The sequence below is a fragment of the Salinicoccus sp. Bachu38 genome, from assembly GCF_038561955.2.
GTDB classification, from domain to species: domain Bacteria; phylum Bacillota; class Bacilli; order Staphylococcales; family Salinicoccaceae; genus Salinicoccus; species Salinicoccus bachuensis.
The window spans coordinates 1,778,076-2,239,448 of record NZ_CP138333.2 but is presented as its reverse complement, the minus strand read 5'-3'; the positions used below and the strand labels follow the sequence as shown (position 1 = coordinate 2,239,448).

Genomic DNA, 461,373 nt, shown 5'->3' with positions numbered 1-461,373 from the left:
CTGTGCCACGCTCGGGAAGATATAGAACGCCCCGGTCGGCATCTCACAGGCCAGCCCCATTTCATTCAACTTGCCATAGATGAAATCCCTGCGCTCCATGTATGTCCTATTCATCTCGTGTGGGAACTTCCTTGTGTTATCCAGAGCTTCAATCGCTGCATACTGGCTTGGCAGTGAAGCGCATATTGAATTATTCAGGTGTACTCTCAGCACATACTGCATCAGCTCCGCAGGGCCCATTACATAGCCGATCCGCCATCCCGTCATTGCATGGGATTTGGAGAGTCCATGGACGATGAACAGCTTTTCGCGTATCTCTCCGAAGGAGCCGAAGGAGACGTGGGTGCCGGCAAATGTATTCTCGCTATAGATTTCATCGGAAATTACAAACAGTTCCGAATCCTTCAATACATCGACAAGGGACTCTACCTCTTCAAAGGTGAGGGAGACGCCGGTAGGATTTGATGGATAGTTGAATATGATCGCTTTGGTCCTGTCCGTGATTGCATCATCAAGGTCATCAGGGGTGATTTTGAAGTCCGTCTTCGATATATCGAGATGTACCGGAACACCTCCATTCAGTTTGATCAGGGATTCATACCCCGAGTAGGAAGGTGAGGGGAGGATGACTTCGTCTCCTGGTTCCAGCACGGTTCTTAAAACCGAATCGAGTCCTTCGCTTGCACCGTTCGTGACAATAATTTCGTCATCTGCATAATATTTGAACTGATATGCCTCGTCGAAGAATCTGGAGATGCTCTCCCTTAGCGGAAGCAGACCGGCATTGTGGGAATAGCCCGTCTTTCCTTCCTGAATAGCATTGCTGCCGGCGCGTTTGACATTATCCGGTGTCGGAAAGTCAGGCTGTCCTATGGTCAGGTTGACGCCGTCCGGGTATTGGGCGGCCCTGTTGGCAAACACACGGATTCCGGGCACTTGAAGTTCTTTGGCAATCGGGTTGATACGTAAGGTCATCGTGACACCTCCTGATAGTTGTATACAGTATACATGCCTCAATTATAAGAGTGTGAAAGTTGAAAATCAATGATATAAGCAACATATGTAAACTTTATGGCATTAATTATTGTAATTATCACATTTTTCATAATAATTCATTGACATCAATTTTTTGCTGCTGTAATCTTTTCTGTATACAGTATACCAATATTGAAAGCGTTATCAAATGGAGGGGTAAAATGAATAAGAAGTTTTCAGGTTTAGTTGCTGCATTGAGCATGTCGTTCGTATTGACGGCATGCGGAGGGTCGGGTGAAGAAGGTGGTTCATCGGGTGAATCATCCGGCAGTACAGAGAACACGGAGCCCGTAACACTGCAGTTGGGTCACGCATTATCACCGGGTACGCCGGCTGCCGACAAGATTGATGAAATGGCGGAGACGGTTGCAGAAGAGACGGAAGGACGTGTGGAGTTCGACATCTATCCAGACAGCCAGCTGGGTTCCGAAACGGAAATGCTTGAACAGATTCAGGTCGGTTCCATGCAGGCCGGAGCAATCATGATCGGGTCCATGCAGACACTCGATATGAGAATGGCCATCGAAGATCTGCCATATATGTGGAAGGATGTGGAGAATGCACGTGAGGCATATCAGGGTGAATTCGGTGAACAGCTTGCTGACATCATCTCGGAACAAGGATTGACCCAAATTGGATACCTTGAGTGGGGTCCAAGGCATGTCACCAACAATGAGAAGCCGATTGTCGAGCCGGAGGATCTTGAAGGCGTGAATATCCGTGTGGCGGAAACGGCACTCAGAGTCGATGCATTCGAACAGGTGGGCGCACTGCCGACAGTCATGGCTTTCAGTGAAGTATATGGTGCCCTGCAACAGGGGGCGCTGGATGCACAGGAGAATCCTCTTTCTGTCATCAATGCGGCAAAGTTCTATGAAGTGCAGGATTACCTTTCTTTGACAGGCCATTTCTATAACACTGTAATGATGGTGGTCGAGACGGATACTTGGGACCAGATATCAGAAGAGGACCAGCAGCTCATCCGGGACGAAGCATCCAGCATTTCAGAGGAGGTCGCCGAAATGAACGACACGATGGAAGAGGAGTACCTCACTGAGTTGGAAGAGAACGGCATGCAGATCAATGACGATGTCAATACCGAAGCATTCAGGGAAGCGATGCTGCCTGTATATGAGCAGTGGGAAGAGGAAGTATTCGGTGAAGAGCTTATGAACGTATATAGAGAAGCATCCGGATGGGAAGAATAGGGACCCATCCCATAAAGGGGCGTAAATGAAATGGGACTTACAAGAATTCTTGTCAAAGTGCTGACATGGATGTGCATCATTACAATCACACTGCTTACATTCATCGTCCTGCTCCAGGTCATTACCCGGTTCTTCAACTATTCGATGCCGGGCACGGAGGAGCTGTCCAGGCTGTTCATCGTCTGGCTGACTTTCCTTGGCAGCAGCCTGGCAATCTACGAGAAGATGCACCTGGCAGTCAACTATTTCGTCAACAAGTTCAGAATGAAATACCGAAGGGTACTCTATGTCCTGGTCAACATTCTGATCATCGCGTTCTATGCTGTGCTGACATACTACGGTTTCATGCTGTCGATGAGCGCGATGTCGCAAACTACATCAACGTTGCAGATGCCGGTCGGCATATCCTATCTGGCGATTCCGGTGAGTGGACTCTTTTCAATCTATTTCATCGCAATCAACCTGACAGGGTCTGCGACTGAAGAGGAAGGGGAGACGGCACCATGATGATCATACTCATACTGCTCATATTCTTTGCACTCCTCTTCATCGGCATGCCGATTGCCTATGTCATCGGCCTTGTATCTATCGCCATGCTCCTGTTTGGCGGCGTGTCCCTCGAAATCGTCATCCAGAGGATGTTTGCCGGAGTGGACAGCTTCTCCTACCTTGCCCTGCCGCTGTTCATCCTGGCAGGCAATATCATGGGCAAAGGTGGATTGACCAGGCGGCTGATGGCACTATCAAGTGCGATTGTCGGACGGTTCACAGGCGGGACAGCCATCACCACGGTCGTGACGACGGCACTGTTCGGCGCAGTATCCGGCTCCACGGTAGCAACGACCTATGCGGTCGGTTCGGTGCTTGTGCCACGGCTGCAGGAAGAAAAGTACAGCAATTCCTTCATTGCCAGCATCATCGGTCCTGCAGGCGTACTGGGCCTCATCATACCGCCGAGCATCACGATGGTCATCCTGGGCATCACGGCGAACATTTCAATTGGTGACCTGTTCATAGCGGGCGTCATCCCCGGCATATTACTGACGGTGGCCCTGTCTGTATATGTCGCCATCATTGCCAGGAAGAAGGGGTACGGCGAGATTTCGGTCGAAACACCAAAAGGCAAGGAATTCTGGATTATAGCGTGGCGGGCGTTCTTTCCGCTGCTTACACCGATATTCATCCTCGGCAGCATATTCAGCGGATTTGCCACAGCGACGGAAGCGGCCGTCATTGCGGTTGCCTACGGCTTCATCCTTGCGCTGGTGTACAGGGAACTGAACTTCAGGACATACCGGGAAATTATGGTATCCTCCGCCGTCACATCTGCGACGATCCTCATCATCATCTCGGCAGCCAATGCATTTACATATGTATTGACGGCGAATCGGATACCCGTCATGATCTCGAACTTCTTCCTGGAATATGCAACATCTCCATGGATGTTCCTGATCATCGTGTCGATCATACTGCTGATTCTCGGAACCTTGACGGAAGTGACATCACTGATTGTCCTCCTGAGTCCGATATTCATGCCGATCGCCACCCAGTACGGCATCGATCCGGTGCATTTCGGAATGGTGCTGATCATGAACTTTGCACTCGCGAACATCACACCCCCTGTCGGACTGTCGCTGATTGCAGGGTGCAGCATCACGGACAGGAAGATGGGAATAGAGGAGACGCTGCCCTACATCCTGCATGTATTGGCCATCGTGGGCGTGATGGTGCTGTTCATCATCTTCTTCCCGCCGCTTTCAACGTTCCTGCCCGGACTATTCGAGTAGAGGAGGCAAACCATGATATTGAAACCGAAAACTGCAGAACATTTCACGGATCTGCATGGTGGAAGAGGCAACGTGTCCATATCCAGACATCTGAAGCCGCATGATGTGGAGGGTCTTGATCTCTTTGCGAAAGTGGTGGTTGAAAAGGGTGGCAGCATCGGCTATCACCAGCATCTCGATGATTCGGAAGGCTACTATATCCTGAGCGGCCAGGCGGATTTCATCGATGCGGATGGTGAGCACAGACCGGCCGGTCCCCACGATTTATGCCTGATCACTAAGGGTGAGTCCCACGGCATTGTTAATACAGGAGAATCAGATCTGGAGTTCCTTGCGGTAGTATTCTGAGGAATGAATGAAAATAAAGAACCGGCACACTGTCATGTTTTATGCAGTGTGCCGGTTCTTTCCATATATTACTGGACTATTGCGCCATGAATGACTTGATGAGGTCTCCATGTTCGATATTGTCTGTGAGACCCTGGAAGTTGTCCTTTCCTGGACCATAAGCGTAGACATTGACGTCTTCGCCCGTATGTCCACTTGTCGTCCAGCCGGTGAATGTACGTTTGTCGACGGCCTCCTTAATGATGCCTTCGATCTCACCATAGCGGTCGGCTGTCGGAAGGAGCAGCGCTTCTTCGAGCGCACCGATTTCCTCTGATGTGAATGCCCAGTCGATGTAGGCATCCAGTGTACCATGGATATCTTCAGTTTCGAGAATCTCCTCTGTGATGAATTCAGGCGTACGGTGCATCTCGTGGAGTGGTTCTGCGTTCCAGTTGTATTCCCCGTCCAGACCGAGGGAGAAGCCACCTGTGTTATGGTCTGCCGTAGTGACGACGAGTGTTTCGCCATCTTCTTCAGCAAAATCGATTGCTGCTGCGAATGCCGCTTCGAAGTCTTCCATTTCGCTCATTGCACCGGCGATGTCATTGGCATGGCCAGCCCAGTCGATCTGGCTGCCTTCAACCATCAGGAAGAAGCCTTCGTCATTCTGGCCGAGTGTATCTAGCGCCGTCTGTGTCATGCTTTCCAGGGAAGGAATCTCTTCTGTACGATCCCACTTCTTGGGCAGTCCACCTTCTGAGAACAAGCCGAGCAGCTGGCTGTTCTGTGACTGCTGCATTTCCTGGGCCGAATCCACGAAATCGTATCCTTCATTCTGGAACTCTTCAATCAGATTGCGGTCTTCACGCTCGAAGTATTCAATGCCACCACCAAGCAGGACATCCACTTTCATCTGATCATTGATTCTTTCATCGAAATAGTCATCGGCGATGTCAGCATGGTTGTGTCTGGATTCATCATGGGCACCGAAGCTTGCCGGGGTCGCATGCGTAATCTCGCTTGTTGCGACCAGCCCTGTGGATTTGCCTGATGCTTTGGCGACCTCGAGTGCAGTTTCCAGTTCATTCAGTTCATGGTCGACGGCAATGGCGTTATTGTAGGTTTTGGAGCCTGTAGCCATCGCTGTGGCAGAAGCGGCTGAATCTGTGATGTTTTCCTCTTCATCATGCGGATGTGTCTTCTGCTGTCCGACAAGATGATGGTCGAATTCAGTATCGACCATATCTTCCGAAAACCCGCCATTCTTATAGTATCTGTAGGCGGTATTGTATGTAACACCCATCCCGTCACCAATCAGGTATATCACGTTTTTTGGCGTGTCAGTATCCTGATCCGCACCCTGCGAACCGGATCCTCCTCCAGCAGCTGTAACCGGGCTGGAACCGAAGACGGATGCCAGAACAAATAAAGTTAGAAGTGAAGCTGTAAACCATTTTTTCATAAGTAAGTATCTCCTCCTCTTCAAGATGATTCCATCATAGCAATGGGATATTAACTCCGAACTAAGAATGTTAATTGGATGTAAAAAACAGTTAAAGATTAAATTAACTGCAGAAAAAGATTTTGGAAAGCTGTGTTATATTTAGTATAAAATAAAGGAGGATTTTCATGTCGACTGTCGAACAGCTATACACTGCGTACGCAGCAAATGAACCATTGGAATTGGGTGTACTTGATATTGGATCGAAAGAGGCCGCCTATGCCATACAGGATGACGTGCTGAAATTGAAGGAGGAGAATGGTGAAGTCCACATGGGCTACAAAATCAGCCTGACGAGCCGCGAGACCCAGGATCTTTTCCGCAGTGATTCGCCTTTATATGGCGCCATGACCGACCGTACGGTGCAGAAAGAAATCAATCTGGGCGACTATAATATCCCGCTCCTTGAAATGGAACTGGTCTTTCTGGTCGATGAAGAGATATTCCCGGAAGACACGGAGGCGGATATCATGAAGAAATGCAGAGTGGCTCCGGGTGCGGAAGTGCCGGATGGCCGGTATAAGGACTGGTTTCCGAATGCTGCCCTGACCGAAATCATCGCCGACGGTGCAGTGAACGGTGCAGTGGTATATGGCGAGGCGAAAAGCTATGATTATGCTGCACTCGATTCCATCAAAGGCACATTATCGCACGATGGAATCGTCATCAAGGAAGGGGCTTCGACGGAAGTGCTCGGTCATCCCGCCAGTGCGGTGAAGTGGCTGGCCGGTGCCCTTGCAGCCCGGGGGAAGACATTGAGCCCTGGAATTTTCGTCTCTTCAGGCACTTTCAATCTGCCAGTGCCGCTGAAAACTGGGACATATAGGGCCGAATATGAAAATGTCGGAGAAGTGGTTTTTAAAGTCAGTCAGTAGGATGTCATCGGCCATGGAAGGCTGATTCAATAAAAAAGTGGCATGTGAGATCTACTCACATGCCACTTTTTGCGTTCTATATCCTTACAACCCAGCCGAATGGGTCTTCTGCACGACCGTACTGGATATCCGTCAGGTTGTCATAAAGCTCCTGGGAGATCGGGCCGACCTGGTTTTCATTGACGATATGGTCGACACCGTGGATATTGAGCTTGCCGACAGGGGAGATGACTACCGCAGTCCCTGCACCGAACACTTCCGTGATTCTGCCGCTGTGCAGATCATTGGCAAGGTCGTCGATGTGGATCTTCTCTTCCCTTACGGTATATCCCTTGTATTTGGCGAGTTCGATGATCGATTTTCGTGTGATGCCCGGCAGGATGGAACCGTTCAGTTTAGGTGTGACGAGTTCGCCATCGCGTACGAAGAAGATGTTCATGCTGCCGACTTCTTCAACATATTTCTGATCGACGCCATCGAGCCAGAGTACCTGTTCATATCCAAGTTCGTTGGCCTTCTTCTGGGCAAGCAGGCTGGCCGCATAGTTGCCGCTGACTTTCGCAGAACCGACGCCGCCACGTACGGAACGGACGAAATCGTCTTCAACATAGATGCTGGTCGGATCAGCCTGGCCGCCATAATAGCTTGCGACAGGGGAGAGGATGATGTTGAACTGGTAAGTTTCAGATGGTCTGACACCAAGGAATGGTTCGTCAGCAAATACGAAAGGCCTCACATACAGTGACTGACCTGGGCCGTCCGGCACCCAGTCGCGTTCGACCTTCAGCAATTCGTAGAGTGCTTCGAGTGCATTCTCTTCGTTGATTTCCGGCATGGACAGGCGGGAGAGTGACTGGTTCATCCGTTTGAAGTTTTCATCCGGTCTGAAGAGAAGTACATCTTCACCGCTCTTGTATGCTTTAAGTCCTTCAAATACCGACTGCCCATAATGGATGGCCTGGCAGCTTGGGGAGAGTACCAGGTTCTGATAGGGGATGATGGAAGGCTCAGACCACCCATATTCCGGCGTATATCTATTCGTGAACATATAGTCTGTAAAAACCGTTCCAAATTTTACTGTGGAAACATCCGGTTTTTCCTTCAAGTGATTTGCCCGTTCTATCTGTAATGTTTGTCCCATATTAATTCCTCCTTAATAATTAACCGATATGTGTGGGTTCAGCAACGCTTCTGGCTTTCTGTCTGTACACAGCCCTAACATATAGTGCTGTTGTGGCGATGACCGGAATCATTCCGAGAACGAGTGAAATTTCATAGTCCATATTCAACGTCTCCGGGGCGTAGAAGAAGTAGGTTCCGACTACACCAGTCATGAATATTGCAGGAATGCCTGCAATGAAGTGCAATTTCTCTTCCTTGATCAGGTAGGCGGCTGCTACCCACAGCATTGTTGCTGAAACCGTCTGGTTTGTGAATCCCAAGTACCTCCATAAGAAGGAATAGTCGATCGTAGCAAGCAGGAACGAAGGAATTGCGACGCAGGCTGTCATGATGAGCAGTTTTGGCCTGACGCCGACTTTAACGAATTTCCCTGTTGCTTCAGTCAGGATCATCCTGGATGAACGGAGTGCAGTGTCCCCGGTTGTGATTGGCAGTACGATGGCTCCCATGAACGCCAGGAAGGCCCCGGCAGTGCCAAGGTAGCCGATTGAAATGGAATCGATGACGCCCGCAGGTCCGCCGTTCGCCAGTGCTGCTCCGAGGCCGTTCGTGCCGCCGAAGAATGTCATCCCGGCTGTGGCCCAGATAAGTGCGATGATGCCTTCGGCAATCATGGCGCCGAAGAAGACTTTGCGTCCTTCAGATTCCTTTCTCACCGTACGCGCGATGATCGGGCTCTGGGTGGAGTGGAAGCCCGAGATGGCCCCGCATGATATTGTGACCATGAGCAGCGGCCATACAGGCAGCTCCTCAGGATGTGCCGTGGATAGTGTCAGATTCGGTATCTGGGCTCCGGATATGAGGAGCCCGCCGAATACGGCAAGGGCCATGATGATCAGTATGGCACCAAAAATCGGGTATATCTTGCCGATGATCTTGTTGATCGGCAGCAGTGCTGCAAGCAGGAAATACGCAAAAATGAGTACGAGTGCGACAAAGAATGGAATGGCTCCACCTGTTTTTATCGATATCAGTTCAGCAGGTCCAGCGGTGAAGGCTGCTGTAACCAGAATCATGAGTGCCAAAGAAACAACATAGATGAAAAGCTTGACGCTTTTTCCCAGGTATTTCTCAACAAGTGCAGGAAATTGCGAGCCGTTATTGCGAATGCTCAGCATTCCTGAAAAATAATCGTGTACTGCGCCAGCGAAGATACAGCCAACTACAATCCAAATGAGTGCGACAGGTCCATAAAGTGCACCCGCCACTGCGCCGAACACAGGACCAAGCCCTGCGATGTTAAGTAACTGTACCAGCCAGCCTTTGATCGGGTGCATTGGAATATAATCGACACCATCGCCGCTTTTGTAAGCCGGCGTCTCGTTGCTATCATCGATGACAAAAATCCTCTCAACAATCTTTCCATACACCATATAACCGAGTATGAGTAGTAGGATTGAAAAAGTGAGTGTCAACATAATCGAATGCCTCCCTGCATTTAAAAATTGTATACATCTTATCAATTTTGGCGACATAAATCAATATGTTTTCAGACAATTTCGATTTCATTTTCATTACAAAATATTCATATAATGATAAATTACTGTAATTATTGGTTTTGTGCTATCATATATGGACATTAATAATGTAAAAGAGGTAAATCCAAATGGGTATTTCCAGAAAAAAAGTACATGAAGAGATTGCAGACCTGATCATGGAAGATATAAAAAATGGCATATTGAACCCTGGAGACAAGCTGCCATCGATCAGCAGGATGGCGGAATCGTATCAAGTGTCTTCGGCTTCCATAAGGGAAGCGCTGAATACGCTCAGGGTAATGGATGTCATTGAAGTAAAACACGGACAGGGGTCATATGTAAAGGAAAGGATGCCGCTCGGTTTCGAACATGAATTCGAAATCATTACGAGAAAGGATATCGAAAACCTTCTCGGCCTCAGAAAGATCATCGAAGTCGGCTGCGTCGAACTGGCCTGCAGCCGTGCAGATGAAAAAGATCTGGAGAAGCTCCATGAGGCTCTGGAAAAAATGCAGACGGCGGTCATGAACAATGAACTCGGGGAACAGGCGGATTATGAATTCCATATGGCGATTGCAGAAGCGACAGGCAACCAGATGCTCGTAACCCTGCTGGATGATGTTTCTGAAAAAATGCTGGAGACGATGAAGGAAACAAGAAGGATCTGGCTTTATGAAGAGAAAAAATCCATCAGAAAGATCTATGATGAGCACAAATCCATATATGAAGCGATTGAAAGAAAAGATGCAGAGGGAGCAATCGACACGATGCTTACGCATCTGAATGAAGTGGAGTCGGTATTACTGAGGCACCATAAATGAAGAGGGACCGCAAGGTCTCTTTTTTTTCGAAAAAAGTTTGACATTTGGAAACCGTTTTCATAAAATACTAGAAGAGAGATATAGTCATCTGATGACTAGTTGATTATAATCAAACTTGGGACATGGGGGTTGTTTATGCTGGTTCTATTAAGTCTTTTGCCGATACTATCGATTTTCTTCTTTCTCGTCATATTGAGGTGGTCCGCCAAAAAGGGGATGCTCTACAGCTTCATCATCACCGTGCTCATCGCCTACTTCGGCTGGCAGATGGGGGCGGTCAGCATTACAGCTGCTTCACTGAAAGGGGTCATGACTGCGCTTGAAGTCGGTGTCATCGTCTTCGGTGCGGTACTGCTGCTGAATGTATTGAAGGAAAGCGGTGCAGTGGATACCATCCGCTCTTCATTTACGAGCATTTCACCGGACAGAAGGGTACAGGCCATCATCGTTGCATGGCTCTTCGGAACATTTCTTGAGGGGGCTGCAGGGTGGGGAGCACCGGCAACGATCATCGGACCGCTTCTAATCGCTCTTGGATTTCCCGCACTTGCTGCGGTAATGATTGCGCTGATGCTGCAGTCCACACCGGTTTCATATGGCGCGGTGGGGACGCCGATACTCGTCGGTGTAAATACGAGCCTTGAAAACCAGCCGGTGGTGAACAGTTACATAGGAAGCAACGGACAGGAGATGTCCAGCTTCATCTTTGATGTGGGCGGCCAGGTATCGATATTCCATGCCATGGTCGGGTTGTTCATCCCGCTACTCATGTCGGCCATGCTGACAAAATTCTTCGGCAGGAACAGAAGCTTCAGGGAAGGTTTCGCCGTATGGCCGTTTGCCATTTTTGCAGGCCTGGCCTTCGTCATTCCATTTACACTGGTCGCCAATTTCCTGGGACCGGAGTTCCCGTCGCTGCTGGGCGGACTGGTCGGTATGGCGATTGTCATTCCTCTGGCGAAGAAAGGATTCCTCATGCCGAAGGAAACATTCGACTTCGAACCCCGGGAGACATGGGAGAAATCCTGGTTCAGTGACATTTCTGCAGAAGTGAGGCCGACGAAAGAGATTTCAATGATCAAGGCCTGGCTGCCGTATGTACTGGTTGCACTGCTGCTTGTCGTCACGCGTGTGGAGGCGCTGGGATTGAAACCGCTTGTTTCAGGCTGGGTGGTCGCCTTTGAAGATATCCTCGGGACAGGAATCAGCCACAGCCTTACCCCGTTCATGATTCCCGGTGTAGTATTCATAATAGTAGCGGTGTTTACAGGCTGGCTGCACAGGGTCGATGGAAAAGGGATGGCCAATGCATTCAAAGTATCAGGCAGGACGATTCTTGCCGCCATGGCTGCATTGATCGTTTCCGTCCCCCTTGTACAGGTGTTCATCAATTCGGGCATCAACAATGCCGGGTTCGATTCCATGCCGCTCGTGCTGGCCCAAGGGGCTGCAAGCCTCTTCGGTGACAGCTGGCCGCTGATCTCTCCGGCAATCGGGGCGATGGGTGCCTTTGCCGCCGGCAGCAATACGGTCAGCAACATGATGTTCGGTTTGTTCCAGTTCGGGGTGGCCGACGAGATTGGTGCCAATCCGCTCTATATCGTCGCACTCCAGGCAGTCGGGGGTGCAGCAGGCAATATGATCTGTGTGCATAACGTCGTTGCAGCCAGTGCGGCCGCAGGACTCATCGGCAAGGAGGGGACACTGATTTCCCGCCTGCTCATTCCAACAGTATTCTACCTAGTGCTTGCAGGGGCTGTCGGATATGTATGGGTGAACGGTTTAGGCTTGAATATAGGGATTTTTCTTATCATCGCTATATTGGCAGCCATATTCTCAATGATTTTACGTTCCCGGAAGCTGGCCGAAACAAATTAGGAGAAAATTATTATTAAAATGGATTATTTTAAAATGGAAAGGTGACCGTAAAATGGATAACACAGAACCGAAAAAAGTCATCCTGATAGGTGCTGGTATTTTGAGCAGTACTTTTGGTTCGTTTTTAAAAAATATAGAGCCGGATTGGAATATTAAACTGTTTGAAAGATTGGATAAACCAGCGATAGAAAGTTCAAACGAAAGAAATAATGCCGGAACAGGCCATGCTGCGTTATGTGAATTGAATTATACAGTTGAACAAGAAGACGGATCGATAGATATTGAAAAGGCAAAAGAAATAAATGAACAATTTGAAGTTTCCAAGCAATTCTGGTCCTATCTGGTCAAAAATAAAGAAATACAAAATCCGGAGGAATTTATTCGTCCATTACCTCATATCAGTTTTGTACAGGGTACGGATAATGTGAATTTCCTAAGGAAGCGGTATGAGGCATTATCCCCATTACCGATGTTTGAAGGCATGGAGTATTCAGAGGACCTTAATGAATTGGAAAAGTGGATCCCTTTAATGACAGAAGGGCGTACATCAGATGCAGTTGTTGCTGCGAGTAAAATAGACACAGGAACTGATGTCAATTTCGGTGAACTTACTCGAAAAATGATGGAAAACATCAGTGAACATGATAACGCAGAAGTGCATTATAATCACGAGGTGCTTGATTTCGAAAGAAGAAGAGACAGCAAATGGGGCGTTAAGATCCATAACCTTGAAGATGATAAGGTTGAATACCATGTAGCGGATTATATCTTTATTGGAGCTGGAGGTAATGCAATTCCGCTGCTGCAAAAAACAAAAATTCCTGAGAGCAGAAATCTTGGCGGTTTCCCGATAAGCGGTGCATTTTTAGTTTGTACAAATTCGGAAATAGTAAACCGGCATGGTGCCAAAGTTTATGGGAAAGAACCCCCAAACACGCCGCCGATGACTGTGCCCCATTTGGATAGGCGGTATATTCAAGGTGACCAGAGTCTATTATTTGGGCCTTTTGCGGCTATAGGCCCTAAATTCCTGAAGAATGGTTCCAATCTGGACCTTTTCAGATCCATTAATCCGAGTAACGTATTGACTATGTTATCTGCCGGCGCTAAGAACGTGCCACTGGTTAAATATTCTATTCAGCAGGTCATGATGGACAAGGAAGACCGGATGAAGGAGCTGAGAAAATTTGTTCCTGAAGCAAAAGACGAGGACTGGGATTTAATTATAGCTGGAAAACGTGTGCAGGTAATCAAAGATACCGAAGAGTATGGGAAAGGATATATTCAATTTGGAACAGAGGTTGTTCATTCTGAGGACAAATCTGTCATGGCCTTGTTAGGAGAATCTCCAGGCGCTTCTACGTCTGTATCTGTTGCGCTGGAGGTCTTTGAAAAAAACTTCCCGCAATATATGGAAAAATGGGAGCCTAGAATAAAAGAGATCATTCCTTCATATGGCCACTCCTTAATAGAAGACAGTGCCTTGTTAAAAGAAATCCGGAAGGCAACTTCCCAAGAGCTTGGTTTGGAATAGAAATGAAACTGACCGTCGGTGTGCATGGTCCGATCCATGCGCCTTATGTAGTAGTGGAAAATGAATGATATAGAAGGCTTTGCTTCGGCGAAGTCTTTTTATATTGGTGGAGTTTTCAGAAAATATTTGATATTGGCTATTGTATCCAATATAATGGGGTTAACTTCAAACAAAGGGGTGTCATGATGAAATTAAGTGAGTCACTCGCATCATATATCCGGTCGGTCTCCTACGAGCAGCTGCCGGATGACGTTGTAGAATTTACGAAGCTCTGCATTCTCGACTATTTCAGCTCTGCCATTGCCGGGTCTGATACGCCACCGGTTGCGAAGGTGGAGGAGATGGTCAGGGAACTCGGAGGGCATGAGCAGGCGACTTTGATTACGGGTGGGAAGTCGTCCGTGACGAATGCAGCACTGCTCAATGGTGCATCAAGCCACATCGTCGAACAGGATGATATCCATAAGGGGTCCATCATCCATGCAGCGACTGTCGTCATCCCGGCTGCACTGGCGATTGCCGAACGGGATGATCTTTCGGGCAAGGATCTGATTACTGCCGTAGTTGCCGGCTATGAGGTATGCTTCAGAATCGGTGAGGCAGTGACCCCTTCCCACTACTACTACTGGCATAACACTGCGACATGCGGTACGTTTGGTGCAGCGGCGGCTGTGGCAAAACTGCTCGATCTGTCCGAAGAGCAGATCGTCCATGCGCTCGGCAGTGCGGGAACGCAGGCAGCCGGTTTATGGGAGTTCATCGAAGATGGTGCGATGTCGAAGCAGCTGCATCCCGGAAAAGCGGCGATGAACGGAGTGATTGCCGGGCTCCTGTCCCAGAAGGACTTCACTGCAGCAAGCCGTATACTGGAGGGGAACCGCGGGTTCTTCGAAGCGATGAGTGATGCGTACGATGTTTCAAAAGTGACGGAGGGGCTCGGGGAGACATACAAGATAATGGAGAACTCCTTCAAGGTCCATGCCTCCTGCAGGCATACCCATCACGCGATGGACATCGTCGCCGAACTGTCCAGGGAGCGGGGGCTGGATGCAGAGGACATTGAAAGCATCGAGGTTGGCACATATCAGGTGGCCATCAACATTACGGATAATGACAACCCGGTGACCGTCTATCAGGGCAAGTTCAGCCTCCAGTACTGTACGGCGCATGCTTTTGTGATGCAGGAGGGCAGCCTCAACACATTCAACGAGGAAAACTTGTGGAATGAAGAAATAAGGGGATTGATGTCCAAGGTCAGGATATATGTCGATTCGGCCAAAGATGGCGCCTATCCGAACCAGTGGGGGGCGCTTGCGAAGGTAATATTGAAAAATGGAGAGCACATTGAGCTCGATACGGACTATCCAAAAGGAGATCCGGAGCAGCCGGTGACGAAGGATGAGCTAGTGGATAAATTCATGCAGCTGAGTCGGAAAGTAGATCAATCTGAGCGTGAAAGAATCGCCCAGAAGATACTTTCACTTGAGGAAGTTGAAGATTTGGAAATGCTTTTTCCTAAGAACCGGGTAGATATAAAATAATTAACAAGATATAGGAAAAGGTGAGCGTTATGAAACTTGAGATGGCACAAAGGGAAGTACTGCCGAATTCTGTAACGACGATTTTGAGGCAGGCGATTCTGAAAGGGGATCTGGAACCTGGGCAGCATCTGGTGCAGGCTGAATTGGCAGAGCAGCTCGGGGTAAGCAGGATGCCTGTCAGAGAAGCGCTGAAGACGCTGGAAATGGAGGGTTTGATTACACTTGAACCGCACAAGGGGGCTGTAGTCAATGAACTGACAATCGACGATATCGATGAAATATACGAACTGCGTACGATGCTCGAGTCCCTTGCCCTTAAAAAGAGCATCCCGCACCTGACAGATGAAGCACTTGATGAGATGCAGAAGCTGCACTTGAAAATGCTGGATACATTCGAGAAGGAGGAATATGTGGATTTGAACAGAAGATTCCATACCATTTCACTCAGCGGGTGCAAGAGCAAGAGAGTGCATAGTCTGATGGCAAGGGTGTCCCATGGAATTGCGAAGGATACGCCATATGTAATCCCCGGCCAGATCGAAAAGTCCAACAGGGAGCATGGCATCATCCTGGAAGCCATCTCAAACAAGGACGCAGAGAGGGCGGCAAACGAACTCTCCCATCACATCAACCGGACACGCGAAGATCTGATAGAAGTTCTGAAGGCACAGAAGATAAATAAATAGAAAAATCAATAAATTGCAAAAACTATATTTACAACGGGTTGGATTTATTTTACACTTTAATTGTATCCAATCTACAATATCCAAGACGAGGGGGCGCACAATGAATAAAACATGGATTTTCATCCCTGGCGCCAAAGAGAAGTTCCTTGATAAGGCAAAGGAGCTTAGGGCCGATGTACTCATCTTTGATCTTGAGGATAGTGTCGTTCCCAAAGATAAGAAGGAAGCAAGGGGAATGGTGGAGGCGGCCCTTGGACAGCCAACATCGAAAAATAGAAGGTTTGTACGTGTGAATGATGTCCATAGTCCATTCTTCATCGATGATATCGCAACACTTGCAGGGGCTGCTCCTGACGGCATCGTCATCCCGAAGGTGGACACCCGGGATGAAATGATGATAGCGGATTTTCTGCTCAGTCACTATGAGAGGGCAAATGGTCTGGCGCCAGGATCGATCAGCATTGTTCCATTGATTGAGACGGGGAAGGGCATCATCAATGCTGCCGATATTGCACAATCCGCCGAACGCATTGAAGCATTGGCATTCGGTGCCGAGGATTACATGCTTGATGTCAGCATCCCGAAAGATGAAGGAGATGCACTGCTTTATGCACGCTCCATGCTGGTGACAGCATCGAGTGCTGCCGGCATCGCCCCGCCGATTGATTCGGTCTATACGGATTTCAATGATCCGGAGGGCCTGAAAGCCGCTTCGATAAGAAGCAGAGGCGCCGGTTTCCAGGGCAGGCTGGTCATCCACCCCAAGCAGCTGGAAACGATCAATGAAGTATTTGCCCCGACAGACCGTGAAATCGAGGAAGCGAGAGAAATCGTCGAAGCATATGAAGCGTCATTCAATGAAGGCGATGGCGCCCTGCAAGTGAATGGAAAGATGATAGATGCCCCTGTAGCTGAGAGGGCTAAAAAATTACTTGAAAATGAAAGCGTTTACTAGAATATGGAGGAGGAGTTTCATGCTGCCACTGGAAGGTATAACGGTCGTCTCTTTGGAGCAGGCCATTGCCGTCCCATTCGCAACGAGACAGCTTGCGGATCTTGGGGCAAGAGTAATAAAGGTCGAGAGGCCTGATGTCGGTGATTTCGCCAGAGGATACGATACGACCGTCAATGGAATGTCGAGCCATTTCGTATGGTGCAACCGTTCGAAGGAGTCGATTGCCCTCGATCTCAAGTCGGACGAAGGAAAGGATGCATTGTCAAAGCTGATCGGAAAAGCGGATGTACTGATACAGAACCTGGCTCCCGGAGCCCTTGAGCGCATGGGGTTCATCCCTGAAGAACTGGTTGAAAAACACCCGGAGCTCGTTGTCTGCAGCCTGTCGGGCTACGGCAAGGGCGGTCCATATGAACAGAAGAAAGCCTATGACCTGCTGGTCCAGTGTGAAGCGGGGCTCGTATCGGTGACAGGGACGGAAGAGGAGCCGTCCAAAGCGGGCATATCCATCGCGGATATTGCATCAGGCATGTACGCCTATACGGGCGTGCTCACCGCTTTGATGAACCGTATGAAGACGGGCAGGGGGACGGTCATGGAAGTCTCCATGCTGGAGGCGCTCGGCGAATGGATGGGCTATCCCACATACTATGCCGCCTACGGAAACAAAGAGCCGAAACGTACCGGGGCGAGCCATTCGACCATCTACCCCTATGGACCATTCATCTGTGGGGATGGCAAGACCGTGTTCATCGGCCTGCAGAACGAACGCGAGTGGGCGCAGTTCTGTGACAAGGTGCTGGGTGACCCGGAACTTAAAAACGATGCACGGTTCAACACGAATTCGCTGCGCTCGGAGAACAGGGCAGCCTTGAAGGCACTGATCGAGGAGCAGTTTGCAGAACTCACATCCGAAACTGTCATTGAACGTGTCGAAAATGCAAAAATCGCCAATGCAAGACTCAATACAATGAAGGATTTCTTCGAACATCCTCAACTGAAGGCAAGAAGCCGCTGGAAGGACGTGGAAACACCGGAAGGGCGAATCAGTGCGCTTGTGCCACCAGTGACAATGAACGGCTTCGAAGCAGTGATGAAGCCGGTGCCGGGCCTCGGTGAGCATACGGACAGCATTTTGGAGGAACTTGGACTGAAATCTGAAACATTCAATAAATAGGAGGAAATTCATGAGTATTCAACAGGGCTGGACAGGCAGGTATTATGAGGACTTTTCCGAAGGGGATATCTATCCTCACCCACTGGGCAGGACGGTGACAAAGACGGACAACATCTATATGACGCTTTTGACCCAGAACACGAATCCAATCCATTTTGACGACTATTATGCAGAACAGACGGACTTCGGACAGCCGCTTGTCGATTCTACATTCACACTGGCACTGGTCACCGGCCAGTCGGTCACCGACATTTCGCAGAATGCGATGGCGAATCTCGGATGGGACGATATCAAGCTTCCCAACCCGGTGTTTGAAGGGGACACCATCTACTCCTATTCGGAAGTGACCGGACTCAGGGAATCAAAATCCCGTCCCCATGTCGGCATCGTCAATGTGAAGACTTTCGGCTATAACCAGAGGGGCGAAGTGGTCATATCATTCAAAAGGACGATGATGGTCTATAAGAGGGACCAGGCACCGAAGCAAGGCGACGAACTCCTGCAGAAGGTGCTCGACGGCCAGAAAGGACAGTGAAGGAGGTAGAGGATGAAAGAGATAGCATATCAGGATATCGTCGATGAAGTGGCCAGGATATGTCAGGAAGCGAACTACGACCTGGGGGAGGATGTAGTCAATGCCTTCAAGGAATCGGTCAGGACCGAGAAGTCCGAGGCCGGCAAATCGATTCTGAACCAGTTGATAGAAAATGCGGATATCGCCACTTCCAACAGGGTGCCCATGTGCCAGGATACCGGCGTATCGGTCTTCATAGTAAAACTTGGACAGGACTGCCATATTGCCGGAGGGTCTCTGCAGGAGGCCATCAACGAAGGGGTCAAAAAGGGCTATGATGAAGGATACCTGAGGTATTCCATAGTGGACGACCCGATCAATCGCAGGAATACCGGAGACAATACCCCTGCCGTCATCCATATTGAACTTGTGGAAGGGGAGGACCTCGAAGTTCAGATGTCCGCCAAAGGGGGCGGCGCAGAGAACATGAGTGCAATGAAGATGCTTACTCCAAGCGCGGGAATCGAAGGGGTCAAGAAATTCATTCTGGACACCGTCCGTGAAGCGGGACCGAATGCCTGTCCGCCGCTGGTGATCGGCATCGGCATCGGCGGTAACTTCGAAGTTTCTCCATATCTTGCAAAGAAATCATTGTTCCGCCCTGTCGGCGAGAGGCATGAAGACCCTGAAATCGCCGGGCTGGAAGAAGAACTGATGACGGAAGTCAATAAGCTTGGCATCGGCCCACAGGGCATGGGAGGCAGCACGACGGCGCTCGACATCAAAGTGGAAACGGCACCATGCCATATTGCGGCATTGCCCGTTGCTGTAAACCTGAACTGCCATGCGAGCCGACATAAGCATTTCGTGATGTAGGGAGGAGAAAGCATGAGCATCAGACTGAAGGTCCCTTTTGAAGCAGGGGCAGTCGAGAAACTGAGAAGTGGTGAACAGGTACTGTTGACAGGAACACTCTATACGGCGCGGGATGCAGCACACAAGCGGATGGTGGAACAGCTGGAAAAGGGGGAGTCTTTGCCCGTCGGGCTGGAAGGCCAGGTCATCTATTATGTCGGCCCCACACCGAACAAACCCGATAGTGTCATCGGTTCCGCCGGCCCGACGACAAGCAGCCGTATGGATGCCTATGCGCCCAGACTGATGGAAGAAGGCTTGAAAGGTATGATCGGCAAAGGCTACAGAAGCGCGGAAGTGGTTGCATCGATAAAGAAGCATTCTGCAGTCTATATAGCGGCGATTGGAGGAACAGGTGCACTGCTTGCCCAAAAGATCCTCTCCTCCGAGGTGATCGCCTATGAAGATCTCGGGACGGAAGCAATCAGGAAGCTGGAAGTTGAGGACTTTCCATGCATCGTCATAAACGACAGTCATGGAAATGACTGGTACAAGGAAGCACACAAGCAATTTGAAGAATCATCAAACCAATAAAAGGGGATGCAGCAATGAGTGAATTGATTGGTACTGAAACGATTACTTTGAGTGAAGCGGAAAGGGAGGGCCTGCGTCTTAAAGTGAGGGCGCTGTGCGATTCATTCGGCAATGAATACTGGAGGCGGCTCGATCCGGACAGGGAATATCCACAGGCGTTCGTGGATGCACTGACTGAAGAGGGCTACCTGTCCGTGCTCATTCCTCCGGAATATGGAGGCAAGGGATACGGCCTCACTGAAGCGACGATCATCCTCGAAGAGATACACAGGGCAGGGGGGCATGCTGCTGCCTGCCACGCCCAGATGTATACGATGGGCTCGCTGCTCAGGCACGGAAGCAAGGAACAGAAGGAAAAATACCTTCCCGGCATTGCAAGTGGTGAAATACGCATGCAGGCCTTTTCGATCACCGAGCCTGAAGCGGGATCCAATACGACGGCAATCACCACCTTCGCCGAGAAGAAGGAGGACGGATACGTCATCAACGGACACAAGAACTGGACGAGCCGCATCCTGCAGTCCGACCTCCTGCTCCTTCTGGCCCGTACGACGCCGCTCGAAGAAGTAGAGAAGAAGTCCCACGGAATGACGCTCTTCCTGGTCGACCTGCGTGAAATCAGGGAAAAACAGCCGGAATCGCTTGAGGTGGAGCCGGTAAGGACGATGTTCAACTATGCAACGAACAAGATCTGGTACAAGGATATGAAAATCCCTGCCGACAGTCTTATCGGTGAGGAGGGGAAGGGCTTCAAGTATGTGCTCGACGGCATGAATGCCGAGCGTATCCTGCTGGCTTCGGAGAGCATCGGAGATGGCTATTTCTTCATTGACAGGGCAACGGGCTATGCAAGCGAAAGGGAGGTGTTCAACAAGAAAATCGGAGAGAACCAGGGGGTCCAGTTTCCAATCGCCAGAGCGTATGCCTCCATCAAAGCGGCGGATGCATTGAGATACAAGGCGGCTGAAAAGTTCGATACGGGTGAAAATTGTGGAGAAGAGGCGAATACGGCCAAGCTGATATCCAGTGAGGCAAGTTGGGAGGCAGCCAACGTTGCCATCAATACTTATGGGGGAAATGGTTTCGTGGATGAGTACGACATAGAACGGAAGTTCAGGGAGACGCGGATGTATCAGGTGGCGCCAGTGAACAATAACATGATCCTTTCCTACATTGGACAGCATGTGCTGGGCATGCCGAGATCTTACTAAACATTAAGCAAAGGGGATAACATTTATGAAAAAGTTATGGTTTGTGATGATGCTCATTCTGACAGTTGGCGTAATGGCAGCATGTGGGGGCAACGGCGGAGACAGCGGAGGCGGTGAAGAAGCCGAAGCTGATTTTGAAGAGAATGAATATCCGAGCACGGTGACGATCGGTACAGCTTCACAGGGCGGTACCTACTATATCTGGGGTGGCGGCTTTGCCACGATGCTTGAGGAACATCTCGATGTGACATCGAATGTCGAAGTGACGGGCGGACCGGTCCACAACATCCAGCTGTTGGATGCGGATGATGTCCAACTTGGCATGGTGACTGAAGGTCCATTGTATGAAGGCTATACCGGTGAAGGGGAATGGGCGGAAAAGGAATACCAGGATATCCGTGTCATTTTCCCGATGTATGATACACCGTTCAACTGGTTCTCGCTCGAATCCACAGGAGTCACCAGCATAGAGGAGCATGAAGGGGAGCGTGTCGGTGTCGGTCCAGCCGGAGGAACACCAGGTACGTACAACCCGATCATCTATGAAACGCTTGGAATTGAAACCGGGGAACAGGTGGCTGCTGGAGCCAGTGACATGGTTTCACAGATGCTGGATGGCCAGCTTGAGCATATCGGTTTCTCGGCGGGCATCCCGATTTCGGCTGTAGTCGAGGCTGAGACACAGACGGATATCAACATCTATGGCATCGAAGGGGAAAATCGTGACACGATCATGGAGGAGCTCAGCTATTTCAAGGAGTTCACCATCCCGGAAGGTACCTATGATTCCCAGGAAGGGCCGATTGAAACGATCGCCCAGTTCAACTTCGGTGTAGTGCAGAAGGAAGCGAACTCCGACTTCGTCTATGATCTTGTGAAGATGTATCACGAGAATATCGACCAGATGATCAATACGCACAGCTCGGCTGAAGAAGCTGAGGATCCTGAAGCGATTCTGAACAATACCGACTATCCGATGCACCCGGGCGCGATCCGCTACTATGAAGAGATCGGCGTAGAACTTCCGGAGGAAGTATATCCGGCTGAATGGGAAGAAAGCAGTGAATAACTGACCATAGCTTAACTGTTTCCGCATCCGGAAGCCGGGTGCGGGAGCATTCAAGGGGGGATAAGATGTCCAGGAAAGATTTGCATGAAGAGAATGAGCATGAGGACCGGCGTGAACCGAGAGATGAGAATGATCTGAGGGAGCTTGAAAAAGATCCGGATATTGAGGAAGATGGCAAACTGGATACGGAAGTGGCTGAAGATGCATTGGAAGCATCACCCAAGACCAGAAACTTCACTGGATGGAAGAGATACACTTTCATGATCATTGCTGTGGCAGGTGCCCTGTACCACCTTTATATCCTGAACTTCAACCCGATAGATCCATGGGTGTTCAGAAGTACACACATCCTGTTTGGAACCGTATTGACAGTGATGTTCTATAAAGGCTGGAAGACGGAATCGAATCGGATACCGATTCTGGATTGGATTCTGATTGGCGCTGCAGTGTTTGTCGGCTATTATATATTTGCCAACCTTTCGACACTCGTGTTCCGATTTGGGGTGACACCGACGACGCTTGATGTGGTTGTCGCAACAGTAGGTATACTGCTCGTGCTGGAAATAACAAGAAGGACAAGCGGTTGGACACTTCCCATTCTGGCGGGTGTATTCATCCTCTATTCCTTTGCAGGTCCATACCTGCCCGGGATACTGAATCATAACGGCTATTCCTTTGAAAGGTTTGTCACTTATATCTATGGGCTGGACGGCGTATTCGGTGTGACGACGGATGTATCTTCCAAATACATCATTCTCTTCATCATCTTTGGCGCTTTCCTCCAGATGTCGGGTGTCGGTCAATACTTCATTGATGTCGCCTTCCGGCTTGCGGGCTGGATGAGGGGCGGACCTGCGAAGGTCGCCGTGTTCTCTTCCGGTCTGATGGGAATGATCAATGGGACTTCTGCAGGCAATGTTGTCGCAACAGGGTCGCTCACGATCCCCCTCATGAAGAAGACGGGGTACAGGGCACGTTTCGCTGCAGCAACCGAAGCAACTGCTTCTGCCGGCGGACAGCTGCTGCCACCGATCATGGGTGCCGGCGCCTTCCTGATGGCTGAGATTACCGGCATTCCCTATTCGGAAGTCATTCTGGCTGCGACGATTCCGGCAATCCTCTATTTTGTGTCGGTGTATTTCATGGTCGACTTCCAGGCACTTAAAGAAGGACTCAAGGGTCTGCCGCTGAAAATGCTTCCCGACAAGATGTATCTGCTCAAGAAGGCATATCTTTTCATTCCGATCGTACTTCTTATAGGTCTTCTTGTAAGCGGTTACAGTGTAATCTTTGCAGGTACGGCCGGCATTGTAGTCTGTTTCCTGCTCAGTCTGGTCAGCAAGGAGACACGCATGGGGTTCATGAAAGTGCTGGAAGCATTTGAACTTGGAATGAAGAATGCACTGCAGCTGATTGCGATTGTTGCATGTGCCGGTATCATCGTCGGTGTCATTGCATTGACTGGTGTCGGCCAGCGTTTCAGTACGATGCTGCTTACCATTGCTGACAGCAATATGCTGATTGCCCTGGTCTTTGCGATGATACTTTCAATCATCCTGGGAATGGGCATGCCCACAACGGCAGCGTATGCCGTTGCAGCATCGGTAGTGGCACCAGGTCTTGTAAGGATGGGCATGGAACCGATCCTGGCGCATATGTTCGTCTTCTATTACGCGGTCATCTCTGCAATCACACCTCCGGTGGCCCTTGCAGCATTTGCGGCTGCAGGCATTACAGGGACCAACCCGATGAAGACGGCAGGTGAAGCCTTCAAAATCGGACTTGCGGCATTCATCGTACCTTTCATGATGTTCTACAGTCCGGAGCTGCTGCTGCTGAGCGACAGCACCCTGAGCATTGTGATCGCAACAATTACAGCACTGGTGGGCGTCTACTTCCTGTCGGCGGCCGTTCAAGGGTGGTTCTTCAGGAAACTGTCGCCGTGGTATGTCCGTGGCGTCCTGCTCGTCATTGCGGTACTGCTGATGCTGTCCAGCCTGTATACCGATATTGTGGCGGTCGGTCTGATCGCCGTTGCGATACTGATGCAGAAATACATCAATAAGGGCAAACCGAAAACACGGGAAAAAAAGTCCCGTAACACCACTAGAAGCGGCAAGCAGATGAATATGACATAGAATGGCCGGAAATGCAGCATACCATGCTGCATTTCTTTATATCGTAAAATGTCTTATGGAGGATCGATGAGATGGCGGAAAAATATAAGCATACCAACGGTATAAGATGGGGTCAGGCTGCCGTTTTCGCTTCGGCCATACTGCTCTTCCTGGCGGTTCTCGCATTTTTGCCTGAAACAGTTCCCTGGCCCGCCAGGAGTACGATTGCCATCATGGTGTTCGGTCTTGTTCTTTGGGCTTTTGCGCCCATCCCGATCGAGTTGACTTCAATCATCATCATCGTCCTGCTCATCGTGATGAAACCGGTCGAGATGGATGTAATCCTGAGCGGATTCGCGTCTCCGGCCGTCTTTCTCATCATCGGCGGCATGATGATGGCAGTGGGGGTGAACCAGACGCTGCTCGTCAAGCGGATGACCTATTTTCTGCTCTCACTCATGGGGAAGTCGGCCAAGGGAATCTATATCGGGTTTTTCATCCTGATGCAGGTGCAGGCCTTCTTCATTCCTGCAACTGCTGTCCGGGCCTCCCTGATGCTTCCGATATTGAGCAATATCATAGAGGAGACTGGCATGGATGAAAGATCCAACTTCAATAAGCTGATGTATATCGGCGCCGCTTTCGGAGGAAATGTGAGCGGAGCGGTGGTGCTTACAGCGGCAATAGGGAACATTCTGGCAGTTGAAATCCTGAGGTTGTATGAAGGCGTGTCGATATCCTATCTTCAATGGTTCATATATGCTGCACCAATGTGGATCCTTCTTGTCCTGGCGACGATGTACATCGTATGGAAATGCTATCCGCCGGAATCATACTCATTCGAAAAGCTGCAGATTGAAATGAAGAGCAAATATGATTCGCTGGGCAGTCTGTCGATTGATGAAAAGAAATGCATCGGGATACTGGTGGTTACCATACTGATCTGGTTTACCGAGTCCTGGCACGGATATCATCCGACATTCGGTGCATTGCTTGCTGTCATATTGATGGCTATACCGGTGACAGGTTTTGCGGCCTGGAAGAAGATGCTGGACATCAACTTCGGCATGGTGCTGCTGATCGGGGCGACGCTCTCTTTGGGCTATTCATTGATAGAATCCGGGGCGATCGACCTTTTGGAAGTACTGGTATCTCCGCAGATTGTGCTGGACATCTTCAGCAATCCCTGGCTCGCCATCCCCATCACCATCATCGTGTCCCAGATCTATCATCTGGGAGTCACGAATGTATCCACGGCGGTCATCACCCTCATGCCTGTGCTGATCAGCCTGTCCGTACAGTCCGGTGTGGATCCGGTGGTCATCGTCTTCGCTTCAGCCATATCAATGCTGCTCGGATTTCTTCTGATAGTGGAAACCATGCCGAATGTCGTGGTACACAGTACAGGCAGGGTCAGCCAGAAGGATTTTCTATGGCCGGGCCTGTGGCTGACGCTTGCGAGCATCGCAATCATGATCGTCATCGCGTATACTTATTGGAGATGGATCGGTTTCTGGCCATAATCCAACATAGACAAACAGGAGGGAATTATGAAAAAGATAAAACTTGCCGTAGTGCCGGGTGACGGCATCGGAACAGAAGTCGTCCCGCACTCCCTGAAGGTTTTGGACACCATTGCAGAACTGCATGGGGGACTGGCATTCGAATATGAGCATTTCGACTATGGATGTGACTACTATTTCAAGCATGGGGCCATGATGGCTGAAGACGGACTGGATCGGCTCGGCCAGTCGGACAGCGTCTTTCTGGGGGCTGTCGGCGACATTTCAAAAGTGCCGGACCACATTTCCCTATGGGGGCTGCTGCTCAAGATCAGACGGGAGTTCGAACTTGAAATCAATGTGCGTCCTGCGAAAGTGTTCGAAGGCATAAGGTCCCCATTGCTGAATCCGAAGGACTTCGATCTGGTGGTCGTCCGTGAGAACAGCGAAGGGGAATACAGTTCCGTCGGTGGGCGGATGTACCAGGGTGACAACGAAATCGCCATACAGAACAATGTCTTCTCGAGACGTGCAACAAAACAGGCAATGGAGCATGCATTCGAACTGGCAAAATCCCGACGCAAACATGTGACCAGTGCGACGAAGTCCAATGGTATCTTCCACTCCATGCCATTCTGGGATGAAGTATTCAAGGAGACTGCAGAAAAGCATGGGAATATTGAAACATCCTCCCAGCACATCGATGCGCTCGCCGCGACATTCGTCACCCATCCGGAGCGCTATGATGTCATCGTCGCAAGCAACCTGTTCGGCGACGTCCTGACCGATGTTGGGGCGGCGATCATGGGAAGCATTGGCATCGCACCATCAGCCAATCTCAACCTGAACGGGCAGCATCCTTCAATGTTCGAGCCCGTGCACGGTTCGGCGCCGGACATTGTCGGCAAAGGGATCGCCAATCCGATCGGGCAGATCTGGACTGCCAGGCTGCTGCTCGACCATCACGGCGAGGAGGAGATGGGCACGCTGCTTCTTGATACGATGGAACGTGTGACAGCAGATGGCTTCCTGACACCGGATGTCGGCGGTGGCAAGAAGACGGAGGAAGTCACGGAAGAGCTGATCCGGAGGCTGAAGGCAAATTAATGATGAAACTTTGAAGAATGACCGGGCTGGTCATTCTTTTTTTCTGAAAGCAAATTGTGGTGGCACAATACTTATGGTAATATTCAGATTAATGAATGTCGGGTATTGCAAACAGCATGGATATCAGACGGAAAAGGGGATATGTCATGAGCGAAAAAGCGGATTTGAAATCGATTCTTAAGGATTGGCGCCTGCATGCCGTTGTACTGGCCATTGTAGTGCTGACGGAACTGATCGGTCAGATTTCGATACCTGTCGGACCCGGGGCCATCCTGCTGCTGCCGATGCTGTATGCACTGGTCATCGGATTCGGCCTTTATTTCACACCTGTCATTTCAAAGAAGCAGTCGAAGAACGCCGAACCGCTCATCGTAATGGGTGTGGGCGTCCTGATAGCCAAAATCGGTGTGGTCATCGGACCGCAGATCCAGGAGCTGCTTGCTGTCGGGCCGGCACTCCTTCTGCAGGAGCTCGGCAATCTGGGAACCATCCTTCTGGCCTTGCCTGTGGCGATATGGCTCGGAATGAAGCGGGAAAGCGTGGGGATGACCCACTCCATCGGCAGGGAGCCGAATGTAGGTCTGATCATGGACCGGTACGGCTTCAATTCGCCGGAAGGCAGAGGGGTTATGACAATGTATATTTTCGGTACCGTATTCGGTGCAATCTTCCTCGGTCTCATCGCCGGACTGCTGGCTACACTGACACCGATACATCCGTTATCCTTTGCACTGGCTTCCGGTGTGGGCAGCGGCAGCATGATGGCGGCTGGAAGCGGGACGCTCATCGCGGCCTATCCCGATCTTGAGTCGCAGATCATTGCGCTGGCGGGTGCCAGCAATCTGATTTCACTGGCAACCGGACTGTATGTCAGCATGTTCATCGGGCTGCCGCTGGCAAATAAGATCTATGCCGTAATGAATAAAAATGAAGCCGGAGGAGAATAGAGGGATGAAGAAGATAATAGACTGGACGCTGATACTTTTGATATTCGCCGGTGTGACGCTGCTCGGCAACATGATAGGCTATGACATCTATTCCTGGGCAGCCGTGCCGGGCATCCTTGTTCTTATTGCCATAGCGCTTCTCGGCATGATCATGGAGGAATACATACCTGTCAACATCCCTGCGGTCGGATACATCGCCCTGATCGGCATCATCGTTTCCGTTCCCTGGTTTCCCGGGTCGGATTATGTCGTCCAGTGGACGAGCCAGGTGGAACTGCTGGCCATCACCACACCGATTCTGGCCTATGCAGGCATATCCATCGGACGGAACTGGACCGATTTCAAGGATATGGGATGGCGCTCCCTTGTCGTAGCCATACTGGTATTCATCGGCACTTTCCTCGGATCGGCCCTGATTGCAGAAGTGGTCCTAAGAATACAGGGCATCATCTAGAAATATGTCCCATGCACATGACAAAAGCCTGCCCCTTCCAATGGGGGCAGGCTTTTTGAAATGGTCTACAGTTGAACCGTATCGGGTTCCTTGTCATCATCATTCATGATCCGTGCCGTTTCAATATCGATCTTTATCGCCTGGAGATCGTCTTCGCCCTTCAATTTCTGATAGAGGTTGCCGACTTTGGCAAGCATTTCGTCAACATCAGGCGTGACTTCCTCAGGCAGGCTGGCCTTGCCGAGAATTTCCACATAGCGTTCTCCCTTGCCTTCCCTTTCCTCATATCCCAGAAGAATATGGGCGTATGGGTTTTCCTCCAGATCATCAATCTTGTACGTATCTTTTCTCGTATAGGTGTACAATGTGAGGCCATCATTATAGAAATACATGTAGCGGCTCATCGGTTTATTGTCACGGATCGTCGCCATCGTACCGATATTATTGTTGTCCAGAATTTCTTTCAGCGTATCTTTGAATTCTTCCCTGTTCATGAAATTCCCTCCTATTCGATAACTGTATCCCTTCTACCCGATTCTTGGGTCTTCTAATCCGAATAGGGGTTGAATAAAGGACTGAAGGTCTGGCGCAGCTGGTTATACCATCTCTTCACGAAGGGCTTCTGATTATCCTTGCGCATGCTGACATACATGGGATGCTTGATGTTCAGATGGTTGAGGCTGTGGACGGTGAACTTCGGATAGCTGTAGGTGAGCTGCTTTGCCTCTTCACGGGTGAGTATCGCCACATGTCCATGTTCGATCAGCAGATGCTGGATGATGGTCATATCCTGGTATATTTCGATGCCGCGCTTCTTGAACATCTGGCTGATGTCGAATACGGGCTGGAAGGTGATGAGCGGAAATTCCTCCAGCTCATTCAGGGAAGCCTGTGTCGGCAGCTGGACCCTGTTGCTTTCCCGGAAGACATAATGATAGTTCTGTTCGAACAGCAGGGCACTCTGTATGAGCGGGTCTTCAGATCTTTGGGCCGAAATGACGATATCGAGTGTTTCGTCCAGCAGCCTGTCTTCAATGGAAGATTCATCCAGTGTGTGGATGTTGAATTCAATCTCTTCATTCTGTCTCAGAAACTGATTCAGCGACTGCAGTACCTTGGAGGTCATGTCCGAACGGGTGAGGTGGATATTTAATGTATATCTTTTCTGGATGGCTTCTTCATTCAGTTTCTCCCTCGATTTTTCCACCGATTCTAAGATATTGACTGCATCTTCAAAAAATATTTTTCCTTCATCTGTCAATTTGATGTTCCGGCCGACCCTTTTGAAAAGCTTGACCCCCAGATCTTCCTCCAACAGTCCAATCTGTCTTGAAAGTGCCGACTGGGCGACGTTCAAGGACAGGGCAGCCTCTGTCATATGTTCCTGTCGGGCGGTTTCTATAAAGTATTTCAACTGTTTGATCTCCATATTTTCACCATCAATCTAATTCTGATATGAATATTATATCATTGATATATTGATTGTATAGGTAGGTTTAATGGTAGTATATACTTACTAAAATATTCTGAAAAAGAGGTGACCTGATATGAGTTTGTATCAGCCAATCAAACAAGAAGGTTTATATCATTTCATGAATGAGCATGATGCATGTGGTATTGGATTCTATGCCAATATGGATAATGTGCGCTCCCATGGGATTGTCATCAAATCTCTTGAAATGTTAGAGAGGTTAGATCATCGAGGAGGTGTCGGCGCTGACGGCATCACTGGTGATGGTGCTGGTATCATGACTGAAATTCCGCATGCGCTTCTGAAAGAGGAAGTGGAGGCTCTGCCGGAATTCGGTCAATACTCTGTCGGGATGTACCTGATCAACAGTCAGGAATCTCTTGAAACTTTCAGGGAAGTTGTAGAGAAGGCAGTGGAAGCGGAAGGCCAGCATGTAATCTCCTTCAGGGAGCTTCCGGTCGACGAAGGTGCTCTGGCGGATAATGTCCGTGAAACACTGCCGCAGTTCATGCAGGTGATTACCGACTGCAGTGATGCCCTCGATCTCTATTTTATGAGGAAAATGATCGAACAGGCGCTTGAAGCGGCAGATATCGAGCATTACGTCGCTTCCTTCTCCAATGAGACGATCGTCTATAAGGGATGGCTGCGTTCGGACCAGATCAGGCAGTTCTATGTGGATCTCAGCGATCCGCGCTATGTATCGAAATTCGGTTCCGTCCACTCCCGCTTCAGTACGAATACATTCCCAAGCTGGGCGAGGGCCCATCCAAACCGTCTTCTGATGCACAACGGTGAGATCAATACCATCAAAGGCAACTCGAACTGGATGAAGGCGCGTACGAAGCAGTGGCTGGTGGACACGTTCGGTGAAAAGGGCAGGAGGATCGAAGCGATCATTGACGAATCGGGCAGTGACTCCGCCATCGTCGATAATGTCATGGAGTTCCTGAGCCTCTCCATGCCACCTGAACAGGCAGCGATGATCATGATTCCCGAACCATGGAAATATCAGGATTACGACAATCCGGTCATCAAGGATTTCTATGAGTTCTACAGCTATCTCATGGAGCCATGGGACGGACCGACGATGATCAGCTTCTGTGACAACCATAAGCTCGGTGCGCTGACAGACCGCAACGGTCTGCGTCCGGGACGATATTATGTAACGAAAAGCAATGAAATCATCTACTCCTCGGAAGTGGGTGTCGTGGACATGGAGGAGTCCGAAATCCTCTATAAAGGGCAGCTCAGTCCGGGCAAGCTGCTGCTTGTCGATTTCGACCAGTCGAAAATCATTGAGAACGATGAGCTGAAGCACGGCATCGCAACATCGAAACCATACAGTGAATGGATGTCCCAGAAGCGCAGCGAAAAAATTGAGCCGGCACCATTCAGGCGCAATCCAGTGGACAAGGATACATTGCACAATGTACTCGTACGCTTCGGATATACGAAAGAGGATATAGAGAAATACATGAAACCTCTGACTTCACAGGTGAAGGACCCGATCGGGGCGATGGGCTTCGACCAGCCGCTCGCATTCCTGTCGAGTCATTCCAAGCTGCTGTTCGACTATTTCAAGCAGCACTTTGCGCAGGTCACCAATCCGCCACTCGATTCCTACCGCGAGAAGATCGTCACGAGTGAAATCACATATCTCGGCAGGGAAGGGCACCTGCTCGACCCCGGTGTCAAGGCGGTCGACCGTGTGCAGCTGGAACTGCCTGTCATCGACGGGCGGGTGCTCGCGCGTGAAGATGCGAAACGACTCGGGATTGCTGAAATCGACATCACGTATACAGGTGCATTGAAGGATGCATTGTCACATATCCAGACACAGGCTGCAGAGCTGGCTGAAAAACATGGTGTGCTCGTACTGACGGATGCACGCATCCTTGAGGAAGAGGAACGGTATGCCATTCCTTCACTCCTTGCAACAAGTGCCGTACACCAGGCACTGATTGACCACGAAAGCCGTACGCTGACGAGTATCGTCGTGAAGACGGCCGAAGTGCGCGAAGTGCATCATGTGGCGACACTGATCGGCTTCGGTGCCAATGCAGTCTATCCGCATATTGCCCAGGAGACGCTCGTCTCCGTGTCAGAAGGGGATGAAACGGTGGTCGGCACCTACAACAAGGCATTGACCGAGGGACTCATCAAAGTCATGGCGAAGATGGGCATATCAACGGTGCAGAGCTACCATGGCGCCCAGGTATTCGAAGCCGTCGGTCTCGGGAAGTCGGTCATGCGCGAGTACTTCGGGGATGCAACATCGAAGATCGGTGGGCTGTCGATAGAGGATATCGATTTCAGAAATAAAAAGATGCAGGACAGGAGACTCGAGTATCTGGAGTCCGGAAGCAGATTCCAGTGGCGCCAGCAGGGTGAGGATCATGTCATCAACCCGAATTCCATCCGCCTGCTTCAGGCGGCATGCCGGACGAATGACAAGAAGGCATATGAGGAGTACAGGGAGCATATGCATGACAGCCATCATTCCAGCATCCGTCATCTGCTGAAGTTCAAGTCCCGCCGACCGATTCCAATCGACCAGGTGGAACCGAAGGAGGAAATCGTCAAACGTTTCAAAACGGGTGCGATGAGTTTCGGTTCCCTGTCGCAGGAAGCCCACGAAACGCTTGCCGAAGCGATGAACCAGATCGGTGGACGCAGCAACAGTGGCGAGGGTGGAGAGAATCCGGAACGGTTTGAACCGAAAGAGGATGGCAGAAACTTGAACAGTGCCATCAAACAGGTGGCCTCGGGCCGATTCGGCGTGAACAGCGAATATTTGAACAGTGCGAAGGAAATCCAGATAAAGGTGGCACAGGGGGCGAAACCGGGTGAAGGTGGACAGCTGCCGGGGCAGAAAGTATATCCCTGGGTTGCTGAAATCAGGAACTCAACACCGGGTGTCGGACTCATCTCACCACCGCCGCACCATGACATCTATTCCATCGAGGACCTGGCACAGCTGATACATGACCTTAAGAATGCCAACAAGGAAGCGGATATTTCCGTAAAACTGGTTGCCAAAAACGGCGTCGGAACGATTGCGGCAGGTGTTGCGAAAGCCTATGCAGACAAAATCGTCATCAGCGGGTTTGATGGCGGGACAGGTGCATCACCCCTGACAAGCATCCAGCACGCCGGGCTGCCTTGGGAACTCGGCCTGACAGAAGCGCATCAGACGCTGCAGCTCAATGGTCTGAGGTCCAGGGTGACTTTGGAGACGGATGGCAAGCTCATGACGGGCAGGGACGTTGCGATCGCATGTGCACTCGGTGCCGAGGAATTCGCGTTTGCGACAGCGCCGCTTGTCGTACTCGGCTGTATCATGATGCGTGTGTGCCACAAGGATACGTGTCCGGTCGGCATCGCCACACAGAATGGCGATCTGCGCCAGCTGTATACCGGAAAGGCGGAGCATGTAGTCAACTTCATGCACTTCATTGCTGAAGATATCCGTGAAATACTGGCGGAACTCGGACTGAAATCCATGGACGATCTCGTCGGTGCCGTAGAGCACCTGGAAGTGGACAAGGAGAAGACGGCGAATCATCATCTCGGTGAGCTCGATCTCTCGCCGATACTGACACCTATCGATGGGGACAGAAGGAAAGTGGACGTGCAGAAGCATCCATTCGAATGGTCTCTCGATGACCTCAACCTTCTGCCTGACTTCAAAGGGAAAGTGGAAGCGGGAGAACCGCATGAAGCGGCCTATCATGTCAAAAACAGGCACAGGAACATCGGTACACAGCTCGGCAGTCTGATTACAAACGTCCAGGGCATGAAGACGCTCGACCATGACACATACAAGGTCAATACATTCGGCCATGCCGGACAGAGCTATGGTGCCTTCATTCCACAAGGTCTGACGATGCACCATGTGGGCGACTTGAACGACTACGTCGGCAAAGGCATATCCGGCGGACGTGTCATCGTCCAGGCGCCGATCAAGGAAAGAAGTCATGACATCATCGTCGGGAATGTCTGCCTGTATGGCGCCATCGGTGGCCAGGTATTCATCAACGGCGTCGCCGGAGAGCGTTTCGGCGTCAGGAACAGTGGCGCGGAAGTGGTCGTAGAAGGCATTGGAGACCACGGACTGGAATATATGACCGGTGGCCGTGTCGTCATCATCGGGGATATCGGGAAGAATTTCGCTGCAGGCATGAGCGGTGGTATCGCCTATATCATAAATGAGAAGTCGGTCATTGAAAACCAGGTCAACATGAACCATGAAATGATCGAAGTCGGCCTGGTGGAGGACCGTGAAGAAATGGAGAAGGTGAAACATCTCCTCTATGGACACCAGTACTTCACGAATAGCGGCAGGGCCCAGGATGCGATTGCGAAAATCGAATCCGGTGAAATTGAAGTCATCAAAGTCATCCCTGTCGAATACAGGAAGATGCAGCAGAAGATCAGGTACGGCCTCGAGAACAGGCATTCCCTGAAGGACGCCGAACTGAAGGCGTTCAATGGTGAATTGACGGTCGAGGACAAAGAACTCGAGAAGATGAATATATTCTAGGAAGGAGCGATGTGAGATGGGTGAGTTTAAAGGATTTATGAAACATCAGAGAAAGTCTCAGTCGGAAGAAGATCTGAAAGCAAGAGTTTCGAATTATGAGGCGTTCCAGCATCGCTTCTGTAATGAAGATGCTCAGGAGCAGGGGGCGCGCTGCATGGAATGCGGCACGCCATTCTGCCAGACGGGTGTCGGTGTAGGGAAGGAGACCGTCGGCTGCCCGATCGGCAACTACATTCCTGAATGGAACGATCTTGTCTATAAAGGGCAGTTCAAGGAGGCTTACAGACGCCTTTCGGAAACAAACAACTTTCCGGAATTCACCGGAAATGTATGTCCGGCGCCCTGTGAATCTTCATGTGTGCTCTCCATCAACAATGATCCGGTTGCAATCAAGGGCATCGAACGCACAATCATCGATGAAGCCTTTGAGCAGGGATGGGTCGAGCCGAGGACGCCGAACCACAGGCTGGATACACGCATTGCCATCATCGGCAGCGGGCCTGCCGGCCTGACTGCTGCAGATGAGCTGAATTCGTGGGGACACAATGTCGACGTCTACGAAAGGGACATCAAACCTGGTGGCCTGCTCAGATACGGCATTCCGAACATGAAGCTGGATAAGGCTGTAGTGGAACGCAGAGTGGAACTGATGGAGGCTGCAGGTGTCAAATTCATCTGTGATGTCAACGTCGGCAAAGATGTAACATATGAAGAACTTGATGAAAAGTACGATGCCATCATTGTTGCGACCGGTGCCCGCAAGCAGAGGGACCTGAAACTTGAAGGCAGACAGAGCAAGGATATACAGTTCGCAATGGACTACCTGACTGAACAGACGCAGCACCAGTTCGGTGAGATAGAAGAACCATCCATCACGGCCAAGGACAAGCATGTCATCGTCATCGGCGGGGGAGATACCGGAGCCGACTGTGTAGCGATGTCGCTGAGGGAAGGATGCAAATCCGTTTTCCAGCTGAACAAATATGACCGTCTGCCGGACAAGGTGGATGGAAATCCGTTCTGGCCGCTTCAGAAGCAGGTCTTCAAGCTCGACTATGCCCATGCTGAATACGAGGGGGCGTTCGGCCAGGAGCCGCGTGCCTATGGTGTGCAGACGATGGCATATGATGTCGATCTCATTGGTGACCTGAAGGGAATCAATACGCAGGTGCTCAGCCAGCAGCCTTTGAATGATATCACGATGGAAGACCAGGAACGCTATTTCAAGGCGGACCTTGTACTCCTTTCCATCGGTTTTGAAGGCGTGGAGAGCAAATTGCCGAAAGCATTCCAGCTGCAGATGACGAATAACAAGATCGCAGCTGACGACAGCGACTACAAGACGAACAAAAGGAAGGTCTTCGCTGCTGGAGATGCAAGACGTGGGCAGAGCCTCGTCGTATGGGCGATCAAGGAAGGGCGCGAAGTGGCCCGTGCAGCACATAAATTTGCAGTGCAGAATAAAATATACTCATAAGTGGAATGCCGGCTCATCGAGCCGGTATTTTTTCTGCTCCGATGGGCAATTATGGTATGATATGACTAATCATATTCAAAGAGTCTTACATATTAAGGAATGGTCAAATGGATAGAGAACGTCTCTGGACGAAGGATTTTATCATTGTATTCATATTCAACTTCTTCATCATGCTTGCGATGTTCCTGCTGATGGTCACAATCAGTGGCTACGCAGTGGATGAGTTTGGCGTGTCGACCAGTACTGCCGGACTGGTCGCCGGCATCTTCATCGTTGGATCGCTGATCGGCAGGGTGCTGACCGGGCATCAGCTGAGCCTGATGGGCGCCAAAAAGATCATGTATATCGGTACCGCCATGTTCATCGTCACCTATGGCCTGTATTTTGTCGCCGGCAATCTTCAGCTGCTGCTGATCGTCCGCTTCTTCAACGGACTGGCCAACGGAGTTGCGACGACGGCGGTCGGCACGATTGCAGCACTCGCCCTGCCCAGATCGCGCAGGGGGGAAGGAATCAGCTACTTCAGCCTGAGTTTCGTCATGGCGACGGCCCTCGGACCCTTCATGGCCTTCTTCCTGCTCCAGCATATCAGCTATCAGATGCTGTTTCTGATCGTGTTCACACTCGTCCTGATCGCCAGCGTGTTCACCATCTTCATCAGGACCGACAACACGACGATCGACCTCTCAAAAGAGCCGAAGCCGAAATTTGAATGGATCGACAGGAACGCCATGCCGATCGGCATTGTGGTGCTGATCATCTGCATGACGTATTCGACGGTGCTCTCCTTCATCGCCCTGTTTGCAGAAGAACAGAATCTCGTCGCCGCCTCGAGCTACTTCTTTCTCGTCTATGCCATCGTCATACTGATCACACGGCCCGTGACGGGACGCCTCATGGATCAGAAGGGGGCGAACATCGTCATCTATCCGGCGTTTGTCGTGCTGGCCATCGGATATCTGGTGCTCGGCCAGACGACTTCCGGCTTCATGCTGCTCCTGTCAGGGGTGCTGCTCGGCTTCGGATACGGGAACTTCCAGTCGATCACCCAGGCACTCTGCATCAAGGTGGCGGATGCAAAGAATGTCGGGCTTGCGACATCCACCTATTTCATCGCCCTCGACTTCGGCCTCGGTGTGGGTTCCTACATTCTTGGGACGCTGGTGCCGATCCTCGGCTACAGCGGCCTGTACAGTTCAATGGTCCTGCTTGTGGTGGCGGGCGCCATCGTATACTACATGGTATATGGCAGGCATGAGGGCAGAAACGCATCATCCATTAAAAACTATCAATGACGAAAAAGAGATGATCATGTGAAAAACGGTCATAAATTTTTGACGGAATCCGTCATCACCCGCCAGAATATCATATTGTCGATAGCGGCTGCCGTGTTCCTCGTTTCACTGGTCTATGCCGCCCTCACTCCGGATGTCAGCTGGACGGCAGGCAGTGCCCTGTCGATTCTGCTGCTTGGCCTCATACTATGGGCTTTCGAACCGATCCCTTTCGGCATGACGTCGATGGTCATCATGGTCCTGCTTGTCATGCTGCAGACCGTAAGCATCGATGTCATGCTCTCCGGGTTCTCCTCGCCGGCCGTCTTCCTCGTGGTCGCCGGAGTCATGCTTGTCCAGGGGGTCAGCCAGACGACGCTGATTCCGAGGATTTCATATGGCCTCGTCTATAGGCTCGGAACCTCGCTCAGAAGGCTCTTCATCGGAATATTCGTGCTGATCCAGTTCCTTGCATTCTTCATCCCGACCAACAGTGTACGGGCCACGCTCCTGTTGCCATTGGCGACGCGGGTGGTGGACAGCATCGGCGCGGGGGAGACATCGAACTACAACAAGCTGATCATGGTCGGCATCGCTTTCGCCACCAATCTCAGTGCCGTCGGTGTACTGACCGGCGCCGTCAGCAACATACTTGCAGTCGAGCTGCTGAACACCTATACGGAGTACAGCATCACCTATCTCCAATGGTTCCTCTACGCCCTGCCGCTGTGGGTGATACTGACGATCGTCATTCCGTTCGTCCTGCTGTGGTTCTATCCGCCGGAAGAAGTGGATACGGAGTCATTACATAAAGAGATGGAAACCTCCTACAAGGAATTCGGGGAACTGTCCGGGGCCGAATGGAAATGCATCGCCGTGCTCATCCTCACGGTCGTATTGTGGACACTCGAGTCCGTGCATGGCTTCCATCCGGTCATCCCGGCGATGCTTGCGGTCGTCCTGATTACACTGCCGAAGATCGGATTCGTAAAATGGAAGGAGGTCGTCAACATCAATTTCGACCTCATCCTGCTGATCGGCGCGTCACTGTCACTCGGCTATGCCCTGACCGAATCCGGTGCGCTGGATGTCCTGACGGACGCCCTGCTCACGGACACCCTCATCCAGCTGTTCTCGAACCCCTGGGTCGCGATGGTGACGGTGATCATCATCTCGCAGCTCTATCATATGGTCGTCACCAATATCTCGACTGCCGTCGTCACACTTGTGCCGATCATCATCACGATTTCAGTCGAAGTGGGCCTCAATCCGGTCATGATGACTTTCGTTACATCCATCACCCTGCTGTTCGGCTTCATCCTGGCCATCCAGTCGATGCCGAACGTTATCATCTACAATGAGGGGCGCATCAGGCAGAAGGACCTTGTGAAGCCGGGCATCGTCATCACGGTCATCAGTGCCCTCGCCACAATCCTTGTCGCGTTTACATTCTGGAATTTTTTCGGTCTATGGCCATAAAAAACAGCGTGTGTCCAATTGGACACACGCTGTTTTTGTTGAAGGCCACAAGGCATCAGGCATTCTGGGGAACTTCGAACCATTCCTCTGCCCACTTCTGGAGTTCATTCATGAAAGGCTCCATTGCCTTGCCTTTGTCGGTAAGCATATACTCTATTCTGACCGGGGTTTCCGGGTAGACTTCACGCTTGACGATGTTTTCTTTTTCGAGCGTTTTCAAACGCTCCGAAAGGACACGGCCACTGACGCCCATGGACGATTCAAGGTTGCAGAAACGTTTAGGTCCATCCATTAGCTGATGGATGATGAGCCCTGTCCACCTCTGGCCGAGAACACCCATGGCGTTTTCAAATTTGGGACAGATCGAATAATCCATATCATCACTCCTCGAGAAACAGTATACCTCTTTTTTCCTCCATATTACAAATGTTTGAAAGCATCGCCCAGATATAAAATGATTCAGGGGCGTTTAAGTACTTCTGAATCGGCTAAACATTATATGTATACCATTTTATGGACGGACTAAATATAAATGAAGAAGGTGGATATTCAATGACTGCAAAAGACGATGCAATCGGCAAGCACATGAAGCACGTGACCAATTTCAGGAGAAGGCTCCATCAGGCGCCGGAACTCAGTTTTGAGGAATATGAGACGACGAAGCTTGTCGCAAATGGACTCGAAGATACGCGCATCGAATTTTATGAGCTGTCGGAGAAGACGGGTCTGATCGGCATGCTCGAGAAGGATCCGAGCTATGAATATATCGGCGTGCGTGCGGATATGGACGCACTACCGATCACCGAGCAGACGGACCTTGATTTCAAGTCGGAAAACGAAGGGGTCATGCATGCATGCGGCCACGATATCCATACAAGCATCATCTACGGCTTTGCCAAGGTGATCGATGACCTTTATGATGATCTCAAATATAACCTCGTCTTCATCTTCCAGCCTGCTGAAGAAGTGCTGGGTGGCGCCGAATATATCAAAGAAGAGCTGAAACGTCTCGAGGTGCCGATAGACAAGATGATCATGTATCATACATGGCCGAACCTTGAGGAAGGTCTCGTTGGATACAGGGAAGACGAAATGATGGCGGGGTCCATCGGTTTCGATGTTACACTGAAGGTGAAGGGCGGCCACGCCGCCCACCCGGAAAAGACGGCGGATCCGGTGTACCTTGCGACGAACATCATCCAGTTCATGCAGGGGGTCGCGTCACGCTTCAATAATCCGGCGACGCCCGTCGTCATCACAGTCGGACAGATCCATGCCGGAGAGAAGAATAATGTCATCCCGGATGAATGCAAGTTTGGCGGGACGATTCGCAGCTTCTCCGAGAAGTCGCTTGAACTGGCACAGGAGATGATCGAGAACTACACAAGCGGCCTGATGAAGATGGCAGATGCCGGGTGCCACGTCGAATTCAGCCGCTACTGCCCGCCGGTCATCAATAATCCGGAACTCGTGGATGATTTCATCAACAGTGGTGACGATGTGAAATTCCACGAGCTCAAGGAGCCATCCATGGGTTCCGAGGATTTTGCATTCTACATGCAGGATTATGTCGGTGCCGCCTTCCGCGTCGGCACTAGGATGAAGGAGGAGGAGAAGAGCGGATATTCACTCCACAGTCCTGAAATCATATTCTCCGAAAAGAGTATGGAAACGGGCATCCGGGCACTGGTCAACTTCGCTACAAAAGCGCATTAGAAAGAAAACCGATGATTGCGGTTTTTTATTCAGTCGTGTCTCTTGCTTCCAGGTGGGTGCTGCTATAACATTTGGGGTAGCAGATGAGGAAAGTGGGATATTCACTTGGTAATGATTGAAAAGGCACTGAACAATAATGTTGTGATCGGGAAAGATGAATTTGAAGAAGTCGTGCTGATTGGGCGCGGAATCGGTTTCGGCAGGAAACAGGGCGATACGCTCGAAATCGAAGAAGCGGACAAGGTATACAAGCTTGAAGGCCAGCAGGATACGAGCAGGTACCAGACGCTCCTGACCATGGCGGATGAAAAACTGTTCCAGTCGACGCTCGAAGCCATCGAGCTGATTGATGATATGACGACGGAAGACATCAACAACAGAATCCTGCTGTCGCTGACGGACCATCTGCTGTTTGCCATGAAGCGGCTGGAAGAGGGCATCGACATCAGCAACCCGTTCGTCAATGAGACGAAGGCGCTCTATCCGAAGGAGTTCCGCATCGCCGAAGCGGTCGTGGAGATGTTCAACAGGAAATATGGCATCCACCTCCCGGAGGCGGAAGTCGGCTTCATCGCCCTCCATGTACATTCTTCCATATACAACCGCTCGCTCCGGGATATGAATGTATTGTCGGAAGTCGTCCATCAGGCGATCGTCATCATCGAACAGGGGCTCGATACGACAATCGACCAGTCCTCCATACAGTATGACCGCTTCGTGCGCCATATCAGCTTCTGTGTCCAGCGGGTGATGAATGATGAGAGTGTGCCGGCGCAGGATGCTTTCGATTCACTATTGAAAGCGGAATATCCCGTGTGCTATAATATATCTGTAAAAATCGTGAAGATGATACAGAACAAATTGCAGCGCAAGGTGTACGACTCGGAGGTCGTCTATCTTACGATGCACATACAGCATTTCAAGCATTATTCTAAATAGACGTGTTACCGGAAGGGCATGAGTTTATAGGAATAGTTTATTTAACTATCCCTGTATCCTCATGCCCTTTTTTCTGTGGATTCTTCATGAAACAATAATATTCATACTAGGAGGAAATAATTATGTTCAAAAAGCTTTTTGGACAGCTGCAGCGCATCGGTAAAGCATTGATGCTCCCGGTTGCGATCCTGCCTGCTGCCGGCCTCATGCTCGGTATCGGTGCCGCAATGCAGACTGAAGCAATGGTCGACTGGCTTCCATTCCTTGAAGCCGGCTGGCTCGTCGCCCTATCCGATATGCTCCAGGCGGCTGGTGGCGTCGTCTTCGACAACCTGGCCCTGCTGTTCGCACTCGGTGTAGCCGTGGGACTCGCGAGAGGTGACGGTGTTGCAGCCGTTGCAGCCTTCGTCGGTTACATGATCATGAACGTTACAATGGGACAGATTGCCGGAGTGACACCGGAAATGGCAGCGGAAGACCCTGCCTATGCCAACGTGCTCGGCATCCCGACAATCCAGACGGGTGTATTCGGTGGTATCATCATCGGTGTCATCGCTGCCTGGGCCTACAACAGATACTACAACATCAATCTGCCCGACTTCCTTGGGTTCTTTGCAGGGAAGCGATTTGTGCCGATTGTGACAGCGGTATTCTCATTCATAATCGGTCTGGCGATGTTCGTCATCTGGCCGCCGATCCAAAGTGGGATGAACGAAGTCTCACTCTGGCTGATGGAGGAAAATACGGCAATCGGCGTATTTGCATTCGGTACGATCAAACGCCTGCTCATTCCATTCGGACTGCACCACATATTCCACGCACCATTCTGGTTTGAATTCGGTACGTATACGAATGCAGCCGGAGAAATCGTGCGTGGCGACCTGAACATCTTCTTCGCCCAGCTGCGTGACGGCGTCGAACTGACTGCCGGCAACTTCATGCAGGGTGAATTCCCGGTCATGATGTTCGGTCTGCCGGCTGCGGCACTGGCGATGTACCATGCCGCACGCCCTGAACGCAAAAAGTACGTTGCCGGCATCATGATATCTGCAGCACTGACAAGCTTCCTGACAGGCATCACTGAGCCGCTGGAATTCTCATTCCTGTTCGTTGCACCACTGCTCTATGTCATCCACGCACTGCTCGATGGCCTGAGCTTCCTGATTCTCTACCTGCTTGATGTGAACCTCGGTTATACATTCTCGGGCGGATTCATCGACTTCTTCCTGTTCGGTATTCTTCAGAACCGTACGGAATGGTGGTGGGTGCTTGTCGTAGGTGTCGTCTACGCAATCATCTACTATGTCGTGTTCAGGGTGCTCATCCAGGCATTGAACCTTAAGACGCCGGGACGTGAAGACGAAAGTGCAGAAGTATCCACATCCACAGCACAGGAACTGCCGTTCAATGTGCTCACAGCGATGGGTGGGGAAGAAAACATCAAGCATCTCGACGCCTGCATCACACGTCTCCGTGTGGAAGTCAATGACACCGCCGCCGTCGATGAAGCAGAATTGAAAGCCCTTGGTGCCTCCGGGGTCATGAAGGTCGGCAAGAACATGCAGGCCATCTTCGGACCGAAGTCCGATCAGATCAGAAATGACATGCAGAGGATCATCGATGGTGAAATCACTTCGCCGGCCGAAGCGACAGTGACGGAATCGACGGAAGATAATGTCGAAGAGGCCCAAGGAACACAGATGATGGACGATGACAACAAGGACATCTATTCCCCGATCGAAGGTGAAGCAGTCGAGCTTACTGAAGTGCCGGACCAGGTCTTCAGCGAGAAGATGATGGGCGATGGTGTGGCCGTCAAGCCGACAAGCGGTACCGTCCGCGCACCATTCGACGGCGAAGTCGTTACGGACTTCCCGACAAAACACGCACTCGGACTCACGAACGAAGGCGGACTCGAACTCCTCGTCCACTTCGGACTCGATACTGTCAATCTGAAAGGCGAAGGCTTCGACCTCAAAGTTGCAGCCGGAGACAAGATCAGAAAAGGTGACGTATTGATGGAGGTCGACCTCGACTACATCAGGGAGAACGCGAAGAGCGACATCACTCCAATCATCATTACAGGACCGGCCGGCACAGAAATTGCTGCCAGGGAACTCGGTTCAGTTACAAATGACGACGTCGTCATCAATATCAAGTAGTAGACCAAGCAGCATGCCAAAGGGCATGCTGCTTTTTTGCTTTCGGGGGAGGCTGGTGTAGGAAGGGGCGGCTCACCCCGCCTTCCTCCCTGCTGCGAGGGGGGACCGGAAGCCAGCCCCTCGTGATTTATCAAAATTGTCACAAAAATGATTTTAATCTACAATGTAGGAGAAGTTAATTTTTCAAAAAGGGGTCTGGCCAATGATTGAATTTCCGAAACCGACAGTAGAACAGTTTTTCACATCCTACAACATCAACAACTTTACCGTGAGTCCGGACGAGAAGCGTATTCTGTTCACGACGAACATCAACGGCAAAGTGAATATTTGGGCGATGGATACCCCCGAGACGTATCCCTACCTGTTTGCCCAGAAGGACCAGAATGCAAATTTCATCAAATACGATCCGCACAGCCGCTTCGTACTTTCAGGCTATGATCATGATGGAGATGAGAATTTCCAGATTTACGCCACCGGTCCGGACGGGGGTGTGCCGAAGCCCCTGATTACAGGGGAACCGGATGAAAAGTATTTCTTCTCCAAACTGTCCCAGGACGGCAGGAAGGTCTACTATGTCACTTCTGAAGGGAATCCGAGCTTTCTGAATGCGAAAGTCCTTGATATCGGGACGGGCGAGGAACGTCTGATCCATGAAGGGGAGGAGGCACCGACATATTTGACGGATGTCTCAGTTGATGAAGAAAACAGCGCACATATGCAGGTGCGTGCAAATACCTACATCCTCGGATTCATCAGAACGAAGGACGGGATGGAATACATTACACCCGACCCGGAAGTGGTCCACACGGTGGGTGACATGACGTTCATAAAGGATGACGAGGTCTGGTTCAGCACCAACTATGAGAGTGAATACGACTATCTGGCAAAATACAATCTGACGGAGAAGCAATTTTCGAAAGTGATGGATTTCGGTGAGGAATCGGTGTCTGGGCTGCAGTTCAACCGTCATACGAACATGCTGTACATCACAACGGAGAAGGGTGTGGCGGACAGGCTGTATTACTATGATCTAAACCATGATATCTCTGATGAGATAAAAACGCCCTTCGATGCCATCAGGCAGCTTGCCGTGACGAAAGGAGGGAGCCTCTACGCACTTGCCGGGAGTGCGACCGAGCCGTTCAACATATGGAAGTACCAGCTTGAGAAGTGGACCTCCCTTACAAAGAACCGGGTGCTTGGAGTCACTTCAAAAGACATGGTGGAGCCTGAAACCGTAAGCTACAAGTCCTTTGACGGAATGGAGATCGAAGCGCTGCTGTTCCGCGCAAAAGAGGAGAACCGGAATGGATACACGGTCTTCTGGCCCCATGGCGGGCCGCAGGCGGCTGAGCGCAAGTTCTATCGTGCCATGTTCCAGATGCTCCTGAACCGCGGCTACAACATCTTCTGTCCGAATTTCAGAGGCAGCACGGGATATGGCGCTTCATTTGTAAAACGCGTCGAACAGGATTGGGGCGAAGGCCCACGCCTCGATAATGTGGAAGGCATCAGATGGCTGTTCGATAACGGCATCTCGTCTCCCGAGAAGCTCTTCCTTGTCGGCGGCAGCTATGGTGGTTATATGGCACTGCTCCTTCACGGGAGACATCCGGAATACTTCAGGGCGGTCGTCGATATATTCGGCGTCTCCAACCTCTTCACTTTCTACAATTCGGTTCCGGAGCACTGGAAGCCCATCATGACACGCTGGGTCGGCGATCCGGAGAGGGACAGGGAGCGGTTCGAAAAAGATTCGCCGATCACCTATCTCAGTAAGATGTCGAGGCCGATGCTCGTCATCCAGGGCGCGAAGGACCCAAGGGTCGTGAAAGAGGAATCGGATCAGATTGTGGAGGAGCTGAGGAATGCCGGCAGGGAAATCGACTATCTCGTGCTGGATGATGAAGGCCACGGCTTTTCAAAGAAGGAAAATGAAATCAACGTCTACAGGACCATGCTCGAGTTTCTTGGGAAACACCATTAAAGACGCCCGGTTCCGGGTATGGAAGAATAAAATGAGTGGGATGGAGGAGATGTGCTGTGGGAGGGACGAAAGATTGGGAAAAGGACCATCGTAAAGAGCCGCTTCATAGTAATGAGTACTGGTACAGTTTTCTTTTTGAAATGTTTCTGAACTCTGTCGGCTTGGTCTTCAGACTTGTCAGAGGCATATTCAGTGCGCTGTAGCAGGCGCTTCCGCCATCAGTTCAAGGGAAAGGTGAAGATGTATGCACATTGCGATAACCGTGGGGTCAGGAATACTGTTCCTGCTGCTTTTCGGTATCATGTTTGAGAATTGGCTTTTCGGTATCATTGCAGGATTATTTTTCGCTGTTACCAATTTCATCGTGTTCAGGCCGGAAGGAAATAAGAAGTAGACTTGGCATCAAGTCTACTTTTTTGACTTTAATTTACATGCATAAAGCGTATATTAACGGGAAGAGTACAATAATAAATGATCGAGGAGGGGTAGTGTGGCGCAGAACATGCCCGAAGATGCGGGCTTTGACAGGACATTGAGTGTACTGAAAGAAGGATATGAATTCATTATGAACAGGAGTGAATCCTTGAATTCGGATGTGTTTGAGACACGGATCATGGGTGAAAAGGCAATCTGTCTGACGGGCAGTGAAGCAGCAGAACTGTTCTATGATGATACGCGCTTCAGAAGAAGGGACGCTGCGCCCTCCCGGGTTGAAAAGACTTTATTTGGCAAAGGTGCCGTGCAGACACTGGATGGTGAACAGCATAGAAACAGAAAGGCCATGCTGATGTCCCTGATGGACAATGAAGCGATGGAAGAAATAGAAATGCTGGTCCTCCATTATTGGCAGCAATATTTTGAAGAGGCGGGCAGCCTGGAGACGGTGGAGCTCTATGAAGCGGCCAAAGTCGTCTTTCTTCAGGTTGCAGCCAAATGGACGGGTGTCCCGCTGGAAGAGTCGGAGACGGAGGAGCGCGCTGCACAGATTTCAGATCTGTTCGAATCCCCAGCGGCACTGGGACTTCAGCACTGGAAGGGCAGACGGGCACGCTCTGAGGCGAACGACTGGATTGAAGGACTTGTGGAAGGTGTCAGGACGGGTGCCTTCGAAGTCGACAATGGAAAGGCACTTCATACATTCAGCTGGCACAGGGATGAAAAGGGTGAGCTGCTGGATAAAGGAATTGTAGCGGTGGAAATCATCAATCTTCTGAGACCGATGACTGCAGTCAGTGTATGGGTTGCGATGATCGGACTTGCGATGCATGAGTTCCCGGAGGAAAGGGAGAAGCTTACAGGCGCCGGCGAGGAGCGGCTTGAATGGTTCATCCAGGAAGTGCGCAGATACTATCCGTTCTTCCCGTTTGCGGCTGCAAGAACCGATGTGGATTTTGAATGGCAGGGATACCATTTCGAAGAAGGCACTCTGACACTGCTCGATCTCTATGGCACAAACCGTCACCCGGCGGATTGGGTGCATCCGGAGACATTCATGCCGGAACGGTTTGAGGGTTGGCAGCAGACGCCGTTCAATTTCATCCCCCAGGGCGGTGGAGATTACGATTTCGGTCATCGCTGTGCCGGTGAGTTCGTGACCATCGTCATGATGCGTGCGACGCTTGATTTCCTCGTCAACAGACTGGAATATGATGTGCCGGAACAGGATTTCAGTTTTGAATTCAATGATATTCCTGCCGTGCCGAACGACAAGATAAAAATAAACAATTACAGATCCAAATGACCGGGACGGATGTTCCGGATTTTTTTATTGACAATTATACCCTATGGGGGTATGATGTACATAAGGAAAAAACTAAGGAAGTGATCATAATGGGTGAACATCTCCATGAACATGCTGTAGTGCCACGCACGGACGAAGAGAAGGACAAGGTGATGAACCGGCTGAAGCGGATTGAGGGGCAGGTGCGGGGCATCCAGAAGATGGTGGATGAGGACCGCTATTGTGTGGACATCCTCGTCCAGATCAGCGCAATACAGTCGGCATTAAAAAACGTCGGCTATACAGTGACGGAGCGTCACATGAAACATTGTGTTACAGATGCCATCAACAAGGGTGAAGGCGAAGATTCCATCGAAGAACTGATGGCAGTACTCAAGCAGTTCTCCAAATAGGAGGGAAACGGAATGAGCAACGATAGGCAGGTCAACCTGAATATCACGGGCATGACATGCGCTGCATGTTCGAGCCGGATAGAGAAGGTTTTGAATAGGATGGACAATGTCGATGCTTCGGTCAACCTGACGACCGAAAAGGCGACGGTCGAGTATGATAGTAAAAATGTCAATATTAGCGATATCACCGGGAAGATCGAGAAACTGGGCTATGGTGTCGAAATGGAGCGGGCGGAGTTCGACATCACCGGCATGACATGTGCAGCGTGTTCGAACCGTATTGAGAAGGTGCTGAACAAGCAGGAAGGCGTGAAATCTGCAGCAGTCAACCTGACGACTGAAAACGCAGTCATCGAGTACAACCCGAACATGCTGACGGACAGGGACCTGATTGCACGTGTAGAAAAGCTTGGATATGGCGCAAAACCGAAACAGAGTGCCGAGGACAGGGGCAATGCGAAAGACAGGCAGCTGAACCGGCTGAAGGTTAAACTGATCATTTCGGTGCTCCTATCCCTGCCACTGCTCGTGACGATGCTGGACCATCTGTTCGGCATGCAGATGCCGGCAATTCTGATGAACCCATGGTTCCAGCTCGCACTCGCCACACCGGTGCAGTTCATCATCGGCTGGCAGTTCTATGATGGCGCCTACAAGAATCTCCGTAACGGCAGTGCGAATATGGATGTACTGGTTGCGATGGGAACAAGCGCCGCATACTTCTACAGCATATATGAAATGTCCAGATGGGTGGCAGATTCCGGCCATCATCCGCACCTGTATTTTGAAACGAGTGCACTGATCATTACATTGATCCTTTTCGGTAAATATCTTGAGCACCGTGCAAAATCCAGAACGACGACGGCGATCTCCAAGCTGCTCGATATGCAGGCGAAGCAGGCACGGGTAGTAAGGGATGGCGCCGAGATGATGATTCCCGTGGAGGATGTCATCGTCGGGGACCATATAGTCGTCAAACCAGGTGAAAAGATTCCGGTCGATGGAACCGTCGTCAAAGGACGGACGGCCATCGATGAATCGATGATCACCGGTGAATCCATCCCGATCGAGAAAGAAGCGGAGAGCGCAGTGGTCGGGTCTACGCTGAACGTCAACGGCACAATAGAATTCGAGGCGACGCGTGTCGGCAAGGATACGGCGCTCGCCTCCATCATCAAAGTCGTGGAGGAAGCGCAGGGTCAGAAAGCGCCGATCCAGCGTATGGCGGATATCATCTCCGGCTACTTTGTCCCGATTGTGGTCGGCATCGCCATCATCACCTTCCTGGCATGGTATTTCCTGGTCCAACCGGGCAACATTGAACCGGCCCTGGTCGCGTCCATTGCGGTGCTGGTCATCGCATGTCCATGTGCGCTTGGACTCGCGACACCGACATCCATCATGGTGGGCACAGGCAAAGGTGCCGAGAGCGGCATCCTCTTTAAAGGTGGGGAGCATCTTGAAAAGACCCATGCCCTGGATGTAATAATTATGGATAAAACGGGTACAATCACCAAAGGTAAACCGGAAGTGACCGACTTTACCGGTGATGCCGAGACACTGAAGCTGCTTGCGACTGCCGAGAAGGGATCTGAGCATCCGTTGGCTGAAGCCATCGTCGCCTATGCTGCAGAGCAGGGCGTCGATCTGGGAGAGGTCGAGGACTTCGAAGCGATACCGGGGCACGGTATAGAGGCGGTTATCGAAGGCAGAAAAGTGCTCGTCGGTACACGCAAGCTGATGATGGATAACGGCATGGCCGAAGAAGCTGTGTCCAATGAAATGGAACAGTACGAGTATGATGGCAAGACGGCGATGATCGTCGCTGTCGATGGCGGGATCAAGGGTATCGTGGCCGTCATGGACACGGTGAAGGAAAGTGCTGCAGAAGCGATAGCCTCACTCAAGAATGAAGGCCTTGAGGTCATCATGCTGACAGGGGACAACACACGTACTGCCCAGGCGATCGCGCGAAGTGTCGGTATCGACAATGTCATAGCCGAAGTACTGCCGGAAGAAAAAGCCGATAAGGTGAAAAGTGTCCAGCAGGAGGGCAAAACGGTCGCAATGGTCGGTGATGGGGTCAATGATGCACCTGCCCTGGCAACTGCAGATATCGGCATTGCCATCGGCACCGGCACGGAAGTTGCCATCGAAGCTGCAGACATTACAATTCTTGGCGGAGAGCTGACACTGATACCGAAAGCCATCCGGCTCAGCCATAAGACCATCCGCAATATCAAACAGAACCTGTTCTGGGCATTCGCCTACAATAGTGCAGGCATCCCGATTGCAGCGCTCGGCCTGCTTGCGCCATGGGTGGCCGGTGCAGCGATGGCATTCAGTTCGGTAAGTGTCGTGACGAATTCATTGAGGTTGAAGCGGGTAAAGATATAATATAAGGATGTAAACAATTAGGAGGAGATTTCGAATGGCTCAAAAGATAATTGAAGTAGAAGGCATGACATGTGGACACTGCAAGAGTTCTGTAGAAGGTGCCCTTTCAGAACTGGAAGGTGTCAAATCTGCAGATGTCAACTTGGACGCCAATAATGTCAATGTTGAATATGATGAATCGAAAGTGACGGAATCATCCATGGTCGAAGCGATTGAAGATCAGGGATATGACGTCAGGCAATAACCGGGAAATGCTGCCTGCTCCTGAATGGGGCAGGCTATTTTTTCTGTAGGGAATGTTGTCGAACGGTTAAACATTTATGCTGATAAGTGGTAAACTGGAAGAAAGTCATTTACAGTAAGCATCATGAAATAATCAGAGTTCCATACTTAAGGAGGATAAAGAATGATCGTTGCGATCATTATATTGCTTTTCGTCTCCCTGTTCTTTTCAGGGAGTGAAACCGCGCTGACTGCAGTGAATAAGATGAAGCTGCAGTCGAGGGCAAACAATGGGGATGCGAGTGCCAAGCGGCTGCTCAGGCTGGTCTCGAGACCGAGTGTGTTCATCACCACAATACTCATCGGTAATAATATAGCGAACATCCTGCTGCCGACACTGGTGACCACAATGGCACTTGATTACGGTATCAGTGTGGCGATAGCATCAGCTGTACTCACAATCACGATCATTGTATTTGCAGAAGTCATACCCAAATCCATTGCAGCTACATTTCCTGAACCCATCTCCAAAACAGTAGCACCTGTCATCACATTCTTTGTCGTCATTTTCAAGCCGATTACAGTAGTGCTGAACTGGCTGACAGATGCGATAGCAAGAGTGCTCTCAAAAGGGGAGCTTGAAGGTGCATCCACCGTGTCGAAGGATGAGCTCCGTACCATCGTGGACATTGCCGATTCCGAAGGCATGCTGGCGAAGGATGAATCCTACAGGATCAAAGGTGTGCTCGATTTTCGGCATCTGAATGTAAAGGATGTACTGACCACGCCGAGAACGGAGATGGAAGCCATATCCTCGACTGCAGGATATGAGGAAGTCCGCGACCATGTGATCAACCATATGTATACACGCTATCCGGTATATGGTGAAGATATGGATGATATCATCGGGGTCTTCCATTCGAAATATCTGCTTCAATGGTCTGTAGATCCAGAGAGGCCCCTGTTGGATTTCTGCGATGCCGATCCGTTGACCGTCCATGAGTTCCAGCCGGTCGAGTATGTATTGAGGAAGATGACGAAGGAAAGACGTCATCTGGCTGTTGTCATTGACGAGTTCGGTGGCACGGAAGGCATCCTGACACACGAGGACATCATAGAATCCATGCTTGGCTTTGAAATCGAAGATGAGACCGACCTCAGGAATGATGCCTTGGTTGAATCATTGACTGAAACAGAAATCGTCTGTGACGGAAAAATCACCCTTCACCGTCTGAATTCCATTTTCGATACCGACATTCCTGAAGAGGAAGATACCCTTTCGGGCTTTCTGCTGAAGGAATTCAATGACTTTCCAAGTGAAGGGGATATACTGGAAGAAGTCGGCCTGAAGTTCAAGGTCATCGTGATGGAAGACCAGATGATCAGAAAAGTGCATATCATCAAGCAGGAAGAATAGAAAAAGGCGCTCATACCATATCGGTATGAGCGCCTTTTTTGCATATATCACCCTTTCATGCGCAACAGCCTGAGGCCGTTCAATGCAACGACGAGTGTTGCTCCGATATCGGACAGGATGGCGATCCATAGTGTCAGCCAGCCTGGAATGACGAGCAGCAGCGCGATGATTTTGATGATGAGCGCAAAGGAGATATTGGCTTTGATGATGTTCAGTGTTTTTCTGCTCAATCCGATCGCAAATGGGAGATGGTGGATACTGTTGCCCATCAGTGCCATATCCGCAGTCTCCAGGGCGGTGTCGGTTCCTTTGCCCATGGCAATGCCGACGTTGGAGGTGGCGAGTGCAGGTGCATCATTGATGCCGTCACCAACCATTGCTACAGTATGGTTCTTCTTCAGACCCTCGATGGTATTGAGCTTGTCTTCGGGCATAAGGCCTGCATACACCTTGTCGATGCCGAGTGTACCTGCAATTGTGCCGGCTGTATTTCTATTGTCACCGGTCAGCATGGCTGTCTGGATGCCGAGATCATGAAGTTTCTGTATTGCTGTCCTGCTTGATTCCCTCAGCTCATCCATCACGGCAATATGGCCGATGATATGGCTGTCCTCTGTAATGATCATTGCAGTCTTGCCGGCTTCCTGATAGTGTGCCGATGATGAATCATCATCAGGCTTTCTGATTTCGTAGAGGTGGCCTCCTATTTCCCCGGAAATACCTGTGCCGGTGACGGCTTCGAACCGGTCGATATGGATATCACGGTAATGGACGCCTTCCGAGTCTGCGTAATTGATGACCGACTGGGCAATTGGATGTTCCGATTGGGATTCCAGTGCAGCTGCGATGGCCAGCACTTCTTCCCTGGAGTGGCCGGAAGCCGCTTCAAAGTCGGTGACATGCGGTTCGCCCTTCGTCAATGTGCCTGTCTTATCAAAGGCGACAAGGCTGCTTTGGCCGATCTTTTCCAGATGTACGCCGCCCTTGATCAATACACCTCTGTTTGCCGCATTCCCGATGGCGGAGACGATCGCAATCGGGGTGGAGATGACGAGGGCACATGGGCACCCGACGACGAGTATCGCGAGTCCCTGATAGATATAGGTCATCCATTCAGCACCGAATATTAGTGGCGGTATGACTGCAACCAGTACAGCAATCGCCATGATCGCCGGCGTATAGTATTTTGCAAATTGGTCGACGAACTGCTGTGCCGGGGCGCGCTTCTCCTGCGCCTCTTCCACAAGCTGGATGATTTTCGCAATGGTCGTATCTTCCGCGTCCTTCGTCACTTCGATTTCCAAGTATCCATTCTGATTGAGCGTACCGGCATAGACTTCCTCACCGCCGGATACTTCAACAGGCAGCGATTCTCCCGTAATGGCAGCCTGGTTGATGCTTGAATGTCCTGAGGATATTACGCCGTCCATCGGCAATTTTTCACCTGGGCGGACGACGATGGTGTCTCCAATCTGTACATCCCCGACTTCAACTTCACGGAGGCCGTCCTGTATTTTCACTGAAGCGGTGTTCGGAGCGATTTCCATAAGGGACTGGATGGATGTCCGGGCCTTTTCCATGGAGTACCTCTCAAGCGCCTCGCTGACTGCAAACAGCACCACGACGACTGCCGCTTCCGGCCACTCGCCGATCAGGGCGGCGCCGATGATGGCGACGGTCATCAGTGTCTTCATGTCAAAACGCAATCTTGTCAGATTGTTCAAGCCGGTCCAGAACATCCTGTAGCCCCCTGTGACGACAGAGGCCAGGAAGAAGCCTGTGGTCACGGCATTCTGTCCGCCATAGTAGACGACGAGGCCGAAACCGATGAGCATCAATATGGCTGAAAGTATGACCGTACGGTGTTTTTTGAAGAAAGACTGCCTTTTTGGCGCTGGGCCGCTGGCATTCACGACTTTAAGCTGTTCAAAGGCGCCTGCCTTTTCAATATCCTCCACAGTGGCAGCACCCTGGACGGTTATTTTCGATGCCCCGAAATTGACCTGGGCGTCCTCGACTCCTTTTATCTCCTGGACATTCTTCTCGAAAGTACGGGCACAATTGGCACAGGAGAATCCATCGATACGATAGGTTGTCTTGTCATTCGCCATGGTGGGTCAACTCCTCCTGATGAAGGAAGGCCATGCTGACAATCTGTCGGATATGGTCATCGTCGAGACTGTAGTACACCATCTTTCCTTCTTTTCTTGATTTTATGATGCCCTGTCTGTGCAATGAGCGCAGGTGGTGGGAAGTCGTGGCGATGGTGGCATCGATGATGGTGGCGATATCGCATACACAGAGGGCCTCTTCCAGGCTCAGAGCCTTGACGATCCGTGTACGGTTCACCTCGCCGAGTGCCTTGAAGATGGCAGCCACTTTGTCCACTGCATCCTCGTCAATACTCTCTTTCACGCGGGAAACCTTGTTGATATCAACGCTTTCTATATCGCATGTTTTTATTTCCATCGTATCCTCCTCATTCAAATGACCATTTGATTATATTATATCTTATTCCTGCTGTTATTCAAGCTTATATTTGAATGATGCATGGTGTGTTAAACTATAGAAAAACTAGAAAAGGAAGGGTTCCAATGAAAATAGCAACGATCGGTACAGGTTTCATCGTAGACCGTTTCATGGAGGCGGCAGGACAGGTCGAGGGCATAGAAATATACGGTGTCCATTCACGCACGGAGGAGCGGGCGAAAGCGTTCGCGGAGAAGCATGCGGTCCAGAACTACTTTACGGATGCAGAGATGATGCTTGCTGATGGGGGATATGACACGGTCTATGTCGCTTCGCCGAACAGCCTTCATTATACTTATGCGAAAGCTGCGCTTGAAGCGGGCAAGCATGTCATATGTGAAAAGCCATTCACTTCCACCGTGGAGGAACTCGAAGCACTCATCGAATTGGGAAGGGAGATGGGACTGTTCCTGTTCGAAGCTGTAACAGGCATCCATCTGCCGCATTTCAAGGCGATAGAGCGGGAGCTGCATAGGGTGGGGGAACTTAAAATCATCCAGGCCAACTATTCCCAGTACTCGAGCCGCTATGACAAGCTGAAAGCCGGGGAGGTCCCGAACGTGTTCAATCTGGAATTCTCCGGTGGGGCGCTCGCCGACCTCAACATCTACAATCTGCATTTCATCATCAGGCTGCTGGGCCGGCCGGAAGAGGTCGTCTATGTCCCGAACAGATTTGAAGGGGGCGTCGATACATCCGGTGCCTGCGTGCTGCGGTATAGGGATAGTGTCGCCACATGCATCGGCTCGAAGGATACAAAAAGCGAAAACAGCGTCCTTCTCCAAGGGGATGCGGGATACATCAAGGTCAACGGTTCTGCCAATATCATCGACTCGGTCGAAGTGGTGATCGATGGGGAGGAAGAGCTGATCGATCTCGGACAGAATCCGAATAACATGGTTGCCGAACTTGAAGACTTTGAAGCGGTGTACCAGTCGGGCAACCACGAGGTGTCAGCCGAATGGCTCGCTCATTCAGTGGCTGTGATGGAAACCTTCGAAAAGGCACGGAAGAGTGCAGGAATTACCTATCCGGCCGACCGGAAGTAGTTTGGTCGCGCAGGATTATGGCGTAACTGTACTTGGTTTGCGGGCAAAGTGGAGTTGAGCAAAACAACTGCTGTGGATCAGCAAAAAATCTCCCGCCAATTTTCTGGCGGGAGATTTTTTGGTCTATGGCAATATATGGCCGGCAGCCTTATAGATGCGGTACCATTCTTCGCGGGTTAATGTAACATCTCCGGCTTTTGCGATGTCTTCAAGTCTTGAAGTGTCCGTCGTGCCGATGATGGTCTGCATGTTGGCCGGGTGCCTGAGTATCCATGCGACAGCGACCGCATTTTTTGTCAGTCCATGGGAGTGGCCGATATCTTCCAGTACGTCGTTGAGTGTTTTGTATTTCGGGTCATCCATTATGATGCCTTCGAAGTAGCCGTAATGGAAGGGTGACCATGCCTGCAGTGTGACGTCATTCATGCGGGAATGGTCGAGCAGTCCGCCATCCCGGTCTCCGGCCCCTTCGAATGGCGTGTTGGCCTGCATCCGGCTGTTGACCATATGCGGTGCGCCAACCCCGAACTGTACCTGGTTGGTGATGAGCTTATGGTCCGTATGCTTCTGAACAAAGTCGAACTGTGTGGCGTGGAAATTGCTGAGTCCGAAGTGCCTGACTTTGCCACTGTCATGCAGCCGGTCGAAGGCTTCTGCGATTTCTTCAGGTTCCATCAGTGCATCCGGACGATGCAGCATCAGTAGATCCAGGTAATCTGTGCCGAGCCGTTCGAGGATCCCATCGACGGACTCCAGGATATAACCCCTGGACAGGTCGTAGTACGGGTTTTCTTTCCTATTGCTGCCTCCGGCATGGCGGATGCCGCACTTGCTCTGGATCAGTATATCTTCACGGTCCACTTCCGAAGCGAGTACTTTGCTGAACTTGCGTTCACACTCCCCGGCGCCATAAATATCCGCATGATCGAACAGGTTGATGCCCGATTCTATCGCCCTGTTGACATGGCTGGCGAGTGCAGGGTCACCCATATCAGCGATGCGCATGCAGCCGAGTATGATTCGGGAGGCTTCAAGTGATGAGCCACCGAGTTTGATCTTTTCCATTTCCTATCACCTCGAATACATTCTACCATATGCGGGACATGGTTAAATATGCGAGTCTATCCGCTAAATACGGACGGTTTTTCATTTTTGGAATAGACGGACCGATACCGGGTAAATGTATGTTGGATACTTTAAAATACAAGGAGGATGATTATGAGTAGAATGCAGTATGGTAGCGACTATAAGAAAGTGCCCGCGTATTCGAAGGAAAGTGGCAATGTAACGGAAGTGCTTCCGGATCTTTGCACTTACACGAACAAGATAGTGAATGTGCACATGGTCGGGCATCCCGACGAAAGGCAGTTTGTGCTGGTGGATGCGGGGCTGCCGGATTCTGCGGATGAAATCATCAAAGCGGTCGAAACACGTTTTGGAGAAGGGGCAAGGCCGGAAGCGATCATCCTGACGCATGGCCACTTCGACCATGTCGGTTCAATCATAGAACTGATCGAGAAATGGGACGTTCCTGTCTATGCTCATAAAATAGAGTTGCCTTATCTGACCGGACAGAAGCCCTACTCGGATCCGGACCCTACCGTCGAAGGCGGCATGATGGCGAAGACGGCCGCAATGTTCCCGAAAGAGCCGATCGACCTTGCCGATAATGTGCAGGCGCTGCCGGCAGATGGCACTGTGCCGCATATGCCCGGTTTCGAATGGATCCACACACCGGGACATACTGACGGGCATGTATCCCTCTACCGCTCGTCCGATGGCACATTGATTGTCGGTGATGCATTTGTGACCGTCCAGCAGGACTCCCTCTACAAGACGATGGTCCAGAAGAAGGAAATCCAGGGACCACCGGTATATTTCACGACGGATTGGGAAGCGGCCCGCGCGTCGGTTGAAAAACTGCAGTCCATCGAGTCGAAGACGGCAGTATTCGGACACGGGAAACCGCTTCAGGATGAAGAGCTGCGTGAAGGACTTGAAAAGCTGGTAAACAACTTTGATGAAATCGCGCTGCCTTCACACGGCAAATATGTAGATGAAGAAAAATAGGATATATGTTTCAAGGCGTGCCAATATGCTCTATAATGGGAATAAAAAATCGAGGTAACCATATGAGGATCTCTCAAATCCTGTTAGGATTTTTTATAGCATTGGCACGCTTTTTATATAAAGAGGATAAGGATATTGTCACTACATACTACACACATGAGTCCAGGCATGTACCGTATGCATTTGATGGCTATAAGATCATCCAGGTCTCGGATTTCCATAACGGCTGGTTCGGCTGGCGCTCTTCCAAACTGATCAGGAAGATCAGAAAAATCGATGGAGATGTGATATTCGTTACCGGCGACATCGTCGACCGGCGTACGCCCAACTTCCGGCGTTCCATGAATCTGGTCAGGCAGCTGGTGGAAATTCTGCCGACCTATTACGTGACGGGAAACCATGAAGCCCACTACAAAAGATTCCATAAGCTGGAGCAGGCGATTGAAGTATCGGGTATGAAAAACATCAGCAAGTGCAACGACCGCCTCTATATCGGCAATGAGTATATCCGGCTGATCGGCATGGAGGATCTATGGTTCTACGGAGAGGACGGGGACCATCAGGTGGTGGAAGACTTTGAAATGGATCTCGAACACCGTCTCGAAGGAAAGGGCGACCGCTTCACCATCGTACTCTCCCACCGTCCGGAACTGCTTCATATATACGGCAAATATCCGGTAGACCTTGTATTCACCGGACACGCGCATGGCGGACAGATCCGGCTGCCGATCGTCAAAGGTCTTTATGCACCGCACCAGGGGGTCCTGCCGAAATACACTGAAGGCATCCATGAGAGGAATGGTACGCGCATGGTTGTAAGCCGAGGGCTCGGAAACAGCCGGTTCCCATTCCGCATATTCAACCATCCTGAAATTGTCGTGATGGAACTGAAAAGAAAATAGGGGGTGACGCAATGGATAATCTGCTCGCATACAGTACAGTCGTGCTCGTGCTGGCCATGCTGCCGGGCGCGGATATGATGATCATCATGAAGAATACGCTGAACTACAGCAGTGGTGCCGGAAGGGTGACGATCCTCGGCATCATTCTCGGCCATCTGTTCTGGACATTCATAGCAGTCATTGGCCTGGCGGTCGTCATTGCGAACTCGATCCTTTTATTCAGCACAATAAAATACATCGGTGCAGCCTACCTCGTCTACATAGGCATCAAAAGCTTCACAGCCGGGCAGCTCGTCTCGATGGATGATCTGAAGGACGGAAGTCGCACGGTGAGGGGATATGTGAAGGCGTCCTTCAGGCAGGGGCTCATCAGCAACATCTTCAACCCGAAAGTCCTGCTGCTCTATATTACGATCATGCCGCAGTTCATGACAGTCGGCGGCAGCATCGGGGAGAACCAGCAGCTGGTCATACTCGCCGGCATACTGATCGGCATTTCTACAGTGTGGTTCCTGGTGGTCGTCGAACTTGTCAACATAATGAAGAGATGGCTCAAAAGCAGAACCTTCCAGAATTGGCTCGCCAAAGGCGCCGGTGTGGTCCTGATCCTCTTCGGCATCAGGACGGCATTGGAAGCCTAGGAAACGTGTCAACGCGCCATGGCAGGAAAACGACTGCAAGTTGGGGGTCTAATTCACAACCGCAGCAGAAACGACTGCGAGTTGGGAGTCCACTCATCAATCACCCAGTACAAAAAGAACACGGATGGTGCATGCACCATCCGTGTTCTTTTCTTGTTCCAATAATCAATCATAGAAAATCATATCGACGGTGTCCTCTTCTGTAATGGAGTCCGTCTTCTGGAGATACTGTTCCATTTTGCCGAAGTCGACTTCAGCACCGATTCCCGGTTCCTTGCTGATTTCCACGATGCCATCTTCGGCAACGACTTCCGGTGTGATGATGTCTTCATACCAGTACCGGCTGGAAGAAGCAGTATCGCCCGGCAGGGTGAAGTTGCCGAGTGTCGTGATGGCGATGTTGTGCAGGCGTCCAACGCCTGCTTCGAGCATACCGCCGCACCAAAGTGGCATGTCATGCTGTGCTGCCAGGTCGTGGATCTTTTTGGATTGGGTGATGCCACCGACACGACCGACTTTTACGTTGATGATCCGGCAGCTGCCGAGTTCGATGGCGCCGCTTGCGGCTTCATAGGAGTCGATGCTTTCATCGAGGCATACCGGCGTGCTGATTTCCTTCTGCAGTTTGGCATGGTCGATGAGGTCGCCGGCAGCGAGCGGTTGTTCGATCATCATCAGGTTGAATTCATCGAGTGCCTGCAGTGTATTCATATCATCAAGTGTGTAGGCGGAATTCGCATCCACCATGAGCGGGATGTCGCCGAAGCGCTCCCTGATCTTGCGGATCATTTCCACGTCGCGTCCGGGTTTGATCTTCACTTTAATCCGCTTATAGCCTTCGTCGACCTTCTCCTTCACTTTTTCCAGCAGCAGTTCATCCGTATCTTCGAGGCCTAAAGAAACGCCGACTTCGACCTTCTGCTTTTTGCCTCCGATGACTTCGGCAAGCGTCATGTCATTCTGCTTGGCATAGAGGTCCCAGACGGCTCCTTCGATTGCGGATTTGGCCATGTTGTTCCTCTTGAACGGTTTGAACCGTTCCCATACATCATCCGGGTGGTCGATCTCCTCATGGATGATGAGCGGTGCGAAATATTTCTTCATCGCGATGATGGATGCATCCATGAACTCCTCGGAATAGAGCGGATCTTCCCCAGAGACGCATTCGCCGAAGCCGGAACGGCCGGTGTCATCTATCGCTTCGACGATCGTGATGTGGCGATCCTGCTGTGTGCCGAAGCTCGTCGTGAATGGCGTCTTCATCTTCATCAGGAGCTGGTGCAGCTTTATTTCTTTAATCTTCATTGATCTTCCTCCTATACTGGACCCCAGTTGATTGCTACAAGTACAATTATATAGATAATGCCGAGGACATACCACATAAGTACAAGCGGCAGGGCGAACCTGAACCATTTGGTGTACGGGACGCCTGCGATGGCAAGGTTTGCCATCAGTACGCCCGATAGCGGGGTGATGATGTTGGTGAAGCCATCACCCATCGTATAGGCTTGTACGGCGATCTGGCGTGGAAAGTCCATGATGTCGGCAAGCGGTGCCATGATCGGCATGACGATGGCCGCCTGGCCACTGCCGGAAGTGACGATCAGGTTGAACAGGCCGTTGGCGATGAACATCATGATGGCCCCCATTGTGCTGGAGAAGGGGTCCATGATGATGGCCATGAAGTTGACGATGCTGTCGAGGATCATGCCCTGCTCGAGCAGCACCACGATTGAGCGGGCCATCCCGATGATGAGTGCGCCGTAGAGTACGGTGTTTGCTCCTTCGATGAAAGTGGAGATCATTTCGTTCACATGAATCCTGCCGATGATGGCCGTGGCCACCATGATGACGAGGAATACGGCGGACATCTCGCCGAGGCTCCATTCCGCCACGAACACGCCAGTGACATAGGCGCCGATGCCGCCTGCCAGGGCCAGTAGCACGAGGATATGCTTCAGTTTCATATCCTGCTTGCCCAGATCCTGTCCTTCCGTCGGATTTTTCGGGAATGGATTGCCCTTCAATATACCGCGTTCCGGATCCTTCTTGATGCGGTTCGCATACCAGATGACGTAGGCCATGGTCGCGACAAGGGTGATGATGTACATGACGACACGTTCCGGTGCGCCGGAGAAGAGCGGTATTTCAGCAATCTCCTGGGCAAACCCGATGGTGAGCGGGTCGAGGATGGCCACCCCGAAACCGACATAGGCACCGAGATAGATGATGGAGACGCCGATGATGGCATCCATCTTCATCGAGCGGGCAAGAATGATGCCAAGCGGGATGAAGGCGATGACTGCATTGACGATGATGCCGAGCGTGCCGAATATGGAGAACACGATCATGACGAGGGCGATGAGTAGCCATTCCTTATTCTGGGTGATGCGGATGATCTTCGTTACCAGTGCATCGATGGCGCCGGTCCTCTCGATGACGGCGAACACGCCGCCGATGATCAGGACGAGAAAGATCAGGTTGGCTGTACTGACGAGCCCTTCGACAATTGCGCTGAAGATGTCGAGGAACCCGGCCGGGTTCGATTCGATGATGCTGTAGGTGCCCGGGACGATGACATCGATGCCTTCTGCAGACTGCTCGGTTTCAAAGGTTCCGGCTGGAATTATGTATGTCGCGACTGCTGCGAGGACGAGGAAGAAAAAAAGTATGGCATAGGCGTCCGGCAGGCGGAACCCCCTCTTCTCGCGCTTCCTGTCGTTTTCTTCGGTTGAATCCTTGCTTTTCACAATCAAATACCCCCTGTTTGAATTTTCAAGTAATTAATAATGTATTATAATAAAGAGTGAATGAATATTCAATAATTTGTATGGAAGGAGATTAAAATATGATGGATGAAAAAATGAAGGAAGTTTTTGAACATATGCATGCACACCCGGAATTGAGCTACGAGGAGACCGAAACGACGGAGTACATATACAATTATTTGCAGGAGGCCGGATTCAATCCTGTAAAGTTCAGCAATACGACGGGACTCTACTGTGACGTAGGGAATTTTGATGCGGGAAATCCGATCATCGGTGTCCGGGCGGATATAGATGCACTGTTCCAGGAAGTGGATGGCGTCAAGCAGGCGAACCACTCCTGCGGACATGATGCGCATACTTCGATGGTGATCGGCACGATGCTGAAAATAAAGGACGACGCGGCGCTCGAATCAAGAGGCGTGCGGTTCGTTTTCCAGCCGGCCGAAGAGGTCGGGACGGGTGCGCTGTCCGTCGTCGACGAAGGGGTTGTGGATGATCTGGACTACTTTTTCGGCATCCATTTGAGACCGATAGAGGAGGCGACCAATGGATATGCCGCACCGAGCATTGAACATGGGGCTGCCGGATCGCTTCAATTCAGGATCGTCGGCGAAGATGCCCATGGAGCGAGACCGCACCTGAATCATAATGCCATCGAGGTGGGCACTGACATCGTCAATATGCTTTCCAAAATACACATCAATCCCGTCATCCCCTCCTCGGTCAAGATGACGCAGTTCCTTGCCGGTGGAAAGTCGCTGAACATCATACCAGGGAATGCGGAATGCGGCATTGATATGCGTGCCCAGACCAACGAGCAGATGGAGGAGCTGAAAGGACGTGTCTTCAATATCCTCAAAAACATCGAGGCACTCTATGATGTAAAGATCGAAGATATGGAGTTCTCGGGTATTGTGGCGAGTGAGAGCCACCAGGATGCGATTGATGTACTGCGCACATCAATCGTCGATGTGCTCGGAGAGGAGAAGTGCCTCGAGCCGATCATTACAAGCGGCGGCGATGATTTCCACTACTATACGGTCAAGATGCCCGAACTCAAAGGGGCGATGCTCGGGCTCGGCTGTGATCTGAAGCCGGGACTCCATCACCCGAACATGACATTCGAACACTCGGCACTGGCGAACGGGGCGGAGATATTGTACCAGGCGATATTGAATGTAAAATAATTTGGGGAAAGAGGGGATGCAATGAAGAGGGGAATTGTTCTGTTGATGATTCTCATGCTCGGAGCGTGCAGCAACGAAGCGGCGAGCAATGGCCCGGATGAGGGGGAGGCAGAAACGCTGGCGGAGGACCTCGAGACGCCCTGGATGATCGAGAAGGCAGAAGAAGGTTTCTATATTTCTGAAAGGGGAGGGACGCTGAAACGGGTGACTGAAGATGAGATCGCAGTCCAGTCCCTAAAACTCGAGCAGGAGACCCATGCATCCGGAGAAGGGGGACTGCTCGGATTCATCCTGCACCCCGATGACCCTGACACTGCTTTTCTCTATCATACCTATTCGGATGGCGGGGAGAAGAACCGGGTCGTCGAGATGAAGCGGGACGGATCTGCCTGGTCCGAATCCGATGTCATCGTTGAAGATATCCCCGGAGGCAATATCCATAACGGCGGAAGGGTGGATATCGGGCCGGACGGCCACCTCTATATCACAACGGGAGACGCCGGCAATGGAGAATACAGCCAGGACAGAAACAGTTTGGCGGGCAAGATATTGAGGGTCGCACTCGATGGTTCCATCCCGGAAGACAATCCGTTTGATACGGAAGTGTACAGTTACGGGCATCGAAACCCGCAGGGTCTGGCATGGGATGAAGAAGGTACGCTTTACGCCACCGAGCACGGGGCAAGCGGTCATGATGAGATCAATGTCATCGAACCCGGCGCCAACTATGGATGGCCGCTGATCGAAGGCGATGAGGAAGAGGAGGGGATGGAGACGCCGATCTACCACACAGGTTCGGACACATGGGCCCCTTCAGGCATCGCCTATGATGACGGCACCCTCTATATCGCAACGCTCAGGGGCAATGAAGTCGTCGCCTTCGACCTGTCATCGAATTCCCCCTCGACTTTCTATGACGAAGGCAGCAGGATGCGGGATGTGCGAGTGGAAGAAAACCAGCTTTACACCATCACGAATAATACCGATGGCCGGGGGAGTCCATCAGAGGATGATGACCGGCTGCTTGAGCTGGAAGTGGAATGATGGATGATATAAAAAACGGTCCTGACCATTGCCAGGACCGTTTTACGGTTAAATGCTCTTATACTGTTCGCCTGTTTCGTCCACAACACCAAATGCATCTTCTTCCAGCTTACGGTTGTAGAGGAAGAGGATGATGATGGCTGCGATGCCTGCAGTCACAAAGTTCAAGAGGGCAAGCAGTACAGCGACGCCGAGGTTCTTCGTATATGCCTTGAATATGCCCAGGAACACAATGGATTCCATGAGTATATAGCTGATCGCAATGTCGCCGATGGAAAGCCCCATGATATAGATGACGATGCCGACGATCGCGAATACGAGACCGATGGTCTTGGGATTGAACTGGCCACGTCCTGTTATATGGCCGTCATACATCTGCCCGCCCAGGTAGAACGTGCCGAACGGCACAAAACCGAGCCATGGCATATCCAGATTCTTCTTCTCCGCGACGCGGAAAAGGAAGTACCCTTGCAACAGCCATTTGACGATTCCGAGCAGGAAAAAGAAAATGGCAATCAGTATGCCGATGATGGCAAGGCCTGCAAAAAGACCGAAAATTTCCATACGTAATCACATCCTTCAGTGAAATTATACCATACACATATATTGTGATAAAAGAAAAGCAGGCCATGGGCCTGCTTTATTTATCTGCCATATCTGCGGAAGTTTCTTGCGTTTATCTTTTCTGCACTGCGGTACGCGTCAATGACTGCATATAACCATACTATTGGCAGGAACACGTAGCCGATCAGTACGATTGTCAGGGCGCCATTGATCACTTGCAGGAGAATGATGATGATCCCTTTCAGGATCTGACCGTTATAGATCTGTCCCAGCCCGCTGATCAGAGCGCTCAGGACTGCTGCAATGCCTGGACTTTTTTGCGAAGGCATATATTCACTCCTCAATCATTCATTTATTCGTAACTTTTAATATTTACCCGTTATTCCTTGTCCCTAAACTTGTTCTCACGTTCTCTGCCGCCTGGCATTCTGAATGGCCACCAGTTGCCGCGGCCGAATGTGATCACGAACGCTGGCACGAGAAGCGGCAGCACGATGAAGGCATAGAAGAGCAGGGCGAATATGATGATGCTTGCGACCTGGATCAGAATGATCATGCCGGATGGCAGCAGGGCGGCAAATGTACCGGACAGGATGATGACAGCTGTTATGACGACACCGCCCATGCGTCTGATGGACTGTTCAATGGCGTCCCGTATGCTGCGTCCCGTAAGCTCCTCCCTGAACCGGTCGATGATGAATATGGAGTAGTCGATGCCGAGTGCCGCGAATATGATCAGACTGAAGAATGGCACTGCCCAGTTCAATTCACCATAGCCGAAGAACCCGAGCAGCCATTGTGTAATGGTTACAGATGCGAAATAGGTGATGAATATGGAGCTGATCATCGAAATCGGCAGGATCAGGGATCTGAAGATGATGGCCAGAATGACAAACAGTGTCAGTATGAATATCGTTACGACACGATTGTAGTCGTCATTTGAAATCTGGTTCAGATCCCGGTTCATGCTTGTTACACCGGAGAAATAGAAATCAGTCCCCTCACGGTCGAGACGCTGGAGTTCACCATCCACGGTCTCCTCAACCTCATTCAGTGTTGCCATGGCTTCATGGCTGTATGGATCATCGGCCAGAATGACGTTCATGATCAGTGCTTCATTATCGCCGAATGCATATTGATCGACAGCGTCCTGTACATCGTCGTTGTCGATGAATGACTGTGGTACATGGATGCCCGTCTGGTCGACGGCTTCATTGTCGCTGATTTCACCAAGGAGGGTGGACACTTCTTCGAGTCCTCTCTGTATCTCATCTATGCCTTCGGCGGAACCACTCAATCCGTTGGAGAGCTCCGTTAGCTGCTCATTGGCGGCTGCCTGCTGTTCACTCATCTGTGTATTGGCAGCAGACACTTCCCCGGAGAGAGTTGCCAGCCCTTCCTGTACCTGTGACAGCTGCTGGGCAGCACCTTCAACATCGCCGGTCTGTGTCATGTACTCGGTGATCTGGCCGATATTGCTGTTGATTTCATCGATGCCGGATCCGAGCTCGGAAAGGTCTCCACCTTCCATGTTGGTGTTGGCAAGGCTCTCACTTGCTTCGGTCAGCCCATCCGATATTTCGGTCAGCCCTTCCTGCATGTCGGCAATGCCTTCATTGGCCTGCTCAAGCTGGTTGCGGACACCAAGATCCTCGATCTCCTCGCCGGCCGGCCGTGTGATGGTCTGCACCTCCTGGACGCCTTCAAGGCTTGAGACTGTGGAAGCTACGGCATCGAGTCTTGAAAGGCTCTCCTGTGTCAGTAGGTCGTCCCCGTTGGAGAGAATGACTTCTACCGGGAACAGCTGGCCTTCGTCGAAATTCTCGCTGACGACATTGGTAGCGTGTACTGCGGAGTATTCATCGTCCAGTTCCTCGATTGAATCGAAGTTCACTTCGTCATCATAGAAGAGCGCCACCGCAATCAGTATGGCGAAGATGGAGAAGATGATGCGGGTCGGATATTTCAATGAGAATATGCCGAGTGGCGTCCATAATCTGCTTTCCTTGAACTCCGTCTTCTTGATGTTCGGCCAGAATATGTACTTGCCGAGCATATGCATGAGGGCGGGAAGTAGGGTGAAGAGAGACAGCAGCAGGAAGACGACACCAAGTGCCACGCCGACTGCAGAACGGTATATCTCAAAGTTTGCAAAATAGAGTACGCCGAACACGATCGCCCCGGAAAGTCCGCTGATGAAGACCGTCTTGCCCCCGGTGGAGAAGGTACGGATAATGGCATCATATTTGTCATGATGCTCGAGCTCCTCCCTGAAACGGTTGAGCAGGAGGATGCAGTAGTCGGTTCCGATACCGAACAGGATGACGATCAGGAAGCTCTGTGTCTGGGGTGAAATCGGGAAGCCGAACCATTCCACGAACCATGCAACGAATGACTGGCCGATCAGATAGGCCACACCGACCACCGCCACAGGGATGAATGGTGTAACGATGGATCGGAACATGAGCAGCAGTACGGCGACAACGATGATCACCGTAAACATTTCAGTGGACTGTATGCCTTCCATGGCATCCTGCTCGACCGTATGCTGAATCAGCTCGTTTGATGTCATGGACGTCTCGGCTTCGGTCGGATTCATCTCTTCGATGGTATCAGCGGCACTGCTGATATTATTGACCGGTCCAACATAATCCATCGGTATCATGATGACGCCGTTTTCGTCATTGATGAAGTTTTCCTGCACGTCATCTTCAAACTCAAAAGGATTGATGACATTTTCCACACCTTCAACCGACTCTATTTCATCGATGTATGAAAGGATGTCCGCTTCGTTCGGCATGACCTCACCATCGAATTCGAGGACGAGTGACATCATCTCCTTGTCCTGGTCATATTCTTCAAGGAACTGCCGTGCCTGTTCACTTGGAGAATCGTCGGACAGTTGGACATCTCCCTTCTCTGCGGCCAATTGGGTGAGGTTGGGAGCAAGGATATAGGTTGTTACGGCAAAAATGAGCATCAGTGCCGTAATCGGCCATTTGAACTTAAGAATATGTTTCATCGTGTATACCTCCAGGTATGTATTTCAATATTGTAAGTGTGGCATCGTGCAGTGTGCGTTCTTCCTCCTGGGACAGTTCACCGACATCCTCCCTGATCTTTTCAAGGATGTTGTCCATGAATTCCTCCAGCAGTTCCTCTGCCTCCTGGGTCATATAGACGAGCTTGGAGCGCCTGTCATTCGTCAGCTCGTTCTGCTTGACCGTCACCAGGTTTTTGCGTTCGAGCTTTTTGACGGTATGCGTAATCGCACTCCTTTGCACATTCAGCTCCAAAGCAAGCGCAGAAGGCGTTGCATGGCCTTTGAGGTAGATATACTTGATGATGTCCATCTGGGTCTTCGAAATATGCATGCGCGCGACGGAATCCGTCACATCGCTGAAGACTTTCGTGTATCCGTAGCCGTATATATCCCTCAAGTTATGTACGATGTCATTTTTCCTCTTCATAATATCGAACCTCGCTTGATTGTTGAGCATGCTCAACTAATTGAAACATTTCATATTCTATCACGCAGGAGAGGGGCGGTCAAAAGATAATATGTGACACTTTTTCAAAGAAGCACAGAGGATGATGATCGGCATGTCCATAAATAAAAACCCCCTCCTGGATAGGAGGGGGATGTTCATGGAAACTATCTGTTCCAGACCCTGTGGCCTTTGACGGCTTCGAGGAAGTCATCAAGGTCCTGTTCGATATCTGCGACGCCTTTGTCGTTTTTGGTGAAGGAGAGCATATCAAAGATATCCCCGGAGTCTATGCCATAGCCGATCGCCTTTTTATGCTTATATGCGATCTCCAGGTTCTCGATGACCGGTGCAGGCGGTTTTTCCTCACCTTTCAATATGATTATTGAATCGAAAAGTACACAGTGTACAGTGTCGAATGTCTCATCCAGGGTGATGTCTCCGATCTTGTATATCTTATCGGATATGAAAGTGACCTGCAGTCCCTGTTCTTCAAGCTTGGACTTGGTCTCCTTCAGCGTCTGTTCTGCGACATCCGGTGTCAGCATTACACCGACTGTGCGCGTTTCAAGGGAGAAGTCGGTGTTTTCCATGCTGAGTGCAGGAGAGCGTTTGGAGTAGGTGGATTCCTCCACTTCCGGTGGTGCTTCCACACCCACTCTGTCTGCCACATATTCCGTCATGTCACGGTCGATCTTGTTCAGCAGTTTATAGATGGCGTTCTCCCGGATTTCCATGTCGCATTTGCCCAGTTCGAAACTGAGTGCATCATATATATGCTGTCTTTCAGTCTCTGACATGGAGTTCAGGAAGAGCTTGGCCTGGCTGAAGTGGTCTGTAAAGCTTTCGCTTCTGGCACGGACCTTCCTGCCTTCGACCTTTTCGCTGTAATGCTCATATCCGCCTTTTTCAGCAGCCAATGGTTCAGGCTGATTGTTGTTTATGGCATTCTTATGGTATGAGGTTTTACCTTTATGGATGTACATCTGGTTATAGCCGTCACGCTGGTTGTTGGCGAACGGACACACCGGACGGTTGATCGGAATCTGGTGGAAGTTCGGGCCGCCGAGACGGATCAGCTGTGTATCCGTGTAGGAGAACAGTCTGCCCTGGAGCAATGGGTCATTGGTGAAGTCGATGCCCGGAACGACATGTCCAGGGTGGAATGCGACCTGCTCCGTCTCTGCGAAGTAGTTGTCCACATTCTGGTTCAATGTCAGTTTGCCGACAATCTGTACAGGCACTTCCTCTTCCGGCCAGAGCTTGGTTGGATCCAGGATATCGAATTCCATCTCGAATTCATCTTCTTCCGGGATGACCTGTAGACCCAGTTCGAATTCAGCAGGGATGCCTTTTTCGATATTCTGCCACAGCTCCATACGGTTGAAGTCTATGTTCTTGCCGTTGATCATCTGTGCCTCATCCCACAGTACCTGGTGGGTGCCGAATTTCGGCTTCCAGTGGAATTTGACGAAATGGCTCCTGCCTTCTGCATTAACGAGTCTGAACGTATGGACACCGAATCCTTCCATCATTGTGAGACTTCTCGGGAGGGCACGGTCACTCATCAGCCACATGACCATATGGGCACTTTCGGTATTTTCGGATACCCAGTCCCAGAATGTATTGTGGGCCGAAGCCGCCTGGGGGATTTCATTATGTGGTTCAGGTTTTACAGCGTGGACGAAGTCAGGGAACTTAATTGCATCCTGCATGAAGAATACCGGCATATTATTGGCTACAAGGTCGAAATTGCCTTCGTCGGTATAGAATTTCGTCGCAAAACCGCGTACATCACGCGGAATATCCATTGATCCGCGGTTACCGGCCACTGTGGAGAAGCGGGTGAAGACCGGCGTCTTCTTGCCAGGTTCGGTAAGGAATTTGGCCCGCGTATATTTTTCCAGTGATTCATATACTTCAAATTCGCCATGTACCGCAAATCCACGGGCATGGACGATGCGCTCGGGAATCCGCTCATGGTCGAAGTGGGTCATCTTTTCACGGAAGTGGAAGTCCTCCATCAGGGTGGGGCCGCGTTCTCCCGCCTTGAGTGAGAATTCATCTTCGCTCATCGGCAGCCCCTGGTTCGTGGTCAGTGAAGCTTCCTTCGTATTGTCAATCGTGTCCCTCTGATTCAGTTCATCCTTTTTCCTGGACATTAAAAATCCCTCCTGAATATTTTAGGCTCTATAGGAAGTTTACCCGGGTTTCTTTTACGATTAACATAGATACTGAAAAATTCAGTGTATTTTTTCGCATGAACTGCATGTATTGGACGTGAAAATGCCCCGGCTCAAGCGTGAGCCGGGGCATTCAAGTCAGATTTTCGCTTTAATCTCTTCCAGCAACCCTTTTTCCAGGCCACTGTGTGTGGAGAGGAAATGGGAGACACCCTTCTCCGAGACGATCTGGTTCATCTCCATCTGTTCGGGGTCGTCCTGGTTGTCGAATTTCAGGGCATGCACGACCAGTTCCGACAATGCATCGTGGTCATGGCCGTTTTCATGCAGGTACACGAGCGGTTTGATGATCCGGTCGTTCGGGCCGAGTTTTCTGAGCACTCCCCGTCCGACACGGTCGAGGTCATCGGAGAGGTATGGGTTTTCGAATCTGCCGATGATCTTATCGATATATTCGGACTGTTCCACTTCCGTGAAGTCGTAGTTATGCGTGAGGTAGAGGGTCGTCTCCTTGAGCACATTTCTCAGGAAGACGACGACTTCATCGTCCTTCATGGCTTCCGAGACACTCCTGTAGCCGAGTGTCTTTCCGTAGTATGCGATGGCGGCGTGGCCAGTATTTACGGTGAACAGCTTCCTTTCGATATAGGGCATGAGATCGGGTACATAGTTCACGCCATCGAGTTTGTCATCACCTGCCCAGCTGTCCGCTTCGATGACCCATTCGTAGAAAGACTCGACTTTCACATCAAGGATATTTTCATTCTTCTGGATCGGCACAATGCGGTCCACTGCAGAATTCGGAAAGCCGATATTGCTGAACGCATGCGTGCCGATCTCGGAAGCGATTGCCGCTTTCAGCGTATCTGTAGCAAGGACGGCATTTTCACAGGCGATGATGTTCAGAGGCTTGCCTCCCCCGCGCTGTTCCAGGTGTGGGGCAATGGTTTTTGCGATGATCGGCAGAATGTTGACTCCGACTGCTGTCGTGATGATATCCGTTTCCGCTATGGCTTCCGCCAGCTGCTCCGTATCCTGTGCGGTATGGACACCTTTCACTCCACTGATCTTATAGGCGGCGCCATTCTCCTCGGCGATATGCACAGTATATTTATGCTCCCGGTTCAGAGCGTCTATGATTTCGTCATTGACGTCTGCAAATGTGATTTCATATCCGTTATCATGCAGTACTTTGCCGATGAACCCACGACCGATGTTTCCGGCACCAAAATGTACGGCCTTCATATCATATCTCCTCATTTTCAAAGAGCGCGATGATTTCATCGGCAGAAGATGCATTGATGACCTGTTCAGCATTTTCCTCTTCCGAGAAGAGCACTGCTATTTTTTGGAGCATATCAAGATGCTCGTTGTCCTTACCGGCAATTCCAAGGACGACTTTGGCTTCATTTCCGTCAAAGTCGACACCGGCCGGCACCTGCACAAGGGAAAGGCCGCTCTCGATGACGGATGTCTTCCCTTCATCTGTACCATGGGGGATTGCCAGCCCATTTCCCATGAAGGTGGAGACGACCTTTTCCCGCTCCAGCATGGAGTCGATATAGGCTTCCTCCACAGCACCCTGCTGTACGAGCAGTCTGCCTGCCATTTCAATTGCCTCCTCCTTCGAGTTCACTGTCTGGTCCATCAGGATATTTTCCTTCTTCAACATAATGATCATTTCCTTTCTATTTATAGATTGTCCGTAGGTGGTTCTTGATTGCTTCTTCTATTTTTTGCGGATTTTCGAACAGTTCATGGATGTTCATGTGATGCTCACCGAACAGGATACTCAGTTCGCTGATCGCTTCGGCTGCCAGCGTATCTTCCGGGACAAGGAGCATGATCTGGTGGTTGACCGTCACATTTTCCCCAAGGTAGTTCCTATCCCCTATACCTCCATGGTTATGGATGAAAACCATTCTGTGGTGCTTGATGAGCGGGGACCTGATGTGGGGATAGGAAAACCCCTCCTCCCCGATGATGAAGCCTGTCGCTTCGAACCGGTCCTTCAATTGCGAGACGATCCGCTCGATGTCTTCTCCCGCCATGCCAGTTTCCGACGACAGGGCGTCACGGACGGAGGAGAGGGCATCGGTGTGCTGCTCCCTGGTGAGGGCAGAACGGTTGAGATAGAGTTCCGACACCTGTATCACACGATCGGGATTGACCTCCGTCCTTGTGGTGCTGGCCCCTGATGCTTTTGGAAGCGGGGCGGCGTCCATGTCGGCAATCGCCGCCGTAATCTTCTTTTCGTCATTTGCATCAAGCAGGGGGCTGACGAGTATATAGTTTTCAAGGTCGAGCGGCACTGTGCTCAGCACCAGTTCCCCGTCATGGATCTCCGTATCTGCAATCTCGGATATCGAGAGTTCCTGCCGGATGAACATGTTGTTGAATCTGCTCTTCAGCTGGTTCGCAAGGATCCGGCTTGTACCGATGCCGCTGGAGCACACCGTCGTCACTTCTATCCTCGGGTTGGCATGCAGTATGCCCCCAAAGTGTATGGTGAGGAAGCCGATTTCCGATTCGTTGAGCTTATCCACTTTGAAGTCCTGCCGGAAGCACTCACCGACGATTTCGAACAGGGCCGGATAGCTTTCCTTTATCGAATCGAGCAGGGGATTGGCTGTGATGATGCCGGATTCCATCCGGTGCAGCGTCGGCTCGATGTGGAGTATCAGCCCCTCCTTGAGTTCGGGATAGGCATAGAAGGGATAGTTCATCCTGTGGCTCACCGCATCGATGAATGCACTGGTCAGCAGTTCGATGGAGTCCGCATCATCGGCTTCCCGTGACTTTCTTCTGCTGCCCCGAAGATGCATGCAGATGAAGTAGACCTCCTCCTCGGGGAAGGTGATCGAAAATTCGGCTTCCAGTTTCTTGGTGAGTGCAAGGGATACTTCAAATTCCTGTGTATCCCGCAGTTCATCCTTGAGCGACTCCCTGACGGATACGTTCTGCGAATGCTCGGTGCGGTCGATGGCCAGCACGATATGCAGCGTCAGGTTCAGATATGCATTTTCAGTCAGCTGATACGGAAGCACCTCGAGTTCATCCATGAGCAGCCGTTCCACTTTGAAGATGTTGTCGGCTTCAAGCAGCCCCATGATATTGCTGTTGACCAGGGAGCTGAAGACGAAGTTGTTCTCTATGACCGAGTAGATGCTGTTCGAGTTGAGTTCATTGACCATCATGTCAGCCAGGAAATTCTGCTTGTTCAGTCCATCTCCGACGAGCTGGATGCCGATGGCACGCGTTTTCCTGATTTCAAGGTCTGAAGCCTGGAGGGGCGCGGTCATCTGCCCAATCAGCTCATCGACCTTGTGCTCGCTGACCCCGAGTTCGACGGCGAGCGCACTTTTCTTGAGGCCTTCCGGATTCAGCATCAGATTATAGATGAGTGCGACCTTCTTCTCCTCGTTGCTCAAATCCTTGGCTGCATGCGTGTTGATGAAGGCGGTGAGTGCGTCGATCTCACCCGGCCCGAGTTCGAGCTTTACGCCTTTCCTGTATTCCCTTATCAGCTCTATGCCGAGCTGGCCAAGAGTATCGGTGACGTTCTTCAGTTCCCGGTGGATGGTCCTTGAGGAAACGCCCAGCGTGTCTGCCAATTCCTTGATGAGCAGAAAGGTGCCATTATGATAGATGAGCTCGTTGATGATTTTTTTCTCCCGAGAACTGATCATAATGGCACCTCCTTGTATTCATAGCTATTTCTGGTGTTTCTTGAGCTCTTCCGTCAGTTCGTCATATTTCGGACTGTTGAGGAAGTTGTCGACCGAGATATGCTTGGCAGTCGGCACTTTGCTTTCCGCCCTTTCAGTCAGCGTCTTCTGTGTGATGATGATGTCTTCGTCGCCCTTCAGCTGATTGATGGCGGAATTCGTGACATCGATGTCAAGCCCTTCTTTTTTGAACTTGTTCTTCAACATACCCGCGCCCATGGCACTTGAACCCATGCCGGCATCGCAGGCGAAGACGATCTTGTCGACCGTGCTGTAGTCGAACGGCGCGTCCGCTGCTTCCTGGCCGTCTGTTGCCACGCCCTTCTGTTCCCGCTTCAGCTCTTCCGTCAGTTCGTCATATTTCGGACTGTTGAGGAAGTTGTCGACCGAGATATGCTTGGCAGTCGGCACTTTGCTTTCCGCCCTTTCAGTCAAGGTCTTCTGTGTGATGATGATGTCCTCGTCACCCTTCAGCTGGTTGATGGCGGAGTTCGTGACTTCGATGTCGAGTCCTTCTTTTTTGAACTTGTTCTTCAGCATGCCCGCACCCATGGCACTTGAACCCATGCCGGCATCGCAGGCGAAGACGATCTTGTCCACTTTGCCGTAGTCGAAGGTCGCAGCTTCTGCAGTTTCCGTTTCAGCAGCTTCAGCCTGTGTCAGGGAACCTGCAACAGAAGATTTCCTGCCTTTGGTCGCTTCCATCTTCTCCGTCGCGCCGACGATGTCGTCGTCAGGCTGGCGTGTGAATTTCAGTATGAGTGAAGCCACGATGAAGGAGACGAGTGCGGCTGCGAATACGCCGAGGAACATGATCAGATGTTCGCCCCTTGGCGTCATGGCGAAGTACGCGATGATGCTGCCTGGTGCCGGAGGGCCGGACAGGCCGAAGCCGAACAGGCTGAAAGTGAAGATGCCTGTGGCGCCACCGAGTATTGCGGCGACGACGAGCAGTGGTTTCATGAGGATGTACGGGAAGTAGATCTCATGGATACCACCGACGAACTGGATGATGGCAGCACCCGGTGCAGTGGCACGTGCAGTCCCCTTGCCGAATACCATGTAGGCGACGAGGATGCCGAGGCCGGGACCCGGGTTGGATTCGAGCGTGAACAGTATGGAGCGTCCCGCTTCCTGTACTTCTTCGGTGGCCAGTGGTGTCAGCACACCATGGTTGATGGCATTGTTCAGGAATACGACTTTGGCGGGCTCGATGAATATGCTCGCCAGTGGCAGCAGGCCAGCCTCGACGACGATGTCGACGAGCCTTCCGAGCATATTCGTCAGCCAGGAAACGACAGGGCCGAGACCATAGAAGCCGAACAGTGCAAGCAGGAAGGCGAGGATGCCGGCAGAGAAGTTGTTGACGAGCATCTCAAGTCCCTGGCGGATGCGCGGTACAAGCACACGGTCGACCTGTTTGATCAGGTAGCCGCCGAGTGGTCCCATGATCATGGCACCGAGGAGCATCGGGGAGTCGGGGAATGCTGTAATGATCCCCATTGTCGCAGTGGAGCCGACGACCCCACCCCGGACGTCGTGGACGAGCTTACCGCCGGTATAGGCGATGAGCAGTGGCAGGAGGTATGTGATCATCGGACCGACCATGCCGGCAAGTTCTTCGTTCGGCAGCCATCCGGCTTCAATGAATAGTGCTGTGATCAGTCCCCAGGCGATGAAGGCGGCGATATTCGGCATGATCATGCTGCTCAGGAACGAGCCGAATGCCTGGACTTTGCGGGAGAATCCTTTCTTTTCTTCGGACATAAGTGTCACCCCTTATAAATATTTGGTATGTACTCTAAATATAAGCCGAAAAGTGAGCGCTTACAATATAAACAAAAAGCGGGTTTGTCACGCAATGTGTGACAAACCACATGTTATGGATTAAAAGACAGGCAGCCAAGTGGTATACTGGAAGAAAAAGGAGGGCGTTTCATGTTCGACTATCAGGCAGCATATAAAAGGAATGGCGCCGGCAGCCATATGAAAACGTTCTGGTTGACGGTACTGGCGTTCATACTGATGTATGCGGCCGCCGTCCTGTTCATTCTGGTGATGGCATTGCCGGCTTCATTCATCGACAGTGGAGTAGCGGTGCTATGGGTGTTCGCAGTAGGGTTCCTGTTCCTTCTTGCCGGAATCTTCCTGTTCTATCCGTTCGGAGTAGGTGTAATGCGGTATTATGCCTGCACTTGCCTGGGGCGTGACTTCGGTTTCAGGGAAGCATTCAAAGTGTTCACAAAAGGCAGGTACAGCAAAGTGATCAAGCTGGGGCTGCTCGTACTGGCCGCCTATTTCGCAATTTCCTTTGTGCTCGGCCTCATCATGCAGTTCATCCTGATGGCGGTCAATATGCCGCTGATTACGCTGGCGGAGACATTTGAGCAGGGGAGCGGCCTGTCGGGCGGCCAGATCGGTCTGATTATTGGACTCGTCCTGCTCAATTTTCTGGTGGTGATGATTTCATACATCCCCTATCTGATGATTGCCATCTATATGTTCCTTGTCTACATGGCCTATATCGACCAGCCGCTCAGTCCCACAACAGACAAGTTCAAGGTGGCTTGGGAGGTCATGTTCCGTGGAGGGGAGCGCATATGGAAACTGCTCTTCAGCAATTTCCTGCTCTGGATGATTCCCCTCGCCATCTATCTCATATTCATCGTGGCAGCGATACCGGCAGGCCTTTTTGTAAATGAAATCGCATTTCCCATACTCATGGTGGCAGGCGCACTTCTGATGGTTGCGGCATATGCCGTGGTGATGTATTTCATGGTCGGCAGCATCACCGCATACTATTTCAAGAGCCGTGATACACTCGACCGGGAATACCGGCGGATGCACCAGCCATGAATCCCCGCCCAAGATTGAAACATCTGTTTCAATCTTATTTTTTGTCTTGAAATAATATTTGAGAGGAGTAAAATTGCTGTAATGCTTAAAATGAGGTGAAGACGTGAGTGAAAACAGCAAAGGTATAATTTTTGCCCTCGGGGCGTATCTGATATGGGGGTTCCTGCCCATCTACTGGAAGCAGGTTGAACATATCTCCTCCTATGAACTAATCGCACACAGGGTCCTGTGGGCCTTCGTATTCATGATTGTATTCATCCTTGTCACCAACAGGATGCACCTGTTCTACAAGGACCTGAAATTCATCTTCCGCGACAGGAAGAAAATCGTTGCACTGTTCGCCGCTTCGACTGTCATCACCACCAACTGGCTGTTGTACATCATCGCGGTGAATAACGGACATATTCTGGATGCAAGCCTCGGCTACTACATCAATCCATTGATCAGCATATTAATCGGTTTCGTCATCCTTGGAGAACGGTTCTCAAAGTCACAATGGATGGCAATCATCATCGTCTTCCTCGGTGTTACATACCTGGCGGTGGGTCTCGGCTCCGCGCCATGGATTTCTCTTACCCTGGCGCTGTCGTTCAGTATCTATGGTCTGATCAAGAAGGTCATCAATATGGACGCGGTATTCGCACTGGCTGTTGAAACGTTTGTCCTTGCGCCATTCGCCCTCATATACATACTGTTCCTTGAAGGCAGTGGCGGGGGGAACTTCGGCATCAATGCAGACAGTCTGGTCATGATCGGCACAGGGGTGATTACAGCCATTCCGCTGCTCCTGTTCTCGCTCGGGGCCCAGCGCATCCGCCTGTCCCTGATTGGCATCCTTCAGTACTTCGCGCCGACGATCATGCTGCTGATCGGTGTCTTCATGTATGACGAAGCATTCACGGACATCCATACAGTGGCCTATATCCTGATATGGAGTGGCCTTGCCATCTACACCTTCAGCCGCATCCAGGAGATGCGCAGGCAATCGGGAAAGAAGCCGAGGCGGCGTGTCAGCCACTAGCATATTGTTAGTGAATTGAAATGATCCATGATATGATTTATGAAAAATCAGCGTTCTAAGGAGCAAGGGAATATGAAGGTTTCAAAATATCTGTTCGCGACCCTCACTGCAACAGCCATTCTGGCCGGCTGCCAGGAGGAGGAAACGCAGGATAATATAGATGAAACATCAGAAGAGGCGACACAGGAATCGCGCGAGACGGAGCGTTCATTGTCTGATATAGAGACGGACGATGAAGCACTTTCTGCAGTCGTGGAGAAGGCCGGGGAAATTGAGAGCTATCAGGCTGTCCTTGATCTTGAGGCGGTTGTCGATGGCGGAGCGCCGGAAATGCTTGAAGCCGATGTACGGTTCAAGGACGGCGACCCGCCATCACTCCATCTGAAATCTGAAGGCGAGGACCGCACGATTTCCAAGGATGGAAAGACGTACTACAACAATGGCACGGATTGGATCGATATTTCTGATTCCGTCGGTGCCGAGCAGCTCTATCATGTGACGTACGAAAATGCAGTCCTCTCGTTTGCGGATATCAAGGACGAACTGGAATCTACAGAGGAGGACGATCAGGTCATCTATACGATTGATGGAGAGAGTGAAGAAGTGTTCAAGACATTCGAAACGCTCTTCGCCGTGGAATTCGGTGCCATCGATACTTCTGCCATACAGAATGATGTAGAGATTGTGGTGGGTAAGGAAGACGCGCTCATCCAGTCCATCGATTATGATGCCGAAGGTGAAGATGCCGAAGGGGATTATGCATTGTCAGGCGATGTCGAATTCACGTCATTCAATGATGTTGGTGAAATTGAACTGCCGGAAGCGGTGAAGTAATAAAAAATATCCTCCGGGACCATGGTCCTGGAGGATATTTGCTGTTTGCGAAGTTATATATCTTCTCATGGGCTCTATCCACCCGGAGAGGGGGCAAGCACCATGCGGATTGCTGCAGTGTTCTCTTCCGTGTTAACCGCATCCTTTTTGAATTTAGGCTGTTCCTATTGACTATCCATGGATTATGGCATAGAATATTCTTTAACCTATCAACTTAATATGAATTGATTCTTATCCAGAGAAGCAGAGGGAGATGGCCCGACGAAGCTTCGGCAGCGGGTTCCTTATGAATACTGTGCCAATTCCATCAGGTCTGTGCCTGGAAGATGAGAAGAGATATAGATTGTCAGAAGCTCTTTTCCTATCCGAAAAGGGCTTCTGTCTTTATAGGTGCAGCATACGCAGATAAGTTGTGTTTTATGAATACTGAAGGAGTGATGTAGCATGGCTAAAATATATGTACTGCACGAAAACCCTGAATGGACCGATCACCTTTTCAAGCGATTGGATGAACTGGGGCTGCCCTACGAGGACTGGCTCCTGTCAGAGGGCAAGGTGGATCTGACTGCAGAGCCGCCGGAAGGGGTCTTCTACAACAGGATCAGCGCATCTTCACACACACGGGGCAACCGTTATTCTCCGGAGCTCACGAATGCTGTCCTTGCGTGGCTTGAGTACCACGGGCGTACGGTAATCAACGGCAGCCGGGCCCTGCAATTGGAAGTGAGCAAGGTGTCCCAATACCTGGAGCTTGAAAAATATGGCGTAAAGACGCCGAATACCGTGGCTGCTGTCGGCAAGGACCAGATCCTGGAAGCGGCGAAACGGTTTGAGGGGAAATCCTTCATCACGAAGCATAACCGTGCAGGCAAAGGTCTCGGTGTCCAGCTGTTCGATTCCATCGAAGCCCTTGAAGCATATGTCGGAAGCGAGGCATTCGAGGAGCCGGTGGATGGTGTGACACTGCTCCAGGACTACATCAAATCACCGGACGCCTCCATTACGCGCTGTGAATTCGTCGGTGGTGAATTCGTCTATGCCGTCCGTGTCGACACGTCCGAAGGATTCGAACTGTGCCCGGCGGATGCGTGTTCCATAGAGGATCTGTTCTGTCCGGCAGGGGAGCAGGAGGAAGAAGGCACCCCGAAATTCAGGATCATCAAGGATTTCCACCATCCGATCCTTGAAAATTATAAGAAGGTGCTCGCAAACAACGGCATCAATGTTGCAGGCATAGAATTCATCCAGGATGAAGACGGAAACCTCTACACTTACGATATCAACACGAATACAAACTACAACAGTGATGCAGAAGCCGAAGCCGGCCAATACGGCATGCTTGAACTTGCGAAGTTCCTTGGCCGTGAGCTTGAAACGGTAGGGAAAGAGGAAGCGGGCAGCCATAGATAGATGATATAAAAATACCTCATCCATATTGTATGGATGAGGCTCTTTTCATCTATTCATCATAGGCGTTCAGTGCATTGATGCCGTGGGCATATGCCGAACCGGCTTTCAATGTTGTTGCGACGAAGATGGATTCGGCAATCTCCTCTTTCGTGACATTCATCTTTTTAGCATTTCCCGTATGGATTTCGATGCAATATGGGCAGCCGGTCACATGGGCGATGGCGACAGCGATGATTTCTTTCTCTTTTGCTGTGAGCGCGCCTTCCTGCATGGCAGCAGCATCGAACTGCTGGAATGCCTTGTTGATTTCAGGTGTGACCTTATTGAGCTGTGCGAGGTTCTTCAGGTCCCCTTTGGCATAGAGGCTGTCGTCTTCGTTTCCATCATAGGCATTCAGTGCATTGATGCTGTGGGCATATGCTGAGCCTGCCTTGAGGGCAGTGGCGACCATGATGGATTCCGCCATCTCCTCTTTGGAGCCGTCGAGCTTCTTCAGGTTCTTGACATGGATATCGATGCAGTATGGGCAGCCGGTCACATGGGCCACTGCCACAGCGATGAGCTCCTTCAGTTTGGCAGGGAGTACGCCTTCCGCCATCGCTTTCTGGTCGAACTGTCCGAATGCTTTTGCGGCTTCCGGGGCAAGCTTGTTGATTTCACCGAGGCGGTTCTTGTAGGACTGTTTGTAGAGTACGTCTGTCGTCATTTCATATCCTCCTAGTATGTATTGTTATACACTATATAGTATAGCAACAAATACATCAAGGGAAGTGGGACGGACTATTCTTTATCTTTTTTGAGCCTGACGAACCTTACATGTTCGATGAAGGAAGTATTGATTCCGCCATCTTTGTCCTTTTCGACGAGCCTGAGTTCCTGGTCGAACGTGTCACCGACGGGGATGACCATCTTTCCGCCGGGCGCCAGCTGGCTGACGAGGACAGGGGGAATTTCCTTGGCGGCGGCAGTCACCATGATCCTGTCATATGGCGCGTGTGCCTCCCAGCCGAGGTTGCCATCCCCATAGTGGAAATGGATGTTGGAGAATCCCTCTGCAGCCAGTTTTTCCTTGGAGCTGTCATGAAGTGCCCTGATTCTTTCGACCGTATACACGCTTGCAGCAAATTTTGCCAAAAGTGCCGTCTGGAAGCCGGAACCGGTGCCGACCTCCAGCACCTTGCTGTCGGATTCAAGGTCGAGGCGGAGGGTCATCTCAAGGACAAGGGAGGGCTGGGATATCGTCTGCCCATGCCCGATGGGGAAGGGCACATCCATTCCAGCTTCCTCCTTATGCCGGTCCATGAACCTGCTCCGGTCGAGTTCGTGGAAAAATGCTGTAATCTCTTTTTCGCCGTATTTCATGGCATTCACCTTCCTTTTGGATGGATGTCCTGGAAACTATTCAGCTCAGAGGTGTCAGATAGGCTTCGATCAGGTCGCGGTTTTCCTCCAGATCGGGAGGCAGGGAGAGGTTTTTTCCCAGTGATTCGACCGGTTCATCAATATCGAAGCCGGGACCGTCTGTGGAGACCTCCACCGTAATGCCGCCCACAGTCGTGATGTAGAGCGCCTTGAAATAATAGCGGTCGACGATGCCGGAATTCTTCCAGTTCTCCTCATCGATACGCTCCTCGATTTCAAGCAGCTCGGCCTCATCTTCGACACGCAGTGAAAAGTGGTGGACGCTTCCATACCCCTCCTTCTCGAGCTGGCTGTTGCGCTGTTCGATGACATAGACGCTGTCTTCACCGACCTTGAGTTCCGCTTCTGTCGCATCGTCATTGAAGTCACCCTGCACGGTACCGCCGAGGAGCTCCAGGAACTGGACCATCGGCTTCACGTACTGGACGGTCACCTCGACGGCCCCTATGGATGTGATGGCATGCGCCCGGGGGATGTCCTGATGCACATTGGGTGTGGTGTGTTCACTGCTCTGATCGATCATCAGTGCAAGGCGCTGCTTTTCATGGTCTTCGAATTTCATGAGGGTCCTGCCGAACTGCTCAATGATGCCTTCATGATAGACGCCATGTGCCTCGAAACGGTCCCTGAAGAACTCGAGTGCCTCCCTTGAGGGCACGCGGAAATAGGTTCTGGAAATGCTGTTGGTGCCCGCCTGGAATTTGGGTGCGTTCACTATTTCAAAGAATGTGATGTCGGAACCGGGTGTCCCCTCATGGTCTCCATAGAACAGATGATACATGCTCGTATCATCCTGGTTCACAGTCTTTTTGACGAGACGCAGACCGAGGATGTTCGTATAGAAGTCATGATTGTCGAGGATCTCCCTTGTGATGGAAGAGACGTGATGGATGCCGAGTACTGTCATGGATATCGCTCCTTCTGAGTCTATTGGTATTATTATATAATAGTAATAGGGTAAACTCTAATAAAGGAGGGCATCACAGTGAAGCATCTATTTATAAAAGCGAAGAACAAAAGGGAAAATACGCTGATACTCTTCCATGGCAGTGGCGGCAGGGAGACGGATCTCCTGGAAGTTGCCGCGATGGTGGACGGTTCTGCGAACATCCTGGCATTGCGCGGGGATATCGAGGACAGTGGACAGGTGCGCTTCTTCAAGCGGGATGGAAAGGGACATGATGAGGAAAGCCTCAGGAGCGAAGGGGAAAAGGTGGCCGCGACATTGCGTGAGCTCGCCGGGGAGTATGGCCTGGACCTCTCGAAGGCGGTCTATATCGGCTACTCGAACGGTGCGAATATGGCGGCCCATATGCTGCTCAATCATGCCATCCCGGTTGCCGGGGCGATGCTGATGCATGGGGCATACAAAAGCGAACAGATGGGCAGTGTGGATCTACTCGGAAAAAAAGTGCTGATGACAGCCGGAGCCCGGGATATGGTCGCTACAGCGGGAGAAGCATACCAGCTGAAGCGGCACCTGGAACTGAAAGGGGCATCGGTGGATGTGAAACTGACGGATGGCGGGCATGAAATCGTCTCGGAAGAGCTGATGGAAGGGCATGTCTGGTATCTGGGGGTGAAGTGAGGCAGGGTTCACTTCAAGTACGTCTCTTCCAGATAGTGTTTGAGGCCGTCTTCATCACATGTGAATTCGGTGATATCATCAGCCGCCGCCTTGACGGCTTCCGTCGCATTTTTCATGGCGGTCCTGCGCCCGGCCTTCTCGAACAGGGGCAGGTCGTTCATCGAGTCACCGATCACGTGGACATCCTCGAAGCTGATGCCGAAGTGTTCGAGCAATGTACCGGTTCCGGTCGCCTTGTCCCGGCCCTTCAGCATGATTTCGGCATTGTGTACACTTGTCGTATACAGCGCGTAGTCGGAATCATCCTGACGGGCTTTCAGGTAGTCATACCATTTTTTTATCTTTTCCATATCCGTACTGAAGAAGAACAGTTTGACGACATGGTCGAGCGGCAGTTCCTCGACCCACTGGGTTTCGCTGTTCATCGTATCCTGGGCAAACCGGTATTCGAAATCCTTCATCGTTTCGGGCTGGTCCCGGCTGATGTCGGCAAATGAATATTTCTGGTCCTGAAGAAGCGTCCGGCTCGAGTTTTCAAGCGTGTGTACTTCATAGTATATCTCCCGCTCCCGCGCGTCTTCGATCATCTGCTGGACGAAGCCCGGTTCGAAGGAAGCGGCATCGACGAGTTCATCTCCAACATAGATGCCCATGCCGCTCGCAGCTACATAGCCATCAAGTGGACATTGTTCGGGCGTGATGCTGATGATTTCATGGCTGGTCCTGCCCGTTGCAAAAAAGATATGCATGCCCATTTTTTTTATTTCGGCCAGTGTCTCCACCAGGTTGAGGGAAAACTGTCCGCTGTGATCCAGTATGGTGCCGTCCATGTCGAGCGCCAATGCTTTCATCTTCTTTCACTCCATTATCTTTTTATTGGTCTGATATTCGTTTTCACGTATGTTAAAATATTCATATTGTTTTATTATTATAAATGTGGTGATATTGTGACGCAAACAGCTTTCAAGAGATCCATCATGGATGGAATGACGATCGGCATGGGATACCTTCCCGTTGCGGTCGCATTCGGAATCACTGCAAAACCGCTGCTCTCATTTTTCGAAACGGTGCTGATGAGCTTCATGGTGTACGGGGGCGCCAGCCAGTTTCTGGCACTCCAGATGCTCACCTCAAGCGGGGCGTTGGCCATCGTCATTGCGGTATTCATACTCAACTCAAGGCACTTTGTAATGGCGTTCAAGGTCAACTACGACCTGAAGCACGAGTCGTTCCTGAAGCGGCTGCTCCTGTCATCCTACGTGACGGATGAATCGTTCGCGGTCACTGCGAACAATGATGAAGACCAGCATACATTCACAAACTACTTCGCCACGTTCTTCATCGCCTACGCCTTCTGGGTGGCTTTTTCCGCAGTCGGCTATCTGGCCGGAGAATGGATGAGTGAAGGGGTGATCCTGGCGAGCGGCATCGCCCTCTATGCATTGTTCATCGCGCTGCTCATACCGGCCGTCAGAGTCCATTACAAGTACGGCATCGTTGCCGCCCTTGGGATGGTGATGCACTATGTCCTCGGCACCATCCCGTTTGTGCCTTCAGGCATCGCCATCGTTGCTGCCATCCTGCTTGCCGCACTCCTTGGTGTCATTCTTGAACGACTGGAGGTATTCAATTGATACTGCTCATCGTCGCTCTTTTTGCTGTCACCATCATAACACGCATACTGCCGGCATTTATCGTGGGCAAGTTCTCCCTGCCGGAATGGATTGTTACATATTTGAATTATATACCCTATGCTGCTCTCGGGGTACTGATTTTTCCCGGAATCCTTACGGCGGTGGAGCAGCCGGTCTACGGCGTGCTTGGAGGCATATTCGCAATCATACTGGCGGTACTCCGGGTGCCGCTCTTCTTCATCGTGCTGGGAAGCATTATATTCGTATACATCATCATGCTATAGAAGGACGCCATTAAAATGAATGAATTCATCTTTATCTTTATAAATATCATACTGCCCATCGGACTGATCGTGGCAACGGGCTATGTCATCCAGCTCAAATTCAGTCTCGACCGGTCGACACTGGCAAAGCTGAGCATCCATTATGTGATGCCGGCCTTCATTTTCATGAGCCTGTACGAGTCGTCCATCGACTTTGCACTGCTCATCAATGTGATGCTTTTCCTGATCCTCTATGCAGCCGCCTCCTTCGTCATCGCAAAATTGATTGCGCGGCTTCTCGGGCTCAGCAGGGACAGGACCGTGCTGTTTACAAACTCCAACCTGTTCTATAACGCCGGCAACTATGGTGTGCCGGTGAATGATCTCGTTTTCAGGAGCGATCCCTACGCAATGAGCATCCAGGTGATGATCGTGGTCTTCCAGAACATGTTCGCCTTCTCCTACGGCATATTCTCATTGAGTGCGAAGAATGTCGGCCGGACGAAGGCTCTGCTCGGCTACTTCAAGATGCCGATATTCTACGGTCTGGTGCTGGGTCTCGCCTTCAACTACTTCAGCATATCAGTACCGTCTCCCGTCGAAACATCACTGGACTATATGAGAAGTGCGATGATCGGTCTTGTCCTCTTCATCCTGGGGGCACAGATTGCAGGCATAAAATTCAGACGCCTCAGATGGAGTGCCCTGGTCGGTGCATTGGGCCGGCTCATTATCGGTCCGGCACTGGCACTCGGTCTGCTGCTGCTCTTCAATGTGGAAGGTGTGGTGGCACAGGCCATCCTGATTACTGCAGCCATGCCGGCTGCCGTAAACAGTTCGATCATCGCCCAGGAATACAGTGATGATCCGGAGTATGCAGCTGAAATCGTCATGATGAGCACACTGCTGAGTGCATTGACGGTTTCCAGCGTCATCTACATCGCCCTGGCCATATTCTGATTATTTATCAATCGAGGGGGCGATATGGTAAAATAGGGTGGAGAATCAGGAGCGAGGAGTTTTTCTAATATGGAAAATGCAAAAACCTATTTGAAAGATTATAATATGAACGATCTGAAACGTCTGGCCCGCACAATCTCAGTCAAAAATTTCTCCAAGTATAAAAAGGATGAGCTGATCGATGCGATCATGGAGCGGCAGTATAATGCCGAGACGGCGACATATGCCTACAAATATATAGATGACCGCTCTTTCGGGACATGGCGGAGTTCCGCCGACCACCCGGAGGAGTACTACAATCTGGAAGACATCTTCGGCCTGTATATCATGGGGTATGCGTTTGAAGACCCTGAGCATGAGGACAGCTTCTTCATAGCAGAAGGGGTGCCGCAGCTTTTCGGCGAAGCTGACAACGAAGAGAATCGTGAAACGCGCCTGGAAATCCAGCGCAAGCTCAATCTCGTCCGCGCGGCACTGCACCTGTACGGCATCGTCAGCTTCGACCAGCTCATACATCTCTTCAGGAAGTACTACAGTATGGACATGACGGCAGAAGAGATCGTGGAATTCCTCGAGACATCTCCGTACGACATCTCCATCGACCAGGACAAGAGGCAGATCGTCATCGACGACATGAACTATGCCCAGTATGAAATGGTCCGGAAGCTGCAGGGGGATAGACCATACTATGAACCGGAGTTCGCAAAGTTCATCAAGTTCAGCGACCCGAACTATATTGACGAATCGAAACACCACAGACAGCTGAAGGAATGGGTGAAGAGCAATGTGGATGTGCCTGCAGGCAAGCACCACAGCATCTACATCTCTCTGCTCCAGCTCATCATGCAGGGATCGAAACGTGATGAAATCGTTCAGTATCTGATGACATTGAATGTAGAATTCAGCAATGTGGAAGCGCAACGCGGTTTCTTCGATATGATTGCCGGCATTGTGGAAAACACGCGGCACTTCAAATACCGGGGGCATAAGGAGTCGGAACTGAAGACGCAGACCGTCGTCAAGGAGGTCAAGGTCGGCAGGAACGACCCATGTCCATGCGGCAGTGGGAAGAAATATAAAAAATGCTGCGGCAGATGAATAAAGCCAGGTCCTGTGAACAGAGCAGGACTTATTTATATCGAAAATTGATTGAAAATTTCAAAAAAGGGGAACAGACATGAACCATTACAGTTATCCATATATGAACAGGCGCTTCAGTACATACGCCAAAAACGGCATGGTGGCAACGACCCATCCACTGGCCACGGAAGCAGGAATAGAGGTGATGAAGCAGGGCGGAAATGCCATGGACGCAGCCATCGCCACGGCGGCGACCCTGACGGTCGTCGAACCGACGAGCAACGGCATCGGCGGCGATGCCTTCATGATCGCCTGGATGAACGGCAAGCTGCATGGGATGAACGCCAGTGGACGTTCACCACGCAGGCTGAGCATGGAGGAGATCCGCAAGCGGGGATTCAGCGGGATGCCGAAATTCGGCTGGCTGCCGGTCAATGTGCCGGGGGTGCCGAAGGCATGGGCGACGCTCATCAAGGACTTTGGCAACCTGACGCTGAAGGAAGTGCTTGCGCCGGCCATCCGTGCCGCAGGGGAAGGTTTTGCGATTACACCCGTTACAGCGAAATATTGGCAGGCTGCCTACGACAACTACAGCAGGGAAGCCGAAAACTTCGAGGAGATCAAACCATGGCTCGACGTCTTCGGCACCGTTTCGGCAGGTGAGATAAAAACATTGCCGCATCATGCAGAAACGCTTCTGGACATTGCGGAAACTGACGGGAAAAGCGTGTATGAAGGGGTCCTAGCGGATAGGATCATCCAGTACAGCAATGAAACGGGCGGACTTCTCTCCCATGAGGACCTTGAAGATTTCGAGGTGGATTATGTGGAACCGATCAGTATCAGCTACAAGGGGCATGAAATCCACGAGATTCCACCGAATGGCCAGGGCGTCACTGCACTGATGGCACTCGGCATGCTGAAGGATGATGCGTTCGGGTCTTTGGACGCGTGTACATACCATCACCAGATCGAAGCCATCAAGCAGGCATTTGCGGACACGACGACATATGTTGCGGACCCCGCCCATATGAAAGTGGGTGTTTCCGACCTGCTCGATGAGTCGTATCTGAAAGCGCGCCGCGGTGAAATCACGGAAGAGGCGGAACTGAGGAAGCATGGCGATCTGCCAGAGGGTGGCACAGTCTATCTTGCGACGGCGGATGGCGAAGGCAACATGGTCTCCTACATCCAGAGCAACTACATGGGATTCGGCTCCGGCGTCGTCATTCCGGAAACCGGGCTCGCCCTCCACAACAGGGGGCACAACTTTTCGATGGACGAGAACCACGCCAATTTTGTCGGGGGCGGCAAGAAGCCATTCCATACGATCATCCCCGGATTCATTACGAAAGACGGCAGTCCTCTTGGTCCGTTCGGCGTGATGGGGGCCTTCATGCAGCCACAGGGGCATCTGCAGGTGGCGATGAACCTGATCGACTATCATATGAACCCGCAGAGTGCGCTCGATGCCCCGAGGTGGCAGTTCAAGTCCGGCATGGACGTCGAGGTCGAGGACCGGTTCGATCCGGATATCGCCCGGGCACTCGCACGGCGTGGGCATAAGATCAGTGTGAACCTCGAACCGAACAGCTTCGGACGGGGGCAGGTCATCATACGGGGGGAGGACGGTGCCCTGATCGGTGGCACCGAATCCCGGACGGATGGCTCAATATCCATATACTAGATACTAGGAGAAGATGATGCATTTTAAAATTTTTTGGGTATTTTTCAAAGTAGGCATGCTCGGGTATGGTGGGGGGCCGTCCTCCATACCCCTTGTACATAAGGAAGTCGTCGATACGCACAAGTGGATGACGGATGAAGCCTTCCAGGACGCACTCGCGATCGGGAACGTACTGCCGGGTCCGATAGCGACAAAGCTCGGCGGCTATATCGGATATCTCCAGAAAGGATGGCTGGGGCTTATCAATGCGGTGTTCGCAACAATCCTGCCGACCATCATACTGATGATCATCCTGCTGAAGCTGTTCACCGAATTCAAGGACCTCGAATGGGTCCAGGGGATGAGCCATGGTGTCATGCCGGTGGTCGGCGTCATGCTGTTCATACTGACCTATGAATTCCTGGCCAAGGCAAAGGCGCGGACGACGTGGCAGTTCATCATACTGTTCACGCTCGTTGCCTTCGTCCTTCTGGCAGTGCTTGAAATCCACCCGGCCATCATCATCCTCATCATCGTGGTATTCAGCCTCTTCAGGAAGGAGGGACGCATATGATCTATCTGCAGATATTTCTCGCCTTCTTCATCCCAGGCATACTGGGTTACGGCGGGGGGCCGGCTTCGATTCCGCTGGTGGAGCAGGAAGTGGTGCAGAATTATGAATGGATGGACTCCCAGGAGTTTGCGGAAGTGCTGGCACTGGGCAACGCACTGCCCGGCCCCATAGCGACCAAGATGGCCGGTTTCATCGGATTCGAAGTCGGAGGCGTCCTCGGTTCGGTGGTGGCGGTCACTGCAACGGTGATGCCGTCCCTGATGCTCATGGTATTACTTGCAGGGCTTCTGTACAGGCTGAAGGGAACGAAGAAGTTCGAGACGCTGACGACGCTGATCCGTCCGGTCATTGCGATTCTGCTCGGCCTCATCGCATATGACTTCTTCAGCAATTCCTTCACGGATTCAGGCAGCCTGCACACCATCATACTGATCGTGGCTAGCTTCTTCATGCTGACGAAGTTCAATGTCCATCCTGCACTGGTCATCATTTTCGGGCTGGTCTATGGTGCATTGCTCCTTTAGGAGAATGAATATTGACATAGAAAAAAGGAATTGGGATCCGGGGATCCTAATTCCTTTTTCTTCTGAGCCGGTTCATGATGCCTTTGATGAATATGTCGGCACCCTCAATCTTCAATAGATACACTGCAGTGAAATACAGCAGCACCATTACGGCCAGCGCGATGATCAGGCTGATGTTCGGTCCGAGCGAAGCTTCAGATGCACTGTACAGCGTGAGGGCGATGAGTGTTGAAACGCCTGCTGCCATGACTATCTTCAGGGTCGAAGGCACCAGCTTCGTCAGGTTCAGGCGGCCGAGCTTCCTGCGGAGCCCCTGCGTGAGCAGGATGACTGTGATCAGGGCGGAGATGCTTGTAGCCAGGGCAAGCCCCCCGATGCCGAGCAGGGGAGCGAGCGCAAAGTTCAGGCCGACATTGATGCCCATGCCGATTGCACTATTGATCATCGGGGCCTTCGTGTCCTGCAGGGCATAGAATACGCGGGTCAGAATCAGGTTGACGCCGGTTCCGATCAGGCCGATGGAATAGAAGAAGAAGGCGGAAGTCGTGAGTGCGACTGCCGTCTCATCGAATGCGCCCCGGCCGAACAGGAAGCGGACGATCGGTTCGGCGAATGCCAGGGCACCCGCCGTCACGGGGATGATCAGCAGCAATACGCCGATGATCGTCTGATTCATCGTATATTTCAGGCCATCCATATCGCCTTTTGCGGCTTTCCTGGAGATGTCCGGATAGAAGACCGTCACGAACGAGGAGACGAATATCCCGAGGAAAGCGGTATTCATCGTATTGGCATAGTTGAGGGAGGAGATGCCCCCGACTGATATCCAGGAAGCCAGTGAACGGTCCACCAGCCGGTTGATCTGGGAAACGCTGGAACCCAGTATGACCGGGAAGGCGAGGGCGGCCATCTCCTTGATGTGCCTGTCTTTCGGCTGGAACACAGCCTGGAATCTGAAGGCATACCTGTATGCGACGATGACGATGATGAGGAACTGTATGAACAGGGCGATGACGTTCGCCATGGCGAGTACATAGATCCACTCCGTCCTGCTGCTGATGACGATGGCGGCGATCAGCACCAGATTCATCGGAATGCCGATCAGCGAAGGTACGGCAAATATCTTTTTATAGTTCAGGTAAGCGCTCAGAATGCGGATGATGATTGTAAAATAGACACCAAAAATGCTGAAGCGGGTGAACATCACTGCGAGTGCGAGCGTCTCCCCTTCGAATCCGATTGCGAATATCTTCACCAGGTATTCGGTGAAGACCAGGGCAAGCGCAACGAGGACTGTTGTGAGGACCATCAGTACATTGATCAGGTTGTTCGTGTACTCTATGCCGGCCCGTTCTCCAAGTTTGTTTTCGATGCGTGAGTAGAGCGGGATATATCCCGTAGAGATGCCTGCGGCAATCACTCCGAAGACGATGGTCGGGATGCTGATGGCGAGCAGGAAGACGTCACTGATCTCCGAAGCGCCATAGAAGTATGCCAGCGTCAGATCCCTCAGGAATCCCGAGACTTTGGAGACGATGGTGAGCACCATCAGTAGAATGACTGCTTTTTTCATATCATCACACTATTTCATTCTTCATGTACGAATATCTGATCTCTGAACCTGAGCATACGTGTGTTCCATATGGGTTCTACAGGTATTTCATTTCCGAGATGGAGATATTCGATGAACAGCGAAGGGAAATTGACGTTGGCACCGAGGCTCATGACCTGACTGCCGCAGAAACGCGGATTGATATCGGTGAGCTTATAGCCGGTGTCGCTTTCCATGAACTGTATATTGATGAAGCCATCCTCCACGAGGCTTTCGGTAATCTCTTTGGAGGCACGGATTAGATCCTCGTGATTGACGACCTTGCCGTCGAGGACGATGTTGTTGGAGACGCCTGTGCGTTCCCGCGGGACAGCGACGACGACTTTCCCCTTATGGAGATAGACGTCGACACTGTACTCCTGGCCATTGATGAGCTCCATCGCCAGCTTGCGTTCGGACGGGTCGATGATCTTGCAGTAGTCTTCAAAGTCGACGGTGTGCTTTTTCCCGTTTTTCAGAGCCGCCAGGTAATTTTTCTTGTCGGTCAGGATGGCGAAGCCCAAAGAGGCATAGCTGTCGACCGTCTTGACTACAAAATGCGAGTCCTCCTTGAACAGGAAGGAGTTTATTTCCTTGAGTTCCTCTTCCGTGTTGAAACCACTGTACTTCGGTATGTATTTGCCATGCCCCATCGATTCGAGCTTCTGGTATACATGTTCCTTGTGCATCAGTACGTCAAAGTCATTGCTTGTCGGCAGGGCGATGAGCGGTTTGAGCGCATCGCGGTGTTCATGGAATATGTTGACCTCTTCATGCAGGGAGGGGAAGATGATCTCGATTGACTCTTTTTCAATAATCTCCTTCAACTTGTCAAGATAGGCGTCCACATTGGTATAGCGCGGCACCTGGTATGTGCGGTCGCAGAACTGGTGGCCGGCTGTCACCGTGCGCCGGTCGACACCAATTACCGTAACGTCCTGCCTCTTCTTCAAACCCTGGATAAGCCCCTGGGCTATGGGACCGCCTATGCCGGTCACCAATACATTTATTGTACTCATTTAAAAATCTCCTTAAGTGCACGTTCTTGTAATTTTCAGATATGATTAGATTGACTTATCATATATTTTAACAGATATGAAGGGTCTTATGAATGCAAATGTAGTATTTGTAATCTGTTTGATATGTAGAGTGGAAAAGTAATATGATGGTGGCAGCAACGAATGACAGATGACGAAAGGATTGAGCTATGGTGACAATTTCCGTGAATGATACGTATACTCTGAACAACGGGGTGAAAATGCCCTTCATCGGGCTCGGTGTATACAAGGCAGAGAATGGCAGCCAGGTGAAGGATGCCGTGCTGGCTGCAATCGAAGCAGGCTATCGGCATATCGACACTGCCTCCTTCTATGGCAATGAAAAGGGCGTGGGCGAAGCGATCAGAGCTTCTGATGTGCCGAGGGACTCCCTGTTCATAACGACGAAAGTATGGAATGACGATCTGGGCTATGAGGAAACCCTGCGGGCATTTGAGGTCAGCATGGATAATCTCGGTCTCGACTACCTGGATCTCTATCTCATCCACTGGCCGATAGAGGGCAGATATACAGAAGCATGGAAGGCGCTGGAGAAGCTTTATGACGAAGGCAGGGTGAAGGCGATCGGGGTGAGCAATTTTCACCGGCAGCACCTTGAGGGCATATTTGCAATGTGCCGTGTCAAGCCGATGCTCAACCAGCTGGAATACCACCCGCATCTGGCCCAGAAGGAAATGCACGCCTTCTGCAAGGCGCATGATATCCAGCTGGAAGCATGGGCACCGCTGAAACGCGGGGGGCTGTTCGAAGAACCGGTCATCCAACAGCTTGTGGAGAAGCATGGCAAAACGCCGGCACAGATCATCCTCAGATGGGATCTTCAGAACGGTGTATCGACAATTCCGAAATCCGTGACCCCTTCACGCATCCAGGAGAATATCGATATTTTCGATTTCGAACTCAGCGGGGCGGACATGGAGAAGATCGACAGTCTCGATTCCAATCAGCGGATGGGCAAGAACCCTGACAATTTCAGCTTTGACGAATAAAACACTGCCCGGTTTCTCCGGGCAGTGTTTTCATGCTGGAAATATTTCCTGCATCTTCTCTTTCAAATAAAAAGGGGTATCGGCCATTACCTTTTTCACATCCTCATCCCTCTCCACGAGCGCATATGTGCCGACAAAGTAGTCGGAGAGGTCCTCAGTAATCTGTCCGGATATCAGATGGCATGGTTTGTCGTGCTTTTTTGAAAGGTCCGCTACAACGGATGGCGCTTTGCCGCCAAGGGTCTGCCGGTCGCTTTTCCCTTCTCCAGTGATGACGGCATCCGCCTGCCTGATCTCCGCTTCAAGGCGGATCATTTCAGCGACCAACTCACCGCCGGCCTGCATTTCTGCACTGATATTGAGGAGCATCCACCCGAGTCCGCCGGCGGCCCCGGCACCTGGAGTGTCTGCATGGTTCGCCGGAAACACATCGGCCGCTTTTTCTGAAAGGTGGACAAGCATGCCTTCAAAGCGGTCAAGATCCGATTCATCTATGCCTTTCTGGGGGCCGAAAGTACGGACAGCCCCTTCGGAGCCGAGAAGCGGATGGGTGACATCGGAGGCGATGGTCAGACGGATTCCGTCAAATCTGCGCAGTGATTGGGCATTCAGCTCCGAAACCTTTGAAATATCCCTGTTGAAGACGCCTAAAGGGAGGTGCGCTTCATCGATGGCAGCGCCCCCCAGGGCCATGAACATTCCATATCCACCATCGTTTGTCGCCGAACCGCCGAGCCCCAATATGATATGATCCGCTCCCTGGTCCACGGCATGCATGAGCAGCTCTCCCACGCCGAATGTCGTCCTGTCGAGCGGATGGGATCCTTTGATGAGGTGGAGGCCGCATGCTTCCGCCGTTTCTATGACGGCAGTGCCGTCCTTCATGTAATATGCCGCTTCGACAGTGTTACCTTCAGGCCCCGTCACATTGACGATGATCCTGTCGTATCCTTCACTCCGGAAACAATGGAGCAGCCCGTCTCCGCCGTCACTCATGGGTTTCATGATACAGGAATGCCCCTGTTCTTCCAGCCCTTCTACCATTACCCTCGCCGCTTCGTACTGATCAAGTGTGCCTTTGTATGAGTCTGGTGCCACCACTATCTTCATAATTCACCCTATTCGAAAGAAATTTTATAGTGATCCAACACGGGTTTTGGTACGAAAAACCGCGCCGTCTTGAGCGGATCCACGACCTGGTTGACCTGTGTTTCACCGACAAGGCTCATCAGCATGGTGATCTCCGATAGGCTCAGGTCGGTGTGGGGATGGAGCAGTGCAATCATCTGCCTGACGGATTCCTCTACTGCCATGTCCAGGCTCTCATGTGAAACCATCATGTAGATGCCATCTGCATCGATGACGACCGGATGCCGGGTGGCCATATTATGCGCCTTGTCCAATGTCACCGTGATATTTGCGCCGATTTCGAGTCCACTGACACTGATTTCACCATCTCCCATTTTGGCGTGGACATCACCGAGTCCGAAAAGTGCACCATCATGGAAAACGGGAAAGTAAAGGTCGGCGCCTGTAGTGATCTTTTTGCTGTCCATATTGCCGCCATGCCGGTCGGGTGTGCCATTGTTGACCGGCGCACCCTCCGGGGCGACACCGATGACGCCGATCATCGGATTCAGCGGCAGCTCGAGGCCGTTGAATGAAACACGGCCGTCTGCAGCATCGACATCAAACAGCTTCGCCTCCATTCCTTCCATCCTATCTCCCATGACCCCGAGCCCAGGTCCGGTCAGCATGACGCCCCGTTCCTCGAGGGAAATGTCCTCGATCGTCACTTTGAGTACGTCGCCTCTTCTGATGCCTTCAATATATATGGGGCCCGTGGCAGGATTGATCCGGTCCCAGTCGACCGAATCGAGTACAGCATCCTCGGAGGTGATCTGTCCCTGGAAACAGTCATGTGTTCCTATCTCAACCGTGTCCCCAAGCCCCACCTCCAGCGCAGCTCCATTATCCTTCGACATTGCATAATAGAAATGTGATCTATCCAGTGAGTGTTTCATTTTTCGCCTCCATGATTCTAGTAAGCCCGTCCATACTGCTCGGGAATGAAGGAATCATCCTCCGGCTTTCTTTCACGTGCTGCATTCAGCACCCAATAGGGATCGCGGAGCAGTCCACGGCCGATTGCGACAAGGTCCGCTTCGCCGGAAGCGATGACGTGTTCCGCCAGGTTCACATCTTCCAGCAGGCCGACTGCCATGACCGGAAGACCGGTCGCATCCTGTACAGCTTTTGCGTATGGGACCAGATAGCCCGGATATGCCCCCGGGAACCGGTCCTCCGACGGTTTGCCTTCGCCACCGGCAGAGACATCGATCATATCCACACCTGCTGTCCCATACTGTTCTGACAGCCAGAGGCCATGGTCCAGATCATATCCGCCTTCTGCAAATTCCACAGCAGATATCCTCAGCATGAGCGGCATCTCTTCAGGCATGACGGATTTCACTGCTTCGATGACCCTGCGCCCGAAGAGACTCAGGTCCTCTCCATACTCATCCGTCCGACTGTTTGTCAGGGGAGACTGGAACTGATGGATCAGGTAGCCGTGCGCTGCATGCAGTTCAATCGTATCGAAGCCGGCTTCAACCGCCCTTGCAGCACCCCATCTGAATGCATCGATGATTTCATCGACTTCCTCGGTGGACAGCTCATGGGGCGTCTTGAAGTCATCATTGAAAGCGATGGGGGAGCTTGAAACTGGCGTCTCCGTGTCCCTTGCCTTCCTTCCGGCATGGGCCAGCTGGATGCCGACCTTGGCCCCATGACGGTGGCAGGCATCGACGATGCGCTTGTAGTGGGGGACATGTCCATCGGACCATATGCCGAGACAATGGTCCGTGATACGGCCCCTCGCTTCGACGTTCGTCATCTCCATCATGATCAGCCCGGTGCCTCCGACTGCACGGGAAGTGTAATGGGTGAAATGCCATTCATCCGGAATGCCGTCCACGGCACTGTACTGGCACATCGGTGCCATGACAACTTTGTTGCGCAATTCCAATCCTTTTAATGCATACGGTTCAAATAATGATATCATCAGAATCCTCCCTTTCTCGTTAAGTCCATTGTTATTCAAATAAAGTGAAAATTCAAAGATAAAGATCCGGGAAAGTTAAAAATAAACAGGGCGGAAGCAATTGCCAAATATTAAGGCAATTGTAAATAAAACGTTTTCATCAACATGGCGTTCTGATATACTTTTATTAAATGAAGAAGGAGGGGTCGAGAAATGGAATTCAAGAAATATCTGGCAGTGGTCCTGGGCTGTGGACTCATACTTTCCGCCTGTGGAGACGGTGGCGGAGAGGGTGAAGGTGAGACGGAGACAGCTGAAGAGGGTGAATCTTCGGAAGGGGAATCATCCGAAGGTGGATCTGCAAGCCTTGAGACGAACATCGTAACGATTGCGACAGGTGGGTCATCCGGTCCTTATAATATTATTGCAACGACGCTGGCAGAGGGGTACAGCAGTGAATTTGATGTAAATTCCCGTACACAGACGACAGGAGCTTCCGCTGAGAACCTGAACCTCCTTGGAGAGGAAAAAGTCGAGATGGCATTTGTAATGAGTGATGCACTCACCCAGGCCGTCAACGGTGAGGAGACATTCAGCGAACCGATTGAAAATGTGCAGCAGGTTGCAGCGCTCTATCCGAACTATGTGCAGGTCATCACTACTGAAGGTGCAGGCATCGACAGCATAGAGGATCTGGCCGGCAAGCGTGTGGCGGTCGGTGACCAGAACTCGGGCGTCGAGATTGCAACGCGCTCCATCCTTGAGGCACACGGTATGACATATGATGATATGGAAGTCGATTACCTGGGCTATGCCGAAGCGGCAGAAGCGATGCGGGGCGGACAGATTGATGCTGCCTTCCTGACGAGCGGACTGCCGAATGCTTCGGTCATGGAACTTCAGAATTCCGTAGACCTGAAGATCGTACCGATTGAAGGGGAAGCGGTGGACACACTTTCAGAAGATGCGGAATACTTCGAGTCACTGGAAATTCCGGCAGACACATATGGCAATGAAGAAGCGGTACCGACAGCTGCCATCATGAATGCACTCGTAGTCAGGGAGGACCTCAGTGAAGATGATGTCTATGAATTGACGAAGTACCTGTTCGAAAACCTGGACAGTCTGTCCAATGCCCATCAGGCAGCCGAGGACATCAGCCTGGAAAACGCCCAGGATCGTGCAGTCATCGACATCCATCCGGGAGCACAGCGCTACTACGATGAACAATAAGATCAAGGCAATACTGACGGGGAGCATTCTAATGGTGCTCCTCTTTATATTCTTCTTTCCGGAACGTATGATAAAGCTTGAGGCGGAAGGGTACGATGCCAGATATCTGCCCGATGAGACATTTGAACTGCACTGGATCCACTCCATCGAAAAGTCGGAATGGTATGAGATCTATGAGGTCGAGGCGGACGCTTTTCTGCTGACGGATACATATTTTGAGACTTTTGGTGCAGGCGTGCCCCACGAATCGGAAAGTGCACCCGAGTTGACGGAAGATGGGTTTGTGAAGTTTACAGTCAACGATACATATAAGACGCTCTATCTCAATGTTTCGGAAAATGTGGAGACCACAATCATCCAGAACCAGAAGGAATATCCATTATATGAGTTTTACGAAGCGAATACTGCGCTTGAGATGAAATTCGTAAATACATCGCTGATACAGCGGATAACAGGAGGTTAATATGACAAAAGAACCACAAGTTGCGCCGGAAACACAGGAAGTTCTGGAAAAGTACGACAAAGATTCTGCAACGAGGAAGTTCGACAGGAAATCGGTCGTCTGGATTGTCACGATCGTATCCATACTCTATTCGCTCTTCCATGTCTACATGGTCTTCAATCCCATGCCCGCACTGCAGCAGAGGGCTGTACACGTCGCGGTCGGCCTGGCACTCGTCTACATGCTCTATCCTGTATTCAAGAAGCAGGACAGGAGGAAACTGCCGGTCTATGACTGGCTTCTTGCTGCACTGAGCCTGGCGACGGCAGGATACATCATCATCGAATACCAGGCCATTGTGGTTGAACGCGGAGGCATACCGAATACACTCGATATTATCATGGCAATACTGACCGTCCTGCTGATCCTTGAGGCGGCAAGGCGTGTAACGGGCATCATCCTGCCGATACTGGCACTCGTCTTCCTGCTCTATCCATTCATCAGCCACCTTGATTTCATGCCTAACATGATGATGACACGGCCGTTTGACCTTGGAGACATCTTCGGCCAGCTGTATTTGAAGACGGAAGGGCTCTATTCGACTGCAATCGGGGCTTCCGTCAACTTCATCTTCCTGTTCATCCTGTTTGGTGCGTTCCTTCAGAAATCGGGCATGGGCCAGTTCTTCAATGATCTGGCGATGGCCCTTGCAGGCGCCAACAAGGGTGGACCGGCCAAGGTGGCCGTCGTCTCCAGCGGCTTCATGGGGAGCATCAACGGAGCGGCTGTTGCGAATGTGGTCAGTACGGGTGCCTTCACCATCCCCTTGATGAAGAAGGTCGGCTACAACAAGAACTTCGCCGGAGCCGTCGAAGCCAGTGCCTCGGTCGGCGGGCAGATCCTGCCGCCGATCATGGGGGCCAGCGCCTTCATTATGGCGGAGACGACCGGCATCAACTACGGTACGATTGCACTTGCTGCACTGATTCCTGCCGTGCTGTACTACTTTGCCGTCATCATGCAGGTGCACTATCGAGCGGGCAAGCGCAATCTGCAGGGCATTCCACGTGCAGACCTGCCGAAGGTCAAGGCAGTCATGCTTGAGCGGGGGCACCTGCTCATTCCGATCGTCGGGCTGATCGTCATGCTGTATATGAACTTCCCGATTCCTAGGGCTGCAATCTACACGCTTCTGCTGACAGTCGTTATCGCAACGCTGAGGAAGACGACGCGCATGTCGGTCAAAGAGGTATTTGAAGCGCTGGCGGTCGGTGCCCAGCAAGCACTATCCGTCATGATCGCCTGTGCGGTGGTCGGCATCATCATCGGCGTCGTTTCGCTTACAAGCTTCGGGGCGGTCATGACTTCTGCCATCGCAAGTCTGGGTGGCGGATCGCTGTTCCTGACCTTGTTCTTTACAATGATTGCGTCCATGGTGCTCGGAATGGGGCTGCCTTCCATTCCTGCGTATATCATCACGGCGACGATGGCGGCGCCGGCACTTGCGGAATTCGGCATTCCAATCCTGCTTGCGCACATGTTCGTATTCTACTTCGGCATATTTGCCAATGTGACGCCGCCTGTGGCACTTGCCGCGTTCGCAGGCGCCGGTGTATCCGGAGGGAATCCGATGACGACGGGCTTCCAGGCGCTGAAACTCTCGATTGCAGGCTTCCTGATCCCATTCCTGTTCATCTATGAGCCGGCACTGCTGCTCGTGGATACTGAAGGACTGATGACGAATGCGAGGGAGTATCCGCTTGCCGGATTCATGGATGTTGCAATTGTCGTCGCCACCACACTGATCGGTCTGCTTGCATTGTCGGCAGCACTCGAAGGCTTTTTCAAAACACATATCAATGTCGTTTTCAGAGCCATCCTGATCATCACGGCACTGTTGCTCATCGTACCGGAAACATATACGGACATCATCGGGGTTGGAGTTGCCATCCTGATTCTTGCGATGAACTATGTAAAATGGAAAAGAACAGAACAGGTGGCGTAGCAGCCATCAAAAAAGGAGGCCTTTGGGCCTCCTTTTTACTTGCCTTCATTTTTGAATTGGATGATCCGTTCCTCGATGGCGTCCCTGACGCGCTCGAAAACAGCGTGGATTTCCTCTTCTGTGCCGGTGGCGCGTGCCGGGTCTTCGAATCCCCAGTGCATGCGGGTGACATGTGGCGGGGTCATCGGACAGTTGTCATTGGCATCGCCGCACAGGGTGATGACATAGTCGGAACGGTTGAGCAGATCCGAATCGATGATGCTGGACTGCTGGCTGGTGATATCGACACCGGCCTCTTCCATGATGTGTACTGCCTTCGGATTCATACCGTGGGCTTCGATGCCGGCGGAATGGACTTCGTACTGGTCATCCAGATACTTGTGTCCGAATCCTTCGGCAATCTGGCTTCTGCAAGAGTTACCGGTACATAGGAAATATACGATGGGTTTTGACATGTTAAAACTCCTTTATTTATGAAATGATGAGCAGCCAGATGTAAAGGCCGCACAGGGTGATGAAGAGCACGGGGATAGTCAGGATGATTCCTATCTTGAAGTAGTATCCCCAGGAAATATGGATGCCTTTCTTCTTGAGCACATGGAGCCACAGCAGTGTGGCCAGTGAACCGATCGGTGTAATCTTTGGACCGAGGTCCGAACCGATGACGTTGGCGTAGACGAGCCCTTCTTTTACAAGCCCCTGGGCCCCGGATTCGGCAATTGCGAGGGCATCAATCATGACCGTCGGCATGTTGTTCATCACAGAGGACAGTATGGCTGCGGTGAAGCCCATCACCATCGTTCCGACGAACAGTCCCTGGTCGGCGGCTGCACCGATGAACTGGCCGAGCAGGCTTGTCAGGCCGGCATTCTGCAGCCCGTAGACGACGACATACATGCCGAGGGAGAAGAAGACGATATCCCATGGCGCCCCTTTGATGACCTGTGTGACGGGCACCGCTTCACTTTTCCTGCCCATCAGTACAAAGAACAGGGCAATGATGCCGGCAATGATGGATACCGGTATGTCGAGCGGCTCGCTGAGGAAATATCCGACGAGCAGCAGGGCAAGGACGATCCAGGACCATGAGAACATCCGATGGTCCCTGATCGCTTCATGGGGCGCCTTCAGTTCGGACAGGTCATAATCTGTCGGCAGACTCTTTCTGAAGAACAGATAAAGGACGAGAATACTCGCCAGTATCGAGAACAGGTTCGGCACAATCATGCGCGAAGCATACTCGATGAATCCGATGCCGAAGAAATCGGCAGAGACAATGTTGACAAGGTTACTGACGATAAATGGGAGAGAGGCGGTATCCGCGATGAATCCGCTGGCCATGATGAACGGCATGATCATCTTCTCCGTGAAGTTCAGGTTCCTGACCATCGCCAGGACAATCGGTGTCAGTATGAGTGCCGCGCCATCGTTGGCAAAGAGGGCGGCGACGATGGCGCCGAGCAGGATGATATAGATGAAAAGCCTCAATCCGTTACCTTTGGCGAAACGCGCCATATGTAGGGCCGACCATTCGAAGAATCCAATCTCATCGAGCACAAGGGAAATGAGGATGACCGCAACGAATGTCAGTGTGGCGTTCCATACGATGCCCCACACGGTGGCGACATCCCCGAAACTGACGACACCGAAGAGCAGTGCGACCAGCGCGCCGGCGATTGCCGACCATCCGATGCCGAGCCCTTTTGGCTGGCGGATGACGAGGAACAGGGTGACGAGGAAAATGATGACGGCAATGATTGCAGTTGAACTTTCCATCAGCAGCAGTCTCCCCGGCTGCAGGATGCAACCATCGATGAGATATGGTCATCAATGCCGGGTATGGCAGCAATGAGTTCTGGAATCATGTCATAGAACGGGCTTTCTTCATTCAGGGAAAGATATGTCCAGTAGCCTTCCCGCCGTTCCTTGATCAGCCCCATGCTCCGTAACTTTTTAAGATGCTGGCTTACAGCCGGCTGGCTCATTTCGAAGCACTCTGTAAAATCACAGACACAGCATTCGCGTCTGTTCATCATGGCGACCATCGACAGCCTTGAGCGGTCGCCCATGATTTTGAATAGATCGGCAGCTTCCCCGATATCCATTTTTATCTTTTCCATGATACACCTCAACCTTATAAGCATTTTATTATGTAACATGGTGAATTATATAAGAGTTCTGTTATATGGTCAATGGTATAGGGATACTTTTCAAATATAGTAAATATTGCAATAATTGAAATGCATTTATGTATTTATGTTGATATAATGGAAGGATAATATGAGCTTACTGGAGGAATAGGAATGGTTTCGAATATTTATGGCAATACACCCCCGATGCTCGGGGCGAAAAATCTGACGCAAACGGAAGACTACGATACGGATGTACTGGTGTACGGCGTCCCTTGGGAAGGGGCATGTACATGGGGGGACTATACGGGTTCGGAGCTCGGACCAAAACAGATCAGACTGTCTTCTGCGAGATACAGTACGTATCTTCCTGAGCTCGACCACATCAATGTCGAAGACCATCTGAGCTTCGGTGATGTAGGGGACGTAAGCGTCATTCCGCATGATGTGCCTGGAACAATGGATCGGATTGAGTCCTTCGCCGAAAACTTGTGGAGATCCGGTAAATTCCTTGTCGGTCTGGGGGGCGATCATGGCATCACCTACCCGGTTGTCAAGGCTCTGACGAATACGGGCAAAAAGGTCGGCATCATCCATCTGGATTCCCACTATGACAATATGCCGCATCATGAAGGGGACGAATTCGCAAGAAGCACACCGTTCATGCGCCTGTATGAAACGGAAGGCGTGCGGAACGAGAGTCTGATCCATACCGGGATCAAAGGACCGAGGAACAAGCCGGAAACAGGGAAGTATGCACAGGAAGCGGGTGCTGTAACCCTGACGATCAATGATATCAAGGAAGCCAAGGACCTCAAAGCCTATGCGAATGAAATATACGACATGGCTTCCAAAGATGTCGATGTGGTCTACCTGACGATATGCAGTGATGTGCTTGATTTTGCGTTCAATCCGGGCGGTCCCGTTGATGGCAACGGCATCACTTCCCATGAACTGGTGACGATGATCTATGAATTCGGCAAAAGGGGCGTATGCGGCATGGACTTTGTGGAAGTATACCCGCAGCAGGATGCCAATCAGAACTCTGCACACTTCGTTTCTACAGCGGTGCTTTACGTACTCGCAGGACATGTCCATGGTGGCCATGCGAAATAAATGAATAGAAGGGAGGTCAGCCTCCCTTTTATTTTTAAAATTGGGGTGGGAAAATATGACAAGAAACAAATTTTTAGACAAATTGAAAGTGATTGGACCAGGAGCAATCGTTACTGCATCATTTATTGGACCGGGGACGGTCACTACAGCAACGAGGGCGGGTGCAGGTTTCGGTTTTGCATTGCTGTGGGCAGTTGTGTTTGCAATCATTGCCACCATCGTCCTTCAGGAGATGGTGGCGAGGATCGGCATGGTCACAGGCGAAGGCCTGGGGGAGAACATACGTGAACTGTTTGATAATGTCATACTGAAGTTTGCGTCCATATGGCTGGTGATGATTGCCGTAGTTGTAGGCTGTGCTGCATACATAAGCGGGGACCTGCTTGGCACGTCGCTCGGTGTGTCCTATCTGTTCGGCATACCTGAAAACTTTGTGGCGCCGATCATCGGTGTCCTTATCCTGATATTAGGTCTGAGCGGGGGCTACAAGATCATCGAAAAGGTCATGATCGTCCTCATCGTCATCATGAGCATCACCTTCATCACGACGATGATCGTATCAGCATCCGATTTGGGGGCAATATTGAGGGGGGCGTTCATCCCCGGCATTCCGAATGGTTCAATTCTGATGGTCATCGCCCTGATCGGTACGACGGTAGTCCCATACAACTTCTTCATTCATGCGTCCACGGTCAGCGAAAAATGGGACAGTGTGGACGGCCTGAGGGAATCCAGAATGGATACGATCATCACGATTACAGTCGGCGGCATCATTACCGCCGCCATACTCATTACCGCCGGGGCCCTGATTCATGGTACGGAAGTTACGAGTGTTGTGGAACTTGCAGCCCCGTTGGAGCCGCTGATGGGAGATCTCGCACCATTGTTCATCAGCATCGGGCTCTTCTCAGCCGGATTCTCTTCAGCAATCGCCTCCCCGATGGGGGCAGCTGTAACCGTTAGCAGCTTTATGCGCTGGAAGGGCGGTTTCGATAATAAGAAGTATAAAACTGTCTTTGCCATCGTCATTGGTCTTGGCATCATCACTTCGGCAATCGGGTTCGAACCGCTTGAAGTACTGCTTTTCGCCCAAGCATTGAATGGACTGATCCTGCCGATTATAGCCATACTGATCATGATCATCATAAATAAGAAGAATCTGATGGAAAAGCACGTCAACCCGCTGTGGCTGAACATTGTCGGCTGGCTGGTGACTGCAGTCGTATCATTCCTCGGAATCTACAGTCTGGTGGATGCCATTTCTTCATTATTCTAAGCCGATTTTTACCGGTGGACCGATATGTCGATTATAATGGAATCAAATGCGACTGAAAGGATGAGAACATGATAGTTAAAGCAAAGTGGACCGGTGGCATGGCCTACAGCTCTGCAGGGGACAGCTCAGGCTACGAAGTGACAATGGATGCGAGCAGCGCTGTCGGGGGCAATGACAGCGGCCCGCGGCCGATGGAGATGGTGCTGCATGGCGTGGCCGGGTGCATGGGGATCGACCTGAATGTCATCATGCGCCACAGCATGGACAAAGTGGAATCGATCGACATTGAAATTGATGGCGAACGTGCGGAAACGGAACCGAAACGCTTCACCAATGTGGACATCATCGTCAAAATAAAAGGGGATGTAACTGAAAAGGTGGCCCAGCGGGCAGTCGACCTGTCCGCCAAGAAGTATTGTTCGGCGATCAATTCATTGAATGCCACAGTAACTACAAGACTTGAACTGAACGGGGAATTGAAATAATCCAAGGAAAACCAAAACGGCGAATGCTCAAATGAGCATTCGCCGTTTTGTCGTCAATCGTAGAATTCCGTATCGGAAAGGTCCTTGTATTGCAGTATGATTTCGGTGATGCGGTCTTCCTGGTTGTATTTCAGCATGACATACTGGCCATTAGAATCGTCGCTGTCGTAAAACATCCTGAAGTCGGAGACTTCATCACTGCTCGGCCAGCCAAAATGCTCTACGGCATCCTGCTTGTAGAACTCTTCCGGGAAAATGACGATGCCATCCACCCTGAGTTCGGCAGTATCTTCAGCGCTGCCGACCGCCTCGGGGAAGTTGAAGCCGATATGGTCATAATGATAGTAGGTGCCGTCTACGATGCTGCCGGAGCCTGCAGGCTCTCCGAGTCTATCGACCATATAGTCATAGCTCGAGTGGACGGAAATCGTCCGGTATTCATAGTTGCCGGAAAAGAAGTTGGAGATGAAGGCATCGCTCGTTACATCGATCGGTGTGACTTCTGGAGGTGCCTCCTCTGCAGTTTCCTCTTCAGTGACTTCCTCCGTCTCCTCCTCTTCAGTTTCCTCTGCGGAAGGTTCGCTGTCTGCCGTTTCATCACTGGGACTCAGGCATGCCGTGATGAACAGTGGTATGGATAATAGAATGATGAATAGTTTCATTGTCCGACGCCTCCTATTTTTCCTCTTTTGCAGCCGGGGGTTTTGCCCGTCCTTTTCTGGGTTTGGGAATTTCCCTCGGTTTGCTGAAGTAGGCTTCCGTCCGTTCACGCAGTTTCCTCGGCATCATGACATATATGAAATCTTCGGAATGCATGACGGTGTCGCCATTCGGGGTGATGAGCTCATCATCTCTTATGATGGCAATCACCAGCACATCAGTCGGCAGGTCCAGATCCTTGATCTTCACATTTTCGTGGGCGGACTGTGAAGGCAGTTCAATACCGTAAATGTCGTTCTGGGTCTGACCGAGCGCGAGCAGTTCCACAGAATAGGCTGGGGTGTCCGTTTCCCCTTCGTCAAATCCAAGCCAGCGTGCCACCGGGGTGATCGTACTCCCCTGGAGGAGGGCGGAGAACAGGACGATGAAGAATACGACATTGAATACGAGATATCCATGTTCAATGTCACTGACGAGCGGGTATGTCGCAAGTACGATGGGAACCGAGCCGCGCAGTCCCGCCCATGAAATGAAGATTTTTTCCTTGAAGTCATAATTGCTTGCGATGAGGGTAAGGAACACACCAATCGGGCGGGCGATGAACATGAGGATAAGCGCCATCAGTATGCCCTGGAAAGTATAGTTGAGCAGCTCCTCCGGAAATGCGAGAAGTCCGAGCATGATGAACATGACGATCTGCATCATCCATGCCAGCCCTTCGTTGAAACGCAGAATGGAATGCTTATAGGTGAGCGGCCGGTTGCCCATGAGTACAGCCATGATGTAGACTGCGAGCAGACCGCTTGCACCGATCACTTCGGTCACACCGAATGCGAGCATCGCAAAACCTAAAGAGAGGACAGGGTACAGGCCGGAAGCCTCCAGGTCGATGCGGTTGATGACGAATACCGCGAGTCGGCCGATGATGATGCCGGCAAGAAGCCCCACGCCCATCTGCCAGAAGAAGGAAAGAATCATAAGGAAAACATTATTATCTCCTGGCATTTCTATAACGGAAATGATGGTGACGGTCAGGAATACGGCCATCGGGTCATTGGTACCCGATTCGGCCTCGATTGTCGAGGACAGCTTTTCCTTGATGTTCTTGCTGCCGAATACAGCGAATACAGCCGCAGCATCGGTCGAACCGACTATGGCACCCAGCAGCATCGAAGTCATCAGGTCCAGCCCAAGTACAAAGTAGGCAAATATGCCCAGAATGAAGCTGGTAAGTAATACGCCTATGGTGGCAAGCAGCACCGCCGATCCGGCAACTTTCCTGATTGTCATGATATTCGTCTGAAGTCCCCCTTCAAACAATATGACAACGAGTGCTATCATACCAATGAGCTGGGTCATTTCCACATCATCGTAATAGATGATCTGGTTGAGCAGTATCCCGATGATGATGAACAGCACCAAGGATGGGACGCCAAGTCTCGAGGAGAATCGGGTCATGACGACACCTAAAACCAGGAGGATGGCAATTAATAGAACAGGATAGTCTATGTGGACATCCATCAAAAACCTCCTTTTCCTTTAACATTTGTGTATATAATTATAAGTGACTCATTTAGAAAATACTAGTAGAGGTACTTTTATGTTAAAAATTGAACAGCTGCAAATTTCATATGAAACCTTCGTATTGGACCTGGAAGAAATCGAGTTCCCTCAAGGAATGAATGTCATTCTGGGGCCAAACGGAGGGGGGAAGAGCTCGCTCATGAAAGGCGTCATAGGATATGGTCATGAAGGTCTCGATAGGAGGAAAATACAGTTCGGGGGACACCCTTTGGGAAAAGTGGAAGGCGTCATCAGCTACCTGCCCCAGGAGAACCCAAGATTCAGGATACGCGTCGGGGAATACCTCACCATGACAAGCGGCAGTGTGCCGGAGAGGGTGCTCGATGAAGCTGTCCGGCATTTTGAGCTGGAGCCCTTGCTTGGACAGTCGATTGAAAATCTGTCCGGCGGGGAATTCAAGAGGGTCCAATGCGCCCAGGTTGCCCTGGAGAACAAGCCGGTCATCATGGTCGATGAGATGGAACAGGGACTTGATATGAACTATCAGCACGGAATGATGAAATGGCTGGGCAGTGAAGCGGAGGGCAAAGTGGTCGTGGCAAGCATGCACGATGCTGCACTTGCCATGACTTATGCAGATACCATCACATTAATAAAAGACGGCAGGGCCCAAGGACCCATGCCGTCTGCAGCAGTCACAGCTGAAATGCTGTCAGGGTGCTATGGACTGCCGTTGACAGTAAGACGGCAGGAAGGCGTGGTTCTCGTCTATCACAACCGTCTATAGAATGGCACCCAGGGCGCCGGAATACTCTCCGTTATGGATGATATGCGCTGTCGCACCTTTCAAGCCGGCATAGCGGTTGATGATATCCTTCATGACGGTGTTGTCCAGAAGAGTGGAGCCGATGAATACCATATCATTGGTTTCAAAACCTTCGGCCAGGCTGATGCCGACCGCCGTCACCGTTTCGGCAACAAGGCCGATGACAGCCTGCAGTTTGTCTTCAGCCTGCATGGCTGAGACATCACCCGAGAGGACATTGCCGAAGTTGCTTGCTGTGAGGTCTCCCGGAATCGGCGTCGGTCTGCCGGCATAGATATGGTGGACTTTGAGGTCTATTTCATCCCTATTGCCCTTTTCGGCCAGCCGTATGATTTCATCATAGTCGTCCATATCGACCAGAAGTTTGGACAGTCCGATCAATGTGCCCCCTCCGACGCCTGAGCCTCCGACACGCTCCTGGCCTTGGGGAGAAGCATGATGGAAGCTTGTTCCCGTCCCGACATTCAGATAGACGAAGTGGTCGAGGTCGATATCCTGTTCGGACATCAGTGTCTTAAGTCCCCGGTATGTGGCATCGAATTCTATGGATATGCCGTCATTGCTATTCAGTTTTTCAGCCATGTATTCAGCTTTTCCACCAGTAAGGAAAAGCTGGTCCCCGGCATGTCCGGTATTAAGTATTTCAATCAGGTGGTCAATTTCCGAAGACGGCCACTTTTCGAATTTCCTGGAGCCGCCTTCCACGTATGCCACTTTTATGAGCGTACCGCCCGCATCAATTCCAATTTTCATAAATTGCCTCCACATAGAAAGAATGTCATTGGGTTTATTATACCAATGACATTCTTTCTTAGTAATATTTTATTTTAAGCCTTTTTACGATCTTTGCGCTGGCGGCGCTTCATGGACTCATTCGGTTCGCGTCTCAATGATTTTGAAACGGAGATGATCATCGCTATGAGAACGACGCCGAATGGCAGTCCGGCAAGCAGTGATGCTGCCTGCAGACTCGTCAGACCACCGGCAATGATCAGTGTGACTGTGAGTGTTCCAAGAAGAACACCCCAGATGATTTTGAGCCTTGTACTTGGTGCATCGGTGTTGCCGGAAGTCATGCCGGCCACGATGAATGTTGCCGAGTCTGCTGAGGTGACCAGGAATGTAAAGATGAGCAGGATTGAGAGTGCGGATAGGATCTGCGTCATCGGAAGCTGGTCGAACAGTGCAAACAGGGCGGCAGTGTTATCCTCAAGTACGAGCTCACCGATGTTGGTGCCATTGAAGAGGTCGGAATAGAGTGCTGTACCCCCGAGTGCCCCAATCCAAAGGAATGAGAGCATCGGTGGAATGATCAGGATGCCGAGGACATACTCGCGGATGGAACGCCCTTTCGACACGCGGGCTACGAATGAGCCTATGAATGGACTCCATGCGATAACCCATGCCCAGTAGAATACCGTCCATTCCTGAACCCAGACTTCCCCAGTATAAGGCTGCATGCGCAAGGAGTATCCGACATAGTTTGACAGATAGTCCCCGAGACCGACAATGATGCTTTCCATGATGAAGGTGAATGGGCCTACAGCCATGACGAAGATGGTGATGACTGCAGCCAGCAGCATATTCAGATTGCTCAGCCACTTGATGCCGCGCTTCAGGCCTGTTGTTGTGGAAAGTATGAAGAGGCCGGTCATCAGTGCTGTAAGTATGATTTGCGTAAGTGCTCCGGAAGGAAGGCCAAACGCAATGTTGAGGCCGCCATCCATCTGCATGATGCCAAGACCTATGGATGTTGACATGCCGGTTACGGTTGCGATGACAGCAAGAATATCGATGGATTTCCTCGCCTTCTGGTTGTAGTCTGTCCCGAGCAGAGGTTCGAGAGAGGTTGAAACCAGTCCATCCTTCTGCTTGCGGTACTGGTTGTATCCAATGGCCAGGCCGGCGACACCGAATATGGACCATTGGGAAATCCCCCAGTGGAAGAATGAGTATCCCATTGCCATGCGGGCAGCGTCGACCGTTTCCGTCTCACCGCCCGGAAATGGTGAAACCATGAAGTGGCTCATCGGCTCCGCCACCCCGAAGAATACAAGACCTACACCAAGCCCGGCAGAAAACAGCATGCCGATCCATGACCGGAATGAGAACTCGGGTTTTGATTGATCTCCGCCGAGTTTGATGCGTCCGTATGGTGATAGTGCAAGAAAGATTAAAAATACAGCAAAACCGAAGACAGCAAGCATGAAGAACCAGCTGAAGTAATTCGAAATCCATCCGTATACCGATTCGGAAGCTATCAGGAACCGGTCGGGAATGACAGTTGCAATGATTGCTGCAATGATGATGACAGCAGCTGAAACCCAGAACACAAGCCCGAGCTTGGATTTCTGTCTGGAATCCCCTTTGTAATTGGATGACTTATCCAAATTGTCGTTGTCCAAATTTTCTCCCCCTAGAATTAAATGGTAATTTAATCTACCCCAACTTTATTAAATTAAACACTTCAAAGGTGTTGAATATCACGCTGACTATTTTATACTTGAAAGGGTATAGTATGTATCATAACAAAACGACAATACATGTCAAAAGGGGTTCAGATAAATGAGTGAAATACATATCCGGCCATTTATGGAAAAAGATAGACCGAGTCTTGCCGCCTTCAAACTGAGTGAGCAGCAGCAGATATATTCGAGCCTTCCTGTGGATGTGCTGGATGATGCGATCCGTGACCCTGATCGCACGCCCTGTGTCGTGTTGAACGAAACAGACGGGATCATCGGCTTTTTTGTACTTCACAAACACTATCAGCATGAAGGATATGCGACCCCCCACGAAGTGGTATATATTCGTTCCCTTTCAATCAATGAAGCCTTCCAGGGGCGGGGGTACGGCACGAAGGTGGCGATGTCGCTGCCCCTGTTCGTACAGGAGCATTTCGCCAATTTCGACCATCTGTATCTGGTTGTCGATGCGGAAAACCAGGGGGCCTGGAACCTGTATGAACGGGCGGGATTTGCACATACTGCAACCAAGGAGGATGGGCCGATCGGTAAAGAGCGCCTCTACTATCTTGATCTTGATCAGAAATATGTGCATAACATCAAGTTGAAAAAGGATGAGTCGGTCGAGTCCCCGAATATCAAAGTGGATATCATCCTCAACCAGAAGAAGCCGGTCGGGCACATTGATGGCGTGATCAATGGGGAAGTGCTGAATATTTCCCATCTGTATGTCGAAGAGTCGGAGCGCAACCGCGGTGTGGCATCCAGCGCTTTGAGGCAGCTCGGGACGTTTCTGAGGCGTGTGCTTCCTGATGTGAAGCAGCTGGTGGTCCACACGGACGATGCCAGGGACAGGGCACGGCTGTTTGAAAGGGTTGGGTTTGTCAGGCTTGAAGATGAGGACAGGAAGAAAAGATTGATGAAGTATATAAACTATTGAAATAGTGCTTGATTCATACAGAGTTTCCCTGTATGATATCCCTTGATATTCCAGACTGGAAAGGATGAATGAAATGAGACTGGACGAATACTCCAAAGAGATGATGGACGAGAATTCCTTCATCGATATGTCATATATGTATCTGCAGGATTCTGGCAAAGAGGCGAACCTGTATGACATCATCGATAAATTCAAGGAAATCGGAGGGTACTCCGATGAGGAAATCGAGAACCGCATACTGCAGTTCTATACGGACCTCAATACGGATGGCAGGTTCCTGAGTACCGGAGATGGTGTGTGGGGCCTCAGGGACTGGTATTCCATAGATGATATTTCCGATAAGATCGCCCCGACTATCCATAAGATTGAGCTGGCCGTGGAAGATGAGGAGCCGCAGATTGCCGAGGACGAAGATGACAGTGTCAGCGATGCTTTCGACCAGGACAAGGATCTTGTGGAATCCGATGTGGAGAATCTTGATTCCCCCCTCAACGGAGCTGAAGTGGAAGCCGAAGACGACCTCGACGACTCCCCGGACAAAACGATTGGGGAAGATGTCGAGTATGATGATACAGACGAACTTGAGGACAGCTACGAGGACAAACCGGATCTCTAGGCCTGCAACTTCCAGTTGACATTCATTAGAAAAGTGATATTATTTTTATTGGGCTCCCTGAAAAAGGGATTGTAAAGAACGGCTCCTTTTCACCAAGTGTGGAAGGGGGCCATTTTTATTTGCAGGTGGGAAAGTGTCGAACTTTCCTGCTGCATGACCGCACTAATCAGCCATCAATGACCTGGTGGCGACCAAGTTCTATAATCACAGGAGGAAGTGCAATGACTAAATATATTTTTGTGACTGGCGGGGTTGTTTCCTCTCTTGGCAAGGGCATTACAGCTGCGTCACTCGGAAGACTGCTGAAGGACCGTGGGTTCTCGATTACGATTCAGAAATTCGATCCATACTTGAACGTGGACCCGGGTACGATGAGCCCATATCAGCATGGGGAAGTGTTCGTCACCGAAGACGGAGCCGAGACAGATCTTGACCTTGGACACTATGAACGTTTCATCGATATCAATCTTCACAAATACTCCAACGTAACAGCCGGGAAAGTATACTCCGAAGTCATCCGGAAGGAACGCCGTGGCGACTATCTGGGTGGTACGGTCCAGGTAATCCCGCATATCACCAATGAAATCAAATCCCGTCTGATCCAGGCAGGGGAAGAATCCAATGCAGATATTGTGATCACTGAAATCGGTGGCACGACAGGCGATATAGAATCGTTGCCTTTCCTGGAATCCATCCGTCAGCTGAGAAGCGATCTCGGTCGCGAAAATGTCATGTATATACACTGCACACTTCTGCCATACATCAAAGCCGCAGGCGAAATGAAGACCAAGCCGACCCAGCACAGCGTGAAGGAACTGCGCGGCCTGGGCATCCAGCCGGATATGATCGTCGTGCGTTCGGAACACCCGATGGCCGAAGACTTGAGGGACAAGATTGCACTGTTCTGTGATATCGATAAGAAAAGTGTCATTGAGGCAAGAGACGAGGAGACGATCTATAATATTGTCATCCGGCTGCAGGAACAGCGGATGGACTCCCTTGTCATCGATCGTCTCAACATGACGGCTGATAAGGAAGCGGAACTCAAGGATTGGAAACACCTGCTGCAGAACCTGAACAGCATAGAAAGAAAGATTACAATCGGTCTGGTCGGCAAATACGTCACCCTGCAGGATGCGTATCTGTCGGTTGCAGAATCCCTGAGGCATGCAGGGTATGAGCGCCAGGCGGATATCGACATCAAATGGATAAATTCCGAACACCTCACAAAAGACAACTATGAAGCGGAGCTTGCGGAAGTCGATGGCATCCTCGTACCGGGCGGATTCGGGGAGCGTGGAGTGGAAGGCAAGATCTATGCACTTCAGTATGCCCGTCAGAACAATGTGCCACTCCTTGGCATCTGCCTCGGTATGCAGCTCGCCACTGTCGAGTTTGCCCGTAACGTGGCCGGACTCGAAGGCGCCCATTCCAGTGAACTGGATGAAAGTACGCCGCACCCGGTCATCGACCTGATGCCGGACCAGAAAGATGTAGTGGATCTCGGCGGCACATTGAGGTTGGGCAGCTTCCCGTGTGAAATCAAAGAAGATACGATTGCCCGGGAATTGTATGGCAAGGCGCATATAGATGAACGCCACCGTCACCGTTATGAGTTCAACAACCGTTATAAGGAGCAGCTGGAAGCGGAAGGCATGGTATTCTCCGGTACATCCCCGGATGGACGACTGGTGGAAATGATCGAACTTCGCGACCACCCTTACTTCGTTGCTGTGCAGTTCCACCCTGAATTCCAGTCCAGACCCACACGGCCGCACCCGTTATTCCAAGGTCTGATCAATGCATGTGTAAAATAAAGTTTCAAAAACCGTCCCGACTATTATTGTTGGGACGGTTTTTTGTTTAAAGCTGTAATAATGACAATCATTGTCATCATACATATAAGTTTCATAAAGTCCTTGTAATTTTATTCCTCCGTCAACGGTAAATAAAGTATAATATAAATAGATGTAAATACCTGGGGGGATGGGAAATGAAGAGGCTGCAACTATACTTTACAGTCGTCTCCGGCCTTCTTATTGCAGTGGGGTTCTATATGGAACGGTTTACTGGCATTTCATGGTATCCATTCGTCTTCATCCTGGCCTTCATCATCGGCGGGTGGTTCCAGGCAAGGGAAGGCATCACAACAACTGTCAATGAGAAGAAACTGAATGTTGAACTGCTGATGATCATCGCGGCGATCGGGGCGTCCATCATCGGCTACTGGTTCGAGGGCGCCATACTCATCTTCATCTTCAGTCTGAGCGGTACCCTCGAAGCTTATGCTGAGGGCAGGACGCGCGATGCCGTGCAGGCACTCATCAAGATGAAACCGAATGTCGCCAGCAGACAGCTGCCGGACGGGGAATATGAGGTTGTCAATGTCGAAGACCTCAGCATCGGCGATGTCGTCATGGTGCGCAGAGGGGATATATTCCCGATTGATGGAGTCATCATTGAAGGTGCGACGGAAGTGAACGAAGCATCACTGACGGGAGAGTCTGCGCTTGTTACCAAAAACCCAGATGATACCGTACTGACCGGCTCCATAAATGAAGGTGGTGTCGTTTCAGTCAGAATGACAGTGGATAATGAAGAAACGATCTTCAACAGGATGATCGAAATGGTCCGCGAGAGTGAAAGCGTTCCTTCAAAGCGTGCCCAGTTCATCGACCGATTTGAAAATAAATATGTATGGATCGTCCTCATAACGACAGCCTTCATGATGTTCGTGCCGCACTATGTTTTCGGCTGGGGCTGGAACGAAACATTCTACCGGGCAATGGTACTGCTTGTGGTTGCCTCTCCATGCGCGGTGGTGGCCTCCATCACGCCTGCAACACTGTCAGCCATTTCCACAAGCGCCAAAAATGGTGTGCTGGTCAAGGGCGGCAAGTTCATGGAGCAGCTGGATGATGTGGATTATGTACTGTTCGACAAGACGGGGACATTGACCAAAGGGGAGCCTGTCATTACACATTTCGAAGTGGAGAGCAAAGAGGATCGCTCGAGAATTGCCGCCCATATATATGCGCTCGAAAGAGGAAGCAACCATCCATTGGCTATGAGGATCAGCGATCATTTTGCAGAGTCACAGCAGAAGGGGCTTGAGGCCGAGAATGTCCATGATGTAGTTGGACGGGGAGTTGAAGGCCATGTCGACGGGCGCCTTGTCCAGGTGTTCAAGGCAGAGTCCGATGATTTCATGGAACCTTTCAAATCCGAACTTTTGGATACGGGGCATACGGTTACTGTGTATATTGAAGATGGAATTAAAAAGGCGCTCATTGCACTGAAGGACGTCGAGCGTCCGGAAGCGGCGGATGTCATCCAGAGGCTCAATGGGATAGGCAAGGAGACGGTCATGATATCCGGAGACAACCCGAAGGCGGCGGAATCGATCGCCAAGTCGATCGGGCTCAAAAAAGTAATCGGCAATCAGAGTCCCGAGGACAAGGTGAGGCATATCAATGCCTATAAGGAGAAGGGTGTCGTCATGATGGTTGGGGATGGTGTGAATGATGCGCCTGGCATCAAACAGGCGGATATTGGCGTGGCAATGGGAAAAGGCACCGGGATAGCACTTGAGACGGCAGATATCGTGCTGATGAAGGAGCAGCTTTCGAGGCTGCCGGAAATGATGCGGCTTTCTGCACGGCTCGACGGCGTCATCAAGCAGAACCTGATCTTCTCAGTCGCTGTCATCCTCGTGCTGATAACCTCCAACTTCTTTCAGGCGATCAACCTGCCGCTTGGCGTCATCGGACATGAAGGCAGTACGATCCTTGTCATACTGAATGGACTGAGGCTGCTCGCCAACAGGGAGTTCAATATGCCTCATTCGTCATTTCATCGACAAGAACATATAGATGATCGTAGAAGTATAGGAATGCAGAAATATAAGGGTTAACAATTTTGTCGAAATTTGGCGTCGGTATGAGGGGACGCGGGGATGACAAATCGATATAATGGTGAAGTTGATCCATCATTTCAGCCTCATGCTTGTTGTAGTTGGAAACAAGTACAAATTCCTTCCCGGCATCCTGGAGTCCTGTAATGAAGGATTTGACATCATCATCGAACTGATTGGCAATGACAAGCACACGATCGGGCGCATCGACGGCATCCTGGGAATCGAAAGCCCTTGTTTTCGGCAGGGCGAGAGAACCGGTCAGCAGGAATGGTTCAATCCCTTTGAAGTCATGGAAAGTCTGCAGGTGGATTTCGCCTTCGCTGCCCACGGCCTGGGCCAGGAGGCGTGCAGCCATTTCTATCTCCTCTTCCTGGGCGTTGATATGATTGTATATATTGGTCAATTGCGTCTGCAGTATTTTATCCATGTAATCTCTCCGTTCGGCTTGATGGTAATGCAATGTTACCAAAACATTGCCTGGAATTAAATGTTTTTGCTATAATCACGTAATGGAACGAACTTTTAGGAGGAAACTTATAATGCCTTTAGTATCAATGACGGAAATGCTCAATAAAGCAAGAAAAGAAGGATATGCGGTTGGCCAATACAATGTGAACAACATGGAATTCGCCCAAGCGATCCTCATGGCATCAGAAGAAGAGAATGCACCAGTCATCCTGGGTGTTTCGGAAGGTGCTGCGAAGTACATGAGCGGCATGAAGACGGTGGTCAAGATGATTGAAGGCCTCATGTCCGATATGAACATCACGGTGCCTGTGGCAATCCACCTCGATCACGGATCAAGCTACGAAAAGTGCATCGAAGCAATCGGTGCAGGCTTTACATCGGTCATGATCGATGCTTCCCATGGTCCTTTCGAAGATAACATTGCAACAACCAGAAGAGTGGTGGAATATGCACATGAAAGAGGCGTTTCTGTCGAAGCGGAACTCGGTGTAGTCGGCGGACAGGAAGATGATGTCATCGCAGATGGCGTCATCTATGCGGACCCTGAAGAGTGCCGTGAACTGGTTGAAAGGACAGGCATCGACTGTCTGGCTCCGGCACTTGGTTCTGTGCACGGCCCCTACAAGGGCGAGCCGAATCTTGGTTTCGAGGAAATGGAGGAGATCGGCAACCAATCCGATATTCCGCTGGTACTGCATGGTGGTACAGGCATTCCGACGAAGGACATCCAAAAGGCGATTTCCCTCGGTACAGCAAAGATCAATGTAAACACTGAAAGTCAGATTGCGTCTGCGAAACGTGTAAGGGAAGTCCTTGCCAATGATGCCGACGTCTACGATCCACGCAAATACCTCGGACCTGCGAGGGAAGCGATCAAAGAAACGGTGCAGGGGAAAATCAAAGAATTTGGTACTTCCAACAGAGCCTAAGGCGATGAAGCCGTCCCGATCGGGATGGCTTTTATTTGATTTATACAGGAAAGATGTATACAGTTTGGTAATATATATTATCCATTGCCGATTGTACGGTGATTATCCTATAATGAAACAATAACCTAGACGGAGGTGCGATCGATTTATGAAATATTTTATTGATACAGCGAACATGGACGAAATAAAAGAAATAAATGAGTGGGGTGTGCTTGCAGGTGTGACGACCAACCCTTCCCTTGTTGCAAAGGAAAAAGGCATTTCATTCCATGACCGGCTTGTGGAAATATGCGAGCTTGTAGGCGGTCCAGTGAGTGGAGAAGTCATTTCCCTTGATGCAGGCGGCATGATTGAAGAGGGCCGGGAACTTGCCAAGCTCCATGAGCATATCATCGTCAAGATTCCCATGACGGAAGAGGGCATGAAGGCTGTCAAAGTATTGTCCGGTGAAGGCATCAAAACAAATGTCACCCTGGTATTCAATACTGTCCAGGCGCTCACTGCTGCACGGTCCGGTGCGACCTACGTGTCCCCGTTCATTGGAAGGCTTGATGATATCGGACTCACAGGCCTCGACCTGATTGCGGACATCAAGCATATTTTCACTGTGCATGATATCGATACGGAAATCATAGCCGCTTCCATCAGGAACGAGTCCCATATCCATGGCTCGGCAATTGCGGGTGCGCATATTGCGACGATTCCGTATAAAGTTCTGAAGAAGCTGACGCAGCATCCTTTGACGGATAAAGGAATCGACAAGTTCCTGGAAGATTGGAACAGTATAAAGGGCCAATAGGCGGTCTGCCATATAAGGAGAAGAATTATGGGTAAAGAAGTAATTAAAGTCAGGGGCGGCAGTACGCTGTCTGGTGAAGTTGAAATCAGCGGTGCAAAGAACAGTGCGGTGGCACTGATTCCTGCCTCATTGATGGCTTCAGAAGGGAAGGTCGTATTGGAAGGCCTTCCGGAAATCTCCGATGTCAAGACATTGATGAGCCTTCTGAATGACTTGAATATAGAGACGTATCTCGACGGGACAACGCTCGAAATCAACGCCGAAGACGCGGAGAACATGCCGCTTCCGAACACCAAAGTACAGTCACTCCGTGCATCCTACTATATGATGGGCGCAATGCTGGCACGATTCAAAAAATGTGTCATCGGCCTGCCCGGCGGATGTCCGCTCGGACCCCGTCCGATCGACCAGCATATCAAAGGCTTCGAGTCCCTGGGCGCGAAGGTGACCAATGAACATGGGGCCATGTACCTGGTGGCGGACAAGCTGAAAGGTGCAAAGATCTTCTTTGATGTCGTTTCCGTTGGAGCGACCATCAATCTGATGATTGCAGCGAGCTGTGCCGAGGGGAAGACCATACTTGAGAATGTGGCAAAAGAGCCTGAAGTGGTGGATGTTGCTTCCTTGCTGAACAATATGGGGGCTGACATCCGTGGTGCGGGTACGGATACCATCAAGATCAATGGTGTGGAAAAACTTCATGGTACACGGCATAATATCATCCCGGACCGCATCGAAGCAGGTACCTATATGATTACCGGAGCGGCCGTCGGCGATAACTTCACGGTCCGCAACATCATTCCCACCCATATGGAATCACTGACTGCCAAGCTTGAGGAACTGGGTGTGGAGATTGAAATCGGGGATGACTTTGCAACAATCACAAAGCCTGATGCATATAAGCCGATTTCTGTGAAAACCCAGGTTTATCCTGGATTTGCAACGGATCTCCAGCAGCCGTTGACCCCTCTGTTATTCATGGCGGGCGGTGTAAGCAAAATCACCGAAACAATCTACCCTGCACGGTTCAGGCATGTGGATGAACTGGTGAGGATGGATGCCAAAATCGAGCAGAATAGCGGCTCGGCGCTCATCTTCCCTTCCGAGCTCAAAGGCACGCATGTCTATGCGAGCGATTTGAGGGCAGGGGCCTGCCTGCTGATTTCCGGCCTGACGGCAGAGGGTGTGACAACCATCCATAACGTCAATCATATCGACCGCGGGTACACGGACATCGTCAAAAAACTCGACCACCTGGGCGCAGAAATCTGGCGCGAGGAAGTGGACGAAGACTGATATGGAACATCGGCTCGGACTGCCCAGGCAGTCCGAGCCTGCTGTGTTCAGGAGACGGATTCCCGGCCCGTCTCCATCTTTCCTTTTGTAAAACAATGGTGTAGAATATGGAATGGCTAAAATCCCCCCCTCTTCCCAACCCCTCTCTTGAAAGAGCATAAACCCCAATACATGAAAGTGAAGTGAATATATGGCTGAAAGAGAATCCACAGGATTGAAGTATGAGTCCTTTGATGCACTCTATAAGAAGAACAATACCAAGGAACTGACTGTACGGGCGAAAGAGCTGGGCCTGTCCAACTACAGCCGTCTGAATAAAAAGGAGCTTGTCCTTGCCATAATGGAAGCCGAGATGGAAAAGGACGGAAACTATTATATGGAAGGAATCCTGGATGACATCCAGCCTGACGGCTACGGATTTCTGAGAACCGTCAACTTTTCAAAAGGGGAGAAGGATATCTACATCTCCGCTTCCCAGATAAGAAGATTCGAATTGAAGAAAGGGGACAAGGTTACTGGAAAAGTGCGCCGTCCCAAAGAGAATGAAAAATACTACGGCCTGCTGCAGGTGGACTTCATCAATGACCAGAATGCCGAACATATCAAAAAGAGGCCCCATTTCCAGGCATTGACGCCACTCTATCCCGAAGAGCGCATCAGGCTGGAGAACAAGCCGACAGATCTCTCGACACGCATCATGGACCTTGTTACACCAATAGGCTTTGGCCAGCGGGGGATGATCGTTGCACCACCCAAGGCGGGCAAAACATCCCTGCTCAAGGAGATTGCAAATGCAATCACCAAGAATCATCCGGGCACAAAGCTCTTCATTCTTCTGATCGGCGAACGTCCGGAAGAGGTGACGGATCTCGAACGCTCCGTGGAAGATGCGGAAGTCGTGCATTCGACTTTTGACGAACCGCCGGAACATCATGTCAAGGTCGCTGAGCTATTACTCGAGCGCACGAAGCGTCTCGTCGAGATGGGCGAGGATGTCATCGTACTGATGGATTCGATCACCAGACTGGCCCGTGCGTACAATCTTGTCATCCCGCCGAGTGGACGGACGCTTTCAGGCGGACTGGATCCGGCAAGCCTGCACAGGCCGAAGCACTTCTTTGGTGCAGCAAGGAATATAGAGGCGGGCGGCAGCCTGACGATCCTCTCCACCGCACTTGTGGAAACGGGCAGCCGCATGGATGATGTCATCTATGAGGAGTTCAAAGGTACCGGGAATATGGAACTGCACCTTGACCGCAGTCTGAGCGAGCGCAGAATCTATCCGGCAATGGATATCAGAAGGTCGAGCACAAGGAAAGAGGAGCTTCTTCTTGATAAGAGGGAGCTGGATGTACTCTGGCAGTTGAGAAACCTCTTCACCGATGCACCGGACTTTACAGAACGTTTCCTGAAGATACTCAAGCAGACCAGGACGAACGAGGAGTTCTTTGATGTATTGAGGCAGCGGATGCTGTCCTCCCAGTCCACAGGTCGGCCTGTAATCTGACTGAGCATCACCCCTTGATTTTTTGCAGGAAACCATGTATACTATATAAGTATTGAAGTGGGAAACCACTAATAAACTCTGTGCCAGATGGTTCAGGGCAAAGGAGCTGGAAATAATGAAACAAGCAATTCATCCGGAATATAACAAAGTCAACGTCGTTTGCTCATGCGGCAACGAATTCGAAACGGGTTCAGTAAACAATGAAGACATCAAAGTAGAGGTCTGCTCTGCATGTCACCCATTCTACACTGGACGTCAGAAATTCGCTTCTGCAGATGGCCGTATTGAAAAATTCAACAAAAAATTCGGTTTCAAAAGCGCAAACGAATAATAGTATACAACTGTACTGGAGTTACACTCCAGTGCAGTTTTTTTGTGCCCAAATATGGTATAATTGACGAGATTAAAGAGACGAAAAGGTGAAAATTACATGTTTGATCAACTCGAAATAATTGAAAATCGGTATGAACAGTTGAATGAGATGCTGAGTGACCCTGATGTGGTCAGTGATTCGGACAAGCTGAGGGAATACTCCAAGGAGCAAAGCGACCTCCACAAGACAGTGGAAGTTTTCAGGGAATATAAGCAGAAGAAGGAAACGATTGAAGAATCACGCATGATGATGGGTGAAACGGACGATAAGGAAATGCTGGAAATGCTCAAAGAGGAGATTTCCGAATCCGAAAAGGCAATCCCGGAGCTTGAAAGCCGGTTGAAGCTTCTCCTCATTCCGAAGGATCCAAATGATGACAAGAACGTCATAATGGAGATACGCGGAGCAGCAGGAGGCGATGAAGCCCAGATTTTTGCAGGAAACCTCTTCAGGATGTACTCGCGCTACGCAGAAGAGAACGGATGGAAGACGGAGATCGTCGAAGCGAATGCCAATGACCATGGCGGCTATAAGGAAATCAGCTTCCTCATCCAGGGGAACGGCGCCTATTCCAAACTCAAGTTCGAAAACGGTGCGCACCGTGTACAGCGTGTACCGGAAACCGAATCCGGAGGCAGAATCCATACTTCCACTGCAACGGTGGCCGTGCTGCCGGAAGTGGAGGATGTGGAAGTGGAAATCCGCAATGAAGATCTCAAGATAGATACCTACCGTTCAAGCGGTGCCGGCGGACAGCACGTCAATACGACGGATTCTGCAGTGCGTATCACCCACCTGCCGACAGGCACAGTGGTGACTTCACAGGATGAAAAATCGCAGATCAAGAACCGGGAGCGTGCAATGAAAGTGCTGAAAGCCCGTGTTTATGACATGATGCTGCAGGAAGCAGAGGCGGAATATGCCGAGAAGCGGAAAAGTGCTGTCGGTACGGGGGACCGTTCCGAAAGGATCCGGACATACAACTACCCGCAGAATCGTGTGACAGACCACAGGATCGGTCTGACGATCCAGAAACTCGACCAGATCATCGAGGGGAAATTGGATGAAATCATCGATGCCCTGACGATCGAAGAACAGACGAGCAAGCTGGAAGAATTGAATAATGCCTCCCTATAGCTACAGGGAGATGGTCAAAGAGGCGAAAGCCTCTTTGAGCTTATCCGGAGAAGAAACACGTCCGGCGATGCTGCTGCTGGAAGATCTATTCGGCATGGGGACGGCGGATTTTCTGCTGGATGGCGACCGTGAGGTGCCGCCATCCGACCACGACCGTTACACACGGGCGATAGCGCGAATCAGGAATGGAGAACCCTACCAGTACGTAGTGGGGTCTGCATGGTTCTATGGTGAGAAGTTCAAAGTATCACGGGAAACGCTGATCCCCCGCAACGAAACCGAGGAGCTTGTAGAGCTTGTGCTGGAGTTGGAGCAGGATGACGGCAGGAAGGTTGTGGACATCGGGTGTGGTACCGGAGTCATCGGATTGACGCTGGCGGCTGCATGGGATGATAATGAAGTGGTCCTTACCGACGTCTCCGGGGCGGCACTCGATATTACAAAGGAAAACGCGCGGAGTCTGGGAGTGGATTCCGAAATCATGCAGGGAAATCTGTTTGAGCCATTGATGGCAGAAAACACGAAAGTGGACTGTGTGATTTCAAACCCGCCCTATATTGGCTATAATGAAATGGAAGACATGGGGGACTCTGTCATCAACCATGAACCTGCACTGGCACTGTTTGCCGAAGATGAGGGGCTTGGCCTGTATAAAAGGATGATAGATCAGCTGGAGCATGTGCTGCATGCAGGAGGTACGGTCTATTTTGAAATCGGCTGGAAGCAGGGGGCGGCACTATCCGACTATGTCACGATGCGGTGGCCGAAAGTGGTGCCACAGGTGAAGAAGGATATGAATGGGAATGACAGAATACTCTACTTCAGATGGGAGGTCTAGTATGGATACAAAAATCTGGGAGATCAGGACAGAGCAGTTGAAGGACAGGGCTACAGATGAGAAATTGAAAGAAATCAGAACAGCCCTGGAATACGGAGAAGTGGTCGGAATACCTACGGAAACAGTGTACGGTCTGGCCGGCGACGCCACGAATCCGGAGGCGATACAGAAAATATTCGCTGCCAAAAACCGTCCGGGGGACAATCCGCTCATTGTACATATACACAGCATGGACCAGCTCGCCGACTTCACTGAGCCGCTGGACATGAAGGTGCGGACGCTGATGAAGCATTTCTGGCCCGGGCCGATTTCATTCATCCTGCCTTTGAAGGGAAAGATGCTTGCCAGCAATACCGTGGCCGAGCTTGATTCAGTCGCGGTGAGGATGCCGAGCCATCCTGTGGGGCACGCGATACTCGAAAAAGTTGGTTTTCCGCTTGCCGCACCCAGTGCGAATCTGAGTGGGAAGCCCTCCCCTACGGACTACAGCCATGTCATCGACGACCTGAATGGCAAGGTATATGGGGTGGTTGCAAGCGATCCGGCAACCTATGGCCTGGAGAGCACCGTGCTCGACTGCACCCAATTCCCCTATCGTATCGCCAGGCCCGGCAGCATCACCAAAGGGGCGCTTGAAAATGTACTGAAGGAGACTGTCAGCAAACATGAAGGGTCGGCAGAGCAGCCGATTGCCCCAGGCATGAAATATAAGCATTACGCGCCACGCCAGCCACTGGTCGTCATTGAAGGCGGGCTTAGGAACAACACACATCTGAGGGTCGGGGAGGGCCAGAAGATTGGCGTGATTGCTCCGGAAGCTGCACGGAACCATGTGCCTGAACACGCCTACTTCATCAGCCTGTGTTCAGGAGAAAGTGATTATCGTGAAGCTGGGCGCAATCTATATGCCGCCCTCAGAAAAATGGATAAATCTGAAGTGGATCTGATATACATCCATGGCTTTCCAAAAAATGAAGAGACAGAAGCATTGATGAACCGCATCTATAAGGCCACCGGGAATGAAATAATAAAGGAAGACCCGAAATGAAGATCATTTTCGTCTGTACAGGGAACACCTGCCGAAGCCCTCTGGCTGAGAGCTACGCCAAAACAAAGTACAGCACCGCAGGGACAGAGTTTGAATCGAGGGGACTGATGGTTTTCTCAAATGGCATCAGCGGCATTTCAAGGAAGATAGTCGAGCGGGAGAATCTGGAAGAGCCGTCCACCCCGGAGCAGCTGACTGGGGAGGATACAGAAGGTGCACTGCTGCTGGTCATGACCGAATCACACAAGATGGCAGTGAAGGACCGGTTTCCCGAAGCGGATGTGCGCATGCTCAGCGAGTTTTCCGAAGGGACCGTGGAGGATGTAATCGACCCCTATGGTGGGGAAGATAAGGATTATGAGCGGGCTTTCCGGCAGATGAAGCGATTTATTGATAAATTCAGACTGTAATTTGCCCATGACCACTTTTCTATGTAAGCATTTAATATATAATGAAGGTGAGGTGAAGAATATGAAAGTGATTATCGCTTCCGATCATGGAGGGTTCAACCTCAAGAATTCCATTGTCCACAAGCTGCAGGATACAGGAGTGGATATTACGGATTTCGGTCCGGATTCCGATGCATCAGTGGATTATCCCGATTTTGCCCGTCCTGTAGCAGAAAAGGTCGCTTCCGGAGAATATGACCGGGGGATACTGATCTGTGGCACCGGCATTGGAATGAGCATAACGGCAAACAAGGTCAAGAACATCCGTTGCGCCCTTGTACATGATACTTTTTCCGCAAAAGCCACACGCGCACATAACGACTCCAATATGCTGGCTATGGGAGAGCGGGTCATCGGCCCGGGACTCGCAGATGATATCGTGGATATCTGGCTGGATACGGAGTATGAGGGGGGTAGACATGAACGAAGAGTTTGCAAGATTGAAGAATGAACTGGACGTTTTGATCGAGCAGCTGGAGGATGAGGAATTCTTCAGGGAAGGAGAGGACCTTCTGATAGGCTGTTCCACGTCGGAAGTTATGGGGCACCATATCGGCAAGGAGAGCTCCATGGAAGTGGCGGAGATTATATTCGAAGCCTTCCATCAGGCGGCAGACCGCCACAAGCTGAATGTCATGTTCCAGGGCTGCGAGCATATCAATCGGGCCATAACCATGGAATATGATGTCGCACGGTCCCGGAACTATCCTCTGGTCAGTGTCGTACCGCACCGGTCCGCCGGAGGCAGCCTGAGTGAATATGCCTATCATCATCTGGTCCGGCCGGTAGTGGTCGAACATGCTGCTGCAGACCGGGGAGTGGATATCGGACAGACGCTGATCGGCATGCATATCCATCATGTGGCTGTGCCGTTCAGGGTGGAACAGAGAACAGTCGGCAAAGCGAATGTCACCATTGCATATTCCAGACCAAAACTCATCGGAGGTCCTCGCGCACACTATTAACATACATTTAAGGAGAGAAGACATGTCATTTATCGAATCACAAGACCCGAAACTTTTTGAAACAATTGAAGCAGAGCTCGATCGTCAAAACAACAATATTGAACTGATCGCCTCAGAGAACTTTGTATCGGAAGCGGTCATGGAAGCCCAAGGTTCAATACTCACCAACAAATATGCTGAAGGCTATCCTCACAAACGCTATTATGGCGGATGTGAGAATGTGGATGTTGTGGAAGATCTCGCACGTGAGCGTGTGAAATCCCTGTTTGGCGCAGAGCATGCCAATGTTCAGCCTCACTCCGGCTCCCAGGCGAATATGGCCGTCTATTTCTCAGTTCTGGAACCGGGGGATACAGTCCTCGGCATGAACCTCAACCATGGCGGACATCTGACGCACGGCAGCCCGGTCAACTTCAGTGGGAAACTTTTCAACTTTGTAGATTATGGTGTGAGAAAAGAAGACGAAGTGATCGATTATGATGAGCTCCTTAATATTGCCAAAGAACACAAGCCGAAAATGATCGTCGCTGGTGGAAGCGCCTATACACAGACGATCGATTTCAAGAAATTCCGTGAAATCGCAGATGAAATCGATGCCTATCTGATGGTGGACATGGCACACATTGCCGGGCTCGTTGCTGCAGGCCTGCATCCGGACCCGGTCCCTTATGCCGATTTTGTCACCTCGACAACGCATAAGACACTGAGGGGACCACGCGGTGGACTCATCCTGACAAAGGAAGAGCATGCAAAAAAAGTGGATAAGAATATCTTCCCGGGAATCCAGGGCGGACCGCTGATGCACATCGTGGCAGCAAAAGCTGTGGCTTTTGGAGAAGCGCTGAATCCGGAATTCAAGGAGTATCAGGAGCAGGTCGTCAAAAATGCGAAGACGCTTGCAGGCAGGCTTTCAGAAAAAGGACTGCGCATCGTCAGCGGAGGCACCGAGAACCATATCGTTCTTGTCGATGTGAAAAGTTTCGGTCTGACAGGCAAACAGGCAGAAGAAGCACTGGACCAGATCGGCATTACCTGCAACAAGAACACCATTCCTTTCGATGAGGAATCGCCGTTTGTAACAAGCGGAATCCGTCTCGGCACTCCAGCGATGACAACCCGTGGGTTCAAGGAGGAAGAAATGCAGGAAGTGGCGGATCTGATTGCCGAAACACTTTCTGCTGTCAAAGAAGGCACGAAGTATGAAACTTTGAAAGACAGAGTGACTGCGTTGACATCCAAATTCCCACTATATAAATAAAATTGACCATGCCGGAATAGGGTTGCCCCTATTTCGGCACAATTGAGAGAACTGGAGGAAAAAACATGGCCAAAGTACAAGTGATGGATCACCCGTTGATCCAGCATAAAATGAGTTACATCCGGGATGAAAAGACCTCGACCAAAGAATTCAGGGAGCTCGTCGATGAAGTAGGCATGCTGATGGCATATGAAGTGACGCGGGATCTATCTCTGGAAGATGTTGAAGTGGATACGCCGGTGACACGGACAACAGCCAAGAGGCTGAGCGGCAAGAAACTTGGAATCGTTCCGATACTGAGGGCGGGACTTGGCATGCAGGAAGGCATACTCAAGCTGATCCCTTCCGCCAGAGTGGGGCACATCGGTCTCTACCGCGACCCGGAAACCCTGCAGGCAATAGAGTACTATGCCAAATTCCCGGGTGATATAGAGGAAAGGGACATATTCGTCATCGATCCGATGCTTGCGACCGGTGCTTCTGCTGTCGAAGCTATTTCTGCCGTCAAGAAGCGTGGTGCGACGAAGATCAGATTCATCTGTCTGATTGCTGCACCCGAAGGCGTAGAGGTGTTGAAAGAAGCCCACCCGGATGTGGACATCTATATCGCTGCACTGGATGAGAAACTGAATGAAAAAAGCTATATTGTTCCAGGTCTTGGCGATGCTGGAGACAGACTTTTCGGAACGAAATAGATATAACAAGGAGAAGAAGCAATGAAGAAAATCATGACGATATTTGGAACGCGCCCTGAAGCGATCAAGATGGCACCGCTTGTGCTGGCACTTAAAAATGACCCGGAACTTGAGCCAATTGTAGTGGTTACTGCTCAGCACCGTGAAATGCTCGACCAGGTGCTTGATATTTTCGGGATCACTCCCGACTACGACCTTAACATCATGCAGCAGGGCCAGACACTGTCTGAAGTGACGGGCAGGGTGATTGCCGGTCTGGAATCCATCATCAAAGAGGCAGGGCCGGATATGATTCTTGTTCATGGCGACACTACGACAACATTTGCAGGCAGCCTTGCTGCATTCTATAACGAAGTGGATATCGGCCATGTCGAGGCAGGTCTCAGGACCAACAATAAGTATTCGCCGTTTCCTGAAGAAATGAATCGTCAGATGACAGGGGTACTTGCCGACCTTCATTTTGCACCGACTGAAACCTCCAAGGAGAATCTGCTGAGGGAGAACAAGAAGGAAGACGGCATCTCCGTCACAGGCAACACGGCAATCGATGCGTTGAAAACGACCGTGAATGCGGGTTATAAAAGTGAAATCATTGAAAAACATAAAGATAATAAAGTGATTCTGCTTACTGCCCATAGAAGGGAAAATATCGGTATGCCGATGGAGAACATCTTCAGTGCTGTGAGGGAAATCGTCGAAGACTTCGAAGATGTTACGGTGGTCTATCCAATCCATAAGAACCCTAAAGTCAGGGAAATCGCCGACAAGTATCTGTCGGATCATGAACGCATAGAGATCATAGAGCCGCTTGATGTATTCGATTTTCATAATTTTGCGGCAAAAAGCCATATCATCCTGACCGATTCAGGTGGTGTCCAGGAAGAGGCGCCTTCCCTTCAGAAACCTGTGCTCGTCCTTCGTGATACGACAGAGAGGCCGGAAGGTGTAGAGGCGGGGACGCTCAAACTCGCCGGCATCCAGAAGGAGAACATCTATGGATTGACCAGTGAACTCCTGACGGATGATGTCCTCTATAGAAAGATGGCTGAAGCCGCCAACCCATACGGCGATGGAAAAGCCTCCTTGAGGATATGTGAAAATATAAAATACTACTATGGAATCAGGGGAGATAAGCCCGAGAGTTTTGGTGTATGAAATTATGTCTATAATATGTCGGGGAGGGCATCGAAATAAATAAATCCATCCGTAATATTGACATAAAAAATACAAACATATATCATTACAAGAGTAATGTAACGGTTTACAGCCAAAGCCGTAGAATACACTAGGAGACAGTGTTCAAAGTGCCATTCTTAAGACGATTTTCCCATCATTTCCTGAAGTTTTTACTTTTCCCTCTACTCATCAGTCTACTCATCTATCTATTTACCTCATCAACTTTTGCAGCAGGATTTGCTCTAGGCACCTTTGCGTCCATTCTGTTGCTATTGAACTGGTATTATAATCTCGAGAAGGCTTATGATTCAGAGGAAGGAAAAATCAGAACCGGCACCATTGCAAGGCTTGTGATTGTGATAGTTACATGTTTGTTCTGGGTGAGATTCCCGGAGGTTTTTAGCATTTTTGGTATAGCACTCGGGCTTATGCTCAGCTATGTCATGATTCTGTTTCGTGCGATTAAAGAATTGACGAAGTGAAAGAGGTGAGAAAATGGAGCACGGAAATCCGATGTGGACAATAGATGTTTTTGGCCTTCCCATTACATTCAACCTGTCTACAGCACTGATGATCGTTGTATCATCGCTGATTGTATTCCTGATAGCTTTCTTTATGACAAGAAACCTGGCAGTAAAGCCTACAGGAAAAAGTCAAGTACTCATGGAAGTACTGATGAACTTCGTTAAAGGTATCATTTCAGGCAACATGGCCTGGAAACAAGGGGGAAGATTCCACTTCCTGGCCCTAACATTGATTCTTTACATATTTGTTTCAAATATGCTTGGGCTGCCTTTCGCTTTTGTAGCACCTAATGATGACCATGATCTCTGGTGGAAGTCACCAACGGCCGATCCTTCAGTCACTCTGACGCTGGCCAGCCTGATGATTGTGCTGACCCACTATTATGGCATCAAGATGCGTGGCACGAAAGCGTATCTCAAATCGTACGTACAGCCGGTGTGGTTCATGGCACCGTTCAAATTCATCGAAGAATTCACATACAACCTTACGCTCGGCTTGCGTCTTTACGGCAACATCTACGCTGGTGAGATTCTGCTTGCCCTGCTGATAATGGTAATGGCATCCGGAGCAATCGGCTTTATCGGAGGATTCATTCCGATGATGATCTGGCAAGGGTTCTCAATATATATTGGGGCGATCCAGGCGTTCATATTCGTTATGTTATCAATGGTCTATCTATCCCATAAGGTGAGCGATGACCATTAATATATAATTCAAATCAATCTTTCAAAAATATTTAGGAGGAACTATATCTTATGATGAATCTACTCGCAGTAGGCATCGCTGCTGGTCTTGCAGCACTCGGCGCAAGTGTCGGCATCGGTCTTATCGTATCCAAAACAGTTGAAGGGGTTTCCCGTCAACCGGAAGCTCGTGGTCCACTCATGACAATCATGTTCATTGGTATCGGTGTTGTTGAGGCCGTTCCGATCATCGCGATTGTTATTTCATTCATGCTTATGTTCATGTTCTAAGAATCGTTACATCTGGCGAAGTCTTCTCTCAAGATTTCGCCCTCTTATTATGTCGACTATGAAATCAGAATGAAACTCTCGCGAAAGGAGTGTACATAGGTGGAATTTCTTATTTTAGGAGCTACGGACACAGTTCCGGCGGCAATTGGTAACAGTCTGATACAGCTGCTCACTTTCCTCATACTTCTCGGAGCACTTTCATACTTCGTATGGAAGCCGCTCAAGAAGGTGATGGATGAGCGTGAACAGCTGATTCACACGGAAATAGATGATGCGGAGCAGCGCAGGATGGAAGCTGTAAAGCTTAAGGAAGAAAACGAAGCAGTGCTCAGAGAAACGCAGGCTGAAATATCCGAAATGATGGATAATGCAAAACAGCAGGCGAAGAAAGAGCAGGAAGCGATCATCCATGACGCAAACACGCGTGCAAATCAGATGATGGAAACTGCCAAGGCAGATATCGAACGGGAAAAAGAAAAAGCAATCCGCGATATCAATGATCAGGTGGCAGATATCTCCGTACTGATTGCAGAGAAGATGATTTCAAAAGAGATCAATCAGAAAGACCAAAAAGATCTGGTTGCAAGATATCTACAGGAAGCAGGGGGTAAATAATGGCTAACTCAGCTCAAAAATATTCCCAGGCTTTATTCAGCACCGTGAAGGAAGCCGGACGGCTCGATGAGGTCAGGGCAGATTTTGATGAAGTGGTCAAAGCAGTGCAGGACACTCCTGCTTTCCTGACTTTCATGAATAACCCGAAGGTTCCAAGGGACAGTCGCCGGGAGGCGGTAGCAAAGACTTTTGAGGATGCTTCAGAACCGCTCCGCAACATGCTTCTCATCCTCTCGGATCGCAACAGATTTTCTGAGATCGAAGCCATTCATGATCATTTCATACAGAATTACAATGCACACTATAACCAGGAAAATGTAGTAATAGAATCGGTGTATCCCCTCTCTGAAGAGGAGATTGAAGGTATTGGAAAAGTCTTCATCAAAAAGACGGGCCTTTCAAAACTCCTTATAGAGAACAGGGTCAACGAGGAACTGATCGGCGGCATCCGCGTATTCATTGGAACGAAAGTCTATGATGGCTCATTGAATACACAGCTGTCTGATTTGAAAAATCGGTTCAGAGAAAGTACTAATAGCTAATTAAGGAGTGATATTTGATGGCAATTAAAGCTGACGAAATAAGCGCTCTCTTGAAAAGCCAGATCGAGAACTATGAAGCTGATATGAAAGTATCTGATGTGGGAACAGTCATCCAGGTTGGTGACGGTATCGCACTTGCTCATGGTTTGAATGATGCTATGGCTGGAGAACTGCTCGAATTTCCTAGCGGCGTTCTGGGTCTTGCCCAGAACCTCGAAGAAAACAATATTGGTATCGTAATCCTCGGTCCATATGATGATATTAAAGAAGGCGATGAAGTCAAACGTACAGGCCGTATCATGGAAGTGCCTGTAGGGGAAGAACTCATCGGCCGTGTGGTTAATCCACTGGGACAGCCGATCGATGGCAAGGGACCGATGGGTACGACAAAAACAAGACCGATTGAAAGTCCAGCAACTGGCGTAATGGCCCGTAAATCCGTCGATGAACCACTTCAGACAGGCATCAAGGCGATTGACGCACTTGTTCCAATCGGTCGTGGACAGCGTGAGCTCATCATCGGTGACCGTCAGACTGGTAAGACGACAGTAGCGATCGATACGATCCTCAACCAGAAAGACCAGGATATGATCTGTGTTTATGTTGCTATCGGACAGAAGGAATCCACAGTGCGTTCCACAGTTGAAACACTGCGCCAGAATGGCGCAATGGATTATACAATTGTAGTTTCCGCTGGTGCTTCAATGCCTGCACCACTACTCTACATCGCACCATATGCGGGTGTGTCCATGGCAGAAGAATTCATGTTCAATGGCAAGCATGTACTCATCGTATATGATGACCTGACCAAACAGGCAGCTGCCTACCGTGAACTGTCACTTCTTCTCAAGCGTCCGCCAGGCCGTGAAGCTTATCCGGGTGACGTCTTCTATCTGCACAGCCGTCTGCTCGAACGGGCAGCCAAACTGAACGACGAACTCGGTGGTGGTTCCATCACTGCGCTTCCATTCATAGAAACCCAGGCGGGGGACATCAGTGCCTTTGTACCGACGAACGTGATCTCCATCACCGATGGACAGATCTTCCTGCAGTCCGACCTGTTCTTCTCAGGTGTAAGACCTGCAATCAACGCCGGCCTTTCAGTATCCCGTGTTGGTGGTTCGGCACAGATCAAGGCGATGAAGAAGGTTGCCGGTACTTTGAGACTCGACCTTGCAGCCTATCGTGAGCTGGAAGCTTTCGCACAGTTCGGTTCCGACCTTGATGAAGCGACAGCTGCCAAGCTTGAGCGTGGTAAGCGTACTGTTGAAGTACTTAAACAGGGTGAGAACAAACCGCTTGCAGTGGAACGCCAGGTTGCAATCCTCTACGCCCTTGTAAATGGTCATTTGGACGAGATTCCAGTTGAAGATGTTACACGATTCGAAGATGAATTCCTCAGCTGGCTTGATTCCAATGAACCTGAACTGCTCAAAGGTATTCGTGAAACAAAACAGCTTCCGGACGATGAAGCATATGTAAATGCAATAAACAGCTTCAAGAAGCTATTCAATCCTTCAGACCAGGGATGATGAATATAGAATAAGGTGGTGAATTCATGGCTTCATTAAGAGAAATCAAAGGTCGCATCGGATCAACCAAAAAGATGAGCCAGATCACTAGCGCCATGCACATGGTTTCGAACTCCAAGCTCAGACGGGCGGAAGAGAATACCAGAAGGTTCCAACCCTATATGGATAAGATCCAGGAAGCTGTCCAAGCGATAGCTTCCGGGGATAACACGAGTTCCCATCCCATGCTGAGAGAACGTCCAGTAAAACGGACTGGGTATGTCATCATCACATCTGACAGCGGTCTTGCGGGCCCCTATAATGCGAACATCATTAAGGAAATCACCGGCAAGATCAGAGAGCGCCATAATGACAATCCGGATTCCTATGACCTCTTCGTTATCGGAAGGATGGGATACGAATTCCTGGAGAACCGCGGCTATAATATTACGAACCATCGTATTGGGCTGGAAGATCAGCCAAGCTTCAGCAGCGTAAAGGAAGTCGCCCAACAGTCGGTGGCACAGTTCTCGAACGAGGACATCGATGAACTGTATATCGTATATAACGAGTTCGTCTCCGTTCTCGAGCAGAAGGTGTCCACAAGAAAACTGTTGCCGCTATCCGAAGATGATACGGCGAATCAGACACAGGCATCAAACCTGGCCACATACGAGTTCGAACCGGACAAGGAATCGATTCTTGAAACCATCCTTCCCCAATATGCGGAGAGTCTGGTATATGGTGCGCTTCTGGATGCGAAGGCAAGCGAGCACGCTGCCCGTATGACAGCGATGAAGGCTGCGACTGATAATGCGAAAGAATTGGTAGACGATCTATCATTAGAATATAACCGTGCAAGACAGGCTGCGATCACTCAGGAAATAACAGAAATCGTCGGCGGTGCATCTGCACTTGAATAAAGAATGACTAGGAGGAAATCGAATGGCTTTAGGTCAAGTGGTTCAAGTCATGGGACCTGTAGTTGACGTGCGTTTCGAAGAAGGCAAATTGCCGGAACTGAACAACGCACTCTATATCAACTTTGATGAAGGAAAAGAAGAAGAAGCCCTCGCTCTTGAAGTCGCACTCCACCTTGGAGACAACGTCGTAAGAACAATCGCGATGAGTTCGACAGACGGATTGAAGCGTGGCACTGAAGTTACAAATACAGGCAGCCCGATTACTGTACCTGTCGGCCAGGTGACACTTGGCAGGGTATTCAACGTACTTGGTGAGCATATCGATCTTGGAGAAGCGATTCCTGAATCTGAAAGAAGAGATCCGATTCACCGTCAGGCTCCAAAGTTCGAAGATTTGACAACAAATGTTGAAATCCTTGAAACAGGTATCAAAGTAGTAGATCTTCTGGCACCTTATACAAAAGGTGGTAAAATCGGCCTCTTCGGTGGGGCTGGAGTAGGCAAGACGGTTCTTATCCAGGAACTGATCAACAATGTCGCACAGGAACACGGCGGTATTTCCGTATTCGCCGGTGTAGGGGAACGTACACGTGAAGGGAACGACCTCTATTATGAAATGAGCGATTCCGGTGTTATCGCCAAAACTGCGATGGTATTCGGCCAGATGAACGAGCCGCCAGGTGCACGTATGCGTGTGGCGCTGTCCGGTCTTACAATGGCAGAATACTTCCGTGATGAAGAAGGACAGGATGTACTGCTCTTCATCGACAACATTTTCCGTTTCACCCAGGCGGGTTCAGAAGTTTCAGCCCTGCTTGGACGCATGCCTTCGGCAGTAGGTTACCAGCCGACACTTGCAACAGAGATGGGTCAGCTCCAGGAGCGTATCACATCAACGAGTGTTGGTTCAGTAACTTCCATCCAGGCGGTATTCGTACCAGCGGATGACTATACTGACCCGGCACCAGCTCAGACATTCGCACACCTTGATGCAACGACAAACCTTGAGCGTAAACTTTCCGAGATGGGTATCTACCCGGCGGTGGACCCTCTGGCTTCCACATCCCGTGCCCTGACACCGGCAGTTGTCGGCGAAGAGCACTATGAGGTTGCACGTGGCGTCCAGGCGACAATCCAGAAGTATCGTGAACTTCAGGATATCATCGCGATCCTCGGTATGGACGAGCTGTCGGAAGATGATAAAAGAACGGTTTCACGTGCGCGCCGTATACAGTTCTTCCTTTCCCAGAACTTCCACGTTGCCGAACAGTTCACAGGCCAGAAAGGTTCCTATGTTCCAGTGGAACAGACTGTCAGCGACTTCAGGGAGATACTTGACGGCAAATACGATCATATCCCGGAAGATGCATTCCGTCTCGTCGGCGGCATTTCCGATGTGCTTGATAAAGCACGTGAGATGGGCGTAGAAGTCTAAAATCGGGAGGGTTAGCAAATGAGTACAATTGCACTGGATGTAGTTACACCAAACGGTTCCGTATTCACTGAAGAGGACTGTGAAATTATTATACTCCAGACCAAACAGGGTGAGATCGGTGTCATGGCCGGCCACGTCCCGACGGTTGCTGCACTGAAGATTGGCAGTCTGCGAGCAAAGGTAGATGGCCAGTTTGAATACTTTGCAGTGACAGATGGCTTTGTAGAAATACGTCCTGAAAAGGTTTCAGTATTGGTGCAGGCTGGCGAGTTCGCAGAGGATATAGATACAGAGCGTGCCAGGGAAGCTAAAGCACGTGCTGAAGCCCTGCTTCAGCAGGAGCGTGACGAAAAAGTCGACAGATATCGTGCTGAATTGGCATTGCGCCGCGCAACCAATCGACTGGATGTATCGAAACATGGTTAATAAATCTACCCGGGCTTCTGCCCGGGTTTTTTAGTAGGTGAATGAGATGTTATTTTCCCAATTGGCCTTCATGCATATCGTCCTGCATATGCTCTGTGTCATTTTCACCTTCTGGGTGCTGGGGGCATTGAATATCGACAGCTGGTTCAGAAAAGGCGAAACAGGACGGATCAGGCTGTTCCTCATACTTGCTGCGGTACTTTTAGGAAGCGCACTCAGTAATTTCATCATGGATTTCTTCCGACTCGTACAGGAAGCATCCCTGCTATTTTAATTCTGCTTTACAAACATGTTTATACATCTTTAGAATAGTGAATAGTGTATCGTAAGTAAAAGTATGGAGTGAGTGAAATGGATTCTATAATTGTTAAAGGTGGAAATGAACTTTCGGGTTCTGTTGAAATAGAAGGTTCCAAAAATGCCGTACTACCGGTCTTGACTGCATCACTGCTTGCAGGCAAAGGGGTATCAAGGCTACATAATGTACCCAATCTTTCCGATGTAGGCACATTGAGCGCGTTGCTGAATCACCTGGGTGCTTCAGTGGAGGTGGGGGACAAGACGGTCACCATCGATGCGACTGGAGAACTGAGCTGTGATGCTCCATTCAATCTGGTAAGCAAGATGCGTGCAAGCATGCTCGTCATGGGCCCTCTACTGGGCCGGTATGGGTATTGCAATGTCGCTATGCCGGGTGGCTGTGCCATAGGTTCCAGACCGGTGGAACAGCACATCAAAGGACTTGAGAAGATGGGTGCGACCTTCCGCACGGTGGATGGCAGTTTCGAAGGAAACGTTGAAGGACGCCTGAAAGGGGCTAAGATTTACCTCGACTTTCCGAGCGTAGGAGCAACACAAAACCTGGTAATGGCTGCAAGCCTGGCCGAAGGTGTGACAGAATTGGAGAATGCGGCAAGGGAACCGGAAATCGAAGACCTGGCCAATTATATCAATGCCATGGGAGGCCGTGTTTCAGGCGCGGGCACTGGCCATATCACGATTGAAGGTGTAGAGGTTCTGGAAGGTGTGGACCATACCGTCATTCCCGATAGGATTGAAGCGGGGACCTTCATGATAGCCGGCGCCATCACCAGAAGTGAGATTGTCCTTAACAACGTCATTCCCGATCACCTTACAGCACTCATCTCCAAACTTGAAGAGATGGGTGTACGCATCGAAGAGGAAGGAAGCAGCGTCCGTGTCATACCGGCGGAACAGCTGAAACCCATCAGAGTCAAGACATTGCCGCATCCCGGTTTCCCGACTGACATGCAAAGCCAGATGATGGCACTGCTTGCTACAGTGAATGGTACAAGTGTAATCACCGAGACCATCTTTGAAAATAGATTCATGCATGTCAACGAGTTCCGGAATATGGATGCTGATATCGCAGTGGAAGAGAACCACGCATTCATCAAAGGCGGCAGGAAGTTATCCGGCGGTCGTGTGAAGGCGACGGACTTGAGGGCGGCAGCTGCCCTGATTCTTGCAGGTTTGGTTGCAGAAGGGTATACTGTAGTTACTGAATTAAAGCACCTTGATCGTGGATATGTCGATTTTCATAAGAAGCTCGAACAGCTTGGCGCTGACATCGAACGAACAGGTGAACGTTCCACACAAGATAGTGTGACATCTTCGAAATAAAGAGGTAGTTTTATGGCCGAGCAATCAAAAAAGCTAGTCCACCGCAGGTTCCCACTGATTATCAGAATCCTGCTCTTCATTTATATCGCCATCATCGTTTTCTTCGGAGGGCTGATGATAGGGTATGGCATTCTGGACAATCCTATGGAAGTATTCCGTATAGAAACATGGGAACACATCATAAATATGACCAAGGAATGATAATATGCTGACGTACGACCAGATCAAGGCGGTAATTCCGCATCGCCCCCCGTTTCTCCTGATTGACAGGGTGACCGAGATAGAACCGGGTGTCAGATGTTCAGGCATCAAACAGGTCTCCGGGAATGAACCATTCTTCCAAGGCCACTTCCCTGAATACGCTGTGATGCCAGGGGTGCTCATCGTTGAAGCACTTGCACAGACTGGCGCTGTAGCCCTGTTGCAGGAAGAACGCTTCAAAGGCAAACTTGCTTTCTTTGCCGGCATTGACAAATGCAAGTTCAAAAGACAGGTGACGCCTGGAGACACATTGGAACTCACAGTGGAAATCACAAAGCTGAGGGGCCCGATCGGCAAGGGTGATGCCATCGCAACTGTTAATGGCGAAATCGCATGCAAATGTGAAATCACTTTTGCAATACAGGACAATAAAACATCCGATGACTAGTTAGTCATCGGATGTTTTTATTTCAGCTTTCGATTCCATCATCGCCTTGAACTCGTTAAGCAGCTTCTCCTGCTCGTAGCCTTCATCAAGAAGATGGGATAACAGGTCTTCGGCATAATGGGGGCCCTGGACGATGATCTTTCCATTAAAGATCAGGGATAATGCATTATCTATTTCATTCATTTCATTGAAAGTGCCCTTGAACCTGGCAGGTTCGTTTGAGTGGCGTGTAATAGTCACAAGCAATTCCAGCTCAGTGCCAACCAGCTCTTCGAGTATGTCCTTGAAATCGGTTGATGTTGAAATTTCAATCAGCCACGGGTCCTCCTGCTTTTCCTTATTTATGATGATGCCGTCGATCAGATCCAGGATAATGAAATTGTTTTCGTGCTCAAGTTTCAATTCCACAACTTTAAAAGACTTCATCTGAATTCCCCTTTCGAAAATAGATGCAAACCATCAAAAAACGTATAAATGTACAGTCGTTCCTACCATTATAACGTTAATCGGAGTCGGATATATTCCAATTGTAAAGAAAATGGGCGTAAAATCAAATTTCCGTGTTTTGCAAAAAATTCCCCGTCCCTATATCTTTAAGTCAGAAAGGGGGTGGAGACATGATGAATAAAGTGCTGCTTGTAGGAGAACTTGTGCGGAATGTCACTTTGCAGAGAACGGCGAATGGAAGCATCAATTCATTCATTATAGCAACAGTCAGAGTTCCCAAAGACGAAAGAAAACCAAAGGAATTGCATTTCATCTACTGCAAGGCTTTCGGTAAAGCGATACCTAAAGTACTTTCTGAATCAAAAGAAGGGGACATACTCTGCGTCAGTGGCCAGGTGGCTACGACAGTCTATACTACGTCTGAAGGGGAAAAGGAGTACAGGATGGAAATATGGGCAGAGAATGTAAAGTGCCTGCCGGACAAGATAAAGGACCAGAAGGATATGGTCAACCCTTCCAAAATGATAAGTGATGCAGTAAGGCATTATGACCATTGGGATTACATCGGGGAAAGATCTGTCCACACTTTGGAAAAAAATACGGAAAGCAGCCGAATGACAGGAGCGAAAGACACCCATCTGGAACCATTGGAGAAAATCCTGAATGAACATAGTGACAAGTCAGTTCCGGGAGCCGAGGGAACACAAGACAGCCCGAACAAGGATAATCACGACAGAAAAGCGAAAGCCCTTGCCTGAACACATGCACACCACTCAATTTATATTCTACACTCACACTACTCACCAAGCTCTGTGTAAGGCTGAACGCTGCGGTCAAGCCTGATGCAGAGCTTTTTTGTCTTGTAAAGATATAGTTTCAAATTATTTTATTACATAATATATAGAAATTATTACGGTTATCAGATAATGCTGACTATTCAAATCTTTGATCGAGTAATGAAGAAGTGCAAAGAACCCTGTCCCATAGGGATTTTAAAGCAGTCTAAAACCATTTATTGGAACCTACCCATTTAAATATATAAAATTATACTTTTGTTGCGATATTATATTATGTCGAGAAATCTTTCTGTAATATGGCTGTAAAAGAGCGCTCCACATTTTATATTCCTGTAACCTATGAAATGTTTATATCTGATATAGTACTAAACAGTTGATAAAACAAACATCCAATTTGTAAGGGATTAATGGGAGGAAATTTTAACTATGAAAAAAGTACTATCAGTCGGTGCAGCAATTGCGGTATCAGGAACTCTGGCATACAGCGCAGAAGCAGCAAGCCACACAGTGGACAAAGGCGACACACTTTCCGAAATCGCCCATGAAAATAACTCAACAGTAGAAGCAATCAAATCCGAAAACAATCTATCATCCAACCTCATTCTGCCAGGTCAGGTTCTTCAAGTGAACAATGAAGAGAACACTGAAGCTCCAGCAGAAGACGGTGTATATAAAATCCAATCCGGCGATACTCTATTTGAAATCGCTCAGAAGTTCGATGTAACAGTTTCCGACCTTAAAGCATGGAACAACCTTTCTTCAGATCTGATTTTTGCAGGCAAGACACTTGCGGTATCAGGTAATAGTGTAGAACAGGCACCTGTAGTGGAAACACCACAAGTTGAAGAAACTCCAGAAGTCCAGGAAACTCAGGAAGTTGAAAGAACTCAACAAGTGAATCAGGCTCCTGCACAGCCATCCGAACAGGATCAGGCAGCAGAACAGCGTGCGGCTGAACAAGCGGCAGCAGAGCAAAGAGCGGCTGAGCAGGCTGCAGCAGAGCAAAGAGCAGCTGAAGAGCGTGCAGCAGAACAGGCTGCACAAGAACGTGAGCAGCGCAACCAGGCTCAAGCTCAAAACCAGTCTACATCCACTTCAAGCAATGCCAGTGGTCAGAACTGGGGCGCGCTTGCACAGTGTGAATCCAGCGGAAATGCAAGTGTTGTAAGCTCCAACGGCCTCTACCACGGCCTCTACCAGTTTGATGTTCAAACTTGGCAGTCTGTAGGCGGAAGCGGCTTGCCTTCCCAGGCGTCCGCAGCTGAACAGACGAAGAGGGCTCAGATCCTGTTCGACCAAAGAGGAGCTCAACCTTGGCCTGTATGTGGTTCAAGACTATAAATTTCAACCATTAATTTCAAAGACCCAGCAGAAGCTGGGTCTTTTTTCATGAATAGAAGCATTACTGTAGGGTGGAAATCATGAACGAAATAGTGACTATTCTGTGAGTGATTTCGGGTATGTTTATATTATTATTTACAAGGGTACAGAAAATGATTTTTTTAGACATTCATTTATGTTACAATTTCTCTTATGTGAGACAAATTATTGAGGTGAAGAAATGAGTAAAAAATGGCTCTTTCCGATAATGATCGGCCTGGTTCTGGTACTTTCCGGGTGCGACTATTCTCAGGAAGAAAATAGAGATGGCTTTTTCTTTAACACATTCGTACAGCCGATGGATTCACTGCTTCATTGGCTCGGGGATAATCTGGACCATAACTATGGTCTGGCGATCATCATCATTACACTGATCGTCCGTCTGGCAATCTTCCCATTCATGATGCGTACATACAAGAATCAAATGATGATGCGCGAGAAGATGAAAATTGTCAAACCGGAAATGGAAGAGATCCAGAAGAAGACAAAAGTCGCTACTACGCAGGAAGAGAAGATGGAAGCACAGCAGGAAATGATGGCCCTGTACAAGAAGCACGGCATCAATCCGCTCAACATGGGTTGTCTGCCGATCGTCATCCAAATGCCGGTCGTCATGGCACTGTACTTCGCCCTCAGGTGGCCTTCAGAAGGTGGCATTACAGAATATCCACAATTCCTTTGGATGAATCTGACTGAAGTGGACTTCTTCATGGTTGCGATTGCTGGTATCGTGTATGCCGGCCAAGCCTATGTATCCATGCAGTTCGTGCCGGCGGAACAGCGCAAGCAGATGCAGCTGTTCATGTATATTTCGCCGATAATGATCATCTGGATTTCCCTGATTTCCCCTTCAGCGCTCCCATTATACTGGGCTGTCGGTGGTATCTTCCTGATCTTCCAGACTTGGGCGGGCAACACTTTCTACAGGAAGAAAGTGGCCGAAGAAATGGCGCCGATCATTGAAGCACATGAACGTGAGAAAGCTGAAAAGGAACAACGCGTCAAAAATGCAAAAGTGATGCCCAAGAAGAAGCGCAAGAAGAAGAACAAAGCATAAGTATGAATGTTTTAAGAGGCCCGATATCTTATTGATATCGGGCCTCTTTTGTCTGCATGATATTTTAAAGGATTGGAGATATCAGATTGGCAATACCCTCCTTGATCCGAATCCACTTGCTGCGTGCTGCATATTTCTCCTTCGTCAGAAGGGAGCAGTCCTTGATATCGTCTTCATATATGCGCCGGTATTGGGTGGCTTCCTTTTCATCATAGATGAAGGCGTTCACTTCAAAGTTCAGCAGGAAGCTCCTCACATCGATGTTTGTCGTACCTACACTCAGCACTTCATCATCGATCATGATGGTCTTCTGATGGAGGAATCCTTTTTCATAGATATGGACTTGTGCGCCCATCTCAAGCAGCGACCCCGCATTGGAATAGGTCCCCCAATAGACGAATGGGTGATCGGGCTTGTTCGGAATCATCAGGTGGACTTCGAGGCCACTCAGCAAGGCGATGCGCAGTGCTTCCAGGAAAGACTGGTCGGGGATGAAGTAGGGTGTCTGTATATGGATGCTCTTTTTGGCACTATAGATCATCTTCAGATATCCATATTTGATCTGCTCCCATTTCTCATCCGGTCCACTGGATGCAATCTGAACCGGTGTGTCTCCCAAGTAGTCCATTTCCGGGAAATACCGGTCTTCCCTGACCATATTGTTACGTTTATCGTGGGAATTCCAGTCGAGCATGAAACGCAGCTGTAATGATTTTACGGCATTGCCTTCCATTCTGAGGTGTGTGTCCCGCCAGTAGCCGAATTTTTTGTTCAAACCGATATATTCATCACCAACATTGAATCCGCCAACATAACCGATCGTGCCGTCTATGACCACAATCTTGCGGTGGTTCCTGTTGTTTATCCTCGGGTTGATCAACGGCAGCTTGCTCGGGAAGAAAGCCTCAACCAGACCGCCGGCATCCTTCAGTTTCTTAAAATTGCGCAGGTTCAGTGCCCGGGATCCCATATCATCATAGAGGATTCTCACGGATACACCTTCCTGCTGTTTTTGGAGCAGTGCTTCATATAGTCTTTGTCCAATGCCATCCAGTTTGAAGATATAGTACTGGAAGTGGATATGATCCCGTGCGTTATGGATATCCTCCAAAAGACTTTCAAACTTATCACTGCCGTCGGTAAAAGTGCGGATCGAATTGTTGATGGTCAGAAAAGACTGGTTGTTGTAGAGCAGCATATGGATGATTTTTCTGTGCTTATCCATCACCCTGTTCGAGAATGAAATGCTGTTATCGCGCAATTCGTGGAGCTGATCATCCACCAGGTGCTCAAGCCCGACCTTGTCCTCTTCATTCACCTTGAATATTTGCTGGTTATATATCTTGCGACCAAAGAATATATAGATGATGAAGCCGATGATGGGGAGGAAGAACAGGACGAAAAGCCATGCCCAGACACTCTGGGCACTCCTTCTTTCGAGGAAGATCAGACCAATGGCAAACAGGAAATTGATGCCGAAGGTAATCAATGTTGCAATCCCAAGTATCCCCGTATTAAGCAAGTAATCGAATATAAACCATTCCATGGAAGTCACCTCACCTTCATTCTATTATAAACCATGAATATTTGAAATTCTGTAATATTTATTTTCCAAATTATATGGATAATTACTTGAGATAAGGGTAAAATGAAGATAAGCTGTAATTGAAGGAGTGTCATTATGCATAGCAACGACCATTCCAAAGTCAAGCAAGTCGTCACGATGCTGAGTGAACTCGGAGTCAAAGTCAAGGTTTCGAGGTCAAGATTCGAGATTATGAATCGTATTGCACATAAAGAGAAATTGCGATTGAAAGAACAGAACATCTAAAAATAACCGCAACCCGAGTCACTCAGGTTGCGGCTTTTTTATGCCCTTTGGCGATACTGGTAGAAATAGATGCTCATTATGATGCCGATGGCCAGCATATTCGCCCACAGGCCACTGCCACCATAACTGATGAAGGGAAGCGGCAGTCCGGTGATGGGCACGAGCTGTATTGTCATGCCAATGTTCTGGAATACATGGAATATCAGCATGGACAGGTATCCTATGATGAAATAGGACGAAAAGCTGTCCGGCACTACAGTGGCAATCCGGAAAAGGTGGAGCATCAGCATGAACAGAAGTACGATGATTGCGGTTGCACCGATGAAACCAAATTCCTCTCCGACGATGGTGAATATGAAATCGGTATGGTTTTCAGGGATATAGACGATGCCATCCTTGAAGCCCTTGCCATCAATTCCGCCCGAGCCGATTGCTTTCAATGAGTTGCTGAGCTGGAAGCCGCCTTCTGTGACGTATTCTTCCGGACGCAGCCAGGAATAGATCCGCTCGAACTGATAGGGATGGATGCCGAGATAGCGTTCCAGAATATCCGGGCGATAGATGATGCCGAGAATCAGGGCAATTCCCACAGTGAGGGCAACTGCCAATGCCGGGATGATCAGCCACCAGCTGATGCCGGAAACGACGATCATGCCGAATAGTATGGCCATCATGACAAGTGTTGTTCCGAGGTCGTTCTGCAGCAGTATGAACAGCATGGGCAGAACCGATACGGCAAGGATCTTGAACAGCAGTTTGATATCCACACTCAGGTCACTCGTCAATTTGTATTTATTGTGCTGGCTGATCAGATAGGCCAGGGTGAGTATGTAGATGATCTTGACGATTTCTGACGGCTGTATGCTGAAGAATCCGAACTGGTACCAGCTTTTCGCCCCATTGATGATCGGTGTCACCGGGGAAACCGGAGCGACGAACAGTATGACCAGCGACAATACGCCAAGAGTGTAGATGACCCAGACGTATTGCTTGATCCATCTGACTGGAATGAAGTTCAGGACAAAGACCATTATGAAACCCAGACCATAGAATACGATCTGGCGTACGCTGAAATCGGTGCTGTACTGGCCACTGGTCATCGCTGATCGGATCATGAGGACACTGATGGCCCCAAGCAGCAGGACCAGCAGGACGAGGGTCCAGTCGATCCTTGAAAATATATTGGTATTCTGTCTTTTGTAGCTTTGGTTTTTATCCAAAAAATTCACCTAACCCATATAGAAATCATGACATTTAGTATACACTATTTTATAATAAAGTCAGTGTGTTTATCCAATAGTAATACAGCCGGATTAAAAATAATTTCCAATACAAAAAATTGATGGAGTTGGACGAGTCTTATGATTGAAATGTCAATTGAAAAAATTGCTGAACTGTGTGATGGCAAAATGAACATGCGTGCAGAGGCCATGAAGGGCGAAAGCATCAAAGGTGTATCAATCGACACACGGACACTGGGGGAAAACAACCTTTTCATCCCCTTCAGGGGGGAACATGTCGATGGTCACCGGTTCATAGAACAGGCTTTCCGCGCCGGGGCGGCGCTGAGCCTGACCGAGCAGGAGCCGGGGGCTGTCGATCCGGATCTGCCACTCATCCATGTAGGGGACGGACTGGTGGCCCTGCAGGATATTGCACGCGGCTATCTGCAGGAAGTTTCACCAAAAGTGATCGCCATCACAGGATCGAATGGGAAGACAACCACCAAGGATATGGTGGAGTGCCTGCTCGCTCCACACTTCAGGGTGAAAAAGACGATTGGAAACTATAACAATGAAATCGGTCTGCCGCTTACCATTCTTCAATTGGATAGGGACACTGAAATCTCGATACTTGAAATGGGCATGGATGCCAAAGGTGATATCCACTTCCTGAGCAGGATGACAAAGCCGGATATCGCCATACTCACGAATGTCGGAGAATCCCATATCGAAAAGCTGGGATCGAGGGAGAACATTGCCGAGGCCAAGTATGAAATAGTGGATGGATTGAAGGAAGCAGGCACTTTCATCTACTCCAGGGATTATCCGCTCCTTGAAAATATTGTGGACCGGGAGGCATCCTACAATGTGCGTTCAGCAGGCGAGAGCGGAAAGAATGATCTGCAGATAGCAAATGTCCGTCAGACGGACCAGGGTACGCGCTTTAGACTCCATCCGCTCGATATCGAAGTGCGCATCCCCCAGCTTGGACTGCATAATGCGTCCAACGCCACGCTTGCACTTCTCGCTGCAGAAGCGGCAGGCCTTGATATCAATGAAGTGAAGGGTCATTTCGATAATCTGGTTGTAACGGATATGCGGATGGAGCAGACACGCCATCCAAGCGGTGCGACCATAATCAACGATGCCTATAATGCCAGCCCGTCGAGCATGAAGAGTGCAATCGACACAGTAGGGCGGATGGAGGCGGGCAGAAGGATACTCGTGCTCGGAGATATTCTGGAGCTCGGTTCATATTCGCATGAACTCCACAGGTCAGTGGCACAGCATATCAATGATGCTCCATATTTTTTCGACTATCTGCTCACCTATGGAGAAGCGGCGAAAACCATCCATGAAAAAGCAGAGGTGGAAGGGAAGCATCACTACGGGGAAATCGGGGATCTGGCACAACACCTGCAGCAGGTGTTGACCGAAGACAGCGTGGTTCTGCTGAAAGGATCCAGAGGCATGGCTTTGGAGAGGGTGAATGACTATATCTAAATCGATTGGAATACTTTTTCTTCATGGCTATACGGGAGGAAGATACGAGTTGGAACCGTTGTTCGACTACCTGAAATCACGTTACGATTTCGAGTATGAGTTCCCGGTATATCCGGGGCACGGTACCATACTGGACCTGAAGTCGGCGACCGGGGACGAATGGTATGAAGAAGCCCTCAATGCGTACCGGAACCTGAAGCAGCGTGTCGACCGGGTCCACATCATCGGCTTCTCGATGGGAGGGGTATTCGCCAGCCACATCGCCCAGCATGAACCGGTCGACAAGCTTGTGCTCATCGCTCCGGCCTTCGAGCATATAAAACTTTCCCAGTTGAATCGGCTGAATCTCACCCCGCGCCATTTCAGTGAACACATGAAGATGAAACTGTACCAGAAGATCAAGAAGCGCCTCAAGGATATTCCGTTCCGCGCCTATCAGGAATTCAAAACCATTGTGGAGACGAAGAAGGAAGGGGTCGAGAATATCCAGTCGCAGACATTGATCATACATGGAACGCTGGATCTGCTCGTTCCCTATGAAGCCAGTGTGGACTTGGCAAAAAAGATGCCCCATGCCACGTTGGAACTCATTGAAGACGCCCCGCATCTGTTTGCCTTTACAGACCGGAACCAGCTGGAACTGAACATCACTACAGAACGCTTTTTATTCAATAATGAGAAGTAGGCTTGTATTTTTAGTCTGGAAATGTTAATATTGAGAAGTTATGCGTAACGAAAAAAAGAACGAATAGTCAAAGGAGACTCTAATTTGAAGTTTTTTAAACAATTAGGTGTCAGTGATGAAACCTTAAAATCACTGGAAGATATAGGATTCGATACACCAACCCCGATCCAGGAAGAGAGCATTCCACTTGCTCTGGAAAGAAAAGACATTCTTGGACAGGCCAAAACTGGTACTGGTAAAACAGGTGCGTTTGGTATTCCTATTATAGAGAACACAGAGAAGCAGGCAGGTACACAGGTGTTGATTCTGACACCGACACGGGAATTGGCGGTTCAGGTGAGCGAGCAGCTCAAGAAATTCGCCAAATACAAAAAACTCGGTGTATCCGTCATATTTGGCGGCATGAGCATCGACCGCCAGATTAAAGATCTGAAGAAGAAGCCGGAAATCATTGTCGGTACACCAGGACGTGTGATCGACCACATCAAGCGGAGAACATTGAAGCTCGAGAGCATCAAGACGCTTGTTCTGGACGAAGCGGATGAAATGATGAACATGGGATTCATCGATGATGTCAAGTTCATCATGTCGGAGATCCCTGGGGACGACAGACAGACATTGCTGTTCTCCGCAACGATGCCGAAAGCGATCCAGGAGCTTGTAACACGCTTCATGAAGAGCCCAAGCATCGTCAAGACAATGGACCAGGGCGGTGCAAGCGATCCCCAGATCGATGAGCACTACACCATTGTAAAAGAGCTTGAGAAGCTCGAAGTCTTCACGGACTTCCTCGATGTCCATCAGCCGGAACTCTCAATCGTCTTCGGACGTACAAAGCGCCGTGTTGATGAACTGACAGGCGCACTTGTTGCCAAAGGCTACCGTGCTGAAGGGCTTCATGGCGATATTACGCAATCGAAGCGTCTGGAAGTTCTGAAGAAGTTCAGGAATAATGCACTCGATATCCTCGTGGCAACGGACGTTGCAGCGAGAGGACTGGACATCTCCGGTGTCTCCCATGTATACAACTTCGACATTCCACAGGATGCCGAAAGCTATACACACAGAATCGGACGTACAGGCCGTGCGGGCAAAGAGGGTATGGCACTCACATTCGTCAATCCTGTAGAGATGGATTATTTGAGAATGATCGAGAATGAGAAGAAGAAGACGATTTCTGCTCTCAGACCGCCTCTTAAGAAAGAAGTACAGAAATCCCGCGAGAAAGAAATTTTCGATAAGATTGAACAATGGAAATCCGAAAATACGAACACGCATACACTTGAGACGGCCGAGCGTCTGCTCGAGCAGGGCGAAGCGAAGGAAGTCGTAGCGGCTATCCTCAATGAATTCCTGTTCAGCAGAAACGAAGACAGCATCCAGCTGTCATTCGAGAAGCCTCTGACACGCAAGGGCGGACAGCGCCGTGGCAAAGGTCAAGGCGGCGGTGGCAAGAAGCCATTCCGCAAAGGACGCAGCCAAGGCGGCCAGGGCGGTCAAGGCGGACGCAACAACAAGCGCCAGGGTGGCGGCAACCGTCAGCCTCAGGGCGGCCAGAAACGCAGCCAGGGCGGCCGTACCTTCAAAGATCATATCAAGTAATGCTTCAGCATCCTCACCCCTCAGGGGCAGAGGATGCTTTTTTATTGTTAAAATGTTACGTTGGTATAATTGAACATTGTGCGCATTTACTTTAAAGTATAAGTAATACATAGGAAATCATACAGGGGGCAAATATGAAAAAAGTACATGATGATGTCGTCCACTATATGAGGGTGCGGTTCTTCTGGACATTCCTCATATGGGCATTTGCCGCTATCCTGGCAAGTGCTGCCGCCTTTTATTTTGGGCTTTCACACTGGATATACTGGAGTGCGTCCCTGTGGCTCGCCATATTGTTCATCATCGGTATCGTGATTCGTCCGCTGGTCTACTGCAGGGTAACCCGCTATAGGCTGAAGGAGGACCATATCATCGTCAGAAAAGGCTTCTTCAGGGTGTCGACGAAGATGGTACCTGTGAGGCGCGTACAGGGTGCCAAACTTTCCACAGGACCCGTTTCAAGAAAGTATGATCTCGCCCTGCTGGAAGTCAGCACCGCAAGTTCACGCCTTCTGATGCCGCCTCTCAAAAAGGATGAGGCCGCCATTCTGAAAGAAGAGGTCATCGAGCTTGTGAAGGGGGAGCATACAGATGTATAGTCCGCAGAAACTCCATCCCATCGCCTATCTCGGCAGTCTGGTGAACGGCATCAAGAATCTATGGATCCCCCTGATCATCGTCCTGTTCAACTCAAGGGAAGTCCTGATGTCCGGGGACATTTCATTGAGGTATATACTGATTGCCGGGGGAATCTTTATCCTCGCCCTCGTCCTTTTCGGAGGCATGGATTTTCTGAACAAGTACCGTACGAGGTTCTGGATTGAAGATGGCAAGTTCATCTACAAGGATGGCGTCATCACGAACCACGAGAAGGAGCTGGATATCGGACGGATCCAGTCGATCGACTTCAGCGAACCGATCTTCCACAGACTTTTTGGTGCAGTGAAGCTTGAGGTGATCACACCCGGGGAGGGCATCAAGATCGACACGATGAAAAAGTCCCAGGCGGAGTCCCTGCAGGATATATTGTACGATGAAAAATCCTATCTGGAGGAGACCGTCGAAATCGGGGCATACAGCGAGTGGCCGCGGGCAGAGGCGGAAGCGGACAGCAGGAAGGATGCAGGTTTCGACACCCTCTACCGCATGGACGGCAAGTCACTGCTGCTGATGAGCATGACGAGCGGCGCTTTGGGCACCTTCCTTGCCCTGGTCTTCGGTTTCCTCAATCTGATTGGGGCGAACTTCCTGATTGAACGCTACTTCGAATACTTTGAAGGTGCCATCAGGAATCTGGCACTGGCGATGGGCCTGGCGATAGGATTTTTCATCATCGTCGGCTACGCGATAGGGATCCTCATTCTGACGGTGAAATACTATGGATATACCCTGAAGATGAAGCATGACGACCTGGTTGTCGAATATGGCCTGCTTGAAAAGAAGCATCAGAGTGTCAATATCAACAGGGTGCAGAACATCATCATCAAGGATTCGATCATCAGGAGGATGATCGGCTACTATTCCCTTTCCGTCACGATCACGAGCGACTCGCTGGATAGCGAGGATATCGATGGTACAGTGGAGCTGCTGCCCTTCATAAAGAAGGACCGTCTGTACGGAATCGTCGACCATATCTTTCCGAACTATCATGTGGAGGTTCCAAAGAGGAAGGTGCCGTTCCGTGGCTATAGAAGGTATTTCCAGGTTGTCACATTCCTGGTCCTCGTCATCACTTCGGTGGTCCAGTATTTCTGGTTCGACTATGCATGGATTGCCGGTACGGTGCTGATAGTGGTGTTTGTGGCATCCGGCATATACAGTGCATACAACAGTGGATATGCGATAAGGGATGATGAAATCAATCTGATGACGGCCGGTTTCTTCAAACGCTCGCACTATGTCATCAAGCATGAGAAGCTGATTGAAGCGGAATGGGTGTTCAATCCTTTCCTCCACCGGGCGAAACTCGGAATCATCACACTGGTGACCGCCGCCGGCATGCTCGGTTCACGTGCCACCATCAAATTCATCGACAGGAAGGACATCGAAAGGATATGGCAATGGGCAGAAAGGGGGTATCGGGATGGAGAAGATTTCACCGAAGGCGATTAAAGTATGGCGGATCCGTGAAGGCATTGTAGCGGCAGTCGATCTGCTGATTGCGGTGACGGCACTCATCCTGTCACTCTTCGTATGGGACTGGTTTCCGTGGTGGATTTCTCTCGTCCTTTTCATCATCTTCATCTATATTGTCCTGGTGCATGTGTGGCTGCTGCCCATGCTGAAGTATAAGTATTTTCGCTTCCAGGTATCAGAGGACGAAATCAGGATCCATCAGGGGATTTTCTTCAAGGAGAAGCATGCAGTGCCCCTGTTCCGGGTGCAGAACATCGATACGACGGTCGGCCCGCTGATGAAGCGGTATGGCCTCAAGGGAGTCACTCTGAAGACTTCAGCAGAACGCATCCACATTCCGGAACTGGAATCGGATGAAGCGGATACGATACGCAATGAGATAAGAAAACTGATCAATGAGAATACGAGGCGGACAACATGATTACAGGGCTGGGAACGGATATAATTGAAATCGAGCGCATCAGGCGTGTGGAGGGTAGGGACAACAGGCTTTCGAAAAGGATCCTTTCACCCGAGGAGATGGAGCGGTACGAACAGTTTTCCAATGAAGGAAGAAGGATGGAGTACCTCGCAGGGCGTTTTGCAGTCAAGGAGGCATACAGCAAGGCTATGGGAACAGGCATCGGAGGCGCTGCTGCCTTCAGGGATATCGTCTGTCTCAGTGACACGAATGGAAGACCATATATATTGAATGACCATCATGCCCACGTATCCATCTCGCATTCCAGAGCATACGTTGTGGCCACAGTCATAATTGAAAGATAAGGAGCACGGATATGTCAGAAAAATATTATAGAGATTCCGTAGTAGAAGTCGACCTGGAGGCGGTACACCACAATTATCAGGCCATTAAAGAACTGCATCCCGATAAGATGTTCATTGCAGTAATAAAAGCGAATGCCTATGGCCTCGGCAGTACAGCAGTAGCTGAATATCTTTCGGCACGTGGCGCCGAGTTTTTTGCAGTCGCAACACTGGATGAGGCGATCGAACTGAGGATGCACGGCATCAAGGAGAAGATACTGGTGCTCGGACCGATCAACCCCGAGGACATCAACAAGGCCATCCAGCATCGTGTGGCAATCACTGCACCGAATCTCGCCTGGCTCAGGGAAGCCCAGTCGAACGTCATGGATATGGATGACAAGGAAGTATGGATCCATATCAAGGTGAACAGCGGTATGAACAGGCTGGGAACTTCCGACCCGGAAGAGATCGGTCAGATGATCGATATGATAGAAGGTTCTGAACATCTCGTATATGAAGGCATCTACAGCCATTTCAGTTCTGCAGATATCGATTCTGAGCAGAACGCCAAGGAGTATGACAGGTTCAAAGCGATCACTTCCCAAGTGCGGAAGCCGAGGTTTGTCCATATACAGAACTCTGCAGGGGCACTCCGTCTTGATGACGGCTACTGCAATGCCATCCGTGTCGGCATTTCCCTCTATGGCTACTATCCTTCGGATTATATCCGGGAGATCTCCTCCGTCGATCTCAGACCATCGGTCGCGCTCACAACTAAAGTGGTGGATGTCCATGTGCTGGAAGCGGGGGAAGGTGTAAGCTACGGGCTTGAATACGATGCTGAAGCGGGCGACAGGGTCGCTACACTGCCCATCGGCTATGCAGATGGTTTCCTGCGAGCACGTACAGGATACAGGGTGGCACTCGGTGATGGGACTTCCTGCCCAGTGATCGGTAAAGTGTGCATGGACTACATCATGACCAAAGTACCGGATACGGTACAAGCAGGAGAGAAGGTGCATGTCATCGTCCGCGACAGGTCGTCGGAGCAGTCGATGGAGTCCTACAGCAACTATGTCGATACCATTCCGTATGAGTCCCTGTGCATGCTCTCGAGGCGGCTTCCGCGCATATACGAAGGAGAAGCTGCAACCCCCGTTAATAATGAAGTTTTAAAATAAACTAGTAAAGATTATTTATAAATGTTATCATTATCATAAGTTTAACGATGTGACTGGGGAGTGGTCTGGTAATGACGAATATGACATTATTTAGCAGCATGGAGCTTTCTCTTGAACACGGATATACAGAAATGAGTGAGATTAATCTTTCGATCGCGTCCGAAAATCACGACCTAGAGTGTGAAGCGTGGCAGTGCAACGAAGATTTCCTCGTTTATAGTAAAGATGGTGAATAGATGAAAAGAGGAGAAGTATATCTTGCGGACCTATCACCAGTGCAAGGTTCAGAGCAGGGAGGCAAGCGGCCGGTAGTCATCATACAGAACAACGTCGGCAACTATCACAGCCCAACAGTGATCGTTGCCGCCATCACCGGCAGGATCAACAAGGCGAAGATACCGACGCATGTGGAAATTTCGAAAGATACATATAACCTGGACAAAGACTCGGTCATTCTTCTGGAGCAGATACGCACAGTGGACAAGAAAAGACTAAGGGAAAAGCTTACATATTTGAACGAAGATAAGATGAAGGAAGTGGACAAGGCACTGATGATCAGTCTGGATCTCATGCCGTCCAAATCCAAGAAATCCCAATCTAAATCCTGATGGACTTTTGTACGCAAAAGTCTTTTTTCAGTATGAGGTGACGAACATGACGTATATTGATAATATTGTTAGCAACTACAGAGATATCATCGAGTTGTACCTGTATGGAGAAGAGCAGGGTGACGCAATAGACCAGTGCCAGACTTTCAGTGAAGAAGTCATCGAAATGGATGCTTCTCCGGAGGAAATCGTGTCACTTCACATCGAACTGCTCGACGACATGGGCATCGATGATGCAGCACTCATGAAGAAGTCATTGGATATACTGCAGGAAGTGATCATTTCTTTCGGCTTTACATACAGGGACTACAAATCCATGATGAACAAGCTTGAAATCCATGACAAGGAGATGGATGTTGCATCCAGTCTGCAGGAAACGATGCTCAAAACCGAAATCCCCACCTTCGAAACCATGGAGCTCGGTGCCATCAGTGTGCCCGCAAGAAAAGTGAGCGGAGACTACTTCAACATCATAGACCATAGGGACGGCATGCTCAGTTTTGCTGTGGCGGACGTCATCGGCAAAGGGATACCTGCGGCGATTGCGATGAGCATGATCAAGTTCGGCATGGATTCCTACGGCTATTCCCAGCTGCCGAGTGACAGCCTGAGAAAGCTGAACCGGGTGGTCGAGAAAAACGTGAACCAGAATATGTTCGTCACGATGTTCTATGGTCTATACGACCACAATACGGATCTGCTCTATTATTCATCGGCTGGCCATGAGCCGGCACTCATCTACCGCTACGAAGAGGATGAGTTCGAAGAAATTGATGCGAAAGGTGTCGTCCTGGGTGTAAAGGAGCATGCCCGCTATGAACAGAAGGAAACCAAAATGGGACCGAGGGACATGATCATCGTCTTTACGGACGGTGTGACCGAACTCAGGAAACATGACGATACGTTCATCGACTTCGAAGATGTCAAGGACATGCTCCGTCAGGTGAAGGATTACCATCCGCAGGATATCGTCCAGTACATCTATGAATCACTTATGCGCATCCAAAACCCGCATAAGAAGGACGATTTGACTCTTTTCATATTAAAAAATAATAAAAATTGAAGAAATCATGTTTATCCCGCAAATGAGCGGGTAAAATTCAAAGGATTTATGTATACAAGTTGAATGGGAGTGTAGGCTGTTATGAACATTAATATCGATGCAACGGAGAAGGAACAGGAATATGTAGTAGTACTTGAAGGAGAACTCGATGTCTATACGGCGCCTGAACTGCAGAAGGTCCTGGAACCGATCCGCCAATCAGGGAGTCATGACATAAGAATAGATCTTACAGATGTAAGCTATATGGATTCTACGGGATTGGGAATCTTTGTCGGTACATTGAAAGATCTCAATCAGCATGATAGGGAGATGTATGTGACAGGGGTGTCCAAGAGGATTCTCAGACTGTTCGAAATCACGGGACTCAGAGATCTGATGCATATCAATGAAGCTTCGGAGGTTGAATAGAATGCCACAGCAGTATGATTATATTGAAATGAAATTTCCATCCAGTGCAGAATACGTTGGATTGATAAGATTGACACTTTCTGGCGTCCTGTCGAGAGCGGGCGCGAGTTACGATCAGATAGAAGACTCGAAGATTGCAGTATCAGAAGCGGTTACAAACGCCGTCAAGCATGCATACGGGGAAGACGAAACAGGAGAAGTGCTGATCGGCTTTGCAATCTACAGTGATAAAGTGGAAATCATCGTGGCCGATCATGGTCAGAGCTTCAACTATGAAGAAGTCAAGGAAGAGCTTGGCCCCTATTCTGAAGATGAGAACGTGAACTACTTGAGAGAAGGAGGTTTGGGACTATTCTTGATCGAAACATTAATGGATGAAGTCTATCTTAAAAAAGACCCTGGTGTCACAATCAGTATGACGAAGTTTATTAATGAAAGTCAGGTGCATTTGAATGGAGAAACAATCGTCAATCGATAGAGGGCTTACAGCTGAGGATATCAATGCACTGATTCGCAGCCATCAGGAAGATGAAGACCCGGATGCGCAGGCTCGACTCGTTGAACATTATCAGAAGCTGATCGAATCGCTTGCATACAGATATTCAAAAGGTCAGAGTCACCATGAGGATCTTGTGCAGGTGGGCATGGTCGGTCTGCTCGGTGCAATCAAACGATTTGATCCCTCCTTTGATAGAAGGTTCGAGGCATTTCTTGTACCGACTGTCGTAGGTGAAATCAAACGGTATCTGAGGGACAAGACATGGAGTGTGCATGTGCCGAGGAGAATCAAGGAAATTGGACCGAAGATCAAAAATGCCAATGACGAACTGACCAACCGGTTGGAGCGTTCACCGAAGATCAGCGAAATTGCCGAGCATCTCGAAGTCTCCGAAGAGGATGTACTCGAGGCGATGGAGATGGGACAGAGCTATAATGCACTGAGTGTAGATCATTCCATCGAAGCGGATAAAGACGGGTCCACAGTCACTCTTCTTGATGTGATGGGACAGTCGGATGACAACTATGATCTTTCAGAAAAGCGCCTCATTCTTGAAAAGGTCCTCCCGATCCTTTCCGAAAGGGAAAGAGAAATCATCCAGTTCACTTTCATGGAAGGCCTAAGCCAGAAAGAAACGGGAGAACGTGTCGGATTGAGCCAAATGCATGTCTCCAGACTGCAACGGACCGCCATTAACAAACTGCGCCAGGCAGTAAGCGAAAAAGAATAGCCGAACCGGGCCTCACCCTAAGGGTGGGGTCTTTAATGTTATAATGGATATGCCAAATTTATTATACAACAATGCAACTAGGAGAGATTAGATGAACGAAGTGCTGATTAAAGAGCTCCGGAACACTGTGGCCAAGCCGGAAAAATACATCAGGAGCGTATTGAACCTCCTTGGAGAGGGGAATACGGTCCCTTTCATTGCCCGCTATAGGAAAGAAATGACGGGTGGGATGGATGAGCAGGAGATCAAGTCCATATCCGACCGTTTTTCCTACCTGGAAAGCCTGGAAAAGCGGAAAACCGAAGTAATCAGGCGCATCGAAGAGCAGGGACTGATGACTGAGGAGCTCAGGCGGGACATCCAGAAGCAGACGGTCCTCAATAGGGTGGAAGACCTGTACAGGCCATTCAAGCAGAAGAAGAAGACACGGGCGACCGAAGCGAAAAGAAAAGGGCTCGAGGGGTTGGCCGAAAGAATCCTTGAACAGCAGGCGGATGATATCGAAGTACGGGCAGAAGGGTTCATCACCGATGAAGTGAAGACGGTCGATGAAGCCATCAGCGGTGCCCAGGACATCATTGCAGAAGAAGTTTCGGACAATCCAAAATACCGGACATATATACTGAAGGTGTTCAGGGAGACGGCAGATCTCACCACCGCTAAAAAGAAGAAGGCTGATGACCCGAATGGCGTCTTTGAAATGTATTATTCCTACAGCGAACCAATCGATAGGATTGTCCCCCACAGGGTGCTTGCGATCAACCGGGGGGAGAGCCTCGGCGTCCTTGCCGTCAAATTCGACTATGATAATGACAGGTTCAAAAGGTATGTCGGCAACCAGGTGATCAGGAAAGGTTCAGCCACCGGCAAATATATTGAGGTGGCGATAGAGGATGGCCTGAAAAGGCTCATTATTCCATCCATCGAGAGGGAAGTGCGCCAGAATCTGACGGAAGCAAGCGAGAAGCATGCGGTGCACATTTTCGAAGAAAATTTGAAGAGACTGCTTCTGCAACCACCCCTCAAAGGGCATGTCATCCTCGGTGTCGATCCGGCATTCCGAACTGGGTGCAAGCTTGCTGTAATTGATGAAGCGGGGCAGTTTCTGGACAAGGGAGTCATCTACCCACATCCGCCGCAGGAGAAAAAAGAGCAGGCCCAGAAAAAGATCATGGACATCATCAGACAGTATGGGGTCACACTTCTTGCAATCGGGAATGGCACAGCTTCCCGTGAGACTGAACTATTCATCAGTGAAATCGTCAAAGCTGAGAATCTGGATGTCCAATTCATTATCGTCAATGAAGCGGGTGCCAGTGTCTATTCCGCATCGGATGTGGCGAGGGAGGAATTCCCGGACTTCAATGTGGAGGAACGCAGTGCGGTCTCCATTGCGAGAAGGGTTCAGGATCCCCTGAGTGAACTTGTCAAAATCGATCCGAAAGCCATCGGCATCGGGCAATACCAGCATGACGTGAACCAGAAGTTCCTCAATGAATCCCTGGATTTCGTCGTTGAGACATCGGTGAACCAGGTGGGTGTCAATGTGAATACCGCCTCCCATATCCTGCTCCAGCATGTGGCAGGCCTGTCACCATCGATAAGCAGGAACATCGTGAAGTACCGGGAAGAAAACAAGGGGTTCAAAACACGCAATGAAATAAAGAAGGTGCCGCGTCTTGGTGAAAAGACATATGAGCAGTGTGTCGGTTTCCTGAGGCTTCCGGAAGGGGAGGAGCCACTTGACCGGACGCCAATACACCCGGAGCGGTATGGAGAGACATACCGGCTGCTGAATCTCATGGGAATGAAGCAGACTGATATAGGCACAAAGGAACTGGCCGAAGCGGTCCGGAAGATGAATCTGGAACAGACGGCGGAAAGACTTGGTATAGGCGTGCCCACATTGTCCGATATCATCGACAGTCTGAAAGCACCAACACGGGATATCCGTGATGGCTATGAAGTGCCTATGCTGAAATCTGATGTCCTCAAACTGGAAGACCTGAAGGAGGGAATGAAGCTTTCGGGTACCGTCCGCAATGTGACGGACTTCGGAGCGTTTGTCGATATCGGGGTGAAGCAGGATGGTCTGGTGCATATATCAAAAATGACTAACAAGTTCATCAAGCATCCGATGGAGGTCGTCAATGTCGGGGACATTGTGGATGTAACCGTACTGGATGTGGATACTAATAAAGGCAGGATATCACTGAGCATGAAATAGAAAAATCCCAATCGGTTTCATAACCGATTGGGATTTTATTTATTGATTAGTCGTTTGCTTCCATATCAACATCGTCAATATTGATGTCCATTGCATTGGCAACGCCTCTGCCGTATGCAGGGTCTGCTTTATAGCAGTTTCTGATATGACGGTGTTTTACGCGATCGGAAACACCTTGCATTTCATTTGCTGTATTCTCGAAGATGCGCTGTTTCATTTCATCTGACTGGAGATTGAAAAGTTTTCCTGGCTGCTCATAGTACTGGTCGTCATCGTCACGGAAGTTATGTTCGTAGACGAGGCCTTCCATTTCAAGCGCCGGCTGTTTTGCACTTGCGTCATCCTTATAGTGATCGAAGCTGTTCGGATAGTAGTTCGTGTGGCCACCAAGGTTGCCATCGACTCTCATTGCACCATCCCTGCTGAATGGACATACATTGGATGCCGCTTTTGGAGAATTGACCGGAATCTGGTGATGGTTGGCACCAAGACGATAGCGCTGAGTATCTCCATAGGAGAACAGGCGGCCCTGAAGCATCTTGTCAGGTGAGAAACCGATACCTGGAACGATGTTTGTTGGAGCGAATGCAGCCTGTTCAACTTCTGCGAAGTAGTTTTCAGGGTTGCGATTGAGTTCGAATTCACCAACAGGGATGAGTGGGAATTCATCCTTGTACCATACTTTCGTCAGGTCGAACGGGTTATGGTAGTGGTTCTTCGCCTGTTCTTCAGTCATGACCTGGATGTATAGCTTCCATTTAGGGAAGTTGCCTTCTTCAATTGCATTGTAGAGGTCCCTTTGGGAAGACTCGCGGTCTTTCGCAACCACTTCTTCAGCTTCGTCAGCTGTCAGGTTCTCGATGCCCTGCTCTGTTCTGAAGTGGAATTTGACCCATACACGCTCATTGTCTGCATTGACCATGCTGTATGTGTGTGAACCGAAGCCATGCATGTTTCTGTAGCCTTTAGGAATACCACGGTCTGTCATGAGAATTGTTACCTGGTGCAGTGCTTCAGGAAGCAGCGTCCAGAAGTCCCAGTTGCTTTCAGCGTTGTGCATGTTCGTCCTTGGGTCACGTTTGACAACGTGATTCAAACTTGCGAAAAGTTTAGGATCGCGGAAAAAGAATACAGGAGTGTTGTTGCCGACGAGGTCCCAGTTGCCTTCTTCAGTATAGAATTTGAGGGCGAAACCACGAATATCCCTTTCAGCGTCTGCAGCACCACGTTCACCGGCCACAGTAGAGAAGCGTGCGAACATTTCAGTCTGCTTGCCCACTTCGCTGAATATTTTTGCTTTTGTATATTTAGTGATATCATTAGTTACAGTAAACGTACCGTAAGCACCTGAACCTTTTGCGTGCATACGTCTTTCCGGGATGACCTCACGGTCGAAATGTCCCATCTGTTCAAGGAAGTAGGGATCCTGCATGACCATCGGTCCACGCGGCCCAGCTGTCATTGAATTTTCACGGTCACCTACAGGTGCACCAAATAGAGTGGTCAGACGATCACTCGGCTGATTTTCACCTTGTTCTCTAGGGTGTGTGCCGCCTCCAGTACGGGCGTCCCCAGGCATATTGCTCTTGTTTTCGAAATCCATTGATAATTCCCTCCAAGAAGTTATTTATAATCCTTGTTTAGAATGATTATAAATAAATATTAACACAATAAACTCAGAAAACAATAGAAAACCACTAGAATAATTTGAAAAAAATGTGTATGAGGTGACAAAACGCAACTGATTTTGCAAAGGAAGGCGCTTGACCTCTTATATAGAAGAAGATGGTGGGGTGATTCATGAATGACTATATATGAAGAAACACGTTCAGGCTCAGGGTGCATCAGCACACATTAATTTTTTGTAAAGAATATATTAAAAACATATTGACTTTAAAGCCATAACCCTTTATTATAAATATCGTTGCATTATTCCAATGGCCCGTTGGTCAAGTGGTTAAGACACCGCCCTTTCACGGCGGTAACACGGGTTCGAATCCCGTACGGGTCACTTTTTAAAAAAATATAGCGAAAGTATTGACTTGAGATACTGCAAAGTATATAATGGTATTTGTCGCTTAAACGAGAGAAAAAAATAAGCGAAAAAAGCTATTGACAATCAATACTGAAAAATGTATAATGAATTTTGTCGCTAAAAATATAACATGCGGTTGTGGCGGAATCGGCAGACGCGCTAGGTTGAGGGCCTAGTGGGAGTTAAATCCCGTGGAGGTTCAAGTCCTCTCAGCCGCATCATTACTTAATTAATGCAATATAACCTGCGGGTGTAGTTAAATGGCATAACCTCAGCCTTCCAAGCTGATGTTGTCGGTTCGATTCCGATCACCCGCTCCATTAACTTTTATATCAATTAAGAACATTGAAAACTGAATGACAATATGTCAACGTTAATTCCGAAAAAAACGAATGCTCCGGCATTCACTTGGGCGACAAGTAAAACCGCAACGGAGTCAGAGAACTTCCAATTATGGAGAGTTTGATCCTGGCTCAGGATGAACGCTGGCGGCGTGCCTAATACATGCAAGTCGAACGCGCGGATCAGGAGCTTGCTCCTGTGACGCGAGTGGCGGACGGGTGAGTAACACGTAGGCAACCTGCCCATCAGACCGGGATAACCACGGGAAACCGTGGCTAATACCGGATAATCCTTTTCCACACAGGTGGGGAAGTTGAAAGGCGGTCTTTTGGCTGTCACTGGTGGATGGGCCTGCGGCGCATTAGCTGGTTGGTGGGGTAATGGCCCACCAAGGCGACGATGCGTAGCCGACCTGAGAGGGTGATCGGCCACACTGGGACTGAGACACGGCCCAGACTCCTACGGGAGGCAGCAGTAGGGAATCTTCCGCAATGGACGAAAGTCTGACGGAGCAACGCCGCGTGAGTGAAGAAGGGTTTCGGCTCGTAAAACTCTGTTGTCAGGGAAGAACGCCGACGGGAGTAACTGCCCGTCGGGTGACGGTACCTGACCAGAAAGCCACGGCTAACTACGTGCCAGCAGCCGCGGTAATACGTAGGTGGCAAGCGTTATCCGGAATTATTGGGCGTAAAGCGCGCGTAGGCGGTTCGTTAAGTCTGATGTGAAAGCCCCCGGCTCAACCGGGGAGGGTCATTGGAAACTGGCGGACTTGAGTGCAGAAGAGGAGAGTGGAATTCCATGTGTAGCGGTGAAATGCGCAGAGATATGGAGGAACACCAGTGGCGAAGGCGGCTCTCTGGTCTGCAACTGACGCTGAGGTGCGAAAGCGTGGGGATCAAACAGGATTAGATACCCTGGTAGTCCACGCCGTAAACGATGAGTGCTAAGTGTTAGGGGGTTTCCGCCCCTTAGTGCTGCAGCTAACGCATTAAGCACTCCGCCTGGGGAGTACGGCCGCAAGGTTGAAACTCAAAGGAATTGACGGGGACCCGCACAAGCGGTGGAGCATGTGGTTTAATTCGAAGCAACGCGAAGAACCTTACCAAATCTTGACATCCTCTGACCACCCTGGAGACAGGGCTTCCCTTCGGGGCAGAGTGACAGGTGGTGCATGGTTGTCGTCAGCTCGTGTCGTGAGATGTTGGGTTAAGTCCCGCAACGAGCGCAACCCTTATTACTAGTTGCCAGCATTCAGTTGGGCACTCTAGTGAGACTGCCGGTGACAAACCGGAGGAAGGTGGGGATGACGTCAAATCATCATGCCCCTTATGATTTGGGCTACACACGTGCTACAATGGACAGGTTACAAAGGGCAGCCAGACCGCGAGGTTGAGCGAATCCCATAAAACTGTTCTCAGTTCGGATTGGAGTCTGCAACTCGACTCCATGAAGCTGGAATCGCTAGTAATCGTGGATCAGAATGCCACGGTGAATACGTTCCCGGGTCTTGTACACACCGCCCGTCACACCACGAAAGTCGGTAACACCTGAAGCCGGTGGGCCAACCCTTTGGGGGGGCAGCCGTCGAAGGTGGGACCGATGATTGGGGTGAAGTCGTAACAAGGTAGCCGTATCGGAAGGTGCGGCTGGATCACCTCCTTTCTAAGGATATTACAGGAGACATCTGCTCCGGCAGATGTAGCGGAACCGTTGACATATTGTATTCAGTTTTGAATGGTCTTATTTGGCTATTCTCCATGTACATTGAAAACCGTATAGAAACAATGCGAAAAATGATTTTTAACCGAAAATCTAGCGTAGAAAACCGAGAACCGAAAGAGTTCAAAAAAACACGCGTTGTGTCAGCTTCGGCTGGCACACTCACAATTTCATTGCGATTAAGTAATGAAGGGCGCACGGTGGATGCCTTGGCACCAAGAGCCGATGAAGGACGGAACCAACACCGATATGCTCTGGGGAGCTGTAAGTAAGCGTTGAACCAGAGATTTCCGAATGGGGGAACCCCGCACGTTAGTGCGACTGTCCGGTGAATACATAGCCGGACAGAGGTAGACCCGGGGAACTGAAACATCTTAGTACCCGGAGGAAGAGAAAGAAAAATCGATTCCCTGAGTAGCGGCGAGCGAAACGGGAAGAGCCCAAACCAGCTTCGGCTGGGGTTGTAGGACACCGATGATACTGCGCATCGCGAGCAGAACGGTCTGGAAAGGCCGGCCATAGGGGGTAACAGTCCCGTATGCGTAGCGATGCAAGGTTGCGGTGGATCCTGAGTACGGCGGAACACGAGGAATTCCGTCGGAATCCGGGAGGACCATCTCCCAAGGCTAAATACTCCTTGGTGACCGATAGTGAACCAGTACCGTGAGGGAAAGGTGAAAAGCACCCCGGAAGGGGAGTGAAATAGAACCTGAAACCGTGTGCTTACAAGTAGTCAGAGCCCGTTTATGGGTGATGGCGTGCCTTTTGTAGAATGAACCGGCGAGTTGCGATTTCATGCAAGGTTAAGCAGAGGATGCGGAGCCGCAGCGAAAGCGAGTCTGAATAGGGCGTTTAGTATGGGGTTGCAGACCCGAAACCAGGTGATCTACCCATGTCCAGGCTGAAGTCCAGGTAACACTGGATGGAGGGCCGAACCGACTTACGTTGAAAAGTGACCGGATGAGGTGTGGGTAGCGGAGAAATTCCAATCGAACCTGGAGATAGCTGGTTCTCTCCGAAATATATTTAGGTATAGCCTCGTGTTAGCATCGTGGAGGTAGAGCACTGTTTGGACGAGGGGCCCATCCCGGGTTACCGAATTCAGACAAACTCCGAATGCCACAGATGTGATGCACGGGAGTCAGACAGCGGGTGATAAGGTCCGTTGTCGAGAGGGAAACAGCCCAGACCACCAGTTAAGGTCCCAAAATATATGTTGAGTGGAAAAGGATGTGGCGTTGCACAGACAACTAGGATGTTGGCTTAGAAGCAGCCATCATTTAAAGAGTGCGTAATAGCTCACTAGTCAAGTGACGCTGCGCCGAAAATGTACCGGGGCTAAACATATTACCGAAACTGTGGATCAATTATATTGATGGTAGGAGAGCGTTCCAATGGCAGGGAAGCATGACCGTGAGGACATGTGGAGCGATTGGAAGTGAGAATGCCGGTGTGAGTAGCGAAAGACGGGTGGGAATCCCGTCCACCGAATGACTAAGGTTTCCAGAGGAAGGCTCGTCCGCTCTGGGTTAGTCGGGACCTAAGCCGAGGCGGAAACGCGTAGGCGATGGACAACAGGCAGAAATTCCTGTACCGGTGATATGTGTTTGAGTGAAGTGGTGACGCAGGAGGAGAAGCAGAGCGTGCGGAAGGAAGAGCACGTCCAAGCATCGAGTCGGCAGGGTAGGCAAATCCGCCCTGTGCCAACGACGAGGTGTGACGGGGAGCCGAAATCTAGTAGGCGAAGCTGTGGATTCACACTGCCAAGAAAAGCTGCTGGCGAATATATCACTGCCCGTACCGCAAACCGACACAGGTAGTTGGGAAGAGAATTCTAAGGTGAGCGAGCGAACTCTCGTTAAGGAACTCGGCAAAATGACCCCGTAACTTCGGGAGAAGGGGTGCTCATGGAGACATGAGCCGCAGTGAATAGGCCCAAGCGACTGTTTATCAAAAACACAGGTCTCTGCCAAACCGAAAGGTGACGTATAGGGGCTGACGCCTGCCCGGTGCTGGAAGGTTAAGAGGAGCGCTCAGCGTAAGCGAAGGTGCGAATCGAAGCCCCAGTAAACGGCGGCCGTAACTATAACGGTCCTAAGGTAGCGAAATTCCTTGTCAGGTAAGTTCTGACCCGCACGAAAGGCGTAACGATTTGGGCACTGTCTCAACGAGAGGCTCGGTGAAATCATAGTACCTGTGAAGATGCAGGTTACCCGCGACAGGACGGAAAGACCCCGTGGAGCTTTACTGTAGCCTGATATTGAATCTTGACCTCACCTGTACAGGATAGGTGGGAGCCGATGAAGTGTGGACGCCAGTCTACATGGAGGCACTGGTGGGATACCACCCTGGTGATGTTGAGATTCTAACCCGCGCCCGTGATCCGGGCGGGAGACAGTGTCAGGTGGACAGTTTGACTGGGGCGGTCGCCTCCCAAAGAGTAACGGAGGCGCTCAAAGGTTCCCTCAGAATGGTTGGAAATCATTCATAGAGTGTAAAGGTATAAGGGAGCTTGACTGCGAGACATACAGGTCGAGCAGGGTCGAAAGACGGACTTAGTGATCCGGTGGTTCCGCATGGAAGGGCCATCGCTCAACGGATAAAAGCTACCCCGGGGATAACAGGCTTATCTCCCCCAAGAGTTCACATCGACGGGGAGGTTTGGCACCTCGATGTCGGCTCATCGCATCCTGGGGCTGTAGTCGGTCCCAAGGGTTGGGCTGTTCGCCCATTAAAGCGGTACGCGAGCTGGGTTCAGAACGTCGTGAGACAGTTCGGTCCCTATCCGTCGTGGGCGTTGGAAATTTGAGAGGCGCTGTCCTTAGTACGAGAGGACCGGGATGGACATACCACTGGTGGACCAGTTGTCGTGCCAACGGCATCGCTGGGTAGCTATGTATGGCCGGGATAAGTGCTGAAAGCATCTAAGCATGAAGCCCCCCTCGAGATGAGATTTCCCCATTAGATCCCTCAGAGATGATGAGGTGGATAGGTTCGGCGTGTAAGTGTGGCGACACATTCAGCGGACGAATACTAATCGATCGATGACTTATTCAATTAATGAAAACCGTGTTGGTTTTCTGCGCAGCGCATTGTTTCTATCCGGTTTTGAATGTATATCATTCAACCTGAATATTGTCCGGTGGCACTGGCGGAGAGGCCCCACCTGTTCCCATGCCGAACACAGCAGTTAAGCTCTCCAGCGCCGATGGTAGTTGGACTGACGTCCCGTGAGAGTAGGACGCCGCCGGGCAGTATATATTACATAATTAAATTATGGATGCGATGAGCCGCATTGAGACCTTTACAGGTCTCTTTTTTTGTATAATGGGAGTATAAATCTAGTGAGGATGGTTGAATCATGGAATACTGTATTGAAGTCACCGGCCTGTCCGAGACTGAAAAACTAGCAAGTACTTTGGAAAAGAATATAGGGCCGGGTACTGTCATTCTGCTTTCTGGAGACCTTGGTGCCGGGAAGACGACATTCACCCAATTTCTGGGCCGGGCTCTTGGTGTCAAACGCAGAATGAGTTCTCCCACCTTCAACATCATCAAAAGCTATGATGGGAAATGTACTGTTCATCATATGGACTGCTACCGTCTTGAAGAAAGTGATGAAGATCTTGGGTTCGATGAATATTTTAATGAAGATGATATATCGATTGTGGAATGGCCAATATATATAGAAGAATTTCTGCCAGATGAGCACTTGTCCATTCATATAGAAACACTGGGCGAAGAAAAACGGCGCTTCAAATTTTCTGCAAAGGGTACCGCATACACTACAATACTGGAGGCACTTGAAAATGATTTCCCTTCTGATTGATACTTCCAACAGGCCTTTATCCATCGCCATCAATAAGGATGGATATTGCCTGGCAGAAATAAATACCACTGTGAAGAAGACCCATTCCGCTACATTGATGGTATATATCAATGAACTTTTTGAAATGACAGGATACAAGCGTGGAGATATCGACCGGATCATTGTGGCGCGGGGGCCGGGTTCCTACACAGGTGTACGGATTGGTGTCACTGTGGCCAAAACACTGGCTCATGCATTGAGTATAGACCTTTATTCTGTTTCATCTTTGGCTGTCATTGCAGCCTCCACAGGCAGGGAGGGCGTCATGGCACCGATGTTCGATGGCAGAAGGGGCAATGTCTACACAGCCGTCTACCGTCTGGACGGCAAATCATTCGAAGAAGTCATGGATGCAGGATATATGGCACTCGATACAGTCCTTGAGCATTTGGAAAAATATGAGGGAGGCATCGTACTGTCAGATGCCCAGGAAAAATTCAGTGGAAATCTCGATATATTCACCCATGCTATCCCCCGCATCAGCGCCGTAGAGAAGTTCGAGTCAATAATACGGCATGAGGATGTCCATCAGATGGTACCTGAATATCTAAAAATATCGGAGGCTGAGAAAAATTGGATGGAGCGCACACAGTCATAAGAAAAATGGAAATCGATGACCTGGAAGCTGTATATGAAATTGAATCAGCCTCATTTCCGAATACATCATGGAACATCGAATCATTTCTGAGGGAACTGACAGCGAATCAGTTCGCCTACTACTTTGTTATTGAAAAAGAGGATAAAATAGTAGGCTACTGCGGAGTCTGGCTCGTCATCGACCAGAGTCAGATTACGACCATCGCCGTGGCAAAGGAAGAACAGGGCAATGGCTATGGTCGTCAGCTTCTCCAGCATGCGAAGCAATATGCAGGCCAATCTGCAGATATACTTTCACTGGAAGTGAGCATAGATAATCATAGAGCCATGAAGCTGTATGAAAAGGAAGGTTTCCTCTATGGAGGAATACGCAAGGACTATTACGGTCCGGGAAAGGATGCACATGTCATGTGGGTGACGCTGAATGAATGAAGAAGTGATTATAATGAGCATTGAGACGAGCTGCGATGAGACAGCATGCAGTATCGTCAGAAACGGCGATGAAATACTTTCCAATATCGTTGTAAGCCAGATAGAAAGCCATAAGCGCTTTGGCGGTGTCGTACCGGAAGTGGCTTCAAGGCACCATGTTGAAACCATTACGGTGGTGATCGAGGAAGCACTGGAAGAAGCAGGCCTCCTTCCAGCAGATCTTTCAGCTGTGGCAGTGACGGAAGGGCCGGGCCTGATCGGTGCATTGCTGGTCGGCATCAATGCCGCCAAGGCATTCAGCTTCGCACATGATCTGCCACTGATCCCCGTCCATCATATTGCGGGCCATATCTATGCAAACCAGCTGGAGGAGAAGCTTGAATTCCCACTCATATCCCTCATCGTATCCGGTGGACATACGGAACTCATCTATATGAAGGATCATATGTCCTTTGAAGTCATCGGAGAGACAAGGGATGATGCAGTGGGGGAGGCGTATGACAAGGTGGCCAGGGTCATCGGCCTCCCGTACCCCGGCGGTCCGCATATCGACCGTCTGAGCAGGGAAGGGGAAGACACATTCAATTTCCCAAGACCATATCTTGAACCGGGAAGCTATGATTTCAGCTTCAGCGGACTGAAGTCTTCAGTGATCAATACACTGCACAATCATAGACAAAAGGGCCTTGCGGTAGACAAGGCGGATGTGGCAAGGAGCTTCCAGGAGAGTGTCGTTGACGTGCTGACAAAAAAGACGATGCTGGCTGTGGAGAATTATGGTGTGGATAACCTGATCATTGCAGGGGGAGTGGCCGCAAACAGCGGACTGAGAGCCCGATTTGAAACACTCTGTGAGGAGCAGGACATTAAGCTCAGCATCCCCCAGCTGAAGTACTGTACCGATAATGCAGCCATGATTGGTGCTGCAGCCTACCATCTCTATATCAGAAACGCCTTTGGCAGCCTGGACTTGAATGGAAGGAATTTCATAGATATAGAAGAATACAGCATATAAAGAGCCATATCCCTCAAAATGAGGGACATGGCTCTTTTAAATAATCTATATTTGTCAATACGGAACGTCTGTTTTAAACAGCCTGTGGATAACCTGTTGATAGAAATGGAAATAGCGCTCCAAACGGCGCAGGTACTGGGGATATAATTGTGCATAACTTTGTGTATAAGTTATCCTGGCTGTGGATTATGGGCTGAATTATGCACTGCTCTGCACTTTCTGCTGTGAATAAAAATGTGGCTAACTCCATATAGTACATAGTCCTTCTAAATGGAACGTGCGTTCGTCATCCGTTTATATCTCTTCCAGTTTTTCTTCCAATATCGCCCATTCCATCATCAGTGCATCGAGCTGTTCCTTCTGCGCATTCAACTGCTGATTGAATTCCGAGGCTTTTTCGTAATCTTCATATACTTCGGGGTCGGCGAGTGTCGCCTCGGTCGCTGCGATTTCTTCCTCGAGTGCCTGGATGCGTTCTTCCATCCTGCTCGTACTGCGTTTCAGCTTCTGCATCTCATTCCTTTTCTGCTTCTGCTGTTCATAATCAGTGCCATTCTGGTTTTTGTTATCCTGCTTCTCCACTTTGATATCGAGGGATGCCTGTTCTTCCTTCTTATGGCGGTAGTAGCTGTAGTCGCCGTTGTAGGTCTTGAGATGCTGCAGGTCCATTTCCACAATTTTGGTGGCGATGCGATCAATGAAGTAGCGGTCGTGGGAGACGAACAGGATGGTCCCTGGGAAATTCTGAAGTGCCTCTTCCAGGACTTCCTTGCTGTCGATATCCAGGTGGTTGGTCGGCTCATCGAGAATGAGAAGGTTATTCTTTTCCAACATTAGTTTCGCAAGCTGGATGCGGGCCTTCTCCCCACCGCTCAGATCATTGACACTCTTCATCACTTCATCCTGGGTGAACAGGAAGCGGCCGAGCACTTTGCGGACATCGCTTTCATTCATGTTCGGATACTCATGCCACAGTTCTTCAAGGACATTCCTGCTGGAAGTGAATTCGGCCTGTTTCTGATCGTAGTAGCCGATGGAGACGTTCGTACCATAGATGATTTCTCCGGCATGCCGTGGCAATTCCTTCGCAATGGTTTTGACGAGGGTGGATTTTCCTATACCATTCGGCCCGATGACCGCCAGGCGGTCTCCTTTGTCTACATTCAGGGTGATGCCGCTGTTCAGCGTCTCCTCATAGCCGATGTCGAGGTTATTGATCCGGAGGACGTCGTTTCCACTTTCCCTTTTTATATCGAAAGAGAAGCGCGCACTTTTTCTGTCGATCTGCGGTGTATCCATCCGGTCCATCTGCTCAAGCTTCTTGCGGCGGCTTTTTGCCATGTTGCTTGTCGAGGCCCGTGCTATATTCTTCTCGACAAACGTTTCAAGCTGTTTGATCTCCTTCTGCTGATGCTCGTAAGCTTTCATCCGAAGACTGTAGTTCTTCTCTTTTTCCTGGACGTATTTCGTATAGTTGGAGTGGTAGAGGGTACCCCTGTACATTTCCACTTCAAAGATTTTGTCGACCGTCCGATCCAGGAAGTACCGGTCGTGGCTGATGATTGCGATGGCACCTGTAAAACTGTTCAAATACTGTTCGAGCCATGCCACGGTGTCCATGTCCAGGTGGTTGGTCGGTTCGTCAAGAAGGAGCAGGTCGGGTTTCGACAGGAGCATCTGGCCGAGGGCAAGACGTGTTTTCTGTCCGCCAGAGAATTCATCGACATTGCGGTCGAGGTCATCGATTGTGAAACTCAGCCCGGTTGTGACCGTCTTGATCTGGGCATCGATCGTGTATCCCCCCTGGGACTCGAATGAATTCTGCAGCGTGTCGTACCGGTCCATCTGATCGCTATAGGCAGGGTCGTCATAATCATGTTCTGCCAGCCAGGTCGTCACTTTCTGCATCTCCTCCTGGAGATCGAGCAGGTGGGAGAATGGACGCATCATTTCATCCCGGACGGTCTGGGAGGATTCCAGTGTCATCTGCTGGGTCAGGTAGCCTATGGAGATGCCTTTCGGCGTAGTGACCTGACCTTCATCAAGCCCGAGTTCCCCCGCCATTATCTTCATGAGTGTCGTCTTTCCGGCACCATTTTTCCCAACAATGCCGACGGTTTCCCCTTTTTTTATTTCCAGATTTATATTTTCAAAAATCATATCTGTACCGAATGATTTCTTTACATTTCCCAATTGCATTACTATCATATTGATTACCTCACTTTCTTCAAGTCTACAATAAATAAATTAAAAAAACGATGAAATTAAATGACATTGACTACACTATGAAAATTGAGATATGCTATAATGTACCAACAGAGTGTAATAAACGAGGTGTGGGACATTTGAACAGTAAAAAGAAAATCCCAAATGCAACTATGAAACGTCTCCCTTTATACTATAGATTTTTTAAGAACGCTGAAAAATCCAGTGTGGATAGAGTCTCATCCAGAGAAATCAGTGAGGCATTGGATATTGATTCTGCCACTATAAGGCGAGACTTCTCCTATTTTGGTGAACTCGGTAGAAAAGGTTATGGATACAACGTCAAAAGCCTTCTGAACTTCTTCATGGAACACATCCAGGGGAACGAAGTAAGGAACGTAGCAATCATTGGTGCAGGTAATCTGGGCAGTGCATTATTAAACTACAAATTCAGCAACATAAATGATAGAATGAACATAGTTGCTGCCTTTGACAGCAATGATGAAATTGTTGGCACATCCATCAATGATACATTAGTATATCATCCAGATGAACTTGAGGATATGGTCAGTAGACATAACATAGACGTTGCGATACTTACCTTGCCGGCAGAGGTCAGCCAGGACATGGCTGAACGGCTTGTAGATGCGGGCATCAAAGGTATACTGAACTTCACACCAATCAGATTGGACGTAACTGATGGAATCTATGTACACAATATAGATTTGAGTGTTGAATTGCAGGCGCTATTCTTTTATATGAAACATATCTAGGAGGGGTATTATGCTCGAAATGTTAATGCCGGTGACGCTTATGGCAGTAGGACCAACAAGTATGATAGTAATCGCTGTTGTAGCATTGATTATATTCGGACCCAAGAAGCTTCCTCAATTTGGACGCGCAATGGGCTCCACTTTAAAGGAATTTAAAGACGCAACAAAAGGTCTCGCTACAGACGATGATGAGGAAGAAGAAGAGTACGAGAAGAAAAAACAGCCGAAGAAGATTGAAGCAGTTGAAGTCGAAAAAGCTGAAGAAACTAAAGTATAAAGATTTGGAGGTGGCGAAAGCCGCCTTTTTTTAAAGAGGTGAAAAGTAAGATGGAAGACTCGGAAAAAAAAGAATTTACCGAGCACTTGGAAGAATTGAGAAAGCGTCTGCTGATTGTCATGTATTTCTTTGTCGGGGCACTGATCGTAGGATTTTTCCTGTCCAAGCCCCTGATATACCGGATGCAGAATGCGCCATGGGCGGAATCCATACAGATGCATGCGTTCCAGGTTACTGATCCGCTTAAGATCTATCTGCTTGTGATCGTCATAATCGGTCTTGTGGTGGTGCTGCCGGTCATCATGTACCAGCTATGGGCCTTCGTGGCGCCAGGACTATACGGCAATGAAAGGAAATTGACATTGAGCTACATTCCGATTGTCATGATCCTCATGCTGATTGGGATGGCCTTCGGCTACTTTGTTCTTGTGCCCTACATCATCCAGTTCACTTTCGACCTTTCGGAAGAGATGGGAATCGAAACGACCATCGGCATCAATCAATATTTCGGATTTCTGTTCAGAACAGTCCTGCCATTCGGTGCAATATTCCAGATGCCGATCCTGGTGCTGTTCTTGACACAGCTTGGTCTGCTGACGCCGATGTTCCTCAGGAAAAACAGGAAGTATGCCTACTTCATCCTGCTGATCGTCGCAGCACTGATTGCACCCCCGGACCTGATGACGCATATCATGCTGACAATACCAATGATCATTCTTTACGAATTCAGCATCTATATTTCCAAAATCGGCTACCGCAGACACTTGAAGGCAGAACAGAAGGCAATAGAAGAATCTTTGGATTCCGACTAGGAGGTATTCAGGGTGAAATTCGATTCGAACACTGAAGCGTTTAAAGCGTTGGATGAAAGAGGCAGCGAAGCATTGAATGAACGGATTGAACGGACACAGGAAAATCAGTGGAAGCAGAAGTATCATGTGCAGCCGATTGCGGGCAGCATGGATTCCATTGCCGGCTTCGTTTACCACGATGGTACGTATCATATCCTCTACCAGTGGTCACCCTTTGAAGACAAAAGGACCAGATGCCTGTATCATGTGACTACGAACGACCTCGTTTCTTTTGAGAATAGGGGAATAGTGAAGATGCTGTCGGACGGAGCCTATTCGGGCTCCGCTTTTGTAATGGAAGGGAATATCCACCTCTATCATACGGAAGTGCGTTCGAATACAGCGTTCCAGCAGTACACTACGTTTAAAATGGAAGCAGGTGGCCTCCACCCGGACAGGACCGTGCCGGTCATAAAGGGTGCACCACCCGGATACAGATGGCTGATGAAGGATCCCAAAGTCTGGCATGGGAATGGCGGATATATCATGATGCTCGGTGCCGCTACATCGGAAGACTATGGCCGTGTCCTCGTCTTTGCCGGAGATACGCCTGCCGATTTTCAGTACAGGGGTGAGTTGGAAACACATCTCGACCAGTTCGGCTTCATGTGGGAGTCTCCGGATCATTTTGAACTGGACGGCCATCATGTATTCATGTTCTGTCCCCAGGGACTCGACAGGTACAGAAACAGCTATTGGAACATCTACCAGTCGGGGTACACGATTGGTGAAATGGATTATGACTCATTGACGATGAATCATGGGCCTTTTCATGAACTCGATCATGGGTTCGATTTCTATGCGCCCCAGACAACCCTCAACGGCAACGGTGAACGGCTGATGATCGGCTGGATGGGCATGAAGGAAACCGGCTACCCGACCGATGATTCATGGTCGCACTGTCTGACGCTGCCCCGTGAACTTTCGGTTGAACAGGGGCAACTGAGGCAGAAACCGGCTGCGGGTCTGAGAAAATTGAGAGAAGCGGAAATGACCGCCGAGGGATACTTCGACCATCGCCCGAAAAAGATGAGGGATTTCTACGGGGACAGCTACGAACTCGTCATGGAGATGCTTGAGAACGATGCGACCCGTATTCATATCGACCTGAGGGTGAGCAGGCGGGAACAGACGAGCCTCATCTATAATTCCGCAACGCGGACGCTCATCCTTGATACGGCCTTCAGTGGTGAAATGCCTGAAAATGTGGATGGAACAGACAGGAAGGTGGCACTTGATGCGCCGCTCTCCAAGCTGCAAATATTCGTCGATGTCTCAAGCATCGAAGTCTTTGCCAATGACGGGGAAGCGGTGATGACGGCACGCATCTTCCCTTCACGCAAAGCGACAGGCATGGAGGTGTCCACGGAGATCGGCAGCTGCCATGTCAGGATGACCAGGTATAGTCTGAAACAGTTATCACCCAATCCTGTAATCGAAAATAAGTAGAACAAACTTAATTTCATTATTTAAATATAATTTTATTTCAATTTTCCTTATAATTGATTGATTATTTTGTTATTATTAATCTACACAAGGTTAGGGTGAGAGGAGAGGGAAGACATGTTTTCGGTATTGAGCCAGATTCGTAAACGTTTTGAATATATGACACCAGTGGAGCAGCGCATTGCAAACTTCATGCTGGACAATCCCACGAAAGTGATCAACATGCCGGTCAAGGACATCGCGAGAAACAGCAATACAAGTGATGCGGCAATCGTCAGGTTTTCCAAAAGGATTGGCCTTGCAGGCATCAAGGAATTGAAGGTGGAGCTTGCAAAGGAGCTCCATACACTGGAGAAGGAGAATATATCCAGGGTCATCGACCTTGAACAGGATACACATAAGGATATTTTTGACAAAGTGTTCAAAAATACCATCCAGGCACTCTACAACACAGAAAAGATCGTCAATCGGAAAGCGATGAAAGAGGCGGCACACCTTTTTGCCAAATCGGACAATACTTTCATATTCGGAGTGGGGGATTCGGCGAATGTTGGAAATGAGCTCGAACAGAAGTTACATAGGGTCAATATAAACGCCTTCTTCACCGCCGACAAATACCTGTGCATGACACGGCTGTCCAATGCGACGGAAAATGATGTGCTCTTCCTGATTACTCTTTCAGGCAAGACGAAGGAGATCGTGGAAGTCGTGAAGCTGGCGAAGAAGCTCGGGGTCAAAACGGTCATCCTGACACAGAACCATGCTTCCATCGCAAAAAGGAATGCCGATATCGCGATAGAAATCACTGAAGAAGAGACGAACATACAATACATGAACATGACGAGCCGCATCGCCCAGCTTGTCATCTGTGATGTACTATTCTTCTATATCTGCCGGGAACTTGGCGCCTCTGCCTACGACACGATCATCAAGACATATGACATCACCCACTGATCCATGCCCCTTTCAATACGAAAGGGGTTTTTACATAAGTAACGGCCCCTCAATAAAAGATATCTTCTTGAAACATTACTGAAATATTCATTCCAAATTTTCCTGCTATATTAAGGTTATGTAACAAGATGGAAATTAGGTGGATACTGCTTCCCCATTCCAATATAATGATGATATTCGTTAAATGGTGGCAAAGCCTGATGGGGGAATTATTTTGAGAGAAAAACTGATGAAATCAAGTATCGCATCCCTTTTGATCGCATCAACAATATTCACATATAATATGGATACAGTAATAAAAGCTGATGAAGCAGATGCAGTTTCAAGTACGGAAGAAAGTACAGAGGCATCTGGAGAAGCAGTTTCCAATGAAGAAAATACCGAAGAGGCTACAGAAGAAGCGGTGTCCGTTGAAGAGGATATCGAAGAGATCACAGAAGAAGGAACAGAACAGGAACTGCTGGTCGAATCATCGCCGGAGAATGCGACTGAACAGGAAGTCCAGCAGCAGGCAATCGCAGAGTACAATACCCAAGCAGAAACCGATGAAACACCACCTGTACATGAAAGCCAGGAGCCGGCGCCTGCCGAAGAGGAAAGCAGCACTCTTGAGCCTGTGGAAGACCCTGCAGGACAACCGGACCCGGAGACCACTGAAGAGACCCCTGAACCGCCCCCTGAAGAATCTTCCGAAGAAGTGACGGAAGAAGTTCCTACAGAAGAAGTGGTATCAGAAGAGGAGGCATCATTTGAACCGACGGCAGAGCAGACGGAGGAAGTGACAACTGAGGAGACGACGGATCAGGAGCCATCTGAACCTTCAGCCGAAGCGCCGACAACAGAACCATCAGAGGAGCCATCATCTGAACCCGTGGCAGAGCCATCTGAGGAGTCGACCCAGCAACCGGCGGTTGAAGCGCCTACGGGCGAAGAGACAAATGAGCCGACAGCTGAAGGCCCGGCAGATAATCCGATGGAAGAGGAAGTGACAGGCGAATCGCCTGAAGAGCCTGCTACAGAGGAGCCGGCAATCGAACATGATGAACCTGCTGCTGAAGGTGATACAGCCACAGAGTATGATGCCGAAGAGAGCGGAGTTGAAGCATATTCGCCTGATCAGCCACTCTCCGGAGAATCAGAAGCAGACATGGAAGCTTCTGAAACCGAAAATGTAAATAGGCAGAAGTACTACCGTTATGACTACGGCAATATTCTGGAAGGCATCTCATTGAATCCAGGCGCTTCTGATGAACAGTTGAACCTCCTTGATAAGAGGGTCAATCGTCTGATGGCATCCCAAATCATGTCGGAAGATGAAGTGGATGAATCGGATATCGTCGAGATTGAGGAAGAAATCAAGAATGAAGAGGGTGTCATCGCTTCAACAGATCGGAAGTCACTGCCTGATACGGGCGAAACGGATTATACTTTCCTATATGGTACGACGCTCCTGATTGCAGGTGCCATACTGCTCTTCATTACAAGAAGGCCAAATAATCATAAATGCAAATAATAGGAAATCCCCATTCGAATGAATGGGGATTTTTCTATAGTGCTCTGTCATCTATTGAGTTCAGGTAGTCTTTGACTTCGCCGACAACGGACTCGAGGCAGCCGTCTTCGAATGGTGAGGTCAGGTTTGCAGACCTTGCCAGGGCATTGAATGGCAGTGATCCGCCCAATTTGCACAGCTGGACATAGTCGGTCCACGCCGCTTCGAAGTCTTCATTTGCCCGCTTCCAGAACTGCAGGGCACAGACCTGGGCGAGTGTGTAGTCGATGTAATAGAAGGGTACACCGAAGACATGGCCCTGGCGGTGCCAGAATGATCCGCTGGAAAGCGGTTCTATGTCATCATAATCCCGATGGGGCAGGTACTTGTCTTCAAGCTTCTTCCATTCCTGTCGCCTCTCTTCAGGTGTCAGTTCCGGGTTTTCATAGACGATATGCTGGAATTCATCGATGGCGACGCCATAAGGCAGGAAGGATATATTATCCGCCATATGGGTGAATTTGAATTTGTCCGTGTCTTCCTTGAAGAAAAGTTCCATCCAGGGGTAGGTGAAATACTCCATGCTCATGGAATGGATTTCAGCTGCTTCGAGGGTTGGGAACTGATATTCCGGCACTTCGAACCCCCGGGACATATAGCTCTGGAATGCATGGCCCGCTTCATGTGTGAGTACTGTGACGTCATCCAGTGTGCCGTTGAAGTTCGAGAAGATGAACGGTGACGCATGCTCCGGAATGAATGTGCAGTATCCGCCGCCTTCCTTGCCCTTCTTCGCTTCGACATCAAAAAGGTCGCGTTCCCTCATGAACGTATAGAATTCATCCGTTTCCGGAGATAGTTCCCTGTACATCTTCTCTCCATTTTTCAGGATTTCCTCCGTATCGCCCTTTGGTGTCGCATTTCCGGTTACAAAATCAAAGGATTCATCGTACGATTTCAGTTCGGAAAGGCCGATTCTTCTGCGCTGCCTTTCCTTGAGCTCTGTAACAAGCGGGACGACATGCTCCGCCACCTGGCGTCTGAAATTCTCCACCATTTCCCGGTCATAATCGATGCGGTTCATCCGGATGTATCCGAGTTCTACGAAATCCTTGTAGCCGAGCTCCTGGGCAATCTGATGCCGCGTCTTGACCAGATCATCGAATATCCGGTCTATCTTCTCCAAGTGTTCCCCCATGAAGCCCTGCACCGCTTCAGTGGCTCCTTTTCTCATGGACCGGTCCGTATGTTGCGCGTAGGGACCGAATTCCGAGAGGTTGAGCACTTTTCCATCGAATTCGATTTCCGCAGAAGCCATCAGCTTGGAGTATTCGGAATCGAGCCTGTTCTCCTTCTGGAGCAGTGCCTTCACTTTCGGATCGAAGCCTTTGATTGCATTGTCTGCAAGGGCGAACAGTTGCTTCCCGTACCGCTCTTCAAGTGCATCCTTGTACGGGCTCGAAGATATTGCCTGATAGTATTTATGGTCGATCTCCTGTATTACAGGTCCATATTCGTCGAAGAAATCCCTTTCCCTGTCATAGAATTCGTCTTTTGTGTCGATTGAAGCCCGTATGTAGGCGAGGGTACTCATCGTAGACAGATGATTGAAATGCTTGTTCAGTTCGTCAATGACACTGCCCTGTTCTTCAGCAGTTGTCTTTGTTTTGAATTCGTTGAGCAGATCATCGACCTCGGAAGAGATCTTTTCAAGGTCGGGTCTTTCATATTGATAGTCTTTAAAAGTAAGTGCCATATGCATCCCCCTAAACTTTTATACAGTTATATTTTACCACATTGACTGATTGATCATCCAAATTATTAATATGTTCAGATTATTTGATTTGTGGGTAGTGTAGGGAAGAGAAGGATAAAAAGGAGAGAATTGTATGGTAGATGTAGATGAAGTATTGGAAAGCAGAATTGGAGAGATGGCCAGGAAAACGAAGGAAATGGGAATCCCTCTCATGATAGTGATCGAAGGGCCGCCGGCTTCCGGGAAATCACGTCTTTCGAATGCGCTGTATATGGCGCTGGATGCCAAATATACGGACTTCATGGCGACCCGTCCGCCGAGGGACATCGATCTGAGATACCCTTTCCTGCAGAGGTACTGGAATCACCTGCCGAGGAATGGAAATATCAACATCCATTTCAGAAGCTGGTATGCCCAATACATCGACTACAAGACACGGAACATACAGGAAAATGTCAGAACGGATTACGTGGAAATCAAGCAGGACATCGACCATTTTGAAGAGACGCTGATGAATAATGGCTATGAAATCATCAAGTTCTATGTGCATACGAGCGAGGCGGTCAGGAACCATCATATTGAAAAGCTCAAGGCCAATCCGGTACTGAAATGGAAGGCGGAGGAATTCGAGGAGCGGCTGGATAAAATCGACTATGAGAATGAAATGAAGCAGTTTCTCGAAGCACCGACCGGATGTCCGTGGACGGTGATCGATTTTGAAGATAAGGGGGAGGCGATCAACACTTTATTTTCAACCATCATCGAACGCCTGGAAGAGCGGGTGGAGAAGGAAGAGCAGGCGGAGGCGCCGAAGGTCGATGGGGAATTCACCGAGGATTATGAAGCTGAATTCTTCAATTTCGATTTTGAGAAGGAGAAAATAAAGAAGAAGGAATACAAGAAGATACTCCCCGGCCTGCAGGAGAGGATGCGGGAGATCCAATTCCAGCTCTATGAGAAGAAGATCCCCCTGGTCATCGTCTATGAAGGTATGGATGCTGCAGGGAAAGGCGGCAACATCAAGCGGATCAGGGAACCGCTCGACCCGACAGGGTACACGGTCAATGCTACAGGGGCACCGACGGATATCGAACTCGCCCATCACTACCTGTGGCGTTTTGCCACCGATGTGCCGAGAAGTGGCCATATCGGCTTCTATGACCGCAGCTGGTATGGCAGGGTGCTGGTGGAACGCATCGAGGGGTTCGCCTCCAACAGGGAATGGAAGCAGGCCTATGAGGAAATCAATGACTTTGAGAAATCATTGTACAACTCCGGTGCAATCATCGTGAAGTTCTTCCTGTCCCTGGACAAGGATGAGCAGCTTGAACGTTTCGAAGACAGGCAGAAAGATCCCGACAAGCAGTGGAAGCTGACCGACGAAGACTGGAGGAACCGGGAGAAGTGGGACCTGTATGTCGAGGCCAGTGAAGATATGGTGCGCAGGACACACACGGCCCATGCACCATGGCATGTCGTTGCAGGGAACAACAAGAAATACGCCAGGATCACTGCACTCAGGAAAGTCATCGAAGCATGCGAATCCCGTTTGAATAAAGAGTAGAACCGGCTTCGGCCGGTTTTTTGCCGGAATTCGGAATAATTCTTGCAGATTCCCCAAAAAATGTATATCCTATAAAGGGTAACTATTTAATTTTAGAATATTTTAAATAGTTCAAAATAAAAAGGGGGAAGGTAGATGCAATCAGTCAAAAGGGTATTTCTCCTGTTTGCTGTACTGCTCATGGTATTCAGTGCATTCGGGTCCGAAGTGCTTGCCAATGAGCTCGGCAAACCTCAACGTTCACCTTCGTTGGATGAATCGCACCTTGAGAAATATGAGAACATAGAGGCCCAGGTGGATGTATTGACCGGGCCAGCACAACTTGGAGAAAGCCTGGAGGATGAAGAGGGGGATGTAAATGTCATAGTACATTTCAGGGAACCTTCCGTCGGACTCCAGAAAGGACTTGTGCAGTCCCAGGGCAAGAAATGGTCCAATCTTGATGCTGGAAAGATCAAGGAGAAGATAGAGAAACAGCAACAGCAGGCGGAGCACAGCATGAGAAATAAAAATATCAGCTATTCCAAAGGGAATACATATAATACTGTGCTGAATGCCCAGTCCATGACCATTGCGGCACAGGATCTGGATAAGCTGCTTGAAGTCGAGGAAGTGGCACTCGTCGAGGAGGACTTCTTCGTTCAGCTGGATCCGGAGCCGGGCAATGGACACGGCGAGGATATAGAAGGACTGGCGGATGTATCGGATGAGGACATAGCACCGAACTACATCACGGGCATCACGCATCTTGGAATACCGAAAGTGTGGGAGCTCGGCAGCAGGGGGCAAGGCGTGAAAGTCGGTGTCATTGATACGGGCATAGACTACAACCACCCTGACCTTGCTGATGCATACCAGGGCGGCAGGAACTATGTAAATGGACCGGACTATAATACGGAGCGTCCGGCGGACGATCCATATGAGACGAAGCCGGAGGAACGCCCGGAAGGCCTGCCGGAGTATGACGAGCGGGGCAACTCCTACTGGACGACCCACGGGACACACGTGGCCGGTACGATTGCGGCACAGGGCAACAACGACTATGGCATGGTCGGTGTGGCACCTGAGGTCGACCTGTATGCCTACCGTGCACTCGGCGCCTACGGCAGCGGCTATACTTCATGGATCGTCGGTGGCATCGAAGGTGCTGTGGAGGATGGCATGGATGTCATCAACCTCTCACTCGGCAATACGCTGAGCGATGAAAGCCAGGCCAACTCATTCGCACTGAACAATGCGATGCTGCTGGGTACTGTCTCCATTGCGGCGACAGGGAACGCAGGTCCCGAGCGCTCGACGGTCGGCGGACCGGCGACAAGTACGATGGCAATAAGCGTGGGCAATACGACATTGCCTGAGCAGAGGGTGGCATCCAATGTCGCGCTTGAAGCGGGTGGATTTTCAGAGACACTCGATGCCGACTTCATGGCATTCACGATCGGAACCCATCCTGAGGAGCAGCTTGACTCCCAGATGGAAGTCGTCAATGTACCTGGTGTGGGCGCCGCTGGAGATTTTGAAGGCATCGACGTCGAAGGCAGGGTGGCCTTGATCCAGCGCGGAGAGATCGCTTTCGTCGATAAGATCAGGCATGCACGTGATAATGGCGCCCGGGGTGTCATCATCTACAACTCGGCGGATGGCTCGAATGCGCCAGGACCGGTGGACATCTTCCTCGGTACGGCATTCGACTATATTCCAACATTGGATATATCACATACACTCGGAGCCGAATTTGCCGCAGCACTGGAAGAAGCAGGTGGCGGGAATGTCACTTTCAACAGCTTCGAAGACACAATGACGGCAGGTGACCAGGTGAATGCATCCTCTTCGAGAGGACCATCCACACCAAACTTTGACATCAAGCCGGATATTGCTGCACCGGGGACGAACATCCTTTCGACAATTCCGGAATTCGCTGCGGCCGGAGAATCCTATGACCAGGCATATGCCCAGTACACGGGTACTTCCATGGCAGCACCACATGCCTCAGGCATTGCGGCACTGCTGCTCGAACTGCATCCGGAATGGGATCCATTCGATATCAAATCCGCGATGAGCAATACCGCAAAAGTGCTGGATACCTCAGCCTACGATGTATTTGCCCAAGGTGCGGGACTCGTCCAGCCATATGCAGCAGCGACGACGAATACACTGCTGAAAGTGCCACATGAATCCGCAATGGATGGCACGACATACACCCATACGCGGGGGACGATGTCATTCGGGTATGAAAGTCCTGGAGAGACCGCAAGGACGGTGACGAAAGATCTGATCATCGAGAGCGATTCCGGGGAAGCATACAGTTTTGAAGTCGTAACGACCAAAGCGCCGACAGGCGCCATGGCAGGCGCGACGCTGACACCAGACATGAATCCGGTGACGGTCAACGGCAGCCAGACGGTGGAGTTCACCCTGGACATCCCGGCCGGCACTGCAGAACCGGGGAATGAATTCCTGGGCTACATCAATGTATCCAGCGCTTCAGGAGAGTACTCCGTACCGTTCGCAGTCGGATTCGGAGAACCGCTCCAGCAAGGATTTGCACAGTTCTACCTGAATGACTACCACATCTCACCGAACGGGGATGGCGTGCAGGATGAAACATCCGTATATGCCGCCTTCCATAATCCGCAGGAGATGACACAGTTCAGCTGGTTCGATCTGCTGAATCCATCATCCGGACCGTATTCTGATGGATACATCGGGGATTTCGCCTTTGAAACAGGTATCCAGTCCGAAATCACGGTGCCTGTCGACGGGACGATGTACAACATCGAGAACAATGAATACGTCTATTCCGACGTACCGGATGGCGTCTATACCGTCGATGCGTTTTCCCAGCATGAAGGGGGTCTCGAGCTCCAGTATGACGGACCGCTGTTTGTGAAGCGTGAAGCCACACAGGTTACAGAACCGGCAGTTGCATCCGGCGTCGTTACAGCAAACGTCAGCGACCTGTATATCGAAGCACTTCCGGATTTGGAAGAAATGTACGGCATGACATATGAACCGAACACCCTGATAAATGCCAACTATGTATTGGCAAATGGTGAAGGCAGCGAAGAGGGTGCGATAGAGATCAATACAGACGGCACCCTGGCACACGATTTCTCAGGGCATACCGGGACGTATCATCTGACGCTTGAATTCACAGATGCCGCCGGCAACAGTGCATCCTATCCGTATACGGTCGATTTCGACGAGGATGTGATCACCGAAGGCCAGGACGGGCTTCCGGGAGGGGAGACACCTGCTGACGCCTACGCAGTCACTGAATCGGATATCGGTGACGGAATAACGAGGAACAACATCAAGGACATCCATGTCGCCGTACCGGATGAATATATCGAAGACGGTTCCGCCACAGTCAGCATTCCCAACACGCTGATTTCCCAGTTTGCGGAAATGCGTCCAAACAAGACGGTTGTGCTGGACGTTGGAGGTTCCGCCGTCCAGCTGACCGTCCAGAACTTCCAGCAGTTTGCGTCATATGACAGTGTGGAGGTTACGGTGATGCGTTCACCATCGACTGAAGCGCATCATGTCAGCGACATCTATGAAGTCGTGCTCACCGGCATCAGCGGAGAAGCGGAAGAGACCATCACACAGCTCGATTCTGCGATGAGCATCATGATCGAAGCACCAGGCAGACACTTTGATGTATACGATATTGCGGCAGAAACCGTCGTCAAATCCAAATACAACAAGAAGCAGCAGGTGATCCAGACCACGGTGCCATCGTCATATGTAGTGACAGAACAGGATTGAAGCCATTAAAAAACGGATTCCACGAGGGTTGTCTCATGGAGTCCGTTTTATTTTAAATATATGGTGTTGACTTGCAGTCGGAGATGAAACAAAAAAGAACGGAAGCAGGAGCGCTCCCATTCTCGATATTCTGTAACCTTACAACAGCAGGCGGATGATCATGCCGACGCCATTCTGTATCTCTTCAAGCTGCTCGATATAATCCTTGAACATCAGCTGAAGCAGCACGACCAGTCCGTTCATGAGCATATGCACCATGATGGGGACGAGCAGCCGGCCGGTGATGACGTACAGGAAGCTGAATGTATAGGCCATGACGACATAGATGAGTACATGGGTGAAGTCCCAGTGGGCGACAGCGAAGATGAGTCCGCTGACGAGCCCGGCGACAAGGAAGGAAACCACTTTCGGTCCGGGAACGACTTCATATATTTCTCCGAAGATGGCGCGTCGGAATACGTACTCTTCCAGTATGGGGCCGAGCAGTGCGACGACGAGTATCATGAATGGAGCGGATTGTATCATATCTATGATTCCGGCGGTGTTTTCACTTTCCATCGGATTGCCAAGCACATAGACGTTCACAAGGCCGGCGATCACCTGTGTGGCATAGGCGAGGACGACACCGCCCACGATCCATGCGATTGTTACGGGAATGTCCGCCTGGCGTCCGCGTTCAATCCGGTTCTTGTTCTTATGAAGCTGTCCGATTGCGATGACGGCAATTACTCCGATGGCGAAAGCAATCGCCTGATACGGCAATACCTGATCAAGAAGCTGTGCTTCAGTAATTGAAGGATTGACTGCAGCCATGACGACGGAAACCGGCACGACGGCAAACTGTACTGCCAAAAATATTACGATGATCAATGCACTATATAACTGTCTCAAGATAAACCCTCCATTTTCCAATACAGTTATTCTACCTTAAAAATTAATGGTGATAAAGCAAAGAGAAAATACTTGCAATATTGACCAACTTTGATTATTATTTAATTGTTAGCACTTCGTATGCCTGAGTGCTAAATCTAATGATGTTTGTACTATATAAAGGAGGGCTTTCACGTGTTGAAACCATTAGGCAACAGAGTCGTCATCGATTTGACTCAAAAGGAAGAAACAACTACAAAGAGCGGCATCATTCTGACTGAATCCGCCAAGGAGAAACCGCAGGAAGGTACAGTGGTTGCAGTAGGTCCAGGAAAAGTATTGGATAACGGAAACCGCGTCGAGCTTGAAGTCAAAGAGGGAGATCGCGTCGTCTATTCCAAATTTGCTGGTACTGAACTGAAACACGATGATAAAGACTATCTCGTTCTTGCCGATACTGACATTCTGGCAGTCATCGAATAGCACATCCAAAAATTAAAGCGCAAAGCATTAGATTTAGATTCGTATAGGAGGAATGATTGATAATGGCTAAAGAACTGAAATTCTCTGAAGATGCACGCCAGTCCATGCTCGCTGGTGTAGATAAATTGGCAAATGCTGTGAAAGTCACACTTGGACCAAAAGGACGTAATGTCGTTCTTGATAAATCCTTCACATCACCACTCATCACAAATGACGGTGTGACAATCGCAAAGGAAATCGAACTCGAAGATGCATATGAAAACATGGGTGCAAAACTTGTCGCAGAAGTGGCGAATCAGACGAATGAAATCGCTGGTGACGGTACGACGACTGCAACAGTCCTTGCACAGGCAATGATTCAGGAAGGCCTCAAGAACGTCACAAGCGGTGCCAACCCTGTAGGTATCAGATCTGGTATCTCCAAAGCGGTGGAAGTTGCGGTGGAAGAGCTCCAGAACATTTCCCGTCCGGTACAGGACAAGGAATCCATTGCACAGGTCGGTGCAATTTCAGCAGATGATCCGGAAGTTGGGGAATACATTTCCGAAGCGATGGAGAAAGTCGGAAACGACGGTGTCATCACTATTGAAGAATCCCGCGGGTTCAAGACAGAACTCGAAGTCGTGGAAGGCATGCAGTTCGACCGTGGCTACACTTCACCTTACATGGTGACGGATTCCGAGAAGATGGTAGCGGATCTCGATAACCCTTATATTCTTGTCACTGATAAGAAGATCTCCAATTTCCAGGACATCCTGCCACTGCTCGAGCAGATTGTGCAGCAGTCCCGTCCGATCCTCATCATTGCTGATGATGTTGAAGGCGACGCAATGGCCAACATGGTACTCAACAAGCTGCGTGGCACATTCACGGCAATCGCAGTCAAAGCACCTGGATTCGGCGACCGTCGTAAAGCGATGCTCGAAGATATCGCAGTTCTGACAGGCGGACAGGTCATCACTGAAGACCTCGGACTCGATTTGAAAGATGCGACTGTCGACATGCTTGGTACAGCGTCCAAAGTCAACGTCACAAAAGACGATACGACAATCGTCGAAGGTGCTGGAGAAAAGAACAACATCGAAGCACGCATCGGTCAGATCAAATCCCAGATCGAAGAAACAGCATCCAGCTTCGACAAGGAAAAACTTCAGGAGCGCCTTGCCAAGCTTTCCGGCGGTGTTGCAGTCATCAAAGTCGGTGCAGCAACTGAAACGGAAATGAAAGAGCGCAAGCTCCGCATCGAAGATGCACTCAACTCCACACGTGCTGCTGTGGAAGAAGGCATCGTAGCCGGTGGGGGAACTGCACTGGTCAACATCTACAACAAAGTTTCTGAGATCGAAGCCGAAGGCGATGTGAAGACAGGCATCAACATCGTACTGAAGGCACTCGAAGCACCACTCCGTCAGATCGTGGAAAATGCTGGCCTTGAAGGTTCCGTCATCGTGGAACGCCTCAAGACACAGGAACCGGGCATCGGCTTCAATGCAGCAACTGACGAATGGGTGAACATGATCGATGCAGGTATCGTGGACCCTACAAAAGTTACACGTTCTGCACTACAGAATGCCGGTTCAGTCGCTGCGATGTTCCTCACTACAGAAGCGGTAGTTGCTGACATTCCGGAAGAGAATGGCGGCGGAGATGCAGGCGGCATGGGTGGCATGCCAGGCATGATGTAATTATGAATTCAAGAAGCCTCTCATCAGTTCAAAGAACTGATGAGAGGCTTCTTATATACAAATTAAAATCAACACAAAGAAATTCAAAGTTTTTATCTTCAAAGTATATTCTTATTAATGAAAATGTTTACTATTTTAAAACCTAATTAATAATTATTGTTAAACAATAAATGCGTAAATCAGAATCTAGAAATATAATAACTTTAGAATCACACCAATATATAACAAAAGGAATGAGATAGCTATGATGATGCGAGAATTTAGAGCAATACTCACACTGTATATGGAAAATAATGAAGAATGGTTTATAGACAAGATTATACACATCATTAAAATGGGTGAAATGATGAATTTAAATCTTATAAATGTCGATTCAGTTTCTATAAGAAGTGAAGCTAATGTTATTACTGCTGTATGTTTTCGCAACACACAGTTGGAAAATATTCATGCCTCAAATTCTCCAGAAAAACTTACAAAGGATTTTATGACTACCCTGATGGTTACTAGTTCAGGGATGTTAACGGAATGGTTAATAATGAGAGAAAACTTATTAATTAAAATGCCTAAATTATATAACTATATATTAACAATTTATGAGAATTATAACGTAAAGAATTGGAACAAAGGTGGAAGCAAAACAGAAAAAACGAAGAAGACAGTTACTTTCATAGGTGATATTACTGAAACAAAATATTTTAACCGTCTTAATACTACATTGCACGATTATTTGAAAAGCAACTCCCCTAGCTTTATTGAAAAAGTCCTTATATGTTGCAAAAAAGGCATTACCTATTCTGATACAGATTACTTAGAGGACTTTTCTTTAGATATACCAATCAATCAAGAAGCTGCAGTAATTTCAGAATTTTGTTTTGCTAATAGTATTCCCGAGGGATGGTATGATTTAGAAGATCCCTTAAACGATATAGCAATGAAAGAATTAATGATAGAAAGTTCTGATCGAGTGGCAGAATGGCTGACGATGAAAGACACTTTGCTAGAAGAAGGTCTAGAGGGTTTATATGAGGAGGTGATTATACTTCTAACTGAGACTTTTGAACTTACAGAAAGGAACTAGAAAGATGATAAGAAATTTAAAAAACTATGAATAGGAATAAAAAAACCTTGCTTGAGGATTTTCTCAAACAAGGCTCATTTTTATTTATTTCCGAAAAACTTCTCTGCTTTTTCCAGGAATGGTTCATCTTCCGGGTTCATTTCGTACTCTTCGACAATTGCGTCTACGGGACAGACAGCAACGCATGCGCCGCAGTCGATACAGATGTCTGGATCGATGTAGAACTGATCTGGACCTTCCTCGATGCAATCTACCGGGCAAACCTCAACACAATCTCCGGACTTCTCAGACATACACGGTTGAAGGATAACATATGCCATGGGACGACCTCCTCACTTATATAAAGATATCATTCTGTTGCAACTCCTGATGATACAGGAAACTTATGTGGAAACCTGAAAATGTGTATCATTCTTCAGATGAATGTTATTTTCAGACAGCTTATTATATTTCAATGATAAGGCAAATTTGAGCTGAGGTCAATTTTATCAAGCAATTCTTTGAAGCAAAAAGTTTCAAGGTTACCGATTGAAACGAAGCATTTTCCTATTCGATTCTGAAGCTGTAGCGTTGCTCATCAGTCTGAACACCTTTGGAAAAGTTGCGTTCGATGAAGGTCGCATTGTCTTCATGGTCGATGAGAATGACCGTGGATGACCGGGTGCCGTATTCGGGTGTGCTGATGAAGGGGGAGGAAAGTTTCCGTTCGAGCGGTTTGGGCAGTCCTGTATCGGGCAGATTGTCCTCCGCTTCCTCGGAATCAGCAAGGATGTCGAAAATGACATCGGGGTCCATTGCTCCTTCCGACTGGAGGTATTCCCCAAGCCTGCTTCTTCCTTTGACGACTTTCGGCCAGGGTGTATTGAGATGATGGTTGCTGAGGCCATGTGTACCGTCAGGCACGCCTTCAACGCTGGTGCCATCATTGTTCAGATAGAACAGGTCGTTCTGGTCGCCCACGAGTAGGTTGAACCCGGAATAGTCGTCCTTCTCGGCTTCCAGAGATCCAAGGAACTGTTCCGGAGACGTGTGGCCGGTAAGATAACCGCTCACCAGCGCCCCGCGGGATTTCTTATCGGTTCCATCCATGCCGGGTTTCCTGATATTCGTCACGGCAGCGAACCGCCCGCTCTTTGTAAGCCCGAGCCAGGTGCCGCCTTTGCTCAAATCCCGCCCGGCGAGCACTTCAGGATGATCCTGCCAGAACCCGGCGGAAGCGGTCGGCCGCTCGTAGAATTCGTCACGATTTGCCGCTACGATGAGCTTGTAGTCCGGATGGCTGTTTTTTTGAAAGATGATCAGACACATATGCATCCCCTCGATTTTTAATATTATCTTCATCGTACCATGTAGCCGGTATGGAGGCACGTTTGCGGTTTCGCGGCGTGGCCATGATTGATATAATGAGGAAAATGAATGTTTGGAGAGGTGAAGATGAAGAAATTTATATGGGTGATACCGGTAGTGCTGATCCTTACTGCGGGTCTTTATTTTCTGATGACCTCTGGTCTGTTCCAGAAATCAGAGGAGGAGACGCTCGACCGGTTCACGGAATCCTATCAGAATGAAAAATTTGCTGACATATACCCGCTTCTGAGTGCGTCTTCGAAAGAGGACTATCCAGAGGAGGAAGTCGTGGAACGCAACAGGAGCCTGTACGATTCCCTGGGTGTAGAGACTGTGAACCTTGAAAATATCGAGGGGGCGGAGTCGAATGCGGAAAATGACCAGGAAAGACAGTATACAGGAGACCTTGTACTGGATACCCGATACGGAGAAATAAATAAGGAATACACGATCGATCTGTCATACAATGAAGAGGAGAATGACTGGTTCGTAGAATGGACGCCGGATATGATCATTCCGGGTCTGGCCGATAACGAATTGAGGATTGATGTCTCCAAAGGACAGAGGGGAGAAATCCTGGACCGTAACGGAGAAAGGCTCGCATTCAACGGCACAAAGGAAACTGTGGGGTACATAGCCGGCAGGATGGACGAAGCGGAACTGGTTGAGGCCGGGGAAGCGCTGGATATGGGCGAGGAGAGCCTACGGAATATATTCAACGAATCCTGGATCGAGGACGGCATGTTCGTTCCTGTGAAGGACACCCATCGTTTTGATGACGGGACAAAGGAGGAATTCGAAACACTCGGCCTCACGATCCAGGAATCCCCGGCAAGAGAGTATGCGCTCGAGGACGCTGGATTCCATCTGCTTGGATACATCGGTCCGATAACGGCGGAAGAGCTGGAGGAGCGGGATGGATACAGCTCCGGTGACATGATCGGCAAAAGGGGTGCCGAGCGGTTATATGAAGATCGTCTCAGCCCTGAACAGGGTCATACCGTCTCGATCGTCGATGAAGCTGGCAATACAGTGGAAGAGCTGCTGACTGCCGAGCCGCAGGACGGGGAAGACATCCAGCTGACGATTGATGGATCCCTCCAGTCGACGATCTATTCTCATCTTGAAGCGGATTCCGGAGCCAGTGTCGCAATGGATCCGGGGAACGGGGAGATGCTGGCGACCGTCAGCTATCCGAGTCCGAGCCCATATGATTTCATGTACGGCATTTCCCAGGAGGAGTATGAATCGCTTGAAACGGATGACGATAATCCACTGCTGAACAAATTCAACCGGGCAACATCGCCCGGATCGACGCAGAAGATCCTCACCTCCATCATCGCAATGAACTCGGATGACTTCGACAGGGACGAGACGATGGAGATTACAGGCAAGGGCTGGCAGCAGGATGAATCGTGGGGTGGTTATGAGGTGAACCGCTACCATGTGATGGATGAGTCATTCGACCTGAAGAAGGCACTCACCTATTCGGACAACATCTATTTTGCCCGGACAGCACTTGAACTTGGCGCCGAGCAGTTTGTGAGCGGAATGGAGGCGCTTGGCATCGGACAGGAGTACGATACGGACTATCCGATCTACACAAGCCAGGTATCCAATGATGGCACGATAGAGAGCGATATACTCCTTGCAGATACTGGATATGGACAGGGGGAGCTGATGATCTCGCCAATCCAGATCACTGCGATATATGGTGCAGTATTAAACGGCGGAGACATCTACGAACCGCATGTTCTGATGGAGTCTGAAAAGAATGTGCAGATAGAAGGCATCACAAGCCAGGAAAATCTGGATTATCTTGAAGAAGCCATGCGGGATGTCGTCAGGCTGAACCACCCGGACGATGTCGAAAGGCCGTACGCACAATTCGCCGGCAAGACCGGAACGAGTGAAAACAAGACGTCGCAGGATACCCGGGGCGAAGAGACCGGATGGTTCATCGGATATGACCAGAACAGCAAGGACATGATCATGAGCCTCTATGTGGAAGATGTGGAGGATCGTGGCATGAGCGAGTACTCGGCCAAAAAATTCGCGGAAATCCATGACGCGCTGAACGAATAGAAGAAGATATATGACCCGGAACGAAAAGTTCCGGGTCTTTTTGGTGAAAAACCATAAAGGAAACGTTTTCAGTGTAATATTTCCAAATATTCTGGAAAAAAGGGTGGATTTATATGCAGTATTATGTATAATTAATAGATATTATCATTTACACACTCATAGGAGGGGTTAGATGAATAGAGATTTTCTAAAAGACAGCAAACGCGTCGTTATTAAAATTGGCACAAATTCCATTATGAAGACAACCGATGAAATTGATTACCACAAGTTGGATAGACTTTCCTTTGTCTGTTCAGCACTCCAGCAGCAGGGCAAAGAAGTGATACTCGTGACTTCAGGCGCTGTCGGTGTGGGAGCATGCACATTGAACATGAAAGAATACCCTGAAAAAACCTCAGATCTACAAGCACTGGCCTCAGTCGGGCAGGGTGCCCTCATGAACCTCTACAGCCGTTTCTTCCAGCATTATGATCAGTATGTCGGACAAATCCTTATGACCCGAGATATCATCGACTTTCCAATTTCCTATACAAACTGCAAATCCGCAATCAATTCACTCCTTGAAAGAAAAATCATACCGGTCATCAACGAAAATGATGCGATATCGGTGGACGAGAAGACCTACAACAGAAGATTCGGCGAGAACGATACACTGGCTGCGATCGTCACTGAGCTCGTTGATGCAGACCTGCTGATTATTCTGAGCGATGTAGATGGCCTATATGATGAAAATCCACATACGAACGAATTCGCCAAACTGATTCCAGCTGTCGGCCAGGTCGATACGGACATACTGAGCATGGCCAATGGTACAGGTTCACTGTTCTCTACAGGCGGCATGGAAACGAAGCTTAAAGCGGCCAAATACTTAATAGAAAACAATAAGAGCATGATCATAACAAGTGCGGAGAACCCCGCCTTGATATTCAACATACTCGAAGGGGAAGAAATAGGCACGCTATTTAAGAAAAACATACTTGAGACAGCATTGCAAGGGGAGGAGATATGATGGTTCAGACGACAGCCGATATGAACGACATTCTCAAAGACATGGGACTGGCTGCGAAAGCGGCAGCGAAAGCATTGCGCAAAAGTAAAACGGGAGAGAAGAACGAGGCACTCCTGGCCATGGCGGAGGCTCTGGAAGAGAACAAGGCATTCATCCTTGAAGAGAACAAGAAGGATATGATGCACAGCAAGGAAGCGGGATACCAGGATGCGATGGTGGAACGCCTGGCATTGAATGAAGCACGCATAGAAAGCATGAAGGATGGCCTCAAGCAGATGGCTGCCCTGCCTGACCCGATTACGAAGACACAGGACCAGTGGGTGAACAAGGACGGCCTCAGAATCAGCAAGAGGAGTGTACCCCTCGGCGTCATCGGCATCATCTACGAATCCCGTCCGAATGTGACGGTCGACGCCACGGGTCTATGCCTGAAGGCTGGCAACAGCGTCATTCTGAGAGGCGGCAAGGAAGCAATCAACAGCAACAAGGCGCTCGTCAAGGTGCTGCAGGAGGGACTCTCCAAAACATCCATTCCTGCCGACAGCATCCAGCTGATCACCGATCCGTCCAGGGAACTGGCTGCAGAATTCATGAAATTCAACGAAGGGCTGGACTGCCTCATTCCGCGCGGCGGGGCGAATCTGATCCAGTCGGTGCTCAAGAACGCGACTGTGCCGGTCATCGAGACGGGTACGGGAAACTGTCATCTCTATGTCCACGAACAGGCGGATCTCGAGATGGCCGAATCGATCCTGGTCAATGGCAAGACGCAGAGGCCTTCGGTCTGCAATGCGCTTGAAACACTCCTGATCGACAGGAGCATTGCTGAAGAAGCACTGCCGGCGCTTGCTGATGCCCTGATGCAGAAAGGCGTCATCGTCCATGGAGACGAGACGGTCTGCAGCATTACAGATGATGCAGTAGCCGCAGAAGAAGGGGATTATGAGAAGGAGTACCTCGGCAATGAAATCGCCGTGAAAGTGGTGGAAGGCTATGAAGATGCAATCGGGCATATCGAAAAGTATTCTTCCGGACACTCCGATGCAATCATCACGGGAAGCTACAGCCACGCCCAGAACTTCCTGAACGATGTGGATTCAGCCGCGGTGTACGTCAATGCATCGACCCGCTTCACGGATGGTGCAGAGTTCGGTTTCGGTGGAGAGATCGGCATCAGCACGCAGAAGCTCCATGCCAGGGGACCGATGGGTCTGGAAGCACTGACAAGCTACAAGTATGTCGTGGAAGGCATGGGTCAGACGAAAGGGTAGGAACATAACGCAAAATACACTGAAAACAGCATCCCGGGCCAAGTGAGGTTCCGGGATGCTGTTTTCTACGTAAAGAATGGAAACCGGGCAGATAGGATGCAGATCTGAAATTGGGCACAAAAAAATCCCCTCTCATATGAGAGGGGATTTTTCCATTAACATAAACTTACTAAAATATTATTTAAAATATTATTAGAGTTTAACGATGTTAACAGCTTGTGGTCCACGCTGACCTTCTTCAACGCTGAATTCTACAGCTTGACCTTCGTCAAGAGTCTTGTAGCCTTCGCCTTCGATGTTGGAGAAGTGAGCGAATACGTCGTCTCCGCCTTCAACTTCGATGAAACCGAAACCTTTGTCTGCATTGAACCATTTTACTGTACCTTGTGTCATATAAATGACCTCCAAAAATAAATTTAATAATATCTTAAGCGCACTAACACATAAAAAAATTCACACGTTACAAAAAGTACCGGCCAAATCACGATTACTCTTTGTAACATGTGAATTAGATACTGCTTTGCTTTACTTAAAAATCTTATTACAGTTACTATACATCATTTAAAGCACCCTGTCTACCCTTAATGCAAAATAAATTAAAAAGAATTGCGCCCCTCCATAAGAAGGGGCGCCCCAGGACTATTCCTTATTGACGGAAGCGTCGTAGATCGTATCTACAGCCTCTTTCAATTTCCTGTCGAACTCTTCATCGGACTGGTTGACGCTCAGCTCTGAAGCGAGCGCACGGGAGAAGCTGGCGATGAGGCCTTCATTCTTCTTGAGCTTTTCATTCGCTTCATCCCTTGAGTATCCGCCGGACAGGGCAACGACCCTGAGGACCCTTGGATGCTCGATGAGTGATTTGTACTCATTTGCATTTGTCGGGATGGAGAGTTTCAGCATGACCTGCTGATCATCCGTCAGCTGATCGAGATGCTTTTCAATCTCTTCCTTGAGGATCTGTTCGGATTTCTCCTTGTTGTCACTGTAGACATTGACCTCAGGTTCGATGATCGGCATGAGTCCTGCTGCGAGGATCTGCTTGCCGACTTCAAACTGCTGATCGACGACTTCCTTGATGCCTTTTTCGTTCGGTTCAAGGATGTTGGAGCGCATCTTCGTGCCGAAGACGCCTCTTTCATTCGCACGTTCAAGCAGTTTGTCGAGATCCGGTATCGGCTTCATGAGCTGTACGCCGTCCTTTTCGTCAGCAAGTCCCTTGTCGACTTTGAGGAAAGGCACGATGCCCTTGTCAGCAAGATACTCGGAAGTATACTTGCCTTCGATTTCCCTGTCCATCGTCTGTTCGAACAGGATGGCCCCGAGTATCTGATCCGCATTGAATGAAGGGGAAGTGATGATGCGTGTGCGCATCTCATGTACAAGGTCGAACATTTCATCTTCGCTTGAATAGGCGTCCTCCTGCACACCATATGCAAGCAGTGCCTTTGGTGTACTTCCGCCACTCTGGTCGAGGGCTGCGATGAAGCCTTTTCCATTCTTGACTTTGTCGAATTGTTCCTGATTCATGAATTCCACTCCTTTGGTATATTGATCCATCAGTCTGTCTATTCCCTGAATCACACATTGTATAACAGGATTCCACCCTTTTATTATGGCATTACTTTACCGGAAAACTCAACAGATATGCAGATATCCGAAAGTGGATGAATTTTCAGTTTTTAACCAATTCATGGTTGTAAAACGCTTTCATGTCATTTATACTTTAGTAAATCGTTTTAGTGAAACGGTTTACCAAGCCGGAGGAGTGTTACATGAAAAACGTGACCATCAATGATGTCGCCCATGAGGCGAATGTTTCCAAGAGCACCGTATCACACTATCTGAACGGTCACTTTACGAAGATGGGGCCGGATACCAGGGACAGGATTGCACGGGCGGTCCGTAATCTGGACTACAGCCCGAATCATATAGCGAAGTCCCTCAAGAACAAACGGACGATGACGATCGGGGTGATCGTCGCCAATATACTGCACAACTTCTCGACGCGGGTGATCCGGAGCATTGAAGATTTTGCGCATGGGCATGGCTACCATGTGATCGTCTGCAATACGGACAACAGTCCGGAGAAGGAGGCGGACTATATCCGAATGCTGTTGGCCAAGCAGGTCGATGGGCTGGTGGTCATTCCCACTGCCCAAAATGGGGCGCTTTTTACAGAACTTGCTGAAAAGGACTATCCGGTCGTATTCGTCGACAGGTATATCGAAAACGTCCCCATACAGTCCCATATGCTGGATAACGGGGCATCGGTCAGGACAGCGTTCGAACATCTGTCTGAAAGGGGACACCGGGAGATCGGCTTTCTGACTGAGCCTGTCGAAGGCATCGTCGCGAGGCAGGAGCGGTATGCGGCATATCGTGGACTCTGTGCTTCCTACGGCATCCGCCCGCTACCGATCCAGGTGGAGAAGGAGGGGATGGTATCGTCACTGGAGCAATTGGCTGATCAGGGCGGCCTGCCGGCATCCCTGATCGTCGCCAATGACCTGGCACTGTTCGAACTGCTGAAGATGGCGAAGCAGAGGGTTATTCTGATTCCTGACGACCTGTCCATCATCAGCATCGATGACATCGAATTTGCGGATTTCTTCAATCCGGGCATCACCGTCATCGCCCAGCCGGCAGTGGAGATCGGCACCGCCGCCGTCAGCGCACTTTTTGAAATGATGAACAACAGTAAAAATACATCTGGAATAGAAAGATTCCAACCATATCTGATAGAAAGGGAGTCGGTGAAACAATATGAAGATCAATGAAATTCTCTCAACAGTATCCAAAGAAGCCACAGAGGTCTGCAGTAGGGTGAGCAGCACTGAACTTGAGCAGCTCGCACAGGAAGTGGAAAAAGCGGGGAGCATATTCATCTACGGCAACGGCCGGAGTGGACTCGTCGGAAAGATGATAGCCATGCGCCTGATGCACAGCGGCTACCGGGTCCACGTCGTCGGGGAGACGACGACCCCGGCACTTGAAGCGGGGGACCTGCTGATTGTGCTCAGCGGTTCGGGAAAAGGGCAGACGGTCGGAAGCATGACGGACAAGGTGGCTGACATCGGTGGCAGGACGGCGCTCGTTACAGCATCCCCGGACGAGGCACTGAAGGCGCAGTTCGACAGTGTCCTGTTCATTGAAGCGAGTACAAAGAGCAATGACATACCGACGATCCAGCCGCTCGGCAACCAGTTCGACCAGTCGATGCATCTGATCCTCGATGCGATGGTCATCCACCTCAATGCAGTATCAGGCAAAAGCAGGGAAGCGCTTAAATCCAAGCATTTCAATCTGGAATAGGGGAGTGTATTGAATGAAAAGAACAGTCGTCACATCAGTACTGCTTGCCATAGTGGTCATTCTTGCCGGGTGCAGCGGCGGAAGTGCACCGGATACAGGGGCAGGGGAACCAATCAAGATCATTGCTGCACACAACCAGACATCCACGGAAAATCCGTATCATGATGGTCTGCTGAAATTCAAGGAAGTCGCAGAAGAGGAGTCGGACGGCAGGATCACTGTGGAAGTCCATGCAGGAACCATCGGTACTGCAGAATCGGAACTGGTGGAGAAACTGGTGATCGGCGCAGCCGATGTCGTCCTGGTTTCGCCGGGCTTCATGACCCAGACGGGGATTCCCGAATTCGACTTCTTCGCCCTGCCCTATCTCTTCGACAGCTATGACCATTGGGAGCGGGTGGTGGATGGACCGGTCGGCGCGGATATTGCCGAGCTGGTCAACGAGAAGTCGGACAATGATTTCAAAATGCTCGGCTACTGGTCCGCCGGCGCCAGGCATTATTACGGCAAGAAGCCGCTCGAAGAGATGTCCGACCTGAACGGCATGACCATCCGGACGCAGGCTTCCGGCGTGGTGGCCGATTTCTGGCAGCAGACGGGGGCGATTCCAACTTCCGTCGCCTGGGGCGAGTTGTACCAGGCGCTTCAGCAGAACGTAGTGGACGCCTCCGAGAATGCCTATCCATATTTCGTCCAGCAGAACCACCATACGACGCGGAACGGCCAATACATCACCGAAACGGCGCATGACTACACGACACGCTTCCTGCTGGCCAATGGTGAACGGTTCGACCAGTATCCTGAAGATATTCAGCAGATCCTGCTTGAGGCGTCAGAAGCTTCCGTCGAAGCGGAAAGGGAGGCTCTGATGGCCCAGGAGGAGGAGTACAAGGAGATTGCATTGGAAGCAGGTGCCGAGGTCAACCAGATCGATACGGAGCCGTTCAAGGAAATTGCAGCGCCGATCCAGGACGGACTTGCAGAAGAACTGGACATGGAAGAGACGCTTGAGGAAGTCAGAAGCCTCGAATAAATAATATGGGTAGTGGAAGGTGGAAAAATGAAAACAATCATACGATCGGTTGAAAAAGTGCAGATTGGACTCGGGGTATTCTTTTTGCTCGTCTTCTTTCTTGCGACGCTGCTCCAGATCCTGACCCGCTTCATGGGCTGGTCGGTCATCTGGACGGAGGAGCTGGCAAACTACAGCTTCATATGGGCCATATTCATGGGAGCTGCTGTGATGGTGAACCGTAAGGAGCATTTCACGTTCGATTTTCTGCAGATGAAGCTGCCGCGGAAAATGAAGCTTTACCTGGATATCTTCATAGATGTCCTGCTGCTGGCATTCAATGTTGTGCTGCTTGTGTATGGCGTGGTCATCATCAGCCACTTCTGGAACTACACATGGGAGACGCTCCCGTTCCTCAAAAAGGGATATGTGTGGCTGTCACTGCCGGTCATGTCGGCGACGATGCTGCTGTATTCGGCTGGCCATATCGCCAGGGCCTTCGGCTACTTGAGGGATCTGAATGGAAAGGGGTTGAATAGCTAGTGGGTTATATACTTGTTGCCGTCTTCATATTTCTGCTGGTGATCGGTGTGCCGATCGCCTTCGTCATCGGCATTACGGCCCTGCTCGGCATCATGACGATTCCGGACATCCCGGGCCTCATCGTGCCGATGAAGATGCTGAATGGACTGGATTCATTCGTCCTGTTGGCCGTACCGCTGTTCATCCTGGCCGCCAACCTGATGAATTCAGGGAAGATTTCCGAAAAGATGATCGACCTTGCACTGGCAGTCGTCGGTCCGCTCAAAGGCGGACTTGCCCAGGCAAACGTTCTCGTATCGATGATGTTTGCGGGTGTGTCGGGTGCTGCACAGGCGGATACTGCAGGGACCGGGAAAGTCCTCATACCAAGCATGCTCAGGAACGGCTATGACCGTGAGACTGCTGTCGGCGTGACGGCGGCCTCCTCCACGATCGGTGTGGTCATTCCGCCGAGCATCCCCATGATCATATTCGCCGGCATCGCGAATGCATCAGTCGGCGCGCTGTTTCTGGGCGGTATCATCCCCGGCATACTGATTGGTCTGGGCATGATGATATTCATATATTTCATTTCCGTCAAAAAGGGGTATCCGACATTCAAGCGGGTACCATTCAAAGATCTGGTGAAAAAATTTTTCGTCGCATTTCCTGCCCTGCTGACAATCGTCATCATCATCGGCGGTATTACGACGGGGGTCTTCACCGCTACGGAGTCGGCGGCCATCGCTTCAATCTATGCGCTACTGATCAGCATGTTCTACTACAGGACGCTCCGGCTCAAGGATCTGCCGAAGATAATATTTGATACACTGTCGTTGAGTGCCCTGTCCCTGTTTGCACTGGCTACGGCGAGTGCACTCGGTGAACTGCTGAGCTACTATCGTCTCGGCACGCTGGCACAGGAATTCTTCACGGAAAACATCGGGGCGAAATGGCTCTTCCTGCTGCTGATCATCGTGTTCTTCCTGCTTGTGGGCACATTCATGGATGCGATACCTGCCATGATCCTGTTCGTGCCGATCGTACTGCCGGCAGCAGAGGCATTCAGCATAGATCCAGTACATCTGGGCATCATCGTCGTCCTGACACTTGCGGTCGGACTTGCGACACCGCCGTATGGTCTGTGCCTGCTGATTGCCAGCAAGATCGGAGGGCTGACGGTGGAGCGTTCATTTGCCGCCGTCATCCCATATCTCCTGATCATACTGGTCGTACTGCTGCTTGTTGCTTTCGTACCGGCCATAGTATTCATCATTCCAGACATGTTTGCTGAAGGAGGCTGAATGCAAGATGAATGAAGTTTATGATGCACTGAATGCATTTCTTGAAGACGGGAGCGTAATGGGAATGGGATCCGGATCGACGATCGAAGGGTACATCCCTTATATGAAGGAACACGTCGACAGGTACAACCTGGATGTTGCCTTCGTTCCCACCTCGGAAAAGACCGAAGCACATCTGAAACGCCATGGTCTGAATGTTGTCCACCATGCAGAAAGGATGCCTGTCACAATAGACGGGGCGGACCGGTTCAACGAGGCACTCATGGTGATAAAAGGGGGCGGAGGCTCCCTGCTCAGGGAGAAGCAGGTCGGCTACTTCTCGGATCAGATCGTCATCGCTGCCCATCAGGATAAGAGGGTGGAGAATTTCAGCGGCATTGTGATTCCGGTGGAAATCAACACCTATCTGTATGGAATGACAGTCCGGACGATTGAAAGGGACTTTGAGGCACAGACTGAAATGCGTACCGGAGCGGACGGCCTGTTCATTACGGATAATGGCAATCATATCGTAGACTGCCGCTTCAATGACCCAAAGGATATGGACCATCTCCAGAATGGCCTTCTCGCCATCCCGGGCGTTGTAGAGACGGGGATTTTCAACAGGAAGGTCAGCCACATCTTCAGTTTCGATGACCAGGGGGCCTACCAGAAATATGAAAAAGACCGGTAAGGAGGATATCATGGAACTTCAGATTGCGCTCGATAGAATGAGTTATGAACAATGCTTTGAAACATTGGAAGAAGTGGCGGACCATGTCGACATCATCGAGGTGGGCACAGGCGTCATCAAGGAATACGGACTCGGCATCGTCCGCGACATCAAGGATGGATACAAGGATAAAAAAGTGCTCGCCGATATCAAAATATGTGATGCCGGCAGAAGTGAAAGCGAAGTGGCCTTCTCATACGGGGCGGATATCATCACCGTCATGTCGTTTGCGGACAGGAAGACCATCATGGACTGTCTTGAAGTGGCGGAACAAGAGGGCGGGGAAGTGGTTGTGGACCTCCTGAACCATTCCGGTCCTGATGTGCTTGAGATGCTCGAAACGATTGGTGCGTCTTCGGTCAGTGCCCATATCGGCAAAGATCAGCAGGGCGGGGGGGCCTCGGCGGAGAAGCGCTTTGTGGGTCTCGATGCCTCCGTCTTCAGAATTTATGTTGCGGGGGGCATCAATGAAGACAACCTGGAGAATTATATGTCGCTCGACCCTGCTGTCGTGATTGTGGGCAGCGGCATCACGAAGGCGGAGGACAAAAAGGGAAAGGCTGCACGCATCAGATCACTTATGGGCTGATGGGAACAGTTGGGGACGGGCAGAGGTGCCCGTCCTTTTTATATGGGAAGAATGGTTAAAGGAAGGTTAATATTCTTTAAGATTATGTAAATTTCCATTATGGGGGTCCATTCTGTGGTTAAATGGTACACGAGGAAGAGGAAATCCACAGGTGCCAGGGAGCGGAAGTGAGGAGGGCCCCTGCGGGGGTATGTGTATGGTAGAGGGAGCATGAAAGTATCGGGAACATCGGAAGCATGGGGCACAGGCGTCCCTGCACGATTACACTGGTCGGGAGGAAGACTGATGCATACAAAAATCTATGGTCACAGAGGCGCTATGGGAGAATACCCGGAAAATACGATGCTGGCGTTCCAAAAGGCGATCGATGCCGGCGTGGACGGCCTGGAGATAGATGTCCATCTGACGAAGGACGGGGAGGTGGTCGTCATCCACGATGAGCATGTCGACCGTACAACCGATGGAAGTGGCGCAGTCAAAGACATGAGTTTCCATACGCTCAGAGGGTTAAGTGCAGGACGAAACTTCGAGACTTTCGAGAAGTATGACCCCGTGATGTGGACGCAGGAGCGGATTCCGACGCTTGATGAAGTGATGGGTCTGGTCGCCCATCATGGTGTCGAGCTGAACATAGAACTGAAGACCAACGTCTTCGAGTATGAAGGGATTGAACGGAAAGTCCACGATATAGTGGAAGGATATGGCTATTCGGACAAGGTCATCTATTCCTCATTCCATCTGCCGAGCCTCCTCCGGACGAAGGTGGTCGATCCGGAAGCGCGGATTGCCTGGCTGACGAGCAAAGTGCCGTTATGGCCGATAGACCAAATGGAGGATCTGTCACTCGAAGCATTGCACGTCGGCTACAAGTCGATACTGAAAAACCCCAGACGAATCGCCGGCATCGAGGACCGGATCCGGGTATGGACAGTCAATGAGGTGTGGGACGCAGAAAAGCTGCTCGGTCATGGTGTGCAGACGCTCATGACGAACTACCCCGAAAAAATAATGGCTCTCACGAAGCGGCCAAAGAAAAAGATAGGGCATATGTGAGTGTGCCCTATCTTTTCATGTCTTCGAGCGTATCGGACATCACCTTCTGAAGGGGCAGCCTGCCGAGAAGTGCCCAGTCCGGCAGGTGGGAGATGCCGAGTTTGTCCTGATGTGTATACATGTAGATGTTGGCTGGGAAGACCGCCCAAAGAAACTTCTGCATGGCCCCGAGCTGCCAGTTTGTCACTTTCCTCGTCAGCAGAAGGATGCCGAATACGAGTTCAACCATCCCGGTGAAATACGCGATGAATGTCCTGAATGGAAGGATCCGCGGCGTAATATTGGCGAATCTTTCCGGTTTCAGGAGGTGCGCAATGCCTGCGACGGTGAAGATGGTGCCCATGAGAATCCTTTTCATTCTGCAGTTCCTTTCCTTTATATGATGTCACCCCTATATGCCCTTGATTTCCGGAATGGAAACATTACTGTAGGCTGATGTATAATCGGGATGAATCCAATAATAAGGAGCGGGCGATCATGTTCACATATTTCATTCGATTTTTCAAAAAGGCATTCCAGTTCAGGGGCAGAGCGACGCGCAAGGAGTACTGGATCCCGAGTATCATCCTGGCGGCCATCGGTGCACTGGTGGGCGCAAAAGATAAGGGGGAGAACCCGCTGGAAGGGGTGTTCACGGCAATTGTGATGATTCCCTCCCTGAGCGTGACGGCGCGGCGGTATCAGGATGCAGGCATTACAGGCTGGTATCAGCTGCCCCAGCTGCTCTCCTTCCTGCTTCTCCCGATCGTCTTCATGAAGTTCGCCAAAAAGTGGATGAAAATAACGGCGATCACCATCATTGCAGCCGTCAACATCATCGGTCTGGTATTCTCATTGCTGCCAAGTGATGAAGGCAACAGATATGGCAGAAAGCCGATCCGATAAAAATTTTGGGAATATGAATATTTTCTAGTGAAAACACTTTCATCATATGCTATAATTCGCTTAACATTTTTTAGAAGGGGAGATGGAGATGGAGGCGAATCTGGCAGATTTTCTGATACAGTTCATTGCTTTGGCGACAGCGGGCGGCTTTGGATATTTCATTTACAGGATGAATAACGACGAATCAACGGACAAGGAAGCGGAGTAGGAATACTCCGCTTCCTTTTTATGTCTGCAGCAGTATGATGCCTGTGAGGATCAGGATGACGCCAAAGATCCGTCTTGCATCCACAGGGTGACGATGTATGCCGAAGAGGCCGAAATGGTCGATGGCAAGGCCGATCAGCATCTGGCCGAATATCACGCTCATCAGTGTCAGCGTCGCTCCCAGGTGGGGCATCAGGATGATGTTGGTCGTGACATAGATGGCGCCGAGTGGACCGCCGGCGAGGTGCCACCACTTCAGGCGCCCGGCCCCTTCAGTGAAGAAGGCGAGGCTCAGACGGCGGGCGATGACGAGGGAGAGGACGAGCAGTGCCAGCGTGCCGATTGCGAAGGATATCAGCGAGGCGAGGAAGAAGGATGAGACTTCATACCTCAAAGCACTGTTGATCGCGGTCTGGATGGGTGGCAGTGCCCCGGTGAAGAGTCCCAGCAGCAGCCATCCATTCGAGCGGCTTCCGGCGATGCGGGCACTCCGCTTCTTATAGTTCATGAAAATGATGCCGCCGATCATCACGATGATGCCGATGATGCGGTAGGGGGTGAGCGGCTGGACGGGCGCTTCGAACCAGCCGAACGTATCGATGAAGAGCCCGATGACCATCTGCCCTGCAACCGTCATGATGACGGTGAGTGCGGCGCCGATCCGGGGCAGCAGGATCATATTCCCCGTCAGGTAGACGACACCGAGCAGGCCACCGGTAAACCATATGTATGAAAGTTCCCTGGAAAATATGAAACCAGGTGCCAGTTTTTCAGGATTCATGATCAGGTTGATAATGGTCAGGAGGATGGTTCCGGTAAGGAACGAGTAGAAAGAAGCGAGTATCAATGATTTCGTGAACAGGGACAGGCGGCTGTTCACGGATGTCTGCAACGGAACGAGCATGCCGGCAAAGATGCCGAGTATCAGCAGGAATATCAAAATGCGGCCTCCTTCTGGCTAATGTAATTGATAATTATTGTCATTTGCTTTGTAAAGCATCATCAAAGTTTGGTAACCTATAATTAGTCATTATAATACATAGTATAGGAGCAATGGAAATGGAAGTTTTTGAAGCAATAAAGAATCGGCGCAGCATCCCCAAGCTTAAGGACACCCCGGTGGAGCGGGACAAGATTGAAAGGATGCTCGAAGCGGCCACATGGGCACCGAACCACCATCATACGGAACCATGGAAATTCTTCGTGCTCAGCGGAGAGGGCAGAAAGCCGCTTTCCCGTGTCCTGAAGGAAGTGGCACATGGCCGTGTCGAGGACCCGGAATCCGAGGCGGGGATGAAGCGGATAGAAAAGATCAGCAGAAAGCCTTTTGCCGCACCGACGGTCATCGTCGTGGCACTCTCGCCGGATGATAACCCAAAAGCAATCTACACCGAAGATGTCTGTGCGGTGGCAGCGGCGACGCAGAATATGCTTCTTGCCGCACACGAAATGGGTCTCGGCTCGATATGGAGGAGCGGACCGATATACAATACGCCGAAGGTCAAGGAGTACTTCAGACTGGATGAGCAGGAGGAGATCCTGGGTCTTGTATTCCTCGGCGAACCCGACGTGGTGAAGGACAATGCAAAGCGTACTCCGTTCCAGGAAAAGACGATATGGCTTGAAACGGACGAATAAATTGATTCCTGGGTGCTATTTCTTCCAATCTCCGGGTATAGTGTACTAATTGCGTATCCGGAGGAGGTAGAACATGAGAAACATCATCTATATCGTTGTAGTCGTCCTGATCGTGCTGTTCATACTGTCACTCATACTGTAATGGCGGCACAGGGGCAGGCAGCGGAGTTGGGGGATTTGAAATGAAGTATGCAGCAGGCATATGCTATCTGCTGGGGTTTCTGACCATGGTCGGCCTGCAGACGGTCGTACCGGATCAATATGCAGTTCTGGGCTATATCGCGGCATTCCTATTATTTGTTGTGGGCGTCTATTTCAGCTACAGCAGTGAATTGTGATGGAGTCTGTCTTCTGACAGGCTTCATTTTTAAGTTGTATGATACACAGGGCTTGAAGAAGCATAAACACTCAGGAAAGAGGAAATTGGATGAAGAAAGCATTCGGGATGATCATGGAGCGCAGCCTCCTGTTCATCATCATGGTATTTGCAATTTCAGTCTTTGGCATCTATACATTTCTAACGATCGAGCAGCGTGAAATACCGGAGACCCAGGTCAATCTGGTGAACGTAACGACAGCCTGGCCGGGGGCCGACAAGAGTGATGTCGAATCCAACATCACGGAGATCATCGAAGCGGAAATATTCAGTGTGGACGGGATCGACAGCGTATCCTCGGTTTCCCAGGATGATGTTTCGGTCCTGACATTGGAAGTTTCGAATGCGGTGGAAACGAAGGACGTCCTGAATGAAGTGAACAATCTCGTCGGCGACCTTTCCGGCGACCTGCCGGAGAATGCTGCTGAACCTGAAGTCCAGTCCATCAGCAACACATTCCCGCTGCTGAGCTACCAGTTCCATGGCAATGGACGGGAAGACCTGGATGAAATAAGAAGTGACCTGGAGGACCTTGAACGGGAAGTCTCCCAGATGGAGGGCATCAGCGGTGTCACCGTCAAAGGCTACACCGATCAGGAGTATGAAATCAATCTGGACCGGGACACCATGGCGGAAGCCCAGGTCAATCCGAATGAAATACTCAGCGAAATAGAGGCCTCACTGAATCCGGTCATCCTTGGCCAGGAGGAGGAGGACGGCAATATCATCCGCCTGTCCTTCCAGGATGAAACACCGCTTTCGGTCCTCGAGCAGGTCAGGGTCGGCCAGGGGAGCACCCCGCTTGCCGATATTGCGGAAATGACGGAGACCACGGGCGCCCCGGAAGATATCGTAGAGTATGAAGGGGAGCCGGCGATTTCTTTTACCGTCTTCCTGTCGAGCGGTGAGGACGTCCCTTCCGTATCAGAGGATGTCGAAGCGGTCATGGATGATGGCATATCCGGCCTCCCTGATTCCATCGATGTCACGACAATCTCTTCCGAAAGGGAGAATGTGGAGGATATATTCGTCGGCCTCTATATGTCACTGGCCCTCGCACTGATTGCCGTCATCATCAGTGCCTCCCTCGGCCTGTCCCTGTTCGGGTCGATCACTGTGATGACGACGGTGGTCCTGTCCGTCATCATCGGACTTATTCCGGTACCATGGTTCGGTGTGGACCTGAACCAGATTTCGGTCATCGGACTGATCATCGCACTCGGTATACTGGTGGATGATTCGATCGTGGTCAACGACAACATCGAAAGGAGGTTCGCCCTGGGGGATGACCGTCTGGATGGCGTCTATAACGGTGTGAAGGAAGTCGCACCATCCGTCGTCGCCTCCACCTTGGCAATCGTATTCACCTTCTCGCCGCTGCTGCTCCTCTCTGGTGCGAACGGGGACTTCATCAAGGCACTGCCGAGCATACTGATCACGACGATGGTCGTATCGACGGTGCTGGCACTGACATTCGTCCCGGCAGCGAGATATCTGCTCAAACGCAAAAAAGTGCCGGAGAATCCGGGTCTGCTGGGCAAACTGTTTACAAAAGGCGGCAATCTGTACGCAGACAGGGTACTCCCTGCAATCATCAGACGGCCGCTCATCACATTCCTTACGGTACTCGTCATCGGCGTGCTGTCACTCGGGCTGATACGGTTCACACCGTTCGAATTCTTCCCGGAAGCGGACCGTTCGGAAGTGACCGTCGATCTGATCTTCGATGAGGACCAGACGATCGAACAGACGCATGAAGATGCGAACGCAGTGCTGGACTACATGCTGGATGAAATGCCGCACGTGGAAGCGGCCTCCCTGTTTACAGGCACGGGGCTGCCGAACCTGTTCGGTGCATCGCTCGACCAGACGGGCTCCAATACAGCACAGATTGCACTCCAGATCGATAAGGAACAGATCAGTGCTTCCGAAACGATCGACCAGTTTGAAGCGCCGGTGAGGGAAGCCTTCCCGGAAGCAACGGTATTCATGGAGACGATCATCCAGGGTCCGCCGGCCGGTGCGCCGATCACAGTGGAGCTTTATGAATCAGACCTCGAGCAGCTCAATGCCGAGGCCAACCGCCTCCAGAGCACGCTTGAGGACGAGGGTGCCCTGGTGACGACGAATATCGGAGATCTGGTGCCCACCGTCAACTACAGCATCGATTACGATGCACTTGAAGAGAATGGCATTTCCATCTCCCAGGTGAAGAACGAACTGAACATGCTGTCTGAGGGCATACCGATCCAGGGCATCATCGTCGATGGTGAAAACCGGGGAACGACACTGAAGTATTCCAACGACTACAGCGTCGAAGATGTGGAGATCATCAAGATGACCGGGGAACAGCCGGAAACATTCCTGCTTACCGACTTTGTCGAAGAGACGGAGACGGAAAGTTCCAAGTACATCCATCATACTGATGGAGACCGCATGGTGGAACTTAAAGTCTATGCAGACGATGAAGCGGCTGCAGAAGAGAAGATTGAAGAGTTCCGTGGGGAACTGCCGGAGTCGAGTGAAATGGTCATCGGCGGGGAAACATCCGACCAGACGGACTTCTTCGTTGAGATCAGCATACTGTTCGGCATCATACTCATATTGGTGTATCTGGTCATAGCGATAGAATTCAACTCCATCGTCATGCCGCTGATCATCGTATTCAGCATCTTCCTTGCGATCAGCGGCGGTATCATCGGACTGTTCGTCACGCAGACACCGATCAGTTTCCTCGGCATCATGGGGATGGTCTCGCTGTCGGGTATCGTCGTCAGGAATGCAATCGTACTCCTCGATTTCATAGAAGCCCGAAGGAAGAGCGATGCATTCGACATACACGAAGCGATATATGAAAGTGGGCGTGCCCGCTTCAAGCCGATCCTGCTGACGACCATCACGAGCATCATCGCACTGACACCGGTGGCATTCAGCGGCGACGTGTTGTTCGTGCCGCTTGCTGTAACAGTCATCGCGGGTATTGCATTCTCCACAATACTCTCCATGATAGCAACACCAAGCCTGTACTACCTCTACTACAAGCTGAGGTACAGGAACAGCTAGAACGGACTGAAAAATCCCGATGACACCGTCATCGGGATTTTTGCTGTCTTTCGTGTGTAAATACGACTGTGGTCCACGGATCGAGTGTGAGTCCCCGGAGCCCGCTTTTCAGTTCATGGCGGATCCGGTCCTGCTCCAGTATGGTGAGGTCATTTTCCGGCGGGACGATGAAGTCTACTTCGATGTAGAGCTTGGTGCCCATTTTCTGCAGCTTGAGGGCATGATCCTCGAACCCATGAAATTTCCCTATGCGGACGACCTGCGCCTCAACCGCTTCTGCAATGGGGCGGTCCGGTGCCATTTCAAGCAGTTCCCTGAGTGCCGCATACAGTTCGGACAGGGGCACTTTGATGAAATACCCGGCGACCAGGATTACCATGACCGGATCAATGAAGGGAACGAGCACGTCCAGAACAGTCAGGCTCAGGACCCATCCGATGATGAAGCCGGCAAGCACACCGATGCTGAGGAGGGCGTCCATGCGCCACTGGTTCATTTCAGCAGTGATGAGTGCGTCACCGTGGCCCTTCGACTTGAAATAGGCGTAGGCAACGTAGCACCCGACGGCTGATATGAGTGCATAGAGTACACCTGATCCCATCGACATGGCATTGCCGCCCGAGGACAGGGTGACGAAAGCCTGAACGAGGGAGATGATGATGAGGACCAGTATGCCGAAATATTTGATGACGATGGTAAGCGGGATGAAACTTTCCTTACCGAAGGGGAACCGTTCCGGGTCCTCCTTTGAAATGAAGCGGAGCGCCATCATCGACATCATCGACAGGAGGACGCTGATGAAAGAGTAGTAGCCATCGAACTGGATCATCTGACTGTCTGCATAAAGGCCCCATATGATTCCGAGTGCCGCAAATGCGAGGGCGCCTCCAATTGAAATCATGATCAGCTTCTGAGCATTTTTGTTGTTCATAGTTAAACCCTTTCCTGTGCATTTGAGTTCATTATACACAAGAAAGGGGAGGGTGAACCTATTCGTTTACAAGGACGCCTTCATAGGAGGGGATCTTCCCTTTCTGATAGGTGCCGAGAATGTTGATATACCTGCTGACCTTTTCTATATCATCGAGCGCATAGTGCAGCGTATCGTCCGTCCCCTTTTCAACATCGATGAAGAAGCCGTAGGAGAATGGCTTATGCTGTATCGGCCTTGAAGTCAGGTTCAGCAGGTTGATGCCGTGCCTGCTGAAGATGTTGAGTATTTCATTCAGTGACCCGGTGCTGTGGTCCGTCTCGATGTAGAGTGATGTCTTGTTCGTATTTTTCAGCCGCGGCTTCGCCCCTTTTCTGAAGAAGAGGAACCGTGTAGTGTTATATGGATTGTCGCTGATATTTTCACGTGCGACGTTCATGCCATACATCTCGGCGGCATGGCTGCCGGCGATGGCGGCCACGGTCGGGTCATCGGAAGCTTTGACCATCCTGACCGCGTCGGCCGTATCCGAATATTCACGGACTTCGAGATGCGGATGGCTGCTCAGGTAGCTATAGCACTGCTCTAGTGCCTCGGGGTGGGAATAGACCTCTGTCAGCTCTTCGATTGCCACCGGTTTCCTGGTGATCAGTGCATGGTCGATCTTGACATAGATCTCCTCCACCGCATCCACTTCCAAGTATTTCATCAGGTCGATCGTCCGAGTAATCGGACCGCTTGTGGAATTTTCGACGGGCAGGGCGATGTAATCGACCCTGTCCCGCATCAGGTCGTCGACAAGCGCCTTGAAGGTGGGACAGCCCTTCATTTCATATGATCCGTCCCCTGCGAAAGTCCTGCACGCCATTTCACTATATGATCCTTCTACACCTTGATATCCGATCAGCATCCTTACCACTCCCAATATATAAAATAAAAGACCATCTGGACTGCTCTATTTACAAGAGAAATCCAAATGGTCCATAAAAATAAAAATCCCAGCCATTTAGATTTCATAAATGGCCAAGAATGAAAATTTCATTCAAATCAGCCATCATAGATACAGTCCGCCTATATCCACGATGGAATATAGACGCTATCTAAAATAGCTGAAGAAAAAGGTATTCAATTGAGTTCCATAATATACGCCGTCCATATGAACCACCCAATTCCTTTAAGTTGTGTTCAATCCTATCAATTAAATTTTGAATTGTCAATATATTTCGTCGAACAGTTGAATTTTTTGTCCCCCGGCACATGTAAATGAGGGAAGTGGAGGGTGCTCTGTGATAATATAGTAGTACCATTCCATTGATGATTCATGGAGACTTGCAAACATAGAAAATCTCGACCTGGGAGTGTTAACATGGAAAAGTTGAATTTAGGAATTTTATACGGTGGACAGTCGACGGAGCATGAAGTATCCATGCGTTCTGCCGAAAGTGTACTGGGTGCACTCGATAGGGACAAGTACAACATCCACCTGATCCATATATCAAAGCAGGGGGAGTGGCTGCTGGCGGACCAGTCCGAGCGGATCGAAGCGCTGACGGATGGGGACAACGGCGTCCGCCTCTCCATTGTGCCATCGCAGCAGTTCATCTCCGAAAAGGGTACGCACCACTTTGATGCCGTACTGCCGATACTGCACGGTACGGCCGGGGAGGACGGCATCGTCCAGGGGGTGCTTGAAATGATCGGCGTCCCTTACGCCGGCTGCAATGTCAGAAGTTCGGCGGTCTGCATGGACAAGGATATGACAAAGCGCCTCCTGAAGCTTGAGGGTACCAATGTGGCCGACTGGGTGGTCTTCCGCCATGAGGAAAAGGACGCGGTGGACTACGACGCAGTGGAAGCGGACCTCGGTCTGCCGATGTTCATCAAACCGGTGAACCAGGGTTCTTCGGTCGGTGTGTCGAAAGTGACGGATGAGCGGTCATTCCATGAAGCCCTCGCCCTGGCATTCGAATTCGATACGAAAGTGATGGTCGAAAGTGCAGTCCAGGGGCGCGAAATCGAAGTCTCGGTCCTCGGCAATACGGATCTGACCGTTTCCGTACCTGGCGAAATCGTGGCGAATACCGAGTTCTACTCCTATGAATCGAAATACATCGATGAGAGCGGGGCGGCACTGGAAATCCCGGCGAGGCTCGAGCAGCCGACTGCTGAAAAGATACGCCAGACTGCCCGCACCGTCTATAGGACCCTCGACTGCGAAGGGATGGCGCGGGTGGATGTCTTCCTGACGGATGATGGGGAGGTCATCGTGAATGAGGTCAATACGCTTCCCGGGTTCACCAGCATCAGCATGTACCCGAAACTGCTGGAAGCATCGGGCATCAGCTATCCCGAACTTCTGGACCGGCTGGTCACGCTGTCGATTGAACGCCACCGGCTGAACAGCCGCCTGAAGACGGACCTATTATAAATTTCGGAAGGGGATGGAGATATGGAATTCAATCTGAGGAAGGCGGATGCCAATGATGCGCCTGCCATTGCGAAAGTGCAGGTAGACAGCTGGCGCACGACCTATCATGGCATCATTGAGGAAGACTATCTGGAGAACCTGAAGTATGAAGATCGTGAAAAAATATGGACACGTGCGATTGAGGAGAATCCGATATTCCTCCTTGAAGACGGTTCGGGTGAAGTTGTCGGCTTTGCGATAGGCGGCCCCGAGCGTTCAGGCGAATATGTCGGGTATGACGGGGAACTCTACGCCATCTACCTCTATGAATCCGCCCAACGTAATGGTGGAGGCAGGCAGCTGGTCGGAGCGGTTGCTGCCGACCTTCTGGAACGCGGCTTCGAAAAGATGGTCATATCGGTCCTTGAAGACAATCCGGCATGCGGGTTCTATGAAAAGCTCGGAGGACACAAGATCGGCAAGGAAGAGACGGCCATCGGCAACACGGTCCATGTCGAACTGGTATATGGGTTTGATGATCTGAAGGTGCTTTCCTGAAAAATGCATCCCCTCCACTGAGGGGATGCATTTTTGATATTCTATCTCCCTTCCCATTGCGCGATCTCGTCTTTCACAATGGGGGCCACTTTCTCACCAAACAGGCGGATGGATTTCAGGACCTGGTCATGGGGCATCGTGCCGAGTGGTGTATGAAGCAGGAACCGCTTGATGCCCACATTCTTCCTCAGATCGATGATTTTTCTGGCGACCGTCTCCGGACTGCCGCAGTAGAGCGCGCCCTTTTCCGACCGGGCAATATCGAAGCTCCGGCGCGTGTAGTTGCCCCAGCCGCGTTCAGATCCGACCTTGTTCATGCCCTGTCGGGTGGAAGGGAAGAACAGGTCCGCCGCTTCTTCATCCGTATCCCACACAAAGCCGTGGCTGTGGGAGGCGATGCCGAGCGACTCGATCCTGTGGCCGGATTGTGCCGCCGTCTGCTTGTACAGCTCGACAAGGGCTGCGAAGTTCTGCGGTCGGCCTCCAATGATGGCGAGCACGAGCGGCAGGCCGAGCTTGCCGGCCCTGACCGTGGAATCCGGTGTGCCGCCGCTGGCGATCCAGACGGGCAGGGCCTCCTGTTCCGGCTTTGGAAATACTTCGAGGCCGCTGATCGGTGCACGGTGTCTGCCGCTCCAATGGATGGGACCGCCTTTCTGAAGCTGGAGCAGAAGATCGAGCTTCTCTTCAAATAGTGCGTCATAGTCATTCAGGTCATATCCGAACAGTGGGAACGATTCGATGAAAGAACCTCTGCCGGCCATGATCTCCGCCCGTCCACCGGAAATGCCATCCAGCATGGCGAACCTTTCGTACACCCTTACCGGGTCGTCCGAGGAGAGGACCGTCACTGCACTGGAGAGCCTGATACTGCTGGTGCGTGCGGCGCCTGCAGCAAGGATGACTTCAGGCGCGGAGACGGCATAGTCCTCACGGTGATGCTCCCCGACGGCGTAGACATCGAGTCCGACGTGATCCGCCATTTCGATTTCCTCGACGATGTCCCTCAGCCGTTCGGCATGGGTGATCGTTTCCCCTGTGTGGGGATCCGGCAATGTTTCTGCAAATGTACTGATTCCGAGTTCCATAGGATTCCTCCCTTATCATATTGCCTCCATTCTATCACTGAATCTTTCCTTTCATTAAAAGAATGAACGGATGATATGGTAAAATGAAGAAAAAACATAGGAGATGAATGAATTGCGCACTCAACTGATTGAAAGACTATCAAAATATGCCAGAATCGATACCCAGTCCGATGTTTCAAGTGAATCCATACCTTCTACATACAAGCAGTGGGATCTGATCCGCCTGCTTGAGGAAGAGCTGAAAGGGATCGGGATGGAGGAGGTGGAAACGGATGAAAACGGCTATCTGATGGCCACACTGCCTGCAAATACCGAAGGGGCACCGGTCATCGGCTTTCTCGCCCACGTGGATACCGCGACGGATTTTACGGGCAGGGGTGTCAATCCCCAGGTGACCGACTATGAAGGCGGAGATATTGTGCTGAATGAAGCGCTTGGTGTCACACTCACTCCGGAGCAGTTCCCGGAGCTTGAAGACTATAGGGGGCACACGCTCATGACGACGGATGGGACGACGCTCCTTGGAGCCGACAACAAGGCAGGCATCGCAGAAATAATGACGGCGATGGAATATCTCATCGATCATCCCGAAGTGAAGCACGGGAAGATAAGGGTGGCGTTCACTCCGGACGAGGAGATCGGACGCGGGCCGCACCATTTCGATGTGGAGCGCTTCGGTGCGGATTTCGCCTATACCGTGGATGGAGGGCCGCTCGGTGAACTGCAGTACGAAAGCTTCAACGCGGCAGCGGCGAAAGTGACCTTCATCGGCAACAGCGTCCATCCCGGCACCGCCAAGAACAAGATGATCAATGCAGGACGGATGGCTGCCGAATTCATCACCCGCTTCAATGCTGAAGACACGCCCGAGCATACGGAAGGATATGAAGGATTCTTCCATCTGACCAACATCAGCGGGGATGTGGAGAAGACGGAAGTCAACTTCATCATCCGCGACTTCGACAAAAATGCATTCGAAGACCGAAAAGGACAGATGGCATCCCATGCCGATGCACTGAAGGCACAGTACGGAGAAGATCGTGTCATATTGGATATGAATGACCAGTACTACAACATGAGGGATCGGATCGAACCGCACATGGAGATCGTCGAATATGCGAAGCAGGCGATGGAAGCACTCGATATCACTCCGGTCATCGAACCGGTCAGGGGCGGGACGGACGGCTCCCAGCTGTCATATAAGGGCCTCCCGACACCGAACCTCTTCACCGGTGGAGAGAACTTCCATGGAAAATTCGAATATATTTCTGTAGATAATATGGAGAAGGCGGTGAAGGTGATCACTGAAATCAGCCGCAATGCCGCCGAGCAAAAGTAGTTGATATTTCTTTCTCATTGAGGCAATATTATATATGTTGTTTTTGGCAAATATAATATTATTTCGTTTTATTTATAGAAAGAAGGATTTTTTATGTCAGCTAGTGAACAGCAGTCATCAGCCACCATCAAAAGGTTGCCACTGATGGCTGTACTTATTTCCGGAGCATTTGCGGCCATTCTGAACCAGACGCTGTTGGCGACAGCCATCCCGCCGATCATGGAAGACCTGCAGATTGATGCGGACGTCGCCCAGTGGCTCCAATCCGTATTCATGCTGGTCAATGGAATCATGATTCCGATTACGGCATTCCTCATAGGCAAGTTTACGACACGGACCCTGTTCTTTACGGCGATGGGGCTGTTCGGATTCGGTACACTCGTCTGTGGATTGGCACCGGGTTTTGAAATACTCCTGGTCGGAAGGATCCTCCAGGCATCGGGTGCCGGCATCATCATGCCGCTGATGCAGACGATCATCTTCCTGATCTATCCGCTTGAGAAGCGGGGGACGGCGATGGGCATGTTCGGCCTGGTCATCGGATTTGCGCCGGCCATCGGGCCGACGCTTTCGGGCTGGTTCGTGCAGAGCTACCCCTGGAGAGGCCTTTTCTTCATCATCATTCCAATCGTCATCATCGACCTGATCGTCGCCTACTTCATACTTAGGAATGTGACGGAGCGGACGAATCCGAAACTGGACGTCCCATCCATCATCCTTTCCACCTTCGGCTTCGGCGGACTGCTTTACGGATTCAGTGTTGCAGGAAGCAGCGGCTGGCTGAGTACACCGGTGCTCGTTTCGCTCACACTGGGTGCAGTGACACTGTTCCTGTTCATCAGACGACAGCAGAAGCTCGAACAGCCGATCCTCGAATTCAAAGTCTTCAAGGACAAGATTTTTGCGCTGACGACAGGACTCGGCATGGTGGTCTTCATGTCCATGATCGGTGGGGCGGTCATACTGCCGATCCTGATGCAGGACATGATGGGATTCACACCACTTGAATCCGGACTGATGCTGCTGCCGGGTGCACTGATCATGGGCTCGATGAGCCCGGTGACGGGGAAACTCTTCGACATGTTCGGTGCCAGGTGGCTGGCAATCATCGGGCTTGGCCTGGTGACCGTGACGACATACATGTTCACGATGATCGATACAGATACGACATTCACCTATCTGGCAGCGGTCAATGCCGTCAGGATGCTCGGGGTGGCGATGGTGATGATGCCGGTGACGACAGCCGGGCTGAACCAGCTGTCACCGAAGCTCGTGCCCCATGGCACCGCCATGAACAACACGATGCGCCAGATCGCAGGGGCGGTCGGTACCGCACTGCTCGTCTCGATCATGACCCATACTGCCAATCCTTCCGAAGGGATGCAGGGCATGATAGATGGTGTGAACACGGCCTTCCTTGCAGCGGCCATCATTTCACTCATCGGACTCCTGCTGTCCTTCACCTTGAGGAAGCCAGTGTCACATGACTAGAATATAAAAATAGCGCTGCCCGAGACTGGGCAGCGCTATTTTTATTTCTCTTCGACGGGTTCAATCGGCCGTGCTTTAGTCATCGAGTCCCCAAGGACTTCGTCGGTTGTGACACGTTTCAGGAAGAATGACAGCACAAGGGCGATGGCGAGCAGCAGTGTGGCGACGAGGAAGGCGAAGTTGATGCCATCGAGCATCGCCTGGTTCATCGTCGTTGCATCCGGTTGGGAAACGCCGGAGAGCTTCCGGTTCATCGTATTCTGCATGATGGTGATCAGCAGTGCCGTGCCGATCGCGCCGGACACCTGGTTCAGCATGCTGTTGATGGATGAACCGTGCGGCGTCAGCTTCGGTGTCAGCTGGTTCATGCCGTTCGTCATCACAGGCGTCATGACGAGTGTCATGCCGAATGCGCGGATCGAGTAGAGCATGATCAGGAACGTATAGCTCGTGTCAAAGGTGAGCCGGCTGAAGAAGAATGTCGTCGATACGGTCAGGACCAGTCCGAAGATCGCAAGATTCCTCGGTCCGAACATGTCGAACAGCTTTCCGGATACCGGGCTCATGAATCCCATGATCAGCGCCCCCGGCAGAAGCAGGAGGCCTGTATCGAGCGGGGAGATGCCCTGGATATCCTGAAGGTATATCGGCATGAGGATCATCCCGGAGAAAAGGGCCATGTTCATCGTTCCGATCAGAAGGGAAGACAGTGTGAACATCGGAAATTTGTATACTGAGAAGTCCAGCATCGGTTCACGCATCCGTGTCTGCTTCCGGATATAGAAGAACACGCTGATGAAACCGGTGAGCAGCGCGAGTATGACATCTGCTCTCAGCCAGCCGCTGTTTCCTGCGGAACTGAAGCCATACAGTATGCCGCCGAACCCGAGGGTCGACAGTATGACAGAGGGGATGTCGATTTTAGTGGAATATGCAGTCTCCGTCTCAGGTAGCTTGAACCATCCGATGCTGAGTACGACCAGCAGTACCGGTACCATGATGAAGAACAGGTAATGCCATGAGTAGCTCTGTACGATGAATCCGGAAAGGGTCGGTCCGATGGCCGGTGCAAAGAACATGACCAGACTGAAAAGGCCCATCGCCGTCCCCCGGCGCTCCGGAGGAAAGCTTGTGATCATGACGTTCATCAGCAGGGGCATGAGAATGGCCGAGCCGGAAGCCTGTACCATGCGGCCCAGGATCAGGACAGGGAAAGTGGGCGAAAAGCCGGCGATCAATGTGCCGGAAAGGAAGAGCAGCATCGCTGCCAGGAAAAGCGTTCTTGCGCTGAATCTCTGCATCAGGAAGGCGGTCGTCGGGATGACGATTCCGCTGACGAGCATATATGCTGTAGAGACCCACTGTACTGTGGAAGTGGTGATGCCGAAGTCATCCTTTATGGATGGCAGTGCGACATTCAGGAACGTATTGGACAGCAATGCGACAAAAGCGCCGGAGAGCAGTATGAATATAAGACGGTAGTCCGGCTTGGATCTTTCAGATGTTTCCATGCAAATACCTCTGTTTCTTTAAAATCAATATTACTATTATATTCCGATTTTCGAAACAATCAAGGATTTTGCACTGATTTATCCAATCCTGTTGTCGATTGTGATATAGATGAAGAATCCCAGGGTGATGCCGAGAAGCAGTGAGATGGGGATGGCATAGGTGCCCATCGATGGTGCGAATGCAGTGATGAGCCAGTAGATTGCGAGTGTGGTGATGCCCATGAGCACCAGGTTCAGCAGTAGGCGTGTCATATTTTTACCTCCATTGTTTATTATGTTGAATATAACTTTCAAGGGGACCGGCTGTCCATCAAAGCGGTCTAGAGATTCCTGACGGCACTCCATGAATGAAATGACGGGATCAGGGTAGAGGAATAATGGAGAAAAACAGGAAGGGAGATTATTTATGAGCAAGGAACTTCTGTTGTTTGAACTGGAAAAGACGAGAGGATGGACGCTTGATCTCTTCGATGGAATGAAAGAGGAAGACATGCATATCATCCCTGAAGGATTTCCAAACAGCGTCCACTGGCAGCTCGGGCATATTGCTACGATGATGGAGATGGTGACTGCTGCATTGACGGACAAGAACACCGATACGCATAAGCGGTATAAGAAATACTTTGCTTTCGGTACAAGTCCGGATGATTTTGATGGGGACACCCCCGCGACCGATGAAATCGAAGCCCTGCTCAAAGGACAGCCTGAACGTCTTCAGGATCTGGACGAAGCAGTTCTCGAAGAAGACCTTCCGAGGGAATTCATGGGAATGACCACCCGCAGGGAGCAGTTCGCCTTCATCATTCTGCATGAAGCGATGCATGTGGGCAAAGTCCAGGAAATGAAAAGGGTACTGGATAACCATTAGGGAGCATCTTGTGATGCTCTTTTTTGATGGGTAAATTGGGATGTTCATTTTAAAGGGAATTTATAGTATCTTTAATGTAAGGCATATGTAAAAAAAACCCCCGGTGATTCCGGGGGAGGGATTGCTATTTCAACCTGTTGACGACAGCTCTCGCTGCAGCCTCTGCGGATGCCGGATTCTGGCCGGTGATGAAGTTTCCATCTGTAACGATGTGTTCCTCCATCGCTTCTCCGACGACGAAGCCTGCGCCATTGGATTCGAGCTTCGACTGCAATGCGAAAGGCATGTCATCAAGGAGCTCCATCGACTTCTCCTCTTCATTCGTGAAGCCTGTCAATTTGACGCCGTCCACAACATATTTGCCATCCTTGGTCTTGGCATCGGCGAATGCGGCGGGGCCGTGGCATACCGCACTGATGATGCGGCCGTCATCCTTGAAGAATGCCAGGATATTCTGGATGTCGGGCTGGCCGGGGAAGTCGTACATTGTGCCGTGCCCACCGGCGAAGAACAATGCGTCGTATCTTTCATATACCATGTCTTTCACACGTTTGGTGTTCTGGAGCAATCTGATCACCTCATTGTTCCCTTCATCCTGCTCACCGTCCAAAGAGTTTGGATCCAGGGGAACGGAACCGCCTTTCGGTGATGCGATGTCAACCTTGAAGCCTGCACTCTGGAAGACATGATAGGGCTCTGCAGCCTCGCCGAGCCATAGTCCGGTCGGTCTGTCTTCATCGTTGTTGATTGTACCGTGGTTGGTTACTATAAGTAGTACGGATCTAGTCATAGTCATATCCACTCTCCTTTCTTGTGGTTTACCCTGAGTGGATCGGGATTAATCTTCTTTTAATAATCTTAATAAACAAATTGGTCGATGAATAAAAAATCATCCAGCTCATGGAGGGAAAGAAATGAATGTAAACTTTGGCAATGTCGCTGACAATTATCTGAAGTACAGGGATGACATCCCTGACAGCCTGATCAAGGGGTTGGAAAAACGTGGCGTGGCAATCGCAGGCAGCAAGGTGGCGGACCTCGGGGCGGGGCCCGGACTGCTCAGCAAGATGCTGAGTGACAGGGGGGCCATCGTGGATGCCGTGGAGCCTTCAGCCGAACTGATTGAAGTGGGGAAAACGCACATCGGAGATGATCAGAGAATCAATTTCGTACAGAAGTATGCTGAAGATACAGGTCTGCCATCAAACAGCTATGATATCGTCACCGTGATGCGGGCATGGCACTGGTTCGACCGGGAGAAGACGATAGAGGAAGTGAAGCGCATCCTGAAGCCTGGCGGCCATCTGGTCATCATGGATTCCGGTTTTACATCCGCTTCGAAGATCGTCAAGGAGTCCATGAAGATCATCCAGTCCTATTCGACGGACAAGCAGATCAGACCGGCGGGCACAAAGGATATGGCCACCCAGATGATCAACAGTTTCCCCGTGGAATGGTTCGACGAATGGAAATATGCCAAGTTCGATCTGATGGACCTGTATAAGATGGACTATGAAGTCAAGTTTACAAACGAAGAATGGGCCGGGCGGCTGTCCTCCGTCTCCTGGCTTGCCGCATTCAAGGAGAAGCAGAGGAGAAACACATTGAACCGCATCAGCAGCTACCTTGAAGACAATTTCCCCGACGGCAGGCATAAGATTCCACATATTTTGAGCGTTGCGATTCTGCAGAACAAGAACAATCTGCAGCTTTGAACGGGCATCTTCCCTTCAATTGAAGATAATTTTTGATTTTTGAGCATTTATATACACAAGGTACTTACTTTTTGTTATTATATAGATTATGTGATAAGCACAGACATTATCTTATTGGAGGATCATAAATGAAAAATGTACTCGTAGTAAAAGCAAACAACCGTCCGGACGGCATCTCTACAAAAATGTATGATGCATTCATGGAGTCCGTGGAGGGCAATAAAAATATGAACATCAATGTATACGACATATTCGAGGAAGATATGCCGTATATCGGGCATGAACTGTTCAGTGCACTCGGCAAGATACAGAACGACGAAGCATTGGATGCGGACGAACAGCGCCTGATGGATGCAAAGCAGAAAGCGATGGACGCATTCGAAGCGGCGGACATCATCGTATTTGCATTCCCGCTATGGAATCTCACGATTCCGGCACGTCTCCAGACATTCATCGACTATGTATACTCAGCAGGGTTCACCTTCAAATACAATGCAGATGGATCAATGGCACAGCTCATGACGGACAAGAAGGTCCTCCTTCTCAACGCACGTGGCGGGATGTACAGCGCACCTGAAATGCAGGGCATGGATATGTCCCACAACTACATGAAAAATGTCATCGGCGGTGTATTCGGCATGGAAATCATCGATGAAGTCATCATCGAAGGGCATAATGCAATGCCTCAGGAAGCGGCGAGAATCATTGAAGAAGGTCTTGAAAGCGTGCGTGAATGCGCACGGGAACTCAACGCCCAATTCGCATAGGATGCTAAAAAAACCGATGCTCCGCATCGGTTTTTTTGTGCTATCATTTAAATAGATTTGAATGGGAGGGTATTTGATGTGGCATATTAGAGCATTTGAAGAATTGGATGTCCGTACACTGGAGGAGATATACAGGCTCAGGGTTTCCGTATTCGTGGTGGAACAGGCATGCGCCTATCAGGAAATTGATGGCCTGGATCCGGAATGTACCCATATCTATAGGACGGATGATACGGGGATTATCGCCTATCTGAGAATCGTGCATGGGAGCCCCATATCCATCGGCCGGGTCATTGTCAGGGCAGACCGTCGCAGCAGTGGAGTGGGGCAGGCGCTTATGGGACAGGCCATGGATTATGTACATACACACTTCAAAGGTGAACGGATCTATCTGCATGGCCAGGCACACCTGGAGAAATTCTATCAGTCACTCGGGTTCAGGACGACTTCAGAGGTCCATCTTGAAGATGGCATCCCGCATATCGATATGGAATACAAAGAGGAATGGGCATGATGCTCATTCCTCTTTCCTCTTCGTCTCTTCAATAAGCCAGCGACGATCAGTATCCTTTTCATAGAGCTGCCGGTTTTCCAGGCGGATCCGTTCGAGTTCCTCCCTCATGGAGTGGTTTTCAAGAAGAAAATTCTCCTGCCTGATCCGCTCCAGTTCGAGTTCCTTGTCGAGGACATCCAGCCGGATCTGTTCCATCTTGCGCTTATGCTTCAAGTAGTCGCTGCCGAAGCCCCCCGCAACACCAATCAGTACAATCATGATTATCCACCACATGGACAGACTCCCTTTCATTTTCAGTCTTATGAAGGTATATCAATTATACACCATTATGACTGAAATCAGGATGGTTAGTCATCCTCTTCTTCGTCCTGGAAATCTTCATCCAGATCTTCAGCAGCCTCCTCACGGTCTCCATCATCCTGCTCCGGGTTGGCAGTATCTTCATCCTCGTCAACAGGAGGATCTGTATCTCCGGTACCTTCCGGCGCACATGCACCAAGGATAAGCATCATGGTCATTCCCATTGAAAGCATCCATTTTTTCATATTCATCCGCCTTTCTTTCATACGTTGTATTAGGAAAATACCCCAAGTATACATAAAACAAACAGGAAAGCGGAATCATAAGCATAAGGATGCATGTCAGGGCATGAATTCTCTTCAAGTCAATTGAAAATGAAATTTAATTACTTAAAATATTATATATTATAGAATTGTTTAAAAATTTATAATAGAGTTACTTTGATAATTTAATCACATTATGTTTGATGAGACCTGCATATGATGATATATTGAATTTGAGATAAATGCTATCTGTTAAAAGTAAAAAAATAAAATTACAGATTAATAGGAGGAATTGGGATGTTTTCAACTGATCGTATTTCAGCAGATCTGCGCATGGAAGAATATAAGAAGATTGCTGACAGCTATACTTACCTTTCAGAGAAGAAGAAAGAGGAGAGAAGCGGAAAGTCCATTTTTGAGAGGATATTCGGCAGAAGAACTGCATAAGATATTAAAGGCCATCCCTGTTCAGGGATGGCCTTTTTCCTATGACAGGTTGAGCTGCCATGCCACGCCGAACTGGTCCTGGAGCCAGGCGAACTGTCTGGAGAACCCATATTCGTCGAGGGGCATATGGATGGCCCCCTGCTTTTTCAGTTTCCTGTAGTAGAGTTCTATTTCCTCGAGGGTTTCGCATTCAATATAGAAGGACATGCTCGGAGTGAAGGTGAACTCATGCGGGACCTGGCTGTCCATCATCATGATCAGCTGGTCCTGTATCCTTATGGCTCCCTGCATCACTTTGCCTTCGAGACTCGGGTCCGCAGCGTCGTACTTCTGGAGCAGGCGGATCTCCGCATCCTTGAATGTCTCCTCGTAATATTTCATGGCTTCTTCGGCACGGCCTTCGAATGTCAAAAATGGGGTGATGGATTTCATTGTTCCGCTCCTTTTTTCTCCAGTATAACAAAAAAATAGGACGCCCTGCTGGGCGTCCTATTTTTCGTCCGTCTGACCCAATATGTTCGATCCCTGTATGAAGTACTTCTGGAAGAAGAAGAACAGGATGATGACAGGCATGAGCACAAGCAGTGAACCGGCCATCAGGTAGTTCCACTGGGTACTCGACTGCTCCTTGAAGACCTGGAGGCCGAGCTGGAGCGTATAGAGGGACTCATCATTCAGATACAGCAACGGTCCGAGGAAGTCGTTCCACACGCCGTTGAAAGAGAATATCGCCACTGTGAATAGTGCCGGCTTGATCATCGGAAGCGCAATCTTGAAGAATATCTGGAAGTGGTTTGCACCTTCCATCCTGGCCGCTTCGATCATACTGCCTGGTACACCCTTGAAGAATTGGCGCAGCAGGAAGATGTTGAATGCACTGCCAAAGAATGAAGGCAGCACCAGCGGGTAGTAGGTGTTCACAAGGCCAAGTTCCGCAAAAATGACGTACTGGGGAATCAGTGTAATGAACCCCGGCAGCATCATGGTGGAGAGCACAAATATGAAGAGTATCTCCCGTCCCTTGAAATTGATCTTGGCGAAGCCGTAGGCAATGAATGCATTCACGAATACATTCGCGAATACGACAAGCACCGTGATGACTGAAGTATTGATGAAGTAGGTGAAAAATGGTGCAATGTCGAAGATGTCAATGAAATTGGAGAACTGGATATCCTGGGGGATGAATGTGAACTCCCCGCGGTATATCTCCTCCATGGATTTGAGCGCTATCGATATCATCCAGAACAGGGGTGCAATCATGAAGAGGCTGCCGACAATCAGAAGCACGAAGTTGAAGGCCCGCCAGAATTTCATCTTGTTGGAGTTGTACATTCAATCAATCCCCCTCATAATGGACCCACCGTCTGGCGAATTTGAAGTTGATGATGGTCAGAATCAATACGATGATGAACAGTATCCATGACATGGCCATCGCATAACCCATATCGAACACGTTGAAGGCGTTGATCCACATGTAGAGGTTATAGAACAGCAGTGAGTTTTCCGGTGCCCCCGCATTGTCCGCACTCATTACATAGGCTTCCTGAAAAATCTGGAAGGACCCGATCGTGCTGGTCACGATATCGAAGAAGATGATCGGCGTCACCATGGGCAGGGTGATCCTGAAGAACATCTGCACACGGGAAGCCCCGTCCATGATCGCTGCTTCGTAGAGTGTTTTGGATACACCCTGCATCGCAGCGAGATACAGCAGCATGCTGCCGCCGGCACTCCACAATTTCATCATGATGAGGGAAGGCTTCGACCATTCGGCATCGAACAGCCAGTTCGGACCGTCGATGCCGAACAGGGCGAGGAACTGGTTGATCAGTCCCGTCGACGGGTCGAGCAGCTGCATCCACAAAAGATAGACCCCGACGCCTGAAAGGATTGCCGGCAGATAATAGATGGTACGGAATATGCGCATCCCCGGGATATCCTGGTTCATCAGTGTCGATATCAGTATCGCCGCGATCGTCGTCAGAGGGACGGAGAAGGCGACGAAGTACAGGGTGTTGTAGAGTGATGTCCAGAACAGGTCGTCGTACATGAACATTTCCTTATAGTTCGCGAATCCGACGAAATCCATCTGTGACGTCACATTATAGTTTGTAAAACTGCCTACAAGAGAAAAAAGCAAGGGGCCGAGTGTCAGCCCCAAAAAACCGATGATCCATGGCAATATGAAAATATAGCCGTAGAGGTTCTCTTTCTTTTTATACATCGAATCACCTATCTATTATTTTCAACTATGCGTTCAAGGTCAGATTGTGCCTTTTCCAGTCCCGCTTCGACAGTTGTATTTTCACTGATGATGGATTCAAATGTCGGATTCACCGTGCTTGCGAAATCCGGAGCCACAAGCGGCTGAGGTGTAAGGAGTGTATTGTCCATGTTCTCTACCATGAGGGAATAGACTTCCCTTCCTGATTCACTGAATTCATCACTTTCTGCAGCTGAATTGCCGGCCTCCTCATGGGCGACGAGGTCGAAGTTGTTTTCCGCCCAATAGAGCTGTGAATCATGATTCGTCAGGAACTCGATGAACTTGTAGGAAGCTTCAGGATCTTTGGCGCCTTTTGGTATTTCGGCAACGAAACCGCCGCCCCAGGATGTGTGTCCGTTCCCTTCCTCTTTTTCAGGCAATGGCGCGACACCGAAGTTGATATCCTGTCCAAAATCCCTGAGCTGGACGTAGTAGTTGGCATTCTGTACCATCATGCCGATGTTGCCGGCCATGAAAGGATCCTGCTGGGCATTTTCGAACTGGGAGTTGATTGACGTGATCGTATTCTCCCCGTATTTGTTCTTCTGTTCGAGAATCCAGTTGAATGTATCGTGGACGGGTTCCGTATCGATTTTCACATCCCCTTCCGGGCTGACGTAGTTCTCACCGAGGGCGTTCATCATCCATACATCAGAACCTGCCCCGATCAGCGGATAGAAGCCGATGCGTTCGTAGCTGCCGCCTTCCTCGACATCAAGCTGGGTAGCGTACTCTTCAGCTTCTGCCCATGTGGACGGCGGGTCTTCCGGATCCAGGCCGGCCTCTTCGAACAGATCCTTATTATAGAAAAGGATCTGTGTATCCGTATTGAACGGCAGGGCATACATTTCATCCTCATGCATCGTCGCTTCCGTCATCTGGTCGTAGAAGCGGTTCTGTACATCGGAGTCGACGAATTCCGTAATCGGCTCCATCTGCCCCTCCTGTGCTCTCAGCTTCACCGTGTTGATATCATTGATGATGACATCCGGCGGGTCGCCGGCAGCAATTGCTGCCAGGTTCTTGGTCCAGATGTCGCCCCAAGGGACGTAGGTATGCTGTACTTCGATTTCATCCTGTGAATTGTTGAAGTCCTCGATGATCTTGTCGATTACCGGACGCCTCTGTTCAGAGCCCCAGAATGACCAGAAATCAAGCGTAACCGTTTCGCCGTTCGAGCCTTCAGCATCACTGCCTTCCGTTTCGCCCGATGCGCTGTCTTCTTCTGAAGAATTGGAACCTTCGGAATCCCCGATCTGGAAACCGCCGCAGGCACTCAGTACAAAAACTGCCGCTAAAATAAGAAATAGAAACCTTTTCATAATTTGATCCTCCATCCCGATTGTTATTGTGTGAATATTAAATTATGTTTTCATTATAGCAAAGAAGAAGTGAAATGCTATGAAAAACTCGGATTAAAGGGTAATTTATTTTTAAGCATTTCATGCAGAATGCATTGAAAAGGAGAAGTGGCAAGGGATGGGGCATTTTTGAAAAAATCGGAGAAGAAGAATTTATCGTTGATTTTACGCGGATTGAAATTGGTCATTTTCCAACATTTCGTGTGTCGGAGAAACACTGCTGCTGCTCGATGAATGAAGAGAAGTGTAGTGTAATACCACTCGAGAAGCAGTTAAAAATGAAATTAATTTTAAAAAATTTCATTAAAAAACCGGCACTCCGAGTGCCGGTGGAAACTATGCTTCTGCTGTGAGTTCATCGTAGCGTTTTTCATCATAGACATCCTTGTCCAATGACCGATTCGTCTTTGCGGTTATCGTTCCGGCCGTCATCGAGCCGCTGACATTGACGGCTGTCCTTCCCATATCGATCAGGGGTTCAATGGAGATGAGGACGGCGGCGAGGGCGATCGGCAGGTTCATCGTTGACAGGACGATGATTGCTGCGAATGTTGCGCCACCACCGACACCGGCGATTCCGAGGGATGCGATGACCGTCACGGCAATCAGCGTAATGATGAACTGGGCGTTGATTTCAACACCGGCTGCCGGGGCAATCATGATGCCGAGCATCGCTGGATAGATGCCGGCACACCCATTCTGTCCGATGGACAGTCCGAAACTTCCCGAGAAGTTGGCGATGCTTGCCGGTACGCCGAGTCTTGTCCGCTGCGTCTGTATGTTGAGTGGCAGTGTGCCGGCACTCGAACGGGAAGTGAAGGCAAACAGCAGTGCTTCCGCAGTCTTCTTGAAGTATTGGAGTGGATTCAGGCCTGTCAGCCCGATCAGCAGCAGATGGACGAGGTACATCGTCAGCAGTGCAGTGTATGAAGCGACAACGAACAGTCCAAGATCGTATATGGCCTGGAAGTTTGAAGTGGCCACAGTAGAAGTCATGATGGCCAGAATCCCGTAAGGGGTCAGGGCCAGAATGATTTTGACAAGCTGCATGACCCAGTCGTTCAGGGCGATGATGCCTGTCCTGATCTTCTCGCCGCTCTCGGGATTGCGCTGCATGAGGCGGACGAAGCTGAATCCCATGAAGATGGCGAAGAAGACGACTGCGATGGTGGAAGTGGCACGATCTCCGGTGAAGTCAAGGAAAGGATTGGCCGGCAGCAGTGATACGAGCTGCTGGGGAAGCGTCTGATCTTCGATTTCAGAAGCGGTGCTCTCGAGTGAGAGTGCCCTTTCATTTTCGGCTTCGCCCAGGTTGAGGCTTGAAGCATCAAGGTTGAAGAGCAGGGCGGCAGAAATACCGATCACAGCAGCAATCGCGGTGGTGCCGAGCAGCAGTGCGATGATTTTGACGCCGGATTTCAGAAACTTCTCCTTTACATCCATCTTTGCGAAAGCACCGAGGATGGAAATGAAGACGAGTGGCATGACGATCATCTGCAGAAGTCGGACGAACCCGCTGCCGACGATGGAAACCCAATCCATCGTGCTTGTTATGACTGTACTGTCCACACCATAGACCAGCTGCAGTCCGGCACCGAAGAACAGGCCGATGATGAGGCCGATCATCACGCGATGGGAGAATTTTACATTCCGCCGCTTGAGGAACACAAGTGCGCCGATGAGCAGCAGGAAGGCGATAATATTTATGACGACAAGTAATGCATCCATTTAATGATAGCTCCTTTTCAAATCAAGTAGAACTATCATAAACAAATTAATCCTACTTGTAAAGTAGGATTAATATATTCGTACTATTCAGTCGGGTTGAGCAGGTGGAGATGCCGCGTGGCGCGGGAGGCGAGCACATACAGTATATGCTTCGAATCGCTGTAGGACTGTGCATCCGTCAGGATCACCGTGTTGTATTCGAACCCTTTTGACAGGTAGTAGGGCAGGATGATGAACGACTGGTTGTACAGTGTATCCGTCTCCCCGAGATTCTTCATGTGCGGAAACTCATCCTTCAGCTGTGCGTAATAGTGGTCGGCTGCGTCTCTTGAAGGGGTGATGATGGCGACCTGCGGGTACTCTCCGGAGCGGAGCACCTCTCTGACATGGCCGATTTCGTCGTCGGTGTGCAATTTTTGCACCTCATCCCCATCGACGGAAGCGGACTGTATGGAACCAGGGATGATGCTGTTCAGGAATGCATTGATCTGGTTGGTGGACCGGTAGGAGCGCTCGAGCCTTTTCTGGACATGGTTTTTGGCGACCAGGGCATCCTTCCTGCCGGGGTGGATCTGCTGGTTCGGGTCGCCGAGGCTCGTGAACGTCGCCTTCCTATAGTAATGGCGCATGACATAGTATTGGATGTTCGAATAGTCCTGGACCTCATCGATCAGTACATGCTGGATCTGCCTGTCATTTTTGCCGAGGAGGTGGATGTACATATAGAGCATTGGTGCGATGTCCTCATACTTGAAATCATTCTCCTTGACGGAGCGCACGGTCCGGTTGCGGAACTTCTTATCGTATATCGACTTTACATACAGTTTTTCAAAGTGGACGAACCGGAACAGGGCGACCTGGCGGTGCACGGTCTTCAGCTGCTTTTTGGCAAAATCATGTGCCTCTTTCTTGAGTTCATGCGCCTCGCCGATGTACTTGTTGCTGTCGCGCAGTTCCGTGTACTTTTCATTCGTCAGTCTTTTGACTTCCTCGGTATACAGGCTGAGCAGCCTTTCCTGCATCTTCGAGAGCCTCCTGCTTATGGGATGGTCGCCAAGTTCATTATAGAAGACGTGGACCAGCTGTTCCTTGCTGTAGAACAGTCCATTCTCGCCCTGCAGGGTCCTGAACTCCATGCCGTCGGTCTCAAGATGCTTCATGAAGCCATGGAGGGATTTGAAGTACTCGAGGGAATTCTTGAATTCATAGATGTCATGCCCTTCATCATTTTCCCTCAGGCGTTTGATGTTGTCATAGACATGCTCGAAGTTCCTTCCCTTGAAGTAGGGGAATTGTGAGATGAGGCGGTAGAACGTCGTGTTCCGCACGTGGTTTTCGCCAAGCTCCGGCAGGACATCGGACAGATAGTCGTTGAACACTTCATTCGGCGAAATGAGCAGTATGTTCTCCGGATCGAGGGTCTCCTTGTGCTGGTACAGCAGAAATGCAATCCGCTGCATGGCAAGGGAAGTTTTTCCGCTGCCGGGCGGCCCATAGACCAGCGTATCCTGGGAAAGCGGGAGGCGGATGATGTCATTCTGCTCCTGCTGGATGGTCGAGACGATGTTTTTGAGCTTCGACTGGGAGGAGTCGGTGATCATGCGCTGCAGGATCTCATCACCAATATATACATCGCTGTCGAACATGTTGAGGAGGGCGCCGTCTTCGATGATGAACTGGCGCCTCTGTTCGACGGTTGCATCTATCCTGCTGCCATCCGGAATGCGGTATGACAGGTCGCCGGTCCTGTTTTCATAGAACAGGCTTGCGACCGGCGTACGCCAGTCATAGATCAGTATGTCATTGTCGCGGTTCTTTATTGTGCCGGTGCCGATATAGATCGGCTCCCCATCGACGGTGATCTTGCCGAAATAGGGTTTCGGTATCATGCGTTCTGTGCGTTCACGCATCGTCTCTATATAATTGTAGTTCATTTCGGTTCTTCTGATTTCCGGCAGCATCTGGACGAACTCCATGACGTTGCCATCGGCAAAATCGACGACATTGGAGATGTTTTCATTGATGTCGTATCTTGTATCCAGTATGCCCTGGGCCGTGCGGTTCTGCCTCGTTTCCAGGTCGGCATTGAATATTTTGAGAAAATCGACGATGAAGGTCAGGTGCCGGGCTTCTTCTTCAAATGATAGAATTTTCATAGGGATCCTCCTTTGGTTCGACACTTAGCATATAGGTATTTTGTAATAATTAACAGTCTTAAATTCATCGGGACCATATGATATACTTGACGTGTAAAATCGTGCGAATATCATACTGGTTAAAGGACAGCGATCATGAGGAGAATATTAGTATCAGGTTTGACTACCGGTGTCGTTTCCGGTGTGCTGCTTTTTCTTGCATGTGCGTATGTGGAATCCAGCACAGGTATCGAGATCATGACATTGCTTTTGAATGTGGACTTCATTTTCGGCCGGAGTCCGGGTCTGTTCATGGAGCTTATTTTCCATCTGATGGTCTCTGTCACTCTGGCCATCATACTGAAATGGCTGTACTTGAATAAAAGCCATCTGTACATGCCGGGACTGGCGACAGTGTGGGTGGTTGTGACGCTGCTCTATTTCGTGCTCTCCAGCCTCTCCGTACAGAACCTGGAGCTGAATGGCTATATCGGTTTTGCGCTCTGGATGATATTCCATATCGGCTATCTCCAGGCGCTGCATCTCATGTTCAGGCTCGGATTCTGAAATTCCAGCCGCTTCCGGCCTCCGTGGTCTGAAGCGGCTTTTTTCATTATACAATAATAGATCGCCGTCAAACGGGTATAGGGAAGGAACGCCCATGATTATCTGAAAGAGGTGATGGCAATGGACAGGAAGCATGTACTCCCGCTGCTCGAGGAAGTCATGGAGATCAGGGCTTCTGTAGAGCAGGAGGGCGACTGGCTGTTTGATGAATGGGACAGGAGGCCCATCCGTGACGCGTATAGGAACAGCGCCAGAAATCTGGCTTATTATATGGCTTTCCGCAAGAAGGACATGAGGGAACTGCAGGAAAAATTGATTCCGTGGGGCGTATCTTCACTGGGGCGCCTGGAAGCGGATGTGCTCGGGACGCTGAACGCCGTTACACGCACACTTGGCTACATCGCGGATGAAGATGTCGGGGAGGTCGACTACCGCTCCTCCGACTCCTTTCTGGAGCGCAATCTGGCACTGAGGAGGAATTCGGACAATATTTTCGGGCCGCCGAGGAACGGCAGGGATACACGCATCCTTGTAACGATGCCAACGGCCGCCGGAAGTGACTATGAACTGGTCAGGACCCTCATCACATCCGGCATGAACATGGCCCGTATAAACTGTGCCCATGACGATGAAGAGACATGGTCGGGCATGATCGGGAACATCAGGGAAGCAGAAGAGCAGACAGGGCTCGACTGCCGCATACTGATGGATATCAGCGGTCCCAAAATTCGCACGAAGCATCTACTGACCTCGATGCGAAACCCGAAGCTCGGGGTGGGGGAGCGCTTCCTGCTCTCCGGTGCGGAATCGATGACGCTGCCGAAGGATGTTGAAATCGCGCTCAATACTTCCGTGCCGGAAGTGATCGAAAAGATGGAGCCGGGACAGAAGATAAAGATCGATGACGGGCATATCGAAGCTGAAGCGGTGGAGAAGACGGACTCCGGCATCATATGTGAAGTGGAGCGGACGGTGAAGGAAGGCGGTGTAAAGGTGAAGACGGAGAAGGGCATCAATCTGCCCGACCTCGACTTCAAGCTGCCTGTCCTGACGAAAAAGGACCTTAAGGATCTGGATTTCGCGACCCGTCATGCCGATGCCATCGCATTTTCCTTCATCAAGGATACTGAAGATATCGATCTCATTGAAGAAGCCCTGGCAGAGCGGCTGCCTGAAGACAGGAAGGATACACCGAGCATCGCAAAGATAGAAACGCCGGAAGGCATCAGGAATCTGCCTGATATCATACAGCGTGCAGCAGGTGCAAGGCCATTCGGCGTCATGCTGGCACGCGGCGACCTCGCGGTCGAAATCGGCTACGAACGGCTGAGCGAGATCCAGGAAGAGCTGCTCTGGATATGCGAAGCGGCCCATGTGCCTGTCGTATGGGCGACGCAGGTGGTGGAATCGCTTGTGAAGACGGGCATACCGACGCGCTCCGAAATCTCGGATGTGGTGGCCGGTTCGCGCTCCGAGTGCATCATGCTGAACAAGGGTGAATATATCGCCGATGGCGTCCAGGTGGTCTCGGAAATCCTGGAGAAGTTCGAGGATCACCACTACAAGAAGACGGCGATGCTCCGGGCACTCGGCATTGCCAATCATACGTTCGACAATAAGGAATAGGAAGGCGGAGAGGAAACAGGCTGCTTGTTTCCTCTTTTTTCTGGAGACTATTTTTGTCAGAATGATTGATTATTTCTGAAAATTACTTTATTTTATCTTAAGGAAGGCGTATACTACCTACATCGTAGACGATTAGGAGTGATACATATGTTACAGGAACCCATTGTTGCAACGGTCATGCTGTTTGCACTGATTGCCCTCGGAGAACTGATTTCGGTCTATACCCGTGCACGGGTCCCGATGCTGATGACAGCAATGCTCGGCTTTTTGATACTTACATGGACGGGGATATTCCCGGAAAATATTCTCGAACTTTCCACCCTTCCGGCACTGGGGGCGATATTGATCGGCCCGCTCATTGTACATATGGGAACGCTCATGCGCTTCTCGATCCTTAAAAAGCAGTGGCGGGCGGTCATCATCGCCCTGTCCGGCCTTGCAGGGGCACTCACACTGGTGCTCGTCATCGTGACGCTTGTATTCGACTTCACGACGGCTGCGAGCGGGGTCGGTCCGATTTCAGGCGGTGTAGTGGCGCTTCTGATCACCAACGAAACGCTGACGAACCTCGGGCTCACCAGCCTGGTCGTGGTCCCTGTACTTGTGCAGGCCTTCCAGGGGGTGATCGGCATGCCTCTCGCAACCGCATTCATGAAGCGGTACGGCAAGGCCTTCATGGCGGAGAACCGGACAGTCGAAGATGACAGCATCGGCTTTGAGGAAGAGCGGGGCATCTCCCGCTTCAGCCTGATGAAGAACAATACAATCAAACTGTTCGTCATCTTCGTCCTGGGGATGCTCGGGGTCATCCTCGGGGATATCACCGGAATCCACTATACGCTGTTCTGCCTGCTGTTCGGCATACTGGCCCTGAACCTCAATCTGCTGCCGAAAAGCGCCCTGGAGTCTGCGAACTCGTTCAGCTTCATGATGGTCGCGCTCATCTTCGTTATTATCGGCACGATGGGCGGCATCACGCCACAGGATGTGGTGAGCAACATCCCGGCTGTGGCATTGATTCTTGCCCTTGGCATATTCGGCATCATCACGGGTGGATTCATCGCATCCAAACTGGTCGGCTGGCATCCCTACAAAGGTGTGCCTGTCGCATTGACGGCGCTAATCGGATTCCCCGGGGACTATCTGATCTGTGAAGAGGTCGCACGGAGTGAAACGAACAATCTGGAAGACCAGAACAGGCTCTTCCAGGAACTGGTGACACCGATGCTGATCGGCGGCTTCGTCACTGTAACGGTGGCTTCCGTATTCATCGCGAGCTTCGTCATGAGCATGATATAAACTAAAATGAAAGAAATGGGAGTGTAGAAATGGAAAAGCTTTTCATTAAGAATGTCAATCTGATAGACGGTACGGGTTCGGAACTGGTCAAAAATACGAATGTGCTTGTGGAGGATGGCCGGTTCAAGGCAATCGATGCCGAGGAATCCGCAGCAGAGGGTGCAGAAGTGCTGGACGGCGCGGGGCAGTACATGCTCCCGGGCATGATCGATGCACACGTACACATGATGACGGAATTCAAACCGCTGGAAGAACGGCTCGTCACTCCGTTCTCCTATAACTTCTATGCTGCGATGGAATACCTGAACCGGACGCTCAATGCAGGTGTGACGACGGTAAGGGACGCCCTCGGCAGCGACCTCGGTCTGAAGAAGGCGATAGAGGATGGGCTGGTCAAGGGGCCGCGCATGCAGATCAGTGTGAATGCACTGACGATTACAGGTGGCCATGGAGATGGCTTCAACTATTCGGGCGTCGTGACGGACCTCATGCAGCCGCATCCGGGCATGCCGCACGGCATCTGTGATGGTGTGGAGGAAGTGCGCAAGAAGACGCGTGAGATGCTGCGGGCGGGTGCCGACATCATCAAGGTGCACGCCACAGGCGGCGTATCGAGCCCGACCGATCATCCGAAGTTCACCCAGTTCTCGCTCGAAGAACTGAAGGTCATCGTGGAGGAGGCGAAATTCCGAAACGGCGTCAAAGTCATGGCCCATGCCCAGGGCTTGGAAGGTGTGAGGCAGTGTGTGGAAGCGGGCATCCATTCCATCGAGCATGGCATATTCCTCGATGATGAAGTATGCGGCATGATGAAGGATCAGGGTACATACCTCGTTCCGACACTGCTTGCACCGGTCTCCGTGCTCGAATTCGCCGAGGAGCTCGGGATGGCGAAGACTGCCGTCGAGAAATCCGAGGAAGTCATCGAAATCCACAAGGAAAGCTTCACACGGGCATATAAGGCCGGAGTCAAGATCGCCATGGGTACAGATGCGGGCGTGTTCAAGCATGGCACAAACCTGAGGGAGCTTGAACTGATGGTCGAATGCGGCATGACACCGATCGATGCCATCACCGCTTCAACAAAGACGGCTGCAGAATGCATGGGATATACGGATATCGGTCTGGTCAAAGAGGGCTATGTTGCCGACTTCATCTTCTCAAAGGAGAACCCATTGGAGAACATCGGTGCATTGAAGGACAATGACAACATCAAAGTCGTCGCAAAAGAGGGCGTCGTCTACAAGAACATCATAGGTGAATGATAACAGCCCCGGTTCCGGGGCTGTTTCCATTTAATTCAAAATACATCGCCCGACAATGTTTAGATGTCCTCATAGGGGGAACAATTTAACAAACGATGAGAAAGGAGAAAGCGCACATGAAAGCATTGGATATCATTGCACTCGTACTACTCATAGTCGGTGGTCTTAATTGGCTGCTTGTCGGGTTATTCGAATTCGATCTGGTCGCTTCCATATTCGGCGGTCAGGATGCCATCCTCTCCAAGATTATCTACATTCTTGTGGGTCTGTCCGCGCTGTACTGCCTGAAATTCTTCGGGCTGATTACGGACGATGATGCACGTCATACGGCAGCAGACGACACAACACACCGGACGGCCGATGACACTCCGGGCAACAGGCCTGTTAGAGGGGACACTCATGACACGGCTGACACCGGTACTACAACGGACGACACGCTCGGTGACAGGACAACTGCAGGCGATACCCGTACTACAACGGACGATCCTGATGACTTGACGAACACAACAGACGAAGGTACTGTCCGCAACAGAAGGACGGACGACACCGACCGCCTGTAATCGAACCGACAGTATTTTTCCTATCTCCATAAACGTTGTATAAAATGCATACAAGAAGAGGACATCCGGCATCAGCTGGATGTTTTTTTATATGCATAATGAATCCATCCATCGACAGCGCCGCTGTCATCTTATATGATTGGAGAAACTGGATGAAGATAGGGGAAATGTATGAAGAAAGCAGCGGTAATCATCAACAGGAAATCAGGGAAGAAGAAAAAGCCGCCGGTCGAATATGGAGTGCTGCGCGCCCTCCAGGGCCAGGGTTATGATGTCGAAATATTATATACAGACGGATCGGATGCGAAGGCACTCGCCATGGAGGCCTCGGAATATGCCGATCTGATCGTATCATCAGGAGGGGATGGGACCATCGGTGAAATCATCGATGGAATGGTCGAATGTGCTTCGGACGCGTCACTGTCCATCCTGCCGGCCGGGACGGTCAACGACTATACACGGGCCCTTGGCCTCCCTCTTGATATGAATGAAGCGATCCGGAACCTCTCGAAGCCCCAGGAGACCATCGAAGTGGACGTCATCAGGTTCAACGGTCGGCATGCGGCCTACCTGATTGCACTGGGTGATTTCATGGAGTCGTTTACGGGTGTCAGCTCGAAAGTCAAAAACAGGTTCGGCCTCTTCGCCTATCTCTACGCCGGCCTGCGCGCCCTGTTCACCATGAAGAACTACCGTGTGACCATCGATACGGCGGAAGAGAAGGTGATGAGCGATTCGATACTGACAATTGTTGCGAATACATCTTCTGTCGGCAGCTTCGACCGGCTGCTGCCACAGGCGAGGGTGGATGACCACCAGCTGCATATCATCAATATCCAGCCCTCCACGGCGAAGGAGATCATTGAAATCATCATTGCGGCATTCCGCGGCAGGATCGTCGAACACGGGAATGTCCATTACATGCGCACACGGAAGCTCATGCTCGACACGGACCGGCTTGAAGTGATGGATGTCGACGGTGATGCCGAGTCTTTCAATGCCATGGAGATCGAGGTGGTCCCTGCCTGCGTCCGCATCAATGTGCCTGAGAGTTATGCGTAGTGACATAATCTCTCCCAGGGATGTTGAAATATTTCCCTCTATCGTATATCATGTATCGGTGGAATAAAAAACATTGAGGAGGAGGATGATTGTGAAGATTAGAGAAAGACTCAGGAACATCAATTTTGAAAAAAGAAGAATTTCATTCGATCCCAGGATCACGCAACAGACCCTGATCAACATTGCTACGGTAATCATCGGGTCTTTTATTTTTGCCATTGGTGTCAATTCGTTCATGATTGCCGGCAATCTGGGAGAGGGCGGCGTCACGGGGCTCGCAATCATCCTCTACTACGCATTCGATATTTCTCCCGCCCTGTCGAACCTGGTGCTGAACTCCGTCCTGCTCGCCGTCGGCTTCAAATATTTGAGCAAGCGTTCGATGTACTATACGATCGTCGTCGTATTCCTTACATCATTCTTCCTCTGGCTGACGGAATCCTGGCACGTACAGTCGGACGAAATACTGGTCAATACCGTATTCGGCGGGATATTCGTCGGTCTCGGCATCGGTCTGATTATACGGATCGGCGCAACGACGGCAGGCACGACGATCCTTGCGCGCCTGGTCAATAAATATATGGACATCAACGTCTCCTATGCACTGCTGTTCTTCGACATGGTCGTCATCACCATCGGTCTGACCGTCATGACACTCGAGCAGGTGCTGCTTACAGTGATTGCGCTCTACATCGCAACAAAAGTCATGGACTTCATCATCGAAGGCATGAACCCGAAGAAGGCGATCACGATCATTTCCGACCACCCGGAGCGGCTCGGCAAGATGATCAACAGCGAAATCAGACGCGGTGTCACCATCATGAACGGCCGTGGCTTCTATACACAGGAGGACAAGGACATCCTGTATGTCGTCATCAACAAGAACCAGCTGACAAGGCTCAAGCGTCTGATCAAGCGGTATGATGAGGAAGCATTCGTCGTGGTGCACGATGTGAACAGTGTGCTCGGCAACTATTTCATATAGACGAAGACCCCGCTTTGGCGGGGTCTTTTCATTTTCTTTTCGACTTCAGGTAGATGGCGGAAGGATCGCCGCTTCTTGTTTCGAATCCCTTATGTATCAGCCAGTTCCTGGTGAAGGCACTGGTGGGCCCCTGCATCAGCAGGTAGATCTTCTCCACATCCTCAGTAGCCTCCAGATAGGCATCCATCAGCTTCGAGGCGACACCCTTGGACTGGTGATCCGGGTGGATGACGAAATCCGCGACATACTGGGTGAACATCAAGTCCCCGGAGGACCGGATCAGACCGATGAGCTGACCGTCGTCCCATGCCGTGACAATGTAGTCGGAAGCCATAACAGCCTCAAACAGTGCATCCATCCGCTTGTCATAGGACGTATGCCCCTTGCTCATATAGAGCTGTTCAATGTCATCGTAGCCGACGTCCCTGCCTGTAGATAGTTCAATCATGGCTTTACCCCTTTTTCATTTAATAATAGCCCTTTCCTGCCGGTTAAAGCAATAATAATTGAAAGTAAAATGGCTGGAAAGTATACTTTATACAGAATATTTAAAATTCTATAGCTGCCAAACGGATGCGTCTATGCAGCGCTACTACTATGATAGGACAATCGAATCGACGCCTGAAATCATCTTCAAGGTGGTGAATGATGCTGAAAAGTGTAAAACCCGTAATCAGACGGGTATTGGATAATCGGATGAAGAAATTGGAGGAGGTTGCCTCCAGACAAACATGAATATAGAGGTGTTGTTGATGAATATAAAAGCATTGCAGTATCAGGTGGCATTCGGGGATGTCAAAGAAAATCTCACAAAGGTCAGAAAGCAGTTCGAAAGGGCAGAGCTCAAAGAGACCGATGTCGTCGTGCTGCCGGAGATGTGGACATCGGGATATGATCTTGAAAACATCAGGATACATGCCTGCCAGGATCTCGAGCCGGCAAAGTCCATGATTTCGGAACTCGCACAAGAATATGATGTGAACATCGTCGCCGGCTCCGTCGCCAACGTCAAGGAAGACCCGGATGAGGTATATAACACTGCGTTCGTCGTCGATCGGAAGGGCACGCTCGTGTATGAATATTCCAAGATGCATCTCGTTCCGATGCTGAATGAACCGGAATATCTGGCAGGCGGACAGGACAAGGTCGAAACGTTCACGCTGGATGGCAATACGTGCGGGGTCGTCATCTGCTATGACCTCCGTTTCCCGGAACTCTTCAGGGATCTTGCACTGAAGGGCGCAACTTCCATATTCGTCGTCGCCGAATGGCCGATGGCGCGCAAGGCCCATTGGGAGGTGCTCATCAAAGCCCGGGCGATCGAGAACCAGTGCTATCTCATCGCGTCGAACACTTACGGGGAAATCGGGGAAATCGGCGGCCAGGAATTCGCCGGCCGTTCCATGATCATCGATCCTTTTGGGAAAGTCATCGATGAAACGGCGGACCATGGGGACGGGGTCGTAACCGGTCGATTGGATGGGAATGAAGTGGCAAGGATCCGGGAGGAAGTGCCGATATTCGATAGCCGGAAAAGAGAGATGTACCATTTTCTATAGATGATGCAGGATACAGGGCTAAAGGAGGAACACCATGGAATTCAAGAAGATATATACCACAATCGACGTCCATGTTGCAGGAGAACCCCTAAGGATCATCACTGGAGGGGTACCTGACATCAAAGGGAATACACAGCTTGAGAAGCGCGCCTACTGTATGGAGCATCTCGACTACATAAGGAGAGAGCTGATGCATGAACCCAGGGGCCATGAAGGCATGTATGGCTGCATCATTACACCGCCTGTTACAGAAGGCGCTGACCTCGGCGTATTATTCATGCACAATGAAGGGTGGAGCACCATGTGTGGCCATGGCGTCATCGCTGTCGTCACAACAGCGGTTGAAACCGGAATGATCGCCATTGATGATGACACACCTGACTTCATCATCGACTGTCCCTGCGGTCCCGTGAAGGCACATGCGAAAATCAGGGGACGGAAAGTGGAGTCGGTGTCATTTGAAAATGTCCCTTCCTTCATGTATAAAAAGTCATTGCCCCTTGAGGTGGAAGGGTGCAGATTTGAAGCCGACATCTCCTATGGTGGTGCTTTTTATGCGCTCGTCGATATTCGTGAACTGGATATGGCATTGGACCTTCATAGTCTGCCAGCCCTGCAGGAATGGGGAGAAAAGGTGAAGCGTTCCGTTGAAGCACAATTGGAAGTAAAACATCCATATGAAGATATCTCAGGGATATATGGCACCATTTTCTATGACGCATTCGAAGGTGTGGATGCTCCCACGCGGAACGTGGCAGTATTCGGCGATAGACAGATTGATCGCTCTCCCTGTGGCTCGGGCACCGCTGCAAGAGCAGCATCGCTCTATGACTCTGGAATGCTGAATGAAGGGGAAAGTTTCATCCATGAGGGGATCACCGGCGGGAAGTTCCTGGCGCACATGCTGCAGACGGCAGAAATCGAAAACTATCCGGCAATCATCCCAAAAATTGAAGGCAGTGCCTTCATTACCGGTTTCCATCAGTTCATCGTCGACCCTGAAGACGCGTTGAAGGCGGGTTTCCTGCTGAAATAGCGTCATCCTCATCCTATTGGAATGGCTTGAGTGGATAGAAGGGGATGCTGATTGCAGGTGTCTGCTGATTGAAGCAAAAATTGGAGACGCAGGGTCTATAGCCGCCGGCAGGGGGTATTGATAAAGACCACCATCATGACCAGCTACAAATATAAATGAGGAGAATGTGGAATGGCGGAGCAGTTGGCAGGAAAAACAGCGGTCATCACCGGAGCAAGCAGCGGGATTGGCGCCGCGATATCGAAGCGTCTTGCGGATGCCGGTGCGAATGTTGTCCTTGCGGCAAGGAACGGGGACAGGCTGGAAAAGGTGATATCGGATATCGGCTGTAAAGGGCGGGCGATAAGTGTCGAAACCGATATGACGAAGCAGGAGGAAGTGTCGGCACTGGCGGTACGTGCGAAGGAAGCATTCGGTGCAGTGGACATCTATGTCAACAGCGCCGGTATGATGGGGTCGAGCAGAGTGGTGGAAGGTGATGTGGGAAACTGGAGCCAAATGATCGACCTCAATGTCAAAAGCGTACTCTACGGCATCCATTCCGTGCTCGACGACATGATTGCACGGCAAAACGGACATATCGTCAACATCGCTTCCGATGTCGGGTTCGAAGTCATCCCGAGGCTTACGGTGTACAGCGCGACGAAGTTTGCTGTACGGGCCATTTCAACCGGGCTGGAAAAGGAGCTCGAACAGTCCGGGGTGCGCGTCACCAATGTCTCCCCCGGTATGGTGGAGACGGACTTGAGTGCGGAAAGCCCCTTCGAGGACGGCCGTAGGAAGCTCGACCCGGATGATATTGCGGAAGCGGTCCTGTATGCCGTCACCCAGCCGGATCATGTCAATGTGAACGAGATTACCGTACGGCCCGTCTGACCGCTGGGGATACGAAGGTGGAAAAAGGCGGGATACCATATTATGCGGGATAGGGGCGGTGTGTATGAAAGAACAGGTATTGCCCGGAATCGGTACGAAATATTCCCTGACGACGACGGATGGGCTGAACATCGTAATCGTCCTCCATACTAATGGCAAGCGAGAGCTGTACATCGTCAACGAGGATGAAGATGTGGACTATAATGTTGCCCTCACTTCCGATGAGGCGAAGGATGTCGGCCTGAAGCTGATCGACATCAACCACGACACCATCGACGAAGAGGAGTTCGAACGGTTCAACATCTTCAGAGAGAAAAAGATAATGGACTGGATCAAGGTGCGTAAAGGAGCACCCATCTCAGGCATGACCATCGAGGAGGCAGAAGATGGGGATATGGATGAAATATCCATTGTGAGCGTCAACAGGGATGAGGATATCGTGCCAAGGCCCGATGCATCGTTTGAAATCATGGAAGGTGATGTACTTCTGGTCGTCGGCGAATATGATGCAATCATCGAATTTGAAAAACGCTGCAAGAGCGGTCATGGATGAGTGGATTCCTTACAGCGCCGACGCTGTTCGTCAGTGGGCTTCTCCTCCTTGCACTGTTTGTCGGAGGCCTGCTGGCATACAGGCTGAAAATACCGGATGTCATCATCTTCCTTCTGCTCGGTATCATGATTGGACTTTTTATTGAAGAATCGGAACTGATGCACTATGCTGCCGAAGTGGGGATCGTCCTCCTGTTCTTCATGCTAGGGATGGAGTTTCCCATCAAGGTGCTTGGCCGGATGGCCCGGGACATCTACCGTCCGGGTCTGATCGATCTGGTGCTGTCGTTCGGTGTGACTTTCTTCATCGCGGTATTCATGGGCCTCGACGTCACGAGTGCCCTGCTTGTCGGCGGGGTCGTTTATGCAACCAGCTCGTCGATCACAGCAAAGATGCTGCAGAAGAGCAACCGGCTCATCAACGATGAGTCGGACTTCATGCTCGGCATCCTGATATTCGAGGATGTGGTGGCGCCCATACTTGTTGCAGTCATCGCAAGCATGTATCTTAGTGGCGGCATTTCAGGAATGCAGCTGTTCATCGTCTTCGTAAAGATCATAGTGCTGATCGCCGTGGCGATTTTCCTTGCCAGAGTGGTGTTCACCCGCCTCAGGCCGTTCATCGGACGGCTGCTCGATGAAGACTTCTTCATCCTCTTCATCATCGGGTTCGCCCTGTTCTATGCAGGGCTTGCGCTATGGCTTGGCCTGTCGGAAGTGCTCGGGGCCTTCCTCGCCGGCATCATGTTCGCAGAATCCAAACAGTCGAAGGACCTGCAGAACCATACCCGCAACATGCGGGATCTGCTGATTCCGATTTTCTTCATCTATTTCGGGACCACCATAGATGTGACGGAAGGCGTGCCGATGATTCCGCTGCTGAGCATCCTGCTCGTCTGGTCCATCGTCGCCAAAATTGCCGTCGGCTACTTCGGCGGGCAGATCTATGGTCTCGGCATAAAACAGTCGTGGACAGCGGGATTCTCACTCACCCCGCGCGGGGAGTTCTCCATCATCATCGCCGCACTCGCTGCGACCGAACTCAAGACGTTCAGCGGCATGTTCATATTCTTTTCCGCCGTCGCCGGCATCCTGCTGTTTGAAATGGCGCCGCAGATCGCCACGCGGCTTGCAGGCATGCGGAAGACATGAGCATTTCCGTAAAACGGACGGGAAAATATATTTCGAGAGTCAGGAGGATATCCCTTTGGGCATACAGGAAAGCCTCTGTTGCCGAAGGGATATTCTTTGATTGGATGGCCACGGATGTTTCACGGGTCTTTATATAGAGAATAGGTAAGGAACACAATCACCTATTGAGAGGGTGAAGTCCTATGTCCAAACAGAAGAAGTGGGCGATTGGATATCTTGTCGCATTCATCTTCATGATTTTTGTGAACTACTTGACCACCACCAATGTGGGCGGTGTGGCGAACGATAATGAATCAATCATCCAGCCGGCAGGTTTCGCATTCTCGATCTGGGGCCTGATCTACATCCTGCTATTCGCATGGGTCATTAAGGCGTTCTTTGCGAAAACATGGGAAGGTTCTATGGCGTACCGCCTGAAATTCTGGCCGATCGTCAATTTCCTGCTGAATGCCGTGTGGATCATCGTCTTCACCCAGCAGTGGATATTCGCGTCCGTAATCGTGATCATCGCACTCTTGTATACATTGGCGGAAATGTATTCCACGATGACTGAAACCGGCTATCACTGGTTCGACCGGCTGCCGTTTTCCATATATTTTGCCTGGGTGACGGTGGCGACCATCGTCAACATTTTCACACTGGCCGTGGACAACAATGTCGAGAGCATCCTGGGGCTGGGCGAACTTGCCTGGACGAACCTTATACTGATCGTGGCGACCCTGATCGGCGTGGCAATCGCGCTCTACTTCAGGGACTGGCTGTATCCGCTCGTCTTCACCTGGCCGTATTTTGCCATATATACGAAGAACGATGGGGAATATGCCAGCCTTGATATCGTCCTGCTCGTAGCGGCCATCGTCCTGCTGGTGACGGCGATCATCGTCGCATTCAAAAAAATGCGCGGTGAATCCAAAGTACCGGCTGAAAACCGCTAGAAGGCAACAGCCAATATAAGATGCCCCTGGTGCCGAAAGATGGCGTCAGGGGCATTTCCTATTCCATTTTCAGATTGAACCGTTTGATGTACCCCTCGATACGTCCGACATTTCCCGTGGTCGTGGCCACGCCGACATGACCGTCAGGACGGATCAGGTAGGCGGCATTTTTTCTGATGCCCTTCCGCTTCATCCCTTTTGTCCATCGGGCATGGTGGAGCGGGATGCCTGACCGGTCGGACAGCTGCTTAACCTCTCCATTCGGATGACCGTAGACATGGAGCTGCCAATCCACGCTCACAAGCGGTTCGAAGTTGTCGCCATCTTCCATCCGAATCCATGGCAGGCGGTCTCCGGCTTCGATCCGTCCACTTTTTCCTTCACTCAGCGGACTGTCGGGATAGCGGATCCTTGTCTGGGAGATGACTTTGAAAAGCATGCGCCGCACTTTCGAGAACTGCACCAGTTTTGGGAGAACATGGGGCATGATGATGTTCCTGAACCGTTTCCGATTGACCGCTTCCCTGAATATACGGTCGGTCGTCGCAACGAGCTTCCGTGCAAAGGCGATCCTTTCCGGCTCGTACGTATCGAGGATGCTGCGGTCCATCCTTCCCTGCATGACAAGGGCAAGCTTCCATGCCAGATTGAAGGCATCACCGATGCCGGTGTTCATGCCCTGGCCGCCTGCCGGACTGTGGATATGGGCGGCGTCGCCCAGGATGAAGGTGCGTCCCCGTCTGAAGGATTCCGCCACACGGTGGTGGACCTTGTAGGGGGAGTACCAGTTCACCCTGCCCACTTTGACGGGCAGTACACTTTCAACATGCGGGATGAGCGGATCGAATTCAGCAGGGGGTTCCGGGTCGATCAGATGGGGCGGAATGACGCCGATCAGACGGACGGTCCCGGTCGTCCGGATGTTCAGCGCCAGGTTGAATTCACTCCCCCGGAAGCCTGCCGACATCCCTTTGAACGGCTGTGTGTTTTCAGCATCCGCGACGAAGAACATCTGACTGTACGTCCCGCCGGGAAAATCGAGCCCAAGCTGGTGCCGAACGGTACTATGGGCCCCATCACAGCCGCATACATACGCGAATGACGCATGCGACGCTTCCCCTTGGCTGCATATTTCCGCTTCGATGTGGTCTTCCTTTTCCTCAAATGACATCAGCTTCGTCTGCCATTCCACCCGGACGCCCTTGGATCCCAGGTATTCGACAAGGATCGACTCATGTACATCCTGGGCCAAACTCAGCAGGTAGGGGTAGGGGCTGATGCCCGTACCCATTTCCCCGAGTGGTATCGTGCCCACTTCCATCCGGTCCTTGTAGATGTGGACGGCATTCTCCACGATGCCGGCTTCGACCAGTCGATGCGCGAGGCCGAACTGCCGGTAGAATTCGAGTGTCCGCGCATGGACGACCATCGCCCGCGAAGTCGTGCCGGGACCGTCATGCTGTTCGATGAGACGGAAGGGGACGCCATGCCTCTCCAGGCCGATGGCAAGAGCGAGTCCGGTCGGCCCCGCCCCGACGATCAACACTTCCTTCTCCATACATATCACCTCCATGATGATGAATTGCCGGACAGCAATGTATTATTACTATACCCGTAATCCGGCTCCATTCCTGTCTGGATTCAAATAATGCACAGGATTCCGCAAGCGGGATTTTGTGCTAGAATAATAGGGTCTGAACATGCATGTATTTCAGGGGATATTGAATGAAAAACAATATTGTAAAGAAAGGTGCAATCATCGATGAAGAATAAAAAGGACTATCGCACACTGGCGGAGGATATCATCCGGCTGCTTGGCGGTGAAGGGAACATCGACACCGTCATCCACTGCGTCACACGTCTTCGCTTCTATCTGAAGGATGAGACCCTCCCCGACAGCGAAAAGATAAAGGAATTGGACGGCGTCATGGGAGTGGTGGAGGCAGGGGGCCAGTACCAGGTGGTGGTGGGTCCGGCGGTCGATGACATCCACAAGGAAGTGACTGGGCAGCTGTCCCTCTCCGATGAGTCAGGTGATGAAACTGCACCTGCAGCCGATCCGCCCGGGGAACGCACTGCTTCCGAAAAGGTGCGGAATGGCTTCAATAACCTGATTGGCATCATCACCGGTGCCGTGATGCCAATCATCAATATTCTCGCAGCAGCGGGTATCATCAAGGGGCTTCTCGCTGTATTGACCAGTTCCAACATCATTTCCGATACGGGCACAGCCTACCTGATCATCAACGCGATGGCTGATGCGGTATTCTACTTCCTGCCTGTGCTGGTCGGTTTCAACGCGGCAAAAAGGCTGGATGGCAATCCACTGCTGACTGCCGTCATCGGGGGCGTGATCATTCATCCGACCATACTCGAGGCGGCGAACAGCGAAGTGAGCATCTTCTCGATCGGCACGGTCGATTTTCCGTTCCTGGCATACACCTATTCGATATTTCCGATGATTCTTGCAGCATGGATGGTCAAAAAGCTCGAGGACTGGCTGAAGACCTGGGTGTCGGCGTACATACAGGCGATATTCATCCCCATCGTCGTCATCGGCATCGTGGCGACGGCCACGCTCATACTCACAGGACCGGTACTGATCGGATTCTCTTCACTGCTCGCCAATGGACTCGAATCCATGCTGAGCCTGAATGCACCGATATTCGGCGCGATCATCAATGGATTCTACCAGCTACTGGTGATCTTCGGCCTGCACTGGGGCATCATCCCGATCTATGTCAATGACTTTGCGACACTCGGATACAGCTATCTGTCTGCGATGGTGAGCATGACCATCGTCGGCCAGGGCGGGGCGGCCCTTGGCGTGGCCGTCAAAACGAAAAAGGCGGACATCAAGGAACTCGGGTATGCCGGCGCCTTTTCTGCATTCTGCGGCATTACGGAGCCGGCAATCTACGGCATCAACCTGCGTTTCCGCAGACCGTTCATATGTGCCAGCATCGCCAGTGCAGTCGGCGGCTTCCTGACGGGCCTGCTCGGCATCAACATGTGGAGCATCATCGGATCGATCATCGGGCTGCCTTCCTTCATCGATCCCGACAACGGCATCACTGAGAACTTCTGGTATGCCATCCTCGTCACAGCAATCACGCTGTTCCTGGCCTTCGGTCTCACCTATGTATGGGGATACAATGACAGGATGGAAATGGCGAAAAAACGCGAAAAACCGAAGAATCCGGCGAAAGCCGAACTGGCCAAATAGAATGTTCCTCGGAGCCGGGCGCCCGCTCTGATGATTCAAACACCCCGAATCGGGCTATGGATATGTATAACATTCAGAAGGACAGGTGATACGATGGAACAGTCAAAGGCGATAGAACGCATTACCGAAATATTGGATGAATCGAAGATTGGCGTATTGTCCACAGCACAGAATAATGAACCGAACGCGCGGTACATGTGGTTCTATAATGATGGACTGACACTATATGCGAAGACGAATGACCAGTCGCCGAAATATGATGAGCTCGCAGGTAATCCGAAAGCGCATGTACTGCTCGGGTTCCATGACTCTCGGAATCATGCGTTCGTCGAAGTATATGGTGACGTCGAGCGCATCAATGCTCAGGAGACGATCGACTGGCTATGGGAGGATGCGGATGCAGAATTCTTCGATTCGAAAGACAATCCGCACCTGAAGGTGCTGAAGATTACACCGACGGATATCAAGATCATGAATGATGATAAATATGAAGAAGTGAAACTGTCATTATAAGGAGGGGACGCAATGCTTGCCTACGTGTGGGCGGAAGATGAAAACAAACTGATCGGCAGGGAAAAGGCGCTGCCCTGGCGGCTCCCTGCAGACATCAAGTTCTTCAAGGATGTGACGATGCGCGGGGATATCGTAACGGGCCGAAAGACATATGAGACGATCCCGAACCGGCCACTGCCGGGCCGTCGCAACATCGTCCTGACGCTGCAGGCGGACTACGAGGCCCCCGGCGCCATCGTCGTGCATTCCAAAGAGGAGATACTGGCGCTTGAGAAGGAGAATGGGGAGGACCTGTACATCATCGGCGGTGCCACATTGTTCAGGATGTTCGAAGATGAGGTCGATGCACTCTACCGCACTGTCATCCATGATACCTTCGAAGGTGACACGTATTTCCCTGCGGATTTCGACTATAGCCCATTCGAACGGGTCGAAGCATGGCCGGGCCCTGTAGACGAGAAGAACAGATATCCGCACACGTATGAAGTGTGGCGGCGCAAGTGATATAGATAGAGGAACCCCCCGTATCGATGATACGAGGGGTTATTTCTACTGGTCCGTGCGTGGGACGGGATAGAATCCTTTATAGAGCTGCTGCCATAACGGGTCCGGCAATTCGTGCTTGTCCGACCGCTCCGGATCGAACACATTGATGATCTCATCTTCCCTGCCAGCTTCCGTCTTCTTGACGAAGTCATGGTCGAGCAGTGCGGCACGGCCGAGGGCGATCATGTCGACGTTGCCCGATTCCACGGCTTCGAGTGCCTGGTCCGGCGTGAAGATGGAGCCGATGCCGATCAGCGGCATGCGGCCACCAATCCATTTGTGCAGTAGTTCGACACGTTCGATGCCGGCGTACTTGCCGTCGCGTGTCTCCGAATGTACATCAAACAGGGAGACATGCAGATAATCGAGCGGCTTGTCGACCAGTTTGCCGATCAGCGTTTCGGTGATCTCCATGTCGATCCCCGGAGATTGCGGTTCTTCAGGAGAGAAGCGGTAGCCGATGATGAAATCATCGGCCGCGTATGCCTCGGCCGCCCTGACGACCTCATCCACGACCTCCATCGCGAACAGGTAGCGGTCCTGTCCCCATTTGTCCGTCCTCCTGTTGAAGTAGGGGGAGACGAACTGGTGGATGATGTAGTGGTTCGCACCATGGATTTCTACACCGTCGAACCCTGCCTCTGCTGCACGGCGTGTCGCCTCGCCGAATGCTCTGATCGTCTCTTCGATCTCTGCCTCGGTGATTTCACGCGCCGCGTGCGGTTCCGTCTCGTCAAAGCTCTGCATGGTGATCGGGCTCGGTCCGACACAGTCGCCATCCGGCGTCCATTTAGGTAGGGCCTGCACACCGCCATGGTGGATCTGGACGAGGGCCTTTGCCCCGTCCGCCTTCATGGACTGGGCAACCTTCTTCAGTCCCTCGATGTCGGAGTCATGGGCGATGGATGGCTGTCCGGGGAAGGCCTTGCCGAGGTCTGTCACGTTGGAAGCGGCAGTAAGTGCCAAGCCCATCCCTCTGGAGCGTTTGCCGATATATTCTATCTCGGCATCCGATGCGGTTCCGTCATCGTTCGAGGTAACATGTGTCAGTGGTGCCAATACAAATTTATTCCTGAGTTCGACGCCGTTCGGCAATGGAACGGTCTCAAACAGGGATGCGTACTTTTCCTTCATTATGATTTGAAGCCTCCTGATATTTCTTGATTGATGCAACGGAATATACTATACCAGTCCACTTTCCGCTTTTTCAATTTTCCTGTTCGACATATATGGGGAGGGTAGGCACATGAGTAAAATGTGGTAGAGTATGAAGAGAAAAAGTGAGGGGGGAGAATATATGAGCATCTGGTTTCTATTGAATGGGCTGCTGCTCATCTGGGCGATCTGGAACGTCGCTTCGGGTGTGTCGGTCCACACACCCTACATACATATTCTGCTGGGGTTCGCCGGCTTCCTGTTCTTCATATTCAATTGGACGCGCAATGCGGTATTCTCCACGATACGGAGCATCGAAAGCAGACAGACCAAGATCCGCCTCGCCAGAATGTCGAAGCGGATCAGGCCCTACCACCGCTGGGTGGGGACGGGGGCGTTTCTGATCATCCTGCTGCATGCCTGGGCGGTGGTGGCGATGTATGGGTTCGACCTTGGAAACATGAAGATACTGACAGGTTTCCTCGCATCCATCAACCTTTTCGTACTCGTCCTCTCAGGCTGGTATCGCCTGCTGATCGATCCGAGGATCAGGATCAGGAAGCTCCATATCCGGTTGGGCATTTCGATGTTCGTCCTGACAGCCGTGCATTTCATATATTGAATATATAAAACCTGGCAGGAATGGTCCCGCCAGGTTCTACTACAGGTTGATGTTTTGAGAGAATTCTCATCTGCTACTTAGCTCGCTGACAGCAAGAATGGCGTTCGCTACTTCTTCTGGAGTAATCTTGTCACTCAGGTTGGCAAATGTGTCGTTCGGGTCCGTTGCCAGTTGACCAACTTTTACGAGATCTTCATAGTCTGTATCTTCAAGGTGCATCTCTTTGAGTGTCGTCGGCATGCCAATACCCTTGTAGAACTCGATGTACTTGAGCATTGTTTCATCAGAACTGTTTTCAAGCATCAGCTGAACGAGTGTACCATAGGTCACTTTTTCACCATGGGAGAGGTGATGAATATCCCCTGACAGTGTAGTGAAGCCGTTATGGATTGCGTGGGCGGCAGCAAGGCCACCGTTTTCGAAACCGAGCCCGGACAAAAGGGTGTTGGCCTCTATAACAGCTTCCACCTGCGGAGTTACAAGTCCTTTGGATGCTGCCTTGTAAGCTGCATGACCATGCTTGAACAATGTTTCTTCGCATTTTTCGGCTATTGCGACGGAAGCAAGTGTAGGCTGCCCGCCTACCATCGTTTCCCCGTTGCTTTTCAATACTGCACGGGCTTCTACAAGCGTGGCCATGGCATCACTCATACCTGAAGTGAATAACTTGATTGGTGCGTTTACGACGACTTCGGAATCGACAAGAATCAGATCTGGGTTCTTGTCATAGAACCGATAGCCGGTAAATTCACCTTCATCGGAGTATATGACCGAAAGGGAGCTGGTTGGTGCGTCGGTGGAAGCGGTGGTCGGAACAATGATTACTGGTACTTTCAAGTTGTCGGCAATCGCTTTGGAAGTATCCAAGGTTTTGCCGCCACCTACACCGATGATGATGTCAACTTCATTTTCTTTTCCAACATCACTCAGTCTGTCAATTTCAGTTTCAGAGGCTTCACCTTTGAATTCTTCATATACAAAATCGATATTGGCATTGCTGAAGCTTTCTGTAATCTTCTCACTAGTGATTGACCAGACCATTTCATCAGAGATGGCAAGGGGATTTTTGGCCAGTTTCTCCGTCTCTTCGCCCAAGGTTGCAAGGACTCCTGCTCCCTGTATATATTTGCCCGGAGATTGGAATACGATTTTCGCCATTGGAAAGACCTCCATTTTATATTGATTTTATAATTTTCATCCACTCCTCATTTATCCTTGCCGTGTATTTTCAAACATGGTGACGCAAACGTTGCTGACTATTCCTACCAAAATGGTAAGTTTGCGCCTTCATTCCGAGTATATAACTATGTATAATGGATATATATGAAAATGGAGGTAGAGAGATGAAAAAGTATTTGTTTTTGATGCTGTCGCTGTTTTTCGTACTTGTGCTGGCTGCATGTACAGATGATGGTGAAGTTGAAGAGGAAGCGGAAGGGGATGGTGAGGCGAGCGCAGATGATGCGGAAACATCCGAAGACATCACCATGAGCCTGCTTGCGACACCGAATTCCATGGATCCGCATGCGGCGAACGACCAGCCGTCCAATCATGTGAACGTGAATATATATGAAGGTCTGGTAAGATTCACGCCGGATCTCGAAATCGAGCCCGCGCTTGCGGAATCCTACGAACAGATTGATGATGTGACATGGGAATTCAAGCTGAGGGAAGGGGTGGAATTCCATGATGGCACACCATTCAATGCTGAAGCGGTCAAGACGAACCTCGACCGTGTAAGGGATGAGGAAGTGGGTGCACCAGTAGCCTTCCTTTTTGAACTGATAGACGCGGTCGAAGTGGTGGATGAAAATACCGTACATATCAAGACCATCCATCCGTTCGCTGCCCTGCCGTCGCACTTGGCACACCCGGCGGGCGGCATGATCAGCCCGGCTGTCATTGAGGCGGACTATGCCCAGTATGAAGATGGAGGAGAGATCCTGACCGAGGTCAACCGCAACCCGGTCGGCACAGGGCCGTTCAAATTCGAGGAGATTTCAGAAGGCGACTACGTGACACTGACCCGCAATGAAGACTACTGGGGAGAGCCGGCCAAATCGGCATCCTTCACTTTCAAGGCAGTCCCTGAGGACGCGACGCGCATCGCGGAACTCATGACGGACACGGCCGACCTGATCTATCCGGTCGACCCGAACGACTATGCACAAATCGACGAGTCGGATGATACGAAAATGAACGAAACGGAAAGTGTCCGGATGGAATATGTCGGATTCAATACGGAAAAGGCACCGTTCGATGATCCGGTCGTAAGGCAGGCAATCGCGATGGCCATCGACAAGCAGGCCATCATCGACGAAATGCTGGTGGGCAGGGCAAAAGTGGCGGATACACCGCTGGCGCCGGCCGTGTTCGGACACAGTGAAGATCTGGACACTGTTGAGAACGACAAGGAAGCGGCAAGAGCACTGCTCGAAGAGAATGGATATGCAGACGGCTTCACTGCCGAGATTACGGTCATGGACCGGACTGCCGCCGACATGGCAGCATTCATACAGGAGGAACTGGGCGATTTGAACATAGAGCTTGAAATCTACCAGCTCGAATCCGGCGCATTCCTCGACTATGTCGGTGGAGGAGATCACGACATGTTCATCGGCGGCTGGGGCACGGTGACGCTGGATGCCGACTATGGCCTCTATGCACTGTTCCATTCCTCCAACATCGGCACATCCGGCAACCGTTCCCGCTATTCCAATGAGGAAGTCGACGCACTGCTCGATGAAGCACGTTCTGCAACCGACGAGGAAAGCCGCCTGGCGCTCTATGAAGAGGCTCAGCAGATTATCCTCGACGAATCACCGATTATTCCGATCTACCACCCATCCCTGCTTACGGGACTCGGGGCGGATATTGAAGGGTATGGACAGCATCCCGCAAGCTTCCATTTCCTCAAAGACGTGCACAGATAAAATGAAAAGCGCATTACCCGTCGACAGACGGGTAATGCGCTTTTTCGCTTGTTTGGAATTATTTTGCAATGGAGCCTACTGTGCCACAGGCTCCAGACCGAATGCAGCACCGTTGCGGCTGCTGTCGGCAACACCTCTGAAGGAGCCGTTTTCCTGGTCGATCAGGATGCTGTTGACGTTGCCGAGAGACTCGGGTTCGTCACCGAAGCTGTGGCCCATGCCATTCAGACGGTCGATGACATCACTCGGCACACCTTCCTCATAGGTGTAGTTCTCCATGCCGTTCGTGAAGATGCGCGGCTCTTCGACCGCCGCCTGCAGTTCCATCTCATATTCGAAGTTGTTGATGATGGTCTGCAGGACGGAAGTGATAATCGTCTGACCACCCGGCGATCCGACGGTCATCATCGGTTTGCCGTCATCGAAGACGATGGTCGGCGTCATGCTGCTCAGCGGACGCTTGTTCGGCTGGACTTCATTTGCACCGCCCGGTTCTGCATCGAAGTCCGTCAGTTCATTGTTCAGCATGAATCCATATTCAGGCACCATGATGCCTGAACCGAATACCTGCTCGATCGTCGTCGTATAGGAGACGACATTGCCGTACTGGTCGGCGACACTGAAGTGTGTCGTCTGTCCGTCGACTCTGTCCCCCGGCTGGTCGACGGAATCATAGTCCGCCATGCCGCCCTGGTAGTCGAATGGATTGCCAGGTTCCGGCTCTTCGATGACCGAATCGAGGCTGATCAGGTTCCGTCTCTCCTCCAGATAATCCGGGTGGAGGAGCCCTTCAATCGGTACTTCGACGAATTCAGGATCCCCTGCATATTCACCACGGTCGGCATAGGACAGGTGCATCGTCTCCGCCATCAGGTGATATTTCTCCCAGGATTTTATGTCATATTGGGATAGGTCGAAACCATCCAGTATGCCGAGCATCTGAAGCAGGAATACGCCGCCGGAACTCGGTGGCGGCATCGTGGCGATGTCATAGCCCTTGAATTCACCCCAAACCGGATCGTCCACCGTCACATCGTACTGCATCAGGTCGTCCTTCTCCATCGAACCGCCGAATTCCTGGACGGTGTTCGCCAGAGCCTCGGCAATTTCGCTGTTGTAGAAGTAATCGATGCCGTTGTCGCTGATCAGCTGCAATGTATGGGCAAGGTCCTCCTGCACGAGGGTGTCCCCTTCGGCAAGCGGTTCTCCATCGTTGAAGAATACTTCACTCGCTGCGCTTTCCATCAGCTTTTCCTGGCTGTCCTCAATGGAGAATGCAAGGACATCATCGATCGGGAAGCCTTCACTCGCCAGGTGGATCGCCGGTTCAACCAGCTGCGGCATGGCCATGGTGCCCCACATCTGGTGCGCGGTATCCAGACCCTTCAATGTGCCCGGCACCCCTACGGAAGTACCCTGCATGACACGTTCTTCAAAAGGAATCGGCTCCCCATCTTCATCCAGGAACATATCCGGTGTGGCACCGGCCGGTGCCCGTTCCCGACTGTTGACGATGGTCGTTTCCCCTGTGGCGCCATCATGGACGACCATGAAGCCACCGCCGCCCATGCCGGACATCATCGGCTCCACGACATTCAATGTAAACTGCATCGCGATTGCTGCATCGATGGCATTGCCATCCGACTCGAGAATATCCAGACCCACTTCGGAAGCAAGCGGATGGGCTGAAACCACCATTCCGCCATTCGCTTCTGCAACGTCGTTTTCGGTACCATAATCCGCTTCATAGTCTGCTGCCAGAACACCTTGGGACAATGTGGCGATAATCATCAGAAATACGCCGGAAACCAAACTGGAACGTACAAGAAACTGCTTCATCACTACACCCCTTTAAATTTATTAATATGGTCCGGATATCCGTGGATCGATATGCAGTCCATATTATGTAATCGGGATTGCCGAAGGCACGAGCCTTGCTATGTGTGGAGGGGGTGTGCAACACGCAGCCTTTAAATTTGTAATATTACAACTATTAAGTTAATCGTAGCAATATTTTCCATGTGCGTCAACGGTGTATTACGGCAGCCGGACGAGGGGGTGGTATGCAGATCATACGAATGAAGGTATTTCTATGGAGATGGGGGTATAGAAAAAGAAAGGGAGTGAGAAAAATGAAAGAGCTGCAAAATGTACTGCATAAGCGTACAGAAAAGCTGAATAAATCCCATACAGATTACGGGAACAACCCATATAACCCGAAGACGGCGCATTCCCTGCGTGTGAGTTCGAGAAAAATGCGGAGTCTGCTGAACTTCCTGAAGCATACTTTCGATGAGGAGGAGTATGACAGGCTCAATCGCGAATTGAAGGGCCTCGCACAAATATATGGGCCTTTAAGGGAATTGGATGTATTGATTGGACTGTGCAGTGACATTGCACTGCGGCAGCCTGACTTGAGCGACCATTACACGGAGATGTTCAAATACCTCCATCAGGAACGCGCCAGGGAGATGCGCCGGACCTTCAACAAGACGAACATCCGTGCTGCGGAGACGGCGATTGAAAGCGTCGATTCCGCCATCCACGAGTTGTCCTTTGAAATCGACGGCGACTGGGATGCCTATATCGGCAAGCGGCTGAAGAAGCGTGGCCGCAAGCTTGCTGAGGATTATGAAAATGTCGACATGGCCGACTATGAAGCGGTGCATGATATCCGTAAGCGAGCGAAGAAGCTCAGATATGCCGCCCGCTACTTCGGTGGACTGACTTCGAAGAAGCACAAGAAGATTATGAAACAGGCCAAAAAAATCCAGGACGAATTCGGAGAAGTGACCGATGCCCGGATCAACCAGCATTTGCTTGATCAGCTGGCAGAAAGAGTGGAGGATGAGGATTTGAAGATGACCTTCCAGTATATGAGCCGGATTGAAGAGCAGACGAGACAGCCTTAGGTAGTGAAAACCAAGTGATGAAATTCATATTATTGAAAACAAATGATGTGCATCGGCGATGACGGTCATACCCGTCTTTCCGACGGATGCTTCAGGAACTTCACAACAGCTTCATCGATCTCTTCTGCATGCTTGCCGAGCCAAATCAGATGCCCCCATGAATCTGTCATGATCAGACGGCTGTCCGGTATATTTTCATGTGCATGAAGCGGATGATCAGTTGGTACAGAAGCATCATTCCTGCTATGGATGATGAGTGTAGGGCAGGAGATATCCTGCAAGTACTGCTCGGTAATCTGTCCCGTCTGTGACAGGTCGATCAGGAATCCTTCTCCGGAAGACTGCCTGGCATTCATCTTCCGGACGGCTTCAACATCTCCCTCAGACATTTTGCCGGCTGCCTCTTCATAGGAGAGCGTGCTGAAGGAGGGGAGCATCCGTCTATAGACGAAGTTGGGAAAGATATTATTGAATGTTGACAGCAACTTCCAGGTGACCTTTTCAACACGGGGATGGAATATTATTCTGGATATCCTGTATAGAGCATCCTCTGGCCCCAGCCACTCTTTGGTAACAGCACTCTGGAGGACGAGCGTTTCTACTCTGTCGGGATATTTCGCTGCGAGGTGGATGCCGGATGGCCCACCGGCAGACACGGCGAGGACATGTACTTTTTCAATACCGAGATGATTCAGAAGGTCGATATAATGCGCGCCTGCTTCAGCCAAAGAGCCGCCGATCTCTTTGGAGGTCTTTCCATATCCCGGCCTAGATGGAAGGACCACAGTGAACCCTTTTTCCACGAGGGTACCGAAGGAGAAGGTTTCGTAGCAGTTGGAATGTCCGCCGTGGAGCAGAAGTACACTCTCCTGACCCGAACCTGCAATTGAATATTCAATGGAATGGCCACCGGAGCCATAAGTATGAACGCGTCTTGTCTTCATAAAGGCCCTCCTTTCCGATCCTCAGTATAATATGCCGGCTGTCATGAAGCGGCTGTAATCCAGTGTATACCTGCACTATAATATTAAGCCAGGAGACACTGCTTGTAAAATTTTATGAGAAAAGCATCATCCCAAGTTTCCCCATTCTATAATGAGTGGGTGGGAGTATAACAGGGTTCATTTTCCGGATGGATCATAAAAAGGCACAGCTTCAGGCTGTGCCTTTTTATATTGCTGTCACTCCACCATATACCCCTTTTCCTTGAGGAGGGTGGAGAGCTGTTTGATGTTGTCGACGGAATCGGAAGACTTCCGCTGTCCGAGCTCGACCACCATGATTTCAATCAGTGCCATCATCGGGATGAGTGTAAAGTACTGCTGGCTCGAATTGAGCTCGAGGACGATATCCGAAAACTTGATGATGGGGCTGAGTATGTTATCGGTAATGAAAATGACCGGAATCCCCCTTTGCTGGGCAATTTCAGCGACATCCACACTTTTTGCAAGGTGGGGGGAATATTCGAAGATGACGATGACGTCTTCGGAATCGAGATGGAGCACCTGATCCATGATGCTTTCGGAATCCTGGCTGAGCTGGCGAATACCCGGACTGAACTCCCGTACCAGGGCTTCCATATAAATTGCTGCTGCCCGGTATGGACGCATTCCGAGGAGGTTGATGGTACGGCTTTTTGCCATCAGGTCAATTGCTGCATCATAGTTTTCCAGAAGATGCGGTGTCATCATATCGTCGAGGAGGCGCAGCTGTTCCTTCCAGACAACATTGACCACCCGTCCATCATCGTCCCTATCGTAGGAAGACTGCAGGTTTTCCCATTTGTTGGAGTAGTTCTTTTGAAGTTTCAGCAGTTCCTTTTTTAAAGCATAGAAGGAATCGAACCCCAGTTCATGGATGAACCTGAGGACGGTCGTCTTGCCGACCCCTACCTGTTTCGATAGCTCGGCTGCACTCATCAGAGTGACGTCCTGATGGTTTTTAAGTATATAGTCGACCAGATACCGGTGCTTCTTCGTCATCCTGTCCTTGTTTTCAATCAGATAGTTCAATATGTTGTCGTTGCCCATAAGTTCACCCCGAAATGTATATAATACTTCATGACTACTATAACAGAGGATGGATGATTGTTAAACATAAAATGGTCCATGTGGTCCGTTTTTTCATAAAATAAGGTTTACAACGGTCCATTTTAGTGTTAGATTGTTTTACTGTAGAGTAAAAAACCAGCCCAGTGAGGCTGAATGATAATTTGAAGGAGGGTGATTAGATGACAGAGACACTTACTATTTTACTTGTGCTTATTCCAATGCCCATGCTTCTGCTGCTATCAATACTAGACGTTGTGAAACAATCGTCGGGCGAGACCCGGAGACACGAAAAGGGTATGAAGCATTCGCTGAACTAAATCAATAGGGTAAGGAGCATGCACTGAAACATGGATTATATTTCACTCACAGCATTTTCGCTGTATTTCATATTTATGCTGATGGTCGGTTATCTGGCCTATAAGAAAAGTAATGATTTTTCCGATTATGTACTGGGCGGGCGTGAGCTCGGCCCTGTTGTTGGGGGCATCAGCACCGGCGCTTCGGACATGAGCGGATGGCTGCTCCTGGCATTTCCCGGCGCAGTATATGCCACAGGACTCTCCGGGGGCCTCTGGATGGCGATCGGACTTACCATCGGGTTCTATCTGAACTGGAAGTATGTCGGGAACAAGGTCAGAAAATACACGATCGTATCCGGTGACGCACAGACACTGCCGGAATTTCTGGCCAACCGGACACGGGATACTTCCAAAATCATCAAGGTCGTATCTGCAATTTTCATCATCGGATTTTTCACATTCTATGTATCTTCCGGACTTGTCGCCGGCGGTCTTCTATTCGAGCAGACATTCGGCGTTTCCTATACAATCGGGGTGCTGCTGATTGCGGCAGTCGTCCTTATATATACATCAACAGGCGGGTTCTTTGCCGTCACATGGACGGACTTCGTGCAGGGGATCATCATGCTCGTTGCCGTCGTCCTGGTACCTGCCGTGACATTTTTCGCACTGGGTGGCTGGGATAATGTCATCAGCGGGGTGGACCAGGTTTCACCTGACCGGCTGAATGCCTTCTCGGGCATTACCCAGCTAGGCATCATCTCGGCACTCTTCTGGGGCATACTGGGGTACTTCGGCCAGCCCCATGTCATACTCAGATTCATGGCTTTCAACTCTTCCAGAGATATCACGCTCGGCAGAGCCGTCTATACGAGCTGGAATGTCATTGCGATGTATGGAGCCGTTCTGATCGGCGTCGTCGGTACCGCGTACTTCGGCTCCAACCGCCTGGACAACCCCGAGTCGGTCTTCATCCAGTTGACCCATACGCTCTTCCATCCGATCATCGCCAGCATCCTGCTGGTAGCGCTGCTTGCTGCTGTAATGAGCACAGTCAGCACCCAGCTGCTCGTTTCAGCCACAAGCCTGACCGAGGACCTATACAAAGGACTGTTCAGGAAGAATGCCAACGAAAAGGAACTGTTCTGGATCATCCGCGGGTCCATCCTGCTTGTCATCACTTTTGCGACCCTTGTAGGGCTGGATCCCAACTCTTCAGTACTCGGTCTGGTCGGATATGCATGGGCAGGCTTCGGCGCCGCATTCGGTCCGGCATTGCTGTTCTCGCTGTTCTGGAAAGATACGACGAAGAACGGCGTGCTTGCCGGAATCCTCACAGGAGGCATCACTGTCATACTTTGGAGCATGCTGACAGATGGTGGCATCATTCCTTTCGAACTGTATGAACTGATACCAGGATTCCTATTCTCATCTCTCGCAATCGTAATGTTCTCCAAAGTCGGTTCAGCACCGACTGCGGACATGAGACGCGAATTCGAAATGGCCAAAAGAGGCTGATCAATAACAAGTAAATGGAAATTGTAAGCTCCCTTGAAAGTCTGCACTTTTATAAGTCTTAACTTTCAAAGGGAGTTTTTCATGAATTGATAATTTATAAAGAGGTGCTATAACTTGAACTGCTCATGAGTAAAGCTCAAACTAAATTCTATAATACCCACATAAATAGTTATATTTTACAATATACATTTATGGTATACTTTGTAAAAGTTACTAATTTATTAGAAGGGGGTAAACGGTATGTCAAATTTACATATAAAGAGGGAAATGAGTACAAAAGATCTAACTATACTTAGTAGTGAGATGGATAAATCACAGAAAAGTAAGGGTATAGCATTTATTTTATGGTTCTTCTTGGGCGGTTTTGGAGGTCATAGATTTTACATGGGAGATATTGGTTATGGCATAGCTCTGGCGGCAGCAACTATAATCGGCGGACTATTAACACTTGGTTTATCTTTATTTGTAACAGGGATTTGGGTATTGGTTGATGCTTTCTTCATCAGCGGGCGAGTAGATACTATAAATGAGATGCAAGAAAGGGAAATCATTGCCAATTTGGGGTTGGCAAGAGAATGAGTAAAGCCTGACTATCTGAAGAGATTAGTCAGGCTTTCTTTTTTAGACAGTTGAGGAAAACGATTTATATTCTGCCTGAGATAACTTATAGTGGCTCTATAAGCTCTACTGTAACTGTTGCTGATTTAATAATTATAAATGGTGATGAGTCTAGCAGACAGGAGGAAACGTCCATGTATAAGAGAATATTGATCACCGGCGTCAGCAGGCCGGGCGGCATCGGAAGCGAATTGGCACGGAGGTTTTCAGAGTCGGGATACGCGGTCTACGCGCATGGATCCGGAAAATATGATGAAGCCATCGGCTATGGGGATGCAGGCGAAAAGAACCCCATGGAAAAGGTCATAAGGCTTAGGGATTCGGACCTCTCTACAAAAGAAGGGGTGGAAAAGCTGCTTGCTGAACTCTCGAAGTATGAACCGGTCAGCCATATGATCCTCTGTCATGCATACAGTACAGAGTGCGAAATGGAAGATTGGACATTCGAAGAGATCAACAGCCATCTGCTGACGAATGTCACTGCGAGCATGCTGCTGATCCAGGCGTTCCGGAAGCACTTCGAAGACACTGCAGGGTGCATCACCCTGTTCACCTCCGGTCAGGGAATGGGCCCGATGACAAATGAAATTCCCTATGCAGTATCGAAGGCGGCAGTTGCCAATCTGGCGGTGCAGGCCGCCCACATTCTGGGCAGGATGGATGTCCGTGTCAACGCTGTGAATCCGGGTCCAACGGATACGGGCTACATTGAAGATCCGGAACTCTACCGGGAGATTGAAAACCGCTTCAATGCAAAACGGTGGGGCACACCATCCGATGTCGCCAACCTTCTCCTGTTCCTCCACAGTAGGGAAGGGGCATGGATTACAGGACAGGTGATCAACAGTGAAGGCGGCTTCAGACGGTAGGGCAACAAGGTGATATGGAGTTCTTTAATATCCTTTTGATAGGGTATAGGTGAAGGTGTAAGTATACCATTTGAAAGTGGGTTGAAATATGGAAATCTTCTATCAAAAAGATGAGAACAACGCTTACCAGACGATCCGGACGGAAATCGATGCGACGAAAGAGCGGATTTTCAACTACATCGGGACGACAGAAGGCATCAGGCAATGGTTCCCACAGCTGTCCTTCAGAAAGACTGGAGATGAACACCAGCTGCTGTTCGATCTGGGAGACGAAAAGTATGAGGAGATGGATGTGCTGGTCCATGAAGAACCGGAGCACATCAGATTCACGTGGGATATCGGAGAAGTGGACATGCGGCTGAAGTCTTCCGGCTATTATACAGAGCTCATATTCGAAGAGAGGTTGCCTTATGCGTTCGGGCCCGTGACCCAGGATTTCACAGGATGGCAGTTCCAGGTCGAAAATATCAAGCATATTGCCGAAACTGGGGAACCGAGACCACCGGAAGATCATGACTTCAAGGTGGAGGAGGATAAGGTCGCAGAAGCGCTGGAACAGGCAGGAAACGGAGAAGAGGGGAATGAGGGAACTTCTGATTAGAAGCTTCCACCTCAAGGGTCAGCCATTATATATAATGGCTGTTTTTTTTCATTCATATGTATGCTGTAACCCGTCTGAGCGAATAATCTTTCACTTGCTTCCAATACTTGACCGGCGTCAATTTTTAAATCGCGTGCTGACTCTATAATTATAAGTAACAAGAAGCACGGATTTAAAAATAAAGGAAGAGGTGGCACTTATGAGCAAGTGGTTCAATAGGCATCTAAATCAATTGATGTACATTTCAGGCGCATTGATCTCAATCGGCATACTGGCCAGAATACTTGGCTACAGTGAAGTCACAAACATCACTTTCATCGTTGCAACAATCACCGCAATCGGTCCAATCATCAACAAGGCATGGATGGCACTGACAATGAAGAGCTTCAGCATCGAACTCCTCATCACCATCGCAGTCATCGGGGCGATGTTCATCCAGGAATACACGGAAGCAGCCATTGTCACATTCCTGTTCCTGTTCGGGGCATACCTCGAGAAGCGGACACTGAATAAGACGCGGAGTTCCATCCAGTCCCTCGTGGATATGGCACCGGCAACGGCAACGGTCATACGGGATGACGAAGAGATGGAACTGGATGTGGACGAAGTGGAAGCGGGCGACCATGTCATCGTGAGGCCGGGCGGCAAAGTGCCGGTCGATGGCACGATCCTGAGCGGCCAGGCCCACATCAACGAAGCCGCCATCACAGGGGAATCCAACCTGCGGTTCAAGACTGAGGAAGCGGACGTCTTCAGCGGCAGCGTGCTGGACAGCGGCTATATTGAACTGACAGCAACGAAAGTCGGGGAGGATACGACCTTCTCCAAGATCATCGAACTGGTGGAGGATGCGCAGGAACGGAAGAGCGGCACAGAGAAGTTCCTCAACACGTTCGCACAGTACTACACACCATCGATCGTCGCACTCGCAATCATCGTCTATTTCCTTACACGGAACCTGCATCTCGCCATCACGTTCCTCGTCATCGCATGCCCGGGCGCACTGATCATCGGTGCACCGGTCGCATATGTGGCAGGCATCGGCAATGGCGCGAAAAACGGTGCTCTCATCAAGGGTGGAGAGGTCATCGACAACTTTGCGAAGGTCGACACGGTCATCTTTGACAAGACGGGAACATTGACGGAAGGCAGCCCGACTGTAACAGACATCACGATATTCGATAGTACAGATGAAGAGAACTTCCTGAAACAGGTCGCAAATGTCGAGATGGTCAGTGAGCATCACCTTGGACAGACCATCGTCAAGGAAGCGAAATCGAAATCCATTGTTGTGGCCAAGGATACAGTCGAAGACGCGGAAGTCATCAAAGGCAAAGGCGTCAGCGGCATATTCGAAGGCGCGAAGTATATCATCGGCAACAAAAAACTGATGGAGGACTACAATATTGAGCTTGATACGGATACTGAAGCAAAGTATATCGAGCAGCAGAAGGCAGGCAACACCGCAATATTCGTCGCACGGGACGACCGGATCGTCGGCATCGTCTCCATCATGGACAAGATCAGACAGGATGCCTTCACTGCCATCCAGACACTGCGGGATAAAGGTGTCGGTTCGCTTGTCATGCTGACGGGGGACAACTACCACTCGGCGAAGAAGGTCAGCGACATCCTCGGACTGGACGGCTTCCGCGCCGAACTCATGCCTGACGACAAAATGAAGTATATCGAAGATGAGAAGGAGCGCGGCCGCAAGGTGATGATGGTCGGCGACGGCATCAACGATGCACCCGCACTCGCATTCGCAGACGTCGGCATCGCCATGGGACATGGCGGAACGGACATCGCAATGGAGACGGCAGACGTGGTGCTCATGGGCTCGAGGATGGAACAGCTGGCACACGGGTTCACGATATCCAGGATGACTTATAAGGTCATACTGCAGAACACAGCCATTGCACTGCTCACCGTCGCCCTGCTGCTCGGTGGTGTACTTTACGGCTACATCCACCTCGCCAGCGGCATGCTGATCCACGAAGTGAGCATCCTGCTCGTCATCCTGAACGCAATGCGGCTCAGGAGGATCAGGGAACATGCACCGAAGGAAAAGAAACTGCAGGAACGCTACAGTTAAAATAGAAAAATTAAGAGTGCTGCTCCGGAATTTCGGGAGACAGCGCTCTTCTGCATTCTCTGGGTAGTCAAAATAAAATCATGGAAACAAAAAGAAACCGGGCGGGAGGTCCGGTTTCTGGCGTTCATTCCTAGCTGGATTTGACGCTCTCGACTTCGTAGCCAAGTTTTTCGATAAGTTCTCTGATTTCATCAGGGCTGATCTTGCTCTGACCCGTACGCTTAATAGCTAGTATCACTTACTTGTGTGTAGTCAATAATTGCAAAGGTTTCTTTGCTCATAATGTAATTTACGTTTGAAACTCTTTTGCCGTTTGAACTGGCATGTGAGTAAACTCTAGAGGCGTCTAACTCTACTGTCCCATTACCTAGATCAGTGACATCATTTAAAGTGACCTCATAGGTCGTATGATTTTTATAATCCCCACTGGATTTATTTGAGATGATTTTATCGTAAGCTGGAGTTCCTTCTTTGAGATAATAAAAAATATCATCTTCATCATCGTTTAAAGTGTAATTGTAGTAGGCAGCTAACCGATATAGGTACTCGTTGATGAGGCCTTCATACATCTTGAAATCATCAGCACTGATCTCTTCAGATTCTTCAGCCTCGATATTAGGATTTTCTTCAAATAGACTGCGTTTAATTGTACCTATTACTTGACCGTTGGGCGTACCAATAGTGGTAGCTCCTGTAATATAATATCGGCCATCATCGCCCTCTCCTTCATAATTATAGTATGGAAGTCCGTTATGTGTTTTAGACCCATCATCATAACTTTCTGGTTCCCCTAATGCTTTATACAAATCACTTTCTGGAACGCCTGCATAATAGTAAACAGAATCTACGTAGTTATAATCTGGATCAATTGTATTATCAGAACCGTCATTCCCTGGGCCGAATGGGACACGGTGCTCATATACTACTGCCAGGTTTCCATAGAATGCAGGAGAAGCACCGCTAGTATAGAGTGTAAAATCGTAAGGGCCATATTTTTCTTCCACTTCTGTTTGTGACATTCCTGGAGTAATTGCATCTTGTGCAAAAGTACCATCTGCATTACCAGTAGTGGTTCCGAGTAGTTGGGATTTTACCTCGGAGGAATTGATATCGAAATCAAGGGCTGTTCTATTTTCACTTAACGAAGCATTGTCATCTGAATCTTTTGAAGCTGTTGCAGATTCTTGTGCATCTTTGGAGGAGTCTGATTCATCTTCCTTATCGTTTTCTTCATCCTCCGCTTCTTTCTGTTCTTCAAGATCTTTACGCAACTCTTCATTCTCTTTTTCCAATTTTTTGCGCTTGAGTTCTTCGTTTTCCTCTTCAAGTTTAGCTGTTTCTTCAGCAGTCTCACTGGCACTGGCATCGCTCACATCTTCCGAGGTTGATTCTTCATTTCCACACGCAACAAGGAACAGGGACATCATCAATAACATCAAGAGTCTCTTCAATACCATAACCTACTTTCATATTGTGTATATAGTTACATATAGTATACTCTAATTTTAGAAAATATTGGGATTAATTTTCATATAATTATAACTAGCTTAATAGAGGAGTGGTCAAGACTTCCCTTGCTCTTCCAAGCTATAGAGTCTCTAGGCCGAAGTGAAATCGAAATTATAATTATGAAAGTCTATGAATTATGCATAATAGATGTCTAGGGCTGTTTCATGTACATATTTGCGATAGAGTCTCTCCTATATATATGAACCAAAAAATGGCCTTAGGTAAGTAGGAAACAGTTATTTTGCTTTTTCAAGAGAGTGTTTGATTTTGTTTAAAAGATATATATCAGAGTGCTGTCTGCCGGGATCCCGGCAGACAGCACTCTTCTGCGTGTTCTAGACAGATGGAATAAACATAGGGAAACAAAAAAACCGGACATGAGTCCGGTTTCTGACGTTCGTTCCTAGCTGGATTTGACACTTTCGACTTCATAGCCGAGTTTTTCGATGAGTCCTTTGATTTCATCAGGGCTGATCTTGTTCTCGTCGTGTTCTACTTTGACCTTGCTGGAGTTGAACAGTACCTTCGCTGTGTCTACGCCTTCACTTTTATTCAACGTCCCCTCGATCTTCTTGATGCAGCTTGGGCAGGTGAATGTTTCTGTCTTAAGATTCGTTTTCATGATATTCTTCCTCTCCTTAATAGTGTTTCCTTATCTCAATTACTATTATAGGGCAGAGGAGGAAAATAAAAATTGACGCACATCAATTATGGCGAAATAGATGAAGTATATGAAGAAGTTGATGTTGCCTTTGTTGGGGATTTAAGTACAGGACAATTATTCAAGTACAAGCGTGAATAAGATCATCAGGAATGAAATTTATCATAAATGATACGGTTTATCTTAATATAGTTTCCTTCGCCAACATTAGCTAAAACAGTTTTTGTTCATGATTTTACTTCCCTTAATGATGAGACAGTGCCTTTCCCTGTTTCCGCCGGCTATAGTTTATTCTACAACCAGTCTATAGGTATTGAAGAATAGGGAAGTTGCTCCTAAGATAATGACAGCAATAAATAGCAGTAACCCCAGTATCCCTGACCACTCATTATCATAAGGCGTACCAGTAAACATGATATAAATATTGGCTGAAAGGAAATAAAGAAGCGTGATGACAAAAAGCATGTTTGATATCTTGCTCAAAGTGGTCCTTCTGAGTGTAATGACATCCCCATGTTTTACATGAACCTGGTCACTCCGATTCATGAATTGGACATATTTCAATTGTCCTTCTTCTCCAGGGATTGGTACAATTTTTTCCTGGAAGCCTGAAAGGGAGGCTACCATCTCACCATTGAATTCCAGACTGATGGGTGTAAGGGCATCAAGTAGTCCAGTGCACCGTTTTATAGTAATCTCCATAATGTCCTGTCTCCTTCACAATATAGAATATAGATCTTTTCTTCTTATTCTGATAGCCACTATAGGAAGAGATCAACCTTCACATATTCGTATACCATATAAGTTATCACAGAAGGATCCTGCATCAAATTAGCTAGGATAAGGTTGATGGAAGTGCAATCCTACTGCCAGCTTAATGATAAAATTCTTGAATGGCATATACTGAAATGCGTAAATGAAAAGACAGTCCCCCTATAAAAGGAGAACTGTCTCGTTTGATTTATTCATCTTTAACAAATACGGCGGCTCCATATGGAGAGAGGTGCAGCCTTCCGCCTTCCAGGCTGTTGCCGTCATTTTCAAGGACAATGTGATCCGATGTCCATTCCTCTGCGATTTCGATCGTATCCTCTTCTTCTGAAAAGTTGCAGCAGACCAGTGCCTCTTTATCGTCCAAAGTCCTTCTGTAGGCATAGAGTGTGTCCTTCGTCTCCAGCATTTCATAGGCGCCTTCCTGGAACAGTTGCGTTTTCTTCAATTCGATCAGTTTCCTATAGAAGTGGAGGATGCTGTTTTCATCCTTCTCCTGGTCTTCCACATTATATTTGGTTTCACGGTTATACAGTGCCCACGGGCGCCCGTCTGTGAATCCGACTTTTTCACTATCTTCCCACTGCATGATGCCCCGGCCGACATCCCGGGCGGTAAGATTCAGATGACCCATGATCTTATTGTGGTCCCATCCGACTTTTTCCGCTTCCTGGTAGAAATCCATCACCCCGGCATCCGGTATGTTGCCCGGGTCATCAAAGGCGGTGTTTTTCATGCCGATCTCTTCTCCGTTATAGATGATGGGTATCCCTTTCTGCAGATACAGCAGCACAGCCATCATCTTGGCCGTATTATCACGGTGTTCCGGAGATGCGCTACCATATTTATGAGGTGAGCGCGGCATATCATGGTTCGTCCAGAAAAGGACCGGTCCGCCGGCCTCGCCTTCCTGCTCCTGGAATGTCTTCTGCACTTCCTTGAATGCCTTCAGATCCAACGGTGCGTGCTGTTTTCCTCCCGGTACAGCATCGTCCTTCTCATCCTCCTTCTCCGGAAAGTACTGCATCGTGATGATTTTATCCACCATGTTGTTTTCCGGGTCTGTGTACCACTGTGTCAGTTCGGCATCTGCACTCGTAGCCTCTCCGACAAGAAAGACATCTTCTCCGGCATCTTTAATTGAACGGTTCATTTCACTCAAATGATCCGGAATCTTTTCGCCATTCTCATTGAGGTCCTGTCCCGGACCTGTTCCATCAGGATGTTCCGGAAAATCCTTGTCGACATCGATATAGATGAACGCGTCCAGCCGGAAGCCATCGATTCCTTTTCCAATCCAATATTTCAATACTTCTGCCATCTCTTCCCTCAAAGGCGGATGATCCCAGTTCACATCCGGCATGGACTGCTTAAAGAGATGCAGGTAGTACTGATCTCCATTGAGCTCCTTGCTCCAGGCGGAACCACCGAAAGCCGCTGTCCAATTATTCGGATATGGACGGTTGTCCTTGCCATTTGCCCATATATAATAGTCGCGGTAGGGGTTCTCCGGACCTTTCAGCGCTTCCTGGAACCAGGGGTGCTGGTCGGATGTGTGGTTCAGGGGGAAATCGAATATGATTCTCATGCCTCTGTCCTTCAGTGCCCTGATCAGCCGTTCTCCATCCGCTTCAGAGCCGAAGAGGGGATCAACTTTCGTGTAGCTGATGACATCATACCCATTGTCTTCCTGGTTGGACAGGATCATCGGATTGATCCAGACCGTATTCACACCCAGTGATTCAATATAGTCCAATTTTTCCAATATGCCGTTGATGTCTCCAATCCCGTCTCCATCCGTATCCTTGAAACTTCTTGGATAGATCTGGTAGATGATTGCGTCTTCCCACCATTTTCTATGTCTCATCATGTCACCTTCCAAATTTTTTTCGTTCATGTAGTATCTTCCCCAAAATTTTTTCAAGTAATCTCAAATGATGGTACGAGAAGCGAACAGTGGGAAAAGTATTGGTTCATCCAGGAAGTGCCCATCAATAAATCGATGACGTGACATTGGATTGGAACGCACTCAAACTATGTTCGGCAGAATGGGGTCGGTTGTTTATAATCGGCTGTAATGATAGAATTATGGTAACAATTCTAAGGGGTGAACTTTAGGCCGATGAAAAAATAATTCTTATTCTAACCGACAGCATAATGCATCATGGCTTATTCAGTGATGGCAAATTTATGTTGGGATAAGGATTATATCGGATGAAGTGGACAGGTATGTCTATTTAGTACACCCATCTTTTGGTATATCACCTTATTCCGACAGGAATAGAGGTGTTTTTTTATGTTGGAAATCAATGATCTGACATTGGAAGTTAATGGAGAGGAATTACTGCACGTGGACCGGATCAGGGTGGCAAGACGGAAAATAATCGGACTGGTCGGACGCAACGGATCTGGAAAGACGACATTGTTCCATTATATTTTGGAAACTCATGATGATGTGAATTATATTCCACAAATCAAGGAAACGGATGAGACGAAGAGCGGTGGAGAAACGACAAAGACCTATTTGCTGGAAGGCTTTGCACAGCGCAGTCGGATATTCCTGTTGGATGAACCCACCACACACCTGGATGAAAATAATATAAAACGGCTGACAGGCAAGCTGAAAAGATATGATGGGATTGTGGTCATCATTTCGCATGACCGGCATTTTCTGGACCAGGTCGCTCAGGAAATATGGTCCATCGAGCAGAAGGCACTTTACAAATATCCGGGCAACTATACAAAATTCAAGGAAATCGAAGAGGAGAAAGTGAAACGCCAGCAGGAAGAATACCGTCAGTATCTGAATGAAAAGAAAGCGCTGGAGAATAAGATTGCGCGCAAAAAAGACCAGGCATCGAGGTCGAATGTAGCTGGCGGAGTGGATCATGGGGACAGTGGCTCAAGCCCCTATTTCAATAAGCTGCAGAAGAAATTGCACAGTACTTCGAAGGCGATGGAATCGCGGCTCGATCATCTGGAAAAAAAGGAGAAACCAGTGGAGGATAAAGAGATCGTCTTCCACAATAGTGTAAAGCGCAAGTACGGCAATAAGATGATCATACGATATGACAAGGATGTGAAGATTGGGGAGCGGACCTTAATAAAGCGTCCGAAATTATATATCCGCAACGGCGAGAAAGTGGCAGTCAGTGGCCCGAACGGCAGCGGTAAGACAACGCTCATCAACCAGGTCGTTTCCGAGTATAAGGGACAGCTTGAAATCGGATATTTTCATCAGAACCTGGAAGGCTTGGATGAAAATATGAGTATATTGGAAAATGTGATGGCTGATGCAATATATGACGAAACTACCGCAAGAACAGTCCTCGGACGGCTGAATATCCGGCGTGATGCGGTGTATAAGCCTGTGAAGCTAATCAGCGGGGGAGAACGCATAAAAGTCCAACTGGTGAAAATACTGATGATGGATATCGCTATCCTGATTTTGGATGAACCGACCAACTATCTGGATGTGCATTCAATCGAAGCATTGGAATCCATGATTGAAAGCTATCCCAATACGGTCATCATCGTCAGTCATGACAGACGATTCAAAGAAAATGTGACGGATCGGGAATACATCATCAATGATGGAATGTTGAAAGAGAATGTGGAAGTGCGGCAGAAAGACAGGAAAGAGGAAGACCTGATGGTCATTGAAAATAAAATATCACAAGTCTTGAGTGATATGGCTGATGGTTCCGTAGAAGAACTGGATATGGAATTCAGTCGTCTTCTGGAAGAAAAGAGGAAACTGCTTCAAGATGATGGATGTTAAGTGATAGACTGGAGTCAAGACTGGTTACAACAATTCCACTTTTAAGAAAAAGCAGGGAAATGGAGGAAAGTATATGGAAACCATGCTTTTGAGCATATTAGCCATTCTGGTATTTATGGTGTTCATACTGATGAGCAAAATAGACAGGCTGGAAGGCCGCATGAAGAATACACAGCAGATTCTGGAGCAGATTGCAGCGCAGTACGACATGCCTGAAAATCCGATCAATGATGAACTGCGTCATCTCATTAATGACGGCAAGGAAATCCAGGCGGTCAAGCGGGCCAGGGAAGCCCTCGGCCTCTCGCTCGTCGAGGGCAAGCAGTATGTGGACAAGCTGAAAAGGTGATTCGTCCATACTGCAGGATGCAGCCCATCACTCTTACAAAATCTCTCAGAGTAGGGCGCCTTTGACACCGGTCCTACATTACTTCACACTGTCCAGCCGCTTTTTATTTTCGTCATTTCTAGCGGGCGCCGCCACCGCCTCCGCCTCCGGCACCAGCGCCGCCACCCATGCCCGTCGATCCTCCGCCGCCTGAAGCGGCTGAAGAGTTGACGGAACTGAATCCGCCCTGGCCGAGGCCTTTCGACCAGCTTTGTGATGTAAGATACGAGCCGTAGTAGTAATGTATCAATACTGGATATGCTGTCTGATTCTCCTCATTCGGGGTCAGTTTGGACAGGTGCTTCCTGACGTCATCGCCTTCGCCGACGAGCATGCTCCAGATGATATGGGTCCTGTAGGCGTCATCCTCTTCATAAATCCGGCGGTAATCCTCTTTCAGATAATTTTTATACTGGGAGAGCTGGTCGAGCAGCCGCTCGCCTTTTTCAGTCGGTGACTCTATCGGCACCGTAATTCCCCAGACCTTATCTTTTCCAAATTTGAAATAGCCATTCTCCTCGAGCCAGCGCTTTGAATACTCCACGATTTCATCAGCGACTGTGCCGACTGCCTTTGCATGCTTCTTCGACCATTTCCTCAATGCCTTTTCCTCGATGAAACCTTCAGCGTCCGCAGTATCGAGCATCATTCTCCATAACAACGGTTCGTAGCTGCCTTCCAGATCATTGTCCTCCAGTTGTTCACTCACTTCCTTGAAGGAGTAGGAATACCCTTCCATCAGTTTCTGATAGTCATGGATGATGATTTTTGGCGTTCCTTCATCAAGCTTCTGGCCGTCCTTCCGATCGATTTCAATCGTGATTCTCCCTTCGTCCATCCATTTCATCAAATATGCCTGGAATATATCTTCAAAGTAGCTCATTTGCAGATGGTTGAAAACATAGGAGAGCCCTGCGTAATCATCGATTTCAGGCGGTCTTTCGGCTTCACGCCCTTTATTCCTCCGTTTGATATAGTGTGCTGAATCCACATGTCCGCCCTTATTCTGTCTCCTGGAATACTTTATGAAGAAGGTGACGATTGCTGCGAGTCCAGCACCGAAGGCACCGACGATCGCGGCGATGGTCCCGCCGCTGAGACTGCCGTCATCGTAGATCGAGCCGTCCATGGCCGCCGCCGCTTCCTCTTCGAGCGTCCCGTCATCGGTTACGTCCGTATTGAAGGTCCCTTCAGGGAAGTGCATCAGCAGCACGACATCATTGCTGCTCGTCAACGTCTCCCCGGCGGTCCAGCGGATGCCGTCATCCACCGCAACGATGTCCCCTTCAAAGCCGAATCCCCAGAAGCGGATATCTTCATCATTGAGCGGGACATCGGACGTCACATCCATTATGAAATTATCCGTCGGCAGTTCGGTGAATGTATCGAAGTTCCAATACAATGACTGGCCGTCCTCCAGATTGCGCACCGCATTCTCCAGCGTGTAGTTCACGACATACGTCTGTTCGCCGTAGTCGCCGATCCCCCAGACGAGCTCGGTCCCGTCATCAGTATCGATCATACCGTACCGGCCCGCCTTCTCTTCCAGATCCGCGTCCATATCCCAGTTCTCTTCTTCCGTAAAACCTTCGACCGAGAAATCGGTGACTTCGACTTCGCCCATATCGTCATCGTCGAATACCATATAATTTTCCGTTCCTTCAGTCATATCGGCCTGTCGCGTCTCCGTCACCGTCACCGAACCGTCCGAATTGATCTCCACATCCATGTGCATATTGGTGATTTCATTGGCTTGAGCGGCTCCACTGAGCATCAGGACGGCTGCGAAAGCGACCATCACTCCCATAATATATTTCATGTTTTACCCCTCTCATCATTAAAACGTGATTAATATCCTTGTTATCATTATTCCACTTTATGCTAAAAAAATGAAATGCTATCACATGGAGTTTATGTGATAGCATTTTCTGTTCCATATATTCTTGCAGTCCTTGACTCGAGGAGGACCAATGAAAGGCTGTACCAGGGGAGCGATGCAGATATGGAGTTTTGGATATTCATGGCTTAAGTGCAAAAGCACCAGGTCGAGACCAGGTGCTTTTTATATGGGACATATAAATATTTTTATTCGAGTGGATATTTAATTCGCTTTTACTGTCTGCGCTTCCACCTTTATTATACACCATGTAAAAAGTGAATTATAGACTGCACATACTATGATAAACGGTATATACTGGCTTCAGCTTGAAAATACTATTCTTGGGAGTGTTGTCGATGTTGGAGAAGGAAAAAGTATTGGACGAAGGCCCGTTCTTCCATGGTACAAAAGCAGGATTGTCCCTTGGTGAAATGCTGGCACCCCAATTCCAGTCCAACTATCAGGACAGGAAGTCGAACTATATCTATTTTACAGCGACACTCGATGCTGCAAAGTGGGGTGCTGAACTGGCGCAGGGTGAGGGCAGGGAAAGAATATATATAGTAGAGCCCACAGACACATTTGAAAATGACCCGAATGTTACGGATAAGCGTTTTCCCGGCAATCCGACCCGTTCATACAGATCCAGTGCACCACTCAGGGTTGTGGCGGAACTGGCGACTTGGGAGCGCCATTCGGAAGAGATGCTCAACCACATGCGCGAGAGTCTGCAGAAACTGCGTGAAGCGGGAAAGGATCTGATAGAGGATTGAGCGCAGTTGCTGGCTGCTGCTTTATTTGGTTCTCAGGCGTTCCATGTATAATATCTCGTGTATGGTTGTCAACTGGTGGTCATCAGGGCTCGTTTCGGGTTCGAAGCTGTCTTCATCGAGGCGAGCTTTCTTGCGAAGCGTCCGAAATGGTTGATTATGCTTATGACCTCATCAGTGACGGCTTCTCCTGCTGAGGATGCAGGGATTGAACAGGGCATGCCTTTTCTGTTGGCAAATGTAAAAGTGCATGGAAGTATGCCCCCTCAAAATTCCATCATTTGGAGAGGGGCAGGGATACATATTCTACTGCTGATGAGGGTATCCCAATAAGTATAGTGAATCAGATGATTCCAGAGTGATTAATAAAAGCAGGCAGGTGATACCATGATTATCAGAATGATATTCAGTGCAGTCGTACTGCTTCTGTTCACCGTTCTTTTCATGAAGAAGTTGAGCAGGGAATCAAAAGAGCAGGGCAGGGTGTCGAAGTGGAGCATCTTTTTCCTGGTGCTGGCGGCTGTGCTGTGGATTGCCCTGATTCTTACAATATTCGGGATGGCGATGTAGAATGGAGAGGAGCCGTATTTTCTTGAACGGTATTTTTTACAATGCATAAAGAAAATAATGGCTCCTTTTTCTTCTGCCAGTACAGGCTGTTTTGGGGTGTTACATATCATAAATGAGGGGGAGAGACATGGATTTCAGAAATGTCATCAATGCAAACAAGGAAAGTTATCTGGATGAACTGTTCGAGGTGTTGAAGCAGAAGAGCATCAGTGCACAGAACGTAGGCATCAGGGAGTGTGCGGAACTGATGATGGAGAAGCTAAAAGATGCCGGCATGCAGCATGTGGAGCTGATGGAGACGGAAATCCATCCGGTCGTCTATGGGGAATATTTTGTGTCGGATGATGCGCCGACGATACTGATCTATGGACACTATGACGTCCAGCCGCCGGATCCGCTCGAGGAATGGCACAGTCCACCTTTTGAGCCGACGATTCGTGACGGCAAGATATATGCCCGCGGTGCCGGGGACAACAAGGGTCAGATCATGGCCCAGATTCTGGCCATCCGGACCTACCTTGAAGCGGAAGGTGAGCTGCCGGTGAATGTGAAGTTCCTGATCGAAGGCGAGGAGGAGATCGGCAGTGTGAACCTCGATACATTCGTGGCACAAAACAGAGGAAAGTTCGAAGCGGATCTTGTCTACACTTCCGACGGTCCGATGCTGCCGGAAGGCCATCCGTACGTACTCCTCGGTGTCCGGGGGATGCTGTATGTGGAGCTGGAAGCGCGTGAAGCGGCCTTCGACAACCATTCCGGGAATAAAGGGAACATTGTGCCGAATCCGGCCTGGAAACTGATGGACCTCCTCCGTACGATGCGTGATGCGGATGGGCAGGTGCTGATCGAAGGATTCTATGACACTGTGAAAGCACCGACTGCACGGGAATTGGAGCTGATTGAAAGTCTGCCGTTCGATCTGGATGAAGTAAGGAGGAATGTCGGCCACGAGGGCATCGAACTGACGAAAGCGGAGTACTATAGGAAGTTATGCTTCGAGCCGACCTTCAACATCTCGGGTTTTACCAGCGGCTACGGCGGGGAAGGGGCGAAGACGATCATTCCCCAGGATGCCAAAGTGAAAATTGATATGCGTCTCGTCATGGACCAGGATCCGGATATCATTTTTGAACTTATCCGAGATCATGTGGCCAAACATGCACCGGATATCATAGTGAAGAAGCTCGGCCAGATGTCTCCTTCCAGATCATCCGCCGATCTGCCGTTCATCGAACCCATCCGGAAAGCTGCCGAAGCGTCATTCGGGAAGGAAGCGTTCATCCAACCGAGTCTCGGCGGCAGCCTGCCGGACGCCGTATGGACGAAAGTGCTCGGCACACCATCGGTCATCGTCCCATATGCCAATGTAGACGAGGCCAACCATTCGCCGAATGAGAACCTGGTGGTGGAGCATTTCTACAGCGGCATTGAGACGACATGCCGGGTGATTGCTGAAATGAAGAATATCAAACTATGAAGAAAGGGAGCTGGATTTCCAGCTCCCTGTACTATTTATCCTCGTGAACCTGTCATCGGCTGCTCAGCCGTCTGTCCGAGAAATTCCTGCAACGCTTCAAACTGTGCCTTGGCATCATTCCAGCCGAGTTCATAAAGTGTCTCGAGCCGTTCCCTCTTGCGTTCGGTCCGGCCGACCTTGAGGCGCCTGCTCGGGCTGATGACGAATGCATTGCCGTCATGCTCCCGCTTGGAGATGTCATAGAGTGTTTCATTGTAGTGCCTGTAGCGGACACCGAGCTTGTCATTGATGATGGGGTGGTCCCTGTATTTGATGATCTTCGGCATCCGGCTCGGTTTCTTGAAGTAGCCGCGGGGCTTGGTGAGGATGACGACGTTTTTTCGGAAGCCGTCGCTCTCCGCTTTTCTGATCGGAATAGGGTCGGAGATGCCCCCATCGAGCAAGTGTCGATCGTTGTGCCGGACACTGGAAGCCACAAATGGAAGTGAACTTGAGGCCCTCAGCAGTGTCGGAAGGGACTCCGCATCGTAGTCCTGTTTCTTGAAATAGACCGGTTTGCCTGTGTCACAGTCGGTTGTGACGATGACGAACTCCTCTGGATTTTCAAGCAGTGTATCGGTATCGAATGGGACGAGACTGTTCGGAATCTCATCGAAAATGAAATCCATGCCAAAAAGTTCACGTTTCCGGATGTAGTTGGAGAGGGAGATGTAGCGCTTGTCTTCAACAAAGTCCAGATTGACCCGCCGGTTGCGGTCACGTTGTCTTGCAAGGTATGAAGCACCCATGCAGGCACCTGCAGAAACACCGATGACATATGGGAAATAAAGTTCCTGGCTCATGAAGTATTCCAGCACACCGGCGGTATAGAGGCCTCGCATGCCGCCGCCTTCAAGCACCAGTCCTGTGTCTGTCATAATGTACACCTTCAGTCCTTTTCAATGTAGATATCATATAATAATCCATTCTAACAGAATTTGAGACGGCAGGTAAGGATAGCGGATTATGACGAATGTTTCATATGTTAGACTTTGGTTAAGGGACTTAGGGGAGGGGAGGAGCATGAATGAAATGAATGCGACTTCAATACTGGTCGGTTTCGTCTGGATTATCGTATCGTACATTCTGCTGCATACGATTTTTCTGGACTGGACGCAATCAATGCCAACTGTCCTACCTGTAATCCTCATAGCCGGAGGTACAGTGGCCATTAAATTGATTTTTGATTGTATTATGAAGTACGACTATTTCAATAAGGACTATAAGAAAGATGAAAAGTAATTGTCAGGAGGAGAGGACATGCCTGAAATGAATAAGACCTCTTTGCTTCTCGGGCTTATATGGGTGGTTCTGTCATTTATCGCTGTGAGAACCTTCTTTATGGAATGGTTTCAGACAATGCCGGTAGTCGCTGTTGCAATTATCATTCTGGGACCGGTATTTCTGATCAGAGCAGTATTCAATGACATACTCAAGTACGATTTTTTCAACAAAGACTATAAAAAGGGCAAGAAGTGAGAACATAAATATCGCATGACACACAGGAGACTCCCCACCTGATTCAGATGGGGAGTCTTTATCGCTTGCCTATTGGTCATATTCGATCTGGTCTTCGATCTTTCCATCATCATCATGGATGATGGCTTTGGTTTTGGCCTCTTCTGCCTGCTTCTTGGCTTCGTTCACAGCCTCATTCTTATCATCTGACGTAAAGACCGGGTCGTCCTTTCCTTCTTCCTTCACGGCCCACTTCTTGTCATCGCCCGGGACTACATGGAAACGGGCATCATCTGTGCCTTCTCTTTCCTCGAAATAGTTTCCGCGGTTATCTGCCATTTCAATCCCTCCTATGAATTATATGCCATATGTTTATATTCTACCTCGGGGGTTGTCAGGCTAAACTCAGTAAATAGATGATCCCCGCCTGGAACCAGGCGGGGAGTGATATAAATATTAAAAATAAGGTGGAAGCTTCCTATATATTATTAGAATCCGGCTGTCCAGCCGCCATCGACTGTAAGCACGGTGCCGTTCACGAAACTTGAAGCTTCTGACCCGAGGAACAGTGCCGCTTCTGCGACTTCATCCGGCTGACCAGTGCGTGGTGAGAGGCCGTGTGTCATGCCCGCACGCTGCATGCCGAAGTCGCTGACGTCATTCATGCTGGAGCCGATATTCGTCTCGATTGCACCTGGTGCAATGCCGTTGACGCGGATGCCGTTCTTCGCATACATGAAGCCGGTGTTTTTCGTGAGTGCAACAACCGCATGCTTGGATGCACCATATGCCACACCCGCATGTGCACCATTCAGTCCACCTGTGGAGATGGTATTGACGATGACGCCTTCCTTCTCGTTCTCCATCCAATAGTTCACCGCCTTGCGCATTGCACGCATGACACCTTTCGTGTTGACGTCGAAAATCTGATCCCACTTCTCGTCAGTGATTTCCCCGACCGGCTCGAAGCCGTCCATGATGCCTGCATTGTTGACGAGGATATCCAGCTCTCCGTATTCACTGATTGACGTTTCAATCATATTCTCTACCTGATCCTTATCCGATACATTGACACTGACCGACTTTGCAGTACCGCCATCATCAGCAATTTCCTTCGTGACCGCTTCCGCCCCGTCTGCATTGTAGTCGGCGACAATCACTTTCGCGCCTTCCTGTGCATAGAGTTTCGCGATCGATCTGCCCATTCCTGATGCTGCCCCTGTAACAATCGCAACCTTACCTTCCAGTTTTGCCATTCATATCTCCCCTTAAAATAATTGGATTACATACTTCCATTTTATTCCTTATCCTTCGATGTGCAAGCGATTACACTCGCCGACACAAACTTTCCATAATTGCTGTCATGTTTAATAAAACCATGGACGGGTATCCAATTATTGACCGTGATTTGAGGCATGTTACTGACATGGTCAATCAATCGAAACGGTAATTACTAAAATAAAACAAATGAACTACGGAGGGATAATCATGCGTAAGATCGAAACATTTAACACTGAACAGGAAGCCATTAGCAGAATCGATCAGCTGAAGACCGAAGGCGTAGAAGAAAATCAGATAACAATCGTATCCAATCGTGACCTTGAAGCCGGTGGCGCGTTTGGCGACTATTCCGGCGTCAAAGTGAAAAGTTCCGAAGGCAGTGCCTGGGACAAAGTCGTTTCATTCTTCACAGGTGATGCACCTGAGGAACAGGCAGTCAACGACATGAATCTGACAGCTGCAGAAGAGCAGGAATACAGGGAAGCACTTGATGCAGACAAGATTCTTCTTTATGTTGACGGCACAGCAACAGTAGAAGGACAGGGCACAGGTGTTGCAGGCGGTCCTGCAGCAACTGGTACCGCAGGTGCATATGCGGAACGTGATGAGAGGGACCTCACTGACAGGAACCTTGCTGACAGAGATGTCACTTCCGACGAAGAGTCACTCAAACTTCATGAAGAGCGGGTGAACGTCGACAAGGAAAACGTCAAGACCGGCGAAGTCAACATCGACAAGCATACAGAAACAGAGCGTCAGGAATTCGATGTCCCGGTAGAACGTGAGGAAGTCACAGTTGAACGGCGCCCGGTTGATGACAATAGGCCGGCAGGCGACAGGGATCTTACTGATGATAATGAATCCATCAGAGTGCCTGTCAATGAAGAACGCGTCAATGTAGACAAAGAAGACGTCGTTTCCGAAGAAGTCGTCGTCAAGAAGGACAAAGTAAGAGACACTGAACATGTTTCAGAAGATGTCCGCCGTGAAGATGTGGACATCGACGAAGAAACTGCAGGCCGTACGACAGGTCGTGCTGGAAGAGATGGCCTGAGAGATGAAGATGAGACACTGAAGGACGGATTGACAGACGATCCAAGAAGAGATGACAGAATATAATATAGAGTGACTTATTAAAGAACCGGCTCAGAAATTCTGAGCCGGTATTTTTTGTGCTAGCTGTAGATGGCGATGATTTCCACCTCTATCCCATCCGTGTGCATCTCGATTGGTGCCAGCATCCCATGTGAAGAGAGTTTTTTCTCCATTTCTTTCCGCGTGCTCGCGTTGATTGTGATGAAGTCCTTCAGTGGATCGAATAGTGTGAACTGCTTTTCATGCGTTCTCTTCACCTTGGCGAGGATGATGTTGTCCTCCTCCAGCTCCTCGAGCTCGTTTTCCTCGATCAACAGGCAGTCCTTATGGAGTTTACTGAAGATGACCGTGTCCATGTCATCATTATAGACGGGCAGTTTGATCTTATCGAAATCGAATACCATGTTGAACAGCTCGACCTGATCCGACTTCTTGCCCATGAATCCAGCCTCTTCCAGCTCGACCTTCATCAGCTTGGTCATTTCATACATGTCAAAAGATTCATGGATCCTAAGCGGGACAGTGGCTCTGAAGATCATCCGGCGGCTCAAGTCTTCGATGTGCCTGAAAGGTGCCTCCTCCTCGAAATCCACAAAAAAGTCGTTGTCCACGAGGCTCCGTTCCAGACTGATGAGCTTAGATGCGGCGTTATTGATGATTTCCCCCTTTATGACAGAAGATTTTCCAAGACCGACATGCGTATCATTGAATCCCAATTGGCCCCCCTTGTCCGTCTGGGATTCGATTTCATTGAACTGCACCGCCTGGCCGGCAGTGGCGAATGTATAGTATGTGTCATAGAGGTTTTCGTTAAAATATATCAGATTATAAAACATGGCCTAACCTCCAATGGTGTAGGGTGCACGGACTTGGGAGGCTGTCCGTCTTTGCATCCCTATATTTTTCATGTCACCTGAACGTATTCCTATTATAACACGAACATATGTTCGTTTAAATGGTAATATTTTAAATTGGATGATGGTACAATTGATACATATAAGAAAGGGAGTGTGAACATGGATTTCGATACAGTCATGCAGGAGCTTGAAGGTCTGGGGAAGGAACGGATGAAAACGAGGTATATGTCGAGCGGTGCCAAAGAGCCGGTTTTCGGTGTCGCGACAGGGGCCATGAAACCGATGTCGAAGAAAATAAAAATCGATCAGGCGCTTGCTGAGGCGTTGTATGCGACAGGCAACTATGATGCCATGTATTTCGCGGGCATCATCGCGGATCCGAAAGCCATGACGGAAGCGGACTACGAGCGGTGGATCGATGGTGCCTACTTCTATATGATCTCCGACAATATCGTCTCCGTCACCCTGTCGGAGTCGGATATCGCCCAGGAAGTGGCCGATAAATGGATCGACAGTGGGGAGGAGATGAAGATGTCTGCCGGATGGAGCTGCTACTGCTGGCTGCTCGGCAGCCGGAAGGACGAGACGTTCGAAATCGACAAGATATCCGGGATGCTCGATAGGGTGGAGGAGGAAATCCATGATGTAACCGAACGGGCGAAAGCTTCCATGAATAACTTCATCTATACCGTCGCGACGTCATTTGTGCCACTGCATGACAAAGCGGTTGAAACCGCCAGAAGAGTAGGGACGGTGGAAGCCAAAAGGGAAAATAAAAAACCCGCCATACTGGATGCCTACGGGAACATCCAGAAGCAGGTCGAGAAGGATCGGATCGGCTTCAAAAGAAAGTATGTAAGGTGCTGATGATCAGATGGCGGGTGTCCAGTAGTACACGACGGCTACAATCAGCATGATGATCGGTATCGCCGGAAGCAGGTTCGCAACCCGGATGTTCAGGATGCCGAGGAGCCTGAGGCCGATTGCGATGATCATGACACCGCCTGCCCCGGTTATTTCGATGATGAACTGATCCATCAGCTCCGGCGGGATGAAGCGGTCGATCTGGGCGGCGAAGAGTGTGATGGACCCCTGGAACAGGAAGACCGGGACGGCGGAGAAGATGATGCCGATGCCGAGTGCCGAAGTCAGGAAGATGGACATGATGCCATCGATCAGTGACTTTGTGAAGAGCACCGTGTGATCGCCCCGAAGGCCGCTGTCCAGTGCGCCGACGATGCCGACGGCACCGACCACATAGACGAGCGTTGCCGTGACAAAGGCAGCCGCCACACCGCCTTCCTGCGCACCCGTCTTCGTCTCGAGCCATATGCCGAAGCGGTTCATCCGCTCCTCGATGCGCCATCTCTCTCCGAGCATTGCACCGAGCGCGATGCTGACCACGACGATGATGATCTGGTTGCTTTCCAGAGCCATGTCGATGCCGAGGACGATGACTGTAATCGAGAGCCCCTGAATGATGGTGGTCTTCATGTCCTCATTGATGTTGCGCCAGAACAGGCCGATGAAACTGCCGACAATAATCGCCAGCGCATTCACGGCAGTACCGAGAAGTGACAGCATTGCTTTCCCTCATTTCTGTGATGTATACCATCAGATTGTGTAAAATATGCTGATGAATTTTGATTAGTATAAGGATATTACTGGTGTGAAGGATTGTCAAAGGAGGTTCTGAAATTTCTCCTGTACCACAGGACGCGTTTAAGATGATGCGAAGAGGGAAAAACAAAACCATCATTAACAAAGCATTCAAGGAGGCAATTACAAATGGCTAAAACCATCATGATTACAGGCGCCGGTTCCGGACTCGGCAAGGGAGCGGCACTCGGGCTCGCAAAAGAAGGGCATAAGGTCATTGCCGCTGTAGAGAACCACCCTCAGATTACTGGACTGAAGGAAGCGGCAGAAAAGGCAGGTGTGGATCTTGAGATTCTGAAGATGGACATCACGAATGCGGATGACCGGGAGCGTATGAAACACTATGACTATGATGTATTCGTCGCCAATGCTGCGGTCAATGAAGGCGGCCCGATTTGGGAAGTGCCGATGTCGGCATTGAGACAGCTGTTCGAAGTCAACGTGTTCAGCACACTCGAGACTGCGCGCATCGCAGCAGAGCACTTCGTCGAAAAGCGGCAGGGCAAGATCGTCTTCATGTCATCCATGGCCGGAACGATGGCTTCCGCCTATAAGGGGCTCTATGCATCCTCCAAGCATGCCATCGAAGCCATCGCCAAGTCGCTGAGGCAGGAGCTGGAGGAATTCAATGTGCAGGTTGCGACAATCAACCCGGGGCCATTCGATACCGGATTCAATGATCGCGCCGTGGAAGAGAAGTGGGAATGGTTCGATCCGGACAAGCATCATACTTCCGTCGAAAACCTCAAAGAAAGTGAACAGGGACTCGACCAGCAGAATGATCCCCAGATGATGATCGATAAGATGGTCGAAGTCATTCCGAAGGACCACCACAAGTTCCGTACCGCATATCCTGAGGACACTGCAGAAAATATGCGTAAGGAAGAACAGGAGAACTGGGACATCGAGATATAGGGTTTCCCAGTCCATGAACAGCAAATCTACGATAAAACTGAATAGAGATGCTGAGCTTCCCTCTGTCGATCGGCAGGGGGATGTTTCATGTTGGGGTCTTGAAAAAATGATGAATGGTTACAAAAGACACGATTACTTATGGAACGCACATTTACATTATCCCGGAGCTGTAGTAGCTTGTTATGTATAGAATATTATGAAAATTATCGGGAATTATGATTTTCATCAGTCCAATTGAGGGAAAGGAGAAAAAATTTCAATGACAAAGAAGAAGTCATCAAAGCAGAATAGGTTTGTCATGCCGCATATCTACGTCATCCTATTCACCCTGATCACCATCGGTGTGATTGCTACATACATTGTTCCGGCGGGGAGCTATGAACGTGAAACGGTCGATGGCGTGGACATGATTGTACAGGGTACATACAGCGGTGTGGAGCAGACACCTGTCGGCTTCATGGAATATATGACAGCCGTGCCGCGCGGTGTCATCGCGACAATAGAGATCATTTTCGGCATCATGGCAATCGGTGCCCTGTTCAAGATAGTGGAGGATGCCGGCATCATCAGGCTGATCATCAACTATCTTTCGAAGTCATTTTCAAACAAAGGCCTGCTGATCATCCCGACAGTGATGGTGCCGCTTGCCATCTTTGTAGCGGTCACGGGGAATATCGAATCTTCGCTGATATTCCTGCCGGCATTGCTGCCGCTGTTTCTCAGACTCGGCTTCGACAGGATTACTGCAGCTGCAACGACGCTCGTAGCAACCGTCACCGGATTCGCAGTCGCACTGACGGCCCCGGCAAACCTGGGGACGGCACAGGCGATCGCCGAACTGCCTTTATATTCCGGTATGGGATACAGGGCGATCCTCCTGAGTGTGATATTGATCCTCGGCATACTGTTCGTGCTGCGCTATGCCAATAAGGTGAAGAATGATCCATCGAAGACGCTCCAGACGAACGATGTGCCGGCTTCCGAGTTCATTACGGATACGGATGATGATCCGCAGGAAGAGATCAGTACGCGTACGAAAATCGCTACAGCGGCCTTCATATTATCATTCGGCGGCATGTTCTACGGCGTTCTCGTGCACGGGTGGTATTTCACGGAGCTTGCCGGATTCTACCTGTTCGCAGGCATCATCAGCGGTCTGATTGCCGGCATGGGACCATCGAGGATTGCCGAGTCCATCAATGACGGCATCAGGAATATCCTGCTCGGCTCGCTCATCGTCGGTGTCGCCCGGGCAATCTCCATCGTGCTTGAGGATGGGCAGATCCTCGATACGGTCGTCTATGGAATCAGCCTCCTCATCACCGCGATCCCTGAGAACCTTGTGCCGGTGATGATGATGATCACCCAGGGCCTGCTCAACTTCGTCATCCCTTCGGGAAGCGGACAGGCAGCGGCCACCATGCCGATCATGGTCGGGGTGGTGGACATCACGGAAATGACCAGACAGAATGCGGTGCTTGCCTTTCAGCTGGGTGATGGGTTCTCGAACATATTCTATCCGACTTCAGGGTATTTCATGGCAGCACTCGTCATCGCCAAAGTTCAATATACGGACTGGCTCAAATTTATCTGGCCGTTCCTTCTCATCGCATACGGCATCGGGGCAGTCGCCCTTGTAATCGCCCATCTGATGCAGTGGGGGCCGTTCTAGAAAGCATATGAAAAATAAAAAAACAGGGTGCAGCTTCTCTTCTCCGAGATTCTGCACCCTGTTTTCATCTATATTCTATACAAATGAACTGCCAAGTACGCTGTTCACATCGTTGACGACGACAAAGGCATCTTCATCGTACTTTTGGATCAGGCGTTTAAGCCTGGTCAATTTGGATTTATTGATGACGACATAGAGAATATCATTCTCTTCCCTGGAATAGAATCCTTTACCGTTCATCATGGTTACACCGCGTCCGATTTCACTGTTGATCAGTTTGCCCAGCACTTCCGGGTGCTGTGAAATAATCGTGATCGCCTTCTTCGGATTCATACCTTCTATCATAAAGTCCATGACTTTCACATTGATATACATGGCTACAACGGTGAGCAGCACCTGTTCAATTGTCAGTACCGTCAGACCGAGTGTAATGACCATGAGGTCGAATACCAATACGGCATTCGATATTTTTACATCGAGATATTTATTGGCAATCCTGCCAAGTATCGCCGACCCTGCTGTTGTTGCCCCGATTCGGATGACAAGTCCATTGCCCAGTCCAAGGAATAGACCACCGAATATGACATTGAGCATCACTTCGTTTGTCTGCACGACCCATGGTTCCGTAATTCCCAGGAACACTGACATCATGATTACTGCAAATATTGTATAGTACATTCCACGTCTTGATAGGAATCTGAATCCAATAATGAGCAGGATGCCGTTGAGTACGAGTGTGGAAATTGCCGGGGAGATATCAAACGCATATAGGATTATGATTGCCAGTCCTGATACGCCACCGTCCCCCAGATTTCCAGGAATCATGAATAGATTCACACCAATGGAAAAGAGGAAAGCTCCCAATATGACAGCAGCTATATTCATCAATGTCTGAAGTGTAATTATTGGCGCCACAGATATTTTTACTTTTTCAAAATTAATTTTACCGAGTCCTTTTCTGATCATCACAATCAACCTCCTTATATGCGCTTGAGTAGCACCGATTCATAATACTAGAAAATGATGGCAAATTACAATAGTTTTATTTATAGTCCTAATTTACAGAATACTAAGCCCGAATCCCTTGGCATCCAAGGGTTCTGATACACCTGGGGGTAAGCGGTTTCCAAGCTCTGAAATTAGAAATGGCAGAAATGTGACAGGATGAAATTTCCAATCTAGAAATGATTGGATGAGGATCTAAGTCCAAAATTATGGAGTGGATGAGGGGGCATGTAGAATTCCAAGGGAGGCCAGCGGTTTCCAAGAGGGGAAGGTTTTGCTTCAGGGTGCCAAAGAAGCGAAGAAATGGTAGTATGTCAGCATTATCTTTTTATTGGGGAGAGGAACTCATGGAAGTTGCAGTATTCATCATAATCATATTGGTCGCTTCTACACTGCAGACAAGTACGGGATTCGGCTTTTCAATCCTGGCGACACCTTTCCTGCTGCTGATATTCGAACCGGCTGAAGCAATCCAGATCAATTTGGTCCTATCCCTTGTCATTTCAACAGCTTTGATTCGAAGGATCAGGAAAGATATTGATTATGGGGTGCTCAAGCGTTTCATCATAGGAAGCAGTGTGGGGATGTTCGTCGGGATCATCATCTTTCTGATGGTCGATATCGATGGATTGAAGCGCGTCATCGGGATAGTCATACTCGCATTGACGCTGTTGCTGATCTTCAAGTTCCGGATTGACAGAAACAGGGGCAGGGACTTTTTTGCAGGCGGCATTGCAGGGTCGCTTACCACGAGCATCGGCATGCCCGGTCCACCGCTGCTTCTTTACTTTTCAGGCACAGACAGTCTGAAGGAGAAAGTGAGGGGGACAACGCTTGCATTTTATCTGTTCATCTATACTGTGAGCCTGATTATCCAGATTGTCTTTGCTGGCACTGGTCAGACTGTCTGGATAGCCAGTCTGTGGGGACTGCCTCTGGTTTTCATGGGACTATTCGTGGGACAGATGCTGTTCAGATACATCAACCAGAAAGGATTCCGCATCTTTACATATGTCATTCTGGTGGTTACGGGCATCTATCTGCTTATGGACAGCGCAGGCTTGCTGTAATGATGAATGTTTTTGGTGGGTGGAATCAAAATAACTCCCCCTGGCCCGTTGCTGCGGACTTGGGGGAGTAGTGTTCAGAATAAATTGAAACTGCTTCGTATATGCACGATATAGGCGTCCATTCAGAGATGAATGGACGTTTTGGTTGGTTCTTGGGAGCATTTAAAGCTATTCGACAGGTGACAATTCGCTTTCCGTCACCCATTTATGATTCTGTACTTCTTCGCCAGTGTCTGTGGTTACAAAGTTCACCATATAGACGGTGGTCTGTTCAGCTGAATCTATGGTAGCAACAGCACCTTCCATACCTTCCATATGCGTGGCATCCATGATTGCTTCGTCACCCGGTTCCAATGGTGCTTCGCCTGGATCTGCCAGTTCCTCATGGATGACCCATTTATGGTCTTCCACCGGTTCCCCACCAGTTGTAGGCGTATAGGAAACGGTATACACGGTTGTATCGAATGCGCCGGAGATGGTTGCTTCAGCGCCATCCATACCTTGCATATGATCGGCTTTGATGATTGCTGTGCTTCCTACATCAAATGCAGGATTTTCTGCTTCTTCCAATTCCTCAGGCACTTCACCAGAACTCGACATTGCTGCAGCGGAATGATTCATATGTCCACCTGAATGAGGGACGGATTGCATATTCATGTGTCCAACAGGATAGGACTCGGATTGCATATTATAGTGATGTAGTCTTTCTTTCAACTCTTCCTTGGTCAGACCGTTGATGTACTTCGTCTGATCTCCATCTTCATTGACTTCGTAGTAGTAATGGCTGCCACCTTCGTTATAAGGGTAACCCAATTCGTCTTCCAATTCCTTTTCAGTCAAACCATCAATGTACTTCGTCTTATTTCCATGCTCATCCACTTCATAGTAGTAATAGCTTCCATCTGCATGTGGGGTAGCGTCTGTCCCACCTGCATTTACTGCTCCTGGGCTGACCCCCAAGGCTAACGTGAAGATCATAGCACCTGATAAAGAAATTCTTTGAAATTGTCTCAATCTCTCTTACCTCCATTTTTTGTGATACTGGAAAGTTACCCCTGGAATGTGCAGTTTATGTGCAGATATGGTGAAATTTGGATGAAATCAATCTGTTCCGTAGAAGATTTTACCGTCCATATGGTTTCTGAAATGGAAGATGTACAAGGAAATGAGGTATGCTTGCAATGACGGGCAAGTGGAGCAGTTACGGTATATTCCTGTCGAGGGACATGAAGGGTCATTGAAGGAGGGGAATGTGATGCGGAATCAATTATCTTTGAAGATAGGACTGCTGTTCTTTCTGGTCATCGTCGCCGTCGAACTCATCCTCTTCTCCATACTATATACAAATCTGGTCAATGACCGCGTCGACGAAGTGATGGGGGATTTGCTGGCGCGAGGAAATACCCATCGGGATGTATTGGAAGAGAACTATACATCGACCACTTTGGACCATGTCGTCATCATGGAATCCGAATCTGATTTGATCGTGGCCATCACGGACCGCGGCGGGGAGGTCATCAGGAGTTCCGACGCCATCGGGCCGGAGGTCGAGGCGGTCATCGAACATACGGATGAGGGTCAGGTGCCGGATGAGGGCGTCATATTGGAATCGGACTGGTCGGATGAGAAGTATGTGGCGACAGACAGCCCGATCATTATGGACGGGACGCATAGTGGACACGTATTCATGTTTGCCGACAGCAACCACATCAAAGAGATCATCAGCAATCTCAGTCGTCAGTTCCTCTTCATCGGATTGGTGACCGTCATCCTGACGATCATTACGGTGATGGTGCTGTCCAAGGTGATCACCCAGCCGCTGGTCAGAATGAAGCAGGCTACTGAAGCAATGAATGGCGGCGATCATGATGTGGCACTCTCCACAGAGCGGAATGATGAACTCGGGGAACTGGCGACTGCCATCACACGGCTGTCCAAGGACTTGAAGCGCGTGAAGAGTGAAAGGAATGAATTTCTGGCAAGTGTGGCCCACGAACTCCGCACCCCGTTGACCTATCTGAAGGGGTATGCCGACATCATCAGCAGGGATTCCCTGTCAGAAGCGGACCGTAGGAAGTATATACGGGTGATTCAGGAAGAGGTGGATCACCTGGCCGGACTGGTCAAAACCTTGTTCGAACTGGCCAAAATAGACCAGAATGCATTCGCTATAAAAAAAGAAGAAGTGGCCTTTGATGTGTTGATTCAAAAGGTTGTGGAGCGGGTCTATCCGGCAATTGAAGAGCGGAATATAAACTTTTCATATGACTGCCCAGACAAGGTAGTCATCGAGGCCGACCCGGAAAGGATCCAGCAGGTGCTGCTCAATATATTGGATAATGCCATCAAATACACGCCCCGCGGAAACCATGTCAGGCTGGAAGTGATACCGGGGGAAAATGAAGTGCTGACGCTCATTTCGGATACAGGGGAGGGCATTGCCGAGGAAGATCTCCCATATATATTTGAGCGGCTCTATCGTGCAGAAAAATCCAGATCCCGTACAAAGGGGGGATCCGGTCTTGGGCTCACCATCGCCAAAGAGATCGTCGCTTTGCACAACGGCAGGATGGCAGTTGAAAGCAAGGTAGGCGAGGGAACTGTCTTCAAAATAACTTTACCGAAGGAGGATGATCATGAAAAAAGTGCTATTGATTGATGATGAAGAGCGGATGCTGGAATTACTGACATTGTATCTGAGCCCCTATGGCTACGACTGCAAGAAGGCATTGGGGGCAAAAGAAGGGCTTGAATATATCGGACAGGAGCGATTTGATATTGTACTGCTCGATATCATGATGCCTGACATCGATGGATGGCAGGTATGCCGCGAAATCCGCGATCATTCCGATGTGCCCATCATCATGGTGACGGCACGGGAACAGAAGACGGATATCGTCAAAGGTCTGAAGCTTGGGGCAGACGACTATATAACAAAGCCCTTCGATGAGGAAGAGCTCATTGCACGGATGGAAGCTTTATTAAGACGGATGGAACCGGCCAGCCATGTCGAGATGGACGGGCTACTTTGGGACAGGGAACGCTTCGAACTGTCCTACAGGGACCAGTATATCAAGCTGACCCCCAAGGAATTTTCATTGATTGGACTGCTCATGAAGCACCCGGGGCGCGTATATTCTAGGGAGCATCTGATTGACCTGGTGTGGGGGATGTATTCGGAGACCGAAGGACGGACAGTCGACTCCCATGTCAGGAACATCCGGGAGAAGACCAGGGAAGCGGGCTTCCCCATCGATGATTATTTCCACACAGTATGGGGCGTCGGCTACAAGTGGGTTAAGCAGTAGATTCTACACGTCATCCATTGATTATGCTGAACCAATTATAAAAAGTAATATGAAATAATTTAAAAACTGCACAATATCTGCATAAAACATGGGCATATACTCCAGAGAACAATATTTCTGAGGTGAAGATAATGAGTGAATATAAAAAGAACAGCCTGTCCCTGACGGGTGCAGTCGGTCTCGGTACAGGCGTGATGATCAGTGCCGGCATATTTGCACTGCTGGGGCAGGTTGCGGCTCTTGCCGGAACATGGTTTCCTATCATGTTCATCGTAGGCGGTATCGTGACGGGCTTCAGTGCCTATTCCTACGTCAAGATGAGTAATGAGTATCCGTCGGCAGGGGGCATCGGCATGTTCCTGGCAAAAGCATATGGCCAGGGGACCATCACTGCTTCTGCAGCGATGCTGATGGCAGTCTCCATGGTCATCAACCAGAGTCTCGTGGCGCGTACCTTCGGCACCTATACATTACAGATCTTCGACATGGATGCGACCAGCTACCTGGTGCCCTTGCTTGCTGTGGGCCTCCTGCTCTTTGCGTTTGTGGTCAACATTTCCGGCAACAGTTTCATACAGACATTCACCTCAATCGTCTCCCTGCTTAAAATCCTCGGACTTGTCACATTCGCGATGGGTGGGCTATGGGTCGCCGGCTTTTCCATCACACCGGCTGAGAGCAGTGGGGGCACTGAAGACGCTACAATTGCAAGTATTATCGCAGCTGTGGCACTCACCATCCTTTCATTCAAAGGATTTACGACGATCACAAACAGCGGTTCTGAAATCGTCAATCCAAACAGGAATATCGGCCGGGCGATCGTCATATCAATCTCCATCAGCCTTTTCGTCTATCTGCTGGTCGCATGGGCAGTATCCAGCAACCTGCCACTCGACCAGATCATTGATGCAAGGGACTACTCGCTTGCTGAAGCCGCAAGGCCGGCATTCGGCGACTACGGTGTATGGTTCACCGTCGCCATCGCCATCATCGCGACAGTCTCTGGCATCATTGCCAGCGTATTTGCCGTCTCCCGCATGCTTGCCATGTTGACGGACATGAAACTGATTCCACACAAGCACTTCGGCATGCCAGGACGCATCCAGAAGCACACACTGGTCTACACGATTGTGCTTGCGATGATACTGGCTGTCATTTTCGACCTCAGCCGCATCGCTTCGGTTGGTGCGATACTCTATCTCGTGATGGATATGATCGTGCACTGGGGCGTGTTCAGACATTTGAGGAACAAGGTCGATGCCAACCCCTGGATTCTCATGACAGCCTTCATCCTTGATGGTGTCGTACTCGCTGCCTTTATATGGGTCAAGCTGATGAATGACTGGCTGATTGTTGCCGTCTCGCTCATTTTCATCATCGTCATCTTCGTCGGGGAATATGTATTTCTTAAAAACCGGGATGATGGGGATGAAGAGCATGCCCATTAGAACATGCAAGGATTTTGTGAACAGTAACCTCAAAGAGCGAAGTGTCATGTTCGCAAAGGGGGTGAGGCTGTTCCAGGGAGTATGACCAATAGAAATTGAAAATGAACAGAAGACGCCGAACCACTTATTCCGTTCAAGGAAAATATCTTTTGGAAAGTTTCAGGAGGAATGTAAAATGAACAGCAGATTTACAAAAATAGCCGTTACACTTGCGACCGTCACTGGAATCAGTTTCTCAGCAGGGCAAGTTTCGTCAGATTCCATCAACTCAGCTCCCCAAGCCAATGGACAAGCACAGGCAGAAGCAAAAGTTGAGAAAAGGCTGGGTAAGGTTGAAGAGAAAGCCGACGCTATCCAATCTGAACTGGAATCAATCGAAGGATCAATCGAAGGTGCCCCTATAACGGTTGATGAAGTACAGCTCTATAAAGAGTATCTGGACAAGCTGGAATCTCTGTTGAATCGCTTAAATGCTGCTGAAAACCATTTGGATGCTGTCACTAAGAAATTGGAAAACCAGGATACATTCATTGAAGAGACTGAAGCAGAAATTAATGATATCCGCTCCAGTATTGTAGCGGTGCAGGAAACGATTCAAGCCATTTTCGCCGAACAGATGTCCAGCTCTGGTGAAGTGCCTGACAACCTGGAGGAAGCAGAAGCCCCAGCCTATGAGGTAGGCAGCCAGGCAATCATCGAAGCCAATCACATGCCGGGCATGTACGGGGCTGAAGCAACCATCGCAGGCGCGTTTGATACTGTCGCCTATAGTGTCACCTATTATCCTACAACTGGCGGAGACCCGGTGGAGAATCACAAATGGGTCATCCATGAGGAACTTGCAGACCCAGGTGAAGCCCCACTTGAGCCCGGTACTGAAGTGACGCTGGATGCTGACCACATGGAAGGCATGGAGGGTGCAACCGCTGTGATCGAATCTGCGGCAGATACTACCGTATACATGATTGACTTCACAACAACAACTGGAGAAGAAGTCCAGAACCATAAATGGGTGACGGAAAATGAATTGTCACCTGTCGAATAACCGCTGATGACATTAAAGAGCTTATCTTTGCAGGATGAATAGTCTGCAAGGATAAGCTCTTTTTTATAATATGAATAAATGAAACTCCCCCTAAAGCTGTACGCTTTAGGGGGAGCATGACAGAAATTCCGGCATATGACTTCTATCCAAGTGTTATGCACTAAGCAATTTGTTTACACGCTTCTGCACATTTGAAGCATGCATCTGCACATTTCTGGCAATGGTCGTGGTCGTGTTTCTGACATTCATTACCGCATGCTTCGCAGACTTTCGCACATACGGAGGCAAGATCTGAAGAGAATGGCGAGTTCCTTGTCAGTGACTGTTCCAGGAATGCACAGATATCCGCACACTCACGGTCCAATCGGATGCACTCCGCCATCATTTTCACATCTTCTTCCCTCAGACAGGCATCGTAGCAGTGGTTACAGGCTTCCAAACATTCATGTAACGTCTGAATCAATTGCTGGTGCTTTTCATGCGCCATTGCAAATCCCTCCTATAGAATTAAATGCGCTTGCATTAGTTGGATTCCCACTCATTTTGCATATAAACCGATATCGGCAAACTCCATAGAAACTGCACAGAATTTTAATGATGATGCATTGCAATCCCTATCTGATAGTCTGATTCTTTCAGGTGTCGCCAATTTTTCAAGCACAGGTGAAAGAGTGGTGGTCGTTCTTTATATTCCTCAAAAGTCTATATTTTCTCTTGTTAAATTATCACATATTCTCTGTTTCTTTTTGTGATAAGACCGCATTAAAACTGCCTGGGGGAAGTATCAAATTATCTTCTTTTATTTTACTTTCTGGATAAACAGATTCAGTAATTTTTGATTTTTAAAGATTATCCATCTATGCACTTTTATACTTGCCGATAATAAATAGCGTTAATAATATAGTAATAATTTGAAATTTTATAATCCTTTAAAAATTAAGTGATTTACAAAATTCCCTTTTGATGATAATCTTTAAAAATGAAAGCGAATACAAAATTGTTTGAAAATTAGGGGTGGTAGTTAAAGTGAGTAAAGTAAATAGAGTATCTATTACTTTAGCATTTGCGTATATTAGCTTTATAGTGGGGGCCGGCTTTTCAACCGGACAGGAAATCCTGCAATTTTTTGCCAACCATGGGGTATGGGGATATGCTGCTGCTGCTACCGCGGGTCTAACCATTACGTTTGTAGGAATGCAGATTTCTAAATTGGGCTACATTCTGGACTCAGAAGATTACGCTTTATCTTTAAATCATCTTTTTGGCACAAGAATAGGAAGGGTCTTCGATTATTTGCTTGTCTTCTTTTTCTATGGGCTGTCAGTGATTATGATTGCCGGGACAGGATCGGCCTTTTATGACGGTTTTGGCCTGCCGGCTTGGATTGGTACACTATTTACTGTCATTACGCTGTTCATAGTTCTGCAATTTGATTTTACAATTGTGGCGAAAATATTGGGGATAATCACACCATTTTTGATTGTTGCGGTGTTTATAATCGCAGGTTACAACATAATTGATCCTAACGTACCGGTGAGTGAAGTAGACCAGTATACAGACATAGACAGGACACCGAGTGGTATATGGATTTGGGATGCAATTACTTACGGCGGACTTGTAATCGCCAACAGTTTTGGCTTCCTGGTCATTATGGGAGCGGGGAGCCGAAGCCAATTAATATCCAAAAGAGGTATACTTTTTGGAGGATTAATTTTTACAGTTCTGCTCGTGCTGATGACAGCAGGAATAATTGCAAATCTGGAAATCGCCAACGAAGCAGCCTTGCCAACTTTACTTATGGCTAATGAAATACATCCAGGACTCAGGATTCTGATGACCTTAATAATGGTTGGCGTCATGTTCAACAGTGTAATTGGCGTTTTATATCCATTCCTTACACGGTTCACCAAGGCATACTCCAGTAAATATCGCTTAATGCTGGGAATATCATTAGTTGCTGCATACATTTTAAGTTTCATTGGATTTGTAGATCTCGTTAATTTCTTTTATCCGATATTCGGATATATCGGCATAATCATTGCGCTTTCGTTCTTTGTACTATGGTTGAATGCCAAGTCTTCGGATAAAAAGGCATCATCCTAAATCCTATTGTTAATTATAGAGTCTCTCCCTGAAACAGTGATTAGAATAATACAATCTGAATCGCGAAGAAATTCATGATTGACCCGCTGAATAGCGAACTGCCTTTTATCGAATGAGATAAAAGGCAGTTTTTTTTGCTGATCAAGAATCATAGGTAATGTTGTTTTCCAGCAGCTTTTGTTCCAGTTTTCTTAATTTATCCAAAGACTCTGGTGAAGATTTTTTACCGATCTCAATAATCATTGCATCAATCAGCGCAATGACTGGAATGATGGAAAACTGATTTCTGCTGACAGCAACTTTCAATACTACGGTTGCATATGAAATTACTGGACTTGAATCATAATCCGTAATGAGGATTATTTTGTTGTTTTGGTTATATGTTTCTTTTACTGCATTTATCACAATATTTGTATAGGGTTCAAAAGCAAAGACAATGAGAATATCCTTCTCTTCAAACTGGAGGACCTTATCAAAAAGTGTTTCAGTATCGTTGCTCAACTGTCTGACATGTGGATAAAATTCTCCAAGCAGCTGCTCAAAATATAATGCAGCTGATCTGTAGGGGCGGGTCCCAATGATGTTAATATTACCGGCTTTTAGAATATGGTCAATTGCAGATTGGAATTTATATGTCAATTCATCATCCAACGATTGATTCAGCAGATGAACACTCTCATCCCACACGCTTAAAAGTGTCTGCACCTCCTTGTCGGTTTCATCCAAGGATTTTTTCAACGTCCATTTGGAATCCTGCGTCAGCGATTCATCGTATATATCTTTTCGGAAGTCATTAAAATTATCGTATCCCAATGCATCCATTGTACGCATCACTGTAGATACTCCAACATTGGCGTCTGTAGACAGTTCCTTTATTGTCACGAGACCGAGTGAGTGGAAATTCTTTAGAATATAATCACATAAATGCTTTTGCTTCCGGGGAAGATCGTCTTTTAAATGAATAATCCTTTGTTTTATATTTTTTTGATTCTCAGCATCCATAAAAAGCCTCATTTCAATTTTTACTTACTATATATTATCTTACATCGATAGTATTAATTCAAATTCCTCCTGATACCATTTGAAATATTATAATCCCTTTTTATAAAAAGAGTTTACATTTAATCAAATAGGTGATACTCTTTTCATATAAATCTGAATATTCTTTATAGGGGGATTGGAAATGAGTACAGAAATTCTTGATTTAAAACCAAATTTGAAAGCGTTTTTACAGGATCCAATTGGAATATATGTCAACGGAGAATACAAAGAGTCGATCGATGGTGAAATGTTCGATGTCATCAATCCAGCTACTGAAGAAAAATTTGCGAAAGTATATAAAGCGAAAGCAGATGACATAGACATGGCGGTTGAATCCGCCCGTAAAGCGTTTGATGAAGGAGAATGGGCCGAAATGGAAGCACATTCCAGAATGAAGCTGATTTATAAGTTTGCATCATTGTTGGAAGAAAACCGTGAAGAGCTCGCACAATTGGAAGCTCTGGATAATGGGAAACCGTATGCAACTGCATTGACTGACGATGTCGATGGCTCCATTCAACAATTCGAATATTATGCGGGATTTGCTACAAAAATCTCTGGTAAAACAACTGAAGTTTCACCGGATTATTTGAACTACACACTGCATGAACCAGTAGGCGTTGTTGGACAGATCATTCCATGGAACTTCCCGTTGCTGATGGCGGCATGGAAATTGGGGTCAGCCTTGGCAGTAGGCTGCACTGTTGTGATAAAACCCGCCAGTGAAACACCATTATCCTTATTGTATATTGGAAAACTATTTAAAGAAGCCGGTTTCCCTGATGGTGTTGTAAACATCGTGCCTGGTTCAGGCAAAGAGGCAGGGGAGGCAATCATTACCCATCCGAAGGTCGACAAAGTCTCTTTCACAGGATCCACTGAGGTAGGCAAGAATGTAATGAAAAAAGCTGCCGACCTGGTGAAAGGGGTCACGCTCGAACTCGGTGGCAAATCACCCACCATCATTTTGGATGATGCGAACCTTGAAGAAGCAATCGAGGGCGCTTTTAATGGGACGATGTACAACCATGGTCAAAACTGCAGTGCGTGTACAAGAATCTATGTACAGAAGGAGAACTACGAAAAGGTAATCCAAGGACTTAAAGAACGAGCTGAAAAAATCAAAGTAGGACCGGGAATGAATGATGATACGGACATGGGGCCGCTTGTTTCAAAAAAACAGCAGGAAACGGTGCTGGAATACATTGAAAAAGGAAAAGAAGAGGGTGCCCGTCTGATTACCGGTGGATCGGCTCCATTTGATGAAGGATATTATGTTGAACCGACAATTTTTGCGGACGTTGAAGATGATATGACGATTGCCAAGGAAGAAATTTTTGGCCCCGTAATGGCAGTGATGGTCTTTGACACAATAGAAGAAGCGATAAGAAGGGCAAATGATAGCCAATATGGTCTTGCAGCCAGTGTATGGACTGAAAATATAAAAAGCGGACATTATATCACTAGAAAATTGCAGGCAGGGACTGTCTGGATTAATGACGTTGGACTTGAATTGGAAACAATGCCGTTTGGCGGCTATAAACAATCCGGCATCGGTCGTGAGATGGGTGGAGAATATGGATTGGAAAACTATACAGAAGTGAAAAGTGTCTACGTAAATATTAAAAAATAAGAGATATTTTAAAAGATATAGAGGAGGATTATTATGTTTAAACCTTATGGAGTGATTCCAGCATTGCCTACACCAATGAAAGAAGAAGGTGTAATTGATTATCAGGGCTTGGAGAAATTGGTGGATCATGTAATCGACAATGGAGTCCATGGAGTTTTGGTAGGGGGCAGCAATAGTGAATATTCATTGATGACCCTTGAAGAGCGAAAAGAAGTAATAAAATTTGTAACTGAAAAAACGAATGAGCGTGTGCCTGTAATGGCAGGTACAGGATGCCATAGAACCGAGGACACAATCGCTTTAACAAAATTTGCTGCAGATGTTGGGGTGAAGAGTGCACTTGTAATCAATCCATATTACATGGCAACCGGTGAACAGGCCATCTACGACTATTACAAGAAAGTTGCGGAAAGTTCTGATATTGGAATTATCATCTATAACTACCCGGATGCCACAGGTATACAGCTTGAACCTGAATTGATTGATAAGATAAGCAGAATTGACGGTGTGACAGGGATAAAAAATACAGACGACGGTATCCATACATCCAAAGTTATCGCATTAACGCAGGATAATCCGGATTTTTCAGTATTGACAGGGTTTGAAGATCTTATTGTACCTACGTTATCCATTGGAGGAGTTGGTGCAATCGGTGTGGTCCATAACCTGGTGCCGGAAAAAATCGTGAAACTATATGATCTGGTTGTGAAAGAAAATAATGTTCATGAAGCAATCAGACTGAACAATGAACTATTGCCGCTATACAGCATGGTCGAGGAGGAAGTGATTCCAGGCACTGTAAAAGCTGGACTGGAAGCTTTAGGTTTACCGGGTGGCAGCAGCAGATCACCACTGCCTCCTGCATCAGACGAGTTTAAAGAGAAAATCAAATCATATCTTCAGGAGCTGAAAAATAACGTGAATGTGAGGAGTTAATATGAAGGATGTAATAATTGTTGGAGGCGGTTTGGCTGGACTGTCAGCAGCTTGGAGACTGAAGTCTCATGATATATTGCTGCTTGAATCAGATGACCGTGTAGGCGGAAGAGTGGTGTCTGAGAAACGCGGGGATTACTGGCTTAATTGGGGCGGGCATGTATATGCTGGTGAGGGATCGGCTACAGATGAATTATTCAAATCTGTAGGCGTTCACTCACAGTCAGTCCCGGGTAAGTTGACTGCCATGTCCTTAAATGGAAAACTGCTTTTAAACGGTAGGGTGGAATTATATCCATTTCGTGTCCCAATGTCATGGAAGTCAAGGCTTGCATTGCTCTGCACTGGAGCAAAAGTAAGAGCAGGAGTAATCAAGTATGGCAGGGTGGCAAAAAGGAAAACATCTGAAGATTACAGTGTCCGGCAACAGCGTGTTTTTGATTTTATGAATGACAAAACATTTTCCGAGTTTACTGGAGAGTTGCCGGAAGATGCAGATGCGATATTCAGACCGACCGTAAGTCGTTCAACAGGAGATCCAGAACAAATCTCAGCAGGTGCAGGCATCGGATATTTTGATATGATTTGGAACAAGAGCACAGGATTGTCCAGGATAATAATGGGGGGACCTTCTACATTGACAGAGGATATCGCCTGTACTTTAGGCGAACGTGTCAAGTTGAATAGTGCGGTTTCAGAAGTCATCCAGCATGAAGACCATGTAACAGTACAATATACCCAGAATGGTGAGACGCATAGGGTTGATGCAAGATATATTATTATGGCAACGCCTGCCCCCATCACCAGGAAGGTTGTAAAAAATATTGATCCTGAAATGGGTAATGCCCTCGACCAGGTCACTTATGGCCCCCACGTCAGCGCTTCGTTCCTGACTGGTGAAACAGGCCCACAAATATGGGATGACGTGTATTCTTTTGCAACCCCTAAAAGATCCTTTGATATATTGATTCATAATTCAAACGTAGTCCATTCACAGTCAGAAGAAAGAAAGCCAGGAAGCTCGTTCATGACTTTCTCCCCGGCGGGAAGAGGGAAGAAGCTTTTGGATAAATCCGAAGAAGAAATCATAAAGATCTATCTGGATGACCTGAATGAAATCTTTCCAGGTTTCAGTGAGCATGTGGTGGAGGCACACGTTAAAAAGTTTCCTCTGGGGTCTGCATATGTGTTCCCTGGACGTGGCAAGATACAGCCTCTATTGACAAAACCGGACAGACGTCTATATTTGGCAGGTGATTATTTGGGCACCCTGTACACGGAAACTGCTATACAGACTGGTTTTACAGCGGCACAGAACATCAACGATTTATTAAATTATCAAAACTGATTTTTGAAAGCGTTATCAATTATTTGACTATCATTGGATGAGTGTTCCATATAATGGTGTCTTACTCTTCGAAGGAGGCCAAAATGTATGATGCAAGAGATCTGAGAGTATATGTTTCTACTTTGGCAGGAGCGGCTTGTTGGGGGCTGATCGGTCTTTTTATAACTCCTTTGTATAACAAGGGGTTCACTCCCTGGGATGTGGTTGCAATAAGAGGAGTCCTCTCTTTCGCTTTTCTCATCCTATTCATGCTGGTTTTTAAGCGGGATCAATTGAAAACACATCTTAGAGATCATGTTTTTTTCGCAAGTGCCGGAATACTCGGAATTGCATTATACAACTACTTTTACTTTGACGTATTTTCAAAATCGAATTTATCACTGGCGGTGACCTTGTTGTATACCGGCCCACTGTTCGTGACTGTACTTTCCAGGGTGTTTTTTAAAGAGTATTTCACAGGCAAGAAAGCAATCGGCGTCGTTTTGTCCTTGCTCGGATGCGCGCTTGTAGTAGGACTTTTACCATTCGGTGAGGGGAGCATGAGTTATCAAATATTATTTTTAGGTATAATGTCAGGGTTCTGCTATGCGTTATTCAGCATATTCAGCAAGCCTGTTTCAGGAAGGTATTCTGCACTGACAGTAACGACCTATAATCTTTTATATACCAGTGTCTTCATGCTTTTGACGAGTAACATAACGAGTAAAGCTGAGATGTTCCAGTCACCGGATGTATGGATCTATTCGTTCCTTTTGGCCATTGTTGGAACGATAGGCGGTTTCTTGCTCTATACATTAGGTTTAAAAAGCCTGGAAGCAAGCAAGGCATCAATTTTAACAACTGTGGAACCTGTTGTGGCAGTTTTGACTGGTGTGCTGTTCCTTGGAGAGTATTTGAACTTCTGGCAAGTGGCAGGTATTTTTATAGTGCTATGGTCATCGACAATTGTAAGTAAGGCAGAGGCAAATGTACCCTCATAATCTATAACAATAACTAATGAGAGGGAAATTTCTTTCTGCTTTTAAAATTAAACAATATTTATATGGAAAAGACGCCTTCAGAACAACGATATCATCTTGTTTTGAGACGTCTTTTATTTTTGGCCAAATGGATAGGAAATGTATTATTCGTCAGGTGTCCCCAGTGTCATACCCCCATCAACCACAATCTCCGTACCCGTACAATAGGAGCTTTCATCAGAAGCCAGGAATGCCACCGCTCTGGCGATTTCAACCGGTTGCCCAATACGTCCCAAAGGTATTGAAGCATAGTAGGAAGGGGCCCCTCCATCCTGCGTGACCATTTCTGTTTCAACGCCACCAGGATGGATCATATTCACTCGAATTCCTTGCGGTCCCAATTCAACCGCTGCAGCTTTGGACATTGCAACTACAGACGATTTTGTTGCGGCATAGACAGAGGATCTGCTGATGGGAGCAAATGAAGAAATGGATACATTATTTATGATGGATCCCTTTTGCTGTCTTTCCATATGCGGGATGACCGCCTGCATTCCCATGAAGACACCGAGCTGGTTCACGTTGATCAGCTGCTGATAATCCTCCAGTGTAGTCTCCCTGAACGTTTTTCGTTTAAAGAGCCCTGCATTATTCACCAATGCATCAATCCTGCCGAACTGATCTATGATCTCATCGACTGCCGATTTCCATTCCATTTCTTTTGTGACATCCAATTGAACAGGAAAAGCATTCTTTTCTCCAATAAACTCAGCCACTTCTTTTGCTTCATCATAATTCCGAGCTCCAATACCGACTATAGCTCCCGATAAGGCCAGATGCTGTGCGATGGCTTTTCCCTGTCCGCGGTTAGCTCCGGTGACAAGAAGGACATGATTACTTAAATCAGGCATACACACACTCCTTTTTGTTATCTTTTATACCTTCTAACTTGAGACATTAACACATCGATAGTAATTAGTACATTTACCATCACTATCATTGCATTAACTTACGTTCTAAATTCATAATCGCAAAAGATTATAATAAGAATGCGTTTCTCGCTTATTAATTTGGACTTTTGAGACAGTTGTCGTCTGACATATAAATTTTCAGCGTTCATTTGAAAAGGTATCGATGACGGCGACGGCATTGTCGTCCTCCCTCTGAAGGATGCTGAAGAAATTTTGGAGAGAGCACAGCATACCTCAGCCTATGAAGAGAAAGTGATGGATGAAATTGAAAAGGGCGTTTGGGATAGAAGCTGGGGAGATGAGGCGCTTCATGTCAAAGGCTGTGATTTCCAGTATAACCTTAAATGCATGAACGAACCCCCGACCTGTGACAGGTCAGGGGTTCCGAATCGTCCTTCCTGATTCCAGGAAGAATCCTACTGCTGCTTATGCTTTCGAGCGATAATTTAGATTATGTTCCTGTAATGTTTCGTCCTTGCCGAAAAGAAAGTGTTTTTCCATGTCGGGTGAATACTTCGAATTGACCGTCTCCACACCAACAGCTTCCGCAACCGCACGGAGCATTGCCGGTGATGCACCGCAGCACAATCCAATATAGTTGACGCCTATATCATTGGCTTTCTTTGCCCACTCAGCGAGTTCATAACGATTATGATAGAGGGGGTCCAGTGAAGTTGGAAAGGTTGTCTCGAGCGGCAAGTGGCAGCTGCATCCGCCGTCAGGCAGATTAAAGAAGGTCGGATGTTCTTCAGTAGTCCGGTAGGGGATCGGCAGACCGCCCACGTAGCCATCCACCTTTTCACGTATCTTGATGAGATATGGCTGCATGGTATCCGGTCCACGGAAACAGTTCATCCCGACCACCAATGCGCCTTTTTCAGCCAGTATTTCGCATGATTCCTCTACTGTAAAGCCGTCCCTCAATATGTTTTCTCCCATCAGTCCCATCGTGATGACGGCGGGTATATCCTGCCTTTGGATTTCTTCCAGAGCAATCACTGCCTCTTCATGATAATAGAACGTTTCCCCGTTGATATAATCCACTTCTTCTTCCCTGCACCACTTGACCATCTCCCTGAACATCCCTCTGACCTGTTCCTTTGATTCAGGGTTATCCGGATCAAAGATATTCGTATTGGAGATGTTGCCGGCGACCAACGCCTCTTCTATTGGATGTTCCTTCGCCACTTCTTTTGCCAGCCGGATTGCATTTCTATTCAAAGGTTCCAGCAGCTCTTCCTTGCCGATGATTCTCATCTTTTCCCTGTGGGCGTTATAGGTGAAGGCCAGGACCACATCGGAGCCTGCATTCATGTAGTCACGGTACGTCTGTTTAAGTGCGTCCGGATTATCCAGTGCGACCTCCGGTACAAATGACCCCGCCTGCAGATATCCCCTGCGTTCCAATTCAAATAAATAGCCTTCCCCTGCGATGACCGGACCGTCCTTCAGTCTTTCTTCCAAACTGCGCTTCATATGAATTCCCCCTTAAATTTAAAGAAAAGGTCTGAAACTTTAAATCCACCTGATCTTATTTTGAGTAAGGCAAGTCTACCATGATATGCATGGTGTAAAATAATACTGATTATTCATGGTTGGATATAGCGTGGGACTATATCGAAAGGGGTACAGTTGAAAACCGCTATAAGCAGGGCTGGAAAAAACCATGCATAAGCAACACCGCTCAGAACTTCAATTTCGCGGAATCCATCAGAAAATGATAATGCACAAGGCCGGCCTGACTGGCACTCCTGGTCGTGTCATCGGGTGTTTCGGCAATTTTGAATAGGGAAGTTAGAAAATGAACATATCAGCAGGAGGGAGGCATTGGATGAAGGTATTCGTGTTTGGTGGCAGTGAAGCGGTTGGCGAGCATGTTTTGAAGGCGCTTGATGCGAAAGGGCATGAAGCGGTGACGATGGCGGAGGCTGAAAACAGGGCGGAAGAGCTGAAGATGCTGGGGGCGGTTGAAGTAGTCATTTCCAAAGATGAGGGGTTTGAGAGAGCAATTACAGGTGCCAGTGCAGTCATCTATATCGCAGGTGCCAGTCCCGGTGCAGGTGAAAACCAGGCGACACTGGTGGACCACGATGCCGTGATCGATGCACTTGAAGAGGCACAGCAGCAGAAGGTCGAACGCATCGTCTACTTGAGCCCCGTGCGCATGGACGAGTCCCAGGAATCGAAAAAGACGGGAGGAAAACATAAGCCGGAAGAATGGATCACGAAGAGCCGGTTCACCTACACAATCGTCCGGACGACAAAGACGGTCAGCAAGCCGGGGAATGGCAGCATTAAGGCAGGAGAAACAGTTGATGCAGACAGTGGTGAGGTGCCTTATGAGGATGTGGCTGCCGTCCTTGTGGAAGCACTCGGCAATGAGAATACATTCAACAGGGCATTCGAAATGACTGCAGGGGAGACCGCGATAAAAGACGCCTTGGACGCTTTGTGAAAAATCAATAACGGATGAAAACGGAAGGGTGGTCCTTATGGGAAAAATATCGAAATACCTGCCGTCCGCTATCATGAGCACTTCGGTAGCGGCGCCGCTTGCCTACATGGCATATATGTATCAAAAAGACGATCGCCAGAAACAGCATGCGATTCTGCGTAACTTTCCGCTGCTTGGACGTGTAAGGTATGTTTCGGAACACGTCGGTCCGGAACTGAGGCAATACCTTTTCGCAGAGGACAATGAAGGGGAGCCGTTTTCAAGGCTGCAGTTCCAGAACGTGGTCAAAGCGGGAAAATACAATGAACGGCTGCTCGGCTTTGGTTCTGATAAAGACTTTGAGGAAGAGGGCTATTTCATCCGGAACAGTCTATTCCCCAAACTTTCGACTGAAATGCGGGTCGATAATACAGAGAAGACAAATACGTATAAATACATCATCGACAATGAAGGGCTGTTCTCCCGGAAGGAGCACCGTGAGGAAGCGCAGGTGGATCCATACTTCCTGCGGGATGAAGATGCAATCGTTCTTGGAGAAGGCAGGTGTAGACAGCCGTTCCATGTCAAAGGGCAGGTGGGCATGTCTGCGATGAGCTATGGTGCGCTCGGGGAACGGGCGATTACGGCACTGTCAAAAGGGTTGGCGATTGCCGGCGGCACTTGGATGAATACCGGAGAAGGCGGGATATCCGACCATCACCTGGCCGGCAATGCCGACCTGATGATGCAGATCGGACCGGGACTTTTTGGTGTCCGGACACCAGCCGGTGAATTTTCCTGGGAAGCGTTCAGGGAAAAAGCCGAAATGGAGCAGGTGAAGGCCTTTGAAGTCAAACTTGCCCAGGGTGCCAAGACCCGGGGCGGCCACCTTGAAGGAAAAAAGGTCACCGAAGAGATTGCCAGAATTCGGTTGATTGAGCTGGGCAAGACAGTCAACAGCCCGAACCGTTTCGTCGACTACGATTCCTTCCCGGCGCTATTCGACTTCATCGAAGAACTCCGTGAAGTCGGTGGGAAACCGGTGGGGATGAAGATTGTGGTCGGCGATATTGAAAGTCTTGCAGAGATGGTGCAGATCATGAAGGAGTCGGGCAAAGGGCCGGACTTCATCACAATCGATGGAGGTGAGGGCGGAACAGGTGCGACGTATCAGGAGCTTGCCGATTCCGTCGGGCTGCCGATCATGACCGCTCTGCCAATTGTTGATGAACTGCTCCGTGAGTACGAAATCAGGGACCGCGTCAAACTGATCGCCTCCGGCAAACTGATCACTCCGGACAAAGCGGCCATTGCGCTTGCGATGGGGGCGGACCTCATCAATATTGCACGCGGCTTCATGATCAGTGTGGGCTGCATCATGGCCGAGGTATGCCATACGAATACATGTCCGGTCGGTGTGGCGACGACGGACGAAAAACTGCAGACAGGTCTCATCGTGGACGAAAAACTCTACCGGGTCACCAACTATGTCACATCACTGCGTGCCGGGCTGTTCAATGTGGCGGCAGCTGCCGGTGTGGATTCACCGGTGAAACTCGAACGGAGACACCTCGTTTATAAAGACAACCAGGGCCGTATTTCCTCAGTGGACAACATGCTGCAGCAGATTCAAGGATAAGCGTACATTAAAAGGCACTGGAGAGAGACGGCTTACCGCAGCCCATCTTCTCTCCTTTTGTATATATATGCGGGCCTTTCTGCTGATGCAACCCCTCCATCATGGCTGTTCCCTGTTTGATTGCAGGAGTGCATCCTTTGAGGTCTGGCTAGATCCTCCTGTGAAGTATAAAAAAATCTATTTATTGATATAATCATATAAAAAATTATATAATGAATTTGAATTCAAAGGCGAGGGAGTTATATATGGAAGAATCCAAGAAAATTTTAGAGGGCTTCATTCCGGTTGCGAAATCCAACGCAAAAATGTTCGGGCCAAACTGTGAGGTCGTCATTCATGATTTGACGCATCCTCAAAATTCAGTAATGTTCACAGTCAATAATCATGTGACAGGAAGGGAGGTCGGTCAATCTTTTGATCACTTGGTCAAGACGGTACTACAGGCTGAAGACTTCAAGGAGGATTATCTGGCAAGCTATACATCCACAACCGAAGATGGGCGGACCATCTGTTCCTCGACTTCTTTAATACGTGATTCCGGGAAAAAGGTCATTGGTGCCTATTGTGTAAACTTTGATGTCGAAGCACTCAGCCAGATGCAGAAGTTTATGGATAATTTTCTGCCTGCACAGGCTGAACCCCGGGTGGAAGAAGCGAAAACGGATGATGATGTTGAGAATGTCGAAGAAATAGTGGACCAGTTGATCCAGCAGATCATCAAAAACAGTGTGCATCCGGCCATGAAGCGTCATGAGAAGGTTGAACTGATACGGTTCATGGACGAAAAAGGCATCTTTTTAATGAAAGGCTCGGTTGAGAAGATCGCTTCTTTGCTGGGGATTTCCAAGGTGACCGTCTACAGTTATTTGGATGAAATCAAAAATAAATAAAACTAAGGAGCATCATCATGAAGAAGATTTTTGAAGTGGGAAATTTAAAATCGAATGGACATTATGCTTTGGCAACCGTACATGGAGATACCGTATATGTCTCCGGACAATTCGCGATTGATCCAGAAAGCCGGGAAAAGAAGTTCGGGCCGATTGAAGAGGAGACACTGCAGGCACTTAAAAACGTAGAAGCCATTTTGGAAGCGGCCGGCAGTACGAAAGAACAGGTTGTGCGCATGAACCTGTATATCCCGGATGTGAAACTATGGGATAAGGTGGACGCGGTCTACAAGGAATTCTTCGGCGAGCACAAACCTGCCCGTACCGTGATACCGACGAACGAACTGCATTTTGGCTTCAAAATCGAAGTGGATGCCATCGCATATATCTAAGTATATTTTTTTGCCTGATGCATATAAAAAAATCTAATTTATATAAAAGATTATTTGAAAGGGTTGAGGTATGTGGAACAATTCATTTGTAATCGCTGCGGTAAAAAGCATGATATCACCCCGGCGTTATGGAAATGTGAATGTGGCGGTGTACTGGACATAGCAAAAGACACACCGGAAATTGATGTTTCAGCCTGGGATGCCTATCCAAATTCATTATGGCGTTATTTTGAAACCATGCCGTTCAAAAAAGGTTCTGAGACATGGGAAGCCGTCACAATGGGTGAAGGTCAATCGCCTTTGATTGTTTTGGATTCTGAGAATCCCAATACTTATGTGAAAGTGGATTACATGATGCCGACATTATCCTTTAAGGATCGAGGAGCAGCTGTTCTGATGACACTGGCAAAAGAGTTGGGGGTAACAAAAGTGATTGCCGACAGCAGTGGGAATGCAGGCACAGCCATCGCAGCCTATGCAGCACGCTGCAATATCGGCTGTGACATCTACTTGAGTGATGCAACATCACCGAAGAAGATCGATCAGGTAAAAGCCCATGGCGCCACGATCAAGGCGGTCCATGGCACAAGGGAGGACATTGCCGCTGCAGCACAACGGGCTGTAGAGGAAGAGAAGGTCTTTTACGCCAGTCATGTGTACAACCCATATTTCTATGAAGGAACGAAAACATATGCGTATGAAATCTATGAACAGATGAACGGCGTCCCCGATTCAGTCATTGTTCCGGTGGGGAACGGGACGCTGCTCCTCGGTGTCTATTACGGTTTTAAAGAGTTGTTTGAAAATGATTTGATTGATAAGATGCCGAAGATCGTCGCCATCCAGGCGAAGCACTGTGCGCCTCTGGCAGAGGCCTACCAGAACGGAGAGGAAACAGCACAGCCTGTCGTCAATGAAGGGACACTCGCAGAAGGGATAGCTATTGCCGCACCAGCGCGCTCCAAACAGATTCTGGAAGCTGTACGGAATACCAATGGTACTTTCATTGAAATTGAAGAAGATGAAATCCTCGACGCACGGGCGGAACTGAGTGGGAAAGGATTCTATGTCGAAGTGACTTCCGCAGTAAACTATGCCGGCTACCTCAAGTATAGAAAAGACACGGAGGAAAAAATAATCATACCGCTCTGTGGTGCCGGCATCAAATCAAAATAAATTATTAGGGAAATGGGGCTGCCCTTATATAGCATTGAATGACCAAAAGCATCGACATTTTGTCGGTGCTTTTGGTGTTGATACAGGTATGATTTCTGTAAGGTCCATGAATCGACATTTCTTGATGGGTAGTGTTTAGTTTCCGGTACATCACACTCAAACATTGGATGCTTCTAACAATGAATTATTTAAATATTTAGGTGGTTTGCTATACTGGTGTCATCTAAATAATTACATTCAGCAATAAAGGAGCGGTTTCTATGAGCAACAAAAATTTATACTATAAATGGTTGGAAGCTTGGAATACTGACATTTCATTAATTAATGAAATAGCTCATAACGAATGTATAGTACATCAGGCAAGGACGGATGATAAAGATTCCAAAAGTTATATTGGTCCAGAAGCATTGAAAGAGATTATTTCTTCAGGAACATATTTTTTTGACGATTACAAAATGTCCCTGGTTGTCAATCCCATAGAAGAAGGGGGATATGTTTCTGCCCGTTGGAATTTCACAGGAAAATACAATGGCAAAATGGATGGAGTCAATGTTGATAAAGGTAAAGAGATTTCATTTGATGGAACTGATATTTTTTATATAGAGAATGATAAAGTTAAAGATTATTGGGTCTCTTCTGATGGGGTGGATTTTATGAAACAATTAGAGATGATTTAAAGGCGTTCGTAAAAGTATAACATTACGCTTTATCACAAAACTTTCTTAAAAACATAGCTGGCCTTATCGTACATCATTTTCTCTTCATAGAATTTATGGGCTTCTTTGCGCTGTAATCCAGATGAAAGGGCGACACTCTCATAGCCTTTATCCTCTGCCCAGCCATGTATGAAACTTAAAAGTTCATTCCCATACCCTTTAGACCTGATCTTTTGGTCTGTAACAAGGTCGCACACCCAAATAAATCTGCCATAGTACAATGTAATCATGGGTTTGAACCCACATACCGCCACGATACTATCCTCTTCAAACAGGGCATACATGAGATAGTGGTCCTTCTCTCTGGCCTCAATCACAAGGTCCATGTATTGCGCCTCGTTCAAGTGTGTTCTTAATTGTCGCATTACGGAAAAGGCACTTCGGATTTCTTCTTCTGTTCGCAACTCTTTTATCATAGTGTTTTGCAATATTATATCTCCTTCCCAGATGGTTTCACTGTCGATTTCAAAAATGCTTCGAACTTCTCTTCTTCCTCTACATCAGGATTGTGGTTGCTGTATTCAAATGTCGTGAGCGAAGCATTTGGCATCAGTTCAGCGGCTTCTTCGCTGAATATATGGGGACACTGTGCATCATACCAACCACAGTATATGAAGGCTTTGACAGGTGTCGATTTCAACTGCTCCCTTACATCGTAATCTTTGAGTTCGGAAGTGAAGTAATCCAGCTTGTCCATCAGTGTCCTGCCACTCTCTTTTTTATCGATTACTTTATAATATGACTCTTCCTTATAAAGGGACATCATCAGCCATTCTTTAGACAGTTTGATCCTTTCTTCCCTTGATGTGTCAGGATTGCGAAGGTCCGAAAATATCTCCTTCATCCTCGGGTTGTTTGGATTCTCTGGATAGTAGATGCTGTCGGGATGCTTCATATACGCGTAGGATGCACATAGGCCACCTGCAATTATCTTGTCAAGACTCTCCGGATACATGACAGCATACTTCAGGGCCAGAAACCCACCCGTGGAATGTCCTGAAAAAGTCCACGAATCAATTTTGAGCGCTCTCCTTATCGCTTCCATATCATGAATGGCATCATCCATGCTGTATGTATACTCTTCAGTGGCTCCATCCGATCTTCCTGCACCACGCAAATTGATGATATGGACTGTATAATGTTCAGCCAGCATTTGCGACATTGTATTTCCAAGTGTGTTGAATTCACTATAGAGATGGGTGAATGCCAAAGGCTTTCCATTCCCCTTCTTGAATACCTCGAATGCACCGCGTTCAGTTTCCAATACTTCACGTTCAAACATTAGGTGCCCCCATCCGTCAAAATATTTAAAAATTAAGATTATTTGTTATACTGATATCATACCAAATAATTACATTTAGTAATATCCATGAATAGAGAGAACCTTGCAAGCAAAAAAATATTCTTAATACAAAACAAGGGGGGCATTCTGTTGGAACAAGTGATATTCCTTATAGCCCTGGCATCTTTCTTACTTGCAATCATACTCCTGGGAGTGAATATTATAAGGCTAGGATTCATGCCAGCACTTTCGATTAAGACACGGCTGGCTCAACTATCATTGGCTTTTATGGGCATCTATGTCATCTTTCTTATCGCATTTCTCGTAATGATAAATTAACAATCATCTTATAGACGGTGCCCAGGTCAATAAAAAAGAGGAGAGGAGTAGCATCCATGATTCTGCATACAGATGTTTCAGGAGAAGGGGACGCTGTCGTTTTTCTGCATACTGGTCTGCAGACAGGAGAAACCGAACTTGAAATACAAGTGGAGGTTGTTCCTTTCAGTGACTGTTAAATAGGAGGCATTCAAATGGAATTAATAATTTTTCTGCTTATTTTTGGCCTTGCCCTCTTTGGCTATAATCGGCTGATGGGGTACAAAAAGGGGCAGATCGTTCTGGATCTGGAAGAACGGTATACCGACCAATCGAAGTATGTTGAAGCAGTAAAGCGTGAACTGGTTGAAGAGGGGAGAAGCGTAGATTATAAGGGGAATGGGAAATTTTTGATCGACGGCAAGACTTATATTCTAGTCGAACGGAACGATTCCATGGGTGGAGGTATAATTCAGAGAACGATATTGATGCCTGAAAAATGATGCCTGGAAATCAAATGATAGATCTCGGGAAAAAGTGCACCCAATACGATAGATGAAACATATAAACAAGGAGAACTGATAATGGTATACGAGATACCTGAAAGTATTGGATTCACATGAGATATCGGGGAGTTGCATGTTTCTTTCGAGTCTTCTGAAGATGACACGGAACATATACTGGAGCAGAGACTGCCATTTCGAATATGAAAAATTGCCCCGTGCTTCACAGGCTGGGAGTTTCATTCTTTCAAATCATCCCTGATTAGAGATTCCGGTGGAAGGTACGTATTCATCAGCGGATGCTGCAGATTTACTGTGGTCGATGATTTTCAAGGAAACAAATAAGGAGGACTTTTTTTGTAAAGAAGGCAGACGGTAATCTTTCTGTGAAATTTCAATTGAGACATCAGGAAAAGATTATGGATCGCAAAGAAATCTTAATAAAAGTCATAAATGATGACGTAAAAAGGGTAGATATCATAGGGAGGGAATTATTGGAAATTTATATGTGCCAGTTGCCGAAGGAAAATATCCATCGGTCATCATATTGAGCGGCTCCAAACAAGCGAATGCCAAAGCGAGTAGACAGTCTTTGGAAGAAATCATGGTTTTTCTTCATACACATAGCGTATGAAGTGATTTGACCGGGCTCGTATTTCACTATCACAATAAACAGATAACAGTAGTGGCATCTGTTGTGAATCTAGTTCATAGAAGGGGATATTATGCTTAAATACTTACTTGCTTTATTCAGTTTAATGATGCTGATTGGCTGCCAGAATGGAGAAGAAGAAACAGGGAGCGCTTCGACTGAGAGCGAAACTGTTTCAGAGGAGACGACTGAAGCGGAAACAACGGAGGAAAGTACCGAGAAAGCATCTGAGGAAACGACGGAAGAAAATGCAGACACAGAAGAGTCGGCGGATGATGAAGAATCCAGCAGCGAAGAATCGTCGGAGTCCGATACATCATCAGAGCAAGCATCTGAGCCAGAACAGGTAAACGTACTGGCGACACGTTGCATCATCAGTAATCTGGGAGAGGCGTGTGACGGAGTACCGCTTGATGATCAGAAGAAGGCATATCAGCGCTTATTGGATGAAGGGGTGCTTGGTAAAAGAGAAGTAACGGATACATTTCTTGAAGATGTACTTGGTTCTCACATGACAATGCATAATCAAAATACAGGCCCTTCACCTTCAGACGATCAGTATCCACTGTCCACTATAGATATTACAGCGCATTATTTTACGATGGAGCTTGAGAATTACTACAACAGTGAAAGTGATGCGGCACTCGGGTATTTGGAAGAAGGCAGTACTCTGTATGAAGCCACCGTAGCGAATAAGGAATCGGGTGATTTCAGTGACTATAAGCTGTACAGTGCCGAAGTGGTAGAATCGGAGCGTGGTGAACCTAGAACGAGACAGATTGAGAGGGTATACTCCCACGCCTCGTCCGATGGGATTGAACGTGACCGTGTAACGTACGAGAGCAGTAAGGGAGATGGTCCGGTTGGACCCACCAAACTCCAGTTGACCGGTATTGAAAGTCATGAATTGATTGAAACAGATATCGAATACGAAGTGGATGTCAATGAAGCTTACGGACCTGCCTCTGATGCTTCTCCACATGCCAGGGAATGTATTATAAAATTCAATATACGTTGTGAACTGGACTCCGTTGAAGAAGTCAGGGATGCCTATGACCAGTATGTCGCCAATGGTACACTGCCGGAAGAGACTGAAGCAGAAAGCTATCCTGCAAGAATCGATGAATCGCGCAGGGCAATCGACTATCAAATGAGGGTGATCGGCTCAATTTCTACGAAAAACTACGAGAACTACTTCCAGCATTATGCCTATGATTTAATGCAGTATTATAATGATGAAAGTGATGATGTGCTCCACTATTTAGAACCGGATAGTGCAGCCTATGATGCCATTGTTGCCAATAAGGAAAATGGAGATTTCAGCGAACATGAGAATTATCTTGTCAATATTGATGATAATCGCTTCAGCTATATGAGTCCGCCACCTCAGGAAATGATCCTGGAGCGTGTGTATTCCCATGCAACTTCTGAAGGAAAACGAAAGAACAGGGTGCTCTATACACTTGAACTGGATGAAGTTTCAGGCATTCAGATTTTCAGTTTCGAAGAGTTGTCGGATGAACCTTTTGAAGAATAAGACAAAAAACGGGTGAATTTAAGGAATAATTTGAAACAGTTAAGAATTAAATTATAGACATGTGGGTCAATCTAGGCGGTAGCAGTTTTGCCTATCACAACCTCTTGAAAGCCATACTCCCGGATTTGATGTACACCCCTAAAGTTGAACTCCAAATTCAACTTTAAGGGTGTTTTGATTATGAAATGGGGGCATTCATAAAAGACCAACAGAGGTGACGGGTTTGTTCCCTTACTCGATGATCCGAATTTTTCAATAACGGGAAGAGGAAGAAGTTGAAAAGTCCCTATTTCCAAACTTCTTGCCGATCGACGGCTTCTTTGATTTTCTGTGCTATCAACTGCCAAGCTTCCTGTGCTTTTTCTTTTGGGCCCAGATGCGTAAAAGCATGGCCACAGCCTGTGAAAAGGACATCTTGAATGCTTACGCCTGCTGTTTTTAATTTCTCGGCGTAAACTTCAGCTTCTGGTCTGAAAGCATCATGCTCAGCAATGAGGATAAGGGCAGGGGCCAATTGATCATTTATATCGGCATAAACAGGGGAGGCGAGGGGATTCCTGGCCATTTCCTTTTCAGGCACATAGCATATGTTTAAAAAGTGTGCGGCCTGTGGGAATTGCGCGCGCCACTTATTTGGTTCGGGTTTCTCTGCATATGGTGTGACGAAATCCAGCATTGGGCAGGACAAAACCTGCAGGAGTGGCTGTTTTTCCATTATATTTTCAAGGTGGAGGCAGAATGCAGCTGCAATGTTGCCGCCTGAGCTTTGGCCGCCCACCATCAATTTCTCAGTATCGATGTCCAGCTCATCGGCTTTTCCCTTCATCCATTGGAACACGTCATAGCTTTGTTCGATTGCTTTCGGGAAAGGATATTCCGGTGCTTTCACATAATCGATGTTGAGGACGACACATCCCGTCTGATTGGCCAGGTATCGGCAATATGGATCATCCATCTCCTTATCATTCATTATGAAGGCACCTCCATGGATATTGATGTAGAGGGGGTGCTTTTTTTGTTCTGCTTCCAATGGATAATAGAGGGATATTGCGGTAGGGCCAATGGATGTTTCAACAAGGAGGTCCTTTTTGCTTTTTACAGGCAGCTGATCGACCATTGGTGTTTTTGCTGAATTATTTGGAAAGAGTCGCAGTAATTTTGCAATGATGGTTTTGAGCATGACTGACGGACCTCGCTTTTCTTTTCTAGCATTATATGGCGGTGGAGCAGAGGATGAACGGGTGGAAGACCGGCTTGATAAAGGCGATCCTATTTAACGTTTATCTTCCTTCCTTTCCAGTTCACGGAACGCAGTATATGGACACGGAAGATGGAATATACGAATACCCCTGCAAAAAATGAGAACAGGATGGGGTGGAAGATGAAAATACTTCTTTTGAAATTCCCGCATCTTCGGGCGAATATCATTGTTTGAAGCGCATAGAGGAGATACAGCACTCCGGTGAGCGCAATCAGCACGGGGTCCATTGCGATAAGTGAAGAAACCAATGCCCCGGTGCTTATGAAACTGCCGGAAATCCAAATGATGGTCATCAGCATGACTGCAGGATGTGTCGCTTTTGAACCGAGCGCAAAACTTTTGCACCAGCCCTCCACAAGACTTTTGAACCCTTCCGGATACATGCGGAAAGATATGCCCCCTTTGCCGCCCAGACAATGGACAGGCAGATCCTGATTGAGATAAGCCTGTCCCAGTGCCAAATCATCCATGATGGCTTCCTGGATGCCCTTATGTCCGCCTGTTGAAAGGTAATCGTCCCTGTTGGACAGGATGCAGGGGCCAAACGAGCCTGCAGGTTCAAACCGCTTTCCCCAGACGGTGAATACATTCATCCCCACAACAACAATCACGTTGAAGATGGCTGAAAGATTTTCGTACATGGCTTCGATGTGGTGAAACGGCTGCAGGGATAATATGCCCCGTGCCCCTTTCCGTCGATACAGCGTCAACAGATCCTGAAGGCTGTCAGGGGTGCTGAAGCGTGTATCGGCATCCAGAAAAAGCAGCCATTCTCCTTTCGACTGCTGTACACCATGCCAGCAGGCTGACGATTTGCCTGCGCCGGCCTCCTTGGATTCATTATGCAGTACTGTTGCATCAAAAGCCGATGCGACAGAAACGGTATCATCCGTGGAGTCATCGTCGACGACCAGAACTTCAAATGATCTGAAGCTCTGTTCCTGCAGGGACTCGAGCAGGGCGGAGATCCTTTCTGCTTCATTTCTGGCCGGAATGATGATGGATACAAAGGGATATCCGGCATCTTTCTCCCGGCTGAGAGGGCGGGGCAGGGACCAGAACATGAGCATTCCGGCGACAATTGTCAGAAGGCCCACTATAAGATTGACCATCATAAGCTTCTCCCCCTTTTAATTCATTCAGTGTCTGGATGGCTGCCTTTATCATCTTGGATGAGTTCCCGGGCAGCGATTCCGGCTGACAGAAGTACAATCGGGACACCTGCACCCGGATGTGTGCTGCTGCCTGTGAAATACAAGTTGGAACAGCTTGGTGATTTGCTCTGCGGACGCCTGTGGATGCTTTGGGAAAGGGTGGGCTGGAGACCGAATGCAGCACCATTATATGCATTGAATCTGGACTCGAAATCAACTGGCGTGAAGCAGGTTTCTGTAACGATCTCCTGTTCAACGTTTTCAAATCCGCGTATTTTCTTCAGGGTTTCCAAAATGTATGTACGGTAGTATTGGACCGTCTCATCATTCCATTCGTAATCAGCCGTACCGAGGTCGGATACGGGCATCAGGATATACAGTCCATCCTTTCCTTCCGGCGCGAGCGTTGGATCGAGTTTCGATGCGATATAGACATAGAAGGAGGCGTGCTCCAATCTTTTACCATCAAAGATATCCTGCATGTTCTTCTCGAGTGATTCATTGAAAATGAAATTATGGACATGCTCGACATCTTCATATTTCCGGTCCATCCCCAAGTATAGAAGGAAGCCGGAACAGGAATACTTCATCCCCTCAATCTTCCTGTCGGTGAATTTCCCTTTGGTTGCAGGACTTTTCACCAGGTTTTTCATCGCATATGGAAAATCGGCGTTGCAGACTACAAAATCGGCATCAATTTTCCTGTCGTCCATCTTGATGCCGGTCGCTTTCCGGTCATCGATGGAGATTTCCTGCACCTGGCTTCCATAGACAACTTCTCCGCCAAGTTCCCTGAAAAGTCTTTCCATGGACGATGCCATGGTATACATCCCGCCTTTGATGAACCATATCCCATATAGAAACTGGATCATCGGAATCATCGAATAGAAGGAAGGTCCGTTGAAGGGGGAGATGCCTATGTACAATGTCTGGAAGCCCATGATCTGCTTCAGGCGTTCGCTCTTTATATACCTTCCGATGAAATTATCCGCCGTACCCACCAATTTCACTTTCGGTGCTTTCCTGAACATCGAAATATTATAGAAGTCACTTCTTTTATGGAAGGGTCGTCCAAGAATATTGTCCTGGGCGAAGATGAACCCTTTATAGATATCATGCAGGTAGTGGAGAAAACCCTCTGTATCTCCAGGGCTGATGGACTCGATCATTCTGGTCAACTCGGGCAGGTCAGAGGAAATGTCGATGGGTGCATCCGGAGTATCACTGAAGTACACCCGGTACATGGGGTCCAATTTCTCCATTGGAATGTAATCGTCTGGATCGCGTCCACAAAGCTCGAATATTTCACGGTACAGTTCCGGCATCATGACGATGCTCGGTCCCAGGTCGAATTGATACCCCTCTTTTTCAAGCCGGTTCATTTTTCCGCCCGGAGTAGAATCCTTTTCATGGATCTCCACCTGATAGCCGGCATGCTGCAGTCTGATGGCACTTGCCAGCCCTGCCACACCTGCACCAATGACGATCACTTTCTTTGTCATGCATACACCTCTTTCCCTTTTTAAAATGAAAGCTGCCGGGTCACGACAGCATTCTTTTGATGCGTCCGCGGTTGTATCTTTGGGTGATGATGAAGGGCAAGTTGAAGACGACCGCATATACAATCATTAGCCAGCCCACCAACGGTGGGTTCCATAGGAAGAACAGCGGGGCGGGCAGTATCGACAGCCAGTGTGTCAGTTCAGCCCGTTCCGTCTCCATGGCAAATGTCCGCAGATCTTCTCTACTCGTGCCATGCAGTGATTTTTTCTGATACCCTCTTTTGAATAGGGAGGCGCCGTCAATCAATCTCCCTTTCCATTCCTTTACCCGAAACAACTGCTGCCAGAGAACCCCTGATTTTTCCCATGAGTAGATTCGGGACCAGAAAGCATTATTCTGGAAGGTTGCAGGTGGGAGTTTCAAACAGATGGCTGCAATGGCCAAATGAAAAAAGAGCCAGGCACCTATGTCTATGACGATGGTCCAGAATAGGGATAATGAGATCACTTGCATGGCCGAGCCTCCTAAAATCCTTCATTATTCGCAGCAGTCTTTTGCGGCACGGTTTTTAAACACGCATAAGCTTCAAAAGAGTGGAGCATCAACCTTCGTCCGAATCCCTCTGGACAATCTGGTCGCTGACATGCTGGCCGCTCAATGTAACCATCGGCATCCCGCCTCCGGGATTCACTGTGCCCCCGACGAAGTAGAGGTTGTCATAGTGCTCACTCTGCTTTGGATGCTTGAACCCCTTGTTCTTCTTGCGGTCGGACAGGGTGCCGTAGATTGCACCCCGGTCGGAGCCGTACACCCGCTGGATGTCCTCCGGCGTCCATACATCCTTTGTTACGATGTTTTGCCGCAGGTCTTTCAGGCCCATACGCTCGAGTTTGATCAGTGTCTGTTCTGCAAACCGCTCATAGGCTTCAGCCGTAAAAGGCTCGTCCTGGATATATGGGATGTGGGGGAGCACCTTCAGGTTCTCATGCCCTGGCGGCGCCTGGTCCGGATCTGTCTTGTTGACGTTCACCAGGTAAATGACTGGATCATCCGGCAGTTCATGCTTATGGAATATTTTATGCATCTGCTTCTTCATATCTTCTGCAAAGAAGAAGTTGTGGTGGGCAAGCTGGGGATAGGTCTTCTTGACCCCCAGATGCATGACCAGTCCGGAACTGGCAGGCTCGAATTTCTTTTTGATTTTCCTGACATAGGCCTCCTGTCCGCCAATCAGCTGTTCGTAGGTCGGAATGACCTCCATATTGGAAACATAATAGTCTGCATTCAATTGTGTGCCATCATCCAGCACGGCACCGGTGATCCTGCCTTCCGCATTTCGGAGTTCAGAAATATGCTGCCCGGTATGGATCGTCACGCCGATCTCTTCAGCAAGCTGTACAAGCCCCTTGGTCAGGTTGTCCATCCCGCCCGGTACATACCATACGCCCTGATCATGCTGCATATATATCATCATGTTCAATACAGCGGGTGCATCGTAGGGGGAGGAACCGACGTATTTAATGAAGTAGGAAAGCATATCACTCAACTGCTTGTTGCTGATACGCTTGTCGATCGCCTGGTGTACCGTCGAAAACAGGTCAAAGCCCTTCAAGGTGCTGAATACCCCCTGGTACTTCAGGATGTCCTTCTTATCATCGACCCCTTTGAAGTAGCTCTGTTCGGTCGTATCATACAGCTTCTTGGAGTAGGCGAGCAGCTTCTGATACTCCTTGATGTCCTTTTCATTCAAGGACGGGTTCTTTTCCTGCATGTCCTTCATGTCTTCATACAGGTCGATGACATTGCCATCTGGGAAGAAGGAACGCCACTGATGATTCAGCTTGACCGTCGGCACATAATCGGCCATCTTCTTTCCGCTTGTCGTAAAGAGTTTTTCAAATACTTTAGGCATCGTCAAAATGGAAGGGCCGAGATCAAAGCCGAAGCCATCCTGCTCCAGACGATTCAGCTTCCCGCCCAGGTGGTCATTCTTCTCATATAACGATACATCATATCCCTTTTGGGCCAGGGAAATGGCGGCAGACAACCCTCCGAGCCCGCCGCCGATGATCAATACACTTTTTTGTGGCATTCAAGACATCTCCTTAAAGTAGAAAATAACTGCTGCTCGTTGCGGTATTCACTTTCCTGATAAATACAACCATCCAGTCCATGTATCGTCATTGTGGTGGACGTACAAAGTGTTCCATATATGAAATGTTTAAAGATTTGGACATTTAGTGATACTGGTATCATACCAAATAAATACATGCATTAATATTTAGAGGTATGAGCCATCCAACTGTCTTGGGGCATCATGGAACAGATGACATCTCTGTGCTCCCGTTAGTTGATGACGATTGAGAGCTTGTAGTTCACATGGGATTCCAGCTGAACGAGGAATTCATCCAGTACTTTGTTTGAAGGGAAGTGGCATTCGAGGAGATAGCACCCGTCTCCACTGATTTTATGGTTTCGGACAACGTACTGTTCGTTGGCCTCCAGCAAGTTCAAATAGTGAGTGTGGTAAGAGCTGCTTGTAAATATGGTGATGAAGGCATGGACCGGATAGCCCATCTTTTCCGGATTTACTTTGATGGTGAATCCTTCGATGACTCTCGCATCTTCCAGCTTCTCCACCCGTGTGGAAGCCGCAGGACCACTCAAATGCACCTTTTCACCGAGTTCCTTCATCGTGATGCGGCTGTTTGTCCTGAGAGCATCCAGAATGAGCGAATCTGTTTCGTCGAGCATAGGCGTCTGCTCCTTTCATTTTTAAAGTGAAATGGCATAAAGACTTTCATCCATCCATTTATTTCAGAAGTGGTATCAGTATACACTGGAGGTAAATCAAACTAAAGGAGTTGCTTTTATGAACATCCAACATATACGTAATGCCACACTCGTTGTGGACTATGCAGGGAAGAGATTTCTGGTCGACCCGTTTCTGGCGGAGAAGGGCACATTGCCGCCTTTCCCGAACTCGGCGAGACAGGATCAGAATAATCCACTCGTCAGCCTGCCGGCATCCATAGAGGAAGTGGTCAGCGGCGTGGATGCCGTCATCGTCACCCATACACATCTTGACCACTGGGATGACGCAGCAAAGGACGCACTGCAGAAGGACATCAAGCTGTTCACCCAGAATGAAGCGGATAAGGAAGAGATCGGGAATGCCGGTTTTACGAATATAGAAGTACTCACGGAGGACACAGTATTTGAGGGCATCCAACTGATTAAGACAAAAGGCGAGCATGGCAGGGGAGAGATATTGAAGATCGCCGGATCCGTATGCGGTGTCGTCTTCAAGCATCAGGAGGAGAAGACGCTGTATGTAGCCGGGGATACCGTTTGGTACGAAGAAGTGGAGAAGACCCTGAACACCCACACCCCCGAAGTCATCGTAGTGAATGGTGGTGACAACCAATTCCTTGAGGGCGGCTCCCTTGTCATGGATAAGGAGGATGTACTCAAAGTCCACCAGGCTGCACCTGATGCCAAGATCATCTCCGTTCACATGGAAGCAGTGAACCATTGGGCACTATCCAGACAGGAGCTGAAGGACTATGCAGAAGAAAAAGGGATGAGTGGGAGCCTGTTGGTGCCGGACGACGGCGAACAGTATTCGTTCTAAAAGGTTGGGATTCGTTTACCGACCAGAATAAAAACAATAGAGGCAATCAAGAATTGTGCTTAACATGGCATACTAAACCCCCAATCCTTTTGAATGGATTGGGGGTTATTTAGTGTTCTTCATATAGTCATCTGTCTGTCTTCACGTTTATTCAACCAATAATAAAATAACATCATTTATTATATTGGCTATAATTTTTCATATAACCATCTTTATTTGAGAATAATTAAAATACACCCTAACCACACACTCGATATCCAGTGAAATCAATAGCCTGAATTGTATATTTAGGGTCTACTCTAATCAAACATAAATTTAAGAGAGAAAAACACATCTGTCACTTTGCTTGGTATATGAGAATGAGATTACTTCTGCCTAAATAATTGTTGATTTTGTATTAAATTATAAAGTAAATAGATGTACAGAATATGGTTGTCTTCTGCACACTCTATTATAAAAACTTATTTTTTTATATATCCTTGATTATTTAAATATTCAAGCATATTAGGATCATAGCTTCTAGCTAAGTGCTCATTGATATGCTCACTCCATCCTTTGACTGTTCGTGTTGAAAATGGTGCTTTGATTGGTCGATTTTTATAATATGATTTCATTTTTTCATCATATTCCTCAATATCTTCAACACTGAAAGGTTCATATTGATTATTGTGCATGACAATATCTTTCGGTAATCTTGGCTTGATTGGCGCCTTTTCCTCCTCTGGATATCCAATACACAAACCGACAAGTGGGACAACATGTTTTGGTAAAGCTAGTAATTCTGTTAACTTTTCAATATTAATTCTGACACCACCAATATATACACCACCAAGTCCTAATGATTCCGCTGCAACCATAGCATTTTGTGCCATGAGTCCGACATCGACTGATCCAATCTCAAGAAAATCTGCGTAAGAGATATCTATTTCAGGTGCTATTTGGTGATTACGGTTAAAATCAGAACAGAATATCCAAAATTCTGGAGCTTCGTTAATATAGGGTTGATGTCCACTGATTTCCATGATTTCTTGTCTTAAATTTGTATCAGTAATTCGAATAATTGAGACAACTTGTAATAAGCTGAAGGATGAGACTTGATTAGCTGCTTTAAAGATTACATCTATATGGGATTCAGGTATGGGTTTGTTCTCAAATTTTCGTACTGAACTATGATTTTGTAATAAATTAATTGTTTCATTCATTTTATTTCAACCTTTCTAGCTTGAGGTAATCGATTATTTTAAAAAGTATCCGCGAAGTCTTATTTTCTTATGCCATACTGTTCTGGCACACCTAAATGATCACGTAATGTATCTCCCTCGTAATCATCATGATATATGCCTCTTTCTTGTAATACAGGGACAACTTTCTCTACAAAGTCTTCGATGCCTTTTTGACTTTCTGGAACAATTGAAAAACCATCTGTTGCGCCTGCTTTAAACCATGTCTCCATGAAGTCTGCAACGTCATCAGGAGTTCCTACAACGACTGGATGATAATTGATTATCCCATTTGCGAGTACTTCTCTAGGATTTAAGCCTTTTTTGATCAATTCTACTGCTCTATTTGAACGTGGATCTCTTGGATTAGGTCTTGCTTGATCTTGTAAGAATTGAGGTAATGGTTCATTTATATTCATTTCACTTAATTTAATACTAATCATTGCTGATAAATACAAAATTTGTTCGTTATATTCATTTTCAGACATATAATCTAATAGTTCGTAACGACGTTCAAGTGCTTCTTCGTAAGTATCTGCAACGGTAGCCATAAATCCTGAGAACATATTAATCTCATCTGGTTTCCTACCATGTTTAATCGCACTTTCTTTTAACATCATACGGTAGTGTTTAGCATCATCAATTGTAAATGGATTAGCGTAAACACCACTTGCAAATTTACCTGCTAATTCAATACCTTCATAGCTTGGACCAGCTTGAAAAATAGGTGGTTGCCCTTGAGGTGTTGGTGGAATAGCAAGTGGCCCTTGAGTCTGATAATAATTACCTTGATAATTAACAGGTATTACTTCTTCCATATTGATAAATTCACCAGATTGTTTGTCTGCGATGTAAGCATCTTTGCCGAAGCTACCCCATAGTGATTGAACGGATTCTACCATTTCGTCCGCCATTTCATAACGTGTTGATGTGTCAGGCAGTGGTTCATTGCCGAAATTGTATGCGACTGCTCTAGTACCAGTTGTCACGGCATTCCATCCAATACGACCATTACTAATATGATCTAACGTCTTAAGTTGACGTGCTAAATTATAGGGTAAGTTGTAAGTCGTTGAGTATGTTGCGACTAAACCGATTTTACTTGTGTGAGACGCAACGGCTGAAAATATTGTCATAGGTTCCATGACAAACATTGGTGAGTTACGGCCCATGTCACCGTTAACCCCTGATCCAGTTATTCCAGGAGTATCTGCTATAAATAGCATATGAATTTTACCTTTCTCTGCGGTTTGAGCGAGTTTAATATATGTTTGAATATTCGTATAAGCCTTTGGGTCACTTTCACTAAAACGCCAAGAATAGCTTTCGCCACCATAGCCAGTTACGAACATCATAGCAAGCTTAATTTGTTTGTTTGAATTATCTAAGTAGTTGTTCATCGTTATCCCTCCATTGCTATATTCTATGTTTTAAATCTCAAAATAATAGTTACAAAAATTTTTATTGTGTTTTATTAAATCCTATTGTAAATTTTATAGTACACTTGTCATTTAAAATTAAAAAGTACAGAAGAATGCATTTTGTCACTTAAGTGACAAAATGGAACGATGTGTCATAGAAAGGGTGGAAATATGGATAAACGATTTGAACGCAGTGAGAAAATAATTCGTCAGGCCTATCTTGATTTATTGTCGAATAAAGTTAATTCAAAAATATCTGTCAGCGATATTTGTCGTTTAGCAGAATGCTCTAGAAATACTTTTTATCTACATTACGATAGTAAAGACCATCTTTTAGAATCAATTTTCGATGATATCATTGATGCTGTTGAAAAAAGTTGTCGCCCTGTTGTTAAGGATTTTAATTATATTGGAAAAAATGAATCAAAATTGTTTACGGATCAAATTTTAAAAGCGATTGAAGAATATAAGACATTTATTAAAGTCTTATTATTGCAAGAACAATGGCATTTTTTACAAAAATTAGCCGATGTCTTACTATCTTCTAGTGTTAAAGAAGCAGAGTTACTTAAACAAACTTATCATCTTCCACATCTTATTTATTTTACAAATGGTATTGTTGGTTTTATACGATATTGGCTACAAACCAATATGTCGTTAAAGGAGGCACAACAACAACTACATGAGGCTGTGAATTTCAGATTTGAAGAACAATAATTTTTTTCTCATTTTGATATATTCATATATTAAAATGAAAAGTTATTTTTAATTAGCCAAATAATCAATTACTATTTATTAAGTAAAATCATTCTCATATAGTAAGTAAAGTGACACACATCTACAAATTGTTTGACCAGAAGATTATTTTTCTAGTTATAAATGGAAACCGTCCGTAAAAGTATATGTAAATAATTGAACGTTCGTAAAATAATTTAGTATGTTTACGAACTATCATTTTGATCTATTCCAAATGTTTTCGAAGTGTCCGTAAAAGTGTACTTTTACGGACAGTTTTATAGGTGAAATGAATCTGGACTACACTACCATTTATTTCCTGAGCATTATGATAGAAAGATAAAAGTATGACTTAATAGTATTAATAAGTTATTCGAGGCAGAGGAGTGAGATTTCATTCGATTCCAACTTTTACCCGCTTAATGAATAAAGAGCAGACAAGACCGATTATGGAAATGATGATTGAAAATGTAAACGCATTCTGAACGCCTGTAATAATAGATTCAGCCTTGTTCGCAGCATTATAAGAATCGGAAATATCACTTAAGAATGCATGTTGGCTTATATTCAAAATACTTATCGCAAGTGCTGTACCTATCGCTCCAGACGTCTGGATCATTGAATTGATGACTGCCGTGCCATCGGGATATAAGTCTGGTTCTAGCTGATTAACCCCATTTGTCTGAGAAGGAACAAGAACCATGGACAAACTTACCATTAATAGCATGAAAAAGAACATGATCAGATAAGCATCGGTCATGGGACTGTATACAGCATAAAAAAGTAATAGAAAGGTCTGCAGCTACTTAGCTGCAGACCTTTCTATTTTAGGGAATCACTTCTCTAAACCGGCAATTCCGAAAGCGCCGGGACCGGCGTGTGTAGAAATGACGGCTCCAGCCTCAATCCACCTGATATTCCGGAATCCGTTTTCTTCAGCCATTTTAGTGATTCGGTGTTGAATGTTTTCATCAAGTCCGAGGGTATAAAGAAAATAGAGATAGTCCCGTTCAATATCATACTGTTTTAAATAGTCTTGGAATAGCCTTACAGATACCCTGTTTATGTGTCCCCGGTACTTTTTGGTGGATACCAGTTTCCCGTCAATCAGTTCAATCATCGGTTTGATTTTCAGCAGTGATCCGCTGATATAAGCGGCATTCGAAACCCGGCCGCCAGCGCGCAGGAAGTCCAGGCTGCCCGGAATGAACGACAGGCGCGATTTTGGCACCGCTGCTTCAATTTCCGCAATCAGTTCTTCAGGTTCGATTTCCGGTTTATCTTTTAGCAGGCGCCCGGCATGCAGCACGACAGCCGCGAGCCCGCCTGATACATTCAGGGCATCAATCAAGAAAATATCATCAAAATCTTCAACAGCCAACACTGCGTTCTGGAAAGACGATGAAGCCCTTGATGTGTAGCCGATATGAATAATGACGCAATCTGGAATATCCCTTTTGATTCCAGCGAAAAAATCCGTGTATTCATAGGTATTCGTGGAAGTGGTCGATGGGATCTTTTTCGTCCGTCTGTAGTAATCATAGATTTTTTCAACAGGGAGGAATCCATCCAAATAATCGGTCCCTTCCATGATGACGTGCATCGGGACGATTTGGAAATTGTAGACTTGTGCTAAATCCGTCGGTATATCTGCTCCACTTTCGGTTGAAAAAATGATCTTTGTCATAATCCATCTCCTTTGCTTTTTAACTTTCCGTGTTTTTGCCATATATATACTGCTACTCTAGCATATAAAAGGAAAGTTTTCTCACAAAATTCGGCTCATCGGTTTTATTTGGAGCAGCGCATATGATTTCCGACTGAGATTTCATTCGATTCCAGCTTTTGCCCGCTTAATGAATAAAGAGCAGACAAGATCGATTATGGAAATGATGCTTGAAAATGTAAACGCATTCTGAACGCCTGTAATCAGAGCTTCAGCCTTGTTCACAGCATTATAAGAATCGGAAATATCACTTAAGAATGCATGTTGGCTTATATTCAAAATACTTATCGCAAGTGCTGTACCTATCACTCCAGACGTCTGGATCATTGAATTGATGACTGCCGTACCATCGGGATATAAGTCTGGTTCTAGCTGATTGAGCCCATTTGTTTGAGAAGGAACAAGAACCATGGACAAACTTACCATTAATAGCATGAAAAAGAATATGGTCAGATAAGCGTCGGTCATGAGAGATACATTCGCAAAAAATATACAAGCAATCGTACTAATCACAAAGCCTCCAATAACAAGTACCCCGGGCCCGTATTTGTCAAAAATGCGCCTAACCATTGACATTATTTCATTTATCATTCCGCCCGGTAGCAGAAGTAGCCCAGCTGCAGACGCAGATAGACCAAGTCCGCCCTGCATAAACAGCGGCAACAAAATATGTGCAGAAAAACCTATAATATTGCCAAAAAGCGTGATTACAACAGCTAGGATAAACATCGGATGCTTAAACACTTTCAAGTGAATTACAGGATCCTCAATGGTCAACTGGCGTAAAATATAAATAACGAGTGCAAGGACACCTATTCCAAGGGAAGCCAGAACAATTGGACTTGAGCAACCTTCATCGCCCGCATAACTGAATCCAAAAACGATTCCACCGAAGCCTATTGCAGAGAGAATAATGGATAAAACATCAATCTTATATTTGCTGACAATAGTTATAACGGTTTTAAATATGGTGCTGATCGGAGTTTTTATTGACATTTTCAACCTGCTGCTTCCCGAACTTGAATCGCTAATGGTCCAAGTGCCTGTTTTTGTTGCAGGGTTGTTTGTCTACGCCTATGGAATCGGCCTCTACGTATCCCCGCAAATGGGTGCAGGACCACATGATGGCCTAATGCTTTATCTTGTTGAAAAATAAGGCTGGAGCATTAAAACAGTCCGCGCGCTCATAGAAGTGGCGGTTGCTTCCATTGGCTGGCTACTCGGCGGACCAATTGGTGTCGGTACTGTCATTGTTGCATTCGGCACCGGGCTTATTGCACAGCAGTCTATCCCACAGTGTAGAGAATTACTCCGGCATGCCCTTCAGAAAACAGAAGAAACGCCGCCTGCTTTGAGGAGATGACGATAATCCAATTAGTAGAGAGATTTTCTAAAAAAAGTACGAGTAAAGTTTAGTGAAATAACTGGCTTTACGGAAAACAACCGGAAAAGTGAAAGTGAAGACCTCAAAAGTAATGTTATTCATCGGATTTCGAATGTTTTCTGGTCATCATATTATATGAGGGGGTATTCCGTTACTTTGGTGAATCTGATTTACCAGTTTACATATGAGGAATTATCGATAGTCGCTGTAAGAATATAAAAAACTCCAATATCCTTTTCTTAACAAAGGCGTTGGAGTTTCCCCATTTACATGCAAAAAAGGTGCAAAATAAAGACGAAAGTGATAATCAGTAAAATCAATATCCTATTAATGTCTATTTAGGATCTACCTAAATTAAACACATATTTTACGCAATCAAAAATTAATGTAACATTTGACTTTAGTTCTACTCATATTTCAATCGTTAATTTTCACATAAATTGATACCCTCAACCTTTCTTAAGATTGTAGGATTCTTTCTACCTATCTCTAGTAACTTCCAACAATCCCTCATATGTGAACCATCTCCTTTTATTCAATTCTTCAGCAAAGCCAGCAAGTCATGTAAATGTGATGAGAAATCGAATTCAATAAAATTAATCAATCTTTCATAGGTTTCATTCCGTAAAAATCTATCAGGAAATGACAAACAAATCTTCCAATTCGATGAAAGGACTTGCACCTTAAATAATAAGCGTAATACAAAAATGAACGCTTTTGGTCCTATCAACAACGTAGATGGATATTCAATATATTTAAGATAAGCTTGTTAGGGGATGGAATAGTCTCTTTTAGGATGCATTAAAGGTAGATAATCATAAGAAAATGATTATCTACCTTTATAAAGCTGGTTAGTAATTTAACTAGAGTGATGAATAACATGGGCAAAATTGGTTTGCAGTAAAGAGCCAATAGCAGAATAATCAAATGCCTATTGACTGACCGATTTACTTCTAGTAAATAGCGATAATTTTAAAGACATTATTAAAATAACCATTCCTATTAAAATAGCTGTAGCTCCTATCCAAGCAATGGATTGAATTTCTAATTGACTGGTTGCAATCCCACCTAACCCCGCTCCACTAGCCATTCCTAATTGTAAAAATGAGCTGGACAAGCTTAAAATGATGACAGAAGACTTAGGTGCGAGTTCTACAAGATTGTATTGTAATGTTGGCCCTGAAGTCCAAGCCGCCGTGCCCCAAATCAGAAGTAATAAGACAGTAATAGCATGAGCACCAGCTATAGTAGCAAGCAGTATCAATGTAAGAGTGTTGACTGCCATGCCCAAAAATAACGTTGAATTAATCCCCAAACGATCTGACATAAATCCGCCTAGTCTCGATCCAACTAAAGTTGCTAGACCAAAACCTAAGAGAGCTAGACTTAATGCTGTATTACTCATAGGTGAAACTACATTAATAAACGGTGTAACATACGTGTAGAATACACCATATCCAATAAATACAAAGAATGTCACAAGAAAAAGAGCCGTAATTTTAGGGTTTTTCAAAATGGCCAGTTGTTTTCTTAGTGGTATCGGGGTCTCTCCTTCGGTTACGGGAATGGCTTTTACAATAGCAAAAATCGCGATTAAGCCCATGAATGCAATAGCCCAAAATATAACCTTCCAATCATAAGCATCAGAAATAAATCGACCAATAGGTACTCCTAACACTAATGAGGCACTAAAGCCCATTGCCACTGTAGCCAATGCACTAGCTTGATGGCCAGATGGCGCTAATTTTGTGGCGAAGGACGAAGCAGTCACAATAAAGACACCCATTCCTAGTGCAAGCACAATTCGCGAAATCATTAATAGAATATATCCGGGAAGCAATACGGTCATTAAACTGCCTACTACAGTGAAGACCAGAGCGAGTAGAAGTTGTTTTCGTTGGTCTAGCTTTGAGGTAGCTAAAATAATCAATGGTGTTCCTATTGCATTAGCAAGCGCAAACACAGTAACGAGTTGCCCGGCAGCAGATACGGTAATCCCTACATCATCAGCCACCTTATCCAGAATACCTACAAGAACAAATTCTGATGTTCCCACAAGCAGACTGATTAGCGCGAGTAAGTATATTTTAAATTTCCAAGAGTTTTTCATAATATTCTAATCCACCTTATCACTTTTATTATTCTATATTTCAAGCACCACAGAGATACTTGAACTGTTAATCTTTTATTTTCATAAATAGAATTTTTCTCTTCATATCTCTTTTTTGCTTGTTTGATCATTTTAGATATATTTTCGGAATCAGACAGTTCTAGATTACCTCGAAGCGTATTATCCTCATACTCCCTCCTTTAATAAATTCATCAACTAATCCCTCATCTCATTTCTCATCACTCTTCTCCTGTGATATAATTTATTTAGCCTGCTAAATATATAATCAACAAGTGCTGAACTTTTGATGATTATTCATTCGGTTGAGTTTTATCGCTCGCTTTCAATCATACAATTTTCTTTTATAGATTGTGAAGAGGGCAATGTAAATGCACTAAGTACATCTATTTGTACCTTCTATTTCTTACCTCCATACTTTAATTTAGATTGAAACTATTGTTTGGTAAAAATAAATCAATGAAGACCAGTAGCTTAAAAGGTAGCTACTGGTCTTCACTTTTTTGTATTTCATTTAGACAACATGCTTCCCACACCAAATGGAATACTACTTGACTCGCTTTTTCTAGCAGATTTAATTTGTCATAGTCAGGATTTCTTCTTAAGTAAGATGCATTTCTAGCTATTAACGAATCCTTCGGTTTCTATAGTATTAATGTGGTAAATCTATTACTTCGCGCCGAACTATGACTCGGCGGATAAAGTATCCTATTATCACTGTAAATAAAAAGACGTTTTGAAATCCTGAAGCCATGGCACTGACAATTTCTTCCGAATGGATCGCCGCAGAAGAACTGTTTGAATAGTTACCCATGCCACCCTCGACTATGAACATTTCCATTTTCTTCAACGTTCGCAATTGCTTATATAGTTACTTTCGAAGCAAATTCTTCAGCAGATGATAAGTTGATAGTTTTTGAGTCTAAATAGCAAACAATCTTTTTTTACACTTATTCGTGGATGTTCTTCCATGCATATGAGGACGCACCTTCGAGCTTCGTCAAATGTCCTGGACCTTTTTTTAAGGACCATTGAAAAAGGTGAAGTTAAACCTCCTCAATCCACTTACTTACCTCGCTGAGTAAGTAGTCAAAGAGACCTAAAACAAATTTCTCTCCATTCGTTTCATCAAATCCCTTAATACCAAACGTTCTTCCGATGAAATGTTATGCAGCAGTTTTTCTTGTTGCTGCTCCCATTTGAAATCAACCGGTTTTTCTAATGCCTTCCCTTTGTCAGTCAGATATATCCGCATCACCCTGCCATCTTGTCCATCACGCTTACGGAGTATAAACCCGTTTTGTTCCAGCGATTTAACCATATTGGTGACCGTCGGCGGTTCGCACTTCAAATGATCACATAATTGCATTTGAGTGATTCCATCTCCTGCCCATAAACGGGCAAGTAAATTGTCCTGTCCCACATAAAGATTAAGTTCTCTTAAGTTTTCACTATAATCCCGACGCATCTTGGATGATACTTTATCTAAAGATTCACGGATATCACAATCTACAGAGATCTGCATAGATTTCCCTCCATTAGGCAATATATAATTTAGCTTATTTAAAATATTATCGTGAAAATCAGTTATCAACGTCTATCCAGTAGTTTAAACAAGTTTATAAAACCAATTTTTTAAATTGCTCCATATCAAATATCAATCTCTCATCTCTCAATCATCTTCAACCAATCTTGTCTCTTCATTAACTGAGAGGTTGCTTTCCTTAATCAATAGCATTTGTAAAAGTACATCCTACCAAAAATATAATAAGGTTTTATTTATGATAATTCCCTGCTGATTACTCTAAAGGATGATTCTATCTTATTTATACTCATTATATTCATTTCCAAAATCAATCATCGTTTTTATGATCGGTAGTACTCCCTTACCTTTATTCGTCAACGAATATTCCACTTTCGGAGGTACTTCAGGATATACTTTTCGTAAAATTATTCCCGCCTCTTCAAGTTCCTTTAACTGTTTCGTTAAAGAACCCTGGGAAATATTCATTAAAAATTTCTTAATTTCACTATATCGTTTCGTTTCTTCACCTAAGTACCACAAAATAATATACTTCCATTTTCCAGATAAGATGTCTTGCGTATACATAAGTCCATACGCTTCTGACTCTGGTTTTATCAACGAGCGATCGATGCCATCTTTACATATTTTCGTCAAATAAAGCCCTCCATTACACATAAGTACAAAAAAATGTACTACGCTAATAATAATTGCCTACTTCATATATTTAATGTATCAATATAATATGTAGTTACAATACTAAATATATATTAGCACAATATTGGAGGAGAAGTATGGATGACATTAAGTAATGAAGGTAAAAAAATGATTTTAGCATTACAATTTGTATCTGGCTACGGTGGTGAGTTTAGATCATGGCGATTACCTGGTGCATCAGCAGATGCTTACACAAATATGGATTATCAAGTAAGTATTGCGAAAAAAGCTGAAGAAGGTAAATTCCATATGATTTTTTCAGCAGACACACCTGCACTAACGAACGATTTAAGTAATCAATCACCGATGCATCAGATGGATCCACTTGTTTCTTTTGCAGCATTCGCACGAGAAACGAACAATATCGGGCTGGTTTCAACAGTATCTACGACTCATAGTTATCCATACAATACCGCACGTACGATGAAGACATTAGATGTTATGAGTGGTGGACGCATCGGCTGGAATGCGGTGTCATCCTCTATGGGTGGTGTTGCTGAAAATTTCGGTACAAGAATGTTACCTCGGGAAACACGTTACGACATGGCTTATGAAGCGATAGAAGCCGTTCAGACATTATGGGGCAGTTTTGGTGAAGGTGCCATGGTTTTAAATAAAAAAACTGGTGAATATGCCGATATGTCTAAAGTAAGCTATGCAAATTACAATGGTGAGTATTTTAAAACAAAAGGTCCATTACCAATCCCTGCTTCGCCACAAGGGCAACCGCCTATTTTTCAAGCCGGCGGCGGAGAAAAAGGAATAGAAATGGCTGGTAAATATGCCTCTGGTGTCTATGCGAACCCTTACACAATCGCAGATGCTAAAATGCACAGAAGTGCATTACATGAGAGTGCAGAACGTCATGGTCGTAGTGGAGAAGACATTAAAATGCTGGCTGGATTTATGTTTACAATTGGAGATACTGAGGAAGAAGCCTTAGAGCGTCGACGCCAAATTATGGATTATGCTCCAGAAATGGAAACGGCGCAACGTGTCCAATATTTGGGCATGATGGTGAATTTAAGAATTTCAATCAATGATATTAATATTAATCAACCATTACCACAAGAGCTTGTTCGTCAGACATCGCCGAATATGATGGACCCACGAGCAGAACGTGTAATGGAGTTAATCCAAAAAGGTCTATCCGTAAAAGATATTCTTGCACATGGCGTGATTAACTACCACCCAGTCGTTGCAGGGACAGCTGTACAAGTCGCTGACTTTTTAGAAAAATGGTTCACGAGTGGCGCAACAGACGGCTTCTCGATTGTACCTGATTCTTTACATGATGGTGTGGAGAAATTTGTTGAACAAGTTATTCCTATATTACAAGAGAGAGGTTTATTTCATAAAGATTATGAGGGTCCCACGTTAAGAGAAAATATGGGTGTGCCTTATCAATATGGTGTTAGATAATAAATATAATATTATGGAGTATTTAAAATGAATGAAACGATTGAATTAATGCAAAATCACAGTTCTGTCAGAGACTTTGAGAACAAACCGTTAACAGAAAGACAAATCAATGATATTTTCAATGCTGCCAATCAGGCTTCGTCGTTTAGTTTATTACAGACAGTATCTATTATTCGTATTACAGATGAAGAAGCCAGGGATAAAATTACAGAACTTTGTGGACCACAGCAATACGTGAAAGATGCTGCAGAGTTTTGGATTTTCTGTTCCGATTTCAATAGAAACCATATAATAGCACCGAATGTCGATTTAACATATACAGAGTTCTTACAAATCGGCACGGTGGATATTGGACTAATGGCACAAAATGCGATGGTTGCCGCAGAATCAATGGGACTCGGCGGTGTATTTATCGGCGGAGTTAGAATGAATATCGAGGAAATAACCAAGGTTTTAGAACTGCCTAAATATGTCATCCCTGTCGTTGGACTGTGCATTGGTCATCCTAAAGAAGAAACGAGCACAAGAAAACCAAGACTCCCCCAATCGGTCGTTATGCATGAAAACAAATATGAACCATTTTCAATGAGCGATATTGAGGAATACGATGAAGAGATGAAAGAATACTATCACAATAGACCCATACGTGCTCCATTCACCGCAAGAGTTGTGAAAGGGTGGAGTGATCATATAGCAAATCACTTAGAAAGAAGTCAACAACCAATGATGTTGTCGTTTTTACAAAACCAAGGATATGCAAAAAAATAGGGGGGTTACCGTATGAATTTTGGAATTATAGGGGCAGGCCCCATTGCTTTAGGAATTGAAAAACGATTAATAAATGCTAATCATAATGTAAAAGTTGCGGATGCTAGAAGTGTTGAAAAACTTCATGATAAAAATGTTCAAAGTCAGAAGGTAACACTGCAAGAAGTATCAAAGGATATTGATATCTTAATCTTATCTATTCCCATTCAAGCAATAGATTTAGTAAAAGATACTGTCAAACAATTAGAAAATCACGTTGTGGTCGTAGACACATCCAACTATTATCCGATGATGTACGGAAATATTGAAGCATTAGATCAAGGTGAAGTCGAAAGTGTTTGGGTTTCTAATCAATTAAACCGCAATATAGTGAAAGCCTTTAACAATCAACTTGCACACACACTACAATCAGCAAATCAATCAGACCGTATTGCATACGCAGTTGCGAGTGACGATCAATCTCATAAACAAAAAGTGATGGACCTGATTGAAGAACTCGGCTTTGAGGCGGTAGATGGTGGTACATTGGAGGAATCATGGAGACAACAGCCAGGTACTCCAGCATATTGTACGGAATTAAATAAAGAACAAATGGTTCAAGCATTGAAAGACGCAGATAAAGAAAAATCATATGTTCTAAAAAATGAAATCATGTCAAAGTTTACACCAAACATGACACATGATGATATTGTACAGTTAAATAGAAACACATTCGGCACTTTTTAATAAGCCCTTACCAATATTTAAAAAACTTCATCCCAATACTAAATGGGATGAAGTTTTATTCTTTTTCTCTACTTTCCTGAGTTATCTATCTCTTCTAAAATTGCTCAGCTCCAACGAACTGCAGCTTTTTATATTAAGCGGTGTCTTTTGGTATTATTTTGCACCGATTTAGGAGATGATTTGCACTATATTTAAGAAACCCAGCTGCTTTTGTGGGAAAGATAAGCTGGGTTCCTTAAAGTTGGATGGACAAAATAACGATCGGTGAAATCAATATCACTATTAGTATCTGTTTAAGTCCTACTTAAAATATACAATGTAAAGATTATTAAACTGGAAATAAAATACTAAAATATAAAGAATATTAAAATCATCATCCATATTTATCACCTGAATGAATTATATCATTGATTAAAAATTTTATTATGTAAAAAACTTAATCATTATTATAATTTTAATCAGGTTAAGTCATCTGTATGCTCCGCTATCAAGTAATCTTCGATATCGAATTCACTGACAAAATTGTTCTATATACTGGTAATGTGTATAGAAGGAACTAGTTCTATTCCTTTTGTTATCTTCTAATCTATTTTATAATTATACTATTTTGAATTGTACATTTTTTGTGCTTTCTGAAAGTATATGACGAACTTAATGTTTATTTAACGACCCTTTATTGGAATATTAGAAGAAGGTGAAATATGGTTGCTTTTACTATAGATTAGGGGTACAAAAACTCGTACAATTACCTTTGTATAATATTTTAAGAACTTATTGAGTTTTTGTACTGTAACTAAGTCCTGTGAGGGCCAATATGTCAATTTTGACGATAAATTGCATATATTATAAGTTTTATTTTGCATAACCAGCTTTAAAACCCAGCTGTCTTGATGAGAGATAAGCTGGTTTTTTAAATTATAATGCAAATCATCACCTAAATCAGTACATGGTATAATTCCATTTATAGTGAAAATAGTAAATTTATCATTAAATTTTTCAGATAATTGTGATAAAATTATATACAAAGGAGTTTATAATTTTAGTTATGATATGAAAGTCTTAACCATTTTTGATGCTGGGTATTAAGGACTGGATTTTAATATATTCAGTTAAATATTATATAAAGGGGAGGAAAAACGATGGGGAAAGTTTCATGGTCAAGATTAACGTTCCTTCTGATGCTGATCTTTGTATTGGCTTTGGCAGCATGTGGCAATGGTGGTACTTCAGACGAAGAATCAACTGAAGAATCGGATACTGCGACAGAAGAAACTGAGGAATCCACTGAGGAATCCACTGAAGAATCGGAGGAAACAACAGAAGAGAGTGAAGAATCCGAAGAAGCAACAGAAGAAAGTGCTGATGAAAGTACAGATACTGAATCTGAATCAGCAGAAACTGAACCAAAAGTTACTGATTTTGAACCAGCATTCCCAGAACAGACAAGAGCACCTGAAGTAGAGACTGAAGCAGAACTTGATGTGGAAGTTGTTGTTGAGGGCCTTGGCGTACCCTGGGGTATGCAAGAGTTTGATACGAACCGCCTGCTTGTTACACAAAGGGATTCAGCAGAACTTCTTATCGTAAACCTTGAAGATGGCTCTGTTTCCGACCCAATCGAAGGTACACCAGAAGTGAATAGCGAAGATCAGGGTGGTTTGCTTGATGTAACCATTGCACCTGATTTTGATGAATCAAGATTAGTATTCATGACATTTGCTCAGGATATCGAAGGTGGTACTGTAACTGCTGTCGGTAAAGGCATGTTGTCAGAAGATGAAACCTCACTTGAAGATTTTGAAGTGATCTTCCAGGCAACACCAGCATATGAAGGTACCTTGCACTATGGTGGACGCATTATCTTTGATGATGATGGCAACCTGTTCCTGACAACTGGTGAACGTTCAGATGATCCGATTCGCGAACGTGCACAAGACTTGGATGCCTACCTGGGTAAAGTAATCCACATTACACCAGATGGGGAACCAGTAGATTCGAATCCGTTCATCGAAGATGAAGACGCACTGGACGGTATCTACAGCTACGGTCACCGTAATATTCAAGGTGTGGACTTCCACCCTGAAACAGGAGACTTATGGATTGTTGAATTCGGTCCACAGGCCGGGGATGAACTGAATATTATTGAACCAGGTAATAACTATGGATGGCCAATCGTTTCCTATGGTATCGAGTACACTGGTGAATTGATCAATGAGGGTATTTCAGAACACGAGGCGCAAGGCTTTGTTGAACCAAGATATTATTGGGATCCGACAAGTGCACCAAGTGGTATGTCATTCTATGACAACGACGCAATTCCTGAATGGGAGAACAACTTGTTCATCGGTGGTTTAGCACCGAACTATATCGTACGTGTCGTTATTGAAGATGACACCATCGTTGGAGAAGAACGTCTATTGACTGAAGAGGGCGAACGTTTCCGTGATATTCTTGTAACTGAGGATGGCGCGCTTATTGCAACCACTGATGGTGGTCTGATCTATAGGATTACTGAAGCAGGTGAAGGCTCAGAATAAGACGCTGAATAATTCATTATTCTCTGAAGGCACCCAACCTTATTTTAATGACATCAAATTAAGAAGATTGATTATATTAAGGAAGCAGACATTTATGTGAGGTGCTGCCTCCTAAGTTTACAGATGAAATGAAAAATCTGTAAATTTGGGAGGTTTTCTTATGTATAGACGTCACAGTTTTGAAGAAAAGTTAAGGTTGTTCAATATCATTTAGAAGAAGGCTGGGTTCTAAAGTCACAATACGAAGATCTTTAAATCTTCTATACACATGCTGCATGCAATTTTCCATTCCCAAATAGTTAACGGTATATATTATATTAATGGTGTTAAGAGAACAGACATGATTGCTTTTTGCTGATGGTGCAAATGATATATTTAGTGATGAGAGGGTAATGATAAATAAGCAATCCAAAGGGAGGCACGTATAATATGTTATCGGAAAAACTTAAAGAAGCATTGAATGATCAGATGAACAATGAATTTGCAGCAGCACATGAGTATATGGCTATGGGTGCATATTGTGAGTCCAGAAGTTATGATGGCTTCGCGAACTTTTATATCCAGCAGGCCAAGGAGGAACGCTTCCACGGTATGAAACTTTATAATTATTTGAATGACCGTGGAATTCATACTGTTTTTAAAGAAATTCCAGCTCCAAGGGTTAACTATGATTCCATCCTGGATACTTTCAAAGCAGGGTTGGATCAGGAGAAAAAAGTCACGGAATCCTTCTACAACATTTCTGATATTGCGACTGAAGAGAAAGAGTATGCTACATTATCATTCATCAGATGGTTCCTGGATGAACAGGTTGAGGAAGAATCCACTTTCGAACGTCATATCGACTATATTGAACGGATTAAGGATGACAATAATGCGCTATTCATTTATGAACGAGAGCTCGCTAAGCATAGTTTTGAGGAAGAATAAAATAATTAATTGAATATGTAAAACCTGGCAGAATGTATTTCTGCCAGGTTTTTTATTTTTCATTTGCATCGTTCATATTATTCATTTACACAAAATATTCTACGCTCTCCAGAGATCGCTCAATATTACCATAACCTGAATATAGTATATACTTGTTATCAAATTACGAAACGAGGATATTCTATGAAACCAATCATCCAGTTTGTATTTCATCTTGTCACTCCGCTCATATTAGGTAAAACGGTCGGGAAATTATCTACTAGATCGGCACCAAGACAATACAAGAAACTCAAACAGCCGCCATTTGCCCCGCCACGTAAAATTTTTGCCCCCATGTGGACTTTCCTTTATCTGACGATGGGACTGGCACACGCCCTGGTCAATAGAAAAGGGGACCGTAAGGCAAGCAGACTGTTCAAGGTTCATCTTCTGATCAACTACACTTGGTCGTTCCTGTTCTTTCGTCTCAGAAAGCGTCAACTGGCAGTGGTGAACAGTATTATGATTTGGGTTACGATGTACGCTGTATTATTGAAATTCTTCAAAGTGAGCAGACTGGCCGGCATCATTCTGCTGTCGTATACACTATGGACAACATTCGCAGCTTACCTGACACTTGGCAGCTGGTATCTAAACCGCGCAAAATAGTAGAGGGTGGGTCTGGGATATAGGTCCTGACCCTTAATTAAAAACAATCTCAGGAGTAATCCAGCTCCTGAGATTGTTTTAATTTTAATAGGTTCTTAAATTTTACTTTCAAAGTTATCTTCCACTCTTTTTATCGCTTATGATGGCGTTGATCTCACCGCCTATTAAAATTATCAGAGAAGATAAATATAACCAGATCAGTAAAATAACGATGGTTCCAAGATTTCCGTAAATAATGGAATAATCAGCGATACTCACATAGTATGAGAACCCAAGCGAAGCCAGCTGCCATCCAATCACAGCAAACAATGTGCCGGGAATGATGTGGAGAAAACGTAATTTTTTATTTGGCACAAAGTAATATAGAGCTGCAACGAGGGCTACTAATATAATAAAACTGAAAGTCCAGCGGAATGTGTTCCAATCCTGCAGGAAATTGGGATCGACTCCTAATAAGGAAGAAATGGACAACCCAATCTCTCTTCCGAACACCAGCAATATTAAAGAAATGATCACACCCAGGATCATACCGATGGTGAGCAGAATTGCAACACCAAGAGCCTTGAGGAAAGGCCTGCTCTCTTCCACCCGGTGCGCACTGTTCAATGTCCGCACCAATGCACTGGCACCCATTGCCGACAGCCATATCGTCGCTACCATACTGATCGACAATAAGTCTCCCCTTGTAACCTCGAGCACCTGATACAAATTGTCTTCAATCAACTGCATTGACCCCTCTGGTGCATACGGCCTGATAAAATCCAGTACTGACCCGGTCGAGATCGGCAGAAATCGCATTAAGGTAAATATTAAAATCAAAAACGGGAATATCGCAAGCAGCAAAAAATAAGAGAGCTGTGCAGCCATATCAAACACTTTATCTTTTAAGGAATAGTGGACCAGTTTTTTGAAAAAGCCTTTTGTCCGGATTGTCATTTAAAATCCCTTCAGTCCTATTCATTTCGCAAAACATACAGAATAAACCCCAACAGCTGTGGTCATAAATCCTGCTTCACCACAGGAATTACAGCTTGTTTATACATACCCGGCTTTTAATGCGCCTACTCCAGAATGAATGAAGACAGGATCACTCTTTCTCAATCTGATTTCCAAATGATTTTTTGTCCGAAGTGATAGGATGGCAGCTCAAGGCTTCTTGAGTTTCTGCGTGCTTCCGCAATCAGCCCATTCAAAGTGGAGAGTGATCCTGTATAACCGTTTTAAGAGTGATAATCTGAAAATGAACATAGTGGTCAGAAATGGGTAAGTTATCCACATTCCTACAGTATCGACTGTGCGTGCGAGTGGCATGACGTTGACAAACGAAATTATATTAATGCTAAATTGTTTTTCTTTATTAAATATTTGTAAATGCCATTGTTAATAAACGAGTATTTTTTGCTTAAAAACTACATATTGTTCTATAATAAAGAGTATTGATAAAGTTCGTAAAGTATTTGTAAAAATCCGAGGCTGTAAGTGAAAAGACAAGAATCATCAATATAGGCTCTGCAGAAGGGATAACACCTCAATTAAGTGGATGAAGTAACTGTCGATATATTGATGTTAAGTTATTGCAACTCTTGATATTAAGGCATTTCAATTTTACTTGTTGCCCGTCACCAAACCCTCCCCGCCTGTTTGAGGGTTTTTCTTATATTTTACTCTATCTTAATTCACTATGAATGATCCGTATGGAACCTTTATGAATCATTGGAGGTTAAGAGACAAGATAGAGAATAAGGAAGTGAAAATATGTCAAACATAAAAGAATTATTGAATAAACGCTATGGATATTTCATCCTGTTCCTTTTTTTATTCTGGTTGAAAACATACATGGCTTACTGGATTGAATTCAGTTTAGGCGTATCGGGTATATTCGAACACATCATATTGTTCATCAACCCGGTTGCGACCGGCGTCATACTGTTGTCCATCGCGCTATTTTTTAGTAGTCCACGTTTAAGAAAATGGGCAATGTTCATAATGTTACTGTTCATGACTGTATTATTATATGTGAACATACTATATTACAGGGAGTTCGCTGATTTTCTGACATTTAATATTGTATCGAGTACTAATAATGTGACCTCCGCCTTGTTTACTTCTACATTTGAAATGATGAGGGTTTGGGACTTTTTATACTGGGTCGATATCATGTTGTTTGTCTATTTGTTCTTTTATAAAAAGGAGGCACCGATCGCTGAAGATAGGAAAGAACTTAAGAGGCGTACAAAAGTCTCGGTTACATTAGTGGGTGTCTTACTTTTGGCAGGGAACCTGATATTGGCGGAAATTGATCGCCCTGAATTATTAACGCGCACTTTTGACAGGAATTATATAGTTAAATACTTAGGTTTGAATTTCTTTACCGGTTATGATGTTTTCCAATCATCGCAAAACAGCCAGATGCGAGTGAGTGCCGACGAGTCAGATTTAGCGAAGGTGTTTAACTTTTCGGCCGAAAACCATGCAGCACCAAATCCAGAATACTTTGGGGCGGCAGAGGATCGCAATGTTATTGTGATTGGGTTGGAAAGTGTGCAGCAGTTTTTAATTGATTACGAGCTGGAAGATGAATATGGTGAAATCCACGAAGTCATGCCATTTCTTTCAAGTATATATGACAATGAGGACTCATACAGTTTTGAAAACTTTTTCCATCAGACCGGCCAGGGCAAGTCATCAGACGCTGAAGTTTTAGGGGAGTTGTCATTGTACGGTCTCCCTCAAGGTAGTGTTTTTCAATCATTGGGATCCACAAATACATTTCATTCAGCGCCAAATATTTTGGCACAGCATGGGGGATATACCTCAGCTGCTTTTCACGGAAATGTCGGCTCTTTTTGGAACAGGACGGATACTTACCGAAGTTTCGGCTATGACTTCTTCTTTGATGCCGAGTTTTATGATGTGTCCGGGGACAGATCAATGGAATATGGCTTGAAAGATAAATTGTTTTTCCATGATTCGGTAGAGTATCTTGAACAGCTGCCTCAACCATTCTACTCCAAGTTCCTCACCGTCTCTCATCACTTCCCTTACCCTTTGGATGAGGAAAATGTGGAGTTTCCAGCTGCCCAAACAGAGGATGACACAATTAACAATTATTTCGTTACAGCACATTATGCTGACCAGGCGTTGGAGGAATTTTTCAATTACTTGAAGTCAAGCGGCTTATATGAGGATTCAATCATAGTCATGTATGGTGACCATTATGGTATTTCCGATATGAGAAACCCGGAATTGGCACCTTTAGTGGGTGAAGATCCGGAGGAGTGGAATCAATACCATGACACTCAAATGCAAAGAGTGCCGTTCATCATGCATGTTCCCGGCGTTGAAAATGGTGAAGTGTTTGACACATACAGTGGTCAGGTGGACATGCTTCCAACCTTAATGCATTTATTGGGCATGGAAACAGATGGCTATTTATTTATGGGGCAGGATATTTTATCAGAAGAACACGATAATGCCGTCCCACTCAGAAATGGACGTGTAGTGACGCCGGAATATACTTTCTTTGAACAGGAAATCTATGATACAGAGTCAGGGGAGGCACTGCAGGATCAATTTACCGAAGAAGAATTGGAAGAACTTTATCGCTATAGAGACGAAGCGAGAGAAGAATTAAACCATTCCAACGAAATTCTGATGAAAGATTTACTGCGTTTCTATAACCCTGAACCTCTGGATGGATTAAAAGAAATCGATTATTTGTATCGTGATCAATTAGATATTCTCGAAGAGCACCCAGGGAAAGAAACGAGCCTGATTGAACAATATGATGGAGAATCGAGCATGGAACTATATGAAACGGATGCACCGGAGCTAGAAGAGTAAGAAAGAGGTGCATCATATGAAGGTTCTAATCCGCCTGATTGACCGGAATGAATCAGATCAAAACTAAAATAAGAATATTGAAGCTTAAAAGACAATATATTCATCTTTAAAAGCCCCTTCAGAAAAGTGGTATGCTCCCTTCAAAGTAGACACTTGAAAAAGTGAAAATTTTGAAGGGAGCATACCATTGTCATTTAACATCCCTTCAGTACTATTCATTTCGCGAAACATACAGGATAAACCCCAACGACTGTGGCCATAAATCCTGATTTCCAAAGGGCAACCTCGTTTATACGTAAAGAATAAAATGCAATATCCTGCCAAAATATGATTTGGATAGAGCATGATTAGTAGCATATGTGGATGAATGACGAAGCAGGGTTATCAATTGACTAAGGTATATACGTAGGATATACTTAAGATATGAAATAATCTGGAGGAGGTCGAGCAGTATGCATGATATAAAGCGCAAAGTGCTGCATCGTGAAGCCAGAATCCGTCCGTGGGGGAACAGCCAGGGCGTCAGACTCACTCGGGAAGTATTGAGAGAAGCAGGATTTGATCCATACGATACCGAGATTGAGGTGGAAGTGGAACCGAATCGGATTTCATTGGTACCGAAGAATAAACTGACTCCGTTCCAAAAGTTATTTGACGGTTACGAAGGTGGGAAGCCTGAAACTGAATCTCTTTGGGAGGAAGCGGAGCCGATGGGAAAAGAAGAATGGTGATCTATTGATCAGCTTAAAAATTATGCGTCTGTACTCATGCTCCAGCAAAAGGGTACAGACTTTATTTTTGGAGGGATGGATATGACAGCGTTTTTTAAGGCTGGAGATATTATAAAGATTAATATGTCACCAGCGAAAGGACATGAGCAGCAAGGATATCGACCCGCCATTGTTGTATCGGAAGAAAGTGTACATAGATACACGGGTTTGATCTGGGTCCTGCCCATAACCAATACTGATAAAGACTATCCGACACATGTCGCTGTTAGCGGCAGGACGAAAAATAATGGAACCACAGGTTACGTACTGTGCGAAAAAATAAAAGCGATCGATCCGGCGGCCAGAAGTGCCAAGTTGACTGATGAAGCGGAAAGGGAATTGTTGGAAGACTGCAAGAAGATCATTGATGCCATAACATATATTGGTTAGTAAGGTTTTTTGTAAGTACTTTCCACGAGATATAAGCGGTAAACTATAAGATAGTGTATTCCTATTAAGCCCCCTGACCAGATTCAATATGATCAGGGGGCTTAATAGTCTTATCTATGTAAGCTCTTCTGTGTAGAAGTTAAATAGAGAGTTATTCACATAATATTGTTGACTAGGTATTTGAAGTCATCTCAGTGAGCAGTGAAGTTAGTCCAAAATATTTCCTCAAGTTGAAACTTTGAAAGAAGTCGAAATGAAAAATTTCAAAAAATCCGACCTGGTTACATGATTCAAACGTCTTTAGGGAAGAAGAGGGATAATTACAGTTATTTCTATTATTTCCAATACGGCTTATAAAAGGAGTGTAGGTTATGTATTTGATGCATCGTATCAGTCATGAAAATAGCGCCTCGGTAAAGCTGCTTAAAGAAGACAATTTGCTTCCTATCGGTTGGTCTATGTTGAAAGGCGAGAAAGCCGATAGAGTCTTAAGAAATGCAAAAGAAATGAAACAAAACGAATTTAGAGACGATTTTGTAGAGTTGGGTAAGGAAATCAACAGAAGTTGGTTGACTGCAAGGAGAAGCAATTACCTGTACAGGTTTTTGAACTTGAATAAAGGAGATAGGGTGCTGATTCCCAAGTCTGGTGAGCTGGATCTTTGTGAAGTGACCGGGTCTCCTTACGCCTACGATAATCCGGAAGGTATAGATATAGGATTTGTAGTCCCGGTTAGAATGATCAGTACGGGAATAAGCAGGCATCGATATGTCCCAGTTGATTTAGCATCCAAGTTGAAATATAGAGGAACCAACCTATGTCTTAATGATAAGGACAAAGAAACAATAGAGAGAATGCTTACAAACTATAGAGATGAAGTCCCGTTTTATGACTTCACTCCTACAAGAGATAGTATCGTAAAGAAAATTCATGACTATCTCACTCAATTAAATGATCAGCATTTTGAAAAGTTAATCGAATCCTATATGGTATTCATCGGTGCAGATGTGACTGTAATACCACCTAAAAATTCCAAGTCCCAAAAGAATAGTAGCATCGCAGATGTAGATGTAAAGGCAGCTTTCAATACTTTAGATCTAGTTATATATGTACAGGCCAAGAGGCATACTGACACGTCTGATGACACGGGAATCAGACAACTGCTTGCCTATAAAAATGAAGAAGACAGTACATTTGAACATCTGGAGCCTTTCAAATGGTTCATCACTACAGGTGAATTCGATAAAAATACAACGGACATTCCACAGGATGAGCAAGGGGAAAGAATAAGGGTAATCCAAGGCACAGAATTTGCCTCCTTGTTGGTTGATTCGGGATTTGTGTTCAGCGATGATATATTCAAAAGAGGCTGAAAAGTGCAAGGATAAGAAAGAATATTTAAAATTTGTAATTAAACAAGTTTAGAGGCACTATAAAAAAGCTTTGGAACCTGATCTGAATCCTGCCAAGTTTACAGAGGAAATAAAACATCTGTAAACTTGGAAGGGGGGTCACCTCATTGGTATAGGAGATGTTTTTACATTAATCAAGGGAAATGTGAAATATTTTTTGTTCACTTGCCCAAAAATTTGGAAGATAAACATTTTTAAATAAACATTCACTCTTCTTGTGATATTCATTGAGTAACTTTTCAAATTCATTAATTTCTTCCTTATCGCTTATAAAACTTTGCAGATACAAATTTAATTCTTCAAATCGCTTATACTTCTTTGCTTTTTCTTCTTTATCTTTTACTGCCTGTAACATCATCTCTGGAAGAGGTCCGACCCATTGGGCAGGAGGAACAACTAATTTTATATTATCTTTTTCATCTAATTCAAATTGATACTTAGAATAACCAGTTAAGTATATTTCTTGTTTTGGTCTTAAATCCTGAATTTCATCCCATGTAGTAATGTGATGAGCTTTACCATTCTTATCACAAACAGGCTTAGAATTAATAATTTCTTGTAAAGTTGCATCATTACTAGGAAGCCCCAGTAAATCTTCTAACTCTTTCTTCTTAATCTTCCAGCAGTTAGTCATTTTTAGAAACTGCAGAAACGGTGCACCATGTAATTTATCTAAAAATAAATTCTCTTCAAAATCTACTACAACAACTTCAACCCCCACATTAGTAATATCATTTTGAATATCTGGCATTTCAGATTTGTAGGCATCTTTATACTTTTTTCTATTATACTCCTTAAGGAGCTTTAGGGCTTCGATTTCTACATCTTCTTTCTGAAAACTTATCATGACTTCTATCCCCTATACAAATGTAATTAAATATTATAATTAAAATATCAAAAGATTTTTAATAATTCAATACACTCCATTATTTTTAAATATTAATTCTTAAGTACACAATAAATAATTTTATTAGTAACCCTCTTCGCATTTTACACCTATACTTTAAATTCCAAGGATACTTTATTATATTCACTCTACCCAAAATTTCAACAGGGTCTCACGTTGTCCAAATACTGGATCACATTCAGGGTTTGGAACTTCCTTTATATTTTCCAACTTCTCAGGACGCTCTTCTAGCTCTCCATAGCACATGTCAAAACTGACACCACCTGGGTAGGCACCGTAGTTGGCATAATCGTCACTTGCTTCTATTTTCTTATGGCCATAGCCGGCTGGGAGGATGATGACATCGCCTTTCTCCGCTTCTACCACCTCACCCTGCTCACCGCCAAGCTGCAGAGTGGCATGTCCTTCTTTGACCGCAAGCACTTCATGGGTGTTGCTGTGGTAGTGGTGGAAAGGGTGGACGGAACCGAGCCATTCCCCGGACCAGTCATTGGAGTTGAGGATGGCGGGAATGTTATCTCCATCTTCAAACACACTCTTATAGATCAGTAGGGGGAAGTCGGGGTGGTTGGGTATCTTGCCATCGTCTTCGACCTTTATTGGAATGATTTCAATATCTTCAGCACGCTTCATCTTCATCCCTCCATATAGTAATTAATATACTTTTACCGCTTCCACCTGAAACTAATCATTCTACAGACTAATGCACATCTTTAGGGTATTGTGAACACCTTCAACATTTCCTTCAGAGTCCATAAAAAAAGAAGCAGATTGCTCTGCTCCAATAGGTTCAACATATGGGAGTCCCCACAATGGTGGAGGCTCCTTTTATTTCTTTAATCCATCTCATAATACTCGCTGAACCGGTCGAGCTCCTCGATCGTCGTGATGTCATGGGGGAGCAGGGGCACACGGATGAGGTTCTGGTCCGTGAAGGTGTCTTCGATCTCCTTCAGATACCGCTGTTCATGCTCCCGCCTCTGGGCGAGGAAGGTGCCGTCGGCTTCATCGGGCAGCACCTTATTGATGATGAGTGTCTTTACATGCAGATGATACTTGTCGAGGAGGCCCACGGCTTTCTTGGTTTCAAGTATCGGCAGCCTTTCTGGATTCAAGACGAAGATGAATCCCGTCTTGCCGGACTCGAGCATGATCTCCCGTGCCCGTGAGAAGCGGTTCTGCCGGGTGAGCAGTACATCATAGATCGGGTCTTCAACTGGCTCCCCATCGTTCAGGAGCTGGGTGTAGTTCTCGTTCGTCTTCTGACGCTTCTTCAGCAGTCCCTCGATCCACACGCCCATCAGTTCCGGCAGTGTTAAGAGCCGGATGGTGTGGCCGGTGGGGGCGGTGTCGAAGACGAGGTGGTCGTATTCGCCTTCCTCCTCCAGGATGATGGAGACGAGCTTGTCGAACAGCGCCGATTCATCTGCACCGGGTGAGGCCTGTGCGGTATCGAGCTGTCGGTTGACCTCCTCGATCATACTGGACTGTACGGTCCCCTTGATGTTCTCCTTCACCGAGTCGATATACTTCTTCGTCTCATGCTCCGGGTCGATCTCGAGTGCATGGAGGTTCTCTGCAATTTCTATCGTCTCCCCGCCGATGTCACGCGAGAAGATGTGCCCGAGGTTATGGGCCGGGTCGGTCGAGACGAGCAGCGTCTTCTTCCCGGACTTTGCGAGTTGCCATGCGATGGCAGCGGCGGACGTGGATTTCCCCACGCCGCCCTTGCCGCCGATGAACAGAATCTTCTTAGTATGAATGCTCATGGACATGCTCCTTTATTATAGTCAGCAGCAGCGGATGCCGGTCAGCGGCGACTTGTCCATCCCCATGCGGAGATGCCAGTCGTGGAAATCCTCGATGATGTGCGGATACAGTTCCAGCGTGTAGTAGTAGACCGGATTCGGTATGCCGATCATCTCGGAGTAGAGGAGAAGCAGGAAGAGGTCATCCTGGTCCCTCAGCTCCCTTGCGACTTCCGTACGGTGTGGCATTTCGAGCACTTCCTCGTAGTACCGGATCAGCTTCTTGATATTGTCGAGCATTGCTATCCCTCCTTACTCGTCATTGCGGTGCTTCGCGAGTTCATCATCGAACTTGCCGGAGAGCGCCTGGATGGCTGTAATGACGATCCAGATGGCGAAGACGAAGATGATGGCGCCTAACACAAACAGCAGCAGGTTGGAGCCGTCGGCGTACCAAGCCCATTCGAAGAAGACCTGGACGAACATGGCGTACAGCGTCATGAACATCAGGAAGATCATCGGGATGAGCGTGACGGCGTAGTTGATGCCGCGGCGCTTCAGCCAGATGGAGATCAGCAGCAGACTGATGCCCGCAAGCAGCTGGTTCGATGTCCCGAACAGCGGCCAGATGAGATAGCCGCCGGAACCAAATCCATTCGGTCCTTCCGGAATCAGAACGAGCGCGGCGGTGGAAACGACGGCGATGCTTGTCGCCACATGCTTCTTCGTCAGTGACGGCATCTTGTATTCAGTACCGATTTCGGCAATGATGTAGCGCATGAGGCGCACCGACGTATCAAGCGTCGTTGCAGCGAAGCTGACAACGATGATGGAGACGATTGTTGTTGCGACGTTCGTCGGAATACCGAGTCCGCCGGCAAGCACTGCAGCACCTTCGACAAAGTTGCCGAGACCGGTCGCATTGGCTTCATTGAAGCTCGAGTAGGTGGCAGTGAAGTCATCGACGCTGCTGAACAGGGTCACGACAGCGATGATTGAGATGAGGGCGAGGATCCCCTCGCCGACGGCACCGAAGTAGCCGACGAAACGGGCGTCGGTCTCCTTGTCCAGCTGCTTGGACGATGTACCTGAAGATACGAGTCCATGGAAGCCGGAGATCGCCCCGCAGGCAACCGTGATGAACAGCAGTGGCAGCCAGGATGTGTCCGCATCGGCGTTCGTCGCCGGTGCATTGATGGTCGGATTCGTCAGAAGCAGACCTGCATACAGGATGAGCAGTCCGACGGTCAGCTGATGGGAGTTGATGAAGTCCCGTGGCTGGAGCAATTTCCATACCGGCAGGGTCGATGCGATATAGACATAGATGAGCAGGATGACAATCCAGACCATGAAGGCCGTCGATACGGCACCGAGTCCGAACAGCCCGGCACCACCTTCACCACCCATATAGGAGACCAGGTCGATCTGGAGCCAGGACACTTCCGCCGTGATGACGGCGACGAAGTACATGGCAGCGAGTGCGAGCAGGGAAGGGACGAGCATCTTCATATTCTTCTTGTATGCTGCGTAGCCGATCCATATCGCGAGCGGAATCTGAATGAAGACGGGCAGGACGCTTGCCGGGTATGTAATGAACAGGTTCGCAATCACCCAGGCGAATACCGCATTGACCATCAGCACGAGTGTGAGGATGATGAACAAAAACAGGATCTTGCCGCGTCTGCCGATGAACTTTTCTGCAATCGTACCGATCGACTGTCCTTTATTCCTGACGGATATTGCGAGTGTACCGAAGTCATGGACCCCGGCGGCGAATACGGTCCCGAGGATGACCCACAGGAAAGCCGGCAGCCAGCCCCAGTAGACGGCGATGGCAGGCCCGAGGATTGGTGCCGCCCCCGCGACGGATGTGAAGTGGTGGCCCCATAGGACGTATTTGTTCGTAGGGACGAAGTCGACGCCGTCCTTGTACTTGTGGGCCGGTGTCATGTAGTTTGGATCGAGCCGGTAGATGCGTTCTGCGATGAATTTGGAGTAGTAGCGGTAGCCCAGAACGAAGACGGCGAGCCCCATGATTGCGACGAGTATGGCGTTCATTTGGTTTCCTCCTTCTTGTATTGGATTTACATATAAGTTTACCGAATGTTCTAATAATTGTAAACAGAGGGAAGGCCGGTTAAATGCCCTGTATGATGGGGTTTTACGACGGATTTGTTGCACCCGAAGCTCTATGCGTTGCATCTTCTGGAATAACTGTTTCTTTGTTCGTGTGCAATATGGTAAAATGACAGCAAATAAACGCAAGGAGGTTCTGGAAATGGGTATCCCGAGAATTTGGCAGACTGATTTGAATAGCTAACCGAATAGAATATTCAAAAGTCTTGCCAAACTATATTCTCATAGGGATAAGTGTGTCCATTTTCAGGACCGTCCTATAACAAGAGTGGGAGATGGCGTTAGGCTGTCTCTTTTTTGTGCCCGAAATTATATAGTTTGCAGGCTCATAAGGAGTGCAAATTATAATGAACGAACTATCAGTAAGATTGAAAGATGTGACTGTCACTTTCGGCAACAGGGACCTGCTCGACATTGAAGCACTATCGGCGTATATGAACGACAAAATTGCCATCATCGGCACGAACGGGACGGGCAAGTCGACACTGCTGAAGGTGATTGCAGGCAAATTCAACGATTTCGAGGGCAGTTTGCAGGTGGAGACGGAGTTCAACTATTTCGCCCAGATTGGAGGGGTTGAGAATCCAGTCGACAGAGATTTCAACTTCGAACTGCTGAGCCGGTTGAATGTGCCGGACAACGAAGGACTCAGTGGCGGTGAGGAGACGAAATTCCGTCTCGCACATGCCTTGTCTGAATACAAGCTCGGTCTGCTGCTGGACGAACCGACGACGCACCTCGACGAGGAGAGTGTTGCACTGCTGATTGATGAGCTGAAGTACTACTACGGTACATTGATATGCGTCAGCCACGACCGCCATTTCATCAACAGCATCGCTGAAAAGATATGGGAAGTGTCGGATGGCACCGTAAAGGAATATGCTGGGAACTATGATGACTACATCGCCCAGAAGAAAATCGAGCGACTCGAGATTGAAAGACAGCATGAAAATTACACAAAGGAGAAGAAAAGGCTTGAGGAAGCGGCTAAAAAGCAGTTGGAGAAGGCAAGCGGGATGGGTGCCGGAGACAAGTCCAGAAAACAGGATGTGAAACCCGACCGCCTGAGTTCGAGCAAGCAGAAGGATACTGTGCAGAAACAGGCATTCAAGGCTGCGAAAGCGATCGAGTCAAGGATAGGCCAATTGGATGAAGTGGAGCGTTTGGAGGCGGACCGCCAACTGAGGTTCCCCATGCCGAAATCAATGGAGATCCATAACAAGTTTCCAATCATGGCACAGGACCTCACCGTCGAGCGGGGAGGAAAGGTGCTGCTCGATAATGTCAGCTTCCAGTTTCCCCTGGGGAAGGCCATTGCGATTACCGGCAGCAATGGCTCGGGTAAATCGAGCCTGCTTCATGAAATCATGAATAATGCCCCGGGCATGGATATCTCACCGAAGGTCCAAATCGAGACCTACAGACAGATGGACTACAGGATGTCTACAGGCGAGCCCGTCCTCAGCCATCTCATGAAACAGACGGAATACAGTGAGCCGGTCGTCAGGAGCATTCTTCAGAATCTCAGGTTTACACAGGATGAGGTGTCGAAGCCGCTGCATAACTTGAGTGGCGGAGAGGCGACCCGTGTCTCCCTGGCACTGCTGTTCGTGAAGCCGTCGAATGTCATCATACTCGATGAGCCGACGAACTTCATCGACCTGAATATGATTGAAGCGCTGGAGTCATTCATCGGTGCCTACGGAGGCATGGTCATTGTGACCTCGCATGACAAGTATTTTGTGGAACGGGTGGCGGATATCGTCTACCGGATTGAAGGCGGGAAGCTTAAGATTGTAGATTGAACAGCGGTCAACGGATAATAAAGGAATAGTGCAAATATGATAAAATGAACAAGGTCGCCTGGTCCACTTCCGTGCTGATAGCATGGAAGGAGGTGAAGTCATGTACAGCACCCTATTTGAGTTTTTGGTCGCACCTCTCATCACAGGTGTGGTCCTCGCGTTGTTCGCTTATTGGTTGGACAATCGTGATGAATGACCAGGTGACGAAGCCAATACACCAAATAAAACCCCCAATCTATGGCAGTAGATTGGGGGTTCGGTGTTTCATGTACAGCATCCTATTTGTTACCTGTATTATAACACTATATTCATATTCGGTAAACTTGAAGGGTTTAAAATACTGCTGCGTTTAGAAATAGACTTCATTCGAGTCTGTGGCGGAGAAATCGACGTTGTACACTTTTTGAAACCAGTATCTGGTCAACACGCCCATCAAGTGAATGTGCCGTATGGAATCTATTTTCCATGCGGCATTTTTCATTGATATTTCGTCAGTATTGCTTTTGGGATATGACAATAATCATCCGGGCACCTATCCAGCCGGTCCTGATGTTCTTCTGCACTTCTCACATAGTTGGTGAGGGGCAGTACTTCTACAGCGATCTTATCATAATCCTTCCGCCGGCGGATGAATGCTTCCGCTTCTTTCAGATGCTTTGGGTCTTCACTATATACGCCGGTCCTGTACTTTCTGCCGACATCTTCTCCTTGCTGGTCCACACTGTATGGATCGATGATTTCAAACAGGTGGCCCATCAGTGCATCGATGGAGGTCACTGATGGATCGAATTCAGTTTTCACACATTCAGCGTAGCCGTCATATTCACCATCGAGTCCATCATTGGTGCCGTTTGCCCTGCCGGCTTCTGTGGATGTGACGCCGGGGAGTGTCTTTATGAAGGCCTGGACGCCCCATAGGCATCCTCCTGCCAAGTATACGGTTTCCATATTTATTGCTCCTCAAGTATTTATTTTAATGGCATCCTGCTTCATTTGAACATTCTTGTAAGAAATTCCGGGACGATAGGACTGCCTTGAGACTCGATTGAGTTTGGGTCGAATCTTTTGGCCGTTTCATTCGAAGTGCGTGTGACGATGTCACCCTGGACGGGTCTGCTCTGATCATTGAAGCGGATGGGCTGCGACCTGCATTTACTGACCTTCGGTGCATCCATCACCTGGAAGTGGATGTGCGCCTCCGAGGAATTGCCGGAGTTTCCGGATTTCGCGATGACATCTCCCTCTTGGACTATGTCGCCCCGATCGACCTTTATGGAGCCTTCCTTCAGATGGGCGAGGAGGCTGTATTCCTTTTTGGCATGCTGGAGGATGATGTAGTTGCCGGCGGGCTTCGATTCGTTCATCTCACCCGGCACATTATCCGGTATATTGTTGAGCACCTTGACGACCTTGCCGACGGCCGGGGCGATGATGTCCTTATTGAAGGCATGATAGTTTTCATTTTTCTTTGGCGTGCCCTTATGGGTCTTTCCCTTTTCCATGATCAGCAGGTCGTATGCATACCTCTGGGAAGGGTAGGCATAGTGGTAATTGATGAATTCATTCTGCCCACCCCAGAAGACGAGCCAGTCGTCATTCACCGGCATGGTGTAGGAGACTTCAGACAATTTGGCGTCAGTTTTCGGGAATGTCTTATATTCAAGCACGACAAGGCGGTGGATCAAGTCAGCCGAGTCGAAGAATACGCTCAACGCCTTCTTCTCATCCTGGTCGAGCCAAAGATAATGGCGGTGCTCCCCGAGGTGGGACACATGCTTCAGCTGATACTGCTCGACCCCCTGGTTGTATCCGTAGACCATCTTCTCGAACTGGTCGAGTGTAATGATATTTTTGAAATCCGCAATGCACTGGTCATAGATGGTCTTAGGCCTTTCATTCAGAAAAGCGTCTCCAAAATTTTCAGGATCGATCTTGCCGTTGGAACGATAACTCACAGAACCCCTCCGTTTAGTCTCTATTTTATATTTCTATATTAGCATTGATATGGGGAGGGGAGAAATGATGTCATCAGAAGTTGAAGCGTCTTCAGACGGATGTTTGATAATGGCGCATAAAAGGTATTGGGATAAGGTATACAATATTAGAAAACCAATTGAGATGGAGGAATTATGAAATGAGTTTAGACAGAGTTGCAGTTATTACAGGTTCCGCACAAGGATTGGGTAAAGGTATTGCAGAAAAATTGGCCGGACAAGGCTACAAAGTGGTCCTCAGTGACATCAATGAAGAAGTCCTGAATGAGACGTTTGAAGAATTCAAAGGTAAGGATTACGAAGTCAGTGCTCTGAAAGCAGACGTTACCAATCAGCAAGACCATATTTCCCTGGTGGACCACGCAGTAGAGAAATTCGGCAAGTTGGATGTCTATATCAACAATGCCGGTGTGGAAGGCGAAGTTGAACAGATGACGGAAATTGATCCTAAGAATGTTGACTTCGTACTGGATGTGAACGTCAAAGGTGTCCTGTTCGGCATTCAGGCTGCAGCCAAGCAGTTGAAGAAACAGGGTCATGGCGGCACCATCATCAACGCTGCGAGTATCGCAGGGCACGAAGGTTTCGATTTCCTCGCTACCTACAGTGCATCGAAATTTGCTGTACGTGGCTTGACCCAAGTGGCTTCGAAAGAATTGGCCAAAGATAAAATCACGGTCAATGCGTATTGTCCGGGTATCGCCGCAACAGGCATGTGGGATCGCCTGGATGAGAAATTCATGGAAATATTGGGTACTGAAAAAGGAGAGGCATTGGAACAGTATTCTTCTTCCATCTCCTTGGGACGCACCCAGGAGCCAAGAGATGTGGCCAACCTGGTATCATTCCTGGCTTCTGAAGAAGCGGACTATATTACAGGCCAATCCATCCTGACTGATGGTGGCATGATCTATAGATAAAAGATTTACAGATGAATCGAGACCTCTGCATGGGAAATTCTATGCAGAGGTTTTTGCTATCTATATGGAAAAAGAGATGCATACCGCAGCGGTATGCATCTCTTTTAATTTATATACTTGCCAGAGCCTGGTCCAGGTCTTCCTTCAGGTCATCGACATTTTCGATGCCGACGGAAACACGGAGCAGGTTTTCCGGGGCTCTTGTCAGTTCCTTTTCTACAGAGGCACGGTGCTCGATATAGCTGTGCGTACCGCCCAGGCTGGTTGCCTGTGTCAGAATCTCCACTGTATTGGCGACTTTCAGTGCCTCTTTTTCCCCGCCTTTGACCTGGAACGACAGCAGCCCGCCGAAGTCGCTCATCTGTCTTTTGGCGATGTCGTGGGCGGGATGTCCCGGCAGTCCCGGATAGTGGACCGCTTCAACCTTGTCATGCTGCTTCAGAAATTCTGCAATCTCTTTGGCGTTGGCACAGTGCACACGCATCCTTGCGGACAGGCTCTGCACACCCCTTAGGGCAAGCCAGCAGTCGAATGAGGACGGCACGGCGCCTTTGGCATGCTGCCAGTTCCTCAAGTTGTTCAGCATCTGCGTGTCGTCTTTTGCAACGACTGCGCCGAGGAGCAGGTCACTGTGGCCGCCGATATATTTAGTGACTGAGTGCAGTGAAAAGTCCACGCCGAGCGCAAGGGGATTCTGCAGCATCGGTGTTGCCGCCGTGTTATCTATTACAGTGTATGCACCTGCTTCTGCCGCTATTTCCACGACGGCTTCAATATCTGTGATCTTGATCTGGGGATTGGATGGGGTTTCCATCCAAATCAGTCCTGTGTCTGCATTTTCTACAGTTTCCCTCACTGCATCGAGATCGGTCATGTCGACAGTGACAATATCATACCGTCTGCCGATGTCCGTCTCGGCCAGCAACGTGCGGACGCCGAAATACATATCATCAGCCATGACGATACGCTGCGATTTCTCAGGCGGGAGGGCTTCAATCAACGATGCGATCGCCGCCATACCGGAAGCGTATGTCACACAATCATATCCATTTTCCAGTTCGGTGAGGCATGCCTCCAGCGACCGGCGGTTCGGATTGTCTCCACGGCTGTACATGAAACCGTCCGTATAGGAGCCATCCTCGGCCCTTTCGTATGTAGTGGACAGGTGAATCGGGGTCGTGACCGCCCCTGTGACCGGGTCCACCTGGCGTCCGGCATGGACGGCCTTTGTTTCAAAACGCATAAAAATCCCTCTCTTCCTAAATGTATACATGCATCATTATATAACTTATTGACTGAATAATCATTCATTAAAATGGACTTCCCGATTTTACAGCGGCAGGGATCCGCTCACACTCTGTGTGAACAGTGGGGCATTCCATTGGAAATATAACTGAAACATCATGTTAACAGGGGAACTGAATTGTATTTTAACTGTGCAGAACTTCTATAATGTTCGTTCTTGTCACAATACCGACCGGTTGTCCGTCTTCCATCACAGGCAGCCGTCCGATGTTATGGGCGATGATCAGTTCCTCCATCTCCTCGATGGTCGTCCCGGGTTCGATTGTAACCGGATTGTCGCTCATGAAGGCCTTGATGGGGGCATGGCCCAAATCGTGCTGGTCTGCCTTATCCAGGTCCCGTCTTGTAATGACTCCGATCAGCTTGCCGTCTTCAACTACAGGGCAGCCCGAGTAGCCACAGCGGTCCATCAAGCGTCCGGCCACTTCGATTTTAGTTTCAGGCGGCAGCATCTCCACCGGACTGGACATGATATCCCGGGCAGTGACCGCCGTCTTTAGAATGAGGTCCAGGTGACTGTCCACCTGTGCCAATACATCATCCAGTTCACTTCTTCTGACCGTGGCAGAGCCAGCCCGCGGGTGACCGCCGCCGTCAAACTGTTCCAATAGCGGGCGCAGGTCGATCCTGTTCGAATTCCCGCGTCCGACGATGTGGACATGCTTTTCCATCTTGACCACTGTAAGTACCGCATCTGCACCGCTCAGCTCCAGCAGCTTGTCGGTAATGGTTGCGAGCTCTATCAGAAATCCATCAATCTGATGCGCACTGATGATCACTGCCAGTCCGTCCCTGTCATATGTTTTCGACTCGCTGAACAGTTGGGTCAGCAGATTCTGCTGTTCCGGGTTCAGTTTATAATCAGAAAATCGCTGGATCACTTCGAGATTCATATTCTGCTGGAGCAGGAAGCTCGCAGCCATAAAATCCCTCCGGGTGGTGTTTGGGAACGTGAAAGCGCCTGTATCTGTATAGACGCCGAGACCAAACAGTGTGGCTTCAAGTGGAGAGATCGACAATTTCCTTTTCATGATTTCTTCTATCAGTAATGTAACCGTGGCGCCTACAGGCTCTATCACTTCGTAGTCGGCTTTCACATTGCTTCTGCCCGGAGTGTGGTGATCGTAGACGGTGATGGTCATCTGGTGTTCATTGAGCGCCTCGGTGTAGTTGCCAAGTCTCGACAGGGACGCCACATCCACCAGAATAACATCGGTCACTTCAGACCAGTCGATGAGCGAATCTTCAACCCATTCGAAACTGTCCCGGTAGATCGCCAAAAATTGTCTTACAGGCGCCGTCTGTTCATTGGGGATGACAACTTTCGCATCCGGATAGAGCTTATTTGCCGCAATCAGGGAAGCCAGCGCATCAAAGTCAGTATTCACATGTGAAATGATGATCTGCATTATAATCACCTCCGCGTAAGATGTAGGTACGTATAATTATATCACTATGCCAAATGTAAAAATACTCGATTCATCTTTGCCGACTGTATGATTAAATATAAAAAACCCGTATCATCTGGATTTTCCAGACGATACGGGTTTGATGAAAGTGGGTAAAGATCTTACCACCAGTTGTTTGCTTCACGGAATTGGATGGCTTCTGAAACGGAGCCATAACGTTCTTTGGCATAGTTCAGCATGCCTTCAGTCTGTTCCTGGACAGAACCTGTGCCCCATGACTGCTTCGTCTGACCGAGGCCTCTGTAGCCCAGTTCATTGACTGCATCCGGGTTGCCGCTGGATTCAGGCATTACGATGGATTGCCACATTGCTTCTGAACCGCCGGCTGCAAGGAACTGTTCCTTGGTGGAGCCATCAGCTGAAACTTGAGTGCTTTCTGAAGGGGCAGCTGCCTGTACATCCTCAACCTGTGTCTGTTGTGCCGGCGCTTCCTCAACCACCTGTGGTGCTTCTTCCTGTGGTGCCTCTTCAGTCACCTGAGGGGCTTCCTGTTGTGGTTGTGGCTGTGCTTCTTCAGTCACCTGTGGAGCTGCTGTTTGTGCTGGTTCCTGTGGCAGTTCATTATCGTAGCCGCCATAGGACCATGTATACTGCGTGCCATTGGATTCAAAGCTGTAGTTCACACCGTCAACAGTGAAGTTGTAGCTGTATTCACCGTCGTGGATCGGTGCGTTATTCAGTTCACTTGAATTGGATTGGGCCATCTGTGCCAGTTCGGCCTTGTTGATCTCTGATGCCTCTGCGTTCTGATCGGCTGCGATGCCGGATACGCCGAGTCCAAGTGCAAGTGTCGTCGTCAATATTGTTTTCTTCATAAAAAGTCTCATCCTCCATGAATGGGTATATTATTATCAATCGATTGTTTGTAATCTTTAGGGTGCATCACGTTTTGATGTCTTGTTTTCTCAAGCACAAGACCCACTATAACACGCATAATTACACTGTGGGTTACAGGCACATAATAACCAGGTTACAATATACACCAGTCTTTGTAATGTGGAGATGCCACTGTATTCTTTCTGAATATTCCATCGCCCTAAGCGATGTGATACTGCAAAGATGATTCTCCTCGGCTTGGGATTCCGTACATTATGTATCAATCCATAAAAATCCCCCGAACCAGTGCATGGCTCGGGGGAGGGTGTTCAGTTCAGGTAGTGTGGTCTAGAAATCCACTTCATTCGGGTCCATGCCGGAGAAGCCGACGTTTTCCATCGCGTCGAGCGTTTCCATGTCCTCATCCCTGATTTCAAAGTCGAAGATATCCGTGTTCTCCTCGATGCGGGATGGGGTGACGGATTTCGGCAGGGGCAGCACGTTGTTCTGGAGTACATATCTGATGCACAGCTGTGCGATCGATTTGTTGTACTTCTCTGCGATTTCCTTGAGGTCTTCGTCTTCCAGCAGTCGGCCGGAACCGATCGGACTCCATGCTTCAACGAGGATTTCATGCTTCCTGCAGAAGTCGACGACTTCGTCCTGCGTGTGGCCTGGATGATACTCGATCTGATTGACCATCGGCTTCACTTCTGTGTCGACCAGTGCTTCCAGGTGGTTCGTCATGAAGTTGGAGACGCCGATGGCTTTTATTTTGCCTTCTTTATATAGTTCAATCATTGCTTTCCAAGTATCCAGGTTGATCTCTTCCCAGTTGTCGAACTGTTTTTCGTTCGCCGGCCAGTGGATGAGATAGAGATCGAGGTAGTCGGTACCCAGTTCCTTGAGCGTGTTCTCGAACGCTGTCTTCGTCTTCTCGTAGCCGCGATCTTCATTCCACAGCTTGCTGGTGATGAAGATATCTTCACGGGCAACACCCGATTCCTTGATCGCCTTGCCGACGCTGCCCTCATTCTTATAGGCTGCTGCCGTATCGATATGGCGGTAGCCGGATACAAGCGCCTGCTTGACTGAACTCACTGCTGTTTCTCCGTCCGGTGTCTGCCATGTGCCAAATCCGACCCATGGGATTTCGACGCCGTTGGATAGTGTAAACGTACTTGTCAGTTGTTCCATGTTCATACCCCTTACATTTTCTGGTTTGTGGTGCAGAATTTATTTTACCACTCATCAAAATTGATGGGTAATGATGTGCACACGACTCGTTCAGGGGAAGATGGTATGATGATGAAAAATATGAGAAAGAGGGATAGATATGGAACTGTACAGTTATGAGGGACGGATGCTCGCTACACCGGAAGAGATATTCAAAGTAGTGAATGATGACGAAAAGCTTAAGTCTTGGAGTCCAATTTTCGAAGGCAACGAATACCTGACCGAAGAAAAGCGGGCTGTAGGGACGAAGTTCAGGACGCGTATGAAAGTTCTGAACCGGACATATCAGTTCCGTTCCGAAATCACCGAGTATGAAGCAGAGCGTTATATAAAAGTGAAGACTGTCCTCAGGCAGGGTGAGATCGTCTCAGACTTCAAGCTTGAACCCCTGGAAGGTGAAGGCACAAAGGTGAGGGTGACGAGCCATTTTGATACCGACAGCCGCAAATATAAACTCGTGCTGAGAGGCACAAAACCTGTCATGAAGCGTGTGCTGGATCATCAAATGAAGAAGCTTGGGGTTGTGGTAGAAGCATAAAAAGACCTGGATTCCAGGCCTTTTTTACTTATTCTTGGTATGCTATAGCTGTTCGAACCTCTCCGTTGCCGATGAATGTTACATCATAATTATATTGTGCCATTGAATTTCTCCATTGTTTTGTCCGTGTCTTCCGATAGAACTGTGCGCAGCGTCTCTTCGAGCTTCACAATCGTTTCATGCACCTCACGGTATTGTGAGATATCAAGGTGCTCGTGTCCGATGCATTCGGCGATGGCCGCCTGGATCGGTTCCTGCGCCTCTCGTCCCTTGTCCTTCAGACGGATGCCGAGCTGGCGTTTGTCCTCCGGCGACTTTTCGCGGATGATCCAGCCCGCCTGTTCCATGCGGCGGAGCAGGGGCGTCAGCGTGTTGCTTTCGAGACGCAGGCGCCTGCCGATCTGGTGCAGCGTCTGATGGTCCTCTTCCCACAGGGCCAGCAGAACCAGATATTGCGGATAGGTCAGGTTGAACTCCGACAGTGCCTTCTGGTAGAACTTCGTGAATAGACGGCTCGTATTGTAGACGGAAAAGCACAACTGGTTGGCGAGTTTAATATCTTCCATGAATAAGTACCTCCTCCAAATAATTGATCGCGCACGATTAATTAAAGTGTAGGACAGATGAAGTAGGGCTACAAATGATATGCCTATAAAAAAGAAAATGCCCCGGACCATTGTGTCCGGAGCGTCAAAAGAATACGTCTTATGTATCAGTTGGCCTGTTTGATCCCATGTGAATCTGGGGATTGGTGCATCATATTAAAAATCAGGAGGGAAGTGAAGATGTATATTGGAAAGAACACCATTCCGGCAATCATGATCAGACCCACTACAGGAGGCGGCACATCCCCACGTTCTGTGATGGGAAGCAGACGATTGAATATCTGCAGCCCGATATAGTAGTAGGGGAACCATAGAATGCCTGAAAGGTATATCATCCTCCCTGCATTTCGCTGGAACAGATAAATGCAGATGCTTGAAATCAACAGGAGCATGAGCATCAGAATGAATGACAGGTTGACGAGCGTATCCATCTCGATACGGAGCAGCTTGATCAGCCGATAGGTGTTGAGCATCAATTGAACGCCGCCGAGGATCAGGAGGCCGAGGATCAGGCTCAAAAGATTGGTCTTCAGGAAATGGATGGTGCCTCCCCCCTTTAAGTTTCGTTGAAAAATTTTTATCCGTAACTGAAAATGTAGTATCCAGGATATTTATTTTCCATTTTTAAAATCTAATTGTTTTTATAAAATCCCAGGTATCCATCCAGGGAAAGATTACTGCCCACTCTATGATGTCCATCAGTTTTAATATCCAGCTTGGAAATGGTACCAGTATATAATTTTTCATTTTGTTCGTGCTGGGTAAAATCACTGAATTCCAATGCTAATGACTCTTCATTATTCTCATCTTTCAAATCTACACTTAATGTATTATTTTCCAAAGAATAGTTTCCTGCAAATGTTTCTCCACCTGATCTTACTTCGACTTTATCTGATGACTTGAAATCAAATCCCAAGCCGGAAGAAGGGTTAAAATTATCTGATGATATGTCTCCGGGAGAAATATCAGGGGTCCATGAAAAAACCCTGAAAACTTCTCCCTCCAACTCATTGCTGGTGTCTGAACATGCACCGAGTATCGACAGTGAAAGCACCAATAAAGTAAAAAACATTTTTTTCACCTGATTGCCTCCTTTCTTCAATTTTCACTGGAATTGAATGATCATATAGCGTACCAATGTAATGCCAGAACGATGATCAATACAAAAATCTCAATACCTAATATCCCTTTCAGGAAAATGTCTGCCGGTGAATTTTTAGCGGTTCTACCATTGGTGTTGAATAGTGGTGAGCGGTTGATATATATCAGAACAAGTGTGAAAAACAGTAGAGGGAGCAAAATCTCCAAGTATCCCACATTCATCTCCCCTTTATTTCAGAATAAACAAGTGCAGATGGCAAAACAATAAGATGTAAATAATTGTCATGACTTTTGCATATATGAAACAATTTCCTGGAGCGATTGTGCCAATTATCACCCTTCAATTGAATTATCCCATCAAGACATCTAATATTTAAATAAACGAGAAAGACGGATCAGGAGGAGAACCATGAAAAAGAAAGAGCAGATGGCCGCACTGGTCGGGGAATATGCAGGAATGCTGCGCTGTCCGATATGCGGAAATGGCATGCATGTTGAACAATTGAAGAGCCTGGTGTGCGAAAACAGCCATTCATTCGATTTCGCGAAACAGGGCTATGTGAACATGATGACCCGGGCGGTGAAGACGCAGTATGATAGGAATCTGTTTGAGAACCGGCGGGATTTCATTTTAGGCAGCGGGTTCTACAAGAAGATGCACGAGGAAGTGACGGGAATCCTCAGCCGGCTTGAGGGTGGTCCGTCGGTGCTCGATGCCGGCAGCGGGGAAGGCTCCCACCTCGACCGCATACTGGATGGCGTAGATGGTAGTGTGGGCATCGGAATCGATATCGCCAAGGAGGGCATCATGATGGCGGCGAAGCATTATCCCAGATCCATCTGGTTCGTCGGGGACCTGGCGAAACTGCCTCTTAAGGACGGGAGCATTGGTGTCATACTGAACATCCTGTCGCCTGCAAACTATGCCGAATTCAACCGCGTACTTTCTCCGGACGGTCTGGTTGTGAAGGTCGTGCCCGAGTCGGGCTATCTGAAGGAACTGCGCGCAGCGCTGTACCGAAATACCGATAAGGAGACGTATGACAACACTGGTACCGTATCCTTATTCGAGGAGAATTACGATATGGTGGAGCGGGTACGTGTGACGGACGCAGTGAAGCTGGACCGTTCGGCACTCGGAAATCTGATAGAGATGTCGCCTTTGGCGTGGAATCACACATCAGGAGAGCTGGATGATTTCATTGCCGAAGAGAAGACGGTGACGATCGATCTCGAAATACTGGTTGGAAGAATCAGTGCGACATCATAATTTCCCGCCTTAATGATACACTCTACAGGGTAGAGAACAACAAGGAGGTGAGCGGATGGATAGATGGTATCGGATAGACAACACGGGTAAAATATTTCATGCGGTATCGAGTGCGACCAACTCCTCGGTGTTCCGGGTATCCATGATATTGAACGAGACGGTAGAGCCGCGGTGTCTCCAGGAGGCGCTGGACATCGTAGCGGTACGTTTTCCGACACTCACCGTCCGGGTGCGCAAGGGACTGTTCTGGGACTTCATGGAGCAAAATGATGCTCAGCTCCTTGTTAAGAGGGAAGTGGACTACCCCTGTGCGCCGATCGACAGGCGGGAGAACAATGCCTACCTGATCCGGGTCTTGTATTTCGACCGCCGGATTTCGGTCGAGATCTTCCATTCGCTCACTGACGGCGGGGGCGCGGTGGAATTTCTGAAGACGATCGTCTATCAATACTTGCGCCTCAAGGGCAAGAATGTGCAGGCGGAAGGCGAGGTGCTTCTGCCTGAAGCGTCTCCGAAAAGCGAAGAGATGGAGGACAGTTTTGAAAGGTATGCAACATCCCATAAGAGAAAGCAGCCTGTGAGCAGGAGCCGGAAGGCCTACCAGGTCAAGGGGACGACATTCGATCCGCCGGGTATAAACGTCGTCCATGGCGTGGTGGATGCATCGGCGCTCAATGCATTCGCCAAGAGCAGGGGGACTTCTTTGACGGGGCTCCTCACCAGTGTGCTGATCGATGTCATCCATGCCGAGAAGATGAAACGGGAGACATCTGAAGATATGGTTGCCATTGCGCTGCCCGTCAGCCTGCGCAGGCATTTTCCCTCCACGACTTTGAGGAACTTCTTTTCCGTGACCAATATCGGTGTCCAGGTGGATGATGATACGGCGCTGGATGATATCATCAGGGAAGTGTCGGATCAGCTGAGGCAGAAGACGGACAAGGAAAGCCTGCAGATGGGCATCGACCGTTTCGTTTCCCTGCAAAGCAATCTTTGGACACGGATCATGCCCGTCTTCCTGAAATATCCGATCATGCGTTTTGGTTTCAATCAGATCGGGGAGCGGGCAAAGACCATGACCCTCTCCAACCTCGGCAATGTGAAACTGCCCGACTCGATGAAGCCCCATGTCGAGCGGATGGAAGTGGTGCTGTACCCGACAAGGAAAAGTCCGATCAACTGTGGCATCGGCACGCTGAATGATCAGCTGACCCTCACCTTTGCAAGGTCGATTGAAGAGAATGGCATCATCCGGTCATTCTTCAGGGAATTGGGTGCCATCACGGGTCTCGATGTCGCGGTCTATTCGAATGATTGGGGGGTGGAAGGATGAAGCGGTGTCCAAATTGCGATGTATTGACAGGTCAGGAAACATGTCCCCTGTGCTACACCCGGATTCTGGATCCGGATGCTGAAGAGGGGGCTGAATGGTACCCGGACTATGACAGGAAGGAGCACAGGATAAGGTCGCGGATATCGAAACTTGCGATATTCGCAGGCATATTGGCAGTGCTCGCATGCCTTGCGATCAACATCATCTTCATGCCCCAGTTCCTCTGGGTGTTCTATGTCGCGGTCGCCGTATTCTATGCAGTGGTATCGCTCAATCATACGATCCTGTCGGCCTCCCACTTGGGCGGAAAGATCACCGCCCAGGTCATCAGCCTGACGATCCTGCTGCTGGTCATCGATGCCATGTCGGGCTCCATCCAGTGGTCAGTGGATTATGTCGTCCCGTTCCTGATCATTGCGGGCATTCTGGCAATGTCCATCATCATACTGAAAGTCCGCCTGAGATGGGGCGGATATGTCAGCTCGCTGCTGATGATGATCGCCTTCGGCTTCCTGCCGATGGTATTCTATCTCACAGGCATTGCAACCGTGCTCTGGCCAAGCGTCGTCGCAGCCCTGTTTGCTGTGACCACGTTCTGCTCGATCCTGCTGTTTGCCAACCAGGCATTCATGACACAGCTGAGCCGGCGGTTCCATCTCTAGCATCAACCAGCATGCACGGGAATTCCCATGCGCCACTTAGGCAACCAGAATTGAAAGGAATGATTGTATGAAGGACATCCTTAAAGCGTCTGCCATCATGGCGGGTGCGGGGGTTCTATTATACTCAGCGCGGGCGGTTCTCGTGGAAAAAAGGAGCGTCGGAAGCAAGTTGGCCGAAGATCTGATCCGGATCGTCAACTTCGATCTCGAAGCGGTCGACGAGAAGATGCTCGCCAGAAATTTCAAGGAGAACCGGAAAGAGCATAAAATACCCGAAGGCATCATGCGGTCGGAGGTCGAACCTTTCCAGAAAGCAGGGATGAAAGTGTACAGGATGCATCCCCGCCGCAAGAGGGGAAATCGCAGGGTCCTTTACCTCCATGGTGGCGGCTATATCCATCAGCCCTCTCTATTCCACTGGCTGTTCCTCGACAGGATGGTGCAGGACACCGGCCTGGAATTCATTGTGCCGATCTATCCGAAGACACCCGAATACTCTTTTGAAAGTGCATATGCGAAAGTGGCGGCTCTCTATCAGGATCTTCTGGCTGAAGATGCCGATGCCCCGGTGCTGATGGGGGACTCTGCAGGGGGTGGGCTCGCCATCGGATTTTCCCAGTGGCTGGCTGAAGAGGCACTGCCCCAGCCGAAGGCGCTGATCACCATCTCTCCGTGGCTCGATGTCACATTGGAGCATCCCGAGCTGGAGCGGTACGCGAAGCTCGACCCGATGCTGAAGCCGGACAATCTGAAAGTCATCGGCCGCATCTGGGCCGGGAACCAGGATCCCGCCTACTATAAAATATCCCCAATAAACGGAACGCTTTCCGGGCTGCCCAAACTGTACATATTCGTCGGTGACCGGGAAATCTGTCTACCCGATGCGAGAAAGTTTGCCGGAATGCTCCGCGAGGCAGGCGCCGACCATGAATATTACGAGTATCCGATGATGAACCATGTCTTCCCCCAGTATCCGATCAGGGAAGGGGCGGACGCGCGCAGGCGGATGAAGGATATATTGGCATCGCTGGAATAGGGAGGTGATTTCATGCGTGATGATAGGGAGAGTTCTGAACAAAGAAGGGAAAGATTGAGACAGGAGGAATCGAAGAGGCACCCTGCAGGAAATCTGAAGGATGCTTCCGACAGGGCAAGCGGTGGTAATCTGGCCGATCTGGCAGGCAGCCTGGGCTGGAAGGGTCTGGGCATACTCATTCTGCTGTTCATAGTAGGGGTGGCAGCCGGCCTTGTCTTTTTCTGAGCCCCATGGCGCATAAGGTGCATCAATGACAGAGGTGGAACGCAGCACGCGTTCCACCTTTTCCACTCCAATGACAAACAGGTAAAAGCGTCAACAATGGATTTAAAATGAGACCAATATCGGTTATGATGAAAGCAGTAAAAGATGGAGGTGCAGGTGAGGCTGATGATAACCATCAACGATATAGCGAAACTGGCGGGTGTCTCAAGGACGACAGTGTCCCGGGTGATCAACAGCACGGGATACGTCAGCGAGAAGGCCCGGAAAAGGGTGATGGCCGTCATCGAGGAGACGGGCTACGTCCCGAGCCAGCATGCGAAGTCACTCCGGACTAAGGAGACGAAGATCATCGGTGTAATCCTGCCGAAGATCAGCACGGATACATCTTCCCGGACGGTGAATGGGATGAACAGTGTGTTCGAGGGCATCGGCTATCAGATCCTGCTGACGACTACTGACCTGGAGAGGCAGAAGGAGATCGAACATCTGCGCCTGCTGCAGAACCGGCAGGTGGATGGTATCATCCTCATCGCGACGAATGTGGATCAGGCACTGGTGGACGAAATCAAATCGTCCAAAGTACCGGTGGTCGTGGTCGGCCAGGAGATGTCGGGCGTGCCGTCCGTCATCTTCGATGATCATGCTGCAGCACGCCGGATGACGGAACTGCTGATCGAAAAAGGGCGCCGGTCGATCGGCTACATCGGTGTGGACGAGGCGGACCGGTCAGTCGGGGTACAGAGGAAAGCGGGATATCTGGAGGCGATGGCACAGCATGGCATTGAAGTGGAGGATGCCTGGATGGAGAAGGGTGACTTCTCCATAGGTTCCGGATACGAAGCGGCGGCACGGATGCTGGAGACATCATCCGGGAAAGTGGATGCGGTGTTTGCTGCCACCGACAGGATGGGGCTCGGCGCATGGCGATACATCAGACGCCACGGTTATGATATCCCCGGGGATGTCGCAGTCGTCGGGATCGGCTCTTCCGAAACGTCACGCTTCATCGAACCTGCACTGACGACGATCGAGTACGAATATGAGCAGGCGGGAAGTGTTGCAGCGCGCACGATGATGCAGCTGCTGCAGGGAGAAAAAGATGTTTCAGATAAAAAAGTGCTTGACTTTAAGCTCGTTGAGAGAGATAGTGTATAGTAAGAATGAAAGCGGAATCATGCGCCTTCATTTTTTCTTCCGCAAATGTGGAATCGATTCCCTAATTCAGACTATTTAGAAAGAAGGAGTGTTAAAATGTCGGATAACAGCAGAATCGCCAAAGAGATCATCGAAGCTGTAGGCGGAGAGGAGAACATCTCTTCCGTCGCCCATTGCGCTACACGACTGCGGCTCATCATAGAAGATAGAAGCAAAATCGACCAGGAGGCGGTCGAGAACATCGACAAGGTGAAAGGGGCCTTCTACAATTCCGGCCAGTACCAGGTCATCCTCGGAACGGGCACGGTCAACCGGATCCACGATGAAATGGTCAAATCCGGTTTCGAAGGCACGACCAAGACCGAAGCGAAGAAGGAGGGGGCCAAAAAGGGCAATATGGTGCAAAGGGCCATCCGTTCATTCGGCGACGTCTTCGTGCCGATCATCCCGGTTCTCGTCGCCACCGGCCTGTTCATGGGTCTGCGTGGGCTCATCGTTCAGGAGCAGGTACTCGCCCTGTTCGGCCTGACGCCGGACGACATTTCGGAGAACTTCCTCCTGTTTACTGAAATCCTGACGGATACCGCCTTCATCTTCCTGCCGGCGCTCATTGCCTGGTCGACGTTCAGGGTGTTCGGAGGCACACCGATCCTTGGTCTCGTGCTCGGACTGATGCTCGTCAGTCCGGCACTGCCGAATGCATGGGATGTTGCAGGCGGAGGCGTGGAACCGATCATGTTCGCCGGCTTCATCCCGGTCGTCGGCTATCAGGCATCCGTACTTCCTGCATTCATCGCCGGCATCATCGGGGCCAAAGTGGAACGGTATATCAGAAATAGGATGCCGGAAGCACTGGACCTCATCCTGACCCCATTCCTGACACTGCTCATCATGATCACGCTGGCACTCTTCTTGATCGGGCCGGTCTTCCATGCACTGGAAGGGGTCATACTCGATGCGACACTATCCGTACTCGCCTGGCCATTTGGGCTCAGCGGCATACTCATCGGTGGTCTGAACCAGATCATCGTCATCACCGGCGTACACCACATCTTCAACCTGCTTGAAATCCAGCTGCTGGACGAGCTTGGTGCAAACCCATACAATGCCATCGCTACGGCAGCGGTTGCGGCCCAGGGTGGCGCAACACTTGCGGTCGGTCTGAAGACGAAGTCGAAGAAGCTCAAGGCACTGGCCCTGCCATCTTCATTCTCGGCATTCCTCGGCATCACGGAGCCGGCCATATTCGGTGTGAACCTGCGCTACATCTGGCCATTCGTCATGGGACTCATCGGCGGCGCCGCCGGTGGCTTCGTGGCCTCAATCTCAGGACTGGCGGGAACCGGCATGGCGATCACCGTCATTCCGGGAACTCTTCTATACCTGAATGAACAGATCTTCATGTACATCCTCGTCAACATCGTGGCGATCGGCGTGGCCTTCGTCCTGACGTGGCTGTTCGGCTATTCCGATAAGAAAGCAGAGGAAATCATTGAAGAGTAGAAGGAGTTTTGACATGTTTGAAGATAACGACTACCGGATGCGTTTAGAAGAAGCGGTCCAGCAGAACCGCCGACAGATCGGCAGGGACTCTTATCGGCTTGAATATCATATGATGCCGCCTGTGGGATTCCTGAATGATCCAAATGGACTGGTACAGTACGATGGGACCTATCATGCATTCTTCCAGTGGAATCCCTTTGAAACGACCCACGGGAAGAAGGCTTGGGGTCATTACACATCAGAAGACCTCGTCAGCTGGAAGATGGCGCCGGTCGCCCTTATGCCTGATGAATGGTATGACAAGAACGGATGCTATTCCGGCAGTGCCGTCGAACATGAAGGGATGCTGTACCTCTTCTATACCGGCAACGTAAAGGATGAGGAGAACAGACGGTCCTCCTACCAGTGCCTGGCGGTGTCGGAAGATGGTATGGCATTCAAGAAACACGGTCCTGTACTTCATGTCCCGAAAGGCTATACACCCGATTTCCGGGACCCCAAAGTATGGCGGGAGAATGGGGACTGGCTGATGATCATCGGTGCACAGAACGAAGCGGGACAGGGGGAAGCGGTGCTCGCCCGTTCGGAAAATCTTGTGGACTGGACGTTCATCGGGCCGATTGCCGGCAGTGGCAGAAACGGGCTCGGAGACTTCGGCTACATGTGGGAGTGTCCCGACCTGTTCAGACTGGATGGGCAGGATGTCCTCATCGTCTGCCCGCAGGGCCTTGAAGCAGAGGGGGACAAGTACCACAACCTGTTCCAGGCAGGATACTTCATCGGTGACTTCGATCCCTCCCAGTACACTTATGACCATGGTGACTTTACAGAGCTCGACAGGGGGTTCGATTTCTACGCCCCACAGACTTTCATTGATGACGACGGCCGGAGGATCCTCCTTGCCTGGATGGGAATGAGCGATGACCAGGAGCAGAACCAGCCGACGGTTGAAAACGACTGGATCCATGCGCTGACAATTCCGAGGGTGCTCGGCATCGAGGGGGACACACTTACACAGAATCCCGTTCCCGAGATCGAGCGGCTGCGTGGGGAGAGACGCCATCATGATATCCTGCTGGGTGCGGGAGAAGCATTCCGTGAGGAAATTGGATCCTGCACCGAAATCAGCATGGATTTCGAATCGCCAGTCGAAGGACAGTTTGAAATGGTGATCAGAAACGATCTCAAGGTCACGTACGAAAACAACAGGATGGTCGTCGAAAGGACAGTTTTCTCGGGGAAAGGGACCGAACAGCGAGCCTTCTTCCTTGAACAGCTGTCCGGTATGCGCATCTTCCTGGATCGTTCGTCCGTGGAAATGTTCATCAACGGCGGGAAGGAAGTATGTACATGCAGATTCTTCCCGAATGAAGATGACACCGGAGTAGAACTGAAGACGCATGCGGAAGTAAAATGCGATATGACACTATGGAACATCAAAAAAGACACAATCGACATGTACTGATGTTAATGACCGGACCGGGTGAAAATCCGGTCCTTTTTTCTGTTATTATGGAGGAAAAGGGGAGGTACGGATATGCAGATGGCATGGAATGGCTTCAAGAAGGAAGGGATCGATTCATCGCTCCTCGAATACTTCGATCCGGAACGGCTGGAAGCGGTGAAGACGTTCCATGAGAGTGTGCCGGGTTATGAGCCGACTCCGTTGGTCCGGCTGAATGACTTGGCAGGCAGTATCGGTGTTGGGAATATATATGTGAAGGATGAGTCGAAGCGGTTCGGACTGAACGCCTTCAAAGGACTCGGCGGCCTCCATGCGGTGACTGAATATTTCAGGAACCACGAGAATATCGAATTCGATGGGTATGGTGCACTCCTGGATGGACTCGAAAACCGCCTGATCGTCACATTTGCGACGGCGACGGACGGCAACCACGGCAAGGGCATTGCGTGGGCGGCGTCACTGCTCGGTCAGCAGGCGAAGGTCTTCATGCCGGAAGGGTCAGCCGAATCACGGCTCGAAGCGATACGGGAGATGGGTGCGGAAGCGGAGATCATGAATCTGAACTACGATGAGACGGTGGAGCGGGTGGCCGTGATGGCGGAAGAGAACGGCTGGGTGCTCATCCAGGATACGGCATGGCCGGGCTATGAGGAGATTCCGCTCTCGATCATGGCAGGCTATACGACGATCATCACCGAAGTTCATTCACAGCTCGGTCCGACGGGCTTCAATGGCATTACACATGTGTTCCTGCAGGCCGGCGTCGGTTCATTCGCCGGTGCGATGGCAGCGGCGCTGCTCAATTTTACGGAGGGTGATGGACCGAAGATCATTGTCGTGGAACCGGACCGGGCCGACTGCTTCCACCGATCGATCCAGGATCCTTCGGGGACACCCCAGCGTGTGACGGGTGCCCTCGATACGATGATGGCCGGTCTCGCATGTGGCGAACCGAGCATCCAGGGCTGGGATATACTGAAGGCGGCAGCCGACGCCTTCATCAGCTGCGGAGACGGGACGAGTGCCAGGGGCATGCGACTGCTGGGAAGGCCGCAGGGGTCGGATGAAAGGATCGTGTCCGGGGAGTCCGGTGCCGCACCGTTCGGTGCGTTCCATCGATTGATGACGGAAGCGGACTATCAGGAAGAACGCGGCCGGCTCGGGCTGGATGATACTTCAAATGTCCTGTTCATCAGCACCGAGGGCGATACCGATGCCGCGAACTACACGCGGGTGATGAATGGTCGTATACAGTATTAAAAAATGGATTGGATGGGGATAGAATGTCGGATAATGTTTTTGAAGAAATGGCAAAACGGTACGACACAAAAGAGCGGGTGGCACTGGCGAACATCATTTCCAGTGAAATGAAGCGGGAGCTTGAGGGGCACGGTTACCATTCACTGCTCGATTATGGAAGCGGCACGGGACTTGTCGGCCTCGCGCTTTCTGATATGTTCGATGCCGTAATGCTTGCCGATGCTTCGGGAGAGATGGTGAAGGTGGCAGAAGCGAAGATTACGAACAGGGAGCTGGAACATGTAAAAGCGGTGCATCTCGACCTGACGCGGGATGATACAGAATTCAGGGCCGATGTCATCATCGTCTCCCTCGTGCTCCTGCATATACCGAATGTCAGGGGTGTGCTTGAATCCCTGTATGAGACGTTGAATCCGGGAGGCAGACTGATCATCGTGGATTTCGATAAGAACAATGCGATCGATCATCCGAAGGTCCATAATGGATTCGCCCATGAAGAGATGAGGGGACTGATGATGGAAGCCGGTTTCCGGACGCCTGCCATCGGGACATTCCATCATGGTGAGAAGATTTTCATGAATGAGGATGCCTCTTTATTTTTGGCGAGCGGTGTGAAATAGCCAATACTTATTTGACGGAGGGGATACTATCGGTAAGAAGAAGACGCTTTTGGCACTTATCGGTGTTGTGGCTGTATTGTTCGCTGCATCGGTTGCCTACAGTATGATGAGTGACAACGATGCATACCGCCATCACACAGGTCTCGGGGAAGCCATCGATATCTCGCCGGATGATGAACAATTGGCATTTTCCTATTTTGATCAGGGCAGGGAGTCACTCCATGTCGGGAATTTGGAGGATGGCAGTACGGAGCAGATTACGTCCCCTGAAACGGAAAATCACAGTCATCCGAAATTCACACCTGATGGGGAAGGGGTGTTCTACATCGCGACCGTCGAAGACCGCATACAGACGCTGCGTTATCTGCCTGAACCGGATGCATCCCCGGTGCAGCTGACAGGATCGGATATGCATGTATTTGAAGCGGTCATGTCACCGGATGGTGAAACGCTCTATTATATCGGCATGCCTGCAGAAGATCTGTTGGCGCGGGAAGGAGAAAAGGAGAATTTCAGGGACCTTCACCGCATCGATATCGATGGAGAAGGACACGAAAAGCTGACGGACAGGGATGCATTCGATATGAGTGGACTGAACATCTCCGATGATGGTGAGACGCTCTACTATGCCAGTGACAGCGGAATGAATAGCTATGATATCGAATCAGGCACGGAAGGTGGGTATCTTGTTTCCGAACTGCCAAGCTATATCGCGCATCCGATGCTGTCCCCCGATGGATCATCACTTGCCTACACGACCCAGGCAGGCGAGTCGGATAGGGGCACTTTCATATATGAACTCTTTCTAATGGACACGGGAAGCGGGGAAACGGACCAGCTGACCGACTATGATGCATCCGTCAGGTCACCGGTCTTCTTCCATGAAGATGACCGGATCGCATTGCTGGCACAGGAGAACTGGGCGAGCGAGCCGGCATCCTATGAAATGATGACGGTCGCTCGAAGCGGCGGTGACATGGTGCAGATGAATATGAGCCTGCCTGAAGCAGAAGGCGGCTTCCAGCTTGGGGCGGTGCTGGACCGGCTGGTCAATACAGCCACCCTGACAATCCTGTATCTCCTGATGTTCGGGCTTGCGATTATCTATGGCCATATGCAAGGGAGGACATATCTTCCCGCCATTGCCAGTGCTGTACTTACAGCATTCGCAATAATCGGATCGATCATCGCATCCTTCAATGATCCATGGATGGGCATAGGGGTGATGATGATTGCAATCTGGCTGCTGGGATGCACCATCGTGCTGCTGGCTTTCGCCTTCATCTATAAGAGGGTGTCTTCGATCAATTAAATTATGTAGGATAAGGAATACCGTGAGTCTCCTTGTATGGAACCCCACGGTATTTTTCATTTGAAGGATAGGCGACCCATGAGGATCAGTGTCTCCATCATCAGCAGAAGATGTGCGGTCGTGGCTGCATCTTTAAAGTCTTTCCCAAGCATTTTTTCAATCTTGCCGATGCGGTATTTGACTCCGCCTATGGAAAGGGAGAGGTCGTGCATGGTCTTTTCCAGCTTCTGATTGTTTTTAAGGAAAACGTACAGCGTATGAAGCAGTTCCTTGTTCTTCTCTCCCGGCTCCAGCAGGGTCTTCAGCTCCTGCTGGGCGACGCCCGCAATTACTTCAGGATTTATATTTTCAAGGAGGGTGCTCAATACACCAAGGTCCCTGTGATGCACTATGGCAGCTTCCGTTGGGAAGTTGGCGGCCTGGCCGGCTTCTTTTACCTTGTCGGAAAACTGATCCAGTGCATCGAATCCCCGGCTGACCCCCGCCTTGAAGGTGAGATGGGGGAAGCCTTGCGATATGCTTTCCATTATGGAGGAGAGGGTGTCCATGGTATGGGCTTTCGCCTTCAAGGCATAGAGGAAGATGAGTATATCATCGTCCTTTTGCGTCAGGAGACCGTGGACATTGTGGAGCTTCAACAGCTTTGCGATGGTGATGAGAATCTGATAATGGTCTGTCAGCACTTCATTGTCCGAAACTGGGATGGGCTTGAGTGAAATCATCTGGAAGGGCGGCATGACTTTTGGCTGGATATAGCTTGCGTGCAGAGCGAGTTCGGAACTGTTTTCGAATTGGCTGTAGAGCATCCTGTCGAGAAAGTTGATTTTCATCCGTTCAGTCGTCTCGAATTTCACTTTCTCGTTGAGGAAGCACAGGCTCGCCGCCACTGCCAGCCGCTCGAGATATAGGTGGTCATTGCGCGGGATATCCTTCCCATTGCCATAAAGGAAGCAGCAGTAACCTTCAGTCCGGGCGTTCAGTAGTATCGGCGTCGCCAATATGAAACCGCTTTCAATTTGGTGCTCGACAGTGCCAGTTGCATCCAGTGTCCTGTCCTTCAGCAGTAGCGCCACATCAGGTGCCGGGACCTGTCCCTCCCTGGATACCATGCTTCCGTCGGCATCGGTGATGAGCGTGGTGACATCGAGGACCTCAGCAGCAATCTTAGACAATTCGGAGACGTCGTTCTGCTTTGCCACACTTTCGGTGATGCGGCTATGGAAATTGGAGACCTTATCCAGCACCTCGCTCTTTTCAAGCAGCTGGTCATATGTCATCTCAAGCTCATCGACGATCTTCTGGTCATCGAAGATTGCGAGCTTCCCGCCTTCAATGTTTTCCCAATCGCTCCTGGTCTTCACTTCGAATGTACAATGGGCGTCGCCCCTTGCACGGCATGTCATCTCTTTGACGAAGATGTCCTCCTTGCCGAGCCTTGTCATCATTCCGCTTGCGAATCCACTCAATATATAGCATGAACATTCATCGGACATGCCGAAGCTCTCAAGCTGCATATCCACTTCGAAGGAATCGTGCCATACACCATGAAGGTCGCTGAACTTCATGACGTTATCGCTGTAGGAAAGCTGGCCTTCTCGTGTGATGTTGGATATATGTCCAAGGCCTATATGCATCCTCGGAATCTCGTTTACCATCCCCTCCAGATCATATGGGCCGGTAAGCAGTTCGTTCGCCTTCTCCTCGCCGAGGTCCTTGCCGAAACGCAGCAGGAACCGCTTTGCCTTCTCCTGTCCGAGGTTTTCGATCAGCACCTTTCTCATCAGTCCAAATGTCCTTGAGGTCACCACGAGATCGTTCGTCTGCAGCTTGCCGGAATCGAGTGGATTCATATGTAAGCCTCCATCCTTTATTGATACTGTAAATAATATACAATAATATTTGAATTTTCAATAAATTATGCAGCTAATCAGTAAATTTACGATAAAAACCGATATTATATATAAATTTTTAATCCCGTACTATAAAGGTGTAGCACAACTACAAAGGGGGATATAAAAATGGCAACATTCGAAGTCAAGAATTTACAGACAGAAGGATTCAACACGGTATATTGTCACGGTGGCGAAACGCATGATGAGGCAGTTTTCTTCCTGCACGGTTCCGGCCCGGGGGCAAATGGGCTTTCAAACTGGAAGAAGGTACTGGAAGTCATGGGAGAAAAATACCAGGTGTTTGCACCGGACTTCGTCGGTTTCGGCAATACTGAAGTGCCTGAAAACACGGATCTGACATTCTGGGAATGGACGACATTGCGCGTCAAACAGGTCTTGCGGATCATGGAGCACCATAATATTGAAAAGGCGCATCTGGTCGGCAACTCAATGGGCGGGGTCATTTCAATGCATGCCATCATGTACGACGAATCGAAGTTCGATAAATTGATCCTGATGGGCAGTGGGGGCGGCAAGACGCCGGGTCCGACACCTGAAATCATAAGAATGAAGGGATTCTTCAATGATCCATCCATAGAATCGCTGCGCAACCTGATCAAATGGTTCGTATACGATGAGAGCGTCCTCGGTGATGATCTTGAAAGCATTGTACAAACGAGATATGAGAATCTGATGCGCTCAGGCATGGAGGAACTTTATCCGACGCTCTTTCCGTCGAATCCGATGGAACTGCTGATTCCACCAAGTGCATTGCGCCGCATCAAACAGAAGACACTGATGATCCATGGATACGAGGATCAGTTTGTACCGGTCGAGGGCAGTCTGGACCTGCTGAAGCATATCCCGAACGCAGAGCTGGTCATACTGAAAGAGTGTGGACACTGGGCGCAGATTGAGAAGGCGGAGCGGTTCCTCGAGCTGGTCGACCAATTTTTATCAGAAAAAATGAAAGCGCTATCAAAATAGGCTTCAAGGGGGCGGTATAATGAAGGCTCAACTATCGGATGCAAAACTCTATAATGAATTGATGGCCAGTGCCAAAAAGGTGGGGGTCATTGCTGAACAGGAAGCGGTTGAAGCGGACAGGAATGCGACGATATCCAAGAATGTAGCGGACGCCATCGTCGAAGGCGGTCTCAACCGTCTGATCATACCGAAGGAATACGGCTTTCCGCAGATCGATTTCAACACTTTTGCAGACATTGTCAGAACGGTTGGCTATCACAACCTTTCTGCTGCCTGGGTGACATACTTCTATGCATTGCACAATTCATGGGTCGCTTTCCTGCCAAAGAACCGCATGGACGAAATATATGAGGATGGCGGGCTTCTGGCCGATATCTTTGCACCTGTCGGCAAGGTCGAAAAGGTGGAGGGCGGATTCATCCTCAACGGCAGATGGAATTTTGTAAGCGGTATCAACCACTCGGAATGGATTTCGGTCGGTGCGGTCTATCATGAGGAAGGGGCGGCGGTTCCGGACCGCATCGGACTTTGCATGCGCGTATCCGATCTTGAGGTGATCGAGGACTGGGATTCACTCGGCCTGCGTGGTTCGGGCAGCAATTCCGTAGTCGCAGACAATCTTTTCGTCCCGGAGGATATGGTTATTTCATTCAACGAGATGATGATGAACCGCAAGCCGTACACGCCTGAAGTCGATGAGGATTACCTGTATTATAACGTATCGTTCTTCCCGGCCTTCTATGTCGGCTTCCCTGCGATGGCGATAGGGGCGGCAGAACGTGTCATCGAAGAATTCATCGCACGCACCAAGAAGCGCAGGCGTTTTGACGGGACGAACGAAGGGGAGTCTGCGAAGAGCCAGCGTGTCGCAGCGGAAATGTCCTTGAAGCTGAAATCGGCGAAAGGTCTGATGAAGGAATATATTGAGATGCTGGAGAGTGACCAGGGCCAATATAACCCGGCGGAATACAATGGCATCCGCGTACACATCATCCAAAATTGCCAGGATATTGCGATCCGCGCCGTGGCGACACTCGGGGCGAGTGCACTGGCGAAAGGTCAGCCGCTCGAAATGATCATGAGGGATCTGATGGCAATCAGTACCCATGTCACGTCACTTTATGAAGATGGCATCGACAACTACGGAAAAGCATTATTCGGTGTCGACTCCATGGCGATGGGATAAGAAAGAAAACAAAGGGGATGGAACTATGGAAAATGTAAGATACGAGATTCTGCCTGAAATTGCAAAGCTTGGGCATGTGGCACTGGAAACGACGGACCTGGAGAAATCGCTGTGGTTCTTTGAGGAGGTCGTAGGCCTCGAAAAGACGACGATAGTCGATGGCGTACACTACTTGCGTGCATGGGGGGACTTCGACCACCATACACTGTCCATCAAAGAAGGTCCGGAGGCGCGCGTGGACCATATCGCCTGGAAAGCGAAAAGGCGGGAGGATATCGAGAACTTCGCACTCCTCCTCCGGGAAGCGGATGTGGAAGTGGAGGAAGTGAAGGCCGGCACAGAAACGGGGCAGGGGGATGCCATCCGTTTCCAGCTCCCTTCAGGGCACAACTTCGAAATCTACTTCGATATGGAAAAGCCGGCTGTAGCGGATCCGAAGCGAAAATCAGTGCTTAAGAACCAGCCATACAAGGCCTGGCGCAAAGGCATCTCGCCACGGCGCATCGATCATGTCAACATCGGAACGAACACGGATGCATCGGTCATCACGGATTTTCTGCAGGAGAAGCTTGGCTTCAAGATGCGTGAATATTTGACGACGCCTGATGACAAACTGGGGGCGGCATGGCTCAGCGTCACGAACCTCGTCCACGATATTGCAGTGATGGGGCGCCCGGATATCGGTTCATCACATGAAATCCATCATCTGTCCTACTGGTCCGACAATGCACAGGACATTCTGCGTGCAGCGGACATCCTGACTGAACAGGGCATATCTTTCGTCGGGCCGGGCAAACACGGCATTTCGCAGGCGATGTACATCTACGTAGTGGATCCCGGCAGCGGCGTGCGCCTGGAATTGTTCTCAAATGGATATCTGATCTTTGAACCGGATTGGGAGCCGATTGAATGGAAAGCTGAAGAAATGGCGGTCGGTTTTACATTCTGGGGTGAGCAGTCGGGGATGAGGCCGGAAGATCTGACCACGATATCAGCGGGAGAACCGTTGAAAAGCACCAGAAAAGTATAGGAAGGGATGAGGCCCAATGGATGATCGCAAGTTCAGGAATGCCATGGGAAAATTCGCAACAGGAGTCAACGTGATCGCGACGGAAATCGACGGGGAAGTATACGGCATGACCGCCAACGCGTTCATGTCCGTTTCCCTCGATCCGAAACTGATCGTAATCTCGATCGGAAACAGGGCAAAGATGCTGGATCGGATCCGCCAGAGCGGCAGGTTCTCTGTGAACGTGCTGTCCTGCGAGCAGCAGGAGGAATCGATGCGATTCGCCGGCCAGAAGGAATTCGAGGACAAATTCGACTTCGGACAGCTGGGAGATGCGCCAGTGATTGAAGATGCATTGTGCCAGCTTTCCTGTGAAGTCTACAACGAGCATACAGAAGGGGATCATGTCCTATTCATCGGGAAGGTGAATGACCTGGTGCTTGAAGATGGCGATCCGCTGATCTTCAATTGCGGCAAATACCGCAGGCTGGAGGCGTTCGAAGAAGCCGTCAAGTAGAGGGGAGCCATCAAATATAGTCGGAAGGGGGGTGGACCGGATGGAGATCATCCACTTGAATGATGGGAACCTCAGAGAGTGGCAGAAGCAGTCGAGGAGGAATGTCATCGCGCTGGGCTTCTTCGATGGCGTACACAAAGGGCATCAGAAGGTCATTCGGACGGCACGGCAGATTGCGGAGAAGTCGGATGCCGCACTCGATGTGATGAGCTTCTTCCCGCACCCGAAAACGGTCCTGTCAGGTGGCAGGGTCCAGGTGGACTATCTGATGCCGCTTGAGGAGAAGGCACGGGCACTCGAGGCCCTTGGGGTCGACCGCTTCTATATCGTGGAATTCACGAAGGCGTTCGCCTCCCTCCTTAAAGAAGACTATATCAAGGCATATCTTGACCGGTTCGATACGATCCACGCTGTGGCAGGCTATGACTTTTCCTATGGCTTCAAAGGGGAAGGGACAATCGACAGTCTGGAAGCGGACTCCGGTGGGCGGATTGCTGCTTCGCGGGTCGAACAGGTGGCCTATCAGGGTGAGAAGATCAGCTCGACCCGCATCAGGAGTGCCATACTGGAGGGGCGGATATCTGAGGTGCAGCAGCTGATGGGCAGGAAGTATCGGACATGTGCCGACATCTCCCAGGGGTATCTTTCCCTGAAGCCATACTACATGCTGCCGCAGGATGGCATCTATGATGTCGTCATCGATACAGGTACAGGCCGCCACGTTTCACAGATCCATGTGGACAGAAAAGCGCAGAAGATTTCATTCACAAGGCAGTGCCTGATGGATGAAATCGATCAGAATGAAATCGCCATCACCTGGGAGAGAAGGATTGCGTCATACTCCTTCTATCAACTTATGGCATAATAGGAGGAACAAGACAATGGCTATCACCAGATTGCTGGGGGAAGAAATATACGCAGCGGAAAAGAATTTGACGCCGATTGTCCCGTTTACTGAGACCCATCCCGATATCACGGTGGAGGACGCCTACCAGGCCCAACTTCAGTATGTCGAAAGAAGACTGGCGGATGGGGCGGAAGTCGTCGGCAAGAAGATCGGCCTGACGAGCCGGGCCATGCAGGAGATGCTTGGTGTCGACCGTCCGGACTATGGGCATCTGCTGGATGACATGGTCTTCAGCGGCGGTGAGACTGTCGATGCAGGACGGTTCATCGCGCCGAGGGTGGAGTTCGAAATCGCCTTCGTGCTGGAAAAGGACATCAACGGCACGGATGCCACAGTGGAAAGTGTCACAGAAGCCATCGGCTATGCAGTGCCGGCCGCCGAAATCATCGACAGTCGCATCCGCGACTGGAAAATCAAGTTCGAAGACACCGTTGCAGACAACGGCTCTTCAGCGGGAGCAGTGCTGGGCCTGGCGCACGTGGCTCTGCAGGACATCGACCTGCCATCCGTAAAGATGACAGTGTACAGGAACGGCGAAAAGCTGGACGAAGGATTCGGATCCGCTGTTCTTGGAAATCCGCTTGAAGCGGTGGTCTGGCTGGCAAAGGCACTGCACCCGTACGGCATTACACTCAAGGCCGGGGAAGTCGTCCTGGCGGGCGCCCTGACGAAGGCAGTGGATGTTGTGCCCGGAGACCGGTTCAGAGCATCATTCGAAGGCTTGGGTGAAGTGGAAGTTTCATTTTCATAAAATGGAGGGGTGCCCTTGGCATCCCTTTTTGCGTTCTGCTGGTATCGTGATGCAGACAAGATAAAATTGAAGTGTAGGATGGTGGGATTATGGGTATGCGATAACCCAGTCGATCCGGTAGTGCGGATTAGTAATCAATGCAGCTCAGGAGGGCAACATTATGAAATACACCGGCATTTGGCTGGTCATGCTGGCAGCCATGTTCTGGGGCCTCAGCGGGGGTATCGCGGATATATTGATGGAGAAGGGATGGAGTCCCCTTGTGATTTCATTCTACCGCGGGGCGGTCGGATTCATATTCTTCTTCGTATGGTTCATCATCCACTTCAAACAGAACTGGATCACTTCGCCACGCTTCCACTTCTGGTCGATACTGGGTGGCATCGGGGTGGCGGGAAATTTCACCTTCTACTTCCTCGCCATCCAGGAATCGAGTGTGGCTGTTGCGGCGACCCTGATGTATACGGCACCGATATTCGTGCTGCTGATTGCGTTCCTCTTCAGGATGGAGCAGTCGACATGGTTCAAATGGCTCTGTGTCGTCTCTGTCCTCATCGGCATCGTCCTGCTCACCGGCGCCTATGATCCGGAATCCGTATCAACCGGCATATTCGGCGTGGCAGCAGGGCTCGCTGCCGGGCTGTCGTATGCCCTGTTCATCTTCGGGTTCAAAAATGCCTCCGCCATCGGAAGCCCACAGATGGTGCTGACCATCGCCTTCTTTGCATTCTGTATCATCCTGGTGTGGTTCATAGATATGGGTGAGGCTTTGAGCGTATTGACCTCCGGAGATTTATGGTGGTTCCTGCTGCTGGGTGCAGTGGGTGCCGGCGTGTCATTCATCATCTATGTCATCGGTGTCCGGCGGACGGCGCCGACGACCGCTTCAATGGTCGCGATGGTGGAGCCGGTGACGGCATCACTGTTCGGGGTGCTGCTCCTCGGCGACCGGCTGGCGATCATCCAGATCCTCGGCATGGCGATCATACTTGTGACGATCACGGTACTCAGCGTCAGGCAGTCGGGATGAGCAATGAATATGGACATGTGAAAATGCACCCGCCGGAATTCCGGCGGGTGCATTTTTATGGGCTTCCTATTTTCCTTCTCCTGTATATCTTCTGATGTGCCTGGCGGTGACGGAACCTTCCACATCGAGGAGCCCGTCGGGTTCGCCGCTGTAGAGGATCCTACCACCGCGCAAGCCGGCACCAGGACCGACGTCGATGATCCAGTCGGCATGGGTCATCATGGTCAGGTTATGCTCGATCAGAATGACGGTGTTGCCCTGATCGATGAGCTGGCCGAAGCAGTCGAGCAGGGTCGGGATGTCGTCTTCATGGAGCCCGGTCGTCGGTTCGTCGAAGACGAAGACCTTGCCTGTGGCGTCACTGTCGAGATGGCGGCTCAGCTTCACGCGCTGGATCTCCCCGCCTGAGAGCGTATCGAGGGACTGGCCGAGTGTCATATAGTGCAGGCCGGTATCATGGATGTTCTTCAGGCGGCTGATGACGCGTGTATTCGTCGTAAATATGCCCAGCGCCTCCTCGACGGTGAGGGCGAGGATGTCCGCGATGGAGTAGCCGTCCACTTTCGCCTCGAGGACTTCGGGGCGGTAGCGGGTGCCCTGGCAGACTTCACATACTTGTGAGAAGTCGGGCATGAAGGCAAGTTCGGTCTTGAGTATCCCCTTGCCGCCGCATTCGGGGCAGGCGCCTTCGGAGTTGTAGCTGAACATGCCCTTCCTGAGCCCCGTCTGCTGGCTGAAGAATGTACGGATCTCATCAAAGAGGTCCATATAGGTCAGCAGATTGGAGCGGTTCGAGGCATGGACCGGCTTCTGGTCGATGAAGATCGCGTCCGGATCCTTTTTGAAGCCGGCTTTGATGAGCGTACTCTTGCCGGAGCCGGCAACACCGGTGATGACGGACATGACATTCCGCGGGATGTCGACCGATACATCCTCGAGGTTGTTCTTTGTGATGTGCTCGAGGCTGATGAAACCTTCGGGCTGCTTGGGATGCGCCTTCAGATTATGCGTCCGGGCCAGGGCCGTGGAAGTCGGCGTACTTGAGGCCATCAGTTCAGCGTAGGAGCCGGTGAATATGATCTCCCCGCCATGCTGGCCGGCGCCCGGGCCGATATCGATGACATGGTCGGCGATCCGGACGACGTCCGGGTCATGCTCGACGACGAGGACGGTGTTGCCCTTGTCGCGTATCGAGCGCATGATCGTGTTGATCTTCTCGATATCCTCCGGGTGCAGCCCGACGCTCGGTTCGTCGATGATGTAGACGAGGTCCGACAGCGGACTGTTCAGGTGGCGGATCAGCTTGATCCGCTGCGATTCGCCGCCCGAGAGTGATGGTGTCTCCCGGTCGAGTGTCAGGTAGTTGAGACCGACATAGGCGAGTGATTCCATCTGTGCAAGCAGCGGCCGGATGATGTATTCCGACTTCGGATCATCGAGCTGCTTCAGGAACGGAATCGCCTCTTCGATGGACAGGGCGGTGAAGTCCGCGATGTCGAGTCCGTCGATCTTGCATGAGAGGACCTTCTGGTTGAGCCTTTTCCCTTCACACTCCGGACATTTGCGGCTCGTGACGACCCGTTCCACATCCGCGAGGAAACGCTTCTTCTCGAAGTTGTCGTTCAGGAGGAACGAACGCCTGAAACGGTGGATGAGGCCTTCGAATTTCGCAGTCCTGGGCCAGTTGTCCGGCGGATTCTTCAGCTTCGTCGGTTTCGTGTAGAGGAAGGTGTCCATCTCCTCCTTCGTATAGTCCCTGAGCTTCTTGTCATTATCGAAGAGGCCCGTGTACAGGTAGCGTTTCCCGCGCCAGCTGTCGGGTTTGAAGGAAGGGAACTTGATCGCGTCCTCATTGAGCGACCGGTCGAAATCGAGCAGCTCATCAAGGTCGATGTCCTCCACATAGCCGAGCCCCTGGCACCGTTCGCACATGCCGCCCGGATTGTTGAAGGAAAATACATTGGAGTAGCCGACGAACGGCTCGCCGATACGCGACCACAATAGGCGCACCGAAGAGTATATATCGGAAATGGTTCCGACCGTAGACCGCGAGTTGCCGCCGAGCCGCTTCTGGTTGATGATCATGGCGACGGGCAGGTTCTCTATCTGGTCCACATCGGGCTTCTCGTAGTGTGTCATCTGGTTCTGGATGTAGCTGGAGTATGTTTCATTGAGCAGACGTTCCGATTCCGCGGCAAGTGTATTGAATACCAGGGATGACTTGCCCGAACCCGACCGTCCGGTAAATACGGTTAATTGATGTTTTGGTATGTCGACGCTCACATTTTTCAGGTTGTTCTGATTGGCGCCTTTTATTCGTATCATTGACATGCGTCTCACCTCTATCCTGTAGTGTACCCGAATGAAGGGTGGAAATCACATGGAAGCGGGTTGGGGTACAGAATCGGCGAAGCATTTCACTGGTGCGGCGGAGGAGGGGGATTGCTATAATTGTTTTAAAGGAATAAAAGTCGGATTGATACATAGAAGGAGGCTTACTTTATGAAAGAAAACAATGGAGAACTGGACTGCCGGGAGGAGTTGCTGACGATTACGAAAAGGCTTGTCGGCATCCGGAGCGAAGTCAATACGGACGGGGAGCGGGTGGTCGCCGCATCCATCCACGGCATGTTGGCAGCCCACCCATATTTTGAAGCAAACCCGTCGCAGCTCGTCATGGAGCCGACAGTCAATGATGAGCGGAAGCGGTACAATGTCATGGCGCATGTCAAGGGGACGAAAGGGGAGAGCCGCCGTACGGTGGTGCTGATGGGGCACATGGATACGGTCGGTGTGGAGGACTTCGGCGCGCAGCAGGACCTGGCATTCCGTCCCGATGACTGGATGGCACACCTTAAGGGCGAGAAGCTGCCGGAGGCGGTGCGGGCCCAGCTGGAGTCGGATGACTGGCTGTTCGGCCGGGGCGTGCTGGATATGAAGAGCGGGGTGGCGAGCAACCTCTACCTGCTCACCCACTATGCATCGCATCCGGAATTGCTTGATGGCAACATCGTCTTCATCGCAGAATGTGACGAGGAGGATGGTTCGCATGGCATCCTGTCGGCCCTGAAGACGTTGAAACGCTGGCAGGCGGAGGAGGGATTCGACTATGTCGCCGCCATCAACAGCGATTTCGTCGCACCGGGCTATGAAGGGGACGAGAACCGCTACATATACAAGGGGACGGTCGGCAAACTGCTCCCGTCCTTCTTCATCACCGGGGAGGAGACGCATGTCGGCTCGGCATTCGATGGGCTCGATCCGAACTTCATCGCAGCCGAGCTGACGCGGCAGATCAGCTACAACCCCGAGCTCTGTGATGTGGCGCTGGGGGAGGCGACACTGCCGCCGGTATCACTCAAGCAGACCGATCTGAAGCCGTCCTATACCGTACAGACGGCGCTGTCTGCCTACGTGTACTACAACTTCTTCGTCCATTCCTGGTCACCGGAGAAGGTATTGGAATTATTGAAGGCACAGGCGGAGACCGCCTTCAAGAGCGCGATTGAAACCTTTCGGACACGCTACCGGAAGTATGGAGAGGTGAGCGGCCGGCCGGGGCGTGAGATCACCTGGGAACCGAGGGTCTACTTGTACGATGAGATGGATGGGCTGCTCAGGGAGGCACATGGTGATGATTATGTGCAGCATATGAAAGTTTTCAAGGCGGAACTTGAGCAGGACGAAAGCCTCGATTCACGCATGCTTGCTGCGCGCGTCGTCGAGGAGGCATGGAAGTTCATGCCGGACAAGCGTCCGGCGATCATCGTCTTCTATTCCTCTCTCTACTCCCCACGGGTCGCACTGACAGGGGAGAGGAAGAGCGAGCGCCGACTGCTCGACGCATTGGATGATGCGATTGAAGCGGTGCAGCCGGAGTATGGATATCCGATCGTGGCGAGGAACTTCTTCCCGCACATATCAGATATGAGTTTCGTGGCGATGAGTGACGACATGTCAGAAATCGATGATATGGTTGCGAATACCCCGTCATGGGGCAGGAAGCTGTTCGTCGAGTACCAGGATGTCGCCGACCTGAACATCCCGGTCATCAACATCGGGCCATATGGCGAGGATGGACACAAGCGGCTTGAACGGATGGAAATGACCTACTCGCTCGAAGTGGTGCCGAACTTGACCAACAGTGTCCTGAGGCGGGTGCTCGAATCCGAATAGATGACAATATAAAAGACAGCATGCCAAGGCATGCTGTCTTTTATATTGCCTAGTAGTTCTCAAAGAAGTCCTTCAGCACCTGCACGCTCCGGCTCAGGTCTTCGATATGGGTGAACTCCTCCGGATTGTGGCTGATGCCTTTGAGGCTCCGCACGAACAGCATGGTGATCGGGAACTCGGTGCCGATGCTCATTGCATCGTGACCCGCCCCGCTCGGCAGGTGGACCGGCAGCAGGTCCTGCCTTTTGAATGACGCCTCCATTCTGGAGATGACTTCCGGGTCGATCGGAATCGGCATGACACGGGTCGTGAGATCGACTTCTGCGGTGATGCTGCTGTCCCTGACGGTGTCTTCCGCATGTTCTGCGACGGCTTCGATCAGCTTCGACTGGTTGTCGGTATCAATGTCCCGTGCATCGACGACGAGATTCACTTCACCCGGGATGACATTGACACCCCCGGGTTTCACATCCATCTTGCCGACGGTGGCGACGGCTTCCCTGCTGATTCCCTTGGCGACTTCCGGCAGGGTGCTGATGAACTCGGATGCCTTGACGAGTGCATCCCGGCGTTCGGTCATCGGGGTGCTGCCGGCATGTCCCGCTTCCCCACGGAAGGTGATGTTCGTCCGTGTGGCACCGGCGATGCCGCTCACGATGCCGACGGGCAGCTCCTTCTGCTCAAGCTGTTTTGCCTGTTCGATGTGCACTTCGGCGTAGATTTCGATATTGTAGTCCAGCCCCTCAGCCGAGAGGAACTGCTCCCTGTCGGAGCCGATGTTCCCGAGGACATCATCAATCGTCTGCCCTTCCGGGTCGCGGTACTTGTTGATCTCCTCTTCGGTGAGCATCCCCATGAATGCACGGCTGCCGGTCAGTCCGCTGCCGAAGCGGCTGCCTTCCTCGTCCGAGAAGATGACGACTTCATATGAATACTTCGGCTGGTAGCCTGCCTCGTACCACAGTGTCGCGATTTCGAGTGCCGTAATGACACCCGCAGCGCCGTCGAAGTGGCCGCCGTCAGGCACGGAATCGATATGGGACCCCGCCATGAAGACTTTGGAGTCATCCTGCCCCCTGTATCTTCCGAATACATTGCCGGCACCGTCGGTGCGTACACTCATGCCGATCCCTTCCATCCAGTCTGCAACCCTGTCTTTTGCCGCCAGTTCCTCTTCCGAGTATCCCATCCTTCTTGAACCCTGGTTCTCCGTCCGTCCGATCTCGGAAATTTCCAGTATGCGTGCATGGAGCCGTCTGCTTGATGCACTCTCGAGTGTTTCAGCCGCCATCTTGCCGAGGAAGTCATTTGTCATCTTTCATTCTCCTTTTTTCCTATTTGTATTTGATAATAATATATGAAGGCTTATAATAAAAGTGAGAATATTCAGTTGAGGGGTGGAAGAATGGATATCAGACAGTTTGCCGAAAATGCCCTGACCATCTATATGGGCGATGAAATCGATGAACGGGTCAATCGGCAGCTTGTGGCGCTGCGCCATCATATTGAAGGGATGGAGGTCGAGGGCATCGATGAGATCGTCCTGTCATACACGAGCCTCATCATCTATTTCGACATTTTCAAAACCGATGCCCGGGTGTTGAAGGAAACACTTGGTGACATCGATGAGGAAGCACTGCTCGAGGAGGAGATCGAGTACAGGGTCATCGAAATCCCGGTATGCTACGGCGGTGAGTACGGGCCGGACCTTGGCAATTTCCAGGACAATGGCCTGTCGGAACAGGAAGTCATCGACCTGCATGGCAATAAGGAATATCTCGTCTACATGCTTGGTTTCATGCCGGGCTTTCCATATCTCGGCGGGCTGGACGAAAAGCTGCACAAGGCCCGGCTGGAAACACCAAGGGTGCGCATACCAGCCGGTTCGGTCGGCATCGGCGGCAGGCAGACGGGCATGTATCCGTTCGAATCCCCCGGCGGATGGCATCTTCTGGGACGCACACCGGTGCCCCTGTTCGATCCGGGACGCGAGGAGACGATCCTCTACGCGGCGGGTGACCGCATCATCTACCGCCCGATCGATGAAGCGGAATACAGACGCATTGAAGAGGATATCGCCTCCGGGGACTACGAAATCAAATATGAAATGAAAGGGGGCCAATGATGATGCTCAAAGTGAAAAGTCCGGGACTCTACACGACGGTCCAGGACCTTGGACGCTACGGCCACCAGGCGGAAGGTTTTTCACCGGCTGGGGCGATGGATTACCGTGCCTTCATGCTGGCCAACCAGCTGCTCGGCAATGACGACAACGCGCCGGGCCTTGAAATGACTTTTCGGGGTGCCTCGTTCGAAGTGATGCAGGATACGGTCATTGCGGCGGCAGGTGCTGATATGGCACTTGAGATCGATGGGGATGCCTTCTCCATCGGGGTGCCGATTCCCGTATTCAAAGGCAGCCTGGTCGAGTTCGGTGCTGCTGAAAACGGCTCGCGGACATATCTGGCGGCAGCGGGGGGCTTCCGGGTCGACAGGGTCCTCGGCAGTGCTTCGACGCATGTCAGGAGCGGCATCGGTGGCTATCGTGGCCGTACGCTCCAGGCAGGTGATGTGATCAGAACGGGTGATATGGCCGCTGCGCCGGGACCCTTCAGAATCGCCGGGATCGAAGAGGAGGAAGCGGTCCGGGTCATTCCCGGTCAGCAGTATGACCGTTTCAATGAAGAGATGCGGGAGAAGCTGTTTGGTGAAGGATATACACTGACGAAGGACTGCGACCGGATGGGCTACCGGCTCGACGGGCCGGTGCTTGAAGCCGATCCGGATCCGGGCCACGATGTCCTGTCAGAGCCGACCCAGCTCGGCAGCATCCAGGTGCCGAAAGGCGGCAAGCCGATTGTGCTCCTGAACGACAGGCAGACGGCAGGTGGATATGCACGCATCGGTACGGTGGCGCGTGTCGACATTCCCAAGCTGGTCCAGAAGCAGCCGGGGGATACGGTCAGATTCGAAGAGGTATCGGTAGAAGAGGCAACGGCACTCTACCGGGAAGAAATGGAAAAGATACGGGACGGCGGGTACCTTGAGATCAACAATGATTTCAGGTCGCACGTCAGACCGACGGCGGGCAAGCTCGCAAGAATAATGGAGAGGTGATCGAGTTGGATATAGAAGAAGTGAAAGCATATGCAAAGCTGCTGAAGGAAGAGAACCTGAAAGTGCTGACCATCAAGGATGGAGATTTCAAGATCCATCTGGAGGCGAATGTGGCCGATGCCCCTGCTGTCGGCCAGCAGGCTGCACCAGAGCCGGAGGCTGGTGGTGAAGAAGCGTCCGGACATACGGTCAAGGCCAAGCAGGTCGGCACGTTCTTCATCGAGAAGGAAGAGAACAGCGACGAGACATTCGTATCCGTCGGAGATGAGGTCGCCGAGGGGGATACGCTCGGTGTCATCGAAGCCATGAAGGTGTTCAATGATGTCAAAGCGGAGGTCCCGGGTACCGTGGAAGAAATTCTTGTCGGAAATGGAGAGAGCGTGGAGTATGACCAGCCGCTCTTCATCCTGCGACCGAAGGAGGACTAGCGTGGAAAAGGTTTTGGTAGCAAACCGTGGAGAAATTGCCGTCAGGGTCATCCGGTCGCTCAAGGAAATGGGCATCCCGAGTGTCGCCATCTATTCCACCGCAGACCGGGACAGCCTGCATGTGGCGCTTGCGGATGAGGCGATATGCATCGGCCCGGCCAAAAGCACCGAGAGCTATCTGGATATCGAGCGGATCGTTGCAGCCATTGAAGTGAGTGGCGCCGATGCCGTCCATCCGGGATACGGCTTCCTTTCGGAATCGGCAACGTTTGCAGGCCGTCTGGAGGAGGTCGGCGTCACTTTCATCGGTCCCACTGCAGATACGATCTCCCGGATGGGGGACAAGGCGGAGGCGCGCCAGACGATGAAGGATGCCGGTGTGCCGGTCATCCCAGGAAGTGACGGGGTCATCGACAGCTTCGAGGAAGTCGAATCCGTTGCCGAATCGGTCGGCTATCCGCTCGTCATCAAGGCGGTCTCGGGCGGCGGCGGCAAGGGCATGCGCTTCGTCCATGAGCCGGCGCAGCTTGAAAAAATGTACAAGGCAGCGAAGAAGGAAGCGAAGAATGCCTTCGGCGACGACCGGATCTATGTGGAAAAATACATCGAGAAGGCCCGCCATATTGAAGTGCAGGTGGTCGGGGACGGCCAGGGGCATGCCGTCCATCTCTACGAGCGGGACTGCTCGATCCAGCGGAACAACCAGAAGCTGGTGGAAGAGGCCCCGGCCGCCGTCCTGGATGATGCGTCGAGAAGGGATATTACGGAACGGACGGCTGAAGCGGTCGCAAAACTCCACTACCGCGGTGCCGGGACGGTCGAGTATCTCTACGTCGAAGAGGAGGATGCCTTCTATTTCATCGAAATGAATACGCGGATCCAGGTGGAACACACGGTATCCGAAGAGATCACCGGTGTGGACATCGTCCGCCTGCAGCTGGAAGTGGCACAGGGGAAGCCGCTTGAACTCATGCAGGATGACATCTCGATCAACGGCTTTGCGATCGAGTGCCGGATCAATGCGGAGAATCCGGCGGAGCACTTCATGCCTGCCCCGGGCACGATCGAAACGCTTCATTTCGGCATGGGCCAGGGCGTGCGGATCGATTCCCATGTCTATCCGGGCTACATGATTCCACCGCATTATGACTCGATGATCGGAAAGATCATCACCCATGCGGAGTCGAGGGAGGGGGCGATACGGAAGATGACCCATGTCCTGGATGAGACGGTCATCGGACCGATTCATACGAACCTCGATTTCCAGCATTATCTGATGAACCACCCAAACTATAGGAAGAACGATGTGGACATCAAGTTTCTTCCACGAAATCACATTATCGGACAGGAAGGGGAATGACCATGTACACAGTAGACTTGAACGCGGATCTTGGAGAGAGCTACGGCAACTATTCCATCGGCAATGACGAAGAGATCATCCCGCTGATCTCTTCGGCGAATGTCGCCTGCGGATTCCACGCGGCCGACCCGTCGGTCATGCTTGAGACCATCCGGATGATCAGGGAGAGCGGCTCTACAGGCGTGGGTGCCCACCCGGGGTTTCCGGACCTCATGGGCTTCGGCAGGCGGTATATGGACATGTCCATGGAAGACGTCAGAAGCATGATGTTCTATCAGCTCGGTGCACTGGACGGGTTCTGCCGTGTCGAGGGTATCGGAATGAACCACGTCAAACCGCACGGTGCACTGTATAACGCCACATTCAAGGATGAGGAGCTGGCCCGGACGATTGCGGAAGCGGTGAAGGACTACAATCCGGAGCTCAAGCTGATGGGGCTGTCCAACCAGAACCTGGTGCGTGCCGGAGAGGCGGCGGGTCTCGAAGTGCGCCATGAAGTGTTCGCCGACCGTGCCTACGAGGATGACGGTACGCTCGTCAGCCGGAAGAAGGAGGGCGCGATGATCACCGATACGAAGGAGGCTGTGGGCCGTGTCGTCCGTATGGTCAAGGAAGGCAGAGTCGAGAGCATCAACGGCCGGGACATCGATATCCAGGCCGACAGCATATGCGTCCATGGGGATGGACCGAAAGCCCTGGAATTCGTCAGGGAGATCAGAAGTGCACTCGGGAAAGAAGACATCACCATCCAAACAATGTAGAGGGGACTTGTGAATATGGACAACAAACCAAAAATGACCGGCGTACAGCGTCGCCTGCTCTTCGGTGCGATATTCCTGATGGCGACATCATCCATCGGACCGGCATTCCTGACCCAGACCAGCGTATTTACAGAACAGTTTCTGGCAAGCTTTGCATTCGCTATACTGGCATCCATCATCATCGACATCGGTGCCCAGCTGAACATCTGGCGCATACTGAGTGTCTCCGGGAAAAGGGGGCAGGATGTCGCGAACCAGGTCTTTCCGGGACTCGGCTACCTGATTGCATTCCTGATCGTGCTTGGCGGATTCGCCTTCAACATCGGCAACGTCGCCGGTGCGGGGCTCGGGTTCAATGCCATCTTCGGCTGGGACCCGCGCATCGGTGCGGCACTGGCCGGCATCATCGCGATCATCGTCTTCCTGTTAAAGAACGGCCGTGCGGTGATGGATGTCATCATCCAGATCCTCGGTGTGCTCATGATCGCCATCACGGCATTCGTCATGATCCGGTCCAATCCCCCTTACGGGGAAGCGGCCTACCGCGCAGTCATGCCGGAGGATCCGATGACGCTCTTCCTGCCAGTGGTGACGCTGGTCGGCGGGACGGTCGGCGGATATATCACGTTCGCCGGCGCCCACCGTCTGATTGAAGCGGGCATGACCGGCAAGGAAAATCTGGGATTCGTCAGTACGGCGGCGAACCTCGGGATACTCACGACAGGTGTCATGCGTACCCTGCTCTTCCTGGCCGTGCTCGGTGTCGTCTCCGGAGGGGTGGCGCTCAACCCCGAGAATCCGCCGGCGTCCGTCTTCCAGATTGCGCTCGGTGACATCGGAATGCAGATATTCGGTGTCGTGCTCGTTGCAGCCGCCCTGTCATCCGTCATCGGATCCGCCTACACGAGCGCCTCATTCCTGAGGTCGCTGCACCGGGTGTTCGATGACTACAACAATATCGTCATCATCACCTTCATCGTCATTTCGACCATCATCTTTACATTCGTCGGACGCCCGGTCGTACTGCTCATTCTTGCGGGGGCCTTCAACGGTCTCATCCTGCCGCTTACACTGGGTGCGGTACTCGTCGCCTCGAGGAACAGGAAGATCGTCGGCGACTACAAGCATCCGATGTGGATGATCATCTTCGGAATCGTCGCGGTCCTCATCACACTGATTGCCGGCTTCATGTCGCTGCAGGGTCTGCAGGACCTCTGGACCCAGTAAGGAGGAAGAATCATGGAAGCAAAAGAACTGAGGGAAAAGATAAGGAATGGGACTTTCGACAGGACGACTTCAGGCGCCGCCGGCGACAATGTACAGGCCAATATCGTCATTCTGCCGAAATCCTATGCATTCGATTTTCTGCTCTATGCCATGCGGAACAGAAAAGCCGTCCCCGTCATCGAGGTGATGGAGGATGGGAGGGTGGAAAGCAGGTATGCCGAAGGCTCCGATATCCGCACCGATGTGCCGAAATACAACATCTACAGGAATGGGGAGCTTGAGGAGACGGTCGGAGACATTACGGAATACTGGCAGGATGACTTTGTCACCTTCCTCATCGGCTGCAGCTTCACATTCGAACAGGCACTGCTTGAATCCGGACTTGATGTAAAGCATATCAGCGAGAAGAAGAATGTCGCCATGTACAAAACGGATATCGCAACAGAGCCCGCCGGCATATTCAGCGGGGAGCTCGTCGTATCGATGCGGCCGTTCAAGAGGGAGCTGGTCGGGAAGGCATCCGATGTGACCGCACAGTTTCCGGACATGCACGGCCGCCCGGTGCATCACGGGAAACCGTCCGAAATCGGCATCCGCGACATCGGTGCACCGGAATACGGTGAACCGATCGAGATTGCTCCCGATGAGGAGCCGGTGTTCTGGGCATGTGGCGTCACGCCGCAGAATGCGGCACTCAATGCCAGACCTTCCATCATGATTACGCATAACCCGGGACACATGTTCGTAACGGATATGAAGAATGAGGACTTCAAGGAAGAATAGGAAGTTTCACACTTTTAGCGGAATTTTAGCCGATTGGCCGAAATTCCGCTTTATTCGCCCTTTATTTCATACCTTATATGTAGGTATAATAAGTGAAGGAAATGGAGGTTGGGAAATGAAGAAATTATATTTGTTTTTATTCATATGCATCCTGGCATTGGCGGGATGTACGGACGACAGCAGCGTGGAAGAGGAGACAGAGGAGACGGAAGGATCAGCATCATCAGGTGAGGATATCGCCTTCAGCCTGCAGGCACTGCCGAATTCACTGGATCCCCATGCGGCGAATGACGGATATTCGCTCTATGTCATGATCAATATATACGAAACGCTCGTCAGACTGAACCAGGACCTGGAACTTGAACCGGGGCTTGCGGAATCCTACGAGCAGCTGGATGATACGACGTGGGAATTCAAACTGCGCGAAGGTGTGACATTCCATGACGGCAGTCCATTCAATGCCGAAGTGGTCAAGGCGAACCTGGACCGTGTGCGTGACCCGGAAGTCGGGGCACCGCTTGAATTCCTGTTCACCGAAATCGAAGAAGTGGAAGTGGTGGATGACTACACTGTGAATATACATACGGAAGGGCCGTTTGCAGCACTGCCTGCACATCTGGCCCATCCGGGTGGCCATATGATCAGCAAGGAAGTCATCGACCGCGACTACGAAACCATGGAATCGGGCGGTCAGCCGTTGACTGAAGTCAATGCCGACCCTGTCGGCACCGGATTCTTCAAGTTCGAGGAGAATGTGGAGGGCGACCATATCACATTGAGCCGCAACGAGGACTACTGGGGCGAACCGGCAGAACCGGCTTCTGTGACCTTCAAGGCGGTGCCTGAAGATGGTACGCGTATTGCGGAACTCTCGACAGGCGACGCAGACCTCATCTATCCGGTGAATCCGAGTGACGTGGCACAGATTGATGGTGCCGACGGTACACGGGTCGAACAGCATGAGAGTGCAAGCATGTCCTACCTGGGCTTCAACCTTGAAAAGGAACCATTCGACGACCCGGCTGTAAGGCGGGCGATCGCGATGTCGATCGACAAGGAGGCCATCATCAACGAGATGCTGGAAGGCATACCGGCTGTTGCAGAGACGCCTCTCAACCCGACTGTAAATGGCTACAGTGACGATCTCGATCCGATCGAGTACGACAAGGAAGCCGCACAGGCGCTGCTCGATGAGAATGGCTACAGCGACGGGTTTACTGCTGAGATCATCGTGCGTGACCGGACGACTGCCGACATCGCAACGTTCATCCAGCAAGAATTGAGCGATCTCGGCATCACGCTTGAAATCCGTCAGATGGAATCCGGCGCCTATCAGGAATATACAGCCAACGGCCAGCATGACATGTTCATGGGCAGCTGGGGCACGGTGACGCTTGACGCGGACTATGGACTCTATCCGATGTTCCACTCCGACAACCATGGTGCACCGGGCAACCGTACAAGGTATGCCAATGAAGAGGTTGACACTCTTCTGGACGAGGCGCGGACCGAAACGGATGAAGCGGCACGCATGCAGCAGTATGCTGAAGCGCAGCAGATCATCATCAACGAGGCACCGCTCGTGCCGATCTATCATTCGGTGCTGCTGACAGGCATCAATGATGAACTGGACGGCTATTTCCAGTATCCGAGCAGCTTCCCGTATTTGAAAGAATTGGAATAGGATTTTGCTCCCATCATAGTATCTCCCTTCAAAGCAGACACTTGAAAAGTGAAAACTTTGAAGGGAGTTTTTCTTTGCCAAATAGAAATGTATCAGGGAACGATCTGCTTAACGCATCTGAATCCGAGGATTTGCTCAAGTCCCCCTTAGAAGCTTCAACCTGATAAAGCCCCGGCGCGCTCGACCAGCATCATCATCGGTGTCAGCAGCATATTTCAATCGATTTTCTCCGCCAGTTCCAAAATGATTCCCTCAGGCCCACGAATATAGCATAATTTATAAGTGTTTTCGTAGTTTTGTATCTCACCGATAAGTTCCGCGCCTTTCCTTTTCAATTTGGCAACAAGGTCTTCAATATCTTCAACAGCAAAGGCAATATGCCGGATGCCCAGAGTATTTGCCAAAGGGCGCTGCAAGCCATTTTCATCTGATGGCGTGTGGAATTTCACTAGTTCTATATTTGCCTCACCGTCTGGAGTCCGCAGCATTACAACTTCCTCTTTAACATCTTCAAGTCCTATTATCCGCTCCACCCACTCGCCTTCCACTTCTCCTTCCCCCAGCATTTCAAGGCCGAAGTCGAGAAAAAAAGCTTTCGCGGCAGTGAGGTCATCGACGATTATACCCACATGATCTATTCGATGGATCTTCATCTCCCATACCTCCTATATTTATTGACTATATCTCCCAAAGATGCTTTTGGTCCCATCATTTTATTTCTTCAATTCTATAATAACACAATATTATGAAAATTTAATTGAAACAGGATGCTGACCGTTTTATCCAGTTCTCCAGTATGATATTCAAAATGATGCAGCGCGTCTGAACTGCGCCGGCAAATACATTTCCATTTTTCGCTGTCTGCTCGAATGGAGTCGGCCCATCTTCTGAATGGGAGCTTTCATTATAATCTGGTATAGTGGAATGGATATAGGGCATAAGAAAGGATGATTGCATGAAGACACTGCTACTGACAGGGTTCGAACCCTTTCTGCAGTTCAAGGAGAACCCGACCGCTACGGCTGTGAAAATATTCGACGGGGAGGTCGTCGGGGACTACCGGATTGTCGGGCGGGTCTACCCGGTCGCTTTCGACAAGATCAACGGCCTCATCACGCGCGACCTTGATGTATTCGAACCGGATGCCGTGGTCAACCTGGGCCTTGCGGGCGGCAGGCACACGATTGACATCGAACGCATCGCCATCAACTGCGTCGATGGCAGGACGGACAATGAAGGGTTCACCCCCGACGGTGAGAAGATAGATGAAGCGGGGCCGGATGGCCTGTTCTCCACGCTGCCGATCAAACGCCTGGAGAAGGCATTGAAGGCCAACCACATCCCTGCAAGGATTTCGAATTCTGCAGGAACATACCTCTGCAACAATCTGATGTATACGACGCTGAATCAAACCAGGCAGAGGGGGAGGTCCATCCCTGCCGGATTCATCCACGTTCCGGCCCATCATGAAATCGGGACGGAACTCAATGTTTCAAGCTGGTCCCAGGATGATATAAATAAAGCAGTAGGCATCATATTGGGCAATATATAACCATATCGTATAAACAAGGAGACAGGTCATGAAAATAGTACATGTAGAAAATTATGATGAAATGAGCATGCGGGCGGCGCGCACCGTTTTCAACAAAATTGTGGAGTCAGAGCGTGTGGTGCTCGGGCTTGCCACAGGGTCGACCCCGGAGAAGATGTATGATTACCTCGTGGACATGCTGAATAAGAACAAGGTCGACCTTTCCCATGTCTATACCATCAACCTCGATGAGTATGTGGGGCTCGGGAATGACCATCCACAGAGCTACCACCAGTATATGAACAGGATATTCTTCGACCGGGTGCCCATCCCGAAAGACCACACTTTTATCCCCCATGGCGATGCCCCGGATCTGGAGGCGGAGGTCGAGCGGTATGAGCAGGTGATCGAGGAACTCGGCGGGGTCGATCTCCAGGTGCTCGGCATCGGCAGGAACGGCCATATCGCATTCAACGAACCGGGTACGCCGTTTGATTCGAGGACGCATGTTGTCGATCTCGCCGAAACGACAGTGAATGACAATGCGCGTTTCTTCGATACGGTGGAGGAAGTGCCGAGGCAGGCGATTACTATGGGTCTTGATACCATAATGAGTGCCAAATCCATACTGCTCCTCGTCTCCGGGGACGAAAAGGAGGAGGCGCTGGCGTGCATGATCGACTGCGAAGTGTCGGAGGAGCTGCCGGCAACCATCCTGCAGCGGCATCATGATGTGACCGTCATTGCGGATGACGAAGCATTGGAGTAGGGGAGGGCTGGAACATGACTGGAGAACATCTGCAGCTGCCGGCCATTGAAGCCGGCCTCTACACAGCGGAACTGGAAACGGCCACCTTCGGCATGGGCTGCTTCTGGGGGCCTGACGCCCGGTTCGGTGCACTGCCCGGCATCATTCGGACGCGCACCGGCTATGCGGGCGGCACGACTGAAAGTCCGACCTACAGACAGATGGGCGACCATACCGAGACGGTCGAGGTGGATTTCGACCCCGCCATCATTTCCTATGAGGAGATCCTCCGCCATTTCTGGCGTAACCATTATCCGAACCGGGATGCGTACAGGGGACGCCAATACATCTCCCTGCTGCGCTTTCACAGCGAGGCACAGGAAGCCGCAGTGGAAAAGGTGAGGCGCGAAATGGAGGCGGAGCTCGGTTTTTCCATCGAGACGGATATCGCCCCATTTGATGGGTTCACGCTGGCGGAAGAACGCCATCAGAAGTACTATCTGAAGCGCTACCCGAAAGCGCCGGGACAGCTTGCGGACCTGGCTCCCGACCCGTTACTCCTGACCGGCTCTACTTTTGCCGCGCGGTTGAACGGTTTTGTGAAAGGACACGGGAACAGGGATGCACTGCTGGACGAAATTTCAGGCTGGCCCGTTCCGGCTGAAGCACGGAATCATTTGAGGAAAAAGCTCCAATATATGAAATGGTAAAAAAGCATGTCCACCTGTAGAGGGGACATGCCTTTTTGAATGTGTGCTTGAACTCTATTCCTTCCGTATGCGCTTCAGGTTCTTGAAGATGCCGTTCGATGTCGACAGCACGCTGTTGCGGTAGATGCTCGCTGCAAGCAGCACCGCAAGTATGATTGATACGACAAGGATGGCGACCCCGATCAACAGAGGGATTTGGCCCGTATCCTCATGTATGGCTCGAAGCGGCATGACGAATGGGGTGAACGGCGGGAAATAGCTGGATATTCTGACCAGCATGTTGTCTGAGGTGCTCCAGATGTTGAAGATCGCGATATAGAATCCGATGAGCGATAACATTGTCACCGGCAGGAGTGCCTGCTGGAGGTCCTCCATCCTGCTGATGAAAGAACCGAGCATCGCGGCAACCGACAGGTAGAGGATGAGACCAAGGATCAGGAAGATGACCGAATAGGTGATCATAATCGGTGTCTGGTCATTTGCCTCAAGGCCGAAATCGCTGATGATTTCTCTGAAATCGAAGAGCTGTATCGCAATGAGGATTGCAATGATGAATATTACGAGCTGCGTCAGACTCACTGAAATCATGGCGCTGATCTTGGCGAGCAGGTGGGTGACTGGAGCGACACTCGAGACGATCATCTCTATGACTCTCGAAGTCTTCTCCATGGCAACTTCAGTACCGATCTGGCTGGCATAGTTGATGACGATGAAGAACATGACGATGACTGTTATATAGAAGACGATCGTGTTCAGCAGATTGGCTTCCGGCATATCTTCACTGTCCGCTGCACTCCCCGAAGCTTCTCCCTCTTCGCCACTTTGGGCGGCGATGTCATAGGTGATGTCCGGTGATGCATTCAGACGTTCCGCCTCCGCCTGGGTCAGGTTCAGCGACTGGATCATCATCATCCTCTGCACCTGACCGAGTGCCATTTCGATGTCGGTCATCTGGTCGCCCGGAATCTCCTGGTCGGCTTCGAGCGTGACGGCGAGGGGGTCTGTCCCATCGACTCTCAACAGCGCTTCCGCGGTACCGATTTCCCCGTCGCTCTGTGCGACATCAATCTCCGTTTCAAGGGAGTCCATCACCGCCTCGAACTGGGCATGGAACGCTTCGTCGCTTTCAACTTGCAGTGTGGTGATCTCTTCGGAGGAATCGAAAAGGTTGATGATCTTGTCGAAGTTCGCTCCAAGGAATATCACGAGGACGATGATCAGTGTACTGATCATGAACGATTTGGCGCGTACTTTGGACAGGTAGGTCTGGGAAAAAGTGGCTATAAATTTATTCATAGTTCATGCCCCACCTTCGAAATGAATATGTCATTGATGGATGGCTCGTTGACCTGGAATCTTTTGAAATAGCCGAGCTTTACGATTTCATTGAAAATCGGCTCTGCGTACTTTTCATCCTCGATCTTGAGGATGCTTTTCCTGCGTATCTGCTTCATGTCGAGGACCCCTGGCATATTCCGCAGGAATTCGACATCATGGTCGCCTTCGATGATGATCTCCTTCTGTCCGAAGTCGCTTTTGATCTCGTCGATGTTGCCGCTGACCACCTGCTTTCCCTTGTTCAGGATGCACAATGATTCACACAGCTCCTCGACATGCTCCATGCGGTGTGTACTGAAGATGATGGTTGCACCCCGGCGGTTCAGTTCCTTGACTGAGGTCTTGAGGATTTCCACATTGACCGGGTCGAGTCCACTGAACGGTTCATCGAGTATAATCAGCTTCGGCTCATGGATGATCGAGGCGATCAGCTGGATCTTCTGCTGGTTCCCCTTCGAAAGTTTTTCTATGCGCTTGCTCCGGTTTTCCGGCACTTCGAAGCGCTCGAGCCATTCAGTGAGTTTCGTATCGATGTCATGCTTCGACATGCCTTTCAGCTGGCCGAGATAGCGGATCTGCTCATCGACCTTCAGCTTCGGGTGCAGGCCCCGTTCTTCGGGCAGGTACCCGATTTCATTCGTGACATCATAGTCGATTTTCTTGTCATTGTAGGTGATGCTCCCTGCTGAAGGCTGAAGCAGGCCGAGGATCATGCGGAATGTCGTCGTCTTGCCCGCCCCGTTTCCTCCAAGGAATCCGTACATGCTGCCTGCAGGAACTTTGAGATTGATGTCGTCGACGGCAACCTGCCCGTTGAAGCTTTTGGATAGGCCGGTGAGTTCCAGTGTCATAGGTGTGTCCCCCTTCATCATTATGATTTTATTTTACCATAGAGCATTATCGTGCGATATTATATACTGTAAAGAAAATGGGAGTGCGATTGGATGGATAAAGGCAATATGGACGGAAAAGCTTCGTTCAATGATTTCATGGGTCTCCTGAAGCGGACCGAACTGAATCGCGGGCTGTTCGCAACAGGCATCATACTGACCCTGGTGGGGACCGTCGGTTCGCTGATCGTGCCCCTTTTGACACAGAGTTTCATAGATGGCTACAGCACCGAGATGTTCTCGGCCGGACTCATTGCGCTGATCATAATGGTATTCGTACTCAGCGCCGCCCTGGATGGCGTGGCCTACTATATTCTGGCGAAGATCGGGCAGACGATCATACTGAAGCTGAGGGAGAACGTGTGGGACAAGTTCCTGCGCCTGCCGATCGGATACTTCGACCAGACGAAAAGCGGCGAGTCGGTCAGCCGGGTGGTCAATGACACGGCCATCATAAAGGACCTGATCACCCGCCACTTTCCACAGCTCATCAGCGGCATCATCTCCGTCATCGGTGCAGTGGTGATATTGTTCATCCTCGACTGGCGCATGTCGCTGATCATGTTCATCGCGGTGCCGGTCTCAATCGTCATCATACTCCCGCTTGGCAGGCGGATGAGCCGGATTTCAAGGGCACTGCAGGATGAGACCGCTGCATTTACTGGCGTTATCCAGGAGACGCTCAGTGAAATGCGTCTCGTGAAGTCCTTCAATGGGGAGGCATTCGAACGGCGAAAGGGCAGGCAGGGGATACGTACCCTCTACGGATACGGCATGAAGGAGGCGGCGATCAACGCCTTCCTGTCACCGATCATGAGCACCGTCATGATGTTTGTCATCATACTGATCATCGCGTACGGTGGACTCCGGGTTTCGGAAGGGACGCTCACGATCGGCACGATGGTGGCCTTTTTGCTGTACCTGTTCCAGATCATCATGCCGATTACGATGTTCGCCATGTTCTTTACGGAATACAACAAGGCGCTCGGTGCCACGGAACGCCTCATCATGATCCTCGGCAAAGAGGAGGAGCAGGGCGGGGACGCGGCCTTCGATCAGCCGATCGACTTCAATACGCTTGAGTTCGAAGATGTGTCGTTCGGCTATGATCCTGAGAACAGAATCCTGCATCATGTCGGTTTCACGGCACGGAACAATGAAAAAGTGGCATTCGTCGGGCCGAGCGGCAGCGGAAAATCGACCATATTCGCACTGATCGAGCGGTACTATGATATTGATGCCGGCCGGATCATGGTGGATGGCATCGACATCAGGGAGATTCCGCTCACCCTGCTGCGGCGGCATATCGGCTACGTGGCCCAGGAGAGTGCCATCATCTCCGGAACGATCCGTGACAACATCACCTATGGCCTGGCGCCCGATGAATATACGGAAGCGGATGTCGAACTGGCAGTCAGGCGCTCCTACTCGCATGAGTTCATCGGGGCCTTAGAAGCAGGGCTCGATACGGAAGTCGGGGAGCGCGGCATCAAGCTGTCCGGCGGCCAGCGCCAGCGCATCGGCATTGCACGTGCCTTCCTGAAGAATCCGAAGCTGCTCATGCTCGATGAAGCGACGGCAAGCCTCGATTCAAGATCCGAGCGGTTCGTACAGGAGGCGCTGGATGACCTGATGCGCGGCCGGACGGTGCTCGTCATCGCCCACAGGCTGTCGACCGTCGTCAACTCGGACCGCATCTTCTTTCTGGACAACGGCCACATCACCGGTGAAGGGACGCATCAGGAACTGCTTGCGGACCACGCGATGTACCGGATATTTACGGAACAACAATTTGGATAAAGTGAAGAGGAATATATAATGCGTCAATTATACGAAGCGTTTCAGCCGGTCATCCCGGTGTTCATACTGCTCTTTGTACTGGTCATTGCGATGACCCTCATCATCCACAGGAAGTCCGGCTACAGGCTCGACAGCATGAGGAAGCGGATGGATTTCGTCCTCTATCTGGGACTGATGATGACCATCATCGGAATTCTGCTGCTCACGCTGCTGCCGAGTTCGAATCCTGAAAAGGTGACCCAGTTCATCCCGTTCTACAGCATCATCGATACATTCGAATATGCGACGGACTATGCAATCATCAATTCCATAGGGATGAACATCCTCCTTTTCGTCCCGCTCGGCATTTTCCTGTATATTTTCACGAAGAGTGAGTTTCTGACCGCGGTGGTTGCCTGCCTGTTCTCCATTTTCATAGAATTTCTTCAGTATGTGCTGCCGATCGGCAGAATTTCCAATGTGGATGATGTCATTCTGAACACGATGGGCGGCATCATCGGCATGATCCTCGGTCTGATATTCTCAAAATTGGGAATTGTTTATTATTTATTTGAAGCGGGTAAGGGAAATAATAAGGATTAGGGGGGATGGAACATGCATAGGAAGCTGAAGAGTCTGGAAGATGTGGAACTTTATAAGGATGAAGTCATCGGGCCTGAACTGGTCGGTACCATTGAATACGAGAAGGACGGGGAACATTCCTTCTATGGTGCAATCATTCCAACCACACACAGGTTGTTCGTCAATATAAGAAAAGCGGATGAGGTGGAACACCATCCGGTGGAATACAGGGAAATTACAGGGATAAGTACTGAAAATCTGCTGATGGTGGGCAATATCATCCATATATGGATCGGCAACGAAATCGTCATCAGCATGAAAAGCGTCTCGGATGGGAAATTGGACAAGTTCCTGAATTTCCTCTATAAACACAGAGCCCGCCGGCTGCGGCTGGATTCCGATGCGTCGATCGATCATGACCAGCAGGTCGTCTAATGTGAAAGCGAAGAATCAGGTGCATGCCTGATTTTTTTGTGTCCTGATTCATTTTCTTTGGAAAATCCCTTCGTGTATAATGGGGAGGAATCAGAGGAAGAGGATGAATCGATGAAAACAAGACTTGTATTGATGGTGATGCTCCTTGGTATCCTTTCGGCATGCAGCAGCTTCAGGGAGACCGGTGTTTCCGAGGATGGTGCAGTGAGGCAGATCATGACGGAGCATACTGAGGAGATTGAAATACCGGCCGAACCCGAGCGCGTGGTGCTGTTCCGGGCGATTGATGCCGGCAACGCCAGCCTGCTCGCCGGCAATGTGGCCGGTGTGACCGATGTCGTCAGAGATACACGCCTGGCTGATGAAGTTCTGGATGAGGATGTAGTGTATCTCGAGCACGGGGACCTCGAGGCGCTGAAGGCACTGGATCCGGATCTGATCATCACATTTACGCCGGATGAATACCTGTTCGAATATCAGGACATTGCACCGACTGTGCAGATCAACTACAGCACATCCGCATTCAGCCCCTTCAGGGACAGACTGTACCTGGCCCACCTGTATAACCTCGGGGTCATACTGAACAGGCAGGAGGAAGCGGAGGCTCTGGGGGATGAATGGCTGGAGGAGACGACCCGACTGCAGCGTGAAGTGGGCAGTTTGACGATGGACAAAAAGGCAATGGTGCTGGTGGAAGGCCCGGATTCCCATTACATATATGGCAGGCACTCGTCATTCGGCACGGAAGCGGTATACGATGTCCTTGGCTTCCAGATGGACGATCCGCTCGAAGAAGTGCTGGAAGGTGGCCCGGTCGAGGTCTCGATAGGGGACCTTGCCGACTACGAAGCCGAATATGTATTCATCAACACCAGGGAGACGGACAGTGGAGTGGACAGTAAGGTTGCTGAAACGATGGGCATTGACGAAGAAAATGTCATCATGCAGGATTATGACGATTACCGCCTGAACGATCTGATTTCGATCGAAATGCAGGCGGAGGATATTATAGAGCGCATCAAACCGTAAGGGGGAGAATCATTATGGCACAGGAAAGAGTGTTTCCCGAGGAATTCGGCTATCATTTTTCCAGCGGAAATTTTGAACGGATATACAGGCAGACGGTGCAGGATTTCCAGCTTCAGATGGGTGTGGATGCATTCCGGGAGGCGGCTGAGGATTTCAGCCGCGACTCCGGCAGCTTCGATCTGAAGCATTCGAACCAGCTTGAACCGGGCATCAGAAGATACCAGTGGGTGAACGAGGGGGGCAACAGGATGGTCACCGTCGCCTACAACAGCGAAGGGGAAATCATCGGCATCCAGTTTGATGTATACGAACGGTTCACTTCGGACCGGGAAGTGACGATCAACACGTATCGCCTGCCCTTTGAAGGGGAATGGTTTGTGCTTTGGGGCGGGAACGATGCATTCCTGAACTACCACTATCCATACGAGCATCAGCGGTATGCATATGATTTCATACGGAAGGTGGATGGTGCCGCATATAAAGGAGACGAGGAGATGCTCGAATCCTACCATGCATTCGGCGCCAGTGTCGTTGCACCAAGGAGCGGGGAAGTCGTGAAGGTCACAAATGATATCGAGGACAACCTGCCGCACTATCCGAACATGTCAGCACCTGAAGGCAACCACATCATCATATCCCACGGCTACAATGAGTATTCGCTGCTTGCACACCTGAGGAAGAATTCCATCACCGTCAGGGAAGGGGATGCGGTCGAGGCAGGCCAACGCATTGCACAATGCGGCAACAGCGGGGCGTCCGACACGCCGCACCTCCATTTTCATGTGATGGACGGCAGAGATCCCTATACGTCGAAATCCATACGCATCCAGTTCGCGCCATCCCGCGAGCCGAGGCAGGGTGATACGGTATGGGGGAGAAGCGGCCAATGATGATCAGAGCAAATGGCCCGTTCAATTATGGACTGGCCTATGACTTCATGGCACAGCAGGATGACTGCCTGTATCGGGCGCAGTCGGGCGCAATCAGGAAAGCGGCAGTGTTCGATGGATCACGCGTGCTGTTCGAAGTTTCGGAAGGACCGGAGTCGGATTCGGTCGAAGTGGCCATCCTCATGAATGAAGGGGTGCCGGAATCAGCTGTGGAGGACTACGTCACTGAATGGTTAGATCTCGAATATGATCTTGAGGCATTCTATCGCTTCGCCCATCACGACAGCCGTCTCCGACATGTCGTGGAAACGCTCCATGGCTACCGGATGACTTGTACTGTAGACATGATGGAGGCGCTGCTCTGGTCGGTGCTCGGCCAGCAGATCAACATGCGGTTTGCCTTCACGCTGAAAAGAAGGCTCGTTGAACATTTCGACCACCATATCGAGTTTGAAGGGGAACAGTACTGGCTGATGCCTGAACCCGCGGAAATCCTGGCACTGGATACGGAATCGATGCGCAACATGCAGATATCCTACAGGAAAGCAGAATATATCCATCGCTGTGCCGAAGGTATCGAAGCGGAAACACTGTCGAAGACGCACCTGGAACGGATGGATGACTACGAGACCGCGTTGGCACATCTCACAAGCGTCAAGGGCATCGGGCCATGGAGCGCCAATTCGGTACTGATGCGCACCTTGAAGTTCAGGAACGCTGTGCCGATCGGGGACGCGGGCCTGAGGAACGCAATCAGGATGACGGATGATCTCGAGGAAAAGCCGGACCGGGCATACATCCAGGCTGTGACGGATCAGTGGAATGGATACGGTGCGTATGCCACACTCTACATGTGGCGTGTACTCGGTTAGCCATGGTTGCACAATAAAGCCCACCATATATAATTATGGTGGGCTTTATTGTTGGTGGAGTGGTGTCACCCCCCGCCTTCCCTGCGGAGGACAAGAACGAGGGAGACCATGCCGATGATGACCAGGCCGACGATCATCAGACCGTGCATGGATGGGTCGATGATGCCGTCAAGAAAGACATATATTGCGAATAATGCAATGACTGTCAGCGTAAAGTTCAGCCATTTGATTGTATTTCGGTTCATCCAACTGCTCCTTTTGTCTAAGTACCGAGTTTCTTTAAAAGCACTTTTTATAATGGTATCATAATAGTGAACTAAATTTAAAAGAGGAGGCTTATTGATGAACTATATTATGAGTGTACAGCTACTTCCTCACCATCCGGAGGCGAATGACCTCTATAGTCATGTGGGCGGTGCGATTGAACTCATCGAAGAGAGCGGTCTGACGCATTTCGTAGGACCAATGGAAACGACGGTCGAAGGCAGCATCGATGAACTGATGAACCTGATCAAGAAACTGAACAGCCACCTGGCAAGTGAAGGGTGCGACAAGGTCGTTACAAACATCAAACTGATCCAGTCCGAAGATGAAATCAAGATCAAGGACATCCTTTCCGACTACTATGAATTCGATGAATAGTAGGCATTGAAAAAGGTCTGTACAAATGTACAGACCTTTTCTTCATTTTATGGGTTCACTCCGGATATGGAAACGGACGCCGCGCGGCCCTTCCACGCTGAACATGCCACCGATGCCCTCGACGACATCCAGGGTAAGGCGCGTATGCTTCCAGTATTCATACTGGCGATGGTGCATGTAGAAGGGGACGCCTTCGACTTCCCCGAGCTTCACATCCGCATCGCCGATGATCATGGTGCCTTCCCTCAGGCACATCGGGCTGGAACCATCGCAGCATCCACCGGACTGGTGAAAGATGAGATTCTCGTGCTCTTCCTTCAGATCCCGTATGAGGGACCTGGCCGCTTCTGTCGCGTCAACGGCCTTCAATTTTTCCATTTAGAAGAATCCTTTTGGTGACTCGCCGTAGCTGACGAGCAGGTTTTTCGTCTGCTGATAATGACTGAGCATCATAAGATGGTTTTCACGGCCGATACCGCTCATCTTATAACCGCCGAATGCAGCGTGGGCAGGGTAGTCATGATACGTGTTCACCCACACGCGGCCTGCCTGGATGGCACGTCCGAATCTGTATGCCTTGTTCTGGGAGCGGGTCCATACACCCGCGCCGAGACCATACAGCGTATCGTTGGCAATGGCGATCGCCTCGTCATCATCCTTGTATGTTGCGACAGCAAGCACAGGTCCGAAAATCTCTTCCTGGAATATACGCATCTTATTATCACCCTTGAAGATGGTCGGCTCGAAATAGTAGCCGCCTTCAATCTCTCCATCCACTTCTTTGATGTTTCCGCCTGTCAGCACTTCGGCGCCTTCTTTTCTGCCGATGTCAAGGTAGGAGCTGATCTTTTCCTTCTGTTCCTTGGACGTCTGGGCACCCATCATCGTATTTTCATCGAATGGGTTGCCGACCTTGATCTTCTCCACCCTTTCGACGACACGTTTCATGAATTCATCGAAAATGTCCTCATGGATCAGGGCACGTGAAGGGCATGTACATACTTCGCCCTGGTTGAGTGCGAACATGACGAGCCCTTCGATCGCCTTGTCGAGGTAGTCATCATCTGCATCCATGACATCCTTGGCGAAGATGTTCGGTGATTTGCCACCAAGCTCAAGTGTGACCGGAATGATATTCTGGCTGGCGTTCTGCATGATGATTCGTCCCGTCGTCGTTTCCCCGGTGAAGGCGAGCTTGTTGATCTTATCGTGTGTCGCCAGGGCCTGACCGGCTTCGGAACCGAATCCGTTGACCACGTTGACGACGCCTTTTGGAAGGATGTCGCTGATGAGTTCCATCAGATGCAGTATCGTCGTCGGTGTCTGCTCTGCCGGTTTGAGTACGACGGAGTTTCCTGCAGCAAGTGCAGGTGCAAGTTTCCATGTCGCCATCAGAAGTGGGAAGTTCCATGGGATGATCTGCCCGACGACACCGAGTGGCTCATGGAAATGGTAGGCAACCGTATCATTGTCAAGCTGTGATATGCCGCCTTCCTGGGCCCGGATTGCGCCGGCGAAATATCTGTAGTGGTCGACGACGAGCGGCAGGTCGGCGTTCAATGTCTCCCTGACTGCTTTGCCGTTCTCGAACGTTTCAAGTACTGCAAGCTCCTCGAGGTTCTGTTCAATGCGGTCAGCGATCCTGAGCAGGATGTTGCTCCTCTCGGTCGGTGAAGTCTTTCCCCATTCCTCTTGGGCCTTGTGTGCAGCCTCGACTGCCTTGTCGATATCCTCCTTTGTGGAGCGCGGTACTTTCGACACAGTCTTGCCGATGACCGGAGACTCGTTGTCGAAGTACTTTCCATTTACCGGCGGCACCCATTCCCCGCCGATGAAGTTCTCATATTGATCCTTGATCTTATACTGTGCATTTTCTTTGTTTGGAAACTCATATACCATTATGCATACCCCCTGTTTAATGTAACTTCATTTTATTCCAATTCCGAGATATTTGCAAGCGCTTACATTTACAGGATTTGTCTACTGGGATACTTTCATTTATAATGGGTCTACAGTTTATGAGCGGAGTGGTGGAAATGGGTGAGTGTCCGTATTGCAGTCATGAGTGGACGTATCAAGAGAAGCTGCTGGGATATGCGCTGAAACCGCGCACACGGATCAGGTGTCCCAGGTGCAGGGAATATCTGGAGCCGTCGACACTGACGATCCTGTATGATTATGTTGCGATCATCGGCCTGGCCCTGATGGTGTTTCTGCTGATCCCGATCATGGGATGGCCGGTACCGGTATCCATCGCATTGAGCGTCCTGCTGCTGGGCGTCTATATGGCAGTCTTCCTGCCGCTGACGATCCGCTTCAAGAGATACCGCTATAATATGAAAGAGTAGAGATGGGCCCCGAGCCCATCTTTTTTTATCAACTTGATTCTATCCATCAGTGTGTTAATATAAGACAGTCTTTTGAATTTATAGTATAAAATTACACGAGGTGAAAATGTGAAGAAATTTCGATTGATGGACTGGCCGACATTCATTGCGTCACTGCTGATCCTGTTGTCAGTAGTCGTCCCGCTCATTGCATTTCCCGAGGCGAGCCGCAACACCATCCTGCAGATGAATGACTGGGTGACGACGGGGCTCGGGGCAGTGTATCTGGCTGTCGGCCTTGCGGTATTCTTCTTTGTCCTCTATATCGCATTCGGCAAATATGGACAAGTGACGCTTGGAAAGGAATCCGATGATCCGGAATTCGGCACTTTCAGCTGGGCAGCCATGCTGTTCTGTGCAGGCATCGGTTCCAGCATCCTGTATTGGGGTGTCATCGAGTGGGTCTACTATTATCAGGCGCCGCCATTCCACCTGGATCCTGCAAGCGAAGAGGCGATCAATTATGCATCTACATACGGCATCTTCCACTGGGGACCGATCGCATGGGCGATATATGTGCTGCCGGCGCTGCCGATCGCATACTCCCTCTATGTCAAAAAGCGGCCGATCCTGAAGATCAGCCTGGCATGTGAACCGCTGCTCGGAAAATATACGACGAGGTGGCCCGGGAAACTGATCGACGTGCTGTTCATTTTCGGTCTGCTCGGCGGCGCCGGTACGACACTCGGCCTGGCGACGCCGATGATTGCAGCGGGCATGGAATCCCTGTTCGGCATCGATGGCGAAGGGGTGGCGCTTCGGCTTGGCATCCTGATTGCAGCCACTGTAATCTTTGCTGTCAGTTCCTATTCGGGACTGAGACGCGGCATCAAGGTGCTCAGCGACATCAACCTGTGGCTGACCTTCATTCTGCTCGGGTTCGTCTTCATCGTCGGACCGACGGTGTTCATCATGGAGACGACGGTTTCAAGTGTCGGCCTCATGATCCAGGACTTCTTCAGGATGGCCACATGGCTCGAGCCGTTCGGCGGCTATGGCGATGTGCCGGAAACATCCTTCCCGCAGAGCTGGACGGTGTTCTACTGGGCATGGTGGCTCGTCTATGCACCATTCGTCGGACTTTTCATTGCGCGGATTTCAAAAGGCCGCAGGCTGAAGGAAGTCGTGCTCGGCACACTGCTCTACGGGACGCTCGGCTGCGCACTATTCTTTGGCATCCTGGGGAACTACGGACTGTGGCTTGAGCTCTCCGGTACATTTTCCGTCACGGAAGTGCTCAATAATGAAAGTGGTGAAGCAGCGATCATGGCGGTCATCGGCCAGCTGCCATTCGGCAAGCTGACGACGGCGCTATTCGTGATTACTGCACTCATCTATCTGGCAACGACATTCGACTCCGGTTCCTACATCCTTTCAGCGACGACACAGTCCGAAGTCGATGGGGAACCGTACAGATGGAACCGCCTGTTCTGGGCATTCGCACTGTCTGTGCTGCCATTCTCGCTCATGCTCATCAGCGGAGAGGATTCACTCGGTCTGCTGCAGACGGCATCGATCGTTGCCGGCGCACCGCTGATCATCATATTTATCATGTTGATGGTGTCGTTCATACGGACGCTCAGTGATGATCGGGTCAAGCTCGAAGAAAGGCGCAGGGCACACAAGGAAAAAGAAAGAAGAACCCTTTCCATCACACACGCAAAACGCGATAAGTGGTGGGAATAGGGAAAAGCTCCGGAATTTGATATTCCGGAGCTTTTTGTGTGTGAAGTGTGGGGTGGAGGTGTGTTAACTCGTCATCGGAATGGCTGCGACTGCAAATTGATACACATCTCCCACGTCTTTTCGCTCCCATCATCAGAAAGCTGGCTCAGACATAGATCTCTCCACCAATGATGGTATGCTTCAGGTCGGCCTCTTCATCATAGATGACAAGATCGGCATCGGCCCCTTTCCTGATGACGCCCTTTGAATCCGTCAGGCCGAGTTCGACTGCCGGATTGTAGGCACTCATCCTGACGATGTCCTGCCATCCACACCCTGTGAACGCACGCATATTCCTGACCGCCTGCTTCATGGTGAGCACGCTGCCGGCGAGTGTGCCGTCGGACAGCCTGGCTTCGTCACCGGCTACATGGACGGCCTGGCCGCCGAGGTCGTATTCGCCATCCGGCAGTCCCTGGGCCCGCATTGCATCGGTGATCATGACGAGGCGGTCGGATGTGATGACGTCGAATGCAAGCTTCACCATCTCCGGCTTGGAGTGGATGCCATCCGATATCAGTTCGACATAGGCGTCCGACATGTAGGAGAAGCCGACGACGCCAGGTTCACGGTGATGGAGTCCCCGCATGCCGTTGTAGAGGTGTGTCACATGTGTGAGACCATTGTCCTGCGCCTTTTTCAGCGTTTCATATGTGGCATCGGTATGACCCGCGGAAGGGATGATGTCGAGTGCCTTCAATGCATCGAGGAATTCTCCGGCATCTTCTTCGGGTGCATAGGTGATCAGCCGGACCTGATTTCCGGAAATGTCCTGGAGGTGATGAATGGATTCGCTGTCAGGGGCGAGTATATGCTGGGGGTCCTGGGCACCGGGATGTTTCATCGAAATGAAAGGGCCTTCCTGATGGATGCCGAGCATCCTGGCACCGGAAACATATTTGTAGTCTGCAAGATTCATGAGGGCTCGTTCGATATCCTCGATCGGTGCGGTCATGGTGGTGGCGAGGAAAGATGTCGAGCCGGTCCGTGGCAGGTGTTCGGAGATTTTTTCGATATATTCCATGTCCGCGTCCATGGCATCCACACCGTTCGCTCCGTGGATGTGCATCTCTATGGCACCGGGCAGGACATTCATCCCTTTGGCATCGATGAAGTCCCCGGCATCTGGACAGCTGTCCATCGGCCCGAAATCTTTTATTTTACCGTCAGTGCTCAGCAGCCAGTGGTCCTCCAATATCTCTTCATGTGTTACCAGGCGTGCATTTTTAATCAGGAGCTGCATGATCCTTTCATCCTTTCCATAATCATTTGTAATCTTATTATAGTATATTCTAAATAAATTCCTATACATCGATGCATAAGCATGTGCTATATTGGATGTAAGCATTTACATAAAAAGGGTGAAGGAGGATTTACATGTTACGTTATATACAGAATATGGGACGTGCTTTCATGCTTCCGGTCGCAGTACTTCCGGCTGCAGCACTCCTGCTCGGTATCGGTTACGCAATCGACCCTGAAGGCTGGGGCGGCGGCAGCGCCATCGCTGGTATGTTCATCAATGCAGGCGGTGCCATCCTGGATCATCTCGCCATTCTTTTTGCGGTGGGACTCGCCTTCGGGATGTCGAAGGACAAGAATGGGGCGGCAGCACTTGCCGGGCTCGTATCATTCCTTGTCGTGACGAATCTCCTGAGTGCAGATTCCGTGGCGCTGCTCCGTGGCATTGAAGTGGAAGAAGTTGGTGAAGCATTCGGTGTCATCGAAAACAATGTATTCCTGGGCATCATCACTGGTCTGATCAGTGCCACCCTCTATAACCGGTTCAGCGGCGTAAAGCTGCCGGACTATCTGGCATTCTTCAGCGGACGGCGTGCCGTTCCGATCATTGCGGTGTTCGTCATGATTCTGCTCAGCGGTATTCTCTACTTTGTATGGCCGCTGCTCTACAACGGACTGTTCAGCTTCGGCGAATGGATCAGTGGCATGGGCGCTCTCGGTGCCGGCATCTATGGATTCTTCAACCGTCTCCTGATTCCGACCGGACTGCACCACGCCCTGAACTCGGTGTTCTGGTTCGACACAGTCGGCATTAATGACATCGGCAACTTCTGGGACAACGCCGGTGAACAGGGCATCACCGGACGCTATCAGGCCGGGTTCTTCCCGATCATGATGTTCGGTCTGCCGGGTGCAGCGCTTGCCATGTACCATACGGCCAAGACGGAATACAAGAAGGCGGCAGGTTCAATCCTGCTTGCGGCCTCTCTGACGGCATTCCTCACAGGTGTGACGGAACCGCTTGAATTCTCATTCATGTTCCTTGCACCACTGCTCTACCTGGTACACGCACTTCTGACGGGGCTTTCCCTGTTCATTGCGGCATTGTTCGAATGGACAGCCGGGTTCGGCTTCAGTGCAGGGCTGATCGACTTTGTACTGAGCACGCAGGTGCCGATCGCCAACCAGCCGTACATGCTGCTCGTCCAAGGTCTGGTATTCTTCGTCCTCTACTACTTCATCTTCCGGGTCATCATTAAAGCGATGGACCTCAAGACACCGGGACGCGATGATGCGGTACTTTCCGCGGAAGCGCCGGCCGGAGCGGAAGAAGGGGAGGATCTCAAAAATACCCACGATGACAAATATTCCCGCAAAGCCGACCAGATTCTGATCGGCCTTGGCGGCAAGGACAACATCGATACGATCGATTACTGTACGACACGCCTTAGGGTGAACGTCCATGATGAGTCCTTGATCGACGAAGATCAGATCAAATCATCAGGCGCCCATGGGGTTGCGAAACCGGGCAAGAACAATATCCAGGTCGTCGTCGGTACGGAAGTTGAACATGTGGCTGAAGAAATGAAGCGCCTCCTATAGATTCATGCAGGGCACCTCTTGGAGGTGCCCTGTTATATTCTGTACTGGTTTAGTATATAATGGGGGAAGAAAAAGTATATGAGGAGGAGCTTGATGTTTACATTTCACCATCCAGTCGAGATCAAATTCGGAGAAGGGATCATTTCACAGATAAATGAAATCGCAGAGTCCCAAGGCTATAGCCGCATCATTGTCGTATCGTCAAATTCCCAGATAAAAAATGGAACGACGGAATTCATCAATACCCAGTTGGGAGAACGGGTCAAAGCGCTCATTTCGGATATCGAGCCGAATCCGACCCTGGAGAATGTCAGTGCAATCGTCGAGGCGATGAATGAACATAACGCCCACGCGGTGGTGGCGATCGGTGGCGGATCTGCAATGGATGCCTCCAAGGCGGCTGCTGCTGCATACATGCAGGGCATCGCAATGGAAGATCTGCTTGAACATAATGACTTTACACGGGCACTGCCGGTCATAGCGATACCGACGACGAGCGGTTCCGCGTCCGAAGTCACTGCAGCCAGCATCATCAGCGACAAGGAAAAGGAGCTCAAAGTACCATTGATCGGTCCGGCGTTCTATCCGCAGACGGCCGTGGTCGATCCGGAGCTGACACTGACATGTCCGCCGGGTGTCACTGCGGTATCGGGCATAGACATCCTCTGTCATGCGCTCGATTGCCTGGGTTCGGTCAAGAACAATCCCGTGTCCGATGCATTGGCGATCCGTGCGTCGAAGCTGGCATTTGAAAACCTGCTTGCCGCATACACGGAGCCATCCAACAGGGAAGCACGCAAGAACCTCTCCCTGGCGAGCATGCTGGCGGGCATGGCGTTCAGCCAGACCGGCACTTCAGGGTCGCATGCAATGAGCTACTACCTGACTTCCCATTATGGCGTGCCGCACGGGGAGGCATGTGCATTTACGATGGATGCATGGTTTGCAATCAACGCGGAAGCAAACCCTGAACTCCACCAGCATGCCAGAGACATCGGTTTTGATGATGCAGCGGCACTGAGTGAGGCATTCAATGCCCTGAAGCGTCAGATGGGGCTTGCAATGACGTTCGATGACCTCGGCATCAGCCGTGGGGATATCCCGAAGATTGCCGAGAAAAGCATGCAGCCTGCAAACATGCAGAATAATATCGCCCAGCTGTCCAAAGAAGAAATTGTGGAAATGCTCGAAAAGAAATAGGGGTGATGCCATGAAGAAGCGCATCCGCTTGGTGTTTTTCATATCAATCCTTATGATGGTGGGGTGTGATGGCATGGAAGAGAAGGAGGACTACCTGGTCGGTGTCAGGGGGGAGCTGACTGAAGCGGATCTCGATGAGGCCGGCCTGGATGACGGGGATATCAAACAGCGGTTTTCATTGATGAAGGTGTATGTCATCTCCATGACGGAAGCCGAAGCGGAGAAGATGGAGGGCTTGGATAAAGTGAACTATGTCGAAGTGGACCAGGAAGTGCATGTGCCTGACCCTCCGGGGGAGAAGTGATTTCCATGGAACCTAGTATCCGCAGACCCAAAACACGGGATGCACCGGCTATCGCCCGGATCTGCCGCCTCGGCTGGAAGCAGACGGTGGAGGGCCTGATGTCTGAAAGCCATCAGCATGAGACCGTTGCTTTCTGGTATAACGAAAAAAAGGTCATGCAGGATATCGGCAGAGGCCATTACAGTTATGTTGCCGAGCTGGATGGTGCAGTTGTCGGCGTAATCGGTGGCGGCAGGACATCTGTCCGCAGCGGAGAAATATATGTCTTTTATGTCGAAGCACACTATAGATACATGGGCATCGGCGGAATGCTTCTTCATCGCCTGACGGATGACCACAGGAATAAAGGGTTGGTGGAACAGTGGGTGTCTGTACAGGAAGGTAATGTGTACGGACAGCCGTTCTACGAAGCCAGGGGATTCGAGTATGTCGAACAGAAATCTCGGAGGACGGGAGCGGGCGAAGTGCAGACTTCGCTCAGGTTCAAACGATCCATATGAAAAGTGCTGGAGTAGGTGTCTACTCCAGCACTTTTATTTCCTCTTTGGCGATCTGTATATGATATGCCATCCTGTCGTCGAGATCTTCAAGCAGGAAGGCAGCTTCGCATTTGGCAAGGTGCTCTTTTGCCGGTTCGGGGTCTTTCAGTGCAACATAGATCAGAGACATCAGATGGTGCGCCTTGCCCAGGTAGAATATGGAGTTGTTCTCCTGGATTCTGATGAGCAGCTTGTAGCACACCTCCAACGCCTGGACATATGAAAAGTTATTGTATAGGCATGTTGCATAGCCGTAATGGAGCTGCTTGATCATATACCTCTCGAAACCATTCACACGTGGAAAGTCGAGAATCCGGTTCCTGTGCTTATGATAGAGGGCGAGGGCGTCCTCGTCCCGGTCCATGACGATATACAGATCGCCGAGTGTATTGACGATTTCGAGTTCTATAGACTGGACGTGTTTGGTTTCCTCCAGCAGCTCAAGGAGGATTTTTTCAGCCTGTGCATATTTGTCGTCATTCCTCAGATCGATTGCGGTATACACGCGGTAGAGCCGGTCATAGTTGCGGTACTTCAGATCGAAACCGGGTCTTTCATTGATCGTTTTCTTTGCATCCTGAAGCGTCAGCTTGAGCATCTCCGGATGCTTGAAGTAGACATAGTCCCGCAGTTTGTCGAGGTAGTAGTCGATCAGCGCATACTCCGATTCCTCATCTATGAACAGGGTCTGCATGCTGACTTTGAGACGTTGGCACAGCTTGTACAGCACTTCTGCAGCAATCGCAGTATCTCCCCGTTCGAACCGGTAGATCGTCGTCATTCCGCATATGCCTTCTGATAACTCCTTATGGGTCAGACCTTTTTGCTGTCGGATTTCCTTGAAGCGTTCGTGATATCTCATCAGTATCCTCCCGAATAAGTAAATGTTCACAATTTTTGCATATGTGAATATTGATAGAATATTTAGAATGGTGCATACTATAAATATAAACATTGAAGGTGGTGATGGCATGAAAAAGATTATCAGCGCTGTAGTTGTGAGTACTATTCTATTAGGCTCCTTCTCGGCAGTCAATACTCCTACAGCAGAAGCGAGTGTTGTAAAGAGTGGCTATGAAGAAGTTGGAACTTTTGGTAAAGGTTCCGGTTATCTTCCTGATGGCAGGCCAGCCCCTATCAATGTTTATTAGCAACTTCTAGTAAGTTCATTTTTTCCTTACCCTTAATTGGATTCCCTCTGCCCCGAATGCACCCGACCTCTTAATAATTTTGGGCAGAGGGTCTTTTTTTGTGTAAATTTAAGGTGGGGCGTTTTTAGGACAAGATAATAATACCATATACTGTATATGAAATACGACTGCGAAGGGGGAACCCGCGCAGTTTATTTGTTATAATGAGCGTATTATAAAATCTTTGGAGGATATCATGAAGAAATATATCAGAGTCGTTGGCGCTGTCATAGTGAACGAAAAGGATGAGATATTGTGTGCACAGAGGCCGGAAGGCAAGAACCTGGCCCTGATGTGGGAATTCCCCGGAGGCAAGATCGAAGAGGGGGAGGCGCCGGGCGAAGCGTTGGAACGCGAGCTGATGGAAGAGATGGACTGTGAAATAGAAGTGGGGCAACGGATCACCACGACAGTGCATGAATATGATTTCGGCACGGTTGAACTGACGACATATTATGCGAAACAGCTGTCGGGTGAAATCCAGCTGCTTGAACACATCGATATGAAATGGCTGTCGCGCGGGGATATCGAAGCACTGGACTGGGCACCCGCCGATATTCCGGCCATCGAACTGATCAAAAATGGCAGTCCTGCAAAATAGAGATATGGCCCGGTTCTTCGGAACCGGGTTTTATAGTGGATTAATATCGGAATTTTCAGTATAATACTTCCTATACAAATTAAGGAGTGTTCTAATTAAATGAAAGTTTCCATAGTTGGTGCAGGTAACGGGGGAGTTGTTGCCGCGGCGGATCTGACCTCAAGAGGTCATGAAGTGACGCTGTATCATTCCCTGCAGGCGTTGAAGGATCCTCATGAGGACATCATGCAGGGCAAGGTCAATTTTAAGGGAGAGGCGCTTTATTTCCATAAATTCACCCAGGATCCGCTCGAAGCGGTGGAAGATGCGGAAGTGATCATGACGTGTCTGCCGACCCATATTCTCGCTCAGATGTTCGAGGAGCTGATTCCATATCTGGAAGAAGGACAGATGGTCTTCATCAATGGCGCGAGTGCAATGAACAGCATGGTACTGGGTAATTCATTGAAGGAAAAACGTCCGGACGTATCCGTTCTGATCGGCGAATCGATGTCCCTGACATATGCTGCACGATATGACTATGAAGAAAATGATGCGGATATCATACTGAGGAGCAGGCATAACCTGTTCAGTGCGTATCCGAGCAGTGACACGGAACAGATGATGGAAAAATTGACGATACTCTACGATACGCTCGTACCGGCCGCGAACATCATCGAAACTGCATTGAATAACGGGAATCCTGAGAGCCACCCAGCCCCTTCCATACTGAATACGGGCTTCATCGACAATCATGGTGATGAGTTCTATCTCTATCGTGATGGGGTGACGCATCATACGGTCAAGGTGATCGAGGCGATAGATGGGGAGCGACAGAAGATATGTGATGCACTTGGATTCGAGGTGCTGGATAAATCCGCCCGTTCGGAAAGGAGCACCTATTTCGAACCGGACAAGCCACTGAAGGAACAGTACAACGAAAGCCCCATATTGAAGGATCTTGTTGGACCAGTGACCCTGAACAACCGCTATGTTGTGGAAGATGTGGGGTACGGCCTCGTCCTGTGGAAGAGCATTGCAGAAGCGGTGGATGTAGAGACGCCGTCGATTGACTCCATCATCCATCTGACCTCACTGATGCTGGAGGTCGATTTCACACGTCAAGGGCTGACTCTGGAGAAGGTTGGTCTCGATGGCAGACAGGATCTGAATCGGCAGGTATAGAAAAATCCCCGGCCCACCATGGGACCGGGGATGTCTGTTCTATTCATTTTTATTATGGATGATGGCTTCAGCACCGCGGTTTTCGGCAATCTCCTTCGCCCGTCTGGTGGCGTCGTTCTTGTTGTCATACGTGTTGCTCGGACGCTTTGCCCCTTTGGTCTGGACTTTCCATTCATCATCCTCAAAGAAGACTTCCACGTCGTTGTCGGCAATCTTGCCGCCCTGCTTGCCCGGATCATCTTCATGATCTGTGACTTTTTCATTCTTGAGTTCATCCAATTCTTTCTGGGAGGCATCCTGATACCATTCCTTCGCCTGATCGGTACCAATCGGAATGGCACGTCCTTCGTCATAGCCCTCCTCGAGCAGGGCATTGATGATGTCAATCGCCTTTTTACGCTCCAGCTTCTCCATGTTCTTCAAAGAATCCGGATAGTCGTTCATTGTATAAGGCATTTGCATTTCCCCTTTCATGAATCTCTAGTATTATAGTACCCATAAAGAAGAAAGTTAAAGGTGATAATATGCTATTTACATTTACTGTAACATCCAAGGTAAGAGAAGAGTATATTAATATCGATTCGCTTGTCGAAGAAGCACTCGGGAAGAGCGGAGTGAAGGAAGGCATCATGACAATTTTCACCCCGCATACGACAGCAGGCATCACCATCAATGAAAATGCCGATCCCGATGTGACACGTGATCTGGTCTATGGAATGAATATGACATTCGACAATAAAAAGGAGTACAGGCACGCAGAGGGCAATTCGGATTCGCACATGAAATCCTCGTTGACGGGTGCCAGCGAAACATTGATCATAGAAGGCGGCCAGGTCATCTATGGCACATGGCAGAGCACCTATTTCGCGGAGTTCGACGGACCGAGGGACCGGAAGGTGCATATCAAAGTGATTGAAGGTTAGAAAATAAAAAACCTGCACCGGGTGGGTGCAGGAAAAATAGGAGAAATTTTTAAGAAAATGGAATAGGTTAGTTAATAGTGATTAACTAATTTTATAATACTGAATTTTCAGATAAATAGCAACCCTGTTTCTTAACTTTTTGCATAAATTTTTCAGTCTCAGGGTAGAGTGAGTAAAACACTTCATGGAGGTCAATATGGAATTCATAAAATCATTGCTCAGTTTTTTACTTAAATTGGTTGCTGTACTTGCTGTAGTGGGGACAGTCGGGGTGGCCGTCCTCGCCTTCTTCCTGAAAAAGGATGTCGATGAGATCAAGGAATTCACTGAGAAGCTCAAGCATGAGATAGAAGCGGAAAATACGTAGTGGAATGAAAAAAGCTGACCTTGAGGTCAGCTTTTTTGGGTACTGTGGCTGGTTGGGGCGTCAACTGCCCTGTTCTATTCGTTCAGCGCACGATCCAATACTTCGATATTATCCTGCATGATGGACTGGTAGGTAGCTTCCGGATCGTCTTCATCATTCAATACCGACAGGTTGTGGAACTCGAGTGGTTCGGTGTCGGTCTCTTCACGTATCGTGTCTGTAACTTTTGAAGTGATGTTCTGTTCATATAGGATATATGGTATTTCCTGCGCTTGTATATCCTCGATGATCTGTGTCAGCTCCTGCTGGGAAGGCTCCTGGTTGTTCAGTCCGGATATGCCGACCTGTTCGAAATGGTACCTGTCGGCAAGGTAGCCGATGGATTCATGGGAGATATAGACGGTATCGCGGACAGGATCTTCTGTAAGGGCCTCGAGCTCCGTGTGGATTGCCATCAGTTCCTCTTCCAGTGCTTCAAAATTTTCGGTGTAGGCTGATTCGTTGTCCGGGTCCATTTCCACAAGCTGATTCCTGACGGCTTCCGCCATTTCGACAGAGAGCTGAGGATCGAGCCAGATGTGGGGGTCTGTACCATGTTCGTGCCCATGCTCACCGTCGTGTCCTTCTTCACCTTCATGCTCGTGCTCATGATCATGTTCGAATGCTTCCTCGGAGATGCCGTCGGCAGCGGAAAAGAATACAGTGTGTTCTTCAACTGCGCCTCTGATCTTTTCCGAGACCGGATCGAGTGCGTCGGTCGTATAGATGAAAAGATCGCCTTCTGCATATTCGAGCATGTCCTTCTGCGTCGGTTCATAAGTATGGATGTCGGCGCCATTCGGATAGATGGTCTCGACTGTGACCGCATCTCCGCCAATCTGTTCGGCAAAGCTCTTCAATGGGAAGACGGTCGTATAGACTGTGAGGGAATCGCTGTCTGTTTCATTGGATTCCGTAGTTGATGTGCCGCATGCTCCGAGAATCATCGCAAAAACGATCACTAATCCCGGGAATAGATATCTTTTCATTAAAGTGCTCCTTCATAACGTAATGATTACGATTTAAAATTATATCGTAATGATTTCGATTAGGCAAGTACAATTTTAAATTTTAGCCGTCCATCTATAAAAGTGTTGAAAAAATATCGATAAACCTTTAAAATGGTTAAGGCGGTTCAATGTTGATGAGGAACCTGTTATCATTGAATACCATCGTTTCATCCCCTTGCGGGATGATCAACTGGCCAGTTGAAATGGAGTCCGGGACAGCTTCCAACAAGCCCCTGGACATGGTATAATAGCAACATTATTCCGATTTGGATGTTCCTCACCGCAAAGCGGAACAGGTAATGAGTAAAGGAGGCGGAACTGATGAGAGTAAATGTAACTTTGGCTTGCACTGATTGTGGAGATCGTAACTATATTACGACTAAAAACAAAAGAAACAATCCTGAGCGTATTGAAATGAAAAAATACTGCCCAAGATCCAATAGCTATACAATCCACCGTGAAACCAAGTAACGGATCTGCCGCCCATCGGGCGGCTTTTTATTTTGTCGGAAAGGCCATGGTTTTGAGTACATGATTCATATTGGATTGTGGTATATTGGGGTAAAAAGGGTATGAAGGAGCGCTTTTTATGACAACGATTATGGACGGCAAGGCAGTTGCGGCACATTTATCTGAAGGGATCCGGGATGCGCTTGAGGAATCACACAAGCATGGCATCAAACCGAAAGTCGCTTTTGTGAGGGTAGGCGATCTGTCGGATTCCATCTCCTATGAGCGGGCGGCAATGAAACGTTTCGAGAAACTGTCCATCGATACGGAACAGTTCCATTTTCCGGAAGATGTTTCAGCCAGGGCATTTCTGACGAAATTCCGGGAGATCAATGAGGACTATTCGATAAACGGCATTCTTCTGCTGCAGCCGCTTCCCAAGCACATAGATATGAAGCGGGTGGTGGAGCTGATGAACCCGATGAAGGACATTGATGGAATGACGCCTTTCAATCTCGGGCAGGTCCTGACCGATGAAAAGAACCGGCTTGAACCGTGTACGCCGGCAGGTGTGATGGAGATGCTCGATTTCTATGACATAGATCTGAAAGGGAAAAACGTCACCATCGTCGGGGCAAGTGCCGTAGTCGGCAAGCCGCTGTCACTGCTTTTCATGAACCGTGATGCGACGGTGACGACATGCAACCTGTATACGGATGATCTGGTTGCCAAATGCCGGGAGGCAGATGTCATCGTCAGCGCGGCCGGTGCAATCAACCTGATCGGGGACGAGCATGTGAAGGAAGGGGCAATCGTTGTCGATGTCGGCATCAACTTCAACGATGAAGGGAAGATGGTCGGGGATGTCGATTACGAAGCGGTGAAGGACAAGGCCTCCTATATCACTCCCGTGCCGGGGGGCGTCGGGGCGATTACGACGACAGTGCTTGCCTATCATCTGATGATGGCAACCGATTACCAGAAGGAACCGGTCCTCTTCCTGGAACGCTAAGGAAAAGCCATGCAGAACATATTCTGCATGGCTTTTCTGATGCCAGTCTACAGCAAGACGATATTCAGAATGTCGATGAACGAGATGAAGGTCATTTCCGTGTCATCATCCGGATGATGACCGATCAGCACCATGCTCCACGTATCGACCTGAATGAGCCTGAGGTCGACCTGGAACCGGAATCCGTCATAGTAGTATTCCACTTTTACAGATCTTTTGTCATGCAGCGCCTTTTTAAGGACGTGGTTCATTTCGTCCAGACGGTCATCGGACAGGACCGGCCGCTCGATCCTGGTCTGATCCTCCACCATCTCTGCCACCCTTTCGAACTGTTCGGGCATGGTGGCGAATGGGGCCCATTTGATCATTCCGCGTCCCTGTGGAATATTGGAGTCGAGTTCGTCCATTGGCATATCCCGGTAGTCCACCTGCATCCCTCCTCCCTGATCTGTTTCTCTGTCATCTCCAATTATACGAACATATGTTCGCTTTTTCAAGGGGAATTAATCTTTTCATTTAGGGTATGGTAGATGGTGTGCTACTATAATAGAAAAAAGACAGAGGAGGAATCAGCATGATCGGTTATGTCGGCACTTATACCAAAGAGCATGGCAAAGGAATATACAAGTTCGATCTGGATACGGAGGCAGGAAAACTGACTGCTATAGAAGAGGCGGCGGAATCTCCGAATGCAACCTATCTGGATATCGAAAACGATCGCATATATGCAATAAAGAAAGGTAAGACGAAGGCGGGCATCGCCACATTCGAAATCAGCGACATGGATACGGGAGAGCTGCGCTTCATCGAGGACTGTCTGGAGGAAGGTGCTTCAGGATGCCACCTGACGCTCACTTCAGACCAGAATCATATAGTGGATGCGGTCTATCTATCCGGAGAAATCAGGCTGTATCGCGTGGATGAGCGCGGCGTGGCGTCAGAGCGGCTGGATGTCTTCCAGGTGGAAGGGGACGGGCCCCATGAACGCCAGGATAACCCGCATTCCCATTTCGTCACCGAAACACCGGACCGGAGATATATCGCAGCAGTGGACCTCGGAGCGGACAAGATTGTGACGCTTGAAATCAAAGACGACAAACTGGCGAAGGTGGCGGAATGCAGAGTGGCGGCAGGCAGCGGCCCAAGGCATCTCGTATTCGATGACAGCGGCACCTATGCATACATTTTCACCGAGCTTTCAAATGAGGTGATCGTCGCGAACTATCACGATGGCGAATTCTTCCCGGTTGAAACGTATTCCGCACTTCCGGAATCATTCGATGGCCATTCCCAGGGAGCTGCCATCCGCAAGCATCCGAATGGAAGATATATCTATGTATCCAATCGCGGACACGACAGTATCGCCGTGTTTGAAATCATGGAGGAAGGCAAGGCGCTGAAACGCCTCCAGATCGAGTCCACCAACGGAGACTGGCCGAGGGACTTCAATCTCACGCCGGACGGGGACTATCTGATATGTGCCCATGAACGCTCCCATAATCTCGTACTGTTCAAGGTGAATGAAGATGGCACCATCGAACGGCAGGAAGGCGAACTGGAAGCACCGGAAGGCGTCTTCGTCGGATTCCTCTAAATGAACAGAAAAGGCATATGGATTGTCCTGGTTCTGATACTGATTGCGATAGGTTTGCTGTTTCTGCCCCTGGCGGATCGGACGAGTGGTTCCGAGCGGGTGATCGTCGATCATACGCTCGGGGAGATTGTCCACCCCGGATGCTTCGACCAGGCGGAGCTGACGAACTATATCGATGAAGTATCCTTTTCCAGGGCAACGGAAGAACTGGACTATCGTATCGAGGATGAATGTTCAAAGGAACGTCTTGAAGAAGGGAAAGAGAGTGTAATAAGTAAAATATTTAGTTGATAAAAGTATGCTGATAATATTGATTTTTCAGAAAACTGGTGCTATTATTTGTTCATACCATTTTTTCATTCTTTCAACTATTTTTGGAATTGCCTTCCATTGGAAAACCCCGTCACATTTCATTGTGACGGGGTTTTCTGATGTTATTTTATTTTTATATCGTCATATTGCGAATCGCGGATGGCGTATGCTACATAAGGGCAGGTCGGTTGGACCTTCTTGCCGTCCTCACGTGCCATTTCGACAATTTCATCCACCAGGTCCTTTGCCAGACCCCTGTTGCGGTGGCTGGGTTCCGTATATGTGCTGGTCACATCATAATATTCTTCATGATCATTATAGATGAGCTCCGCAATGACTGCGTGTCCCTCTTCCAGATAAAGTCTGCCATCTTCTTTTTTCAGCATATCAATGCCTCCTTATGACAATGCTTTTGTAATCTGTGGTACTACCTGCTTCTTGCGTGATACGACGCCTTCCAGAACAGCTGAATTCTCATCCAGGGCAACATCGAACGCTTTTTCTATGGATTTTGCATGCGTGCCGAGTGCGAGGATTCTGGAATTGGAATTCAGGATGTCCGTGACGACAAGTACGAAAAGGTCGTAGCCATCCTTGTCGATCTGTTCATTGATGGCGGCTTCCAGTTCGTCCCTCCTGTCGAAAACTTCGTCGACATCGACGACATTGACCTGGGCGATGCGTGTCGTCCGCTCTCCCATCTCGAACGTTTTTGCGTCTCCGGTGATGAGTGCTTCAGCAGACTTGTCGCTCGTGGATGCCCCTGCTTTGAGCATTCCGATGCCATATTCCTCCAGGTCGATCTTTGCAATCTCCTTGAGTGCTTCGGCGGCTTTTTTGTCCTCTTCGGTCGTTGTCGGCGATTTGAACAGCAGCGTGTCCGAAATGATTGCAGAAAGCATGAGTCCTGCCATCTCCTTGGAAATGCCGAGGTCATTTTCCGCATATATCTTCTTCAGAATCGTCGCCGTACATCCCACAGGCTCTGCACGATAGTAGAGCGGTGATTCTGTACGGAAGTTGGATATACGGTGATGGTCGAACACTTTCAGTATATTGGCCTTCTCGATATCCTCTGCAGACTGCTGGAACTCATTATGGTCCACCAGGATGACGGGTGCATCGTCCTCGAGCGATTCAAGCAGTGCAGGGGCTTCGACACCGAAATGGTCGAGTGCATACTGCGTTTCAGGATTGATCCCACCGAGGCGGCGGGCGACAGCATCATTGCCGAGCTGCTGTTCAATGTCCGCTGTAACGAGTGCGGAAGTGATGGTATCGGTATCCGGGTTCTGGTGTCCGAAAATTTTTGTCTGACTCATGGTTTTTCATTCTCCTTTTGGTATGTTATTACTTTTCCCATTTTATCATTGAAGTATTCATCCTTCTATGATTCTACGGTGGCGCCGAGTGCATTTTTGAAATGCTCGAGTGCGTTCTCATGTGCCACTTCGTTGAACGAGGCGACGCAGGAGGCGGGGACGATGATGCCATAGCCATTGTTGTAGGCATCCACCGCAGTGTGCATGATGCAGATATCGGTTACAAGGCCGGTCAGCGTCACCGTATCGATGTTCCGCTCCTGGAGCAGCTGGTTGAGTGGTGTGCCGGCGAACGCGCTGTAGCGGCGCTTGTCGATGAAGAAGACATGCGGCGCCTCCCTGATCTCCGTGTAGATATCATGGACCTTGCCGTAGAGCGCGCGGCCCTTGGTGCCTTCGATGTTGTGCGGCGGGAACAGCTCCGCTTCCGGATGCAGCGCATCCTGTTCAAAATGAAGATCCATCATGAAGAATATCGGCTGGCCGGCTTCATGGGCGGTGCGGATCCTGTCGACGATGGCCGGTTCGATCTCCTGGGCGGCATCTCCGGCGGTCAGCCTGCCGTCGGGTGCTGCAAAATCGTAGGAATAGTCGATTACCAGCAGTGCATTATTCATTTATAATCCCCCTTCCGTTTTGTGTTCTTCATATCCATTATGCCATATCCCGCCTCCTATATATAAATGAAATATTCAGCGTGGTGATGATGGCGATGGCGAGGGTGAAAAAAGTGAAGTAGTAGTCCCCGCCCGTCACGGTGATGACATATCCGCCGATGACCGGCCCGATGATGCTGCCGAGGCTGAACATGATGCCTGCCATCAGATTGCCGGCCGGGAGGTTCGATTTCGGTGTAATGTCCGTCATATAGCTGATGCCTAGGGAGTACATGGAGCCGACGAAGACGCCGGCCAGTATGAACAGCAGCACCAGCATGGCAAATGAGCTGCTGTAGAGTTCCATGAACAGGAACGTCACAGCCCCGAGCACAAGCAGTATGGTGATGAGCCGGCTGCGGCCGACACGGTCCCCGAGTGCACCGATCGGCACCTGCAGGAGGATGGCGCCGAAGCTGAAGGCCGGCAGGATCCAGGTGATGTCGGAAAGGGCGAACCCGTTTCTGACTGCGAAGACGGGGAAGTTGCTGTTGAGCGACGATTCGAAGATGCCGAACAGCATCGGGAACAGGAATGCAATCCAGCTCGTTGCGAGCACAGCCCGGAAATTTCTAAAGGTGTTGAAGATGGTGACGGGGACGCCCGAATCGATCGGCATTGCATTTTCAGCGCCCCTAAGCAGAAAGATGAGGGGCCACCCCATCATGGTGAGTATGCCGGAGACGACGAACGGCAGCGGTTCCCAGATGGTCACAAGCTCACTGATTTTGGGCCCGATCATGAAGCCGAATGAGAAGAACAGGCCGTAGAAGGCGATGACGCGGCCGAGCTTATGCTGCGGAGTGCTCTGTGTCAGCCATGTCTGGGTGCTGAAGTGGAGCACATTGTCGCCGACTCCGACAAGAAGGCGGAGCAGGAACCATATCCATATCGACTCAAGCACCGGAAACAGCAGCATGGAAATTCCGACGATGATGCCTCCAGCGATGATCATGGGCCTGAAGCCGTATTTCCTGAGTGGTGCTTCGATGAAGAGGGCGGACACGAGTACGCCTATGTAGAGGCCTGAAGCATGCAGTCCATTGAGTGTGGCATGCACTTCCCGATTCTCCAGGATGAAGGAGATCAGCGGGAGGAGCATCCCCTGTGAAAAGCCGGATATGCAGACGATCAGGGACAGGATGATGAAGCGCGCCCTGAAACTTGCAAATTTCATGATATTCCTCCAATGATATTATGTTGGTAAAGAATTTGGTTGTGTTAGAATGATTATAACTGATTTGGAGCACTTCATGGAGGGACTGTAAAAAATGTATCAATTTGAAGATGACAGTTTTATGCTGCACACCGATTTGTATCAGATCAATATGGGTAAAACCTATCTGGAGCAGGGCCTGGAGAACCGGACCGCCGTGTTCGACCTTTATTTCAGAAGCATGCCGTTCGGCAATGGATATGCAGTTTTTGCAGGGCTTGAGCGCATCATCGATTTTCTGAAGAACCTGAGGTTCACGGAATCGGATCTTGAGTATTTGGGGTCGATCGGCTATGAGGAGGACTTTCTTGCATATCTGAAGGACTTGCGCTTCACCGGGAAAGTGCGCGCCATCCAGGAAGGGGAACTCGTCTTCGCCAACATGCCGCTCGTCCAGGTGGAGGCGCCGATCATCGAAGCCCAGCTCGTGGAGACGGCACTCCTCAATATCGTCAATTTTCAGACGCTGATCGCGACGAAGGCGAGCCGCATCCGCCAGCTTGTGCCGGACAGCATACTGATGGAGTTCGGGACGCGCCGGGCCCATGAGTTCGATGCTGCACTGTGGGGCGCCCGCGCTGCAATCATCGGGGGGTTCGACGGCACAAGCAATGTAAGGGCGGCCAAGCTGTTCGGTTTGAATGCCAGCGGTACACACGCCCACGCCATGGTCCAGGCATATGGCGACGATTACGATGCTTTCAGGGCCTATGCCGATTCCCATGAGGACTGCGTCTTCCTCGTCGATACTTTTGATACATTGAAATCCGGCGTGCCGAATGCAATCAAAGTGGCCAAAGAGTATGGCGACAGGATCAACTTCATCGGCATCCGGCTCGATTCCGGGGATATCGCCTACCTGTCCAAAGAGGCGAGGAAGATGCTGGATGATGCCGGGTTCCATGATGCGAAGATCATCGTATCCAACGACCTGGACGAAGTGACGATCCTGTCCCTCCTGTCGCAGGGGGCGAAGGTGGACAGCTGGGGCATCGGCACCAAACTGATTACAGCATACGACCAGCCGGCGCTCGGCGCAGTCTATAAGCTTGTGGCCATCGAAAATGACGAAGGGGAGCTTGAGAACAGGATAAAAATTTCAGGCAATCCGGAAAAAGTGACGACACCGGGCAAAAAGAACATCCACCGGATCATCAACAAAAATACAGGGATGTCGGAAGGTGAATACATTACGCATTTTGGGGAAGAGATAAAGGGAGATGAGCCCTTGCTCATGTTCCACCCCATCCATACGATGAAAAGGAAGCTCATCCGCTCCTACAGGGCAGTGGAGCTGATGAAGGACATCTTCATTGACGGGGAGTGCGTGTATGAATCGGAAAGCATAGACACGATAAAACGGCGTCATGAAGAACGTCTCGGTCTGCTATGGGAAGAGTACAAGCGGTTCCTCAATCCGGAGGAGTATCCGGTCGACCTCTCAAAGGAGCTATGGCAGATCAAGCAGGACCTCATCGAGGAATCAAGTAATAAAACATTGGAGTGATGTAGAAATGAGAACGTTACAGAAAGAAATTGTCGAACAGTTCAACGTAAAGCCGGAAATCGACCCTGGAACTGAAGTGAGGGAAATCATCGATTTCATGAAGGACTATGTAAAGAACTATACATTCATCAAATCGTTCGTCCTTGGCATCTCGGGCGGCCAGGATTCGACCCTGCTCGGAAAACTTGCCCAGATGGCAGTCGATGAACTGAATGAGGAAGTCGAAGGGGGCGGCTACGAGTTCCATGCGCTCCGTCTGCCGTACGGCAAGCAGAACGATGAACAGGATGCCATCGATGCAATTGAATACATCCAGCCGACAGCCTCCGCCACCATCGACATCCGCCCGAATGTGGAGCGCAGCATCGCTTCTCTGAAGGAAGCCGGATACGAGCTGACGGACTTCCTCGAGGGCAACGAAAAGGCGCGTGAACGGATGAAGGCCCAGTATGCAGTGGCTGCGACAACCAATGGGGTTGTGCTCGGGACGGACCACCCGGCCGAAGCCATCACAGGCTTCTATACGAAATTCGGTGACGGTGCAGCCGACCTTGTCCCGCTGTTCGGCCTGAACAAACGCCAGGGCAAGATGCTTCTGGAATACCTCGAGGCACCGGAGTACCTTGCCAACAAGATACCGACAGCCGACCTTGAGGATGACAAGCCGATGCTCAGCGACGAAGAGGCGCTTGGTGTCAGCTATAAGGCAATCGACGATTTCCTGGAGGGCAGGGAAGTGTCGGATGAGGACTACGAAACCATCGTCGGATGGTACAAGAAGACCCAGCATAAGCGGGATCTTCCTTACCACCGCTACAACAAGCCTGCATACGGAGAAAAGCAGGAGGACTAGGTCCTCCTGGCGGGCAGAACAGATACACTCAAGAAGAAAGGTAGAATCGAATGATAACAGCCATATCACAAGACCCGTGGCTGATGGTACTTGTCATCTTCGTCATCAACATCATCTATGTGAGTTTCCTGACGATGCGTACCATCTCTACACTCAAGGGATACCGTTATACAGCAGCAATATTCAGCATCATGGAAACCTTCGTGTATGTCATCGGCCTTGGGCTGGTCCTTGAGAACCTGGACCAGTTCCAGAACGTCGTGGCGTACGCCCTCGGTTTCGGGGCAGGCATACTGGTCGGCATGAAGATTGAGGAGAAGCTCGCGCTCGGCTATCTGGTCGTCAACGTGATCACATCCGAAATAGACAAGGATCTTCCGAAGAACCTGAGGGATTTGGGCTATGGGGTTACGCATGGCTATCAATATGGACGCGATGGCGAACGGATGACCATGCAGATACTTACGCCAAGAAAATATGAGCGGAAGCTCAGAGCGACGATCAAGGAGCTCGATGAACGCGCGTTCATCATTACGTATGAACCTAAAAACATCAACGGCGGTTTCTGGACGAAAGGTGTCAGACGCAGACGCCTCAGGAACTATGAGCCTGAAAATGTAGAAGAAGTATTGGAGGAAATTTCCGAAGCAGGGGAATCGGAAAGTGAAAGAGATGCCGAAAAAGAAAAAGTTTAAAGTGGAAGATGGCGAATCCCTGGAGACGTGCCTCGCACGGATGCGGGAGGAAGGCTACCAGCCCGTCCGGCGCATGGAGCGCCCCGTCTTCATCGAACGGAATGGAGAACGTATTGTCGATCATCAGGAAATTGTATTTGAAGGAAAAAGAGTCGAGGAATAGACGGATAATTCATTTATCCGTCTATTTTTTCGAACATTTTTATTTTATTTCAAAAAAATGTTCGTTTTTTTATGTGTTTTGTTATAATGGAGAGGAAATAAAACTAAGGAGCGTGTATGCATGATTTCTCGTTATTCCCGTGAGGAAATGTCAAAGATATGGACGGAAGAAAATAGATTCAGAGCATGGCTGGAAGTGGAGATCCTTGCGTCAGAAGCATGGGCGGAGCTCGGCTACATACCGAAGGATGAAGTACAGGAAATCCGGAAGAATGCACAGATCGACGTGGACCGCATCAAGGAGATTGAAGCGGAGACACGCCATGATGTCGTCGCATTTACACGCCAGGTATCCGAAACACTCGGTGAAGAGAAGAAGTGGGTGCATTACGGACTGACTTCCACCGATGTCGTGGATACCGCCCAGAGCTATCTGGTCAAGCAGGCGAATGCGCTGCTGGAAAAAGACCTTGAGGCGTTCATTGAAGTGCTGGCCGACAAGGCGAGGGAACATAAGACGACTTTGATGATGGGTCGTACACACGGTGTTCATGCGGAACCGACGACCTTCGGCATCAAGATGGCGCTCTGGTACACTGAGATGAAACGGAATCTCGAACGCTTCAGGAATGTCAGGAAAGAGATCGAAGTCGGCAAGATGAGCGGTGCCGTCGGCACATTCGCCAATATTCCACCGGAAGTGGAAAGCTATGTGTGCGAACACCTCGGGCTCGACACTGCGGAAGTATCGACCCAGACGCTGCAGCGTGACCGTCATGCCTACTACATAGCGACACTCGGTCTGATTGCGACATCGATCGAGAAGTTTGCGGTGGAAGTGCGCGGATTGCAGAAGACCGAAACGCGGGAAGTGGAAGAGGCGTTCGGCAAAGGGCAGAAGGGTTCCAGTGCCATGCCGCACAAGCGGAATCCGATCGGCAGTGAAAATGTGACGGGACTGTCACGCGTGATCCGCGGCTACATCACAACGGCCTATGAGAACGTGCCGCTCTGGCACGAGCGGGACATCTCCCATTCTTCCGCTGAACGGATCATGCTGCCGGATGTGACGATTGGACTCGACTATATGCTGAGCCGTTTTACGAACATCATCAGAAACCTGACGGTATTCGAAGATAACATGAAGGCGAATATCGACAAGACTTTCGGCCTCGTCTACTCCCAGCGTGTCATGCTTACACTGATCGACAAAGGGCTTGTGCGTGAAGAGGCATACGACCTCGTCCAGCCGAAGGCGATGGAATCGTGGGAGACGAGAGTGCCGTTCAGGGAGCTGGTGGAACAGGATGCGCGCATCCAGGACCTTCTGACCGCAGAAGAGATAGAGGACTGCTTCGATGAAAACCATCACTTGAAACGTGTGGATCTCATCTTCCAGAGAGCAGGGCTCGAATAGTCGTACTTCCCTTAAAACAGCAGGCGGGAATATGATAAGATGAAGCTACCGATTGCTGAAGGAGCGGTTTGATGTACAAAAGTGTGAAATTGGGTCTGCTGCCTGTATTGGTCCTTGTTCTGGCCGGGTGTGGCATCACCCTTGATGAAACAGAGACACAGGCACATGGGACTTTTGAAAAAGGATATGCCGTGGCTGAAATAGGAGAGCTCGAAGCACTCCCCGATATTGAGGTCATCGATGGCGTCACCTATGTCGATGATATTCTGGTGGTCAACAAGGAGATTCCCCTGCCGGCCGACTACAACCCGGGTCTCCAGCCGGAAGTCATAGAGGCCTACCAGCAGATGTTCCGTGACGGGGCGGAACAGGGCCTCGACTTCGTGCTGGTCAGTGATTTCAGAACCTACGACTATCAGGATCAGCTGTACAACAACTATGTTGCCCGTGACGGGCAGGAGGCGGCCGACCAGTACAGTGCAAGACCCGGCCATTCAGAGCACCAGACCGGGCTCACCGTCGATGTCGGCTCCGCAGACAGTGCCTCCAACCTTACAGTCGAGTTCGGTGATACGCCGGAATACGAATGGCTGAAGGACGTAGCCCATGAGTATGGGTTCATCGTCCGCTATCCCGAAGGAAAAGAGCATATTACGGGATACATGTATGAGCCGTGGCACCTGAGGTATGTGGGTGACGAAGCGGAAGCGATATACGAAAGCGGACTGTCACTTGAGGAATACCTGGACATCGATTAGAATGACCTGACCGGCATCAGCCGGCCGGGTCATTTTTGCTTTTGAAGTCTTGTAAAAATCGCATATATAATAAAACAGCAGCATGCTAAAAATGCTATAATATCCTTATGAATTCTGATGGGAGTTTTATATATGCTTAAAGATTGCAAACATGTGTTCAAACTGGATCCTGCAAAGGAAATCAGTGACGAGGATCTGACGCGTATCTGCGAGTCGGATACCGACGCCATCATCATCGGCGGCACTGACGGCATCACGGAAGACAACGTGCTGAATCTGATGGCGCGGGTGCGGCGCTTCTCTGTGCCGGTCGCACTGGAAGTGACATCGACCGAAGCCGTGATTCCCGGATTCGACCACTATTTCATACCGGCGGTGTTCAACACGGGCGACATCAAGTGGCAGCATGGACTGATGCTCGAGGCACTGGCGGAATATGGTCATCTGCTCGACTATGACGAGGTTTCCCTCTTGCCATACATCATCATGAACCCCGAATGCAAGGCCTTCAAAAAGGCTGAAGGGAAGCGTGTGGCGCCTGAGATGCTTCCGCACTACATCAATATGATGGACAAGCTCTATCAGACCGAGTATATATATATTGAGTACAGCGGTACCTATGGAGACGCGGAGATCATGAAGACCGTGCGTGAAAATGCCGGACAGTCCCACATCATCTATGGCGGCGGCATCTCCTCGAAGGCGGAAGCCGAAGAGATGGCACAGTACGCCGATACCATCATCGTGGGGAATGTCATCTACGACAGTCCCAGAAAAGCATTGCGGACTATCATTAAATAAATTGGAGTTTTTATAATGGATCTAAGTTTGATGAATAAAGAACAGAAGAAAGCCATCCAGACGACCGAAGGGCCGCTGCTCATCATGGCAGGGGCAGGCAGTGGGAAGACTCGGGTGCTGACGCACCGGGTCGCCTATCTGCTCGGCGAGAAGGAAGTGCCGGCGAGAAACATACTGGCCATCACATTCACCAACAAGGCGGCAAGGGAAATGAAGGATCGTGTCGCTGCACTGGTATCGGAAGGCGCAGAGAATATGTGGATCTCCACCTTCCACTCCATGTGTGTGCGCATACTGAGAAGCAATATAAACCATCTGGGATATGAAAACAGCTTTTCCATCCTCGATCCGACGGACCAGAAATCCGTGGTCAAGGACATACTGAAGCGCCGCAACCTGGACATAAAGCAGCACAATCCAAGAGGCATCATCGGTTTCATTTCCGACAAGAAGAATCAGCTGATCCGGCCGGATGAGAGCATCAGGGAGGCGGCTGCCTACCCGGATACGCTATACAGTGAAATCTATCATGACTACCAGCAGATCCTCTATCGCAACAGTGCCCTCGATTTCGATGATCTGATCATGCTGACGATCGAGCTGTTCGATAAGGAGCCGAAGGTGCTGGAGTACTACCAGAACCGTTTCCAGTACATCCATGTGGACGAATATCAGGATACCAACCATGCACAGTACCGCCTGATCAGCCAGCTTGCGGCGAAATACCGCAATATCTGCGTGGTGGGGGATTCCGACCAGTCCATCTATAAATTCAGGGGTGCGGACATCGCCAATATCCTCAACTTCGAGGACGATTATCCGGAAGCGGTCGTCATCAAACTGGAGCAGAACTACCGCTCCAGCAAGAACATACTGGATGCAGCAAATGCCGTAATCGAGAACAATACGGAACGCAAGCCGAAGGCGCTCCGCACAGACCGGGATGGCGGACCGAAACTGCAGAACCTCGTCGCCGACTCGGAACGCGGGGAGGCCGAGGAGGTCGTCAGGAACATATTGGACCTCTCAGGCAAGTACAGCTACAGCGACATGGCGATCCTGTACCGGACGAACGCCCAGTCTAGGGCCATAGAGGACACGCTAGTCAAATCCAACATCGCATACAAGATGGTCGGCGGCATCAAATTCTACGACCGCAAGGAAATCAAGGATCTGATGAGCTATCTGAAGGTCATCCTGAATCCGAACGATGATATTAGCTTCGAGCGCATCGTCAATACGCCGAAGCGGGGTCTCGGACCGAAGACGGTGGATAAGCTGAAGGCGCATGGCCAGAACACCGGCATCAGTATCTTTGAGGCGATCAAGGAATCCGACTTCATCGGCATCCCGAAGACGGCCGTCGTCAAGCTGATGGGCCTTGTGGATCTGCTCGAGAAGCTGCAGCAGAAAGCCAGGTTCATCACCATCACGGAACTGGTGGATGAAGTGCTGAAGACGACGGGATACATGGAAATGCTTGAAGCGGAGAAGACGATCGAGTCGAGGAGCCGCATAGAGAACCTCGAGGAATTCAAGACGGTGACAAGCGAATTCGACAGGGACAATGAGATTTCGGATGAACTGCTGTTCACCTTCCTGAGTGATATGGCGCTTGTTTCCGACCAGGATGGTGTCGAAGACGACAGTGGGGTGACACTCATGACGATGCACGCTTCAAAAGGGCTCGAGTTCAAAATTGTATTCATCGTCGGCCTGGAGGAGGGCATCTTTCCTTCAAGACGGGTCGCCTACGATGACAAGGAACTGGAGGAGGAAAGGCGCCTGATGTACGTGGCACTCACGCGGGCCGAAGATCAGCTCTTCCTCTCACGGGCCAACAGCCGCATGATCTATGGTAAGACGGAGGCGAACATGCAGAGCCGCTTCCTGGCGGAGATTCCGGAAACCCTGATGGATGGCGGCGGTTCATTCGAGCAGAATGATTTCTTCGCCGGCAGCAGCCGGAAGAAACAGGCGCCGAAAAGAAGCCGTGTGGTGACGAACAACAGCGGCATCAGCTTCTCCATCGGAGACAAGGTCGAGCATAAGAAATTCGGAGATGGCATCATCTCGGCGATCAAAGGGGAGGGCGACAGCCAGGAACTGGACATCATCTTCACCAAAGTCGGCGTCAAGCGATTGCTTGCCAATTTTGCACCGATTGAAAAGAAGGAGTAGTGGATCAATGGAAGAGAAAATCAAGGCACTGCAGGATAAGCTGAACCGCTATAACTACGAATATCATGTGCTCGATGACCCGACCATCCCCGACAGCGAATATGACAGGATGCTGCATGAACTCATCGCCCTGGAGGAGCAGTATCCGGAATTCAAGACGGATACTTCCCCCACAGTAAGGGTGGGCGGCGCAGTCCTCAGCCGCTTTGAGAAAGTGGCGCATGACACACCGATGCTCAGTCTTGGCAATGCCTTCAACGAAGGGGACCTCAGGGCATTCGACAAGCGGGTCCGGGAAGCCGTGGAAGATGTGGAATACATGTGCGAACTCAAGATAGACGGTCTCGCCGTTTCCTTGAAGTATGAATCGGGACGGTTCGTCCAGGGGACGACCCGTGGCGACGGAACGGTGGGTGAGAACATCACCTCCAATCTCCGGACCATACGTGCGATTCCGCTGACTCTGGACCGCCCCCTCTCCTTTGAAGTCAGGGGCGAGGCGTATATGCCGAAATCCTCATTCGAGAAGCTCAATGCGGAGAAGGAGAAGAATGGGGAGACGCCATTCCAGAATCCAAGGAATGCGGCAGCAGGGTCGCTGCGGCAGCTTGATCCAAAACTTGCCGCCAAGCGGAACCTGTCGGTCTTCCTGTACAGTGTGAATGATCTGACAGAGCTCGAGGCGGATACGCAGAGTGCAGCGCTGGATGAATTGGACGCGGCAGGCTTCAAGACCAACAGGGAGAGGAAGCTCGTCAGTGATATCGATGATGTTCTCGAGTACATAGAATACTGGGAGAACCACCGCAATGATCTTGAGTATGATATCGACGGCATCGTCATCAAGGTCAATGCCTTCAGCAGCCAGGAGCAGATGGGATATACGGCGAAATCACCGAGATGGGCGATCGCCTACAAGTTCCCCGCCGAAGAGGTGGTCACGGACCTGGTAGACATCGAACTGACGGTAGGGCGTACCGGTGCAATTACACCGACTGCCATACTGAAGCCGGTCAAGGTGGCCGGGACGACCGTGGCGAGAGCATCCCTGCACAATCATGAACTGATAGAGGAGAAGGACATCCGCATCAATGACAAGGTGATCATCCGCAAGGCCGGGGACATCATTCCGGAGGTCGTCCGACCGATCCTTGAGGAAAGGACAGACCAGGAGATATATGAAGCACCGACCAAGTGCCCGGGATGCGGTCATGATACGGTCAAGCTGGAGGATGAAGTGGCCATCCGCTGCATCAATCCCGGCTGTCCGGCACAGCTTGTCGAAGGCATGATCCACTTCGTCTCAAGAAGCGCAATGAACATCGACGGACTCGGTGAAAAGGTGGTCCGCCAGCTTTTTGAGGCCGGACTGATCAAGGATGTCGGTGATATCTACGCTTTGACATATGAAGACCTCATTCCGCTCGAGCGGATGGGCGATAAAAAGATTGAAAACCTGCTCGGAGCAATCAAGGACTCCAAGGACAATCCGTTGCGGAAGCTGCTGGTCGGCCTCGGCATCAGATTTCTCGGCACAAAAGCATCGGAACTCATTGCACAGGAATTCGGCTCCATGGAGGAGATCATGAAGCAGCCGAAAGAGCGCTTCATAGAAATCCCTGAAATCGGTGAGAAGATTGCAGACTCCATCGTCACCTATACCCAGCATCCGGATTTCAAAGATCTGATAGGCAAATTGGAGCGCTACGGCGTCAATATGACAGAGGAGATTCAGGAAGCGTCAGGCGGAGCGTTCGAGGGAATGACTTTCGTTCTGACCGGAAAACTTTCAGAGCTGACACGGAACGAAGCAAAGTCGATGATAGAGAATGCCGGCGGAAAAGTGACCGGCAGCGTTTCCAGCAGAACGGATGTCGTTGTTGCAGGGGAAGAAGCCGGGAGCAAGCTTGAGAAGGCACAGTCCCTGGATGTGACAGTCTGGAACGAAAAAGAATTCATAGAGAAGATGGAGCAGTAGCCATGATGAAAAAACATATAGTGTCGCTGCTCTTCCTGATGCTCCTTCTGGCAGCATGCGGCTCTGAGGAGACCGTGCAGCAGAATCAGGATCAGGGGGAGCCTGATAGCGAAGTGGGCACGGTGCCGGTGGAAGAGCAGGAGGAGATGGTGACTTCGAGCGATGAAGCGGAACACTACCGTACAGTCATCCCCTATGAGCTTTCACCGTCCCGCGGACTCACCAGCTCCAACATGGTATCGAACTACAACATTGAAGCGTTTGAAAAGGGCCTTTTCGAGTTGAGCAAAGGGCCATTCAGCCCGGATGAGTACGTATTCCGGGAAGGCCAGGTATTCACCGAGGAGATGATACGGGGGTACCTTGGGCGCAGTTACACGATGGAAGAGATCGAGGCGATGTCCGAGGAGGAAAAGGCCCAGAATAATGCATTCAGCAATCTCGGACTCAATCCTTCGGTGGAGGGCGAAACAGATCCGGAAGTGATCGCCCAGGAAGCACCTCTGTACCTGTCCCATATATTGGAACAGAACTATATGGTGCAGGCCGAAGATGAAGAGGCACTTGAATTTGGAGGAATGACGATCGGGCTGGCGATGAACAGTGAGTACCAGTATCAGAAAGAGCAGTATGGACCAACATTCACAAGAGAACTCGATACGGAGAAAGTCAGGCAGGAAGGGGAACAGATGGCCGAGGAAATTCTTGAGCGGATACGGGCGAACGAAGACTACAAGGACATGAAGATCGTGTTCGGCATCTTCATACAGTCCACCGACACGGCCATCACCCCGGGCAATTTCGTTTCGACGGCAGTCGTGGAAGGGGGAGAGGACCAAATATCGAACTTCCAGCAGGTCAATGAAAATTATGTGCTCCTGCCTTCTTCTGATGCGAGTGCAATCAGTGAAGAGATTAACAGTGAATATCAGAACTTCAACAGGAAATTGGAATCATACTTCGACAGTTTCACGACTTCCATCGGCCATGGATATTTCGTAGATGGAGCACTTGAGCGGCTCACGATAGAGATTCCCTTGGAATACAGCAGCCGTGGCGAGGTCATCGGCCTGACACAGTACGTCAGAAGTCTCGTAGCAGAGCATTTCAGAAACACGGAGGTCGAGGTTTCAATCGAAGATAAGAACCAGTCATATGCGTTGATCACCAAAGACAAGGAAGAGAACATCAGCGTGCACATCTATGAATAGAATCCACTAAAAAAGGAGCATCCCTACATGGGACGCTCCTTTTCATATGGTCTTATCTGCGCTGTTTAAGAATATTTGTCGTTTCATCAAATTCGGCTTCCATCTCTTTGGAGATGCCAGTACCTTGGGTCATCTTACTTACAATGACTGCTGCAAGCGTGGATACGATGACACCAGGGATGATTTCGTAAAGGCCGGTACCGAAAGTGCCTGCTGCGATCCAGATGATTACAGTGGCGGCACCACCGATGATGGCTGCAACGGCACCTGAACGTGTAAGACCTTTCCAATGAAGTGAAAGAACGACGAGCGGTCCGAATGCTGCACCGAATCCGGCCCATGCATTGGCAACGATGTTGAGGATGACGGATTCATCATCCCATGCAATGATGATTGCAACGATGGCGACGAGTACGACGGACAGACGTCCAAGAAGCACGAAGTGCTTGTCGAGTTCTTCTTTTGATTTCGTCTCTTCACCTACTGTTTTGCGTCGGACGATCTTATAGAAGTCCTGGACCAGTGAACTGGAAGTGACGAGAAGCTGTGAAGAAATCGTACTCATGATTGCTGCAAGAATTGCTGCCAGGAAGAATCCACCGATCAACGGATGGAAGAGCACCTGGCTCATGAGAATGAGGATCGTCTCCGGATCTGAGACATCATTGGCTGTCGCATCAGTGAATGCGATACCGAGAAGACCAGTCAGACATGCACCAACGAGTGCGATGGACATCCACACGATGCCGATACGACGGGCATTCGGAATGAGCTTGTGGGATTTGATGGACATGAAACGCACAATGATGTGCGGCTGTCCAAAGTAGCCGAAGCCCCATGCCAGGTTGCTCAGTATGGTGATGATCGAAACACCGCTGATGAATGACAGATAGTTGACGTCTGCCAGTCCACCGAGTTCCTCGATCCTGACGAAAGGCTCGACACCCTGTCCGGTAAGGTTCATCCATGCAACGATTGGAATCAGTACGATTGCGATGAACATGATCGTCCCCTGGAAGAAGTCGGTCAGGCTGACTGCCAGATATCCCCCTACGAACGTATAGATGACGACGACAGCTGCGGTGACAAAGAGTCCCCAGTGGTAAGGCAGATCAAATGCACTTTGGAAAAGCTTGCCCCCGGAAACCATTCCACTCGCCGTGTAGACCGCAAAGAATATTACAATGACGAGACCGGAAACGATCTTCAGTATGTGACGGTTATCTTTAAAACGATTTTCGAAAAAGTCCGGAAGCGTGATGGAGTCTTCGGAAACCTCCGAATAGACACGCAGCCTCGGTGCAACCACCCAGTAGTTGATGTATGCCCCGATTGTAAGACCGATGGCGATCCAGATGCTGGATAGACCGACGCTGTACATGCTGCCCGGCAGACCCATGAGCATCCAACCACTCATATCCGATGCTCCTGCAGACAGTGCAGTGACCCAAGGCCCGATATTACGGCCCCCAAGCATGTATCCACTGAGGTCTGACGTCGATTGCTTATAGGCATACAGTCCGATGATGATCAGAACGATGAAGTACAGTGCCATCATTATGTACTCCTGCCATCCAGCGGTAAATGTAAATTGTGCTGAATTCAGTATCATTTTTTATCTCCTCCCCTTAAACACAATACAAAACCTGGACTTGCATTGCAAATTGATTTCGTGAAATTACGGTCCCAAAATGGGTCCAACCCTTGATGTCAAGGGCATGCACCAGGTATAAATTTACACGGTTTAATTATACTATAGTGCTAACAGATTAAAAAGAATATTTAGAAAATAAAGAAAACAATTTTACACTATTTTTCCATTTTTACAGTAATGGAACGTAAAAGGGCGGATGGAATAGATTTTTAGAACAATGTTTGATAAAATTTATATGTTCTTTATTAGAAATGGAGGGAACAGGATGTCTGAGATTAATCTGGATACGGTAAAACACGTGGCAAATCTTGCACGTATCGAAATACAAGATGAGAAAGCGGCAGAAGCTTTCACGAAAGAACTGGACAAAATCGTGGACTACGCACACCTTCTCGATGAAGTGGAACTGAGCACGACAGAACCGATGTTCCATGCACTGGACCTGACGAACGTCTTGCGTGAAGATACACCGAGTGAACCTTTGTCACAGGATGAAGCGATGAGCAATGCCAAATCAACAAAAGACGGACACTTCAAAGTGCCGAAAATGTTATAAGGAGGGCTAGTGTGAACATTCATGAGATGACAGTGGAAACACTGTATGAAAAGATACAATCCAAAGAAATCAAACCTTCTGAAGTAGTGGGTGCGCTATTCGATAGAATCGAAGCGTCTGATGAGGCAATCGGTTCTTTTTTGTTTGTCAATAAGGAAGAAGCGATGAAGCAGGCGGAGGCACTCGACCGTCTTCAGGAGGAAGACAGGATGGAAGGGCCGCTGTTCGGCATTCCGATGGGAATCAAGGACAACATCTGTACCAAGGATATACTGACGACATGCGCAAGCCGCATGCTGGAGGACTTCACTCCTGTATATGATGCAACAGTCATGGAAAAGCTCAATGATGCAAATGCGGTCATGATGGGCAAACAGAACATGGACGAGTTTGCGATGGGTGGTTCTACAGAGAACTCCTACTTCAAAAATACACGCAATCCATGGGATCTGAAAGCTGTTCCGGGCGGTTCCTCGGGCGGCTCTGCAGCTGCAGTGGCAGCCGGTTTCGTACCGTTCTCCCTCGGCTCCGACACTGGCGGCTCCGTCCGTCAGCCTGCCGCCTTCTGTGGTGTAGTGGGCATGAAGCCGACTTACGGACGTGTTTCCAGATATGGACTCGTCGCGTTCGCCTCTTCACTTGATCAGATCGGACCAATCACGAGGAACGTGAGGGACAACGCAAGGATCCTCGAACTGATTTCAGGTTCCCACAACAAGGATGCGACAAGCAAACCGGGGATGGACCACCAGTTCCTCGACGGCATCGACAAGGACCTCTCCGGCATGAAGATTGCACTCCCTAAAGAATTCATCGGGGAAGGCATCAGCACGGAAGTGGAGGAATCCATCAGGAAAGCGGCCGAAACATTCGAATCACTCGGTGCGACAGTGGAAGAAGTATCCATTCCACATACCAAATACGTGGTCAGCGCCTACTACCTGATCGCCTCCAGTGAAGCAAGCTCCAACCTTGCCCGCTTTGACGGGATACGCTACGGCTACAAGGCTGAAGGAACCGAGACGCTCGAGGAGCACTACAAGAAGACACGTGCCGAAGGGTTCGGCGAAGAGGTCAAACGCCGCATCCTCCTCGGAACCTTCGTACTCAGTGCCGGACACTACGACCAGCATTATATCCGGGCGCAGAAGCTGCGCGGTGTCATCGAGCGGGAAATGAAGGGACTGTTCAGCGAATACGACCTGATTCTCGGCCCTACAACACCGACGCCTGCATATGATCTCGGAGAGAAATCCGATGACCAGCTGGAGATGTACAAGGATGACATCCTGACCATTCCGGCAAACCTGACAGGCATGCCGGCGCTCTCCATCCCGAGTGGTCTGAGCGCATCCGGACGCCCGATCGGCCTGCAGCTCATAGGAAATCACTTTGATGAAAAGAAAATATACAACGCGGCATTGAAATTTGAAGAGCAGTTCAATCTCCATGAAGAATTGAAAACGCTGCAACTGGAGGTGCAATAATGCATTTTGAAACGGTCATTGGACTGGAAGTCCACGTTGAACTTAAAACGAACACAAAAATGTTCTCGGATGCACCTGCACACTTTGGTGCTGAGCCCAACACGAACCTGAGTGTCATCGACCTTGCCTACCCGGGTACATTGCCCGTTCCGAACAAGGAGGCGGTCAACTTCGGCATGAAGGCGGCCATGGCACTCAATATGGATATTGCAGATGTCACAAAATTCGACAGGAAGAACTATTTCTATCCGGACAACCCGAAAGCGTACCAGATTTCACAGTTCGACCAGCCAATCGGCGAGAACGGCTGGATAGAGATTGAAGTGGACGGCGAGACGAGACGCATCGGCATCACCCGCCTGCACCTCGAAGAGGATGCCGGCAAATCGACGCATAAGGATGACCATTCACTGGTCGACCTGAACCGTCAGGGGACACCGCTTGTCGAAATCGTCTCCGAACCGGACATCAGAACACCGGAAGAGGCGTATGCCTACCTAGAGAAGCTGAAGGCGATCATCCAGTATACCGGTGTTTCCGACTGCAAGATGGAAGAGGGGTCACTCCGCTGTGATGCGAACATCTCCCTGAGACCATACGGCCAGGAGGAATTCGGTACGAAGACGGAGCTGAAGAACCTGAACTCCTTCAACTATGTCAGAAAAGGACTTGAGTTCGAGGAGAAACGCCAGGAGAAAGTGCTGATGAAGGGCGGGGAGATTCCCCAGGAGACACGCCGCTTCGATGAAAAGAGTGGGGATACCGTCCTCATGCGTGTCAAGGAGGGTTCCGATGACTACAGATACTTCCCGGAACCGGACCTCGTGGAAATCCATATCGACCAGGAATGGAAGGACAGGATCAAGGAAAGCATCCCGCTCCTGCCCGATGCCCTGAAAGAGAAGTATGTAGATGAATACGGACTGCCTGCGTATGATGCCCACGTCCTTACGCTCAAGAAGGAGACTTCCGACTTCTTCAACGAGATGGTGGAGTCGCACCAGGCGGACGTGAAGCTCGCTTCCAACTGGCTGATGGGCGGGGTGAATGAATACCTCAACAAGCAGCAGGTCGAATTGAATGAGACGGCACTTACGCCGGAAAACCTGTCCGACATGATCAAACTGATCGAGGATGGCACGATTTCAAGCAAACAGGCGAAAAAAGTCTTCAATGTGCTCGTCGAAAAAGGCGGGGACGCGAAGAAGGTCGTCAAGGACCTCGGCATGGAACAGATCTCCGATCCGGCAGTGCTCACCGAAATGGTGACGGAAGTGCTGGATGCCAATCCGCAGTCGATCGAAGACTTCAAAAATGGGAAGGACCGTGCAATCGGCTTCCTCGTCGGCCAGATCATGAAGAAATCAAAAGGCCAGGCGAATCCGAAGATGGTCAACCAGATACTGCTTGAAGAGATTGATAAGAGATAGAAGCATTCATTTCAGCAATTTTAAAAACCTTGGGTGACTACACCCAAGGTTTTTCTATTCGACCATATATTCATGGATATTCTGAGCGATGCGCGCTTCCACCGGGGCTGTCAGCGTCTCTGAATCATAGTCATAGTATTCATCTTCGACGGTGACCCCCCGGTTGTCGATGTAGTAGTAGTCATTCTCAGGGAAATATTCCGCGTCCTCTTCGAGGACCTGTGCGAGATTTTCATGCTGGTGGGCGTTGGGATTCCCCAGCAGATAGACGACCTTGCCCGCATCATAGAGATTCATATATGCATTCTCCAGGCGGGCGGCATCCCGTTCAGGCAGCATTTCCCGGTTATAGTCGCTGATCTGCAGGGCATCGATGATGACCCCATCACTGTTTTCATTGACTGTCAGCGTTTCAAGTTCAGAAGATGCAGCATCGAGGTCGATCCGGTTGAATTCGATATGGCTGGTACCGAATTGCTGCGACAGGACACTGATGAAGTCCCCGCTGTAGTATGAAGGGACGACCACATCGATGATTACAGGTTCATTCTCTGCTACTGCTTCTTCGTAGGTCCCGTTCAGAGCCTCCTGATTGAATGAGACAGTTTCGTTGTTAGCATTATTGGTTTCTTCGGGCGGCTCGGGCTCTTCCTCACCTGCCCCTTCCCCGGATGAAGGCTCATCCGATGCTGTTGATGCAGGTTCTCCTGCGATGGATTCATTGTCTCCCGCACTCTGGTCCACACCGAAATTCATGTATATTCCGATGCCGAAGATGATAAGAAGTATGATTATCAGTGCTTTTTTCATGATGCCCTCCTTTAATGTCTACACATACTATACGCCAAATATGATATAATGTTGAAAATTAAATTTTTTCAAATTTATTATACACAAAATATTTAATGAATGACACATTTAGGATGATTATTGATGAATACCACTACTATTTATAAGAAGGCATCTGAATGCTATATCCAGGCATCATTGGATATTCTGAACCACTTCAGGACGAGTGTGAAGGAGATCCACCATGTCGGTTCCACGAGCATCCAGAGGATGGACATGCCGGGGGAAGTCGATGTTCTATTATTGATGAAGTATGAGGAAAATATAAACATGCTGGCGAACGGTATGGTCCAGGAGGGATATGACAAGGTGAGCGGCTTCCCTTCCGACTATATCGAAGAGGTCGTCCTGCGTGATAACCAGGATGATTTCGAGGTGAATTTCATTCTGATGCATCATGAATCGGAAAGGAAGGATGAGATTCTCTACTGCAGGGACTGCCTTAATGAGAATGACAGATATATCCAGGAGTTCCGTAAGCTCAAAAGGGCCTATCTGGAGCGGAGGATGGACCGGGAGGAGTACGAGTTGAGAAAAGCCGGGCTGTTCAGTGCGATCATGGACCGGGAGGAGGACCTGGACATTGTATAGGTTCCTCTTTATTCTGAACTGTGTACTGATTGCGCTGATGATCCTTGTCTCCACGACCGGGCACTGGGCATTGATCCGGACACTCCAGGTCATCGTTTTTTTATTGAGTGTCTATCTGTTCTATTCATATACAAAACACAACAATAGGAGAAAGAAATGAAAACTGCGAGAATTATCTACAATCCCACTTCGGGACGGGAAGCATTCAAGGAATCACTGGCAGAAGTGCTGGAGCGTCTGGAGGTCAGTGGCTATATCACGAGCACGCATGCTACGACGTGTGTTGGCGATGCGACCCGGGCTGCAGCAAAAGCCTGTGAGCTTGGATTCGACCTGATTGTTGCGGCAGGCGGTGACGGCACTGTGAATGAAGTGGTCAACGGCATGGCCACATATGATAAAAGACCGGCTCTCGGAATCATTCCGATGGGAACGGTGAACGATTTTGCGAAAGCGCTCCATATCCCCCCTACGATACATGAAGCGGTGGAAACGATCATCAGCGGCCAGTCCGCCCGCATCGACATCGGCCTCATGAACAGCAAATATTTCATCAACATTGCAGGAGGCGGGAAGATTACAGAAGTCTCCTACGAAGCGCCCAGCAAATTGAAATCCATCATCGGCCCTCTGGCATATTACGTAAAGGGCATAGAGATGCTGCCGAAAATAAGGAGCAGTAATGTGAAGATCGAGTACGATGATGAAGTCTTTGAAGGAAAAGTGATGCTGTTCCTGCTCGGGCTGACGAATTCCATCGGCGGCTTTGAAAAGCTTGTACCCGATGCGAAATTGAACGATGGCAAGTTCACCCTGATTATCGTAGAGGAAGCAAGCCTTGCGGAAATCGGTCATATCATGACCCTGGTCACAAGAGGGGAGCATCTGAAGCACCCCAAAGTCCATTTCTTCAAAGCGGAGGAAGTGAATATCTCTTCGTTCGAAGAAGTCCAGCTTAACCTCGATGGGGAGTTCGGAGGCGTCCTGCCTGCCCGGTTCACCAACTTGAAGGAGCACCTGGAGATCCGGGTGCCCGTGGCATTCTATGATCAGCATATCCTGAAATTCGAAGAAGACTGAAATGAAGGGCGCGTCAGCCCTTTTTTCATGAATTATGGTTTGACGGAGCAATAGTGGGTAAAAGGATATGCCAAGTGCATCTTCCATGCAGTAAGAAGGAATATTACATAAAGAGAGGTTCAGTTCCATGTTCGGCATAACAGACCTTATATCACTCATCATTTCCGCCTTCATCATACTGCCGGTTGTAATCATTCTGAGGGAACTCGGATATGTGATTGCCGGCTCGATTTTTGGGGCGAAAAACAGCCGGCTGACGCTGGGCTCAGGCCCCAGGCTGTTCAAAATAGGTATATTGGATGTACGCAAACATTATCACCTGTACAGCTGGTTCTCCTATGATGAATTGACGAACCAGAGCAGGTTCGCATATGTCATGATCTATGCTAGCCCCATCCTGGTCAATGCCATACTCGGACTCGCCATCAATGCGCTGCTTGCAAATGGGTACATGGAGGAGCAGGCGACCTTCTGGAACCGGTTCATCTTCTATATATTCTATTTCGTCCTGTTCGATGCCGTGCCGATGAAGACCGTCAACGGCATGCCGAACAATGGGCTGCTGATCTATGAGATGATCCGCTACGGCAAGCGGACCGACCACAACAAGGAACCGTTCCTCCCGTCGACTTCCGAAGTGGAAAGCGAGTATCAGGAGGGTATGGAGAAAATGGAAGAGGAGTTGCAGGAAGAGAAGGAAGAGAAGAAGGAAGAAAAGGAAGAAAAGGAGGAAGAGAAGGAGAAGAAGAAAGAGGAAAGAGAAAAGAAACGAAAAGAAAAGGAAGAGCGCAAGAAAGCGGCAAAAGGAAGCTGAATGGTCCAATGGGCCATTCAGCTTCCTTTTGCCTCAATCATATTCCGGATTCTTATGGGACGGGTACAGGCTCAGTCCGCCATCCGCCACAATCGACTGTCCAGTGATATATACGGACTGTTCAGAAGCCATGAAGGCTGCGATGTTGGAAATATGTTCAGGCTCTGCAACATAGCCCATGGGAACGAAGTCATCGGCACCTTCCTTCTCTTCCGGTGTGGAGAAGAAGTCTCTGTTTATCGGTGTATTGACGCTGCCCGGAGCGATGTTGTTGACCCGTATGCCAAGCCCGGAATACTCTAGGGCGAGTGACTGCGTCAACAGCTTTACGCCGCCTTTGCTTGCAGTGTAGTGGGCATAGTGCGGCCAAGGGATGATTTCGTGGACACTTGAAATGTTGATGATGCTGCCTTTTTTGTCCGTATCCAGGTAGTGCTTCAATGCTTCGCGGGCACCGATGAATGTGCCGCGGAGATTTGTATTGATGACCTTGTCGAACTCATCGACCGAGAGTTCATGGCTCGGTACATCATTCTGGATGCCGGCATTATTGACCATGACGTCGAGTCCACCGAACTTTTCGATCGTCTGCTTCACTGCATCGACGACTTCCTGTTCCTCGGTGACATCACACTTGATTGTAGCTACGGATTCAGTGTTGCCATCATTCAGTGCATCAACGATTTCATTCGCTTCATCGTCTCCGCTATGATAAGTAAACATTACATTCATGCCCTCTTCATGATATCTTTTCACAATCGCCTTGCCGATTCCGCTCGATCCGCCTGTAACCAGCGCTGTCTTGCCTTTCAGATCTTCATACATAAATTCACCACTCCCATTGTATTTTCTTTACTATGTATACCCGAAATTTTCCGCTTCAAGCCTAAAGGATGGATGCATTTGATATAATGGAATGAACTAATGAACCAGAGGTGGCTTATGAAACTGACGATATTTGCAACGACAGATATACATGGCGCACTCTATCCATATGACTATTTTGACGGTTCGGAGAAGACATCGAGCCTGCTTCATCTGCAGTCGCATATTAAAAAGTATCGATCCGCCCACCCTGAAGATCTTGTTCTGACTGTAGACAATGGGGACATGCTGCAGGGGGATGTCTGGAGCGACTATGACTATAGGCACAGGGATGGGGAAAATCCGCTTTTCGCACCGAGGATGATGAATGAAGTCTATGATGTCATCGGCGTCGGCAATCATGAATTCAACTTCGGGCTGGACTACCTCCTGACCGCCTACAGGCAGGTCGAAGCTGAAATCATCAATGCAAATGTGGATTTCAGGCAGCACCCCTTAAAAGACTGGATCAAACCCTATGTGATTATTGAAAAGGAGACCCCGCACGGACCATTGAAAATAGGCTTTCTGAGTGTCATGCCCACCCAGATCATGAAGTGGGATGCCTTCCACCTTGAAGGGAAGGTGGATGTCGACGATATGCTGATGACCGTCGAAGCGGTTGCTCGGGAGATAAAGGCACAGGGGGCGGACATCATCATCCTGCTGTCCCATTCCGGCATGAGCAAGGACCCGGAACATGTCAGAAGCTATGGCGAAAACCAGACATTCCTCATGACCATGATCCGGGATATCGACGGCATCGTGTTCGGGCATACCCACGAATTCTTCCCCGACCCCGATTTTGAAGAGGAAATAGACAATATCGACTTCAGGCGGGGCGCGGTCAACGGCAAACCGATGGTGCAGCCGGGTGTTTCTGCGAGCCATCTCGGGCAGCTCACTTTCGAGCTTGAATATGATGGTGGATGGCGCATCAGGGAGGCCGATGCACAGCTCATCGAAGCCCATACAATAGAGATGGATGAATCTCTGAAGACACGCTACCTGCCGCTGCACCAGAAGGTGCTCGCCTACCTGTCCCAGCCGGTCGGCCATATAGAAGAGACTTGGCATACCTATTTTTCCAGGGTGGTGCCGTCGAAAGCCGTACAGGTGGTGGCCGAAGCGGGCAAAAAGTATGCTTTGGAACTGATCGACAGGGGAGAGATTGAGGCATTGCCGGTACTCGGCTTCAATGCAGCCACCAAGGCGGGGAGGGATGGTGCCCATGACTTCACTGTGCTCGAAGCGGGGGAGATTACACTGTCCTCAGCCATCGACCTGTACAAGCACACCAATACGATGGTCCTCATCAAGGTCGATGGCCGGATATTGAAGGAATGGCTGGAATGGAGTGCCTCCCAGTTCAACCAGCCTGCAGAAAGCGATGACCTGCTGAAGCCGAACAGTTCAAAGAACGGCTTCCCAAGCTATAACTTCGATACATTCTTCGATCTCGAGTACACTTTCGACATTTCACAGCCGTCAAGGTACAGCGGGACGGCAAAAAAGCTCAATGATACAGAACGGGTCGTCGAAATGATGTATAATGGAAAACCTGTCCGGCCGGATGACTGCTTCATTGTACCGGCAAACAACTACAGGGCCGCCTATACTGCGTTTCTGAGAAAGGCAGAAGTCGTGCATGAATCTCAGAAGAGTGTGCGGGATATCGTGACGGAATACATGATGTCCGGCCCCGAGTTTGAGTATACGAATCCGATGACGATCATCCCCCGGGGAAAATACAGAATGAAGACCGCCACAAAGGCGAAAGAATATATACAGAATGACAGCAGTATCCATCATCTCGAAACACTTAGGGATGGATTCAGCTGGTACGAAATCGATCTGACCAAGGAGGAAGAACATGACCCCAGTCAATAAGAATGATCATTTCACCGCAACCGTCGAAGACTATACACATGAAGGACAAGGTATCGTCAAAGTGGACGGCTATCCGATCTTCATCCCCAACGTACTGAAGGGGGAGGAGATAGAGTTCAAGGTGCTGAAGACCAACCAGAAGTTCGGCTTCGGCAAAAGCGCGAAGCTGCTGGCCCCTGCGGCGAACCGCATCGAACCGCCATGCCCGTACTACTATGAGTGCGGCGGCTGCCAGATTCAACCGCTGAACTACGAAGAGCAGCAGGCATTCAAAAAGGGGACGGTGGACAAGAGCATCAACCGCATGGGCAAACTCGACCGGGAGACGCAGGACGTCATGGCGATGGACAATCCGTTCAATTACCGGAACAAATCCCAGATTCCCGTCCGGTTCAGGGACGGCAAGGTGGAGATGGGATTCTATCGTCCAAGGAGCCACAACATCGTCGATATCGAGTACTGCCTCATACAGAAGGACATCCACAATAAGCTGATGCTTTTCATCAAGGAGCAGTTCAACCGGGAGCACGTTTCCGTATACGATGAAGCACTGCATCAGGGACTCATCCGCCACGTCGTCATCCGTTCGAACCATGATGACAGCGAAGTGCAGGTGGCCTTCGTCACCAACGGCAAGAAGAACATCTTCTCAAACATCATTAATGAGATGATCGAAGCCTTCCCGATGGTCACCAGTGTCGTCCAGAACATCAATGACCAGAAGACCAATGTCATATTCGGCGAGAAGACCATCACACTCCGCGGCAAGGACTACATCACGGACACACTGCTTGGCAAGGACTTCCGCATCCGGGCGAAATCCTTCTACCAGGTCAACCATGCCCAGACGGAAAGACTGTACCGGAAGGCCATAGAGCTCGCCGACCTCAAGGGTGATGAAACCATCATCGATACGTACTGCGGCATCGGCACCATCGGACTGTGTGCATCTGATAAGGCCAGGAAAATCATCGGTATCGAAGTCGTCCAGTCCGCCGTCGAAGACGCGAAGGAGAACGCCAAGCTCAACGGTGTGGACAATGCGGAATACCATCTCGGCAAATCCGAGCAGGTCATGAAGAGGCTCGTCAGCCAGGGCGTCAACCCCGACGTCGTCTTCGTCGACCCGCCGAGAAAAGGGTGCCACCCCGAATTCCTAGAGTCGCTCGTCGAAGTGAAGCCTGAGAAAATCATCTATGTATCCTGCAACCCGAGCACACTGCAGCGCGACCTGAAGTATCTGAATTCAGAAGGGTATGACATCAGTCCAGTCACGCCCGTCGACATGTTCCCGCAGACGAACCATGTGGAGAGTGTAGTGATTTTGGAGAAAGAGTAGCTCTCGCTGGTAAAAGGATTTTATGAAAAGACCTGGATACCGGTTACCGGTCTTCAGGTTTCTTCATGCCTTTTTCCGGCTTTATCCATTGATAAGAGCATCTGGAAAGAGTAAAATTACCTATGTTCTTATTAAGATGATGAATGTATCAGATAAATATTCATTAGAATATAACGTAATGAGAGGATTTGAAATTCGATATGAAAGATAATTTTTGGAAGGAGCTTCCACGACCGTTCTTTGTGCTGGCGCCGATGGAGGAAGTGACGGATGTGGTCTTCCGACATGTAGTGGCTGAAGCGGCGCGGCCTGATGTGTTCTTCACTGAGTTCACGAACTCGGACAGCTACTGTCATCCTAAGGGTAGGCATAGCGTCCAGGGCCGACTGACTTTCACGGAAGATGAACAGCCGCTCGTTGCCCATATATGGGGAGACAGGCCGGAGCATTTCCGTGAGATGAGCATCGGCATGGCTGAAGCGGGATTCAAGGGCGTCGACCTCAACATGGGTTGTCCTGTCCCGAACGTTGCCGGAGATGGCAAGGGCAGCGGCCTCATCCAGCGTCCGGAAGTCGCAGCTGAACTCATCGAGGCGGCAAAGGCAGGGGGCCTGCCGGTCAGTGTGAAGACGCGCCTTGGCTATACGGAGATAGATGAATGGAGGACATGGCTCAAGCATGTGCTGGAGCAGGACATTGCCAACCTTTCCATCCACTTGCGTACACGCAAGGAAATGAGCAAATACGATGCCCACTGGGAACTGATTCCTGAAATCAGGCAGCTGAGGGATGAGATCGCCCCAGAGACGTTGCTGACGATCAACGGAGACATCCCGGATTATGAAACGGGGATGGCACTCGTCGAGAAGTATGGTGTCGATGGAGTCATGATCGGCCGTGGCATCTTCAAAAATCCATTCGCTTTTGAAAAGGAACCAAAAAAGCATGACAGCAGGGAACTGCTCGATCTTCTGAGGATACACCTTGATCTGCATGATGAGTATGCACATCTCGGCCTCCGCAAATATACGGCACTCCACCGCTTCTTCAAGATATATGTCAAAGGCTTCAGGGGCGCAAGCGCTTTGAGAAACGAACTGATGAATACAAAATCGACAGACGAAGCACGCGCGCTGCTTGATCAGTTCGAGCAGAACTCTGAAGATATTTTGTAAGAAGAATACTCCTGAAAAGGCTTCGATGAGAGCTATTAGATGGTTAAAGACATTCATGAAATGGATGTCTTTTTTATTTTACAAATATTTATGGATACGCAGAGGGTGAATCCATCCATTAATATGGTAAAATGTAAATAAAATGACAGTTGCATATTCCCACAGCGAAAAATATGAATGGGAGCGTGATGCAAGTGACTGGTGTCGAAATCGATATGGTCGTCCGGGACAGCGTGAAAGCATTGAGGCTCTATGAGCGTATATTCGACCTGGCGCCCATTGAAGTCACCGATTTTCCAAGAGGCGAGAATGAAGTTGTGTTTACCTTATATGGTGTACGGTTCCACATGCTGGATGAGAACCCCGAATTCGAGCTGATAGCACCACAACCGGATGATCCGAAACCGATATGGTTCAACATCATGGTGGAGGACATAAAGGAAACATATGAAAGAGCGATGGAAGCGGGGTGCCAGGAAGTCCAGCCGGTGACAGAAATTGCCGATCATGGTGTATCGAACGCCATATTCAGCGATCCTTTCGGTTATCTTTGGATGCTGCATGAGATACATGAGGAAGTGGACTTCGATAAACGGGTGAATCTTTGGGAAGAACGGGAGAATTAGCCGGTGAGGACGAAATGGAGAGGTCCATCCACGTCACTGGATGGAATAAGATGAGAAAAGATGAATGATGGAAATGAAGGCGGCTTGAAGCAGGGTAGCGGCGCATCACGTGCCAACTTTAAGCGGGAAAGAATATAAAAATTGATAAGGATGATATTATGGCGATCAATTATTATCAATGTCCAGAGTGTGAAGCGCGGGAAACCGGGCGCATCATACGAGGAGACCCTTCTTACGATGGATACCAGAAATCGCGGGTACCTGAATATCGCTGCAACAGTTGCGGCAATGAGTGGACGAAAGAGGAATCCGTGGACTATTCATATCGTCGGATCAAAGTGCTCGAGGCAACGGTCGGCGGCTACTCTAACGGCGACACGAAAGTGACGATCAATTTCGAAAGGAATTTTGCAAAGTGGGAGCATGGCATCCTTAACCCTATGGAGATACACTATGCAAGGTTTGGGCCATCGGACATGGAGCGCATAAGGAGCGAATTGAAATCGGTGGATCTGCTTAACTGGAAACGGAGCTATCAGGATTCATATATACTGGATGGCACACAGTGGGAAATTGTAATTCACAAAAGCGGGCGGAATCTTTATAAGAGCGGAAGCAACATGTTCCCGAAGGAGTGGGAGGCATTCTCCCAACTGATGAAAAAGATCACCGGCAAGGAATTTGGTTAGAGACGAGGACGGAGGGGCGGAATGAAAATTCGTGAGATTGCACCGGGAGAGGCGCCTCCAATGGCGTTGCTGCTCCTGGCGGATCCTTCGAAAAAGGCAGTGGCATCTTATCTGGATACATCCGAGTGCTTTATTGCGGAAACGGATGACGGCATCGTCGGCACCTATGTAGCAGGTGGGATTTCAGATGAGTCGGCGGAAATATTCAATATCGCCGTAGCAGAAGAGGCACAGGGTCAAGGAATCGGAAGGACGATGCTGCTGGATGCGATTGAAAGATATGAGGCAAAAGGATACCTTTGGCTTCATATCGGTACGGGTAATTCGAGCATCGGGCAGCTGGCACTGTACCAGAAATGCGGCTTCAGAATCGATGGCGTAATCAGGGACTTCTTTACGGCCAATTATGAAGGGAAGATCATTGAAAATGGCATATGGTGCCGGGATATGATCCGGCTGGTGAAAGCATTGCAGTGTAATACGGAAATAGGGGGATGATTGCCATAATCTATGTAGCGCTGCTTCGCGGCATCAATGTGGGCGGAAAGAACAAGATCAATATGAAAACGCTCAAGCGAACCTTTGAAAATGCCGGCATGACCGATGTCGTCACGTATATCAATTCAGGGAACATTGTCTTCACGTCTGAAGAAACATCCAAAGACCGGATTTCCGGAACTCTGGAAACAGCAATATACCAGGACTTCGATCTGCACATCAAAGTTCTGGTCGTGGGCAAGGAAGCGTTCGATGACATCATCCGGGCACTCCCTGATACATGGAAGAATGACAGGGAGATGAGAAGTGATGTCATGTTCCTGTGGGATGAAATCGATGAGGGGTCTGTACTTGAAAAACTGAAGATAAACCCGGAAATCGACACGGTCAAGTATGTCCCTGGCGCCATACTCTGGTCGGTGGATAAGAAGAACATGTCGAGAAGTGGGCTGTCGAAGCTTGTAGGAACGAAAGTATACAAGATGATGACTGTAAGGAATGTGAATACCGTCCGCAGGATACATGCACTTATGGAAGAGACGGAGTTGAAATGAATTTCATAAAGGGGAGATCCATCATGTCCAAAACAAAGGCGTTGATCAGTGGCATCGGGGCGGTTCCAATTGTCCTTCTCGGTGGTTCTTTTGCCGCCAGGATGCTTTTCAACAGGAAGGTCGATAAGGAAGTCGAAGCGCTTTTTGAAAAGGTGGAAAGTGGATACCGGAAAATTTCAGAGGAAGACCTCGACGGATTGCCTGGAGCAGTCCGGAGATGGATTGAAAATTCCGGCGTCAAGGAGCGCGGGGACATAAAGGCGGTACGGCTGAAGCAGAATGCAGAGATGCGGCTCGCTGAAGGCAAGCCGTGGATGCCTGTCCGGGCGGAACAGTATTTCATTTCCCACCAGCCCGGATTCATCTGGAAGGCGGACATCCGCATGGCCCCCTTCGTCCACATTTCGGGCAGGGACAAGTATGATGAAGCCCGGGGGAACATGCTGATCAAGGTGCTTTCGCTGTTTACCGCTGCCGACTCGAGTGGTCCCGAAATCGACCAGGGGACGATGCTGAGGTACTTGGCAGAGACGATATGGTTTCCGAGTGCTGCATTGAACGATTATATAATATGGACAACCATCGATGAAAACAATGCGGAAGCAACAATGACCTATGGCGATGTCTCAGCAACAGGTGTGTTTACATTCAACAGCAACGGGGACCCCACGCATTTTGAAGCGGAGCGCTACGGAGATTTCGATGGCGAGATGCGCCTTGAGACATGGGCGATTCCCCTGAAGTCGTACAGGGAGTTTGACGGGGTGAGGGTGCCCACTGAAGGGGAAGTGACCTGGAAGCTCGACAGTGGAGACTTCAATTGGTTCAATTTCGAGGTGGTCGAAATCGAGTATGATAATCCGCATCCATACCATTCAAGATGATGATGGCCATGGAGCGCCTCCCTTTGCCCCGCCAGCCAGAAATGTTATAGTATACTATTGAAATAGGATTAACAGAGAAGAGAGGTAGCATCCATATGGATAGGGTCGATAGTATTGTTGATTTGATTGGGAACACACCTGTAGTGAAACTGAATAGGCTGGTGCCTGAAGGGGCTGCGGATGTCTATGTGAAGCTTGAGATGTTCAATCCGAGCAAGAGTGTCAAGGACCGTGCGGCATACAACATGCTGAGGCAGGCGGAAGCAGATGGCCTGGTGGAACCGGGCGGTACGATCATCGAACCGACGAGTGGCAACACAGGGATCGGTCTCGCAATGAATGCGGCAGCCAAAGGCTACGAGGCGATCTTCGTCCTGCCGGACAGCTCCACGAGTGAGCGCATCAACCTGCTGAAGGCATATGGTGCGAAAGTGGTGCTGACGCCTGCTGACGAAAAGATGCCGGGATGCATCAGGAAGGCCAAGGAGCTCCAGGCGGACATTCCGAACAGCTTCATCCCGCAGCAGTTCGAAAACTACGCCAATCCGGATATTCACCGTACGACGACGGCGGTCGAGATTCTGGAGGATTTTGACTATGATCTGGATGCGTTTGTCGCAACGGCGGGCACGGGTGGCACAATCACCGGTACCGGCGAGGTGCTGAAGGAGCATATCAAAGACCTTCATGTCGCCGTTGTGGAGCCGCAGGGATCTCCGGTGCTCTCCGGGGGAGAACCGGGCAAGCATAAGCTTGTGGGCACAAGTCCGGGGTTCATCCCGAACATCCTGAATACGGATGTATACGATGAAATCATCCAGATTGCCGACGAGGATGCGATTGATATGTTCCGCCGCCTGGCGACAGAGGAGGGCATCTTTGTGGGCCCTTCTGCCGGCGCCTCCGTCTTTGCAGCGATCAGCGTGGCGAAGAAACTTGGTGCAGGCAAGCGTGTCGTGGCGATTGCGCCGGATACGGGCGAACGCTACTTGAGCATGGGACTGATAGAATAATGTGGATGAAGGCGGTAGATTGGATTCTATCGCCTTTTTTATGTATATTTACATTCAAATACACTAAGTATGTAAGGGGTGCCATATGAATCAGATCATCAAGCTTGAAGATGTATCATGGAGAAGAGACGGCAAGGAAATCCTGAAGGCCATCAATTGGGAAGTGAAACCAGGGGAACACTGGGCGATTCTTGGCCTGAACGGCTCCGGAAAGACATCCCTGTTGAATATTGTCACGGGCTACAACTATCCGACGGCCGGGCGGGTCAATGTACTGGGAACGGAATTCGGCAAGGCAAGCCTGCCTGAAATGCGCAAGAAGATCGGGTTCGTCAGCAATGCCCTCGGCAGATTTGCACAGACTCTGAACCGGGAGACGGTGGAGAATATCATACTGAGCGGCAAATTCGCCTCTTTCGGCATCTATCAGGAGATCACAGAGGCAGATGCACAGCGTGCGGCGAACATCCTGAAGGAGCTCAGGCTGGAATACATATCAGACCAACGCTATTCGGTGCTCTCCCAGGGGGAACAGAGAAGGGCGCTTTTGGGGCGTGCCCTCATGAGCCGGCCGGAACTGCTGATTCTGGATGAACCCTGTGCAGGACTCGATGTGCTGGCGCGGGAGGATGTACTGGCAATGACGGAGCAGGTGGCGGAAGAGGCGCGGCCGCTGCTGTATGTCACCCATCATATCGAGGAGATTACGGATGCCATCTCACATGTCCTGCTGATCCGGGACGGTGAAATCGTCTCGCAGGGACCGAAACATGAAGTGCTGACAGGTGAAAACCTGACCGAGGCGTACAAGATTCCGATCAATCTGCACTGGGAGGGCGGCCGCCCATGGATGTCAGTGGAGCGGATGGCCAAAGAGAGCGGGGGTAAGGCATGATTTCAGGGCATCACCATATTTCGATGTTTACGAAAGACCTCAAGGTGAACAACCATTTCTATACGGAAGTGCTCGGCTTCAGGCGGGTCAAAGTCTCGGTGAACCAGGGGGATGTGGGAATGTATCATGTCTTCTATGGGGACACCATAGGAAGTGCGGGCAATGATCTGACATTCTTCGAGATTCCTAATATAGGCAGCACCCGTCCGGGCACCAATATGATATCCGGCATCGGCCTCCTCGTCCCTTCACGCGAAAGCCTGGAATACTGGGAGAAGCGGCTTGCTTCATATGATATCGGGCATGATGGGATAGCTGAATATGCCGGCAGGGAGGCGCTGCGCTTCCGGGACCCTGATGGCCTGCCGCTGATTCTGATCAATCATGAAAATAAGGATATCCCTGAGACTTGGGAACCATGGAATGAAAATGAAATAGAGAAAGCGCATCATATCCTTGGCATGGGCACTGTGGAAATCAAGGTGGAAGACAGGGACAGCATCGTGTCATTGCTCCACACCATGTTCGGCTATTCCATTGCGGATGAAGGGCAGGAAGCAACGCGGCTTGAAGCCGTCAGCGGTGAAGCGTTCGGAGAAATCCTGATCAGGTCGGAGTCGGGCAGCAGGGCGCGTGCAGGAAGGGGCAGTATCCACCATCTTGCTGTCGAATCACAATCGCGTCCGCTCGATGAATGGGACCGGATGCTGAAGGAAGCGGGCTATATGACGACCGGCGTGAAGGACCGCTATTATTTCGAAAGCCTGTACTTCAGGGAGGAAAATGGCATCATGTTCGAAATCGTCGGGCCCGGAGGACGCGGCTTCACGGCAGACCGTCCGGTCGAGGGTCTGGGTACAGGACTCGACCTCCCGCCGTTTTTGGAAGACAGGCGGGAAGAGATCGAAGCGCATCTGCGTCCGATTGAGGAGTGGACATAAGAAAAGAGCGGAAGATCTTCCGCTCTTTTTCATGACTGGATTGCAGTTTCGTAGATTTGCCTGTCAGCTTCGCTGAACACGTTGAAGACGATGGCATCGAAATGATGGTCATGCGACTTGAGCCAGCTGCCGACCGTTCCGAGGGCGATTTCGGCTGCCCGATCTTTCGGGAATCCGAAGACACCTGTAGAAATGGAAGGGAAGACGACGGTCCGGATGTCCTCCATTTCGTCGGCAAGCTCAAGAGTCGACTGGTAGCTTGAAGCGAGGACCGCTTCATGCGCCTCCGTCAGGGCTTCGTCCTGGCCGAGGGCCGGGCCGACTGTATGGATGACATATTTGGCAGACAGATGATATCCACGTGTAATTTTTGCATTGCCCGTCTCCTCATCCGATTTCTGACGGTGGATGATTTCTGCACAGTCATCCCGGAGCATGGGCCCGGCACCCGAGTGGATGGCGTTGTCTATGCAGTCATGCAGGGGCTGCATGCATCCGAGCAGCTTCTCATTCGCTGCATTCACAATCGCATCCGCTTCAATGGCCGTGATATCACCCTGCCACAGGACCATCCTGTCCGCCCCGGACACATCCGTTTTTGGATAGTCGTGGCTGATGGCAGACAGTTCAATTGCCGCGACGGTCTGCTTCTCTTCCTTTTCAAGCTGGAGGAGTGTGTCCAGCTTGAGCATCATTTCCCTGTTCAGCGGTTTCGGCTGCCTGATATTGAGGAGCGCCCGGATGAGCCGCCTTTTCGCCTCATAATCATCGGGGATGTTGATGTCCTGGGTGCCCGCCTGCTCATTGCGCAGGATCACCAGCACATCATCCACCAGTGCTTCCCTGTTCTTCGTGCCAGCAAGTTTCGGCTCAAATGGATCGTTCAATTTGATCGCATCCGCGTATTTCTGTAGTCCGATGTTGGCCATTACAATCACCTCTTCATTCCATTTTGTCACGAATATCCTCTGAATGCCATTTAGAGGTTTCAGCTGCAGCACCCCTCCATTAATTTCCCTATGCTAGTATAATGATCTTTTCCAATGGGTATAATGTATTATGAATATTTTTCTGAATGGAACGACACTCATGGATTGGAGTGATGGGATGGGAGTTTTCTTGAAACTGGTTGTGATCGGTGCGATCTCGGGGGTGATTCTTGCAGCAGTGATGAAGGTCATCTGCAGGATTACGGGCAGCAAAGCGGACATCCTGCTCTATAATATGGACTACATTCCGATACTTAAGCAATGGAGTGACAAAAAGATTACAGGCATACTGTTCCACTATGGCACGTGTATAGCGAGTGCGGTCGTGCTGTATTATCTGCTCATCCCCTTCGGGTGGGGGATGGATGTATGGCCATATATCCTTGTATTTACTGTAGGCGGGGGCATCCTCTATTTCCTCAGTGCATTGACAAAGACACCGCCTGCACCGAACGATTTCATGGCCTGGTTCTACTGGACGCTCGGGCACGGGATATTTGGGCTGTCGGTGGGACTTCTGATCAGACTATGGATATAAAGTCATCTTCCCATCTTGCGAAATCTGCATAATCTCTTTAAAATATTTGGAGCATTTGTGATTGCAATCATGGATAATGTAGAATGAATATAAAGAGATAAGGATAGGAGATGCTGTTGTGTCCAATCAGGAATTCGAAACGCATAATGTAAAAATAGATAAGCTGGATAAGAAAGGTTCCGGGATGGGGTATGTATGGCGTGATGCCGGCGGCAGCAACCCGAGGAAACTGAAGCTGAACGTCCCCCAGACACTCATCGGGGAGGAGGCGAAGGTCACCGTACCGAACCCCGACAGGAAGCTGGCACGTGTACTGCCGGATGAAATCGCCACACAGCACCCGGAGCGTGTTGCACCGCCATGTCCACACTTCGAGAAGTGCGGTGGATGTGTGTGGCAGCACTGGACGTATGAAGGGCAGCTGGCCTATAAGACGGGGGAAGTGAAATCATTCCTCGAACGTTACGGGTTCGACTCCGGTGTCGTAGCGGATGCGCTCGGCATGGAAACACCGTGGGAGTACCGCAACAAGATGGAATTCACCTTCGGCAAGGACGGTGCGCTTGGCCTCCATGAACTTGGAAATTTCCGCAACGTCATCGATCTGGATACATGCCTGATCGCCGGGGACGAGATGGTGGAGGCGATGCTTGAAGTCTCCGAATGGGCCCGGGAACATGAACTCAGCGGATATGACAAGGATAGGCATGAGGGGCTGCTCAGAAACCTCATGACAAGGCAGTCGCAGAAGACCGGCGAACTGATGCTTGCGATTTTTTCCACTGGCACTCCGGAAGAGAACCAGGAAGCCGTGGATGACCTCATCGGGCGATTGACTTCGAAATTTGAAAACCTCAAGAGCCTGATGTGGATGGAGAACAGGGACTGGGCGGATATGGCGCAGTCGGAGAAAACGCATGTACTCCACGGCCGTGACTATATCAACGATGAAATGTATGGATACAAATACAGGATCTGGTTCGATACTTTCTTCCAGACCAATCCGCTCCAGGCGGAGAAACTGGTGGATCTGGCAATCGAGATGGCTGAAGTCACCTCCGAAGAACGGATGATCGACCTGTTCTGCGGCGTCGGTACATTTTCACTGCCTTTTGCCAATAGAGTCAAGGCGCTGGCAGGCATCGAAATCGTTGAAACTTCAATCGAGTCCGCCAAAAGGAACGCCGAGGACAACGGGCTCGGCAATACCTATTTCCTCGCCAAGGACGCAAGGCGCGGCATGGATGAGGTGCTCGATACATGGGGCAGGCCGGACCTGCTCATGCTGGATCCGCCGCGTTCCGGGGCGGGAGGCAAGGTCATGCGCCGGATCGGCCGTCTTGGAACCGACCGTGTCGTTTATGTATCCTGCAACCCGGAATCATTTGCCGATGATATTACATGGCTGAGGGAATATGGATATGCACTCGAGCGCGTGCAGCCTGTGGACCTGTTTCCGCATACGGTGCATGTGGAACTCGTTGCCCTGTTAAGAAAAACGGATTCAACAGTATAGATATATGTATGGGTGGGGTGGATAGATTATGGAGGAGGCAGTTATGAAGCAATATCAATTCAAGCTTTCCGTAGATTCAAACAAGAAATCGGTAGCGATAGAAAATGATCATGATGATCCAGTCGGTTATGTTGAAAAGGCAGTCTTAAGAAATTGTGAAAAGCGGAACACCTATTCATATACATCCACCCAGGGCGATTCCCTCATACTGGGATTGAAGAAGCGCAAATTCAGGGATATGAACATTTCAAAATATATCATCGTAGCGGATGATCTTGAGCTTGTATTCAAGGAAAGACCCGGCACCAGCCTGCTCCACTTCCGTGTCGATGGCCGGATAGACCACCAGTTCATGAGCATCGAGGAGAACTGGAGTGGAGATATGGAGGTCTACTTCCATGGAGATCATATTGCGACGGTGAAGGAGGATGTGGTCAGCGGGGATACCGTCATCCTG

At 49.5% G+C, this 461,373-nt stretch carries 448 protein-coding genes, 3 tRNA genes, 3 rRNA genes and 1 riboswitch (2 of these 455 running past the window's edge); of the genes, 311 read left to right on the top strand and 143 right to left on the bottom strand.

Annotated elements, in window-relative coordinates:
• Positions 1 to 975, bottom strand: the 5' portion of a protein-coding gene (locus RQP18_RS11380) for an aminotransferase class I/II-fold pyridoxal phosphate-dependent enzyme (RefSeq protein WP_342387800.1). 180 nt of this gene lie to the left of the window's left edge; only the first 975 of its 1,155 coding nucleotides appear in the window; it begins with the start codon at positions 973 to 975; its stop codon lies off the left edge, out of view.
• 221 nt (positions 976 to 1,196) lie between these two features.
• On the opposite strand from RQP18_RS11380, the gene RQP18_RS11375 reads away from it, so the two are divergent.
• From RQP18_RS11375 to RQP18_RS11360, 4 genes are read left to right on the top strand one after another with little or no spacing between them, the layout of a single operon-like run.
• A complete protein-coding gene (locus RQP18_RS11375; RefSeq protein WP_342387799.1) occupies positions 1,197 to 2,243 on the top strand; it encodes a DctP family TRAP transporter solute-binding subunit in 1,047 nt (348 codons plus the stop codon).
• Between the two features lie 30 nt (positions 2,244 to 2,273).
• Complete coding sequence (locus tag RQP18_RS11370) at positions 2,274 to 2,750, top strand: TRAP transporter small permease (RefSeq protein ID WP_342387798.1); 477 nt, start codon at positions 2,274 to 2,276, stop codon at positions 2,748 to 2,750.
• Positions 2,747 to 4,030, top strand: coding sequence for a TRAP transporter large permease (locus RQP18_RS11365; protein ID WP_342387797.1), 1,284 nt, complete (start codon positions 2,747 to 2,749; stop codon positions 4,028 to 4,030). Before RQP18_RS11370 ends, RQP18_RS11365 begins: the two co-directional genes overlap by 4 nt.
• A gap of 12 nt (positions 4,031 to 4,042) precedes the next feature.
• Positions 4,043 to 4,378, top strand: coding sequence for a cupin domain-containing protein (locus RQP18_RS11360; protein WP_342387796.1), 336 nt, complete (start codon positions 4,043 to 4,045; stop codon positions 4,376 to 4,378).
• Between the two features lie 76 nt (positions 4,379 to 4,454).
• Here the strand turns inward: RQP18_RS11360 and RQP18_RS11355 are convergent, their stop codons facing one another.
• Complete coding sequence (locus tag RQP18_RS11355; RefSeq protein ID WP_342387795.1) at positions 4,455 to 5,822, bottom strand: alkaline phosphatase; 1,368 nt, start codon at positions 5,820 to 5,822, stop codon at positions 4,455 to 4,457.
• Positions 5,823 to 5,989: 167 nt separating this feature from the next.
• On the opposite strand from RQP18_RS11355, the gene RQP18_RS11350 reads away from it, so the two are divergent.
• Positions 5,990 to 6,736, top strand: coding sequence for a 2-keto-4-pentenoate hydratase (locus RQP18_RS11350; RefSeq protein ID WP_342387794.1), 747 nt, complete (start codon positions 5,990 to 5,992; stop codon positions 6,734 to 6,736).
• A gap of 76 nt (positions 6,737 to 6,812) precedes the next feature.
• Here the strand turns inward: RQP18_RS11350 and RQP18_RS11345 are convergent, their stop codons facing one another.
• Together RQP18_RS11345 and RQP18_RS11340 are read right to left on the bottom strand one after the other, a co-directional pair.
• A complete protein-coding gene (locus RQP18_RS11345; protein WP_342387793.1) occupies positions 6,813 to 7,877 on the bottom strand; it encodes a branched-chain amino acid aminotransferase in 1,065 nt (354 codons plus the stop codon).
• A gap of 19 nt (positions 7,878 to 7,896) precedes the next feature.
• Positions 7,897 to 9,336 carry a carbon starvation CstA family protein gene (locus RQP18_RS11340; protein ID WP_342387792.1) on the bottom strand — a complete coding sequence of 480 codons (1,440 nt, stop codon included), beginning with the start codon at positions 9,334 to 9,336 and terminating at the stop codon, positions 7,897 to 7,899.
• 188 nt (positions 9,337 to 9,524) lie between these two features.
• On the opposite strand from RQP18_RS11340, the gene RQP18_RS11335 reads away from it, so the two are divergent.
• From RQP18_RS11335 to RQP18_RS11255, 17 genes are all read left to right on the top strand, one after another.
• Complete coding sequence (locus tag RQP18_RS11335) at positions 9,525 to 10,217, top strand: FadR/GntR family transcriptional regulator (protein WP_342387791.1); 693 nt, start codon at positions 9,525 to 9,527, stop codon at positions 10,215 to 10,217.
• A 135-nt stretch (positions 10,218 to 10,352) separates the two neighbouring features.
• The gene (locus RQP18_RS11330) at positions 10,353 to 12,095 is read left to right on the top strand and encodes an L-lactate permease (RefSeq protein ID WP_342387790.1); all 1,743 of its coding nucleotides are present in this window, start codon (positions 10,353 to 10,355) and stop codon (positions 12,093 to 12,095) included.
• A 25-nt stretch (positions 12,096 to 12,120) separates the two neighbouring features.
• Entirely contained in the window at positions 12,121 to 13,629 is a 1,509-nt protein-coding gene (gene mqo / locus RQP18_RS11325) for a malate dehydrogenase (quinone) (RefSeq protein ID WP_373446170.1), read from the top strand.
• A 182-nt stretch (positions 13,630 to 13,811) separates the two neighbouring features.
• Positions 13,812 to 15,170, top strand: a complete 1,359-nt coding sequence (locus RQP18_RS11320; RefSeq protein ID WP_373446065.1) for an MmgE/PrpD family protein — start codon at positions 13,812 to 13,814, stop codon at positions 15,168 to 15,170.
• Between the two features lie 29 nt (positions 15,171 to 15,199).
• The gene (locus RQP18_RS11315) at positions 15,200 to 15,856 is read left to right on the top strand and encodes a GntR family transcriptional regulator (protein WP_342387787.1); all 657 of its coding nucleotides are present in this window, start codon (positions 15,200 to 15,202) and stop codon (positions 15,854 to 15,856) included.
• Between the two features lie 100 nt (positions 15,857 to 15,956).
• Positions 15,957 to 16,811: an HpcH/HpaI aldolase/citrate lyase family protein gene (locus tag RQP18_RS11310; protein WP_342387786.1), complete on the top strand. Its 855-nt coding sequence runs from the start codon at positions 15,957 to 15,959 to the stop codon at positions 16,809 to 16,811.
• Between the two features lie 19 nt (positions 16,812 to 16,830).
• Positions 16,831 to 17,988, top strand: coding sequence for a CaiB/BaiF CoA transferase family protein (locus RQP18_RS11305; RefSeq protein ID WP_342387785.1), 1,158 nt, complete (start codon positions 16,831 to 16,833; stop codon positions 17,986 to 17,988).
• A gap of 10 nt (positions 17,989 to 17,998) precedes the next feature.
• Entirely contained in the window at positions 17,999 to 18,523 is a 525-nt protein-coding gene (locus tag RQP18_RS11300) for a MaoC family dehydratase (protein WP_342387784.1), read from the top strand.
• A 12-nt stretch (positions 18,524 to 18,535) separates the two neighbouring features.
• A complete protein-coding gene (locus RQP18_RS11295; RefSeq protein ID WP_342387783.1) occupies positions 18,536 to 19,378 on the top strand; it encodes a fumarate hydratase in 843 nt (280 codons plus the stop codon).
• Between the two features lie 12 nt (positions 19,379 to 19,390).
• Positions 19,391 to 19,951 carry a Fe-S-containing hydro-lyase gene (locus RQP18_RS11290; protein ID WP_342387782.1) on the top strand — a complete coding sequence of 187 codons (561 nt, stop codon included), beginning with the start codon at positions 19,391 to 19,393 and terminating at the stop codon, positions 19,949 to 19,951.
• Between the two features lie 14 nt (positions 19,952 to 19,965).
• Positions 19,966 to 21,162, top strand: a complete 1,197-nt coding sequence (locus tag RQP18_RS11285; RefSeq protein ID WP_342387781.1) for an acyl-CoA dehydrogenase family protein — start codon at positions 19,966 to 19,968, stop codon at positions 21,160 to 21,162.
• 25 nt (positions 21,163 to 21,187) lie between these two features.
• Positions 21,188 to 22,231: a TAXI family TRAP transporter solute-binding subunit gene (locus RQP18_RS11280; RefSeq protein WP_342387780.1), complete on the top strand. Its 1,044-nt coding sequence runs from the start codon at positions 21,188 to 21,190 to the stop codon at positions 22,229 to 22,231.
• Positions 22,232 to 22,296: 65 nt separating this feature from the next.
• Positions 22,297 to 24,369: a TRAP transporter permease gene (locus RQP18_RS11275; RefSeq protein WP_342387779.1), complete on the top strand. Its 2,073-nt coding sequence runs from the start codon at positions 22,297 to 22,299 to the stop codon at positions 24,367 to 24,369.
• A 71-nt stretch (positions 24,370 to 24,440) separates the two neighbouring features.
• Entirely contained in the window at positions 24,441 to 25,871 is a 1,431-nt protein-coding gene (locus tag RQP18_RS11270) for an SLC13 family permease (RefSeq protein ID WP_342387778.1), read from the top strand.
• 27 nt (positions 25,872 to 25,898) lie between these two features.
• Entirely contained in the window at positions 25,899 to 26,957 is a 1,059-nt protein-coding gene (locus tag RQP18_RS11265) for a tartrate dehydrogenase (RefSeq protein WP_342387777.1), read from the top strand.
• A gap of 146 nt (positions 26,958 to 27,103) precedes the next feature.
• Positions 27,104 to 27,904 carry a DUF3100 domain-containing protein gene (locus tag RQP18_RS11260; protein WP_342387776.1) on the top strand — a complete coding sequence of 267 codons (801 nt, stop codon included), beginning with the start codon at positions 27,104 to 27,106 and terminating at the stop codon, positions 27,902 to 27,904.
• A gap of 4 nt (positions 27,905 to 27,908) precedes the next feature.
• Positions 27,909 to 28,358: a hypothetical protein gene (locus tag RQP18_RS11255; RefSeq protein WP_342387775.1), complete on the top strand. Its 450-nt coding sequence runs from the start codon at positions 27,909 to 27,911 to the stop codon at positions 28,356 to 28,358.
• Between the two features lie 65 nt (positions 28,359 to 28,423).
• Here the strand turns inward: RQP18_RS11255 and RQP18_RS11250 are convergent, their stop codons facing one another.
• Positions 28,424 to 28,852 carry a pyridoxamine 5'-phosphate oxidase family protein gene (locus tag RQP18_RS11250; RefSeq protein WP_342387774.1) on the bottom strand — a complete coding sequence of 143 codons (429 nt, stop codon included), beginning with the start codon at positions 28,850 to 28,852 and terminating at the stop codon, positions 28,424 to 28,426.
• Positions 28,853 to 28,905: 53 nt separating this feature from the next.
• Positions 28,906 to 29,787, bottom strand: coding sequence for a LysR family transcriptional regulator (locus RQP18_RS11245; RefSeq protein ID WP_342387773.1), 882 nt, complete (start codon positions 29,785 to 29,787; stop codon positions 28,906 to 28,908).
• A 118-nt stretch (positions 29,788 to 29,905) separates the two neighbouring features.
• Here RQP18_RS11245 and gltB point away from each other — a divergent pair, with 118 nt between their 5' ends.
• From gltB to RQP18_RS11225, 4 genes are all read left to right on the top strand, one after another.
• A complete protein-coding gene (gene gltB, locus RQP18_RS11240; RefSeq protein ID WP_342387772.1) occupies positions 29,906 to 34,375 on the top strand; it encodes a glutamate synthase large subunit in 4,470 nt (1,489 codons plus the stop codon).
• Positions 34,376 to 34,391: 16 nt separating this feature from the next.
• Positions 34,392 to 35,852, top strand: coding sequence for a glutamate synthase subunit beta (locus tag RQP18_RS11235; protein ID WP_342387771.1), 1,461 nt, complete (start codon positions 34,392 to 34,394; stop codon positions 35,850 to 35,852).
• A 107-nt stretch (positions 35,853 to 35,959) separates the two neighbouring features.
• Positions 35,960 to 37,147, top strand: a complete 1,188-nt coding sequence (locus RQP18_RS11230) for an MFS transporter (RefSeq protein WP_342387770.1) — start codon at positions 35,960 to 35,962, stop codon at positions 37,145 to 37,147.
• Positions 37,148 to 37,165: 18 nt separating this feature from the next.
• Positions 37,166 to 38,605, top strand: coding sequence for an SLC13 family permease (locus RQP18_RS11225; protein WP_342387769.1), 1,440 nt, complete (start codon positions 37,166 to 37,168; stop codon positions 38,603 to 38,605).
• Positions 38,606 to 38,660: 55 nt separating this feature from the next.
• On the opposite strand, the gene RQP18_RS11220 is transcribed toward RQP18_RS11225, so the two are convergent.
• Positions 38,661 to 38,981, bottom strand: a complete 321-nt coding sequence (locus tag RQP18_RS11220) for a winged helix-turn-helix transcriptional regulator (RefSeq protein ID WP_342387768.1) — start codon at positions 38,979 to 38,981, stop codon at positions 38,661 to 38,663.
• Positions 38,982 to 39,157: 176 nt separating this feature from the next.
• Between RQP18_RS11220 and RQP18_RS11215 the strand changes: the two genes are divergently transcribed.
• The 11 genes from RQP18_RS11215 (at position 39,158) to RQP18_RS11165 (ending at position 51,578) form a co-directional block, all read left to right on the top strand.
• Positions 39,158 to 40,321 (top strand): M20 metallopeptidase family protein, encoded by a 1,164-nt coding sequence (locus RQP18_RS11215; protein ID WP_342387767.1) that lies wholly within the window; start codon positions 39,158 to 39,160, stop codon positions 40,319 to 40,321.
• A gap of 111 nt (positions 40,322 to 40,432) precedes the next feature.
• Entirely contained in the window at positions 40,433 to 41,260 is an 828-nt protein-coding gene (glcT, locus tag RQP18_RS11210; RefSeq protein ID WP_342387766.1) for a glucose PTS transporter transcription antiterminator GlcT, read from the top strand.
• Between the two features lie 122 nt (positions 41,261 to 41,382).
• Entirely contained in the window at positions 41,383 to 43,422 is a 2,040-nt protein-coding gene (gene ptsG, locus RQP18_RS11205) for a glucose-specific PTS transporter subunit IIBC (RefSeq protein ID WP_342387765.1), read from the top strand.
• 202 nt (positions 43,423 to 43,624) lie between these two features.
• Positions 43,625 to 45,409, top strand: a complete 1,785-nt coding sequence (locus tag RQP18_RS11200; RefSeq protein WP_342387764.1) for a S9 family peptidase — start codon at positions 43,625 to 43,627, stop codon at positions 45,407 to 45,409.
• 56 nt (positions 45,410 to 45,465) lie between these two features.
• Positions 45,466 to 45,612, top strand: a complete 147-nt coding sequence (locus RQP18_RS11195) for a hypothetical protein (protein WP_342387763.1) — start codon at positions 45,466 to 45,468, stop codon at positions 45,610 to 45,612.
• 41 nt (positions 45,613 to 45,653) lie between these two features.
• The gene (locus RQP18_RS11190; protein ID WP_342387762.1) at positions 45,654 to 45,803 is read left to right on the top strand and encodes a hypothetical protein; all 150 of its coding nucleotides are present in this window, start codon (positions 45,654 to 45,656) and stop codon (positions 45,801 to 45,803) included.
• A gap of 96 nt (positions 45,804 to 45,899) precedes the next feature.
• Positions 45,900 to 47,150: a cytochrome P450 gene (locus RQP18_RS11185; RefSeq protein ID WP_342387761.1), complete on the top strand. Its 1,251-nt coding sequence runs from the start codon at positions 45,900 to 45,902 to the stop codon at positions 47,148 to 47,150.
• Between the two features lie 89 nt (positions 47,151 to 47,239).
• Positions 47,240 to 47,542 (top strand): metal-sensing transcriptional repressor, encoded by a 303-nt coding sequence (locus RQP18_RS11180; RefSeq protein WP_124010735.1) that lies wholly within the window; start codon positions 47,240 to 47,242, stop codon positions 47,540 to 47,542.
• 12 nt (positions 47,543 to 47,554) lie between these two features.
• On the top strand, positions 47,555 to 49,939 hold the full coding sequence (locus tag RQP18_RS11175) for a heavy metal translocating P-type ATPase (protein ID WP_342387760.1): 2,385 nt from the start codon (positions 47,555 to 47,557) through the stop codon (positions 49,937 to 49,939).
• A 34-nt stretch (positions 49,940 to 49,973) separates the two neighbouring features.
• A complete protein-coding gene (gene copZ / locus RQP18_RS11170; protein WP_342387759.1) occupies positions 49,974 to 50,183 on the top strand; it encodes a copper chaperone CopZ in 210 nt (69 codons plus the stop codon).
• A gap of 162 nt (positions 50,184 to 50,345) precedes the next feature.
• The gene (locus tag RQP18_RS11165) at positions 50,346 to 51,578 is read left to right on the top strand and encodes a hemolysin family protein (RefSeq protein WP_342387758.1); all 1,233 of its coding nucleotides are present in this window, start codon (positions 50,346 to 50,348) and stop codon (positions 51,576 to 51,578) included.
• 47 nt (positions 51,579 to 51,625) lie between these two features.
• Here RQP18_RS11165 and RQP18_RS11160 read toward each other — a convergent pair whose 3' ends face one another.
• Positions 51,626 to 53,689 (bottom strand): heavy metal translocating P-type ATPase, encoded by a 2,064-nt coding sequence (locus RQP18_RS11160; protein WP_342387757.1) that lies wholly within the window; start codon positions 53,687 to 53,689, stop codon positions 51,626 to 51,628.
• Positions 53,679 to 54,047 carry an ArsR/SmtB family transcription factor gene (locus RQP18_RS11155; RefSeq protein ID WP_342387756.1) on the bottom strand — a complete coding sequence of 123 codons (369 nt, stop codon included), beginning with the start codon at positions 54,045 to 54,047 and terminating at the stop codon, positions 53,679 to 53,681. Before RQP18_RS11155 ends, RQP18_RS11160 begins: the two co-directional genes overlap by 11 nt.
• Before the next feature lie 125 nt (positions 54,048 to 54,172).
• Between RQP18_RS11155 and RQP18_RS11150 the strand changes: the two genes are divergently transcribed.
• Positions 54,173 to 55,156 carry a Gfo/Idh/MocA family protein gene (locus RQP18_RS11150; RefSeq protein ID WP_342387755.1) on the top strand — a complete coding sequence of 328 codons (984 nt, stop codon included), beginning with the start codon at positions 54,173 to 54,175 and terminating at the stop codon, positions 55,154 to 55,156.
• Between the two features lie 123 nt (positions 55,157 to 55,279).
• On the opposite strand, the gene RQP18_RS11145 is transcribed toward RQP18_RS11150, so the two are convergent.
• A complete protein-coding gene (locus RQP18_RS11145) occupies positions 55,280 to 56,221 on the bottom strand; it encodes an aldo/keto reductase (protein WP_342387754.1) in 942 nt (313 codons plus the stop codon).
• A 150-nt stretch (positions 56,222 to 56,371) separates the two neighbouring features.
• On the opposite strand from RQP18_RS11145, the gene RQP18_RS11140 reads away from it, so the two are divergent.
• From RQP18_RS11140 to RQP18_RS11130, 3 genes are all read left to right on the top strand, one after another.
• Positions 56,372 to 57,226 carry an MBL fold metallo-hydrolase gene (locus RQP18_RS11140; RefSeq protein ID WP_342389403.1) on the top strand — a complete coding sequence of 285 codons (855 nt, stop codon included), beginning with the start codon at positions 56,372 to 56,374 and terminating at the stop codon, positions 57,224 to 57,226.
• Positions 57,227 to 57,327: 101 nt separating this feature from the next.
• A complete protein-coding gene (locus tag RQP18_RS11135; protein ID WP_342387753.1) occupies positions 57,328 to 58,128 on the top strand; it encodes a metallophosphoesterase in 801 nt (266 codons plus the stop codon).
• 11 nt (positions 58,129 to 58,139) lie between these two features.
• Positions 58,140 to 58,769, top strand: a complete 630-nt coding sequence (locus tag RQP18_RS11130) for a LysE family translocator (protein ID WP_342387752.1) — start codon at positions 58,140 to 58,142, stop codon at positions 58,767 to 58,769.
• 165 nt (positions 58,770 to 58,934) lie between these two features.
• On the opposite strand, the gene menC is transcribed toward RQP18_RS11130, so the two are convergent.
• Together menC and RQP18_RS11120 are read right to left on the bottom strand one after the other, a co-directional pair.
• A complete protein-coding gene (gene menC / locus RQP18_RS11125) occupies positions 58,935 to 60,074 on the bottom strand; it encodes an o-succinylbenzoate synthase (protein ID WP_342387751.1) in 1,140 nt (379 codons plus the stop codon).
• Between the two features lie 11 nt (positions 60,075 to 60,085).
• Positions 60,086 to 61,519, bottom strand: a complete 1,434-nt coding sequence (locus RQP18_RS11120) for a YfcC family protein (protein WP_342387750.1) — start codon at positions 61,517 to 61,519, stop codon at positions 60,086 to 60,088.
• Between the two features lie 98 nt (positions 61,520 to 61,617).
• Between RQP18_RS11120 and RQP18_RS11115 the strand changes: the two genes are divergently transcribed.
• Together RQP18_RS11115 and RQP18_RS11110 are read left to right on the top strand one after the other, a co-directional pair.
• Positions 61,618 to 62,724: a M20 peptidase aminoacylase family protein gene (locus RQP18_RS11115; RefSeq protein WP_342387749.1), complete on the top strand. Its 1,107-nt coding sequence runs from the start codon at positions 61,618 to 61,620 to the stop codon at positions 62,722 to 62,724.
• A gap of 21 nt (positions 62,725 to 62,745) precedes the next feature.
• Positions 62,746 to 63,768 (top strand): PQQ-dependent sugar dehydrogenase, encoded by a 1,023-nt coding sequence (locus tag RQP18_RS11110; protein ID WP_342387748.1) that lies wholly within the window; start codon positions 62,746 to 62,748, stop codon positions 63,766 to 63,768.
• Positions 63,769 to 63,816: 48 nt separating this feature from the next.
• Here RQP18_RS11110 and RQP18_RS11105 read toward each other — a convergent pair whose 3' ends face one another.
• The 9 genes from RQP18_RS11105 to RQP18_RS11065 form a co-directional block, all read right to left on the bottom strand.
• Positions 63,817 to 64,332, bottom strand: coding sequence for a hypothetical protein (locus RQP18_RS11105; protein WP_342387747.1), 516 nt, complete (start codon positions 64,330 to 64,332; stop codon positions 63,817 to 63,819).
• Between the two features lie 80 nt (positions 64,333 to 64,412).
• Positions 64,413 to 64,661, bottom strand: a complete 249-nt coding sequence (locus tag RQP18_RS11100) for a hypothetical protein (protein WP_342387746.1) — start codon at positions 64,659 to 64,661, stop codon at positions 64,413 to 64,415.
• A gap of 50 nt (positions 64,662 to 64,711) precedes the next feature.
• On the bottom strand, positions 64,712 to 67,354 hold the full coding sequence (locus RQP18_RS11095) for an MMPL family transporter (RefSeq protein WP_342387745.1): 2,643 nt from the start codon (positions 67,352 to 67,354) through the stop codon (positions 64,712 to 64,714).
• A complete protein-coding gene (locus RQP18_RS11090) occupies positions 67,338 to 67,802 on the bottom strand; it encodes a MarR family winged helix-turn-helix transcriptional regulator (RefSeq protein ID WP_342387744.1) in 465 nt (154 codons plus the stop codon). Before RQP18_RS11090 ends, RQP18_RS11095 begins: the two co-directional genes overlap by 17 nt.
• Before the next feature lie 185 nt (positions 67,803 to 67,987).
• Complete coding sequence (locus RQP18_RS11085; RefSeq protein ID WP_342387743.1) at positions 67,988 to 69,982, bottom strand: catalase; 1,995 nt, start codon at positions 69,980 to 69,982, stop codon at positions 67,988 to 67,990.
• A gap of 159 nt (positions 69,983 to 70,141) precedes the next feature.
• Positions 70,142 to 71,248 (bottom strand): mannitol-1-phosphate 5-dehydrogenase, encoded by a 1,107-nt coding sequence (locus tag RQP18_RS11080; RefSeq protein WP_342387742.1) that lies wholly within the window; start codon positions 71,246 to 71,248, stop codon positions 70,142 to 70,144.
• Between the two features lies 1 nt (position 71,249).
• Positions 71,250 to 71,675, bottom strand: coding sequence for a PTS sugar transporter subunit IIA (locus RQP18_RS11075; RefSeq protein ID WP_342387741.1), 426 nt, complete (start codon positions 71,673 to 71,675; stop codon positions 71,250 to 71,252).
• A 16-nt stretch (positions 71,676 to 71,691) separates the two neighbouring features.
• On the bottom strand, positions 71,692 to 73,692 hold the full coding sequence (locus tag RQP18_RS11070) for a BglG family transcription antiterminator (RefSeq protein WP_342387740.1): 2,001 nt from the start codon (positions 73,690 to 73,692) through the stop codon (positions 71,692 to 71,694).
• A gap of 24 nt (positions 73,693 to 73,716) precedes the next feature.
• Entirely contained in the window at positions 73,717 to 75,498 is a 1,782-nt protein-coding gene (locus RQP18_RS11065) for a PTS mannitol-specific transporter subunit IIBC (RefSeq protein ID WP_342387739.1), read from the bottom strand.
• Positions 75,499 to 75,669: 171 nt separating this feature from the next.
• Here RQP18_RS11065 and RQP18_RS11060 point away from each other — a divergent pair, with 171 nt between their 5' ends.
• The 4 genes from RQP18_RS11060 to RQP18_RS11045 all read left to right on the top strand — a co-directional run bounded on the left by RQP18_RS11060 (position 75,670) and on the right by RQP18_RS11045 (position 79,852).
• Positions 75,670 to 76,587, top strand: a complete 918-nt coding sequence (locus RQP18_RS11060) for a hypothetical protein (protein ID WP_342387738.1) — start codon at positions 75,670 to 75,672, stop codon at positions 76,585 to 76,587.
• 103 nt (positions 76,588 to 76,690) lie between these two features.
• Positions 76,691 to 77,608, top strand: a complete 918-nt coding sequence (gene rarD, locus RQP18_RS11055) for an EamA family transporter RarD (protein WP_342387737.1) — start codon at positions 76,691 to 76,693, stop codon at positions 77,606 to 77,608.
• A 72-nt stretch (positions 77,609 to 77,680) separates the two neighbouring features.
• Positions 77,681 to 78,442 carry a hypothetical protein gene (locus tag RQP18_RS11050; protein ID WP_342387736.1) on the top strand — a complete coding sequence of 254 codons (762 nt, stop codon included), beginning with the start codon at positions 77,681 to 77,683 and terminating at the stop codon, positions 78,440 to 78,442.
• 228 nt (positions 78,443 to 78,670) lie between these two features.
• Positions 78,671 to 78,775, top strand: a riboswitch (SAM riboswitch).
• Positions 78,776 to 78,886: 111 nt separating this feature from the next.
• Positions 78,887 to 79,852 carry an ATP-grasp domain-containing protein gene (locus RQP18_RS11045; protein ID WP_342387735.1) on the top strand — a complete coding sequence of 322 codons (966 nt, stop codon included), beginning with the start codon at positions 78,887 to 78,889 and terminating at the stop codon, positions 79,850 to 79,852.
• A gap of 49 nt (positions 79,853 to 79,901) precedes the next feature.
• Here the strand turns inward: RQP18_RS11045 and RQP18_RS11040 are convergent, their stop codons facing one another.
• From RQP18_RS11040 to RQP18_RS11030, 3 genes are all read right to left on the bottom strand, one after another.
• Positions 79,902 to 80,558, bottom strand: coding sequence for a carboxymuconolactone decarboxylase family protein (locus RQP18_RS11040; protein WP_342387734.1), 657 nt, complete (start codon positions 80,556 to 80,558; stop codon positions 79,902 to 79,904).
• Positions 80,559 to 80,632: 74 nt separating this feature from the next.
• On the bottom strand, positions 80,633 to 81,214 hold the full coding sequence (locus RQP18_RS11035) for a protein-L-isoaspartate(D-aspartate) O-methyltransferase (RefSeq protein ID WP_342387733.1): 582 nt from the start codon (positions 81,212 to 81,214) through the stop codon (positions 80,633 to 80,635).
• Positions 81,215 to 81,254: 40 nt separating this feature from the next.
• On the bottom strand, positions 81,255 to 82,181 hold the full coding sequence (locus RQP18_RS11030) for a VOC family protein (protein ID WP_342387732.1): 927 nt from the start codon (positions 82,179 to 82,181) through the stop codon (positions 81,255 to 81,257).
• A 78-nt stretch (positions 82,182 to 82,259) separates the two neighbouring features.
• On the opposite strand from RQP18_RS11030, the gene RQP18_RS11025 reads away from it, so the two are divergent.
• On the top strand, positions 82,260 to 82,862 hold the full coding sequence (locus RQP18_RS11025; protein WP_342387731.1) for an alpha/beta hydrolase: 603 nt from the start codon (positions 82,260 to 82,262) through the stop codon (positions 82,860 to 82,862).
• Positions 82,863 to 82,870: 8 nt separating this feature from the next.
• Here RQP18_RS11025 and RQP18_RS11020 read toward each other — a convergent pair whose 3' ends face one another.
• Positions 82,871 to 83,713: an HAD family hydrolase gene (locus RQP18_RS11020; protein ID WP_342387730.1), complete on the bottom strand. Its 843-nt coding sequence runs from the start codon at positions 83,711 to 83,713 to the stop codon at positions 82,871 to 82,873.
• A gap of 96 nt (positions 83,714 to 83,809) precedes the next feature.
• Here RQP18_RS11020 and RQP18_RS11015 point away from each other — a divergent pair, with 96 nt between their 5' ends.
• From RQP18_RS11015 to RQP18_RS10985, 7 genes are all read left to right on the top strand, one after another.
• Positions 83,810 to 84,496, top strand: a complete 687-nt coding sequence (locus tag RQP18_RS11015; RefSeq protein WP_342387729.1) for an AzlC family ABC transporter permease — start codon at positions 83,810 to 83,812, stop codon at positions 84,494 to 84,496.
• Positions 84,493 to 84,780, top strand: coding sequence for an AzlD domain-containing protein (locus RQP18_RS11010; RefSeq protein WP_342387728.1), 288 nt, complete (start codon positions 84,493 to 84,495; stop codon positions 84,778 to 84,780). The genes RQP18_RS11015 and RQP18_RS11010 overlap by 4 nt, the downstream gene beginning before the upstream one ends.
• A 15-nt stretch (positions 84,781 to 84,795) precedes the next feature.
• Complete coding sequence (locus RQP18_RS11005; RefSeq protein ID WP_342387727.1) at positions 84,796 to 85,719, top strand: AEC family transporter; 924 nt, start codon at positions 84,796 to 84,798, stop codon at positions 85,717 to 85,719.
• 69 nt (positions 85,720 to 85,788) lie between these two features.
• Positions 85,789 to 86,817: a Rho termination factor N-terminal domain-containing protein gene (locus tag RQP18_RS11000; RefSeq protein ID WP_342387726.1), complete on the top strand. Its 1,029-nt coding sequence runs from the start codon at positions 85,789 to 85,791 to the stop codon at positions 86,815 to 86,817.
• A gap of 79 nt (positions 86,818 to 86,896) precedes the next feature.
• Complete coding sequence (locus RQP18_RS10995) at positions 86,897 to 88,486, top strand: gamma-glutamyltransferase family protein (RefSeq protein WP_342387725.1); 1,590 nt, start codon at positions 86,897 to 86,899, stop codon at positions 88,484 to 88,486.
• Positions 88,487 to 88,502: 16 nt separating this feature from the next.
• A complete protein-coding gene (locus RQP18_RS10990; protein WP_342387724.1) occupies positions 88,503 to 89,039 on the top strand; it encodes a chromate transporter in 537 nt (178 codons plus the stop codon).
• Complete coding sequence (locus RQP18_RS10985) at positions 89,036 to 89,563, top strand: chromate transporter (RefSeq protein ID WP_342387723.1); 528 nt, start codon at positions 89,036 to 89,038, stop codon at positions 89,561 to 89,563. The genes RQP18_RS10990 and RQP18_RS10985 overlap by 4 nt, the downstream gene beginning before the upstream one ends.
• 46 nt (positions 89,564 to 89,609) lie before the next feature.
• Here RQP18_RS10985 and murJ read toward each other — a convergent pair whose 3' ends face one another.
• Positions 89,610 to 91,136 carry a murein biosynthesis integral membrane protein MurJ gene (gene murJ / locus RQP18_RS10980; RefSeq protein ID WP_342387722.1) on the bottom strand — a complete coding sequence of 509 codons (1,527 nt, stop codon included), beginning with the start codon at positions 91,134 to 91,136 and terminating at the stop codon, positions 89,610 to 89,612.
• Positions 91,137 to 91,150: 14 nt separating this feature from the next.
• On the bottom strand, positions 91,151 to 92,173 hold the full coding sequence (locus tag RQP18_RS10975; protein ID WP_342387721.1) for an ATP-grasp domain-containing protein: 1,023 nt from the start codon (positions 92,171 to 92,173) through the stop codon (positions 91,151 to 91,153).
• A gap of 188 nt (positions 92,174 to 92,361) precedes the next feature.
• On the opposite strand from RQP18_RS10975, the gene RQP18_RS10970 reads away from it, so the two are divergent.
• Positions 92,362 to 93,201, top strand: a complete 840-nt coding sequence (locus RQP18_RS10970; protein ID WP_342387720.1) for an aldo/keto reductase — start codon at positions 92,362 to 92,364, stop codon at positions 93,199 to 93,201.
• 30 nt (positions 93,202 to 93,231) lie between these two features.
• On the opposite strand, the gene RQP18_RS10965 is transcribed toward RQP18_RS10970, so the two are convergent.
• The 3 genes from RQP18_RS10965 to RQP18_RS10955 are packed head-to-tail and all read right to left on the bottom strand — an operon-like array spanning position 93,232 to position 96,265.
• On the bottom strand, positions 93,232 to 94,311 hold the full coding sequence (locus tag RQP18_RS10965) for a glycerate kinase (protein ID WP_342387719.1): 1,080 nt from the start codon (positions 94,309 to 94,311) through the stop codon (positions 93,232 to 93,234).
• An 8-nt stretch (positions 94,312 to 94,319) separates the two neighbouring features.
• A complete protein-coding gene (locus tag RQP18_RS10960; RefSeq protein ID WP_342387718.1) occupies positions 94,320 to 95,225 on the bottom strand; it encodes an acetamidase/formamidase family protein in 906 nt (301 codons plus the stop codon).
• Between the two features lie 17 nt (positions 95,226 to 95,242).
• The gene (locus tag RQP18_RS10955) at positions 95,243 to 96,265 is read right to left on the bottom strand and encodes an NADH:flavin oxidoreductase/NADH oxidase (protein WP_342387717.1); all 1,023 of its coding nucleotides are present in this window, start codon (positions 96,263 to 96,265) and stop codon (positions 95,243 to 95,245) included.
• Positions 96,266 to 96,457: 192 nt separating this feature from the next.
• Between RQP18_RS10955 and RQP18_RS10950 the strand changes: the two genes are divergently transcribed.
• Genes RQP18_RS10950 through RQP18_RS10940 form a run of 3 tightly spaced genes read left to right on the top strand, consistent with a single transcriptional unit; the run spans position 96,458 to position 99,924 of the window.
• A complete protein-coding gene (locus RQP18_RS10950) occupies positions 96,458 to 97,477 on the top strand; it encodes a TAXI family TRAP transporter solute-binding subunit (protein ID WP_342387716.1) in 1,020 nt (339 codons plus the stop codon).
• Positions 97,467 to 97,940 carry a DUF1850 domain-containing protein gene (locus RQP18_RS10945; protein WP_342387715.1) on the top strand — a complete coding sequence of 158 codons (474 nt, stop codon included), beginning with the start codon at positions 97,467 to 97,469 and terminating at the stop codon, positions 97,938 to 97,940. Before RQP18_RS10950 ends, RQP18_RS10945 begins: the two co-directional genes overlap by 11 nt.
• Before the next feature lies 1 nt (position 97,941).
• The gene (locus RQP18_RS10940; RefSeq protein ID WP_342387714.1) at positions 97,942 to 99,924 is read left to right on the top strand and encodes a TRAP transporter permease; all 1,983 of its coding nucleotides are present in this window, start codon (positions 97,942 to 97,944) and stop codon (positions 99,922 to 99,924) included.
• 35 nt (positions 99,925 to 99,959) lie between these two features.
• Here RQP18_RS10940 and arsC read toward each other — a convergent pair whose 3' ends face one another.
• From arsC to RQP18_RS10925, 3 genes are read right to left on the bottom strand one after another with little or no spacing between them, the layout of a single operon-like run.
• Positions 99,960 to 100,379: an arsenate reductase (thioredoxin) gene (arsC, locus tag RQP18_RS10935; RefSeq protein ID WP_342387713.1), complete on the bottom strand. Its 420-nt coding sequence runs from the start codon at positions 100,377 to 100,379 to the stop codon at positions 99,960 to 99,962.
• A gap of 16 nt (positions 100,380 to 100,395) precedes the next feature.
• The gene (locus RQP18_RS10930) at positions 100,396 to 101,700 is read right to left on the bottom strand and encodes an arsenic transporter (RefSeq protein ID WP_342387712.1); all 1,305 of its coding nucleotides are present in this window, start codon (positions 101,698 to 101,700) and stop codon (positions 100,396 to 100,398) included.
• Positions 101,700 to 102,044 (bottom strand): ArsR/SmtB family transcription factor, encoded by a 345-nt coding sequence (locus RQP18_RS10925; RefSeq protein ID WP_342387711.1) that lies wholly within the window; start codon positions 102,042 to 102,044, stop codon positions 101,700 to 101,702. The genes RQP18_RS10930 and RQP18_RS10925 overlap by 1 nt, the downstream gene beginning before the upstream one ends.
• Before the next feature lie 183 nt (positions 102,045 to 102,227).
• Between RQP18_RS10925 and RQP18_RS10920 the strand changes: the two genes are divergently transcribed.
• The 3 genes from RQP18_RS10920 (at position 102,228) to RQP18_RS10910 (ending at position 104,930) form a co-directional block, all read left to right on the top strand.
• Entirely contained in the window at positions 102,228 to 103,169 is a 942-nt protein-coding gene (locus RQP18_RS10920) for an agmatinase family protein (RefSeq protein ID WP_342387710.1), read from the top strand.
• 55 nt (positions 103,170 to 103,224) lie between these two features.
• Positions 103,225 to 104,445 carry an Nramp family divalent metal transporter gene (locus RQP18_RS10915; RefSeq protein WP_342387709.1) on the top strand — a complete coding sequence of 407 codons (1,221 nt, stop codon included), beginning with the start codon at positions 103,225 to 103,227 and terminating at the stop codon, positions 104,443 to 104,445.
• Positions 104,446 to 104,513: 68 nt separating this feature from the next.
• Positions 104,514 to 104,930, top strand: coding sequence for an OsmC family protein (locus tag RQP18_RS10910; RefSeq protein ID WP_342387708.1), 417 nt, complete (start codon positions 104,514 to 104,516; stop codon positions 104,928 to 104,930).
• Between the two features lie 53 nt (positions 104,931 to 104,983).
• Here the strand turns inward: RQP18_RS10910 and RQP18_RS10905 are convergent, their stop codons facing one another.
• Entirely contained in the window at positions 104,984 to 105,592 is a 609-nt protein-coding gene (locus RQP18_RS10905) for a hypothetical protein (RefSeq protein ID WP_342387707.1), read from the bottom strand.
• Positions 105,593 to 105,605: 13 nt separating this feature from the next.
• Positions 105,606 to 107,111: a potassium/proton antiporter gene (locus RQP18_RS10900; protein ID WP_342387706.1), complete on the bottom strand. Its 1,506-nt coding sequence runs from the start codon at positions 107,109 to 107,111 to the stop codon at positions 105,606 to 105,608.
• A 79-nt stretch (positions 107,112 to 107,190) separates the two neighbouring features.
• Here RQP18_RS10900 and RQP18_RS10895 point away from each other — a divergent pair, with 79 nt between their 5' ends.
• Positions 107,191 to 107,901, top strand: a complete 711-nt coding sequence (locus RQP18_RS10895) for an ABC transporter ATP-binding protein (RefSeq protein WP_342387705.1) — start codon at positions 107,191 to 107,193, stop codon at positions 107,899 to 107,901.
• Here the strand turns inward: RQP18_RS10895 and coaW are convergent.
• Positions 107,896 to 108,693, bottom strand: coding sequence for a type II pantothenate kinase (coaW, locus tag RQP18_RS10890; protein WP_342387704.1), 798 nt, complete (start codon positions 108,691 to 108,693; stop codon positions 107,896 to 107,898). The genes RQP18_RS10895 and coaW overlap by 6 nt on opposite strands.
• Positions 108,694 to 108,767: 74 nt before the next feature.
• On the bottom strand, positions 108,768 to 110,345 hold the full coding sequence (locus tag RQP18_RS10885) for a BCCT family transporter (RefSeq protein ID WP_342387703.1): 1,578 nt from the start codon (positions 110,343 to 110,345) through the stop codon (positions 108,768 to 108,770).
• Positions 110,346 to 110,505: 160 nt separating this feature from the next.
• Between RQP18_RS10885 and RQP18_RS10880 the strand changes: the two genes are divergently transcribed.
• The 4 genes from RQP18_RS10880 (at position 110,506) to RQP18_RS10865 (ending at position 115,874) form a co-directional block, all read left to right on the top strand.
• Positions 110,506 to 111,345 carry a GNAT family N-acetyltransferase gene (locus RQP18_RS10880; protein ID WP_342387702.1) on the top strand — a complete coding sequence of 280 codons (840 nt, stop codon included), beginning with the start codon at positions 110,506 to 110,508 and terminating at the stop codon, positions 111,343 to 111,345.
• 73 nt (positions 111,346 to 111,418) lie between these two features.
• Positions 111,419 to 111,961: a DNA-directed RNA polymerase subunit delta gene (gene rpoE, locus RQP18_RS10875; protein ID WP_342387701.1), complete on the top strand. Its 543-nt coding sequence runs from the start codon at positions 111,419 to 111,421 to the stop codon at positions 111,959 to 111,961.
• Positions 111,962 to 112,182: 221 nt separating this feature from the next.
• The gene (locus RQP18_RS10870; protein ID WP_342387700.1) at positions 112,183 to 113,778 is read left to right on the top strand and encodes a CTP synthase; all 1,596 of its coding nucleotides are present in this window, start codon (positions 112,183 to 112,185) and stop codon (positions 113,776 to 113,778) included.
• Positions 113,779 to 113,954: 176 nt separating this feature from the next.
• Entirely contained in the window at positions 113,955 to 115,874 is a 1,920-nt protein-coding gene (locus RQP18_RS10865; protein ID WP_342387699.1) for a heavy metal translocating P-type ATPase, read from the top strand.
• Here the strand turns inward: RQP18_RS10865 and RQP18_RS10860 are convergent.
• Positions 115,792 to 116,304 (bottom strand): DUF2529 family protein, encoded by a 513-nt coding sequence (locus RQP18_RS10860; RefSeq protein ID WP_342387698.1) that lies wholly within the window; start codon positions 116,302 to 116,304, stop codon positions 115,792 to 115,794. The two genes, RQP18_RS10865 and RQP18_RS10860, sit on opposite strands and share 83 nt — an antisense overlap.
• Positions 116,305 to 116,416: 112 nt before the next feature.
• On the opposite strand from RQP18_RS10860, the gene RQP18_RS10855 reads away from it, so the two are divergent.
• The 27 genes from RQP18_RS10855 (at position 116,417) to fabZ (ending at position 138,059) form a co-directional block, all read left to right on the top strand.
• Complete coding sequence (locus RQP18_RS10855; RefSeq protein ID WP_342387697.1) at positions 116,417 to 117,274, top strand: class II fructose-bisphosphate aldolase; 858 nt, start codon at positions 116,417 to 116,419, stop codon at positions 117,272 to 117,274.
• Positions 117,275 to 117,422: 148 nt separating this feature from the next.
• A complete protein-coding gene (fsa, locus tag RQP18_RS10850) occupies positions 117,423 to 118,073 on the top strand; it encodes a fructose-6-phosphate aldolase (RefSeq protein WP_342387696.1) in 651 nt (216 codons plus the stop codon).
• Between the two features lie 27 nt (positions 118,074 to 118,100).
• Positions 118,101 to 119,369 carry a UDP-N-acetylglucosamine 1-carboxyvinyltransferase gene (locus RQP18_RS10845; protein ID WP_342387695.1) on the top strand — a complete coding sequence of 423 codons (1,269 nt, stop codon included), beginning with the start codon at positions 118,101 to 118,103 and terminating at the stop codon, positions 119,367 to 119,369.
• Between the two features lie 190 nt (positions 119,370 to 119,559).
• Entirely contained in the window at positions 119,560 to 120,876 is a 1,317-nt protein-coding gene (gene rho, locus RQP18_RS10840) for a transcription termination factor Rho (protein ID WP_342387694.1), read from the top strand.
• A 115-nt stretch (positions 120,877 to 120,991) separates the two neighbouring features.
• Positions 120,992 to 121,207 (top strand): 50S ribosomal protein L31, encoded by a 216-nt coding sequence (rpmE, locus tag RQP18_RS10835; RefSeq protein WP_342387693.1) that lies wholly within the window; start codon positions 120,992 to 120,994, stop codon positions 121,205 to 121,207.
• Positions 121,208 to 121,306: 99 nt separating this feature from the next.
• The gene (gene prfA / locus RQP18_RS10830; RefSeq protein ID WP_342387692.1) at positions 121,307 to 122,386 is read left to right on the top strand and encodes a peptide chain release factor 1; all 1,080 of its coding nucleotides are present in this window, start codon (positions 121,307 to 121,309) and stop codon (positions 122,384 to 122,386) included.
• Positions 122,373 to 123,224 carry a peptide chain release factor N(5)-glutamine methyltransferase gene (prmC, locus tag RQP18_RS10825; protein WP_342387691.1) on the top strand — a complete coding sequence of 284 codons (852 nt, stop codon included), beginning with the start codon at positions 122,373 to 122,375 and terminating at the stop codon, positions 123,222 to 123,224. Before prfA ends, prmC begins: the two co-directional genes overlap by 14 nt.
• A gap of 1 nt (position 123,225) precedes the next feature.
• Complete coding sequence (locus tag RQP18_RS10820; RefSeq protein ID WP_342387690.1) at positions 123,226 to 124,272, top strand: L-threonylcarbamoyladenylate synthase; 1,047 nt, start codon at positions 123,226 to 123,228, stop codon at positions 124,270 to 124,272.
• Positions 124,269 to 124,682 carry a low molecular weight phosphatase family protein gene (locus tag RQP18_RS10815; protein WP_342387689.1) on the top strand — a complete coding sequence of 138 codons (414 nt, stop codon included), beginning with the start codon at positions 124,269 to 124,271 and terminating at the stop codon, positions 124,680 to 124,682. Before RQP18_RS10820 ends, RQP18_RS10815 begins: the two co-directional genes overlap by 4 nt.
• Before the next feature lie 61 nt (positions 124,683 to 124,743).
• Complete coding sequence (rpiB, locus tag RQP18_RS10810; protein ID WP_342387688.1) at positions 124,744 to 125,172, top strand: ribose 5-phosphate isomerase B; 429 nt, start codon at positions 124,744 to 124,746, stop codon at positions 125,170 to 125,172.
• Entirely contained in the window at positions 125,141 to 125,686 is a 546-nt protein-coding gene (locus RQP18_RS10805; RefSeq protein WP_342387687.1) for a TIGR01440 family protein, read from the top strand. Before rpiB ends, RQP18_RS10805 begins: the two co-directional genes overlap by 32 nt.
• Before the next feature lie 22 nt (positions 125,687 to 125,708).
• Complete coding sequence (glyA, locus tag RQP18_RS10800) at positions 125,709 to 126,944, top strand: serine hydroxymethyltransferase (RefSeq protein WP_342387686.1); 1,236 nt, start codon at positions 125,709 to 125,711, stop codon at positions 126,942 to 126,944.
• A 65-nt stretch (positions 126,945 to 127,009) separates the two neighbouring features.
• Positions 127,010 to 127,639, top strand: coding sequence for a uracil phosphoribosyltransferase (upp, locus tag RQP18_RS10795; RefSeq protein ID WP_031545251.1), 630 nt, complete (start codon positions 127,010 to 127,012; stop codon positions 127,637 to 127,639).
• A 21-nt stretch (positions 127,640 to 127,660) separates the two neighbouring features.
• The gene (gene wecB, locus RQP18_RS10790) at positions 127,661 to 128,794 is read left to right on the top strand and encodes a non-hydrolyzing UDP-N-acetylglucosamine 2-epimerase (RefSeq protein WP_342387685.1); all 1,134 of its coding nucleotides are present in this window, start codon (positions 127,661 to 127,663) and stop codon (positions 128,792 to 128,794) included.
• A 140-nt stretch (positions 128,795 to 128,934) separates the two neighbouring features.
• Entirely contained in the window at positions 128,935 to 129,297 is a 363-nt protein-coding gene (locus RQP18_RS10785) for an ATP synthase subunit I (protein ID WP_342387684.1), read from the top strand.
• A 13-nt stretch (positions 129,298 to 129,310) separates the two neighbouring features.
• Positions 129,311 to 130,045, top strand: coding sequence for a F0F1 ATP synthase subunit A (gene atpB / locus RQP18_RS10780; RefSeq protein WP_031545245.1), 735 nt, complete (start codon positions 129,311 to 129,313; stop codon positions 130,043 to 130,045).
• 53 nt (positions 130,046 to 130,098) lie between these two features.
• Positions 130,099 to 130,314 (top strand): F0F1 ATP synthase subunit C, encoded by a 216-nt coding sequence (gene atpE, locus RQP18_RS10775; RefSeq protein ID WP_046791568.1) that lies wholly within the window; start codon positions 130,099 to 130,101, stop codon positions 130,312 to 130,314.
• Between the two features lie 99 nt (positions 130,315 to 130,413).
• Positions 130,414 to 130,929: a F0F1 ATP synthase subunit B gene (locus RQP18_RS10770; protein ID WP_342387683.1), complete on the top strand. Its 516-nt coding sequence runs from the start codon at positions 130,414 to 130,416 to the stop codon at positions 130,927 to 130,929.
• Complete coding sequence (atpH, locus tag RQP18_RS10765) at positions 130,929 to 131,471, top strand: ATP synthase F1 subunit delta (protein WP_342387682.1); 543 nt, start codon at positions 130,929 to 130,931, stop codon at positions 131,469 to 131,471. The genes RQP18_RS10770 and atpH overlap by 1 nt, the downstream gene beginning before the upstream one ends.
• A gap of 17 nt (positions 131,472 to 131,488) precedes the next feature.
• Positions 131,489 to 133,003 (top strand): F0F1 ATP synthase subunit alpha, encoded by a 1,515-nt coding sequence (atpA, locus tag RQP18_RS10760; protein ID WP_342387681.1) that lies wholly within the window; start codon positions 131,489 to 131,491, stop codon positions 133,001 to 133,003.
• 26 nt (positions 133,004 to 133,029) lie between these two features.
• Positions 133,030 to 133,905, top strand: coding sequence for an ATP synthase F1 subunit gamma (gene atpG / locus RQP18_RS10755; protein ID WP_342387680.1), 876 nt, complete (start codon positions 133,030 to 133,032; stop codon positions 133,903 to 133,905).
• A 22-nt stretch (positions 133,906 to 133,927) separates the two neighbouring features.
• Complete coding sequence (gene atpD / locus RQP18_RS10750) at positions 133,928 to 135,340, top strand: F0F1 ATP synthase subunit beta (RefSeq protein WP_342387679.1); 1,413 nt, start codon at positions 133,928 to 133,930, stop codon at positions 135,338 to 135,340.
• A gap of 18 nt (positions 135,341 to 135,358) precedes the next feature.
• Positions 135,359 to 135,766, top strand: a complete 408-nt coding sequence (locus RQP18_RS10745) for a F0F1 ATP synthase subunit epsilon (RefSeq protein ID WP_342387678.1) — start codon at positions 135,359 to 135,361, stop codon at positions 135,764 to 135,766.
• Positions 135,767 to 135,812: 46 nt separating this feature from the next.
• On the top strand, positions 135,813 to 136,040 hold the full coding sequence (locus tag RQP18_RS10740; RefSeq protein WP_342387677.1) for a DUF1146 family protein: 228 nt from the start codon (positions 135,813 to 135,815) through the stop codon (positions 136,038 to 136,040).
• A gap of 77 nt (positions 136,041 to 136,117) precedes the next feature.
• A complete protein-coding gene (murA, locus tag RQP18_RS10735; protein ID WP_342387676.1) occupies positions 136,118 to 137,410 on the top strand; it encodes a UDP-N-acetylglucosamine 1-carboxyvinyltransferase in 1,293 nt (430 codons plus the stop codon).
• Positions 137,411 to 137,422: 12 nt separating this feature from the next.
• Positions 137,423 to 137,611: a DNA-directed RNA polymerase subunit beta gene (locus tag RQP18_RS10730; RefSeq protein ID WP_228311456.1), complete on the top strand. Its 189-nt coding sequence runs from the start codon at positions 137,423 to 137,425 to the stop codon at positions 137,609 to 137,611.
• Positions 137,612 to 137,615: 4 nt separating this feature from the next.
• On the top strand, positions 137,616 to 138,059 hold the full coding sequence (gene fabZ / locus RQP18_RS10725) for a 3-hydroxyacyl-ACP dehydratase FabZ (protein WP_342387675.1): 444 nt from the start codon (positions 137,616 to 137,618) through the stop codon (positions 138,057 to 138,059).
• Here the strand turns inward: fabZ and RQP18_RS10720 are convergent, their stop codons facing one another.
• Complete coding sequence (locus tag RQP18_RS10720; RefSeq protein ID WP_342387674.1) at positions 138,060 to 138,485, bottom strand: YwpF family protein; 426 nt, start codon at positions 138,483 to 138,485, stop codon at positions 138,060 to 138,062.
• 191 nt (positions 138,486 to 138,676) lie between these two features.
• On the opposite strand from RQP18_RS10720, the gene RQP18_RS10715 reads away from it, so the two are divergent.
• The 3 genes from RQP18_RS10715 (at position 138,677) to yidC (ending at position 141,740) form a co-directional block, all read left to right on the top strand.
• A complete protein-coding gene (locus RQP18_RS10715) occupies positions 138,677 to 139,264 on the top strand; it encodes a single-stranded DNA-binding protein (protein ID WP_342387673.1) in 588 nt (195 codons plus the stop codon).
• A 465-nt stretch (positions 139,265 to 139,729) separates the two neighbouring features.
• Complete coding sequence (locus RQP18_RS10710; protein ID WP_342387672.1) at positions 139,730 to 140,644, top strand: LysM peptidoglycan-binding domain-containing protein; 915 nt, start codon at positions 139,730 to 139,732, stop codon at positions 140,642 to 140,644.
• 220 nt (positions 140,645 to 140,864) lie between these two features.
• Positions 140,865 to 141,740, top strand: a complete 876-nt coding sequence (yidC, locus tag RQP18_RS10705) for a membrane protein insertase YidC (RefSeq protein WP_342387671.1) — start codon at positions 140,865 to 140,867, stop codon at positions 141,738 to 141,740.
• Between the two features lie 64 nt (positions 141,741 to 141,804).
• Here yidC and cls read toward each other — a convergent pair whose 3' ends face one another.
• Complete coding sequence (cls, locus tag RQP18_RS10700; RefSeq protein WP_342387670.1) at positions 141,805 to 143,286, bottom strand: cardiolipin synthase; 1,482 nt, start codon at positions 143,284 to 143,286, stop codon at positions 141,805 to 141,807.
• Positions 143,287 to 143,421: 135 nt separating this feature from the next.
• Here cls and RQP18_RS10695 point away from each other — a divergent pair, with 135 nt between their 5' ends.
• Complete coding sequence (locus RQP18_RS10695; RefSeq protein WP_169738721.1) at positions 143,422 to 143,571, top strand: Lmo0850 family protein; 150 nt, start codon at positions 143,422 to 143,424, stop codon at positions 143,569 to 143,571.
• Positions 143,572 to 143,609: 38 nt separating this feature from the next.
• Here the strand turns inward: RQP18_RS10695 and RQP18_RS10690 are convergent, their stop codons facing one another.
• Positions 143,610 to 144,791, bottom strand: coding sequence for an FtsW/RodA/SpoVE family cell cycle protein (locus RQP18_RS10690; protein WP_342387669.1), 1,182 nt, complete (start codon positions 144,789 to 144,791; stop codon positions 143,610 to 143,612).
• A gap of 150 nt (positions 144,792 to 144,941) precedes the next feature.
• Here RQP18_RS10690 and RQP18_RS10685 point away from each other — a divergent pair, with 150 nt between their 5' ends.
• The 14 genes from RQP18_RS10685 to RQP18_RS10620 all read left to right on the top strand — a co-directional run bounded on the left by RQP18_RS10685 (position 144,942) and on the right by RQP18_RS10620 (position 158,183).
• On the top strand, positions 144,942 to 146,297 hold the full coding sequence (locus RQP18_RS10685; RefSeq protein WP_373446064.1) for a UDP-N-acetylmuramoyl-tripeptide--D-alanyl-D-alanine ligase: 1,356 nt from the start codon (positions 144,942 to 144,944) through the stop codon (positions 146,295 to 146,297).
• The gene (locus tag RQP18_RS10680; protein ID WP_342387667.1) at positions 146,284 to 146,982 is read left to right on the top strand and encodes an alpha/beta hydrolase; all 699 of its coding nucleotides are present in this window, start codon (positions 146,284 to 146,286) and stop codon (positions 146,980 to 146,982) included. The genes RQP18_RS10685 and RQP18_RS10680 overlap by 14 nt, the downstream gene beginning before the upstream one ends.
• A gap of 84 nt (positions 146,983 to 147,066) precedes the next feature.
• Positions 147,067 to 148,584 (top strand): DEAD/DEAH box helicase, encoded by a 1,518-nt coding sequence (locus RQP18_RS10675; RefSeq protein ID WP_342387666.1) that lies wholly within the window; start codon positions 147,067 to 147,069, stop codon positions 148,582 to 148,584.
• A 134-nt stretch (positions 148,585 to 148,718) separates the two neighbouring features.
• Complete coding sequence (locus RQP18_RS10670) at positions 148,719 to 149,183, top strand: PH domain-containing protein (RefSeq protein WP_342387665.1); 465 nt, start codon at positions 148,719 to 148,721, stop codon at positions 149,181 to 149,183.
• Positions 149,176 to 150,696 (top strand): PH domain-containing protein, encoded by a 1,521-nt coding sequence (locus RQP18_RS10665; protein ID WP_342387664.1) that lies wholly within the window; start codon positions 149,176 to 149,178, stop codon positions 150,694 to 150,696. Before RQP18_RS10670 ends, RQP18_RS10665 begins: the two co-directional genes overlap by 8 nt.
• A complete protein-coding gene (locus tag RQP18_RS10660; protein ID WP_342387663.1) occupies positions 150,668 to 151,141 on the top strand; it encodes a PH domain-containing protein in 474 nt (157 codons plus the stop codon). Before RQP18_RS10665 ends, RQP18_RS10660 begins: the two co-directional genes overlap by 29 nt.
• Positions 151,138 to 151,485 (top strand): holo-ACP synthase, encoded by a 348-nt coding sequence (gene acpS / locus RQP18_RS10655; protein ID WP_342387662.1) that lies wholly within the window; start codon positions 151,138 to 151,140, stop codon positions 151,483 to 151,485. Before RQP18_RS10660 ends, acpS begins: the two co-directional genes overlap by 4 nt.
• Positions 151,486 to 151,496: 11 nt before the next feature.
• Positions 151,497 to 152,648, top strand: a complete 1,152-nt coding sequence (gene alr, locus RQP18_RS10650) for an alanine racemase (protein WP_342387661.1) — start codon at positions 151,497 to 151,499, stop codon at positions 152,646 to 152,648.
• A 236-nt stretch (positions 152,649 to 152,884) separates the two neighbouring features.
• Positions 152,885 to 153,256, top strand: a complete 372-nt coding sequence (locus RQP18_RS10645) for a type II toxin-antitoxin system PemK/MazF family toxin (protein WP_031545193.1) — start codon at positions 152,885 to 152,887, stop codon at positions 153,254 to 153,256.
• A gap of 55 nt (positions 153,257 to 153,311) precedes the next feature.
• Positions 153,312 to 154,319 (top strand): PP2C family protein-serine/threonine phosphatase, encoded by a 1,008-nt coding sequence (locus RQP18_RS10640; protein WP_373446169.1) that lies wholly within the window; start codon positions 153,312 to 153,314, stop codon positions 154,317 to 154,319.
• Between the two features lie 81 nt (positions 154,320 to 154,400).
• Positions 154,401 to 154,727 (top strand): anti-sigma factor antagonist, encoded by a 327-nt coding sequence (locus tag RQP18_RS10635; RefSeq protein ID WP_040105922.1) that lies wholly within the window; start codon positions 154,401 to 154,403, stop codon positions 154,725 to 154,727.
• 1 nt (position 154,728) lies between these two features.
• Positions 154,729 to 155,205 (top strand): anti-sigma B factor RsbW, encoded by a 477-nt coding sequence (rsbW, locus tag RQP18_RS10630; protein ID WP_342387659.1) that lies wholly within the window; start codon positions 154,729 to 154,731, stop codon positions 155,203 to 155,205.
• Positions 155,180 to 155,956: an RNA polymerase sigma factor SigB gene (gene sigB / locus RQP18_RS10625; RefSeq protein WP_040105920.1), complete on the top strand. Its 777-nt coding sequence runs from the start codon at positions 155,180 to 155,182 to the stop codon at positions 155,954 to 155,956. Before rsbW ends, sigB begins: the two co-directional genes overlap by 26 nt.
• 91 nt (positions 155,957 to 156,047) lie before the next feature.
• Entirely contained in the window at positions 156,048 to 158,183 is a 2,136-nt protein-coding gene (locus RQP18_RS10620) for a Tex family protein (protein WP_342387658.1), read from the top strand.
• 46 nt (positions 158,184 to 158,229) lie between these two features.
• On the opposite strand, the gene RQP18_RS10615 is transcribed toward RQP18_RS10620, so the two are convergent.
• On the bottom strand, positions 158,230 to 159,786 hold the full coding sequence (locus tag RQP18_RS10615) for a catalase (RefSeq protein WP_373446063.1): 1,557 nt from the start codon (positions 159,784 to 159,786) through the stop codon (positions 158,230 to 158,232).
• A gap of 336 nt (positions 159,787 to 160,122) precedes the next feature.
• On the opposite strand from RQP18_RS10615, the gene RQP18_RS10610 reads away from it, so the two are divergent.
• The 10 genes from RQP18_RS10610 to tsaD all read left to right on the top strand — a co-directional run bounded on the left by RQP18_RS10610 (position 160,123) and on the right by tsaD (position 168,191).
• Positions 160,123 to 160,194 (top strand) — tRNA-Glu (locus tag RQP18_RS10610).
• Between the two features lie 156 nt (positions 160,195 to 160,350).
• Positions 160,351 to 160,436, top strand: a tRNA-Leu gene (locus RQP18_RS10605).
• A 28-nt stretch (positions 160,437 to 160,464) separates the two neighbouring features.
• Positions 160,465 to 160,538: transfer RNA gene (locus tag RQP18_RS10600), tRNA-Gly, on the top strand.
• A gap of 130 nt (positions 160,539 to 160,668) precedes the next feature.
• Positions 160,669 to 162,222: ribosomal RNA gene (locus tag RQP18_RS10595) — 16S ribosomal RNA — on the top strand.
• Between the two features lie 234 nt (positions 162,223 to 162,456).
• A 23S ribosomal RNA gene (locus RQP18_RS10590) occupies positions 162,457 to 165,336 on the top strand.
• An 81-nt stretch (positions 165,337 to 165,417) separates the two neighbouring features.
• Positions 165,418 to 165,532, top strand: a 5S ribosomal RNA gene (rrf, locus tag RQP18_RS10585).
• The 16S, 23S and 5S rRNA genes sit together here with 3 tRNA genes alongside, the layout of an rRNA operon.
• Positions 165,533 to 165,640: 108 nt before the next feature.
• On the top strand, positions 165,641 to 166,108 hold the full coding sequence (gene tsaE / locus RQP18_RS10580) for a tRNA (adenosine(37)-N6)-threonylcarbamoyltransferase complex ATPase subunit type 1 TsaE (protein ID WP_342387657.1): 468 nt from the start codon (positions 165,641 to 165,643) through the stop codon (positions 166,106 to 166,108).
• Positions 166,089 to 166,745, top strand: a complete 657-nt coding sequence (gene tsaB / locus RQP18_RS10575; RefSeq protein WP_342387656.1) for a tRNA (adenosine(37)-N6)-threonylcarbamoyltransferase complex dimerization subunit type 1 TsaB — start codon at positions 166,089 to 166,091, stop codon at positions 166,743 to 166,745. The genes tsaE and tsaB overlap by 20 nt, the downstream gene beginning before the upstream one ends.
• 5 nt (positions 166,746 to 166,750) lie before the next feature.
• Complete coding sequence (rimI, locus tag RQP18_RS10570) at positions 166,751 to 167,176, top strand: ribosomal protein S18-alanine N-acetyltransferase (RefSeq protein ID WP_342389401.1); 426 nt, start codon at positions 166,751 to 166,753, stop codon at positions 167,174 to 167,176.
• Positions 167,169 to 168,191 (top strand): tRNA (adenosine(37)-N6)-threonylcarbamoyltransferase complex transferase subunit TsaD, encoded by a 1,023-nt coding sequence (gene tsaD / locus RQP18_RS10565; RefSeq protein WP_342387655.1) that lies wholly within the window; start codon positions 167,169 to 167,171, stop codon positions 168,189 to 168,191. The genes rimI and tsaD overlap by 8 nt, the downstream gene beginning before the upstream one ends.
• 294 nt (positions 168,192 to 168,485) lie before the next feature.
• Here the strand turns inward: tsaD and RQP18_RS10560 are convergent, their stop codons facing one another.
• Entirely contained in the window at positions 168,486 to 170,399 is a 1,914-nt protein-coding gene (locus tag RQP18_RS10560) for an ABC-F family ATP-binding cassette domain-containing protein (protein WP_342387654.1), read from the bottom strand.
• Positions 170,400 to 170,536: 137 nt separating this feature from the next.
• Between RQP18_RS10560 and RQP18_RS10555 the strand changes: the two genes are divergently transcribed.
• From RQP18_RS10555 to RQP18_RS10530, 6 genes are all read left to right on the top strand, one after another.
• Positions 170,537 to 171,169 (top strand): redox-sensing transcriptional repressor Rex, encoded by a 633-nt coding sequence (locus RQP18_RS10555; protein ID WP_373446062.1) that lies wholly within the window; start codon positions 170,537 to 170,539, stop codon positions 171,167 to 171,169.
• A gap of 40 nt (positions 171,170 to 171,209) precedes the next feature.
• Positions 171,210 to 171,446: a twin-arginine translocase TatA/TatE family subunit gene (locus RQP18_RS10550; protein WP_423246909.1), complete on the top strand. Its 237-nt coding sequence runs from the start codon at positions 171,210 to 171,212 to the stop codon at positions 171,444 to 171,446.
• A gap of 50 nt (positions 171,447 to 171,496) precedes the next feature.
• Entirely contained in the window at positions 171,497 to 172,258 is a 762-nt protein-coding gene (tatC, locus tag RQP18_RS10545; protein WP_342387652.1) for a twin-arginine translocase subunit TatC, read from the top strand.
• A gap of 12 nt (positions 172,259 to 172,270) precedes the next feature.
• Complete coding sequence (locus RQP18_RS10540) at positions 172,271 to 173,746, top strand: glycoside hydrolase family 32 protein (RefSeq protein ID WP_342387651.1); 1,476 nt, start codon at positions 172,271 to 172,273, stop codon at positions 173,744 to 173,746.
• Between the two features lie 114 nt (positions 173,747 to 173,860).
• Positions 173,861 to 174,697 (top strand): MurR/RpiR family transcriptional regulator, encoded by an 837-nt coding sequence (locus RQP18_RS10535; protein WP_031546061.1) that lies wholly within the window; start codon positions 173,861 to 173,863, stop codon positions 174,695 to 174,697.
• Positions 174,698 to 174,980: 283 nt separating this feature from the next.
• On the top strand, positions 174,981 to 176,210 hold the full coding sequence (locus RQP18_RS10530; protein ID WP_373446061.1) for an LPXTG cell wall anchor domain-containing protein: 1,230 nt from the start codon (positions 174,981 to 174,983) through the stop codon (positions 176,208 to 176,210).
• Between the two features lie 34 nt (positions 176,211 to 176,244).
• Here RQP18_RS10530 and RQP18_RS10525 read toward each other — a convergent pair whose 3' ends face one another.
• Positions 176,245 to 177,945, bottom strand: a complete 1,701-nt coding sequence (locus RQP18_RS10525; protein WP_342387649.1) for a M3 family oligoendopeptidase — start codon at positions 177,943 to 177,945, stop codon at positions 176,245 to 176,247.
• Positions 177,946 to 178,078: 133 nt separating this feature from the next.
• On the opposite strand from RQP18_RS10525, the gene RQP18_RS10520 reads away from it, so the two are divergent.
• Both RQP18_RS10520 and RQP18_RS10515 read left to right on the top strand, forming a co-directional pair.
• Positions 178,079 to 179,509: a phosphate--AMP phosphotransferase gene (locus tag RQP18_RS10520; RefSeq protein ID WP_342387648.1), complete on the top strand. Its 1,431-nt coding sequence runs from the start codon at positions 178,079 to 178,081 to the stop codon at positions 179,507 to 179,509.
• 135 nt (positions 179,510 to 179,644) lie between these two features.
• On the top strand, positions 179,645 to 183,280 hold the full coding sequence (locus RQP18_RS10515; protein WP_342387647.1) for a S8 family serine peptidase: 3,636 nt from the start codon (positions 179,645 to 179,647) through the stop codon (positions 183,278 to 183,280).
• Between the two features lie 138 nt (positions 183,281 to 183,418).
• Here RQP18_RS10515 and RQP18_RS10510 read toward each other — a convergent pair whose 3' ends face one another.
• Entirely contained in the window at positions 183,419 to 184,171 is a 753-nt protein-coding gene (locus tag RQP18_RS10510) for a CPBP family intramembrane glutamic endopeptidase (protein WP_342387646.1), read from the bottom strand.
• A gap of 174 nt (positions 184,172 to 184,345) precedes the next feature.
• Between RQP18_RS10510 and groES the strand changes: the two genes are divergently transcribed.
• From groES to RQP18_RS10495, 3 genes are all read left to right on the top strand, one after another.
• Positions 184,346 to 184,633: a co-chaperone GroES gene (gene groES / locus RQP18_RS10505; RefSeq protein WP_342387645.1), complete on the top strand. Its 288-nt coding sequence runs from the start codon at positions 184,346 to 184,348 to the stop codon at positions 184,631 to 184,633.
• 62 nt (positions 184,634 to 184,695) lie between these two features.
• A complete protein-coding gene (groL, locus tag RQP18_RS10500) occupies positions 184,696 to 186,318 on the top strand; it encodes a chaperonin GroEL (RefSeq protein ID WP_342387644.1) in 1,623 nt (540 codons plus the stop codon).
• Positions 186,319 to 186,601: 283 nt separating this feature from the next.
• Positions 186,602 to 187,396 (top strand): hypothetical protein, encoded by a 795-nt coding sequence (locus RQP18_RS10495; protein ID WP_373446060.1) that lies wholly within the window; start codon positions 186,602 to 186,604, stop codon positions 187,394 to 187,396.
• Between the two features lie 80 nt (positions 187,397 to 187,476).
• On the opposite strand, the gene RQP18_RS10490 is transcribed toward RQP18_RS10495, so the two are convergent.
• On the bottom strand, positions 187,477 to 187,716 hold the full coding sequence (locus tag RQP18_RS10490) for an indolepyruvate ferredoxin oxidoreductase subunit alpha (RefSeq protein WP_031546087.1): 240 nt from the start codon (positions 187,714 to 187,716) through the stop codon (positions 187,477 to 187,479).
• Positions 187,717 to 187,942: 226 nt separating this feature from the next.
• The gene (locus RQP18_RS10485) at positions 187,943 to 188,737 is read right to left on the bottom strand and encodes an NRDE family protein (protein WP_373446059.1); all 795 of its coding nucleotides are present in this window, start codon (positions 188,735 to 188,737) and stop codon (positions 187,943 to 187,945) included.
• Between the two features lie 93 nt (positions 188,738 to 188,830).
• Between RQP18_RS10485 and RQP18_RS10480 the strand changes: the two genes are divergently transcribed.
• From RQP18_RS10480 to RQP18_RS10470, 3 genes are all read left to right on the top strand, one after another.
• Complete coding sequence (locus RQP18_RS10480) at positions 188,831 to 190,828, top strand: penicillin-binding transpeptidase domain-containing protein (RefSeq protein ID WP_342387641.1); 1,998 nt, start codon at positions 188,831 to 188,833, stop codon at positions 190,826 to 190,828.
• A gap of 172 nt (positions 190,829 to 191,000) precedes the next feature.
• Positions 191,001 to 191,837: a glutamate 5-kinase gene (gene proB, locus RQP18_RS10475; RefSeq protein WP_342387640.1), complete on the top strand. Its 837-nt coding sequence runs from the start codon at positions 191,001 to 191,003 to the stop codon at positions 191,835 to 191,837.
• Complete coding sequence (locus RQP18_RS10470; RefSeq protein WP_373446168.1) at positions 191,837 to 193,108, top strand: glutamate-5-semialdehyde dehydrogenase; 1,272 nt, start codon at positions 191,837 to 191,839, stop codon at positions 193,106 to 193,108. The genes proB and RQP18_RS10470 overlap by 1 nt, the downstream gene beginning before the upstream one ends.
• A 192-nt stretch (positions 193,109 to 193,300) precedes the next feature.
• On the opposite strand, the gene RQP18_RS10465 is transcribed toward RQP18_RS10470, so the two are convergent.
• Positions 193,301 to 193,501, bottom strand: coding sequence for a cold-shock protein (locus tag RQP18_RS10465; RefSeq protein WP_031546097.1), 201 nt, complete (start codon positions 193,499 to 193,501; stop codon positions 193,301 to 193,303).
• Positions 193,502 to 193,747: 246 nt separating this feature from the next.
• Complete coding sequence (locus RQP18_RS10460) at positions 193,748 to 194,638, bottom strand: fructose bisphosphate aldolase (protein ID WP_342387639.1); 891 nt, start codon at positions 194,636 to 194,638, stop codon at positions 193,748 to 193,750.
• A gap of 245 nt (positions 194,639 to 194,883) precedes the next feature.
• Here RQP18_RS10460 and RQP18_RS10455 point away from each other — a divergent pair, with 245 nt between their 5' ends.
• The 8 genes from RQP18_RS10455 to RQP18_RS10420 all read left to right on the top strand — a co-directional run bounded on the left by RQP18_RS10455 (position 194,884) and on the right by RQP18_RS10420 (position 201,615).
• Positions 194,884 to 195,888: a LacI family DNA-binding transcriptional regulator gene (locus tag RQP18_RS10455; RefSeq protein ID WP_342387638.1), complete on the top strand. Its 1,005-nt coding sequence runs from the start codon at positions 194,884 to 194,886 to the stop codon at positions 195,886 to 195,888.
• Positions 195,875 to 196,423 carry a 6-phospho-3-hexuloisomerase gene (gene hxlB, locus RQP18_RS10450; RefSeq protein WP_342387637.1) on the top strand — a complete coding sequence of 183 codons (549 nt, stop codon included), beginning with the start codon at positions 195,875 to 195,877 and terminating at the stop codon, positions 196,421 to 196,423. Before RQP18_RS10455 ends, hxlB begins: the two co-directional genes overlap by 14 nt.
• A 13-nt stretch (positions 196,424 to 196,436) precedes the next feature.
• The gene (dctP, locus tag RQP18_RS10445) at positions 196,437 to 197,456 is read left to right on the top strand and encodes a TRAP transporter substrate-binding protein (protein WP_342387636.1); all 1,020 of its coding nucleotides are present in this window, start codon (positions 196,437 to 196,439) and stop codon (positions 197,454 to 197,456) included.
• A 27-nt stretch (positions 197,457 to 197,483) separates the two neighbouring features.
• Complete coding sequence (locus RQP18_RS10440) at positions 197,484 to 197,978, top strand: TRAP transporter small permease (RefSeq protein ID WP_342387635.1); 495 nt, start codon at positions 197,484 to 197,486, stop codon at positions 197,976 to 197,978.
• Positions 197,978 to 199,261 carry a TRAP transporter large permease gene (locus tag RQP18_RS10435; protein WP_342387634.1) on the top strand — a complete coding sequence of 428 codons (1,284 nt, stop codon included), beginning with the start codon at positions 197,978 to 197,980 and terminating at the stop codon, positions 199,259 to 199,261. The genes RQP18_RS10440 and RQP18_RS10435 overlap by 1 nt, the downstream gene beginning before the upstream one ends.
• A 7-nt stretch (positions 199,262 to 199,268) precedes the next feature.
• Positions 199,269 to 199,934 (top strand): ribose 5-phosphate isomerase A, encoded by a 666-nt coding sequence (rpiA, locus tag RQP18_RS10430; protein ID WP_342387633.1) that lies wholly within the window; start codon positions 199,269 to 199,271, stop codon positions 199,932 to 199,934.
• Entirely contained in the window at positions 199,918 to 200,562 is a 645-nt protein-coding gene (gene hxlA, locus RQP18_RS10425; protein ID WP_342387632.1) for a 3-hexulose-6-phosphate synthase, read from the top strand. Before rpiA ends, hxlA begins: the two co-directional genes overlap by 17 nt.
• Positions 200,563 to 200,847: 285 nt before the next feature.
• Positions 200,848 to 201,615 carry a glycerophosphodiester phosphodiesterase gene (locus RQP18_RS10420; protein WP_342387631.1) on the top strand — a complete coding sequence of 256 codons (768 nt, stop codon included), beginning with the start codon at positions 200,848 to 200,850 and terminating at the stop codon, positions 201,613 to 201,615.
• Between the two features lie 7 nt (positions 201,616 to 201,622).
• On the opposite strand, the gene RQP18_RS10415 is transcribed toward RQP18_RS10420, so the two are convergent.
• A complete protein-coding gene (locus RQP18_RS10415) occupies positions 201,623 to 201,973 on the bottom strand; it encodes a DoxX family protein (protein WP_342387630.1) in 351 nt (116 codons plus the stop codon).
• Between the two features lie 119 nt (positions 201,974 to 202,092).
• On the opposite strand from RQP18_RS10415, the gene RQP18_RS10410 reads away from it, so the two are divergent.
• A complete protein-coding gene (locus RQP18_RS10410) occupies positions 202,093 to 202,500 on the top strand; it encodes a DUF805 domain-containing protein (RefSeq protein WP_342387629.1) in 408 nt (135 codons plus the stop codon).
• Between the two features lie 226 nt (positions 202,501 to 202,726).
• Here RQP18_RS10410 and RQP18_RS10405 read toward each other — a convergent pair whose 3' ends face one another.
• Positions 202,727 to 203,647 (bottom strand): DMT family transporter, encoded by a 921-nt coding sequence (locus tag RQP18_RS10405; protein WP_342387628.1) that lies wholly within the window; start codon positions 203,645 to 203,647, stop codon positions 202,727 to 202,729.
• 119 nt (positions 203,648 to 203,766) lie between these two features.
• Between RQP18_RS10405 and RQP18_RS10400 the strand changes: the two genes are divergently transcribed.
• The 3 genes from RQP18_RS10400 to RQP18_RS10390 all read left to right on the top strand — a co-directional run bounded on the left by RQP18_RS10400 (position 203,767) and on the right by RQP18_RS10390 (position 207,784).
• The gene (locus RQP18_RS10400) at positions 203,767 to 204,345 is read left to right on the top strand and encodes a nitroreductase family protein (RefSeq protein ID WP_342387627.1); all 579 of its coding nucleotides are present in this window, start codon (positions 203,767 to 203,769) and stop codon (positions 204,343 to 204,345) included.
• 182 nt (positions 204,346 to 204,527) lie between these two features.
• Complete coding sequence (locus RQP18_RS10395) at positions 204,528 to 204,683, top strand: hypothetical protein (protein ID WP_342387626.1); 156 nt, start codon at positions 204,528 to 204,530, stop codon at positions 204,681 to 204,683.
• 89 nt (positions 204,684 to 204,772) lie between these two features.
• Positions 204,773 to 207,784 (top strand): efflux RND transporter permease subunit, encoded by a 3,012-nt coding sequence (locus RQP18_RS10390; protein ID WP_342387625.1) that lies wholly within the window; start codon positions 204,773 to 204,775, stop codon positions 207,782 to 207,784.
• Between the two features lie 28 nt (positions 207,785 to 207,812).
• Here the strand turns inward: RQP18_RS10390 and RQP18_RS10385 are convergent, their stop codons facing one another.
• Together RQP18_RS10385 and RQP18_RS10380 are read right to left on the bottom strand one after the other, a co-directional pair.
• Complete coding sequence (locus RQP18_RS10385) at positions 207,813 to 208,715, bottom strand: cation diffusion facilitator family transporter (RefSeq protein WP_342387624.1); 903 nt, start codon at positions 208,713 to 208,715, stop codon at positions 207,813 to 207,815.
• A gap of 58 nt (positions 208,716 to 208,773) precedes the next feature.
• The gene (locus RQP18_RS10380; protein ID WP_342387623.1) at positions 208,774 to 209,625 is read right to left on the bottom strand and encodes a prephenate dehydratase; all 852 of its coding nucleotides are present in this window, start codon (positions 209,623 to 209,625) and stop codon (positions 208,774 to 208,776) included.
• Positions 209,626 to 210,081: 456 nt separating this feature from the next.
• Here RQP18_RS10380 and RQP18_RS10375 point away from each other — a divergent pair, with 456 nt between their 5' ends.
• Positions 210,082 to 211,143 carry a D-alanine--D-alanine ligase family protein gene (locus RQP18_RS10375; protein WP_342387622.1) on the top strand — a complete coding sequence of 354 codons (1,062 nt, stop codon included), beginning with the start codon at positions 210,082 to 210,084 and terminating at the stop codon, positions 211,141 to 211,143.
• A 21-nt stretch (positions 211,144 to 211,164) separates the two neighbouring features.
• Positions 211,165 to 211,680, top strand: a complete 516-nt coding sequence (locus tag RQP18_RS10370; protein ID WP_342387621.1) for a GNAT family N-acetyltransferase — start codon at positions 211,165 to 211,167, stop codon at positions 211,678 to 211,680.
• Between the two features lie 41 nt (positions 211,681 to 211,721).
• Here the strand turns inward: RQP18_RS10370 and RQP18_RS10365 are convergent, their stop codons facing one another.
• Complete coding sequence (locus RQP18_RS10365) at positions 211,722 to 212,768, bottom strand: LLM class flavin-dependent oxidoreductase (RefSeq protein ID WP_342387620.1); 1,047 nt, start codon at positions 212,766 to 212,768, stop codon at positions 211,722 to 211,724.
• A 112-nt stretch (positions 212,769 to 212,880) separates the two neighbouring features.
• Between RQP18_RS10365 and pepT the strand changes: the two genes are divergently transcribed.
• Both pepT and RQP18_RS10355 read left to right on the top strand, forming a co-directional pair.
• Positions 212,881 to 214,107 (top strand): peptidase T, encoded by a 1,227-nt coding sequence (gene pepT, locus RQP18_RS10360; RefSeq protein WP_342387619.1) that lies wholly within the window; start codon positions 212,881 to 212,883, stop codon positions 214,105 to 214,107.
• A 93-nt stretch (positions 214,108 to 214,200) separates the two neighbouring features.
• Positions 214,201 to 215,598, top strand: a complete 1,398-nt coding sequence (locus RQP18_RS10355; RefSeq protein ID WP_342387618.1) for an MDR family MFS transporter — start codon at positions 214,201 to 214,203, stop codon at positions 215,596 to 215,598.
• Positions 215,599 to 215,639: 41 nt separating this feature from the next.
• Here the strand turns inward: RQP18_RS10355 and RQP18_RS10350 are convergent, their stop codons facing one another.
• Together RQP18_RS10350 and RQP18_RS10345 are read right to left on the bottom strand one after the other, a co-directional pair.
• Positions 215,640 to 217,109: an MDR family MFS transporter gene (locus tag RQP18_RS10350; RefSeq protein WP_342387617.1), complete on the bottom strand. Its 1,470-nt coding sequence runs from the start codon at positions 217,107 to 217,109 to the stop codon at positions 215,640 to 215,642.
• A 78-nt stretch (positions 217,110 to 217,187) separates the two neighbouring features.
• A complete protein-coding gene (locus tag RQP18_RS10345; protein WP_342387616.1) occupies positions 217,188 to 217,361 on the bottom strand; it encodes a hypothetical protein in 174 nt (57 codons plus the stop codon).
• 154 nt (positions 217,362 to 217,515) lie between these two features.
• Between RQP18_RS10345 and RQP18_RS10340 the strand changes: the two genes are divergently transcribed.
• Entirely contained in the window at positions 217,516 to 217,977 is a 462-nt protein-coding gene (locus RQP18_RS10340; RefSeq protein ID WP_342387615.1) for a DinB family protein, read from the top strand.
• Between the two features lie 124 nt (positions 217,978 to 218,101).
• Here the strand turns inward: RQP18_RS10340 and RQP18_RS10335 are convergent, their stop codons facing one another.
• Positions 218,102 to 218,773 (bottom strand): type 1 glutamine amidotransferase domain-containing protein, encoded by a 672-nt coding sequence (locus RQP18_RS10335; protein WP_342387614.1) that lies wholly within the window; start codon positions 218,771 to 218,773, stop codon positions 218,102 to 218,104.
• Between the two features lie 118 nt (positions 218,774 to 218,891).
• Here RQP18_RS10335 and RQP18_RS10330 point away from each other — a divergent pair, with 118 nt between their 5' ends.
• From RQP18_RS10330 to RQP18_RS10320, 3 genes are all read left to right on the top strand, one after another.
• Complete coding sequence (locus RQP18_RS10330) at positions 218,892 to 219,692, top strand: class I SAM-dependent methyltransferase (RefSeq protein ID WP_342387613.1); 801 nt, start codon at positions 218,892 to 218,894, stop codon at positions 219,690 to 219,692.
• A 128-nt stretch (positions 219,693 to 219,820) separates the two neighbouring features.
• A complete protein-coding gene (locus RQP18_RS10325; RefSeq protein WP_342387612.1) occupies positions 219,821 to 220,459 on the top strand; it encodes an FMN-dependent NADH-azoreductase in 639 nt (212 codons plus the stop codon).
• Positions 220,460 to 220,535: 76 nt separating this feature from the next.
• The gene (locus tag RQP18_RS10320) at positions 220,536 to 220,973 is read left to right on the top strand and encodes a GNAT family N-acetyltransferase (protein ID WP_342387611.1); all 438 of its coding nucleotides are present in this window, start codon (positions 220,536 to 220,538) and stop codon (positions 220,971 to 220,973) included.
• Between the two features lie 3 nt (positions 220,974 to 220,976).
• Here the strand turns inward: RQP18_RS10320 and RQP18_RS10315 are convergent, their stop codons facing one another.
• Positions 220,977 to 221,246, bottom strand: coding sequence for a hypothetical protein (locus RQP18_RS10315; RefSeq protein ID WP_342387610.1), 270 nt, complete (start codon positions 221,244 to 221,246; stop codon positions 220,977 to 220,979).
• Positions 221,247 to 221,320: 74 nt separating this feature from the next.
• Positions 221,321 to 221,518, bottom strand: coding sequence for a hypothetical protein (locus RQP18_RS10310; protein WP_342387609.1), 198 nt, complete (start codon positions 221,516 to 221,518; stop codon positions 221,321 to 221,323).
• A 315-nt stretch (positions 221,519 to 221,833) separates the two neighbouring features.
• Here RQP18_RS10310 and RQP18_RS10305 point away from each other — a divergent pair, with 315 nt between their 5' ends.
• Positions 221,834 to 221,983: a hypothetical protein gene (locus RQP18_RS10305; protein ID WP_342387608.1), complete on the top strand. Its 150-nt coding sequence runs from the start codon at positions 221,834 to 221,836 to the stop codon at positions 221,981 to 221,983.
• Between the two features lie 39 nt (positions 221,984 to 222,022).
• Here the strand turns inward: RQP18_RS10305 and RQP18_RS10300 are convergent, their stop codons facing one another.
• Genes RQP18_RS10300 through RQP18_RS10285 form a run of 4 tightly spaced genes read right to left on the bottom strand, consistent with a single transcriptional unit; the run spans position 222,023 to position 225,571 of the window.
• Complete coding sequence (locus tag RQP18_RS10300) at positions 222,023 to 222,415, bottom strand: VOC family protein (RefSeq protein WP_342387607.1); 393 nt, start codon at positions 222,413 to 222,415, stop codon at positions 222,023 to 222,025.
• Between the two features lie 57 nt (positions 222,416 to 222,472).
• Complete coding sequence (locus RQP18_RS10295) at positions 222,473 to 223,315, bottom strand: carbohydrate ABC transporter permease (protein ID WP_342387606.1); 843 nt, start codon at positions 223,313 to 223,315, stop codon at positions 222,473 to 222,475.
• A gap of 4 nt (positions 223,316 to 223,319) precedes the next feature.
• The gene (locus tag RQP18_RS10290; RefSeq protein ID WP_342387605.1) at positions 223,320 to 224,207 is read right to left on the bottom strand and encodes a carbohydrate ABC transporter permease; all 888 of its coding nucleotides are present in this window, start codon (positions 224,205 to 224,207) and stop codon (positions 223,320 to 223,322) included.
• A gap of 8 nt (positions 224,208 to 224,215) precedes the next feature.
• Complete coding sequence (locus RQP18_RS10285; protein ID WP_342387604.1) at positions 224,216 to 225,571, bottom strand: ABC transporter substrate-binding protein; 1,356 nt, start codon at positions 225,569 to 225,571, stop codon at positions 224,216 to 224,218.
• A 122-nt stretch (positions 225,572 to 225,693) separates the two neighbouring features.
• Between RQP18_RS10285 and RQP18_RS10280 the strand changes: the two genes are divergently transcribed.
• A complete protein-coding gene (locus RQP18_RS10280) occupies positions 225,694 to 225,963 on the top strand; it encodes a hypothetical protein (RefSeq protein WP_373446058.1) in 270 nt (89 codons plus the stop codon).
• Here RQP18_RS10280 and RQP18_RS10275 read toward each other — a convergent pair.
• Entirely contained in the window at positions 225,947 to 227,338 is a 1,392-nt protein-coding gene (locus tag RQP18_RS10275) for an L-cystine transporter (protein WP_342387603.1), read from the bottom strand. The genes RQP18_RS10280 and RQP18_RS10275 overlap by 17 nt on opposite strands.
• An 83-nt stretch (positions 227,339 to 227,421) precedes the next feature.
• Complete coding sequence (locus tag RQP18_RS10270) at positions 227,422 to 229,494, bottom strand: HelD family protein (RefSeq protein ID WP_342387602.1); 2,073 nt, start codon at positions 229,492 to 229,494, stop codon at positions 227,422 to 227,424.
• 135 nt (positions 229,495 to 229,629) lie between these two features.
• Here RQP18_RS10270 and RQP18_RS10265 point away from each other — a divergent pair, with 135 nt between their 5' ends.
• From RQP18_RS10265 to RQP18_RS10235, 7 genes are all read left to right on the top strand, one after another.
• Positions 229,630 to 230,040, top strand: a complete 411-nt coding sequence (locus tag RQP18_RS10265) for a hypothetical protein (protein ID WP_342387601.1) — start codon at positions 229,630 to 229,632, stop codon at positions 230,038 to 230,040.
• A gap of 120 nt (positions 230,041 to 230,160) precedes the next feature.
• Positions 230,161 to 231,666, top strand: coding sequence for a pyruvate kinase (locus RQP18_RS10260; protein ID WP_342387600.1), 1,506 nt, complete (start codon positions 230,161 to 230,163; stop codon positions 231,664 to 231,666).
• Between the two features lie 147 nt (positions 231,667 to 231,813).
• Positions 231,814 to 232,965: a hypothetical protein gene (locus tag RQP18_RS10255; RefSeq protein ID WP_342387599.1), complete on the top strand. Its 1,152-nt coding sequence runs from the start codon at positions 231,814 to 231,816 to the stop codon at positions 232,963 to 232,965.
• Between the two features lie 29 nt (positions 232,966 to 232,994).
• The gene (locus tag RQP18_RS10250; protein WP_342387598.1) at positions 232,995 to 234,230 is read left to right on the top strand and encodes a metal-dependent hydrolase family protein; all 1,236 of its coding nucleotides are present in this window, start codon (positions 232,995 to 232,997) and stop codon (positions 234,228 to 234,230) included.
• 116 nt (positions 234,231 to 234,346) lie between these two features.
• Positions 234,347 to 234,790 (top strand): DUF378 domain-containing protein, encoded by a 444-nt coding sequence (locus tag RQP18_RS10245; protein WP_373446057.1) that lies wholly within the window; start codon positions 234,347 to 234,349, stop codon positions 234,788 to 234,790.
• A gap of 171 nt (positions 234,791 to 234,961) precedes the next feature.
• Positions 234,962 to 235,852, top strand: a complete 891-nt coding sequence (locus tag RQP18_RS10240; RefSeq protein WP_342387597.1) for a diacylglycerol/lipid kinase family protein — start codon at positions 234,962 to 234,964, stop codon at positions 235,850 to 235,852.
• 91 nt (positions 235,853 to 235,943) lie between these two features.
• Positions 235,944 to 236,837 carry a YitT family protein gene (locus RQP18_RS10235; protein WP_342387596.1) on the top strand — a complete coding sequence of 298 codons (894 nt, stop codon included), beginning with the start codon at positions 235,944 to 235,946 and terminating at the stop codon, positions 236,835 to 236,837.
• A gap of 28 nt (positions 236,838 to 236,865) precedes the next feature.
• Here the strand turns inward: RQP18_RS10235 and RQP18_RS10230 are convergent, their stop codons facing one another.
• Positions 236,866 to 237,285 (bottom strand): GNAT family N-acetyltransferase, encoded by a 420-nt coding sequence (locus tag RQP18_RS10230; protein WP_342387595.1) that lies wholly within the window; start codon positions 237,283 to 237,285, stop codon positions 236,866 to 236,868.
• A 304-nt stretch (positions 237,286 to 237,589) separates the two neighbouring features.
• Between RQP18_RS10230 and RQP18_RS10225 the strand changes: the two genes are divergently transcribed.
• The 6 genes from RQP18_RS10225 to RQP18_RS10200 all read left to right on the top strand — a co-directional run bounded on the left by RQP18_RS10225 (position 237,590) and on the right by RQP18_RS10200 (position 242,947).
• A complete protein-coding gene (locus RQP18_RS10225; RefSeq protein ID WP_342387594.1) occupies positions 237,590 to 238,396 on the top strand; it encodes a carbon-nitrogen family hydrolase in 807 nt (268 codons plus the stop codon).
• A gap of 34 nt (positions 238,397 to 238,430) precedes the next feature.
• A complete protein-coding gene (locus tag RQP18_RS10220) occupies positions 238,431 to 239,432 on the top strand; it encodes a proline racemase family protein (RefSeq protein ID WP_342387593.1) in 1,002 nt (333 codons plus the stop codon).
• Positions 239,433 to 239,603: 171 nt separating this feature from the next.
• Positions 239,604 to 240,308 (top strand): SDR family oxidoreductase, encoded by a 705-nt coding sequence (locus tag RQP18_RS10215; RefSeq protein WP_342387592.1) that lies wholly within the window; start codon positions 239,604 to 239,606, stop codon positions 240,306 to 240,308.
• Positions 240,309 to 240,372: 64 nt separating this feature from the next.
• Positions 240,373 to 240,861, top strand: coding sequence for a cation:proton antiporter regulatory subunit (locus RQP18_RS10210; protein ID WP_342387591.1), 489 nt, complete (start codon positions 240,373 to 240,375; stop codon positions 240,859 to 240,861).
• On the top strand, positions 240,858 to 242,012 hold the full coding sequence (locus RQP18_RS10205) for a cation:proton antiporter (RefSeq protein ID WP_342387590.1): 1,155 nt from the start codon (positions 240,858 to 240,860) through the stop codon (positions 242,010 to 242,012). The genes RQP18_RS10210 and RQP18_RS10205 overlap by 4 nt, the downstream gene beginning before the upstream one ends.
• 182 nt (positions 242,013 to 242,194) lie before the next feature.
• Complete coding sequence (locus RQP18_RS10200; RefSeq protein ID WP_342387589.1) at positions 242,195 to 242,947, top strand: tryptophan-rich sensory protein; 753 nt, start codon at positions 242,195 to 242,197, stop codon at positions 242,945 to 242,947.
• A gap of 58 nt (positions 242,948 to 243,005) precedes the next feature.
• On the opposite strand, the gene RQP18_RS10195 is transcribed toward RQP18_RS10200, so the two are convergent.
• On the bottom strand, positions 243,006 to 244,505 hold the full coding sequence (locus RQP18_RS10195) for an FAD-dependent monooxygenase (RefSeq protein WP_342387588.1): 1,500 nt from the start codon (positions 244,503 to 244,505) through the stop codon (positions 243,006 to 243,008).
• Between the two features lie 204 nt (positions 244,506 to 244,709).
• Here RQP18_RS10195 and RQP18_RS10190 point away from each other — a divergent pair, with 204 nt between their 5' ends.
• From RQP18_RS10190 to RQP18_RS10180, 3 genes are all read left to right on the top strand, one after another.
• Positions 244,710 to 246,173 (top strand): PTS transporter subunit EIIC, encoded by a 1,464-nt coding sequence (locus RQP18_RS10190; RefSeq protein WP_342387587.1) that lies wholly within the window; start codon positions 244,710 to 244,712, stop codon positions 246,171 to 246,173.
• Between the two features lie 93 nt (positions 246,174 to 246,266).
• Positions 246,267 to 246,686: a pyridoxamine 5'-phosphate oxidase family protein gene (locus RQP18_RS10185; protein ID WP_342387586.1), complete on the top strand. Its 420-nt coding sequence runs from the start codon at positions 246,267 to 246,269 to the stop codon at positions 246,684 to 246,686.
• A gap of 12 nt (positions 246,687 to 246,698) precedes the next feature.
• Positions 246,699 to 247,190, top strand: a complete 492-nt coding sequence (locus tag RQP18_RS10180; RefSeq protein WP_342387585.1) for a dihydrofolate reductase — start codon at positions 246,699 to 246,701, stop codon at positions 247,188 to 247,190.
• Positions 247,191 to 247,235: 45 nt separating this feature from the next.
• Here the strand turns inward: RQP18_RS10180 and RQP18_RS10175 are convergent, their stop codons facing one another.
• Entirely contained in the window at positions 247,236 to 248,366 is a 1,131-nt protein-coding gene (locus RQP18_RS10175) for an NADH-dependent flavin oxidoreductase (RefSeq protein WP_342387584.1), read from the bottom strand.
• Positions 248,367 to 248,529: 163 nt separating this feature from the next.
• Here RQP18_RS10175 and RQP18_RS10170 point away from each other — a divergent pair, with 163 nt between their 5' ends.
• On the top strand, positions 248,530 to 249,009 hold the full coding sequence (locus RQP18_RS10170; protein ID WP_342387583.1) for a hypothetical protein: 480 nt from the start codon (positions 248,530 to 248,532) through the stop codon (positions 249,007 to 249,009).
• Between the two features lie 66 nt (positions 249,010 to 249,075).
• On the opposite strand, the gene RQP18_RS10165 is transcribed toward RQP18_RS10170, so the two are convergent.
• The gene (locus RQP18_RS10165) at positions 249,076 to 250,167 is read right to left on the bottom strand and encodes a glycerol dehydrogenase (protein ID WP_342387582.1); all 1,092 of its coding nucleotides are present in this window, start codon (positions 250,165 to 250,167) and stop codon (positions 249,076 to 249,078) included.
• A 185-nt stretch (positions 250,168 to 250,352) separates the two neighbouring features.
• On the opposite strand from RQP18_RS10165, the gene RQP18_RS10160 reads away from it, so the two are divergent.
• The gene (locus RQP18_RS10160; RefSeq protein ID WP_342387581.1) at positions 250,353 to 251,942 is read left to right on the top strand and encodes a glutathione ABC transporter substrate-binding protein; all 1,590 of its coding nucleotides are present in this window, start codon (positions 250,353 to 250,355) and stop codon (positions 251,940 to 251,942) included.
• Positions 251,943 to 252,017: 75 nt separating this feature from the next.
• On the opposite strand, the gene ggt is transcribed toward RQP18_RS10160, so the two are convergent.
• Positions 252,018 to 253,733 carry a gamma-glutamyltransferase gene (ggt, locus tag RQP18_RS10155; RefSeq protein WP_373446167.1) on the bottom strand — a complete coding sequence of 572 codons (1,716 nt, stop codon included), beginning with the start codon at positions 253,731 to 253,733 and terminating at the stop codon, positions 252,018 to 252,020.
• A gap of 341 nt (positions 253,734 to 254,074) precedes the next feature.
• Between ggt and RQP18_RS10150 the strand changes: the two genes are divergently transcribed.
• Positions 254,075 to 254,854: a CHAD domain-containing protein gene (locus tag RQP18_RS10150; protein ID WP_342387579.1), complete on the top strand. Its 780-nt coding sequence runs from the start codon at positions 254,075 to 254,077 to the stop codon at positions 254,852 to 254,854.
• Between the two features lie 65 nt (positions 254,855 to 254,919).
• Here RQP18_RS10150 and RQP18_RS10145 read toward each other — a convergent pair whose 3' ends face one another.
• The gene (locus RQP18_RS10145) at positions 254,920 to 255,798 is read right to left on the bottom strand and encodes an alpha/beta fold hydrolase (protein ID WP_342387578.1); all 879 of its coding nucleotides are present in this window, start codon (positions 255,796 to 255,798) and stop codon (positions 254,920 to 254,922) included.
• Between the two features lie 237 nt (positions 255,799 to 256,035).
• Positions 256,036 to 256,884 carry a MurR/RpiR family transcriptional regulator gene (locus RQP18_RS10140; RefSeq protein WP_342387577.1) on the bottom strand — a complete coding sequence of 283 codons (849 nt, stop codon included), beginning with the start codon at positions 256,882 to 256,884 and terminating at the stop codon, positions 256,036 to 256,038.
• Positions 256,885 to 257,252: 368 nt separating this feature from the next.
• On the opposite strand from RQP18_RS10140, the gene putP (RQP18_RS10135) reads away from it, so the two are divergent.
• The 5 genes from putP (RQP18_RS10135) (at position 257,253) to RQP18_RS10115 (ending at position 262,905) form a co-directional block, all read left to right on the top strand.
• Complete coding sequence (gene putP, locus RQP18_RS10135; RefSeq protein WP_342387576.1) at positions 257,253 to 258,722, top strand: sodium/proline symporter PutP; 1,470 nt, start codon at positions 257,253 to 257,255, stop codon at positions 258,720 to 258,722.
• Between the two features lie 240 nt (positions 258,723 to 258,962).
• Positions 258,963 to 259,301 (top strand): TM2 domain-containing protein, encoded by a 339-nt coding sequence (locus tag RQP18_RS10130; protein WP_342387575.1) that lies wholly within the window; start codon positions 258,963 to 258,965, stop codon positions 259,299 to 259,301.
• A gap of 173 nt (positions 259,302 to 259,474) precedes the next feature.
• Entirely contained in the window at positions 259,475 to 260,209 is a 735-nt protein-coding gene (locus RQP18_RS10125) for an SDR family oxidoreductase (RefSeq protein ID WP_342387574.1), read from the top strand.
• Positions 260,210 to 260,297: 88 nt separating this feature from the next.
• Positions 260,298 to 260,810 (top strand): hypothetical protein, encoded by a 513-nt coding sequence (locus RQP18_RS10120; RefSeq protein WP_342387573.1) that lies wholly within the window; start codon positions 260,298 to 260,300, stop codon positions 260,808 to 260,810.
• Positions 260,811 to 261,009: 199 nt separating this feature from the next.
• Complete coding sequence (locus RQP18_RS10115; protein WP_342387572.1) at positions 261,010 to 262,905, top strand: heavy metal translocating P-type ATPase; 1,896 nt, start codon at positions 261,010 to 261,012, stop codon at positions 262,903 to 262,905.
• A gap of 221 nt (positions 262,906 to 263,126) precedes the next feature.
• On the opposite strand, the gene RQP18_RS10110 is transcribed toward RQP18_RS10115, so the two are convergent.
• From RQP18_RS10110 to RQP18_RS10095, 4 genes are all read right to left on the bottom strand, one after another.
• Positions 263,127 to 264,341, bottom strand: a complete 1,215-nt coding sequence (locus RQP18_RS10110) for a hypothetical protein (RefSeq protein WP_342387571.1) — start codon at positions 264,339 to 264,341, stop codon at positions 263,127 to 263,129.
• A gap of 476 nt (positions 264,342 to 264,817) precedes the next feature.
• The gene (locus tag RQP18_RS10105; protein ID WP_342387570.1) at positions 264,818 to 265,036 is read right to left on the bottom strand and encodes a heavy-metal-associated domain-containing protein; all 219 of its coding nucleotides are present in this window, start codon (positions 265,034 to 265,036) and stop codon (positions 264,818 to 264,820) included.
• Positions 265,037 to 265,363: 327 nt separating this feature from the next.
• Positions 265,364 to 265,777, bottom strand: a complete 414-nt coding sequence (locus RQP18_RS10100) for a hypothetical protein (RefSeq protein ID WP_342387569.1) — start codon at positions 265,775 to 265,777, stop codon at positions 265,364 to 265,366.
• Between the two features lie 259 nt (positions 265,778 to 266,036).
• The gene (locus tag RQP18_RS10095) at positions 266,037 to 267,743 is read right to left on the bottom strand and encodes a glycoside hydrolase family 13 protein (protein WP_342387568.1); all 1,707 of its coding nucleotides are present in this window, start codon (positions 267,741 to 267,743) and stop codon (positions 266,037 to 266,039) included.
• 399 nt (positions 267,744 to 268,142) lie between these two features.
• Here RQP18_RS10095 and abc-f (RQP18_RS10090) point away from each other — a divergent pair, with 399 nt between their 5' ends.
• Together abc-f (RQP18_RS10090) and RQP18_RS10085 are read left to right on the top strand one after the other, a co-directional pair.
• Positions 268,143 to 269,627 (top strand): ribosomal protection-like ABC-F family protein, encoded by a 1,485-nt coding sequence (gene abc-f / locus RQP18_RS10090; protein WP_342387567.1) that lies wholly within the window; start codon positions 268,143 to 268,145, stop codon positions 269,625 to 269,627.
• A gap of 73 nt (positions 269,628 to 269,700) precedes the next feature.
• Positions 269,701 to 269,976, top strand: a complete 276-nt coding sequence (locus RQP18_RS10085) for a hypothetical protein (RefSeq protein ID WP_342387566.1) — start codon at positions 269,701 to 269,703, stop codon at positions 269,974 to 269,976.
• Between the two features lie 118 nt (positions 269,977 to 270,094).
• Here RQP18_RS10085 and RQP18_RS10080 read toward each other — a convergent pair whose 3' ends face one another.
• Positions 270,095 to 271,834 (bottom strand): DUF2207 domain-containing protein, encoded by a 1,740-nt coding sequence (locus tag RQP18_RS10080; RefSeq protein ID WP_342387565.1) that lies wholly within the window; start codon positions 271,832 to 271,834, stop codon positions 270,095 to 270,097.
• Between the two features lie 416 nt (positions 271,835 to 272,250).
• Here RQP18_RS10080 and arr point away from each other — a divergent pair, with 416 nt between their 5' ends.
• On the top strand, positions 272,251 to 272,667 hold the full coding sequence (gene arr, locus RQP18_RS10075) for an NAD(+)--rifampin ADP-ribosyltransferase (protein ID WP_342387564.1): 417 nt from the start codon (positions 272,251 to 272,253) through the stop codon (positions 272,665 to 272,667).
• A 68-nt stretch (positions 272,668 to 272,735) separates the two neighbouring features.
• Here arr and RQP18_RS10070 read toward each other — a convergent pair whose 3' ends face one another.
• Positions 272,736 to 272,885, bottom strand: a complete 150-nt coding sequence (locus RQP18_RS10070; protein ID WP_373446056.1) for a hypothetical protein — start codon at positions 272,883 to 272,885, stop codon at positions 272,736 to 272,738.
• A 166-nt stretch (positions 272,886 to 273,051) separates the two neighbouring features.
• Between RQP18_RS10070 and RQP18_RS10065 the strand changes: the two genes are divergently transcribed.
• Positions 273,052 to 273,234, top strand: coding sequence for a hypothetical protein (locus RQP18_RS10065; protein ID WP_342387563.1), 183 nt, complete (start codon positions 273,052 to 273,054; stop codon positions 273,232 to 273,234).
• Between the two features lie 127 nt (positions 273,235 to 273,361).
• Positions 273,362 to 274,711: a M20/M25/M40 family metallo-hydrolase gene (locus tag RQP18_RS10060; protein WP_342387562.1), complete on the top strand. Its 1,350-nt coding sequence runs from the start codon at positions 273,362 to 273,364 to the stop codon at positions 274,709 to 274,711.
• A 35-nt stretch (positions 274,712 to 274,746) separates the two neighbouring features.
• Here RQP18_RS10060 and RQP18_RS10055 read toward each other — a convergent pair whose 3' ends face one another.
• On the bottom strand, positions 274,747 to 275,628 hold the full coding sequence (locus RQP18_RS10055; RefSeq protein WP_342387561.1) for a patatin-like phospholipase family protein: 882 nt from the start codon (positions 275,626 to 275,628) through the stop codon (positions 274,747 to 274,749).
• Positions 275,629 to 275,782: 154 nt separating this feature from the next.
• Between RQP18_RS10055 and RQP18_RS10050 the strand changes: the two genes are divergently transcribed.
• Together RQP18_RS10050 and RQP18_RS10045 are read left to right on the top strand one after the other, a co-directional pair.
• On the top strand, positions 275,783 to 275,992 hold the full coding sequence (locus tag RQP18_RS10050) for a hypothetical protein (protein ID WP_342387560.1): 210 nt from the start codon (positions 275,783 to 275,785) through the stop codon (positions 275,990 to 275,992).
• Between the two features lie 18 nt (positions 275,993 to 276,010).
• The gene (locus RQP18_RS10045; protein WP_342387559.1) at positions 276,011 to 276,229 is read left to right on the top strand and encodes a hypothetical protein; all 219 of its coding nucleotides are present in this window, start codon (positions 276,011 to 276,013) and stop codon (positions 276,227 to 276,229) included.
• A 69-nt stretch (positions 276,230 to 276,298) separates the two neighbouring features.
• On the opposite strand, the gene RQP18_RS10040 is transcribed toward RQP18_RS10045, so the two are convergent.
• Together RQP18_RS10040 and RQP18_RS10035 are read right to left on the bottom strand one after the other, a co-directional pair.
• Positions 276,299 to 276,547, bottom strand: a complete 249-nt coding sequence (locus RQP18_RS10040) for a DUF2188 domain-containing protein (protein WP_342387558.1) — start codon at positions 276,545 to 276,547, stop codon at positions 276,299 to 276,301.
• A 149-nt stretch (positions 276,548 to 276,696) separates the two neighbouring features.
• Complete coding sequence (locus tag RQP18_RS10035; protein WP_342387557.1) at positions 276,697 to 277,464, bottom strand: SDR family oxidoreductase; 768 nt, start codon at positions 277,462 to 277,464, stop codon at positions 276,697 to 276,699.
• Between the two features lie 232 nt (positions 277,465 to 277,696).
• On the opposite strand from RQP18_RS10035, the gene RQP18_RS10030 reads away from it, so the two are divergent.
• Entirely contained in the window at positions 277,697 to 278,608 is a 912-nt protein-coding gene (locus RQP18_RS10030) for a YsnF/AvaK domain-containing protein (RefSeq protein WP_342387556.1), read from the top strand.
• Between the two features lie 56 nt (positions 278,609 to 278,664).
• Here the strand turns inward: RQP18_RS10030 and RQP18_RS10025 are convergent, their stop codons facing one another.
• The gene (locus tag RQP18_RS10025; protein WP_342387555.1) at positions 278,665 to 279,420 is read right to left on the bottom strand and encodes a DUF6414 family protein; all 756 of its coding nucleotides are present in this window, start codon (positions 279,418 to 279,420) and stop codon (positions 278,665 to 278,667) included.
• Positions 279,421 to 279,600: 180 nt separating this feature from the next.
• On the opposite strand from RQP18_RS10025, the gene RQP18_RS10020 reads away from it, so the two are divergent.
• A complete protein-coding gene (locus RQP18_RS10020; RefSeq protein ID WP_342387554.1) occupies positions 279,601 to 280,308 on the top strand; it encodes a DNA alkylation repair protein in 708 nt (235 codons plus the stop codon).
• A 3-nt stretch (positions 280,309 to 280,311) separates the two neighbouring features.
• Here RQP18_RS10020 and RQP18_RS10015 read toward each other — a convergent pair whose 3' ends face one another.
• A complete protein-coding gene (locus tag RQP18_RS10015) occupies positions 280,312 to 281,025 on the bottom strand; it encodes a DUF554 domain-containing protein (protein WP_342387553.1) in 714 nt (237 codons plus the stop codon).
• A 204-nt stretch (positions 281,026 to 281,229) separates the two neighbouring features.
• Between RQP18_RS10015 and RQP18_RS10010 the strand changes: the two genes are divergently transcribed.
• Together RQP18_RS10010 and RQP18_RS10005 are read left to right on the top strand one after the other, a co-directional pair.
• A complete protein-coding gene (locus RQP18_RS10010) occupies positions 281,230 to 282,015 on the top strand; it encodes an SDR family oxidoreductase (RefSeq protein WP_342387552.1) in 786 nt (261 codons plus the stop codon).
• Positions 282,016 to 282,274: 259 nt separating this feature from the next.
• Positions 282,275 to 283,687, top strand: a complete 1,413-nt coding sequence (locus tag RQP18_RS10005) for a YfcC family protein (RefSeq protein ID WP_342387551.1) — start codon at positions 282,275 to 282,277, stop codon at positions 283,685 to 283,687.
• A gap of 75 nt (positions 283,688 to 283,762) precedes the next feature.
• On the opposite strand, the gene RQP18_RS10000 is transcribed toward RQP18_RS10005, so the two are convergent.
• Positions 283,763 to 284,656: a YitT family protein gene (locus RQP18_RS10000; protein ID WP_342387550.1), complete on the bottom strand. Its 894-nt coding sequence runs from the start codon at positions 284,654 to 284,656 to the stop codon at positions 283,763 to 283,765.
• A gap of 383 nt (positions 284,657 to 285,039) precedes the next feature.
• Here RQP18_RS10000 and RQP18_RS09995 point away from each other — a divergent pair, with 383 nt between their 5' ends.
• Positions 285,040 to 285,762, top strand: coding sequence for a sulfite exporter TauE/SafE family protein (locus RQP18_RS09995; RefSeq protein WP_342387549.1), 723 nt, complete (start codon positions 285,040 to 285,042; stop codon positions 285,760 to 285,762).
• A 168-nt stretch (positions 285,763 to 285,930) separates the two neighbouring features.
• Here RQP18_RS09995 and RQP18_RS09990 read toward each other — a convergent pair whose 3' ends face one another.
• Positions 285,931 to 286,419 carry a YdhK family protein gene (locus tag RQP18_RS09990; protein ID WP_342389398.1) on the bottom strand — a complete coding sequence of 163 codons (489 nt, stop codon included), beginning with the start codon at positions 286,417 to 286,419 and terminating at the stop codon, positions 285,931 to 285,933.
• 598 nt (positions 286,420 to 287,017) lie between these two features.
• On the opposite strand from RQP18_RS09990, the gene RQP18_RS09985 reads away from it, so the two are divergent.
• The 4 genes from RQP18_RS09985 (at position 287,018) to RQP18_RS09970 (ending at position 291,563) form a co-directional block, all read left to right on the top strand.
• Positions 287,018 to 288,421, top strand: coding sequence for a sensor histidine kinase (locus RQP18_RS09985; RefSeq protein WP_342387548.1), 1,404 nt, complete (start codon positions 287,018 to 287,020; stop codon positions 288,419 to 288,421).
• A complete protein-coding gene (locus RQP18_RS09980) occupies positions 288,399 to 289,070 on the top strand; it encodes a response regulator transcription factor (RefSeq protein ID WP_342387547.1) in 672 nt (223 codons plus the stop codon). The genes RQP18_RS09985 and RQP18_RS09980 overlap by 23 nt, the downstream gene beginning before the upstream one ends.
• A gap of 131 nt (positions 289,071 to 289,201) precedes the next feature.
• Positions 289,202 to 290,518, top strand: a complete 1,317-nt coding sequence (locus RQP18_RS09975) for an APC family permease (protein ID WP_342387546.1) — start codon at positions 289,202 to 289,204, stop codon at positions 290,516 to 290,518.
• A 559-nt stretch (positions 290,519 to 291,077) separates the two neighbouring features.
• A complete protein-coding gene (locus tag RQP18_RS09970; protein ID WP_373446166.1) occupies positions 291,078 to 291,563 on the top strand; it encodes a YdhK family protein in 486 nt (161 codons plus the stop codon).
• 160 nt (positions 291,564 to 291,723) lie between these two features.
• On the opposite strand, the gene RQP18_RS09965 is transcribed toward RQP18_RS09970, so the two are convergent.
• Positions 291,724 to 292,050, bottom strand: coding sequence for a four-helix bundle copper-binding protein (locus RQP18_RS09965; protein WP_342387544.1), 327 nt, complete (start codon positions 292,048 to 292,050; stop codon positions 291,724 to 291,726).
• A 539-nt stretch (positions 292,051 to 292,589) separates the two neighbouring features.
• Here RQP18_RS09965 and RQP18_RS09960 point away from each other — a divergent pair.
• A complete protein-coding gene (locus tag RQP18_RS09960) occupies positions 292,590 to 293,666 on the top strand; it encodes a YkvI family membrane protein (RefSeq protein ID WP_342387543.1) in 1,077 nt (358 codons plus the stop codon).
• A gap of 141 nt (positions 293,667 to 293,807) precedes the next feature.
• Here the strand turns inward: RQP18_RS09960 and RQP18_RS09955 are convergent, their stop codons facing one another.
• Positions 293,808 to 294,668, bottom strand: a complete 861-nt coding sequence (locus RQP18_RS09955) for a MurR/RpiR family transcriptional regulator (RefSeq protein WP_342387542.1) — start codon at positions 294,666 to 294,668, stop codon at positions 293,808 to 293,810.
• Positions 294,669 to 294,849: 181 nt separating this feature from the next.
• Between RQP18_RS09955 and RQP18_RS09950 the strand changes: the two genes are divergently transcribed.
• The 4 genes from RQP18_RS09950 (at position 294,850) to RQP18_RS09935 (ending at position 299,604) form a co-directional block, all read left to right on the top strand.
• The gene (locus RQP18_RS09950; RefSeq protein ID WP_342387541.1) at positions 294,850 to 296,340 is read left to right on the top strand and encodes an aldehyde dehydrogenase family protein; all 1,491 of its coding nucleotides are present in this window, start codon (positions 294,850 to 294,852) and stop codon (positions 296,338 to 296,340) included.
• Between the two features lie 33 nt (positions 296,341 to 296,373).
• Entirely contained in the window at positions 296,374 to 297,276 is a 903-nt protein-coding gene (gene dapA / locus RQP18_RS09945; protein WP_342387540.1) for a 4-hydroxy-tetrahydrodipicolinate synthase, read from the top strand.
• A 1-nt stretch (position 297,277) separates the two neighbouring features.
• Positions 297,278 to 298,624: an NAD(P)/FAD-dependent oxidoreductase gene (locus tag RQP18_RS09940; RefSeq protein ID WP_342387539.1), complete on the top strand. Its 1,347-nt coding sequence runs from the start codon at positions 297,278 to 297,280 to the stop codon at positions 298,622 to 298,624.
• A gap of 83 nt (positions 298,625 to 298,707) precedes the next feature.
• A complete protein-coding gene (locus RQP18_RS09935) occupies positions 298,708 to 299,604 on the top strand; it encodes a DMT family transporter (RefSeq protein ID WP_342387538.1) in 897 nt (298 codons plus the stop codon).
• 143 nt (positions 299,605 to 299,747) lie between these two features.
• On the opposite strand, the gene RQP18_RS09930 is transcribed toward RQP18_RS09935, so the two are convergent.
• Positions 299,748 to 300,494 (bottom strand): SDR family NAD(P)-dependent oxidoreductase, encoded by a 747-nt coding sequence (locus RQP18_RS09930; protein ID WP_342387537.1) that lies wholly within the window; start codon positions 300,492 to 300,494, stop codon positions 299,748 to 299,750.
• Positions 300,495 to 300,980: 486 nt separating this feature from the next.
• The gene (locus tag RQP18_RS09925) at positions 300,981 to 302,030 is read right to left on the bottom strand and encodes a homocysteine S-methyltransferase family protein (protein ID WP_342387536.1); all 1,050 of its coding nucleotides are present in this window, start codon (positions 302,028 to 302,030) and stop codon (positions 300,981 to 300,983) included.
• A 355-nt stretch (positions 302,031 to 302,385) separates the two neighbouring features.
• On the opposite strand from RQP18_RS09925, the gene RQP18_RS09920 reads away from it, so the two are divergent.
• From RQP18_RS09920 to RQP18_RS09895, 6 genes are all read left to right on the top strand, one after another.
• Positions 302,386 to 303,009 carry an NAD(P)H-binding protein gene (locus tag RQP18_RS09920; RefSeq protein ID WP_342387535.1) on the top strand — a complete coding sequence of 208 codons (624 nt, stop codon included), beginning with the start codon at positions 302,386 to 302,388 and terminating at the stop codon, positions 303,007 to 303,009.
• A 37-nt stretch (positions 303,010 to 303,046) separates the two neighbouring features.
• Positions 303,047 to 304,627 (top strand): FMN-binding glutamate synthase family protein, encoded by a 1,581-nt coding sequence (locus RQP18_RS09915; protein ID WP_342387534.1) that lies wholly within the window; start codon positions 303,047 to 303,049, stop codon positions 304,625 to 304,627.
• A gap of 245 nt (positions 304,628 to 304,872) precedes the next feature.
• Positions 304,873 to 305,517 (top strand): helix-turn-helix transcriptional regulator, encoded by a 645-nt coding sequence (locus RQP18_RS09910; protein ID WP_342387533.1) that lies wholly within the window; start codon positions 304,873 to 304,875, stop codon positions 305,515 to 305,517.
• A gap of 17 nt (positions 305,518 to 305,534) precedes the next feature.
• The gene (locus RQP18_RS09905; RefSeq protein WP_342387532.1) at positions 305,535 to 305,909 is read left to right on the top strand and encodes a RidA family protein; all 375 of its coding nucleotides are present in this window, start codon (positions 305,535 to 305,537) and stop codon (positions 305,907 to 305,909) included.
• Between the two features lie 72 nt (positions 305,910 to 305,981).
• Positions 305,982 to 307,085, top strand: a complete 1,104-nt coding sequence (locus tag RQP18_RS09900; RefSeq protein ID WP_342387531.1) for a threonine synthase — start codon at positions 305,982 to 305,984, stop codon at positions 307,083 to 307,085.
• A 260-nt stretch (positions 307,086 to 307,345) separates the two neighbouring features.
• Positions 307,346 to 307,762 (top strand): ester cyclase, encoded by a 417-nt coding sequence (locus tag RQP18_RS09895; protein WP_342387530.1) that lies wholly within the window; start codon positions 307,346 to 307,348, stop codon positions 307,760 to 307,762.
• A 32-nt stretch (positions 307,763 to 307,794) separates the two neighbouring features.
• Here the strand turns inward: RQP18_RS09895 and RQP18_RS09890 are convergent, their stop codons facing one another.
• Together RQP18_RS09890 and RQP18_RS09885 are read right to left on the bottom strand one after the other, a co-directional pair.
• Positions 307,795 to 308,229, bottom strand: a complete 435-nt coding sequence (locus RQP18_RS09890; RefSeq protein WP_342387529.1) for a GNAT family N-acetyltransferase — start codon at positions 308,227 to 308,229, stop codon at positions 307,795 to 307,797.
• Between the two features lie 2 nt (positions 308,230 to 308,231).
• Positions 308,232 to 309,083: an alpha/beta fold hydrolase gene (locus tag RQP18_RS09885; RefSeq protein ID WP_342387528.1), complete on the bottom strand. Its 852-nt coding sequence runs from the start codon at positions 309,081 to 309,083 to the stop codon at positions 308,232 to 308,234.
• A 395-nt stretch (positions 309,084 to 309,478) separates the two neighbouring features.
• Between RQP18_RS09885 and RQP18_RS09880 the strand changes: the two genes are divergently transcribed.
• The 3 genes from RQP18_RS09880 to RQP18_RS09870 all read left to right on the top strand — a co-directional run bounded on the left by RQP18_RS09880 (position 309,479) and on the right by RQP18_RS09870 (position 312,093).
• Positions 309,479 to 309,601: a hypothetical protein gene (locus tag RQP18_RS09880; RefSeq protein WP_342387527.1), complete on the top strand. Its 123-nt coding sequence runs from the start codon at positions 309,479 to 309,481 to the stop codon at positions 309,599 to 309,601.
• Between the two features lie 15 nt (positions 309,602 to 309,616).
• Entirely contained in the window at positions 309,617 to 309,904 is a 288-nt protein-coding gene (locus tag RQP18_RS09875; protein ID WP_342387526.1) for a hypothetical protein, read from the top strand.
• A 725-nt stretch (positions 309,905 to 310,629) separates the two neighbouring features.
• Positions 310,630 to 312,093 (top strand): hypothetical protein, encoded by a 1,464-nt coding sequence (locus RQP18_RS09870; RefSeq protein WP_342387525.1) that lies wholly within the window; start codon positions 310,630 to 310,632, stop codon positions 312,091 to 312,093.
• Between the two features lie 286 nt (positions 312,094 to 312,379).
• Here the strand turns inward: RQP18_RS09870 and RQP18_RS09865 are convergent, their stop codons facing one another.
• The 6 genes from RQP18_RS09865 to RQP18_RS09840 all read right to left on the bottom strand — a co-directional run bounded on the left by RQP18_RS09865 (position 312,380) and on the right by RQP18_RS09840 (position 318,765).
• Positions 312,380 to 313,273, bottom strand: coding sequence for an alpha/beta hydrolase (locus tag RQP18_RS09865; protein ID WP_342387524.1), 894 nt, complete (start codon positions 313,271 to 313,273; stop codon positions 312,380 to 312,382).
• An 89-nt stretch (positions 313,274 to 313,362) separates the two neighbouring features.
• Positions 313,363 to 314,469, bottom strand: coding sequence for a glycosyltransferase (locus RQP18_RS09860; RefSeq protein WP_342387523.1), 1,107 nt, complete (start codon positions 314,467 to 314,469; stop codon positions 313,363 to 313,365).
• A 20-nt stretch (positions 314,470 to 314,489) separates the two neighbouring features.
• On the bottom strand, positions 314,490 to 316,010 hold the full coding sequence (locus RQP18_RS09855; RefSeq protein WP_342387522.1) for a phytoene desaturase family protein: 1,521 nt from the start codon (positions 316,008 to 316,010) through the stop codon (positions 314,490 to 314,492).
• 40 nt (positions 316,011 to 316,050) lie between these two features.
• Positions 316,051 to 316,524, bottom strand: a complete 474-nt coding sequence (locus RQP18_RS09850; protein WP_342387521.1) for a glycosyl-4,4'-diaponeurosporenoate acyltransferase — start codon at positions 316,522 to 316,524, stop codon at positions 316,051 to 316,053.
• Positions 316,525 to 316,612: 88 nt separating this feature from the next.
• The gene (locus RQP18_RS09845; RefSeq protein ID WP_342387520.1) at positions 316,613 to 318,103 is read right to left on the bottom strand and encodes a phytoene desaturase family protein; all 1,491 of its coding nucleotides are present in this window, start codon (positions 318,101 to 318,103) and stop codon (positions 316,613 to 316,615) included.
• Positions 318,104 to 318,357: 254 nt separating this feature from the next.
• Positions 318,358 to 318,765, bottom strand: a complete 408-nt coding sequence (locus RQP18_RS09840; RefSeq protein ID WP_342387519.1) for an Lrp/AsnC family transcriptional regulator — start codon at positions 318,763 to 318,765, stop codon at positions 318,358 to 318,360.
• Positions 318,766 to 318,883: 118 nt separating this feature from the next.
• On the opposite strand from RQP18_RS09840, the gene RQP18_RS09835 reads away from it, so the two are divergent.
• Positions 318,884 to 319,645, top strand: a complete 762-nt coding sequence (locus tag RQP18_RS09835; protein ID WP_342387518.1) for an MBL fold metallo-hydrolase — start codon at positions 318,884 to 318,886, stop codon at positions 319,643 to 319,645.
• A gap of 461 nt (positions 319,646 to 320,106) precedes the next feature.
• Here the strand turns inward: RQP18_RS09835 and nfsA (RQP18_RS09830) are convergent, their stop codons facing one another.
• Together nfsA (RQP18_RS09830) and RQP18_RS09825 are read right to left on the bottom strand one after the other, a co-directional pair.
• A complete protein-coding gene (nfsA, locus tag RQP18_RS09830; protein ID WP_342387517.1) occupies positions 320,107 to 320,847 on the bottom strand; it encodes an oxygen-insensitive NADPH nitroreductase in 741 nt (246 codons plus the stop codon).
• A 59-nt stretch (positions 320,848 to 320,906) separates the two neighbouring features.
• Positions 320,907 to 322,265: an NtaA/DmoA family FMN-dependent monooxygenase gene (locus RQP18_RS09825; protein ID WP_342387516.1), complete on the bottom strand. Its 1,359-nt coding sequence runs from the start codon at positions 322,263 to 322,265 to the stop codon at positions 320,907 to 320,909.
• Positions 322,266 to 322,457: 192 nt separating this feature from the next.
• On the opposite strand from RQP18_RS09825, the gene RQP18_RS09820 reads away from it, so the two are divergent.
• Positions 322,458 to 323,003, top strand: a complete 546-nt coding sequence (locus tag RQP18_RS09820) for a TetR/AcrR family transcriptional regulator (RefSeq protein WP_342387515.1) — start codon at positions 322,458 to 322,460, stop codon at positions 323,001 to 323,003.
• Between the two features lie 412 nt (positions 323,004 to 323,415).
• Here RQP18_RS09820 and RQP18_RS09815 read toward each other — a convergent pair whose 3' ends face one another.
• From RQP18_RS09815 to RQP18_RS09790, 6 genes are all read right to left on the bottom strand, one after another.
• Entirely contained in the window at positions 323,416 to 323,781 is a 366-nt protein-coding gene (locus RQP18_RS09815) for a hypothetical protein (RefSeq protein ID WP_342387514.1), read from the bottom strand.
• A gap of 75 nt (positions 323,782 to 323,856) precedes the next feature.
• A complete protein-coding gene (locus tag RQP18_RS09810; RefSeq protein ID WP_342387513.1) occupies positions 323,857 to 324,708 on the bottom strand; it encodes a DegV family protein in 852 nt (283 codons plus the stop codon).
• A gap of 141 nt (positions 324,709 to 324,849) precedes the next feature.
• Positions 324,850 to 325,743 carry a hypothetical protein gene (locus RQP18_RS09805; protein ID WP_342387512.1) on the bottom strand — a complete coding sequence of 298 codons (894 nt, stop codon included), beginning with the start codon at positions 325,741 to 325,743 and terminating at the stop codon, positions 324,850 to 324,852.
• 1,319 nt (positions 325,744 to 327,062) lie between these two features.
• Entirely contained in the window at positions 327,063 to 328,241 is a 1,179-nt protein-coding gene (locus RQP18_RS09800) for an MFS transporter (RefSeq protein WP_342387511.1), read from the bottom strand.
• 1,117 nt (positions 328,242 to 329,358) lie between these two features.
• A complete protein-coding gene (locus RQP18_RS09795) occupies positions 329,359 to 329,784 on the bottom strand; it encodes a MarR family winged helix-turn-helix transcriptional regulator (protein WP_342387510.1) in 426 nt (141 codons plus the stop codon).
• Positions 329,785 to 330,081: 297 nt separating this feature from the next.
• Positions 330,082 to 330,438, bottom strand: coding sequence for a winged helix-turn-helix transcriptional regulator (locus RQP18_RS09790; protein ID WP_342387509.1), 357 nt, complete (start codon positions 330,436 to 330,438; stop codon positions 330,082 to 330,084).
• Positions 330,439 to 330,579: 141 nt separating this feature from the next.
• On the opposite strand from RQP18_RS09790, the gene RQP18_RS09785 reads away from it, so the two are divergent.
• The 6 genes from RQP18_RS09785 (at position 330,580) to RQP18_RS09760 (ending at position 337,529) form a co-directional block, all read left to right on the top strand.
• Positions 330,580 to 331,920: an NtaA/DmoA family FMN-dependent monooxygenase gene (locus RQP18_RS09785; protein WP_342387508.1), complete on the top strand. Its 1,341-nt coding sequence runs from the start codon at positions 330,580 to 330,582 to the stop codon at positions 331,918 to 331,920.
• A gap of 27 nt (positions 331,921 to 331,947) precedes the next feature.
• Positions 331,948 to 332,688 carry an oxygen-insensitive NADPH nitroreductase gene (nfsA, locus tag RQP18_RS09780; protein WP_342387507.1) on the top strand — a complete coding sequence of 247 codons (741 nt, stop codon included), beginning with the start codon at positions 331,948 to 331,950 and terminating at the stop codon, positions 332,686 to 332,688.
• Positions 332,689 to 332,700: 12 nt separating this feature from the next.
• Positions 332,701 to 333,414 carry an NADPH-dependent F420 reductase gene (locus RQP18_RS09775; protein ID WP_342387506.1) on the top strand — a complete coding sequence of 238 codons (714 nt, stop codon included), beginning with the start codon at positions 332,701 to 332,703 and terminating at the stop codon, positions 333,412 to 333,414.
• Between the two features lie 1,139 nt (positions 333,415 to 334,553).
• Positions 334,554 to 335,951 (top strand): PQQ-dependent sugar dehydrogenase, encoded by a 1,398-nt coding sequence (locus RQP18_RS09770; protein ID WP_342387505.1) that lies wholly within the window; start codon positions 334,554 to 334,556, stop codon positions 335,949 to 335,951.
• 429 nt (positions 335,952 to 336,380) lie between these two features.
• Complete coding sequence (locus RQP18_RS09765) at positions 336,381 to 336,881, top strand: ferritin (protein WP_342387504.1); 501 nt, start codon at positions 336,381 to 336,383, stop codon at positions 336,879 to 336,881.
• 183 nt (positions 336,882 to 337,064) lie between these two features.
• Entirely contained in the window at positions 337,065 to 337,529 is a 465-nt protein-coding gene (locus RQP18_RS09760) for a TspO/MBR family protein (protein ID WP_342387503.1), read from the top strand.
• Between the two features lie 114 nt (positions 337,530 to 337,643).
• On the opposite strand, the gene RQP18_RS09755 is transcribed toward RQP18_RS09760, so the two are convergent.
• Positions 337,644 to 338,465, bottom strand: a complete 822-nt coding sequence (locus tag RQP18_RS09755; protein WP_342387502.1) for a YihY/virulence factor BrkB family protein — start codon at positions 338,463 to 338,465, stop codon at positions 337,644 to 337,646.
• An 819-nt stretch (positions 338,466 to 339,284) separates the two neighbouring features.
• Here RQP18_RS09755 and RQP18_RS09750 point away from each other — a divergent pair.
• From RQP18_RS09750 to RQP18_RS09735, 4 genes are all read left to right on the top strand, one after another.
• The gene (locus RQP18_RS09750; RefSeq protein WP_342387501.1) at positions 339,285 to 341,372 is read left to right on the top strand and encodes an LTA synthase family protein; all 2,088 of its coding nucleotides are present in this window, start codon (positions 339,285 to 339,287) and stop codon (positions 341,370 to 341,372) included.
• Positions 341,373 to 341,824: 452 nt separating this feature from the next.
• Positions 341,825 to 342,103 carry an AbrB/MazE/SpoVT family DNA-binding domain-containing protein gene (locus RQP18_RS09745; RefSeq protein WP_342387500.1) on the top strand — a complete coding sequence of 93 codons (279 nt, stop codon included), beginning with the start codon at positions 341,825 to 341,827 and terminating at the stop codon, positions 342,101 to 342,103.
• Positions 342,104 to 342,184: 81 nt separating this feature from the next.
• Complete coding sequence (locus tag RQP18_RS09740) at positions 342,185 to 342,532, top strand: type II toxin-antitoxin system PemK/MazF family toxin (RefSeq protein WP_342387499.1); 348 nt, start codon at positions 342,185 to 342,187, stop codon at positions 342,530 to 342,532.
• A 371-nt stretch (positions 342,533 to 342,903) separates the two neighbouring features.
• Positions 342,904 to 343,905: a restriction endonuclease gene (locus RQP18_RS09735; protein ID WP_342387498.1), complete on the top strand. Its 1,002-nt coding sequence runs from the start codon at positions 342,904 to 342,906 to the stop codon at positions 343,903 to 343,905.
• A gap of 169 nt (positions 343,906 to 344,074) precedes the next feature.
• Here RQP18_RS09735 and RQP18_RS09730 read toward each other — a convergent pair whose 3' ends face one another.
• The 5 genes from RQP18_RS09730 to RQP18_RS09710 form a co-directional block, all read right to left on the bottom strand.
• Complete coding sequence (locus RQP18_RS09730; protein ID WP_342387497.1) at positions 344,075 to 344,791, bottom strand: hypothetical protein; 717 nt, start codon at positions 344,789 to 344,791, stop codon at positions 344,075 to 344,077.
• Positions 344,792 to 344,974: 183 nt separating this feature from the next.
• Positions 344,975 to 345,484, bottom strand: a complete 510-nt coding sequence (locus RQP18_RS09725) for a cupin domain-containing protein (RefSeq protein ID WP_342387496.1) — start codon at positions 345,482 to 345,484, stop codon at positions 344,975 to 344,977.
• A gap of 203 nt (positions 345,485 to 345,687) precedes the next feature.
• The gene (locus tag RQP18_RS09720; RefSeq protein WP_342387495.1) at positions 345,688 to 346,620 is read right to left on the bottom strand and encodes an ArsA family ATPase; all 933 of its coding nucleotides are present in this window, start codon (positions 346,618 to 346,620) and stop codon (positions 345,688 to 345,690) included.
• 21 nt (positions 346,621 to 346,641) lie between these two features.
• Complete coding sequence (locus tag RQP18_RS09715) at positions 346,642 to 346,899, bottom strand: cory-CC-star protein (protein WP_040105886.1); 258 nt, start codon at positions 346,897 to 346,899, stop codon at positions 346,642 to 346,644.
• Positions 346,900 to 346,911: 12 nt separating this feature from the next.
• A complete protein-coding gene (locus RQP18_RS09710; RefSeq protein WP_342387494.1) occupies positions 346,912 to 348,657 on the bottom strand; it encodes a carbon starvation CstA family protein in 1,746 nt (581 codons plus the stop codon).
• Positions 348,658 to 349,082: 425 nt separating this feature from the next.
• Between RQP18_RS09710 and abc-f (RQP18_RS09705) the strand changes: the two genes are divergently transcribed.
• On the top strand, positions 349,083 to 350,540 hold the full coding sequence (abc-f, locus tag RQP18_RS09705) for a ribosomal protection-like ABC-F family protein (RefSeq protein ID WP_342387493.1): 1,458 nt from the start codon (positions 349,083 to 349,085) through the stop codon (positions 350,538 to 350,540).
• An 82-nt stretch (positions 350,541 to 350,622) separates the two neighbouring features.
• Complete coding sequence (locus tag RQP18_RS09700) at positions 350,623 to 350,736, top strand: type I toxin-antitoxin system Fst family toxin (protein WP_373446038.1); 114 nt, start codon at positions 350,623 to 350,625, stop codon at positions 350,734 to 350,736.
• Positions 350,737 to 351,017: 281 nt separating this feature from the next.
• Here the strand turns inward: RQP18_RS09700 and RQP18_RS09695 are convergent, their stop codons facing one another.
• Together RQP18_RS09695 and RQP18_RS09690 are read right to left on the bottom strand one after the other, a co-directional pair.
• Complete coding sequence (locus RQP18_RS09695) at positions 351,018 to 351,488, bottom strand: peptide-methionine (S)-S-oxide reductase (RefSeq protein WP_342387491.1); 471 nt, start codon at positions 351,486 to 351,488, stop codon at positions 351,018 to 351,020.
• A 41-nt stretch (positions 351,489 to 351,529) separates the two neighbouring features.
• Positions 351,530 to 352,495, bottom strand: a complete 966-nt coding sequence (locus RQP18_RS09690; RefSeq protein WP_342387490.1) for a M23 family metallopeptidase — start codon at positions 352,493 to 352,495, stop codon at positions 351,530 to 351,532.
• 179 nt (positions 352,496 to 352,674) lie between these two features.
• Between RQP18_RS09690 and RQP18_RS09685 the strand changes: the two genes are divergently transcribed.
• On the top strand, positions 352,675 to 353,454 hold the full coding sequence (locus RQP18_RS09685) for an acetoin reductase (RefSeq protein WP_342387489.1): 780 nt from the start codon (positions 352,675 to 352,677) through the stop codon (positions 353,452 to 353,454).
• A gap of 109 nt (positions 353,455 to 353,563) precedes the next feature.
• On the opposite strand, the gene RQP18_RS09680 is transcribed toward RQP18_RS09685, so the two are convergent.
• From RQP18_RS09680 to RQP18_RS09665, 4 genes are all read right to left on the bottom strand, one after another.
• Complete coding sequence (locus RQP18_RS09680) at positions 353,564 to 354,697, bottom strand: trans-sulfuration enzyme family protein (protein ID WP_342387488.1); 1,134 nt, start codon at positions 354,695 to 354,697, stop codon at positions 353,564 to 353,566.
• A 187-nt stretch (positions 354,698 to 354,884) separates the two neighbouring features.
• Positions 354,885 to 356,168 carry a CBS domain-containing protein gene (locus RQP18_RS09675; protein WP_342387487.1) on the bottom strand — a complete coding sequence of 428 codons (1,284 nt, stop codon included), beginning with the start codon at positions 356,166 to 356,168 and terminating at the stop codon, positions 354,885 to 354,887.
• Between the two features lie 161 nt (positions 356,169 to 356,329).
• A complete protein-coding gene (locus tag RQP18_RS09670; RefSeq protein ID WP_342387486.1) occupies positions 356,330 to 357,043 on the bottom strand; it encodes a hypothetical protein in 714 nt (237 codons plus the stop codon).
• 349 nt (positions 357,044 to 357,392) lie between these two features.
• Positions 357,393 to 358,241, bottom strand: coding sequence for an aldo/keto reductase (locus RQP18_RS09665; RefSeq protein ID WP_342387485.1), 849 nt, complete (start codon positions 358,239 to 358,241; stop codon positions 357,393 to 357,395).
• Positions 358,242 to 358,380: 139 nt separating this feature from the next.
• Here RQP18_RS09665 and RQP18_RS09660 point away from each other — a divergent pair, with 139 nt between their 5' ends.
• Positions 358,381 to 358,818: an SRPBCC family protein gene (locus RQP18_RS09660; RefSeq protein ID WP_342387484.1), complete on the top strand. Its 438-nt coding sequence runs from the start codon at positions 358,381 to 358,383 to the stop codon at positions 358,816 to 358,818.
• Positions 358,819 to 358,907: 89 nt separating this feature from the next.
• Here the strand turns inward: RQP18_RS09660 and RQP18_RS09655 are convergent, their stop codons facing one another.
• From RQP18_RS09655 to RQP18_RS09645, 3 genes are all read right to left on the bottom strand, one after another.
• Positions 358,908 to 359,384, bottom strand: a complete 477-nt coding sequence (locus RQP18_RS09655; protein WP_342387483.1) for a MarR family winged helix-turn-helix transcriptional regulator — start codon at positions 359,382 to 359,384, stop codon at positions 358,908 to 358,910.
• Between the two features lie 146 nt (positions 359,385 to 359,530).
• The gene (locus RQP18_RS09650) at positions 359,531 to 359,941 is read right to left on the bottom strand and encodes a hypothetical protein (protein WP_342387482.1); all 411 of its coding nucleotides are present in this window, start codon (positions 359,939 to 359,941) and stop codon (positions 359,531 to 359,533) included.
• A 113-nt stretch (positions 359,942 to 360,054) separates the two neighbouring features.
• Positions 360,055 to 360,504 carry a hypothetical protein gene (locus RQP18_RS09645; RefSeq protein WP_342387481.1) on the bottom strand — a complete coding sequence of 150 codons (450 nt, stop codon included), beginning with the start codon at positions 360,502 to 360,504 and terminating at the stop codon, positions 360,055 to 360,057.
• Positions 360,505 to 360,933: 429 nt separating this feature from the next.
• On the opposite strand from RQP18_RS09645, the gene RQP18_RS09640 reads away from it, so the two are divergent.
• The 11 genes from RQP18_RS09640 to RQP18_RS09590 all read left to right on the top strand — a co-directional run bounded on the left by RQP18_RS09640 (position 360,934) and on the right by RQP18_RS09590 (position 372,365).
• The gene (locus tag RQP18_RS09640) at positions 360,934 to 361,794 is read left to right on the top strand and encodes a putative RNA methyltransferase (RefSeq protein WP_342387480.1); all 861 of its coding nucleotides are present in this window, start codon (positions 360,934 to 360,936) and stop codon (positions 361,792 to 361,794) included.
• 55 nt (positions 361,795 to 361,849) lie between these two features.
• Positions 361,850 to 363,127 carry an alcohol acetyltransferase gene (locus RQP18_RS09635; RefSeq protein ID WP_342387479.1) on the top strand — a complete coding sequence of 426 codons (1,278 nt, stop codon included), beginning with the start codon at positions 361,850 to 361,852 and terminating at the stop codon, positions 363,125 to 363,127.
• Positions 363,124 to 363,789: a DUF6320 domain-containing protein gene (locus RQP18_RS09630; RefSeq protein WP_342387478.1), complete on the top strand. Its 666-nt coding sequence runs from the start codon at positions 363,124 to 363,126 to the stop codon at positions 363,787 to 363,789. Before RQP18_RS09635 ends, RQP18_RS09630 begins: the two co-directional genes overlap by 4 nt.
• A gap of 67 nt (positions 363,790 to 363,856) precedes the next feature.
• On the top strand, positions 363,857 to 364,825 hold the full coding sequence (locus RQP18_RS09625) for an alpha/beta hydrolase (protein ID WP_342387477.1): 969 nt from the start codon (positions 363,857 to 363,859) through the stop codon (positions 364,823 to 364,825).
• A 12-nt stretch (positions 364,826 to 364,837) separates the two neighbouring features.
• Positions 364,838 to 365,050 carry a DUF6366 family protein gene (locus RQP18_RS09620; RefSeq protein ID WP_342387476.1) on the top strand — a complete coding sequence of 71 codons (213 nt, stop codon included), beginning with the start codon at positions 364,838 to 364,840 and terminating at the stop codon, positions 365,048 to 365,050.
• A 165-nt stretch (positions 365,051 to 365,215) separates the two neighbouring features.
• Positions 365,216 to 366,205: a LacI family DNA-binding transcriptional regulator gene (locus tag RQP18_RS09615; protein WP_342389397.1), complete on the top strand. Its 990-nt coding sequence runs from the start codon at positions 365,216 to 365,218 to the stop codon at positions 366,203 to 366,205.
• 96 nt (positions 366,206 to 366,301) lie between these two features.
• The gene (locus RQP18_RS09610) at positions 366,302 to 367,708 is read left to right on the top strand and encodes a sucrose-specific PTS transporter subunit IIBC (RefSeq protein ID WP_342387475.1); all 1,407 of its coding nucleotides are present in this window, start codon (positions 366,302 to 366,304) and stop codon (positions 367,706 to 367,708) included.
• Between the two features lie 13 nt (positions 367,709 to 367,721).
• On the top strand, positions 367,722 to 369,173 hold the full coding sequence (locus tag RQP18_RS09605) for a glycoside hydrolase family 32 protein (protein WP_342387474.1): 1,452 nt from the start codon (positions 367,722 to 367,724) through the stop codon (positions 369,171 to 369,173).
• 72 nt (positions 369,174 to 369,245) lie between these two features.
• Positions 369,246 to 370,433, top strand: coding sequence for a diaminopropionate ammonia-lyase (locus RQP18_RS09600; protein ID WP_342387473.1), 1,188 nt, complete (start codon positions 369,246 to 369,248; stop codon positions 370,431 to 370,433).
• 23 nt (positions 370,434 to 370,456) lie between these two features.
• Positions 370,457 to 371,053 (top strand): class I SAM-dependent DNA methyltransferase, encoded by a 597-nt coding sequence (locus tag RQP18_RS09595; RefSeq protein WP_342387472.1) that lies wholly within the window; start codon positions 370,457 to 370,459, stop codon positions 371,051 to 371,053.
• 49 nt (positions 371,054 to 371,102) lie between these two features.
• The gene (locus RQP18_RS09590) at positions 371,103 to 372,365 is read left to right on the top strand and encodes a TolB family protein (RefSeq protein ID WP_342387471.1); all 1,263 of its coding nucleotides are present in this window, start codon (positions 371,103 to 371,105) and stop codon (positions 372,363 to 372,365) included.
• A gap of 56 nt (positions 372,366 to 372,421) precedes the next feature.
• Here the strand turns inward: RQP18_RS09590 and RQP18_RS09585 are convergent, their stop codons facing one another.
• Positions 372,422 to 374,215, bottom strand: coding sequence for a V4R domain-containing protein (locus RQP18_RS09585; RefSeq protein ID WP_342387470.1), 1,794 nt, complete (start codon positions 374,213 to 374,215; stop codon positions 372,422 to 372,424).
• Positions 374,216 to 374,383: 168 nt separating this feature from the next.
• Here RQP18_RS09585 and RQP18_RS09580 point away from each other — a divergent pair, with 168 nt between their 5' ends.
• From RQP18_RS09580 to RQP18_RS09550, 7 genes are all read left to right on the top strand, one after another.
• Positions 374,384 to 375,244, top strand: coding sequence for an alpha/beta fold hydrolase (locus tag RQP18_RS09580; RefSeq protein ID WP_342387469.1), 861 nt, complete (start codon positions 374,384 to 374,386; stop codon positions 375,242 to 375,244).
• Between the two features lie 19 nt (positions 375,245 to 375,263).
• Positions 375,264 to 376,430, top strand: a complete 1,167-nt coding sequence (locus RQP18_RS09575) for an acyl-CoA dehydrogenase family protein (protein ID WP_342387468.1) — start codon at positions 375,264 to 375,266, stop codon at positions 376,428 to 376,430.
• Positions 376,431 to 376,455: 25 nt separating this feature from the next.
• Entirely contained in the window at positions 376,456 to 377,460 is a 1,005-nt protein-coding gene (locus RQP18_RS09570; protein ID WP_342387467.1) for a VOC family protein, read from the top strand.
• Between the two features lie 16 nt (positions 377,461 to 377,476).
• The gene (locus RQP18_RS09565) at positions 377,477 to 377,956 is read left to right on the top strand and encodes a flavin reductase family protein (protein WP_342387466.1); all 480 of its coding nucleotides are present in this window, start codon (positions 377,477 to 377,479) and stop codon (positions 377,954 to 377,956) included.
• 40 nt (positions 377,957 to 377,996) lie between these two features.
• A complete protein-coding gene (locus RQP18_RS09560; protein WP_342387465.1) occupies positions 377,997 to 378,821 on the top strand; it encodes an FAD synthetase family protein in 825 nt (274 codons plus the stop codon).
• Positions 378,822 to 378,837: 16 nt separating this feature from the next.
• Positions 378,838 to 379,614 (top strand): 2-keto-4-pentenoate hydratase, encoded by a 777-nt coding sequence (locus RQP18_RS09555; RefSeq protein ID WP_342387464.1) that lies wholly within the window; start codon positions 378,838 to 378,840, stop codon positions 379,612 to 379,614.
• A gap of 160 nt (positions 379,615 to 379,774) precedes the next feature.
• On the top strand, positions 379,775 to 380,644 hold the full coding sequence (locus RQP18_RS09550; protein WP_342387463.1) for a DMT family transporter: 870 nt from the start codon (positions 379,775 to 379,777) through the stop codon (positions 380,642 to 380,644).
• A 66-nt stretch (positions 380,645 to 380,710) separates the two neighbouring features.
• Here the strand turns inward: RQP18_RS09550 and RQP18_RS09545 are convergent, their stop codons facing one another.
• Complete coding sequence (locus tag RQP18_RS09545) at positions 380,711 to 382,975, bottom strand: excinuclease ABC subunit UvrA (protein ID WP_342387462.1); 2,265 nt, start codon at positions 382,973 to 382,975, stop codon at positions 380,711 to 380,713.
• Positions 382,976 to 383,146: 171 nt separating this feature from the next.
• Here RQP18_RS09545 and RQP18_RS09540 point away from each other — a divergent pair, with 171 nt between their 5' ends.
• Positions 383,147 to 384,820, top strand: coding sequence for a M20/M25/M40 family metallo-hydrolase (locus tag RQP18_RS09540; RefSeq protein WP_342387461.1), 1,674 nt, complete (start codon positions 383,147 to 383,149; stop codon positions 384,818 to 384,820).
• Between the two features lie 49 nt (positions 384,821 to 384,869).
• On the opposite strand, the gene RQP18_RS09535 is transcribed toward RQP18_RS09540, so the two are convergent.
• Positions 384,870 to 386,135 (bottom strand): Zn-dependent hydrolase, encoded by a 1,266-nt coding sequence (locus RQP18_RS09535; RefSeq protein WP_342387460.1) that lies wholly within the window; start codon positions 386,133 to 386,135, stop codon positions 384,870 to 384,872.
• Positions 386,136 to 386,225: 90 nt separating this feature from the next.
• On the opposite strand from RQP18_RS09535, the gene pxpB reads away from it, so the two are divergent.
• The 8 genes from pxpB to RQP18_RS09495 all read left to right on the top strand — a co-directional run bounded on the left by pxpB (position 386,226) and on the right by RQP18_RS09495 (position 394,180).
• Positions 386,226 to 386,945, top strand: a complete 720-nt coding sequence (gene pxpB / locus RQP18_RS09530; RefSeq protein WP_342387459.1) for a 5-oxoprolinase subunit PxpB — start codon at positions 386,226 to 386,228, stop codon at positions 386,943 to 386,945.
• The gene (locus RQP18_RS09525) at positions 386,942 to 387,937 is read left to right on the top strand and encodes a biotin-dependent carboxyltransferase family protein (protein ID WP_373446030.1); all 996 of its coding nucleotides are present in this window, start codon (positions 386,942 to 386,944) and stop codon (positions 387,935 to 387,937) included. The genes pxpB and RQP18_RS09525 overlap by 4 nt, the downstream gene beginning before the upstream one ends.
• The gene (locus RQP18_RS09520; protein ID WP_342387457.1) at positions 387,934 to 388,365 is read left to right on the top strand and encodes an acetyl-CoA carboxylase biotin carboxyl carrier protein; all 432 of its coding nucleotides are present in this window, start codon (positions 387,934 to 387,936) and stop codon (positions 388,363 to 388,365) included. Before RQP18_RS09525 ends, RQP18_RS09520 begins: the two co-directional genes overlap by 4 nt.
• Position 388,366: 1 nt before the next feature.
• The gene (accC, locus tag RQP18_RS09515) at positions 388,367 to 389,725 is read left to right on the top strand and encodes an acetyl-CoA carboxylase biotin carboxylase subunit (protein ID WP_342387456.1); all 1,359 of its coding nucleotides are present in this window, start codon (positions 388,367 to 388,369) and stop codon (positions 389,723 to 389,725) included.
• 2 nt (positions 389,726 to 389,727) lie between these two features.
• Positions 389,728 to 390,486 carry a LamB/YcsF family protein gene (locus RQP18_RS09510; protein ID WP_342387455.1) on the top strand — a complete coding sequence of 253 codons (759 nt, stop codon included), beginning with the start codon at positions 389,728 to 389,730 and terminating at the stop codon, positions 390,484 to 390,486.
• Between the two features lie 15 nt (positions 390,487 to 390,501).
• On the top strand, positions 390,502 to 391,713 hold the full coding sequence (locus RQP18_RS09505; RefSeq protein WP_342387454.1) for an NRAMP family divalent metal transporter: 1,212 nt from the start codon (positions 390,502 to 390,504) through the stop codon (positions 391,711 to 391,713).
• 12 nt (positions 391,714 to 391,725) lie between these two features.
• Positions 391,726 to 392,496, top strand: coding sequence for a putative hydro-lyase (locus RQP18_RS09500; RefSeq protein ID WP_342387453.1), 771 nt, complete (start codon positions 391,726 to 391,728; stop codon positions 392,494 to 392,496).
• 115 nt (positions 392,497 to 392,611) lie between these two features.
• Positions 392,612 to 394,180: a glutathione ABC transporter substrate-binding protein gene (locus tag RQP18_RS09495; protein WP_342387452.1), complete on the top strand. Its 1,569-nt coding sequence runs from the start codon at positions 392,612 to 392,614 to the stop codon at positions 394,178 to 394,180.
• Between the two features lie 215 nt (positions 394,181 to 394,395).
• Here the strand turns inward: RQP18_RS09495 and RQP18_RS09490 are convergent, their stop codons facing one another.
• Positions 394,396 to 394,833, bottom strand: coding sequence for a VOC family protein (locus RQP18_RS09490; protein WP_342387451.1), 438 nt, complete (start codon positions 394,831 to 394,833; stop codon positions 394,396 to 394,398).
• Between the two features lie 302 nt (positions 394,834 to 395,135).
• Between RQP18_RS09490 and RQP18_RS09485 the strand changes: the two genes are divergently transcribed.
• Genes RQP18_RS09485 through msrA form a run of 3 tightly spaced genes read left to right on the top strand, consistent with a single transcriptional unit; the run spans position 395,136 to position 397,169 of the window.
• Complete coding sequence (locus RQP18_RS09485; protein ID WP_342387450.1) at positions 395,136 to 395,732, top strand: peptidase C15; 597 nt, start codon at positions 395,136 to 395,138, stop codon at positions 395,730 to 395,732.
• Between the two features lie 28 nt (positions 395,733 to 395,760).
• Positions 395,761 to 396,480: a glucosamine-6-phosphate deaminase gene (gene nagB, locus RQP18_RS09480; protein ID WP_342387449.1), complete on the top strand. Its 720-nt coding sequence runs from the start codon at positions 395,761 to 395,763 to the stop codon at positions 396,478 to 396,480.
• Positions 396,481 to 396,494: 14 nt separating this feature from the next.
• Entirely contained in the window at positions 396,495 to 397,169 is a 675-nt protein-coding gene (gene msrA, locus RQP18_RS09475; RefSeq protein ID WP_342387448.1) for a peptide-methionine (S)-S-oxide reductase MsrA, read from the top strand.
• A 54-nt stretch (positions 397,170 to 397,223) separates the two neighbouring features.
• Here msrA and RQP18_RS09470 read toward each other — a convergent pair whose 3' ends face one another.
• Both RQP18_RS09470 and RQP18_RS09465 read right to left on the bottom strand, forming a co-directional pair.
• Entirely contained in the window at positions 397,224 to 398,465 is a 1,242-nt protein-coding gene (locus RQP18_RS09470; protein ID WP_342387447.1) for an ABC transporter permease, read from the bottom strand.
• Complete coding sequence (locus tag RQP18_RS09465; protein ID WP_342387446.1) at positions 398,462 to 399,358, bottom strand: ABC transporter ATP-binding protein; 897 nt, start codon at positions 399,356 to 399,358, stop codon at positions 398,462 to 398,464. Before RQP18_RS09465 ends, RQP18_RS09470 begins: the two co-directional genes overlap by 4 nt.
• A gap of 93 nt (positions 399,359 to 399,451) precedes the next feature.
• Between RQP18_RS09465 and RQP18_RS09460 the strand changes: the two genes are divergently transcribed.
• From RQP18_RS09460 to RQP18_RS09435, 6 genes are all read left to right on the top strand, one after another.
• Positions 399,452 to 401,197: an ABC transporter ATP-binding protein gene (locus RQP18_RS09460; protein WP_342387445.1), complete on the top strand. Its 1,746-nt coding sequence runs from the start codon at positions 399,452 to 399,454 to the stop codon at positions 401,195 to 401,197.
• 18 nt (positions 401,198 to 401,215) lie between these two features.
• Positions 401,216 to 401,779, top strand: a complete 564-nt coding sequence (locus RQP18_RS09455; protein ID WP_342387444.1) for a VanZ family protein — start codon at positions 401,216 to 401,218, stop codon at positions 401,777 to 401,779.
• Between the two features lie 12 nt (positions 401,780 to 401,791).
• Positions 401,792 to 402,193, top strand: coding sequence for a hypothetical protein (locus RQP18_RS09450; RefSeq protein ID WP_342387443.1), 402 nt, complete (start codon positions 401,792 to 401,794; stop codon positions 402,191 to 402,193).
• 111 nt (positions 402,194 to 402,304) lie between these two features.
• Positions 402,305 to 403,222: an ABC transporter substrate-binding protein gene (locus tag RQP18_RS09445; protein WP_342387442.1), complete on the top strand. Its 918-nt coding sequence runs from the start codon at positions 402,305 to 402,307 to the stop codon at positions 403,220 to 403,222.
• Positions 403,223 to 403,236: 14 nt separating this feature from the next.
• The gene (locus RQP18_RS09440) at positions 403,237 to 404,112 is read left to right on the top strand and encodes a peptidoglycan DD-metalloendopeptidase family protein (RefSeq protein WP_342387441.1); all 876 of its coding nucleotides are present in this window, start codon (positions 403,237 to 403,239) and stop codon (positions 404,110 to 404,112) included.
• Entirely contained in the window at positions 404,109 to 404,984 is an 876-nt protein-coding gene (locus RQP18_RS09435; RefSeq protein ID WP_342387440.1) for a DNA-3-methyladenine glycosylase family protein, read from the top strand. The genes RQP18_RS09440 and RQP18_RS09435 overlap by 4 nt, the downstream gene beginning before the upstream one ends.
• A gap of 65 nt (positions 404,985 to 405,049) precedes the next feature.
• Here the strand turns inward: RQP18_RS09435 and RQP18_RS09430 are convergent, their stop codons facing one another.
• Positions 405,050 to 405,229 (bottom strand): hypothetical protein, encoded by a 180-nt coding sequence (locus RQP18_RS09430; RefSeq protein ID WP_342387439.1) that lies wholly within the window; start codon positions 405,227 to 405,229, stop codon positions 405,050 to 405,052.
• Between the two features lie 97 nt (positions 405,230 to 405,326).
• On the opposite strand from RQP18_RS09430, the gene RQP18_RS09425 reads away from it, so the two are divergent.
• Positions 405,327 to 405,626 (top strand): thiamine-binding protein, encoded by a 300-nt coding sequence (locus RQP18_RS09425; RefSeq protein ID WP_342387438.1) that lies wholly within the window; start codon positions 405,327 to 405,329, stop codon positions 405,624 to 405,626.
• A gap of 42 nt (positions 405,627 to 405,668) precedes the next feature.
• Here the strand turns inward: RQP18_RS09425 and RQP18_RS09420 are convergent, their stop codons facing one another.
• On the bottom strand, positions 405,669 to 406,004 hold the full coding sequence (locus RQP18_RS09420) for a DUF779 domain-containing protein (RefSeq protein WP_342387437.1): 336 nt from the start codon (positions 406,002 to 406,004) through the stop codon (positions 405,669 to 405,671).
• Positions 406,005 to 407,525 (bottom strand): acetaldehyde dehydrogenase ExaC, encoded by a 1,521-nt coding sequence (exaC, locus tag RQP18_RS09415; RefSeq protein WP_342387436.1) that lies wholly within the window; start codon positions 407,523 to 407,525, stop codon positions 406,005 to 406,007.
• Between the two features lie 104 nt (positions 407,526 to 407,629).
• Here exaC and RQP18_RS09410 point away from each other — a divergent pair, with 104 nt between their 5' ends.
• Positions 407,630 to 407,974 carry a hypothetical protein gene (locus RQP18_RS09410; protein WP_373446024.1) on the top strand — a complete coding sequence of 115 codons (345 nt, stop codon included), beginning with the start codon at positions 407,630 to 407,632 and terminating at the stop codon, positions 407,972 to 407,974.
• A 108-nt stretch (positions 407,975 to 408,082) separates the two neighbouring features.
• A complete protein-coding gene (locus RQP18_RS09405) occupies positions 408,083 to 409,699 on the top strand; it encodes a BCCT family transporter (protein ID WP_342387434.1) in 1,617 nt (538 codons plus the stop codon).
• A gap of 145 nt (positions 409,700 to 409,844) precedes the next feature.
• Here RQP18_RS09405 and nagA read toward each other — a convergent pair whose 3' ends face one another.
• Entirely contained in the window at positions 409,845 to 410,981 is a 1,137-nt protein-coding gene (nagA, locus tag RQP18_RS09400) for an N-acetylglucosamine-6-phosphate deacetylase (protein ID WP_342387433.1), read from the bottom strand.
• A 134-nt stretch (positions 410,982 to 411,115) separates the two neighbouring features.
• Between nagA and nagE the strand changes: the two genes are divergently transcribed.
• The 4 genes from nagE (at position 411,116) to RQP18_RS09380 (ending at position 414,586) form a co-directional block, all read left to right on the top strand.
• Complete coding sequence (nagE, locus tag RQP18_RS09395; protein WP_342387432.1) at positions 411,116 to 412,582, top strand: N-acetylglucosamine-specific PTS transporter subunit IIBC; 1,467 nt, start codon at positions 411,116 to 411,118, stop codon at positions 412,580 to 412,582.
• A gap of 93 nt (positions 412,583 to 412,675) precedes the next feature.
• Entirely contained in the window at positions 412,676 to 413,782 is a 1,107-nt protein-coding gene (locus RQP18_RS09390; RefSeq protein WP_342387431.1) for an iron-containing alcohol dehydrogenase, read from the top strand.
• Between the two features lie 10 nt (positions 413,783 to 413,792).
• On the top strand, positions 413,793 to 414,086 hold the full coding sequence (locus RQP18_RS09385) for a hypothetical protein (protein ID WP_342387430.1): 294 nt from the start codon (positions 413,793 to 413,795) through the stop codon (positions 414,084 to 414,086).
• Between the two features lie 5 nt (positions 414,087 to 414,091).
• Positions 414,092 to 414,586 carry a GNAT family N-acetyltransferase gene (locus RQP18_RS09380; protein ID WP_342387429.1) on the top strand — a complete coding sequence of 165 codons (495 nt, stop codon included), beginning with the start codon at positions 414,092 to 414,094 and terminating at the stop codon, positions 414,584 to 414,586.
• Positions 414,587 to 414,605: 19 nt separating this feature from the next.
• Here the strand turns inward: RQP18_RS09380 and RQP18_RS09375 are convergent, their stop codons facing one another.
• On the bottom strand, positions 414,606 to 415,487 hold the full coding sequence (locus tag RQP18_RS09375; RefSeq protein WP_342387428.1) for a helix-turn-helix domain-containing protein: 882 nt from the start codon (positions 415,485 to 415,487) through the stop codon (positions 414,606 to 414,608).
• Positions 415,488 to 415,530: 43 nt separating this feature from the next.
• Between RQP18_RS09375 and RQP18_RS09370 the strand changes: the two genes are divergently transcribed.
• From RQP18_RS09370 to RQP18_RS09360, 3 genes are all read left to right on the top strand, one after another.
• Positions 415,531 to 415,776, top strand: coding sequence for a hypothetical protein (locus tag RQP18_RS09370; RefSeq protein WP_373446023.1), 246 nt, complete (start codon positions 415,531 to 415,533; stop codon positions 415,774 to 415,776).
• Between the two features lie 235 nt (positions 415,777 to 416,011).
• Positions 416,012 to 416,416, top strand: a complete 405-nt coding sequence (locus RQP18_RS09365) for a (deoxy)nucleoside triphosphate pyrophosphohydrolase (RefSeq protein WP_342387426.1) — start codon at positions 416,012 to 416,014, stop codon at positions 416,414 to 416,416.
• 99 nt (positions 416,417 to 416,515) lie between these two features.
• Positions 416,516 to 417,580 carry an NAD/NADP-dependent octopine/nopaline dehydrogenase family protein gene (locus RQP18_RS09360; protein WP_342387425.1) on the top strand — a complete coding sequence of 355 codons (1,065 nt, stop codon included), beginning with the start codon at positions 416,516 to 416,518 and terminating at the stop codon, positions 417,578 to 417,580.
• A 39-nt stretch (positions 417,581 to 417,619) separates the two neighbouring features.
• On the opposite strand, the gene RQP18_RS09355 is transcribed toward RQP18_RS09360, so the two are convergent.
• Complete coding sequence (locus RQP18_RS09355; RefSeq protein WP_031546576.1) at positions 417,620 to 418,036, bottom strand: DUF2188 domain-containing protein; 417 nt, start codon at positions 418,034 to 418,036, stop codon at positions 417,620 to 417,622.
• Positions 418,037 to 418,104: 68 nt separating this feature from the next.
• Here RQP18_RS09355 and RQP18_RS09350 point away from each other — a divergent pair, with 68 nt between their 5' ends.
• Complete coding sequence (locus tag RQP18_RS09350) at positions 418,105 to 418,503, top strand: secondary thiamine-phosphate synthase enzyme YjbQ (protein WP_342387424.1); 399 nt, start codon at positions 418,105 to 418,107, stop codon at positions 418,501 to 418,503.
• A 196-nt stretch (positions 418,504 to 418,699) separates the two neighbouring features.
• Complete coding sequence (locus tag RQP18_RS09345; RefSeq protein ID WP_342387423.1) at positions 418,700 to 418,870, top strand: hypothetical protein; 171 nt, start codon at positions 418,700 to 418,702, stop codon at positions 418,868 to 418,870.
• A gap of 74 nt (positions 418,871 to 418,944) precedes the next feature.
• On the opposite strand, the gene RQP18_RS09340 is transcribed toward RQP18_RS09345, so the two are convergent.
• Together RQP18_RS09340 and RQP18_RS09335 are read right to left on the bottom strand one after the other, a co-directional pair.
• On the bottom strand, positions 418,945 to 419,898 hold the full coding sequence (locus RQP18_RS09340) for a metal ABC transporter solute-binding protein, Zn/Mn family (protein WP_342387422.1): 954 nt from the start codon (positions 419,896 to 419,898) through the stop codon (positions 418,945 to 418,947).
• A 136-nt stretch (positions 419,899 to 420,034) separates the two neighbouring features.
• A complete protein-coding gene (locus tag RQP18_RS09335) occupies positions 420,035 to 420,160 on the bottom strand; it encodes a hypothetical protein (protein WP_373446021.1) in 126 nt (41 codons plus the stop codon).
• An 80-nt stretch (positions 420,161 to 420,240) separates the two neighbouring features.
• On the opposite strand from RQP18_RS09335, the gene rpmG reads away from it, so the two are divergent.
• Together rpmG and RQP18_RS09325 are read left to right on the top strand one after the other, a co-directional pair.
• Entirely contained in the window at positions 420,241 to 420,390 is a 150-nt protein-coding gene (gene rpmG / locus RQP18_RS09330) for a 50S ribosomal protein L33 (protein ID WP_084184929.1), read from the top strand.
• Between the two features lie 118 nt (positions 420,391 to 420,508).
• Positions 420,509 to 421,381 carry a bifunctional 5,10-methylenetetrahydrofolate dehydrogenase/5,10-methenyltetrahydrofolate cyclohydrolase gene (locus tag RQP18_RS09325; protein ID WP_342387421.1) on the top strand — a complete coding sequence of 291 codons (873 nt, stop codon included), beginning with the start codon at positions 420,509 to 420,511 and terminating at the stop codon, positions 421,379 to 421,381.
• A gap of 47 nt (positions 421,382 to 421,428) precedes the next feature.
• Here RQP18_RS09325 and RQP18_RS09320 read toward each other — a convergent pair whose 3' ends face one another.
• Complete coding sequence (locus tag RQP18_RS09320) at positions 421,429 to 421,815, bottom strand: YolD-like family protein (protein ID WP_342387420.1); 387 nt, start codon at positions 421,813 to 421,815, stop codon at positions 421,429 to 421,431.
• Between the two features lie 140 nt (positions 421,816 to 421,955).
• On the opposite strand from RQP18_RS09320, the gene RQP18_RS09315 reads away from it, so the two are divergent.
• Together RQP18_RS09315 and RQP18_RS09310 are read left to right on the top strand one after the other, a co-directional pair.
• The gene (locus RQP18_RS09315) at positions 421,956 to 422,975 is read left to right on the top strand and encodes a lactonase family protein (RefSeq protein WP_342387419.1); all 1,020 of its coding nucleotides are present in this window, start codon (positions 421,956 to 421,958) and stop codon (positions 422,973 to 422,975) included.
• The gene (locus RQP18_RS09310) at positions 422,976 to 423,266 is read left to right on the top strand and encodes an alpha-amylase (RefSeq protein ID WP_342387417.1); all 291 of its coding nucleotides are present in this window, start codon (positions 422,976 to 422,978) and stop codon (positions 423,264 to 423,266) included.
• Positions 423,267 to 423,409: 143 nt separating this feature from the next.
• Here RQP18_RS09310 and RQP18_RS09305 read toward each other — a convergent pair whose 3' ends face one another.
• From RQP18_RS09305 to RQP18_RS09290, 4 genes are all read right to left on the bottom strand, one after another.
• Positions 423,410 to 423,673 (bottom strand): GNAT family N-acetyltransferase, encoded by a 264-nt coding sequence (locus RQP18_RS09305; protein ID WP_342387416.1) that lies wholly within the window; start codon positions 423,671 to 423,673, stop codon positions 423,410 to 423,412.
• A gap of 12 nt (positions 423,674 to 423,685) precedes the next feature.
• Positions 423,686 to 424,609 (bottom strand): manganese-dependent inorganic pyrophosphatase, encoded by a 924-nt coding sequence (locus tag RQP18_RS09300; protein ID WP_342387415.1) that lies wholly within the window; start codon positions 424,607 to 424,609, stop codon positions 423,686 to 423,688.
• Positions 424,610 to 424,674: 65 nt separating this feature from the next.
• A complete protein-coding gene (locus RQP18_RS09295) occupies positions 424,675 to 425,226 on the bottom strand; it encodes a cysteine hydrolase family protein (RefSeq protein WP_342387414.1) in 552 nt (183 codons plus the stop codon).
• Positions 425,227 to 425,263: 37 nt separating this feature from the next.
• Complete coding sequence (locus tag RQP18_RS09290) at positions 425,264 to 426,442, bottom strand: MFS transporter (RefSeq protein WP_342387413.1); 1,179 nt, start codon at positions 426,440 to 426,442, stop codon at positions 425,264 to 425,266.
• Between the two features lie 94 nt (positions 426,443 to 426,536).
• On the opposite strand from RQP18_RS09290, the gene RQP18_RS09285 reads away from it, so the two are divergent.
• From RQP18_RS09285 to RQP18_RS09240, 10 genes are all read left to right on the top strand, one after another.
• Positions 426,537 to 427,988: a nicotinate phosphoribosyltransferase gene (locus tag RQP18_RS09285; RefSeq protein WP_342387412.1), complete on the top strand. Its 1,452-nt coding sequence runs from the start codon at positions 426,537 to 426,539 to the stop codon at positions 427,986 to 427,988.
• Between the two features lie 7 nt (positions 427,989 to 427,995).
• Positions 427,996 to 428,841: an ammonia-dependent NAD(+) synthetase gene (gene nadE, locus RQP18_RS09280; protein ID WP_342387411.1), complete on the top strand. Its 846-nt coding sequence runs from the start codon at positions 427,996 to 427,998 to the stop codon at positions 428,839 to 428,841.
• A 50-nt stretch (positions 428,842 to 428,891) separates the two neighbouring features.
• Positions 428,892 to 429,536 carry a DUF2179 domain-containing protein gene (locus RQP18_RS09275; RefSeq protein ID WP_373446019.1) on the top strand — a complete coding sequence of 215 codons (645 nt, stop codon included), beginning with the start codon at positions 428,892 to 428,894 and terminating at the stop codon, positions 429,534 to 429,536.
• Positions 429,514 to 429,699: an NETI motif-containing protein gene (locus tag RQP18_RS09270; RefSeq protein ID WP_342387410.1), complete on the top strand. Its 186-nt coding sequence runs from the start codon at positions 429,514 to 429,516 to the stop codon at positions 429,697 to 429,699. The genes RQP18_RS09275 and RQP18_RS09270 overlap by 23 nt, the downstream gene beginning before the upstream one ends.
• A gap of 120 nt (positions 429,700 to 429,819) precedes the next feature.
• A complete protein-coding gene (gene purB, locus RQP18_RS09265; protein ID WP_342387409.1) occupies positions 429,820 to 431,115 on the top strand; it encodes an adenylosuccinate lyase in 1,296 nt (431 codons plus the stop codon).
• A gap of 71 nt (positions 431,116 to 431,186) precedes the next feature.
• Complete coding sequence (locus RQP18_RS09260; protein WP_342387408.1) at positions 431,187 to 431,873, top strand: M15 family metallopeptidase; 687 nt, start codon at positions 431,187 to 431,189, stop codon at positions 431,871 to 431,873.
• A 132-nt stretch (positions 431,874 to 432,005) separates the two neighbouring features.
• A complete protein-coding gene (locus RQP18_RS09255; RefSeq protein ID WP_342387407.1) occupies positions 432,006 to 432,674 on the top strand; it encodes a heptaprenylglyceryl phosphate synthase in 669 nt (222 codons plus the stop codon).
• 30 nt (positions 432,675 to 432,704) lie between these two features.
• Positions 432,705 to 434,855: a DNA helicase PcrA gene (gene pcrA, locus RQP18_RS09250; RefSeq protein ID WP_373446016.1), complete on the top strand. Its 2,151-nt coding sequence runs from the start codon at positions 432,705 to 432,707 to the stop codon at positions 434,853 to 434,855.
• Between the two features lie 7 nt (positions 434,856 to 434,862).
• Positions 434,863 to 436,833, top strand: coding sequence for an NAD-dependent DNA ligase LigA (ligA, locus tag RQP18_RS09245; protein WP_342387405.1), 1,971 nt, complete (start codon positions 434,863 to 434,865; stop codon positions 436,831 to 436,833).
• A 2-nt stretch (positions 436,834 to 436,835) separates the two neighbouring features.
• Complete coding sequence (locus RQP18_RS09240) at positions 436,836 to 438,044, top strand: CamS family sex pheromone protein (protein ID WP_342387404.1); 1,209 nt, start codon at positions 436,836 to 436,838, stop codon at positions 438,042 to 438,044.
• A gap of 52 nt (positions 438,045 to 438,096) precedes the next feature.
• On the opposite strand, the gene putP (RQP18_RS09235) is transcribed toward RQP18_RS09240, so the two are convergent.
• Positions 438,097 to 439,656, bottom strand: coding sequence for a sodium/proline symporter PutP (gene putP, locus RQP18_RS09235; protein ID WP_342387403.1), 1,560 nt, complete (start codon positions 439,654 to 439,656; stop codon positions 438,097 to 438,099).
• A gap of 307 nt (positions 439,657 to 439,963) precedes the next feature.
• On the opposite strand from putP (RQP18_RS09235), the gene gatC reads away from it, so the two are divergent.
• The 3 genes from gatC to gatB are packed head-to-tail and all read left to right on the top strand — an operon-like array spanning position 439,964 to position 443,171.
• On the top strand, positions 439,964 to 440,254 hold the full coding sequence (gene gatC / locus RQP18_RS09230; protein WP_342387402.1) for an Asp-tRNA(Asn)/Glu-tRNA(Gln) amidotransferase subunit GatC: 291 nt from the start codon (positions 439,964 to 439,966) through the stop codon (positions 440,252 to 440,254).
• An 11-nt stretch (positions 440,255 to 440,265) separates the two neighbouring features.
• Positions 440,266 to 441,741, top strand: coding sequence for an Asp-tRNA(Asn)/Glu-tRNA(Gln) amidotransferase subunit GatA (gene gatA / locus RQP18_RS09225; RefSeq protein WP_342387401.1), 1,476 nt, complete (start codon positions 440,266 to 440,268; stop codon positions 441,739 to 441,741).
• Positions 441,741 to 443,171 carry an Asp-tRNA(Asn)/Glu-tRNA(Gln) amidotransferase subunit GatB gene (gene gatB, locus RQP18_RS09220; protein ID WP_342387400.1) on the top strand — a complete coding sequence of 477 codons (1,431 nt, stop codon included), beginning with the start codon at positions 441,741 to 441,743 and terminating at the stop codon, positions 443,169 to 443,171. Before gatA ends, gatB begins: the two co-directional genes overlap by 1 nt.
• Positions 443,172 to 443,225: 54 nt before the next feature.
• Here gatB and RQP18_RS09215 read toward each other — a convergent pair whose 3' ends face one another.
• On the bottom strand, positions 443,226 to 443,981 hold the full coding sequence (locus RQP18_RS09215; RefSeq protein ID WP_342387399.1) for a hypothetical protein: 756 nt from the start codon (positions 443,979 to 443,981) through the stop codon (positions 443,226 to 443,228).
• A 123-nt stretch (positions 443,982 to 444,104) separates the two neighbouring features.
• Between RQP18_RS09215 and RQP18_RS09210 the strand changes: the two genes are divergently transcribed.
• From RQP18_RS09210 to RQP18_RS09195, 4 genes are all read left to right on the top strand, one after another.
• Positions 444,105 to 444,611 (top strand): GrpB family protein, encoded by a 507-nt coding sequence (locus RQP18_RS09210; protein WP_342387398.1) that lies wholly within the window; start codon positions 444,105 to 444,107, stop codon positions 444,609 to 444,611.
• The gene (locus RQP18_RS09205) at positions 444,604 to 444,771 is read left to right on the top strand and encodes a hypothetical protein (protein WP_342387397.1); all 168 of its coding nucleotides are present in this window, start codon (positions 444,604 to 444,606) and stop codon (positions 444,769 to 444,771) included. The genes RQP18_RS09210 and RQP18_RS09205 overlap by 8 nt, the downstream gene beginning before the upstream one ends.
• Positions 444,768 to 445,691, top strand: a complete 924-nt coding sequence (locus RQP18_RS09200; RefSeq protein WP_342387396.1) for a diacylglycerol kinase — start codon at positions 444,768 to 444,770, stop codon at positions 445,689 to 445,691. The genes RQP18_RS09205 and RQP18_RS09200 overlap by 4 nt, the downstream gene beginning before the upstream one ends.
• Positions 445,692 to 445,818: 127 nt before the next feature.
• Positions 445,819 to 446,505, top strand: a complete 687-nt coding sequence (locus RQP18_RS09195; protein ID WP_342387395.1) for a hypothetical protein — start codon at positions 445,819 to 445,821, stop codon at positions 446,503 to 446,505.
• 33 nt (positions 446,506 to 446,538) lie between these two features.
• Here RQP18_RS09195 and RQP18_RS09190 read toward each other — a convergent pair whose 3' ends face one another.
• On the bottom strand, positions 446,539 to 447,330 hold the full coding sequence (locus RQP18_RS09190; RefSeq protein ID WP_342387394.1) for a glucose 1-dehydrogenase: 792 nt from the start codon (positions 447,328 to 447,330) through the stop codon (positions 446,539 to 446,541).
• 117 nt (positions 447,331 to 447,447) lie between these two features.
• On the opposite strand from RQP18_RS09190, the gene RQP18_RS09185 reads away from it, so the two are divergent.
• From RQP18_RS09185 to RQP18_RS09135, 11 genes are all read left to right on the top strand, one after another.
• Entirely contained in the window at positions 447,448 to 449,259 is a 1,812-nt protein-coding gene (locus tag RQP18_RS09185) for a 5'-nucleotidase C-terminal domain-containing protein (protein WP_342387393.1), read from the top strand.
• The gene (gene rlmD / locus RQP18_RS09180; protein WP_342387392.1) at positions 449,243 to 450,598 is read left to right on the top strand and encodes a 23S rRNA (uracil(1939)-C(5))-methyltransferase RlmD; all 1,356 of its coding nucleotides are present in this window, start codon (positions 449,243 to 449,245) and stop codon (positions 450,596 to 450,598) included. The genes RQP18_RS09185 and rlmD (RQP18_RS09180) overlap by 17 nt, the downstream gene beginning before the upstream one ends.
• 200 nt (positions 450,599 to 450,798) lie before the next feature.
• The gene (locus tag RQP18_RS09175) at positions 450,799 to 451,773 is read left to right on the top strand and encodes a tRNA dihydrouridine synthase (RefSeq protein ID WP_342387391.1); all 975 of its coding nucleotides are present in this window, start codon (positions 450,799 to 450,801) and stop codon (positions 451,771 to 451,773) included.
• Between the two features lie 194 nt (positions 451,774 to 451,967).
• Complete coding sequence (locus RQP18_RS09170) at positions 451,968 to 452,399, top strand: VOC family protein (protein WP_342387390.1); 432 nt, start codon at positions 451,968 to 451,970, stop codon at positions 452,397 to 452,399.
• A gap of 158 nt (positions 452,400 to 452,557) precedes the next feature.
• Entirely contained in the window at positions 452,558 to 453,088 is a 531-nt protein-coding gene (locus RQP18_RS09165; RefSeq protein WP_342387389.1) for a hypothetical protein, read from the top strand.
• Positions 453,089 to 453,109: 21 nt separating this feature from the next.
• Entirely contained in the window at positions 453,110 to 453,586 is a 477-nt protein-coding gene (locus RQP18_RS09160; protein ID WP_342387388.1) for a GNAT family N-acetyltransferase, read from the top strand.
• A 5-nt stretch (positions 453,587 to 453,591) separates the two neighbouring features.
• Entirely contained in the window at positions 453,592 to 454,140 is a 549-nt protein-coding gene (locus tag RQP18_RS09155) for a DUF1697 domain-containing protein (RefSeq protein ID WP_342389395.1), read from the top strand.
• A gap of 23 nt (positions 454,141 to 454,163) precedes the next feature.
• Positions 454,164 to 455,024: a DUF6544 family protein gene (locus RQP18_RS09150; RefSeq protein WP_342387387.1), complete on the top strand. Its 861-nt coding sequence runs from the start codon at positions 454,164 to 454,166 to the stop codon at positions 455,022 to 455,024.
• Between the two features lie 95 nt (positions 455,025 to 455,119).
• A complete protein-coding gene (gene cysK, locus RQP18_RS09145) occupies positions 455,120 to 456,037 on the top strand; it encodes a cysteine synthase A (RefSeq protein WP_342387386.1) in 918 nt (305 codons plus the stop codon).
• A gap of 85 nt (positions 456,038 to 456,122) precedes the next feature.
• Positions 456,123 to 456,932 carry an ABC transporter ATP-binding protein gene (locus RQP18_RS09140; RefSeq protein ID WP_342387385.1) on the top strand — a complete coding sequence of 270 codons (810 nt, stop codon included), beginning with the start codon at positions 456,123 to 456,125 and terminating at the stop codon, positions 456,930 to 456,932.
• A gap of 23 nt (positions 456,933 to 456,955) precedes the next feature.
• Positions 456,956 to 457,873: a VOC family protein gene (locus RQP18_RS09135; RefSeq protein ID WP_373446013.1), complete on the top strand. Its 918-nt coding sequence runs from the start codon at positions 456,956 to 456,958 to the stop codon at positions 457,871 to 457,873.
• Between the two features lie 29 nt (positions 457,874 to 457,902).
• Here the strand turns inward: RQP18_RS09135 and RQP18_RS09130 are convergent, their stop codons facing one another.
• Positions 457,903 to 458,832, bottom strand: coding sequence for a protein-ADP-ribose hydrolase (locus tag RQP18_RS09130; protein WP_342387383.1), 930 nt, complete (start codon positions 458,830 to 458,832; stop codon positions 457,903 to 457,905).
• A gap of 100 nt (positions 458,833 to 458,932) precedes the next feature.
• Here RQP18_RS09130 and RQP18_RS09125 point away from each other — a divergent pair, with 100 nt between their 5' ends.
• From RQP18_RS09125 to RQP18_RS09115, 3 genes are all read left to right on the top strand, one after another.
• A complete protein-coding gene (locus RQP18_RS09125; RefSeq protein WP_373446012.1) occupies positions 458,933 to 459,400 on the top strand; it encodes a hypothetical protein in 468 nt (155 codons plus the stop codon).
• A gap of 118 nt (positions 459,401 to 459,518) precedes the next feature.
• Entirely contained in the window at positions 459,519 to 460,916 is a 1,398-nt protein-coding gene (rlmD, locus tag RQP18_RS09120; RefSeq protein ID WP_342387381.1) for a 23S rRNA (uracil(1939)-C(5))-methyltransferase RlmD, read from the top strand.
• Between the two features lie 43 nt (positions 460,917 to 460,959).
• Positions 460,960 to 461,373, top strand: the 5' portion of a protein-coding gene (locus RQP18_RS09115; protein WP_342387380.1) for a hypothetical protein. 114 nt of this gene lie beyond the right edge of the window; 414 of the gene's 528 nt are visible here — the first part of the coding sequence; it begins with the start codon at positions 460,960 to 460,962; its stop codon lies beyond the right edge, outside the window.

Excerpts from the sequence above, each read along its gene's own strand:
- RQP18_RS11375 (WP_342387799.1), top strand. The coding sequence starts at position 1,197 with ATGAATAAGAAGTTTTCAGGTTTAGTTGCTGCATTGAGCATGTCGTTC.
- RQP18_RS11370 (WP_342387798.1), top strand. The coding sequence starts at position 2,274 with ATGGGACTTACAAGAATTCTTGTCAAAGTGCTGACATGGATGTGCATC.
- RQP18_RS11365 (WP_342387797.1), top strand. The coding sequence starts at position 2,747 with ATGATGATCATACTCATACTGCTCATATTCTTTGCACTCCTCTTCATC.
- RQP18_RS11360 (WP_342387796.1), top strand. The coding sequence starts at position 4,043 with ATGATATTGAAACCGAAAACTGCAGAACATTTCACGGATCTGCATGGT.
- RQP18_RS11355 (WP_342387795.1), bottom strand. The coding sequence starts at position 5,822 with ATGAAAAAATGGTTTACAGCTTCACTTCTAACTTTATTTGTTCTGGCA.
- RQP18_RS11350 (WP_342387794.1), top strand. The coding sequence starts at position 5,990 with ATGTCGACTGTCGAACAGCTATACACTGCGTACGCAGCAAATGAACCA.
- RQP18_RS11345 (WP_342387793.1), bottom strand. The coding sequence starts at position 7,877 with ATGGGACAAACATTACAGATAGAACGGGCAAATCACTTGAAGGAAAAA.
- RQP18_RS11340 (WP_342387792.1), bottom strand. The coding sequence starts at position 9,336 with ATGTTGACACTCACTTTTTCAATCCTACTACTCATACTCGGTTATATG.
- RQP18_RS11335 (WP_342387791.1), top strand. The coding sequence starts at position 9,525 with ATGGGTATTTCCAGAAAAAAAGTACATGAAGAGATTGCAGACCTGATC.
- RQP18_RS11330 (WP_342387790.1), top strand. The coding sequence starts at position 10,353 with ATGCTGGTTCTATTAAGTCTTTTGCCGATACTATCGATTTTCTTCTTT.
- RQP18_RS11320 (WP_373446065.1), top strand. The coding sequence starts at position 13,812 with ATGATGAAATTAAGTGAGTCACTCGCATCATATATCCGGTCGGTCTCC.
- RQP18_RS11315 (WP_342387787.1), top strand. The coding sequence starts at position 15,200 with ATGAAACTTGAGATGGCACAAAGGGAAGTACTGCCGAATTCTGTAACG.
- RQP18_RS11310 (WP_342387786.1), top strand. The coding sequence starts at position 15,957 with ATGAATAAAACATGGATTTTCATCCCTGGCGCCAAAGAGAAGTTCCTT.
- RQP18_RS11305 (WP_342387785.1), top strand. The coding sequence starts at position 16,831 with ATGCTGCCACTGGAAGGTATAACGGTCGTCTCTTTGGAGCAGGCCATT.
- RQP18_RS11300 (WP_342387784.1), top strand. The coding sequence starts at position 17,999 with ATGAGTATTCAACAGGGCTGGACAGGCAGGTATTATGAGGACTTTTCC.
- RQP18_RS11295 (WP_342387783.1), top strand. The coding sequence starts at position 18,536 with ATGAAAGAGATAGCATATCAGGATATCGTCGATGAAGTGGCCAGGATA.
- RQP18_RS11290 (WP_342387782.1), top strand. The coding sequence starts at position 19,391 with ATGAGCATCAGACTGAAGGTCCCTTTTGAAGCAGGGGCAGTCGAGAAA.
- RQP18_RS11285 (WP_342387781.1), top strand. The coding sequence starts at position 19,966 with ATGAGTGAATTGATTGGTACTGAAACGATTACTTTGAGTGAAGCGGAA.
- RQP18_RS11280 (WP_342387780.1), top strand. The coding sequence starts at position 21,188 with ATGAAAAAGTTATGGTTTGTGATGATGCTCATTCTGACAGTTGGCGTA.
- RQP18_RS11275 (WP_342387779.1), top strand. The coding sequence starts at position 22,297 with ATGTCCAGGAAAGATTTGCATGAAGAGAATGAGCATGAGGACCGGCGT.
- RQP18_RS11270 (WP_342387778.1), top strand. The coding sequence starts at position 24,441 with ATGGCGGAAAAATATAAGCATACCAACGGTATAAGATGGGGTCAGGCT.
- RQP18_RS11265 (WP_342387777.1), top strand. The coding sequence starts at position 25,899 with ATGAAAAAGATAAAACTTGCCGTAGTGCCGGGTGACGGCATCGGAACA.
- RQP18_RS11260 (WP_342387776.1), top strand. The coding sequence starts at position 27,104 with ATGAGCGAAAAAGCGGATTTGAAATCGATTCTTAAGGATTGGCGCCTG.
- RQP18_RS11255 (WP_342387775.1), top strand. The coding sequence starts at position 27,909 with ATGAAGAAGATAATAGACTGGACGCTGATACTTTTGATATTCGCCGGT.
- RQP18_RS11250 (WP_342387774.1), bottom strand. The coding sequence starts at position 28,852 with ATGAACAGGGAAGAATTCAAAGATACGCTGAAAGAAATTCTGGACAAC.
- RQP18_RS11245 (WP_342387773.1), bottom strand. The coding sequence starts at position 29,787 with ATGGAGATCAAACAGTTGAAATACTTTATAGAAACCGCCCGACAGGAA.
- gltB (WP_342387772.1), top strand. The coding sequence starts at position 29,906 with ATGAGTTTGTATCAGCCAATCAAACAAGAAGGTTTATATCATTTCATG.
- RQP18_RS11235 (WP_342387771.1), top strand. The coding sequence starts at position 34,392 with ATGGGTGAGTTTAAAGGATTTATGAAACATCAGAGAAAGTCTCAGTCG.
- RQP18_RS11230 (WP_342387770.1), top strand. The coding sequence starts at position 35,960 with ATGGATAGAGAACGTCTCTGGACGAAGGATTTTATCATTGTATTCATA.
- RQP18_RS11220 (WP_342387768.1), bottom strand. The coding sequence starts at position 38,981 with ATGGATTATTCGATCTGTCCCAAATTTGAAAACGCCATGGGTGTTCTC.
- RQP18_RS11215 (WP_342387767.1), top strand. The coding sequence starts at position 39,158 with ATGACTGCAAAAGACGATGCAATCGGCAAGCACATGAAGCACGTGACC.
- glcT (WP_342387766.1), top strand. The coding sequence starts at position 40,433 with ATGATTGAAAAGGCACTGAACAATAATGTTGTGATCGGGAAAGATGAA.
- ptsG (WP_342387765.1), top strand. The coding sequence starts at position 41,383 with ATGTTCAAAAAGCTTTTTGGACAGCTGCAGCGCATCGGTAAAGCATTG.
- RQP18_RS11200 (WP_342387764.1), top strand. The coding sequence starts at position 43,625 with ATGATTGAATTTCCGAAACCGACAGTAGAACAGTTTTTCACATCCTAC.
- RQP18_RS11190 (WP_342387762.1), top strand. The coding sequence starts at position 45,654 with ATGCACATTGCGATAACCGTGGGGTCAGGAATACTGTTCCTGCTGCTT.
- RQP18_RS11180 (WP_124010735.1), top strand. The coding sequence starts at position 47,240 with ATGGGTGAACATCTCCATGAACATGCTGTAGTGCCACGCACGGACGAA.
- RQP18_RS11175 (WP_342387760.1), top strand. The coding sequence starts at position 47,555 with ATGAGCAACGATAGGCAGGTCAACCTGAATATCACGGGCATGACATGC.
- copZ (WP_342387759.1), top strand. The coding sequence starts at position 49,974 with ATGGCTCAAAAGATAATTGAAGTAGAAGGCATGACATGTGGACACTGC.
- RQP18_RS11165 (WP_342387758.1), top strand. The coding sequence starts at position 50,346 with ATGATCGTTGCGATCATTATATTGCTTTTCGTCTCCCTGTTCTTTTCA.
- RQP18_RS11160 (WP_342387757.1), bottom strand. The coding sequence starts at position 53,689 with ATGGCGAATGACAAGACAACCTATCGTATCGATGGATTCTCCTGTGCC.
- RQP18_RS11155 (WP_342387756.1), bottom strand. The coding sequence starts at position 54,047 with ATGGAAATAAAAACATGCGATATAGAAAGCGTTGATATCAACAAGGTT.
- RQP18_RS11150 (WP_342387755.1), top strand. The coding sequence starts at position 54,173 with ATGAAAATAGCAACGATCGGTACAGGTTTCATCGTAGACCGTTTCATG.
- RQP18_RS11145 (WP_342387754.1), bottom strand. The coding sequence starts at position 56,221 with ATGGAAAAGATCAAACTCGGTGGCTCATCACTTGAAGCCTCCCGAATC.
- RQP18_RS11130 (WP_342387752.1), top strand. The coding sequence starts at position 58,140 with ATGGATAATCTGCTCGCATACAGTACAGTCGTGCTCGTGCTGGCCATG.
- menC (WP_342387751.1), bottom strand. The coding sequence starts at position 60,074 with ATGAAGATTAAAGAAATAAAGCTGCACCAGCTCCTGATGAAGATGAAG.
- RQP18_RS11115 (WP_342387749.1), top strand. The coding sequence starts at position 61,618 with ATGATGGATGAAAAAATGAAGGAAGTTTTTGAACATATGCATGCACAC.
- RQP18_RS11110 (WP_342387748.1), top strand. The coding sequence starts at position 62,746 with ATGAAGAGGGGAATTGTTCTGTTGATGATTCTCATGCTCGGAGCGTGC.
- RQP18_RS11105 (WP_342387747.1), bottom strand. The coding sequence starts at position 64,332 with ATGGAAATTTTCGGTCTTTTTGCAGGCCTTGCCATCATCGGCATACTG.
- RQP18_RS11100 (WP_342387746.1), bottom strand. The coding sequence starts at position 64,661 with ATGCCTTCGCAAAAAAGTCCAGGCATTGCAGCAGTCCTGAGCGCTCTG.
- RQP18_RS11095 (WP_342387745.1), bottom strand. The coding sequence starts at position 67,354 with ATGAAACATATTCTTAAGTTCAAATGGCCGATTACGGCACTGATGCTC.
- RQP18_RS11090 (WP_342387744.1), bottom strand. The coding sequence starts at position 67,802 with ATGAAGAGGAAAAATGACATCGTACATAACTTGAGGGATATATACGGC.
- RQP18_RS11085 (WP_342387743.1), bottom strand. The coding sequence starts at position 69,982 with ATGTCCAGGAAAAAGGATGAACTGAATCAGAGGGACACGATTGACAAT.
- RQP18_RS11080 (WP_342387742.1), bottom strand. The coding sequence starts at position 71,248 with ATGAAGGCCGTACATTTTGGTGCCGGAAACATCGGTCGTGGGTTCATC.
- RQP18_RS11075 (WP_342387741.1), bottom strand. The coding sequence starts at position 71,675 with ATGTTGAAGAAGGAAAATATCCTGATGGACCAGACAGTGAACTCGAAG.
- RQP18_RS11070 (WP_342387740.1), bottom strand. The coding sequence starts at position 73,692 with ATGATCAGTTCTCGGGAGAAAAAAATCATCAACGAGCTCATCTATCAT.
- RQP18_RS11065 (WP_342387739.1), bottom strand. The coding sequence starts at position 75,498 with ATGTCCGAAGAAAAGAAAGGATTCTCCCGCAAAGTCCAGGCATTCGGC.
- RQP18_RS11060 (WP_342387738.1), top strand. The coding sequence starts at position 75,670 with ATGTTCGACTATCAGGCAGCATATAAAAGGAATGGCGCCGGCAGCCAT.
- RQP18_RS11050 (WP_342387736.1), top strand. The coding sequence starts at position 77,681 with ATGAAGGTTTCAAAATATCTGTTCGCGACCCTCACTGCAACAGCCATT.
- RQP18_RS11045 (WP_342387735.1), top strand. The coding sequence starts at position 78,887 with ATGGCTAAAATATATGTACTGCACGAAAACCCTGAATGGACCGATCAC.
- RQP18_RS11040 (WP_342387734.1), bottom strand. The coding sequence starts at position 80,558 with ATGACGACAGACGTACTCTACAAACAGTCCTACAAGAACCGCCTCGGT.
- RQP18_RS11035 (WP_342387733.1), bottom strand. The coding sequence starts at position 81,214 with ATGAAATACGGCGAAAAAGAGATTACAGCATTTTTCCACGAACTCGAC.
- RQP18_RS11030 (WP_342387732.1), bottom strand. The coding sequence starts at position 82,181 with ATGACAGTACTCGGCATCCATCACGTCTCTTCCATCACAAGGGAGATC.
- RQP18_RS11020 (WP_342387730.1), bottom strand. The coding sequence starts at position 83,713 with ATGAAAGCATTGGCGCTCGACATGGACGGCACCATACTGGATCACAGC.
- RQP18_RS11005 (WP_342387727.1), top strand. The coding sequence starts at position 84,796 with ATGAATGAATTCATCTTTATCTTTATAAATATCATACTGCCCATCGGA.
- RQP18_RS11000 (WP_342387726.1), top strand. The coding sequence starts at position 85,789 with ATGGAAAATGCAAAAACCTATTTGAAAGATTATAATATGAACGATCTG.
- RQP18_RS10995 (WP_342387725.1), top strand. The coding sequence starts at position 86,897 with ATGAACCATTACAGTTATCCATATATGAACAGGCGCTTCAGTACATAC.
- RQP18_RS10990 (WP_342387724.1), top strand. The coding sequence starts at position 88,503 with ATGCATTTTAAAATTTTTTGGGTATTTTTCAAAGTAGGCATGCTCGGG.
- RQP18_RS10985 (WP_342387723.1), top strand. The coding sequence starts at position 89,036 with ATGATCTATCTGCAGATATTTCTCGCCTTCTTCATCCCAGGCATACTG.
- murJ (WP_342387722.1), bottom strand. The coding sequence starts at position 91,136 with ATGAAAAAAGCAGTCATTCTACTGATGGTGCTCACCATCGTCTCCAAA.
- RQP18_RS10975 (WP_342387721.1), bottom strand. The coding sequence starts at position 92,173 with ATGAGTACAATAAATGTATTGGTGACCGGCATAGGCGGTCCCATAGCC.
- RQP18_RS10970 (WP_342387720.1), top strand. The coding sequence starts at position 92,362 with ATGGTGACAATTTCCGTGAATGATACGTATACTCTGAACAACGGGGTG.
- RQP18_RS10965 (WP_342387719.1), bottom strand. The coding sequence starts at position 94,311 with ATGAAGATAGTGGTGGCACCAGACTCATACAAAGGCACACTTGATCAG.
- RQP18_RS10960 (WP_342387718.1), bottom strand. The coding sequence starts at position 95,225 with ATGAAACACTCACTGGATAGATCACATTTCTATTATGCAATGTCGAAG.
- RQP18_RS10955 (WP_342387717.1), bottom strand. The coding sequence starts at position 96,265 with ATGATATCATTATTTGAACCGTATGCATTAAAAGGATTGGAATTGCGC.
- RQP18_RS10950 (WP_342387716.1), top strand. The coding sequence starts at position 96,458 with ATGGAATTCAAGAAATATCTGGCAGTGGTCCTGGGCTGTGGACTCATA.
- RQP18_RS10945 (WP_342387715.1), top strand. The coding sequence starts at position 97,467 with ATGAACAATAAGATCAAGGCAATACTGACGGGGAGCATTCTAATGGTG.
- RQP18_RS10940 (WP_342387714.1), top strand. The coding sequence starts at position 97,942 with ATGACAAAAGAACCACAAGTTGCGCCGGAAACACAGGAAGTTCTGGAA.
- arsC (WP_342387713.1), bottom strand. The coding sequence starts at position 100,379 with ATGTCAAAACCCATCGTATATTTCCTATGTACCGGTAACTCTTGCAGA.
- RQP18_RS10930 (WP_342387712.1), bottom strand. The coding sequence starts at position 101,700 with ATGGAAAGTTCAACTGCAATCATTGCCGTCATCATTTTCCTCGTCACC.
- RQP18_RS10925 (WP_342387711.1), bottom strand. The coding sequence starts at position 102,044 with ATGGAAAAGATAAAAATGGATATCGGGGAAGCTGCCGATCTATTCAAA.
- RQP18_RS10920 (WP_342387710.1), top strand. The coding sequence starts at position 102,228 with ATGGTTTCGAATATTTATGGCAATACACCCCCGATGCTCGGGGCGAAA.
- RQP18_RS10915 (WP_342387709.1), top strand. The coding sequence starts at position 103,225 with ATGACAAGAAACAAATTTTTAGACAAATTGAAAGTGATTGGACCAGGA.
- RQP18_RS10910 (WP_342387708.1), top strand. The coding sequence starts at position 104,514 with ATGATAGTTAAAGCAAAGTGGACCGGTGGCATGGCCTACAGCTCTGCA.
- RQP18_RS10905 (WP_342387707.1), bottom strand. The coding sequence starts at position 105,592 with ATGAAACTATTCATCATTCTATTATCCATACCACTGTTCATCACGGCA.
- RQP18_RS10900 (WP_342387706.1), bottom strand. The coding sequence starts at position 107,111 with ATGGATGTCCACATAGACTATCCTGTTCTATTAATTGCCATCCTCCTG.
- RQP18_RS10895 (WP_342387705.1), top strand. The coding sequence starts at position 107,191 with ATGTTAAAAATTGAACAGCTGCAAATTTCATATGAAACCTTCGTATTG.
- coaW (WP_342387704.1), bottom strand. The coding sequence starts at position 108,693 with ATGAAAATTGGAATTGATGCGGGCGGTACGCTCATAAAAGTGGCATAC.
- RQP18_RS10880 (WP_342387702.1), top strand. The coding sequence starts at position 110,506 with ATGAGTGAAATACATATCCGGCCATTTATGGAAAAAGATAGACCGAGT.
- rpoE (WP_342387701.1), top strand. The coding sequence starts at position 111,419 with ATGAGACTGGACGAATACTCCAAAGAGATGATGGACGAGAATTCCTTC.
- RQP18_RS10870 (WP_342387700.1), top strand. The coding sequence starts at position 112,183 with ATGACTAAATATATTTTTGTGACTGGCGGGGTTGTTTCCTCTCTTGGC.
- RQP18_RS10865 (WP_342387699.1), top strand. The coding sequence starts at position 113,955 with ATGAAGAGGCTGCAACTATACTTTACAGTCGTCTCCGGCCTTCTTATT.
- RQP18_RS10860 (WP_342387698.1), bottom strand. The coding sequence starts at position 116,304 with ATGGATAAAATACTGCAGACGCAATTGACCAATATATACAATCATATC.
- RQP18_RS10855 (WP_342387697.1), top strand. The coding sequence starts at position 116,417 with ATGCCTTTAGTATCAATGACGGAAATGCTCAATAAAGCAAGAAAAGAA.
- fsa (WP_342387696.1), top strand. The coding sequence starts at position 117,423 with ATGAAATATTTTATTGATACAGCGAACATGGACGAAATAAAAGAAATA.
- RQP18_RS10845 (WP_342387695.1), top strand. The coding sequence starts at position 118,101 with ATGGGTAAAGAAGTAATTAAAGTCAGGGGCGGCAGTACGCTGTCTGGT.
- rho (WP_342387694.1), top strand. The coding sequence starts at position 119,560 with ATGGCTGAAAGAGAATCCACAGGATTGAAGTATGAGTCCTTTGATGCA.
- rpmE (WP_342387693.1), top strand. The coding sequence starts at position 120,992 with ATGAAACAAGCAATTCATCCGGAATATAACAAAGTCAACGTCGTTTGC.
- prfA (WP_342387692.1), top strand. The coding sequence starts at position 121,307 with ATGTTTGATCAACTCGAAATAATTGAAAATCGGTATGAACAGTTGAAT.
- prmC (WP_342387691.1), top strand. The coding sequence starts at position 122,373 with ATGCCTCCCTATAGCTACAGGGAGATGGTCAAAGAGGCGAAAGCCTCT.
- RQP18_RS10820 (WP_342387690.1), top strand. The coding sequence starts at position 123,226 with ATGGATACAAAAATCTGGGAGATCAGGACAGAGCAGTTGAAGGACAGG.
- RQP18_RS10815 (WP_342387689.1), top strand. The coding sequence starts at position 124,269 with ATGAAGATCATTTTCGTCTGTACAGGGAACACCTGCCGAAGCCCTCTG.
- rpiB (WP_342387688.1), top strand. The coding sequence starts at position 124,744 with ATGAAAGTGATTATCGCTTCCGATCATGGAGGGTTCAACCTCAAGAAT.
- RQP18_RS10805 (WP_342387687.1), top strand. The coding sequence starts at position 125,141 with ATGAACGAAGAGTTTGCAAGATTGAAGAATGAACTGGACGTTTTGATC.
- glyA (WP_342387686.1), top strand. The coding sequence starts at position 125,709 with ATGTCATTTATCGAATCACAAGACCCGAAACTTTTTGAAACAATTGAA.
- upp (WP_031545251.1), top strand. The coding sequence starts at position 127,010 with ATGGCCAAAGTACAAGTGATGGATCACCCGTTGATCCAGCATAAAATG.
- wecB (WP_342387685.1), top strand. The coding sequence starts at position 127,661 with ATGAAGAAAATCATGACGATATTTGGAACGCGCCCTGAAGCGATCAAG.
- atpB (WP_031545245.1), top strand. The coding sequence starts at position 129,311 with ATGGAGCACGGAAATCCGATGTGGACAATAGATGTTTTTGGCCTTCCC.
- atpE (WP_046791568.1), top strand. The coding sequence starts at position 130,099 with ATGAATCTACTCGCAGTAGGCATCGCTGCTGGTCTTGCAGCACTCGGC.
- atpH (WP_342387682.1), top strand. The coding sequence starts at position 130,929 with ATGGCTAACTCAGCTCAAAAATATTCCCAGGCTTTATTCAGCACCGTG.
- atpA (WP_342387681.1), top strand. The coding sequence starts at position 131,489 with ATGGCAATTAAAGCTGACGAAATAAGCGCTCTCTTGAAAAGCCAGATC.
- atpG (WP_342387680.1), top strand. The coding sequence starts at position 133,030 with ATGGCTTCATTAAGAGAAATCAAAGGTCGCATCGGATCAACCAAAAAG.
- atpD (WP_342387679.1), top strand. The coding sequence starts at position 133,928 with ATGGCTTTAGGTCAAGTGGTTCAAGTCATGGGACCTGTAGTTGACGTG.
- RQP18_RS10745 (WP_342387678.1), top strand. The coding sequence starts at position 135,359 with ATGAGTACAATTGCACTGGATGTAGTTACACCAAACGGTTCCGTATTC.
- RQP18_RS10740 (WP_342387677.1), top strand. The coding sequence starts at position 135,813 with ATGTTATTTTCCCAATTGGCCTTCATGCATATCGTCCTGCATATGCTC.
- murA (WP_342387676.1), top strand. The coding sequence starts at position 136,118 with ATGGATTCTATAATTGTTAAAGGTGGAAATGAACTTTCGGGTTCTGTT.
- RQP18_RS10730 (WP_228311456.1), top strand. The coding sequence starts at position 137,423 with ATGGCCGAGCAATCAAAAAAGCTAGTCCACCGCAGGTTCCCACTGATT.
- fabZ (WP_342387675.1), top strand. The coding sequence starts at position 137,616 with ATGCTGACGTACGACCAGATCAAGGCGGTAATTCCGCATCGCCCCCCG.
- RQP18_RS10720 (WP_342387674.1), bottom strand. The coding sequence starts at position 138,485 with ATGAAGTCTTTTAAAGTTGTGGAATTGAAACTTGAGCACGAAAACAAT.
- RQP18_RS10715 (WP_342387673.1), top strand. The coding sequence starts at position 138,677 with ATGATGAATAAAGTGCTGCTTGTAGGAGAACTTGTGCGGAATGTCACT.
- RQP18_RS10710 (WP_342387672.1), top strand. The coding sequence starts at position 139,730 with ATGAAAAAAGTACTATCAGTCGGTGCAGCAATTGCGGTATCAGGAACT.
- yidC (WP_342387671.1), top strand. The coding sequence starts at position 140,865 with ATGAGTAAAAAATGGCTCTTTCCGATAATGATCGGCCTGGTTCTGGTA.
- cls (WP_342387670.1), bottom strand. The coding sequence starts at position 143,286 with ATGGAATGGTTTATATTCGATTACTTGCTTAATACGGGGATACTTGGG.
- RQP18_RS10695 (WP_169738721.1), top strand. The coding sequence starts at position 143,422 with ATGCATAGCAACGACCATTCCAAAGTCAAGCAAGTCGTCACGATGCTG.
- RQP18_RS10685 (WP_373446064.1), top strand. The coding sequence starts at position 144,942 with ATGTCAATTGAAAAAATTGCTGAACTGTGTGATGGCAAAATGAACATG.
- RQP18_RS10680 (WP_342387667.1), top strand. The coding sequence starts at position 146,284 with ATGACTATATCTAAATCGATTGGAATACTTTTTCTTCATGGCTATACG.
- RQP18_RS10670 (WP_342387665.1), top strand. The coding sequence starts at position 148,719 with ATGAAAAAAGTACATGATGATGTCGTCCACTATATGAGGGTGCGGTTC.
- RQP18_RS10665 (WP_342387664.1), top strand. The coding sequence starts at position 149,176 with ATGTATAGTCCGCAGAAACTCCATCCCATCGCCTATCTCGGCAGTCTG.
- RQP18_RS10660 (WP_342387663.1), top strand. The coding sequence starts at position 150,668 with ATGGAGAAGATTTCACCGAAGGCGATTAAAGTATGGCGGATCCGTGAA.
- acpS (WP_342387662.1), top strand. The coding sequence starts at position 151,138 with ATGATTACAGGGCTGGGAACGGATATAATTGAAATCGAGCGCATCAGG.
- alr (WP_342387661.1), top strand. The coding sequence starts at position 151,497 with ATGTCAGAAAAATATTATAGAGATTCCGTAGTAGAAGTCGACCTGGAG.
- RQP18_RS10645 (WP_031545193.1), top strand. The coding sequence starts at position 152,885 with ATGAAAAGAGGAGAAGTATATCTTGCGGACCTATCACCAGTGCAAGGT.
- RQP18_RS10635 (WP_040105922.1), top strand. The coding sequence starts at position 154,401 with ATGAACATTAATATCGATGCAACGGAGAAGGAACAGGAATATGTAGTA.
- rsbW (WP_342387659.1), top strand. The coding sequence starts at position 154,729 with ATGCCACAGCAGTATGATTATATTGAAATGAAATTTCCATCCAGTGCA.
- sigB (WP_040105920.1), top strand. The coding sequence starts at position 155,180 with ATGGAGAAACAATCGTCAATCGATAGAGGGCTTACAGCTGAGGATATC.
- RQP18_RS10620 (WP_342387658.1), top strand. The coding sequence starts at position 156,048 with ATGAACGAAGTGCTGATTAAAGAGCTCCGGAACACTGTGGCCAAGCCG.
- RQP18_RS10615 (WP_373446063.1), bottom strand. The coding sequence starts at position 159,786 with ATGGATTTCGAAAACAAGAGCAATATGCCTGGGGACGCCCGTACTGGA.
- tsaE (WP_342387657.1), top strand. The coding sequence starts at position 165,641 with ATGGAATACTGTATTGAAGTCACCGGCCTGTCCGAGACTGAAAAACTA.
- tsaB (WP_342387656.1), top strand. The coding sequence starts at position 166,089 with ATGATTTCCCTTCTGATTGATACTTCCAACAGGCCTTTATCCATCGCC.
- rimI (WP_342389401.1), top strand. The coding sequence starts at position 166,751 with ATGGAAATCGATGACCTGGAAGCTGTATATGAAATTGAATCAGCCTCA.
- tsaD (WP_342387655.1), top strand. The coding sequence starts at position 167,169 with ATGAATGAAGAAGTGATTATAATGAGCATTGAGACGAGCTGCGATGAG.
- RQP18_RS10560 (WP_342387654.1), bottom strand. The coding sequence starts at position 170,399 with ATGATAGTAATGCAATTGGGAAATGTAAAGAAATCATTCGGTACAGAT.
- RQP18_RS10550 (WP_423246909.1), top strand. The coding sequence starts at position 171,210 with ATGGCAGTAGGACCAACAAGTATGATAGTAATCGCTGTTGTAGCATTG.
- tatC (WP_342387652.1), top strand. The coding sequence starts at position 171,497 with ATGGAAGACTCGGAAAAAAAAGAATTTACCGAGCACTTGGAAGAATTG.
- RQP18_RS10535 (WP_031546061.1), top strand. The coding sequence starts at position 173,861 with ATGTTTTCGGTATTGAGCCAGATTCGTAAACGTTTTGAATATATGACA.
- RQP18_RS10530 (WP_373446061.1), top strand. The coding sequence starts at position 174,981 with ATGGATACAGTAATAAAAGCTGATGAAGCAGATGCAGTTTCAAGTACG.
- RQP18_RS10525 (WP_342387649.1), bottom strand. The coding sequence starts at position 177,945 with ATGGCACTTACTTTTAAAGACTATCAATATGAAAGACCCGACCTTGAA.
- RQP18_RS10520 (WP_342387648.1), top strand. The coding sequence starts at position 178,079 with ATGGTAGATGTAGATGAAGTATTGGAAAGCAGAATTGGAGAGATGGCC.
- RQP18_RS10515 (WP_342387647.1), top strand. The coding sequence starts at position 179,645 with ATGCAATCAGTCAAAAGGGTATTTCTCCTGTTTGCTGTACTGCTCATG.
- groL (WP_342387644.1), top strand. The coding sequence starts at position 184,696 with ATGGCTAAAGAACTGAAATTCTCTGAAGATGCACGCCAGTCCATGCTC.
- RQP18_RS10495 (WP_373446060.1), top strand. The coding sequence starts at position 186,602 with ATGGAAAATAATGAAGAATGGTTTATAGACAAGATTATACACATCATT.
- RQP18_RS10490 (WP_031546087.1), bottom strand. The coding sequence starts at position 187,716 with ATGGCATATGTTATCCTTCAACCGTGTATGTCTGAGAAGTCCGGAGAT.
- RQP18_RS10485 (WP_373446059.1), bottom strand. The coding sequence starts at position 188,737 with ATGAAGATAATATTAAAAATCGAGGGGATGCATATGTGTCTGATCATC.
- RQP18_RS10480 (WP_342387641.1), top strand. The coding sequence starts at position 188,831 with ATGAAGAAATTTATATGGGTGATACCGGTAGTGCTGATCCTTACTGCG.
- proB (WP_342387640.1), top strand. The coding sequence starts at position 191,001 with ATGAATAGAGATTTTCTAAAAGACAGCAAACGCGTCGTTATTAAAATT.
- RQP18_RS10470 (WP_373446168.1), top strand. The coding sequence starts at position 191,837 with ATGGTTCAGACGACAGCCGATATGAACGACATTCTCAAAGACATGGGA.
- RQP18_RS10465 (WP_031546097.1), bottom strand. The coding sequence starts at position 193,501 with ATGACACAAGGTACAGTAAAATGGTTCAATGCAGACAAAGGTTTCGGT.
- RQP18_RS10460 (WP_342387639.1), bottom strand. The coding sequence starts at position 194,638 with ATGAATCAGGAACAATTCGACAAAGTCAAGAATGGAAAAGGCTTCATC.
- RQP18_RS10455 (WP_342387638.1), top strand. The coding sequence starts at position 194,884 with ATGAAAAACGTGACCATCAATGATGTCGCCCATGAGGCGAATGTTTCC.
- hxlB (WP_342387637.1), top strand. The coding sequence starts at position 195,875 with ATGAAGATCAATGAAATTCTCTCAACAGTATCCAAAGAAGCCACAGAG.
- dctP (WP_342387636.1), top strand. The coding sequence starts at position 196,437 with ATGAAAAGAACAGTCGTCACATCAGTACTGCTTGCCATAGTGGTCATT.
- RQP18_RS10440 (WP_342387635.1), top strand. The coding sequence starts at position 197,484 with ATGAAAACAATCATACGATCGGTTGAAAAAGTGCAGATTGGACTCGGG.
- rpiA (WP_342387633.1), top strand. The coding sequence starts at position 199,269 with ATGAATGAAGTTTATGATGCACTGAATGCATTTCTTGAAGACGGGAGC.
- hxlA (WP_342387632.1), top strand. The coding sequence starts at position 199,918 with ATGAAAAAGACCGGTAAGGAGGATATCATGGAACTTCAGATTGCGCTC.
- RQP18_RS10420 (WP_342387631.1), top strand. The coding sequence starts at position 200,848 with ATGCATACAAAAATCTATGGTCACAGAGGCGCTATGGGAGAATACCCG.
- RQP18_RS10415 (WP_342387630.1), bottom strand. The coding sequence starts at position 201,973 with ATGAAAAGGATTCTCATGGGCACCATCTTCACCGTCGCAGGCATTGCG.
- RQP18_RS10410 (WP_342387629.1), top strand. The coding sequence starts at position 202,093 with ATGTTCACATATTTCATTCGATTTTTCAAAAAGGCATTCCAGTTCAGG.
- RQP18_RS10400 (WP_342387627.1), top strand. The coding sequence starts at position 203,767 with ATGGAAGTTTTTGAAGCAATAAAGAATCGGCGCAGCATCCCCAAGCTT.
- RQP18_RS10395 (WP_342387626.1), top strand. The coding sequence starts at position 204,528 with ATGAAGTATGCAGCAGGCATATGCTATCTGCTGGGGTTTCTGACCATG.
- RQP18_RS10390 (WP_342387625.1), top strand. The coding sequence starts at position 204,773 with ATGAAGAAAGCATTCGGGATGATCATGGAGCGCAGCCTCCTGTTCATC.
- RQP18_RS10385 (WP_342387624.1), bottom strand. The coding sequence starts at position 208,715 with ATGAACAACAAAAATGCTCAGAAGCTGATCATGATTTCAATTGGAGGC.
- RQP18_RS10380 (WP_342387623.1), bottom strand. The coding sequence starts at position 209,625 with ATGCTGATCGGATATCAAGGTGTAGAAGGATCATATAGTGAAATGGCG.
- RQP18_RS10375 (WP_342387622.1), top strand. The coding sequence starts at position 210,082 with ATGGAAAAGTTGAATTTAGGAATTTTATACGGTGGACAGTCGACGGAG.
- RQP18_RS10370 (WP_342387621.1), top strand. The coding sequence starts at position 211,165 with ATGGAATTCAATCTGAGGAAGGCGGATGCCAATGATGCGCCTGCCATT.
- RQP18_RS10365 (WP_342387620.1), bottom strand. The coding sequence starts at position 212,768 with ATGGAACTCGGAATCAGTACATTTGCAGAAACATTGCCGGATCCCCAC.
- RQP18_RS10355 (WP_342387618.1), top strand. The coding sequence starts at position 214,201 with ATGTCAGCTAGTGAACAGCAGTCATCAGCCACCATCAAAAGGTTGCCA.
- RQP18_RS10350 (WP_342387617.1), bottom strand. The coding sequence starts at position 217,109 with ATGGAAACATCTGAAAGATCCAAGCCGGACTACCGTCTTATATTCATA.
- RQP18_RS10345 (WP_342387616.1), bottom strand. The coding sequence starts at position 217,361 with ATGACACGCCTACTGCTGAACCTGGTGCTCATGGGCATCACCACACTC.
- RQP18_RS10340 (WP_342387615.1), top strand. The coding sequence starts at position 217,516 with ATGAGCAAGGAACTTCTGTTGTTTGAACTGGAAAAGACGAGAGGATGG.
- RQP18_RS10335 (WP_342387614.1), bottom strand. The coding sequence starts at position 218,773 with ATGACTATGACTAGATCCGTACTACTTATAGTAACCAACCACGGTACA.
- RQP18_RS10330 (WP_342387613.1), top strand. The coding sequence starts at position 218,892 with ATGAATGTAAACTTTGGCAATGTCGCTGACAATTATCTGAAGTACAGG.
- RQP18_RS10325 (WP_342387612.1), top strand. The coding sequence starts at position 219,821 with ATGAAAAATGTACTCGTAGTAAAAGCAAACAACCGTCCGGACGGCATC.
- RQP18_RS10320 (WP_342387611.1), top strand. The coding sequence starts at position 220,536 with ATGTGGCATATTAGAGCATTTGAAGAATTGGATGTCCGTACACTGGAG.
- RQP18_RS10315 (WP_342387610.1), bottom strand. The coding sequence starts at position 221,246 with ATGTGGTGGATAATCATGATTGTACTGATTGGTGTTGCGGGGGGCTTC.
- RQP18_RS10310 (WP_342387609.1), bottom strand. The coding sequence starts at position 221,518 with ATGAAAAAATGGATGCTTTCAATGGGAATGACCATGATGCTTATCCTT.
- RQP18_RS10305 (WP_342387608.1), top strand. The coding sequence starts at position 221,834 with ATGTTTTCAACTGATCGTATTTCAGCAGATCTGCGCATGGAAGAATAT.
- RQP18_RS10300 (WP_342387607.1), bottom strand. The coding sequence starts at position 222,415 with ATGAAATCCATCACCCCATTTTTGACATTCGAAGGCCGTGCCGAAGAA.
- RQP18_RS10295 (WP_342387606.1), bottom strand. The coding sequence starts at position 223,315 with ATGTACAACTCCAACAAGATGAAATTCTGGCGGGCCTTCAACTTCGTG.
- RQP18_RS10290 (WP_342387605.1), bottom strand. The coding sequence starts at position 224,207 with ATGTATAAAAAGAAAGAGAACCTCTACGGCTATATTTTCATATTGCCA.
- RQP18_RS10285 (WP_342387604.1), bottom strand. The coding sequence starts at position 225,571 with ATGAAAAGGTTTCTATTTCTTATTTTAGCGGCAGTTTTTGTACTGAGT.
- RQP18_RS10280 (WP_373446058.1), top strand. The coding sequence starts at position 225,694 with ATGCAGAATGCATTGAAAAGGAGAAGTGGCAAGGGATGGGGCATTTTT.
- RQP18_RS10275 (WP_342387603.1), bottom strand. The coding sequence starts at position 227,338 with ATGGATGCATTACTTGTCGTCATAAATATTATCGCCTTCCTGCTGCTC.
- RQP18_RS10270 (WP_342387602.1), bottom strand. The coding sequence starts at position 229,494 with ATGAAAATTCTATCATTTGAAGAAGAAGCCCGGCACCTGACCTTCATC.
- RQP18_RS10265 (WP_342387601.1), top strand. The coding sequence starts at position 229,630 with ATGAGGAGAATATTAGTATCAGGTTTGACTACCGGTGTCGTTTCCGGT.
- RQP18_RS10260 (WP_342387600.1), top strand. The coding sequence starts at position 230,161 with ATGGACAGGAAGCATGTACTCCCGCTGCTCGAGGAAGTCATGGAGATC.
- RQP18_RS10255 (WP_342387599.1), top strand. The coding sequence starts at position 231,814 with ATGTTACAGGAACCCATTGTTGCAACGGTCATGCTGTTTGCACTGATT.
- RQP18_RS10250 (WP_342387598.1), top strand. The coding sequence starts at position 232,995 with ATGGAAAAGCTTTTCATTAAGAATGTCAATCTGATAGACGGTACGGGT.
- RQP18_RS10245 (WP_373446057.1), top strand. The coding sequence starts at position 234,347 with ATGAAAGCATTGGATATCATTGCACTCGTACTACTCATAGTCGGTGGT.
- RQP18_RS10240 (WP_342387597.1), top strand. The coding sequence starts at position 234,962 with ATGAAGAAAGCAGCGGTAATCATCAACAGGAAATCAGGGAAGAAGAAA.
- RQP18_RS10230 (WP_342387595.1), bottom strand. The coding sequence starts at position 237,285 with ATGATTGAACTATCTACAGGCAGGGACGTCGGCTACGATGACATTGAA.
- RQP18_RS10225 (WP_342387594.1), top strand. The coding sequence starts at position 237,590 with ATGAATATAAAAGCATTGCAGTATCAGGTGGCATTCGGGGATGTCAAA.
- RQP18_RS10220 (WP_342387593.1), top strand. The coding sequence starts at position 238,431 with ATGGAATTCAAGAAGATATATACCACAATCGACGTCCATGTTGCAGGA.
- RQP18_RS10215 (WP_342387592.1), top strand. The coding sequence starts at position 239,604 with ATGGCGGAGCAGTTGGCAGGAAAAACAGCGGTCATCACCGGAGCAAGC.
- RQP18_RS10210 (WP_342387591.1), top strand. The coding sequence starts at position 240,373 with ATGAAAGAACAGGTATTGCCCGGAATCGGTACGAAATATTCCCTGACG.
- RQP18_RS10205 (WP_342387590.1), top strand. The coding sequence starts at position 240,858 with ATGAGTGGATTCCTTACAGCGCCGACGCTGTTCGTCAGTGGGCTTCTC.
- RQP18_RS10200 (WP_342387589.1), top strand. The coding sequence starts at position 242,195 with ATGTCCAAACAGAAGAAGTGGGCGATTGGATATCTTGTCGCATTCATC.
- RQP18_RS10195 (WP_342387588.1), bottom strand. The coding sequence starts at position 244,505 with ATGGAGAAGGAAGTGTTGATCGTCGGGGCGGGGCCGACCGGACTCGCT.
- RQP18_RS10190 (WP_342387587.1), top strand. The coding sequence starts at position 244,710 with ATGAAGAATAAAAAGGACTATCGCACACTGGCGGAGGATATCATCCGG.
- RQP18_RS10185 (WP_342387586.1), top strand. The coding sequence starts at position 246,267 with ATGGAACAGTCAAAGGCGATAGAACGCATTACCGAAATATTGGATGAA.
- RQP18_RS10180 (WP_342387585.1), top strand. The coding sequence starts at position 246,699 with ATGCTTGCCTACGTGTGGGCGGAAGATGAAAACAAACTGATCGGCAGG.
- RQP18_RS10175 (WP_342387584.1), bottom strand. The coding sequence starts at position 248,366 with ATGAAGGAAAAGTACGCATCCCTGTTTGAGACCGTTCCATTGCCGAAC.
- RQP18_RS10170 (WP_342387583.1), top strand. The coding sequence starts at position 248,530 with ATGAGCATCTGGTTTCTATTGAATGGGCTGCTGCTCATCTGGGCGATC.
- RQP18_RS10165 (WP_342387582.1), bottom strand. The coding sequence starts at position 250,167 with ATGGCGAAAATCGTATTCCAATCTCCGGGCAAATATATACAGGGAGCA.
- RQP18_RS10160 (WP_342387581.1), top strand. The coding sequence starts at position 250,353 with ATGAAAAAGTATTTGTTTTTGATGCTGTCGCTGTTTTTCGTACTTGTG.
- ggt (WP_373446167.1), bottom strand. The coding sequence starts at position 253,733 with ATGATTATCGCCACATTGTCCCAAGGTGTTCTGGCAGCAGACTATGAA.
- RQP18_RS10150 (WP_342387579.1), top strand. The coding sequence starts at position 254,075 with ATGAAAGAGCTGCAAAATGTACTGCATAAGCGTACAGAAAAGCTGAAT.
- RQP18_RS10145 (WP_342387578.1), bottom strand. The coding sequence starts at position 255,798 with ATGAAGACAAGACGCGTTCATACTTATGGCTCCGGTGGCCATTCCATT.
- RQP18_RS10140 (WP_342387577.1), bottom strand. The coding sequence starts at position 256,884 with ATGGGCAACGACAACATATTGAACTATCTGATTGAAAACAAGGACAGG.
- putP (WP_342387576.1), top strand. The coding sequence starts at position 257,253 with ATGGATTATATTTCACTCACAGCATTTTCGCTGTATTTCATATTTATG.
- RQP18_RS10130 (WP_342387575.1), top strand. The coding sequence starts at position 258,963 with ATGTCAAATTTACATATAAAGAGGGAAATGAGTACAAAAGATCTAACT.
- RQP18_RS10125 (WP_342387574.1), top strand. The coding sequence starts at position 259,475 with ATGTATAAGAGAATATTGATCACCGGCGTCAGCAGGCCGGGCGGCATC.
- RQP18_RS10120 (WP_342387573.1), top strand. The coding sequence starts at position 260,298 with ATGGAAATCTTCTATCAAAAAGATGAGAACAACGCTTACCAGACGATC.
- RQP18_RS10115 (WP_342387572.1), top strand. The coding sequence starts at position 261,010 with ATGAGCAAGTGGTTCAATAGGCATCTAAATCAATTGATGTACATTTCA.
- RQP18_RS10110 (WP_342387571.1), bottom strand. The coding sequence starts at position 264,341 with ATGTTATTGATGATGTCCCTGTTCCTTGTTGCGTGTGGAAATGAAGAA.
- RQP18_RS10105 (WP_342387570.1), bottom strand. The coding sequence starts at position 265,036 with ATGAAAACGAATCTTAAGACAGAAACATTCACCTGCCCAAGCTGCATC.
- RQP18_RS10100 (WP_342387569.1), bottom strand. The coding sequence starts at position 265,777 with ATGGAGATTACTATAAAACGGTGCACTGGACTACTTGATGCCCTTACA.
- RQP18_RS10095 (WP_342387568.1), bottom strand. The coding sequence starts at position 267,743 with ATGAACGAAAAAAATTTGGAAGGTGACATGATGAGACATAGAAAATGG.
- abc-f (WP_342387567.1), top strand. The coding sequence starts at position 268,143 with ATGTTGGAAATCAATGATCTGACATTGGAAGTTAATGGAGAGGAATTA.
- RQP18_RS10085 (WP_342387566.1), top strand. The coding sequence starts at position 269,701 with ATGGAAACCATGCTTTTGAGCATATTAGCCATTCTGGTATTTATGGTG.
- RQP18_RS10080 (WP_342387565.1), bottom strand. The coding sequence starts at position 271,834 with ATGAAATATATTATGGGAGTGATGGTCGCTTTCGCAGCCGTCCTGATG.
- arr (WP_342387564.1), top strand. The coding sequence starts at position 272,251 with ATGTTGGAGAAGGAAAAAGTATTGGACGAAGGCCCGTTCTTCCATGGT.
- RQP18_RS10070 (WP_373446056.1), bottom strand. The coding sequence starts at position 272,885 with ATGCCCTGTTCAATCCCTGCATCCTCAGCAGGAGAAGCCGTCACTGAT.
- RQP18_RS10065 (WP_342387563.1), top strand. The coding sequence starts at position 273,052 with ATGATTATCAGAATGATATTCAGTGCAGTCGTACTGCTTCTGTTCACC.
- RQP18_RS10060 (WP_342387562.1), top strand. The coding sequence starts at position 273,362 with ATGGATTTCAGAAATGTCATCAATGCAAACAAGGAAAGTTATCTGGAT.
- RQP18_RS10055 (WP_342387561.1), bottom strand. The coding sequence starts at position 275,628 with ATGACAGACACAGGACTGGTGCTTGAAGGCGGCGGCATGCGAGGCCTC.
- RQP18_RS10050 (WP_342387560.1), top strand. The coding sequence starts at position 275,783 with ATGAATGCGACTTCAATACTGGTCGGTTTCGTCTGGATTATCGTATCG.
- RQP18_RS10045 (WP_342387559.1), top strand. The coding sequence starts at position 276,011 with ATGCCTGAAATGAATAAGACCTCTTTGCTTCTCGGGCTTATATGGGTG.
- RQP18_RS10040 (WP_342387558.1), bottom strand. The coding sequence starts at position 276,547 with ATGGCAGATAACCGCGGAAACTATTTCGAGGAAAGAGAAGGCACAGAT.
- RQP18_RS10035 (WP_342387557.1), bottom strand. The coding sequence starts at position 277,464 with ATGGCAAAACTGGAAGGTAAGGTTGCGATTGTTACAGGGGCAGCATCA.
- RQP18_RS10030 (WP_342387556.1), top strand. The coding sequence starts at position 277,697 with ATGCGTAAGATCGAAACATTTAACACTGAACAGGAAGCCATTAGCAGA.
- RQP18_RS10025 (WP_342387555.1), bottom strand. The coding sequence starts at position 279,420 with ATGTTTTATAATCTGATATATTTTAACGAAAACCTCTATGACACATAC.
- RQP18_RS10020 (WP_342387554.1), top strand. The coding sequence starts at position 279,601 with ATGGATTTCGATACAGTCATGCAGGAGCTTGAAGGTCTGGGGAAGGAA.
- RQP18_RS10015 (WP_342387553.1), bottom strand. The coding sequence starts at position 281,025 with ATGCTGTCACTTCTCGGTACTGCCGTGAATGCGCTGGCGATTATTGTC.
- RQP18_RS10010 (WP_342387552.1), top strand. The coding sequence starts at position 281,230 with ATGGCTAAAACCATCATGATTACAGGCGCCGGTTCCGGACTCGGCAAG.
- RQP18_RS10005 (WP_342387551.1), top strand. The coding sequence starts at position 282,275 with ATGACAAAGAAGAAGTCATCAAAGCAGAATAGGTTTGTCATGCCGCAT.
- RQP18_RS09995 (WP_342387549.1), top strand. The coding sequence starts at position 285,040 with ATGGAAGTTGCAGTATTCATCATAATCATATTGGTCGCTTCTACACTG.
- RQP18_RS09990 (WP_342389398.1), bottom strand. The coding sequence starts at position 286,419 with ATGAATATGCAATCCGTCCCTCATTCAGGTGGACATATGAATCATTCC.
- RQP18_RS09985 (WP_342387548.1), top strand. The coding sequence starts at position 287,018 with ATGCGGAATCAATTATCTTTGAAGATAGGACTGCTGTTCTTTCTGGTC.
- RQP18_RS09980 (WP_342387547.1), top strand. The coding sequence starts at position 288,399 with ATGAAAAAAGTGCTATTGATTGATGATGAAGAGCGGATGCTGGAATTA.
- RQP18_RS09975 (WP_342387546.1), top strand. The coding sequence starts at position 289,202 with ATGAGTGAATATAAAAAGAACAGCCTGTCCCTGACGGGTGCAGTCGGT.
- RQP18_RS09965 (WP_342387544.1), bottom strand. The coding sequence starts at position 292,050 with ATGGCGCATGAAAAGCACCAGCAATTGATTCAGACGTTACATGAATGT.
- RQP18_RS09955 (WP_342387542.1), bottom strand. The coding sequence starts at position 294,668 with ATGGATGCTGAGAATCAAAAAAATATAAAACAAAGGATTATTCATTTA.
- RQP18_RS09950 (WP_342387541.1), top strand. The coding sequence starts at position 294,850 with ATGAGTACAGAAATTCTTGATTTAAAACCAAATTTGAAAGCGTTTTTA.
- dapA (WP_342387540.1), top strand. The coding sequence starts at position 296,374 with ATGTTTAAACCTTATGGAGTGATTCCAGCATTGCCTACACCAATGAAA.
- RQP18_RS09940 (WP_342387539.1), top strand. The coding sequence starts at position 297,278 with ATGAAGGATGTAATAATTGTTGGAGGCGGTTTGGCTGGACTGTCAGCA.
- RQP18_RS09935 (WP_342387538.1), top strand. The coding sequence starts at position 298,708 with ATGTATGATGCAAGAGATCTGAGAGTATATGTTTCTACTTTGGCAGGA.
- RQP18_RS09930 (WP_342387537.1), bottom strand. The coding sequence starts at position 300,494 with ATGCCTGATTTAAGTAATCATGTCCTTCTTGTCACCGGAGCTAACCGC.
- RQP18_RS09925 (WP_342387536.1), bottom strand. The coding sequence starts at position 302,030 with ATGAAGCGCAGTTTGGAAGAAAGACTGAAGGACGGTCCGGTCATCGCA.
- RQP18_RS09920 (WP_342387535.1), top strand. The coding sequence starts at position 302,386 with ATGAAGGTATTCGTGTTTGGTGGCAGTGAAGCGGTTGGCGAGCATGTT.
- RQP18_RS09915 (WP_342387534.1), top strand. The coding sequence starts at position 303,047 with ATGGGAAAAATATCGAAATACCTGCCGTCCGCTATCATGAGCACTTCG.
- RQP18_RS09910 (WP_342387533.1), top strand. The coding sequence starts at position 304,873 with ATGGAAGAATCCAAGAAAATTTTAGAGGGCTTCATTCCGGTTGCGAAA.
- RQP18_RS09905 (WP_342387532.1), top strand. The coding sequence starts at position 305,535 with ATGAAGAAGATTTTTGAAGTGGGAAATTTAAAATCGAATGGACATTAT.
- RQP18_RS09895 (WP_342387530.1), top strand. The coding sequence starts at position 307,346 with ATGAGCAACAAAAATTTATACTATAAATGGTTGGAAGCTTGGAATACT.
- RQP18_RS09885 (WP_342387528.1), bottom strand. The coding sequence starts at position 309,083 with ATGTTTGAACGTGAAGTATTGGAAACTGAACGCGGTGCATTCGAGGTA.
- RQP18_RS09880 (WP_342387527.1), top strand. The coding sequence starts at position 309,479 with ATGATTCTGCATACAGATGTTTCAGGAGAAGGGGACGCTGTCGTTTTT.
- RQP18_RS09875 (WP_342387526.1), top strand. The coding sequence starts at position 309,617 with ATGGAATTAATAATTTTTCTGCTTATTTTTGGCCTTGCCCTCTTTGGC.
- RQP18_RS09870 (WP_342387525.1), top strand. The coding sequence starts at position 310,630 with ATGCTTAAATACTTACTTGCTTTATTCAGTTTAATGATGCTGATTGGC.
- RQP18_RS09865 (WP_342387524.1), bottom strand. The coding sequence starts at position 313,273 with ATGCTCAAAACCATCATTGCAAAATTACTGCGACTCTTTCCAAATAAT.
- RQP18_RS09860 (WP_342387523.1), bottom strand. The coding sequence starts at position 314,469 with ATGATGGTCAATCTTATAGTGGGCCTTCTGACAATTGTCGCCGGAATG.
- RQP18_RS09855 (WP_342387522.1), bottom strand. The coding sequence starts at position 316,010 with ATGACAAAGAAAGTGATCGTCATTGGTGCAGGTGTGGCAGGGCTGGCA.
- RQP18_RS09850 (WP_342387521.1), bottom strand. The coding sequence starts at position 316,524 with ATGCAAGTGATCTCATTATCCCTATTCTGGACCATCGTCATAGACATA.
- RQP18_RS09845 (WP_342387520.1), bottom strand. The coding sequence starts at position 318,103 with ATGCCACAAAAAAGTGTATTGATCATCGGCGGCGGGCTCGGAGGGTTG.
- RQP18_RS09840 (WP_342387519.1), bottom strand. The coding sequence starts at position 318,765 with ATGCTCGACGAAACAGATTCGCTCATTCTGGATGCTCTCAGGACAAAC.
- RQP18_RS09835 (WP_342387518.1), top strand. The coding sequence starts at position 318,884 with ATGAACATCCAACATATACGTAATGCCACACTCGTTGTGGACTATGCA.
- nfsA (WP_342387517.1), bottom strand. The coding sequence starts at position 320,847 with ATGAATGAAACAATTAATTTATTACAAAATCATAGTTCAGTACGAAAA.
- RQP18_RS09825 (WP_342387516.1), bottom strand. The coding sequence starts at position 322,265 with ATGAACAACTACTTAGATAATTCAAACAAACAAATTAAGCTTGCTATG.
- RQP18_RS09820 (WP_342387515.1), top strand. The coding sequence starts at position 322,458 with ATGGATAAACGATTTGAACGCAGTGAGAAAATAATTCGTCAGGCCTAT.
- RQP18_RS09815 (WP_342387514.1), bottom strand. The coding sequence starts at position 323,781 with ATGACCGATGCTTATCTGATCATGTTCTTTTTCATGCTATTAATGGTA.
- RQP18_RS09810 (WP_342387513.1), bottom strand. The coding sequence starts at position 324,708 with ATGACAAAGATCATTTTTTCAACCGAAAGTGGAGCAGATATACCGACG.
- RQP18_RS09805 (WP_342387512.1), bottom strand. The coding sequence starts at position 325,743 with ATGTCAATAAAAACTCCGATCAGCACCATATTTAAAACCGTTATAACT.
- RQP18_RS09800 (WP_342387511.1), bottom strand. The coding sequence starts at position 328,241 with ATGAAAAACTCTTGGAAATTTAAAATATACTTACTCGCGCTAATCAGT.
- RQP18_RS09795 (WP_342387510.1), bottom strand. The coding sequence starts at position 329,784 with ATGCAGATCTCTGTAGATTGTGATATCCGTGAATCTTTAGATAAAGTA.
- RQP18_RS09785 (WP_342387508.1), top strand. The coding sequence starts at position 330,580 with ATGACATTAAGTAATGAAGGTAAAAAAATGATTTTAGCATTACAATTT.
- nfsA (WP_342387507.1), top strand. The coding sequence starts at position 331,948 with ATGAATGAAACGATTGAATTAATGCAAAATCACAGTTCTGTCAGAGAC.
- RQP18_RS09775 (WP_342387506.1), top strand. The coding sequence starts at position 332,701 with ATGAATTTTGGAATTATAGGGGCAGGCCCCATTGCTTTAGGAATTGAA.
- RQP18_RS09770 (WP_342387505.1), top strand. The coding sequence starts at position 334,554 with ATGGGGAAAGTTTCATGGTCAAGATTAACGTTCCTTCTGATGCTGATC.
- RQP18_RS09765 (WP_342387504.1), top strand. The coding sequence starts at position 336,381 with ATGTTATCGGAAAAACTTAAAGAAGCATTGAATGATCAGATGAACAAT.
- RQP18_RS09760 (WP_342387503.1), top strand. The coding sequence starts at position 337,065 with ATGAAACCAATCATCCAGTTTGTATTTCATCTTGTCACTCCGCTCATA.
- RQP18_RS09755 (WP_342387502.1), bottom strand. The coding sequence starts at position 338,465 with ATGACAATCCGGACAAAAGGCTTTTTCAAAAAACTGGTCCACTATTCC.
- RQP18_RS09750 (WP_342387501.1), top strand. The coding sequence starts at position 339,285 with ATGTCAAACATAAAAGAATTATTGAATAAACGCTATGGATATTTCATC.
- RQP18_RS09745 (WP_342387500.1), top strand. The coding sequence starts at position 341,825 with ATGCATGATATAAAGCGCAAAGTGCTGCATCGTGAAGCCAGAATCCGT.
- RQP18_RS09740 (WP_342387499.1), top strand. The coding sequence starts at position 342,185 with ATGACAGCGTTTTTTAAGGCTGGAGATATTATAAAGATTAATATGTCA.
- RQP18_RS09735 (WP_342387498.1), top strand. The coding sequence starts at position 342,904 with ATGTATTTGATGCATCGTATCAGTCATGAAAATAGCGCCTCGGTAAAG.
- RQP18_RS09730 (WP_342387497.1), bottom strand. The coding sequence starts at position 344,791 with ATGATAAGTTTTCAGAAAGAAGATGTAGAAATCGAAGCCCTAAAGCTC.
- RQP18_RS09725 (WP_342387496.1), bottom strand. The coding sequence starts at position 345,484 with ATGAAGCGTGCTGAAGATATTGAAATCATTCCAATAAAGGTCGAAGAC.
- RQP18_RS09720 (WP_342387495.1), bottom strand. The coding sequence starts at position 346,620 with ATGAGCATTCATACTAAGAAGATTCTGTTCATCGGCGGCAAGGGCGGC.
- RQP18_RS09715 (WP_040105886.1), bottom strand. The coding sequence starts at position 346,899 with ATGCTCGACAATATCAAGAAGCTGATCCGGTACTACGAGGAAGTGCTC.
- RQP18_RS09710 (WP_342387494.1), bottom strand. The coding sequence starts at position 348,657 with ATGAACGCCATACTCGTCGCAATCATGGGGCTCGCCGTCTTCGTTCTG.
- abc-f (WP_342387493.1), top strand. The coding sequence starts at position 349,083 with ATGAACGAACTATCAGTAAGATTGAAAGATGTGACTGTCACTTTCGGC.
- RQP18_RS09700 (WP_373446038.1), top strand. The coding sequence starts at position 350,623 with ATGGAAGGAGGTGAAGTCATGTACAGCACCCTATTTGAGTTTTTGGTC.
- RQP18_RS09695 (WP_342387491.1), bottom strand. The coding sequence starts at position 351,488 with ATGGAAACCGTATACTTGGCAGGAGGATGCCTATGGGGCGTCCAGGCC.
- RQP18_RS09685 (WP_342387489.1), top strand. The coding sequence starts at position 352,675 with ATGAGTTTAGACAGAGTTGCAGTTATTACAGGTTCCGCACAAGGATTG.
- RQP18_RS09680 (WP_342387488.1), bottom strand. The coding sequence starts at position 354,697 with ATGCGTTTTGAAACAAAGGCCGTCCATGCCGGACGCCAGGTGGACCCG.
- RQP18_RS09675 (WP_342387487.1), bottom strand. The coding sequence starts at position 356,168 with ATGCAGATCATCATTTCACATGTGAATACTGACTTTGATGCGCTGGCT.
- RQP18_RS09670 (WP_342387486.1), bottom strand. The coding sequence starts at position 357,043 with ATGAAGAAAACAATATTGACGACGACACTTGCACTTGGACTCGGCGTA.
- RQP18_RS09665 (WP_342387485.1), bottom strand. The coding sequence starts at position 358,241 with ATGGAACAACTGACAAGTACGTTTACACTATCCAACGGCGTCGAAATC.
- RQP18_RS09660 (WP_342387484.1), top strand. The coding sequence starts at position 358,381 with ATGGAACTGTACAGTTATGAGGGACGGATGCTCGCTACACCGGAAGAG.
- RQP18_RS09655 (WP_342387483.1), bottom strand. The coding sequence starts at position 359,384 with ATGGAAGATATTAAACTCGCCAACCAGTTGTGCTTTTCCGTCTACAAT.
- RQP18_RS09640 (WP_342387480.1), top strand. The coding sequence starts at position 360,934 with ATGAAAAAGAAAGAGCAGATGGCCGCACTGGTCGGGGAATATGCAGGA.
- RQP18_RS09635 (WP_342387479.1), top strand. The coding sequence starts at position 361,850 with ATGGATAGATGGTATCGGATAGACAACACGGGTAAAATATTTCATGCG.
- RQP18_RS09630 (WP_342387478.1), top strand. The coding sequence starts at position 363,124 with ATGAAGCGGTGTCCAAATTGCGATGTATTGACAGGTCAGGAAACATGT.
- RQP18_RS09625 (WP_342387477.1), top strand. The coding sequence starts at position 363,857 with ATGAAGGACATCCTTAAAGCGTCTGCCATCATGGCGGGTGCGGGGGTT.
- RQP18_RS09620 (WP_342387476.1), top strand. The coding sequence starts at position 364,838 with ATGCGTGATGATAGGGAGAGTTCTGAACAAAGAAGGGAAAGATTGAGA.
- RQP18_RS09615 (WP_342389397.1), top strand. The coding sequence starts at position 365,216 with ATGATAACCATCAACGATATAGCGAAACTGGCGGGTGTCTCAAGGACG.
- RQP18_RS09610 (WP_342387475.1), top strand. The coding sequence starts at position 366,302 with ATGTCGGATAACAGCAGAATCGCCAAAGAGATCATCGAAGCTGTAGGC.
- RQP18_RS09605 (WP_342387474.1), top strand. The coding sequence starts at position 367,722 with ATGTTTGAAGATAACGACTACCGGATGCGTTTAGAAGAAGCGGTCCAG.
- RQP18_RS09600 (WP_342387473.1), top strand. The coding sequence starts at position 369,246 with ATGCAGATGGCATGGAATGGCTTCAAGAAGGAAGGGATCGATTCATCG.
- RQP18_RS09595 (WP_342387472.1), top strand. The coding sequence starts at position 370,457 with ATGTCGGATAATGTTTTTGAAGAAATGGCAAAACGGTACGACACAAAA.
- RQP18_RS09585 (WP_342387470.1), bottom strand. The coding sequence starts at position 374,215 with ATGAATCCACTCGATTCCGGCAAGCTGCAGACGAACGATCTCGTGGTG.
- RQP18_RS09580 (WP_342387469.1), top strand. The coding sequence starts at position 374,384 with ATGGCAACATTCGAAGTCAAGAATTTACAGACAGAAGGATTCAACACG.
- RQP18_RS09575 (WP_342387468.1), top strand. The coding sequence starts at position 375,264 with ATGAAGGCTCAACTATCGGATGCAAAACTCTATAATGAATTGATGGCC.
- RQP18_RS09570 (WP_342387467.1), top strand. The coding sequence starts at position 376,456 with ATGGAAAATGTAAGATACGAGATTCTGCCTGAAATTGCAAAGCTTGGG.
- RQP18_RS09565 (WP_342387466.1), top strand. The coding sequence starts at position 377,477 with ATGGATGATCGCAAGTTCAGGAATGCCATGGGAAAATTCGCAACAGGA.
- RQP18_RS09560 (WP_342387465.1), top strand. The coding sequence starts at position 377,997 with ATGGAGATCATCCACTTGAATGATGGGAACCTCAGAGAGTGGCAGAAG.
- RQP18_RS09555 (WP_342387464.1), top strand. The coding sequence starts at position 378,838 with ATGGCTATCACCAGATTGCTGGGGGAAGAAATATACGCAGCGGAAAAG.
- RQP18_RS09550 (WP_342387463.1), top strand. The coding sequence starts at position 379,775 with ATGAAATACACCGGCATTTGGCTGGTCATGCTGGCAGCCATGTTCTGG.
- RQP18_RS09545 (WP_342387462.1), bottom strand. The coding sequence starts at position 382,975 with ATGTCAATGATACGAATAAAAGGCGCCAATCAGAACAACCTGAAAAAT.
- RQP18_RS09540 (WP_342387461.1), top strand. The coding sequence starts at position 383,147 with ATGAAAGAAAACAATGGAGAACTGGACTGCCGGGAGGAGTTGCTGACG.
- RQP18_RS09535 (WP_342387460.1), bottom strand. The coding sequence starts at position 386,135 with ATGACAAATGACTTCCTCGGCAAGATGGCGGCTGAAACACTCGAGAGT.
- pxpB (WP_342387459.1), top strand. The coding sequence starts at position 386,226 with ATGGATATCAGACAGTTTGCCGAAAATGCCCTGACCATCTATATGGGC.
- RQP18_RS09525 (WP_373446030.1), top strand. The coding sequence starts at position 386,942 with ATGATGATGCTCAAAGTGAAAAGTCCGGGACTCTACACGACGGTCCAG.
- RQP18_RS09510 (WP_342387455.1), top strand. The coding sequence starts at position 389,728 with ATGTACACAGTAGACTTGAACGCGGATCTTGGAGAGAGCTACGGCAAC.
- RQP18_RS09505 (WP_342387454.1), top strand. The coding sequence starts at position 390,502 with ATGGACAACAAACCAAAAATGACCGGCGTACAGCGTCGCCTGCTCTTC.
- RQP18_RS09500 (WP_342387453.1), top strand. The coding sequence starts at position 391,726 with ATGGAAGCAAAAGAACTGAGGGAAAAGATAAGGAATGGGACTTTCGAC.
- RQP18_RS09495 (WP_342387452.1), top strand. The coding sequence starts at position 392,612 with ATGAAGAAATTATATTTGTTTTTATTCATATGCATCCTGGCATTGGCG.
- RQP18_RS09490 (WP_342387451.1), bottom strand. The coding sequence starts at position 394,833 with ATGAAGATCCATCGAATAGATCATGTGGGTATAATCGTCGATGACCTC.
- RQP18_RS09485 (WP_342387450.1), top strand. The coding sequence starts at position 395,136 with ATGAAGACACTGCTACTGACAGGGTTCGAACCCTTTCTGCAGTTCAAG.
- nagB (WP_342387449.1), top strand. The coding sequence starts at position 395,761 with ATGAAAATAGTACATGTAGAAAATTATGATGAAATGAGCATGCGGGCG.
- msrA (WP_342387448.1), top strand. The coding sequence starts at position 396,495 with ATGACTGGAGAACATCTGCAGCTGCCGGCCATTGAAGCCGGCCTCTAC.
- RQP18_RS09470 (WP_342387447.1), bottom strand. The coding sequence starts at position 398,465 with ATGAATAAATTTATAGCCACTTTTTCCCAGACCTACCTGTCCAAAGTA.
- RQP18_RS09465 (WP_342387446.1), bottom strand. The coding sequence starts at position 399,358 with ATGACACTGGAACTCACCGGCCTATCCAAAAGCTTCAACGGGCAGGTT.
- RQP18_RS09460 (WP_342387445.1), top strand. The coding sequence starts at position 399,452 with ATGGATAAAGGCAATATGGACGGAAAAGCTTCGTTCAATGATTTCATG.
- RQP18_RS09455 (WP_342387444.1), top strand. The coding sequence starts at position 401,216 with ATGCGTCAATTATACGAAGCGTTTCAGCCGGTCATCCCGGTGTTCATA.
- RQP18_RS09450 (WP_342387443.1), top strand. The coding sequence starts at position 401,792 with ATGCATAGGAAGCTGAAGAGTCTGGAAGATGTGGAACTTTATAAGGAT.
- RQP18_RS09445 (WP_342387442.1), top strand. The coding sequence starts at position 402,305 with ATGAAAACAAGACTTGTATTGATGGTGATGCTCCTTGGTATCCTTTCG.
- RQP18_RS09440 (WP_342387441.1), top strand. The coding sequence starts at position 403,237 with ATGGCACAGGAAAGAGTGTTTCCCGAGGAATTCGGCTATCATTTTTCC.
- RQP18_RS09435 (WP_342387440.1), top strand. The coding sequence starts at position 404,109 with ATGATGATCAGAGCAAATGGCCCGTTCAATTATGGACTGGCCTATGAC.
- RQP18_RS09430 (WP_342387439.1), bottom strand. The coding sequence starts at position 405,229 with ATGAACCGAAATACAATCAAATGGCTGAACTTTACGCTGACAGTCATT.
- RQP18_RS09425 (WP_342387438.1), top strand. The coding sequence starts at position 405,327 with ATGAACTATATTATGAGTGTACAGCTACTTCCTCACCATCCGGAGGCG.
- RQP18_RS09420 (WP_342387437.1), bottom strand. The coding sequence starts at position 406,004 with ATGGAAAAATTGAAGGCCGTTGACGCGACAGAAGCGGCCAGGTCCCTC.
- exaC (WP_342387436.1), bottom strand. The coding sequence starts at position 407,525 with ATGGTATATGAGTTTCCAAACAAAGAAAATGCACAGTATAAGATCAAG.
- RQP18_RS09410 (WP_373446024.1), top strand. The coding sequence starts at position 407,630 with ATGGGTCTACAGTTTATGAGCGGAGTGGTGGAAATGGGTGAGTGTCCG.
- nagA (WP_342387433.1), bottom strand. The coding sequence starts at position 410,981 with ATGCAGCTCCTGATTAAAAATGCACGCCTGGTAACACATGAAGAGATA.
- nagE (WP_342387432.1), top strand. The coding sequence starts at position 411,116 with ATGTTACGTTATATACAGAATATGGGACGTGCTTTCATGCTTCCGGTC.
- RQP18_RS09390 (WP_342387431.1), top strand. The coding sequence starts at position 412,676 with ATGTTTACATTTCACCATCCAGTCGAGATCAAATTCGGAGAAGGGATC.
- RQP18_RS09385 (WP_342387430.1), top strand. The coding sequence starts at position 413,793 with ATGAAGAAGCGCATCCGCTTGGTGTTTTTCATATCAATCCTTATGATG.
- RQP18_RS09380 (WP_342387429.1), top strand. The coding sequence starts at position 414,092 with ATGGAACCTAGTATCCGCAGACCCAAAACACGGGATGCACCGGCTATC.
- RQP18_RS09375 (WP_342387428.1), bottom strand. The coding sequence starts at position 415,487 with ATGAGATATCACGAACGCTTCAAGGAAATCCGACAGCAAAAAGGTCTG.
- RQP18_RS09365 (WP_342387426.1), top strand. The coding sequence starts at position 416,012 with ATGAAGAAATATATCAGAGTCGTTGGCGCTGTCATAGTGAACGAAAAG.
- RQP18_RS09360 (WP_342387425.1), top strand. The coding sequence starts at position 416,516 with ATGAAAGTTTCCATAGTTGGTGCAGGTAACGGGGGAGTTGTTGCCGCG.
- RQP18_RS09355 (WP_031546576.1), bottom strand. The coding sequence starts at position 418,036 with ATGCCTTATACAATGAACGACTATCCGGATTCTTTGAAGAACATGGAG.
- RQP18_RS09350 (WP_342387424.1), top strand. The coding sequence starts at position 418,105 with ATGCTATTTACATTTACTGTAACATCCAAGGTAAGAGAAGAGTATATT.
- RQP18_RS09345 (WP_342387423.1), top strand. The coding sequence starts at position 418,700 with ATGGAATTCATAAAATCATTGCTCAGTTTTTTACTTAAATTGGTTGCT.
- RQP18_RS09340 (WP_342387422.1), bottom strand. The coding sequence starts at position 419,898 with ATGAAAAGATATCTATTCCCGGGATTAGTGATCGTTTTTGCGATGATT.
- RQP18_RS09335 (WP_373446021.1), bottom strand. The coding sequence starts at position 420,160 with ATGTCCAGGGGCTTGTTGGAAGCTGTCCCGGACTCCATTTCAACTGGC.
- rpmG (WP_084184929.1), top strand. The coding sequence starts at position 420,241 with ATGAGAGTAAATGTAACTTTGGCTTGCACTGATTGTGGAGATCGTAAC.
- RQP18_RS09325 (WP_342387421.1), top strand. The coding sequence starts at position 420,509 with ATGACAACGATTATGGACGGCAAGGCAGTTGCGGCACATTTATCTGAA.
- RQP18_RS09320 (WP_342387420.1), bottom strand. The coding sequence starts at position 421,815 with ATGCAGGTGGACTACCGGGATATGCCAATGGACGAACTCGACTCCAAT.
- RQP18_RS09315 (WP_342387419.1), top strand. The coding sequence starts at position 421,956 with ATGATCGGTTATGTCGGCACTTATACCAAAGAGCATGGCAAAGGAATA.
- RQP18_RS09310 (WP_342387417.1), top strand. The coding sequence starts at position 422,976 with ATGAACAGAAAAGGCATATGGATTGTCCTGGTTCTGATACTGATTGCG.
- RQP18_RS09305 (WP_342387416.1), bottom strand. The coding sequence starts at position 423,673 with ATGCTGAAAAAAGAAGATGGCAGACTTTATCTGGAAGAGGGACACGCA.
- RQP18_RS09300 (WP_342387415.1), bottom strand. The coding sequence starts at position 424,609 with ATGAGTCAGACAAAAATTTTCGGACACCAGAACCCGGATACCGATACC.
- RQP18_RS09295 (WP_342387414.1), bottom strand. The coding sequence starts at position 425,226 with ATGAATAATGCACTGCTGGTAATCGACTATTCCTACGATTTTGCAGCA.
- RQP18_RS09290 (WP_342387413.1), bottom strand. The coding sequence starts at position 426,442 with ATGAAATTTGCAAGTTTCAGGGCGCGCTTCATCATCCTGTCCCTGATC.
- RQP18_RS09285 (WP_342387412.1), top strand. The coding sequence starts at position 426,537 with ATGTATCAATTTGAAGATGACAGTTTTATGCTGCACACCGATTTGTAT.
- nadE (WP_342387411.1), top strand. The coding sequence starts at position 427,996 with ATGAGAACGTTACAGAAAGAAATTGTCGAACAGTTCAACGTAAAGCCG.
- RQP18_RS09275 (WP_373446019.1), top strand. The coding sequence starts at position 428,892 with ATGATAACAGCCATATCACAAGACCCGTGGCTGATGGTACTTGTCATC.
- RQP18_RS09270 (WP_342387410.1), top strand. The coding sequence starts at position 429,514 with ATGCCGAAAAAGAAAAAGTTTAAAGTGGAAGATGGCGAATCCCTGGAG.
- purB (WP_342387409.1), top strand. The coding sequence starts at position 429,820 with ATGATTTCTCGTTATTCCCGTGAGGAAATGTCAAAGATATGGACGGAA.
- RQP18_RS09260 (WP_342387408.1), top strand. The coding sequence starts at position 431,187 with ATGTACAAAAGTGTGAAATTGGGTCTGCTGCCTGTATTGGTCCTTGTT.
- RQP18_RS09255 (WP_342387407.1), top strand. The coding sequence starts at position 432,006 with ATGCTTAAAGATTGCAAACATGTGTTCAAACTGGATCCTGCAAAGGAA.
- pcrA (WP_373446016.1), top strand. The coding sequence starts at position 432,705 with ATGAATAAAGAACAGAAGAAAGCCATCCAGACGACCGAAGGGCCGCTG.
- ligA (WP_342387405.1), top strand. The coding sequence starts at position 434,863 with ATGGAAGAGAAAATCAAGGCACTGCAGGATAAGCTGAACCGCTATAAC.
- RQP18_RS09240 (WP_342387404.1), top strand. The coding sequence starts at position 436,836 with ATGATGAAAAAACATATAGTGTCGCTGCTCTTCCTGATGCTCCTTCTG.
- putP (WP_342387403.1), bottom strand. The coding sequence starts at position 439,656 with ATGATACTGAATTCAGCACAATTTACATTTACCGCTGGATGGCAGGAG.
- gatC (WP_342387402.1), top strand. The coding sequence starts at position 439,964 with ATGTCTGAGATTAATCTGGATACGGTAAAACACGTGGCAAATCTTGCA.
- gatB (WP_342387400.1), top strand. The coding sequence starts at position 441,741 with ATGCATTTTGAAACGGTCATTGGACTGGAAGTCCACGTTGAACTTAAA.
- RQP18_RS09215 (WP_342387399.1), bottom strand. The coding sequence starts at position 443,981 with ATGAAAAAAGCACTGATAATCATACTTCTTATCATCTTCGGCATCGGA.
- RQP18_RS09210 (WP_342387398.1), top strand. The coding sequence starts at position 444,105 with ATGAATACCACTACTATTTATAAGAAGGCATCTGAATGCTATATCCAG.
- RQP18_RS09200 (WP_342387396.1), top strand. The coding sequence starts at position 444,768 with ATGAAAACTGCGAGAATTATCTACAATCCCACTTCGGGACGGGAAGCA.
- RQP18_RS09195 (WP_342387395.1), top strand. The coding sequence starts at position 445,819 with ATGTTCGGCATAACAGACCTTATATCACTCATCATTTCCGCCTTCATC.
- RQP18_RS09190 (WP_342387394.1), bottom strand. The coding sequence starts at position 447,330 with ATGTATGAAGATCTGAAAGGCAAGACAGCGCTGGTTACAGGCGGATCG.
- RQP18_RS09185 (WP_342387393.1), top strand. The coding sequence starts at position 447,448 with ATGAAACTGACGATATTTGCAACGACAGATATACATGGCGCACTCTAT.
- rlmD (WP_342387392.1), top strand. The coding sequence starts at position 449,243 with ATGACCCCAGTCAATAAGAATGATCATTTCACCGCAACCGTCGAAGAC.
- RQP18_RS09175 (WP_342387391.1), top strand. The coding sequence starts at position 450,799 with ATGAAAGATAATTTTTGGAAGGAGCTTCCACGACCGTTCTTTGTGCTG.
- RQP18_RS09165 (WP_342387389.1), top strand. The coding sequence starts at position 452,558 with ATGGCGATCAATTATTATCAATGTCCAGAGTGTGAAGCGCGGGAAACC.
- RQP18_RS09160 (WP_342387388.1), top strand. The coding sequence starts at position 453,110 with ATGAAAATTCGTGAGATTGCACCGGGAGAGGCGCCTCCAATGGCGTTG.
- RQP18_RS09150 (WP_342387387.1), top strand. The coding sequence starts at position 454,164 with ATGTCCAAAACAAAGGCGTTGATCAGTGGCATCGGGGCGGTTCCAATT.
- cysK (WP_342387386.1), top strand. The coding sequence starts at position 455,120 with ATGGATAGGGTCGATAGTATTGTTGATTTGATTGGGAACACACCTGTA.
- RQP18_RS09140 (WP_342387385.1), top strand. The coding sequence starts at position 456,123 with ATGAATCAGATCATCAAGCTTGAAGATGTATCATGGAGAAGAGACGGC.
- RQP18_RS09135 (WP_373446013.1), top strand. The coding sequence starts at position 456,956 with ATGTTTACGAAAGACCTCAAGGTGAACAACCATTTCTATACGGAAGTG.
- RQP18_RS09125 (WP_373446012.1), top strand. The coding sequence starts at position 458,933 with ATGAATATTTTTCTGAATGGAACGACACTCATGGATTGGAGTGATGGG.